The 459844-nt window shown below is 62.3% G+C and carries 424 protein-coding genes, 1 other RNA gene, 7 pseudogenes and 1 riboswitch (2 of these 433 running past the window's edge); of the genes and pseudogenes, 197 read left to right on the top strand and 235 right to left on the bottom strand.

Annotated features, from left to right (window positions below; all coding sequences use genetic code 11):
- From pqqF to pqqE, 6 genes are all read left to right on the top strand, one after another.
- A protein-coding gene (gene pqqF, locus PverR02_RS28880; RefSeq protein WP_079444822.1) for a pyrroloquinoline quinone biosynthesis protein PqqF crosses the window boundary here: on the top strand, window positions 1-668 show its final stretch. The gene continues 1723 nt to the left of window position 1, outside the view; the window shows 668 of its 2391 coding nt (coding positions 1724-2391); its start codon lies beyond the left edge, outside the window; its stop codon occupies window positions 666-668.
- 159 nt (window positions 669-827) lie between these two features.
- Window positions 828-902 carry a pyrroloquinoline quinone precursor peptide PqqA gene (pqqA, locus tag PverR02_RS28885; RefSeq protein ID WP_003194766.1) on the top strand — a complete coding sequence of 25 codons (75 nt, stop codon included), beginning with the start codon at window positions 828-830 and terminating at the stop codon, window positions 900-902.
- Between the two features lie 71 nt (window positions 903-973).
- Window positions 974-1885, top strand: a complete 912-nt coding sequence (gene pqqB / locus PverR02_RS28890; protein ID WP_017847831.1) for a pyrroloquinoline quinone biosynthesis protein PqqB — start codon at window positions 974-976, stop codon at window positions 1883-1885.
- A gap of 105 nt (window positions 1886-1990) precedes the next feature.
- Window positions 1991-2743 (top strand): pyrroloquinoline-quinone synthase PqqC, encoded by a 753-nt coding sequence (gene pqqC, locus PverR02_RS28895; RefSeq protein WP_017847832.1) that lies wholly within the window; start codon window positions 1991-1993, stop codon window positions 2741-2743.
- Window positions 2740-3015: a pyrroloquinoline quinone biosynthesis peptide chaperone PqqD gene (gene pqqD / locus PverR02_RS28900; protein WP_046381845.1), complete on the top strand. Its 276-nt coding sequence runs from the start codon at window positions 2740-2742 to the stop codon at window positions 3013-3015. The genes pqqC and pqqD overlap by 4 nt, the downstream gene beginning before the upstream one ends.
- Entirely contained in the window at window positions 3008-4138 is a 1131-nt protein-coding gene (pqqE, locus tag PverR02_RS28905; RefSeq protein ID WP_017847834.1) for a pyrroloquinoline quinone biosynthesis protein PqqE, read from the top strand. The genes pqqD and pqqE overlap by 8 nt, the downstream gene beginning before the upstream one ends.
- 5 nt (window positions 4139-4143) lie before the next feature.
- Here pqqE and PverR02_RS28910 read toward each other — a convergent pair whose 3' ends face one another.
- A complete protein-coding gene (locus PverR02_RS28910; RefSeq protein ID WP_010207008.1) occupies window positions 4144-4302 on the bottom strand; it encodes a YqaE/Pmp3 family membrane protein in 159 nt (52 codons plus the stop codon).
- A 182-nt stretch (window positions 4303-4484) separates the two neighbouring features.
- Window positions 4485-5753, bottom strand: coding sequence for an aspartate aminotransferase family protein (locus tag PverR02_RS28915; protein ID WP_046381844.1), 1269 nt, complete (start codon window positions 5751-5753; stop codon window positions 4485-4487).
- 209 nt (window positions 5754-5962) lie between these two features.
- Between PverR02_RS28915 and PverR02_RS28920 the strand changes: the two genes are divergently transcribed.
- Complete coding sequence (locus PverR02_RS28920) at window positions 5963-6862, top strand: LysR family transcriptional regulator (protein ID WP_046381843.1); 900 nt, start codon at window positions 5963-5965, stop codon at window positions 6860-6862.
- 226 nt (window positions 6863-7088) lie between these two features.
- On the opposite strand, the gene PverR02_RS28925 is transcribed toward PverR02_RS28920, so the two are convergent.
- The 10 genes from PverR02_RS28925 to bioB form a co-directional block, all read right to left on the bottom strand.
- On the bottom strand, window positions 7089-8867 hold the full coding sequence (locus tag PverR02_RS28925; RefSeq protein ID WP_046381842.1) for an acyl-CoA dehydrogenase C-terminal domain-containing protein: 1779 nt from the start codon (window positions 8865-8867) through the stop codon (window positions 7089-7091).
- Between the two features lie 122 nt (window positions 8868-8989).
- Entirely contained in the window at window positions 8990-10759 is a 1770-nt protein-coding gene (locus tag PverR02_RS28930) for an acyl-CoA dehydrogenase C-terminal domain-containing protein (protein ID WP_079444823.1), read from the bottom strand.
- 90 nt (window positions 10760-10849) lie between these two features.
- Window positions 10850-12139 carry a GGDEF domain-containing protein gene (locus tag PverR02_RS28935; RefSeq protein ID WP_079444824.1) on the bottom strand — a complete coding sequence of 430 codons (1290 nt, stop codon included), beginning with the start codon at window positions 12137-12139 and terminating at the stop codon, window positions 10850-10852.
- Between the two features lie 203 nt (window positions 12140-12342).
- Window positions 12343-14148 carry a phenylacyl-CoA dehydrogenase gene (locus PverR02_RS28940; protein WP_057005404.1) on the bottom strand — a complete coding sequence of 602 codons (1806 nt, stop codon included), beginning with the start codon at window positions 14146-14148 and terminating at the stop codon, window positions 12343-12345.
- A 249-nt stretch (window positions 14149-14397) separates the two neighbouring features.
- Window positions 14398-14679 (bottom strand): hypothetical protein, encoded by a 282-nt coding sequence (locus PverR02_RS28945; RefSeq protein WP_046381838.1) that lies wholly within the window; start codon window positions 14677-14679, stop codon window positions 14398-14400.
- 104 nt (window positions 14680-14783) lie between these two features.
- Complete coding sequence (bioD, locus tag PverR02_RS28950; protein ID WP_046381837.1) at window positions 14784-15464, bottom strand: dethiobiotin synthase; 681 nt, start codon at window positions 15462-15464, stop codon at window positions 14784-14786.
- A complete protein-coding gene (gene bioC / locus PverR02_RS28955) occupies window positions 15461-16273 on the bottom strand; it encodes a malonyl-ACP O-methyltransferase BioC (RefSeq protein WP_079444825.1) in 813 nt (270 codons plus the stop codon). The genes bioD and bioC overlap by 4 nt, the downstream gene beginning before the upstream one ends.
- On the bottom strand, window positions 16266-16997 hold the full coding sequence (locus tag PverR02_RS28960; protein WP_079444826.1) for an alpha/beta fold hydrolase: 732 nt from the start codon (window positions 16995-16997) through the stop codon (window positions 16266-16268). Before PverR02_RS28960 ends, bioC begins: the two co-directional genes overlap by 8 nt.
- Window positions 16990-18171, bottom strand: a complete 1182-nt coding sequence (gene bioF / locus PverR02_RS28965; RefSeq protein ID WP_079444827.1) for an 8-amino-7-oxononanoate synthase — start codon at window positions 18169-18171, stop codon at window positions 16990-16992. Before bioF ends, PverR02_RS28960 begins: the two co-directional genes overlap by 8 nt.
- Before the next feature lie 154 nt (window positions 18172-18325).
- Window positions 18326-19381, bottom strand: a complete 1056-nt coding sequence (bioB, locus tag PverR02_RS28970) for a biotin synthase BioB (protein ID WP_017847846.1) — start codon at window positions 19379-19381, stop codon at window positions 18326-18328.
- A 92-nt stretch (window positions 19382-19473) separates the two neighbouring features.
- On the opposite strand from bioB, the gene PverR02_RS28975 reads away from it, so the two are divergent.
- From PverR02_RS28975 to rarD, 5 genes are all read left to right on the top strand, one after another.
- Window positions 19474-20211 (top strand): ComF family protein, encoded by a 738-nt coding sequence (locus tag PverR02_RS28975; RefSeq protein WP_079444828.1) that lies wholly within the window; start codon window positions 19474-19476, stop codon window positions 20209-20211.
- Window positions 20212-20269: 58 nt separating this feature from the next.
- Entirely contained in the window at window positions 20270-21034 is a 765-nt protein-coding gene (locus PverR02_RS28980; protein ID WP_057005408.1) for a TOBE domain-containing protein, read from the top strand.
- 90 nt (window positions 21035-21124) lie between these two features.
- Window positions 21125-23023 carry a PhoX family protein gene (locus tag PverR02_RS28985; RefSeq protein ID WP_046489087.1) on the top strand — a complete coding sequence of 633 codons (1899 nt, stop codon included), beginning with the start codon at window positions 21125-21127 and terminating at the stop codon, window positions 23021-23023.
- A gap of 219 nt (window positions 23024-23242) precedes the next feature.
- Complete coding sequence (locus PverR02_RS28990) at window positions 23243-24217, top strand: serine/threonine protein kinase (protein ID WP_017847850.1); 975 nt, start codon at window positions 23243-23245, stop codon at window positions 24215-24217.
- A gap of 119 nt (window positions 24218-24336) precedes the next feature.
- Window positions 24337-25221 (top strand): EamA family transporter RarD, encoded by an 885-nt coding sequence (gene rarD, locus PverR02_RS28995; RefSeq protein WP_017847851.1) that lies wholly within the window; start codon window positions 24337-24339, stop codon window positions 25219-25221.
- 222 nt (window positions 25222-25443) lie between these two features.
- Here the strand turns inward: rarD and PverR02_RS29000 are convergent, their stop codons facing one another.
- The gene (locus PverR02_RS29000) at window positions 25444-25962 is read right to left on the bottom strand and encodes a glycine cleavage system protein R (RefSeq protein ID WP_017847852.1); all 519 of its coding nucleotides are present in this window, start codon (window positions 25960-25962) and stop codon (window positions 25444-25446) included.
- Window positions 25963-26350: 388 nt separating this feature from the next.
- On the opposite strand from PverR02_RS29000, the gene PverR02_RS29005 reads away from it, so the two are divergent.
- Window positions 26351-28528 carry a malate synthase G gene (locus PverR02_RS29005; protein ID WP_046381831.1) on the top strand — a complete coding sequence of 726 codons (2178 nt, stop codon included), beginning with the start codon at window positions 26351-26353 and terminating at the stop codon, window positions 28526-28528.
- Window positions 28529-28684: 156 nt separating this feature from the next.
- Here PverR02_RS29005 and PverR02_RS29010 read toward each other — a convergent pair whose 3' ends face one another.
- On the bottom strand, window positions 28685-29131 hold the full coding sequence (locus tag PverR02_RS29010; protein ID WP_079444829.1) for a response regulator: 447 nt from the start codon (window positions 29129-29131) through the stop codon (window positions 28685-28687).
- 247 nt (window positions 29132-29378) lie between these two features.
- Between PverR02_RS29010 and PverR02_RS29015 the strand changes: the two genes are divergently transcribed.
- The 8 genes from PverR02_RS29015 (at window position 29379) to PverR02_RS29050 (ending at window position 39579) form a co-directional block, all read left to right on the top strand.
- The gene (locus tag PverR02_RS29015) at window positions 29379-31301 is read left to right on the top strand and encodes a DUF294 nucleotidyltransferase-like domain-containing protein (protein ID WP_032804651.1); all 1923 of its coding nucleotides are present in this window, start codon (window positions 29379-29381) and stop codon (window positions 31299-31301) included.
- On the top strand, window positions 31298-32005 hold the full coding sequence (locus tag PverR02_RS29020; RefSeq protein ID WP_017847856.1) for a 3'-5' exonuclease: 708 nt from the start codon (window positions 31298-31300) through the stop codon (window positions 32003-32005). The genes PverR02_RS29015 and PverR02_RS29020 overlap by 4 nt, the downstream gene beginning before the upstream one ends.
- 97 nt (window positions 32006-32102) lie before the next feature.
- On the top strand, window positions 32103-32621 hold the full coding sequence (locus PverR02_RS29025; RefSeq protein ID WP_026140138.1) for an RNA polymerase sigma factor: 519 nt from the start codon (window positions 32103-32105) through the stop codon (window positions 32619-32621).
- The gene (locus PverR02_RS29030) at window positions 32618-33586 is read left to right on the top strand and encodes a FecR domain-containing protein (RefSeq protein WP_046381829.1); all 969 of its coding nucleotides are present in this window, start codon (window positions 32618-32620) and stop codon (window positions 33584-33586) included. The genes PverR02_RS29025 and PverR02_RS29030 overlap by 4 nt, the downstream gene beginning before the upstream one ends.
- 228 nt (window positions 33587-33814) lie before the next feature.
- Window positions 33815-36244, top strand: coding sequence for a TonB-dependent siderophore receptor (locus PverR02_RS29035; RefSeq protein ID WP_079444830.1), 2430 nt, complete (start codon window positions 33815-33817; stop codon window positions 36242-36244).
- Window positions 36245-36306: 62 nt separating this feature from the next.
- Window positions 36307-37410, top strand: coding sequence for a PepSY-associated TM helix domain-containing protein (locus PverR02_RS29040; protein WP_079444831.1), 1104 nt, complete (start codon window positions 36307-36309; stop codon window positions 37408-37410).
- Entirely contained in the window at window positions 37407-37589 is a 183-nt protein-coding gene (locus PverR02_RS29045) for a hypothetical protein (RefSeq protein ID WP_079444832.1), read from the top strand. The genes PverR02_RS29040 and PverR02_RS29045 overlap by 4 nt, the downstream gene beginning before the upstream one ends.
- 1360 nt (window positions 37590-38949) lie before the next feature.
- Entirely contained in the window at window positions 38950-39579 is a 630-nt protein-coding gene (locus PverR02_RS29050; RefSeq protein WP_017847862.1) for a glutathione S-transferase, read from the top strand.
- Window positions 39580-39663: 84 nt separating this feature from the next.
- On the opposite strand, the gene creD is transcribed toward PverR02_RS29050, so the two are convergent.
- Genes creD through rloA2 form a run of 4 tightly spaced genes read right to left on the bottom strand, consistent with a single transcriptional unit; the run spans window position 39664 to window position 43706 of the window.
- Entirely contained in the window at window positions 39664-41037 is a 1374-nt protein-coding gene (creD, locus tag PverR02_RS29055; RefSeq protein ID WP_079444833.1) for a cell envelope integrity protein CreD, read from the bottom strand.
- A gap of 51 nt (window positions 41038-41088) precedes the next feature.
- Window positions 41089-42528: a two-component system sensor histidine kinase CreC gene (creC, locus tag PverR02_RS29060; RefSeq protein ID WP_057003914.1), complete on the bottom strand. Its 1440-nt coding sequence runs from the start codon at window positions 42526-42528 to the stop codon at window positions 41089-41091.
- On the bottom strand, window positions 42528-43196 hold the full coding sequence (gene creB, locus PverR02_RS29065) for a two-component system response regulator CreB (RefSeq protein ID WP_079444834.1): 669 nt from the start codon (window positions 43194-43196) through the stop codon (window positions 42528-42530). The genes creC and creB overlap by 1 nt, the downstream gene beginning before the upstream one ends.
- 9 nt (window positions 43197-43205) lie before the next feature.
- Window positions 43206-43706 carry a retropepsin-like aspartic peptidase RloA2 gene (gene rloA2 / locus PverR02_RS29070; RefSeq protein WP_017847866.1) on the bottom strand — a complete coding sequence of 167 codons (501 nt, stop codon included), beginning with the start codon at window positions 43704-43706 and terminating at the stop codon, window positions 43206-43208.
- Between the two features lie 172 nt (window positions 43707-43878).
- Between rloA2 and PverR02_RS29075 the strand changes: the two genes are divergently transcribed.
- Window positions 43879-44784, top strand: a complete 906-nt coding sequence (locus PverR02_RS29075; protein WP_079444835.1) for an acyltransferase — start codon at window positions 43879-43881, stop codon at window positions 44782-44784.
- Window positions 44785-44787: 3 nt separating this feature from the next.
- Here PverR02_RS29075 and PverR02_RS29080 read toward each other — a convergent pair whose 3' ends face one another.
- A complete protein-coding gene (locus tag PverR02_RS29080; protein ID WP_017847868.1) occupies window positions 44788-44991 on the bottom strand; it encodes a hypothetical protein in 204 nt (67 codons plus the stop codon).
- 303 nt (window positions 44992-45294) lie between these two features.
- On the opposite strand from PverR02_RS29080, the gene PverR02_RS29085 reads away from it, so the two are divergent.
- Entirely contained in the window at window positions 45295-45771 is a 477-nt protein-coding gene (locus PverR02_RS29085; protein ID WP_017847869.1) for a hypothetical protein, read from the top strand.
- A gap of 66 nt (window positions 45772-45837) precedes the next feature.
- On the opposite strand, the gene PverR02_RS29090 is transcribed toward PverR02_RS29085, so the two are convergent.
- The gene (locus tag PverR02_RS29090) at window positions 45838-46410 is read right to left on the bottom strand and encodes a DUF2780 domain-containing protein (RefSeq protein WP_046381820.1); all 573 of its coding nucleotides are present in this window, start codon (window positions 46408-46410) and stop codon (window positions 45838-45840) included.
- Window positions 46411-46546: 136 nt separating this feature from the next.
- Between PverR02_RS29090 and PverR02_RS29095 the strand changes: the two genes are divergently transcribed.
- Window positions 46547-47005, top strand: a complete 459-nt coding sequence (locus PverR02_RS29095) for an anti-sigma factor (protein ID WP_057003918.1) — start codon at window positions 46547-46549, stop codon at window positions 47003-47005.
- A gap of 292 nt (window positions 47006-47297) precedes the next feature.
- Here the strand turns inward: PverR02_RS29095 and fdhA are convergent, their stop codons facing one another.
- The 8 genes from fdhA to PverR02_RS29135 form a co-directional block, all read right to left on the bottom strand.
- Window positions 47298-48497, bottom strand: a complete 1200-nt coding sequence (fdhA, locus tag PverR02_RS29100) for a formaldehyde dehydrogenase, glutathione-independent (RefSeq protein WP_079444836.1) — start codon at window positions 48495-48497, stop codon at window positions 47298-47300.
- 187 nt (window positions 48498-48684) lie between these two features.
- Window positions 48685-49542: a formyltetrahydrofolate deformylase gene (gene purU, locus PverR02_RS29105; protein WP_017847874.1), complete on the bottom strand. Its 858-nt coding sequence runs from the start codon at window positions 49540-49542 to the stop codon at window positions 48685-48687.
- 177 nt (window positions 49543-49719) lie between these two features.
- Complete coding sequence (locus PverR02_RS29110) at window positions 49720-50352, bottom strand: sarcosine oxidase subunit gamma (protein WP_046487905.1); 633 nt, start codon at window positions 50350-50352, stop codon at window positions 49720-49722.
- A 109-nt stretch (window positions 50353-50461) separates the two neighbouring features.
- Window positions 50462-53479 (bottom strand): sarcosine oxidase subunit alpha, encoded by a 3018-nt coding sequence (locus tag PverR02_RS29115; protein ID WP_046381816.1) that lies wholly within the window; start codon window positions 53477-53479, stop codon window positions 50462-50464.
- Window positions 53476-53778 carry a sarcosine oxidase subunit delta gene (locus tag PverR02_RS29120; RefSeq protein WP_017847877.1) on the bottom strand — a complete coding sequence of 101 codons (303 nt, stop codon included), beginning with the start codon at window positions 53776-53778 and terminating at the stop codon, window positions 53476-53478. Before PverR02_RS29120 ends, PverR02_RS29115 begins: the two co-directional genes overlap by 4 nt.
- A 15-nt stretch (window positions 53779-53793) precedes the next feature.
- Window positions 53794-55044, bottom strand: a complete 1251-nt coding sequence (locus PverR02_RS29125) for a sarcosine oxidase subunit beta (RefSeq protein ID WP_003209185.1) — start codon at window positions 55042-55044, stop codon at window positions 53794-53796.
- Between the two features lie 22 nt (window positions 55045-55066).
- Entirely contained in the window at window positions 55067-56320 is a 1254-nt protein-coding gene (glyA, locus tag PverR02_RS29130; RefSeq protein WP_017847878.1) for a serine hydroxymethyltransferase, read from the bottom strand.
- 251 nt (window positions 56321-56571) lie between these two features.
- The gene (locus PverR02_RS29135; RefSeq protein ID WP_079444837.1) at window positions 56572-57300 is read right to left on the bottom strand and encodes a TraX family protein; all 729 of its coding nucleotides are present in this window, start codon (window positions 57298-57300) and stop codon (window positions 56572-56574) included.
- 90 nt (window positions 57301-57390) lie between these two features.
- Between PverR02_RS29135 and PverR02_RS29140 the strand changes: the two genes are divergently transcribed.
- Window positions 57391-58431 (top strand): threonine aldolase family protein, encoded by a 1041-nt coding sequence (locus tag PverR02_RS29140; RefSeq protein WP_017847880.1) that lies wholly within the window; start codon window positions 57391-57393, stop codon window positions 58429-58431.
- Between the two features lie 59 nt (window positions 58432-58490).
- Here PverR02_RS29140 and PverR02_RS29145 read toward each other — a convergent pair whose 3' ends face one another.
- Window positions 58491-60308 carry a flavin monoamine oxidase family protein gene (locus PverR02_RS29145; RefSeq protein ID WP_079444838.1) on the bottom strand — a complete coding sequence of 606 codons (1818 nt, stop codon included), beginning with the start codon at window positions 60306-60308 and terminating at the stop codon, window positions 58491-58493.
- Between the two features lie 277 nt (window positions 60309-60585).
- Between PverR02_RS29145 and PverR02_RS29150 the strand changes: the two genes are divergently transcribed.
- On the top strand, window positions 60586-62031 hold the full coding sequence (locus PverR02_RS29150; RefSeq protein WP_079444839.1) for a purine-cytosine permease family protein: 1446 nt from the start codon (window positions 60586-60588) through the stop codon (window positions 62029-62031).
- A complete protein-coding gene (locus tag PverR02_RS29155; protein WP_079444840.1) occupies window positions 62028-62843 on the top strand; it encodes a nitrilase-related carbon-nitrogen hydrolase in 816 nt (271 codons plus the stop codon). Before PverR02_RS29150 ends, PverR02_RS29155 begins: the two co-directional genes overlap by 4 nt.
- A 3-nt stretch (window positions 62844-62846) precedes the next feature.
- Here PverR02_RS29155 and gbcB read toward each other — a convergent pair whose 3' ends face one another.
- Window positions 62847-63947 (bottom strand): glycine-betaine demethylase subunit GbcB, encoded by a 1101-nt coding sequence (gbcB, locus tag PverR02_RS29160; RefSeq protein WP_017847881.1) that lies wholly within the window; start codon window positions 63945-63947, stop codon window positions 62847-62849.
- Window positions 63948-64229: 282 nt separating this feature from the next.
- On the opposite strand from gbcB, the gene gbcA reads away from it, so the two are divergent.
- Window positions 64230-65522, top strand: a complete 1293-nt coding sequence (gbcA, locus tag PverR02_RS29170; RefSeq protein WP_017847882.1) for a glycine-betaine demethylase subunit GbcA — start codon at window positions 64230-64232, stop codon at window positions 65520-65522.
- A gap of 685 nt (window positions 65523-66207) precedes the next feature.
- Here the strand turns inward: gbcA and etfB are convergent.
- From etfB to PverR02_RS29200, 6 genes are all read right to left on the bottom strand, one after another.
- The gene (gene etfB / locus PverR02_RS29175) at window positions 66208-66978 is read right to left on the bottom strand and encodes an electron transfer flavoprotein subunit beta (RefSeq protein ID WP_046487910.1); all 771 of its coding nucleotides are present in this window, start codon (window positions 66976-66978) and stop codon (window positions 66208-66210) included.
- A gap of 15 nt (window positions 66979-66993) precedes the next feature.
- The gene (gene etfA, locus PverR02_RS29180; protein WP_079444842.1) at window positions 66994-68214 is read right to left on the bottom strand and encodes an electron transfer flavoprotein subunit alpha; all 1221 of its coding nucleotides are present in this window, start codon (window positions 68212-68214) and stop codon (window positions 66994-66996) included.
- Window positions 68214-70157 (bottom strand): dimethylglycine demethylation protein DgcB, encoded by a 1944-nt coding sequence (gene dgcB / locus PverR02_RS29185; protein ID WP_079444843.1) that lies wholly within the window; start codon window positions 70155-70157, stop codon window positions 68214-68216. The genes etfA and dgcB overlap by 1 nt, the downstream gene beginning before the upstream one ends.
- Window positions 70158-70329: 172 nt before the next feature.
- Window positions 70330-72390, bottom strand: a complete 2061-nt coding sequence (gene dgcA, locus PverR02_RS29190) for a dimethylglycine demethylation protein DgcA (RefSeq protein ID WP_079444844.1) — start codon at window positions 72388-72390, stop codon at window positions 70330-70332.
- A 16-nt stretch (window positions 72391-72406) separates the two neighbouring features.
- The gene (locus tag PverR02_RS29195) at window positions 72407-72937 is read right to left on the bottom strand and encodes a DUF5943 domain-containing protein (RefSeq protein ID WP_079444845.1); all 531 of its coding nucleotides are present in this window, start codon (window positions 72935-72937) and stop codon (window positions 72407-72409) included.
- A gap of 51 nt (window positions 72938-72988) precedes the next feature.
- On the bottom strand, window positions 72989-73966 hold the full coding sequence (locus PverR02_RS29200) for a dipeptidase (protein WP_017849539.1): 978 nt from the start codon (window positions 73964-73966) through the stop codon (window positions 72989-72991).
- A gap of 219 nt (window positions 73967-74185) precedes the next feature.
- Between PverR02_RS29200 and PverR02_RS29205 the strand changes: the two genes are divergently transcribed.
- Window positions 74186-74587 carry a lysozyme inhibitor LprI family protein gene (locus PverR02_RS29205; RefSeq protein WP_017849538.1) on the top strand — a complete coding sequence of 134 codons (402 nt, stop codon included), beginning with the start codon at window positions 74186-74188 and terminating at the stop codon, window positions 74585-74587.
- Between the two features lie 40 nt (window positions 74588-74627).
- On the opposite strand, the gene PverR02_RS29210 is transcribed toward PverR02_RS29205, so the two are convergent.
- Window positions 74628-75590 (bottom strand): tyrosinase family protein, encoded by a 963-nt coding sequence (locus tag PverR02_RS29210; protein ID WP_046381805.1) that lies wholly within the window; start codon window positions 75588-75590, stop codon window positions 74628-74630.
- A gap of 202 nt (window positions 75591-75792) precedes the next feature.
- Between PverR02_RS29210 and PverR02_RS29215 the strand changes: the two genes are divergently transcribed.
- Window positions 75793-76209: a DUF3010 family protein gene (locus PverR02_RS29215; RefSeq protein ID WP_079444846.1), complete on the top strand. Its 417-nt coding sequence runs from the start codon at window positions 75793-75795 to the stop codon at window positions 76207-76209.
- Between the two features lie 957 nt (window positions 76210-77166).
- Here PverR02_RS29215 and PverR02_RS29220 read toward each other — a convergent pair.
- Both PverR02_RS29220 and PverR02_RS29225 read right to left on the bottom strand, forming a co-directional pair.
- Window positions 77167-78345, bottom strand: a complete 1179-nt coding sequence (locus tag PverR02_RS29220) for an AAA family ATPase (protein ID WP_046487921.1) — start codon at window positions 78343-78345, stop codon at window positions 77167-77169.
- 68 nt (window positions 78346-78413) lie between these two features.
- The gene (locus PverR02_RS29225) at window positions 78414-79358 is read right to left on the bottom strand and encodes a GlxA family transcriptional regulator (protein WP_079444847.1); all 945 of its coding nucleotides are present in this window, start codon (window positions 79356-79358) and stop codon (window positions 78414-78416) included.
- Between the two features lie 193 nt (window positions 79359-79551).
- Here PverR02_RS29225 and PverR02_RS29230 point away from each other — a divergent pair, with 193 nt between their 5' ends.
- The 5 genes from PverR02_RS29230 (at window position 79552) to PverR02_RS29250 (ending at window position 83395) form a co-directional block, all read left to right on the top strand.
- Entirely contained in the window at window positions 79552-80496 is a 945-nt protein-coding gene (locus PverR02_RS29230; protein ID WP_017844926.1) for a choline ABC transporter substrate-binding protein, read from the top strand.
- An 87-nt stretch (window positions 80497-80583) separates the two neighbouring features.
- Window positions 80584-81471, top strand: coding sequence for a BKACE family enzyme (locus tag PverR02_RS29235; protein ID WP_057003928.1), 888 nt, complete (start codon window positions 80584-80586; stop codon window positions 81469-81471).
- Window positions 81472-81557: 86 nt separating this feature from the next.
- Window positions 81558-82523 carry an L-carnitine dehydrogenase gene (locus tag PverR02_RS29240; RefSeq protein ID WP_079444848.1) on the top strand — a complete coding sequence of 322 codons (966 nt, stop codon included), beginning with the start codon at window positions 81558-81560 and terminating at the stop codon, window positions 82521-82523.
- 13 nt (window positions 82524-82536) lie between these two features.
- Window positions 82537-83034, top strand: coding sequence for a thioesterase family protein (locus tag PverR02_RS29245; protein ID WP_057003930.1), 498 nt, complete (start codon window positions 82537-82539; stop codon window positions 83032-83034).
- Between the two features lie 97 nt (window positions 83035-83131).
- Window positions 83132-83395, top strand: a complete 264-nt coding sequence (locus tag PverR02_RS29250) for a hypothetical protein (RefSeq protein WP_017844930.1) — start codon at window positions 83132-83134, stop codon at window positions 83393-83395.
- Window positions 83396-83489: 94 nt separating this feature from the next.
- Here the strand turns inward: PverR02_RS29250 and gbdR are convergent, their stop codons facing one another.
- Both gbdR and PverR02_RS29260 read right to left on the bottom strand, forming a co-directional pair.
- Window positions 83490-84593 (bottom strand): choline metabolism transcriptional regulator GbdR, encoded by a 1104-nt coding sequence (gene gbdR / locus PverR02_RS29255; protein WP_017844931.1) that lies wholly within the window; start codon window positions 84591-84593, stop codon window positions 83490-83492.
- A gap of 523 nt (window positions 84594-85116) precedes the next feature.
- Window positions 85117-86493 carry an L-serine ammonia-lyase gene (locus PverR02_RS29260; RefSeq protein WP_017844932.1) on the bottom strand — a complete coding sequence of 459 codons (1377 nt, stop codon included), beginning with the start codon at window positions 86491-86493 and terminating at the stop codon, window positions 85117-85119.
- A gap of 415 nt (window positions 86494-86908) precedes the next feature.
- Between PverR02_RS29260 and PverR02_RS29265 the strand changes: the two genes are divergently transcribed.
- The 3 genes from PverR02_RS29265 to choV all read left to right on the top strand — a co-directional run bounded on the left by PverR02_RS29265 (window position 86909) and on the right by choV (window position 89946).
- Entirely contained in the window at window positions 86909-87856 is a 948-nt protein-coding gene (locus PverR02_RS29265) for a choline ABC transporter substrate-binding protein (protein ID WP_046381797.1), read from the top strand.
- A 69-nt stretch (window positions 87857-87925) separates the two neighbouring features.
- Entirely contained in the window at window positions 87926-88771 is an 846-nt protein-coding gene (gene choW, locus PverR02_RS29270; protein WP_015886271.1) for a choline ABC transporter permease subunit, read from the top strand.
- Window positions 88768-89946 carry a choline ABC transporter ATP-binding protein gene (gene choV, locus PverR02_RS29275; protein WP_046381796.1) on the top strand — a complete coding sequence of 393 codons (1179 nt, stop codon included), beginning with the start codon at window positions 88768-88770 and terminating at the stop codon, window positions 89944-89946. The genes choW and choV overlap by 4 nt, the downstream gene beginning before the upstream one ends.
- Before the next feature lie 174 nt (window positions 89947-90120).
- Here choV and PverR02_RS29280 read toward each other — a convergent pair whose 3' ends face one another.
- The gene (locus PverR02_RS29280; protein ID WP_227778914.1) at window positions 90121-92055 is read right to left on the bottom strand and encodes a BCCT family transporter; all 1935 of its coding nucleotides are present in this window, start codon (window positions 92053-92055) and stop codon (window positions 90121-90123) included.
- Window positions 92056-92445: 390 nt separating this feature from the next.
- Here PverR02_RS29280 and betI point away from each other — a divergent pair, with 390 nt between their 5' ends.
- From betI to yccS, 10 genes are all read left to right on the top strand, one after another.
- On the top strand, window positions 92446-93039 hold the full coding sequence (gene betI, locus PverR02_RS29285; RefSeq protein WP_017844937.1) for a transcriptional regulator BetI: 594 nt from the start codon (window positions 92446-92448) through the stop codon (window positions 93037-93039).
- Window positions 93040-93149: 110 nt separating this feature from the next.
- On the top strand, window positions 93150-94622 hold the full coding sequence (gene betB, locus PverR02_RS29290) for a betaine-aldehyde dehydrogenase (RefSeq protein WP_017844938.1): 1473 nt from the start codon (window positions 93150-93152) through the stop codon (window positions 94620-94622).
- 142 nt (window positions 94623-94764) lie between these two features.
- Window positions 94765-96468 carry a choline dehydrogenase gene (gene betA / locus PverR02_RS29295; RefSeq protein ID WP_046381793.1) on the top strand — a complete coding sequence of 568 codons (1704 nt, stop codon included), beginning with the start codon at window positions 94765-94767 and terminating at the stop codon, window positions 96466-96468.
- A 205-nt stretch (window positions 96469-96673) separates the two neighbouring features.
- Window positions 96674-98116, top strand: coding sequence for a TldD/PmbA family protein (locus PverR02_RS29300; RefSeq protein ID WP_079444850.1), 1443 nt, complete (start codon window positions 96674-96676; stop codon window positions 98114-98116).
- Entirely contained in the window at window positions 98116-99432 is a 1317-nt protein-coding gene (locus PverR02_RS29305) for a TldD/PmbA family protein (RefSeq protein WP_079444851.1), read from the top strand. The genes PverR02_RS29300 and PverR02_RS29305 overlap by 1 nt, the downstream gene beginning before the upstream one ends.
- Window positions 99433-99667: 235 nt before the next feature.
- Window positions 99668-100558 (top strand): alpha/beta fold hydrolase, encoded by an 891-nt coding sequence (locus PverR02_RS29310; protein WP_017844942.1) that lies wholly within the window; start codon window positions 99668-99670, stop codon window positions 100556-100558.
- A gap of 35 nt (window positions 100559-100593) precedes the next feature.
- Window positions 100594-102021, top strand: a complete 1428-nt coding sequence (gene mdtD / locus PverR02_RS29315; protein ID WP_017844943.1) for a multidrug transporter subunit MdtD — start codon at window positions 100594-100596, stop codon at window positions 102019-102021.
- A gap of 131 nt (window positions 102022-102152) precedes the next feature.
- Window positions 102153-103490: an ATP-dependent RNA helicase DbpA gene (dbpA, locus tag PverR02_RS29320; RefSeq protein WP_231590016.1), complete on the top strand. Its 1338-nt coding sequence runs from the start codon at window positions 102153-102155 to the stop codon at window positions 103488-103490.
- Window positions 103491-103649: 159 nt separating this feature from the next.
- A complete protein-coding gene (locus PverR02_RS29325; RefSeq protein ID WP_079444852.1) occupies window positions 103650-104828 on the top strand; it encodes a BaiN/RdsA family NAD(P)/FAD-dependent oxidoreductase in 1179 nt (392 codons plus the stop codon).
- A 161-nt stretch (window positions 104829-104989) separates the two neighbouring features.
- Entirely contained in the window at window positions 104990-107173 is a 2184-nt protein-coding gene (gene yccS / locus PverR02_RS29330; protein ID WP_079444853.1) for a YccS family putative transporter, read from the top strand.
- 4 nt (window positions 107174-107177) lie between these two features.
- Here yccS and PverR02_RS29335 read toward each other — a convergent pair whose 3' ends face one another.
- Window positions 107178-107915: a substrate-binding periplasmic protein gene (locus PverR02_RS29335; protein WP_079444854.1), complete on the bottom strand. Its 738-nt coding sequence runs from the start codon at window positions 107913-107915 to the stop codon at window positions 107178-107180.
- A 202-nt stretch (window positions 107916-108117) separates the two neighbouring features.
- Between PverR02_RS29335 and PverR02_RS29340 the strand changes: the two genes are divergently transcribed.
- Window positions 108118-108570: a GNAT family N-acetyltransferase gene (locus PverR02_RS29340; protein WP_017844948.1), complete on the top strand. Its 453-nt coding sequence runs from the start codon at window positions 108118-108120 to the stop codon at window positions 108568-108570.
- A gap of 35 nt (window positions 108571-108605) precedes the next feature.
- Here PverR02_RS29340 and PverR02_RS29345 read toward each other — a convergent pair whose 3' ends face one another.
- From PverR02_RS29345 to PverR02_RS29355, 3 genes are read right to left on the bottom strand one after another with little or no spacing between them, the layout of a single operon-like run.
- Window positions 108606-108902: a winged helix-turn-helix domain-containing protein gene (locus tag PverR02_RS29345; RefSeq protein ID WP_017844949.1), complete on the bottom strand. Its 297-nt coding sequence runs from the start codon at window positions 108900-108902 to the stop codon at window positions 108606-108608.
- Between the two features lie 19 nt (window positions 108903-108921).
- Window positions 108922-109422 (bottom strand): M48 metallopeptidase family protein, encoded by a 501-nt coding sequence (locus tag PverR02_RS29350; RefSeq protein ID WP_010207148.1) that lies wholly within the window; start codon window positions 109420-109422, stop codon window positions 108922-108924.
- A 43-nt stretch (window positions 109423-109465) separates the two neighbouring features.
- A complete protein-coding gene (locus PverR02_RS29355) occupies window positions 109466-111571 on the bottom strand; it encodes a putative bifunctional diguanylate cyclase/phosphodiesterase (RefSeq protein WP_079444855.1) in 2106 nt (701 codons plus the stop codon).
- A gap of 312 nt (window positions 111572-111883) precedes the next feature.
- Here PverR02_RS29355 and PverR02_RS29360 point away from each other — a divergent pair, with 312 nt between their 5' ends.
- Window positions 111884-112549, top strand: coding sequence for a polysaccharide lyase family 7 protein (locus PverR02_RS29360; protein WP_046381787.1), 666 nt, complete (start codon window positions 111884-111886; stop codon window positions 112547-112549).
- Between the two features lie 180 nt (window positions 112550-112729).
- Here the strand turns inward: PverR02_RS29360 and fba are convergent, their stop codons facing one another.
- The 6 genes from fba to tkt form a co-directional block, all read right to left on the bottom strand.
- Window positions 112730-113794 carry a class II fructose-bisphosphate aldolase gene (fba, locus tag PverR02_RS29365; protein ID WP_003177554.1) on the bottom strand — a complete coding sequence of 355 codons (1065 nt, stop codon included), beginning with the start codon at window positions 113792-113794 and terminating at the stop codon, window positions 112730-112732.
- Window positions 113795-114091: 297 nt separating this feature from the next.
- On the bottom strand, window positions 114092-114424 hold the full coding sequence (locus tag PverR02_RS29370) for an MliC family protein (RefSeq protein ID WP_046381786.1): 333 nt from the start codon (window positions 114422-114424) through the stop codon (window positions 114092-114094).
- A gap of 60 nt (window positions 114425-114484) precedes the next feature.
- Window positions 114485-114712: a hypothetical protein gene (locus tag PverR02_RS29375; protein ID WP_017844953.1), complete on the bottom strand. Its 228-nt coding sequence runs from the start codon at window positions 114710-114712 to the stop codon at window positions 114485-114487.
- Between the two features lie 26 nt (window positions 114713-114738).
- Complete coding sequence (locus PverR02_RS29380) at window positions 114739-115902, bottom strand: phosphoglycerate kinase (protein ID WP_017844954.1); 1164 nt, start codon at window positions 115900-115902, stop codon at window positions 114739-114741.
- Between the two features lie 18 nt (window positions 115903-115920).
- Window positions 115921-116970, bottom strand: coding sequence for an erythrose-4-phosphate dehydrogenase (epd, locus tag PverR02_RS29385; protein ID WP_017844955.1), 1050 nt, complete (start codon window positions 116968-116970; stop codon window positions 115921-115923).
- A gap of 209 nt (window positions 116971-117179) precedes the next feature.
- Window positions 117180-119177: a transketolase gene (gene tkt, locus PverR02_RS29390; RefSeq protein WP_017844956.1), complete on the bottom strand. Its 1998-nt coding sequence runs from the start codon at window positions 119175-119177 to the stop codon at window positions 117180-117182.
- 259 nt (window positions 119178-119436) lie between these two features.
- Here tkt and PverR02_RS29395 point away from each other — a divergent pair, with 259 nt between their 5' ends.
- The 5 genes from PverR02_RS29395 (at window position 119437) to PverR02_RS29415 (ending at window position 124408) form a co-directional block, all read left to right on the top strand.
- Window positions 119437-120432 (top strand): ArsR/SmtB family transcription factor, encoded by a 996-nt coding sequence (locus PverR02_RS29395; RefSeq protein WP_026139787.1) that lies wholly within the window; start codon window positions 119437-119439, stop codon window positions 120430-120432.
- A gap of 19 nt (window positions 120433-120451) precedes the next feature.
- Window positions 120452-121642, top strand: a complete 1191-nt coding sequence (gene metK, locus PverR02_RS29400; protein ID WP_017844958.1) for a methionine adenosyltransferase — start codon at window positions 120452-120454, stop codon at window positions 121640-121642.
- A gap of 219 nt (window positions 121643-121861) precedes the next feature.
- Window positions 121862-122212, top strand: coding sequence for a DUF1090 family protein (locus PverR02_RS29405; protein WP_046487951.1), 351 nt, complete (start codon window positions 121862-121864; stop codon window positions 122210-122212).
- A gap of 99 nt (window positions 122213-122311) precedes the next feature.
- Window positions 122312-123973 (top strand): NAD-dependent DNA ligase LigB, encoded by a 1662-nt coding sequence (gene ligB, locus PverR02_RS29410; RefSeq protein ID WP_079444856.1) that lies wholly within the window; start codon window positions 122312-122314, stop codon window positions 123971-123973.
- A 39-nt stretch (window positions 123974-124012) separates the two neighbouring features.
- A complete protein-coding gene (locus PverR02_RS29415) occupies window positions 124013-124408 on the top strand; it encodes a DUF1090 domain-containing protein (RefSeq protein ID WP_046381783.1) in 396 nt (131 codons plus the stop codon).
- A gap of 5 nt (window positions 124409-124413) precedes the next feature.
- Here the strand turns inward: PverR02_RS29415 and PverR02_RS29420 are convergent, their stop codons facing one another.
- The gene (locus PverR02_RS29420; protein ID WP_017844962.1) at window positions 124414-124863 is read right to left on the bottom strand and encodes a c-type cytochrome; all 450 of its coding nucleotides are present in this window, start codon (window positions 124861-124863) and stop codon (window positions 124414-124416) included.
- Window positions 124864-124992: 129 nt separating this feature from the next.
- Here PverR02_RS29420 and mltA point away from each other — a divergent pair, with 129 nt between their 5' ends.
- Complete coding sequence (gene mltA, locus PverR02_RS29425; RefSeq protein ID WP_046487957.1) at window positions 124993-126177, top strand: murein transglycosylase A; 1185 nt, start codon at window positions 124993-124995, stop codon at window positions 126175-126177.
- Window positions 126178-126229: 52 nt separating this feature from the next.
- Here the strand turns inward: mltA and PverR02_RS29430 are convergent, their stop codons facing one another.
- From PverR02_RS29430 to PverR02_RS29445, 4 genes are all read right to left on the bottom strand, one after another.
- A complete protein-coding gene (locus PverR02_RS29430; RefSeq protein ID WP_046381781.1) occupies window positions 126230-126616 on the bottom strand; it encodes an MAPEG family protein in 387 nt (128 codons plus the stop codon).
- A gap of 180 nt (window positions 126617-126796) precedes the next feature.
- Complete coding sequence (locus PverR02_RS29435; protein WP_017844965.1) at window positions 126797-127684, bottom strand: formate/nitrite transporter family protein; 888 nt, start codon at window positions 127682-127684, stop codon at window positions 126797-126799.
- 71 nt (window positions 127685-127755) lie between these two features.
- Window positions 127756-129687: a patatin-like phospholipase family protein gene (locus tag PverR02_RS29440; RefSeq protein ID WP_079444857.1), complete on the bottom strand. Its 1932-nt coding sequence runs from the start codon at window positions 129685-129687 to the stop codon at window positions 127756-127758.
- 98 nt (window positions 129688-129785) lie between these two features.
- Window positions 129786-130190, bottom strand: a complete 405-nt coding sequence (locus PverR02_RS29445) for an acyl-CoA thioesterase (RefSeq protein ID WP_017844967.1) — start codon at window positions 130188-130190, stop codon at window positions 129786-129788.
- A gap of 198 nt (window positions 130191-130388) precedes the next feature.
- Window positions 130389-130495: riboswitch (S-adenosyl-L-homocysteine riboswitch) on the top strand.
- A gap of 21 nt (window positions 130496-130516) precedes the next feature.
- On the opposite strand from PverR02_RS29445, the gene ahcY reads away from it, so the two are divergent.
- From ahcY to PverR02_RS29470, 5 genes are all read left to right on the top strand, one after another.
- Complete coding sequence (gene ahcY, locus PverR02_RS29450) at window positions 130517-131926, top strand: adenosylhomocysteinase (RefSeq protein ID WP_017844968.1); 1410 nt, start codon at window positions 130517-130519, stop codon at window positions 131924-131926.
- Between the two features lie 172 nt (window positions 131927-132098).
- Window positions 132099-132944 (top strand): methylenetetrahydrofolate reductase [NAD(P)H], encoded by an 846-nt coding sequence (gene metF, locus PverR02_RS29455; RefSeq protein ID WP_017844969.1) that lies wholly within the window; start codon window positions 132099-132101, stop codon window positions 132942-132944.
- A gap of 78 nt (window positions 132945-133022) precedes the next feature.
- The gene (locus tag PverR02_RS29460) at window positions 133023-134105 is read left to right on the top strand and encodes a hypothetical protein (protein WP_079444858.1); all 1083 of its coding nucleotides are present in this window, start codon (window positions 133023-133025) and stop codon (window positions 134103-134105) included.
- A gap of 63 nt (window positions 134106-134168) precedes the next feature.
- Window positions 134169-134972 (top strand): substrate-binding periplasmic protein, encoded by an 804-nt coding sequence (locus PverR02_RS29465; RefSeq protein ID WP_079444859.1) that lies wholly within the window; start codon window positions 134169-134171, stop codon window positions 134970-134972.
- Between the two features lie 222 nt (window positions 134973-135194).
- Window positions 135195-137105: a DEAD/DEAH box helicase gene (locus tag PverR02_RS29470; protein ID WP_079444860.1), complete on the top strand. Its 1911-nt coding sequence runs from the start codon at window positions 135195-135197 to the stop codon at window positions 137103-137105.
- A 146-nt stretch (window positions 137106-137251) separates the two neighbouring features.
- Here PverR02_RS29470 and PverR02_RS29475 read toward each other — a convergent pair whose 3' ends face one another.
- On the bottom strand, window positions 137252-137848 hold the full coding sequence (locus PverR02_RS29475) for a YceI family protein (RefSeq protein WP_017844972.1): 597 nt from the start codon (window positions 137846-137848) through the stop codon (window positions 137252-137254).
- Between the two features lie 32 nt (window positions 137849-137880).
- On the bottom strand, window positions 137881-138432 hold the full coding sequence (locus PverR02_RS29480; protein ID WP_017844973.1) for a cytochrome b: 552 nt from the start codon (window positions 138430-138432) through the stop codon (window positions 137881-137883).
- Between the two features lie 272 nt (window positions 138433-138704).
- Between PverR02_RS29480 and PverR02_RS29485 the strand changes: the two genes are divergently transcribed.
- On the top strand, window positions 138705-140111 hold the full coding sequence (locus PverR02_RS29485; RefSeq protein ID WP_046381777.1) for an adenosylmethionine--8-amino-7-oxononanoate transaminase: 1407 nt from the start codon (window positions 138705-138707) through the stop codon (window positions 140109-140111).
- Between the two features lie 39 nt (window positions 140112-140150).
- Window positions 140151-140870, top strand: coding sequence for a 16S rRNA (uracil(1498)-N(3))-methyltransferase (locus PverR02_RS29490; protein WP_017844975.1), 720 nt, complete (start codon window positions 140151-140153; stop codon window positions 140868-140870).
- An 18-nt stretch (window positions 140871-140888) separates the two neighbouring features.
- Here PverR02_RS29490 and PverR02_RS29495 read toward each other — a convergent pair whose 3' ends face one another.
- Entirely contained in the window at window positions 140889-141791 is a 903-nt protein-coding gene (locus tag PverR02_RS29495) for a transporter substrate-binding domain-containing protein (protein WP_079444861.1), read from the bottom strand.
- 27 nt (window positions 141792-141818) lie between these two features.
- Window positions 141819-143060: a D-amino acid dehydrogenase gene (locus PverR02_RS29500; protein ID WP_079444862.1), complete on the bottom strand. Its 1242-nt coding sequence runs from the start codon at window positions 143058-143060 to the stop codon at window positions 141819-141821.
- Between the two features lie 107 nt (window positions 143061-143167).
- Here PverR02_RS29500 and PverR02_RS29505 point away from each other — a divergent pair, with 107 nt between their 5' ends.
- Entirely contained in the window at window positions 143168-144070 is a 903-nt protein-coding gene (locus PverR02_RS29505) for a LysR family transcriptional regulator (RefSeq protein ID WP_017844978.1), read from the top strand.
- Between the two features lie 142 nt (window positions 144071-144212).
- On the opposite strand, the gene trhA is transcribed toward PverR02_RS29505, so the two are convergent.
- Window positions 144213-144830: a PAQR family membrane homeostasis protein TrhA gene (trhA, locus tag PverR02_RS29510; RefSeq protein WP_017844979.1), complete on the bottom strand. Its 618-nt coding sequence runs from the start codon at window positions 144828-144830 to the stop codon at window positions 144213-144215.
- 144 nt (window positions 144831-144974) lie between these two features.
- Between trhA and PverR02_RS29515 the strand changes: the two genes are divergently transcribed.
- Window positions 144975-145895, top strand: a complete 921-nt coding sequence (locus tag PverR02_RS29515) for a LysR family transcriptional regulator (protein WP_017844980.1) — start codon at window positions 144975-144977, stop codon at window positions 145893-145895.
- Window positions 145896-146001: 106 nt separating this feature from the next.
- Here PverR02_RS29515 and madM read toward each other — a convergent pair whose 3' ends face one another.
- The 20 genes and pseudogenes from madM to pilG all read right to left on the bottom strand — a co-directional run bounded on the left by madM (window position 146002) and on the right by pilG (window position 165755).
- Window positions 146002-146766, bottom strand: a complete 765-nt coding sequence (gene madM, locus PverR02_RS29520) for a malonate transporter subunit MadM (RefSeq protein ID WP_017844981.1) — start codon at window positions 146764-146766, stop codon at window positions 146002-146004.
- Between the two features lies 1 nt (window position 146767).
- Complete coding sequence (madL, locus tag PverR02_RS29525) at window positions 146768-147181, bottom strand: malonate transporter subunit MadL (RefSeq protein ID WP_017844982.1); 414 nt, start codon at window positions 147179-147181, stop codon at window positions 146768-146770.
- 66 nt (window positions 147182-147247) lie between these two features.
- Window positions 147248-148147 carry a malonate decarboxylase subunit epsilon gene (mdcH, locus tag PverR02_RS29530; RefSeq protein WP_079444863.1) on the bottom strand — a complete coding sequence of 300 codons (900 nt, stop codon included), beginning with the start codon at window positions 148145-148147 and terminating at the stop codon, window positions 147248-147250.
- A complete protein-coding gene (locus tag PverR02_RS29535; RefSeq protein WP_079444864.1) occupies window positions 148144-148740 on the bottom strand; it encodes a malonate decarboxylase holo-ACP synthase in 597 nt (198 codons plus the stop codon). Before PverR02_RS29535 ends, mdcH begins: the two co-directional genes overlap by 4 nt.
- The gene (mdcE, locus tag PverR02_RS29540) at window positions 148734-149504 is read right to left on the bottom strand and encodes a biotin-independent malonate decarboxylase subunit gamma (RefSeq protein ID WP_079444865.1); all 771 of its coding nucleotides are present in this window, start codon (window positions 149502-149504) and stop codon (window positions 148734-148736) included. Before mdcE ends, PverR02_RS29535 begins: the two co-directional genes overlap by 7 nt.
- Window positions 149501-150343, bottom strand: coding sequence for a biotin-independent malonate decarboxylase subunit beta (locus PverR02_RS29545; protein WP_046381770.1), 843 nt, complete (start codon window positions 150341-150343; stop codon window positions 149501-149503). Before PverR02_RS29545 ends, mdcE begins: the two co-directional genes overlap by 4 nt.
- Window positions 150336-150635 (bottom strand): malonate decarboxylase subunit delta, encoded by a 300-nt coding sequence (locus tag PverR02_RS29550; protein WP_046381769.1) that lies wholly within the window; start codon window positions 150633-150635, stop codon window positions 150336-150338. Before PverR02_RS29550 ends, PverR02_RS29545 begins: the two co-directional genes overlap by 8 nt.
- Window positions 150635-151483 carry a triphosphoribosyl-dephospho-CoA synthase gene (locus PverR02_RS29555; protein WP_079444866.1) on the bottom strand — a complete coding sequence of 283 codons (849 nt, stop codon included), beginning with the start codon at window positions 151481-151483 and terminating at the stop codon, window positions 150635-150637. Before PverR02_RS29555 ends, PverR02_RS29550 begins: the two co-directional genes overlap by 1 nt.
- On the bottom strand, window positions 151484-153154 hold the full coding sequence (gene mdcA / locus PverR02_RS29560) for a malonate decarboxylase subunit alpha (protein ID WP_046381767.1): 1671 nt from the start codon (window positions 153152-153154) through the stop codon (window positions 151484-151486).
- 164 nt (window positions 153155-153318) lie between these two features.
- Complete coding sequence (locus tag PverR02_RS29565; RefSeq protein WP_079445049.1) at window positions 153319-153699, bottom strand: rhodanese-like domain-containing protein; 381 nt, start codon at window positions 153697-153699, stop codon at window positions 153319-153321.
- Window positions 153700-153742: 43 nt separating this feature from the next.
- A complete protein-coding gene (locus PverR02_RS29570; protein ID WP_017844991.1) occupies window positions 153743-154183 on the bottom strand; it encodes a group II truncated hemoglobin in 441 nt (146 codons plus the stop codon).
- Window positions 154184-154682: 499 nt separating this feature from the next.
- A pseudogene (locus PverR02_RS33215) lies at window positions 154683-154784 on the bottom strand (DUF6124 family protein); the annotation flags it as partial.
- A 56-nt stretch (window positions 154785-154840) separates the two neighbouring features.
- A complete protein-coding gene (locus tag PverR02_RS29575; protein ID WP_046381766.1) occupies window positions 154841-155260 on the bottom strand; it encodes a hypothetical protein in 420 nt (139 codons plus the stop codon).
- Window positions 155238-155621 (bottom strand): polymorphic toxin type 44 domain-containing protein, encoded by a 384-nt coding sequence (locus PverR02_RS29580; protein ID WP_079444867.1) that lies wholly within the window; start codon window positions 155619-155621, stop codon window positions 155238-155240. The genes PverR02_RS29575 and PverR02_RS29580 overlap by 23 nt, the downstream gene beginning before the upstream one ends.
- A 382-nt stretch (window positions 155622-156003) precedes the next feature.
- On the bottom strand, window positions 156004-156459 hold the full coding sequence (locus PverR02_RS29585) for a chemotaxis protein CheW (protein WP_017844993.1): 456 nt from the start codon (window positions 156457-156459) through the stop codon (window positions 156004-156006).
- Window positions 156452-162271: an Hpt domain-containing protein gene (locus PverR02_RS29590; RefSeq protein WP_079444868.1), complete on the bottom strand. Its 5820-nt coding sequence runs from the start codon at window positions 162269-162271 to the stop codon at window positions 156452-156454. Before PverR02_RS29590 ends, PverR02_RS29585 begins: the two co-directional genes overlap by 8 nt.
- 79 nt (window positions 162272-162350) lie before the next feature.
- The gene (locus PverR02_RS29595) at window positions 162351-164402 is read right to left on the bottom strand and encodes a methyl-accepting chemotaxis protein (protein WP_079444869.1); all 2052 of its coding nucleotides are present in this window, start codon (window positions 164400-164402) and stop codon (window positions 162351-162353) included.
- Entirely contained in the window at window positions 164399-164923 is a 525-nt protein-coding gene (locus tag PverR02_RS29600) for a chemotaxis protein CheW (RefSeq protein WP_046381763.1), read from the bottom strand. Before PverR02_RS29600 ends, PverR02_RS29595 begins: the two co-directional genes overlap by 4 nt.
- A 12-nt stretch (window positions 164924-164935) precedes the next feature.
- A complete protein-coding gene (gene pilH / locus PverR02_RS29605) occupies window positions 164936-165301 on the bottom strand; it encodes a twitching motility response regulator PilH (protein ID WP_017844997.1) in 366 nt (121 codons plus the stop codon).
- 46 nt (window positions 165302-165347) lie between these two features.
- Window positions 165348-165755: a twitching motility response regulator PilG gene (pilG, locus tag PverR02_RS29610; protein WP_010564379.1), complete on the bottom strand. Its 408-nt coding sequence runs from the start codon at window positions 165753-165755 to the stop codon at window positions 165348-165350.
- Between the two features lie 239 nt (window positions 165756-165994).
- Between pilG and gshB the strand changes: the two genes are divergently transcribed.
- The 7 genes from gshB (at window position 165995) to PverR02_RS29645 (ending at window position 172023) form a co-directional block, all read left to right on the top strand.
- Complete coding sequence (gene gshB / locus PverR02_RS29615) at window positions 165995-166948, top strand: glutathione synthase (RefSeq protein WP_017844998.1); 954 nt, start codon at window positions 165995-165997, stop codon at window positions 166946-166948.
- A 77-nt stretch (window positions 166949-167025) separates the two neighbouring features.
- A complete protein-coding gene (locus PverR02_RS29620) occupies window positions 167026-167931 on the top strand; it encodes an energy transducer TonB (protein WP_079444870.1) in 906 nt (301 codons plus the stop codon).
- Between the two features lie 197 nt (window positions 167932-168128).
- Window positions 168129-168698, top strand: a complete 570-nt coding sequence (locus PverR02_RS29625) for a YqgE/AlgH family protein (protein ID WP_017845000.1) — start codon at window positions 168129-168131, stop codon at window positions 168696-168698.
- Window positions 168698-169135, top strand: a complete 438-nt coding sequence (gene ruvX / locus PverR02_RS29630; RefSeq protein WP_005792259.1) for a Holliday junction resolvase RuvX — start codon at window positions 168698-168700, stop codon at window positions 169133-169135. The genes PverR02_RS29625 and ruvX overlap by 1 nt, the downstream gene beginning before the upstream one ends.
- 84 nt (window positions 169136-169219) lie before the next feature.
- A complete protein-coding gene (gene pyrR / locus PverR02_RS29635; protein ID WP_017845001.1) occupies window positions 169220-169726 on the top strand; it encodes a bifunctional pyr operon transcriptional regulator/uracil phosphoribosyltransferase PyrR in 507 nt (168 codons plus the stop codon).
- Window positions 169727-169750: 24 nt separating this feature from the next.
- A complete protein-coding gene (locus PverR02_RS29640; RefSeq protein ID WP_017845002.1) occupies window positions 169751-170755 on the top strand; it encodes an aspartate carbamoyltransferase catalytic subunit in 1005 nt (334 codons plus the stop codon).
- Window positions 170752-172023 (top strand): dihydroorotase, encoded by a 1272-nt coding sequence (locus PverR02_RS29645; protein WP_057003953.1) that lies wholly within the window; start codon window positions 170752-170754, stop codon window positions 172021-172023. The genes PverR02_RS29640 and PverR02_RS29645 overlap by 4 nt, the downstream gene beginning before the upstream one ends.
- A 141-nt stretch (window positions 172024-172164) precedes the next feature.
- On the opposite strand, the gene PverR02_RS29650 is transcribed toward PverR02_RS29645, so the two are convergent.
- Window positions 172165-172593: a TM2 domain-containing protein gene (locus tag PverR02_RS29650; protein WP_017845004.1), complete on the bottom strand. Its 429-nt coding sequence runs from the start codon at window positions 172591-172593 to the stop codon at window positions 172165-172167.
- A gap of 250 nt (window positions 172594-172843) precedes the next feature.
- Here PverR02_RS29650 and PverR02_RS29655 point away from each other — a divergent pair, with 250 nt between their 5' ends.
- Entirely contained in the window at window positions 172844-173479 is a 636-nt protein-coding gene (locus PverR02_RS29655) for a C40 family peptidase (protein WP_046381760.1), read from the top strand.
- 73 nt (window positions 173480-173552) lie between these two features.
- On the opposite strand, the gene PverR02_RS29660 is transcribed toward PverR02_RS29655, so the two are convergent.
- Window positions 173553-174587: a type IV pilus twitching motility protein PilT gene (locus PverR02_RS29660; RefSeq protein ID WP_079444871.1), complete on the bottom strand. Its 1035-nt coding sequence runs from the start codon at window positions 174585-174587 to the stop codon at window positions 173553-173555.
- A 57-nt stretch (window positions 174588-174644) separates the two neighbouring features.
- On the opposite strand from PverR02_RS29660, the gene PverR02_RS29665 reads away from it, so the two are divergent.
- From PverR02_RS29665 to PverR02_RS29705, 9 genes are all read left to right on the top strand, one after another.
- Window positions 174645-175331 (top strand): YggS family pyridoxal phosphate-dependent enzyme, encoded by a 687-nt coding sequence (locus PverR02_RS29665; protein ID WP_017845007.1) that lies wholly within the window; start codon window positions 174645-174647, stop codon window positions 175329-175331.
- Between the two features lie 33 nt (window positions 175332-175364).
- Entirely contained in the window at window positions 175365-176183 is an 819-nt protein-coding gene (proC, locus tag PverR02_RS29670; RefSeq protein ID WP_017845008.1) for a pyrroline-5-carboxylate reductase, read from the top strand.
- Between the two features lie 39 nt (window positions 176184-176222).
- Complete coding sequence (locus tag PverR02_RS29675) at window positions 176223-176810, top strand: YggT family protein (RefSeq protein WP_046381758.1); 588 nt, start codon at window positions 176223-176225, stop codon at window positions 176808-176810.
- Between the two features lie 104 nt (window positions 176811-176914).
- Window positions 176915-178054, top strand: a complete 1140-nt coding sequence (gene metX, locus PverR02_RS29680) for a homoserine O-succinyltransferase MetX (protein WP_046381757.1) — start codon at window positions 176915-176917, stop codon at window positions 178052-178054.
- A 7-nt stretch (window positions 178055-178061) separates the two neighbouring features.
- Window positions 178062-178682, top strand: a complete 621-nt coding sequence (gene metW, locus PverR02_RS29685) for a methionine biosynthesis protein MetW (RefSeq protein ID WP_017845011.1) — start codon at window positions 178062-178064, stop codon at window positions 178680-178682.
- A gap of 21 nt (window positions 178683-178703) precedes the next feature.
- Window positions 178704-179138, top strand: coding sequence for a DUF4426 domain-containing protein (locus tag PverR02_RS29690; RefSeq protein WP_046381756.1), 435 nt, complete (start codon window positions 178704-178706; stop codon window positions 179136-179138).
- The gene (rdgB, locus tag PverR02_RS29695) at window positions 179135-179731 is read left to right on the top strand and encodes an RdgB/HAM1 family non-canonical purine NTP pyrophosphatase (protein WP_026139793.1); all 597 of its coding nucleotides are present in this window, start codon (window positions 179135-179137) and stop codon (window positions 179729-179731) included. Before PverR02_RS29690 ends, rdgB begins: the two co-directional genes overlap by 4 nt.
- Complete coding sequence (hemW, locus tag PverR02_RS29700) at window positions 179728-180930, top strand: radical SAM family heme chaperone HemW (RefSeq protein WP_079444872.1); 1203 nt, start codon at window positions 179728-179730, stop codon at window positions 180928-180930. The genes rdgB and hemW overlap by 4 nt, the downstream gene beginning before the upstream one ends.
- A 19-nt stretch (window positions 180931-180949) precedes the next feature.
- Window positions 180950-181273, top strand: a complete 324-nt coding sequence (locus tag PverR02_RS29705; RefSeq protein WP_003176691.1) for a DUF3392 domain-containing protein — start codon at window positions 180950-180952, stop codon at window positions 181271-181273.
- Between the two features lie 143 nt (window positions 181274-181416).
- Here the strand turns inward: PverR02_RS29705 and trmB are convergent, their stop codons facing one another.
- The 4 genes from trmB to PverR02_RS29725 all read right to left on the bottom strand — a co-directional run bounded on the left by trmB (window position 181417) and on the right by PverR02_RS29725 (window position 183678).
- Window positions 181417-182142 carry a tRNA (guanosine(46)-N7)-methyltransferase TrmB gene (gene trmB, locus PverR02_RS29710; RefSeq protein ID WP_017845015.1) on the bottom strand — a complete coding sequence of 242 codons (726 nt, stop codon included), beginning with the start codon at window positions 182140-182142 and terminating at the stop codon, window positions 181417-181419.
- 9 nt (window positions 182143-182151) lie between these two features.
- Window positions 182152-182946: a thiazole synthase gene (locus PverR02_RS29715; RefSeq protein ID WP_017845016.1), complete on the bottom strand. Its 795-nt coding sequence runs from the start codon at window positions 182944-182946 to the stop codon at window positions 182152-182154.
- A 65-nt stretch (window positions 182947-183011) separates the two neighbouring features.
- Complete coding sequence (gene thiS / locus PverR02_RS29720; protein ID WP_046381754.1) at window positions 183012-183212, bottom strand: sulfur carrier protein ThiS; 201 nt, start codon at window positions 183210-183212, stop codon at window positions 183012-183014.
- A gap of 85 nt (window positions 183213-183297) precedes the next feature.
- Window positions 183298-183678 (bottom strand): DUF423 domain-containing protein, encoded by a 381-nt coding sequence (locus PverR02_RS29725; RefSeq protein ID WP_017845018.1) that lies wholly within the window; start codon window positions 183676-183678, stop codon window positions 183298-183300.
- Window positions 183679-183752: 74 nt separating this feature from the next.
- Here PverR02_RS29725 and mtgA point away from each other — a divergent pair, with 74 nt between their 5' ends.
- A complete protein-coding gene (mtgA, locus tag PverR02_RS29730; protein WP_017845019.1) occupies window positions 183753-184475 on the top strand; it encodes a monofunctional biosynthetic peptidoglycan transglycosylase in 723 nt (240 codons plus the stop codon).
- Window positions 184476-184599: 124 nt separating this feature from the next.
- On the opposite strand, the gene rpoH is transcribed toward mtgA, so the two are convergent.
- From rpoH to ftsY, 4 genes are all read right to left on the bottom strand, one after another.
- Window positions 184600-185454: an RNA polymerase sigma factor RpoH gene (gene rpoH / locus PverR02_RS29735; RefSeq protein ID WP_017845020.1), complete on the bottom strand. Its 855-nt coding sequence runs from the start codon at window positions 185452-185454 to the stop codon at window positions 184600-184602.
- 129 nt (window positions 185455-185583) lie between these two features.
- Complete coding sequence (gene ftsX / locus PverR02_RS29740; protein WP_017845021.1) at window positions 185584-186606, bottom strand: permease-like cell division protein FtsX; 1023 nt, start codon at window positions 186604-186606, stop codon at window positions 185584-185586.
- Window positions 186603-187274 (bottom strand): cell division ATP-binding protein FtsE, encoded by a 672-nt coding sequence (gene ftsE / locus PverR02_RS29745; RefSeq protein WP_017476533.1) that lies wholly within the window; start codon window positions 187272-187274, stop codon window positions 186603-186605. The genes ftsX and ftsE overlap by 4 nt, the downstream gene beginning before the upstream one ends.
- Window positions 187271-188575 carry a signal recognition particle-docking protein FtsY gene (ftsY, locus tag PverR02_RS29750; protein ID WP_079444873.1) on the bottom strand — a complete coding sequence of 435 codons (1305 nt, stop codon included), beginning with the start codon at window positions 188573-188575 and terminating at the stop codon, window positions 187271-187273. Before ftsY ends, ftsE begins: the two co-directional genes overlap by 4 nt.
- A 341-nt stretch (window positions 188576-188916) precedes the next feature.
- Here ftsY and PverR02_RS29755 point away from each other — a divergent pair, with 341 nt between their 5' ends.
- The 4 genes from PverR02_RS29755 (at window position 188917) to PverR02_RS29770 (ending at window position 193430) form a co-directional block, all read left to right on the top strand.
- Window positions 188917-190272, top strand: coding sequence for a M16 family metallopeptidase (locus PverR02_RS29755; RefSeq protein ID WP_079444874.1), 1356 nt, complete (start codon window positions 188917-188919; stop codon window positions 190270-190272).
- Window positions 190265-191755, top strand: coding sequence for a M16 family metallopeptidase (locus tag PverR02_RS29760; protein WP_079444875.1), 1491 nt, complete (start codon window positions 190265-190267; stop codon window positions 191753-191755). Before PverR02_RS29755 ends, PverR02_RS29760 begins: the two co-directional genes overlap by 8 nt.
- Window positions 191755-192372: a 16S rRNA (guanine(966)-N(2))-methyltransferase RsmD gene (rsmD, locus tag PverR02_RS29765; protein ID WP_017845026.1), complete on the top strand. Its 618-nt coding sequence runs from the start codon at window positions 191755-191757 to the stop codon at window positions 192370-192372. The genes PverR02_RS29760 and rsmD overlap by 1 nt, the downstream gene beginning before the upstream one ends.
- A gap of 62 nt (window positions 192373-192434) precedes the next feature.
- On the top strand, window positions 192435-193430 hold the full coding sequence (locus PverR02_RS29770) for a hydrolase (RefSeq protein WP_046381750.1): 996 nt from the start codon (window positions 192435-192437) through the stop codon (window positions 193428-193430).
- Between the two features lie 27 nt (window positions 193431-193457).
- Here the strand turns inward: PverR02_RS29770 and PverR02_RS29775 are convergent, their stop codons facing one another.
- Both PverR02_RS29775 and PverR02_RS29780 read right to left on the bottom strand, forming a co-directional pair.
- Complete coding sequence (locus PverR02_RS29775) at window positions 193458-194312, bottom strand: sulfurtransferase (RefSeq protein ID WP_017845028.1); 855 nt, start codon at window positions 194310-194312, stop codon at window positions 193458-193460.
- A 33-nt stretch (window positions 194313-194345) separates the two neighbouring features.
- Complete coding sequence (locus PverR02_RS29780) at window positions 194346-195017, bottom strand: TetR/AcrR family transcriptional regulator (protein ID WP_017845029.1); 672 nt, start codon at window positions 195015-195017, stop codon at window positions 194346-194348.
- 146 nt (window positions 195018-195163) lie between these two features.
- Here PverR02_RS29780 and PverR02_RS29785 point away from each other — a divergent pair, with 146 nt between their 5' ends.
- From PverR02_RS29785 to PverR02_RS29805, 5 genes are all read left to right on the top strand, one after another.
- Entirely contained in the window at window positions 195164-196591 is a 1428-nt protein-coding gene (locus tag PverR02_RS29785) for a coniferyl aldehyde dehydrogenase (protein WP_046381748.1), read from the top strand.
- Between the two features lie 28 nt (window positions 196592-196619).
- On the top strand, window positions 196620-197165 hold the full coding sequence (locus tag PverR02_RS29790) for a twin-arginine translocation pathway signal protein (protein WP_079444876.1): 546 nt from the start codon (window positions 196620-196622) through the stop codon (window positions 197163-197165).
- A gap of 36 nt (window positions 197166-197201) precedes the next feature.
- Window positions 197202-198797: a GMC family oxidoreductase gene (locus PverR02_RS29795; RefSeq protein ID WP_079444877.1), complete on the top strand. Its 1596-nt coding sequence runs from the start codon at window positions 197202-197204 to the stop codon at window positions 198795-198797.
- 103 nt (window positions 198798-198900) lie between these two features.
- Window positions 198901-199380: a pantetheine-phosphate adenylyltransferase gene (gene coaD / locus PverR02_RS29800; RefSeq protein WP_003176711.1), complete on the top strand. Its 480-nt coding sequence runs from the start codon at window positions 198901-198903 to the stop codon at window positions 199378-199380.
- 103 nt (window positions 199381-199483) lie between these two features.
- Window positions 199484-199735 carry a YfhL family 4Fe-4S dicluster ferredoxin gene (locus tag PverR02_RS29805; protein WP_010564414.1) on the top strand — a complete coding sequence of 84 codons (252 nt, stop codon included), beginning with the start codon at window positions 199484-199486 and terminating at the stop codon, window positions 199733-199735.
- A 122-nt stretch (window positions 199736-199857) separates the two neighbouring features.
- Here the strand turns inward: PverR02_RS29805 and mutM are convergent, their stop codons facing one another.
- The gene (mutM, locus tag PverR02_RS29810) at window positions 199858-200670 is read right to left on the bottom strand and encodes a bifunctional DNA-formamidopyrimidine glycosylase/DNA-(apurinic or apyrimidinic site) lyase (RefSeq protein WP_017845033.1); all 813 of its coding nucleotides are present in this window, start codon (window positions 200668-200670) and stop codon (window positions 199858-199860) included.
- 21 nt (window positions 200671-200691) lie between these two features.
- Window positions 200692-201504 carry an HDOD domain-containing protein gene (locus PverR02_RS29815; protein ID WP_173677813.1) on the bottom strand — a complete coding sequence of 271 codons (813 nt, stop codon included), beginning with the start codon at window positions 201502-201504 and terminating at the stop codon, window positions 200692-200694.
- 240 nt (window positions 201505-201744) lie between these two features.
- Between PverR02_RS29815 and PverR02_RS29820 the strand changes: the two genes are divergently transcribed.
- Both PverR02_RS29820 and PverR02_RS29825 read left to right on the top strand, forming a co-directional pair.
- Window positions 201745-202941: a class I SAM-dependent rRNA methyltransferase gene (locus tag PverR02_RS29820; RefSeq protein WP_057003961.1), complete on the top strand. Its 1197-nt coding sequence runs from the start codon at window positions 201745-201747 to the stop codon at window positions 202939-202941.
- A gap of 225 nt (window positions 202942-203166) precedes the next feature.
- Complete coding sequence (locus PverR02_RS29825) at window positions 203167-204366, top strand: MFS transporter (protein ID WP_079444878.1); 1200 nt, start codon at window positions 203167-203169, stop codon at window positions 204364-204366.
- Between the two features lie 124 nt (window positions 204367-204490).
- On the opposite strand, the gene PverR02_RS29830 is transcribed toward PverR02_RS29825, so the two are convergent.
- Window positions 204491-204949 carry an REP-associated tyrosine transposase gene (locus PverR02_RS29830; RefSeq protein WP_046381744.1) on the bottom strand — a complete coding sequence of 153 codons (459 nt, stop codon included), beginning with the start codon at window positions 204947-204949 and terminating at the stop codon, window positions 204491-204493.
- 451 nt (window positions 204950-205400) lie between these two features.
- Between PverR02_RS29830 and ilvD the strand changes: the two genes are divergently transcribed.
- The gene (ilvD, locus tag PverR02_RS29835; protein WP_057003962.1) at window positions 205401-207242 is read left to right on the top strand and encodes a dihydroxy-acid dehydratase; all 1842 of its coding nucleotides are present in this window, start codon (window positions 205401-205403) and stop codon (window positions 207240-207242) included.
- Between the two features lie 139 nt (window positions 207243-207381).
- On the opposite strand, the gene PverR02_RS29840 is transcribed toward ilvD, so the two are convergent.
- The gene (locus tag PverR02_RS29840; protein WP_046381742.1) at window positions 207382-208443 is read right to left on the bottom strand and encodes an HAD family hydrolase; all 1062 of its coding nucleotides are present in this window, start codon (window positions 208441-208443) and stop codon (window positions 207382-207384) included.
- 241 nt (window positions 208444-208684) lie between these two features.
- On the opposite strand from PverR02_RS29840, the gene PverR02_RS29845 reads away from it, so the two are divergent.
- Window positions 208685-210076, top strand: coding sequence for an L-cystine transporter (locus tag PverR02_RS29845; protein WP_046487851.1), 1392 nt, complete (start codon window positions 208685-208687; stop codon window positions 210074-210076).
- Between the two features lie 100 nt (window positions 210077-210176).
- Here the strand turns inward: PverR02_RS29845 and PverR02_RS29850 are convergent, their stop codons facing one another.
- Window positions 210177-210689, bottom strand: a complete 513-nt coding sequence (locus tag PverR02_RS29850) for a dihydrofolate reductase (RefSeq protein WP_046381740.1) — start codon at window positions 210687-210689, stop codon at window positions 210177-210179.
- 90 nt (window positions 210690-210779) lie between these two features.
- On the opposite strand from PverR02_RS29850, the gene PverR02_RS29855 reads away from it, so the two are divergent.
- Both PverR02_RS29855 and PverR02_RS29860 read left to right on the top strand, forming a co-directional pair.
- Window positions 210780-212159, top strand: coding sequence for a DUF2868 domain-containing protein (locus tag PverR02_RS29855; RefSeq protein WP_079444879.1), 1380 nt, complete (start codon window positions 210780-210782; stop codon window positions 212157-212159).
- On the top strand, window positions 212152-213519 hold the full coding sequence (locus PverR02_RS29860) for a DUF3482 domain-containing protein (protein ID WP_017845042.1): 1368 nt from the start codon (window positions 212152-212154) through the stop codon (window positions 213517-213519). The genes PverR02_RS29855 and PverR02_RS29860 overlap by 8 nt, the downstream gene beginning before the upstream one ends.
- A 6-nt stretch (window positions 213520-213525) precedes the next feature.
- Here the strand turns inward: PverR02_RS29860 and PverR02_RS29865 are convergent, their stop codons facing one another.
- The 8 genes from PverR02_RS29865 to PverR02_RS29900 all read right to left on the bottom strand — a co-directional run bounded on the left by PverR02_RS29865 (window position 213526) and on the right by PverR02_RS29900 (window position 223190).
- Window positions 213526-214068, bottom strand: coding sequence for a hypothetical protein (locus PverR02_RS29865; protein ID WP_046381737.1), 543 nt, complete (start codon window positions 214066-214068; stop codon window positions 213526-213528).
- A gap of 93 nt (window positions 214069-214161) precedes the next feature.
- Window positions 214162-214716 carry a phosphonate degradation HD-domain oxygenase gene (locus tag PverR02_RS29870; protein WP_026139794.1) on the bottom strand — a complete coding sequence of 185 codons (555 nt, stop codon included), beginning with the start codon at window positions 214714-214716 and terminating at the stop codon, window positions 214162-214164.
- Window positions 214716-215849: a TIGR03364 family FAD-dependent oxidoreductase gene (locus PverR02_RS29875; RefSeq protein WP_017845045.1), complete on the bottom strand. Its 1134-nt coding sequence runs from the start codon at window positions 215847-215849 to the stop codon at window positions 214716-214718. Before PverR02_RS29875 ends, PverR02_RS29870 begins: the two co-directional genes overlap by 1 nt.
- A gap of 136 nt (window positions 215850-215985) precedes the next feature.
- Window positions 215986-217008 carry a putative 2-aminoethylphosphonate ABC transporter substrate-binding protein gene (locus tag PverR02_RS29880; protein WP_017845046.1) on the bottom strand — a complete coding sequence of 341 codons (1023 nt, stop codon included), beginning with the start codon at window positions 217006-217008 and terminating at the stop codon, window positions 215986-215988.
- An 18-nt stretch (window positions 217009-217026) separates the two neighbouring features.
- The gene (locus PverR02_RS29885; RefSeq protein ID WP_079444880.1) at window positions 217027-218739 is read right to left on the bottom strand and encodes a putative 2-aminoethylphosphonate ABC transporter permease subunit; all 1713 of its coding nucleotides are present in this window, start codon (window positions 218737-218739) and stop codon (window positions 217027-217029) included.
- A gap of 1 nt (window position 218740) precedes the next feature.
- Window positions 218741-219805, bottom strand: coding sequence for a putative 2-aminoethylphosphonate ABC transporter ATP-binding protein (locus tag PverR02_RS29890; protein WP_046381733.1), 1065 nt, complete (start codon window positions 219803-219805; stop codon window positions 218741-218743).
- A 237-nt stretch (window positions 219806-220042) separates the two neighbouring features.
- Window positions 220043-220906 (bottom strand): LysR family transcriptional regulator, encoded by an 864-nt coding sequence (locus PverR02_RS29895; protein ID WP_017845049.1) that lies wholly within the window; start codon window positions 220904-220906, stop codon window positions 220043-220045.
- 16 nt (window positions 220907-220922) lie between these two features.
- Window positions 220923-223190, bottom strand: coding sequence for a heavy metal translocating P-type ATPase (locus PverR02_RS29900; RefSeq protein WP_079444881.1), 2268 nt, complete (start codon window positions 223188-223190; stop codon window positions 220923-220925).
- An 84-nt stretch (window positions 223191-223274) separates the two neighbouring features.
- Between PverR02_RS29900 and cadR the strand changes: the two genes are divergently transcribed.
- Window positions 223275-223724 (top strand): Cd(II)/Pb(II)-responsive transcriptional regulator, encoded by a 450-nt coding sequence (cadR, locus tag PverR02_RS29905; protein WP_079444882.1) that lies wholly within the window; start codon window positions 223275-223277, stop codon window positions 223722-223724.
- Window positions 223725-223806: 82 nt separating this feature from the next.
- Here cadR and PverR02_RS29910 read toward each other — a convergent pair whose 3' ends face one another.
- The 3 genes from PverR02_RS29910 to PverR02_RS29920 form a co-directional block, all read right to left on the bottom strand.
- Window positions 223807-224640, bottom strand: coding sequence for a thymidylate synthase (locus PverR02_RS29910; RefSeq protein WP_017845052.1), 834 nt, complete (start codon window positions 224638-224640; stop codon window positions 223807-223809).
- A 52-nt stretch (window positions 224641-224692) separates the two neighbouring features.
- The gene (lgt, locus tag PverR02_RS29915; RefSeq protein WP_057003970.1) at window positions 224693-225505 is read right to left on the bottom strand and encodes a prolipoprotein diacylglyceryl transferase; all 813 of its coding nucleotides are present in this window, start codon (window positions 225503-225505) and stop codon (window positions 224693-224695) included.
- Window positions 225506-225571: 66 nt separating this feature from the next.
- A complete protein-coding gene (locus PverR02_RS29920) occupies window positions 225572-226354 on the bottom strand; it encodes a sulfite exporter TauE/SafE family protein (RefSeq protein ID WP_017845054.1) in 783 nt (260 codons plus the stop codon).
- A 121-nt stretch (window positions 226355-226475) separates the two neighbouring features.
- Between PverR02_RS29920 and PverR02_RS29925 the strand changes: the two genes are divergently transcribed.
- Window positions 226476-227222, top strand: a complete 747-nt coding sequence (locus PverR02_RS29925; protein ID WP_079444883.1) for an NRDE family protein — start codon at window positions 226476-226478, stop codon at window positions 227220-227222.
- Between the two features lie 171 nt (window positions 227223-227393).
- Here the strand turns inward: PverR02_RS29925 and ptsP are convergent, their stop codons facing one another.
- Together ptsP and PverR02_RS29935 are read right to left on the bottom strand one after the other, a co-directional pair.
- Complete coding sequence (gene ptsP / locus PverR02_RS29930) at window positions 227394-229673, bottom strand: phosphoenolpyruvate--protein phosphotransferase (RefSeq protein WP_017845056.1); 2280 nt, start codon at window positions 229671-229673, stop codon at window positions 227394-227396.
- A 22-nt stretch (window positions 229674-229695) separates the two neighbouring features.
- Complete coding sequence (locus tag PverR02_RS29935) at window positions 229696-230175, bottom strand: RNA pyrophosphohydrolase (RefSeq protein ID WP_026139795.1); 480 nt, start codon at window positions 230173-230175, stop codon at window positions 229696-229698.
- A gap of 143 nt (window positions 230176-230318) precedes the next feature.
- Here PverR02_RS29935 and PverR02_RS29940 point away from each other — a divergent pair, with 143 nt between their 5' ends.
- Window positions 230319-230975 carry a histidinol-phosphatase gene (locus tag PverR02_RS29940; RefSeq protein ID WP_046381729.1) on the top strand — a complete coding sequence of 219 codons (657 nt, stop codon included), beginning with the start codon at window positions 230319-230321 and terminating at the stop codon, window positions 230973-230975.
- A gap of 111 nt (window positions 230976-231086) precedes the next feature.
- Here PverR02_RS29940 and PverR02_RS29945 read toward each other — a convergent pair whose 3' ends face one another.
- Both PverR02_RS29945 and ilvA read right to left on the bottom strand, forming a co-directional pair.
- Window positions 231087-231500 carry a DUF2269 family protein gene (locus PverR02_RS29945; protein ID WP_017845059.1) on the bottom strand — a complete coding sequence of 138 codons (414 nt, stop codon included), beginning with the start codon at window positions 231498-231500 and terminating at the stop codon, window positions 231087-231089.
- A 41-nt stretch (window positions 231501-231541) separates the two neighbouring features.
- Window positions 231542-233056 (bottom strand): threonine ammonia-lyase, biosynthetic, encoded by a 1515-nt coding sequence (gene ilvA / locus PverR02_RS29950; RefSeq protein WP_046381728.1) that lies wholly within the window; start codon window positions 233054-233056, stop codon window positions 231542-231544.
- Window positions 233057-233191: 135 nt separating this feature from the next.
- Between ilvA and rpiA the strand changes: the two genes are divergently transcribed.
- Window positions 233192-233863, top strand: a complete 672-nt coding sequence (gene rpiA, locus PverR02_RS29955) for a ribose-5-phosphate isomerase RpiA (RefSeq protein WP_079444884.1) — start codon at window positions 233192-233194, stop codon at window positions 233861-233863.
- A gap of 31 nt (window positions 233864-233894) precedes the next feature.
- Here rpiA and PverR02_RS29960 read toward each other — a convergent pair whose 3' ends face one another.
- From PverR02_RS29960 to PverR02_RS29975, 4 genes are all read right to left on the bottom strand, one after another.
- Window positions 233895-234809, bottom strand: coding sequence for an SdiA-regulated domain-containing protein (locus PverR02_RS29960; RefSeq protein ID WP_046487870.1), 915 nt, complete (start codon window positions 234807-234809; stop codon window positions 233895-233897).
- Window positions 234810-234927: 118 nt separating this feature from the next.
- A complete protein-coding gene (locus PverR02_RS29965) occupies window positions 234928-235854 on the bottom strand; it encodes an SdiA-regulated domain-containing protein (protein WP_046381726.1) in 927 nt (308 codons plus the stop codon).
- A 171-nt stretch (window positions 235855-236025) separates the two neighbouring features.
- Window positions 236026-236691 carry a fumarylacetoacetate hydrolase family protein gene (locus tag PverR02_RS29970; protein ID WP_017845064.1) on the bottom strand — a complete coding sequence of 222 codons (666 nt, stop codon included), beginning with the start codon at window positions 236689-236691 and terminating at the stop codon, window positions 236026-236028.
- A gap of 22 nt (window positions 236692-236713) precedes the next feature.
- Window positions 236714-238108 (bottom strand): FAD-binding oxidoreductase, encoded by a 1395-nt coding sequence (locus PverR02_RS29975; RefSeq protein ID WP_079444885.1) that lies wholly within the window; start codon window positions 238106-238108, stop codon window positions 236714-236716.
- A gap of 367 nt (window positions 238109-238475) precedes the next feature.
- Here PverR02_RS29975 and serA point away from each other — a divergent pair, with 367 nt between their 5' ends.
- Window positions 238476-239705 (top strand): phosphoglycerate dehydrogenase, encoded by a 1230-nt coding sequence (gene serA / locus PverR02_RS29985; RefSeq protein ID WP_017845066.1) that lies wholly within the window; start codon window positions 238476-238478, stop codon window positions 239703-239705.
- Window positions 239706-239772: 67 nt separating this feature from the next.
- Here the strand turns inward: serA and PverR02_RS29990 are convergent, their stop codons facing one another.
- Window positions 239773-240213: a DUF4399 domain-containing protein gene (locus tag PverR02_RS29990; RefSeq protein ID WP_046381724.1), complete on the bottom strand. Its 441-nt coding sequence runs from the start codon at window positions 240211-240213 to the stop codon at window positions 239773-239775.
- A 133-nt stretch (window positions 240214-240346) separates the two neighbouring features.
- Between PverR02_RS29990 and PverR02_RS29995 the strand changes: the two genes are divergently transcribed.
- Complete coding sequence (locus tag PverR02_RS29995) at window positions 240347-240841, top strand: transporter substrate-binding domain-containing protein (RefSeq protein ID WP_079444886.1); 495 nt, start codon at window positions 240347-240349, stop codon at window positions 240839-240841.
- Window position 240842: 1 nt separating this feature from the next.
- Here the strand turns inward: PverR02_RS29995 and PverR02_RS30000 are convergent, their stop codons facing one another.
- Together PverR02_RS30000 and PverR02_RS30005 are read right to left on the bottom strand one after the other, a co-directional pair.
- Entirely contained in the window at window positions 240843-241343 is a 501-nt protein-coding gene (locus PverR02_RS30000; protein ID WP_079444887.1) for a DUF523 domain-containing protein, read from the bottom strand.
- Between the two features lie 2 nt (window positions 241344-241345).
- Entirely contained in the window at window positions 241346-241978 is a 633-nt protein-coding gene (locus PverR02_RS30005) for a 2OG-Fe(II) oxygenase (RefSeq protein ID WP_079444888.1), read from the bottom strand.
- A 131-nt stretch (window positions 241979-242109) separates the two neighbouring features.
- On the opposite strand from PverR02_RS30005, the gene PverR02_RS30010 reads away from it, so the two are divergent.
- Window positions 242110-242862, top strand: a complete 753-nt coding sequence (locus PverR02_RS30010; RefSeq protein WP_017845071.1) for a DUF2059 domain-containing protein — start codon at window positions 242110-242112, stop codon at window positions 242860-242862.
- A 104-nt stretch (window positions 242863-242966) separates the two neighbouring features.
- Here the strand turns inward: PverR02_RS30010 and PverR02_RS30015 are convergent, their stop codons facing one another.
- Window positions 242967-243908, bottom strand: coding sequence for a phospholipase BipL (locus PverR02_RS30015; RefSeq protein ID WP_046381721.1), 942 nt, complete (start codon window positions 243906-243908; stop codon window positions 242967-242969).
- Window positions 243909-244019: 111 nt separating this feature from the next.
- Between PverR02_RS30015 and PverR02_RS30020 the strand changes: the two genes are divergently transcribed.
- Both PverR02_RS30020 and PverR02_RS30025 read left to right on the top strand, forming a co-directional pair.
- Window positions 244020-244595 (top strand): DUF6436 domain-containing protein, encoded by a 576-nt coding sequence (locus PverR02_RS30020; RefSeq protein WP_079444889.1) that lies wholly within the window; start codon window positions 244020-244022, stop codon window positions 244593-244595.
- A gap of 31 nt (window positions 244596-244626) precedes the next feature.
- On the top strand, window positions 244627-246981 hold the full coding sequence (locus tag PverR02_RS30025) for a penicillin acylase family protein (RefSeq protein ID WP_079444890.1): 2355 nt from the start codon (window positions 244627-244629) through the stop codon (window positions 246979-246981).
- Window positions 246982-247035: 54 nt separating this feature from the next.
- Here the strand turns inward: PverR02_RS30025 and PverR02_RS30030 are convergent, their stop codons facing one another.
- A complete protein-coding gene (locus PverR02_RS30030; RefSeq protein ID WP_079444891.1) occupies window positions 247036-248001 on the bottom strand; it encodes a GlxA family transcriptional regulator in 966 nt (321 codons plus the stop codon).
- Between the two features lie 250 nt (window positions 248002-248251).
- Here PverR02_RS30030 and PverR02_RS30035 point away from each other — a divergent pair, with 250 nt between their 5' ends.
- On the top strand, window positions 248252-248893 hold the full coding sequence (locus tag PverR02_RS30035; RefSeq protein WP_017845076.1) for an HD domain-containing protein: 642 nt from the start codon (window positions 248252-248254) through the stop codon (window positions 248891-248893).
- A 120-nt stretch (window positions 248894-249013) separates the two neighbouring features.
- Here the strand turns inward: PverR02_RS30035 and PverR02_RS32145 are convergent.
- The 9 genes and pseudogenes from PverR02_RS32145 to PverR02_RS32150 form a co-directional block, all read right to left on the bottom strand.
- Window positions 249014-249115, bottom strand: a pseudogene (locus tag PverR02_RS32145) (putrescine ABC transporter permease PotI); the annotation flags it as partial.
- Window positions 249116-249251: 136 nt separating this feature from the next.
- Complete coding sequence (locus PverR02_RS30045; protein ID WP_046381717.1) at window positions 249252-250136, bottom strand: ABC transporter permease subunit; 885 nt, start codon at window positions 250134-250136, stop codon at window positions 249252-249254.
- Entirely contained in the window at window positions 250133-251053 is a 921-nt protein-coding gene (locus tag PverR02_RS30050; protein ID WP_079444893.1) for an ABC transporter permease subunit, read from the bottom strand. Before PverR02_RS30050 ends, PverR02_RS30045 begins: the two co-directional genes overlap by 4 nt.
- Window positions 251050-252192, bottom strand: a complete 1143-nt coding sequence (locus tag PverR02_RS30055; protein WP_017845078.1) for an ABC transporter ATP-binding protein — start codon at window positions 252190-252192, stop codon at window positions 251050-251052. Before PverR02_RS30055 ends, PverR02_RS30050 begins: the two co-directional genes overlap by 4 nt.
- Window positions 252193-252259: 67 nt before the next feature.
- A complete protein-coding gene (locus PverR02_RS30060; protein ID WP_017845079.1) occupies window positions 252260-253354 on the bottom strand; it encodes a polyamine ABC transporter substrate-binding protein in 1095 nt (364 codons plus the stop codon).
- A 239-nt stretch (window positions 253355-253593) separates the two neighbouring features.
- On the bottom strand, window positions 253594-254688 hold the full coding sequence (locus tag PverR02_RS30065; RefSeq protein ID WP_026139797.1) for a polyamine ABC transporter substrate-binding protein: 1095 nt from the start codon (window positions 254686-254688) through the stop codon (window positions 253594-253596).
- Between the two features lie 207 nt (window positions 254689-254895).
- The gene (locus tag PverR02_RS30070) at window positions 254896-256260 is read right to left on the bottom strand and encodes an aspartate aminotransferase family protein (RefSeq protein WP_017845081.1); all 1365 of its coding nucleotides are present in this window, start codon (window positions 256258-256260) and stop codon (window positions 254896-254898) included.
- Between the two features lie 58 nt (window positions 256261-256318).
- Window positions 256319-257677, bottom strand: a complete 1359-nt coding sequence (locus PverR02_RS30075) for a glutamine synthetase family protein (protein ID WP_017845082.1) — start codon at window positions 257675-257677, stop codon at window positions 256319-256321.
- Between the two features lie 118 nt (window positions 257678-257795).
- Entirely contained in the window at window positions 257796-258068 is a 273-nt protein-coding gene (locus PverR02_RS32150) for a glutamine amidotransferase (RefSeq protein ID WP_128192375.1), read from the bottom strand.
- A 278-nt stretch (window positions 258069-258346) separates the two neighbouring features.
- Here PverR02_RS32150 and PverR02_RS30085 point away from each other — a divergent pair, with 278 nt between their 5' ends.
- Together PverR02_RS30085 and PverR02_RS30090 are read left to right on the top strand one after the other, a co-directional pair.
- Complete coding sequence (locus PverR02_RS30085; RefSeq protein WP_026139798.1) at window positions 258347-259723, top strand: glutamine synthetase family protein; 1377 nt, start codon at window positions 258347-258349, stop codon at window positions 259721-259723.
- 232 nt (window positions 259724-259955) lie between these two features.
- Complete coding sequence (locus PverR02_RS30090; RefSeq protein ID WP_079444895.1) at window positions 259956-260597, top strand: TetR/AcrR family transcriptional regulator; 642 nt, start codon at window positions 259956-259958, stop codon at window positions 260595-260597.
- Between the two features lie 122 nt (window positions 260598-260719).
- On the opposite strand, the gene PverR02_RS30095 is transcribed toward PverR02_RS30090, so the two are convergent.
- The 10 genes from PverR02_RS30095 to argE all read right to left on the bottom strand — a co-directional run bounded on the left by PverR02_RS30095 (window position 260720) and on the right by argE (window position 271269).
- Window positions 260720-260935, bottom strand: coding sequence for a TOBE domain-containing protein (locus tag PverR02_RS30095; RefSeq protein ID WP_017845085.1), 216 nt, complete (start codon window positions 260933-260935; stop codon window positions 260720-260722).
- Between the two features lie 28 nt (window positions 260936-260963).
- Window positions 260964-261770, bottom strand: coding sequence for an aliphatic sulfonates ABC transporter ATP-binding protein (gene ssuB, locus PverR02_RS30100; RefSeq protein WP_046381714.1), 807 nt, complete (start codon window positions 261768-261770; stop codon window positions 260964-260966).
- The gene (gene ssuC, locus PverR02_RS30105) at window positions 261767-262555 is read right to left on the bottom strand and encodes an aliphatic sulfonate ABC transporter permease SsuC (protein WP_046381713.1); all 789 of its coding nucleotides are present in this window, start codon (window positions 262553-262555) and stop codon (window positions 261767-261769) included. Before ssuC ends, ssuB begins: the two co-directional genes overlap by 4 nt.
- Window positions 262556-262564: 9 nt before the next feature.
- Window positions 262565-263713 (bottom strand): FMNH2-dependent alkanesulfonate monooxygenase, encoded by a 1149-nt coding sequence (gene ssuD, locus PverR02_RS30110; protein WP_046381712.1) that lies wholly within the window; start codon window positions 263711-263713, stop codon window positions 262565-262567.
- 25 nt (window positions 263714-263738) lie between these two features.
- Complete coding sequence (locus tag PverR02_RS30115) at window positions 263739-264707, bottom strand: sulfonate ABC transporter substrate-binding protein (protein WP_079444896.1); 969 nt, start codon at window positions 264705-264707, stop codon at window positions 263739-263741.
- A 93-nt stretch (window positions 264708-264800) separates the two neighbouring features.
- Window positions 264801-265394, bottom strand: a complete 594-nt coding sequence (gene ssuE / locus PverR02_RS30120) for an NADPH-dependent FMN reductase (protein WP_017845090.1) — start codon at window positions 265392-265394, stop codon at window positions 264801-264803.
- 319 nt (window positions 265395-265713) lie between these two features.
- Window positions 265714-266352: a peroxiredoxin gene (locus PverR02_RS30125; protein WP_046381710.1), complete on the bottom strand. Its 639-nt coding sequence runs from the start codon at window positions 266350-266352 to the stop codon at window positions 265714-265716.
- Between the two features lie 276 nt (window positions 266353-266628).
- Window positions 266629-267954 (bottom strand): OprD family porin, encoded by a 1326-nt coding sequence (locus tag PverR02_RS30130; RefSeq protein ID WP_046381709.1) that lies wholly within the window; start codon window positions 267952-267954, stop codon window positions 266629-266631.
- A gap of 734 nt (window positions 267955-268688) precedes the next feature.
- On the bottom strand, window positions 268689-269987 hold the full coding sequence (gene argA, locus PverR02_RS30135; protein ID WP_017845093.1) for an amino-acid N-acetyltransferase: 1299 nt from the start codon (window positions 269985-269987) through the stop codon (window positions 268689-268691).
- A 133-nt stretch (window positions 269988-270120) separates the two neighbouring features.
- Window positions 270121-271269: an acetylornithine deacetylase gene (gene argE, locus PverR02_RS30140; RefSeq protein WP_046488840.1), complete on the bottom strand. Its 1149-nt coding sequence runs from the start codon at window positions 271267-271269 to the stop codon at window positions 270121-270123.
- A 158-nt stretch (window positions 271270-271427) separates the two neighbouring features.
- On the opposite strand from argE, the gene PverR02_RS30145 reads away from it, so the two are divergent.
- Window positions 271428-272795, top strand: coding sequence for a CYTH domain-containing protein (locus tag PverR02_RS30145; protein WP_079444897.1), 1368 nt, complete (start codon window positions 271428-271430; stop codon window positions 272793-272795).
- Window positions 272796-272867: 72 nt separating this feature from the next.
- On the opposite strand, the gene PverR02_RS30150 is transcribed toward PverR02_RS30145, so the two are convergent.
- Window positions 272868-273338, bottom strand: a complete 471-nt coding sequence (locus PverR02_RS30150; protein ID WP_046381706.1) for an Lrp/AsnC family transcriptional regulator — start codon at window positions 273336-273338, stop codon at window positions 272868-272870.
- A gap of 127 nt (window positions 273339-273465) precedes the next feature.
- Here PverR02_RS30150 and PverR02_RS30155 point away from each other — a divergent pair, with 127 nt between their 5' ends.
- The 7 genes from PverR02_RS30155 to PverR02_RS30185 all read left to right on the top strand — a co-directional run bounded on the left by PverR02_RS30155 (window position 273466) and on the right by PverR02_RS30185 (window position 279552).
- Window positions 273466-273804 carry a hypothetical protein gene (locus PverR02_RS30155; RefSeq protein ID WP_017845097.1) on the top strand — a complete coding sequence of 113 codons (339 nt, stop codon included), beginning with the start codon at window positions 273466-273468 and terminating at the stop codon, window positions 273802-273804.
- An 80-nt stretch (window positions 273805-273884) separates the two neighbouring features.
- Window positions 273885-275567, top strand: a complete 1683-nt coding sequence (locus PverR02_RS30160; RefSeq protein ID WP_079444898.1) for a GspE/PulE family protein — start codon at window positions 273885-273887, stop codon at window positions 275565-275567.
- Between the two features lie 77 nt (window positions 275568-275644).
- Complete coding sequence (locus PverR02_RS30165) at window positions 275645-276565, top strand: SPFH domain-containing protein (RefSeq protein WP_046381704.1); 921 nt, start codon at window positions 275645-275647, stop codon at window positions 276563-276565.
- A gap of 10 nt (window positions 276566-276575) precedes the next feature.
- Window positions 276576-277022 (top strand): NfeD family protein, encoded by a 447-nt coding sequence (locus tag PverR02_RS30170; RefSeq protein WP_079444899.1) that lies wholly within the window; start codon window positions 276576-276578, stop codon window positions 277020-277022.
- A gap of 69 nt (window positions 277023-277091) precedes the next feature.
- Entirely contained in the window at window positions 277092-277406 is a 315-nt protein-coding gene (locus PverR02_RS30175) for a DUF2388 domain-containing protein (protein ID WP_003176799.1), read from the top strand.
- 183 nt (window positions 277407-277589) lie between these two features.
- Complete coding sequence (locus PverR02_RS30180) at window positions 277590-278255, top strand: outer membrane protein (RefSeq protein WP_046381703.1); 666 nt, start codon at window positions 277590-277592, stop codon at window positions 278253-278255.
- 157 nt (window positions 278256-278412) lie between these two features.
- Window positions 278413-279552 (top strand): DegT/DnrJ/EryC1/StrS family aminotransferase, encoded by a 1140-nt coding sequence (locus PverR02_RS30185; RefSeq protein WP_017845102.1) that lies wholly within the window; start codon window positions 278413-278415, stop codon window positions 279550-279552.
- A gap of 42 nt (window positions 279553-279594) precedes the next feature.
- Here the strand turns inward: PverR02_RS30185 and gcvH are convergent, their stop codons facing one another.
- The 8 genes from gcvH to PverR02_RS30225 form a co-directional block, all read right to left on the bottom strand.
- Window positions 279595-279978 carry a glycine cleavage system protein GcvH gene (gcvH, locus tag PverR02_RS30190; protein ID WP_079444900.1) on the bottom strand — a complete coding sequence of 128 codons (384 nt, stop codon included), beginning with the start codon at window positions 279976-279978 and terminating at the stop codon, window positions 279595-279597.
- A 51-nt stretch (window positions 279979-280029) separates the two neighbouring features.
- The gene (gcvT, locus tag PverR02_RS30195) at window positions 280030-281112 is read right to left on the bottom strand and encodes a glycine cleavage system aminomethyltransferase GcvT (protein ID WP_079444901.1); all 1083 of its coding nucleotides are present in this window, start codon (window positions 281110-281112) and stop codon (window positions 280030-280032) included.
- Window positions 281113-281268: 156 nt separating this feature from the next.
- Entirely contained in the window at window positions 281269-282885 is a 1617-nt protein-coding gene (locus tag PverR02_RS30200) for an ABC transporter permease (RefSeq protein WP_079444902.1), read from the bottom strand.
- Between the two features lie 82 nt (window positions 282886-282967).
- A complete protein-coding gene (locus PverR02_RS30205; RefSeq protein ID WP_079444903.1) occupies window positions 282968-283972 on the bottom strand; it encodes an extracellular solute-binding protein in 1005 nt (334 codons plus the stop codon).
- A gap of 158 nt (window positions 283973-284130) precedes the next feature.
- Window positions 284131-285348 carry a 2-octaprenyl-3-methyl-6-methoxy-1,4-benzoquinol hydroxylase gene (locus PverR02_RS30210; RefSeq protein ID WP_164887041.1) on the bottom strand — a complete coding sequence of 406 codons (1218 nt, stop codon included), beginning with the start codon at window positions 285346-285348 and terminating at the stop codon, window positions 284131-284133.
- Between the two features lie 85 nt (window positions 285349-285433).
- Window positions 285434-286621 carry a 2-octaprenyl-6-methoxyphenyl hydroxylase gene (gene ubiH / locus PverR02_RS30215; RefSeq protein ID WP_046381698.1) on the bottom strand — a complete coding sequence of 396 codons (1188 nt, stop codon included), beginning with the start codon at window positions 286619-286621 and terminating at the stop codon, window positions 285434-285436.
- Window positions 286618-287940 (bottom strand): Xaa-Pro aminopeptidase, encoded by a 1323-nt coding sequence (pepP, locus tag PverR02_RS30220; RefSeq protein ID WP_046381697.1) that lies wholly within the window; start codon window positions 287938-287940, stop codon window positions 286618-286620. Before pepP ends, ubiH begins: the two co-directional genes overlap by 4 nt.
- A gap of 20 nt (window positions 287941-287960) precedes the next feature.
- A complete protein-coding gene (locus PverR02_RS30225; protein WP_017845110.1) occupies window positions 287961-288518 on the bottom strand; it encodes a YecA/YgfB family protein in 558 nt (185 codons plus the stop codon).
- Between the two features lie 137 nt (window positions 288519-288655).
- Here PverR02_RS30225 and PverR02_RS30230 point away from each other — a divergent pair, with 137 nt between their 5' ends.
- The 4 genes from PverR02_RS30230 to PverR02_RS30245 all read left to right on the top strand — a co-directional run bounded on the left by PverR02_RS30230 (window position 288656) and on the right by PverR02_RS30245 (window position 290075).
- Window positions 288656-288865 carry a TIGR02449 family protein gene (locus PverR02_RS30230; protein ID WP_017845111.1) on the top strand — a complete coding sequence of 70 codons (210 nt, stop codon included), beginning with the start codon at window positions 288656-288658 and terminating at the stop codon, window positions 288863-288865.
- Window positions 288862-289179, top strand: coding sequence for a cell division protein ZapA (locus tag PverR02_RS30235; RefSeq protein WP_017845112.1), 318 nt, complete (start codon window positions 288862-288864; stop codon window positions 289177-289179). Before PverR02_RS30230 ends, PverR02_RS30235 begins: the two co-directional genes overlap by 4 nt.
- 30 nt (window positions 289180-289209) lie before the next feature.
- Window positions 289210-289388, top strand: a non-coding RNA gene (gene ssrS / locus PverR02_RS30240) — 6S RNA.
- 57 nt (window positions 289389-289445) lie between these two features.
- Window positions 289446-290075, top strand: a complete 630-nt coding sequence (locus PverR02_RS30245; protein WP_079444904.1) for a 5-formyltetrahydrofolate cyclo-ligase — start codon at window positions 289446-289448, stop codon at window positions 290073-290075.
- 7 nt (window positions 290076-290082) lie between these two features.
- Here the strand turns inward: PverR02_RS30245 and PverR02_RS32360 are convergent, their stop codons facing one another.
- The gene (locus tag PverR02_RS32360) at window positions 290083-290232 is read right to left on the bottom strand and encodes a hypothetical protein (RefSeq protein WP_090234720.1); all 150 of its coding nucleotides are present in this window, start codon (window positions 290230-290232) and stop codon (window positions 290083-290085) included.
- A gap of 195 nt (window positions 290233-290427) precedes the next feature.
- On the opposite strand from PverR02_RS32360, the gene PverR02_RS30250 reads away from it, so the two are divergent.
- From PverR02_RS30250 to PverR02_RS30265, 4 genes are all read left to right on the top strand, one after another.
- The gene (locus PverR02_RS30250) at window positions 290428-290877 is read left to right on the top strand and encodes an EVE domain-containing protein (RefSeq protein ID WP_079444905.1); all 450 of its coding nucleotides are present in this window, start codon (window positions 290428-290430) and stop codon (window positions 290875-290877) included.
- A 139-nt stretch (window positions 290878-291016) separates the two neighbouring features.
- Window positions 291017-291982 carry an HlyD family secretion protein gene (locus tag PverR02_RS30255; RefSeq protein ID WP_017845116.1) on the top strand — a complete coding sequence of 322 codons (966 nt, stop codon included), beginning with the start codon at window positions 291017-291019 and terminating at the stop codon, window positions 291980-291982.
- Window positions 291979-294696 (top strand): ribosome-associated ATPase/putative transporter RbbA, encoded by a 2718-nt coding sequence (gene rbbA, locus PverR02_RS30260; protein WP_079445050.1) that lies wholly within the window; start codon window positions 291979-291981, stop codon window positions 294694-294696. The genes PverR02_RS30255 and rbbA overlap by 4 nt, the downstream gene beginning before the upstream one ends.
- Window positions 294696-295814: an ABC transporter permease gene (locus PverR02_RS30265; protein ID WP_057003992.1), complete on the top strand. Its 1119-nt coding sequence runs from the start codon at window positions 294696-294698 to the stop codon at window positions 295812-295814. Before rbbA ends, PverR02_RS30265 begins: the two co-directional genes overlap by 1 nt.
- Before the next feature lie 96 nt (window positions 295815-295910).
- Here the strand turns inward: PverR02_RS30265 and PverR02_RS30270 are convergent, their stop codons facing one another.
- A complete protein-coding gene (locus tag PverR02_RS30270; RefSeq protein ID WP_046488859.1) occupies window positions 295911-296318 on the bottom strand; it encodes a flagellar basal body-associated protein FliL in 408 nt (135 codons plus the stop codon).
- 150 nt (window positions 296319-296468) lie between these two features.
- Between PverR02_RS30270 and PverR02_RS30275 the strand changes: the two genes are divergently transcribed.
- Window positions 296469-297455 (top strand): NADPH:quinone oxidoreductase family protein, encoded by a 987-nt coding sequence (locus PverR02_RS30275; protein WP_017845120.1) that lies wholly within the window; start codon window positions 296469-296471, stop codon window positions 297453-297455.
- A 105-nt stretch (window positions 297456-297560) separates the two neighbouring features.
- Here PverR02_RS30275 and PverR02_RS30280 read toward each other — a convergent pair whose 3' ends face one another.
- Window positions 297561-298214 (bottom strand): gamma-glutamylcyclotransferase, encoded by a 654-nt coding sequence (locus PverR02_RS30280; protein WP_017845121.1) that lies wholly within the window; start codon window positions 298212-298214, stop codon window positions 297561-297563.
- A gap of 240 nt (window positions 298215-298454) precedes the next feature.
- On the opposite strand from PverR02_RS30280, the gene PverR02_RS30285 reads away from it, so the two are divergent.
- Complete coding sequence (locus PverR02_RS30285; protein WP_017845122.1) at window positions 298455-298937, top strand: hypothetical protein; 483 nt, start codon at window positions 298455-298457, stop codon at window positions 298935-298937.
- Window positions 298938-298975: 38 nt separating this feature from the next.
- Here the strand turns inward: PverR02_RS30285 and PverR02_RS30290 are convergent, their stop codons facing one another.
- The 6 genes from PverR02_RS30290 to PverR02_RS30315 all read right to left on the bottom strand — a co-directional run bounded on the left by PverR02_RS30290 (window position 298976) and on the right by PverR02_RS30315 (window position 306248).
- Window positions 298976-299944: a CDP-6-deoxy-delta-3,4-glucoseen reductase gene (locus tag PverR02_RS30290; RefSeq protein WP_017845123.1), complete on the bottom strand. Its 969-nt coding sequence runs from the start codon at window positions 299942-299944 to the stop codon at window positions 298976-298978.
- Entirely contained in the window at window positions 299944-301410 is a 1467-nt protein-coding gene (gene ubiD / locus PverR02_RS30295; protein ID WP_046381692.1) for a 4-hydroxy-3-polyprenylbenzoate decarboxylase, read from the bottom strand. Before ubiD ends, PverR02_RS30290 begins: the two co-directional genes overlap by 1 nt.
- A 59-nt stretch (window positions 301411-301469) precedes the next feature.
- Window positions 301470-303452: an acyltransferase family protein gene (locus PverR02_RS30300; protein ID WP_079444906.1), complete on the bottom strand. Its 1983-nt coding sequence runs from the start codon at window positions 303450-303452 to the stop codon at window positions 301470-301472.
- 155 nt (window positions 303453-303607) lie between these two features.
- Window positions 303608-304867: a transcription termination factor Rho gene (rho, locus tag PverR02_RS30305; RefSeq protein ID WP_017845130.1), complete on the bottom strand. Its 1260-nt coding sequence runs from the start codon at window positions 304865-304867 to the stop codon at window positions 303608-303610.
- A gap of 234 nt (window positions 304868-305101) precedes the next feature.
- Window positions 305102-305431, bottom strand: coding sequence for a thioredoxin TrxA (trxA, locus tag PverR02_RS30310; RefSeq protein ID WP_079444907.1), 330 nt, complete (start codon window positions 305429-305431; stop codon window positions 305102-305104).
- 121 nt (window positions 305432-305552) lie between these two features.
- The gene (locus PverR02_RS30315) at window positions 305553-306248 is read right to left on the bottom strand and encodes a FadR/GntR family transcriptional regulator (protein ID WP_079444908.1); all 696 of its coding nucleotides are present in this window, start codon (window positions 306246-306248) and stop codon (window positions 305553-305555) included.
- Window positions 306249-306503: 255 nt separating this feature from the next.
- Here PverR02_RS30315 and PverR02_RS30320 point away from each other — a divergent pair, with 255 nt between their 5' ends.
- From PverR02_RS30320 to PverR02_RS30335, 4 genes are read left to right on the top strand one after another with little or no spacing between them, the layout of a single operon-like run.
- Entirely contained in the window at window positions 306504-307289 is a 786-nt protein-coding gene (locus PverR02_RS30320) for a transporter substrate-binding domain-containing protein (RefSeq protein ID WP_046381688.1), read from the top strand.
- 21 nt (window positions 307290-307310) lie between these two features.
- Entirely contained in the window at window positions 307311-307979 is a 669-nt protein-coding gene (locus tag PverR02_RS30325; protein ID WP_017845134.1) for an amino acid ABC transporter permease, read from the top strand.
- Entirely contained in the window at window positions 307976-308626 is a 651-nt protein-coding gene (locus PverR02_RS30330; RefSeq protein WP_046381686.1) for an amino acid ABC transporter permease, read from the top strand. Before PverR02_RS30325 ends, PverR02_RS30330 begins: the two co-directional genes overlap by 4 nt.
- Window positions 308613-309350, top strand: a complete 738-nt coding sequence (locus PverR02_RS30335; protein WP_017845136.1) for an amino acid ABC transporter ATP-binding protein — start codon at window positions 308613-308615, stop codon at window positions 309348-309350. Before PverR02_RS30330 ends, PverR02_RS30335 begins: the two co-directional genes overlap by 14 nt.
- On the opposite strand, the gene PverR02_RS30340 is transcribed toward PverR02_RS30335, so the two are convergent.
- The 4 genes from PverR02_RS30340 to PverR02_RS30355 form a co-directional block, all read right to left on the bottom strand.
- Window positions 309322-309870: a DUF1120 domain-containing protein gene (locus PverR02_RS30340; RefSeq protein WP_057003996.1), complete on the bottom strand. Its 549-nt coding sequence runs from the start codon at window positions 309868-309870 to the stop codon at window positions 309322-309324. The two genes, PverR02_RS30335 and PverR02_RS30340, sit on opposite strands and share 29 nt — an antisense overlap.
- Complete coding sequence (locus PverR02_RS30345; RefSeq protein ID WP_079444909.1) at window positions 309860-312361, bottom strand: fimbria/pilus outer membrane usher protein; 2502 nt, start codon at window positions 312359-312361, stop codon at window positions 309860-309862. Before PverR02_RS30345 ends, PverR02_RS30340 begins: the two co-directional genes overlap by 11 nt.
- 7 nt (window positions 312362-312368) lie before the next feature.
- Complete coding sequence (locus tag PverR02_RS30350) at window positions 312369-313106, bottom strand: fimbria/pilus chaperone family protein (protein WP_079444910.1); 738 nt, start codon at window positions 313104-313106, stop codon at window positions 312369-312371.
- An 85-nt stretch (window positions 313107-313191) separates the two neighbouring features.
- The gene (locus tag PverR02_RS30355) at window positions 313192-313851 is read right to left on the bottom strand and encodes a DUF1120 domain-containing protein (protein ID WP_046381682.1); all 660 of its coding nucleotides are present in this window, start codon (window positions 313849-313851) and stop codon (window positions 313192-313194) included.
- A 481-nt stretch (window positions 313852-314332) separates the two neighbouring features.
- Between PverR02_RS30355 and ppx the strand changes: the two genes are divergently transcribed.
- Window positions 314333-315835 (top strand): exopolyphosphatase, encoded by a 1503-nt coding sequence (gene ppx / locus PverR02_RS30360; protein WP_017845141.1) that lies wholly within the window; start codon window positions 314333-314335, stop codon window positions 315833-315835.
- Window positions 315836-315969: 134 nt separating this feature from the next.
- On the opposite strand, the gene ppk1 is transcribed toward ppx, so the two are convergent.
- Together ppk1 and hemB are read right to left on the bottom strand one after the other, a co-directional pair.
- Window positions 315970-318195 carry a polyphosphate kinase 1 gene (gene ppk1 / locus PverR02_RS30365; RefSeq protein ID WP_046381681.1) on the bottom strand — a complete coding sequence of 742 codons (2226 nt, stop codon included), beginning with the start codon at window positions 318193-318195 and terminating at the stop codon, window positions 315970-315972.
- Window positions 318196-318213: 18 nt separating this feature from the next.
- Window positions 318214-319227, bottom strand: a complete 1014-nt coding sequence (gene hemB / locus PverR02_RS30370; protein WP_057003998.1) for a porphobilinogen synthase — start codon at window positions 319225-319227, stop codon at window positions 318214-318216.
- A 207-nt stretch (window positions 319228-319434) separates the two neighbouring features.
- Here hemB and PverR02_RS30375 point away from each other — a divergent pair, with 207 nt between their 5' ends.
- Window positions 319435-320082 (top strand): DedA family protein, encoded by a 648-nt coding sequence (locus PverR02_RS30375; protein ID WP_017845144.1) that lies wholly within the window; start codon window positions 319435-319437, stop codon window positions 320080-320082.
- Here the strand turns inward: PverR02_RS30375 and PverR02_RS30380 are convergent.
- Complete coding sequence (locus tag PverR02_RS30380) at window positions 320063-321298, bottom strand: sterol desaturase family protein (RefSeq protein WP_079444911.1); 1236 nt, start codon at window positions 321296-321298, stop codon at window positions 320063-320065. The two genes, PverR02_RS30375 and PverR02_RS30380, sit on opposite strands and share 20 nt — an antisense overlap.
- A gap of 115 nt (window positions 321299-321413) precedes the next feature.
- On the opposite strand from PverR02_RS30380, the gene elbB reads away from it, so the two are divergent.
- Window positions 321414-322079: an isoprenoid biosynthesis glyoxalase ElbB gene (gene elbB, locus PverR02_RS30385; RefSeq protein WP_079444912.1), complete on the top strand. Its 666-nt coding sequence runs from the start codon at window positions 321414-321416 to the stop codon at window positions 322077-322079.
- On the opposite strand, the gene PverR02_RS30390 is transcribed toward elbB, so the two are convergent.
- From PverR02_RS30390 to PverR02_RS30410, 5 genes are all read right to left on the bottom strand, one after another.
- Complete coding sequence (locus tag PverR02_RS30390; protein WP_017845147.1) at window positions 322076-322531, bottom strand: YaiI/YqxD family protein; 456 nt, start codon at window positions 322529-322531, stop codon at window positions 322076-322078. The genes elbB and PverR02_RS30390 overlap by 4 nt on opposite strands.
- 2 nt (window positions 322532-322533) lie before the next feature.
- Window positions 322534-324429 (bottom strand): FTR1 family protein, encoded by a 1896-nt coding sequence (locus PverR02_RS30395; protein ID WP_079444913.1) that lies wholly within the window; start codon window positions 324427-324429, stop codon window positions 322534-322536.
- 294 nt (window positions 324430-324723) lie between these two features.
- Window positions 324724-325356, bottom strand: a complete 633-nt coding sequence (locus tag PverR02_RS30400; RefSeq protein ID WP_026139801.1) for a LysE family transporter — start codon at window positions 325354-325356, stop codon at window positions 324724-324726.
- Window positions 325357-325444: 88 nt separating this feature from the next.
- On the bottom strand, window positions 325445-326017 hold the full coding sequence (locus PverR02_RS30405; protein ID WP_046381676.1) for a mechanosensitive ion channel family protein: 573 nt from the start codon (window positions 326015-326017) through the stop codon (window positions 325445-325447).
- Window positions 326017-327927 (bottom strand): ATP-binding cassette domain-containing protein, encoded by a 1911-nt coding sequence (locus tag PverR02_RS30410; protein ID WP_017845151.1) that lies wholly within the window; start codon window positions 327925-327927, stop codon window positions 326017-326019. The genes PverR02_RS30405 and PverR02_RS30410 overlap by 1 nt, the downstream gene beginning before the upstream one ends.
- 50 nt (window positions 327928-327977) lie before the next feature.
- Here PverR02_RS30410 and PverR02_RS30415 point away from each other — a divergent pair, with 50 nt between their 5' ends.
- On the top strand, window positions 327978-328442 hold the full coding sequence (locus PverR02_RS30415) for a TIGR02444 family protein (protein WP_079444914.1): 465 nt from the start codon (window positions 327978-327980) through the stop codon (window positions 328440-328442).
- Here PverR02_RS30415 and PverR02_RS30420 read toward each other — a convergent pair.
- Window positions 328439-329506 carry an AlgP family protein gene (locus PverR02_RS30420; RefSeq protein WP_079444915.1) on the bottom strand — a complete coding sequence of 356 codons (1068 nt, stop codon included), beginning with the start codon at window positions 329504-329506 and terminating at the stop codon, window positions 328439-328441. The genes PverR02_RS30415 and PverR02_RS30420 overlap by 4 nt on opposite strands.
- Before the next feature lie 192 nt (window positions 329507-329698).
- On the opposite strand from PverR02_RS30420, the gene PverR02_RS30425 reads away from it, so the two are divergent.
- Entirely contained in the window at window positions 329699-330376 is a 678-nt protein-coding gene (locus PverR02_RS30425) for an FKBP-type peptidyl-prolyl cis-trans isomerase (RefSeq protein WP_079444916.1), read from the top strand.
- 54 nt (window positions 330377-330430) lie between these two features.
- Here PverR02_RS30425 and PverR02_RS30430 read toward each other — a convergent pair whose 3' ends face one another.
- From PverR02_RS30430 to PverR02_RS30455, 7 genes are all read right to left on the bottom strand, one after another.
- Window positions 330431-330889 (bottom strand): Rsd/AlgQ family anti-sigma factor, encoded by a 459-nt coding sequence (locus PverR02_RS30430; protein WP_017845155.1) that lies wholly within the window; start codon window positions 330887-330889, stop codon window positions 330431-330433.
- A 209-nt stretch (window positions 330890-331098) separates the two neighbouring features.
- Window positions 331099-331620, bottom strand: coding sequence for a disulfide bond formation protein B (locus PverR02_RS30435; protein ID WP_046381673.1), 522 nt, complete (start codon window positions 331618-331620; stop codon window positions 331099-331101).
- 237 nt (window positions 331621-331857) lie between these two features.
- A complete protein-coding gene (locus tag PverR02_RS30440) occupies window positions 331858-333099 on the bottom strand; it encodes a heme biosynthesis protein HemY (protein WP_017845157.1) in 1242 nt (413 codons plus the stop codon).
- A 5-nt stretch (window positions 333100-333104) separates the two neighbouring features.
- Complete coding sequence (locus PverR02_RS32835) at window positions 333105-334220, bottom strand: uroporphyrinogen-III C-methyltransferase (protein WP_227778751.1); 1116 nt, start codon at window positions 334218-334220, stop codon at window positions 333105-333107.
- Window positions 334221-334238: 18 nt separating this feature from the next.
- Window positions 334239-334997, bottom strand: coding sequence for a uroporphyrinogen-III synthase (locus PverR02_RS32840; RefSeq protein ID WP_046488891.1), 759 nt, complete (start codon window positions 334995-334997; stop codon window positions 334239-334241).
- Window positions 334994-335935 (bottom strand): hydroxymethylbilane synthase, encoded by a 942-nt coding sequence (hemC, locus tag PverR02_RS30450; RefSeq protein ID WP_017845160.1) that lies wholly within the window; start codon window positions 335933-335935, stop codon window positions 334994-334996. Before hemC ends, PverR02_RS32840 begins: the two co-directional genes overlap by 4 nt.
- A 138-nt stretch (window positions 335936-336073) precedes the next feature.
- Window positions 336074-336820, bottom strand: coding sequence for a LytR/AlgR family response regulator transcription factor (locus tag PverR02_RS30455; protein ID WP_017845161.1), 747 nt, complete (start codon window positions 336818-336820; stop codon window positions 336074-336076).
- A gap of 501 nt (window positions 336821-337321) precedes the next feature.
- Between PverR02_RS30455 and argH the strand changes: the two genes are divergently transcribed.
- A complete protein-coding gene (argH, locus tag PverR02_RS30460) occupies window positions 337322-338716 on the top strand; it encodes an argininosuccinate lyase (RefSeq protein WP_046381669.1) in 1395 nt (464 codons plus the stop codon).
- 40 nt (window positions 338717-338756) lie between these two features.
- On the opposite strand, the gene PverR02_RS30465 is transcribed toward argH, so the two are convergent.
- The gene (locus tag PverR02_RS30465) at window positions 338757-339416 is read right to left on the bottom strand and encodes a glutathione S-transferase family protein (RefSeq protein ID WP_046381668.1); all 660 of its coding nucleotides are present in this window, start codon (window positions 339414-339416) and stop codon (window positions 338757-338759) included.
- Between the two features lie 125 nt (window positions 339417-339541).
- On the opposite strand from PverR02_RS30465, the gene PverR02_RS30470 reads away from it, so the two are divergent.
- The 3 genes from PverR02_RS30470 (at window position 339542) to PverR02_RS30480 (ending at window position 343242) form a co-directional block, all read left to right on the top strand.
- A complete protein-coding gene (locus PverR02_RS30470) occupies window positions 339542-339826 on the top strand; it encodes a hypothetical protein (protein ID WP_017845164.1) in 285 nt (94 codons plus the stop codon).
- Window positions 339827-339978: 152 nt separating this feature from the next.
- On the top strand, window positions 339979-340233 hold the full coding sequence (locus PverR02_RS30475) for a TIGR02647 family protein (protein WP_017845165.1): 255 nt from the start codon (window positions 339979-339981) through the stop codon (window positions 340231-340233).
- 168 nt (window positions 340234-340401) lie between these two features.
- Window positions 340402-343242 (top strand): class I adenylate cyclase, encoded by a 2841-nt coding sequence (locus PverR02_RS30480; protein WP_079445051.1) that lies wholly within the window; start codon window positions 340402-340404, stop codon window positions 343240-343242.
- On the opposite strand, the gene rnk is transcribed toward PverR02_RS30480, so the two are convergent.
- From rnk to cyaY, 3 genes are all read right to left on the bottom strand, one after another.
- Complete coding sequence (rnk, locus tag PverR02_RS30485; RefSeq protein ID WP_017845167.1) at window positions 343239-343649, bottom strand: nucleoside diphosphate kinase regulator; 411 nt, start codon at window positions 343647-343649, stop codon at window positions 343239-343241. The two genes, PverR02_RS30480 and rnk, sit on opposite strands and share 4 nt — an antisense overlap.
- 131 nt (window positions 343650-343780) lie before the next feature.
- Window positions 343781-343999 carry a DUF1289 domain-containing protein gene (locus tag PverR02_RS30490; RefSeq protein WP_079444917.1) on the bottom strand — a complete coding sequence of 73 codons (219 nt, stop codon included), beginning with the start codon at window positions 343997-343999 and terminating at the stop codon, window positions 343781-343783.
- A 2-nt stretch (window positions 344000-344001) separates the two neighbouring features.
- Window positions 344002-344349 carry an iron donor protein CyaY gene (cyaY, locus tag PverR02_RS30495; RefSeq protein WP_017845168.1) on the bottom strand — a complete coding sequence of 116 codons (348 nt, stop codon included), beginning with the start codon at window positions 344347-344349 and terminating at the stop codon, window positions 344002-344004.
- Between the two features lie 238 nt (window positions 344350-344587).
- Here cyaY and lptM point away from each other — a divergent pair, with 238 nt between their 5' ends.
- From lptM to PverR02_RS30530, 6 genes are read left to right on the top strand one after another with little or no spacing between them, the layout of a single operon-like run.
- On the top strand, window positions 344588-344755 hold the full coding sequence (gene lptM / locus PverR02_RS30505; RefSeq protein ID WP_017845169.1) for an LPS translocon maturation chaperone LptM: 168 nt from the start codon (window positions 344588-344590) through the stop codon (window positions 344753-344755).
- Between the two features lie 9 nt (window positions 344756-344764).
- Window positions 344765-346012: a diaminopimelate decarboxylase gene (lysA, locus tag PverR02_RS30510; protein ID WP_017845170.1), complete on the top strand. Its 1248-nt coding sequence runs from the start codon at window positions 344765-344767 to the stop codon at window positions 346010-346012.
- Window positions 346013-346015: 3 nt separating this feature from the next.
- Complete coding sequence (dapF, locus tag PverR02_RS30515; RefSeq protein ID WP_079444918.1) at window positions 346016-346846, top strand: diaminopimelate epimerase; 831 nt, start codon at window positions 346016-346018, stop codon at window positions 346844-346846.
- Between the two features lie 13 nt (window positions 346847-346859).
- Window positions 346860-347576 carry a DUF484 family protein gene (locus PverR02_RS30520; protein ID WP_017845172.1) on the top strand — a complete coding sequence of 239 codons (717 nt, stop codon included), beginning with the start codon at window positions 346860-346862 and terminating at the stop codon, window positions 347574-347576.
- Window positions 347577-347578: 2 nt separating this feature from the next.
- The gene (gene xerC / locus PverR02_RS30525) at window positions 347579-348478 is read left to right on the top strand and encodes a tyrosine recombinase XerC (protein ID WP_046381665.1); all 900 of its coding nucleotides are present in this window, start codon (window positions 347579-347581) and stop codon (window positions 348476-348478) included.
- Window positions 348475-349170: an HAD family hydrolase gene (locus tag PverR02_RS30530; protein ID WP_017845174.1), complete on the top strand. Its 696-nt coding sequence runs from the start codon at window positions 348475-348477 to the stop codon at window positions 349168-349170. The genes xerC and PverR02_RS30530 overlap by 4 nt, the downstream gene beginning before the upstream one ends.
- Before the next feature lie 114 nt (window positions 349171-349284).
- On the opposite strand, the gene sutA is transcribed toward PverR02_RS30530, so the two are convergent.
- The 4 genes from sutA to glnK all read right to left on the bottom strand — a co-directional run bounded on the left by sutA (window position 349285) and on the right by glnK (window position 352062).
- Window positions 349285-349611 carry a transcriptional regulator SutA gene (sutA, locus tag PverR02_RS30535; RefSeq protein ID WP_017845175.1) on the bottom strand — a complete coding sequence of 109 codons (327 nt, stop codon included), beginning with the start codon at window positions 349609-349611 and terminating at the stop codon, window positions 349285-349287.
- A gap of 103 nt (window positions 349612-349714) precedes the next feature.
- Window positions 349715-350140 (bottom strand): secondary thiamine-phosphate synthase enzyme YjbQ, encoded by a 426-nt coding sequence (locus PverR02_RS30540; protein WP_017845176.1) that lies wholly within the window; start codon window positions 350138-350140, stop codon window positions 349715-349717.
- Between the two features lie 212 nt (window positions 350141-350352).
- The gene (locus PverR02_RS30545) at window positions 350353-351690 is read right to left on the bottom strand and encodes an ammonium transporter (protein ID WP_046381663.1); all 1338 of its coding nucleotides are present in this window, start codon (window positions 351688-351690) and stop codon (window positions 350353-350355) included.
- A gap of 33 nt (window positions 351691-351723) precedes the next feature.
- Complete coding sequence (gene glnK / locus PverR02_RS30550; protein WP_002555808.1) at window positions 351724-352062, bottom strand: P-II family nitrogen regulator; 339 nt, start codon at window positions 352060-352062, stop codon at window positions 351724-351726.
- A gap of 421 nt (window positions 352063-352483) precedes the next feature.
- On the opposite strand from glnK, the gene PverR02_RS30555 reads away from it, so the two are divergent.
- Both PverR02_RS30555 and PverR02_RS30560 read left to right on the top strand, forming a co-directional pair.
- Entirely contained in the window at window positions 352484-352747 is a 264-nt protein-coding gene (locus PverR02_RS30555) for an accessory factor UbiK family protein (protein ID WP_017845178.1), read from the top strand.
- Between the two features lie 214 nt (window positions 352748-352961).
- On the top strand, window positions 352962-354479 hold the full coding sequence (locus PverR02_RS30560) for a YifB family Mg chelatase-like AAA ATPase (RefSeq protein WP_079444919.1): 1518 nt from the start codon (window positions 352962-352964) through the stop codon (window positions 354477-354479).
- 10 nt (window positions 354480-354489) lie between these two features.
- Here the strand turns inward: PverR02_RS30560 and glyA (PverR02_RS30565) are convergent, their stop codons facing one another.
- From glyA (PverR02_RS30565) to PverR02_RS30575, 3 genes are read right to left on the bottom strand one after another with little or no spacing between them, the layout of a single operon-like run.
- Window positions 354490-355755 carry a serine hydroxymethyltransferase gene (glyA, locus tag PverR02_RS30565; protein ID WP_046381661.1) on the bottom strand — a complete coding sequence of 422 codons (1266 nt, stop codon included), beginning with the start codon at window positions 355753-355755 and terminating at the stop codon, window positions 354490-354492.
- Window positions 355756-355780: 25 nt separating this feature from the next.
- Window positions 355781-356596 (bottom strand): YggS family pyridoxal phosphate-dependent enzyme, encoded by an 816-nt coding sequence (locus PverR02_RS30570; protein WP_017846024.1) that lies wholly within the window; start codon window positions 356594-356596, stop codon window positions 355781-355783.
- Window positions 356593-357834: a benzoate/H(+) symporter BenE family transporter gene (locus tag PverR02_RS30575; RefSeq protein WP_079444920.1), complete on the bottom strand. Its 1242-nt coding sequence runs from the start codon at window positions 357832-357834 to the stop codon at window positions 356593-356595. Before PverR02_RS30575 ends, PverR02_RS30570 begins: the two co-directional genes overlap by 4 nt.
- Window positions 357835-357976: 142 nt before the next feature.
- On the opposite strand from PverR02_RS30575, the gene pdxR reads away from it, so the two are divergent.
- Complete coding sequence (gene pdxR / locus PverR02_RS30580) at window positions 357977-359476, top strand: MocR-like pyridoxine biosynthesis transcription factor PdxR (RefSeq protein ID WP_079444921.1); 1500 nt, start codon at window positions 357977-357979, stop codon at window positions 359474-359476.
- Window positions 359477-359493: 17 nt separating this feature from the next.
- Here the strand turns inward: pdxR and PverR02_RS30585 are convergent, their stop codons facing one another.
- On the bottom strand, window positions 359494-361470 hold the full coding sequence (locus tag PverR02_RS30585) for a methyl-accepting chemotaxis protein (protein ID WP_046381657.1): 1977 nt from the start codon (window positions 361468-361470) through the stop codon (window positions 359494-359496).
- Between the two features lie 177 nt (window positions 361471-361647).
- Entirely contained in the window at window positions 361648-362568 is a 921-nt protein-coding gene (locus PverR02_RS30590) for a LysR substrate-binding domain-containing protein (RefSeq protein ID WP_026139908.1), read from the bottom strand.
- Between the two features lie 152 nt (window positions 362569-362720).
- Here PverR02_RS30590 and PverR02_RS30595 point away from each other — a divergent pair, with 152 nt between their 5' ends.
- Window positions 362721-364124 (top strand): NorM family multidrug efflux MATE transporter, encoded by a 1404-nt coding sequence (locus PverR02_RS30595; protein WP_079444922.1) that lies wholly within the window; start codon window positions 362721-362723, stop codon window positions 364122-364124.
- 50 nt (window positions 364125-364174) lie between these two features.
- Here PverR02_RS30595 and PverR02_RS30600 read toward each other — a convergent pair whose 3' ends face one another.
- Entirely contained in the window at window positions 364175-365839 is a 1665-nt protein-coding gene (locus PverR02_RS30600) for a putative bifunctional diguanylate cyclase/phosphodiesterase (RefSeq protein ID WP_017846030.1), read from the bottom strand.
- Between the two features lie 255 nt (window positions 365840-366094).
- On the opposite strand from PverR02_RS30600, the gene rep reads away from it, so the two are divergent.
- Window positions 366095-368104 carry a DNA helicase Rep gene (rep, locus tag PverR02_RS30605; protein WP_046381655.1) on the top strand — a complete coding sequence of 670 codons (2010 nt, stop codon included), beginning with the start codon at window positions 366095-366097 and terminating at the stop codon, window positions 368102-368104.
- A gap of 58 nt (window positions 368105-368162) precedes the next feature.
- Window positions 368163-368735 carry a xanthine phosphoribosyltransferase gene (locus PverR02_RS30610; RefSeq protein ID WP_017846032.1) on the top strand — a complete coding sequence of 191 codons (573 nt, stop codon included), beginning with the start codon at window positions 368163-368165 and terminating at the stop codon, window positions 368733-368735.
- Between the two features lie 131 nt (window positions 368736-368866).
- Here PverR02_RS30610 and PverR02_RS30615 read toward each other — a convergent pair whose 3' ends face one another.
- The 6 genes from PverR02_RS30615 to dadA all read right to left on the bottom strand — a co-directional run bounded on the left by PverR02_RS30615 (window position 368867) and on the right by dadA (window position 374964).
- Complete coding sequence (locus PverR02_RS30615) at window positions 368867-370789, bottom strand: acetyl-CoA hydrolase/transferase C-terminal domain-containing protein (protein WP_079444923.1); 1923 nt, start codon at window positions 370787-370789, stop codon at window positions 368867-368869.
- 136 nt (window positions 370790-370925) lie between these two features.
- On the bottom strand, window positions 370926-371339 hold the full coding sequence (locus tag PverR02_RS30620; protein ID WP_079444924.1) for a c-type cytochrome: 414 nt from the start codon (window positions 371337-371339) through the stop codon (window positions 370926-370928).
- Between the two features lie 181 nt (window positions 371340-371520).
- Entirely contained in the window at window positions 371521-372069 is a 549-nt protein-coding gene (locus PverR02_RS30625; RefSeq protein ID WP_046381653.1) for a cupin domain-containing protein, read from the bottom strand.
- 116 nt (window positions 372070-372185) lie between these two features.
- A complete protein-coding gene (gene alr / locus PverR02_RS30630; protein WP_079444925.1) occupies window positions 372186-373259 on the bottom strand; it encodes an alanine racemase in 1074 nt (357 codons plus the stop codon).
- A gap of 78 nt (window positions 373260-373337) precedes the next feature.
- Window positions 373338-373691, bottom strand: coding sequence for a RidA family protein (locus PverR02_RS30635; RefSeq protein ID WP_017846037.1), 354 nt, complete (start codon window positions 373689-373691; stop codon window positions 373338-373340).
- Window positions 373663-374964, bottom strand: coding sequence for a D-amino acid dehydrogenase (gene dadA, locus PverR02_RS30640; protein ID WP_017846038.1), 1302 nt, complete (start codon window positions 374962-374964; stop codon window positions 373663-373665). Before dadA ends, PverR02_RS30635 begins: the two co-directional genes overlap by 29 nt.
- A gap of 155 nt (window positions 374965-375119) precedes the next feature.
- Here dadA and PverR02_RS30645 point away from each other — a divergent pair, with 155 nt between their 5' ends.
- On the top strand, window positions 375120-375608 hold the full coding sequence (locus tag PverR02_RS30645; protein ID WP_017846039.1) for an Lrp/AsnC ligand binding domain-containing protein: 489 nt from the start codon (window positions 375120-375122) through the stop codon (window positions 375606-375608).
- A gap of 59 nt (window positions 375609-375667) precedes the next feature.
- Here PverR02_RS30645 and PverR02_RS30650 read toward each other — a convergent pair whose 3' ends face one another.
- Complete coding sequence (locus PverR02_RS30650; protein WP_017135860.1) at window positions 375668-376021, bottom strand: YkgJ family cysteine cluster protein; 354 nt, start codon at window positions 376019-376021, stop codon at window positions 375668-375670.
- 114 nt (window positions 376022-376135) lie between these two features.
- On the opposite strand from PverR02_RS30650, the gene PverR02_RS30655 reads away from it, so the two are divergent.
- The gene (locus tag PverR02_RS30655) at window positions 376136-377428 is read left to right on the top strand and encodes an NAD(P)/FAD-dependent oxidoreductase (RefSeq protein ID WP_079444926.1); all 1293 of its coding nucleotides are present in this window, start codon (window positions 376136-376138) and stop codon (window positions 377426-377428) included.
- Window position 377429: 1 nt separating this feature from the next.
- On the opposite strand, the gene PverR02_RS30660 is transcribed toward PverR02_RS30655, so the two are convergent.
- On the bottom strand, window positions 377430-377654 hold the full coding sequence (locus tag PverR02_RS30660; RefSeq protein ID WP_017846042.1) for a DUF1127 domain-containing protein: 225 nt from the start codon (window positions 377652-377654) through the stop codon (window positions 377430-377432).
- A gap of 165 nt (window positions 377655-377819) precedes the next feature.
- Between PverR02_RS30660 and PverR02_RS30665 the strand changes: the two genes are divergently transcribed.
- Both PverR02_RS30665 and PverR02_RS30670 read left to right on the top strand, forming a co-directional pair.
- The gene (locus tag PverR02_RS30665; RefSeq protein ID WP_046385149.1) at window positions 377820-379244 is read left to right on the top strand and encodes an aminotransferase-like domain-containing protein; all 1425 of its coding nucleotides are present in this window, start codon (window positions 377820-377822) and stop codon (window positions 379242-379244) included.
- 62 nt (window positions 379245-379306) lie between these two features.
- Window positions 379307-380875: a phospholipase D family protein gene (locus tag PverR02_RS30670; RefSeq protein WP_079444927.1), complete on the top strand. Its 1569-nt coding sequence runs from the start codon at window positions 379307-379309 to the stop codon at window positions 380873-380875.
- A gap of 85 nt (window positions 380876-380960) precedes the next feature.
- Here PverR02_RS30670 and PverR02_RS30675 read toward each other — a convergent pair whose 3' ends face one another.
- Both PverR02_RS30675 and PverR02_RS30680 read right to left on the bottom strand, forming a co-directional pair.
- Window positions 380961-382103, bottom strand: coding sequence for an MFS transporter (locus PverR02_RS30675; protein ID WP_046381650.1), 1143 nt, complete (start codon window positions 382101-382103; stop codon window positions 380961-380963).
- 161 nt (window positions 382104-382264) lie between these two features.
- Complete coding sequence (locus PverR02_RS30680) at window positions 382265-383758, bottom strand: aldehyde dehydrogenase (protein ID WP_017846046.1); 1494 nt, start codon at window positions 383756-383758, stop codon at window positions 382265-382267.
- 230 nt (window positions 383759-383988) lie between these two features.
- On the opposite strand from PverR02_RS30680, the gene PverR02_RS30685 reads away from it, so the two are divergent.
- Window positions 383989-384351 (top strand): cupin domain-containing protein, encoded by a 363-nt coding sequence (locus tag PverR02_RS30685; protein WP_046381648.1) that lies wholly within the window; start codon window positions 383989-383991, stop codon window positions 384349-384351.
- Window positions 384352-384422: 71 nt separating this feature from the next.
- On the opposite strand, the gene rpmG is transcribed toward PverR02_RS30685, so the two are convergent.
- Together rpmG and rpmB are read right to left on the bottom strand one after the other, a co-directional pair.
- A complete protein-coding gene (gene rpmG / locus PverR02_RS30690; protein ID WP_003176906.1) occupies window positions 384423-384578 on the bottom strand; it encodes a 50S ribosomal protein L33 in 156 nt (51 codons plus the stop codon).
- A gap of 11 nt (window positions 384579-384589) precedes the next feature.
- Window positions 384590-384823 (bottom strand): 50S ribosomal protein L28, encoded by a 234-nt coding sequence (rpmB, locus tag PverR02_RS30695; RefSeq protein ID WP_003176907.1) that lies wholly within the window; start codon window positions 384821-384823, stop codon window positions 384590-384592.
- 458 nt (window positions 384824-385281) lie between these two features.
- Here rpmB and PverR02_RS30700 point away from each other — a divergent pair, with 458 nt between their 5' ends.
- Entirely contained in the window at window positions 385282-386874 is a 1593-nt protein-coding gene (locus PverR02_RS30700; protein ID WP_079444928.1) for an ABC transporter substrate-binding protein, read from the top strand.
- A 59-nt stretch (window positions 386875-386933) separates the two neighbouring features.
- Here PverR02_RS30700 and radC read toward each other — a convergent pair whose 3' ends face one another.
- Window positions 386934-387608 carry a RadC family protein gene (radC, locus tag PverR02_RS30705; RefSeq protein ID WP_017846051.1) on the bottom strand — a complete coding sequence of 225 codons (675 nt, stop codon included), beginning with the start codon at window positions 387606-387608 and terminating at the stop codon, window positions 386934-386936.
- A gap of 143 nt (window positions 387609-387751) precedes the next feature.
- On the opposite strand from radC, the gene coaBC reads away from it, so the two are divergent.
- The 4 genes and pseudogenes from coaBC to argB all read left to right on the top strand — a co-directional run bounded on the left by coaBC (window position 387752) and on the right by argB (window position 392016).
- Window positions 387752-388960, top strand: coding sequence for a bifunctional phosphopantothenoylcysteine decarboxylase/phosphopantothenate--cysteine ligase CoaBC (gene coaBC, locus PverR02_RS30710; protein ID WP_017846052.1), 1209 nt, complete (start codon window positions 387752-387754; stop codon window positions 388958-388960).
- Between the two features lie 5 nt (window positions 388961-388965).
- Window positions 388966-389421 (top strand): dUTP diphosphatase, encoded by a 456-nt coding sequence (gene dut / locus PverR02_RS30715; RefSeq protein WP_017846053.1) that lies wholly within the window; start codon window positions 388966-388968, stop codon window positions 389419-389421.
- A 242-nt stretch (window positions 389422-389663) separates the two neighbouring features.
- Window positions 389664-391088, top strand: a pseudogene (locus PverR02_RS30725) (phosphomannomutase/phosphoglucomutase); the annotation flags it as partial.
- A 22-nt stretch (window positions 391089-391110) separates the two neighbouring features.
- A complete protein-coding gene (gene argB, locus PverR02_RS30730; protein WP_017846055.1) occupies window positions 391111-392016 on the top strand; it encodes an acetylglutamate kinase in 906 nt (301 codons plus the stop codon).
- A 148-nt stretch (window positions 392017-392164) separates the two neighbouring features.
- Here the strand turns inward: argB and pyrE are convergent, their stop codons facing one another.
- Window positions 392165-392812 carry an orotate phosphoribosyltransferase gene (gene pyrE, locus PverR02_RS30735; protein ID WP_017846056.1) on the bottom strand — a complete coding sequence of 216 codons (648 nt, stop codon included), beginning with the start codon at window positions 392810-392812 and terminating at the stop codon, window positions 392165-392167.
- 82 nt (window positions 392813-392894) lie between these two features.
- On the opposite strand from pyrE, the gene PverR02_RS30740 reads away from it, so the two are divergent.
- Window positions 392895-393674: an exodeoxyribonuclease III gene (locus PverR02_RS30740; protein ID WP_003195493.1), complete on the top strand. Its 780-nt coding sequence runs from the start codon at window positions 392895-392897 to the stop codon at window positions 393672-393674.
- A 60-nt stretch (window positions 393675-393734) separates the two neighbouring features.
- On the opposite strand, the gene PverR02_RS30745 is transcribed toward PverR02_RS30740, so the two are convergent.
- Both PverR02_RS30745 and rph read right to left on the bottom strand, forming a co-directional pair.
- Window positions 393735-394103: a DUF4870 domain-containing protein gene (locus PverR02_RS30745; protein WP_017846057.1), complete on the bottom strand. Its 369-nt coding sequence runs from the start codon at window positions 394101-394103 to the stop codon at window positions 393735-393737.
- Window positions 394104-394125: 22 nt separating this feature from the next.
- Complete coding sequence (rph, locus tag PverR02_RS30750) at window positions 394126-394848, bottom strand: ribonuclease PH (RefSeq protein WP_046381645.1); 723 nt, start codon at window positions 394846-394848, stop codon at window positions 394126-394128.
- Window positions 394849-395077: 229 nt separating this feature from the next.
- On the opposite strand from rph, the gene PverR02_RS30755 reads away from it, so the two are divergent.
- The 6 genes from PverR02_RS30755 (at window position 395078) to PverR02_RS30780 (ending at window position 400374) form a co-directional block, all read left to right on the top strand.
- A complete protein-coding gene (locus PverR02_RS30755) occupies window positions 395078-395941 on the top strand; it encodes a YicC/YloC family endoribonuclease (protein WP_079444930.1) in 864 nt (287 codons plus the stop codon).
- Window positions 395942-395951: 10 nt separating this feature from the next.
- Window positions 395952-396572 carry a guanylate kinase gene (gmk, locus tag PverR02_RS30760; RefSeq protein ID WP_017846059.1) on the top strand — a complete coding sequence of 207 codons (621 nt, stop codon included), beginning with the start codon at window positions 395952-395954 and terminating at the stop codon, window positions 396570-396572.
- A gap of 167 nt (window positions 396573-396739) precedes the next feature.
- Window positions 396740-397003: a DNA-directed RNA polymerase subunit omega gene (gene rpoZ, locus PverR02_RS30765; protein ID WP_003176920.1), complete on the top strand. Its 264-nt coding sequence runs from the start codon at window positions 396740-396742 to the stop codon at window positions 397001-397003.
- Between the two features lie 60 nt (window positions 397004-397063).
- The gene (gene spoT, locus PverR02_RS30770) at window positions 397064-399169 is read left to right on the top strand and encodes a bifunctional GTP diphosphokinase/guanosine-3',5'-bis pyrophosphate 3'-pyrophosphohydrolase (RefSeq protein WP_017846060.1); all 2106 of its coding nucleotides are present in this window, start codon (window positions 397064-397066) and stop codon (window positions 399167-399169) included.
- A gap of 24 nt (window positions 399170-399193) precedes the next feature.
- Entirely contained in the window at window positions 399194-399574 is a 381-nt protein-coding gene (locus PverR02_RS30775) for a RidA family protein (protein ID WP_003176922.1), read from the top strand.
- A gap of 56 nt (window positions 399575-399630) precedes the next feature.
- On the top strand, window positions 399631-400374 hold the full coding sequence (locus PverR02_RS30780) for a hypothetical protein (protein WP_017846061.1): 744 nt from the start codon (window positions 399631-399633) through the stop codon (window positions 400372-400374).
- A gap of 128 nt (window positions 400375-400502) precedes the next feature.
- Here PverR02_RS30780 and PverR02_RS30785 read toward each other — a convergent pair whose 3' ends face one another.
- Window positions 400503-401354, bottom strand: a complete 852-nt coding sequence (locus PverR02_RS30785) for an SDR family oxidoreductase (RefSeq protein WP_046381644.1) — start codon at window positions 401352-401354, stop codon at window positions 400503-400505.
- Between the two features lie 189 nt (window positions 401355-401543).
- Here PverR02_RS30785 and exbB point away from each other — a divergent pair, with 189 nt between their 5' ends.
- The 6 genes from exbB to PverR02_RS30815 all read left to right on the top strand — a co-directional run bounded on the left by exbB (window position 401544) and on the right by PverR02_RS30815 (window position 408405).
- Window positions 401544-402515 carry a tonB-system energizer ExbB gene (gene exbB, locus PverR02_RS30790; protein WP_079444931.1) on the top strand — a complete coding sequence of 324 codons (972 nt, stop codon included), beginning with the start codon at window positions 401544-401546 and terminating at the stop codon, window positions 402513-402515.
- A 6-nt stretch (window positions 402516-402521) separates the two neighbouring features.
- A complete protein-coding gene (gene exbD / locus PverR02_RS30795; protein WP_017846064.1) occupies window positions 402522-402947 on the top strand; it encodes a TonB system transport protein ExbD in 426 nt (141 codons plus the stop codon).
- A complete protein-coding gene (locus PverR02_RS30800; protein ID WP_017846065.1) occupies window positions 402944-403693 on the top strand; it encodes a TonB family protein in 750 nt (249 codons plus the stop codon). The genes exbD and PverR02_RS30800 overlap by 4 nt, the downstream gene beginning before the upstream one ends.
- A 229-nt stretch (window positions 403694-403922) precedes the next feature.
- Window positions 403923-404843, top strand: a complete 921-nt coding sequence (locus PverR02_RS30805) for a hydrogen peroxide-inducible genes activator (RefSeq protein ID WP_046381642.1) — start codon at window positions 403923-403925, stop codon at window positions 404841-404843.
- A gap of 8 nt (window positions 404844-404851) precedes the next feature.
- Window positions 404852-406927, top strand: a complete 2076-nt coding sequence (gene recG, locus PverR02_RS30810; RefSeq protein ID WP_017846067.1) for an ATP-dependent DNA helicase RecG — start codon at window positions 404852-404854, stop codon at window positions 406925-406927.
- Between the two features lie 77 nt (window positions 406928-407004).
- Complete coding sequence (locus PverR02_RS30815; RefSeq protein WP_057004017.1) at window positions 407005-408405, top strand: aminoacyl-tRNA deacylase and HDOD domain-containing protein; 1401 nt, start codon at window positions 407005-407007, stop codon at window positions 408403-408405.
- Window positions 408406-408513: 108 nt separating this feature from the next.
- Here the strand turns inward: PverR02_RS30815 and PverR02_RS30820 are convergent.
- Window positions 408514-408627, bottom strand: a pseudogene (locus tag PverR02_RS30820) (helicase); the annotation flags it as partial.
- 11 nt (window positions 408628-408638) lie between these two features.
- On the opposite strand from PverR02_RS30820, the pseudogene PverR02_RS32155 reads away from it, so the two are divergent.
- Window positions 408639-408860: pseudogene (locus PverR02_RS32155) on the top strand (histidine kinase); the annotation flags it as partial.
- 108 nt (window positions 408861-408968) lie between these two features.
- On the opposite strand, the gene PverR02_RS30825 reads toward PverR02_RS32155, so the two are convergent.
- From PverR02_RS30825 to tagH, 13 genes are all read right to left on the bottom strand, one after another.
- Window positions 408969-409343 (bottom strand): hypothetical protein, encoded by a 375-nt coding sequence (locus PverR02_RS30825; protein ID WP_046385148.1) that lies wholly within the window; start codon window positions 409341-409343, stop codon window positions 408969-408971.
- Between the two features lie 124 nt (window positions 409344-409467).
- On the bottom strand, window positions 409468-410397 hold the full coding sequence (gene tagQ, locus PverR02_RS30830) for a type VI secretion system-associated lipoprotein TagQ (protein ID WP_046381641.1): 930 nt from the start codon (window positions 410395-410397) through the stop codon (window positions 409468-409470).
- Between the two features lie 84 nt (window positions 410398-410481).
- Window positions 410482-412194: a formylglycine-generating enzyme family protein gene (locus PverR02_RS30835; RefSeq protein WP_046381640.1), complete on the bottom strand. Its 1713-nt coding sequence runs from the start codon at window positions 412192-412194 to the stop codon at window positions 410482-410484.
- Window positions 412187-413371 (bottom strand): ABC transporter permease family protein, encoded by a 1185-nt coding sequence (locus PverR02_RS30840; RefSeq protein ID WP_079444932.1) that lies wholly within the window; start codon window positions 413369-413371, stop codon window positions 412187-412189. The genes PverR02_RS30835 and PverR02_RS30840 overlap by 8 nt, the downstream gene beginning before the upstream one ends.
- Window positions 413371-414075, bottom strand: coding sequence for an ABC transporter ATP-binding protein (locus PverR02_RS30845; protein ID WP_079444933.1), 705 nt, complete (start codon window positions 414073-414075; stop codon window positions 413371-413373). The genes PverR02_RS30840 and PverR02_RS30845 overlap by 1 nt, the downstream gene beginning before the upstream one ends.
- The gene (locus PverR02_RS30850; protein WP_079444934.1) at window positions 414075-417056 is read right to left on the bottom strand and encodes a serine/threonine-protein kinase; all 2982 of its coding nucleotides are present in this window, start codon (window positions 417054-417056) and stop codon (window positions 414075-414077) included. Before PverR02_RS30850 ends, PverR02_RS30845 begins: the two co-directional genes overlap by 1 nt.
- Window positions 417053-417772, bottom strand: coding sequence for a PP2C family protein-serine/threonine phosphatase (locus tag PverR02_RS30855; RefSeq protein WP_046381636.1), 720 nt, complete (start codon window positions 417770-417772; stop codon window positions 417053-417055). Before PverR02_RS30855 ends, PverR02_RS30850 begins: the two co-directional genes overlap by 4 nt.
- Window positions 417773-418426, bottom strand: a complete 654-nt coding sequence (tagF, locus tag PverR02_RS30860) for a type VI secretion system-associated protein TagF (RefSeq protein WP_017849971.1) — start codon at window positions 418424-418426, stop codon at window positions 417773-417775. It abuts the gene before it with no gap.
- Window positions 418423-421923 carry a type VI secretion system membrane subunit TssM gene (gene tssM, locus PverR02_RS30865; RefSeq protein ID WP_079444935.1) on the bottom strand — a complete coding sequence of 1167 codons (3501 nt, stop codon included), beginning with the start codon at window positions 421921-421923 and terminating at the stop codon, window positions 418423-418425. The genes tagF and tssM overlap by 4 nt, the downstream gene beginning before the upstream one ends.
- Entirely contained in the window at window positions 421920-423209 is a 1290-nt protein-coding gene (locus PverR02_RS30870; RefSeq protein WP_079444936.1) for a DotU family type VI secretion system protein, read from the bottom strand. The genes tssM and PverR02_RS30870 overlap by 4 nt, the downstream gene beginning before the upstream one ends.
- Window positions 423210-423215: 6 nt before the next feature.
- Window positions 423216-424550, bottom strand: a complete 1335-nt coding sequence (tssK, locus tag PverR02_RS30875; protein ID WP_079444937.1) for a type VI secretion system baseplate subunit TssK — start codon at window positions 424548-424550, stop codon at window positions 423216-423218.
- Between the two features lie 18 nt (window positions 424551-424568).
- Window positions 424569-425081, bottom strand: a complete 513-nt coding sequence (gene tssJ / locus PverR02_RS30880) for a type VI secretion system lipoprotein TssJ (protein WP_079444938.1) — start codon at window positions 425079-425081, stop codon at window positions 424569-424571.
- A 52-nt stretch (window positions 425082-425133) separates the two neighbouring features.
- Window positions 425134-426468 (bottom strand): type VI secretion system-associated FHA domain protein TagH, encoded by a 1335-nt coding sequence (tagH, locus tag PverR02_RS30885; RefSeq protein WP_079444939.1) that lies wholly within the window; start codon window positions 426466-426468, stop codon window positions 425134-425136.
- 394 nt (window positions 426469-426862) lie between these two features.
- On the opposite strand from tagH, the gene tssA reads away from it, so the two are divergent.
- From tssA to PverR02_RS30960, 15 genes and pseudogenes are all read left to right on the top strand, one after another.
- Window positions 426863-427885 carry a type VI secretion system protein TssA gene (tssA, locus tag PverR02_RS30890; RefSeq protein WP_046381631.1) on the top strand — a complete coding sequence of 341 codons (1023 nt, stop codon included), beginning with the start codon at window positions 426863-426865 and terminating at the stop codon, window positions 427883-427885.
- A 54-nt stretch (window positions 427886-427939) separates the two neighbouring features.
- Entirely contained in the window at window positions 427940-428446 is a 507-nt protein-coding gene (gene tssB / locus PverR02_RS30895) for a type VI secretion system contractile sheath small subunit (protein WP_017849978.1), read from the top strand.
- Window positions 428447-428448: 2 nt separating this feature from the next.
- On the top strand, window positions 428449-429945 hold the full coding sequence (tssC, locus tag PverR02_RS30900) for a type VI secretion system contractile sheath large subunit (RefSeq protein ID WP_017849979.1): 1497 nt from the start codon (window positions 428449-428451) through the stop codon (window positions 429943-429945).
- Between the two features lie 175 nt (window positions 429946-430120).
- A complete protein-coding gene (locus PverR02_RS30905) occupies window positions 430121-430609 on the top strand; it encodes an Hcp family type VI secretion system effector (protein ID WP_003195562.1) in 489 nt (162 codons plus the stop codon).
- 78 nt (window positions 430610-430687) lie between these two features.
- On the top strand, window positions 430688-431203 hold the full coding sequence (tssE, locus tag PverR02_RS30910; protein ID WP_005792513.1) for a type VI secretion system baseplate subunit TssE: 516 nt from the start codon (window positions 430688-430690) through the stop codon (window positions 431201-431203).
- Window positions 431200-433059, top strand: coding sequence for a type VI secretion system baseplate subunit TssF (gene tssF, locus PverR02_RS30915; protein ID WP_079444940.1), 1860 nt, complete (start codon window positions 431200-431202; stop codon window positions 433057-433059). The genes tssE and tssF overlap by 4 nt, the downstream gene beginning before the upstream one ends.
- Complete coding sequence (tssG, locus tag PverR02_RS30920; protein WP_046381629.1) at window positions 433023-434066, top strand: type VI secretion system baseplate subunit TssG; 1044 nt, start codon at window positions 433023-433025, stop codon at window positions 434064-434066. Before tssF ends, tssG begins: the two co-directional genes overlap by 37 nt.
- Complete coding sequence (gene tssH / locus PverR02_RS30925) at window positions 434059-436716, top strand: type VI secretion system ATPase TssH (protein WP_057004026.1); 2658 nt, start codon at window positions 434059-434061, stop codon at window positions 436714-436716. Before tssG ends, tssH begins: the two co-directional genes overlap by 8 nt.
- A 148-nt stretch (window positions 436717-436864) precedes the next feature.
- Window positions 436865-438805 carry a type VI secretion system Vgr family protein gene (locus PverR02_RS30930; protein ID WP_079444941.1) on the top strand — a complete coding sequence of 647 codons (1941 nt, stop codon included), beginning with the start codon at window positions 436865-436867 and terminating at the stop codon, window positions 438803-438805.
- 15 nt (window positions 438806-438820) lie between these two features.
- Entirely contained in the window at window positions 438821-439255 is a 435-nt protein-coding gene (locus tag PverR02_RS30935) for a DcrB-related protein (protein ID WP_079444942.1), read from the top strand.
- A gap of 12 nt (window positions 439256-439267) precedes the next feature.
- Complete coding sequence (locus PverR02_RS30940) at window positions 439268-443614, top strand: RHS repeat-associated core domain-containing protein (protein ID WP_079444943.1); 4347 nt, start codon at window positions 439268-439270, stop codon at window positions 443612-443614.
- 13 nt (window positions 443615-443627) lie between these two features.
- A complete protein-coding gene (locus PverR02_RS30945) occupies window positions 443628-444074 on the top strand; it encodes a hypothetical protein (RefSeq protein ID WP_057005220.1) in 447 nt (148 codons plus the stop codon).
- 283 nt (window positions 444075-444357) lie between these two features.
- Window positions 444358-444979: pseudogene (locus PverR02_RS30950) on the top strand (RHS repeat-associated core domain-containing protein); the annotation flags it as partial.
- An 8-nt stretch (window positions 444980-444987) separates the two neighbouring features.
- The gene (locus PverR02_RS30955; protein ID WP_079444945.1) at window positions 444988-445857 is read left to right on the top strand and encodes a tetratricopeptide repeat protein; all 870 of its coding nucleotides are present in this window, start codon (window positions 444988-444990) and stop codon (window positions 445855-445857) included.
- A 148-nt stretch (window positions 445858-446005) separates the two neighbouring features.
- Window positions 446006-446821, top strand: a pseudogene (locus tag PverR02_RS30960) (RHS repeat-associated core domain-containing protein); the annotation flags it as partial.
- A gap of 18 nt (window positions 446822-446839) precedes the next feature.
- Here the strand turns inward: PverR02_RS30960 and PverR02_RS30965 are convergent.
- From PverR02_RS30965 to PverR02_RS30985, 4 genes are all read right to left on the bottom strand, one after another.
- Window positions 446840-447334 carry a type III secretion effector protein gene (locus tag PverR02_RS30965; RefSeq protein WP_227778753.1) on the bottom strand — a complete coding sequence of 165 codons (495 nt, stop codon included), beginning with the start codon at window positions 447332-447334 and terminating at the stop codon, window positions 446840-446842.
- A 1011-nt stretch (window positions 447335-448345) separates the two neighbouring features.
- Complete coding sequence (locus PverR02_RS30975) at window positions 448346-448621, bottom strand: HU family DNA-binding protein (RefSeq protein ID WP_003213368.1); 276 nt, start codon at window positions 448619-448621, stop codon at window positions 448346-448348.
- Between the two features lie 191 nt (window positions 448622-448812).
- Window positions 448813-449961: an NAD(P)/FAD-dependent oxidoreductase gene (locus PverR02_RS30980; RefSeq protein WP_017849991.1), complete on the bottom strand. Its 1149-nt coding sequence runs from the start codon at window positions 449959-449961 to the stop codon at window positions 448813-448815.
- 36 nt (window positions 449962-449997) lie between these two features.
- Window positions 449998-450165: a rubredoxin gene (locus PverR02_RS30985; protein WP_079444948.1), complete on the bottom strand. Its 168-nt coding sequence runs from the start codon at window positions 450163-450165 to the stop codon at window positions 449998-450000.
- Between the two features lie 197 nt (window positions 450166-450362).
- On the opposite strand from PverR02_RS30985, the gene PverR02_RS30990 reads away from it, so the two are divergent.
- Window positions 450363-450926: a chorismate lyase gene (locus PverR02_RS30990; protein WP_079444949.1), complete on the top strand. Its 564-nt coding sequence runs from the start codon at window positions 450363-450365 to the stop codon at window positions 450924-450926.
- On the top strand, window positions 450926-451816 hold the full coding sequence (gene ubiA, locus PverR02_RS30995) for a 4-hydroxybenzoate octaprenyltransferase (protein WP_017849994.1): 891 nt from the start codon (window positions 450926-450928) through the stop codon (window positions 451814-451816). Before PverR02_RS30990 ends, ubiA begins: the two co-directional genes overlap by 1 nt.
- Before the next feature lie 30 nt (window positions 451817-451846).
- On the opposite strand, the gene PverR02_RS31000 is transcribed toward ubiA, so the two are convergent.
- Window positions 451847-452227: a COG4315 family predicted lipoprotein gene (locus PverR02_RS31000; protein WP_046381623.1), complete on the bottom strand. Its 381-nt coding sequence runs from the start codon at window positions 452225-452227 to the stop codon at window positions 451847-451849.
- A gap of 154 nt (window positions 452228-452381) precedes the next feature.
- Here PverR02_RS31000 and phoB point away from each other — a divergent pair, with 154 nt between their 5' ends.
- The 3 genes from phoB to PverR02_RS31015 all read left to right on the top strand — a co-directional run bounded on the left by phoB (window position 452382) and on the right by PverR02_RS31015 (window position 455998).
- Window positions 452382-453071, top strand: coding sequence for a phosphate regulon transcriptional regulator PhoB (phoB, locus tag PverR02_RS31005; protein ID WP_003176964.1), 690 nt, complete (start codon window positions 452382-452384; stop codon window positions 453069-453071).
- A gap of 59 nt (window positions 453072-453130) precedes the next feature.
- Window positions 453131-454453, top strand: coding sequence for a phosphate regulon sensor histidine kinase PhoR (gene phoR, locus PverR02_RS31010; RefSeq protein ID WP_017849996.1), 1323 nt, complete (start codon window positions 453131-453133; stop codon window positions 454451-454453).
- Between the two features lie 204 nt (window positions 454454-454657).
- Complete coding sequence (locus PverR02_RS31015; protein WP_046381622.1) at window positions 454658-455998, top strand: hemolysin family protein; 1341 nt, start codon at window positions 454658-454660, stop codon at window positions 455996-455998.
- Window positions 455999-456001: 3 nt separating this feature from the next.
- Here PverR02_RS31015 and PverR02_RS31020 read toward each other — a convergent pair whose 3' ends face one another.
- The 5 genes from PverR02_RS31020 to pstA all read right to left on the bottom strand — a co-directional run.
- Complete coding sequence (locus PverR02_RS31020; RefSeq protein ID WP_079444950.1) at window positions 456002-456673, bottom strand: M23 family metallopeptidase; 672 nt, start codon at window positions 456671-456673, stop codon at window positions 456002-456004.
- Window positions 456674-456880: 207 nt separating this feature from the next.
- On the bottom strand, window positions 456881-457786 hold the full coding sequence (locus tag PverR02_RS31025; protein WP_046381620.1) for a response regulator: 906 nt from the start codon (window positions 457784-457786) through the stop codon (window positions 456881-456883).
- Between the two features lie 167 nt (window positions 457787-457953).
- Entirely contained in the window at window positions 457954-458715 is a 762-nt protein-coding gene (phoU, locus tag PverR02_RS31030; RefSeq protein ID WP_017850000.1) for a phosphate signaling complex protein PhoU, read from the bottom strand.
- Between the two features lie 70 nt (window positions 458716-458785).
- Window positions 458786-459619, bottom strand: coding sequence for a phosphate ABC transporter ATP-binding protein PstB (gene pstB, locus PverR02_RS31035; RefSeq protein WP_017850001.1), 834 nt, complete (start codon window positions 459617-459619; stop codon window positions 458786-458788).
- Between the two features lie 191 nt (window positions 459620-459810).
- Window positions 459811-459844, bottom strand: the 3' end of a protein-coding gene (gene pstA / locus PverR02_RS31040) for a phosphate ABC transporter permease PstA (protein ID WP_046485946.1). 1637 nt of this gene lie beyond the right edge of the window; 34 of the gene's 1671 nt are visible here — the last part of the coding sequence; its start codon lies off the right edge, out of view; its stop codon occupies window positions 459811-459813.

Consider the following 459844-nt stretch of genomic DNA (forward strand, 5'->3'; position numbering starts at 1 on the left):
TTGGGCTGCCCGTCCACTGCGAAGCGGCGCTCAGATCCGCCGCCACCCGCTTGCCCGGGCAACCGGCCATTCTTGAATCCGAATGCCCCAGCCTCAACGGCCAGCGTCTATGGCATGAGGTCCACACCGATGCCCTCGATGCGGCCTTGCTGCTGTTCTGCCCGACGCCGACGCGCTCCCTGGCAGATGAAGCCGCATGGCGCCTGCTGGCGCACCTGCTCCAAGGGCCGTTCTACCAACGCCTGCGGGTAGAGCTGCAAATCGGCTACGCGGTGTTCAGCGGTATCCGACAGATCAATGGGCAAACCGGCCTGCTGTTTGGCGTGCAGTCACCCAGCGTTTCCCTTGAGGGCATCATGCAGCACCTGCGCACCTTCCTCACGCAATTACCGGCATTGATCGACGCCAGCGACGACCTCGGCCACCCAGCGCTGGCGCAACAATTCACGGCGCAGGCGCTGCCCCTCGCCCAGGCCGCCGAACTGTTGTGGCAGGCGCGCCTGGCCGGCCATCCAGCAGATTATCTGGCGCTGCTTCAACACCAGATCCAAGCCCTGACGCACGCGGATCTACAGCGCGCCGCCCAACAGGTGCAGGACGCCGCGGGCGGCTGGCGCTGCATCGCCAACGGCCCGCGCAGCGGCGGTGACTGGCAATCGGCAGACTGATCGTTGCCGCTGCCGCAATAGGCTTTTTCCACCAAGACAGCGCTAACTTGGAAAAAAATGCGTAATATTCATAGGCACACATCTGAACATCTCCGACTGGAGGTGGACTATATGTATTACTTGGTAGTAAACGTCCCATCCCTTCGTAGGAGTAAGAATATGACTTGGTCCAAACCTGCTTACACTGATCTGCGCATCGGTTTCGAAGTGACTATGTACTTCGCCAGCCGCTGATTGGCTGGGTAAGACAACGCCTCGGCTCGTCCGGGGCGTTTTTGTTTTCAGCTTTGTTTGATGGAGCGGCCATGTTTGTCCAGATTCTAGGTTCCGCCGCCGGCGGCGGCTTCCCGCAGTGGAACTGCAACTGCGCGAACTGCGCAGGCTTTCGTGATGGCAGCCTGCGAGCGCAGGCGCGTACCCAGTCATCCATCGCGATTTCCGACGATGGCGTGAACTGGGTACTGTGCAATGCCTCGCCGGATATCCGCGCACAACTGCAGGGCTTCGCACCGATGCAACCCGGCCGCGCCCTGCGCGACACCGGCATCAGCGCGATCATCCTGATGGACAGCCAGATCGACCACACCACTGGCCTGCTGAGCCTGCGCGAAGGCTGCCCGCACCAGGTGTGGTGTACCGACATGGTCCATGAAGACCTCAGCAGCGGTTTCCCGCTGTTCACCATGCTCACCCATTGGAATGGCGGCCTGGCCTGGAACCGTATCGAGCTGGACGCCAGCTTCACCATCCCGGCCTGCCCCAACCTGCGTTTCACCCCGCTGCCGCTGCGCAGTGCCGCGCCACCGTATTCGCCGCACCGCTTCGACCCGCACCCCGGCGACAATATCGGCCTGATCGTCGAAGACCTGCGCACCGGCGGCAAACTGTTCTACGCCCCAGGGCTGGGCAAGGTGGACGCGCCATTGCTGGAAATCATGGCCGGCAGCGACTGCCTGCTGGTGGACGGCACGATGTGGGACGATGATGAAATGCAGCGCCGTGGCGTCGGCACCCGCACTGGCCGCGAGATGGGCCACCTGGCGCAGAACGGCCCCGGCGGCATGCTCGAAGTGCTGGAGCACCTGCCGAAGCAGCGCAAGGTACTTATCCACATCAACAACACCAACCCGATCCTCGATGAAGATTCTCCCGAGCGGGCCGAGCTGGTGCGGCGCAATGTCGAAGTGGCTTACGACGGCATGAGCATTGAACTGTAGGAGCGAGCTTGCTCGCGAAAAACGCAAAAACACCGCAGATATTCAGGGTGCACGCGTCACCGTTAACGACCTTCGCGAGCAAGCTCGCTCCCACAGGAGACCCATATGACTGATATACCGATGAGCACCGATGCATTTGAAAAAGCCCTGCGGGCCAAGGGCGCCTTCTACCATATCCATCACCCGTACCACGTGGCGATGTATGAAGGCCGCGCCACCCGCGAGCAGATCCAGGGCTGGGTCGCCAACCGCTTCTACTATCAAGTGAACATCCCGCTGAAGGACGCCGCGATCCTGGCCAACTGCCCGGACCGTGAAATCCGCCGCGAGTGGATTCAGCGCCTGCTCGACCACGACGGCGCCCCCGGCGAAGACGGCGGCATCGAAGCCTGGCTGCGCCTGGGCCAGGCCGTCGGCCTCGACCCGGACCAACTGCGCTCCCAGGAGCTGGTGTTGCCCGGCGTGCGCTTTGCGGTGGACGCCTACGTCAACTTCGCCCGCCGCGCCTGCTGGCAGGAAGCCGCCAGCAGCTCGCTGACCGAACTGTTCGCGCCGCAGATCCACCAATCGCGCCTCGACAGCTGGCCGCAGCATTACCCGTGGATCGACCCCACCGGCTATGAGTATTTCCGCACCCGCCTGGGCCAGGCCCGCCGCGATGTCGAACATGGCCTGGCGATCACCCTGCAGCACTACACCACCCGCGAAGGCCAGGAGCGTATGCTGGAAATTCTGCAGTTCAAACTGGACATCCTGTGGAGCATGCTCGATGCCATGAGCATGGCCTACGAATTGAAACGCCCGCCCTATCACAGCGTGACCACACAGCGGGTCTGGCATAAAGGGATCGCCCTATGAGCTTTGATCGCAGCAAGAAACCGACCTGGCGCCAGGGTTATCGCTACCAGTACGAGCCCGCGCAAAAAGGCCATGTACTGCTCTACCCCGAGGGCATGATCAAGCTCAATGAAAGTGCCGCCTTGATCGGTGGACTGATCGACGGCGAGCGCGACGTCGCCACGATCATCGGTGAGCTGGATAAACAATTTCCTGGTGTGCCTGAGCTGGGCAATGACGTAGAGCAATTCATGGAGGTCGCCCGTGCCGAGCACTGGATCACCCTTGCCTGAAAAACCAGCCATCGGCCTGCCCTTGTGGCTGCTCGCCGAGCTGACCTATCGCTGCCCGCTGCAGTGCCCGTATTGCTCCAACCCGCTGGATTTCGCCGAGCAGGGCAAGGAGCTGAGCACCGAGCAATGGTTCAAGGTATTTCGCGAAGCCCGTGAGATGGGCGCCGCGCAGTTGGGCTTTTCCGGCGGTGAACCGCTGGTGCGCCAGGACCTCGCCGAACTGATCGCCGAAGCGCGCAAGCTGGGCTTCTACACCAACCTGATCACCTCCGGCATCGGCCTGACCGAGCAGAAGATCAGCGACTTCAAGAAAGCTGGCCTGGACCACATCCAGATCAGCTTCCAGGCCAGCGACGAACAGGTGAACAACCTGCTGGCCGGCTCGAAAAAGGCCTTCGCGCAAAAGCTGGAAATGGCCCGCGCAGTGAAGGCCCATGGCTATCCGATGGTGCTGAACTTCGTCACCCATCGGCACAATATCGACAAGATCGACCGCATCATCGAGCTGTGCATTGCGCTGGAAGCGGATTTTGTCGAACTCGCCACCTGCCAGTTCTATGGCTGGGCGCAGCTCAATCGTGTGGGGTTGTTGCCGACCCAGGAACAGTTGGTGCGCGCCGAACGCATCACCAACGAATACCGCGCCAAGCTCGAAGCCGAAGGGCACCCGTGCAAGCTGATTTTCGTCACCCCGGATTACTACGAAGAACGCCCGAAAGCCTGCATGAACGGCTGGGGCAGCATCTTTCTGACCGTAACTCCGGACGGTACCGCCCTGCCCTGCCACGGCGCCCGACAGATGCCGGTGCAGTTTCCCAACGTGCGCGACCACAGCATGCAGCACATCTGGTACGACTCTTTCGGTTTCAACCGCTTTCGCGGCTACGACTGGATGCCCGAGCCGTGCCGTTCATGCGATGAAAAGGAAAAGGACTTCGGCGGCTGCCGCTGCCAGGCGTTCATGCTGACCGGGGATGCGAGCAATGCCGACCCGGTGTGCAGCAAGTCCGAGCACCACGGCATCATCCTTCAAGCACGGGAAGAGGCCGAACACGCCACCCAGACCATCGAGCAACTGGCCTTTCGCAACGAGCGCAACTCACGACTCATCGCAAAAAGCTGAGAGCCTCAGCGCTTGGCGATGATGTACACCGCGTGAATGATGCCTGGGAAGTAACCGCACAAGGTCAGCAGAATATTCAGCCAGAACGCGCCGGCGAAACCCACTTGCAGGAACACACCCAGTGGCGGCAACAGAATGGCGATGATGATACGAATGATGTCCATGGGTTCAGCTCCTGAAAATCGGCTCGTGTGAGCCGTGTAGCTAATCGACCTTGGACGTTCGTGAGGGTTCAGTAGGATCTGGCGCCGCGACCATCGTTCGCTGCACAAAAAAAAACGCCCCCAGCCAAAAAAAACAAGCTGGGGGCGCCGCGTATACCGCGAGACGGTTCAGGAATAAGGGGTCAGACGGCGATGCCCTTGCGGCATTGCAGTTGTGCGGTGCGTACCCGGGAAAAGGCGTGCCCCAGGCGCAGGAGCATTTCGTCGATGTTGCTTTTGCTCACCGTCAGGGCCGGGGTGAAGCGCAGGCAGTTGGGTTGCGGGGCGTTGAGGATCAGTCCTTCGTCCAGAGCCGCTTTTACTACGGCATCCGCAGAATCATCCGATAACGTCAGGCCCCACATCAGGCCCTGGCCGCGCAGTTGACCGTGGCCATAGCGATAAGCCAGGCGCGCCAGACCTTCGCCGAGGTAACAACCAGACTCACGCACATGCTCGAAGAAGCCATGCCCCAGCACAGCATCGAGCACCGCCCCCCCGGCGCAGGCCATCAGCGCATTGCCATGATGGGTGCCTTCCAGCTCACCGACTTCAAAGCAACAAGCCTTGCCACGCGCCAGCAGTGCCGCCAGCGGTACACCACCGCCCAGGCCTTTGCCGAGCGCAATGATGTCGGCGCGTACACCGTAGTACTCTTCGGCGAGCAAGGTGCCGCAACGGCCGATGCCGGTTTGCACTTCGTCGAGGATCAGCAGAATGCCCAGCTCTCGGCACAGCCGCTCGACACCCTTGAGGTAATGCTCGGTCGCCGGGATGACGCCGGCTTCGCTCTGGATCGGCTCGAGCATGATGGCAACGGTTTGCGCGTCAACGGCCGCGTGCAGCGCCGCCAGGTCATTGAGCGGGACGTGACTGAAGCCCGGCAATTGCGGTTCAAAGCGGTTTTCACGGCTGCTCGCCGAGGCCGACATCGCCGCGAAGCTGCGCCCATGGCAACCGTTGCTGGCGCTGATGATGCGATAAGCACCGCCGCGATACAGCTGGCCCCACTTGCGCGCCAGTTTGATCGCCGCTTCGCAGGCTTCCGCGCCGCTGTTGAGCAAATACGCCTGGTCGCTGCCGGTGCGGTGGCACAGGCGGTCGACGAGGTTGAGTTGGGGACGGTTATGCAAGCCGTTACCGGGATTGATCAGCGCCTGGGCCTGATCGGCCAGGGCCCGGATCAATACCTGCGGGCTGTGGCCGAGGCTGTTGGCCGCGCAGCCCTGGCTGAAGTCCAGATAGGCGCGATCATCGCTGTCCCACAACCAGGAACCCTGGCCGCGCACAAAGACCTGCGGGGGGCGCGCTACGGTAGGCATCAGGCATCCACTGGGAAAATCTTCGCCACAAGCATCCAGGATCAGGTCATCCAGACTGGCCGCCGAGCGGCGCAAATTGAACAGGTTCACACTTTTCCTCCCATGGCAACCATGCCGTGGTCGGTGTACCCCGCAAAACCTACCTGGAGGTTTTTTGACTTGCCTATGCAAACACCATCAACATAAACGCTAATCATCGCCCGATCTGGCCCTGTAAGCCTTGTGGATAGGCGCTAGACTAGGCGTCTTGGGGGCCAACGGCCATTTCGATTTTCCAGCTTTTTCGATAAGAATTACTTATGGATTTTAAGCAACTGCGTTATTTCGTCGCGGTGTATGAGGAAGGCCACGTAGGCCGTGCCGCTGAGCGTCTGTCGATCTCCCAACCGGCCCTGTCACAGCAGATCCGCCAGCTCGAACAAAACCTCGATGTGAGCCTGTTCGAACGCAGCAGCAAGCGCCTGCTGCCGACCCTCGCGGCCCATACGTTATACAACCACGCCTTGCCGTTGATCGATGGCATGCAGCAAGCCGTGGAGGCGTTGCGCAACTTCAAGGGCCAGGCATTGCGCACCTTGGCCATCGGTGTGTTGCAAACCGTACACACCAGCCTGGTGCCGCAGATGCTGGAGCGTGTGCGCAAGGCCCAGCCGCACCTGGTGGTGCAAATCTACGAACTGACCGGGCTGGAGATTGAACGGCGCCTGCTCAATGGTTCGCTGGACATCGGCATCAGTTACCTGCCGCCCCGCCAGCCGGGGTTGCACGGCGTGCTGCTGTATGAAGATGAGCTGAAGGTGGTCATCCCGGAGGATCACCCCCTGCGTGAATTCAAGAAAGTCTCCCTGACACAAGCGGCCGAGTTGCCGATGTTGCTGCTCGGGGAGGAGTTTCAGATCCGGCAGATCTGGCAGGGCCAGCTATCCAACCTCGGGCGGCGCCCGCAGGTGCAGGCGGAGTTGAATACCATGGTGGGGATTCTCGACAGCCTGCCGCATACCAAACTGGCCACGGTACTGCCGGGACGTTCCCAGGACCAACACAACAGCCAGGCGCTGCTGTGGAAACCCTTGAGTGAACCGAGGGTGCCGCTGAAAGTCGGGTTGGTGTGCCGCGATGTGCAGCGCCAGCAAGCGACGTTGGCGCTGCTGCGCACCTTGCTGGAGGACGTGATGAACGCTCCGCAGGTACCGGGCTGACTTTTTCGCGGGCAAAAGAAAACCCCGCCGAAGCGGGGCTTTGCAGACTGTTTCCCTGACATCCATTTCACTCCGCCATCCTGGCAGAATCCTACGTGTCCGTGTTGTTGCTTTGCGCTTCCTGCGCGACGTCCATGTGAAGTAGATTATCCGTGGATCCAATTTGGCGATAGAGGACGATTAGCAGCACGTCATGTAAGAGAATGCTTACAAAGCCTCTACACCCTTAGAACAGGGCCTCATCCAGCAAGAACAGCGATTCGCTACCGGCTTTTACCGACGCGCTCAACGACTGAATACGCGGCAGCAGACGGGCAAAGTAGAAACGTGCGGTGCCCAGCTTGCTGGCGTAGAAACCTTCCTCGGCTTCTTTGCCCAGCGCCGCCTTGGCCATCCTTGCCCACATGTAGGCGTAGGCCATGTAACCGAATGCATGCAAATACTCCACCGAGGCCGCACCGATTTCATTCGGGTTGCTCTTGGCACGGTCCAGCACCCAGGCCGTCAACTCATCCAGGCTATCCACCGCGGCATTGAGCGGCGCGGTGAACTCAGCCAGCTCCGCGCCCGCGGTGGCGGTGAACTGGCGGATCTCGTCGGCGAACAGGGTGTAGAACGCGCCGCCACTGCCGACAATCTTGCGTCCCATCAGGTCCAGGGCCTGAATGCCGTTGGTGCCTTCGTAGATCTGGGTAATGCGTACATCACGCACCAATTGCTCCTGGCCCCACTCGCGGATGTAACCGTGGCCGCCAAAGATTTGTTGGCCGAGTACCGTGGTTTCCAGGCCCAGATCGCTGAGGAATGCCTTGGCCACCGGGGTCAGCAAGGCCACCAGGTTATCCGCGCGCTCGCGGGCGGCGGCGTCTTCGCTGAACTTGGCGATATCCAGCTGCATCGCCACATATGTGGAGAATGCACGGCCGCCTTCGTTCGACGCCTTCATGGTCAACAGCATGCGACGCACGTCGGGGTGGACGATGATCGGGTCGGCGACTTTGTCCTTGGCCTGGGCACCGGTCGGCGCACGGCTCTGCAGGCGGTCGCGCGCATATTCAATCGCGTTCTGGTAGGACCGCTCACCGGACGCCAGGCCCTGGATGCCTACGCCCAGACGCTCGTAGTTCATCATGGTGAACATTGCCGCCAGGCCCCGGTTAGGCTCGCCCACCAGGTAACCCACGGCTTGGTCGAAGTTCATCACACAGGTCGCCGACGCTTGAATCCCCATCTTGTGTTCGATGGAGCCGCAGCTCACCGGGTTACGCGCGCCCAGGCTGCCGTCGGCATTGACCATGAACTTCGGCACCAGGAACAGCGAAATGCCCTTCGGCCCCGCAGGCGCATCCGGCAGTTTGGCCAGGACCAGGTGGATGATGTTCTCGGTGAGGTCGTGTTCGCCGCCGGTGATGAAGATCTTGGTGCCGCTGATGGTGTAGGAACCGTCCGCCTGAGGCTCGGCCTTGGTGCGGATAATGCCCAGATCGGTGCCGGCATGGGCCTCGGTCAGGCACATGGAACCGGCCCACTTGCCGGAGTACATATTCGGCAGGTAAGTGGCCTTGAGTGCTTCATTGGCGTGGGTGTTGATCGACACGCAGGCGCCGGAAGTCAGCATCGGGTACAGGCCAAACGCCAGGCTCGACGAGTTGATCATCTCTTCGACTTGCGCCGACACCGCCTTGGGCATGCCCATGCCGCCAAACGCCGGATCGCCGCCTACGCCCACCCAGCCGCCTTCGGCGTAGGTGGTGTAGGCCTGTGGAAAGCCGTCCGGGGTGCTGACAACGGTGTCGGCCCAGCGGCAGCCCTGTTCATCGCCGCTGCGGCTGAGCGGGGCGATGGATTTGGCGGTGACTTTACCGGCTTCTTCGAGGATTGCCTCAACGGTTTCGGCGTCGACAGTGTCTGCCAATGCCGGCAATTGGGCCCAAAGTGTGGCGACCTCAAAAACTTCGTTGAGGACGAAGCGCATATCACGCAACGGCGCTTTGTAATCAGCCATGGCAAACCTCGTGAGAACGTGAAAAGTAATTCGATAGGGTCGGTTTTACAGGCGCCGAGTGTACCCGAACAACTTTTCAGACACATAGGGTCCACTTTTGACTGATTGGTATTTTTAAGTCATCAGCCGCCGAATGCCTCCGCAGGCAGACTCATCAGGCACTCGCTGCCCGCTTGCACGGCAGCCCGATGGGTGGCAGTGCGCGGCAGCAGGCGCTTGAAGTAAAAGTCGCAGGTGGCCAGCTTGGCCTTGGCGAAGTCGGCATCGTCGTGGGTCTGCGCCGCGATCGCCATGCGCAGCCACAAATAGGCGAGGACGATGTAACCGCTGTACATCAAGTAGTCCACCGCGGCGGCGCCCACTTCGTCAGGGTTTTTCATCGCGGCCATGCCGACCTCGGTCGTCAGCTCGCCCCATTGCCGGTTCAGTTGATCGAGCTGCGCCACATACGCCTTGAGCTGCGCATGATCGGCATGCGCCTCACAGAACTTATGCACAATCCGGGTAAAACCGCGCAGCAGCTTGCCCTGGCTGCCCAACACCTTGCGCCCCAGCAAGTCGAGCGCCTGGATCCCGTTGGTGCCTTCGTAGATCGACGCAATGCGGCAATCGCGCACCAACTGCTCCATGCCCCACTCGCGAATAAAACCATGGCCGCCGAACACCTGCATGCCGTGGTTGGTCACTTCCAGCCCGGTGTCGGTCATGAAGGCTTTGCAGATCGGCGTGAGGAATGCCAACAGGTCTTCGGCCTCCTGGCGCTGGCCGGCGTCGCTGCTCAAGTGCGCGGTGTCGAGCAGTTGCGCGGTGAAATAGGTGAGCGCCCGGTTGCCTTCGTTGAACGCCTTCATGGTCAGCAGCATGCGCCGCACGTCGGGATGGACGATGATCGGGTCGGCGGCTTTTTCAGGGGCCTTGGCGCCGGTCAGCGCGCGCATTTGCAGGCGGTCGTTGGCGTACCTGATCGCGCCCTGGAAGCTCGCTTCGCCGTTGCACAGCCCTTGCATCCCGGTGCCGAGGCGCGCGTGGTTCATCATGGTGAACATGCAGTTGAGGCCTTTGTTCGCCTCGCCGATCAAAAAGCCCTTGGCCCCATCGAAGTTCAGCACGCAGGTGGCCGAGGCCTTGATCCCCATCTTGTGCTCGATGGAACCGCAATGCACCGCGTTGCGCTCGCCCGAATCGGCATGGAACTTGGGCACGATAAACAGCGAGATGCCTTTGGTGCCGGCCGGGGCGTCCGGCAGCTTGGCCAGTACCAGGTGGATGATGTTGGTGCTCAGGTCGTGCTCACCGGCAGAGATGAAGATCTTGCTGCCGCTGACCGCATAGCTGCCATCCGCCTGGGGCACGGCGCGGGTCTTGATCAGGCCCAGGTCGGTGCCGCAGTGGGCTTCGGTCAGGCACATGGTGCCGGTCCATTCGCCAGCGGTGAGTTTGCTCAGGTAGGTGGCTTTCTGTTCGGCGCTGCCGTGGGCGTGGATCGCCGACATCGCGCCGTGGGTCAGCCCCGGGTACATGCCCCAGGAAGTGTTGCTGGAGCCGATCATTTCGCTGAGCACCAGCCCCAGGGATTGCGGCAGGCCTTGACCGCCGTAGGCCGGGTCGGCTGCCACGCCGTGCCAGCCGCCTTGCACATACTGAGCGAAGGCTTCCTTGAAGCCCTTGGGCGTGGTCACCACGCCTTTGTCGAAATGGCAGCCTTCTTCATCGCCGCTGCGGTTGAGCGGCGCGAGCACGTTCTCGCAGAATTTCGCACCCTCTTCGAGGATCGCGCTGACCATGTCCGGGCTGGCGTCCGTCGCGCCAAGGGCGGCGTAGTGAGCGTGGAAATCAAACACGTTGTCGATCAGAAAGCGCATGTCGCGCAGGGGAGCTTTGTACTCAGGCATGGCGATGTCTCCGGCAGCAGATGGTTTCAACCTACTGCCGGCCACCGCCCCGGACAATCACTGTAGCGCCGCTGAATACAGCACCATCACTCAACCGGCAGCACTCTGCGTGCGTACCGCGCCACGGCGGTTTTGCCCGGCCGCAATCACGCAGTTACGCCCCGCGCCCTTGGCGGCATACAGCGCCTGGTCGGCGGATTTGAGCACCTCTTCGGACGTGCGGTGCTCGGCCTGGCGCTCGGCCACGCCGATGCTGACGGTCACCGAGACACTCGACGCACCGCTGCCCGCGCGCCGCTGGCGACCTTGCAGGTCATCCTGCGGGCGGTCCGGGTTGCGCAGCTTGATGTCGTAGTTGGCGATGATCTCGCGGATTTCTTCCAGGTGCGGCATGCATTCATCCAGGGTCTTGCCGGCAAACACCACGGCGAACTCTTCACCGCCATAACGGTAGGCGCGTCCGCCGCCATTGACCTTCGACAGCTTGCTGGCGACCAGGCGCAGCACCTGGTCGCCGACATCGTGGCCATGGGTGTCGTTGAAGCGCTTGAAGTGATCGACGTCGCTCATCGCCAGCACATAGTTGCGCCCCAGTCGCTGCATGCGCTCATTGAGTGCGCGACGCCCCGGCAGGCCGGTCAACTCGTCACGAAACGCCATCTGATAGGCCTCGTGGGCCACCGCGGCCGCAATCATCAGCATCACCTGGCTGCACATGATGTTCAGGGTGAACGGCAGGATAAACGTCTGCGGCAACATCCAGAACAATCCCACCAGCCCCACCATCTGCGCCGCGTGCAGCGGGCGCGGCTGGTACCAGTATTGCGCCACCAGGGTCAGGAAACCGATCAGGAACATCGGGTACGACAGCTGGATCAGGCTCATCCAGGCGCCATGCAGCGCCGGCCAGCGAATTTCCGCCAGCCAGTTCAGCAGCGCCTGGGGATAACTTTGCTCCAGCGCCAACGCGACACTGCCGACCGCCAGCAGCACCGCACAGCGCGCGACAAAATCACGGAACAAGTGGGTTTTTTCCTGCCACAGCCCATAGAGGCCGAACAGCAGCGGCAGCAACAGGCAGCACAAGTGGAACACCACCGCGGCGTCTTCGCGCACGCGGCCGTTGTCGCGGTAGTAGTCGGTCTGGGTGTCGAGCAGGAAGTAGGCGATGTACACCGTGATCATCAGGAACAGTTCACGCTGGCGACGATAGACCGCGCAATACGAACCGCCGAGCAACAGCACCAGGGTCGGCAACACGTTGAACAGCGAGGTGAAGAAGACGTTGAGGTCCTTGACATACGCAGCCGAGAGCCCGGCCAGTAACAGCAGCAATGAAGGGAGGAAATGACTGAAACGTAAAGCGGACGCGCGTGACAAGGGTAAAACTCCGACCCGCCAGGAATGATGGCACTGTGCCTTACTCCAGACAGTTAAACATACCCTGCCCGGCCTGTATCACATTGCCATCACTGTAACGGCAGCCAATCGCAATCCCTGAGCGCCCCGCTGCGTTTTTATCGGCAAAAAAAAACCGTCGCCCCCAACAGGAGCGACGGTTTTTCAAGTGGGCTCGGTGAGGCTTAGTAAGCCAGGCCGAAGTCCTCTTCTTTCATGTCCATCAGGTTGTTGGCGCCCGATAGCATGGTGGCCACGTGAGTACGGGTACGCGGCAGGATGCGCTGGAAGTAGAAGCGCGCGGTCTGCAGCTTGGCGGTGTAGAACGCCGCTTCGCTGGTGCCGGCGGCCAGTTTTTCGGCCGCCAGGCGTGCCATGTCGGCCCAGAAGTAAGCCAGGCAGGCGTAACCGGAGTACATCAGGTAGTCCACCGACGCGGCACCGACTTCTTCACGGTCTTTCATCGCCGCCATGCCGACCTTCATGGTCAACTCGCCCCACTCTTTGTTCAGCGCGGCCAGCGGTGTCACGAACTCTTTGACCGCTTCGTTGCCTTCGTTGGCCTGGCAGAACTTGTGGACGATCTTGGTGAAGCCCTTCAGCGCTTCGCCTTGGGTCATCAGTACTTTACGGCCGAGCAGGTCCAGCGCCTGGATGCCGGTGGTGCCTTCGTACAGCATCGAAATACGGCTGTCGCGCACGTTCTGCTCCATGCCCCACTCGGCGATGAAGCCGTGACCGCCGTAGATCTGCACGCCGTGGTTGGCGGACTCGAAGCCGACTTCGGTCATGAACGCCTTGGCGATCGGGGTCATGAAGGCCAGCAGGCCATCGGCCTGTTTCTTGGCTTCGTCGTCGGTGCCGTACTTGACGATGTCCACTTGCTTGGCGGTGAAGTACACCATCGCACGGTTACCTTCGGCGAAGGCTTTCATGGTCAGCAGCATGCGGCGCACGTCGGGGTGGACGATGATCGGGTCGGCCGCTTTGTCCGGCGCTTTCGGGCCGGTCAGGGAACGCATTTGCAGGCGATCGCGAGCGTATTTCAGGCCGCCCTGGAAGCCGATCTCGGCGTGGGCCAGGCCTTGCAGCGCAGTGCCCAGGCGAGCGGTGTTCATAAAGGTGAACATGCAGTTCAGGCCTTTGTTCGCCGGGCCGATCAGGAAACCGGTGGCTGCGTCGAAGTTCATCACGCAGGTGGCGTTACCGTGGATGCCCATCTTGTGTTCCAGGGAACCGCAGGTCACCGCGTTGCGCGCACCGATCGAGCCATCGGCGTTCGGCAGGAATTTGGGCACGATGAACAGCGAGATGCCTTTGGTACCGGCCGGTGCGTCCGGCAGGCGGGCCAGGACGATATGGACGATGTTGTCGGCCATGTCGTGTTCGCCGGCCGAGATGAAGATCTTGGTGCCGGAGACTTTGTAGGTGCCGTCGGCCTGAGGTTCGGCCTTGGTGCGCAGCATGCCCAGGTCGGTGCCGCAGTGAGGCTCGGTCAGGCACATGGTGCCGGTCCATTCGCCCGACACCAGCTTGGTCAGGTAGGCGTCTTGTTGCTCAGGGGTGCCGTGCTCGGAGATGGTGTTCATCGCGCCATGGGACAGGCCTGGGTACATGCCCCACGACCAGTTGGCTTCGCCGACCATTTCGCTGACCGCCAGGCCCAGGGATTCCGGCAGGCCTTGGCCACCGTGCTCCACGTCATGGGCCAGGCTTGGCCAGCCGCCTTCGACGAACTGTTGGTAGGCTTCTTTGAAACCAGTAGGGGTCTTAACGCCTGACTCGCTCCAGGTACACCCTTCGATGTCACCCACGCGGTTCAACGGTGCCAGTACTTGCTCACAAAACTTGGCGCCTTCTTCAAGAATGGCGTCAACCATGTCCGGAGTAGCGTCCTGGCAAGCCGGCAGGCTTTGATAATGCGCTTCATAGCCGAGCAGTTCGTCACGAACGAAGCGAATATCACGCAAGGGGGCCTTGTAGTCAGGCATAGCGATAAACCTCTGCTGATGTGTCTGGGATGAACAACCGCGTGGGATTTGTTATGGCGGTCAAACAGGTGTTTGAAACATACGTTTACGACCTGGGGATGTCAAGCGTCGTCCCGCTGCCGTTTGTCATGACACCGCTCAAGAGCGCGCACGACGATGCCTGCGGCGAGGCGCCACAAGGGTTATCGGGAAAAAGGCGAAGGTGCAAGCGCGAGCGGTGTGCCTGGCACACCGCGTTGCTTCAGGGGGTCAGGCGAAGGTGTCGATCAACGTGCCGAGCATTTCATCGGAAGCCTTGGCGACTTTCGCGCCCAGCTCCACCTGAAACTTGCCTTGGGCCATTTCGACCATATTGCTCGCCGAGTTGGTCGGCTGGGCGCGGTCATTGGCCTGCAGCAGGTCGCTCTGGGCGTCCGACGGCTGGGTAGTGGCGGCGCTGGCAATCCTGCCGGCGGCCTGGTCGACGCGGCTCTGCCCGGCCTGAATGGTGCTCAGGCCTGAATAAAACGCGCTGCTGCCAGAGATTTCCATGGCGTGGACCTGCTGAGAGAATCGTGAAGTTGAATTGAAACAGACATCCGGGCAAAAGGCCCGTCAAAAACACTAATGGCATAATGCCTTATCGATAGCCAAAATCAGTCAAGCAAGTCCAAGTGCAGGTACTCAGCCACCGCGGCGCTGCTGGCGTGCTTGAGTTTGGGCACCCGGCCCAGGCACGGCGCGGGCAAGCGTTCGGCCAGGGTGGCGAGGTTTTCTTCCAGACGAGAGGTCTTCGGCTCGATGATATTCGCCACCCAACCGGCCAGCGGCAGGCCATCGCGCGCGATCGCTTCGGCGGTGAGCAGGGCATGGCTGATGCACCCCAGGCGCACGCCCACCACCAGGATCACCGGTAATTGCAGCGCCATGGCCAGGTCGGACAGGTTGTCCTGGTCGGCCAACGGCACGCGCCAGCCGCCCGCGCCTTCGATCAGGGTGAAATCCGCTTTTCGCGCCAGGATCTGTTGCATGGGTTTGAGCAGCGATTGCACCGTCAGCGCAACGCCCGCCTCGCGCGCGGCCAGGTGCGGCGCGATGGCCGGCTCGAACGCCACCGGGTTGACCTCGGCGTAGCTCAACGGCAACGAACACTCGGCCAGCAGTGCCAGCGCATCGGCGTTGCGCAAGCCTTTGGCGGTGACCTGGCAACCGGAAGCCACCGGCTTGCCGGCGGCGGTGCTTTTGCCGGCCAGGCGCGCGGCATGCAGCAGGCCGGCGGCGATGGTGGTCTTGCCGACATCGGTATCGGTGCCGGTGATGAAATAAGCGGCGTTCATAGAGGCTTCTCCAGTACGGCGTACACCACTTGGTAGGTGGCCGGCAGGCCCTGGGCCTGGCGGAACTGCTCGTAGGCGTCGATCAGTGCAACAATCCGCGCGCGGCCCGTCAACCCTCCCGGCCGCCCCGGGTTGAGATTGTGCGCGCCAAGCGCTTTCAATTCGTGGGTCAGGCTGCGCACATCCGGGTAATGCAACACATGAGCACGCCGCTCCAGGCTCCGCACCTTGAAGTCACTGGCCGCGCACAGCTGTTGATAGGCTTCGAAGCTGCGGAAGCGGTTGACGTGGACCCGCCCGTCCACCGCCCGCCAGCTTTCGCGCAACTCGTCCAATGTGCCCACGCACAAGCTGGCGAACGCCAGCACGCCGCCCGGCTGCAGCACGCGATAGGCTTCGCTGAGCACCGCCGCGAAATCCGCGCACCATTGCACTGCCAGGCTGGAGAAGATCAACCCGCAGCTGGCCGCCTGCAACGGCAGGCGCTCGGCGTCACCGGCGATGAAATACTGCGCGCCGCCCAACGGCCGCGCATGGTCGAGCATGCCTTGGGCAATATCCAGCGCCACGCCTTGGCCGGCCGGCAGCCGTTCGCCCAGCACGCGGCTGAAATAGCCGGTGCCGCAGCCCATGTCCAACCAGCGCTGCGCACTGCAGGCCGGCGGCAGACGGGTCAGCAATTCATGCCCCACCGCGCGCTGCAACTCGGCCACGCTGTCGTAACTGGCGGCGGCACGGGAAAAGGAGGCCGCCACCTGGCGCTTGTCCGGCAACGCGCCTGGCAGGCAGGCATGGGCTAAATCAGTCATCAACGCACTCGTGCAAAAAAGCCTGGATGGCCCCCGCTACACCGTGGGGGTCCTCCAGGAGAAAAGCGTGGCCGGCCTGTTCAATCAGGCCGATTTCGACATCGGGCAGCAGGCTCAGCAGGTCGCTGGCGGCTTCGGCGGGCACCAATTCATCCAGGCCCGCGAACAGGTGCAATTGCGGGCCGCGGTAGGCCACCAAGGCGTCGCGGGTATCCAGTTGGGCAAGCAGCTCGAGGCCGTTCATCAACACGTCCGACGGCGTCTGTGGTGCCGCGCTGGCCAGCAGACGCGCCAAGCCGCGAGGGTCCGCGGCGCCTTTGGCGCACAACAGGCCGAAGCGCTTGAGGGTGACCGGGGCGTCGGCGTGGCAACCGGCGAGGAACGCCTCAAAAGTTGCGCCGGGCATCGCGTTCGGCCAACTATCACGGGCGACGAAACACGGGTTGCTCGCCAGGGTCAGCAACCCACAACAACGCTCGCCGCGCCGCGCGGCCAGCTCGGAAGCGAGCATGCCGCCCAACGACCAGCCACCGAGCCAGGCGTTGTCCGGCAGGCTCGCGTCGAGTTCGTCGAGCCATTCATCCAGGTCGCTGGAGGCCAACGCCGGCAACGGCTCGACCTGCACGCGCAGGTGTTCGTTCAGGCCGTGCAGGGCGGCGGCCAACGGCTCCAGCGGCGACACGCCGAGGCCCCAGCCGGGCAGCAGGATCAAGCGATCACGCATGGTCGGGCTCCGTCGTACCGGACAAGCGGAAACACGCTTCCAATGCGTTTAACAATAGCTGCACCTGCGCCGCGCTGTGGGCCGCGGTCAGCGTCACGCGCAAACGGGCGCTGCCGGCGGGCACGGTAGGTGGGCGGATCGCGGTGACCATCAGGCCGCGCTCGCGCAACATCCGCGACAACGCCATGGCCTTGGCACTGTCGCCGATCAGGATCGGCTGAATCGGCGTGAAGCTGTCCATCAGCGTCAGGCCGATCTGCTCGGCACCGTGGCGGAACTGGCGGATCAGGCCGTTGAGGTGCTCGCGCCGCCAATGCTCGGTGCGCAGCAGCTCCAGGCTTTTGAGGGTGGCGCAGGCCAGGGCCGGGGGTTGGCTGGTGGTGTAGATGTAGGGCCGGGCGAACTGGATCAGGCTTTCGATCAAATCGTCACTGCCCGCGACAAAGGCGCCCGCAGTGCCGAACGCTTTGCCCAGGGTGCCGACCAGCACCGGCACATCCGCCTGGCTCAGGCCGAAATGTTCGACGATACCGGCGCCGTTCGCGCCCAACGGGCCGAAACCGTGGGCGTCGTCCACCATCAACCAGGCGCCTTTGGCCCGCGCTTCACGGGCCAGCGCCGGCAAGTCGGCGAGGTTGCCGTCCATGCTGAACACGCCATCGGTGACCACCAGGGTATTGCCGGTGGCTTTCTCCAGGCGCTTGGCCAGGCTGGCGGCGTCGTTGTGCAGGTAGCGATTGAAGCGCGCCCCGGACAGCAGGCCGGCATCCAGCAATGAAGCATGGTTGAGGCGGTCTTCCAGCACCGTATCGCCCTGCCCCACCAGCGCCGTGACCGCACCGAGGTTGGCCATGTAACCGGTGGTAAACAACAACCCACGCGGGCGCCCGGTGAAGTCGGCCAGGGCTTCTTCCAGCGCATGGTGCGGCGTGGCATGCCCGACCACCAGGTGCGAAGCGCCACCGCCCACGCCCCAACGGGACGCACCGGCACGCCAGGCCTCGATCACCTGCGGGTGATTGGCCAGGCCCAGGTAATCGTTACTGCAGAACGCCAGTAACGGTTGACCGTCCACCACCACTTCCGGGCCTTGCGGGCTGTCCAGCAGAGGGCGTTGGCGGTAAAGGTGTTCGGCACGACGGGCAGCGAGACGCGCGGCGAGATCGAAAGACATGCAGGCCTCGGCAGATCAGAGAAATGTAAGACAGGGCGCGATCCCCTGTGGAAGCTGGCTTGCCTGCGATAGCGGCAGGAGTGTCACCACCGAAGTGTCAGAAAGACCGCTATCGCAGGCAAGCCAGCTCCCACATTTGGATCGCCGTGGTGCTTTAAACCGCGGCGTTGTAGAACTGCTCGCTGCTTTTCTGTTCCACCAGCGCTTGCTCGATCGCCGCCTGGTGGACTTCGTCGGCGTGCTCTTCCCGCGCTTCCGGCAAGATGCCCAGGCGCGAGAACAGTTGCATGTCCTTGTCGGCCTGCGGGTTGGCGGTGGTCAGCAGTTTGTCGCCGTAGAAGATCGAGTTGGCGCCAGCAAAGAACGCCAGGGCCTGCATCTGCTCGTTCATCGCCTCACGGCCGGCCGACAGGCGCACATGGGACTGCGGCATCAGGATGCGCGCCACCGCCAGCATGCGGATAAAGTCGAACGGGTCGATCTCCTCGGCGTTTTCCAGCGGGGTGCCGGCCACCTTCACCAGCATATTGATCGGCACCGATTCCGGATGCTCCGGCAGGTTGGCCAGCTGGATCAGCAGGTTGGCGCGGTCGTCGAGGGACTCGCCCATGCCGAGAATGCCGCCGGAGCAGATCTTCATCCCCGAATCGCGCACATAGGCCAGGGTTTGCAGGCGCTCGGCGTAGGTGCGGGTGGTGATGATCGAGCCGTAGAACTCTGGCGACGTGTCGAGGTTGTGGTTGTAGTAGTCGAGGCCGGCCTGAGCCAGGGCTTCGGTCTGGTCCTGGTCGAGACGGCCGAGGGTCATGCAGGTTTCCAGGCCCATGGCCTTCACGCCTTTGACCATCTGCAGCACGTAGGGCATGTCTTTGGCCGACGGATGTTTCCACGCCGCGCCCATGCAGAAGCGAGTCGAACCGATGGCCTTGGCGCGGGCCGCCTCTTCGAGGACCTTCTGCACTTCCATCAGCTTTTCTTTTTCCAGGCCGGTGTTGTAGTGGCCCGACTGCGGACAATATTTGCAATCTTCCGGGCAGGCGCCGGTCTTGATCGACAGCAGGGTCGACACCTGCACACGGTTCGCATCGAAATGCGCGCGGTGTACGGTCTGCGCCTGGAACAACAGGTCATTGAACGGTTGCACGAACAGTGCTTTGACTTCGGCCAAGGACCAATCGTGACGCAGGGTGGCAGTGGTGCTGGCGCTCATGGGCGATTCCTTGATTATGCTTTGGCAAACGCTGTGGGAAGGGCAATACCCACAGGCACGACACGGATGCTCGGCATATTTAAGGAAGATTCATGCACTGTCAACCTGGATACAAACACCAAGTTTACATATGGTCAAAAAACGTACAGAACTGTTTAATCTGCGATGAAGCCACTGAGTCGGCCGATTGTGTGTGCAACGCCTGCGAAACCGAGCTGCCCTGGCTGATGGAGCAGTGCGAGGTCTGCGCCCTGCCCCTGCCGCTGGACGGTCTGATCTGCGGCCAATGCCAGAAACACCCGCCGGCCTTTAAACAGGTCATTGCCGCCTGGCGCTACAGCTTCCCCGTCGATAGCCTGATCAGCCGCTTCAAGCATCAGGCGCGCTGGCCCCTCGGGCATCTGCTGGGGCGCTTGCTGGGACGCCATCTGCAACACCGCTTCGACAACGCCGAACTGCCGCGCCCCGACTGCCTGCTGCCGGTGCCCATGGCGCGCAAACGCCTGCGCGAGCGCGGTTATAACCAGGCGTTGATGCTGGCACGCTGGCTCAGCGCCGAACTGCACATTGCCTACAATGAACACCTGTTGTTACGCCCCAGTGAAACCGTCGCGCAACAGGCGCTCGACGCCAAGAGCCGCCAACGCAACCTGCGCGGCGCCTTCGCCCTGGCGCGCGACATACCGGTACAGGACCGCCACTTTGCGCTGGTCGACGACGTGCTCACCACCGGTGCGACCGCCCATAGCCTGGCACGTCTGTTGATGGAGGCCGGAGCGCGGCAGGTCGACGTGTACTGCCTGGCGCGCACGCCCAAACCGGGTGCCTGACTTGACTCCGGCCGGCCTTGCCCGCAACGTTCCGCTCATCTCATCGAAGCGTAACCCCATGTCTCTGCCGACCTCCCTCAGCCAACACATCATCCGTCGCCCGCAGCGCATCGCTTTGCTCGCGCATATCGCCGAGCAGGGCTCGATCACCCGCGCGGCGAAAAGCGCCGGCTTGAGCTACAAAGCGGCCTGGGACGCCATCGACGAACTGAACAACCTCGCGCAAAACCCGTTGGTGGAACGCAGCGTCGGCGGCAAGGGCGGCGGCGGCGCCAGGCTGACGGCCGAAGGCGAGCGCGTGCTGCGTCTCTATCAGCGCCTGCAAGTGTTACAGGCCGAAGTGCTCGGCTCGGACGAAGCTGCCAGCGACTTCAACCTGCTGGGCCGCCTGATGCTGCGCACCAGTGCGCGCAACCAACTGCATGGCCAGGTCGTCGCCATCGAGCGTCACGGCCGCAATGATCTGATCCGCCTGCAACTGGCCGGCGGCCTGAGCCTGAGCGCGCAGATCACCCACGACAGCACGCAACGGCTGGAGCTGGAAGCCGGTGTTGAAGTGGTCGCCCTGATCAAGGCCGGCTGGCTGGAGGTGTGCGCCAGCCAGCACCCAGAAACACCTGGACACAATTGCCTGATCGGCAGCGTCGACGCCATTCTCGACGCCGAGGACGGCCCCAGCGAAGTGCGAATCGCCCTGCCCAACGGCCAGGTACTTTGCGCCCTGGCCCAGCCCCACGCGCTCAAGGCCCTGGGTGCCGCCGAAGGCCAGCCGATCCAGGTGCAATTCGCGCCGAGCAATGTATTGCTCGGCACGCCCGTCTAAGCGCCGGGCCTGCTGCGCCCGCCGTCAAACTGCAACAATTTCGTCATGCCCGCTCCTTATGGTGTCTGCAAAAACCGCAGGGAGCCTGACATGAGCCTATTAGAAGAAAACCAAGCCACCGACCTCGAACAGATGGTCGGCCTCACCCGCCGCCGCTTCATCGGCGCCGGTGCCCTGTGCGGAGCCGCGATGTTCCTCGGCGGCAACCTGCTGACCCGCAGCGCGCTGGCCGTGAATGCCGCCAACGCCAGCCCGCTGCTGGGGTTCGCCAGCATCGCCGCCGCCACCAGCGACAGCATCACCCTGCCGCCCGGCTACAGCGCCTCGGTGCTGATCAGTTGGGGCCAGCCGCTGCACAAGAATGCCCCGGCGTTCGACCCGTCCGGCAACGGCACGGCCAAGGCCCAGGAGCAGCAGTTCGGTGACAACAACGATGGCATGAGCCTGTTCGCCTTCCCCGGCGACGACAACCGCGCGCTGATGGCGATCAATAACGAATACACCAACTACCGCTACCTCTTCGCCCACGGCGGCGCGCCGCAATCGGCCGAAGACGTGCGCAAGGCCCAGGCCAGCGAAGGTGTGTCGGTGATCGAAGTGCGCCGCCAGGGCGACACCTGGCAGTTCGTCCAGGACTCGCGCTACAACCGGCGCATCCACGGCAACTCGCCGATCCGCCTGAGCGGCCCGGCGGCCGGCCATGACTGGCTGAAAACCAGCGCCGACAAATCCGGCAAAAAAGCCCTCGGCACCTTCCAGAACTGCGCCAACGGCAAGACGCCGTGGGGCACTTATCTGACGTGCGAAGAGAACTTCACCGACTGCTTCGGCAGCAGCAACCCACAACAAACCTTCGACGCCGGGCAAAAGCGCTACGGCGTGGTGGCGGCGAGCAAAGAGATCAACTGGCACCTGCACGACCCGCGTTTCGATATGGCCAAGAATCCCAACGAACTCAATCGCCATGGCTGGGTGGTGGAAATCGACCCGTTCGACCCGCACTCCACCCCCGTCAAACGCACCGCCCTTGGCCGCTTCAAGCATGAAAACGCAGCCCTCGCGGAAACCCGCGACGGCCGCGCCGTGGTGTACATGGGCGACGACGAGCGCGGCGAATTCATCTACAAGTTCGTCAGCCGCGACCCGATCGACCACCAGAACCCCAAGGCCAACAAAGACCTGCTCGACCATGGCACGTTGTTTGTGGCGATCTTCGACGCCGGCGACGGCAACGCCGACCACCCCAAGGGCAACGGCCAATGGGTCGAGCTGACCCATGGCAAGAACGGCATCGACGCCAGCACCGGTTTCGCCAGCCAGGCCGAAGTGCTGATCCATGCACGCCTGGCTGCCAGTGTGGTGAAAGCCACGCGCATGGACCGCCCGGAATGGATCGTGGTCAGCCCCACCGACGGCCAGGTCTATTGCACCCTGACCAACAACGCCAAGCGCGGCGAAGACGGCCAGCCGGTCGGTGGGCCCAACCCACGCGAGAAAAACGTCTACGGCCAGATCCTGCGCTGGAAGCCCAACGCCGATAACCACGGCGCCGCCGATTTCACCTGGGATCTGTTTGTGGTCGCGGGCAACCCCGGCGTGCATGCCGGTACGCCGAAGGGCGGCTCGTCGAACATCAACCCACAGAACATGTTCAACAGCCCCGATGGCCTGGGTTTCGACAAAGCCGGGCGCCTGTGGATTCTGACCGACGGTGACTACAGCAACGGCGGCGACTTCGCCGGCATGGGCAATAACCAGATGCTCTGCGCCGACCCCAACACCGGGGAAATCCGCCGTTTCATGGTCGGGCCGGTGGCGTGCGAGGTGACGGGGATCAGCTTCTCGCCGGATCAGAAGACCTTGTTCGTGGGGATTCAGCATCCCGGCGAAACCGGTGGTTCGACGTGGCCGGAGCATCTGCCCAATGGCAAGCCGCGTTCGTCGGTGATGGCGATTCGGCGGGATGATGGTGGGATCGTGGGCGCCTGACAGACCGCTATCGGGGGCAAGCCCCCTCCCACATGTTGATTTGTGAATACCTTCAACTGTGAGAGGGGGCTTGCCCCTGCCACATGTTGATTTGTGAATACCTTCAACTGTGGGAGGGGGCTTGCCCCCGATAGCAATGGCACAGCCGCCCCCTATCTCAAGCCCGGTGCGTTACCATACCCGGCCGGACGCGGCGCCCTGCTGCGCGCAGGAGTTCGCATGGCCCATCCGTTTGAAACACTCACCCCCGACCTGGTGCTCGATGCTGTCGAAAGTATCGGCTTCCTCAGCGATGCGCGCGTATTGGCGCTCAACAGCTACGAAAACCGTGTGTATCAAGTGGGCATCGAAGACGCCGAGCCGCTGATCGCCAAGTTCTACCGACCGCAGCGCTGGAGCAACGAAGCGATCCTCGAAGAACACAGCTTCACCTTCGAGCTGGCCGAGTGCGATGTGCCAGTGGTCGCGCCGATGATCCATAACGGCTCAAGCCTGTTCGAACACGCCGGGTTCCGCTTCGCCCTGTTCCCGCGCCGTGGCGGCCGGGCGCCGGAGCCGGGCAATCTGGACCAGCTCTATCGCCTTGGCCAGTTGCTCGGGCGCTTGCACGCAGTCGGCGCGACCCGCCCGTTCGAACACCGCGAAGCCCTGGGCGTGAAGAACTTCGGCCACGACTCCCTCACCACCCTGCTCGAAGGCAACTTCATTCCCAAAAGCCTGCTGCCGGCCTACGAGTCCGTGGCCCGCGACCTGCTCAAGCGTGTGGAAGAGGTGTACAAGGCCACGCCGCACAAGAACATCCGCATGCACGGCGATTGCCACCCCGGCAACATGATGTGCCGCGACGAGATGTTCCACATCGTCGACCTCGATGACTGCCGCATGGGCCCGGCCGTACAGGACCTGTGGATGATGCTCGCCGGCGACCGTCAGGAATGTCTGGGCCAGCTGTCGGAGTTGATGGACGGCTACCAGGAATTCCACGATTTCGACCCGCGCGAACTGGCGCTGATCGAACCGCTGCGGGCCTTGCGCCTGATGCACTACAGCGCCTGGCTGGCGCGGCGCTGGGATGATCCGGCGTTCCCCCACAGCTTTCCGTGGTTCGGCAGCGAGCGGTATTGGGGTGATCAGGTGTTGGCGTTGCGCGAACAGTTGTCGGCGCTCAACGAAGAACCGCTGAAACTGTTCTGACGGCGTTGCTTCCTGTGGGAGGGAACAAGCCCCCTCCCACATAAAGCACTGCAGGCCCCACGAGCGGACAAATATCCTTACAATCGCGCTTTGTTAGCTGCCTAAGCAAGGATTCTGCAATGCACGCCGCCAACCCCCGCAAGGGCTACATCCTGGGCCTGAGCGCCTATGTCATCTGGGGTCTGTTCCCGCTCTACTTCAAAGCCATCGCCAGTGTCCCCGCCGCCGAAATCATCGTACACCGCGTGCTCTGGTCGGCGCTGTTCGGCACGCTGTTGCTGATGGTCTGGAAACACCCCGGCTGGTTCCGCGAACTGCGCGATAACCCCCGGCGCCTGGCGATCCTGGCGCTCAGCGGGGCGTTGATTGCGGCTAACTGGCTGACCTATGTGTGGTCGGTGAACAGCGGACGCATGCTCGAAGCCAGCCTGGGTTACTACATCAACCCGCTGGTGAACGTGTTGCTCGGCATGCTGCTCCTCGGCGAACGCCTGCGCCGCCTGCAATGGCTCGCCGTCGGTCTCGCCGCCGCGGGGGTGGCGCAACAGGTGTGGCAGGTGGGCAGTTTGCCGTGGGTGTCGCTGGCGCTGGCGCTGACCTTCGGTTTCTATGGCCTGATCCGCAAGCAGGCGCCGGTCAAGGCACTGCCGGGGCTGGTGGTGGAAACCTGGATGTTGGTGCCGATCGCCGTCGCCTGGTTGCTGTTCAACCCGTCGGCGCACAGCGCGCAGTTGGCATTCTGGAGTACGTCCGAAGCCTGGTGGCTGGTGGCCGCCGGCCCGGTGACGCTGATCCCACTGGTGTGCTTCAACGCCGCCGCACGGCATTTGCCCTACACCGCCCTGGGCTTTTTGCAGTACGTGGCGCCGACCCTGGTGCTGCTCGAAGCGGTGCTGCTGTTTGGCGAACAGCTGGCAACCAGCACGCTGATCGCCTTCGCCTTTATCTGGGCCGGCCTGGTGGTCTACAGCCTGGACGCCTGGCTGACCGTGCGCAAACGCTGATCAAATAACGTACAAACCTCTGCAAGCCACGGCCCGCATGGCTTGCAGAGATCCACCCCAAGGTTATCCACAACCTGATCCCCGCCATTTGTGTACAAGCCCTTGAAACTGCTCGTTTTTTGCTCAGGTGACGGAGAAGCACGGCCGGCGTGGCCTGGCGCCGGGTCTCTACAGGTTATCCACAGGCCCATGCAAGATTTCCATGCATAACCTTGTGGGTGGTTATTCCTCGCGGCGCAGTTCCAACTCCACCATCAAGTCATCGGCCAGGGTTTCCAGGGCTGCTTGCAGGGTGTCCAGCGCCAAGCCAGACGGCACCGCCAGTGATGCATCGGCGTGGAACAGCGGGTCGCCGCTCATCGGCGCCGGGCGCACGTCGGTGCTCAAGCGTTCGAGGTTCACCCCCTGCTTGCTCAACAGCGCGGTGATCTCACGCACGATCCCCGGCCGGTCGTTGCCCACCAGCGTCATGGTGATCGGTTTGGACGCCGCCGCCTGCCCGGCGCCGCTCTCGCCCACCAGCACGCGGATACCGTGTGTGGATAAGTCCTCCAGCGCATTCACCAGGGCCTGACGGTTCTCGGCGGGAACGCTGACCCTCAGAATCCCGGCAAACTGCCCGGCCATGTGCGCCATGCGGCTCTCCAGCCAGTTGCCGCCGTGGGCCGCGATGTTCTGCGCAATGCGTTCAACCAGGCCGGGTTTGTCGGCGGCAATGATAGTGAGTACAAGATGGTCCATGGCGAAGCCCTCTGGAATTCAATCTACAAGGTGGACGCAGATGCCCCCGAAAACAAATCGTGTACCATTTTTATATTTATCTGGAACAATCCATCTGTTTCTTGAGAACATCCAAGACCCCACTGTGACCATACGACCAAAGTGGGTCGCTAAACGACGTATTTAGTCTAATTTTCACAAGCGCAAGTCATCATGTAGTATGCGCAATCGCGCACTACATAACGTTGGGTCGATGTCTGCCACGGCAACCATGCTCCGCGACACAGCCTGCCCAGCCGCCTTCACAGGCATGTACCGGCGCAGCGTGCCCGCGGTTTAAATGGCCAGAGGCTTCATTGGTAAATTGAAAAGCTGAAAAGCGCATAAGCTCCGCAGAGTGAGGCAAGCAATGACTGAACACGTTCAAGTCGGTGGCCTGCAGGTCGCCAAAGTCCTGTTCGACTTCGTGAACAACGAAGCCATTCCCGGTACCGGCATCACTGCCGACCAGTTCTGGGCCGGTGCCGACAAGGTCATCCACGACCTGGCACCGAAGAACAAAGCCCTACTCGCCAAACGCGACGATTTCCAAGCGCGGATCGACACCTGGCACCAGACTCACGCCGGCCAGGCGCATGACCCGGTGGCCTACAAAGCCTTCCTGCAAGATATCGGATACCTGCTGCCAGAAGCCGCAGACTTCCAGGCCTCGACCCAAAACGTCGATGACGAAATCGCCCGCATGGCCGGCCCCCAGCTGGTTGTGCCGGTGATGAACGCCCGTTTCGCCCTCAACGCCTCCAATGCGCGCTGGGGCTCGCTGTATGACGCGCTGTATGGCACCGACGCCATCAGCGAAGCCGACGGCGCCGAAAAGGGCCAGGGCTACAACAAGGTGCGCGGCGACAAGGTCATCGCCTTCGCCCGCGCCTTCCTCGACGAAGCCGCGCCGCTCAGCGCCGGCAGCCACGTCGATTCCACTGGCTACAAGATCGTTGACGGCAAACTCGTGGTCAGCCTCAAAGGCGGCAGCAACAGCGGCCTGCGCGACGATGCCCAGTTGATCGGCTTCCAGGGCGACAGCGCCCAGCCGATTGCGATCCTGCTCAAACACAACGGCCTGCATTTCGAAATCCAGATCGATGCCAGCACCCCGGTCGGCCAGACCGACGCGGCCGGCGTCAAAGACGTGCTGATGGAAGCCGCGCTGACCACCATCATGGACTGCGAAGACTCCGTCGCCGCCGTCGATGCCGACGACAAAGTGGTGATCTACCGCAACTGGCTCGGCCTGATGAAAGGCGACCTGGCCGAAGAAGTGGCCAAAGGCGGCAAGACCTTCACCCGCACCATGAACGCCGACCGCGTCTACACCGGCGTGAACGGCCAGGACGTGACACTGCACGGTCGCTCGCTGCTGTTCGTGCGCAACGTTGGCCACTTGATGACCATCGACGCGATCCTCGACAAAAACGGCAACGAAGTACCGGAAGGCATTCTCGACGGCCTGCTCACCAGCCTGGCGGCGATCCACAGCCTCAACGGCAACAGCAGCCGCAAGAACAGCCGCACCGGTTCCGTGTACATCGTGAAACCGAAGATGCACGGCCCGGAAGAAGCGGCGTTCACCAACGAGCTGTTCGGCCGCATCGAAGACGTGCTGAACCTGCCGCGCAACACCCTCAAGGTTGGGATCATGGACGAGGAGCGCCGTACCACGGTCAACCTCAAGGCCTGCATCAAGGCCGCCAGCGAGCGCGTGGTGTTTATCAACACCGGCTTCCTCGACCGCACCGGCGATGAAATCCACACCTCCATGGAAGCCGGCGCGATGGTGCGCAAGGCCGCGATGAAGGCGGAAAAATGGATCGGCGCCTACGAAAACTGGAACGTCGATATCGGCCTCGCTACCGGCCTGCAAGGCCGTGCGCAGATCGGTAAAGGCATGTGGGCCATGCCCGACCTGATGGCGGCGATGCTCGAACAGAAAATCGCCCACCCGCTGGCCGGCGCCAACACCGCCTGGGTGCCGTCGCCGACGGCGGCTGCGTTGCACGCGTTGCACTACCACAAGGTCGACGTGTTCGCGCGCCAGGCCGAACTGGCCAAGCGCGAGCGCGCGTCGCTGGACGATATCCTGACCATCCCGCTGGCGAACAACCCTAACTGGTCGGACGAAGAAATCCGCAACGAGCTGGACAACAACGCCCAGGGCATCCTCGGTTATGTGGTGCGCTGGATCGACCAGGGCGTCGGCTGCTCGAAAGTGCCGGACATCAACGACATCGGCCTGATGGAAGACCGCGCCACCCTGCGCATTTCCAGCCAGCACATCGCCAACTGGCTGCGCCACGGCGTGGTCACTCAGGATCAGGTGATGGAAAGCCTCAAGCGCATGGCGCCGGTGGTAGACCGTCAGAATGCCGGGGATGCGTTGTACCGCCCGCTGGCGCCGGACTTCGATAGCAATATCGCGTTCCAAGCGGCGGTGGAGTTGGTGATTGAAGGCACCAAACAGCCTAACGGTTATACCGAGCCGGTGTTGCATCGCAGGCGTCGGGAGTTCAAGGCTAAAAACGGCCTGTAAATGAAAAAGCCCTGATCTTGCGATCAGGGCTTTTTCTTTGAGGCTTGTGGTGTCCGGAATGGCCTCATCGGGGGCAAGCCCCCTCCCACAGGATGTACGCGGTCAACTGTGGGAGGGGGCTTGCCCCCGATGAGGCCTTTACATACACCGCAAAAATCAGGACCTCATCCCCAACTCGCGCTTGACCATCTTCGCCAACTTCACGCTATCAATCGGCTTGAGCAGAAAGTCCACCACGCTCAAATGCATCGCATCGATCACATCCAGCGCTCCGGCGTTCCCGGACACGACGATGATCGGCAGCGCCGCGCGCTCGGATGCGCGCACTTCACGAATCAACTGGAGGCCATTGCTCGGCGCCATGCGCAGGTCGGTGATCAGCAACCCAATGGAGCGGCTCGAGTTCAAGAGTTTCAAGGCTGCCTCACCACTCTCGGCGGTCATGCAGCGAATCCCGTCCAGGCCCAGGATTTCCGCCAGCAGTTCGCGCGCGTCCTTGTCGTCGTCGACGATCAACACGCGTTGTGGCGGTAAATCAGGCTTCAGCATCACAGCGCTCAGCGCTTCGCGCTCGGCATCACTCAAAATATCGTGGTCGGACATACGGTTCTCAGCTAGCTCTCATCAATCTCCCAGCACACTCGTCAGACATCTGCGGAAGGGCGAACAATGTGCACTTCGTCGGAAAGTTTGCCTAGTGGGCGTTCTACGGGGTTTGGACGATCGTCATGTAAGGTTTTTCCCTAGTTATGCGCCGTTTTCATCGACCTAGACTTACGTCCAATGGGCACCCGCCGTGCAGGAGTCGACCATGCAGGACGATAACGACAAAAACATCGCGGTCATAGTTATGAGTAAAGCTGATGCATTCGCCCAGGCGGGAAAAACTGCGGTGTTGCAGAACATCCACGGCACCTTGCAGTTCCTGCAACGCTTCCCGCCGTTCAACCAAATGGAAAACGCGCACCTCGCGTTCCTGGTAGAGCAGTGCCAATTGCGCTTTTATGGCCCCGGCGAAAGCATCCTCAAGCCGTCGGCCGGGCCGGTGGAGCACTTTTACATCGTCAAGCAGGGCCGGGTCATCGGCGAACGGCCGGATTCGGCCGAACCCACCTTTGAGATTGCCACCGGCGAGTGCTTCCCCCTTGCGGCACTGCTGGGCGAACGTGCGACGCGCACCGAGCACAAGGCCGCCGAAGACACCTTCTGCCTGCAACTGAACAAGCCGGCGTTTATCAAGCTGTTCGCGCTGTCCAGCGAGTTCCGCGATTTCGCCTTGCGCGGCGTCAGCAGCCTGCTTGATCAGGTCAACCAGCAAGTGCAGCAAAAAGCCGTGGAAACCCTCGGCACCCAATACTCCTTGAACACCCGCCTCGGCGAGCTGGCCATGCGCCACCCGGTGACGTGCAGCCCGGCTACTCCGTTGCGCGAAGCGGTGACGCTGATGCACGAGCAACAGGTCGGCAGCATTGTGATCGTGGATGAGCACAAGGCGCCCCTGGGGATCTTCACCCTGCGCGATCTGCGCCAGGTGGTGGCCGACGGCACAAGCGACTTCACCCTGCCGATCGACGCGCACATGACCCATGCGCCGTTCTTCCTCACCCCGGACCACAGCGCCTTCGACGCCGCCATCGCAATGACCGAACGGCATATCGCCCACGTGTGCCTGGTCAAAGACCAGCGTCTGTGCGGCGTGGTGTCCGAGCGCGACCTGTTTTCCCTGCAACGCGTGGACCTGGTCCACCTGGCCCGTACCATCCGCAACGCACCCAAGGTGGAAAACCTGGTGGCGATACGCGGCGAGATCGGCCAGTTGGTGGAGCGCATGCTGGCCCACGGCGCGTCGTCGACCCAGATCACCCACATCATTACCCTGCTCAACGATCACACCGTGTGCCGAGTCATCGAGCTGACCCTCGCCGACAAAGGCGACCCCGGCGTGCCGTTCACCTGGCTGTGTTTCGGCAGCGAAGGCCGGCGCGAGCAGACGCTCTACACCGACCAGGACAACGGCATCCTGTTCGACGCCAAGGACGCCGCCGAAGCGGCTGAGATCCGCGCGCGCCTGCTGCCCCTCGCGCAGCAGATCAACCAGAGCCTGGCGCAGTGCGGCTTCACCTTGTGCAAAGGCAACATCATGGCCGGCAACCCCGAGCTGTGCCTGTCGCGGGCCGAATGGGCGCGACGGTTTGCGGCGTTCATCCGCGAAGCCACGCCGGAGAACCTGCTGGGGTCGACCATCTATTTCGACCTGCGGGTGGTGTGGGGCGATGAACAGGGCTGTGAACAACTGCGCCAGGGCATTCTCGACCAGGTCGCGGATAACCGCCTGTTCCAGCGCATGCTGGCGGAGAACGCCTTGCGCCAGCGCCCGCCGGTGGGGCGCTTCCGCGATTTCGTGCTGACGCGCAAAGGCGGCGAAAAAGCCACCCTCGACCTCAAGGTGCAAGGCCTGACGCCCTTTGTCGACGGCGCGCGCCTGCTGGCCCTGGCCAACGACGTCCACGCCATCAACACCCTGGAGCGCCTGCGCCAGTTGGTGGTCAAGGAAGTGATCGAGCCGCTGGATGGCGCCGCCTATGAAGAGGCGTATCACTTTATCCAGCAAACCCGCATGCAGCAGCACCAATTGCAGATGCGGGAAAACCAGCCGTATTCCAACCGCGTCGACCCCGACAGCCTCAACCATCTGGACCGGCGCATCCTGCGCGAATCCCTGCGCCAGGCCCAGCGCCTGCAAAGCAGCCTGACCGTGCGGTATCAGCTGTGAACTTATTTGGTTGGTTGCGCACGGCCAAACCCCATCTCGACGCAACACAACAGCAGCGCCTGGCGCAGTTACCCCAGCCGGTCGCGCTGGGCGACGCCGCATTGCGCAGCCAGCGCTGGGTGGTGCTGGACCTGGAAACCAGCGGCCTGAACCTCAACCGCGATCAGGTGTTGTCCATCGGTGCGGTGGTGATCGAGGACGGCGCGGTGGATTTTTCCCAGATGTTCGAGCGCACCCTGCAACGCGCCGAAACAAAACTCAGCCCCAGCGTGCTGATCCACGGTCTCGGCCCCAGCGCGATCGCCGCCGGCAGTGACCCAGTGGACGCGTTGCTGGATTTCATGGAGTTCGTCGGCGACAGCCCGTTGCTGGCCTTCCATGCGCGGTTCGATCAACACATGCTGGCCCGGGCGCTCAAGGACAGCCTGGGTTATCGCCTGGCCCATACCTTCCTCGACGTGGCCGACATCGCCCCGCTGCTGTACCCCGAGGCGCTGCTGCGCGAAGCCGGGCTGGACGACTGGATCGACCACTTCCACCTGCAGGTGGGCGAACGCCATCACGCCAGCGCCGACGCCCTGGCCACTGCGGAGCTGATGCTGATCCTGCTCAGCCGCGCGCGCCAGCAGCACATCGACACACCGCGCGCCCTGCAAGCACGTTTGAGCCAATGGAAACGGCGCAAGCAAGCGCCATCGTTTTAATAGCACCGCCGGACAGACGCCAATTGCGCCCGCTGCACGCCTCTGACACAATCGCGAATAATTCTCGTTAGTTTAAACTTGTTTATTCGGTGATGCCTTGTCGTCGGTCCAGACCCCACACAGTGAGCTTGTCGGTGCGTTGTATCGCGACCATCGCGGCTGGCTGCTGGCCTGGCTGCGGCGCAATGTGGCCTGCCCGAGCCGCGCCGAAGACCTGAGCCAGGACACCTTCATGCGCCTGCTCGGCCGCGACGGGTTGCGCGAACCCCGCGAGCCCCGCGCCTTCCTGGTGGCGATCGCCAAAGGCTTGCTGTTCGACTACTTCCGCCGCGCCGCCCTGGAACAGGCCTACCTCAGCGAATTGATGCTGATCCCGCAAAGCGAACAGCCGTCACCGGAAGACCAGCAACTGATCCTCGAAGACCTCAAGGCCATCGACCGCCTGCTCGGCACGCTGTCGAGCAAGGCCCGCGCCGCGTTCCTCTACAACCGCATCGACGGCCTGGGCCACGCCGACATCGCCCGGCGCCTCGGCGTGTCGGTGCCGCGCGTGCGCCAGTACCTGGCCCAGGGCATCCGTCAGTGCTACATCGCGTTGTATGGCGAGCCGCTGTGAGTGCGATCAGTTGCAAACCGGTGTCGGCCCGGGTGCTGGATGCGGCGATTGCCTGGCAGCTGTCCCTCGACTCAGGGGACGGCAGCGCCGTGGAACAGGAGGAGTTCGCCAAATGGCTGGCCAGCGATGCAGAACATGCCCGCGCCTGGCGCCAACTGGGCCTGCTCGACCAGCGCTTCAGCGTGGCCTCGGGCCCGGCGCGGGCGGCATTGTTGCAGTCACGCGAGGGCATTCGCCAGCGCGTGCGCAAACTCGGCAGCGGCCTGGCGAGTATCGCACTGGTCTGCGGCCTGGCCTTGTTTGCCGGGGAGCGTTATGTACCGCTCCACTATTGGCTGGCCGATCAACGCACCGCCACCGGCGAACAACGCACGCTGACACTGGCGGACGGCACGCAGATCAACCTCAACACCCACAGCGCCATCGATGTGCGCTTCGATGAAAAACGCCGGCTGATCGTGTTGCAGGAAGGCGAAATCCTCGTCGAAACCGGCCACAACGATGCGCGCCCGTTCTATGTGCAGACCCGCGACGGCAGCCTGCGCGCGCTGGGCACGCGGTTTATCGTCAAGCGCGAGGACGCCGCCACGCGCCTGAGCGTGCTGCAATCGGCGGTGGCCGCGCAACCCGAGGCGCTGCATCAGGAACAGATCTTCAAGGCCGGCCAGCAAGTGCTGATGCGCAGCGACAGCCTCGGCCCGCTGCTCGCCGTCACCCCCGCCACCGACGCCTGGACCCGCGGCATGCTGGTGGTGGACAACGCCCGCCTGGGCGATGTGGTCGAGGAACTGAGCCGTTATCGCCGCGGCTACCTGGGTGTGGATAACGCCGTGGCCGACCTGCGCATCACCGGCAGCTTCCCGCTGCACGACACCACCCTGGCGCTCAACGCGCTGCTGCCGACGCTGCCGGTGCGGATCGAACAGCGCACGCCGTGGTGGGTGACGGTGAAGGGTAGGCCCTAGGTCCGGCGGTGTCGGGGATATTGCTCGCGCGAGAAATCCCGCTCCCACCTTCGACCGCATTGTATCAGGCTGAACGCGGTCGAAGGTGGGAGCGGGCTTGCCCGCGATGACGCCCTCAAGAACACCGAATAGCCCCAGGCAACAATTATTTTCCCCAAGCCCTATCACTTTTCGAATCTCGCTCGGCACATGGGTAATTGCGAATTACTTCCATTCAGGAGCCGCCCTATGTCCCGCACGCTAGACACCTTGTTGCGCCCCAGCCTGTTAGCCGTGGCCATTGCCCTCAGCACCCCGCTGGCCAGCAGCGCGCTGATCGCCGCCGAGCAAGCGTCCAGCGTGCGCGCCTACAACCTGCCCGCCGCGCCATTGGCCGCCACCCTGAACCAGATCGCCAGCCAGGCCGGCCTCGCACTGACCCTCAGCCCGGCACTGGCCGCGGGCAAAACCTCGGCGCCGGTCCAGGGCCAGTTCGACGCCCCGGGCGCACTGCGCGAGGCACTGCGCGGCAGCGGCTTGCAGGTGGAGCAGAGCAGCGCGGGGACTTACACGCTGGTGGCGATTGCGGACGGGGTCGTGGCGTTGCCGCAAACCAGCATCGTTGCCCAGGGCAACACTGAAAGCGCCTGGGGCCCGGTGCAGGGCTACCTGGCGACGCGTACCGCCGCCGGCACCAAGACCGATACCGCGCTGGTCGAAGCACCGCGCTCGATCTCCGTCGCCACCCGCGAGCAGATGCAGGACCGCAACGTCCAGAACCTGGATGACGCCGTCAAATACATGCCCGGCATTGTGTCCGCCAGCTACGGCAGCGACACCCGCTACGACTGGATGCGCGTTCGCGGCTTCGAACCGACCCAATTCCTCGACGGCCTGCCGTTGCCACGCGGCGTGTACGCCAACCCCAAGGCCGAAACCTGGAACCTGGATCGCCTCGCCCTGCTGCGTGGCCCGGCCTCCTCGGTCTATGGCCAGACCCCGCCGGGCGGCCTGCTGGACATGGTCAGCCGGCGCCCCAGCGCGGAGTCGAGCCATGCCATTCAAGTGCAATACGGCAGTGACAACTATCGCCAGATCAATTTCGCCAGCACCGGCAAGATCGATGATGAAGGCCAGTTCCTCTATGGCGTCAGCGGCGTGGTCCGGGATGCTGGCACCCAGGTCGACCATATCGACAACAAGCGCTACAACATCGCCCCCAGCCTGGTCTGGAACATCGACACCGACACCAAGCTGACCCTGCTCTCGCAGTTCACCCGCGACGATACCGGCACCACCAGCCAGTTCCTGCCGATCCAGGGCACCAAGATCAAATCGCCGCTGGGCGAGGTCTCCCACCACAAGAACCTCGGCGATCCGGACTATGAATTTTACGACCGCACCTACTACGCGCTGGGCTATGCGTTCGAGCATCGCTTCAACGATACATGGCAGTTCCGCCAGAACCTGCGCTACACCAAGTCGGAGCTGGCGTTCCAGCAACTGACCGTGGGCTCACTGATCTACGGCCCTGCCGACGCTGCGGGCAACATCGGTCGTTCGTCGACCAACGTTGACGAAAACATCGGCCAATTCGCGGTCGACAACCATTTCCAGGCTGACTTCAACACGGCTGACATCACGCACACCCTGTTGCTGGGGCTCGATCATCAACGCACCGACACTTCGTATCTGTCGATTTTCGGCAGCGCCGGGACGACCAATATCTTCAACCCGACCTATGGCCAGACGATCGTCCGCCCGCCGCGCTCCGACGCGTACTACGACTACAACCAGAAAACCATACAGACCGGCCTCTACGTGCAAGACCAGATGGCCTTCGACAAATGGCGCCTGACCCTCGGCGGGCGTGAAGACTGGGTGCATCAGGGCACCACGTACTTCAACAAGGACGACGCGACCAACACCGACCGCAGCCGGAACTTCAGTGGCAACGCGGCGCTGAGCTATGTCTTCGATTCGGGCTTCGTGCCGTACCTGTCCTACGCCGAGTCCTTCCAGCCGGCGAGCAATGCCAGCGTCGACCCGGTCAAATCGTACAAGCCCACGCAGGGCAAGCAATGGGAACTGGGGGTCAAGTATCAGCCTCCCGGCTCCAACACATTGCTCAGCGCAGCGGTTTACGACCTGACCCAGAAAAACGTGCTGGTCACCAGCTTCGGCGCCGGGGGCGAATCGGTGACCGACCAGACCGGCGAAGTGAAGGTCAAGGGCCTGGAACTCGAAGCCGTGTCTGACGTGAGTGAAAACCTCAAGCTGATAGCCGCCTACACCCTGGCCAAGTCCGAAGTGCAAAAAGGCCAATACAAGGGCAACCGCCTGCAGTTGATGCCGAACCAGCAAGCCTCCCTGTGGACGGACTACACCTGGCACAGCGGCATGCTCGACGGTTTCGGCATTGGCGCCGGGGCCCGCTACACCGGCAATACCTATGGCGACCAGGGCAATACCTGGACGGGCAAGGCCAACGCCTACACGGTGTTCGACGCCGCCGTGCATTACGACCTCGGCCGCCTGGACAACAGCCTCAAAGGCGCCTCGCTGAAACTGAACGCGACCAACCTGTTCGACAAGGACTACCTCTCCACCTGTGACGGTTCCTACTGCTACTTCGGCGACCAGCGCAGTGTGGTCGCCAGCGCCACCTACCAGTGGTAAACGACTGAGTTGACCTCCCGGCCGCCTCCAGGGGCGGCTTGGGTGTGTCTGAAGGCCAACAAATGAAAAGCCGAACCATCCGCCGCTGGTCCTTTATCCACACCTGGACCAGCCTGATCTGCACCTTGTTCCTGCTGTTGCTCGCCCTTACCGGCCTGCCGTTGATTTTCCACCACGAGCTCGATCACCTGCTGGGCAACGAACCCGAGCTGCAGCAGATGCCCGCCGACACACCACAGCTGAACCTCGAGCAACTGGTGGCCAAAGCCCAGGCGCATCGCCCTGGCGAAGTCATGCAATACCTGGCGTGGGACGAAGACGACCCGCACGGCGTGATCGCGATCATGGCCGCCACCGCCGGCACCGAACCCAATGCGTCGCACACGTTCATGCTCGACGCGCGCACCGGCGCAACCGTGGAGATGCCGTCGGCCAACGGCGGCTTGACGCTGTTCCTGCTGCGCCTGCATGTGGATATGTTCGCCGGCCTGCCGGGCAAGTGGCTGCTGGCGTTCATGGGCCTGTTGTTTGTGCTGGCGATTGTCTCGGGCACGCTGCTTTACCTGCCGTTCATGCGCCGCTTGACGTTCGCCACCGTGCGCCAGGACAAATCCACCCGCCTGCGTTGGCTCGACCTGCACAACCTGATCGGCGTGGTCACCCTGACCTGGGCGCTGGTGGTCGGCGTGACCGGCGTGATCAGCGCCTGTGCCGATCTGATCATCGCCGCCTGGCGCAACGACAGCCTCAGCGCAATGATCGAACCGTACCAGCACGCCCCGCCGCTGACCCTGCGCGCACCGGCCAACGATCTGCTCACGATCGCCGCCGCAGCCGCGCCCGGCATGCAGCCGGACTTCATCGCCTTCCCCGGCACGCGCTTTTCCAGTGAGCACCATTACGCGGTGTTCATGAAGGGCAGCACCCACCTGACCTCGCACCTGCTCACGCCGGTGCTGATCGACGCCAGCAGCCTGGCCGTCACCGCGATCGCCGAGCGGCCGTGGTACATGGACGCCATGGGCATGTCGCAGCCGCTGCACTTCGGCGACTACGGCGGCATGCCGATGAAAATCCTCTGGGCGCTACTGGATGGGCTGACCATCGTCGTGCTCGGCAGCGGTGTGTACCTGTGGTGGGTGCGGCGCAAGGCGGGCAAGGCATGAGGCCGCGTCAATCGAGTTTCTGGAAAGTGTTCGGCATTCCGCTGGGGATCGGCCTGCTCAGCGCCGTCGGTTTGTTTGCCGCGTTGCTGGGGGATGGGCTGTGGGATGCGCTGAGTTGGGTCGGGTTGGGTATTCCTGCGGTCGTTGGGACTTGGGCGCTGTTCAGGCGGCGTGGCTGAGGACGCCATCGGGGGCAAGCCCCCTCCCACATTTGGAATGCATTCCCCTGTGGGAGGGGGCTTGCCCCCGATGAGGCCCTCAAGAACCACAGGAATCCCCCTCGCCAGCCACGGCGCAACCCACTAGGCTAGCGACTGCCCATCCCATCCAGAGGGATGGGCTGTGGGATGCGCTGAGTTGGGTCGGGTTGAGTATTCCTGCGGTCATTGGGACTTGGGCGTTGTTCAGGCGGCGTGGCTGAGGACGCCATCGGGGGCAAGCCCCCTCCCACATTTGGAATGCATTCCCCTGTGGGAGGGAGCTTGCCCCCGATGAGGCCCTCAAGAACCACAGCCCCCCCTCGCCAGCCACCGCGCAACCCACTAGGCTAGCGACTGCCCATCCCATCCAGAGGGATTGGCTGTGGGATGCGCTGAGTTGGGTCGGGTTGGGTATTCCTGCGGTCATTGGGACTTGGGCGTTGTTCAGGCGGCGTGGCTGAGGACGCCATCGGGGGCAAGCCCCCTCGCACATTTGGAATGCATTCCCCTGTGGGAGGGGGCTTGCCCCCGATGAGGCCCTCAAGAACCACAGCCCCCCTCGCCAGCCACCGCGCAACCCACTAGGCTAGCGACTGCCCATCCCATCCAGAGGGATGGGCTGTGGGATGCGCTGAGTTGGGTCGGGTTGGGTATTCCTGCGGTCATTGGGACTTGGGCCTTGTTCAGGCGGCGTGGCTGAGGACGCCATCGGGGGCAAGCCCCCTCCCACATTGGAATGCACTCCCCTGTGGGAGGGGGCTTGCCCCCGATGAGGCCCTCAAGAACCACAGCCCCCCTCGCCAGCCACCGCGCAACCCACTAGGCTAGCGACTGCCCATCCCATCCAGAGGGATTGGCTGTGGGATGCGCTGAGTTGGGTCGGGTTGGGTATTCCTGCGGTCGTTGGGACTTGGGCGTTGTTCAGGCGGCGTGGCTGAGGGCCTCATCGGGGGCAAGCCCCCTCCCACATTTGGAATGCACTCCCCTGTGGGAGGGGGCTTGCCCCCGATGAGGCCCTCAAGAACCACAGCCCCCCTCGCCAGCCACCGCGCAACCCACTAGGCTAGCGACTGCCCATCCCATCCAGAGGGATTGGCTGTGGGATGCGCTGAGTTGGGTCGGGTTGGGTATTCCTGCGGTCGTTGGGACTTGGGCGTTGTTCAGGCGGCGTGGCTGAGGGCCTCATCGGGGGCAAGCCCCCTCCCACATTTGGAATGCATTCCCCTGTGGGAGGGGGCTTGCCCCCGATGAGGCCCTCAAGAACCACAGGAATCCCCCTCGCCAGCCACGGCGCAACCCACTAGGCTAGCGACTGCCCATCCCATCCAGAGGAATGCCTATGTCCGCTCCCAGCATGACCTTGTTCCACAACCCCGCTTCGCCGTTCGTGCGCAAAGTCCGCGTGCTGCTGGCCGAAACCGGCCAGCAGAACCGTGTGGCCCTGCAGCTCTGCATGCCGACACCGGTCAACCCGGACGTGCAACTGGTCAACGAAAACCCGGTGGGCAAGATCCCGGCCTTGCGCCTGGCCGATGGCACGGTGTTGCACGACAGCCGGGTGATCCTCGATTACCTCGACCACCAGCACGTCGGCAACCCGCTGATCCCGCGTGACGGCTCGGCCCGCTGGCGCCGCCTGACCCTGGCCTCGATGGCCGACGCCATCATGGATGCCGCCGTGCTGGTGCGTTACGAGAGCGCCCTGCGCCCGCCGGAAAAACACTGGGCGCCGTGGCTCGACGAACAGCGCAACAAGATCCGGCGCACCCTGGCGGAGCTGGAAGCGGATGCGATTGCCGAACTGGCCAGCCACTTCGATATCGCCGCGATCAGCGTGGCCTGCGCCTTGGGTTACCTGGATTTCCGCCACCCGGACCTGCACTGGCGCGACGCCAACCCCCAGCTCGCCGCCTGGTACGCCGAAGTCAGCCAGCGCCCTTCGATGCTTGAGACACAGCCGCCGGTTTGACCCTGCGCATAGGTGGCGCAGGAAACAACGCCACAATCCTCGCCACCAACTGCGCTCGCTCCCGCTGGTCCTCACGCAACCCGATCATTGCACGGCCTCCAGATCGAATGCCAAAGGCTCGGCCGCCTTGCGTTTGCCCACGCCGTACCAATCCAGTTTGCGTGTCAGCACCATCACCGTCCCCAGCAGGCCGAACAGCAACAGCGAGCCCATCAGCAGCGCGTAGTCCTCGGCACTCAACAGCCCGTACAACAAGCCATACAACGCCGCCAGCCCGGCCGAAAACCCCAGGCCGTGGGCGACGCTGCGCAGCACATGGCACACGTAGAAACCAATCAACAACACACAGGCACTGGCCGAGATCAGGTACGCCAAGGCAAAGCCCAGGTGCTCGGACAACGACAGCAACAACAGGTAGAAAAACGCCAGGGCGAACCCCACCAGGGCGTACTGGATCGGATGCACCGCCAAGCCCTTGAGCACTTCGAACAGGAAGAAACCGGCAAAGGTCAGGGCGATGAACAGCAGCGCATATTTGATCGCGCGGTCGCTCTTGAGGTACTGGTCCACCGGGTCGATGAAGTTCACCCCGAAGCTGCGGTTGTTGAAGTCGTCACAGCCGCGTTCGTCCAGGCAGCCGCGCAGGGCTTCTTCGAGGTTGGTGGAGAAGAATGAGGTCTGCCAGTTGGCGCTGAAGCCCTTGTCGGTGACTTCCCGTTGCGCCGGCAGGAAGTTGCCGATGAAGCTCGGGTGCGGCCAGTTGGAGGCCAGCGTGACCTGGCTGGTCTTGCCCACCGGTACCACTTGCAGTTGCTCGGTGCCTTGCAGGCGCAGGTCGAAGGCGAAGTCCAGCGCGGCCGGGGTTTTGCTGTCCAGCTCCGGCAGCGCCACATGCACCCCCTCGCCCAGCCACTCGACGTGGGTGCCTGGCGCAAACTCCAGGCGCTGGCTGCCCAGCTCCAGCTTCAGTGCGTTTTCGATACCGCGAATATCGCTGATACCCACCGCCAGAAACGCCGGCTCAAAGCGGTAATCGGCGAAATTTTCCTTGATGCCCCATTGCTCCGGCAAGACGAAGCGTCCGCTGATGCGGTTGTCGGCGTGGAACAGCCGGGCCTGGTAGATGCCACGCGCGCGCAGTTCGGTCTGCACCCGCCCGTCGAGCTCAAAACGCTCCGGCAGGAAATACAGACGACCGCGCACTTCACGGGTTTCCTCGTAGCGCCTGTTGAGTTTTTCATTGAGCTTCCACTCGCGGACAGTCTTGCGGTACGGCACCACCATCACCGGGCCGGTGAGGCGCTGGCTGTAGCTGGAGCTACGGGCGATATCCATCAGGACACTGTCGCGAGTGTATTGGCGGTCGGCGATGAGGCCGTTGATCATCAGCAATGGAATCAGCAATAGCAGGATCAATAGCGCAATCGCGCCAAGTTTGAAAAGCAGGCTGCGGTTCATGGGGCTCTCCCTGTTTTGATGGGGAAAGCGTGAGCCGCGCATGTGGGAAATTTATGTGGGCAATGTGGAGACTGTGTGGAGATGCAGCACCACTTGCACGCCACCGTGTACGTTGCCGATCTGCAACGTGCCGCCATGCAGCTTCATCACTTCCTCGACAAAGTTGAGGCCCAGGCCGGTGCTTTTGCGCCCGCTGGCCGGACGCGGCAGCGAGTAGAAACGCTCGCTCAGGCGCGGCAAGGCGTAGTCGGGAATCGGCGCGGCCTGGTTGAACAGGCTGACCTGCACAGCGTTGTGCCGGGTCTGTGCGCTGAACCGCAACACCCCGCCCGCCGGCGTGAAGTCCAGGGCGTTGTCGAGCAGGTTGCCCAGGGCCTGGCGCAGCAGGAACGGTTCGCCGAAGACCTTCACCTCAGCGCCGATCGTTTGTTCGATGCACAAGCCGGCCCCTTCGATGCGCGCGCATTGGGCCTTGAGCACATCGTCCACCAGCGCGGCCAGCGGCAGGCTGGCTTGCGCCTCCAGGCCCTGGCGTTGCTCGACCTGGGCCAGGTTCAGCAAGCGCTCGATCAACTGCTGCAGGCGGGTACTTTCGCTGTCGATATTGCCGACAAAGCGCTGTTGCTGCTCGCGGCTCATGTCGCCCTGCAACAGCTCGGCCGCGCCGCGAATCGCCGCCAGCGGGCTCTTCAATTCGTGGGTCAGGGTGTGGACGTAATGCTCCACATAAGCCTTGCCCTCCAGCTGTGTCCGCATGTGCTCCACAGCGGTGGACAACTGCTTCAGCTCGCCGCCACGGTAATGCGGCAATTCGGCGCGCCGCCCCTCGCTGACCGCCTCGGCATACGCGGTAAGCCGGCGCAGTGCCACGCTCAACCACCACGACAACAGCGCGCCGAGCAGCAGGCCGAGGATCACCAAGCCGGCGCCGTACCACAGCAACCGGTGCTCGGTGCGATCGACATAAGGCTGCAGCGAACTGTTCGGCTTGGCCACCGTGACCACGCCGATGATCTGCCCATTGTCGCGAATCGGCGCGCCCACGTGCATCACCGACGAGGCCGGATCATCCGGCGCGCTGCGGGTGGAACGCGCGCCGTACTCGCCGCGCAGGGTCAGGTACACGTCGTTCCATTTGGAGTAGTCCTGGCCCACGGCTTCGCCGCTGGAGTCGAGCAACACCATGCCGTTGGCGTCGGTCACGTAGATGCGGTGGTTGACCTGGTTTTTCGGCAGGCCCCAGATGGTCGCGCCCGGCTGACGGGTGCCGTAGGCCTTGAGCAGCTCCGGCCAGTGGCTTTGGGCGAGGGTGCCGTTCTTGACGTCGTTGCGCAGGATTTCCGCCAGCAGGTTGGCGGTGTCCACCAGGGTTTCTTCGGTGGACTGGCGCACGCCGGGGCGGATTTCCTTCATCACGGTGTTTAGCACGAAGTAACCGGTGAAGCCGATAAACAGCGCGTAGACCAGGAAAAACCGCAGCCCCAGGCGCATCAGCTGTGGCTCGGGCTGTAGCTGTAGCCGAGGCCGCGATGGGTCTGGATCGGTTCGGCCTGCGCCGACACGCTGCGTAATTTGCTGCGCAGGCTTTTGATATGGCTGTCGATATTGCGCTCATAGCCGGCATCGGCCGGCACGCCGACCGCGTCCAGCAGTTGTTCGCGACTGAACACACGCTCGGGTTGTTCCAGCAGGCTTTGCAGCAAGCGGAACTCATGGCGGGTCAGGCTCAGTGCCAGGCCACGGTAGGTGATCTGCATACGCTCCAGGTCGACCTGGAACAACGCCGGAGCGACGCCAGGGCCGACGCGCTTGAGGATCGCCCTGACCCGCGCCGCCACTTCCCGTGGGCTGAACGGCTTGACCACATAATCGTCGGCACCGATCTCCAGCCCGACCACGCGGTCGATCTCGCTATCGCGGGCACTGAGAAACATCACCGGCACTTCGCTGAAACGCCGCAGTTGCTTGCAGGTTTCAAAGCCGCTGATGTCGGGCAGGCCGATGTCGAGGATGATCAGGTCGGCCGGGGTCTGGCGCTGGTGGGCCAGCGCTTCCTGGCCGAGGCTCAGCCAGGTGGTGGTAAAGCCCTCGCCTTGCAGGGCGAAAACCAGTGTGTCGGCTATCGCCGCTTCGTCTTCGACAATCAGGATATGCGGCATGGCGGTCCGTCAGCAGTCCGGCTTGTCGGCGGTGTAGCGACGCGCCGGGTTCACCGCGGCGCCGAACTCACGCAGCGCCTTGGCGCCGATCAGCAGCGGGTAGTTGAAGCTGCTGCGGTCGGTGAGGTTGACCTCGACGGTGCGCTTGACGTTGCCCAGGCACATTTCCAGGTCGATCACCGGGCGCGTGGCCACGGTGGCTTCTTCCTTGTCCTCGTCTTCGTCGGCACGGCTCTTGATCTTGCTGATGCGCGCCACCTTGTGTTCGTAGACTTTGTTGCCGGCGTCCTTGCCGCCGACGCGGAAGCGCACCCAATCGTCGCCGTCACGGGTGAAGGTCTCGATGTCACGGGCCGACAGCGAGGCGGTCAGCGCGCCGGTGTCCATCTTGGCCTTGAAGGTTTCGCCGATCTCCGGCAGTTGGATGTATTCGTAGCGGCCGTAAACGGTCGGTTCGGCGGCCATGACGGGCAAGACCGCCAGGGCGAGCGAGGCAAGGAGCAGTTTCACGAAGTGATTTCCTCGGAAAGAAGTAGGCGAATTCTAGACCGCAAAGGCAGCACTTAGTTAGTTCGGCAACCATACCCGGCATATTGTGAAACATTCGTCGGGCGATTTGCGATTTGGCCTCTAGACGCCGCTCTCTTATTATGTCCCGCCCACAGGATTCCAAGAGTTACTTATGCGCCGCCTGCTCACCGGCTGTTTCGTCTCGCTGCTGCTCCTGCTCAACACCCTGGTCCTGATCGGGCCGCTGACGGTGTTTGCCCTGCTCAAGCTGGTGGCCCCCGGTCGCTATCGCGATTACGCGTCATGGGCCGTGATGTGGATCGCCGAGACCTGGGCCGAAATCGACAAACTGATCTTCGCGCTGTGCATCCCGACCCAATGGGACATCCGCGGCGCAGACGACCTGCGCGGCGACACTTCGTACCTGGTGATCAGTAACCACCAATCCTGGGTCGATATCCCCGCGCTGATCCAGGCCCTCAACCGCCGCACGCCGTTCTTCAAGTTCTTCCTGAAGAAAGAACTGGTCTGGGTGCCCTTCCTGGGCCTGGCCTGGTGGGCGCTGGATTATCCGTTCATGAAGCGCTACACCAAGGCGTTCCTGGCCAAGCACCCGGAACTGGCGGGCCAGGACTTGAAGATCACCCGCCAGGCCTGCGAGCTGTTCAAGCGCCAGCCGGTGACGGTGGTCAACTACCTGGAAGGCACCCGGTTCAGCGAGGCCAAGCGTGCCCAGCAAGGCTCACCGTTTGCCCGCCTGCTCAAGCCCAAGGCCGGCGGCGTGGCGTTTGTGTTGGCGGCACTGGGCGAACAACTGGATGCCGTGCTCGACGTGACCGTGGTCTATCCGCAAGCGAAGACGCCGGGGTTCTGGGATCTGATCAGCGGGGCGGTACCGAAGGTGATCATCGATATCCGCACCCGTGAGCTGGACCCGGCGCTGTGGCAGGGCGACTACGAAAACGACCCGGCGTTTCGCCAGGTCGTACAGAACTGGGTGAACCGGCTCTGGATGGAGAAGGATCAGCGGATTCAGGAACTGCGAGGCGAAACCGCTGGGGCCTTATGGGCAAAGTAACCGTTACGGGCGCTTAGGCCACGTGGCCGAATCGTCACCGGTACGCCACCCGTGCGCTATCTCGATGGTGTCGTGACTGCTCACGGTATCAGCCTGCTCCTGGCTGGCGTCGTGGGGCGCTTTTCCTTGCTCTGCGGCAGCGGGCTTGTGGGTCGCGGCGTGATACGAAGCGCTAGCGAGAGCGTTGTAGGTGTTGACGATGTTCATGGAAGACTCCTACCTGACCGGATTGAAGAATCCACCCCAGGAGGGTTGGTTTTCCTGGAGCAGTCCCCGTAGGTGGTGAAACATCCCACACAGTTCCTCGGGAGTTGTTGCGCAGCATTGCCAAACGAGGGGCTGACTCAATCCTCGGCTACCCGCGCCCCACGCCTGGACCCGCTTGCCCTGCAGCGAACCCGCGATAGGGCATCGTCTGAAAACGCATAAAAAACTGTCAGAGTTAACAGTTCCGCCCGCCTTGGGCGGCTGATTAGGCTAAGGACTCCATCTCAGTCGAGTGCCCTGATCATGACCATCAAAGTCCTCTTCGCCGGCATAGCGTTACTGACAGCAGCGAACATTGCCCATGCAGAAATGGCCACGTGCCCCGCAGTCAGTTCAATAAAAGCTACGCCGTATACCGACCCGGACCTTCCTCCGGACTTCAACCAAGGCTTCAAATACGAAGCCCCCGGGCCCGGTGGCCAGATGTGGGAGGGCCAGTCCACGGCCACAAGCGAGACCTACCTCGAACCTAAATACAACCTGATGTTAGTCAGTGCCGAAATGATCCACGGGAAAATACTCTGCAGTTATGGCGGTACAACGCAAAGAGAAAACGCAGAGCCGGTAAACAACGTTTCCAAACCCTATGTTCAATTGGGCCTGCCGTTTAACAACCCGAAGGCCGCGACCGGTACAGCATGGAAAGGAACCAGCTGCGGGAATCAAGGCGGCGCTGTATCGATCGACGCCTCCCAATGTACTTTTGAGTACCAACCGTAACGCTGTTCCCCGCAACCTGCCGGCCACTTCAAAGCGGGGTCGAACCCGCTTTGAAGGACCACGGCCTTAGCTGCCGGTGCCCCAAGCCTGGCCCAGTTTGCCCAGCAGCGAACTGTTGGCACCCTGGCCGCCCAGGTATTGCAGGATCACCGGGGCGAATTGGCCGATCATGCCGCTGTCCATGCCCAGCGCGCTGAACGCGGTGTTCAGGTCGTTGGTGTTCTTCACGTTACCCAGCAGGCCGTCGAGGCCGCTGGTCTTGCTGCCGCCGCTCTGGCCGAGCATCCCGCTCAAGGCGCCGAGGCTGCCCAACGCATTGCTGCCCGACAGTTGATCGAGACCCGGCACGCTTTTCCCCAGTTGCGAATAGTCGCTGCTGCTCAGTTGGTTCCTGGCCAGGCCCAGCATGGCGCCGGTGCCGCCGACGGCTTGCTCGGGGGTGACATTCAATTGTGAGGTCAGGGCACTCAGCAAACCGGCCGTTTCGGACGACGGCGCAACGGCAGCGGCTTTGTTGTTGCCGCCCTGCATACCGGAAATCGCATTGGCCGCATCGCCAAGGCTGAACCCGGCGGCGAATACCGGGCCGGCTGCCAGGGTCATCAGGCAGGAAAGGGCGAAACCGCGTGAAATCTTCATCGAAACAACCTCTGGATGTAGGGGTGAAAGCAGGCGTTTGACTGGCCTTTTCGTCACTTGTTCCAAACCCGCTCCGGAACCCAACTGCGATAAGCCGGTCCATGAACTGACTACACAATTTGTCAGGAAGAGACTTATGACGACGATCCACCCCCAAGTGATTGATCACAAGCCTTCATTCTGGAGCCGCCCGCGCCTGTTCATCGGCGCCTGCGCTGTAGTGGCCGCCGGTATCGGCGGCGCGCTCTACACCCAGGACAGCGTCAAATCCGCCGCCACCCTGGTGACCACCACTCAGCAGCCGGCAGCGCAGATCATGGCCCACAAGGACTACCTGGAAGTGCAGCCGATTGCCTCCACGGCCCCTGCCCCTGATCAGAGCCTGGAACTGTGGGCCATCCCCGAGGACGGCACGCCGGTATCCCTCGGCCTGTTGCCGGAAGATGGCAAAGGCATCATCGGCTTGAATCCACGCCAGCAGGAATCCATCAGCAAACCGGTGGGCTTGATGGTGAGCTCGGAAACCAAGGGTGGATCGGTGAGCAAGCAGCCGACCGGGCCGACGGTGTATCAAGGCGCGCTGGCGATTCGTTAAGCCACGGGCACCGCGGATTTCGCAGTGCCCTGCTGCTCCGGCATCCAATCAACCCCGTTCGTACACCGCCAATGCCAATGGCAATGGCAATGGCAATGGCAAAACGTGGTCAGGGTTCAGGAGGCTAACGGAAAGCTATTCTGCGACTATGGTGGAAAAACACTTGAAGTACAGACGGAAAATGAAGAGGGCAAGCCAGAAACTATAAAATCGACCGCTAACCTTCGACTCTCGGCCCCACTCTAATTGATAAGGGCGCCCGTCGAGGCGCCCTTGTTTTTTGCTCTAGCGTTTACGCCGCGCTGAACAACTTATGCGGATCAATCACAAACTTCTTCGGCACGCCCGCATCAAACTCGCCATACCCACGCGGCGCGTCATCCAGGCTGATCACCTCAACCCCGACGATGTCGGCAATGTGAATGCGGTCCCACATGATCGCCTGCATCAACTGGCGGTTGTACTTCATCACCGGCGTTTGCCCGGTGTGGAAGCTGTGGGATTTGGCCCAGCCCAGACCAAAACGGATGCTCAGGCTGCCCATCTTCGCGGCGGCGTCGACGGCGCCAGGGTCTTCGGTGACGTACAAGCCGGGGATACCGATCTTGCCCGCCACGCGCACCACGCCCATCAGTGAGTTGAGCACCGTGGCCGGGGCTTCGTGCTTGACGCCGTCATGCCCGTGGCCGCGTGCTTCGAAGCCCACGCAGTCGACGGCACAGTCCACTTCCGGCTCACCGAGCAAGGCAGCGATCTGTTCGTGCAGCGGCGTGTCGGTGGACAGGTCGACCACTTCAAACCCTTGCGCCTTGGCGTGGGCCAGGCGGATGGCGTTGACGTCGCCGATGATCACCACCGCCGCGCCCAGCAGGCGTGCGGAAGCGGCAGCGGCCAGGCCGACCGGGCCGGCACCGGCGATGTAGACGGTGCTGCCAGGGCCAACGCCGGCGGTGACGGCGCCGTGGTAGCCGGTGGGCAGGATGTCGGAGAGGCAGGTCAGGTCGCGGATTTTCTCCATGGCCTTGTCGCGGTCCGGCAGTTTCAGCAGGTTGAAGTCGGCGTAAGGCACCAGCACGTATTCGGCCTGGCCGCCAGTCCAGTCGCCCATGTCGACATAGCCGTAGGCGCCACCGGCACGGGCCGGGTTGACGGTGAGGCACACGCCGGTGTGTTGCTCTTTGCAGGAGCGGCAGCGGCCGCAGGCAACGTTGAAGGGCACGGACACCAGGTCGCCGATTTTCAGGTTCTCGACGTCGCTGCCCTTCTCGATCACTTCACCGGTGATCTCGTGACCGAGCACCAGGCCGGTCTGGGCAGTGGTGCGGCCGCGCACCATGTGTTGGTCGGAGCCGCAGATGTTGGTGGAGACCACGCGCAGGATGACGCCGTGCTCAATCTTCCTGCCACGGGGGTCCTGCATTTTGGGATAGTCGATTTTCTGTACTTCGACCTTGCCGTTGCCGAGATACACGACACCACGATTACCAGACATGCTTTCACCTCGCTGTTGTTTTTATGAAAGCGCGTTGCCCGTGGGTGGGCAGCGCGTTGAGTGCTCGGGTTACAGATGCTGTTTCTTGTGTTGTTTGTTAGGGCCTCATCGGGGGCAAGCCCCCTCCCACAGTTGAATGTGTTCACAAATCAAAATGTGGGAGGGGGCTTGCCCCCGATGGCGTCAGTCAGAGCACCACCGTCCGATTGGCATTCAAAAACACCCGCCGTTCAATGTGATACCCCACCGCCCGGGCCAGGGTCAGCCCTTCGATATCGCGCCCCTTGGCAATCAGATCCTCGGGGTAATGACTGTGATCCACCACCTCCACACCCTGGGCGATGATCGGGCCTTCGTCCAAGTCGTTGTTGATGTAATGCGCCGTCGCGCCGACCAGCTTCACGCCCTTGTTGTACGCCTGGTGATACGGCTTGGCGCCCTTGAACCCCGGCAACAACGAGTGGTGGATATTGATCGCCTTGCCATCCAGCTTGCGGCACAGCTCCGGCGACAGCACTTGCATGTAGCGCGCAAGGATCACCAGTTCCGCGCCGGTGTCTTCAATCACTTGCCACACCTGACGCTCCTGGGACGGTTTGTCGTTGGGGTCGAGGGCGAAGTGGTAGTAGGGAATCTGGTGCCAGTCGGCCAACGGTTTCAGATCGGGGTGGTTGGACACCACCGCGACCACGTCCATCGACAGTTGGCCGATACGCTGGCGATACAGCAAGTCGTTCAGGCAGTGATCGGCCTTGGACACCATGATCACCACTTTGGGCCGATAGTTCGGCGCCGTCAGTTCGAAGACCATGCCAAAGGCTTCCCCGCGCGCGGCCAGGCCATCGCGGAACGCTTGCTCATCGAAACCCTCCGGCTGACGAAACTCCACGCGGATAAAAAAGCGCCCTGACAGCCGGTCATCGAACGAGTGGTGCTCGGTGACGTAGCAACCCTGCTCGAACAGGTAGCGGGTGACCGCGTCCACCGTGCCGAGCACGCTGGGGCAGTCGGCGGTCAAAATCCATGTATCGGGTGCGCGGCTCATGACAGGTCACTCCTCAAGCAAAGCCCGGCCTCACCCACCCCTACCCCTGTAGGAGCGAGCTTGCTCGCGAAAATCGTCAACGATAACGCGGGCATCCTGGATGACCGCAGTGCCCTTGAGGTTTTCGCGAGCAAGCTCGCTCCTACAGGGTGGCGGGTGAGGGGGGTGGGGGTCATATCAGGCTTGAACGCTCAGGCCGAATTCGGCCGAGGCATCCTGCAACCACAACCACCAGTAATCCGAGAAGCTGCGACGAATCACCAGCTCCCAGGTGTCTTCGGCGGTATGGCGGATCACCAGTTGCGACTTGGCGAACACCGTGCCCACCGCCTTGCCCACCGGGAAGTTGTTGGGGTGTACGTCGTAGCTGGTGGACTTCATCAGCACGTCGCGCACGTTCGGGCCGCGCAGTTCGAGGATCTGTTGGCCGCCGCTGACATTGACGATCTGGATATGCAGATCGCCCAGGGCGGCGCGCAGGTTTTGTTCGGCGGCGAATTCTTCACCGCTCGGCACCACCAGCAGCCACTCGTCCGGGCCGAGCCATTGCAGGCTGGTGTCGCCGTTGACGATCACCGTCAGCGCGCCGGGCAGTTCGATGCCCAGGGCCTTGTGGACGCCAGCGGCGAAGGCGGCGTCATGGCCGTCGCCGCGAATAGTCAGGTGGCCGAGCAGTTTCTTTTCACGCACGGTCACGCCGGCATTCTTGCGGCCCTTGCCGACCAGGCTGGCGAGGTCGGCATGGTGCAGCGACGACTCGGCCTTGGCCCCGGTGGTGGGGCGTTGTTGGTATACGTTGGCTGCTGTCATAGAGCACCTTTGCTGAATTCTGTTGTGTGGCTACTGGCGTCATCGGGGGCAAGCCCCCTCCCACATTTGGAATGTATTCCCCTGTCTCCCGATGGCGCGCCTCGGTCCATCAGATGTTCTGGCGGTCGCCTTTCGGATCAAAGAACACCGAGGACACAATCTCCGCCTCGATCACGCTGCCATCCGCTTGCGGCGAAAACACCCGCTCGCCGATGCGCTTCAAGCCGCCCTTGACCACCGCCAGCGCAAACGAATAACCGAGGGAGTTATGCGCGTAGCTGGAGGTGACGTGGCCGACCATCTTCATCGGGATCGTCTGCTTGGCGTCGAACACCAGTTGCGCGCCTTCCGGCAGCCACACCGCTGGATCGATCGGCTTGAGGCCGACCAATTGCTTGCGATCTTCGCGCACGCAGTCTTCGCGGTTCATCCCGCGCCAGCCGATCCACGAGAACGGCTTGGTACGGCCGACGCACCAGCCCATGTTCAGGTCGTCCGGGGTCATCGAGCCGTCGGTGTCCTGGCCGACGATGATGAAGCCCTTCTCGGCCCGCAGGACGTGCATGGTTTCGGTGCCATACGGGGTCAGGTTGTACTTTTTGCCGGCCTCGACGATTTGCTCCAGCACGCCCATGGCGTAGTCGGCCTGCACGTTGACTTCATACGACAGCTCGCCGGTGAACGAGATGCGGAACACCCGCGCCGGTACGCCGCCGACCAGGCCTTCTTTCCAGGTCATGAACGGGAAGCCGTCCTTGTCCAGGTCGATGTCGGTGACTTCGGCCAGCAGCTTGCGGCTGTTGGGGCCCGACAGGGTCATGGTCGCCCAGTGGTCGGTGACCGAGGTGAAGTAGACCTTGAGGTCCGGCCATTCGGTCTGTTGGTAGATTTCCAGCCATTGCAGCACACGGGCCGCGCCGCCGGTGGTGGTGGTCATCAGGAAGTGGTTGTCGGCCAGGCAAGCGGTCACGCCGTCGTCGAAGACCATGCCGTCTTCCTTGCACATCAGGCCGTAGCGCGCCTTGCCCACGTCGAGCTTGGTCCAGGCGTTGCTGTAGATGCGGTTGAGGAACTCGCGGGCATCCGGGCCCTGGATGTCGATCTTGCCGAGGGTCGACGCATCCAGCAGGCCGACGCTGTCGCGCACCGCCAGGCATTCGCGCTTGACCGCCGCGTGCAGGTCTTCACCGTTGCGCGGGAAGTACCACGGGCGTTTCCACTGGCCAACGTCTTCAAACTCGGCGCCATTCTTCACATGCCAGGCGTGCAGCGCGGTGTAGCGAACGGGTTCGAAGATGTGCCCACAGTGCCGCCCCGCAACCGCGCCGAAGGTCACCGGCGTGTAGTTGGGGCGGAACATAGTGGTGCCCATCTGCGGGATGGTCACGTTCAGCGAACGCGCCGCAATGGCCAGGCCGTTGACGTTACCCAGCTTGCCCTGGTCGGTGCCGAAGCCCAGCGCGGTATAACGCTTGACGTGTTCCACCGACTCGAAACCTTCGCGGGTCGCCAGTTCGATGGCGGCCGCAGTGACGTCGTTCTGCAGGTCGACGAATTGCTTGGGCGCCCGTGCAGTGGCTTTCTCGTGAGGCACCTGGAACAGCGCCAGCGTCGGCTCTTCCAAGCGGTTCAAGGCTTTGGGCAGCGTGCCTTCCACCGGGCTAAACCCGGCTTCGCTGGCGGCGCGCACGCCCCCTTCAAAACCGTCCGCCAGGGAATCGCCCAGGCCGTAGACGCCGTTGATACCGCCAACGCACACGCGCTTTTGCGGTGCTTCACCCGGTACAAAACCGAGGATGTCTTCGCGCCAGGTCGGCTTGCCGCCCAGGTGCGAGGCCAGGTGGACCACCGGGCTGTAGCCGCCGGAGCTGGCCACCAGGTCGCAGTCCAGCCACTCGCCGGGGCTGGTGACGGTATGCGCTTTGACATCGATGGCGGCAACACGGGCGCCGCTCACATGCTTGCTGCCACGGGCTTCGATCACGGCGCTGCCGGTGAGGATACGAATGCCTTTGGCGCGGGCTTCTTCCACCAGCGCGCCGCGTGGGTTATGGCGGGCATCGGCCACGGCCACCACTTTCAGGCCCGCTTCCAACCAGTCCAGGGCGACGCGGTAGGCATGGTCGTTGTTGGTCGACAGCACCAGTTTCTTGCCCGGCGCCACGCCGTAACGGCGCACGTAAGTCGAGACTGCACCGGCGAGCATATTGCCCGGCACGTCGTTGTTGCCGTACACCAGCGGACGCTCGCACGCACCGGTCGCCAGCACCACGCGCTTGGCACGCACACGGTGGATACGCTGGCGCACCTGGCCGATCGGCGCACGGTCGCCGAGGTGATCGGTGAGACGCTCGTGAATGGTCAGGAAGTTATGGTCGTGGTAACCGTTGACGGTGGCGCGGGGCAGCAGCACCACGTCCGGCAGGGCTTTGAGTTCGGCGATGACGCTGGCGACCCACTCGGTGGCCGGCTTGCCGTCGAGGCTTTCGCGCGAATCGAGCAACGAGCCGCCGAACTCTTCCTGCTCATCGGCGATGATCACGCGGGCGCCGCTGCGCGCAGCGGCCAGTGCAGCGGCCAGACCGGCCGGGCCGGCACCGACCACCAGCACGTCGCAATGCCGGTTGAAGTTGTCGTAGGTGTCCGGGTCGTTCTCGGTCGGCGAGCGGCCTAAACCCGCAGCCTTGCGGATGTACTTCTCGTAGGTCATCCAGAACGACTGCGGGTACATGAAGGTTTTGTAGTAGAAACCCGGTGGCATCAGCTTGCCGCCGACTTTGCCGAGAATACCCATCACGTCGTTGTTCACGCTCGGCCAGCCGTTGGTGCTGGTGGCGACGAGGCCCTGGTACAACGCCTGTTGCGTGGCGCGCACGTTGGGAATCTGGGTGGCTTCGGTGGCGCCGATCTGCAGCACCGCGTTCGGCTCTTCGGCACCGGCAGCAAAGATGCCGCGTGGGCGCGAGTACTTGAAGCTGCGGCCGATGATGTCGACACCGTTGGCCAGCAGCGCGGCGGCCAGGGTGTCGCCTTCGAAGCCTTTGTAGGTCTGGCCGTTGAAGCTGAAGGTCAGGACTTTGTTACGGTCGATCCGGCCACCGTTGGACAGGCGATTGATCTGGCTCATACCTTCGCTCCAGCAGCCTTGGCGGTGAATTGCGGCTTGGTGCCGATTTTGTAGGTTTCAAGAATTTCGTAGGTCAGCGTGTCGCGGGTCGCGTTGAAGTACTGACGGCAACCGGCGGCGTGAATCCACAGCTCGTGGTGCAGGCCGCGGGGGTTGTCGCGGAAGAACATGTAGTCGCCCCACTCTTCATCGGTGCAGGCGTTGGGGTCCAGCGGGCGTGGGATGTGCGCTTGGCCGGAGGCATGGAATTCCTCTTCGGAGCGCAGTTCGCCACAGTGAGGACAGAAGATATGCAACATAGGGAATTTCTCCTGTTAGTGGGCGACGGCCGCAGCGCCGTGTTCGTCGATCAACGCACCGTTGTGGAAACGGTCGATGGAGAAAGGTGCGGCCAGCGGGTGCATTTCACCCTTGGCCAGGCTCGCGGCAAACACGTTGCCTGAACCGGGAGTGGCCTTGAAACCGCCGGTGCCCCAACCGCAGTTGAAGAACATGTTCGGCACCGGGGTCTTGGAGATGATCGGGCAGGCGTCCGGCGTGGTGTCGACGATGCCGCCCCACTGGCGGTTCATACGCACGCGTGAGAGCACCGGGAACATCTCGACGATGGCCTGGATGGTGTGTTCGATCACCGGGTACGAACCGCGCTGGCCGTAGCCGTTGTAGCCGTCGATACCGGCGCCGATCACCAGGTCGCCCTTGTCGGACTGGCTGATGTAACCGTGTACGGCGTTGGACATGATCACGCTGTCGATAATCGGCTTGATCGGCTCCGACACCAGTGCTTGCAGCGGATGCGATTCGATCGGCAGGCGGAAACCGGCGAGCGAAGCCATGTGCCCGGAGTTACCGGCCGTGACCACACCGACGCGCTTGGCGCCGATAAAACCCTTGTTGGTTTCGACGCCGATGCACACGCCGTTTTCCTTGCGGAAACCGATCACTTCGGTCTGCTGGATCAAATCCACTCCGAGGGCGTCGGCGGCGCGGGCAAAGCCCCAGGCCACGGCATCGTGACGGGCCACGCCGCCGCGTCGTTGCACGGTGGCGCCCATCACCGGGTAGCGGGTGTTCTTCGAGCAATCCAGGTACGGAATCTCGTCCGCGACCTGTTTGGCGTTGAGCAGTTCGCCGTCCACGCCGTTGAGGCGGTTGGCGCTGACGCGACGTTCGGAATCGCGGATGTCCTGCAGGGTGTGGCACAGGTTGTAGACGCCGCGCTGGGAGAACATCACGTTGTAGTTCAGGTCCTGGGACAGGCCTTCCCACAGTTTCATCGCGTGTTCGTACAAGTGCGCCGACTCGTCCCACAGGTAGTTGGAACGCACGATGGTGGTGTTGCGCGCGGTGTTACCGCCGCCCAGCCAGCCCTTTTCGACCACGGCGACATTGGTGATGCCGTGCTCCTTGGCCAGGTAGTAGGCGGTCGCCAGACCATGCCCGCCACCGCCGACGATGACCACGTCGTACACCTTTTTAGGGGTCGGCGTGCGCCACATCTTCTGCCAGTTTTCGTGGTGGCTGAGTGAGTGCTTGAAGAGGCCGAAGCCCGAGTAGCGTTGCATAGTCATTACTCCAAAACCGCGCTCAGCGATAAACCGGGAAATCAGCGCACAGGGCCGACACGCGCTTGGCCACGTCGGCCTCGACATCGGCGTCGCCGAGGTTGTCGAGGATGTCGCAGATCCAGCCGGCCAGCTCGATGCATTGCGGCACCTTGAAACCGCGCGTGGTCACCGCCGGCGTGCCGATACGCAGGCCCGACGTCACGAACGGCGACTGCGGGTCATTCGGCACGGCGTTCTTGTTGACGGTGATGTGGGCGCGACCGAGAGCGGCGTCCGCGTCTTTACCGGTGAGGCCCTGGCGAATCAGGCTGACCAGGAACAGATGGTTATCGGTGCCGCCGGACACTACATCGTAGCCGCGTTTGATAAACACGCCGGCCATGGCCTGGGCGTTGTCGATCACTTGCTGCTGATAGGCCTTGAAGCCAGGCTCCTGGGCTTCCTTGAAGCACACCGCCTTGCCGGCGATGACGTGCATCAGCGGGCCGCCCTGGGCGCCAGGGAATACAGCGGCGTTGAGTTTCTTTTCGATCGTTTCGTTGGCACGCGCCAGAATCAGGCCGCCACGCGGACCGCGCAGGGTCTTGTGGGTGGTGGTGGTGACCACGTCGGCGTAGGGCAGCGGGTTCGGGTACAGACCGGCGGCCACCAGGCCGGCGACGTGGGCCATGTCGACGAACAGCAGCGCACCGACCTTGTCGGCGATCTGACGGAAGCGTGGGAAATCCAGGGTCTTGGAGTAGGCGGAGAAACCGGCCACCACCATCTTCGGCTGGTGCTCCACGGCCAGGCGTTCGACTTCGTCGTAGTCGATCAGCCCGGTGTCGGTGTTGATGCCGTATTGCACCGCGTTGTACAGCTTGCCCGAGGACGACACTTTGGCGCCGTGGGTCAGGTGGCCGCCGTGGGCCAGGCTCATGCCGAGGATGGTGTCACCGGCGTTCAACAGCGCCAGGTACACCGCGCTGTTGGCGGATGAGCCGGAATGCGGCTGCACGTTGGCGTAGTCGGCGCCGAACAACTGCTTGGCGCGCTCGATGGCCAGGGCTTCGACCTTGTCCACATGCTCGCAGCCACCGTAGTAGCGCTTGCCCGGGTAGCCTTCGGCGTACTTGTTGGTCAGGCCGCTGCCCTGGGCTTGCATCACGCGCTTGCTGGTGTAGTTCTCCGACGCGATCAGCTCGATATGATCTTCCTGCCGCTGCTCCTCGGCATTCATCGCCGCGAGCAGTGCATCGTCATAACCCTGGATCTGGTCTTGTTTGCTGAACATCGCGTCTCTCCCAGCCTTTCGTATTGTTAAGGCCCGTGCAGGGCCCTTTGATGCGATGGTAGGGCTGGCGCCGGCAGCTCAAATGCCTACGGACGCCACGCAAAGGTGCGTTTACGACATTGCTGGAACAACGCAGAACAAATGTGGGAGGGGGCTTGCCCCCGATAGCGGTGGATCAGCTTGCACATGCCGTGGCTGACACACCGCTATCGGGGGCAAGTCGAACCGTCGCACCGCCCCTCCCACACTGGTTAGGCGATGATTTGACGGACGAGTAGCAGCAGCAGGAAATGCACAGGATAGAGGGCATACGCCCAGCGGCGCATGGCCGGTGGCGAGGTGTGTTGGGCGTGTCGCAACACGACCAGGCCGAGCAGTGGCGCGAGCAGGCAGGCGCTCAGTCCCATCCGCGCCACCGGCGTGCCGCTATCGAGCAGAATCTGCCATTGATTGGCTGCCACACACAGCAGCCCCGGAAATACGCTGAAATACCATCGCCGACGAAACACCAACACCATCGCCCACGGCAGCAATACACCGAAGAAACCGAACATCAGCTGCGTGGAAAACACAGCGCCTATCGCCAAGGCAATCAGCGCCGATCCTCGATCAACCAGCGCCTTCTGCTGCCATCCTCGGGCAACCAGCAGGCCCAACGCCAAGGTGGGCAACACATTCAACGTATCGGCATCTTCGATGAACAGCCGGTACGGCACTTCACTGATCAGGCTGAACAACAGCAACCAGCCCAGGTAACGCCAGCGGCCGCTCACTGGCGCGTCTCGCACCCGATGCACATTCGCCGCAATCGCCAGGCAAAACCACGGGAACGCCAGGCGTCCCGGCACATACAGGCCATCCAGGCTCAACCCGACATAACGCAAGTGGTCCAGCACCATGCTCAGCAGCGCCAGCCACTTGAGCAAATCCAAGGCGCCATCGCGGACACGTCCGACAGGAATCGTTTCAGTAGCGTGCATAATTCCCCAGTGACTTTGCATTTACAGTGCGTGTGCACCCCGGACAATCTTGGTTAAAGTGTGCACCAACATCGACCACAGGAATGGGCCATGACCGACAAGAGCCAACAATTCGCCAGCGATAACTATTCCGGCATCTGCCCGGAAGCCTGGGCCGCCATGGAACAAGCCAACCACGGCCATCAGCGCGCCTATGGCGATGACGAATGGACCCACCGCGCCGCCGACGGTTTCCGTAACCTGTTCGAGACCGACTGCGAAGTGTTCTTCGCCTTCAACGGCACCGCCGCCAACTCCCTGGCGCTGTCGTCGCTGTGCCAGAGCTACCATAGCGTGATCTGCTCGGAAACCGCCCACGTCGAGACCGACGAATGCGGCGCACCGGAGTTTTTCTCCAACGGTTCCAAGCTGCTCACCGCGCGCACCGAAAACGGCAAGCTGACCCCGGAATCGATCCGCGAGATCGCCCTCAAGCGCCAGGACATCCATTACCCCAAACCCCGCGTGGTGACGCTGACCCAGGCCACTGAAGTCGGCAGCGTGTACACCCCGGACGAAATCCGCGCCATCAGCGCCACCTGCAAAGAGCTCGGCCTGAACCTGCACATGGACGGCGCGCGCTTCGCCAACGCCTGCGCGTTCCTCGGCTGTTCGCCGGCCGACCTGACCTGGAAAGCCGGGGTGGATGTGTTGTGCTTCGGCGGCACGAAAAACGGCATGGCCGTGGGCGAAGCGATTCTGTTCTTCAACCGCGCACTGGCCGAAGACTTCGACTACCGCTGCAAACAGGCCGGCCAGCTCGCGTCGAAGATGCGCTTCCTCTCCGCGCCGTGGGTGGGCCTGCTGGAAAACGACGCCTGGCTCAAACACGCACGCCACGCCAACCACTGCGCGCAGTTGTTGAGCAGCCTGGTGGCGGATATTCCCGGCGTGGAATTGATGTTCCCGGTGCAGGCCAACGGCGTGTTCCTGCAACTCTCGGAACCGGCGATCGCCGCGCTGACGGCCAAGGGCTGGCGCTTCTACACCTTCATCGGCAAAGGCGGCGCGCGCTTCATGTGTGCGTGGGACACCGAGGAAGAACGCGTGCGCGAGCTGGCGGCGGATATTCGCGAAGTGATGGGGGCCTGAAACGACGGCCCACGTCGCAGGTCATGACCTGCGACGCGGGCCGGCGGTAACTGGCGGGCTTACAAGGCCTTCGGCTGAAGCGCTTGCCATTCATCAATGGGGCCGCGGTTCGTGAGAAGGGTCCCACCGTTGAATTTCACCGCCAGTTTATTCACGGCGTTCAAGGCCGTCGTCACCGCCCCTTCCGCCCAGCCACCCGTCCACGAAACGTCGTCACCCGCGAGAATGAACCCATCGGGGTTCAAAACCGACACGCCGTTCATGAACTGCGAAAACAGCAAGCGCTGGTACTCGTACTGCCCCGGCAGGTTCATTTTGAACGCGCACAGGAAAAACGGCTGCTCCTCCCAGTTGATTTCGACAAAGGGGTTGGTCATGCCGAACTCCGCGGCCAGATTCAACTGATGTGGGGCATACACGCTATCCAGCAGGGTCGTGCATAACTGCACGTGGGACGGCAGCGGCGCACCACGATCACCGAGGAATTTGAGGGCGTCATCATTCCAGGTGTAGGACAAAAACAGGCCACAGCCTTTGTAAGGTCCCTGGCTCTGAGCATAGTCCAGCAGGTAGGTGCCACGGGTGATTCGTTCCGACAACGTCACGCTCATCCTGTATTGCAAATCAGTCCCCACATCGGTCCAGAACGGCCGTTTGGTTTGCGCGAAAATTTTGGCTGACTGCATGTAATGGGTGTACATCACCGCTTCCCATTCCTTGGGGGATAGCAGGTCATTCATCTGGTTAAAGCGGGCAGCGCCATCCATATAACGGAATTTGTCGAGGATCCGTTTGTGAGGGGTATAGACCACGGCAGGAAAGGTGTATGAGTGCTCGCTTCCCAGAGTGCGATCAAACACCCACACATCGAACTCGCCATCCGACCGACGCACGATCTGTCGCACTTCCTGGTTCAAAGGCTGAGAGATGACCTGGGTGGTCAGGCCTTCGACGGTGGTCCCCGCAGGCCAATGGACCATGGTGTCGCCGAAGGTATCCGGGGCGCGCCTCCAAAGCCGGCCCGGCAGCTCGCTGGAGCCGTCATACATCAGCTTGTGGTTGGTATCCAGCCCGGTATACAGCACCCGCAGCACTTCCAGGAAACAGTTCGGGTAATCGGTGTTCCAGCCGCCCGTGCCGAAGCCGATCTGGCCGAACAGATCGATATCTTCGCGACTCCACCCCGCCTGCTCGACCATCGCGGCAAAAAAACTCAGGTTGTCCCAACCCGCATCAAGAATGGCGTTCCACAAGGCTTTGATCTTGACCGGATCAAGGCTGTCCTCGGACATTGCGGTTTCCATCTCCGTGAACTTGATCGGGTCCTGTTCAAGAAACACTTCGAATAGCTTGCGCTCGATCTCGGCGTATTCAGACGGCAGATTATCGCCTTCGTAATAGACCTGTTTTTGCTGATAGTCGACGACCGTGCTGGGAGTAAAAGGCGACCCCGGGTTGGGAAAGTCTGTCGAATTGGCCGTCATGCCAACTTTATTGAAATAGTGCATCAACGCTTTGCCTGAAACAGGAAAGCGCATGGCACCCTTTTCGCAGATAACACAGTTAGCAGGATCTTGCGGATCACCCGCCACATAGGAATACAGTCGCCCACCGATGCGGTCACTGGCCTCCACCACCACCGGGTGCAACCCCATACGCATGGCTTCATAGGCCGCGACCATTCCAGCGACGCCGGCGCCGACGATCAAGACCTGCTTGCCATAGGCCTGGCGGGATACCTGCGCCAACGGCGTGCCTAAACTGTCAGCCGTTTCAAGAAACCGGGCGTAATGAAAAGGAAAGTCCGGAACAAGTGCAGTGACATTCTTGGCAAGCAAGCGCGCTGCGCCTTTACTGCGGGAGGGGATAGCAGACATGGCAATCGTCCTTGGTATGTAATCAGGACGTCCACCTACTGCTTCAATGCGAAGGGCGAATACGACGTATGTGCTGCTCAGCGTAGATAATTGTAGGAAATGGCTCTATATCACTTGGAAATAAAAAGCCAATGCGTAATACAAGCCTTGCTTCAGAAGGCTTCAGGCAATCAGTTCAGAAATTCGTGAAGTGATTATTTGCAAATGCCGATTCAATAATCTTTTTAGTTACAAGACTCTTCATAGTCTCACTTAATAAAAACAGACCGTGATGCCTATGAACAAGCCCCCCAACCGTTCGGCTGCTCCGCCATCCACCACGCTGAAAATCGAAACCCGCTCCATTGACTACGTGCCGCGTAATGAGCGCCACGGCAAGGTCTGGCATCAGGCACCGTTCTGGTTCACCGGTAACTTCGTACTGACCACCCTGGTCACCGGGTTTACCGGCGCAGCCTTGGGGCTGAGCCTGGTGTATGCGATCCTGGCGATTGTCATCGGCGTGTGCCTGGGCACGTTCGCCATGGCGTTCCACGCCAACCAGGGGCCGCGCATGGGTTTGCCGCAGATGATCCAGTCGCGGGCACAGTTCGGCCTGCGCGGGGCAATCGTGCCCTTTATCGCAGTGGTGTTCGTGTATATCGGCTTTAACGTGTTCAACGTGATCCTGGCGACCGACGCCATCAATACCGTGCTGCCCGGCAACCGCGCACCGTGGTACGCCTTGATGATCTTCCTGGCCGTGGTGATTGCCGTGATCGGCCACGACCTCCTGCACACCGTGCAACGCTGGCTGACCTACGTGATGATCAGTGTGTTCGCGGTCCTCACGGTTGCTGCCGTGATGAACCTGCAGGCCGACATGGCGGTGGCCAACGCCCATTTTTCCTGGCCGGCTTTTCTGATCCAGCTTTCAGCCGCCGCGGGTTACCAGATCAGCTACGCCGTCTACGTCTCGGATTACTCGCGCTACCTGCGCCATGACACGCCGTCGCGCAAAGTCATCGCCTGGACGTACCTGGGCGCCGCCGGCTCGGCGCTGTGGCTGATGTCGCTGGGGGCCTTTCTCGCCTCGGCGCTGCCCTCACCCGACGCCATCGGCAGTGTGCAGGCTGTGGGCAACCAACTGCTTCCGGGGTTTGGCACCTTTACCGTATTGATCGCAGTGCCCGCACTGGTTGGCATCATGGCCGTCAACTGCTACGGCGCCATGCTGACGGGGATCAGCGCGATTGACGGCTTCGTGTCGATCAAACCGGGCATCAAAGGGCGCATCGTGGGAATCAGCCTGGTGGGCGGCGCGATTTTCGCCATCGCTTTGAGTATCCCGCAGAGCTACCTGGAGAGTTTCAATACCTTCGTCTTGCTGATGCTGTATTTCCTCGTGCCCTGGACCGCCGTCAACCTCGCGGACTTCTATGTTGTACGCAAGGGGCAATACGCAATCAGTGACATCTTCAACCCGAACGGTATCTACGGCCGCTGGTCGGGTGCCGGGCTTATTTCCTATTTCCTGGGCCTGGGGGCGATGACACCGTTCATCTCCCTGGGGTTTTACCAAGGGCCCATCGCGACGGCTTTGGACGGGGCCGATATTGCATTCGTGGTCGGCCTGGCAGTTTCTGCAATCGCCTACTGCCTGCTGTCATGTACACGTGACCTGACCGCCGAGCAACGCGCAATTGAAGCCAGCGACCGCCTGTTTGAAGGCGAAGAGTCATGACACCGGTACGCGTTGTCTGTCATCAACTGGAACCGCACCTGGGCGACACCGACTACAACCGTCGTCTGAGTGAAACGGCGATCCGCAGCGCCGCCGCCCTGGGCGCCCATGTGGTGGTGCTGCCCGAACTCATGCAAAGCGGCTACGCGTTCAATGACCTGGCAGAAGCCAGAGCGGTGTCGGAACCGCTCGATGGCCCGACGCTGTGTCTGTGGAAAGCCCTGGCTATCGAGTTGGGCTTGATCGTCGTCGCCGGCTTCTGCGAGCGCCTGAGTGCCGGCCGAGTTGCCAACAGCGCCGCGTTGATTGAGCCCGACGGTAGGCTGACGGTGTATCGCAAGGCGCATCTGTGGGACCGTGAAAAGCTGATCTTCACCGCCGGTGATGCGCCGCCACCGGTGGTCGACACCGCCGTCGGGCGGATCGGCATGATGATCTGCTACGACCTGGAGCTGCCCGAGTGGGTACGCCTGGCCGCGCTGGCGCAAGCCGACTTGCTCTGCACCCCGGTGAACTGGCCGGACGGCCCGCGCCCCTCGGGTGAGCGGCCGGCAGAGATCGTGCGAGTCCAGGCCAATGCGGCGGTCAACCGCATGTTCATCGCGGCGTGCGACCGCCATGGCGAAGAACGTGGCGTCAACTGGGTGGGCGGCTCGGTCATCGTCGACGCCGATGGCTACCCGCTGGCCGGAGCAAGCGCCCACCCGACGGAACAACAATTGGTGGCTGACTTGCCCTTGGCGCAGGCCAGGAACAAGTCAATCAGCGAGCACAACCACGTTCACCGGGATCGTCGGCCTGGGCTGTACTGAGCGTCAGAACTCAATCCGCACGTCGCCCTTCGGCACGCTGCAGCACGACAGGATGTAGCCCTCGGCTTCGTCTTCCTCGGTAATCCCGCCGTTGTGGTCCATCTCGACCTCGCCGCCCAGCTTGAGCACCTTGCATGTGCCGCAAATCCCCATGCCGCAGGCCTTGGGAATCAGCAGGCCGAGCTTGGCCGCAGCGGCGTGGACGGTTTCGCCCGGCGCCACGCGGATGCTCTTGCCCGAGGTGATGAACTCGACCTGATGCAGGTCCGCCAGGTCGATTTCCGGCGCATCGGCGGCTTGTTCGGCCTGTTCCACCGCATCGGCGCGGGCTTCCGCTGGCGTCGCGCCGAAGGACTCTTCGTGATAACGCGTCATGTCGAAACCGGCGGCTTCCAGCAGGCGCTTCACTGCGGTCATGTACGGCGTGGGGCCGCAGCAGAACACTTCGCGCTCCAGGAAGTCCGGCACCATCAATTCGAGCATCTTGTGGTTCAGGTAACCGCGATACCCGGCCCAGGGCTCGCCCAGGCCGTGCTTCTCGCAGATCAGGTGCAGGCTGAAGTTGTCGATCCGCGAGGCCATGTGCTCCAGCTCGCGGTGGTAGATGATGTCTTTGGGCGAGCGCGCGCTGTGGATAAACGTCATGTCGACGTTGGCGTTGGTGTCGTAGAACCAGCGCGCCATGGACATCACCGGGGTAATGCCGACGCCGCCGCTGAGGTACAGCACCTTGGGGCTTGGGAAGTCGATGGCATTGAACAGCCCGACCGGCCCGTGGACCGCCAGCTCCTGGCCCTCGTGCAGGGTGTCGTGCAGCCAGTTGGAGACCTTGCCGCCCGGCACGCGCTTGATCGTCACCGAGAAGCTGTAAGGCACCGACGGCGAGCTGGAGATGGTGTAGGAACGCATGATCGGCTGGCCGTCGATTTCCAGCTCCAGGGTGACGAACTGCCCCGGCTTGAAAAAGAACAGGATCGGCTGGTCGGCCATGAAGCAGAAGGTGCGAACGTCCCAGGTTTCCTGGATGACTTTGACGCAACGGACAATGTGCCGACCATTGGCCCAGGTCTGGGTGGTTACCGGATTCAGGAAGTTGCTGGACATGCTGTTCTCCACCGCCGAGGCTCGGCCTTATGGTGGCGATTCTGCGTAACGCGAGAACCACCCATTTACCTATCTGCGACATTCACATACTTATCGCGACCAGCCCCCAACGACAGGGGGTTGCGCGTCGGGAACAGATTGGGCCATGTCGCCCATGGATAAGGTTCACCGCAGCGGCGGCCGCACACTCGCTGCCAACAACGACACTTTCTTTACGCCTTGCACTGCACTAACCGTAGCCACTTTCGCCGGCCACACAGAATGGCCATGAGGACACACACGATGGACGTCACCGCAACCTTAAGCTTGGGCGATCCGCTGGAACCCGCACGCAAGGCCACCGCGCAGATGCTGCAAGAGCGCGAACGCACGTTCTCGCTGCCACAGCCGTTCTACTCTGATGAGCGGTTGTTTGATATCGATATGCAGGAGATCTTCCAGAAGGAATGGTTGATCGCCGGCATGACCTGCGAGATCCCCACCAAGGGCAACTTCCTGACCCTGCAAGTGGGCAAGAACCCGATCATCGTGATCCGTGGCGCCGATGGCGTGGTGCATGCGTTCCACAACGTCTGCCGCCACCGCGGTTCGCGCTTGTGTACCAGCGACAAAGGCAAGGTCGCCAAGCTGGTCTGCCCGTACCACCAGTGGACCTACGAACTGGACGGCCGCCTGCTGTTCGCCGGCACCGAGATGGGCGCCGACTTCGACATGAAGCAGTACGGCCTCAAGCCGATCAACGTGAAGACCGCCGGCGGCTACATCTTCATCAGCCTGGCGCAGAACCCGCCGGCCATCGATGACTTCCTGTCGACCCTGAACCACTACATGGAACCCTACGACATGGAGAACACCAAGGTGGCGGTGCAAACCACCTTGATGGAAAAGGCCAACTGGAAACTGGTGCTGGAAAACAACCGCGAGTGCTACCACTGCAACGCCTCGCACCCCGAGCTGTTGAAAACCCTGCTCGAGTGGGACGACGTCACCGACCCGCGCGCCGACCAGGCCTTCAAGGACCACGTGGCCGCCAGCGCCGCGGCCTGGGAAGCCGAAAAAATCCCTTACGCCCACGCCAGCTTCGGCCTGCGCAACCGCATCGTGCGTATGCCGCTGCTCAAAGGCACCGTGTCGATGACCCTGGACGGCAAACAGGGCTGCAAGAAGTTGATGGGCCGCATCAAGAACCCGGACCTGGGCTCGATGCGTATCCTGCACCTGCCGCACTCGTGGAACCACTGCATGGGCGACCATGTGATCGTGTTCACCGTGTGGCCGATCAGCGCCCAGGAAACCATGGTCACCACCAAGTGGCTGGTCCACAAGGACGCGGTCGAAGGCGTGGACTACGACGTGGAGCGCATGCGCCAGGTATGGGACGCCACCAACGACCAGGACCGTCGCCTGGCCGAAGAAAACCAGCGCGGGATCAACTCCACCGCCTACCAGCCGGGCCCCTACTCCAAGACCTATGAGTTCGGCGTGGTGAACTTCATCGACTGGTACAGCGAACGCATGCTGAGCAACCTCGGCGCGGCGCCGGCGCCCTACCTCAAAGGCGTGGCCGCCCAGTAACCATCCCTGTGGGAGCGGGCTTGCTCGCTCCTACATTGGGTTGCGCACTGATCAAATTTTGTTCAAGCACACTGAACCCCTCTCGCCGCCTGCCCTCCAGCCTTTGCCCAACAACTTATCCACAGAGCCACCCACAGCAATTGTGCGCAAGTGCGCCTGCCCGTCGAAATTAAATCAAGAAAATCCGTGACTTATTCGACTTGGCCGTTTTAAGGCGCCACTGATCAATTTTTGAACAACTCCGTGTAAGCCATATAAACCGTGCCCTGTAGCGGTACGCGAACACCTTATCCACAGAAGCACCAACAGACTTTGGGGGCAACTTTGACGCGGCTGTGGAAAACCCCTTCAAACCTTCATAAACCGGGCTATCCACGCGTTTCAGCGGGCAAATGCGCGCAATTGATCAAATTTCGATCAACCTAGCGTAAGCCTTTATTTATAAGGGCTGCAGCGGTAAGCGAACATCTTATCCACAGAAGCGCCAACAGACTTTGGGGGAAACTCTGCGCGGGGTAATCGCTGTGATCACACAGAAACCCAAGGAAAAACCGAGGGTTAGCCTGGTCGTTTTTTGTACGGAGGGCTGCAGGGCTTGATTTACAGGGGGTGTGGACAACCGCGAACAGGTTATCCACAGACGGGTCAACAGGGATTGTGGGTAAGCCACTCTCCCCGTTGCGACTCAGCGAACCACACCTTCCTCAAGCAACAACTTGAGAATCGCTTCAGCACCCGCTTCAGGGCTGAGGCCCTTGAGTACCTGCCCGCCGCCGCCACTGGCCTTGGCCGTGGCCGCCTTCATCCGGTCCGCACCGCTCTTGGCCTTGATCACCTTGAGCCGCTTGGGTCGTGGCTTGGCCGGTTGCAGCACGGCGCCTGTGAATAACTCGTCCGCTTCAACCTCGACCTCGTGGGCCGCCAGTTCGCCGCGTTGCGCCGGGCCATAGGCGCTCTGCCGAGGCTTGGGTGCGGCGTTATCCACCGTGGCCAGAAACGGCAGGCGCACCTTCAAGCGCCGCCGCTGCCCGCGGGGCAAGGCTTGCAGCACCAGGGCCACGCCGCTCTCGATGGACTCCACCTGCGCCAGCCCGACAATCAGCGGCCAGCCGAGGTGTTCGGCGAGCAGGAACGGCAACATCCCCGAACCTTCGCCGGTTTCGGCCTGGCTACCGGTGAGCACCACCTGGGCACCGGCGTCGCGCAGATACTCACTGAGCACCGGCAAAGCATCGGCGCCAGGCGGTTGTTCGAGCACATGCAACTGCGCCAGCCCCATGCCCAGGTAGCTGCGTAGCGTGGGTTCGGCGATGTCGCCGGCATGCAGCACCTGCAACTTATCCCCAGCCATTTGCAGGCCCAACTCGACCGCGCGCGCATCCTGCTCGGCGCGGCGCGGGCGCCCGGAGGTGGGGTGGGCGCCGATGGAGACCAGACTGATTACCTGCGTGTTCATGCCCTTATCCTTTGCTTAAGCCGCATCGCGCTTGGCGCCGTGGCGGTAGGCCTCGACCGCGGCGATCAAGGCTTGCAGAATCGCGGCGCTGTCGCCGATCACCGACAGGTCGGCACGCTTGATCATGTCGCAGCCGGGGTCGAGGTTGATCGCCACCACCTTGTCGCAGGCGCCGATGCCTTGCAGGTGCTGGATCGCCCCGGAGATACCGACGGCCACATACACCCGCGCCGTGACCCAGGTGCCGCTGGCGCCGACCTGGCGATCGCGGGCCATGAAGCCATCGTCCACCGCGACGCGCGAGGCGCCTTCGGTAGCGCCCAGGGCGGCGGCGGTCTGGTGGAACAGCGCCCAGTCCTTCACGCCGTTGCCGCCGGAGAAAATAAACTCGGCTTCAGCCATCGGAATCGCCGCCGGGTCCACCGCCACCGCGCCGAGGTCTTCGATACGCGGCAGGCTGCGCGCCAGGGCTGTGGATAACTCCACGGGCAGCACTTCATGCCGAGTGTCGCTGACCGGATCGGCGCATTCGGCGGCGGCCAGGATCAGGCGCGGCAACGGCCGGGCCACGTCTTGCTGACCAGCACCGGCACGGCCGATGCACTGCTCGCCCTGGATCTGCCAGACCCGCGTGGCCGGGCGCTCGTTGAGGCTGGCGGCAAAACGCCGACCGAGTTCACCGCCACCGCTGCGGCTGTCCGGCAGCAACCAATGGCGCGGCTTGAACTGGTTATCCACAGCCCGCAGGCCCTGCACGCGTTGCTCCGGTGAATAACCGTCGAAAGCATGACCTTCGAGCACCAGCAGGCGGTCGACGCCGGCCGTGGCAAATGCGTTTTCCTTGTGTTCGCCAAACACCACGGCCAGCACCGCACCGTCGCTGCCGGCGAGTTGCCGGGCCAGGCCGAGCAGGTCACGGTCGTGGCTGCTCAGGCGGCCGCCGACCATGTCCGGCACCACGTTGATGTAGAACGCGGGCGCCGCCACCTGATGCAGCCGCAACTGCACCGCCACCGCCGCCGTGCGCTTGGCCGCCCCGCCCTGCTGGGCACCGCTGCGGTCGATGCGCTTGATGCCGTTGGGGCCGATAAAACCGACACCATGGACGTTCTTGCGGATGACGCCGTTGGGCCCCATCCAACTGTGTTGCACCGGCTGCATCGCCGCATGCAGCGGGTGCAGGCGGTTACGGGCGATCCATTCGGCGCGTGGGTCGCGGCGGATAATGTCGCTCATCAGTGTACCTCCGCGGGTTCACGCGTGATCGGGGCTTTGGCCGGCGCCGGCTCGTCGAGCAAGGCATCGGCCACCAACTCGGCGATGTCCTTGATCAGTGGACGCGGTTCGACCACGCCTTCGAGCATCGCAGTGCATTGCGGGCAGCCCACGGCCACCAGTTCGGCGCCGGTTGTGCGGATGTCGTCCATCCGCATATCGGGGATGCGTTGCTTGCCCGGAATGTCGGTGATCGGTGCGCCGCCACCGCCACCGCAGCAGCGTGAACGGTAGCCCGAGCGTTGCATCTCCTTGACCTCGATCCCCAACGCGCGCAGCACCTGGCGCGGCGCCTCGTATTCGCCGTTGTAGCGGCCCAGGTAGCACGGGTCGTGATAGGTCACGCTGCTGCCTTTGTGCTGGCCCAGGTTCAGCGCGCCGTCGCCGATCAGCTCGGCCATGAAGGTGCTGTGGTGCTGTACGACATAGTCACCGTTGAAGGCGCCGTATTCGTTTTTCAGCACATGGAAACTGTGCGGGTCGCAGGTAACGATGCGCGTGAAGTTGTACTTGGCCAAGGTCTGGATATTGCGCGTGGCCAGCAGTTGGAAGGTCGCTTCATCGCCCAAACGACGGGCGACGTCGCCGCTGTCGCGCTCTTCCAGGCCGAGCACGGCGAAGTCGACCTTGGCCGCTTTCAGCACTTTGACGAAGGCGCGCAGGGTGCGCTGGTTGCGCATGTCGAAGGCAGCGTCGCCGACCCAGAACAGCACCTCGCAGCGACCTTTTTCGCTGAGCAACGGCAGGTTCAGATCCGCCGCCCAGTTCAGCCGGCCGCCCGGTGCGAAGCCGCCGGGGTTGTCGGTGGCGATCAGGTTTTCGAGGACTTCGGCGCCCTTGTTCGGCGTGGCGCCTTTTTCCAGGGTGAGGTGGCGGCGCATGTCGACGATGGCGTCCACGTGCTCGATCATCATCGGGCACTCTTCCACACAGGCGCGGCAGGTGGTGCAGGACCACAACGTGTCGGCGTCCACCAGGCCGTTGACGATCGGTTGGTGCGGGTTGCCGCGGTGTTCACCGATCGGTTTTCCAGGATAAGCGCTGCCGGCGAACTTGGCATCGGTGCCGCCGGCCAGGCCGACCACCATGTCCTGAATCAGCTTTTTCGGGTTCAGCGGCTGGCCGGCGGCGAACGCCGGGCACGCCGCTTCGCACTTGCCGCACTGCACGCAGGCGTCGAAGCCGAGCAGTTGGTTCCAGGTGAAGTCCTTGGGTTTTTCCACGCCCAGGGGCGCGCTTTTATCGTTCAGGTCCAACGGCTTCAAACCGGTGGAACGGCCCCCGCCGAAGCGCTCGGCGCGGCGGTGCCAGGCCAGGTGCAAGGCACCGGCGAAGGCGTGCTTCATCGGCCCGCCCCAGGTCATGCCGAAGAACATTTCCGACACGCCCCACAGCACACCCACGCTCAACAACGCGGCCAGCAACCAGCCGCCGAAGTCGGCGGGTAGCACCCCGGCCACCGGCAGCGTCACCAGGAAGAAGCTCACAGAAAACGCCATCAGGCTTTTCGGCAGGCGCATCCACGGGCCTTTCGACAGGCGCGACGGCGGATTGCGCCGGCGCAGATAGACAAACGTGGCGCCGACAAACATCAGTACCGACGCCAGCAGCAAGGCAACGCCGAGGATGCGGTTATGCAGGCCGAAACCATGCACCAGGACCGCCAGCAGCGCCGACAGCACAAAACCCAGCGCCGTAGCGACGTGGGTGTTGGCGATGTATTTGTCGCGGGCGACCACGTGGTGCAGGTCGACCATGTAGCGCTTGGGCATGGCCAGCAGGCCTTTGATCAAGTCGACCTTCGACGCCCGCCCACGGCGCCACATGGCTGCCCGCCGCAGTGCGCCCAGAACAGCAAGGCCCAGCGCCGCGAACAGCAGAATCGGAAGAAGAGTATTCAACATGGTGAGCTCCCACAGACCACACGGATCTACTGTGAAACCGGGTCTGAATGTGGGGGGGAGCTTGCTCCCGATGGCGGACTGTCAGTTGATACAGCTGTGCTGACCCACCGCCATCGGGGGCAAGCCCCCCTCCCACATTTTCAGACCGAGTACACATTGGTTCGGTGTCGGGTCAGAAATCCTTGCACAAGCGCAGGGCGTCATAGATCGCGGCGTGGGTATTGCGCTGCGCCACACAGTCACCGATGCGGAACAGCAAGTAGCCCTCGCCCGCTTCGCTCAGGCACGGTTGCGGCTTGATCGCGAACAGCGCTTCGATGTCCATCTGCCCCTTGTTGCGCGAGCCGGGCTTGAGGGCGTAGTAGATCTCCTCATCGGGACGCACGCCGTTTTCCACCACCACTTGATCGACCACCCGCTCCTCTTTGGCGCCGGTGTATTCGTTCTCCAGCACCGCCACCAGCTTGTCGCCTTCGCGGTAGACCTTTTCCAGCATCATGTCGCCGGTCATGATCACTTCCTTGGGGTACATGCTGCGGTAGTAGGTCGGGAACGACGTACCGCCGATGGCCACGCCGGGCTTGATGTCGTCGGTGACGATCTCGACCTGGCTGCCCTTGTCCGCGAGAAAATCGGCCACCGACATGCCGGTGAATTCGCAGATGGTGTCGTAGACCAGCACGTTCTTGCCCGGCGCGACTTTGCCGTCGAGCACGTCCCAGCTGCTGACCACCAGGCCTTCGGCCGCGCCCCAGTGTTCGTTCTGCTCCAGGAACGGATGCCCGCCCACCGCCAGCACCACCACATCCGGGCGCAGGTCGAGGATGGCCGCCGCGTCCGCCGCCACGCCCAGGCACAGGTCGACGTTCAACCGCGCCAGTTCCAGCTGGAACCAACGGGTGATCCCGGCGATCTGGTCGCGCTGCGGGGCTTTGGAGGCGGTAGTGATTTGCCCGCCGATAAAGGCTTTTTTCTCGAACAGGGTCACGTCGTGGCCACGCTCGGCGGCGACGCGCGCAGCCTCCATCCCCGCTGGCCCGGCGCCGACCACCACCACCTTGCGCTTGGGCCCGGTGGATTTTTCGATGATGTGCGGCACGCCCACGTATTCGCGGGAGGTCGCGGCGTTCTGGATGCACAGCACATCCAGGCCCTGGTACTGGCGGTCGATGCAATAGTTGGCGCCGACGCACTGTTTGATCTGGTCGATCTGGCCCATCTTGATCTTGGCGATCAGGTGCGGGTCGGCGATGTGGGCGCGGGTCATGCCGACCATGTCCACATAGCCGCCTTCGAGGATGCGCGTGGCCTGGTTCGGGTCCTTGATGTTCTGCGCGTGCAGCACCGGGGCCTTGACCACTTCCTTGATCCCGGCCGCCAGATGCAGGAACGGCTCCGGTGGATAACTCATGTTCGGGATGACGTTGGCCAGGGTGTTGTGGGTATCGCAACCCGAGCCGACCACACCGATAAAATCGAGCATGCCGGTGTCGTCGTAATACTTGGCGATCTGCTTCATGTCCTCGTGGGACAAGCCGTCCGGGTGGAACTCATCGCCGCACAGGCGGATGCCGACGCAGAAATCCGGGCCGACTTCAGCCCGCACCGCCTTGAGCACTTCCAGGCCGAAACGCATGCGGTTTTCAAAGCTGCCGCCCCATTCGTCGGTGCGCTTGTTGACCCGCGGGCTCCAGAACTGGTCGATCATGTGCTGATGCACCGCCGACAGTTCCACGCCGTCCAGGCCACCGGCTTTCGCCCGGGCTGCCGCGCTGGCGTAGTTGCCGATCACGCGCCAGATCTCTTCCGGCTCGATGGTCTTGCAGGTCGCACGGTGTACCGGCTCGCGGATGCCCGAGGGCGACAGCAGGGTCGGCCAATGCTCGCCGTCCCAGCGCGAGCGGCGGCCCATGTGGGTAATCTGGATCATGATCTTGGCGCCATGCTTGTGCATGGCATCGGCCAGGTTCTGGAAGTGCGGGATGATCCGGTCGTCGGCCAGGTTCACCGATTTCCACCAGCCTTGCGGGCTGTCGATGGCCACGCTGGAAGACCCGCCGCAGATGGCCAGGCCGATCCCGCCCTTGGCTTTCTCTTCGTAGTACTTCACATAGCGGTCGGTGGTCATGCCGCCGTCGGTGGCATACACCTCGGCGTGGGCGGTACTGAGCACGCGGTTGCGGATGGTCAGTTTGCCGATCTGGATCGGCGCGAACATTGCTTCGAAAGCCATGGCAGGGTTCCTCGACTTACAACGGCTTGACGGTGAACAGGCCGTCGTCATGGCCCTCTTCGGAGCCGCCGTAGGCTTGTTCAGCCACGGTGCGAATAGTGCTGCCGCGCGCTTGCAGGATCTGGTCCATGGCCCCGGCAAACCAGCCGGTGAACATGTAGTCGACCTTGCGCCCGACCTTGCCGTACACGTAGACGAACGCCGAGTGTTCGAGCTTGACGCTGGCGGTGCCTTTGTCGAGGTCGATGTCCTGGATCTTGAACAGGCCCCAGCCGCGTTGCGACAGGCGCTTCATGTAGTGCTCGAACACCGCCACGCCTTCAAGGCCATGGCATTCGGCTTCTTTTTCACACCAGTGCCAGGCGGATTTGTAGCCGGCCTTGTAGAGGATCTCAGCATAGGCCTCGGCGCCGAGCACTTCTTCGATGCCCATGTGGTTGTTGACGAAGAAATGACGCGGTACGTACAGCATCGGCAGGGCGTCGGAGGTCCAGACACCGGTTTCGCTGTCGACTTCGATAGGCAATTGCGGGGCGATCTTGGCCATGGAAACTTAACTCCAGAAAATTCGTAGTGGTGTTGCCCGTGGGTGTTTGGCTTATTCGCCCCACACGTCCTTCAAGACGTTGACCCAGTTCTCGCCCATGATCTTGCGCACCACGCGTTCGCTGTGGCCGCGCTTGAGCAGGGTCTCGGTGAGGTTGGGGAACTCGCCCACGGTGCGGATGCCCAGCGGGTTGATGATCTTGCCGAAGCTGGTCAGACGGCGGGCGTAGCCCTTGTCATGGGTCAGCATTTCGAAGAAATCCTGGCCATGGCCCTGGGTGAAGTCGGTGCCGATGCCGATGGCGTCTTCGCCGACGATGTTCATGGTGTACTCGATGGCTTCGGCGTAGTCGTCGATGGTCGAATCGATACCCTTGGCCAGGAACGGCGCGAACATGGTCACGCCGACAAAGCCGCCGTGGTCGGCGATGAACTTCAGCTCTTCATCGGACTTGTTGCGCGGGTGTTCCTTGAGCCCGGAGGGCAGGCAGTGGGAGTAGCACACCGGTTTTTTCGATTCGAGGATGACTTCTTCGCTGGTCTTGGAGCCGACGTGGGACAGGTCGCACATGATGCCGACGCGGTTCATCTCGCCGACGATCTCGCGACCGAAGCCCGACAGCCCGCCGTCGCGTTCGTAGCAACCGGTGCCGACCAGGTTCTGGGTGTTGTAGCACATCTGCACCACACCGACGCCGAGCTGCTTGAAGATCTCGACGTAGCCGAGCTGGTCTTCAAACGCGTGGGCGTTCTGGAAGCCGAAGATGATGCCGGTCTTGCCCTGTTCCTTGGCCTTGCGGATGTCGGCGGTGGTTTTCACCGGGATCACCAGGTCGCTGTTCTCGCGGATCAGGGTCTGGCTGGCGACGATGTTATTGATCGTCGCCTGGAACCCTTCCCACACCGACACGGTGCAGTTGGCGGCGGTCAGGCCACCTTTGCGCATGTCCTCGAACAGCTCGCGGTTCCACTTGGCAATGATCAGCCCGTCGATAACGATGCTGTCGGCGTGTAATTGCGCTGGGCTCATCAGGCGTCCCCTTATTGGCGATTCGTGCGCCGAATCGTCTGCCGGCGCTTTGGGGCCAGCATATGCCGAGGGGCCGAGCGGACCGGGTGCAAAAACGACAGGGGAATTGCCGAAAGCGTCAATCCGCGACGAAGGTCGCTAAGACAGGTCTGTCTGGCGGCTGTTCTTTGTCTTACGCTTGGGCCAGAATTCCCGCATCAACCGATACGAGACGGCGCAATGAAATCGATTTTCCTGGCTTTGGCACTCATCGCAACCGGCGTCCACGCGGCCGAAGACACCGACAGCACGCCGTGCGACGGCATCGAAAACGACAAGCAAACCCTGGAATGCGCCACCTACAACAAAACCACCGCCGAGCAATTGCTCAAGGATAACTATCAAGGGTTGCTGGAGCGCATGGGTTCGACCTATGGCAGCAACAAGTCACAGCTGGCAGACATTACCGCTCGTCTGAAGGATGCCCAGCAGAAGTGGGAAAAATTACGCGACGCTGATTGCGCGGTGGACACCTTCCCGGCGGCGACCGGCACCAAGCCCTATGCGATCGCGCTGAACGATTGCCTGGCGCGGATGAGTGATGAGCGGTCGGAGTTTTTGGAGTCGATCGGCCAGGAGTGAAGCATTCCCGCGCATTGAACGCGGGAACGCTTCACAGGCGTCAGGCCATGAAGGGCGACTTGAACGGGCTTTTCGTCAATGGGCGGCTGGGCGCATAGCTGTAGCCCAGCGCGGCGATATCCATCACCTCACTGATCCGGCGGGTCCAGGGATTAATCACATCATCATAGTTGTGGCCCGGCGGACCGTCCTGCATGGGGCAATAGTGCGGGGCCAAGTCCGGCTCATCCAGGCGTTTCTGCGCCTGCCAGTCCGCCCAGATCTTGTCGATGAAACAGTGATGCAGGAAGAACACCGGGTCATCCGGTGAGGTCATGGGCAACATATTGCCGCCAATCCACAAATGCACACGGTTATGCAGCTGCGAACCGGAGGTTTTGACAGCAGGATCGCCGCGCTGGGTGATCCAGCCTTCCAGGCGGTTTCTGAAACCGCGGATGAAAGGGCTCGAGTTGTAATTGGGTTCGTCATACAGGCTTTCGTTCATCGCCACTCGCAGGTCGTCCTCGGTTGGCAGTGAGCTGATCACTTGCCCGAACTGGCGTTTGAGGCCTGGCCCGGGCAAGCCCTCCTCGTCATAGGGCGGCACGGGCCAGTTCCCGTATTTGTGGGCAAAGACCCCATCCTGCACGCGAAACTGATCGGCTTGGTCGCCATCACCTCCCAGGAAACCCTGGCGCCAGACCGGCGATTGTTCAGGGGCGGCCGCATCCTGCGTCCAGTCCCAATAAGGCAACGTTACGCTGACGTTGATCGCTTGTAGATCCGCCTCGAACTGCATCAACATTTCACGGTGCCACGGCAGAAATGCCGGCCCCCGGTGAGCACCGTTACGGTAGTTGGGATCTTGGGGTTCGTTCGGGTAGACCGTGGCCTTCATGACGGCGTGATGCCAATGAACATACTTGTCGTAGACACCGGAACGCTTCATCGCCAATAACGTGTTGATAAACTCCAGTTGTTCCGTTGCGGTCAGTGCGCGAATTTCCTTGCGAATATTCATTGCATAACTCCCTTGTCGGAATAGCCATGGAACAGGCCGGAACCCTCGGCAGGCTCCTTCAGGGAATCTATGAGACCGGGCACGCGGCGGTCTACTGTCAAAAATAACAGGTCGAGCACGTTCCCGACGGGTGGACGGCGGCCGTCTCAGCCCTCGACCCTGATACTATTGCGGCCTCTCTTTTTTGCTCCAAGGCGACCCAATGACTCTCTGCGGCATCGAAATCAAAGGCAGCGAAGCCATCATCGCCGTTGCCTCCCTGAACAATCAGACGCTGACCCACGTCGCCCTGGCCACCAAGAAAATCGCCCTCGAAGACGACGATGACGCGGCCAACGTCAAAGCCTTCGCCGCCCAGGTGAAGGCGTTCGTGCAGGACAACGCCATCGAACGCATCGCCATCAAGAAGCGCAGCAAAAAAGGCGAATTCGCCGGCGGCCCGACCACGTTCAAGATTGAAGGGGTGTTTCAACTGCTGGAGGGGGTTGAAGTGACGCTGCTGTCGCCGCAGACCATCAATGCGCAGAACAAGAAGCACAATTTCGATCTGCCGGCGACGCTGAACAAGTACCAGCATGAAGCCTTCAAGGCAGCGTGTTCGGCCCTGATAAAGCAATAAGCACACCGACAATTCACTGTGGGAGGGGGCTTGCCCCCGATGACGGTGTGTCAGCCACTCAGGTGCCGCTGATCCACCGTCACCGGGGGCAAGCCCCCTCCCACATTTGATCTTTGTCGCTTACAGGAGAAGGGGTGTAGTACCAGCATGAAGCCTTCAAGACGGCGTGTTCGGCCCTAATAAAGCAATAAGCACACCGACAATTCACTGTGGGAGGGGGCTTGCCCCCTCCCACATTTGATCTTTGTCGCTTACAGGAGAAGGGGTGTAGTACCAGCATGAAGCCTTCAAGGCGGCGTGTTCGGCCCTGATAAAGCAATAGGCACACCGACAATTTACTGTGGGAGGGGGCTTGCCCCCGATGGCGGTGTGTCAGCCACTCAGGTGCCGCTGATCCACCGTCATCGGGGGCAAGCCCCCTCCCACATTTGATCTTTGTCGCTTACAGGAGAAGGGGTGTAGTACCAGCATGAAGCCTTCAAGACGGCGTGTTCGGCCCTGATAAAGCAATAAGCACACCGACAATTCACTGTGGGAGGGGGCTTGCCCCCGATGACGGTGTGTCAGCCACTCAGGTGCCGCTGATCCACCGTCATCGGGGGCAAGCCCCCTCCCACATTTGATCTTTGTCGCTTACAGGAGAAGGGGTGTAGTACCAGCATGAAGCCTTCAAGGCGGCGTGTTCGGCCCTGATAAAGCAATAAGCACACCGGCAATTTACTGTGGGAGGGGGCTTGCCCCCGATGGCGGTGTGTCAGCCACTCAGGTGCCGCTGATCCACCGTCATCGGGGGCAAGCCCCCTCCCACATTTGATCTTTGTCGCTTACAGGAGAAGGGGTGTAGTACCAGCATGAAGCCTTCAAGGCGGCGTGTTCGGCCCTGATAAAGAAATAGGCACACCGACAATTCACTGTGGGAGGGGGCTTGCCCCCTCCCACATTGGCTGTGTGGTGTGTTTAGCCGGGTGTGCGGTGCTTGTGCAGCAGCCAGTCGCCGAAGGACTTGTCTTCCAGGGCATAACCGCCGCGGCTGGACTTCCATACCAGTTCCTTGTCACGCAGGGCATCGATACACGCCTGGATGGTCTGAGTGCCGGGCACCACGTCGCTGCCCATCTCCTCCAGCGCCTTGCTGACCGCAATGAGGGTGCTGTCGGTGAACGGGGCGAAGGGTTGATTGTGTTGCGAACGCTCCACCATCACTTGCAGCACGGCACGTTGCGCAAGGGTGAGGGCGTTCCAGGCGCTTTCGAATTCGTTCCAGACGCCAGCACGCAGCACTTCCGCGCGGCTGTGCAGCAACTGGCCCAGGTTGCTTGCCTCGCCCAACTCCAGGGCCACTTCACCGATGATGGTGCGCAGCATCTCGGGGCGCCGGCCTACCAACTCAAATGCTTCGTCGATATCCGCCGCGTTGAATTGGTTGGTCTCGGCCAGATGCGCGTTGAGATGCGCGGTGTAAGCCTGAGTGAACGCCTTACCCAGCAACGGAAACGGCGTGATGCTGGAGCCGAAAAACGGCTGGCTTTTGCCCAGCACCAAATGGGCGAGCTTGTCGCGGTTGGAGCCGGTGAACACCAGGTGTAAGCCACTGCCCTCGCCTTCGCGGCCCTGGTTGAGCTGGTCGCGTGCGGCCTTGAGGGCGAACATGGCGTTGATGCCCGCTTCGGTGGTGAGCGCGTGCTGGGCTTCATCAATCACCAGCACCACGGTTTTTTCGGCGGCGCGGTGAAGTAATTCCAGTGCTTGCGTAAGGGTCGCGCCCACGGGCAGTTGAGGCTTGGTGAAGTCCCAGGACAAGGTGCGCAGGAAGCTGAGTTTTTCGATGCCGATGTTCTTCGCCAGTTTGCGGATGCCCTTTTCGAAAGGCACCAACGCACCGGCAATGGCGCTGGAAATCAGCTCGGCGGGATCTTTCTCCTTGTCGGCCCACAGGTCCACATACACCGTCAGCCAACCCCGAGCCTGGCACTCGGGGAGAAGGTCTTCGCGCAGAAAAGTACTTTTGCCGGTACGACGCGGCGCCGCGAGAAACAGGCCAGAGGTGAAATCCTGGATACCCACGCCCACCAGGCCATCGGCAATACTGCTTGCCAGGGTGGGGCGGCGGAACACAAAACCGCTGGGCTTGGACATGCTTTTATACTCAATTATTGAACTAACTATAAATTATAGCCGTGAGTATAATTGACTATAATCGCCAATCAAACCACCTCCCGTCGCCGATCCTCCCGCGGACACTTGGCAAACCGCGCCCGATAACTGCGGGTGAAATACGACGGCGACTCAAAGCCGCAGGCAAGGCTCACCTCCAGCACGCTCATGTCGCTCTGGCGCAACAACTGCCGCGCTTTTTCCAGGCGCAGGCCGAGGTAGAAGTTGCTCGGCGTGTCGTTCAGATGCAGGCGAAACAGCCGCTCCAGCTGGCGCCGCGTGACTTTGATCGCCTCGGCCAGGGCCAGGGTGCTCAGCGGCGGTTCGGTGTGTTGTTCCATCTCGCCGATCACCTGCACCAACTTCTTGTTGTTGATGCCGTAGCGCGTGACGATCTGCATGCGCTGGTGGTCTTTGCGCGGGCGGATGCGCCCGAGCACGAATTGCTCGGAGACCTGGATCGCCAGGTCGGGGCCGTGGGCCTGGGCGATCAGGTCGAGCATCAGGTCGATGGAAGCGGTGCCGCCGGCGCAGGTGATGCGGCGGCGGTCGATCTCGAACAGTTCCTGGGTCACGCTCAGGTGCGGATAGGCTTCTTTGAAGGCGTCGATGGCTTCCCAGTGCAGGGTCAGGCGGTGGCCGTCGAGCAGCCCGGCCTCGGCCAGGATGCAGGCACCGGTGTCGATGGCGCCGAGGGTCACACCGTCATGGTCGAGGCGGCGCAGCCAATGTTCGAGGGCCGGGGTGGCGAATTCAAGCGGTTCGAAACCGGCGACCACCATCAGCGTCGCGCCTTTTTTCAGCGGCTCCAGCGCCGCGTCGGCGTTGACCGACATGCCATTGCTCGCCAGCACCGCGCCGCCGTCGGCGCTCAACACATGCCAGCGGTACAACTCGCCACGAAAGCGGTTGGCCACGCGCAGCGGTTCGAGCGCGGAGATAAAGCCGATGGCCGAGAACCCTGGCATCAGCAGAAAGTAGAAATCCTGGGACATGGTGCGCTCTCGTAGGACCGGCAGCGTGGTCACTGTGATACGCCAGTTCAACGGCCCATTCAAGAGCACAGGTCGCTGCAGTGCAAGAGCGGGTCGCCGCCGTGCGTTTTGTCGCCCCTCAAGCTGCGTAACGTGACCCCACGGCGCACAAAGACGCCGGCCCCCACAATAACGACCTGCCGAGGGAACCACCATGAACCGACTGATCAGCCGCTGCGTGCTCGCATTCAGCGCCAGCGCCATCTTGAGTACCAGCGTCTTCGCGGCCGACGCGCCATCCTGCCAGAACGTGCGTATGGGCGTGGTGAACTGGACCGACGTGATCGCCACCAGCGCCATGACCCAAGTGTTGCTCGATGGCCTCGGCTACAAGACCAAACAGACCAGCGCGTCCCAGCAAATCATCTTCGCCGGCATCCGCGACCAGCGCCTGGACTTGTTCCTCGGCTACTGGAACCCGCTGATGACCCAGACCATCGCCCCGTTCGTCGACGCCAAGCAGGTCAAGGTCCTCGATAAACCGAGCCTGGAAGACGCGCGCGCGACCCTGGCGGTGCCGACTTATCTGGCCGACAAAGGCCTGAAAACCTTCGCCGACATCGCCAGGTTCGAGAAAGAACTGGGCGGCAAGCTCTACGGCATCGAGCCGGGCTCGGGCGCCAACACCCAGATCAAGGCGATGATCGCCAAGAACCAGTTCGGCCTGGGCAAATTCCAGCTGGTGGAGTCCAGCGAAGCGGGCATGCTCGCCGCCGTCGACCGCGCGGTGCGTCGCAAGGAAGCCGTGGTGTTCTTCGGCTGGGCGCCGCACCCGATGAACGTCAACATCGCGATGACCTACCTCACCGGCAGCGAAGACGCCCTGGGCCCGAACGAAGGCATGGCCACCGTGTGGAGCGTCACCTCGCCGACCTACGCCGAGCAGTGCCCCAACGTCCACAAGCTGCTGACCAACCTGACCTTCACCGCCGCCGACGAGAGCCGAATGATGCAGCCGTTGCTGGAACACAAGGACGCCTTCGAGTCCGCCAAGCAGTGGCTCAAGGATCACCCGCAAGACCAGGCGCGCTGGCTCGAAGGCGTGACCACCTTCGACGGCAAACCCGCCGCCGCCAACCTGCAACTGACCAGCAAATAACGGTATTCGACGCACCGTTTCGCGGTCGTGCCTGACCGCGAACGGCCTCGCTACGCCTTGAAATCACGCCTGTAAGGAACCTGCCCCATGAACCACGACGTCATCATCACCTGCGCACTCACCGGTGCTGGCGACACGAGCGCCAGAAGCCCCCATGTACCGGTCACCCCCAAACAAATCGCCGCCGCCGCCGTGGAAGCCGCCAAGGCTGGCGCCACTGTCGTTCACTGCCATGTGCGCAACCCCGAGACCGGCAAGTTCAGCCGCGACGTCGCCTTGTACCGCGAAGTGATGGAGCGTATCCGTGAGGCCGACATCGACATCATCGTCAACCTCACCGCCGGCATGGGCGGCGACCTGGAGATCGGCGGCGGCGAGACGCCCATGGCATTCGGCCCCAACACCGACCTGGTCGGCCCGCTGACGCGCCTGGCCCATGTCGAAGCGCTGCTGCCGGAAATCTGCACGCTGGACTGCGGCACGCTGAACTTCGGCGATGGCGACACCATTTACGTGTCCACCCCGGCGCAACTACGGGCCGGCGCCAAACGTATCCAGGCACTGGGCGTAAAAGCCGAGCTGGAAATCTTCGACACCGGCCACCTGTGGTTCGCCAAGCAGATGATCAAGGAAGGCCTGCTCGACGACCCGCTGTTCCAACTGTGCCTGGGCATCCCGTGGGGCGCGCCGGCCGACACCACCACCATGAAAGCCATGGTCGACAACCTGCCTGCCGACGCGGTGTGGGCCGGCTTCGGCATCGGCCGCATGCAAATGCCGATGGCGGCGCAGGCGGTGCTGCTCGGCGGCAACGTGCGGGTCGGGCTGGAAGACAACCTGTGGCTGGACAAAGGCGTGCTGGCCACCAACGGTCAACTGGTGGAACGCGCCAGTGAAATCCTCAGCCGCCTGGGCGCGCGGGTCATGACCCCGGCCGAAGGGCGGGTGAAGATGGGCCTCAAAAAACGCGGCTAACCCCCCAACCCAAACCGAATCAAAACCTGTGGGAGGGGGCTTGCCCCCTCCCACAGGGGAACATCACCTTATTCAGGAATGTCGCCATGCGTTTTATTACAGATATCAAAACCTTCGCCGCCCTCGGCAGCGGTGTGATCGGCAGCGGTTGGGTGTCCCGCGCCCTGGCCCACGGCCTCGATGTGGTGGCCTGGGACCCGGCGCCCGGTGCCGAAGCCGCGCTGCGTCAACGCGTCGCCAATGCCTGGGGCGCCCTGGAGAAACAAGGCCTGGCCCCCGGCGCATCGCAGGACCGCCTGCGTTTTGTCGCCACGATCGAGGCGTGCGTGAAAGACGCCGACTTCATCCAGGAAAGCGCCCCGGAACGCCTGGAGCTGAAACTGGAGCTGCACAGCAAGATCAGCGCGGCCGCCAAGCCGAATGCGTTGATCGGCTCCAGTACCTCGGGCCTGTTGCCCAGCGAATTCTATGAAGGCTCGACCCACCCTGAACGCTGCGTCGTCGGTCACCCGTTCAACCCGGTGTACCTGCTGCCGCTGGTGGAAGTGGTGGGCGGCAAACACACCGCGCCCGAGGCGATCCAGGCGGCGATCCAGGTGTATGAATCCCTCGGCATGCGCCCGTTGCATGTGCGTAAGGAAGTCCCCGGTTTTATCGCCGACCGCCTGCTCGAAGCCCTGTGGCGTGAGGCGCTGCACCTGGTCAACGATGGCGTTGCCACTACCGGCGAGATCGACGACGCAATCCGTTTTGGCGCCGGCTTGCGCTGGTCGTTCATGGGCACGTTTCTGACCTACACCCTGGCCGGCGGCGATGCCGGGATGCGGCACTTCATGGCACAGTTCGGTCCGGCGTTGCAGTTGCCGTGGACCCACCTGCCGGCGCCGGAGCTGACCGACAAGTTGATCGACGATGTGGTCGACGGCACCTGCGAGCAGTTGGGTAACCACAGCATTTCGGCGCTGGAGCGCTACCGTGATGATTGTCTGTTGGCGGTGCTGGAAGCGGTGAAGACCACTAAAGCCAAGCACGGCATGACCTTCGCCGAATAAGGAAACCCCCAGCATGCCGGCACTGACCACCTACACCACCCAGGTCCACCCCGACTGGGTCGACTACAACGGCCACCTGCGCGACGCGTTCTACCTGCTGATCTTCAGCTACGCCACCGACGCGTTGATGGACACCCTCGGCCTGGACAGCGAAAACCGCGCCGCCAGCGGCCATTCGCTGTTCACCCTGGAGCTGCACCTGAACTACCTGCACGAAGTGAAACTCGGCGCCGACGTGGAGGTGCGTACCCAACTGATCGCCCACGATGCCAAGCGCCTGCACCTCTATCACAGCCTGCACCTGGTGAGCGACGACAAGGAACTGGCGGGCAACGAACAGATGCTGCTGCACGTCGACCTCGCCGGGCCGCGCTCGGCGCCGTTCACCGAGGCGACACTGGAACGCCTCGCGGCCATCCGCGCCACGCAAGTCGACCTGCCCACTCCCGCCCTCCTCGGCCGCGTCATTGGCCTGCCCGCACCAAATGGCCCGAAAACGACCTGTTCATAGCCATCCGAGCCATTCATGCATTCTGCCCTTGCCGACCGCCTGGTCGGCTACCAGAATCCAAATCGATCCCCCCGCTCCCTTCACCAGGATAAACGTCATGATGCATGCGGATTTGATTGACCAGGATGACCTGCTGAGCAAACTGCGCTCGCTCGGTTTCGAGGTATCCAGCGGCGCCAGCGCCGAGCAGGCCTGTGAATGTGCGGTACGCGGTTTGAGCGAAGCGCGGGCCAAGGCGCTCAAGGGCATGGTCGAGCAGATGTACAGCGGCAGTGCGACGATTCTGCCGGCGGTGCGGCAGGCGATCGACAGGCAGTTATTGCCGGCGCTGATGCAGTTCAAACAGAACTCCGGCGTCTGACAGACCGCTATCGGGGGCAAGCCCCCTCCCACACTCGAATTGTGAATACAGTCAAATGTGGGAGGGGGCTTGCCCCCGATGCAGGCGACTCGGTCTAGAGCCTCACACTGGCAAACGTCGACTCATTGCGCGCCTGGCTCAACGCCGACATCGGCCCCGACAACGGGGACAACACCAACGCCGGCGGAATCGGCATCATCGCCACCTGCTGGGTGGTGTTGGAACCGACGCGCTCATCCCGTGGCGGAATACCGAAGTATTCGCGGTAGCACTTGGAGAAGTGCGGCGTGGACACAAACCCGCACACCGACGCCACTTCGATGATCGACATCGGCGTTTGCTTGAGCAACTGCCGTGCGCGAATCAGGCGCAGCTTGAGGTAGTAGCGCGACGGCGAGCAGTGCAGGTATTTCTGGAACAGCCGCTCCAGCTGGCGCCGCGACACGGCGACGTACACCGCCAGCTCATCCAGGTCGATCGGTTCTTCGAGGTTGGCTTCCATCAGCGCGACGATTTCCTGCAACTTCGGCTGGTTGGTGCCGAGCATGTGCTTGAGCGGCACACGCTGGTGATCCTGTTCATTGCGGATGCGCTCGTACACGAACATCTCGGAGATCGCCGCCGACAGTTCACGGCCGTGGTCGCGGCTGATCAGGTGCAGCATCATGTCCAGCGGCGCGGTGCCGCCGGAGCTGGTGAAGCGGTTGCGGTCGAGGGTGAACAGGCGGGTGCTCATCGACACGCGCGGGAAGGCTTCCTGCATCGACGCCAGGCATTCCCAGTGCACGCTGCAATCGAACCCATCGAGCAGCCCGGCGCAGGCCAGGGCCCAACTGCCGGTACATACCGCGCCGAGGCGACGGGACTGGCGCGCCTGGCTTTGCAGCCACGACACATGTTCACGGGTGACGGTGCGCTGGATACCCACGCCGCCGCACACGATGACGGTGTCCAGGGCCGGGGCTTTGTGCATGGCGGCATCGGGGGTGATTTGCAGACCGTCGCTGGCCCACACCTGGTTGCCGTCGACACTCAGGGTTGTCCAGCGATACAACTCGCGCCCGGACAACTGGTTGGCCATGCGCAGCGGTTCCACTGCCGAAGCCAGGGAAATCAGCGTGAAATTGTCCAGCAGCAGAAAGCCGATGGATTGAGGCGCACGGTTCTGGGGTTGGGCCCCGGAGTTGAACGACGTCATCGCGGTATCTCCTCACACAAAGCGGGTGATGGCCTCAGGCGAGGCTCTTGTTATTGCGCTCGTCTCTGATGCAGAGAGAGGCGTTGAGTTGATAGAGCAATTGCCATGCCTAAATTTGAATGGCCATTCAATAACTCCTGAAAACGACCTCTTGATGTGTCTAGACAAGCCCCTGTACGAAGTGCGGAATATGCTCCGAATCGGCGGCGCAAACGGCCCCGTTCAAGGGCTGTGAGCAGATCGGTAGCACTTGTGGGTAGGCGCTTTGAGGGCGAAGCAAGCGTCTGTCACCGCAGGCACGGGTGACGGGTGGTCTGAGGGGAAATCGTTTGGGGGCTACTTATCTGTTTGCGACGCGCTAAAAGGTGGCGCTTTTGGTTTTGGTGTTCACTTTATGAGCAGGGTTGTTTGGACTGGCGCTATCGGGGGCAAGTCGAATCGTCGCACCGCCCCTCCCACATTTGAAGGTATTCACAATTCAAAATGTAGGAGGGGGCTTGCCCCCGATAGCGGCGACGCGGTCTCAACACTCAACCGCACTGACCGCCAACCCACCCCGCGAGGTTTCCTTGTACTTGTCATGCATGTCCGCCCCGGTATCGCGCATGGTGCGAATCACCCGGTCGAGGGAAATAAAGTGCTGGCCGTCGCCGCGCAGGGCCATCTGCGCGGCGTTGATCGCCTTCACCGCGGCAATCGCGTTGCGCTCGATACACGGCACTTGTACCAGGCCGCCCACCGGGTCGCAGGTCAGGCCGAGGTTGTGTTCCAGGCCGATTTCGGCGGCGTTGCACAGTTGCTCCGGGGTGGCGCCGAGGATCTCCGCCAACCCCGCCGCCGCCATGGCGCAGGCTGAGCCGACCTCGCCCTGGCAACCGACTTCGGCGCCGGAGATCGAGGCGTTCTTCTTGCACAGAATGCCCACCGCCGCCGCGCTGAGCAGGTAGTCGACCACGTTGGCTTCGGTGACGTCGTCGCTGAACTTCATAAAGTAGTGCAGCACCGCCGGGATGATCCCCGCCGCGCCATTGGTCGGCGCGGTGACCATGCGCCCGCCGGCGGCGTTTTCTTCGTTGACCGCGAGGGCGAACAGGTTGACCCACTCCATCGCGCTCAAGGTCGAGCCGATCACGTTGGGCTTGCTCAACTCCAGCAAACTGCGGTGCAACTTGGCGGCGCGACGGCGCACATTCAGGCCGCCGGGCAGGATGCCTTCGTGCTTGAGGCCCTGCTCGACGCACGCCTGCATGGCGCGCCAGAGCGTCATCAGGCCGCTGCGGATTTCATCTTCGGAGCGCCAGACTTTTTCGTTGGCCAGCATCAACTCGGCGACGCGCAGGTTATGGCTCTTGCACAGTTGCAGCAGCTCCACCGCGCTGGAGAATTCATAGGGCAATGCGCTGCGGTCCATATCCGCCACGCCGCTTTGCGCCTGGGCTTCATCCACCACAAAGCCGCCGCCGACGGAGTAGTAGGTGTCGCGGTGCAACTCGCCGTCAGCACCGAACACCACCAGGGTCATGGCATTGGGGTGGAACGGTAGGTTTTCGTCGAGCAGGCGCATGTCCCGCGCCCACACGAAAGGCACCGGTAAACGCCCGTCCAGCAGCAGCGTGTCGGTCTCGCGCAGGGTGTGGATACGCAGGCCGATCTGCGCCGGATCGATTGCGTCCGGCCACTCGCCCATCAGGCCCATGATGGTTGCGGTGTCGCTGCCGTGGCCGATGCCGGTGGCCGACAATGAGCCGTAGAGCTGAACTTCGACGCGCCGCACCTGTTCCAACCATTCACGTTCACGCAACCGTTGAACGAACAACGCTGCGGCGCGCATGGGGCCGACGGTGTGAGAACTCGAAGGCCCGATGCCGATCTTGAACAGGTCGAAAACACTGATAGCCATTGCCGTGGAACTCCTCGATAAGCACAGGCCAGGCTTGAACGAGGTGCTACGCTCAGATCGCCCAGATGGCGGCATCATCAGGCTTTTATCTGCCATCACGGCGTCTCACACCGACGCAACCATGCTCATCAGCGTCGCTCACGAGCAAGGGCTTGTTTTGGGCGTTTTTAGCGGTGCAGATGGGTAAAAACAGCGGTTTTTCCTTAGGAAAAATCTGTAAACGACGTCACCGACACTGGATGCGACCCTGCCTGTACTGGATACGACGCCCCCTGTAGGCGTCAGATTTTCACTGGTACATGATCAGTCTCGACTCGTTGGCAAGGCACCGTGCCGCCGCCTCAAAGCACGTTCCAACCGCAACACTTATAAAGCGCGGCGAATGCCGCCAGAAAGCACACAGGAGTCTAGCCCCATGAAAGGTTCACCCTCGTTGTTGTTGGCCGCCATGCTGAGTCTGCCAGTCCTGGCGCACGCTGCAGAACCGGCACAATGTCAGACCGTCAACTTCTCCGATGTCGGCTGGACCGACATCACCGTCACGACCGCGACCACCAGCGAAATCCTCAAGGGCCTCGGCTACAAGCCGCGCACCACGATGATTTCGGTACCGGTGACCTACAAGTCCCTGGCCGACGGCAAGAACATGGACATCTTCCTCGGCAACTGGATGCCGACCATGGAAAACGACATCAAGCCATACCGTGATGCCGGCACCGTGGAAACCGTGCGCGCCAACCTGGAAAACGCCAAGTACACCCTGGCCGTTCCCGAGGCGCTGTATGACAAAGGCCTGAAAGACTTCGCCGATATCGCCAAATTCAAGGATGAGCTGGAAGGCAAAATCTACGGCATCGAACCCGGCAACGACGGCAACCGCACCATTCAAACCCTGATCGACAAGGACGCGTTCGGCTTGAAGTCGGCCGGTTTCAAAGTCGTCGAGTCCAGCGAAGCCGGGATGCTGTCGCAGGTCGAACGCGCCACCAAGCGCGGCAAGGCCATCGTGTTCCTCGGCTGGGAACCGCACCCGATGAACACCCGCTTCAAGATGAAGTACCTGACCGGGGGTGACGACTCGTTCGGTCCCAACTACGGCCAGGCCACCATCTACACCAACGTGCGCAAGGGCTACACCCAGGAATGCAGCAACGTCGGCCAGTTGCTGAAAAACCTGTCGTTCACCCTGAACATGGAAAGCACCCTGATGGGTAACGTCCTGGACGACAAGATGAAACCCGACGCCGCGGCCAAGGCCTGGCTGAAGAAGAACCCGCAAGTGCTCGATACCTGGCTTGCCGGTGTCACCACCGTCGATGGCAAACCAGGTCTGGAGGCCGTCAAAGCTTACCTCGCCAAGTAATCCCTGCTGACCCCGGGCTGGTGCGCTGGCCCGGGATGTTTTCCCCTTCGCATGTGGACATTCACTACCATGCTGACTGAACAGAAAATCCCACTAGGCCAGTACATCGCTGCCTTCGTCGAATGGTTGACCCAACACGGTGCCAACTACTTCGACGCAATCGCATCGACCCTGGAAACGATGATCCACGGCGTGACGTTCGCGCTGACCTGGTTCAATCCGCTGGCATTGATCGGTCTGATTGCGCTGCTGGCTCACTTCATTCAACGTAAATGGGGCCTGACTGTTTTTGTCATCGCCTCCTTCCTGCTGATCCTCAACCTGGGGTACTGGCAGGAAACCATGGAGACCCTCGCGCAGGTGCTGTTCGCCACCCTGGTCTGCGTGGTCATCGGCGTGCCGCTGGGCATTGTTGCCGCGCACAAACCGATGTTCTACACCCTGATGCGGCCGGTGCTCGATCTGATGCAGACCGTACCGACCTTCGTCTACCTCATCCCTACCCTGACCCTCTTCGGGCTGGGTGTGGTGCCCGGGTTGATTTCCACGGTGGTGTTCGCGATTGCCGCGCCGATCCGCCTGACCTACCTGGGTATCCGTGATGTACCGCAAGAGTTGATGGACGCCGGCAAAGCCTTCGGCTGCTCGCGCCGTCAATTGCTCTCGCGCATTGAACTGCCCCACGCCATGCCGAGCATTGCTGCCGGCATTACCCAATGCATCATGCTGTCGCTGTCGATGGTGGTGATCGCCGCCCTGGTGGGTGCCGACGGCCTCGGCAAGCCGGTGGTCAACGCACTGAACACCGCCGACATCGCCCTGGGCTTTGAAGCCGGCCTGGCGATCGTGCTGCTGGCCATCATGCTCGACCGCATCTGCAAACAACCCGACGCCAAAGTAGGGGGTGATGCATGAGCATTATCCGATTCGACAATGTCGACGTGATCTTCTCCAAAGACCCACGCGAAGCGCTCAAGCTGCTGGACCAGGGCATGAGCCGTAACGAGATCCTGAAAAAGACCGGCCAGATCGTCGGCGTTGAAAAAGCCAGCCTGGATGTGGAAAAAGGCGAGATCTGTGTGCTGATGGGCCTGTCGGGCTCCGGCAAGTCGAGCCTGCTGCGCTGCATCAACGGCCTCAACACCGTCAGCCGTGGCCAGTTGTTCGTCGAGCATGAAGGGCGCCAGATCGACATCGCCTCCTGCACCCCGGCCGAGCTGAAAATGATGCGTACCAAACGCATCGCCATGGTGTTCCAGAAGTTCGCCCTGATGCCCTGGCTGACCGTGCGCGAGAACATCAGCTTCGGCCTCGAAATGCAGGGCCGCCCGGAGAAAGACCGGCGCAAGCTGGTGGACGAAAAGCTCGAACTGGTGGGCCTGAGCCAATGGCGTAACAAGAAGCCGGACGAACTCTCCGGCGGCATGCAGCAGCGCGTCGGCCTGGCGCGGGCGCTGGCGATGGACGCCGACATCCTGCTGATGGACGAACCCTTCTCCGCCCTCGACCCGCTGATCCGCCAAGGCCTGCAGGACGAGTTGCTGGAGCTGCAAAGCAAGCTGAGCAAGACCATCGTGTTCGTCAGCCACGACCTCGACGAAGCCCTCAAGCTCGGCAGCCGCATCGCGATCATGAAAGACGGCAAGATCATCCAGTACAGCGTGCCGGAAGAAATCGTGCTGAACCCGGCGGACGATTATGTGCGTACCTTCGTCGCACATACCAACCCGCTGAACGTGCTGTGCGGGCGCAGCCTGATGCGGACGCTGGACAACTGCAAACGCATCAACGGCTCGGTGTGCCTCGATCCGGGCGGCGACTCGTGGCTCGACCTGGCCGAAGGCAACACCATCCGGGGCGCACGCCAGAATGGCGCGGTGATGAACCTGCAGAACTGGGCACCGGGGCAACCCGTGGAAGGCCTGGGCCGCCTGCCGACACTGGTGGACTCGAATATCGGCATGCGCGATGCGCTGCAGATCCGCTACCAGACGGGCAACAAGCTGGTGTTGCACGACAACAACCAGGTGGTGGGGATCCTGGGGGACAGCGAGCTGTACCATGCCCTGCTGGGCAAGAACCTGGGCTAACAAACACCGCAAAACCCATTGGAGAAACAGGGTCAAAATGTGGGAGGGGGCTTGCCCCCGATAGCGGTGTATCAGTAACAGATGAGCTGACTGACACACTGCAATCGGGGGCAAGCCCCCTCCCACATTTTTTGCCCCAGTGGTGTCAGTGGGGACACCACCAGGCTTCAACCATCAGCTATAGACACGGCCAAGGAGCTGCCGATGGCTTTCAAACTGATCGAGCACGTCCCGGGTGATCTGCTCCTGGGCGAAGCCCATCAGGTCGTACTCCTGAGGCCCGTTGTGCAGGTACACCTCGGCCCGGTAGTAACGGGCGCGCTCCGCCTCGGGCAGTTCGTCCGACGCCACCGCGTAGCCGTCCAGGCTCACTTCGTAGACAAACGGGTTGCCCTCTTCCATCTCGATACGCACGCCGATGCAACGCTTGGATTTGCCCAACAGGGTCTGCACATCCAACCCCTGGTCGCGCAACGCCTTCGTCGCGTCTTCCAGCGCCGGCGTGACGTGCTTGTCCATAAAGCGCTGCACCGTGGCCTGGCTCGGTTGCAGGTCCAGGGCGGTCAAGCGCTCGCTGAAACCACGACGGCCACGCTCGGCCAATTGCGCCTGCTCCAGTTCCGTCGCCATGTCCTGGCGCATCGCCTTGTGCAAACCGAACATAAAGACAATCAGCACCACCGAGAACGGCAGCCCCGCCAGCACCACCATGGTTTGCATGGCTTCGAAGTTACCCGCAAACAGCAGGCCGATAGTCACCAGGGTGATCACCGCCGACCAGAAGATCCGCAGCCAGTGCGGCGCGTCTTCGTCCACGTTGCCGCCTTTGCAGGACAGGTTGGCCATCATCACCGCGCCGGAGTCCGCCGGGGTCAGGAACAGCACGAAGCCGACAAAGATCGACACGCCGATGACGATTTTCGACGCCGGGTAATGCTCCAGCAATTGGTAGATGGCCATCGACGGTTGTTCCAGCGCCGTCTTGCCCAACGCCACCGCGCCCTGGTTCAACACCAGGTCCAGCGCCGAGTTACCGAAGATCGACAACCACGCCAGGGTGAAGCCCAGCGGGATCAGCAGCACGCCGGCCACCAGTTCACGCACCGTGCGGCCCCGGGAAATCCGTGCGATGAACATGCCCACGAACGGCGCCCAGGAAATCCACCAGGCCCAGTAGAACAGGGTCCACAGGCCCATCCAGCGTTCGGTCTTGTCGGCGTCGCCTTCGTACACATACAGGTCGAAGGTTTTCAGGAGGATGCCGTTGAGGTAGTCACCGGTGTTCTGCACCAGGCCATTGAGCAGGTGCAGGGTCGGGCCGAACAACAGCACGAAGATCAGCAAACCGCTGAACAACACGATGTTGAGGTTGGACAGGCGACGAATGCCGTTCTCCACCCCCGACACGGCGGCAATGGTCGCCACAGTGCTCATCACGATGATCACGATCAGCAGGTTGGTGTTGCTGTGCTGCATGCCAAACAGGTTTTCCAGGCCGGACGACACCTGCATCGCGCCGATACCGAGGTTGGTCACCAGGCCCAGCAGGGTCACGAACATGCCGAACCCGTCCACCGCATGGCCGGCCGCGCCTTTGACCCAACGCTCGCCCACCAGCGGGTACAACGCCGAACGCAGGGCCAGTGGCTGGTTATGGCGGTACGCGAAGTACGCCACGGCCAGGCCGACCAGCGCATAGATCGCCCAGCCGTGCAGGCCCCAGTGCAGGAAGGTCAATTGCAGCGCCTGGCGCGCCGCGCCGTTGCTGGCGGCCGCGCCTTCGGGCGGGTTGAAGTAATGGTCCAACGGCTCCGATGCGCCGAAATACAGCAACGAGATGCCAATACCCGACGAAAACAGCATGCCGGCCCAGGCGCCGTAGCTGAAGTCCGGGGTGTCGTCCTTGCTGCCCAGTTTCAACTTGCCGTAGGACGAAAACGCCAGGCCGACCACGAACACCAGGTAGGCGGCGATCACCAGCATGTAGTACCAGCCGAAGCTTTTCGATAACCACGCCTGCGCCACGCCGAGCATCCGGCCGGCCTCTTGCGGGGCGATGATCAAAATGGCGGTCAGCAACAGAATCAGTGCGGTGGAGGTGTAGAACACCCAACCGTTGACCCGCACCTTTTCCGGTGGGTTTTTTATTAGAGAGGCAGAACTCATGGCGCAGATGCTCCAGGCAGTGCGAGAGAGAAACACAAGGCAGCGGTGATCCCGTGCTCATCGATTTTTCGGCAGTCGACGGACGGGTGTTATAAAGACACCCCGAAAATTCTTGAGCCCGCCGAAGCGGTCTTCAGGCTCTGAAATGGCCTGTTTCAAGGGTTTTCACAGGTGTCAGATGTCGCCACCTACCTGTAGGAAATACCGGCAGGCAGCGACCATTTGTCGCAGAGCTTATTCTTTGTTGATTGAACGTTCAATCAAAACAAAATAGACTGGCCATCGAGTCGACGGACGTCATCGCCCGCCGGCAGGCCTGAGGAGAGGTACTCCATGCCCAAGGTCGGTATGCAACCCATACGCCGCCAACAACTGATCGAAGCCACGCTGACGGCCATCGATCAAGTCGGAATGGGAGATGCCAGCATTGCGCTGATCGCCCGTTTGGCCGGCGTTTCGAACGGCATCATCAGTCACTACTTCAAGGACAAGAACGGCCTGATCGCGGCCACGATGCGGTACTTGATGAATGTGCTGATCGAGAACGTCCACGAGCGGCGACAAGCGTTGACGGAGGACACGCCACGGGCGCACCTCCAAGTGATCATCGGCGGCAACTTCGACGCCAGCCAGGTCAACGGCCCGGCAATGAAAACCTGGTTGGCCTTCTGGGCGACCAGCATGCACCACCCGTCTTTGCACAGGTTGCAGCGGATCAACGATCACCGCCTGTATTCCAACCTGTGCTGCCAGTTCCGCCGCGTGTTGCCGCTGCCGGATGCACGCAGCGCAGCCCGAGGCCTGGCGGCCTTGATCGACGGTTTGTGGTTGCGCGGCGCCCTGTCGGGAGATGAATTCGACACGGCGCAGGCGCAACGGATCGCTTACGAATACATGGATTTCCAATTGGCCAAGCAGGTGAGTTAGAGCACACATAACCGCTCAACCCCTGAACCTCCACTGATCGGTGTTGCCAGACTCTTATTGGCCACCCCTCAGTGGTTAACGCCAACCACTTATGCACTTGCGAGGACTTTATGGCCCGTTTCGACCTGCAAAAACTCTACATTGACGGCGGCTACAGCGACGCTGGCAGCGATGCCACCTTCGAAGCCATCAACCCGGCTAACGGTGAAGTTCTCGCCCAAGTGCAACGCGCAACGTTCGATGACGTTGAACGTGCCGTGGTCAGCGCTGAAAAAGGCCAGAAAATCTGGGCCGCCATGACCGCCATGGAGCGTTCGCGCATCCTGCGTCGTGCCGTCGACATCCTGCGCGAGCGCAATGACGAACTGGCCGCCCTGGAAACCCTGGACACCGGTAAATCCTTCTCCGAAACCAAGTACGTCGACATCGTCACCGGCGCCGACGTGCTGGAATATTACGCGGGCCTGGTGCCAGCCATCGAAGGCGAGCAGATCCCGCTGCGCGACACCTCGTTCGTCTACACCCGCCGCGAGCCGCTGGGCGTGGTCGCCGGTATCGGCGCGTGGAACTACCCGATCCAGATCGCCCTGTGGAAATCCGCACCGGCCCTGGCCGCCGGTAACGCGATGATCTTCAAACCCAGCGAAGTCACCTCGCTGACCACCCTGAAACTGGCGGAGATCTACACCGAAGCCGGCGTTCCGGCCGGTGTGTTCAACGTATTGACCGGCAGCGGCCGCGAAGTCGGCACCTGGCTGACCGAGCACCCGCGCATCGAGAAAGTCTCGTTCACCGGCGGCACCGACACCGGCAAGAAAGTCATGGCCAGCGCCTCCAGCTCTTCGCTCAAGGAAGTGACCATGGAACTGGGCGGCAAATCGCCGCTGATCGTGTTCGAGGACGCCGACCTGGACCGCGCCGCCGACATCGCGATGATGGCCAACTTCTACAGCTCCGGTCAGGTCTGCACCAACGGTACTCGCGTGTTCGTGCCCAAGCACCTGCAAGCCGCGTTCGAAGCCAAGATCGCCGAACGTGTTGCGCGCATCCGCATCGGCGACCCGCAGGACGACAACACCAACTTCGGCCCGCTGGTCAGCTTCGCCCACATGGAAAGCGTGCTCGGCTACATCGCCAAGGGCAAGGCCGAAGGCGCTCGCGTGCTGTGCGGCGGCGACCGCCTGACCGACGGCGACTTCGCCAAAGGCGCCTTTGTTGCCCCGACCGTGTTCACCGACTGCACCGACGAAATGACCATCGTCCGTGAAGAAATCTTCGGCCCGGTGATGAGCATCCTCACCTACGAGACTGAAGAAGAAGTGATCCGCCGCGCCAACGACACCGACTTCGGCCTCGCCGCCGGCCTGGTGACCAAGGACCTGAACCGCGCCCACCGCGTGATTCATCAACTGGAAGCAGGCATCTGCTGGATCAATGCCTGGGGCGAGTCCGACGCGAAAATGCCGGTCGGTGGCTACAAGCAGTCGGGCGTGGGCCGTGAGAACGGGATCAGCTCGCTGAACAACTTTACCCGCATCAAATCGGTACAGGTCGAGTTGGGCGATTACGCCTCGGTGTTCTAAGCCTGAGCCTTGCGTTGCCTGTGAGGCCGCTATCGGGGGCAAGCCCCCTCCCACCCTTGACTGTGTAAACCCGATCAAATGTGGGAGGGGGCTTGCCCCCGATGAGGCCCGACCTGACCACACTTCAAAGAGGGTGCATTCAATGTCCCAAGAATACGATTACATCATTGTGGGTGCCGGCTCCGCCGGTAACACCCTGGCGACCCGTCTGACCGAAGACGAAGGCGTCACCGTCCTGCTGCTGGAAGCCGGCGGCCCGGATTACCGTCTCGACTTCCGCACCCAGATGCCCGCCGCCCTGGCGTTCCCGCTGCAGGGCCGTCGCTACAACTGGGCCTACGAGACCGACCCAGAACCGCACATGGACGGCCGTCGCATGGAATGCGGGCGCGGCAAGGGCCTGGGCGGTTCCTCGCTGATCAACGGCATGTGCTACATCCGTGGCAACGCCATGGACTACGACAACTGGTCGAAACTGCCCGGCCTGGAAGACTGGACCTACCTCGACTGCCTGCCGTATTTCCGTAAAGCCGAAACCCGCGACATCGGCCCCAACGACTACCACGGCGGCGACGGCCCGGTCAGCGTGACCACGCCCAAGGCCGGCAACAACCCGCTGTTCCACGCCATGGTCGAAGCCGGCGTACAGGCCGGTTACCCGCGTACCGAAGACTTGAACGGCTACCAGCAGGAAGGCTTCGGCCCGATGGACCGTACCGTCACGCCAAACGGCCGGCGCGCCAGCACCGCACGCGGTTATCTGGACACGGCTAAAAAGCGTTCCACCCTGACCATCGTCACCCATGCCTTGACCGACAAAGTCCTGTTCGAAGGCAAGCGTGCGGTCGGCGTGCGTTACCTGATCGGCGCCGCCGAAGAACGCGTCGAAGCCCGTGCGCGTAAAGAAGTGCTGGTGTGCAGCGGCGCCATCGCCTCGCCGCAACTGCTGCAACGCTCCGGCGTCGGCCCGGCCAAACTGCTCGAAAGCCTCGACATCCCGGTGGTCCACGACCTGCCCGGCGTCGGCGAAAACCTGCAGGACCACCTTGAGCTGTACCTGCAATATGCCTGCACCCAACCGGTGTCGCTGTACCCGTCGCTGCTCTGGTACAACCAACCGGCCATCGGTGCCGAGTGGCTGTTCAACGGCACCGGCATCGGCGCCAGCAACCAGTTCGAAGCGGGCGGTTTTATCCGTACCCGGGAAGACTTCGATTGGCCGAACATCCAGTATCACTTCCTGCCGGTGGCGATTAACTACAACGGCAGCAACGGCGTGAAAGAGCATGGTTTCCAGGCGCACATGGGCTCCATGCGTTCGCCGAGCCGTGGCCGCGTGCAATTGAAGTCGAAGAACCCACGGGACTACCCGAGCATTCTCTTCAACTACATGGCCACCGAGCAGGACTGGCAGGAATTTCGCGATGGCATCCGCCTGACCCGCGAAATCATGCAGCAGCCGGCGCTCGACCCGTTCCGTGGCCGCGAAATCAGCCCGGGCATCGAGGTGCAGACCGACGAGCAACTCGACCAGTTCATCCGCGAACACGCCGAGACCGCGTTCCACCCGTCCTGCTCGTGCAAGATGGGCAGCGACGAGATGGCCGTGGTGGATGGCGAAGGCCGCGTGCATGGCATGCAGGGCCTGCGGGTGGTCGATGCGTCGATCATGCCGATCATCACCACCGGCAACCTGAACGCGCCGACGATCATGATCGCCGAGAAAATCGCCGACAAGATCCGTGGCCGCAAGCCACTGCCGCGCAGCACCGCGGACTACTACGTGGCAGGCGATGCGCCAGTGCGGGGCAAGCCGATGCGTGAAGTGGGGCCGACTGCGCAGTAACTGGGAGACCGTGTCGCCCTATCGGGGGCAAGCCCCCTCCCACACTTCGATTTGTGAATACATTCAAAATGTGGGAGGGGGCTTGCCCCCGATAGGGCCCGACCCAACACCGCAAACCTTACGCCTACACTCTCCTTGATCCGCTCCCCAGCCCAGGCCTACTCTGTTCGTCTGCCCGCGCTGAGCCGCCCACAAGGAAGGCCCCATGTTCGAACACCACGCCACACTCAAAAAGCATTTCAGTGCCCTGCGCACCACCGCCGAGTTTTTCTCCCTGCGTTACGTGCGCGAATCCGGCCACTACCTGTCGGTGCGCAAGAACGTCGCCGCACCGCCGCACCTGAACCACGATGAAGGCGCCATGCTCACCGTGCGCGTCAACGGTGTCGAAACCTACGCCGCGACCCACGATATTTCCCTGCCCGGCCTGCAAGCCGCGCTCGAGCGTGCCGAACAGCAAGCACGCTTGATAAAACCCCACGCCCTGCTCGACCTGCGCGAGCAACACGTGTCCAGCGACGTCGCCGATTACCTGTCGCCCCACCTTGAGCAAGCCTTCCCCTCCTTGAGCGACTGCTACCAATTGCTCGGCGCTGAATCCGCGGCCGTGCCCCGGGACGAGCGCCTGGTGAACTGGGAAGTCAGCCTCGGCCTGAGCCACGTCGAACAGATCTACCTCAACAGCGCCGGCGCGGAACTGCGCCAGGCCCAGCGTTTTGTGTTCCCTGGCGTCAACGTCACGGCCTACGACGGCAACGACAGCCAGTCGCGCACCCTCGGCGGCAGTAACTTCGGCCAGCAAGGCGGGTTTGATGTGATCGAGCGCTTCGGCCTGGTCGGCGCCGCGCCGCGCATCGCCGACGAAGCCCTGCAACTGCTGCTGGCGCCGAACACGCCGCAGGGCCCGCGCGACCTGCTGTTGATGCCCGACCAGATGATCCTGCAGATCCACGAATCGATCGGCCATCCGCTGGAACTCGACCGCATCCTCGGTGACGAGCGCAATTACGCCGGCACCAGTTTTGTGAAGGCCAGCGACTTCGGCCACCTGCAATACGGCTCCAAACTGCTCAACGTGACCTTCGACCCGGACATCCCCGAACAACTGGCCAGCTACGGCCACGACGACGACGGCACCCCGGCCAGCAAGCAATTCCTGATCCGCGAGGGGCTGCTGCTCAAGCCGCTGGGCGGGGCGTTGTCGCAATTTCGCGCAGGTATGAGCGGCGTCGCCAACAGCCGCGCCAGCAGTTGGAACCGCCCGCCGATCGACCGCATGGCCAACCTGAACATCGAGGCCGGCGACCAGAACCTGGCGCAACTGATCGGCGGCATCGAACACGGCATCCTGATGTCGACCAACCGTTCGTGGTCCATTGACGACGCGCGCAATAAATTCCAATTCGGTTGCGAATGGGGCCAGTTGATCGAAAACGGCGAACTCAAAGGCGTGGTGAAAAACCCCAACTACCGCGCCATTTCCGCGCAGTTCTGGCGCAACCTCAGCGCCGTGGGCGACGCCAGCACCTTCCAGGTGTTGGGCACGCCGAACTGCGGCAAAGGCGAGCCCAACCAGGTGATCCGCGTCGGCCATGCCTCGCCCGCCTGTGTATTCAGCCATGTCGACGTATTTGGGGGAGACGCCTGATGAACAACTTCAAGGCATTGGTGGAGTGGCTCAAGCAGGCCCTCACCGACAAAGAACAATTTCACCTGGGCTACGCCGCGGAATCTTCCGAATTCGTGCGTTTCAACCACGCCAAGGTGCGTCAGGCCGGGCAGGTGCAACAGGCCAGCCTGACCCTCAAACTGATCAACGATGGCCGCCACGCCGACCTCGGCATCACCCTCGGCGGCGAGCCGGCGCTGGACCGCCAGCGCCTCGCCGCTGGCCTGCAACAGCTGCGCGAAACCTTGCCGTTGCTGCCGCACGATCCGTACCTGTTGCTGAACCACAACGCGTGGCAGAGCCAAAACGAACAGGCCCGGCCGCTGCCCGAGCTGGGCCAGGTGCTGGGAGACATCAGCCAGGCGGCACACGGCGTCGATCTGGTCGGTTTCTACGCCGCTGGCCCGATCAGCCGTGGCTTCGCCAGTTCGGACGGCGCGTTCGGCTGGCATCAGGCCAATAGTTTCAACTTCGACTTCAGCCTGTTCCACGCCAACGGCGAAGCGGTCAAAGCCAGTTACGCCGGCAATGAATGGAACAGCGCCGAGTTCGCCCGCCGCTTCCAGCAGGCTCGCGAACAGCTGGAATTCCTCGGACGGCCACTGCACAAGCTGGCGCCCGGCGAGTACCGCGCCTACCTGGCGCCGGCAGCCCTGGAAGAAATCATCAGCATCATCACCTGGGGCGGTTTTTCCGCCCAGGCCATCGCCAGCAAAAGCAGCTCGCTACAGCGGCTGTATGCCGGCGAGCAGGCGTTGAGCACGCTGGTGACGGTGGATGAGCACATCAGCGGCTCGCTGAGCCCGGCGTTCTCCAGCGAAGGCTACCCGTGCAGTGACGTCACGCTGATCAACGCCGGCCAGGGCGCCGGCCAACTGGTCAATTCGCGCAGCGCCGCCGAATACGGCCTCAGCACCAACGGCGCCAGCAGCGACGAGTCCCCCAGCGCGTTGCAGATGGCGGCGGGCAGCCTGGCCCAGGCCGATATCCTCAAGCAATTGGGCACCGGGCTGTACATCAGCAACCTGTGGTACCTGAACTACTCCGACCTGCCGGCAGCGCGCCTGACCGGCATGACGCGGTTCGCCACGTTCTGGGTGGAAGACGGCGAGATCAAGGCGCCGGTCAGCACCATGCGCTTCGATGACAGCGTCTACAGCCTGCTCGGCTCACAACTCGAAGCGCTGACCGCAGAGCGCGAACTGTTGCTGTCGGCCAGTACCTACAGCCAGCGCAACACCGCGTCCAATCTGTTGCCGGGGGCATTGGTCAAGCGCCTGACCCTGACCCTCTGACCGACAGTAGTCTGCTTGTGGGAGGGGCCCCCTCCCACATTGTTTTGTGTTGATTTCAGACGTCTTGTTTCGACATGTCCTACAGCTAAATCAGACCTCTCTCACCGCCCGCCCAAGGCCGGTTGTCGCCTGTAAAAAACCCCGTTATAACGGTTAGTGGCACCCCGCCACCTAACCCACGTGCCCGCACGTGATGCATGACCTCGCCCGGGAAAAGGCAAGCTGGAGCATTGACATGAACCATGGAAGTTTTGTCATAGAAAAGCTGTTCAAGCACTACAACGTTCATGTTGAGCAACTAGGTCACCATCCGCAAAAGAAAACCGTGCTGATGGTCAATGGCGCGCTATCCACCACGCGCTCCTTCGCCCGCACCAGTAAATGCCTGGCCGAGCATTTCAATGTGCTGCTGTTCGATTTACCGTTCTCCGGCTATTCACGCGAGCACAACACCGACCTGGACCTGGTGACCAAGGACGACGAAGTGCAAATCCTGCGGGCGCTGGTGGAGCGCTTCCAGGTCAACCACCTGGTGTCGGCCTCATGGGGCGGCATCTCCACGCTGCTGACCCTGGCACACAACCCGCCCTCCATCGAAAGCTCGGTGGTGATGGCGCTGGCGCCGAACCTCAACCAGGCGATGCTCGACTATGTGGAGCGGGTGCGCGTGCTGATCGAAGCCGACGACAAATCCGCCGTCGGCCACTTGCTCAACGACACCGTGGGCAAATACCTGTCGCCGCGACTCAAGCGCAATAACCATCGGCACCTGTCGAACATGGCCACCACCGAATACCGCCAGGCGCGCTTTCATATCCACCAGGTGCTGGCGCTGGGCGATGGCAACTACCTGCCACAGCTCAGCCGGATCGAAACACCGGTGCATTTCCTCAACGGCACGCTGGACGAATACACCCCGGCCGCCGAGGCCCGACTGTTCCAGCACTACGTAGGCCGCAGCAGCTTTGCCGTCGCCGAACATACCGGGCATCTGCTCGACCTGGAGTCCCGCGAAGCGGCGCGGGCGGTACATCGCGCGCTGCTGGACTTCCTGGTGGGCGAGCACGCGATGTTGTCGGATGTAGACGAACCTTCAGTGGGAAAAGGAGCGACGAATGGCGCATAATCGCCGACACATAGCCTCCTAACAAAAGGGATCCCATGCCAAATCGCGCCCCTCTCGATGCCAAGACCGCCCGCTGGCTCCCCTGGGTGGTCGCGATTGCCTTCTTCATGCAATCGCTGGATGGGACGATTCTCAACACGGCACTGCCGGCGATGGCCCGGGACCTCGCGGAAAACCCGCTGCGCATGCAAGGGGTGGTGATCGCCTACATGCTCACCGTCGCCTTGCTGATCCCGGCGTCGGGCTGGATCGCCGACCGCTTCGGCACCAAGAAAATCTTCTTTGGCGCGATCATGCTGTTCAGCATCGGCTCGCTGCTGTGCGCGCTGTCCAGCAGCTTGACCATGCTCGTCGGCGCGCGGGTGGTCCAGGGCCTGGGCGGGGCGCTGATGCTGCCGGTCGGCCGGCTGGTGGTGCTGCGCGCTTATCCGCGCTCCGAGCTGGTGCGGATCATGGGCTTCATCACCATCCCAGGCCTGCTCGGTCCGTTGCTCGGCCCGACCATGGGCGGCTGGATGGTGCAATACCTGACCTGGCACTGGATCTTCCTGATCAACCTGCCGGTGGGCATGATCGGCTGCTACGCCGTGTGGAAACTGATCCCCGACCTGCGCGGCAGCGAGCGCACGCGGTTCGACGGCATCGGCTTCCTGCTGTTCGGCGCGGCGATGGTGTTGATCACCATCGCCATGGAAGGCCTGGGCGAATTGCACCTGCCGCACCTGCGGGTGATGTTGCTGCTGTTCGGCGGGCTGGCCTGCCTGGCGGCCTATTGGCTGCGCGCCGGGCATATCGATAACCCGCTGTTTGCGCCGGCGCTGTTCAAGACCCGTACCTTTGCGGTGGGTATCCTGGGCAACCTGTTCGCACGCCTGGGCAGCGGCGCCTTGCCGTTTCTGGTGCCGTTGCTGTTGCAGGTGGCCTTGGGCTATTCACCGTCCCAGGCCGGGATGAGCATGCTGCCCCTGGCGGCGGCGGCGATGCTAGCCAAGTCGGTTGCACGGCCGTTGATCGAACGCCTGGGCTACCGCGTGGTGCTGACCGGTAACACCCTGGCCTTGGGCCTGATGCTGGCGAGCATGGGCCTGGTCAGCGAACAGACGCCCTACCCGCTGCTGCTGGGCATGCTGGCGATACTCGGGGCGATCAACTCCTTGCAGTTCACCGCGATGAACACCGTTACCCTGATCGACCTCGACGATGCCCAGGCCAGCAGCGGCAACAGCTTGCTGTCGGTGGTGGCACAACTGTCCCTGAGCCTCGGCGTGGCTTGCGCCGGTGCGCTGCTCGGCGGGTTCACCGCCGAATCGGGCAATGACGGCGTGAGCACGGTACTCGGCGCCTTCCAGCTGACCTTCCTCACCGTGGGCATCATGGCAATGCTGGCGGCGGCGATCTTCCTGCAACTGTCGCCAAAAGACGGCAAACGCATCGGCAGCCGCGAACACGACATCGAACACTAGCAGACGTCTCGTCGAGAACTTGCAGGGAAAATCCCACGGGACTGCTACACTGCGCGACATTTTGTTTTTGCAGAGCCAGTCCCGTGACCACCATCGCCACCGCTTTTAATACGTTGCCGCTCTCCGCCGCCATGCTGGCTAACCTCGACTCGCTGGGTTATGCCGAGATGACGCAGATCCAGGCGCAGAGCTTGCCGGTGATCCTCAAGGGGCTGGACCTGATTGCCCAGGCCAAGACCGGCAGCGGCAAGACGGCTGCGTTCGGCATCGGCCTGCTGAACCCGATCAACCCGCGCTACTTCGGCTGCCAGGCCCTGGTGATGTGCCCGACCCGCGAGCTGGCCGACCAGGTGGCCAAGGAAATCCGTCGCCTGGCCCGCGCCGAAGACAACATCAAGGTGCTGACCCTGTGCGGCGGCGTGTCCCTCGGCCCGCAGATCGCCTCCCTGGAACATGGCGCCCACGTCATCGTCGGCACCCCGGGCCGCATCCAGCAACACCTGCGCAAGGGTTCGCTGGTGCTCGACGGCTTGAACACGCTGATCCTCGACGAAGCCGACCGCATGCTCGACATGGGTTTCTACGACGCCATCGAAGACATCATCAGCAAGACCCCGGCCCGCCGCCAGACTCTGCTGTTCTCGGCCACCTACCCGGTGAGCATCAAGCAGTTGGCCTCGAAATTCATGCGCGCGCCGCAGCAAGTGAAGGCCGAAGCGTTCCACTCCGACGACCAGATCGAGCAGCGTTTCTACGAGATCTCGCCGGAAGAACGCATGGAGGCCGTCACCAAAGTCCTCGCGCATTTCCGCCCGGCCTCGTGCGTGGCGTTCTGCTTCACCAAGCAGCAAGTGCAGGAAACCGTCGACCACCTGACCTCCAAAGGCATCTCCGCCGTCGGCCTGCATGGCGACCTGGAACAGCGTGACCGCGACCAGGTGCTGGCGATGTTCGCCAACCGCAGCACCTCGGTACTGGTCGCCACCGACGTCGCTGCCCGCGGCCTGGACATCGATTCGCTGGACATGGTGATCAACGTCGAACTGGCCCGCGACTCGGAAATCCACATCCACCGCGTCGGCCGCACCGGCCGTGCCGGTGAGACCGGGATCGCCATCAGCCTGGTGGCGCCGTCCGAAGCGCACCGCGCCCAGGCCATCGAGCAACTGCAGAAGTCGCCGCTGAACTGGGACCAACTGGACAACCTCAAGCCACAGAGCGGTGGCCCGCTGCTGCCGCAGATGAGCACCCTGTGCATCGCCGCCGGCCGTAAAGACAAGGTCCGTCCGGGCGATATCCTCGGCGCACTGACCGGTGAAGCCGGCATTCCGGGGGCCCAGGTCGGCAAGATCGCGATCTTCGATTTCCAGGCGTTTGTGGCCGTGGAACGCAGCGTCGCCAAGCAGGCGCTGCAGCGCCTGAACGACGGCAAGATCAAGGGCCGTTCGTTGCGCGTGCGGATCCTGTAAACGATCTTTCGAACAATAGAGATCCCCTGTGGGAGGGGGCTTGCCCCCGATGGCGGTGGACCAGTCAACTCATCAGGTGACTGACATACCGCCATCGGGGGCAAGCCCCCTCCCACATTTGACTGTATTTCAAATCAGAACATGTATGAGGACACCGTTGTGCGCTCGACCGAAGTTGTGATCATTGGCGCCGGCGCCGCAGGCTTGATGTGTGCTCTGACCGCCGCCGGACGTGGGCGCAAGGTGATGCTGATCGACCACGCGAACAAGGCCGGCAAGAAGATCCTGATGTCCGGCGGCGGTCGCTGCAACTTCACCAATATGTACACCGAACCGGCGAACTTCCTCTCGCACAACGCGCACTTCTGCAAGTCCGCCCTGGCCCGCTACACCCAATGGGACTTCATCGGCCTGGTGGCCAAGCACGGCGTGCCGTACCACGAGAAGAAGCTCGGCCAGTTGTTCTGCGATAACAAATCCAGCGACATCCTCGGCATGCTGCTCGACGAGTGCATCCAGACCGGCGTGAGTCTGCACCTGGACACCTCGATCGAAACCATCACCAAGCTCGACAGCGGCTACCAGTTGCAGACCACCCTGGGCGAGTTGCGCTGCGAATCCCTGGTGATCGCCACCGGCGGCCTGTCGATCCCGACCCTCGGCGCGACCGGCTTCGGTTACCAGGTGGCCAGGCAATTCGGCCACGAACTGCTGCCGACCCGCGCCGGGCTGGTGCCGTTCACCATCACCGACCAGCTCAAGGAGCTGTGCGGCGAGTTATCCGGCACGTCGGTCGATTGCCTGGTCAGCTGCAACGGCCAGAGCTTTCGCGAGAACCTCCTGTTTACCCATCGCGGCCTGAGCGGGCCGGCGATTCTGCAGATTTCCTCCTATTGGGAGTCCGGCGACACGGTCGAGATCAACCTGCTGCCCGACCACGACGCCCACGCCTGGCTGCAACAGCAACAAGCCGAGCGCCCCAACAGCGAGCTGAAAACCCTGCTGGGTGAAATCTTCACCAAGAAGATGGCCAACCTGCTGGCAGAAACCTGGTTCGTGTCCAAGCCGATGAAGCAGTACACCCACGCCGAACTGGCCGACATCGCGCAAAAACTGGCGAACTGGCAATTGGTACCGGCAGGCACCGAAGGTTATCGCACCGCCGAAGTGACGCTGGGCGGCGTGGATACGCGGGAGGTGTCGTCCAAGACCATGGAATCGCTCAAAAGCCCGGGCTTGTACTTCATCGGTGAAGTGCTGGATGTGACCGGCCACCTCGGCGGCTTCAACTTTCAGTGGGCCTGGGCGTCGGGCTACGCCGCCGCGCAATACGTCTGACACAACGCGGTAAAAATGTGGGAGGTGGGGCAAGCCCCCTCCCACATTTTGATTTTCAGTGTGCCCGGGAGAAATTTTGTGCAGTGATGTGATCACCACCCTTGCCGCAGCGTCCTTGATAGCTCAATTTAGCGGCATCGTCCCGGAAGACTCCAGCCTTCATGTCATCGACCTCGTTCAAGCAGTCCATGCGGCGCCTATGGGCACTGGATAAATTCAGTTACAGCGTTCGGGTATTCATCGCCCTCACCGGCAGCATGACGCTGTGCTGGTATCAGGATGAAATGACACTGCTGATCCCGCTGTTCCTGGGGATTATCGCCAGTGCCCTGGCCGAGACCGACGACAGTTGGCAAGGCCGCCTCAACGCCCTGGCGGTGACGCTGGTGTGTTTCAGCATTGCCGCGCTGTCGGTGGAGCTGTTGTTCCCCTACCCCTGGGCCTTCGCGGTCGCCCTGGCCCTGGCGAGTTTCGGCCTGACCATGCTCGGCGCCCTCGGTGAGCGTTATGGCGCGATCGCGTCGGCCACCTTGATCCTGTCGGTCTACACCATGATCGGCGTGGACCAGCGCGGCGGTGCCGTCACGGATTTCTGGCACGAACCGCTGCTGCTGGTGGCTGGCGCCGCCTGGTACGGTGCGCTGTCGGTGCTGTGGCAGGTGCTGTTTTCCAACCAGCCGGTGCAGCAGAGCCTGGCGCGGTTGTTTCGCGAGTTGGGGCATTACCTCAAGCTCAAATCGTCGCTGTTCGAGCCGATCCGCCAGTTGAACGTGGAGGCGCGCCGCCTGGAGCTGGCCCAGCAAAACGGCCGGGTGGTGGCTGCGCTGAATGCGGCGAAGGAAATCATCCTGCACCGCGTCGGCAATGGCCGGCCGGGCTCCAAGGTCAGTCGTTACCTCAAGCTGTATTTCCTGGCCCAGGACATCCACGAACGCGCCAGCTCGTCGCACTATCCCTACAACGCCCTGGCCGAGGCCTTCTTCCACAGCGATGTGCTGTTCCGCTGCCAGCGCCTGCTGCGCCAGCAAGGCAAGGCCTGCGAGGCCCTGGCCGAATCGATCCAACTGCGCCAGCCGTTCATCTATGACGCCAGCTTCGCCGAAGCCTTGGGCGACCTGAACGCCTCCATGGAACACCTGCGCATCCAGAGCAACCCGGCCTGGCGCGGCCTGCTGCGTTCCTTGCGTGCGCTGGCGGCCAACCTGTCGACCCTCGACCGCCTGCTGGGCGACGCGAGCAACCCGGACGCCCTGGCCGACGCCAGCGACAGCAACCTGCTTGACCGTGCCCCACGCAACCTCAAGGAAATGTGGACGCGCCTGCGCACCCAGCTCACGCCGACTTCGCTGCTGTTCCGCCACGCCTTGCGCCTGGCCCTGGCGTTGACCATCGGCTACGGCACCCTGCATGCGATCCACGCTTCCCAGGGCTACTGGATCATCCTCACCACCCTGTTCGTCTGCCAGCCCAACTACGGCGCCACCCGGCGCAAGCTCGGCCAGCGGATCATCGGCACGGCCATCGGGCTCACCGTGGCCTGGGCGCTGTTCGACCTGTTCCCCAGTGCCCTGGTGCAGTCGATGTTCGCCATCGCGGCGGGCCTGGTGTTCTTTATCAACCGCACCACCCGCTACACCCTGGCCACCGCGGCGATCACCCTGATGGTGCTGTTCTGCTTCAACCAGGTGGGCGATGGTTACGGGCTGTTCCTGCCACGCCTGTTCGACACCTTGATCGGCAGCGTGATTGCCGGCCTGACCGTGTTCCTGTTCCTGCCGGACTGGCAAGGCCGGCGCCTGAACAAAGTGCTGGCCAATACCCTGACCTGCAACAGCATCTACCTGCGCCAAATCATGCAGCAATACGCCGCCGGCAAAAGCGACGACCTGGCTTACCGCCTGGCCCGACGCAACGCGCACAACGCCGACGCGGCGCTGTCCACTACCCTGGCGAATATGCTGATGGAGCCGGGGCAGTTCCGTAAGGAGGCCGACGTGGGCTTCCGCTTCCTGGTGCTGTCCCACACCTTGCTCAGCTACCTGTCGGGGCTCGGCGCGCACCGCGAAACCCAACTGCCGGCCGACGTGCGCGAGCACTTGATCGACGGCGCGGGGAAAACCCTGGCGGCGAGCATCGACGAAATCGCCACGGGGCTGGCCAATAAACAGCCGATCTCGATTCAGAGCGATGCCGAGGAAGCCTTGGCTGCGGAGCTGGAACAGATGCCGGAAGAGATCGATGAGGGGCAACGTCTGGTGCAGACGCAACTGGCGTTGATTTGCCGGCAGTTGGGGCCGTTGCGTACCCTGGCGGCCCACCTGATCAAAGACACCAGCGCGGCGTAGGCCACTACATGCCGTGCTGCTTCATCAACCGCGCATAACTGCCATCGGCCTTCATCTTGGCAATCTCGCGGTCAAAACCGGCAACGATCTGCTCATGCTCGGGGTGCTTCAGGCTGACCAGAATATGCAGGCTGTTTTCACTCAACGGCTGCGGCAAAAACTCCACCGCATTGCGCACCCGCGCCGACTCCTGCGCCAGGTAATAACGGGCAACGAATTCGTCCTCCACCGTCAGGCGTACCCGGCGCGCAACGAGCATCCGCACCGCCATGGCGAAGTTGTGTACCGGGACTTTCTGTAACTGCGTGTCCTGGTCGAACGCCGCAGAATACGCATACCCCCGCACCACGGCGATGGGATAGTTGTGCAGTTGCTCAAGGTTCTGGAACTCGATGGGATCGTCGCGACGCTTGATAAAAACCAGGCGGTTGATCAGGTATTCAGCAGAAAACTGCCCCAGGCGCGTGCGGGCCTCGTCATACCAGGCGTTGACCACCACGTCGTAGCGCCCATCGCCGACCCCCATCAACGCCCGAGCCCAGGGCACCTGCTCGAAATCACTGGCATAACCGGCGCGGGCCAAGGCTGTGCTGACAATATCGGTAGCCAGCCCGCCATTGATCAAGGTGGCATCGGTAAAGGGTGGCCAGGCATCCGCCACCAGGCGCAGACGCTGTGCGAACGCCGGCTGGGCCAGCAACAACATTCCAATCAAAGCAACGGCACGAGAAAATCGCGGCATGCTTAAAGTCCTTGGCAGGCAGGCGGTGGCCCTGGCTCAGGCGGTACCTGAGGATGTAACAGTAGCTCAGATTACACAAAGAACCCGCCGCTGAATGCATACAATGATGGCAGATTGACGTCACTGTTCCAAACAACCGATTTAGACAGAAGTGCCCGCCGCGCTTACTATCCGGGACAGACACTTCCAAGAGAATCACACCATGACAGTCGAATGGGTCTGCAAACATCACAACGACCTGGGCAAGGAGCAGCTGTACGCCATTCTGCGCCTGCGCAGCGAGGTCTTCGTTGTCGAGCAAAAGTGCGTCTACCAGGATATCGACGGGCAGGACCTGCAAGGCGATACCCACCATCTGATGGCCTGGAAAGGCGATGACCTGGTGGCCTACCTGCGCCTGCTGGACCCGGAGACCCAGGCCGGGGATGTGGTGATCGGCCGGGTGATCGTGGCACCGATGGCACGCGGCACCGGGCTGGGGCATCTGCTGATGGAAGAAACGCTCAAGCAGATTGACGATATCTGGCCAGAGACGCCGATCTTTCTCTCAGCCCAGGCGCATTTGCAGGGGTATTACGCGCGGTATGGTTTTTTGGTGGCGGGTGAGGAATACCTTGAGGACGACATTCCGCACATCGGCATGCGGCGCGCCTGATGGCCCCATCGCGTCAGCCCAGCGACCGCCAAGCCTCAGGGATAACCCAAGACCTGTTTGATCGACGCCAGATTCGCCTCGATCCACCGCCGATCGATCGCGCCCCAGTCGCGAATCCGATAGCACCCCGCATGATTGCGCGCACCGTCTTCCTGCTCGAACTCGCAGACGATATCCAGATCCGCCAATGCCGCAATCGTGTCCTGCGCGGTGCGCCGGGGCATGCCCGTCACCTCGGTCAGCGCCGGCACGCTGCTGGCCTGCTGGCTGTCGATCAGATACGCCACGTACAGGCGGCGGTAGAAGCTGCTCTTGGTCTTGCTCACATCCATGGTCAACCGCCTTGGAAAGTCAGGGTTTGCCCTGCAGGTCGCGATACGTGAGGTACACGCGCAGGTCGAATTCCACCTGATGGTAGCCCGGCATCATGTACTCACAGAGTTTGTAGAACGCTTTGTTGTGGTCCGATTCCTTGAAGTGCGCCAGTTCGTGTACCACGATCATGCGCAGAAATTCCGGGGCGGCCTCCTTGAACAGCGCGGCGATCCGGATTTCTTTCTTGGACTTCAGATTGCCGCCCTGCACCCGCGAAATCGTGGTGTGCAGGCCGAGGGCACGGTGGGTCAGATCGAGGCGGTTATCGAACAGCACTTTGTCGATAGCCGGCGCGTTGCGCAGGTGTTCCTGCTTCAAGGCCAGCGCGTAGGCATACAGGGCCTTGTCGCTCTGCACGGCGTGACGTTCGGGGTAACGCTGCTCCAGGTAGGCGCCCAACTGGTCCTTGGCGATCAGTTGGCGCACTTGCTCCTGAAGGGCAGCGGGATAGGCCTGGAGGTATTTCAGCGCGGTCATTGAGGTCTGCAACAGGGTTCGAATGGGCGCCAGTGTAGCGAATTCAGCAGGAACGGGCGCGCAACCAGTCGACCACCGCCCCGGCCATCAACGGTGGGGCCGCCCATGGCCCCTGGACAAACGGGCAACCATTGGCCTTGAGCCACTGGGCTTGCTCCAGCGTCTCTACGCCCTCGGCGACTACCAGCACGCCGAAATGCCCGCACAACTCGATAATGCTGCGCGCCATCGCCGCATCCCGCGCCGAGCCCGGCAGGCCCGCGACCAATTGGCGGTCCAGCTTGAGCGTGTCGAATGGCAGGTCGCGCAGATGGGCCAGGGAACAGTGGCCGGAACCGAAGTCATCCAGGGCGATGCGTACCCCCACCGCGCGCAGTAACTTGAACTGCTTGGCGGACGCTTCGAGGTTATGCATCAGGCTGTCCTCGCCGATTTCCACCTCCAACTGGCGCCCCTGCAACCCATGTCGGTCGAGTACCTGCTGCAGTTGGCTCGCCAGGTTGGGCATGTTGAACTGGCTGCTGCTCAGGCTCACGCTCAACACCAGTTCATCCTCGAACATGGCTTGCCACACCTGACGCTGAGCGGCGACCTGGTGGTAGATCCAGGCACTCAACTGGCTGATCAGCCGCGCCTCTTCCAGCAGCGGCAAAAACAGCCCCGGCGGTACATCGCCGACACTCGGGTGCTGCCAGCGCAACAACGCCTCGACGCCGCGCAGATGGCCGTCCTCCAGAGACACCTGGGGCTGGTACACCAGGGTGAAATCCTTGTTCTGGATGGCATTGCGCACGCTGTCCTCAAGCATCAGCCGCGAGCGGGCGCGACCGTTCATTTCCTGATCGTAATAGCGATATTGCTGACGCCCCGCACGCTTGGCCTCATACATGGCGATGTCAGCCGCACGCAACAGGCCGCCCAAGTCCGAGCCGCAATCCGGAAAAGTCGCGATGCCGATGCTGACCCCGAGCATCACCTCCAAGCCATCCACTTGTTGGCAAACAGACACCCGCTCGATCAGTTTTTCCGCAATCTTCGCCGCCTGTTCGGGGAACTCCAGCTCCAACAACGCCGTGAATTCATCCCCGCCCATGCGTCCGAGAATGTCGTAGGAACGCAGGCAGCTCTGCAACTGTTCCGAAACCCAGCGCAGCACCCGATCACCCGCGTCATGCCCCAGCGAGTCGTTGACCCGTTTGAAGCCGTCGAGGTCCAGGTACAACAAGACCAGCGACTGCTCGGTGCGATCGCTGCGCAGCAGGGAGTTTTCCACGGCCTGGTAAAAGCCACGGCGGTTCAACAACCCGGTCAGCGGGTCGGTCACCGCCTGGAACTCCAGTTGCTGATGCAGGTGGCAGACCTCGGACATGTCCAACACGGTCACCACCATGGCCTTCTGCTCGGCGGGCAACGGCGCACAAGAGAGCGCCACCGGCACCTGCTGACCGCGGCCGGTACGCAAGATCGCATCATGCAAACGCCAGGTTTGGCCTTGACGGAAACCGGCGTACATCTGCGATTCCAGCCAGGCAGGCACATGGGGTTTTTGCAGGAAACTCAAAAAATCCCTGCCCTTGAGCTCATCGTGCGTGGCATTGAGCAGGCGCGAAATCGCCGGGTTGGCGTACTCGATCACGCCCGCATCACTCACCACAAGGATGCCTTCGGCGGCGTTGTCCAGCACCGAGGCATTGAAGGCGCGGGCGGATTCCAGGTCATGGCTCAGGCGCTGCAACGCCCGACGGGTGCGCTGCTGCTCCAGCAACGCCTGGACCTTGGGTTTGAGGATATGCGGGTCGAAGGGTTTAAACAGGTAATCGATGGCGCCGCTGGCATAACCTTCCAGCACCGCGGCCGGCGATTGCGCATTCGCGCTGAGAAAGATGATCGGCGTCATGCGCGTGCGCTGGCTGCCGCGCATCAGGCGGGCGACTTCAAAACCGTCCATGCCGGGCATCATCACGTCGAGCAGCACCAGGTCTACCTCGTGCTGGAGCAACAGTTCCAGAGCCTCCAGGCCGGAACCGGCGGTCACCACCTGCCAGTCATCACCTTGCAAAAGGGCGCGCATGCTAATCAGATTTTCCGGGTAGTCATCGACCACCAGAAGAACCGAACCGCCATCGCCTTGGTGTGGAGCGCATTCCATGCTACGTCTCTTCCTTAAGGTGCCGCACCGGTCAGTTCTGACAGAAAACCCGGGCAAGCACTGAGGTCTCACTCTAGCCTTGGTTCCCAAAAATCAGAAGTGAAGCGGGGGCCATCATCGCACCAAAGACTGCTAAGCCGACTAACGGTCAACCCCTGCAGCCCACGGTTCATGGGGAACATGGCTTTTTGACATTCCCTTGGCGTCAATAATTTGCCAGGCATTCATTAACAAGCGGCGGACTACCGCCTATAAAGATGCTGTCTGGCCCAAGGGCCAAAGCCTATACCTATCTGTAAAAAGGCCTACGCCATGATTGATCTTTCCACCTGGAACCTGAGCATTCCGGTCGGCTCGCCTCCCGCGACCATCGACACCCCGAAGCTGATGAGCGGCTTCAATGACCAATATTTCCAGGCCGAAGGCAGCAACGTGCAATTCTGGACACCCGTCACCGGCACACGTACCGAGAACGCCATTTACCCCCGCAGCGAACTGCGCGAAACCTACGCCGACGGGCGCCTGCGCAACTGGACCTACCCCGAAGCCGACAATTATCTGCGCGCCACGCTGGCCGTCAACCAGGTGCCCTCCTCCGGGAAAATCGTCATCGGCCAGATCCACGCCTACGACAGCCAGAAACCCTTGATCAAGGTGGAATACCAGTTCAAGGAAAAAACCCAGACCGGCAACATCGTCGCCAAGGTCCGCATGCGCCCGGACGACGACGAAAGCCGGGTGATCATCGTCGCCTCCAATGTGCCGCTGGAGAAGAGTTTTACCTACGTGATCAACCTCAACAAAGCCGGGTTGCTGAGTGTGGAAGCCGCCGACGGGCAGTGGAACGAGCGCATTGGCGCGGCCTGGGGCAGCAAGCCGCTGTATTTCAAGGCGGGGGCGTATGTGCAGGACAACAGCGGGGATAGCAAGGAAGGGGCGAAGGTGACGTTTGCGAAGTTGGATATTGATCACGAGTGAACGGATTGGCCTCATTACGAGCAGGCATTGTCTGATCAGCACAATGAGCACGCCCTGGTAAACACCGCTCCCCTGTGTAGCCTTAGGACTCGGTGCTGGTCCTACGCGCCTGCAAGCTGATCAAATTCCAGCCGCAAAAAAGCCCGCATCGCTGCGGGCTTCTTTTTAAACGCTTGAGGCTCAGTTCACCTTAGCGTTCAACTCACCTTTCAGGTAACGCTGGTACATCGCTTCCAGGGAGATCGGCTTGATCTTCGAAGCATTGCCCGCAGTACCAAACGCTTCATAACGTGCGATACACACATCGCGCATCGCGGTCACGGTGGCGCCGAAGAATTTACGTGGGTCGAATTCGCTCGGGTTGGTGGCCATCAGGCGACGCATCGCGCCGGTGGATGCCAGGCGCAGGTCGGTGTCGATGTTGACCTTGCGCACGCCGTACTTGATGCCTTCGACGATTTCTTCAACCGGTACGCCGTAGGTTTCTTTGATGTCGCCGCCGTACTGGTTGATGATCGCCAGCCACTCTTGCGGCACCGAGGAAGAACCGTGCATCACCAGGTGGGTGTTGGGGATGCGCTTGTGGATTTCCTTGATGCGGTCGATGGCCAGCACGTCGCCGGTAGGCGGCTTGGTGAACTTGTAGGCGCCGTGGCTGGTGCCGATGGCGATGGCCAGGGCGTCGACCTGGGTCTTCTTGACGAAGTCGGCGGCTTCTTCCGGGTCGGTCAGCATCTGGCTGTGATCCAGCACGCCTTCGGCGCCGATGCCGTCTTCTTCGCCAGCCATACCGGTTTCCAGGGAACCCAGGCAGCCCAGCTCGCCTTCAACCGAGACGCCGCAGGCGTGAGCCATGGCCACGGTTTGTTGGGTGACGCGCACGTTGTACTCGTAGTCGGTCGGGGTCTTGCCGTCTTCGCCGAGGGAGCCGTCCATCATCACCGAGCTGAAGCCCAGTTGGATGGAACGCTGGCACACGTCCGGGCTGGTGCCGTGGTCCTGGTGCATGCACACCGGGATGTGCGGGAATTCTTCGATCGCGGCGAGGATCAGGTGACGCAGGAACGGGGCGCCGGCGTATTTACGCGCACCGGCCGAGGCCTGGACGATCACTGGGGAGTCAGTCTTGTCAGCGGCTTCCATGATGGCGCGCATCTGCTCAAGGTTGTTGACGTTAAAGGCTGGGACGCCGTAGCCGAACTCGGCTGCGTGGTCCAGCATTTGACGCATGCTGATAAGTGCCATTGTGTTGTCTCTCCCGGTCGAGGGTCGTTAATCGTGCAAGCCTGCCGTAGCGGCGGCTGCTATTCAAGTTATTGCCGGTCAGGCTTTGCATACCTGGCCTGCTGAATCGTTTTTTCACTATCCGGTTCACCGCCTGTATCACTTTGGAACCGGATCAATGTGGGAGGGGGCTTGCCCGCGATGGCGATTTACCTGTCGACATCGCGGGTGGCTGACCCAACGCTATCGGAGGCAAGTCGAATCGTCGCACCGCCCCTCCCACATTGGGGTCTCATTAATGTTGAGACCGTGTTCTGTTTACTGGGCCTTGCAGCCACGTCCGATCAAATCGTCGGTGGCCACCCAGTAAACCAGGCCTTCCTCACCTTTTGTGTGAAACGCCAACTGATCGTTGCTGTAGAGCACACCCGATGCAGCCACGTCCTGCTTGAGGCGGTAAACCTGGGTCGAGCCGCCGAGGCGGACATCCACTTCGGTGCGGGCCGGGTTGGCAAAGCGCCAGTTGACCTCGGCCTTGCTGTCGCAGGTCCAGGTCGTCCATTTGTCGGCAGGCTCTGCCTTGTTGAACATGTTCATGCTGCTGCAACCGGCCAATAACGCCAGTGCTACCAGGGCGAAAACGCCTTTCATTGCCAATCCTCGCACGCAGGCCTTGGGCCTGCGTTGCAGTCGGTTAGTTGATCAGACCCTTCAAGGGCAACCCTGTTCCTGACCGTTGGGCGCAGAGTCGTATTTCTCCAGCCGTTCGTTGCCCATGCGCTTGTTGATCACCGGCATGGTCTCGGCTTGCCAATCGGCTTGGTAGCAGCTTTTTTTCTGCGCCGGCAGCGCCTTTCCAGGTGCCGGCGCCGCGCTCGGCGTGCTGCCGCAGCCGGCCAACAGGCCCGCTGCGATCACCAGTGCCAACGACTTGATCATGGGAATGCTCCTTTTCCTGATCTGCCTCAGCCTTTGGCTCGGCTTTCCAGGACTTCAACCGCCGGCAGGACTTTGCCTTCGACGAATTCGAGGAACGCGCCGCCACCGGTGGAAATGTAGGAGATCTGGTCGGCAACGCCATATTTATCGATGGCCGCCAGGGTGTCGCCGCCGCCGGCGATGGAGAATGCCGAGCTTTCGGCAATGGCCTTGGCCAGCACTTTGGTGCCGTTGCCGAACTGGTCAAACTCGAACACACCGACCGGGCCGTTCCACAGGATGGTCCGGGAGGCTTTCAGCAATTGCGCGAAGTTGGCTGCGGTTTGCGGGCCGATGTCCAGGATCATGTCGTCAGCGGCCACGTCATCGATGAGTTTGACGGTGGCTTCAGCGCTTTCGGCAAATTCCTTGGCCACGACCACGTCCACCGGCAGCGGCACGCTGACCTTGGCCGCGATGGCGCGAGCGGTGTCCAGCAGGTCCGGCTCGTACAGCGACTTGCCCACCGGGTGACCGGCTGCGGCCAGGAAGGTGTTGGCAATGCCGCCGCCGACGATCAGCTGGTTGCAGACCTGGCTCAGGCTGTTGAGTACGTCCAGCTTGGTGGAGACTTTGGAACCGGCCACGATGGCCGCCATAGGTTGGGCCGGCGCCTTCAGGGCCTTGCCCAGTGCGTCCAGCTCGGCAGCCAGCAACGGGCCGGCGGCAGCGACCTTGGCGAACTTGGCCACGCCGTGGGTCGAACCTTCAGCACGGTGGGCGGTGCCGAAGGCGTCCATCACGAACACGTCGCACAGGGCGGCGTATTGCTGGGCCAGTTCGTCACTGTTCTTTTTCTCGCCCTTGTTGAAGCGCACGTTTTCGAACAGCACGACGTCGCCGGCTTTCACGTCGACGCCGCCGAGGTAGTCAGCCACCAGCGGCACGTCGCGGCCCAGGGCCTTGCTCAGGTAATCGGCCACAGGCTTGAGGCTGTTTTCGGCCGAGAACTCACCTTCGGTCGGACGACCCAGGTGGGAGCAGACCATCACGGCCGCACCTTTTTCCAGGGCCAGCTTGATGGTCGGCAGCGAGGCCAGGATTCGCGCATCGCTGGTGACAACACCGTCCTTGACTGGGACGTTGAGGTCTTCGCGAATCAGTACGCGTTTACCTTGCAGATCGAGGTCGGTCATCTTCAACACGGTCATGGGTGGCAATTCCTGAGGCTAAAGTTTTGGAGAGGCTGTTTGCAGATAGTGTTCTGCGACGTCCAGCATTCGGTTGGCAAACCCCCATTCGTTGTCGAACCAGGCCAGGATATTCACCAGCCTCGGGCCGGAAACGCGGGTCTGGCTGGCATCGACAATCGCCGAATGCGGGTCATGGTTGAAATCACAACTGGCGTGGGGCAACTCAGTGTAGGCCAGCAAACCTTTGAGCGGGCCGCTGGTGGCGGCGTCGCGCAGAATCCGGTTGACCTCCACCGCATCGGTGTCGCTGACGGTTTGCATGGTGATGTCCAGGCATGAAACGTTCACCGTCGGCACCCGCACGGCTTTGGCCTGAATTCGCCCGGCAAGTTCCGGCAACAGCCGTTCGATGCCACGCGCCAGACCGGTGGACACCGGAATCACCGACTGAAACGCCGAACGCGTGCGGCGCAGGTCTTCATGGTGATACGCGTCGATCACCGGCTGGTCGTTCATCGCCGAGTGGATGGTGGTGATCGACACGTAGTCCACGCCGATCGCCTGGTCCAGCAGGCGCAACAACGGCACGCTGCAGTTGGTGGTGCAGGAAGCGTTGGACACCAGCCGCTCAGCGCCGGTCAGGCAATCCTGGTTGATGCCGTAGACGATGGTGGCGTCGACATCCGCCTCGCTGGCCATCGGCTGGGAAAACAGCACACGCGGCGCGCCGGCATCGAGAAAACGCTGGCCGTCGGCACGGGTGTTATAGGCACCGGAGCATTCCAACACCAGGTCGACGCCCAGCGCCGCCCAGTCGATGCCCTCGGGGGTGGCACTGCGCAGCACTTTCACGCAGTCGCCCTTGATATGCAGACAATCGCCTTCCACCCGCACTTCGCCGGGGAACCGGCCGTGGGTGGAGTCAAAGCGTGTCAGGTATTCGATGCTGGCCATGTCGGCCAAATCGTTGATTGCGACAATCTCAAACCCGGCCGCCGCCCCTCGCTCGAACAGAGCACGCAAGACGCAACGACCAATACGGCCGTAGCCGTTGAGTGCAACTTTGTAAGGACGCGGTTGGGGCATGGGGTTCTCGCAGTGTGGGCGACACAAACCATCTAACCAATGTAGGAGCGAGCTTGCTCGCGAAGATCGTCAACGATAACGCAGCGTCTCTGGTTTGACGCGGCGCTCTCTCGTTCTTCGCGAGCAAGCTCGCTCCTACAGTGGGTGCGATGGGCAGTCGCCACCGCACATCTGTGTGCAGCAGCCAGTTGGCCACCGCGTTCGCGCTTTTAGTCTTCCAGCAGCTCTTCAGCCTGACCCAGGATGTTTTCCAGGGTGAAACCGAACTCTTCGAACAAGGCTGGTGCCGGCGCCGACTCACCGTAGGTGGTCATGCCGATCACGCGGCCTTCCAGGCCCACGTACTTGTACCAGTAGTCGGCGTGAGCCGCTTCGATGGCGATACGCGCGCTGACCTGCAGCGGCAACACCGATTGCTTGTAGTCGGCGTCCTGGGCTTCGAACACGCTGGTGCAAGGCATGGACACCACGCGCACGTTGCGGCCCTGGGCAGTCAGCTTGTCGTAGGCCTGAACGGTCAGGCCGACTTCGGAACCGGTAGAGATCAGGATCAGCTCCGGCTCGCCGATGCAGTCCTTGAGCACGTAGCCACCACGGCTGATGTCAGCGATCTGCGCGTCAGTGCGAACCTGATGTTGCAGGTTCTGACGGGAGAAGATCAGCGCCGAAGGGCCGTCCTTGCGCTCGATCGCGTGTTTCCAGGCCACGGCGGATTCGACCGCGTCGGCTGGGCGCCAGCAATCCAGGTTCGGCGTGGTGCGCAGGCTGGTCAATTGCTCGACCGGCTGGTGGGTCGGGCCGTCTTCGCCCAGGCCGATGGAGTCGTGGGTGTACACGTGGATCACGCGTTTCTTCATCAGCGCGGCCATACGCACTGCGTTGCGCGCGTATTCCATGAACATCAGGAAGGTCGCGCCGTAAGGCACCAGACCGCCGTGCAGGGACACGCCGTTCATGATCGCGCTCATGCCGAATTCGCGCACGCCGTAGTACATGTAGTTACCGCTGGCGTCTTCGGCGGAGACACCTTTGCAACCTTTCCACAGGGTCAGGTTGGAACCGGCCAGGTCGGCCGAACCGCCGAGGAACTCAGGCAGCAGCGGGCCAAAGGCGTTCAAGGTGTTCTGGCTGGCTTTACGGCTGGCGATGGTCTCGCCCTTGGCCGCGACTTCGGCGATGTAGGCCGAGGCTTTTTCCGCGAAGTCGGCAGGCAGGTCACCGGCGAGGCGGCGTACCAGCTCATTGGCAAGCTCCGGGAATTCGGCGGAGTAGGCGGCGAAACGCTGGTCCCACTCGGCTTCGGTGGCCAGGCCTTGTTCCTTGGCATCCCATTCGGCGTAGATGTCGGCCGGGATTTCGAACGGGCCGTAGTTCCACTTCAGCGCTTCACGGGTCAGGGCGATTTCCGCGTCACCCAGCGGGGCGCCGTGGCAGTCTTCTTTGCCTTGCTTGTTCGGCGAGCCGAAACCGATGGTGGTCTTGCAGCAGATCAGGGTCGGCTGCTCGCTCTTGCGGGCGGTGTCGATGGCGGTCTTGATTTCTTCCGGGTCGTGGCCGTCGACGTTGCGGATCACCTGCCAGTTATAGGCCTCGAAACGCTTAGGGGTGTCGTCGGTGAACCAGCCTTCGACTTCGCCGTCGATGGAGATGCCGTTGTCGTCGTAGAAGGCAATCAGCTTGCCCAGGCCCAAGGTACCGGCCAGAGAAGCGACTTCGTGGGAAATGCCTTCCATCATGCAGCCATCACCCAGGAAAACGTAGGTGTGGTGGTCGACGATGTGGTGGCCGGGGCGGTTGAACTGCGCGCCCAGGACTTTTTCAGCCAGGGCGAAACCGACGGCGTTGGCCAGGCCTTGGCCCAGGGGACCGGTGGTGGTCTCGACGCCTGGGGTGTAGCCGAATTCCGGGTGACCCGGGGTACGGCTGTGCAACTGGCGGAAGTTTTTCAGATCGTCGATGGTCAGATCGTAGCCGGTCAGGTGCAGCAGCGAGTAGATCAGCATCGAGCCGTGGCCGTTGGACAGCACGAAGCGGTCACGGTCGGCGAAAGACGGGTTGGTCGGGTTGTGTTTCAGGTAGTCACGCCAGAGTACCTCGGCGATATCCGCCATGCCCATCGGGGCACCGGGATGGCCGCTGTTGGCTTTTTGCACGGCATCCATGCTGAGGGCACGAATGGCGTTGGCACGCTCACGACGGCTGGGCATCGCTGTTCTCCTGAGGGTTGAATAAAAGAAACGGAAAAAAGGACCGGCATTTTCCCTCAGCCACCGCCTGCGGGCAATGACAGATAGTCACTTGAGGGCGTTTTTCCTGTGGTTTGCGCGGCAATCGCCTGCAGAACCCTGCCGCCGCTTCGTCTAACGGGAATAGCGCTCGCTTATAACCGCCACTTATCGACCAATATCAAAACTTTTTGATATTGGCCTTGCGATGATTTCCACCCGTCACTAGACTGCTGGCCTTATGAACTTACCCGTGCCCTCCCTGCGTCCCGACGATGGCGATGAACTGGCAGCCTTATGCAAGGCCGCTGGCGATCCGTTGCGCCTGAACGTCTTGCGGGTGCTGGCCAACGATTCCTTTGGCGTGCTGGAACTGGCGCAGATTTTCGCCATCGGCCAATCGGGCATGAGCCATCACTTGAAGGTCCTGGCCCAGGCCGACCTGGTGGCCACCCGCCGCGAAGGCAATGCGATTTTTTACCGCCGCGCCCTGCCCCACACCGAGTTGCTCGGCGGCAAGCTGCACAGCGCGCTGCTGGAAGAAGTGGACAACTTGAGCCTGCCCGGCGACGTGCAATCACGCATCGGCCAGGTTCACGGGCAGCGCGCGGCGGCCAGCCAGGACTTTTTCTCACGGGTCGCCGAGAAGTTTCGCGCCCAGCAAGACCTGATCGCCGGCTTGCCGCAATATCGCGAAAGTGTACTGGCGTTGTTGGACAAGCTGAGCTTCAGTCATAAAGCGACGGCCCTGGAAGTCGGGCCTGGCGATGGCGGCTTTTTGCCGGAACTGGCGCGCCGCTTTCAACAGGTCACGGCGCTGGACAACAGCCCGGCGATGCTCGAACTGGCACGCCAGCTGTGCGAGCGCGAGGCCTTGGGCAACGTCAGCCTGCAGTTGGCCGATGCCCTGAATGACACCAGCCTGCGGGCCGATTGCGTGGTGCTGAACATGGTCCTGCACCATTTCGCCGCCCCCGCCGACGCCCTCAAGCAGATGGCGAATTTGCTGCAACCCGGCGGTAGCCTGCTGGTTACAGATTTATGCAGCCACAACCAGAATTGGGCCAGGGAGGCCTGCGGTGATCTCTGGTTGGGTTTTGAACAGGACGATCTGGCCCGTTGGGCCACCGCTGCGGGACTCGTTCCCGGGGAAAGCCTCTATGTAGGTTTACGTAATGGTTTCCAGATCCAGGTCCGCCATTTTCAGCGACCGGCTGGCGACACTCACCATCGGTAAATATCAGGAAAACATCGAGATGAGCGAATACTCCCTTTTCACCTCCGAGTCCGTGTCTGAAGGGCATCCGGACAAAATCGCCGACCAGATTTCTGATGCGGTGCTGGACGCCATCATTGCTGAAGACAAGTTCGCCCGTGTGGCGTGCGAGACTCTGGTGAAAACGGGCGTGGCGATCATCGCCGGCGAAGTCACCACCACGGCCTGGGTCGACCTGGAGCATATCGTCCGCGAGGTGATCACCAACATCGGCTATAACAGCTCCAACGTCGGCTTCGACGGCGCGACCTGCGGCGTGATGAACATCATCGGCAAGCAGTCCCCGGACATCAACCAGGGTGTCGACCGCGCCAAGCCAGAAGACCAGGGCGCCGGCGACCAGGGCCTGATGTTCGGCTACGCCAGCAACGAAACCGACGTGCTGATGCCAGCGCCGATCACCTTCTCGCACCAACTGGTGCAGCGCCAGGCCGAAGCCCGTAAATCCGGCCTGCTGCCGTGGCTGCGTCCGGACGCCAAGTCCCAAGTGACGTGCCGTTATGAAGGCGGCAAAGTGGTCGGTATCGATGCTGTCGTGCTGTCGACCCAGCACAACCCGGACGTTTCCTACGCCGACTTGCGCGAAGGCGTGATGGAGCTGATCGTCAAGCACGTGCTGCCGGCTGAACTGCTGAACAAGGACACCCAGTTCCACATCAACCCGACCGGCAAGTTCATCATCGGTGGCCCGGTGGGCGACTGCGGCCTGACCGGGCGCAAGATCATCGTCGACAGCTATGGCGGCATGGCCCGTCACGGCGGTGGCGCGTTCTCCGGCAAAGACCCATCCAAGGTTGACCGTTCGGCGGCCTACGCCGGTCGCTACGTGGCCAAGAACATCGTCGCCGCTGGCCTGGCCGAGCGTTGCGAGATTCAGGTGTCCTACGCCATCGGCGTGGCCCAGCCTACGTCGATCTCGCTGAACACCTTCGGTACCGGCAAGATCAGCGATGACAAGATCGTCAAACTGGTGCGCGAGATCTTCGACCTGCGCCCTTACGCGATCACCACCATGCTCGACCTGCTGCACCCGATGTACCAGGAAACCGCGGCCTACGGCCACTTCGGCCGTACCCCGGCGCAGAAGACGGTCGGCGACGACACCTTCACCACCTTCACCTGGGAAAAAACCGACCGCGCCAACGACCTGCGTATCGCTGCCGGCCTGTAATCGCTTGCGCTACCCAAAGCCCTGCCGGGTTCGCCCGGCGGGGCTTTTTATTGTCGGGCGATTCGCGTCGGCGTTCACATTTTTTGGATCCAAACCTTGCAGGCTAAATAATGGCCCACTAGAATCCGCGCCCTCTCGGGCCCTCCACCTTATTCTGGATATTGCACTGCGCCGGCCCGGGACTCATCAGCGCGCAGGCAATCGGACATTGAGGTTTTCATGCATATTTCCAAGCTCGCCCCTGCCGCCCTGCTGCTCAGCCTGTTTGCCCTGCCGGTGAACGCCGCCGACCTGAGCGCACTGAGTGGCGCACTGAGCTCCCAGCTCGGTGGCGGCAACTCCGGCGACTGCCAGCAGCATGCCAAAGACCTGCAAACCAAGATCGACGCGGCCAATGCCAAGAATGACGCGTTGAAAGTGAAGGCCTTCGAAGCCGCGCTGGAGCAGGTCAACAAAGGCTGTAACAAACTCGCCGAGTCCCAGGCCAACGTCGATGCCAAGCAGCAAAAGCAGCAGGCCAAGGCAGAAAACAACGATGCCGTGAAAGCCCTGGGTGGTCTGTTCAAGTAAGCAGAAACACCCGGTAAAAAGCCCCGCTCTGTCGGGGCTTTTTTGTGGGCGCGAAGATCCCTTAGGCTGAACGCCCCTTACCGAGCAAGGATGCTCCCGATGCGCTTGCTGATCGTTCTTTTACTCAGTGTTCTAACCGGGTTGGCCAGGGCTGAAGAGTGCCCCGATGACGCACGGGCACAAATCGGCCCGCTGGCTCGGCAAATCAGCCTCTGGGACGACAGTTACCACCGGCTCGGCCATTCGCCCATCAGCGACGAACTCTACGACCAGGCCCGCCAGCGCCTGGCTCACTGGCAACGGTGTTTCCCGCAACCGGCGGCGCTGGCCGACAAGCCTCTGGCCAGCTCACGGGGCACCTCGCCGCACCCGGTGGCCCATACGGGCCTGGACAAATTGCTCGACGAACACGCCGTCGGCGAATGGCTCCAGGTTCGCCAAGATGTGTGGGTCCAGCCCAAGGTCGACGGTGTCGCCGTGACCCTGGTGTACCGCCAGGGGCGCCTGCACCAAGTGATCAGCCGGGGCGACGGCTTGCTCGGCCAGGACTGGTCGGCCTGCGCGAAAAAAATCCCCGGCATCGTCCAGCAACTACCGGAGCCCATCGACCTGGTGCTGCAAGGTGAGCTCTATTGGCGTCTCGACGACCATGTGCAATCAAGCCTGGGCGGGCTCAATGCGCGCAGCAAGGTGGCCGGTTTGATGAACCGTCGACAGTTGAGCGACGCCGAGGCCGCCGGGATCGGTCTGTTTGTCTGGGCCTGGCCCGATGGCCCGGCGGACTTCACCGAGCGCCTGGCCACCCTGGCAGGTTGGGGCTTCATCGACAGCCAACGCTACAGCCGGCCCATCCAGGACATCGTCGGCGCCGCCCGCTGGCGCACCTACTGGTACAACCATCCACTGCCTTTTGCCAGTGATGGCGTCGTGCTGCACCAGGCCACGCGCGCACCCGCCAAGCGCTGGCAGGTCAGTGCGCCTTACTGGGCAGTCGCCTGGAAATACCCCGCCGCCAAGGCTCTCGCACTGGTACGCAAGGTGCAGTTCAACATCGGCCGCACCGGGCGCATCACCCCTATCCTGGAACTCGAACCGGTGCGTCTGGACGACCGGCAGATCAGCCGCGTCAGCACCGGCTCCCTGCAACGCTGGAAAACCCTGGATATCCGCCCCGGCGATCAGGTCGCCATCAGCCTCGCCGGCCAGGTCATCCCGCGACTGGACGAGGTGGTCCTGCGCAACGAGACCCGAGTGGACATCCAAGTCCCCAACGCCCGGGACTTTCACGCCCTGAGTTGCTGGCAACTGGACCCTGGCTGCGAAGAGCAGTTGCTGTCGCGCCTGACCTGGTTGAGCGGCAACCAGGGCCTGGGCCTGCCGCATATGGGCCGGGAGACGTGGAACGTATTGATCCAGGCCGGTCTAATCGCAGGCTTCCTCGATTGGTTGACCCTCGATGCGGCAGAGCTTGCTAACATTGAGGGCTTCGGCGATCGCAGCCGTGCGCGGGTGCTCGACAGTATCCAAAGCGCGCGGCAACGGCCTTTCGCTCAATGGCTCAAAGCCCTGGGTGTACCGCCTGCGGCACGCAATAACCTGGAAGGCGGCTGGCAGGCGCTGGTTGCCAAGGACACCCAAGCCTGGCTGGCCCTGGATGGCATCGGCCCGGGCCGCGCGGCGCAACTCAGCGCTTTTTTTCGCGACCCGCAGATACAGGCTTTGGCTGAGACACTACGCGTGGCCGGAATAGACGGGTTTTGAACCCGACCCGGCCATCAGATTGCGACTTTGGAGCTCCATATGAAATTTTTAGCCCCTTTTGCCCTGCTGACCGTCGCATGCTTCATGGCGACGCCGCTGCTGGCAGCCGAAGAAGCAACCCCGCTGACCGGCTGCGCCGCCAAGCGCCAGGCCATCAGCACCCAGATCGAACAGGCCAAGGCCCATGGCGACAGCGCACAACAAGCCGGCCTGGAGAAAGCCCTGAGTGAAGTCACGGCCAACTGCAACGACGCGGCGTTGAAAAAGGAGCGCGAAAACAAGGTGCTCGACGCCAAGCATGACGTCAGCCGCCGTCAGGCCGACCTCGACAAGGCGATGAAAAAAGGCGACGCGGACAAGATCAACAAACGCAAGGACAAACTGGCCGAGTCGCGCAAAGCACTGCAAGACGCGGTGGAAGAACTCGACCAGTAAACCGGTCAGTGGTCCCGGAACTGCTTATGACAGGCGCTGCAGGCATCTTCGACTTTCTGCACTGCAGGCGAAAGGTTACTGGCCTTGTAAGGCTGCACCTGGCTTGCGATCACCAATTCACCGGTGGCCGCTTCGAGGTCGCGGGCCATTTGCTGGAATTGCGCCTGTTTTTGCCAGACGTCGTCCTTGGCGCTGGTGTGGTCTTCCTCACGCACGCTCGGAAAATGCTTCCATGGCTCATGGGACAACGCATCGAGCTTGACCGCGCCTTCGGCGAACTTCGCGCCGTCGAACGGGATGCGCCCACGCAACATGCCACCCAGGTCTTCGCCGGTCTTGAGCATTTGCTTGAAGATCGCTTTGCGCTGGCCCAGGGGCGAATTCGGATCAACGCCGCCACAGGCGGACAGCGCCAGGCAGGCCAGCAGTACAACAGTCAGTTTTTTAAAAGTCATGGTGGCTTCGAGGTCACGGGAAACGGCGGCCAGTATCCTCGCCCCACCCGCAAAGACCAATAGCCCTATTAACGATAAGGGTTGCCCAAACGCGTCGACGCACGGGCAATCGCTTCAGGAATTGCTTGTATGAATATCGCTTTGAAACCCTGGAGCCGCCGTCTGGCGTGGGCTCTACCGATGATCGCGGTGCTGGCCGGCTGCGATGCGGGCAAGGACACGCACAAAGATGAAACAATCAAACCCCATGCGGTGGCCACCTATGTGAACGCACCGTGGGAAGCCCTGCCGGCGGTGTCCGACAGCGAACTGCTGGCCGGGTTTGAGTCCTGGCGCAGCGCCTGCCAACGCCTCAAGGCTGACCCGGTGTGGGGCACGACCTGCGCGGCGGCAACGGCGGTGCCAGGCGATGCCGCGGCGGTTCGCGGTTTTCTCAAGGAACGCCTGGACGTATTCGGCCTGCGCTCGGCCGACAACACACCGAACGGCCTGATCACCGGCTACTACGAACCCGTCTACCCCGGCAGCCTGACCGAAACCCCCACCGCCCATGTGCCGGTGTACGGCGTGCCGGACGACCTGATCATCGTCAACCTCGAAAGCATCTACCCGGAACTCAAGGGCAAGCGCCTGCGCGGCCGCCTGGAAGGTCGTGTACTCAAGCCGTATGACGACGCCAGCACGATCAACGGCCAAGGCTCCACCGCCAAGCCGATCGCCTGGCTGACCGACCCGATGGACCTGCAGTTCCTGCAGATCCAGGGTTCGGGGAGGATTCAACTGGCAGGCGGGCGCCAATTGCGCATCGGCTATGGCGACCAGAACGGCTACCCCTACCGTCCTATCGGCCGCTGGCTGGTGGAGCAAGGCGAACTGAAGAAAGAAGACGTGACCATGGGTGCCATCGGCGCCTGGGCCAAGGCGCATCCGCAGCGCATTCCGGAACTGCTGGCGAGCAACCCCAGCTACGTATTCTTCAGCGCCCGCCCCGACAGCAACGAAGGCCCTCGCGGCTCGCTGAACGTGCCGCTGACCGCCGGCTACAGCGTGGCGGTGGATCGCAAGGTGATTCCGCTGGGCAGCCTGCTGTGGCTGTCGACCACACGCCCGGACGGTGCGCCGATCGTGCGCCCCGTCGCCGCGCAGGATACCGGCGGCGCAATCACCGGCGAAGTGCGCGCAGACTTGTTCTGGGGCACAGGGGCGGCCGCAGGCGAACTGGCAGGGAATATGAAGCAGCAGGGGCAGATCTGGATGTTGTGGCCGAAGGGCGCCGCATTACCCCAGGTACCGGATGCCCCGGCCGGCACCTGACAGACGCTGATCGACAGTGTGGGGCAAGCCAGCCCCCACACTGCGGCAAGCGTTAGATCGAGACGAAGAAGAAACTCGCAATCAGCGCCATGCCCACCGCCCACACCAGCGAGCGCAGGATGGCCCAATCCGCCAGGTAGCAGATGATGTACAGCAGGCGGCTGGTGATAAACAGCACCGCGAGGACATTGATCGTGACCAGTTCGGCGGTGCCGGCCAGGTGCGCGATGATCACTGCGGCAGCAAACGCCGGGGTCACTTCAAAGCTGTTGAGTTGCGCGTTATGGGCACGTTTGGCGAAGCCTTCCAGGGTATCGAGGAAGGCACGCGGGTCATGGTTCTGCCGTGGCCCGAACTTGCCGCCACTGAATTTGGCCACACCGGTACACAGGTACGGCAGAAAGATTGCGATCAATACACACCAGAAAGCGACAGTCATCACTCATTCCTTTTTTGGTTTTATCAAGGCGATCAACGCTTTATCACGAACATGCCGACCCGCATCCAGCCACAGGCTCTGCGTCCAACCGCATGGCCCAAAGCACCCAAGCGTAGCTCATCAAAACGCACACCCCCAACCGCCATGGGTTCCGTGTCGGCAGCGCGTTGATTCTGCCGCTCACTGATCCTTATTGATCCGCTGCGGATGCCTCGGGTCCGCTGCAACCTTACCCGGCAAGCTGCTTTCGCTGCGGATCTGCGCATGACTGATCAGCGCAAAGATACAGCTGCCGCCAATGATATTGCCGGCCAGGGTCGGCCCGGCGAATATCAGCCAGAAATCCTTCCACGGCAGTTCACCGGCAAATACCAGGTAAGACACTTCCGCCGAGCCGACCACGATGTGGGTGAAATCCCCCAGCGCCATCAAGTAGGTGATCAGGATGATGATCCAGAGCTTGGCGCTTTCCATCGACGGAATCATCCACACCATGGTGGCGATCATCCAGCCGGAAACGATGCCCTTGGCAAACATCTGGCCGGGGGCGTTTTCCATGACTTTGCGTCCGATCTCAAGGAAGGCCTGGTCGGTCTTGGTATCGAAGATCGGAAGGTGCAGCATCACATAAGCCACCAGCAAGGTGCCGCACAGGTTACCCACCAGCACCACCGTCCACAGCCGCAGCAAGCGCCCGGCATTGGCCAGGGTCGGTTTGCTCATCACCGGCAGCACTGCGGTCAGGGTGTTTTCGGTGAACAACTGCTGACGCGCGAGAATCACCGCCAAAAAGCCCGCGCAGTAACCGAAACTGGCAATGACTTTGAACCCTTCACCGTCCGGCAGGCGCGAGTTGAGCAGGCCCATGCCCATCAGTGACAGGCCCATGGTCAGGCCGGCCGCCAGCGCCGACCACCACAATGCCGCCACCGTGCGCTCCAGTTCCTGGTCGCCCTGGGTGCGGATGATTTCATGCAGCACCGCCGCGCGGGGTGGCTGGTTCTTGTCGACGTCGTGCTGCTCTTCCTTCGACAGGTTGGGGGTCTTGCCGTCGTCGTGCGTGGCCATGATGCTCCAGAGTCCAAGGGGTACCTGTAGCTACGACAGGCTGGAGCGATGGCTGTTCAGTGGCCTGGCAACTAAACCGGTATGCGCCAGGCCTTGGCCATCTCCACCGTGGTCGAGCTGAACGGTTTTGACCAGGGCTTGTTGCGTGCGCCGTAGTGCCGAATGATCTCGTCGAGCACCCGGTTGAACGCCGCGGGGGTGGTCGCCTTGGCCAAATCCGCCGCAGCGCGTTGCAGCAAGTCGACATTGGCGTCGGTCTGGCCCGGCCGGTACAGCGATGGGTAGATGACCTCGCGGGTGAAATTTTCGGCCTTTACCGCGATGTCGCGCCGTTTCATTTCGGCGACCGCACTGGCCATGACGCTGGACATCGGCGAGGCGCCCGAAGCCTGCTTGGCCGCCACCTGCAACAACTGCTGAAAATTGCGCTGCCCCGCAGCATTCAATCGACGCCCCAGCCACTCGACGTGCTCAGGCCGGCTGGCGAGCACATCCAGGTTACGCAGCGCGGCAGACAACTCAGGTGTGAAGATCAGGGTGTCGTGGGCCTGGTTCACCTTGGCAATGGCACTGTCCAGGGTTTGCAGCGCTTGTTGTGCGTTCTGTCTGAACATCAACACCGCGGCGGCGGCCGGGTCTTTCTGCAAGGTTGCCTGCGCACTGGCCAGCATCGCATCGTCCATTGCCAGCACCGCGTCATCCAACGAGGCGAACGTGTGATGCTCGCGCACCGTGTCGCGTTGTTCCAAGTGCGCCGCCACGGTTTTGCGCGCCTGTGCCTGCAGATGCTGCTTGTCTTGCGCGCTCATGGTGAAATTCACGGTGCCGTTGAGCGTGCCGCGAAAGTCCCCCTTATCCGTCTTCAGCGGCAGGACCACGGTCTGCTCGGCAAACGCCTTGAGCCGCTCATTTTGATAGGCTTCGGCGGACGCATGGGGCGTTCCCGTCAGCTTGTCGACGAGGCTGCTGAAGAAACCGCCGCCTTTTTTCGGCGTCGCTGCGTCTTCGGCTTCAAACTTGACGATCAGCGACTCGTGCTGGCTCAACGGGCTTTCTGCAAACGAGGGCTCGATCACCCCGGGGGCCGGCGTGTTGAGCAGCAGGCCACCGTCCTGGAAGGCAGTGGCTTCGGCGGTTTCCTGGAAGGCATGCCCCTGCTCGGCAGGGCGCTTGAAAAGCACCGGCAACGACGCCGAAATGTGTGCGGCGCGGGCGATGTCCATGTCCGGGGTCAGGCTGGCGTTGAACGTCACCAGTTGCGGGCGGCCGTCGAACATCCCTGTGCCGGTGATATTGAGCGGTTTGATCGCCGGGATATGTCGGTTCAACACCTCAAGATCGCGAAACGTCGGAGCCTCGCCGGCGCTGATCCGGTCGGCGATTTTCATGACTTCACCAGGCCGGGTGGCCCTTGGCGTAGCGGCGATATGGGCAAGGACCGATTGGCGCGACTCATCGCGCAGCAATTGCTCCAAGGGACGCGCCTCGGTTTGCAGGCGCGGCATCATGGTCAGCAACAATTGAGAGATATTGCCCGCCGGGCCTGGCAAGCGCCTGGTGAGTTTGCCCAGGCGAGCACTGGCCTCTTGCAGCCAGGCTGTCAACGGGTCGTCGCTGTTCAACAGGCTCGGCAGGTCGATGCGGTTCGATAGCTTGCCGAAGACCTCGGCGTTCATGCCGCTGGCGAGCAACGAGGCAGAAATCGCGCCGGCGGATGAGCCGGAAATAACCTGGATACCTTGCAGCTTCCCACTGTCCTCCAGCGCCTGCACCATTCCCGGATAGGCAATGCCTTTGGCACCTCCGCCGCTAAGCACCAGATGGCTGGGCGGTGGCGGCGACAACACCACCTCCACCTGGCCGTCAATATTGCGGGAAAGACTCAGTTTGCGCGGTCCCGCGGCCTCAACCAACGTGGTTTTCACGTCTTGGCTGAGGGGGGCTTGCGATGACTGGAGCGAAAGCGGCTGCATCTGCTCAGCCGGATTGGACGACACTTTCATACATAGGCTCTCGATACAGAACGTAGTCCTGAGTCGTGAGAAAGCCTGGGAAAGATCCACGCGGAATGATTTGGTAAAGCAATCAAACCGCTGTGCGGTTACGCAGGAGGGCTGTCTTCCTTGAACTGGTCTTTCACGTATTTGATCTCGGTCCGGCCGTGAGGCGCGGGCAAACCGTCTTCGCCGAGGTTGACGAAGACCATTTTTTCCACGGTGAGGATGCTTTTGCGGGTGATCTTGTTGCGCACTTCACAGGTCAGGGTGATGGAGGTGCGGCCGAAATCGGTGGCGGTGATGCCCAGCTCGATGATGTCGCCCTGGCGCGAGGCGCTGACGAAGTTGATTTCGGAGATGTACTTGGTCACCACGCGCTGGTTGCCCAATTGGACAATCGCGTAGATGGCTGCTTCCTCGTCGATCCAACGCAGCAGGCTGCCACCGAACAGGGTGCCGTTGGGGTTGAGGTCTTCAGGTTTTACCCATTTGCGGGTGTGGAAGTTCATGGTCACTCCAAAGCGTCTTGCCGAATGATGGGCAATATCATGGCAGAGCCTGGGCGCAAGCTCTATGCGCCATTGCCTATCGCCCCCATGCGGGATCTTCATATCGCCGACAGAAAGGCTTGGGAAGTGCCGCATACACAGCTATAATCGCACCCGCTTCAAAACGGTCATCTTCAGTTGATACCGTTCTCCCGCCACCTGTCCGAGGGGCGCTGCAGCAGGTTAGACCTGTCAGGCTCGGATGGGGCGTTGTCCGGCCTGGTTGTCCTGGCCTGATACTAAACGCACAACGGCGCCCATTCGCACACTACGAATGGAGGCTCTTCATGAGCGCTGTAATTACGCCTGCAGATTTCAACGACTACAAAGTCGCCGACATGTCCCTCGCTGCCTGGGGCCGTCGCGAAACCTTTATCGCCGAATCCGAAATGCCTGCCCTGATGGGTCTGCGTCGCAAGTACGCCGCCGAGCAACCGCTCAAGGGCGCGAAGATTCTCGGCTGCATCCACATGACCATCCAGACTGCCGTGCTGATCGAAACCCTGGTTGCCCTGGGTGCCGAAGTGCGTTGGTCGTCCTGCAACATCTTCTCGACACAAGACCAGGCCGCCGCCGCCATCGCTGCTGCCGGTATCCCGGTATTCGCCTGGAAAGGCGAGACCGAAGCAGAGTACGAATGGTGCCTGGAGCAAACCATCCTGAAAGATGGCGCGCCTTGGGATGCCAACATGGTCCTCGACGACGGCGGCGACCTGACCGAGCTGCTGCACAAGAAGTACCCGCAGATCCTCGACCGCGTCCACGGCGTGACCGAAGAAACCACCACCGGCGTACACCGCCTGCTGGACATGCTGGCCAAGGGCGAGCTGAAAATCCCGGCCATCAACGTCAACGACTCGGTGACCAAGAGCAAGAACGACAACAAGTACGGCTGCCGTCACAGCCTGAACGATGCGATCAAGCGCGGCACCGACCACCTGCTGTCGGGCAAGCAAGCCCTGGTGATCGGCTACGGTGACGTGGGCAAGGGTTCGTCCCAGTCCCTGCGCCAGGAAGGCATGATCGTCAAGGTCTCCGAAGTCGACCCGATCTGCGCCATGCAAGCCTGCATGGACGGTTTCGAAGTGGTTTCGCCGTTCATCGATGGCATCAACGATGGCAGCGAAGCGAGCATCGACAAGGCCCTGCTGGGCAAGATCGACCTGATCGTCACCACCACCGGTAACGTGAATGTCTGCGATGCCAACATGCTCAAGGCCCTGAAGAAGCGCGCCGTGGTGTGCAACATCGGTCACTTCGACAATGAAATCGACACCGCTTTCATGCGCAAGAACTGGGCATGGGAAGAAGTGAAACCACAGGTACACAAGGTTCACCGTACCGGCTCGGGCGATTTCGACCCGCAGAACGACGACTACCTGATCCTGCTGGCCGAAGGCCGCCTGGTAAACCTGGGTAACGCCACTGGCCACCCAAGCCGCATCATGGACGGCTCGTTCGCCAACCAGGTACTGGCGCAGATCTTCCTGTTCGGCCAGAAGTACGCCGACCTGTCGCCGGCCCAGAAAGCCGAGCGTCTGACCGTGGAAGTGCTGCCGAAGAAACTCGACGAAGAAGTGGCCCTGGAAATGGTCCGCGGCTTCGGCGGCGTGGTGACTCAACTGACCAAGACCCAGGCCGACTACATCGGCGTGACCGTCGAAGGTCCGTTCAAGCCGCACGCTTACCGCTACTAAGTAACCAGCTCCACCTGCTCTAACCTGTAGGAGCGAGCTTGCTCGCGAAAAACCCAACGGCACCGCGTACAGCCTGTTTGACGCGTTATCGTTGACGTTCTCCGCGAGCAAGCTCGCTCCTACAGTGCAGGTGGGTTGCACAGTCGGCTTCTGAGTTTCCAAGGGTATTACCATGTCCCAAGACCGTCGCTACAGCTTCGAGTTCTTTCCGACCAAGACCGATGCTGGGCATGAAAAACTGATGGCGACTGCCAAGCAGTTGGCCAGCTACCACCCCGACTTCTTCTCCTGCACCTACGGCGCTGGCGGCTCGACCCGTGACCGCACGATCAACACCGTGTTGCAGCTGGAAAGCGAAGTCAAAATTCCCGCCGCGCCGCACTTGTCGTGCGTGGGCGACAGCAAGGCCGACCTGCGCGCCCTGCTGACCCAATACAAAGGCGCCGGCATCAAGCGCATCGTCGCCCTGCGCGGTGACCTGCCATCCGGCATGGGCATGGCCAGCGGTGAGCTGCGCTACGCCAACGACCTGGTGAGCTTCATCCGCGAAGAAAGCGGCGATCACTTCCACATCGAAGTGGCCGCTTACCCGGAGATGCATCCACAGGCGCGCAACTTCGAAGACGATCTGCAGAATTTCGTGCGCAAGGCCAACGCCGGCGCCGACAGTGCGATCACCCAGTACTTCTTCAACGCCGACAGCTACTTCTACTTCGTCGAGCGTGTACGGGCCATGGGTGTGAACATCCCGATCGTGCCAGGCATCATGCCGATCACCAACTACAGCAAGCTGGCGCGCTTCTCCGACGCCTGCGGTGCTGAGATCCCACGCTGGGTACGTAAACAACTGGAAGCCTATGGCGACGACGTCAAAAGCATCCAGGCATTCGGCGAACAGGTAATCAGTGAGATGTGTGAACAATTGTTGCAAGGTGGTGCGCCAGGGCTGCATTTCTATACCCTGAACCAGGCTGAACCTAGCCTTGCCATCTGGAACAACCTCAAGCTGCCACGCTGAAGTTTGCCCGGCTGTGCCAAGGCCCTCGTTTCTACGAGGGCCTTTGTCGTTTTACATGCCCACGGAACCCAGCAGTCCATGAATACAGTGCCCTCGACTTCCCGCCCGCAACTGGTGTATCTGGTTTTCGGTGCCCAGACCTACCATCAGGAAGCCGTCTTCAGTATCGCCAGCGCCTTGGCTTTTCTGCAGGACACCCCGGACGCCGTCGTAGACATCCAGGTATTCAGCGACAACCCCGAACCCTATCGCCTGCTGCCGGTACGCGTGCGCCCGCTGGACGACGCCACCCGCAAACGCTGGAGCGAGCCCCACGGCTATCACTTCCGCACCAAACACGTGGTGCTGCGCCAGGTGCTGGAAGAGTCGTCGACAGCCCTGCTGATCGACACCGACACCTTCTTCCACCATTCGCCCACAGCCCTGTTCGAGCGCGTGCAACCCGGCACTCTGCTGTGCAACGCCTTCTACACCAAGTACGGCGACAATCACGAAAGCATCCTCTATAGCGCCCTGCACCAGCGCCTGCTGGACATGGGCGTGGCCGACGATGACATGATGACCCTCAACTCCGGCGTCATCGGCCTGACGCAACAGGACGCGCACATCCTCGATCGCTCCATCGAGTTGATGGACGAACTGTTCCCCCACGCCCAGGGCGCCTACACCCTGGAAGAGTTCTGCCTGTCGATCGCCGCCTACCGCACCGTGAATGTGCGCGAGTGCCCGGACCTGATCCACCATTACTGGAGCCGCAAGCAGCTGTTCCGCGCCAAGGTCAAGGCGTGGATCGCCAAGCATGCGGCCGCCCCCACCAGCGCGCAGGCCCTGGCCGACACGCGTCAGGTTTCCTCGCACCTGCCGCGCCCGCCGCGCTTGCAGCGCCTGATGTACAAACTGATCACCCTGCTCTTGCCCAAGCACCAGCAGCAGTTCATCCGCGAAGTTCTCTACGGTTGCTACGAGCACGAGAACGAGTTCGACCAGGCGTGCGGCCCGGTGTGGTGGGACAAGGCGCGGCAGAATCAGGAAGAGCGCCAGCAACGTCCGCTCGACGCCCACCAACTGGAGCACTGGTTCGCCAACCCGGTGGTCAGGCTGATTCTGGGCGAGCGGCGCAGCGCGATCTACGAACACTTGATAACCTCGCCCGTCAAATAACGATCCTTGCAGATGCGCGTGCCAGAGCTTCTCTTTCATTCAGGAGCATCGTAACCTCAGGCCATGTCCGCCCTTCTGAAGCTGTTGACTGCGACTCTTTTTACTTGCCTGAGCCTGGCCGCTCACGGCGAGAAATTGCGCATCGTCACCGAACCGTGGGCGCCTTACGTGTATGACGACAACGGCACGATGCGCGGGCTGGACTATGAAACCACGGTGATCGTGTTCCAGCGCCTGGGCGTCGATGTGCAGTGGCAATTCCTGCCGTGGAAACGCTGCCTGGCGATGCTCGAACAAGGCCACGCCGACGGCGCGCTGGACATTTTCCACAGCCATGAACGCGATGCCCTGCTGCTGTACCCCAGCGAACCGCTGTCGGAAGTGGAGTTCGTGCTGTTCTATGCCAATGAGCGGCCCCACCCGGTCCAGACCCTTGACGAGTTGCGCGGGCTGACCGTGGGCACCTCGCCGGGTTACCTGTACGGCGCCGAATTCAGTGAGTCCAGCGTGTTCCAACGCGAGCCGGCGCCGAGTCATGAAGCGAACTTCGGCAAATTGCTGCTTGGCCGCATCGATCTGCTGGTGACTGACCGCCGGGTCGGCCAGCATGTGATCGCGGCCTTGGGCCTGGAAGGCCAGGTCAGCCAGGCGCCCGCCGTGATCCGCCGCCAGCAGCAGTTTCTCGCCGTGCGCCGTGGCGCGGGCATGGACCTGCTGGTGCAGCGCTTTGCCGCCGAACTCAAGCGCTTCAAGCAAGAGCCGGCCTACGCCGCCTTGAGCGCCAAATATGGTGGTATTCAAAGCGCAGCGGCGCCGATTACACTGCACAAACACACCGTTGAGCAGCAGGAAAGCAGCGCGCGGTGATTGCTCTGTTATACTCGGGCCTTCCCGCCAGGCTTACGCCCGGCCGCTGAGGTCTTGAAAAAGACACCCAACCCAGCTACTGCGCAGCTTTGCGGCCCGCGCGAGCCATTGGAGTGTCCGCCAGACGCAGCAGGACCGGACGGGGTTGCGCTCCCCTAAGCGCCATTCACGCCCGGCAAGATTATCCCTTTGGGCCAAGCCCTAACTAAAACAGGATTACTCATGTCCTTTGCTTCCCTCGGTCTCTCCGAGGCTTTAGTCCGCGCCATCGAGGCAGCGGGCTATACCGAGCCTACTCCGGTGCAACAGCGGGCTATTCCCGCCGTGTTGCAAGGTCGCGACCTGATGGTTGCGGCTCAGACAGGTACTGGTAAAACCGGCGGCTTCGCCCTCCCGATTCTGGAGCGGTTGTTCCCCAATGGTCACCCGGACAAGTCCCAGCGTCATGGCCCGCGCCAACCGCGCGTACTGGTCCTGACCCCTACCCGCGAACTCGCCGCCCAAGTGCACGACAGCTTCAAGCTGTATGCCCGCGACCTGAAGTTCGTCAGCGCCTGCATCTTCGGCGGCGTCGGCATGAACCCACAGGTTCAGGCCATGTCCCGTGGCGTTGACGTCCTCGTCGCCTGCCCGGGTCGCCTGCTCGACCTGTGCGGCCAAGGCAGCGTCGATTTGTCCCACGTGGAAATCCTCGTGCTCGACGAAGCCGACCGCATGCTCGACATGGGCTTTGTCCATGACGTGAAAAAGGTCCTCGCCCGCCTGCCGGCCAAACGTCAGAACCTGCTGTTCTCGGCAACGTTCTCCAACGACATCACCGCCCTGGCCGGCAAGTTGCTGCACAACCCGGAGCGCATCGAGGTCACGCCGCCGAACACCACGGTCGAGCGTATCGAACAACGCGTGTTCCGCCTGGCCGCCAGCCACAAGCGTTCGTTGCTGGCGCACCTGATCACCCACGGCGCGTGGGAACAGGTGCTGGTGTTCACCCGCACCAAGCACGGCGCCAACCGCCTGGCCGAGTACCTGGACAAGCACGGCCTCACCGCCGTCGCCATCCACGGCAACAAGAGCCAGAACGCGCGCACCAAAGCGCTGGCCGACTTCAAGGCCGGTGAAGTACGCATCCTGGTGGCCACCGATATCGCCGCACGCGGCCTGGATATCGACCAACTGCCGCACGTGGTCAACTTCGAGCTGCCTAACGTCGACGAAGACTACGTACACCGTATCGGCCGTACCGGCCGTGCCGGTCGTTCGGGCGAAGCCATCTCCCTGGTTGCGCCGGACGAAGAAAAACTGCTGAAAAGCATCGAGCGCATGACCAAGCAGAAAATCGCCGACGGCGACCTGATGGGCTTCGATGCCAGCACCGTTGAGGCCGAGAAGCCTGAGGTGCGCGAGCGTCCGGACGTGCGTAACCCACGCAATCCACGCGGTCCGAAGGGCGATGGCCCGAACGGCGGCGGTGGCGGCGGCGGTCGTCGCGACAAGGGCAAGGACAAGGGCGGCAAGGAAAAAGCGCCGACCAACGGCCGCGGCGAACGCCCGGCTCGCGAGCAGAAGCCCCGCGAAGGCACCCCGGCCCGCGAACAGCGTCAGCCGAGCCAGCCAAGCCAGCCAAGCCAGCCGCCACGCGCCAGCGCCGACCGCGCGCCGGACGAGTTCCTCGACGACGATGTGGATAACTTCGGTAACCGCGTCGACTACGTGCCCCAGGCCAAACCGGCCCAGGGCCGTGGCCGTCGTCCAGGCGCTCCGGCTCCGGGCGCTGGCACTGGCGCACCGCGTGGCGGCCAGCCACAGGGCGCGCGTCAGAACGGCCCGCGCAACAGCAGCGGCGGCACCACCGGTACGCCACCGGCCAAGCGCAGCGGCCCGCGTAACGGCGCACCGCGTGATGGCCAGGCGCGTCGCGAAGACTCGCGCAGCAACAACCGCCGCCCGGCCCGTGACGACCAGCCACGCTTGTCCGAGCCAGCGGTGCAGAACCCACGCGGCGGCCCTGCGCCGAAGATCATCCACAAGGAGTCGAAAGCCGACCGCTTCCCGACACCGGAGCAACTGGATCAGTTGCCAGGCCGTCCTCGTGGTGAAAAACCAGCGCTGCTGACCCGCAACCGCGAAGCATAAAAAAAAACCCGTATCGCGAGATACGGGTTTTTTTGCCTGTAGGAGCGAGCTTGCTCGCGAAGGTCGTCAACGATAACGCTGGCAGCCTGAAAAAACGCGGTGTCTCTACGTTTTTCGCGAGCAAGCTCGCTCCAACAAGTGAAGCGTTACTTCGCTTTCACACCTTCAAACGTCACGTACAGCTCAACATTGTTGGACGCTGGGCCCAGGTCCATCTGCTTGCCGAAGTCTTGGCGATTGAAGCTGGTGGTGCCTTCAAAACCGGCACGGTAGCCGCCCCATGGATCCTTGCCTTCACCCAGGAAGGTGGCCTTGACGACGATCGGCTTGGTCACGCCGTGCAGGGTCAGGTCGCCGGTCACGTCGGCAGTGACTTGGCCCGCAGCATTCTTACCGGTGGTTTTAACACTGGTGGAGACGAACTTGGCATCGGCAAACTTGCCAACGTCCAGGAAGTCTTTGCTGGAGATGTGCTTGTCACGTTCAGCGTGGTTGGTGAACACGCTGGCGGTGCGGACGTTGAACTCAATCTTGCTGTCTTCAGGCTTGGCGGCATCGAAGCTGAACTTGCCGTCCAGGTCCTTGAAGGTACCGGTGATGAAGCTGTAGCCCAAGTGGCTGATCTTGAAGTCGACGAAGGCGTGCTGGCCTTCTTTGTCGACAACATAGTCAGCGGCCATCACCTGGCCTGCGGACAGCAGAGCAGAACCGATTGCCAGAGCAGCGAGTGTCTTTTTCAACATGCTTTCTATTCCTTGTGAGTCGAGGTTGAACATCAGGCTTTGCGCCCCAGCATTCGCGTGAGGGTCGCATCACGATCGATAAAGTGGTGTTTCAACGCGGCCACGCCGTGCAGGCCGGCGAAAACCACCAGCACCCAGGCGAGGTACAGATGCACCACGCCTGCGGTGTCTGCCTGGTCCGGCAAGCCGGAAACCAAGGCAGGAATCTCAAACAGGCCAAACACCGGGATACCCACACCGTCCGCGGTGGAAATCAGGTAACCGGCGATCATCACGGCAAACAAGCCGACATAAAGGAACCCATGGCCAAATGCAGCACCGATCCGCGTCAGCCGGCTGTAGCTGGCCAGCGCCGGTGGCGGCGGGCTGATCAGGCGCCAGACGATACGCACCAGCATGATGGCGAACAGCGTGATGCCTATGCTTTTGTGCAGATCCGGCGCGTCTTTGCGCCATGCGCTGTAGTAGTCGAGACCGACCATCCACAAGCCCAGGGCGAACAGACCAAACACCACCAGGGCCACGCCCCAGTGCAATACCATGCTGACCCAGCCGTAGCGGGCTGGTGAGTTACGTAGCTGCATGTACTTAATCCCGTAAGAACTGTGCTCAAGACTAACGATTTACCTATCGAATTAAAGCGCAATTTTTTGCTTTGAAATATCGAGAAATATGATCATAAGCCTAGGCACAATACGTTAACGAGGGATTAAGACTATTCCTAAGAAACGTGACAGACCGTCCTGTGTTTACTGCGAATTGCCCCACAATGGCTTGTGACACGGGCCTCCATTGCATAGGCTTGCGCGATTGTTTCGCCTGCGCCGGGCGCAGGACCGCTTCGAGGAGATAGACGATGGGCTTGAACAACCAGTGGATGCAACGCGACCTTGCGGTGCTGTGGCATCCCTGCACCCAGATGAAAGACCACCAGCAACTGCCGCTGATCCCGATCAAGCGCGGTGAAGGCGTGTGGCTGGAAGACTTCGAAGGCAAGCGCTACCTCGACGCTGTCAGCTCCTGGTGGGTCAACGTGTTCGGCCACGCCAACCCGCGCATCAACCAACGCATCAAAGACCAGGTCGACCAGCTGGAACACGTGATCCTCGCCGGTTTCAGCCACCAGCCGGTGATCGAACTGTCCGAGCGCCTGGTGGCGATGACGCCCGCAGGCCTGACCCGGTGCTTCTATGCCGATAACGGTTCGTCGTGCATCGAAGTCGCGTTGAAGATGAGCTTTCACTATTGGCTCAACCGCGGCCTGCCGAACAAAAAACGCTTCGTCACCCTGACCAACAGCTACCACGGCGAAACCATCGCCGCGATGTCGGTGGGCGACGTGCCGCTGTTCACCGAAACCTACAAAGCGCTGCTGCTCGACACCATCAAGGTGCCAAGCCCGGACTGCTACCTGCGCCCCGAGGGCATGAGCTGGGAAGAACACTCGCGCAACATGTTCCTGGCCATGGAACAGACCCTGGCGGACAACCACGACACAGTCGCCGCCGTAATCGTCGAACCGCTGATCCAGGGCGCCGGCGGCATGCGGATGTACCACCCGGTATACCTCAAGCTGCTGCGCGAAGCCTGCGACCGCTACGGCGTACACCTGATCCACGACGAAATCGCCGTGGGCTTCGGCCGCACCGGCAGCATGTTCGCCTGCGAACAGGCCGGCATCCGCCCGGACTTCCTGTGCCTGTCCAAGGCCCTCACCGGCGGCTACCTGCCGCTGGCGGCGGTGGTCACCACCGAAGATGTCTACAGCGCCTTCTACGACGACTACCCGACCCTGCGCGCCTTCCTGCATTCCCACAGCTACACCGGCAACCCGCTGGCGTGCGCGGCGGCCCTGGCGACCCTGGATATTTTCGAAGAAGACAACGTCATCGAAAACAACAAGGCCCTGGCCCAGCGCATGGCCACGGCCACCGCGCACCTGGCGGACCACCCCCATGTGTCGGAAGTGCGCCAGACCGGCATGGTGCTGGCCATCGAGATGGTCCAGGACAAAGCCACCAAGACCGCCTACCCCTGGCAGGAACGCCGTGGCCTGAAGGTGTTCGAGCACGCCCTGACGCGCGGCGCGCTGCTGCGGCCGTTGGGCAGCGTGGTGTACTTCCTGCCGCCGTATGTGATTACGCCGGAGCAGATCGACTTTTTGGCGGAAGTGGCCAGCGAAGGGATCGATATCGCCACCAACAGCAAGGTGAGCGTTGCCGTGCCCAAAGACTTCCACCCAGGCTTTCGCGATCCAGGTTGATTTGCCCTTCAAGCTTTGTATTTTTTCCAGAGAACAGACATGAGACTGTCCCGCTTTTTCACCGACACCCCGCTGAGCCTCGGCGATCACGAACTGCCTGAAGCCCAGGCGCACTACATCAGCCGCGTGCTGCGCATGGGCGAAGGCGATGCCGTGCAACTGTTCGACGGTTCCGGCCAGGAGTTTCGCGGCACGTTGCTGGAGGTCGGTAAAAAACACGTCAGCGTGCAACTGACCGAGCAATTCGCCGGGCAGGCCGAATCGCCGCTGCACATTCACCTCGGCCAGGGCCTGTCCCGCGGCGAGCGGATGGATTGGGCGATTCAGAAAGCCACCGAACTGGGCGTCAACGCCATCACGCCGATTTTCAGCGAACGCTGCGAAGTGCGCCTCAAGGACGAACGCGCCGACAAACGCCTGCTGCACTGGCGCCAGGTGGCGATCAGCGCCTGCGAGCAATGCGGGCGCTCGACGGTGCCGGTGATTCATCCACCGCTGCTACTGGCCGATTGGCTGAAGCAGACCGAGGCGGACCTGAAGCTGGTGCTGCACCCGGTGGCCGAGCCGATGGTCAGCCATGCCAAGCCATCGAGCCTGGCGTTCCTGATCGGGCCCGAAGGCGGCTTGACCGATCCTGAAGTCGACACCGCCCAAGACGCCGGCTTCCACGCCGCCCGCCTCGGCCCGCGCGTGTTGCGCACCGAAACCGCGCCGGTCGTCGCGCTGGCCGTCGCCCAACAACTGTGGGGCGACTTCTGACCGGCCCGAGGAGCGGGTTTATTCCACCGGGTCGCTGACCGGGGTGGCGAAGATCGCCTTCAACTCGGCGGTCATCGGAAACTCCAGGTTCAGGCCCTTCGGTGGGATCGGCTGTTCAAACCAGCGCCGGTAAATCCCGTTGATCTCACCGGTGCGGTACAGATCGCCCAAGGTGTCGTTGACCACCGCGAGAAACTGCGGATCGTCCTTGCGCACCATGCAGCTGTAGATTTCCCGCGACTGCTCCTCGCCCACCACCACCCAGCGATGCGGGTCCCTGGCCTTGGCGCGCTCGCCGTAGAGCAACGCATCGTCCATATAGAACGCGGCTGCGCGGCCGGTCTCGAGCATCTTGAAGGCTTCGCCGTGGTCCTTGGCGCTGATCACCGACAGGTTGCCGTTGTGCTCGACGTTGTAACTTTTGAGAAAGCGTTCGTTGGTGGTGCCGGCGGTCGTCACCACGTTCTTGCCCTTGAGGTCGGCGAAGCCTTGGATGCCGCTGTCTTTCGCCGTCAGCAGTTGCCCCTTCACGTAGATGAAGCCGTAGGAAAACGCCACCTGCTTCTGCCGCTCGGCGGTCACCCCGGTAGAACCGCACTCCAGGTCGACGGTGCCGTTCTGCACCAGCGGGATACGGGTCTGGGAAGTCACCAGGTTGTACTTCACGCTAAGGTTGGCCACCCCGGTTTTCTGCTGGATGCGCTCGACAATCTTGTTGGCCAGGTCCACCGAATAGCCCATGGGCTTGCCGCTCTGGTCGCCCACGTAGGAAAACGGCACCGACGCATCGCGATAACCCAAGGTAATGGACTTGGTGCTGGCGATCTTACTCAACGTGCCCTCTGTCGGCGGTTCATTCGCCTGAACCGGCGCGCCGAACAAAAGCCCCAGGGTGCAACCGATCAACAGGATTTTTCTCATTGTTATTCTCCGTTGGTGTGTGACGATTCAAGCGGCGCGGGGCGCCAGGCCCTGCATATCAATCGACGGCATGTGCTGGCCGATCAGTTCGGCCAGCAGTTGGCCGCTGCCGCAGGCCAGGGTAAAACCGAGCGCGCCATGGCCCAGGTTCAGCCACAGGTTGCGATAGGCGCTGGCGCCAATCAGCGGCACCCCGGTCGGCGTGGCGGGACGCATGCCGGCCCATTCGACCGCGTGGGCGTAGTCGCCGGCCAAGGGGAATGTCTCGACCGCCTGGCGCCTGATCAACGCGAGCCGCTTGGGCTCGAGGCCGGCGTCGAAACCGACGATATCGACCATCGCCGCCACCCGCAATTGCTCGCCGATCCGGGCGTACACGATCTTGCGGTCGTAGTCGGTGATGCTCACATTCGGCGCCCGATGCTGCGCGCCAATCGGCACGCTCAGGCTGTAGCCCTTGAGCGGATACAGCGGCAGCGCCAGCCCCGGCAACCCCAACTCAGCGCTGCGATGCCCGGCGGCGAGGACCAGTTGCTCGACCGGCATTACCTCCTCGCCCAACTCAATGGCCTGCACCGCACCGGCGCTGTGACGGATCCCGGTGACCTTGCGCCCCAGCAAGAAGCGACAATGCCCCGACGCTTGCAGGCGCGCCGCCAGGCGTTGGCAGAAGGCGTGACAATCGGCCACTTCCTCGTTCGGCGTGTAGATCCCACCGACAAAACCACCGCTCGCCAGCGCCGGCTCCAGGCGGGTGCAATCGGCCGCCGACAGCACCTGCTGTTGCAGGATATCCGTGACCTTGCGGCGCGCATGCTCGAAGGTGTCGGCGTTGCGAAACGTCACCAGCTTGCCGTTGCGCCGCCAGTCGAAGCCGTCCAGACGATCATCCTCGCGCCACTGCTCCAAGGTGGCCTGGCTCAGGCTCGCCAGGCGCAGCAGGTGGGCGGCATTGCGCCGGTTCACCGAGCCACGGCAGGCGCCGAGGAACGCCGCCATCCAGCGCCATTGCTGCGGGTCGAGGCGCGGGCGCAGCTTCAATGGCGAATCACCGCGCAGCAGCCAGCCAAGCGCTTGCAGCGGCACCCCGGCATCGGCCAGCGGCGCAACGTAGCGATACGACAACTGCCCACCGTTGGCGAAACTGGTTTCGCTGCCCAGGGTGTCGCGCGCGTCGATCAGCGTCACGTCATGCCCGGCGCGCACCAGCGCGTAGGCGCTTGCCAGGCCGATGACCCCACCCCCGATGATACAAACCTGCCTGGCCATCCCCGCTCCTCGCCGTTGAATAAGACGGCTCAAGCGTAGGGGCAGGTGACAGGCCTGCGACAATGAATAAAGATGGGTCACCTATAAGCAAAGGTTATGGACTCGCCATGCGCTTGCGTCATATCGAAATCTTCCAGGCCATCCGCCAGACCGGCTCCATCAGCGCCGCCGCGCAATTGCTGCACGTCTCGCAGCCGGCGGTGAGCAAAGTGTTGCAGCACGCCGAGTTGCAACTGGGCTTCCCGCTGTTTCTACGCGTGCGCGGCAAATTGCAGCCCACGCCGGAAGCCCTGGCACTGGAACGCGAAGTCGAGAAAGTCAGCGAAAGCCTGCAAGGCGTAAGGCGCCTGGCCAAGAGTCTGCGCCGGTCGCCGGCGCAGAGTGTGCGGATCGGCGCGATCCCGGCGCTGGCGCTGTCGTTGCTGCCACCGGCGATTCTGCAGTGGAAGCGCGCTTACCCGGACATTGCCTGCGAACTGTCCAGCGACCATAGCCGCGAGTTGGTGCAGAAGCTGTTGATGCGCGAAATCGACCTGGCGCTGACCCTCAACTTCGCCGGCCACCCGGGGCTCACCACCCAAGTGCTGGCCAACGGAGCCTTGGTCGCGCTGGCGTCCAAGGGCTATTGGAGCGACGCGCAAACCCGCCAGCCGCTGCCGTTGGCGGAGCTGGCGGGAGCGCCGTTGATTGGCCTGTCCAGCGCCGACCCGTTGGCGGCAAAGCTCGACAGTTACCTGGAGAAAGTCGACCCGCCACCACGGGTGAGCCTCTCGGTGCAGACCTACTCCCTGGCCCGCGCGATGGTCGAATCCGGCGCCGGCCTGACCGTCATCGACCCCTTCACCGCCCTCGGCGCGTCGACGGCGACCACCTGCATCCGCACGCTCACACCGCCGCTGCCGATCACCCTGTACGCCCTGACCCGCGCCGACGAACCGCCGCCGCACATGTTGGCCAACCTGCTGCAGATCTTCGGTGAACGTGCCCGGGAGCTGCTCGAACGCCTGTAGTCAGCGCCCTCAACCCCACTGAAGAACCAATGTGGGAGGGGGCTTGCCCCCGATGGCTGTGGTTCAGCCAGCATATTTGCCAACTGACACACCGCCATCGAGGGCAAGCCCCCTCCCACATTTTTTTAGACCGCGTCGTGCGTTAGAGCACGTAGTGCATGATCGCCACGAAATGCAGCAAACTGCCGCCGATCACAAACAGATGCCAGATCCCATGGGAATGCCGCAGGCGATCCTCCAGGGCAAAAAAGATAATGCCGACGGTGTACAACACCCCGCCCGCCGCCAGCCAGATAAACCCCGCCGTGCCCAGCGCGGCGATCAGCGGCTTGACCGCCACCAGCACGATCCAGCCCATCACCGCATAGATCACGATCGACAGAACCCGTGCTTCAGAACGCGGTTTGATCTCCTGCAGAATGCCGATCACCGCCAGCCCCCACACGATCCCGAACAACGTCCAGCCCCACGGCCCTCTTAAACTGACCAGGCAAAACGGCGTGTAACTGCCGGCGATCAACAGGTAGATCGAAAAGTGATCGACCTTCTGCATGATCGCTTTTCGCCGCCCCTGCACGCTGTGATACACCGTCGACGCGCTGTACAGCACCATCAACGTAAACCCATAAATCGCCACGCTGACAATCTTCCAGGGGCTGCCGTCCAGGCTCGCCACCACCAACATCCACACCGCGCCCACACACGCCGCGACTGCACCGAGCAAATGGCTCCAGGCGTTGAATCGTTCCCCGTGGTACATCTGTCACTGACCTCCCGTAACCGTTGACCGCTGGCTGACAAGCGTCCCGCCTTGCGCATAAGAGTGCAAGGGCCTTATGACGTTCCGGCGACGCCGCACGGTTTTGCGGGCACAATCGGCAGCATTCGAACAAGAGCCACGGCCATGTTGATCGACGAAGAGTTCACCCTCAAAAAGCTGGAAATCTTCCTGGCCTTCATGCGTACCGGCAACCTGGCCCGCGCCGCCGCCGAGCTGCAAACCAGCAACGTCAGCGTACACCGCGCCATCCACTCCCTGGAAAACGCCCTGCGCTGCCCGCTGTTCAAGCATGAAGGCCGCAACCTCACCCCGCTGGAAAGCGCCTACGTGCTCGAAGAGCGCGCACAAAAGCTGGTGCAGGACGCAGTCGACAGCATCCGCCTGACCCGCGAAGCCGCCGGCTTCTCCGCCGAACGCTTCAAGCTCGGCTCGCTGTATTCGCTGACGGTGAAAACCGTGCCGCAACTGATCATGGGCCTGAAACTGCGCCGCAGCGAACTCAACATCGACCTGATCCTCGGCTCCAACTTCGACCTGCTGTATAAGCTCAAGAACATGGAAGTCGACGCGATCCTGATCTCCCTCGACGAACGCGCCAACGACCCCGATTGCGAACAGATCGCGTTGTTCTCCGACGACATCTTCCTCGCCACGCCCGCCGACTCGCCCTTCGACCGCGACCAGCAGATCGACCTGGCCGACGTGCGCGACGCCACGTTCATCACCCTCACCCAAGGCTTCGCCACCCACCAGGACGGCAACCGTGTGTTCAAGCAAGCGGGGTTCGAGCCGAAGGTGGCGATGCAGGTCAATGACATCTTCACCCTGCTGAGCATGGTCAGTTCGGGGGTCGGTTATGCGCTGCTGCCGGGGCGGATTGCGGCGGTGTATGAGAACCGCGTGAAGCTGATACCGCTGCAACCCCGGTATCGGTTGCAGCAACATATCGGGGTGGTGTTCTTGAAGGCCAAGGAGCGTGATCCGAATTTGCTGGCGTTGTTGGCGGAGTGTCGGATGTATGCCAATCGGCAGGTGACAGCCTGACAGACCGTTATCGGGGGCAAGCCCCCTCCCACATTTGGAATGCGTTTCAATGTGGGAGGGGGCTTGCCCCCGATAGCGCCAGCCCAATCACCGCAACACCCCAAAGTCAGCCCACCAACCCTCGCACAATGAAGTACAACAACGAAGGCCCGAGCAAACAGCCAAGCCCGGTGTGGAACGTCGCGGTCAGCGCGCCATACGGCACCAGGCGCCGATCCGTCGCCGCCAGCCCCGCCGTCACGCCACTCACCGTACCGGCCAGCCCACCGAACACCATCGCCGAACGCGGGTTATCCAGGCCCATCCAACGCGCCGCAACCGGCGTGCCGACCATCACCAGAATCGCCTTGATCAAGCCAGTGGCAATCGACAGCGCCATCACATCCGAGGTCGCGCCGATCGCCGCACCGGTCACCGGGCCGACGATGTAGGTCACGGCACCGGCGCCGATGGTGGTCATGCTGATCGCATCGCGATAACCGAACACCCAAGCCATGCTTGCACCGACGATAAACGGCAGGATCGTGCCCAGCAGCAGCGCAATCACACCGATCATCCCGGCCTTGCGCGCTTCGGTGGCTTGCACTTCAAACGCCGTGGCGACGATGGCGAAGTCGCGCAGCATCGCGCCGCCCATCAGGCCGATGCCGGAGAACAGCGATATATCCGCCAGGCCTTTTTGCCCGCCGGTCATGGTGCCGCCGACCCAGGCCAGCACCAGGCCGATCACGATGGCAATCGCCGAGCCGTGAACGCGCCCGAACGTCAGACGCTTGGACAGCACCACGGAAATCCACATCACCACGCCCACGAACGCAAAGGCAGTGACCAGGCCGTTATGCTCCAAACCCTTTTCAATGAGAGCCCACATATCAGCGGCCTCCTACGACAGGTGTCGGTGTGATCAGCGGTTCTTCATCGGGCAGCGGTTCGCCCTTGTGCGTGCGGCTGATCAACGCGATGGTGCAACCACACACCACCACCGAACCAATCGCCGCGAGTACCGCGACGGGGCCGCCGTGCAGAGCGGTGACCACATTTTGTTGCGCGGCCATCGCCACCACCACAGGGATGTACATCGCGCCCCAGAAGCCGACGCCCATTTCGCAATCCTTGGTCATACCGCCGCGTTTGTGCATCCACAGCCGTGCGCAGATCAGCAGGATCATCGCGATGCCCACCCCGCCCACGTTGGATTTGACGCCAAGCAACACGCCAAGCATGTCGCCCATGATCACGCCCGCGAGCGTGCAGATCGCCAGCAATGCCACACCGTAAATAATCATTGTTGTTGTCCTCAAAGTGCTCGATCGATTTTTTGTTGTTGTGCTTCGAAAGCCTTGGGTGGTGCTTTATCGGTGGCGGCGCTCCTCCTCTTCCAGCAGGGCCTGCAAGGTGTCCAGGCGCGCACCTTCGCAGGCGATCACCGTGCCGTGTTCGAACACGCGGCGTGACAAGCCGGTGAGAACGGCGCCGGGGGGCAGTTCGATCTGCAGGCGCACGCCGCGCTCATAGGCGCTTTGCACGGTGCCGCGCCAGTCGACGACGCGGCACATGTTGAAGGCCAGGTCGTCGCGCAATTGCGCAGGGTCGCGGATCGGCCGCGCCCGGGTACTGCTCAAGTAGCTGATGCGCGGTGCCTTGAGCGTGACGAACGCTTCAGCCAGCACCTGGGCCGGGCGCTCCAGCAGCGCGCAATGGGACGGCACGCTGACGGCCAGGCGCTTGGCGATGCCGTTGCCTTTGACGCGCTGGGCGACACGCTGCATCGCTTCATCGCTGCCGGCGATCACCGTCTGGTTGTCGGCGTTGATATTGGCCAGGTACACCGGGGTTTCGGGACTATGGATGTCGGCCAGCAGGGTTTCGACAGTGGATAAATCCGGGCCGATCAGGGCGGTCATGCCGTAGCCCTGTGGATAAGCCTGCTGCATCAGTTCGCCACGCAGGCTGACCAGCCGGACGGCGTCGGCAAAGCCCAGGGCACCGGCAATCACCGCCGCCGGGTAAGCGCCGATGGACAAACCCGCCACATAGTCCGGCGTGCGCGCCAACAGGCGCGCATGGGCCACACCCGCAATCAACAGGCACAACTGCACAGCGCGGGTACTGGCCAAGGCCCGCGCAGAGTCGAGTTGGCGAACGTCTTCAGCCAAGGCCTCGCTGGCTTCGTCCAGCACCGACGCGGGCAAATGCCGAAGCATGCCAGGGCGTTGCGCACCCTGCCCCGGAAACACCAGCAGGCTGCTCATATCAGCGCCTGCCAGGGATCGATGACCAGGTGCGCGCCGCTGGCGGTTTTGAGTAATACGCGACGTGACGAGCCGGCCCATTCGCGCAAGGCGACGGCGCCAAACGGGGTTTGCAGTTGCAGGTCCACGGCGCAGACCGCCGTGTCCAGGATCGCCAGCAAGTCCCCGGCGTCGCGTCGCTCCAGCGGCTTGGGGGTGCGCAGGATCAAATCCAGATCGCTGGCGTCATGCAGCGCTTCGATGCCCGTGGCCAATTCAAAACCCGCACTGCCGCTGACGCCCCAATCCTTCTGCGCCAGCAGCGGCCGCAGTTGAGCCAGCGCCCGCAATGCCGGCAAATCCCGTGGCGATGTCACCTCGCGCAGGGCTTGCGGCGTCACGCGCCGCCGCACCAGCGCCAGCGGCATCTGCGCGGCGAAACGCTGCTCGCGCAAACGCCCGCGCACGCCGACCGCCACCTGGCCCGGTTGCGCAATGGCGCGGCGGACCACCACCGGCTGCCCGGCACCGAGCGCCTCCAGCACCCAGGCCGGCGCATCGGCAGGCACATGCGCCGGGGTCATGCCCCAGAGCAGGTCGTGGGCGTTCACCATTGCGCCCGCAGCAGTTGGCGCACATGGCTGGAGGCGGCGCGATGGGGCGCACCCAGGCGACCGCTCAAATCGCGGCCATCGACATCCTTGATCGCATTGACCAGGCAGTCGCTGACCCGCGCCACATCGTCCTTCGTCGGCTGTTCAATCTGGCTGACCGACAGGGTCTCCCAGAGCAAACCGAGGCTGGCATAACTGTCGATGTCATAGGCCATCGGCGGCACACTGGCGGCCAGGGCTTCGAGCTCTTCGACGCTGCGCAGGGTCACCCGCGCCGCCGAGGCCTTGCCCATGGCGTGAACCATCACGCCGGGGTCGCGCAGGGCGATCAGGCGGTTGGCCTGGTAACCGTGGGCGAGGAACGCGCCAGACATGGCCTTGCCCACCAACAACCCGATCACCGGGTGCCCGGCCAGACGGGCGCGAGCGTAGCTGTCGACCGCGGCGGCCAGGGCTTGATGGATGCCGAGGGCTTCTTCGCGACGGCCATAGGCCTGGCTCGGCACATCGACGATGGCGATCAATGGGCGCTGGTCGCCGGTCGCAATGGCTTCATCCACGGCTTTGGCCAACCTCCAGCCTTCGAGCAGGCCGACTTCGCCATTGCGTGCGCGGGGGAAGCGGTTTTGCGCGTCGGGGACCACGGCGATAAAGCGCACCTTGTGTTCACCCAATACGCCATCGGCGACTTTCAGCGAGTCCGGCAACCCTTCCACGGGTTGGGCGCCGGCACTCAACGCGTTGAACCACTGCAAGCCTCTCATGAGCGTTCTCCCTGATACAGATCGCGAACCGTCGCCGGGTCGATTTGCGGTTCGGCGTCCAGTTCAGCCAGGCGCGCCAGATAGAAGTCGGCGCGGCGACTGCGTTGTTGAGCGGGCAAGCCGAGCTGCAATAATGCGCTGACGGTCTGCTGAATCTGCGCGACATCATCCGCCACGTAACGGTCGGCCAAGCCGCTGTTGAAGCGTTGTTCGCCGCCGGTCAGGCTCCAGATAAAGGGCCGGTCGCGGGAATCGTATTCATCCAGGCCGGCTTCCTGCTCGATCACCTGCGGACCGTTCAAGCCCAGGCGCGCTTCGCGGGTCACCAGCAGATAGCTGCACAGCCCGGCGGCGATGGACATCCCGCCAAAGCAACCGACGCTGCCCGCCACCACGCCGATCACCGGCTGATACTGGCGCAGATCGACAATCGCGGCGTGGATATCGGCAATCGCCGCCAGACCCAGGTTGGCTTCCTGCAGGCGCACGCCACCGGTTTCCAACAGCAGCACGGCGCGGGTCGGGATGCCGTTGCGGTTGTCTTCGGCCGCCAGTTCAAGGGCGCCGGCGATTTTTGCGCCGCCGACCTCACCGAGGCTGCCGCCCTGAAAGTTGCCTTCGATCGCGGCGATCACCACCGGCTTGCCAGCGATGTTGCCTTTGGCGATCACCACACCGTCGTCGGCCTGGGGCACCACGCCCTGACGGCTGAGCCAGGGCGACATGACCCGTTCGAACGGGTCGATCAGTTCACGGTAAGAACCTGCGTCCAACAAGGCCTTGGCCCGCTGCCGTGCGCCCAGTTCGACGAAGCTGTGTTTGCTGAGCAAGTCAGTCATGGCCGATCTCCTCGAAGCCTTGTTCCAGGCGCAGGCGCACCACGCCGGGCGTGGCACCGAAGTCGTGGATATCAATGTTCAACGCGGGCGGCGTGTGCTCCTGGAAGATCCGCTCAAACAGGTGCTGCCAACGCTGTTCGGCGCCATTCACCGAGGTCTGTACCTGAATGCTCAGGATGCCGGGCGTGCCCGGTTCCAGCAGCACTTCGAGGTCGCCCGAACCGACACACCCCACCAGCGCGCGACCTTTGGGCGGCTGCCCGGCGGGAAATTCAAAAGATAAGGTTTCCATCAAAACGCTCCATCGAGGCGGTCGATAAACAGGCAGGCGGCCAACAGGTCGGCGGCGCCGCCGGGGGAGGCATTCAGGGCCAACAGCTGTTGGTCGAGTTCGTGCAAATGGCGGCGACCGGCCAGGGTCGCGCTGCCGCCTGCGTCGAGCACCGCTTGGGCGCCGTGTTGCATGGCGTGCAGGCCCGCAGTGCCGGCGCGGTAGAGCACGCAGGTGTCGGCCAGGGCGGTCATGATCGCGAGCAACGCATCCAGGCGCGCGTTCTGTTCACCGGCCTGTTGCTGGCGGCTTTTGTGCAGTTGCGGCAGGCCGCGTTGCAACACCGAGGGGAAACCCAGTTGGGCTTCCTCACGGGCACCGCGTGCGCCGTAGCGTTGCGCCACCTGCGCGCCATGGCTCATGGGTTGCGGGGCATGGCGATCGTCGAGCAGGGCCAGTTTTGCCGCTGTCAGGGTTACGGCATTCGGGTGAAGGGATTGGGGTTCCAGTGCCGCAGCCGCAGTGAGTAAGCCGAGGGCCCAGATCGCACCGCGATGGGTGTTCACGCCGAGGGTGGTGACGAGCATCGCCTGTTCACCCTCACGACCGATGCGACCGAGGGCCTCGCGCAGGGGCAAGCCGACTTCACCGATGTCGCGGGCGGCTTCGGCCATTGCCAGGAACATCGGCCACAGCGACAGCGCCGAGGCGTGCATCAGGCCCAGGTGCAAATCGCGGTGGGCGCCGTTGCCACGACGGTCCACCAGGGCCGGTTTGGGCGACAGGTCGGCTTCGTCGATCAGGGCGTCGACGGCCAGGTCCGCCAGGCGTTCGGCAACGCTGAGTGGCTGCAGTTTGAGGGCGCGCATTTACCAGCTCCTGAACTTGGCGGGAGGGTTGTACAAACCGCCGGACCACTCCACCAGGTCGGCCACGCTCTTGGCGGCCAACAACTCGCGGGTGGCGTCGGTGCGGCGGATGCCGAGGTCTTCGGGCCAGGCGATCAGGCCCTCACGGCGCATGCGCGCGGTGTCCTTGGGGTTGTGGCGCATGCCGATGGCGGTCACCCCGGCGACGGCGGCAATCATCGCCTGGCGCTCTTCCAGGGAGCGCGCCTTGTACAGGTAGGCGATGCCTTCTTCGGTGAGCAAGTGGGTGACGTCGTCACCGTAGATCATGATCGGCGCCAGGGGCATGCCGCTTTTGCGCGCCACCTCCACCGCGTCGAGGGTGTTGACGAAGGTCGGTTTGCCGCCTTCCTGGAACGTCTCGACCATTTGCACCACGAGCTTTTTGCCGCGCTCCAAGAGTGCTTCGGGAGCATCCTCGTGACGCATGTCGAGCCAGGCCGGGGTGCCATGGCGGCGCCCGCGCGGGTCGTGGCCCATGTTCGGCGCGCCGCCGAAACCGGCGAGGCGCCCGCGGGTGACCGTGGAGGAATGCCCGTCGCCGTCCACTTGCAGGGTGGCACCGATAAACAGGTCCACCGCGTATTGGCCGGCCAGTTGGCAGAACATGCGGTTGGAGCGCATGGAACCGTCGCGGCCGGTGAAGAACACATCCGGGCGGGCGGCGATGTAGTGTTCCATGCCCAGTTCAGTGCCAAAGCAATGCACGCTTTCGACCCAGCCGCTTTCGATGGCGGGGATCAGCGTGGGGTGTGGGTTGAGGGTCCAATTGCGGCAGATCTTGCCCTTAAGGCCCAGGGATTCGCCGTAGGTGGGCAGGATCAATTCGATGGCGGCGGTATTGAAGCCGATGCCGTGGTTGAGCGACTGCACGTTGTGTTTTTCGTAGATGCCGCGGATCGCCATCATCGCCATCAGCACATGCACCGGCTTGATGTGGCGCGGGTCACGGGTGAACAGCGGTTCGATGTAGAACGGCTTGTCGGCCACCACCACGAAGTCGACCCAGCTGGCCGGGATGTCGACGCGGGGCAAGTCGGTGACGTCATCCACCAACTGATTGACCTGCACGATGACAATGCCATCGCTGAACGCTGCCGGCTCGATCAGCGCCGGGGTGTCTTCGGTACTCGCGCCGGTGTAGATATTACCGGCGCGGTCGGCCATGAAACCGGCCGAGAGCACCACATTGGGGATCAGGTCCACCACCAGCCGGGCATAGAGTTCGATGTAGGTGTGGATCGCGCCGATTTCCAGCAGGCCGTCTTCCAGCAACTGGCTGATGCGCAGGGATTGGGTGCCGGCGAAAGAGAAGTCGAGCTTGCGCGCGATGCCCTTTTCAAACAGGTCCAGGTGCTCGGACCGGCCGACACTGGGCATGATCATGTGCAAATCGTGGAGCTTGGCCGGGTCAGCCTTGGCCAGGGAGCGCGAGAGGAAATCCGCCTGCTTCTGGTTATTGCCCTCCAGCACCACGCGGTCGCCGGGGAGGATCAGGGCTTCGAGGGCCTCGACGATTTTGTCGCTGGGCAGCACGGCCCCATCCGCATACTGCTTGACCAGCCCGAGCCGCCGCTGCTTCTCGTCGCGCCGCCGCGTCCAGCGCGAGTCGGGGGTAATTATTGTTGTCATGGTCGCTCCACGGGTTTGCTGTCGTGGGCTGTACCTTAGGAGTGATTCAGAGGGGCATCAATCAAGCTGGGCGGCGGATCGTTACGGCTGGAGTAATGAATCGACGACAGACACGGGGTCAAGCCTAATGGGGAGCAACGTGCCCCCCAAAGCAGCCCACGGCGCTACTCGAAGCGAGGTAAATGCGGAACCACCGTCGGCTTTTGCGCACTCACCCATGCGTCGAACCCTCCGGTGATCGATGTTACGTGCAGGTAGCCCATATCAAGCAGCGATACAGCCGCGAGTGCTGCACGACCACCTGTTTTGCAGTACAGCACGACCTTAAGGTCCGGCGAACTGAGTGCGATATCGTTGGACAGTTTAAATTCCAGCATTCCGCGCGAGGCATGCACAGCGCCCAAGATATGACCTGCGGCATACTCGTCGGCTTCACGTACATCAATAAGTACATCCGCATTCTGGATAGCCAGGTCAACGTCTTCGATGGCAACTTCTTCGATACGGGCTTTAGCGTCTACTACAAGATCGTGGGCAGTTTTAATCATGGTATTTGGGAAGCGTCCAGTTGGGAGAGTTAGCCGACGTTCAAAGCGGCGCCGCAACACCTGCGCGGCTGCCATCGGTATTAATCATGTGGTCGGCCATTTCGGAAAACATACGTTGCAGCTTCGCATTCAGGACTGCGTCATCCACCTGCTCGTTGATTGCCTGACGCATGCACAGCATCCATTCGTCGCGCTCGACAATACTGACTGCAAAGGGCGCATGTCGCATGCGCAAACGCGGGTGGCCACGTTCCTGTTGAAACAGTGGCGGGCCGCCAAGCCAGCCACTCAGGAACTTGAATAGACTGTCGGCGCTGCCGGCAAGACTCGGCGGGTGCATCTGGCGCACTCTTCGCGCCTCGCACAGCACCTCCATCAATTCGTAAAAGCGGTCGACCAGTTTATGGATACCCGCCTCTCCCCCTAACTGGAGATAAGTACTGGTGTTGTTCTTATGCACGGTACTCAATAGTTCAGTCATATCGTCAGCACTCAATGTTGGAACTTTATCCCGCCCGCAAGCACATGCGTCACACAGCACTGCCATTGGCAGATAACGCCGCCGTCGTTTATCGCAACGGGCCATGACCAGGCAGTTAGCACGCGCCATGCCAAGAGCGGAAATGTGTTTTTTATTGATTGATAACAAATACTTAACTATTCGAGCACGAAGATGGCAGATGCGTTGGCAGTCACATCTTCTGCCAATCGGCTATGACGGCAGTGGTTGGCAGTCAGGGTGCGGGCGAGCGCCTACGACTTGTGGCAGGCCGAGCATTGGGAGCAGCGGATTGATTGAGCTCTGAAGACGAGCGCTAACCTGTGTGGGAGGGGGCTCGCCCCCGATGGCAGTGGCTCAGTTACAGATACTGAGACTGACACACCGCCATCGGGGGCAAGCCCCCTCCCACATTTGTTCGGTGATGTCTTTTAAATAGCGGTCCCCAAAAGGGAGTGATCAGTCGCTGTTTGGGAACGTTTCAAGATGCTGGAGAAGGGCTGACTTGATCCCGCGCTCTGTCGACCAGCAACTGCCCCAAAGCCGCCATTTGCTGGATTCCGAGCATGATTGCGCGCTGCGAGCGACACGTTCATGCAGGGCGCAAAATATTGCAGGAAGAATCCGAACGCTGACTCATCACAACTCCATCACCACCTTGACCGCGCCAAGACCTTCGAGGGCGTAGCTGTTGTACTCATACACGCCCCCCTGAATATCCAACCGAAGCACGCCCTCATGCTCACTTACTTGCACATCGGGTTCTTTGGTTTTCAGAAATGGATGAGCCGACACCAACCCTGTGAGTATTTCCTGATCACTCCCCAGGTCCTTATGAACGTAGTACCTGTAGGAAAAGCCCACCGTCGCACCACCCTGCCCATCCCGCGCGCCGTAGATTGAGGTGCCGTTGCCCAAGGAATGTTTCAACACCACCTCATCCAGATCCGGTGTCCCGGGCGACATGACCCAACTGCCCGCGATATAAATCAGGCAGACCACTAACAGGCAGTTACGCAGGATCGGTATGAAGCCTTCAGTGGCCTTGAGAAATCGCATACTCAATACCTCTCCTTATCCAATATTGATCTCGCGGGTCATCACCAAAAGGATCACCTCCCCACCATGATCCAAAATCCGGATGGGTGGTTTTTGCGATGGTCTGAGCAACACCAGCGGCGCGCAGCAACACGTGCTCAGGAATGCCCAACACCGTACCAGTTGCACCGTAATTGAAGTTACCAAAAGCCTCGTATTGGCGCCCTCGCTTCTTGTAGTTCCATGGCCCGGCAGCTCTGACCTGAGAATAAAACCAGGAGTAGGCGAACGCCGAGCCTGACTGGAGATGAACACGCTTGCATTTGGCTATTGCCATATTTTCTAGAAGTGAAACACCAGGCGGCATTAACGGTACGGCCATGTGCCGGTCCTTGTTGGCAGTGAGGGGTGCTGAAATTAGCATCCCACTCAGGCCAGAAAACCTGCCCAATCAAAGTAAAGAAATTGCCTACATAAACAACATCCCATTCCGACAGAGGCTCGCCCCCGATGGCAGTGGCTCAGTTACAGATACTGAGACTGACACACCGCCACCGGGGGCAAGCCCCCTCCCACATTTGTTCGGTGGTGTCTTTTAAATAGCGGTCCCCAAAAGGGAGTCCCATTCAGGCCGGAAAACCTGTCCAATCCAGGCAAAGAACTTGCCTACATAAACAACATTCAATTCTGACATCAGTGCGCTCAACGCCAACCTGTGTGGGAGCAAGCCCCCTCCCACATCGGGATCATCGCAAGGCTTATGTTCAGGCCAGGCCGGATTCAACCAGCAGGGCTTCTAACCCCATCAAATCCGGCACTTTTGCCACATGCTCCCCCACCTGCACCGCCGCCAGTTCCAGCGGGCACAGCGGCACATCCACGTAGCTCAACTGGCTATCGAGTTTGTACGAGCGGGGAATCCCCTGGATCACCATCGCAATGAACTTCAATGACGGCCGCCCGCCCAGGGCGTTCAGCACGACGATGCGCGAGCGCTCGCCGGTCACACTGGCTTCACCGCAGGCCGCTTCGAAGCTGATCAGCGGCAATTGCCGGTCGCGCCAGGTCACTTGCCGCAGGTACCAGGGCGGTGCGTCGCTGGCCGGTTCGCCGCGCTGGAAGTCGATCAGTTCAGCGATGGCGACATTGGGCAGCACCAGGTGGCGGTCGGCCAGGGGCAGGAGCAGGCCGGTGAGTTGGCTGGTGCGGTGGTCAAGCATGGGACTTGCTCCAATAGGCGATGCTTTCCAGCAGCACCGACTCCTGATACGGCTTGCCGAGGTAGTCGTTGACGCCGATGGCCATGGCGCGGTCGCGGTGTTTCTGGCCGGTGCGGGAGGTGATCATGATGATCGGCAAGCGCATCAGCCGTGGGTCGTTGCGCACCTGGATGGCCACTTCGAAACCGTCCATGCGCGGCATTTCGATGTCCAGCAGCATCAGGTCCGGGGTGTGTTCTTCCAGCACGGCCATGGCGTCGATGCCGTCCTTGGCGGTGAGGACGTTCATGCCGTTGCGCTCGAGCAGGCGGCTGGTGACTTTGCGCACGGTGACCGAGTCGTCCACCACCAGCACCAGCAACGGGCGCTTTTTCAGCGGCGCGTTGAGCAGCAGCGGGACGTCCACCACCTGGGCCGGCAAGGCCGGTTGCCGGGCGCGGATGTGGGCGAGCAGGTCGATGATCAAGACCACACGGCCATCGCCGAGAATGGTCGCCCCGGAGAGCCCCTTCACCCCGGCAAACTGCGGCCCCAGGCCCTTGACCACGATTTCCCGGCTCCCCGCCATGCTGTCCACCTGCACCGCCACGTGCCGTTCGTTGTACTGCACCAACAGCACGGGCAACGGTTGGTACTGGCCCAGCAGTTTCGGGCGGGCGACCGTGTGCAACAGGTCGCCGAGGTAAAACAGCTCATAGCGCTGGCCAGCGTATTCATAACGCGGCGGGTCCAGTTGATAGTGCCCTTCCAGCTCATGGGGCAACACGCGCACCAGGCCTTCGATGGTGTTGAGCGGCATCGCGTATTGATCGTCCGCACACTGCACCATCAGCGCACGGTTGACCGACACGGTGAACGGCAGGCGAATACGAAAATGCACGCCCGCCCCCGGTATCGAATCGATAAACATCGAGCCGCCAAGCTGGCGCACTTCTTCATGCACCACGTCCATGCCCACGCCACGCCCGGAAATCTGGGTGATCTTTTCCGCGGTGGAGAACCCCGGCTGCAGGATGAACTGCAACACGTCATGGTCGCTGATCTCTTGATCAGCGGCGAGCAGGCCGCGCTTGATCGCCTTGCGCCGTACCGCATCCAGAGACACGCCGGCACCGTCGTCGCGCAGGTCAAAGACGATATCGCCGCCTTCGTGGGTCAGGTCCAGGGTGACGCGGCCCTTCTCGGGCTTGCCGGCCAGCAGCCGCGCCTCGCGGGACTCCAGGCCGTGATCGACGGCGTTGCGCAGCATATGTTCCAGCGGCGCGACCATGCGCTCCAGCACGTTGCGGTCCATCTCGCCCTCGGCATTGCCGACCACGAATTCCACGTCCTTGCCCAACTCCTGCGCGACCTGGCGCACGATGCGCTTGAGGCGTGGCAGCATGCGTTCAAAGGGCACCATGCGCGTTCGCATCAGGCCTTCTTGCAATTCGGTGTTGATGCGCGCCTGTTGCTGCAACAGGTCGTGGGCATCCTGGTTGCGGCGTTCGAGGGTTTCCTTGAGGTCGAGCAAGTCGGAGGCAGACTCGAACAACGCCCGGGACAGTTGCTGCAACTGTGAATGACGGTCCATTTCCAGCGGGTCGAATTCGTCATAGTCCAAGCGCTCGGCTTCGGCCTGCTGACGGCTGAAGAGGCGGCCCTGGGTTTCGCTGTCGAGCCGACGCAGTTGGTCGCGCATGCGCTCGAGGGTGGTTTCCACTTCGTTGAGGGCAACCTGCGCGTCGTTGACCTGCTGTTCGATTCGGCCACGGAAGATCGAGGTTTCACCGGCCAGGTTGACTAGGTCGTCCAGCAGGTCGGCGGAGATTTTCACCATGTCGGCCGTCGGTTCGACAGCCGCTTCGGCCTTGCCCGTCACCAACGCCACCGCCGCCACCGGCTCATCGCTGGGGTGGACCAGGCTCTTGATGCGCTCGATGAGTTTGTCCACCGAGCCCACCGGCAAGCCCGCCGCCACCGCATCGATCATCTGCGCCAGGCGGTCGTGACAACCTTGCAGCAAGGCGAACAACTCAGAAGACGCCACGAGCAAACCGGAGGACAAGCCTTCGTAGAGAAACTCCAGCTCATGGGCCAAGTCGCCGATCGGGCCGATCTCGACCATGCGCGCACCGCCCTTGAGGGTGTGCAGGTCGCGCAGCAGGGTTTCGACTTCCTGGCGGTTATGGGGCTCAGCCTGCCAGCGCAGCAACGCCGCGCCCGAGCTGTCGAGAATGTCGGCAGCTTCTTCGAGGAAGATATCCAGCAATTCAGGGTCGATGCCCAAGGTATGCGCGGCCGCGACCGGCGCCGTGGGCGAACCGCTGTGGCGCAACGCCCGGACTTTGGCGATCAACTCACTGGAATCGCTCAGCGCCTGATGCTCTTGCAACTGGTCCAACTGCAACGCCAAGTGCTCATGACTGGACATCAGTACCTGGGACAGCTCGCCGGAATAGCTGTAGCGGCGGTCCGCCAGGCCTTCGTAAAGGCCTTCCAGCTCGTAGGCAAGGTCGCCGACCGGCCCGATCTCGGCCATGCGCGCGCCGCCCTTGAGGGTGTGCATATCGCGCTGCAACGAGGTCAACGGCGCTACGCCCTCGGGTTCCAGCAACCAGCGCTTGAGGGATTGCCCGGCGCTGTCGAGGATATCCACGGCTTCTTCGAGGAAGATCTCGACGATCTCATCATCTACCACCGCGTGCCGATCCAGCCGGGCCGTCGCGGCGCCCAGTTCGGAGATGCTCAGCGCACGGCTGCCGTCGCTTTTGATCAGGCCGGTGGCGGACGGATCGAGGGCGCCATCCAGCAGCTCGCGCAAGGCTTGCATGCGCGTCGGGGCCGGGCTGATTTCCTGACCGGCGGCCAGTTCGTCGAGCATGTTGATCAGCGCTTCGTGGGCCTGTTCGGCCTCCTGGAAAAACCGCTCGCTGACCGCCAGGCTGCTTTCTTCCACGGCGCCGTAAAGGTCGAGCAGGGCTTCGCACAGTTCGTCGATGGCGTGCAGGTCGGCGAGGTGCGCGCCCTGCCCCAGGGTAGTCAATTCATCCAGCAGCGCAGTCAGTTCCTGGCGTTCGCCGGGGTGTTGTTGCCAGCGGCGCAGCAGGCTTTCGGCGTCGAGCAGGATGTCCATGCCCTGGGCCAGGAAGTTGTTGATCAACTGCGGATCACGCTTGATCCGCAGCCCGGTGCTCGGCGCTTCGAGCTGGGCTTGAAGCTGCTGATCGAGCAGGCTTTGGGTGCGACCGATCAGGTCGGCGGCCCCTTGGATCGGCATCAGCGGGTCGCCGTTCAACTGGCGCAAACCCCGTTGGAACAGGCCCTCGGCCTCCAGCAGCAGTTCCACTTCATCCAGGTCCAACGGCAGGCGGTGGGCCTTGTACTCGCGGGTCAGGTGATCGAGCGGGCGCGCCAGTTCGGCGATTGGCAGCACGCCGGCCATGTAAGCGCTGCCTTTGAGGGTGTGCAAGGCGCGTTGCAGCTCATCGCTGACTTGCAGCGGCACATGCTCGGCGGCCTGACGCAGGAAATGGTTGAGGCTGTCGAGGTGGCTCTGGACTTCGTTGCGGAAGATCTCCAGCAGCATCGGGTCATGGGGTTCGGCAGCCGCCACGGCAGTGCCGCTGGCCAACGCGTGGGCGCGCGCGGCCAGGGCGTCGACCGCGTCCCGCTGGCGCTGGGCACCGGCGGCGAAGTCGGCGATCAGTTCCGGCAGCAGGGCCACTGCTTCATCCAGCACCTGTTGCACCTCGGGGCCGGCGGCCACGCTGCGCTCCAGCACGCGGTTGAGCAGGTTCTCGACGGCCCAGGCCAGTTCCGCCAGCACCAGGGCCCGCACCATGCGGCCGCTGCCTTTGAGGGTGTGGAAGGCTCGGCGCATTTCGCCGAGGGCGGTTTTATCGACGCCGCTCGGTAGATGGTGGTGCAGCACCTCGAGGACTTCGGCGGTCTCTTCGAGGAACACTTCACGCAGTTCGTCGTCGATCGGCTCTTCACCGGCCGGCGGCGGCAGCAGGCTGCCGGGGCGTTGCAGGGCGGGCGGGTTCAAGCGCGAAGCGGGATTGGCCAGCGCGTCGAACTGGGACTGGCTCGGCGTGCTCTCGCTCGACAGCGCACCATCCGGCGCCACCAGCGCCTGGCGCCAGGGCTTTTCGGCAGGCAGGTAACCCAGCGCGGCCAGGCCCCGGGTGGCCAGCTCCAGCACCCGTTCGCCAGCGGCGTCGGGGTCTTGGAGCATGCGTTCCAGGTAGTACTCCAGGCCGCTGATCACGTCGGCGAAATGCTCCAGCTGCTCTGCGGACGGCACTGCGTCGTTGATCATCAGTTGTTCATCGACGTAATCGGTGCAACCGCGCATCAGGCTCGCTGCGCGTGGCAGTGGAATCATCGCCAGGGCGCCGCGCACCTGGCTCAACAGCTCCGGCAGGGACTCCAGGCGCTGGCGCTCCCACTGGGCGTCGATGCAGTCGATCACCAGCTCTTTGGCTTGCTTGAGGCACTGGCAGGACTCGCGGATCACCAACTGATGAATCTGCGTCAGGTCGGTGGTGGGCAGGCGGCTTTCTTCGCGGTTTTCCGGCTCGACCGTGCCCGCCATCCCGGCCAGCGTGGCTTCGACGTAGAGCAACGCGCCAGCGACATCCATCAGCACCGCATCGTTGGGTTCGCGCTGGCCCTGGGCCAGGCTCAACACCACCGCAAGCTGGTCGATGATGACTTTGCGCGGCTGGCCAAAGCCCAGCACCGCAAGGGTATCGGCGATTTGCCGCAGCGGCGCCAACAGCGCATCGAGGTCGCTGGTGTGTTGACGGTCGCTGCGCACGAACAGGTCGAGGCGTTCCTTGACCCGCACCAGCTCCTCGCACAACGCGCCGAGCACCGAGCCCATCGCATTGCGGTCCGGCCCGGCCAGACGCGCCCGTTCGGCATCGACCACGGCGCTGTCGGGCAAGGCTTCATCGAGGCCGTAGCGTTCTTTCAGGCTTTGCATGCGCGGCGTTGGCCGGGTGACTTTGGCGACGTAGAACAGCAGGCTCTTGAGCAGTTCATCCGGCGCCGGCTGGTTGATGCCGCCAATGCCCTGGACTAGCAGGCGCTTGAGTTGCTTGTCGCTGGCCTTGAGCAGGCTGCGCAGCGCCGGGCTGTTGGCGATCACGCCGGTCAACATGCCCTCGACCAGCGCCGAGGTAACTTGCCACAGCGGCAACAGCGGCGCGCCCTGGCACAGCGCTTCGAGGCGGGCGAAGACCCGCGCCATGTCTTCCAGGTTGCTCGGGCCGTGATCTTCGCGCAGCAACCCGGCCAGAGCTTGTTGCAGCAGCAGGTGCCACTGGCGCACCTGCTCGTTCAGGTCGGGCGGCGCACGTTGCGCCAGCGTTTCTTCGGACAACGGCGCAATCGACAGCAGTTGCGGGCTGAACAGGCTGGTTTCGGACAACAGGCTTTCGCCGCGCGCACTGCGCAGGTCGTTGAGCAGCGGCAACACCACCAGCGGCAAGTCGCGGCGCGCGCTGTGGATGCGGTCCAGGTACAGCGGCAATTGGCCGAGGGCTTGTTGTAGCAGGCGGATGCTTTCATCGCGCTGGCTGACGCGCCCGGCCTGCAGGGCCAGAGCCAGGGCTTCGATTTCTTCGGCGAGCAGCGCCGCGCCGTAGAACTCGACCATTTGCAAAGCGCCATGCACTTGATGGATGCACGCCAGGCAGTCGCCGAGGGTGTCGTTGTCGGTGGTTTCGACAAACGCGTCCAGCGCCGAACGGGCCTGTTTCAGGGTTTCGGCAATGTCGCCCTTGACCCATTCGAGGGCCACGTAGTCGTGCCGATCAACCATAACTGCTCCGCTTAGAATTCATGAGTTGCTGGTGTTCTTGAAACAAAGAGCAAGCTCCCTCCCACATTTGGATTGCATTTCAATCATCAGCCTGCTTAGCAGCCGGGAGGGTGAAGCCCGATACTGAGCGGCGCAACTGGCTGGCCATTTTCGCCAGGTTGCCGATGCTCTCGGCGGTGGCGGTCGAGCCCGATGAGGTCTGGCTGGTGATCTGCTGGATGACGTTCATGGTCAGCGAGATCTGCCCCGCCGACGACGTCTGTTGCTGCGCCGCGTTGGAAATACTCTGGATCAGCGCCGCCAGGGTTTTCGACACGCCTTCGATCTCTTCCAGCGCCACCCCGGCGTCCTGGGCCAGCCGTGCGCCGCGCACCACTTCGGTAGTGGTCTGTTCCATCGAGATGACGGCTTCGTTGGTGTCGGCCTGGATCGCCCGCACCAGGGTTTCGATCTGCCGCGTGGCCGCCGAGGAGCGCTCGGCCAGGCGTTGCACTTCATCGGCAACCACCGCGAAGCCGCGCCCGGCATCCCCGGCCATGCTTGCCTGGATCGCGGCGTTGAGCGCAAGGATGTTGGTCTGGTCGGCGATGTCATCGATCAGGCTGACAATGTCGCCGATCTCCTGGGACGACTCGCCCAGGCGCTTGATGCGCTTGGCGGTGTCCTGGATCTGCTCGCGAATGTTGTCCATGCCGTGGATGGTGTTGTGTACCACTTCATTGCCCTTGTTGGCGATTTCCACCGAGCGCTCGGCCACCGCCGAGGATTCAGCCGCGTTCGCCGACACCTGATCGATCGACTGGGCCATCTGCTTGATCGCGGTGGAGGCCTCGGCGATCTGCTGGGCCTGATGCTCCGAGGCCTGCGCCAGGTGCATGGCGGTGGCCTGAGTGTCCTGCACCGCGCCGGCGACCTGGCCGGCGGTGAGGTTGATGGTAGCGACAAGGTCGCGCAGTTGGTCCACGGAATAGTTGATGGAGTCGGCGATGGTGCCGGTGAAGTCTTCAGTCACCGAGGCCGTCACGGTGAGGTCGCCGTCGGCCAGGTCTTCGATTTCATCCAGCAGGCGCATGATCGCGTTCTGGTTGCGCTCGTTCTTCTCGGCGGTTTCCCGCAGTTGCTGGTTGGTGGCGCGGACCATCACCAGGCCGATCAGGATGATCGAGGCCAGCGCCAGCAAGCCCAGCACATAGCCGCCGATCGTGTCGAAACTGCGCCCGCTGGCGAGGTTTTCAAAGCCGGTGGCCAGGTGCGAGGCTTCATCGAGCAGGGTTTGCGAGAGGTTGAAAATATTGCTCGCCGAGGCCCGGACCTGGAACAGTTGCGGCGAGGTTTCGAGGATCTCGTCCACGGAGCCGGAGACAAACTCGAACAGCTCGGCGATTTCCGCCAGGCGCGCCCGTGCGTCGTGGTCCTCGACCTGGGTGATGCGCAGCCCGGGGTTGCCCTGGAGCATGCCGGTGAGCACCTGGCCGAAGCGGTTGGCATCGCGGCCAAAGGCATCGGCGGCCTGCGCGGCGGTTTCGTCACCGGCCAGCACGGTGTTGACCGCCCCCAGGATCCGCTCGGCCAGCAGCGACTGGCGCTGGGCCAAGGCCACCTGGCTGGCCGGGGCGCCGCGTTGCAGCAGAATATCCACGACCTTTTCCGATTCCATCTGCAGTTGCGGCACGGTTTCGGCCAGGGTCGCGGCAACTTGATGCAACGACAGCACGGTCTGTTCGCTGGCGAGGATCGCGTCGGTGTTTTTCAGCAGCGCTTCCCAATCGGTCTGCACCGCCCGCATCTCTGCACGTACCGCACTGGGCGCGGCGGGCAGGCCGGTGTCCGGGTCGCCCTTTTTCAGGTAACCCCAGCGCCGGGCAAAGTCATTGCGCGCCTCCGCCAGCAACTTGAACGCCGCGGCCTTGCCGGCGGCGGCTTCGGTGGCGTTCTTGGCGATACGCTGGGACAGCACCCGCAACTCGCCGGCGTGGCCGATGTACTGCTTGTCGTAGGTGGACTGGGTGTTGAGGTACGCGAAGTTGGCGAACAGCAACATGATGAACACGATCAGCGCAATAAACAGCACGATGATCTGCGAGCGGCTGCGTGAGCCTGCCTGGGGTTTGGGCGTGGTAGCGGTGGTCATGCGGCAACATCCATGAAGCCAGGGGCCTGGGCCAGAGCGAAGGGGCTGAAGACCTGCCACTGCTGATCAGCGTCGAACCGGCCACTGATAAAGGGCACGCCGGGGGTGGCGCTGGGCAACAAGGCGTCTTGTGCGAAATGCTGCATACCCACCACCTCGTCCACCAGCAGCCCGATAAATATGTCCTGGTATTCCACGACCAATACCCGCCGCTGCTTGTCTGCCTTGGACAGCGCATGGCCGAGGAACCCGCCGAGATCCATCACCGGCAGCAGGCGCCCACGCAGGTTAGCGACTCCTCTGATCCAGGTCTTGACCCCAGGCATTAAAGTGCAGCGCGGCTCATGCAGCACTTCGGCGACTTCGCGCATGGGCGCGACAAACCACTGTTCGCCCACGCGAAAGCCGATCCCGCTCCAGCCTTGCAGGCGGGTTTCCTGGGACGGCAGGTCAGCGGCCAGCAGGCGACAGCGGCGGTCGATGTCCAGCAGCAGCTCGAAGGCGGTTAGCGACTCGGTCATGATGGCGTGCCGTCAGCGGGCCAAGACCTTGTTCAGGGTGGCGATCAGCGTGGCTTCGTCCACCGGCTTGGTCAGGTAATCCTTGGCGCCCTGGCGCGCGCCCCAGATTTTGTCGGTTTCCTGGTCCTTGGTGGTGATGATGATGATCGGGATGCCATTGGTTTCCCGCTCCTTGGACAGCTGGCGGGTGGCCTGGAAGCCATTGAGGCCCGGCATCACGATGTCCATCAAGACCGCGTCGGGCTTTTCCTGGCGGGCCAGGGCCACGCCGTCGGCACCGTTTTCCGCTTTCAAGACCTGATGACCGTGCTTTTCCAGCATGCCGGTCAGTTTGTACATTTCGGTCGGCGAATCGTCGACGATCAGAACACGTGCCATGGTTTTCCCCACTACATTGGAAGACGCACGCCCTTGTGAGGTTGCGTCAGTGTGCTTGTTCTACTGCGGCGAAACCCGGCACGTAGGCCTTGATCGCGCCCAGCAGTTCTTCCTTGCTGAAAGGCTTGGTCAAAAACTGATCGACACCGACGATACGCCCCTTGGCCTTGTCGAACAGGCCGTCCTTGGAAGACAGCATGATCACCGGGATCGACTTGAACGCCGGGTTGTTCTTCACCAGGGCGCACGTCTGATAGCCATCCAGGCGCGGCATCATGATGTCGACAAAGATAATGTGCGGGTGATGATCCACAATCCGGGCCAGGGCATCGAAACCATCGATGGCCGTGATGACATCGCAGCCCACGTTCTTCAACAGGGTTTCGGCGGTGCGGCGGATCGTTTTCGAATCGTCGATCACCATCACTCTCAAGGCGTTGGAATGCTGTTCCATATCTGCTCTACCATCGCCACAGCGAATCGATTTTCGGTGTGTACGGCCTGATACTGCCCAGGATGAGCGTCACAAGCCTTGGAATTCAGGGGCTGCTGCGCCGTGGCAGTCTTTTTAGCACAGTCTCGTGGAGCAATCTATCGAGCGACCCGCCAGGTGGTTTTTCCTTGACCCACAACAGTCGCAGCGCCACTCTGACGCCACTTTTATGCGCCCTAATTTGCTAGAGGAAATCCCCCATGAGCGTTCGCGTCGGCATTGTCATGGACCCTATCGCCAGCATTTCCTATAAAAAGGACAGCTCGCTGGCCATGCTCCTGGCCGCCCAGGCCCGCGGCTGGAGCCTGTTCTATATGGAACAGCGCGACCTTTACCAGGGCGACGGCGAGGCGCGTGCGCGGATGCGTCCGCTTGAGGTGTTCGCCAACCCTGAAAAGTGGTTCGAGCTGCAAGACGAAATCGACAGCCCCCTGAGCGACCTGGACGTGATCCTGATGCGCAAGGACCCGCCGTTCGACATGGAATTCGTCTACTCCACCTACCTGCTGGAGCAGGCCGAGCGCGCCGGCGTGCTGATCGTCAACAAGCCGCAGAGCCTGCGCGACTGCAATGAGAAGCTGTTCGCCACGCTGTTCCCGCACTGCACGCCGCCGACCGTGGTCAGCCGCCGCGCCGATGTGCTGCGCGAATTCGCCGCCAAGCACGGCGATGTGATCCTCAAACCGCTGGACGGCATGGGCGGCACCTCGATCTTCCGCCACCGCGCTGGCGACCCGAACCTGTCGGTGATCCTCGAAACCCTGACCGCCCTGGGCACCCAGCAGATCATGGGCCAGGCTTATCTGCCGGCGATCAAGGACGGCGACAAGCGCATCCTGATGATCGACGGCGAACCGGTGGATTATTGCCTGGCGCGCATCCCGGCAGCCGGCGAGACCCGCGGCAACCTGGCGGCCGGCGGTCGTGGCGAAGCCCGGCCTTTGTCGGACAAGGACCGCTGGATTGCTTCCCAGGTCGGCCCGACCCTGCGGGAAAAAGGTTTGCTGTTCGTAGGCCTCGACGTAATTGGTGAACACCTCACCGAAATCAACGTCACCAGCCCGACCTGTATTCGCGAGATCGACAATGCATTTGGCACGAACATCGGCGAAATGCTGATGGCCGCGATTGAGCGCAAGCTACAAGCCAAGTGACATAGAACAGCCGGACACCCGCCAACATTGCGTTATCATGCGCCACCTGTGAAACACGCGATGTTGGTTTTATTGTCATGACACTCCCGTCCGATCTGCCCTTCGAACCCTCCCCCAGCGGCGTGCGCCCGGCTGATCGGCTCGGATTTACCCTGTTTCTCGCGGCATTGATCCACCTGGCGCTGATCCTCGGCGTGGGTTTCACCATGGTCGAACCCAAGCAAATCACCAAGACCCTGGAAATCACCCTCGCCACGTTCAAGAGCGAAAAGAAGCCCGAGAAGGCCGATTTTCTCGCCCAGGACAATCAGCAGGGCAGCGGCACGCTGGACAAGAAAGCCGTGCCCAAGACCACCGAAGTGGCGCCGTTCCAGGACAACAAGGTAAATAAAGTCTCCCCGCCACCGACGCCCAAGCCCGAAGTCCCCCAGGCCGCGCCCAAGCCTGTGGTGACCACCGTCGCGCCGAAACCGCAAAAAGCCGCGACCCAGCGCGAGAAAACCAAGACCGAACCGCGACCCGAGCCCGTCAAGCCGACGCCGACCTTCGACAGCTCGCAGCTCTCCGACCAGATCTCCAGCCTCGAAGCCGAACTGGCCAATGAGCAACAGCTGTACGCCAAGCGCCCGCGCATCTACCGCCTGAACGCGGCGTCCACCATGCGCGACAAAGGCGCCTGGTATAAGGACGAGTGGCGCAAGAAGGTCGAACGCATCGGCAACCTCAACTACCCGGACGAGGCCCGCCGCCAGCAGATTTATGGCAATTTGCGCTTGCTGGTGTCGATCAACCGCGACGGCACGTTATATGAAGTGCAGGTACTCGAATCGTCCGGCCAGCCGCTGCTGGACCAGGCCGCCCAGCGCATCGTGCGCCTGGCCGCGCCCTTTGCGCCGTTCAGCGGCGACTTGAATGACGTGGACCGCCTGGAAATCATCCGCACCTGGCGGTTTGCCAAGGGCGATCGCCTGTCCAGCAACTGATAACCCCAATCAACACCAATCACTGTAGGAGCGAGCTTGCTCGCGAAAAACTTGAGAGCGACGCGGTTCTACCTGGAGCACTTCGTTATCGTTGGCGTTTTTCGCGAGCAAGCTCGCTCCTACAGAAAAGGCGACGGCGCTGTATTCGGATCACTCCCAGCTTGTCAGTTCGCCCCTCCAACGCCACACTAGCGGACATGAAAAATGTCAGCCCGACCTACCTCAAGCACCAATTCCTGATCGCCATGCCCCATATGGCCGACCCGAACTTTGCGCAGACCTTGACCTACATTGTCGAGCACACGGCCAATGGTGCCATGGGGTTGGTGGTGAACCGCCCGCAAGAGCTGAACCTGGCCGATATCCTCGAGCAACTGCGCCCGGAGATCGACCCGCCAGCCCGCTGCCAGGGCGTGCCGATCTATATCGGCGGGCCGGTGCAGACCGATCGCGGCTTTGTGCTGCACCCGACCGGGCCGAAATTCCAGGCCACGGTGGACCTCGACGGCGTGTCGCTGTCCACATCCCAGGATGTGTTGTTCGCCATCGCCGACGGCGTCGGCCCCGAACAGAGTGTGATCACCCTCGGCTACGCTGGCTGGGAAGCCGGGCAACTGGAGGCCGAGCTGGCCAGTAACGCCTGGCTGACCTGCCCCTACGATGCCGACATTCTGTTCAACACTGCCGCCGAACTGCGCCTGGACGCGGCCGCGGCCAAGCTGCGGGTCAACCTCAGCCTGCTGACCAGCCAGGCGGGGCACGCCTGATGGCCTTGCGTCTGATCCTCGGTTTTGACTACGGCACCAAACAGATCGGCGTCGCTGTCGGCCAGGTCATCACCGGCCAGGCCCGCGAGCTGTGTACCTTGAAAGCCCAGAACGGCATACCGGACTGGAACCAGGTCGAAGCCCTGATCAAGGAGTGGAAGCCCGACGCGGTGGTGGTCGGCCTGCCCTTGAACATGGACGGCACCCCCAGCGACATGTGCCTGCGCGCCGAAAAGTTCGCGCGCCGCCTCAACGGCCGCTACAACCTGCCCTTTTATACCCACGACGAGCGCCTGACGACCTTCGAAGCCAAGGGTGAGCGCCGCGACCGTGGCGGGCAGAAAGGCAGCTACCGCGACAACCCGGTGGACGCCATCGCCGCGGCCTTGCTGTTGCAGGGTTGGCTGGATGAAAACACCGCGTTATTTGAATCCTGACTGACGCGGCTTGCCGCGTCTTTTTACGTTTGAGCCCGGTCCTTGCTGGCAAACCCTGCCGCGCAAGGCCTTGAAGGAGCGACCATGAGCCTGCCAAACCCCGCCGAACTGATCAGCCAGATGGCGATTCGCCTCAAGGCCCACCTGAAACACCGTGGCATCAGCGAGCCGCGCTTCATCGGCATTCGCACGGGTGGCGTGTGGGTGGCCCAGGCGCTGCTGCAAGAGCTGGGCAACGATTCGCCGCTGGGTACGCTGGATGTGTCCTTCTACCGCGACGACTTCAGCCAGAACGGCCTGCACCCGCAAGTGCGCCCGTCGGCCCTGCCGTTCGAGATCGAAGGCCAGCACCTGGTGCTGATCGATGACGTGCTGATGAGCGGCCGCACCGTCCGCGCCGCGCTGAACGAGCTGTTCGACTACGGCCGCCCCGCCAGCGTGACGCTGGTCTGCCTGCTGGACCTGGACGCCGGCGAGCTGCCGATCAGCCCGGATGTGGTCGGCGCGACCCTGTCGCTTTCAGCCCAGCAGCGGGTAAAATTGTCCGGTCCCACGCCGCTCGTACTCGAACTGCAAGACCTTGCCCTTTAACCCGCCTTGTAAAGAGTCCCCGCGATGACGCCTCTAGATGCCAAGCGCCCGCTGCAGCTCAATGCTCAGGGCCAGCTGCAACACTTCTTGTCCCTCGACGGTTTGCCCCGCGAACTGCTCACCGAAATCCTCGACACCGCCGACTCGTTCCTCGAAGTCGGTGGCCGCGCGGTGAAGAAGGTCCCGCTGCTGCGCGGCAAGACCATCTGCAATGTGTTCTTCGAGAACTCCACGCGCACCCGCACCACCTTCGAACTGGCGGCCCAGCGCCTGTCGGCCGACGTGATCACGCTGAACGTGTCGACCTCCTCGGCGAGCAAGGGCGAGACCCTGCTCGACACCCTGCGCAACCTCGAAGCGATGGCCGCCGACATGTTCGTGGTGCGCCACGGCGACTCCGGCGCCGCGCACTTCATCGCCGAGCACGTCTGCCCGCAGGTGGCGATCATCAACGGCGGCGACGGCCGTCACGCCCACCCGACCCAGGGCATGCTCGACATGCTCACCATCCGTCGGCACAAAGGCAGCTTTGAAAACCTCTCGGTGGCCATCGTCGGCGACATCCTGCACTCGCGGGTAGCGCGCTCGAACATGCTGGCCCTGAAAACCCTGGGTTGCCCGGATATCCGCGTGATCGCGCCGAAAACCCTGCTGCCGATCGGCATCGAGCAATACGGCGTGAAGGTCTACACCGACATGACCGAAGGCCTCAAGGATGTGGACGTGGTGATCATGCTGCGCCTGCAACGCGAACGCATGTCCGGTGGCCTGTTGCCGAGCGAAGGCGAGTTCTACCGCCTGTTCGGCCTGACCACCACGCGCCTGGCCGGAGCCAAGCCGGATGCCATCGTGATGCACCCGGGGCCGATCAACCGAGGGGTGGAGATCGAATCGGCGGTGGCCGACGGCAACCAGTCGGTGATTCTCAACCAGGTGACCTACGGCATCGCCATACGCATGGCGGTGCTGTCCATGGCCATGAGCGGGCAAACCGCGCAACGTCAATTCGAGCAGGAGAAGGCCCAGTGAAGCTCAGCATTCTCGGCGCCCGCGTCATTGATCCGGCCAGTGGCCTGGATCAAGTCACCGATCTTCATCTGGAAGCCGGCAAGATCATCGCCATCGGCGCTGCGCCCGCTGGCTTCAGCGCCAGTGAGACCCTCGACGCCAAGGGCCTGGTGGCCGCGCCTGGCCTGGTCGACCTGAACGTCGCCCTGCGCGAGCCGGGTTACAGCCGCAAAGGCAACATCACCAGCGAAACCCGCGCCGCCGCCGCCGGTGGCGTCACCAGCCTGTGCTGCCCGCCGCACACCAAGCCGGTGCTGGACACCTCAGCCGTGGCCGAGCTGATCCTCGACCGCGCCCGCGAAGCCGGCAATTGCAAAGTGTTCCCCATCGGCGCCCTGAGCAAAGGCCTGGAAGGCGAGCAACTGGCCGAACTGATTGCGCTGCGCGATGCCGGTTGCGTGGCCTTCGGCAACGGCCTGGAGAGTTTCCGCAGCACCCGCACGCTGTGCCGTGCCCTGGAATACGCGGCCACCTTCGACCTGACGGTGATCTTCCACTCCCAGGACCGCGACCTGGCCGAAGGCGGCCTGGCCCATGAAGGCGCCGTGGCCAGCTTCCTCGGCCTGCCGGGCATCCCGGAGACCGCGGAAACCGTGGCCCTGGCCCGCGATCTGCTGCTGGTGGAACAAAGCGGCGTGCGCGCGCACTTCAGCCAACTGACCAGCGCCCGCGGCGTGGCCCTGATCGCCCAGGCCCAGGCCCGCGGCTTGCCGGTGACGGCGGACGTGGCGCTGTATCAGTTGATCCTGACGGACGAGGCGCTGATCGACTTCTCCAGCCTGTATCACGTACAACCGCCGCTGCGCACCCGTGCCGACCGCGAGGGTTTGCGTGCGGCGGTGAAGTCCGGTGTGGTGTCGGCGATTTCCAGCCATCACCAGCCCCACGAGCGCGATGCCAAGCTGGCACCGTTCGGCGCGACCGAGCCGGGTATCAGCAGCGTCGAGCTGTTGCTGCCGTTGGCGATGACGCTGGTGGAGGATGGCTTGCTCGACCTGCCGACGCTGCTGGCGCGCCTGAGTGCAGGCCCTGCCGAAGCCTTGCGCCTGCCGGCGGGTAAGTTGGCGGTGGGGGCGGCGGCAGACCTGGTGCTGTTCGATCCGGCCAGCTCGACGATTGCCGGCGAGCACTGGCTGTCCAAGGGCGAAAACTGCCCGTTCATCGGCCATAGCCTGCCGGCGAGCGTGCGCTACACCCTGGTGGACGGACGCATCAGCTACCAGGCCTGATACAAGTCTGGAGTGAGCACAGTCAATGTGGGAGGGGGCTTGCCCCCGATAGCAGTGGGTCAGCTACAGATAAGCTGACTGGTCCACCGCCATCGGGGGCAAGCCCCCTCCCACATTGGGTTCTCTATAGAGCTTGAGAGATCAGCGCCCGCCTCTTAGCTCGGCGTTACGGATCGATATCTGCGTATTCAACGTCCAGAAGTCATACAGCACCCCCACCAGGAACAGGCCGCCGGTCAGCAGGTACAGCAGGCCGGTGATCCATTTGCCCTGGTACATCCGGTGTACACCGAACACCCCGAGAAACGCCAACAGAATCCAGGCCACGTTGTATTCGATCGGGCCGGCGGTAAAACGCAGGTCGGCTTCACGGTCCATCGCCGGAATCAGGAACAAGTCGATCAGCCAGCCGATCCCCAGCAAGCCCAACGTGAAAAACCAGATCGTCCCGGTGACGGGTTTGCCGTAATAGAAGCGATGCGCCCCGGTAAAACCAAAAATCCAGAGCAGGTAACCGATCACCTTGCTGTGGGTGTCTTGCTGCGAAACATCCTGTCGATAGGTGTTCATGGCGTACCTCTTTTGCTGCGATAGATAAATTTTTTCACTTTCTTTGTGACTTTTTTACATGCGCCCGACGTATGGCCGATGGTATCTTCGCTCCCCTGAAAGCCTGATGCCACCTGACTTGTGTAGGACAATTGCGGCGATTCGTCGCGTATTTCCTGAGTTTGACCCCAAGGTTCAGTCGACAAACGGCCTGAGAACGACACAAAAAGCTGTTATAAAGTTGCGCGCAAACCCATAAGAGCCACGCCTAATGCGACCATTTTTCAAGACATGGCTAACCATTTGCCTATTAATGCCACTGGCCGCCCACGCCACCAATCGTGAGCAACGACTTCCTAACGTCAACGGCTTCACCCCGAAAGTCCACAGCACACCCAGCACGGCCAAATCCGTAAAGCCTACCGTCAGCCGCCCGACTCAACTGAGCAAGGCCCACGGTAAGGCAACACCCGGCCTGATGGCGGGTAACACCAAGCAAAGCAGCACCGTCCTCAGCCGCGCCGTGAATGTGCTCGGTACACCTTATCGTTGGGGCGGCAGCAGCCCAAGTAAAGGGTTCGACTGCAGCGGCCTGGTAAAATATGCATTCAACGACGTTGCCGCGGTGGATTTGCCACGCACCTCCAACGCCATGGCCGCCGGCCACGGGCAGAAGGTTGACCGCAAGGACTTGAAGCCGGGCGACCTGCTGTTCTTCAAATTGAAGAGCCGCCGGGTTAACCACGTTGCCATCTACCTGGGCAACGACCGCTTTATCCACGCACCGCGTCGCGGCAAGTCGGTCAGCATCGATACCCTGAAGAAGCCGTTCTGGGACAAGAACTACGTGATCGCCAAGCGGGTTCTGCCGAAAGAACAGAACAACCTGCGGATCGTCCAACGCTGATCTGACGCTGGAATACAGTACCCATGTGGGAGGGGCTTGCCCCTCCCTCATTTGATTTCATTGCCCACAAGTCTCATATGTCTGTAGGCACCCTCGCCTTCTCCCGCGCCGCCTCCCGGCTGATCACGCCCTGCGTGACCAAGGCCTTCAAGCGCATATCCAACGTCTGCATCCCCGATGCGCCACCGGTCTGAATCGCCGATACGATCTGCGCCACCTTGTCTTCGCGGATCAAATTGCGAATGGCGGGCGTACACAGCATGATTTCATGGGCCGCCACGCGCCCGCCGCCGATCTTCTTGACCAGCACCTGGGACACCACCGCCTGCAGCGACTCCGAGAGCATTGAGCGGACCATCGGTTTTTCTCCCACCGGAAACACGTCCACCAGGCGATCCACGGTCTTGGCCGCCGATGCGGTGTGCAGGGTGCCGAAGACCAGATGCCCGGTCTCAGCCGCCGTCAGCGCCAGGCGGATGGTTTCCAGGTCACGCAGTTCACCCACCAGGATCACATCCGGGTCTTGCCGCAGTGCCGAACGCAAGGCCGCCGAAAAACTGTGGGTGTCGCGATGCACCTGGCGCTGGTTGATCAGGGCCCGGCAGGGCTGGTGGATGAACTCGATGGGGTCTTCCAAGGTGAGGATGTGCTGGCGCCGGTGCTGGTTGAGGTGATCGATCAGCGCCGCCAGGGTGGTCGACTTGCCCGAACCCGTGGGCCCGGTCACCAGCACCAGGCCGCGCGGCAGTTCGGCGATACGTTGGAACACCGCGCCCAACCCGAGGCTTTCCAGGCTCTGGACCTGGGCGGGGATGTTGCGAAACACCGCGCCCATGCCACGCGCCTGCTGGAACACATTCACCCGGAATCGCCCGACACCGGGCAGCTCGAAGGCGAAATCCGTTTCAAGAGATGTTTCGAAATCCTTTTGTTGGTAGCGGTTGAGCAAAGGGCTGAGCAAATCCGCCACGTGCGTGGGTGACAGCACTGGCCCATCCAGGGACCAGACCTCGCCATCCATCCGCAGCATCGGTGCGAGGCCGGCCGACAGGTGCAGGTCGGAGGCGCCCCGGCGCACGCTGTGCGTGAGTAATTCAGTGATATCCATAGGGCTTTCCATTTCCAGTAGAATGCCGCGGACTCCATATCCACGGGCGCATCTTGAATGTCGACGATAGCAGACAACATTGGCCAGGTTCGCCAGCGCATCCGCGCCGCAGCCGACGCCGTGCAACGTGACGCAAACAGCATCCACCTGCTGGCCGTGAGCAAGACCAAGCCCGCGCAAGCCGTGCGCGAAGCCTATGCCGCCGGGATGTGCGATTTCGGCGAAAACTACCTGCAGGAAGCCTTGGGCAAACAGGCCGAATTAACCGACCTGCCCTTGAGTTGGCACTTCATCGGCCCCATTCAATCGAACAAGACTCGCGCGATCGCCGAGAACTTCGCTTGGGTGCATTCCGTGGACCGCCTGAAAATCGCACAACGCCTGTCCGAACAACGCCCGGCCGACCTGGCCCCGCTGAACATCTGCATCCAGGTCAACGTCAGTGGCGAAGCCAGCAAGTCCGGCTGCACGCCCGCCGACCTGCCGGCGCTGGCCAACGCGATCAGCGCCCTGCCGCGCTTGAAGTTGCGCGGTTTGATGGCGATCCCTGAACCGACCGAAGACCGCGCCGCACAGGATGCAGCGTTCGCCGCCGTCCGCGACCTGCAGGCCAGTTTGAACCTGCCGCTCGACACACTTTCCATGGGCATGAGCCACGACCTCGAGTCGGCCATCGCCCAAGGCGCCACCTGGGTGCGGATCGGTACCGCCCTGTTTGGCGCCCGCGACTACGGTCAGCCGTGAAATGGCCGACTTCCCACTGAATAAGGACCTGTCATGAGCAACACGCGTATTGCCTTTATCGGCGCCGGCAACATGGCGGCCAGCCTGATCGGCGGCCTGCGGGCCAAGGGCCTGCAAGCCCAACAGATCCGCGCCAGCGATCCGGGCGCCGAAACCCGCGCCCGCGTCAGCGCCGAACACGGTATCGACACCTTCGCCGACAACGCCGAGGCCATCCAGGGCGTCGACGTGATCGTGCTGGCGGTCAAGCCGCAAGCCATGAAGGCCGTGTGCGAAAGCCTGCGCCCGAGCCTGCAGCCGCACCAGTTGGTGGTGTCCATCGCCGCCGGCATCACCTGCGCCAGCATGAACCGCTGGCTCGGCGCCCAGCCCATCGTGCGCTGCATGCCCAACACCCCGGCGCTGCTGCGCAAAGGCGTGAGCGGTTTGTATGCCACCGCCCAGGTGAGCGCCGAACAGCGCGACCAGGCCCAGGAACTGCTGTCCGCCGTGGGCATCGCCCTGTGGCTGGAACAGGAAGAGCAACTGGACGCGGTGACCGCCGTCTCCGGCAGCGGCCCTGCCTACTTCTTCCTGCTGATCGAAGCCATGACCGCCGCCGGCGTGAAACTGGGCCTGAGCCGGGACATCGCCGAGCAACTGGCTGCGCAAACCGCCCTGGGCGCCGCGCAGATGGCCGTGACCAGCGACGTGGATGCCGCCGAACTGCGCCGCCGCGTGACCTCCCCCGGCGGCACCACGCAAGCCGCCATTGAATCGTTCCAGGCCGGGGGCTTCGAAGCCCTGGTGGAAAAAGCACTGGGTGCCGCGGCACATCGTTCGGCCGAGATGGCCGAGCAACTGGGCAAATAGTCGTCCCCAACCTGCAACTGGACTAGATAGGAATCGAACATGCTCGGAATCAATGACGCTGCCATTTTCATCATCCAGACCCTGGGCAGCCTGTACCTGCTGATCGTGCTGATGCGCTTTATCCTGCAACTGGTGCGGGCGAACTTCTACAACCCGCTGTGCCAGTTCGTGGTGAAGGCCACCCAGCCGCTGCTCAAGCCCCTGCGCCGGGTAATCCCGAGCCTGTTCGGGCTGGACATGTCCTCGCTGGTGCTGGCGCTGCTGCTGCAGGTCCTGCTGTTCGCGGTGATCCTGATGCTCAACGGCTACCAGGCCTTGACCCTCCTGCTGCTGCCATGGGCGCTGATCGGGGTTTTCTCGCTGTTTTTGAAGATCCTCTTCTGGTCGATGATCATCAGCGTGATCCTCTCGTGGGTCGCACCCGGCAGCCGCAGCCCTGGGGCCGAGCTGGTCGCGCAGATCACCGAACCGGTGCTGGCGCCGTTCCGCCGGTTGATCCCCAACCTGGGCGGTCTGGACATCTCGCCGATCTTCGCGTTTATCGCGATCCAGCTCCTGCAAAGCTGGGTGATCCCGCGCCTGGCGTTCTATGCATTCATGCCCAAAGAGCTGTTCGGGCTGATCTGATTCGGCCCCGCTTGCGTGTCAGGGCCGGATAACCTCCGGCCTTTGCTTGCCGCTAGGGGCAGCGGTCTTTAGACTTACGCCTCATTTAAACGAGAGCAGGGTCGATGCCAGCTGCCTTTCCCCCCGATTCTGTTGGACTGGTCGTGCCCCAAATGGCGCACTTCAGCGAACCGCTGGCCCTGGCCTGCGGACGTTCGCTGCCAGCCTACGACCTGATCTATGAAACCTACGGCCAGTTGAACGCCACGGCGAGCAACGCCGTGCTGATCTGCCACGCCTTGTCCGGCCATCATCACGCCGCGGGCTTCCACAGCGTCGACGAGCGCAAGCCCGGCTGGTGGGACAGCTGCATCGGCCCCGGCAAGCCCATCGATACCAACAAGTTCTTTGTGGTCAGCCTGAACAACCTCGGCGGCTGCAACGGCTCGACCGGCCCCAGCAGCCTCAACCCGGAAACCGGCAAGCCCTTCGGCGCCGACTTCCCGGTACTGACCGTGGAAGACTGGGTCCACAGCCAGGCGCGCCTGGCCGACCGGCTGGGCATCCAGCAATGGGCCGCCGTGATCGGCGGCAGCCTCGGCGGCATGCAGGCCCTGCAATGGACCATCACTTACCCCGATCGCGTGCGCCATTGCCTGGCCATCGCCTCGGCCCCCAAGTTGTCGGCGCAGAACATCGCCTTCAACGAAGTGGCGCGCCAGGCGATCCTGACCGACCCGGACTTCCACGGCGGCTCGTTCCAGGAAGCCGGCGTGATCCCCAAGCGCGGCTTGATGCTGGCGCGGATGGTTGGGCATATCACCTACCTGTCCGACGATTCCATGGGCGAGAAATTCGGCCGCGGCCTCAAGAGCGAGAAACTCAACTACGACTTCCACAGCGTCGAGTTCCAGGTGGAAAGCTACCTGCGCTATCAGGGCGAAGAGTTCTCCGGGCGGTTTGACGCCAACACCTACCTGCTGATGACCAAGGCCCTGGACTACTTCGACCCGGCCGCCAACTTCGACGACGACCTGGCGAAAACCTTCGAGGGCGCGTCGGCCAAGTTCTGCGTGATGTCGTTCACCACCGACTGGCGCTTCTCGCCGGCCCGCTCGCGGGAACTGGTGGATGCCTTGATGGCGGCGAAGAAAGACGTCTGCTACCTGGAAATCGATGCTCCGCAAGGCCACGACGCCTTCCTGATCCCGATTCCTCGTTATCTGCAGGCGTTCAGTAACTACATGAACCGCATAACTCTGTGAGAACGCCATGAGAGCCGACCTGGAAATCATCCAAGACTGGATACCCGCCGGCAGCCGCGTGCTCGACCTTGGCTGCGGCAATGGCGAACTGCTGAGCTGGCTGCGCGACAACAAGCAAGTCACCGGCTATGGCCTGGAAAACGACCCGGACAACATCGCCGAGTGCGTGGCCAAGGGCATCAACGTGATCGAGCAGGACCTGGACAAGGGCCTGGGCAACTTTGCCAGCAACAGCTTCGACGTCGTGGTGATGACCCAGGCCCTGCAGGCGGTGCATTACCCGGACCGCATCCTCGACGAAATGCTGCGCGTCGGCCGCCAGTGCATCATCACCTTCCCCAACTTCGGTCACTGGCGCTGCCGCTGGTACCTGGCCACCAAGGGCCGCATGCCGGTGTCGGATTTCCTGCCGTACACGTGGTACAACACGCCGAACATCCACTTTTGCACCTTCGAAGACTTCGAAGCCCTGTGTGGCGAGCGGGAAGCCAAGGTGATCAACCGCCTTGCCGTCGATCAACAGCACCGCCACGGCTGGGCGAGTAAACTATGGCCCAACCTGTTGGGTGAAATCGGGATTTACCGGGTCAGCAGCCCGGGCCTGACAGACCACAAGATCGCCGTCTAACTATTTTCGAGGAAGACGAATATGAGACGCCTGGCTGTATTTCTACTCACCGCGTGCCTGGGCGTCAGCGCCATGGCCGCCGATGCCATCGACAGTAAGCGCCAGAAGGAATTTGGCGATATCACCGTACACTACAACACCTTCACCTCCAGCTTCCTGCAACCCGATACGGCCCAGGCTGTCGGCGTGGTACGCAGCAAGAACAAGGGCTTGATCAACGTGACCGTGATCAAGGGCGTGACGCCCGTGGCCGCGCAAGTGACCGGCACGATCAAAGACCTGAGCGGCAGGAGCGAAATCCTGACGTTCAAGCAGATTACCGAAAAAGGTGCGATCTATTACCTCGCGCCCTACAACGTACCGCAACAGGAAGTGCGGGTTTTCACCATCAACGTTGAAACCGGCGGCAAGGCCCATGGTTTCCAATTCAACCAGGAACTGTTTCCGGCGGACTGATGAACCTGACTCAACTCGTGCTGGCCAGCCATAACGCCGGCAAACTCAAAGAACTCCAGGCCATGCTCGGCGAGTCCGTGCAACTGCGCTCGATCGGCGAGTTCAGCCAGGTCGAGCCCGAAGAAACGGGCCTGTCGTTCGTCGAGAACGCCATCCTCAAGGCGCGCAATGCCGCGCGCCTGTCCGGCCTGCCGGCGCTGGCGGACGACTCGGGCCTGGCGGTGGACTTCCTCGGCGGCGCCCCCGGTATCTATTCGGCGCGCTATGCCGACGGCAAAGGCGACGCGGCGAACAACGCCAAGCTGCTCGATGTGCTCAAGGACGTGCCGGATGCCGAGCGTGGCGCGCAGTTCGTCTGCGTGCTGGCCCTGGTGCGACATGCCGACGATCCGTTGCCGATCCTCTGCGAAGGCCTGTGGCACGGGCGCATCCTGCATGCGGCCAGCGGCGCGCATGGGTTTGGCTACGACCCGCTGTTCTGGGTGCCGGAGCGCGATGTCTCCAGCGCCGAACTGAGCCCGGCCGACAAAAACCAGATCAGCCACCGCGCCCGCGCCATGGCTTTGCTGCGCCAGCGCCTGGGCTTGAAATGACCCAGAACACCTCCGCGCAGCCGCTGATCCACGGCGGCGCGCAAACTCCACGGGCGGCCCTGCCCCATCTGCCGCCCCTGGCGCTGTACATCCACATCCCGTGGTGCGTGCGCAAATGCCCTTATTGCGACTTCAACTCCCACACCGCCAGCCCTGTGTTGCCGGAAGAAGAGTACGTCGATGCGCTGCTGGCCGACCTCGATCAGGACCTGCACGCGGTTTATGGCAGGGAACTGAGTTCGATCTTCTTCGGTGGCGGCACGCCGAGCCTGTTCAGTGCCGCCGCGCTGGGCCGTCTGCTCAAGGGCGTGGAAGCACGTATCCCGTTTGCCGACGACATCGAGATCACCCTGGAAGCCAACCCGGGAACGTTCGAGCAAGAGAAGTTCGTGGCGTACCGCAAGCTGGGGATCAACCGCCTGTCCATCGGCATCCAGAGCTTCCAGCAGGAAAAACTCGCGGCCCTGGGCCGTATCCACAACGGCGATGAAGCCGTGCGCGCCGCCGGCATGGCGCGCCAGGCCGGGTTCGACAACTTCAACCTGGACCTGATGCATGGCTTGCCCGATCAGTCCCTGGACGACGCTCTGAGCGACCTGCGCCAGGCCATCGCGCTCAAACCGACCCATTTGTCGTGGTACCAACTGACCCTGGAGCCCAACACCGTATTCTGGAACCAGCCGCCGACGCTGCCGGAAGACGACACCCTGTGGGATATCCAGGAAGCCGGCCAGGCGCTGCTGGCCGAACACGGTTACGCGCAATATGAAGTCTCGGCCTATGCGCAACCGGGGCGAGCGGCGCGACATAACCTCAACTACTGGAGCTTCGGCGACTTCATCGGCATCGGTGCCGGCGCCCATGGCAAGCTCAGCTACCCGGACGGGCGCATCGTCCGCACCTGGAAGACCCGCGCACCGAAGGACTACCTCAACCCGGCCAAAAGCTTCCTGGCCGGCACGAACGCGCTGACCAACGAAGAGCTGCCGTTCGAGTTCCTGATGAACGCCCTGCGCCTCACCGAAGGCGTCGAAGCCAAGCTCTACGCCGAACGCACCGGGCTGGCGCTGGCAAGCCTCGCGCAAGGCCGCACCGAGGCAGAACAAAGTGGCTTAATGCAGGTCGAACCGTCACGCCTGGCGGCGACTGACCGCGGGCAACTCTTTCTCAATGACCTGTTGCAGAAGTTTTTGAGCTGATCGCTCTTAAGGAAATCGAATGGATTTGGTACTCGACCTGCTCGCCACCGTATCCCGCTGGAGCCGCAGCAACCTGTCGGAAATCTCCCTGGCCCTCGTCGGCTGCCTGTTGGTGCTGTTCGGCGCCGACATCAAAGGCTGGGTCGAGGCCCGCCTGGGCAGCATCGCCGGCGCCTTGCGCGTACCGTTGATGGCCCTGCTGTGCATGATCGGCAGCGGCGCGGCGCTGATCTACGCCACGCCGTGGATTGTGCGGGGGCTGAGCCAGTTCAATAACTACAGCCTGGCGCCGGTATTGGTGGTGGTGCTGGTATTGATCGGCGTCGTCGCCGACCGCCGCTGATCCCAAACCCAACACAAAACCAATGTGGGAGGGGGCTTGCCCCCGATAGCAGAGTGTCAGTCAACCACTCTATGACTGACCCACCGCTATCGGGGGCAAGCCCCCTCCCACATTTTTTGACCGCATTCCAAGTTACTGGCTGATCAGTCGACTTTCTCGAACTTCAAATCCCACACCCCATGCCCCAACCGCTCGCCGCGGCGTTCGAACTTGGTGATCGGGCGCTCGGCCGGGCGTGGTACGCATTTGCCGTCTTCGGCCAGGTTGCGGTAGCCAGGGGCGACGTTCATCACTTCCAGCATGTATTCCGCATAGGGTTCCCAGTCGGTGGCCATGTGCAGGATACCGCCGACTTTCAGCTTGCTGCGTACCAGTTCCGCGAAGGACGCCTGGACGATGCGGCGCTTGTGGTGACGGCTTTTGTGCCATGGGTCGGGGAAGAACAGCATCAGGCGATCGAGGCTGTTGTCGGCGATGCAGCGGTTGAGCACTTCAATCGCGTCGCAGTCGTAGACCCGCAGGTTGGTCAAACCCTGGGTCAGCACGCCATTGAGCAGCGCGCCGACACCTGGGCGATGGACTTCCACACCGATGAAATCCTGTTCCGGCGCGGCGGCGGCCATTTCCAGCAGGGAGTGGCCCATACCGAAGCCTATTTCCAGGGAGCGCGGGGCCGAACGGCCGAACACTTGGTCATAGTCCACCGGCGCGTCGGCCAGGGGCAGGACGAACAGCGGCGTGCCTTGCTCCAGGCCCTTTTGCTGGCCTTCGGTCATGCGACCGGCGCGCATCACAAAGCTCTTGATGCGGCGGTGCTTGGACTCGTCGCCCTGTTCCACGGTGTTCGGCGTTTCGTTTGATTCAGTCATCAATGGCTCTTACTTGATCAGACCATCCAGCGGCGAGGAGGCGCTGGCGTAGAGTTTTTTCGGCATGCGCCCGGCGAGGTAGGCCAGGCGGCCCGCGACGATGGCGTGTTTCATGGCTTCGGCCATCATGATCGGCTGTTGGGCATTGGCGATGGCCGAATTCATCAGCACCGCTTCGCAGCCCAGCTCCATGGCGATGGTCGCGTCGGAGGCAGTGCCCACGCCCGCATCCACCAGCACCGGGATCTTGGCTTCTTCGAGGATGATCTGCAGGTTGTACGGGTTGCAGATCCCAAGGCCAGTGCCGATCAGGCCGGCCAGCGGCATCACGGCGATGCAGCCGATTTCGGCCAGTTGGCGGGCGATGATCGGGTCATCGCTGGTGTAGACCATCACGTCGAAGCCTTCCTTGACCAGGGTTTCGGCGGCCTTGAGGGTTTCGATCACGTTGGGGAACAGGGTTTTCTGGTCGGCCAGCACTTCCAGCTTCACCAGGTTGTGGCCGTCGAGCAGCTCACGGGCCAGGCGGCAGGTACGCACGGCTTCGATGGCGTCGTAGCAGCCGGCGGTGTTCGGCAGGATGGTGTAGCGGTCCGGCGGCAGGATATCCAGCAGGTTCGGTTCGCCCGGGTTCTGGCCGATGTTGGTGCGGCGCACGGCCACGGTCACAATCTCGGCGCCCGAGGCTTCGATGGCCAGGCGGGTTTCTTCCATATCGCGATACTTGCCGGTGCCTACCAGCAGACGGGACTGGTAGGTACGACCGGCCAGGACGAAGGGCTTGTCGCTACGAACGATGCTCATGGGAAATCCTCGAAGTGGGGTGAGGTTCTGCAGAATCCGGGGTGGCGCGCCTGGGCGCCGGACGACTAGCCGCCGCCGATGGCGTGGACCACTTCGACCTGGTCACCTTCGGTGAGCGCAGTCTCGACGTGTTGGCTACGCGGGACGATATCCTGGTTGAGCTCCACTGCGACGCGACGCCCGGTCAGGTCCAGACGGGTCAGCAGGGCCGCAACGGTTTCACCGTCGGGCAGTTCAAAGGGTTCGCCGTTCAACTGAATGTGCATGCCATGGGCCGCCATCGTTTTTAGGGGCAAGCATTCTAGCCCGATTGGCGTAGCTGGCCCAAGGCCCTTTGATCAGTAGCGCGCTTCAGGCCGCCTGCTGCAAGCGCCACGCCGCCAGCCCCAGGAGGAACCAACCGAGCAGAAACGCCAGGCCACCGAACGGCGTGATGATGCCGAGCTTGCTGATGCCAGTCATCGTCAGCACATACAGGCTGCCGGAGAACAGCAGGATGCCGACGACGAACGACACGCCCGCCCACGTGACCAGGCGGCCAGGCAGGTGCGCCGCGAGCAACGCCACGCCGAACAGCGCCAGGGTGTGGACCAGTTGGTAGGTCACGCCGGTATGGAAAATCGCCAGGTACTCGGCGCTCAGGCGGTTTTTCAAGCCGTGGGCAGCGAACGCACCGAGGGCGACACCGGTGAAGCCGAAAAAAGCAGCCAGCATCAGAAAGCCACGCAGCATGAGGAACTCCAGTCAGACTCATTGGGCAGGGTCTGTATAATGGCCCGCTCAACGGGTTCGGCCAAGCCATCTCTATGCTGCGTGTCCTCTTCAATCGTTTTCTCAAAGCCGTGAAATGGTTTGCCATCGGCAGTGTGTTGCTGGTGCTGCTGTTTCGTGTCGTACCGCCGCCGTTCACGGCGCTGATGGTGGAGCGCAAGATCGAATCCTGGTTTGACGGCGAACCGATTGACCTGCAGCGCACCTGGGTGCCGTGGGATGAGATCTCCAACGACCTCAAAGTGGCGGTGATGGCGGGTGAAGACCAGCGTTTCCCACAACATTGGGGCTTCGATTTCGGCGCGATCCAGGCGGCGCTCCTGCACAACGAGCGCGGCGGCTCGATCCGCGGCGCCAGTACGCTGAGCCAGCAGGTATCGAAGAACCTGTTCCTGTGGTCCGGCCGCAGTTATCTGCGCAAGGGCCTGGAGGCCTGGTTTACCGGGCTGATCGAGGTGCTGTGGCCCAAGCAGCGGATCCTTGAGGTGTACCTCAACAGCGTGGAATGGGACGAAGGGGTGTTCGGTGCGCAAGCGGCGGCGCAGCATCACTTCGGGGTGAGTGCCAAGGCGCTTTCTCGGCAGCAGGCCAGCTACCTGGCGGCGGTGCTACCCAATCCACGGGTATGGAGCGCCAGCCATCCAACGGCCTATGTGGCACGGCGGGCGGCATGGATTCGCCAGCAGATGAGCCAATTGGGTGGGGATGGCTATCTGGTTGAGTTGAACAATTCGCGCAAGGCGCCTTGGTCCGACTGACACAACACAGAAATAAATGTGGGAGGGGGCTTGCCCCCGATAGCAATGGATCAGTCACCTTGATGTCGACTGACACTCAGCTATCGGGGGCAAGTCGAATCGTCGCACCGCCCCTCCCACAGTTTTAAGCGGCGATCGACAGCTTCAGCTTGTTCATCGCGCTTTTCTCAAGCTGACGAATCCGCTCGGCCGACACGTTGTACTTCTGCGCCAGGTCGTGCAGCGTGGCTTTTTCTTCGGCCAGCCAGCGCTGGTAGAGGATGTCACGGCTGCGGTCGTCCAGCACTTCCAGCGCTTCGTGCAGGTTGTGGTTGGAGTTGTCGCTCCAGTCGGCGTCTTCCAGTTGACGCGCCGGGTCGTACCGGTGGTCTTCCAGGTAGTTGGCCGGCGATTGGAAGGCGCTGTCGTCGTCCGCTTCAGCGGCCGGGTCGAAGGCCATGTCATGGCCGGTCAGGCGGCTTTCCATCTCGCGCACTTCACGCGGCTCCACACCGAGGCTTTCGGCCACGCGGTGGACTTCTTCGTTGTTCAGCCACGCCAGGCGTTTTTTCTGGCTGCGCAGGTTGAAGAACAGCTTGCGCTGGGCCTTGGTGGTCGCGACTTTCACGATGCGCCAGTTGCGCAGGATGAACTCGTGGATTTCCGCCTTGATCCAGTGAACGGCGAACGACACCAGGCGCACACCCATTTCCGGGTTGAAGCGCTTCACTGCCTTCATCAGGCCGACGTTGCCTTCCTGGATCAGGTCAGCCTGGGCCAGGCCGTAGCCGCTATAGCTACGGGCGATATGTACGACAAAACGCAGGTGGGCGAGCACCATCTGCCGAGCCGCCCCCAAATCCTGCTCATAGTAGAGACTCTCGGCCAGTTCACGCTCCTGCTCCGGCGTCAGCAATGGAATGCTGTTGACCGTGTGCACATAGGCCTCCAGGTTCGCACCCGGGACCAAGGCATAAACAGGTTGCAAAGAAGTGGTCATACGAAAAAACCTCCGACTCACATAACTCGTGCAGTTCAGCACTGCGAAAATTGACCGGGAACCGTAGGACAAGTTCCCTAAACCACTGATACGGTCAATACAAACGAAACCACATTAATCTGACATTAACTACTTCGGTGCCAGCTCACGTAAATGCCGTGCGACCGCAATCCACGCACCGATATACCCCAACAAGACCGCGCCAAGCAAGAGCGACAGACCATCGGCGACCGGCACCCCGGCCAGGGCGAAATCACTGCCGTACAAGCCGGCAAGCCCGATGACCGCGTCGTTCAGCCAGTCCAGGCCGAACGCCAATAAGCCCCAGGACAAAATCCCCGCACCGAAGCCATAAAGCGCGCCCATGTACAGAAAAGGACGACGCACATAGCTGTCCGTGCCGCCGACCAGTTTAATCACTTCTATCTCGGTGCGACGGTTTTCAATATGAAGACGAATGGTATTACCTATCACCAAAAGTAATGCAGACACCAACAACACCGTCAGGCCGAACACAAAGCGGTCGCCCAGCTTGAGAATCGCCGCCAGGCGCTCTACCCAGACTAGATCAAGTTGCGCCTGTTGCACCTTGGGCATCTCTGCGAGTTTTTGTCGCAGGGCTTCCAGGGCCGGTTTGTCGACTTCATTCGGCGTCACCAGCACCACGCCCGGCAGCGGGTTCTGCGGCAGCTCCTTGAGCGCCTCGCCCAGGCCGGACTGTTGCTGGAATTCCTCGAGGGCCTGATCGCGGCTGATGTACTCGGCATCCGCCACGCCCGGCAGGTTCTTGATCTCTTCGCGCAGGGCCTCGCCGTCTTTGGCGCTGGCATCCAGGTTCAGGTACAGCGAAATCTGCGCGGCGCGCTGCCAGGAACCGCCCAGGCGCTCCACATTATTAAGCAGCAGCGACAAGCCCATGGGCAGGCTCAAGGCCACGGCCATCACCAGGCAGGTGAAAAAGCTGCCGATCGGCTGCTTGCCCAGGCGACGCAGGCTGTCGAGCAGGCTGGCACGATGGCTTTCGATCCAGGCACGCAGCAGCGTGGCGAAATCCGGGCCGTCGTCTTCGTCGTGTTTTTTCTTTTTCGGTTGCGGGTCGGCCGGTTTCGGCGCAACGCGCTCGGAAACCTTGGGGCTGCGTGTCGCACTCATACGCCAGCCTCCCCGTCGCCGATCAGGCGACCGCGTTGCAGGGTCAGCATGCGATGGCGCATGCGCGCGATCAGTGCCAGGTCGTGACTGGCGATCAGCACGCTGGTGCCCAGGCGGTTGATGTCTTCGAACACGCCCATGATCTCGGCCGCCAGGCGCGGGTCGAGGTTACCGGTGGGTTCGTCCGCCAGCAGCAAGGCCGGGCGGTGGACGATGGCGCGGGCGATGCCGACGCGCTGTTGCTGGCCGGTGGACAGGTCGCCGGGGTAGAGGTCGGTCTTGTCCGACAACGCCACGCGCTCCAGCGCCGAGTCCACGCGCTTGATGATTTCGGCCTTGGACAGCCCAAGGATCTGCAACGGCAACGCAATGTTATTGAACACCGTGCGATCGAACAGCAACTGGTGGTTCTGGAACACCACGCCGATCTGGCGGCGCAGGAACGGAATCTGCGCATTGCTGATGGTGGCCAGATCCTGGCCGGCCAGCAGCAGCTTGCCGGTGGTCGGGCGTTCCATGGCCAGCAGCAGGCGCAACAGGGTACTTTTGCCGGCACCCGAATGGCCGGTGACAAACAAGAATTCGCCGCGACGCACTCGAAAACTCAGCTCATGCAAGCCGACATGCCCATTGGCATAGCGTTTACCGACCTGTTCGAATCGAATCATGAACGCTCCCGCTCGGCAAACAGTGCCTGGACAAAGGGTTCGGCTTCAAAGGTGCGCAGGTCGTCGATACCTTCACCGACGCCGATATACCGAATCGGCAACCCGAACTGCTTGGCCAGGGCGAAGATCACGCCGCCCTTGGCCGTGCCGTCGAGCTTAGTCAATGCCAGGCCGGTCAGTTGCACCGTCTGGTGGAATTGTTTGGCCTGGCTGATGGCGTTCTGGCCAGTACCGGCGTCGAGCACCAGCAGGACTTCGTGCGGAGCCTCGCCGTCGAGCTTGCCGATCACGCGGCGCACTTTCTTCAGCTCTTCCATCAGGTTGTCTTTGGTGTGCAGGCGACCGGCGGTATCGGCGATCAGCACATCAATGTTGCGGGCCTTGGCGGCTTGCACGGCATCGAAGATCACCGAAGCGGAATCGGCGCCGGTGTGCTGGGCGATGACCGGGATCTTGTTGCGCTCGCCCCAGACCTGCAACTGCTCGACGGCCGCGGCGCGGAAGGTGTCGCCGGCGGCGAGCATGACTTTCTTGCCTTCCAACTGCAGCTTCTTGGCCAGTTTGCCGATGGTGGTGGTCTTGCCGGCGCCATTGACGCCGACTACCAGGATCACGAACGGCTTCTTCGGAGTAATCACCAACGGCGCTTCGACCGGCTTGAGCATCGCGGCCAGCTCGGCCTGCAGGGATTTGTACAGCGCATCGGCGTCGGTCAACTGCTTGCGCGCGACCTTCTGGGTCAGGCTCTGGATGATCACGGCGGTGGCTTCGACACCCACGTCGGCGGTCAGCAGACGGGTTTCGATGTCTTCCAGCAGTTCGTCATCGATGGTCTTCCGGCCCAGGAACAGGCTGGCCATGCCTTCGCCGATGGTCGCGCTGGTTTTGCTCAGGCCTTGCTTGAGGCGGGCGAAGAACCCGGTTTTGCTCGGTTCGGCGGCAACCACGGGCGACGGCGCGATCACGGCGGGCGCCGCGGCCACAACAGGCGCGGGAGTCGGCTCGACCGCCACCGGCTCAACCTGCGGAATCGGCGGCGTCACATGCTCGGCCTGCACATCTTCGACCAGTGCCACGGGCTCTTCGGCCACCGGCAGTGCCAGCCACGGTTTGTGCTCAGGCTCGGCTTGCGCCACCGGCGCGGTCGGTTCGGCACCTACCAAGGGCTCAGGGGTCGGCTCAGATTGAACCTGCGGCTGTTCGACGACGGTTTCCTGCGGCTTTTTGCGCAGCCATCCGAACAGGCCTTTTTTCTCGCCAGCCGCAGCTGGGCTCTTCTTGTCGTCGTTGGAACCAAACATGGAGGACGGCTATCTCAAGGTAGCGACGCGCCAAGGGCGCCTCGGTAAATAAAAATTCGATGCAGAACAGACTGCTTTAACGCTCGCTCGTTCATGCGCAACATTTTGTAAGGCGTAAATAAAGGCCTCAACAAATCGATTCAATATGGAATTGAAGCGATAACATCGGCGAAAAGCTGAAGATTGTCGGGGAAAACCGTAGCAAACTTCAAAATTCCTACAACTGAATCCAGAACGGTATGACGACCGCAGTGGCCGTCCCCAAATCGGATCAGTATCCTAGCACCTCCTCGCCCGCCGACGCTAAGACCAAGCGGGCAGCCCAACAGGTTTAAAAACGAATGAATGCTCTAGCCCGCCGCGCCGCAGGCCTGCTGCTCAGCACAGTTTGTCTGCCCCTCTCAGCCTTGGCTGCCGACCCACAACCCACCCATGAATTCACCCTGGATAACGGCCTCAAAGTGGTCGTGCGCGAAGACCATCGCGCGCCGGTGGTGGTTTCCCAGGTCTGGTACAAAGTCGGTTCGAGCTACGAAACCCCGGGCCAGACCGGTTTGTCCCACGCTCTGGAACACATGATGTTCAAGGGCAGTTCCAAGGTCGGCCCCGGCGAAGCCTCGCTGATCCTGCGCGACCTGGGCGCCGAAGAGAACGCCTTCACCAGCGACGACTACACCGCCTACTACCAAGTGCTGGCGCGTGATCGCCTGGGTGTCGCCTTCGAACTCGAAGCCGACCGCATGGCCAGCCTGCGCCTGCCAGCCGACGAGTTCAGCCGCGAGATCGAAGTGATCAAGGAAGAACGCCGCCTGCGCACCGACGACAACCCGATGTCCAAGGCCTTCGAGCGCTTCAAGGCCATGGCCTTCCCGGCCAGCGGCTACCACACGCCAACCATCGGCTGGATGGCCGACCTCGACCGCATGAAGGTCGAAGAACTGCGCCACTGGTACCAGTCCTGGTACGTGCCGAACAACGCCACCCTGGTGGTGGTCGGCGACGTGACCCCGGACGAGGTGAAGAACCTGGCCCAGCGCTACTTCGGCCCGATCCCCAAACGTGACGTGCCACCGGCGAAGATCCCGCTGGAACTGGCCGAGCCCGGCGAGCGCCTGCTGACGATGCATGTGCAGACCCAACTGCCGAGCGTGATCCTGGGCTTCAACGTGCCCGGCCTGGCCACCGCCACGGACAAACGCTCGGTACAAGCCCTGCGCCTGATCTCGGCCCTGCTCGACGGCGGCTACAGCGCGCGCATTTCGGAACGGCTCGAACGCGGTGAAGAGCTGGTCTCCTCCGCCTCCACCAACTACGACGCCTACACCCGCGGTGACAGCCTGTTCACCCTGAGCGCCACACCGAACCAGCAGAAGAAAAAGACCATCGCACAAGCCGAAGCCGGCCTGTGGCGCCTGCTGGAAGAACTCAAAGCCAAGCCGCCGACCGCCGAGGAACTGGAGCGCATCCGCGCCCAGGTCATTGCCGGCCTGGTCTACCAGCGCGACTCGATCACCAGCCAGGCGACCGCCATCGGCTCCCTGGAAACCGTCGGCCTGTCCTGGAAACTGATGGACACCGAACTGGCCGACCTGCAAAGCGTGACCCCGGACGATATCCAGAAGGCCGCACGTACCTATTTCACCCGCGAACGTCTCAGCGTCGCCCATGTCCTGCCTGAGGAGACCGCTCATGAGTGATCGCAAAAGCAGCCGCCTGATCCTGCCCGGCCTGATCGCCGTCACCCTGATCGCGGCGAGCGCGGTGTATTTCCTGCGCCCAAGCGAATCCGTCGCCAGCCCGGCGCTGGAAAAAGCCCAGTCGACCCACACACTGCAATCCCTGGCGGAACTGGACGGCAAGGCGCCGACCAACCGCAAGCTCGACGTGCAGACCTGGAACACCGCCGAAGGCGCCAAGGTGCTGTTCGTCGAAGCCCACGAACTGCCGATGTTCGACATGCGTATCCTGTTCGCCGCCGGCAGCAGCCAGGACGGCAACGTCCCCGGCGTGGCGCTGATGACCAACGCCATGCTCAACGAAGGCGTGCCGGGCAAGAATGTGAGCCAGATCGCCAGCGGCTTTGAAGGCCTCGGCGCGGACTTCGGCAATGGCGCTTACCGCGACATGGCGCTGGTGTCCCTGCGCGGCCTGAGCGACAGCGACAAGCGCGACGCCGCCCTGGCGCTGTTTGACCAGGTGATCGGCAAACCGACCTTCCCCGCCGACTCCCTGGCGCGCATCAAGAACCAGATCCTCGCCGGCTTTGAGTATCAGAAGCAGAACCCCGGCAAACTGGCGAGCCTGGAGCTGTTCAAGCGCCTGTACGGCGACCACCCGTATGCTCACCCGAGCGAAGGCACGGCCGAGAGCGTTCCGACAATCACCCAGGCACAGTTGCAGGCATTCCACGCCAAGGCGTATGCCGCGGGTAACGCTGTGATTGCCGTGGTGGGCGACCTGACCCGCGCCGAGGCCGAAGCCATGACCGCCAAGGTCTCGGCCTCGCTGCCCAAAGGCCCGGCCCTGGCGAAGATCGCCCAGCCGACTGAGCCCAAGGCCGGTTTGAGCCATATCGAGTTCCCGTCCAAGCAGACGCACCTGCTGTTCGCGCAACTGGGCATCGATCGCGCCGACCCGGACTACGCCGCCCTGTCCCTGGGCAACCAGATCCTCGGCGGCGGGGGCTTCGGCACCCGCTTGATGAGTGAAGTGCGCGAGAAGCGCGGCCTGACCTACGGCGTCTACTCCGGTTTCTCGCCGATGCAAGTGCGCGGCCCGTTCATGATCAACCTGCAGACCCGCGCGGAAATGAGCAGCGGCACCCTGCGCCTGGTGGAAGACGTGCTGGCCGACTACCTCAAGACCGGCCCGACGCAAAAGGAGCTGGATGACGCCAAGCGCGAGCTGAGCGGCAGCTTCCCGCTGTCCACCGCGAGCAACGCCGATATCGTCGGGCAGCTGGGCGCCATGGGTTTCTACAACCTGCCGCTGAGCTATCTGGAAGATTTCATGAAACAATCCCAGGCCCTGACCGTAGAACAGGTCAAAGCGGCTTTGAACAAACACCTGAGCGCCGACAAGATGGTCATCGTGACCGCCGGCCCGACGACTGCGCAAAAGCCACTACCGCCCCCCACTGATAAACCTGCCGAGCAGCCGCTCGGGGTTCCGGAGCATTAATGGCCAGTTCATCTCGCCCGAAAAAACCTGTCCACAACGTGCATAACGGTGTGGGCCAACTGCGCATCATTGGCGGTGAATGGGGCAGCCGCAAGCTCAGCTTCCCCGACGTCGTGGGCCTGCGCCCAACGCCGGATCGCGTGCGTGAAACCCTGTTCAACTGGCTGGCACCCTACATCGCCGGGGCCAAGGTACTCGACCCGTTTGCCGGCAGCGGCGCGCTGTTCCTCGAGGCGCTGTCCCGTGGCGCGGCCCAGGCACAGGCGCTGGATGCCAGCAATGTGGCGGTGTCCAGCCTCAAGGAACACCTGGGCACCCTGCGTTGCACCAACGGCCAGGTGCAGACCGCCGACGCGTTGCGCTACCTGGAAACCCAGGCCGCCAGCGAATACGACGTGGTGTTCCTCGACCCGCCGTTCAACCAGAACCTGCTGCCGACCGTGTGCGCGTTGCTGGAAGAGCGCCAATGGCTGGCGCCGGACTCGTGGATCTACACTGAAAGCGAAAGTGCGCCATCCAGCCTGGGCCTGCCCGGCAGCTGGCGCCTGCACCGGGAACAGAAATCCGGGCGGGTGTATTACGCATTGTGGCAACGTTCGGTACAGCCCTCGGCCTGAACGGGCTTTTGTGGCGAGCAAGCTCGCTCGCCACAGTGAGTCCGCGTGCCACAGAGAGTGTCATGACCCCCTCTTCAGACCTGTTCAAACCCGCCTTCGGCCTCGGCAACCCTCATCTGCAAACGTTGTGGGGGCCGCTGTGGCGCCCGACCACGCACCTCGAACGCCCACGCGAACGCCTGTGGCTGGACGACGGCGACTTTCTCGACCTCGACTGGCATGGCCCCCATGACGCGCAAGCGCCGTTGGTGCTGGTACTGCATGGGCTGACCGGCTCGTCCAACTCGCCTTACGTGGCCGGCCTGCAAAAAGCCCTCGCTGCCCAGGGCTGGGCCAGTGCGGCCTTGAACTGGCGCGGATGCTCGGGCGAGCCGAACCTGTTGGCGCGCAGCTACCACTCGGGCGCCAGCGAAGACCTGGCGGCAGCGATTGCCCATCTGCGCGCCAAGCGGCCGTTGGCGCCGTTGTATGCGGTGGGTTATTCCCTGGGGGGCAACGTGCTGCTCAAGCATTTGGGCGAAACCGGCGCGAATTCGGGGCTGCAAGGCGCGGCGGCGGTGTCGGTGCCGTTTCGTCTGGATCAGTGCGCCGATCGCATCGGCCTGGGCTTTTCGCGGGTGTACCAGAAGCACTTCATGCGCGAGATGGTGGCGTATATCCGCGTCAAGCAAAGCCGCTTTTTACAGGATGGTCGTGCTGAAGGGCTCAAGGCCCTGGAGGCACTCGGGTCTCTGGAGAAGATGCACACGTTCTGGGACTTCGACGGCCGGGTCACCGCGCCGCTGCATGGTTTCCTCAGTGCCGAAGACTATTACCGCCGCGCGTCGAGCCGTTACTACCTGGGCGATATCCGCACGCCGACCCTGATCATCCAGGCGGCCGATGACCCGTTTGTCTTCGCCCATAGCCTGCCCGAAGCCAGCGAGTTGTCGGATTGCACCGAGTTCGAATTGCTGGCCAAGGGTGGGCATGTGGGGTTTGTCGACGGTTCGCTGAAGCGCCCCGGTTACTACCTGGAGCGGCGGATTCCGCAATGGCTGCTGACACAACCCCGTTAAACAAGGTGGGTTTACACGCAGGACAACTCAGTCGCCCGTCGCGATTTCCCGCGTTGGATCGGTAATCCACTCGCTCCACGAGCCCGCATACAACTTGCCCAACGGGTAACCCGCCAGGCTCAGGGCGAACAGGTTATGGCACGCCGTCACGCCCGAACCACAATACGCCACCAGTTCATCCGGCGAACGGCCTTGCAACTGGGCGGCGAAGCGCTGCTTGAGCTGCTCGGCCGGCAGGAAACGCCCATCGCTGCCCAGGTTTTCGGTGAACGCCGCACATTGCGCGCCGGGAATGTGCCCGGCAATCGGGTCGATAGGCTCGACATCGCCGCGAAAGCGCGGCTGGGCGCGGGCGTCGATCAGGGTCAGGCCCGGTTGGCCCAGGCGTTTTTGCAGCTGCTTGGCATCCAGCAACAGGCGATTGTCCGGCGTGCCGACAAAGGTGCCGCGCTCGATCACCGGCGCATCCAGGCTTAACGGGAAGCCGGCCGCGTGCCAGGCCTTCAAGCCACCGTCCAGGATAAACACGCCATCACGCTTGCCCAGCCACGCCAGCGACCACCAGGTGCGGGCGGCATAAACACCGGGGCCGTCGTCGTAGAGCACCACATCGGTATCGGCATTGATGCCCCAGGCACGCAGTTGCTCGGCGAGCGTCTGCGCCTGCGGCAACGGGTGACGCCCGGTCACGCCCTTGGTCACCGGCCCACTGAGATGGCGCTCCAGGTCGGCATATTGCGCGCCTTCGATATGCCCTTCGGCGTAGCTGCACATTCCGTAGTCCGGGTCTTCCAGGGCAAAGCGGCAGTCAAGTATCACCAGAGCGCCGCGCTGTTGGCGCTCGGCCAGTTGCTGGGGGCTGATCAGTTGGGCAAGTGGCATGACAGACTCCTGTGAACAAATTCGGGAAAGATCCTACTTCACTTCTTCCAGTGCCTGGTTCAACGGCACGTAAAACTCTTTGAACAGCGCATCCACCGCCGCTTTGGCCTGCGGCGTGACAAACCCCGCTTCCAGCACCAGCACCTGATACACCCCGCGCTTGATCGCTTCGGCGCTCAGATGTGTGGATTTTTCATTGGTGGTACACAAAAACCGCACCCAGGAGGTAAGGATGATCCAGGCGTTGAGGGTCAGCGCCTCGGTTTGCACCGGGTCCATATTGAGAATACCGGCATCGACAAACCCCCGGTAAATGGCGCCACCCTGAATCAGGCAACGCTGGGAAAAGCGCCGGTAGCCGGTGGCCAGTTCCGGGTCGCTCTCCAGCAGGTGTTCGAGGTCACGGTGCAGGAAACGGTAGCGCCACATGCCGGCCAGGACCGCCTGCAGGTAGAAGCGTTTGTCCTCCACCACCATGGTGCGACCCTGGGGCGGGCGCAGGAAACTGTCGACCAAGGCTTCGTATTCGCGAAACAGCACGGCGATGATCGCCTGCTTGTTGGGGAAGTGGTAGTACAGGTTGCCCGGCGAAATTTCCATATGGGCGGCGATATGGTTGGTGCTGACACTGCGCTCGCCCTGCTGGTTAAAAAGCTCCAGGCTGGTTTGCACAATGCGCTCGCTGGTCTTTACTCGTGGTGCCATAGGGGATCAGCTTCTGTACACGTGATCGACCATCTTACGGCCTAACCTTGCCGGGATAAATCCAGTTGTGGCTGCAATGCCATTTGACAATTTAGAGCAATAACTCTAAAAATCCAGGCAGACCAATAACAATCCGGAACTGCACCATGTCTGCCAACGTTGCCTACCCGCAAGATTCCCAGACACTGGATCAACTCCAGGGCCTGTTCGACGCCCAACGCCGCGCCTATGCCGCCAACCCGATGCCGCCGGCCGCGCAACGCCAGCAATGGCTCAAGGCCTTGCGCGAAGTGCTCAGCGACGAACGCCAGGCGCTGATCGACGCGATCAGCCAGGACTTCAGCCATCGCAGCGCCGACGAAACCCTGTTCGCCGAACTGATGCCCAGCCTGCATGGCATTCACTATGCGAGCAAACACCTCAGTGGCTGGATGAAACCTTCCCGCCGCGCTGTAGGCATTGCCTTCCAGCCCGCCTCGGCCAAAGTCATCTACCAACCGCTGGGCGTGGTCGGGGTGATCGTGCCCTGGAACTACCCGCTGTACCTGGCCATCGGGCCATTGGTGGGTGCGTTGGCCGCGGGCAACCGGGTGATGCTCAAACTCAGCGAATCGACCCCGGCCACCGGCGAACTGCTCAAGACCCTGCTGGCGAAGGTCTTCCCCGAAGACCTGGTGTGCGTGGTGCTGGGCGAGGCCGACGTCGGCATGGCGTTTTCCAGGCTGCGCTTCGATCATCTGCTGTTCACCGGCGCCACCAGCATCGGTAAACATGTGATGCGCGCGGCGGCCGAGCATCTGACCCCGGTCACGCTGGAACTGGGCGGCAAATCGCCGGCGATCGTTTCCGCCGATGTGCCCCTCAAGGACGCCGCCGAACGCATCGCCTTCGGCAAGGCCCTGAACGCCGGGCAAACCTGCGTGGCGCCGGACTACGTGCTGGTGCCGGAAGATCGCGTCGAGGGTTTCGTCGAGGCCTACAGCAAGGCGCTTCGTGGTTTTTACCCGATACTGGCCAACAACCCGGACTACACCGCCATCATCAACGAACGGCAACTGGCCCGGCTCAACGCCTACGTGAAGGACGCCACCGACAAGGGCGCCACCCTGATCCCTCTGTACGACCAGGGCCAGGCACGGCGCATGGCCCACAGCCTGCTGTTGAATGTCAGCGATGAAATGACAGTGATGCAGGACGAAATCTTCGGCCCGGTGCTGCCGATCGTGCCTTATCGCGGCATCGACCAAGCCTTTGCCTACATCAATCAGCGGCCTCGCCCACTGGCCCTGTACTACTTCGGCTACAACAAGCGCGAACAGAACCGCGTACTCCACGAAACCCACTCCGGCGGCGTATGCCTGAACGACACGCTGCTGCATGTGGCTCAGGACGACATGCCTTTCGGCGGCATCGGCCCATCAGGCATGGGCCACTACCACGGCCATGAAGGGTTCCTCACGTTCAGCAAGGCCAAGGGCGTGCTGGTCAAGCAGCGCCTGAACGCCGCGAAGTTGATCTACCCGCCCTACGGCAAATCGATCCAGAAGCTGATCCAGAAGCTGTTTATCCGCTGATACCGCCACCCTCGGGATAACCATAACAATGAACCCAAGCCTGACTGATTCACCCGCGCTGTCGCGGCGCGGCGTCCTGAAAATCGGCCTGTGCGCCAGCGCCTTCCTGGCCACCGCCGGGCTGGGTGCCAGCCTCAGCGGTTGCTCCAGCAGCACTCCGGCCAGCGGCTTTGCCCTGTTGCGCAGCAGCGACTTGCCGTTTCTGCGCGCGGTGATCCCGGTGCTGCTGGAAGGCGTGGCCAGCGCCCAGGAAGTCGCCAGCGGGATTGAAGACACCCTGAAAAAACTCGACTACAGCCTGCAGCACCTGTCGCCGGAGATGTTCAAGCTGACCCAGCAACTGTTCGACGTGCTGGGCATGGGCATCACCCGCGGCCCACTGACCGGGATCTGGGGCAGTTGGGAAAACGCCAGCGCTGAACAAATCCACAATTTCCTGCACCGCTGGGAAAACAGCTACCTGAACCTGCTGCGCATGGGCCAGGGTTCGTTGCTCAAGCTGGTGATCATGGCCTGGTACTTCCGGCCGGCGTCCTGGGCCCATTGCGGCTACCCCGGGCCGCCGAAGATCTGATTCGCATCCCCCCAATAAAAACAAGAGACGACCCCGATGCCTGTACCCGATCTGTTCCGCGACGGCCTGGCCCGCGGCTGGAAAACCCACAATGGCGCCGCCCTCGACCGCGACCTGACGCTGGAAGCCGACGTAGCGATCATCGGCAGCGGTGCCGGCGGCGGCACCACTGCCGAAATCCTCAGCGCCGCCGGCTACAAAGTGCTGCTGATCGAAGAAGGCCCGCTCAAGACCAGCAGCGATTTCAAGCTGCTCGAAGACGAGGCCTACGCCAGCCTGTATCAAGAAGGCATCGGCCGCATGAGCAAGGACGGCGCCATCACCATCCTGCAAGGCCGGGCCGTGGGCGGCACCACGCTGATCAACTGGACCTCCAGCTTCCGCACCCCGGACGCCACCCTCAGCCACTGGGCCAGCGAATATGCGGTCAAGGGCCACAGCAGCGCGGACATGGCGCCATGGTTCGAAAAAATGGAACAGCGCCTGGGCATCGCTCCCTGGGCCATGCCGCCCAACGCCAACAACGACGTGATCCGCAAAGGCTGCGAACAGCTGGGCTACAGCTGGCATGTGATCCCGCGCAACGTGCGCGGCTGCTTCAACCTGGGTTATTGCGGCATGGGTTGCCCGGTCAACGCCAAGCAGTCGATGCTGGTGACCACCATCCCCTCCACCCTGGAGAAAGGCGGCGAGCTGCTGTACCTGGCCCGCGCCGAACGCCTGGTCTACAGCGGCGACCGCATCAATAGCCTGGAATGCGTGGCCATGGACGAACGCTGCGTGGCGCCGACTGGACGCAAGATCACGGTCAAGGCCAGGCATTACGTGCTGGCCGGCGGCGGCATCAACAACCCGGCGCTGCTGATGCGCTCGGCCGCCCCCGACCCGCATTCGCGGCTGGGCAAGCGCACCTTTTTGCATTTGGTGAACTTCTCCGCGGCGCTGTTCGACGAGGTGATCAACCCGTTCTATGGCGCGCCGCAGTCGATCTATTCCGATCACTTCCAATGGCTGGACGGCACCACCGGCAGAATGTCGTACAAGCTCGAAGCGCCGCCGCTGCACCCGGCGCTGGCCAGTACGCTGCTCGGCGGCTACGGCACCCAGAACGCCCTGGACATGAGCCAATTGCCACATACCCACGCAATGCTTGCCCTGCTGCGCGACGGCTTCCACCCCGACAGCCCCGGCGGCAGCGTTGAACTGCGCGGCGACGGCACACCGGTGCTCGATTACCAGGTGTCGCCTTACGCCTGGGACGGCCTGCGCCGCGCGTTCCACAGCATGGCCGAGATCCAGTTCGCGGCGGGCGCCAAGTCGGTCAAGCCGCTGCATCACGATGCGCGCTACGTGAAGACCCTGGCCGAAGCACGCAGCCTGATCGACGGCCTCAACCTGGAATTGCACCGCACCTGCCTGGGCAGCGCCCACGTGATGGGCGGCTGCGCCATGGGCGAAGAGCCGAAAAATGCGGTGGCCGACAGCCTCGGTCGCCATCACCAGTTGCGCAACCTGTCGATCCACGATGGTTCGCTGTTCCCCACCAGCATTGGCGCCAACCCGCAGTTGTCGGTGTACGGATTGACCGCGCAACTGGCGAGCGCATTGGCCGAACGTCTGAAAACGGCATGAAAAAACAGGGTATTTCGCGGGTCTATCTGCATAAGTCGACTTGGCCGACCGGGACGGCTGCGATACCATCCGGTTCCCCAACGGACTCCGCCAGGACGACGCGATGAACCGAGTGTTGTACCCAGGTACCTTCGACCCGATTACCAAAGGCCATGGCGATCTGGTCGAACGCGCCTCGCGCTTGTTCGACCATGTGATCATCGCGGTCGCTGCCAGCCCCAAGAAAAACCCGCTGTTTCCCCTGGAACAGCGCGTGGAGCTGGCGCGCGAGGTCACCAAGCACCTGCCCAACGTCGAAGTGGTGGGTTTCTCGACGCTGCTGGCACATTTCGCCAAAGAGCAGAACGCCAATGTGTTCCTGCGCGGCCTGCGCGCGGTATCGGACTTCGAATACGAATTCCAGTTGGCCAACATGAACCGCCAACTGGCGCCGGACGTGGAAAGCCTGTTCCTCACGCCGTCGGAGCGTTATTCGTTCATTTCCTCGACGTTGGTCCGTGAAATCGCGGCCCTGGGCGGGGATATCACCAAGTTCGTGCATCCGGCCGTGGCTGATGCGCTGACCCTGCGCTTCAAGAAGTAAGACCGCTCACTCGGCGCCCGCTCGCACTGCGGGCGCCAATGCGGCACAATTGCGCGCATTAGTTTTCCAGATGCCTTGGCTGACTGCCCTGGCAGGAGTTTCCATGTCCTTGATCATCACCGACGATTGCATCAACTGCGACGTCTGCGAACCCGAGTGCCCGAACGCCGCGATTTCCCAAGGCGAAGAGATCTACGTGATCGACCCCAACCTCTGCACCCAGTGCGTCGGCCACTACGACGAACCGCAGTGCCAGCAGGTGTGCCCGGTGGATTGCATTCCACTGGATGAAGCCCATCCGGAGACTGAAGCGCAGTTGATGGAGAAATACCGGAAGATTACCGGTAAGGCTTGAGCCTGGTGGCGTCTGTGAGGGCCTCATCGGGGGCAAGCCCCCTCCCACACGTTGATGTGTGAATACATTCAAATGTGGGAGGGGGCTTGCCCCCGATGGCGATATCCGCCATCACACAGCAATCAGCTCTGACACTTAGGGCAAAACACACTCGCCCGCTGCCCCAGCACCACATTGCGCAACTCGCTCCCGCAGACCTTGCACGCCTCGCCGCCCCGGCCGTAGACGAACAGTTCCTGCTGGAAATACCCCGGCTGCCCATCGCCACCGATAAAGTCGCGCAAGGTGGTGCCGCCGCGCTCGATGGCGGCCGCCAGAATGCGCTTGATCTCGATCGCCAGCTTCAGATAGCGCCCGCGTGAAATGCCACCGGCCTCGCGGCGCGGATCGATCCCCGCCGCGAACAGCGCTTCGGTCGCGTAGATATTGCCCACGCCCACCACCACCGCGTTGTCCATGATGAACGGTTTGACCGCCATCGAACGCCCACGGGACAGTTTGAACAGGCGCTCGCCATCGAACAGGTCGGTCAACGGCTCCGGCCCCAGGCGGATCAGCAGTTCGTGGTTATGCGGGTCCTGGCTCCAGAGCATCGCGCCAAAACGCCGAGGGTCGGTGTAGCGCAGGGCCAGGCCCGACTCCAGCTCGATGTCCACATGCTCATGCTTGGCCGCCGGCAGGCCGACTTCCACCAGGCGCAGGTTGCCCGACATGCCCAGGTGGCTGATCAGGGTGCCCACTTCGGCGTTGATCAACAGGTACTTGGCCCGCCGTTCCACCAGCACGATGCGCTGCCCGGACAGGCGTACATCGAGGTCTTCCGGGATCGGCCAGCGCAGGCGCCGCTCGCGCACCACGACGCGGCTGACCCGCTGGCCTTCCAGGTGCGGCGCAATCCCGCGCCGAGTGGTTTCGACTTCTGGTAACTCGGGCATGTGTGCCTCGTGAGGTAAAGGTCAGTGCGCGCCCAGTTCGCGGATCGACAACTTCATGCTTTCGAAGTCGTAGTCCGACAGGCCCACGTAGTCCAGCACCAGATGGCCAATCGCGTCCCACTCATAGTCGACCGGCTGGTTGCCCAACACCCGGTACGACGAGCAGATGTGCTCGGCCATTTTCAGGATCGCCAGCAGGTTCTTGAGTTGCGGATTGCGCGGCGACTCATCGCTGAAGATCGCCAGGGCGTTGTGATGGTTGGCAATGGCGTCGGTCACATGCTCCGGCAGGCGCCAGGACTTGGCGGTGTAATAGCCGACCACCGCATGGTTGGTGTTGAACGCATTGTTTTCGGTGTCGACCACTCGGCAGTCGGCACCGGCATTGGCGTAGGACTCTTCGAGCACCGCCATGTAATTGGGGAAGCGCTTGAGCATCAGCGGTACGCCGCAATCGTGGAACAGCCCCAGGGCATAGGCTTCGTCCACCGCCTGGGCGCCGGTGCGCTTGGCCAGGGTGAGGCAGGTCATGGCCACGTCCTGGGCGGTGTCCCAGAAACGGTTGAGGGTGACGATGGTGTCGTCGCTCATCTCGCCCTTGATCGACAGGGCGTTGATCAGGTTGATGATCGAACGGCTGCCCAGCAGGTTAACGGCGCGCTGGATCGAGGCGATCTTGTTGCTCAGGCCGTAATACGATGAGTTGACGATCTTCAGCAGCGCGCCGGACAGGCCCGGGTCCTGGGAAATCAACCGCGCGATCACTTCCAGGTCCGGGTCGGGCATGTACTGTTCCATCTGCAAATCCACCATGATTTGCGGCTGAGGCGGCACACTGATGCCTTGCAGGGCCTGCTGGATCTGTTCGGCGGAAAGCTCTTGGGACATAAGTACACACTCTGGGCGAGAGGGGGATTCTAACCCCGATGGGAAGCTGACCGACACCTCAAAAAACCAAATGGCACTCCTATCAAATGGACGCCACAGCACGCGCGCCCCCTGCAACCCATCAGGCCAAGCCACGAAATGTAATGCAACACGGTATACTCCCGCTCTTTTTTCCGGAGCGACGTCATGTCCCTGCCAAGCCTGCGTCTCAAAGCCAACGCCGATCGTCGTTTGCGCAACGGCCACCTGTGGGTCTACAGCAACGAAATCGACGTGGCCGCCACCCCACTTCACGGCTTCCAGGCGGGCGACCAGGCCATCCTCGAAGCGGCCGGCGGCAAGACCCTGGGCATCGTGGCCATGAGCCCGAACAACCTGATCTGCGCGCGCCTGCTGTCGCGTGACATCAAGTTGCCTTTGGACAAGTCGCTGCTGGTACACCGCCTGAACGTCGCCCTGTCCCTGCGCGACCGCCTGTTCGACAAGCCGTTCTACCGCCTGGTCTACGGCGATTCCGACCTGCTGCCGGGCCTGGTGGTCGACCGTTTCGGCGACATCCTGGTGGTGCAGATCGCCTCGGCGACCATGGAAGCGCATAAAGAAGACGTGATCGCCGCCCTGACCCAAGTGCTCAAGCCGAGCGGCATCCTGTTCAAGAACGACTCCGCCGCGCGCGACGCCGAAGGCCTCAACCGTTACGTCGAAACCGTGTTCGGCCTGGTGCCGGAGTGGGTCGCGCTGGAAGAAAACGGCGTGAAATTCGAAGCCCCGGTGATCCAGGGCCAGAAAACCGGCTGGTTCTATGACCACCGCATGAACCGCGCACGCCTGGCCCCGTATGCCAAAGGCAAGCGCGTCCTCGACCTGTACAGCTACATCGGCGGCTGGGGCGTGCAAGCCGCGGCCTTCGGCGCCACTGAAGTGTTCTGCGTCGACGCCTCGGCCTTCGCCCTCGACGGTGTAGAGCGCAACGCCGCGCTGAACGGCGTCGCCGAGAAAATGACCTGCATCGAAGGCGACGTCTTCGAAGCCCTCAAAGAGCTGAAAGCCAGCGAAGAACGCTTCGACGTGATCGTCGCCGACCCACCGGCCTTCATCAAACGCAAAAAAGACATGAAAAACGGCGAAGGCGCCTACCGCCGCCTCAACGAGCAAGCCATGCGCCTGCTCAGCAAGGACGGCATCCTGGTCAGCGCCTCGTGCTCGATGCACCTGCCGGAAGACGACCTGCAGAACATCCTGCTGACCAGCGCCCGCCACCTGGACCGTAACATCCAGATGCTCGAACGCGGCGGCCAGGGCCCGGATCACCCGGTGCACCCGGCGATTGCCGAGACGCGCTACATCAAGAGCATCACCTGCCGGTTGCTGCCAAATAGCTAAAGACCAAAACCGTCCCCCTGTAGGAGCGAGCTCGCTCGCGAAAAACGCATAGACGACGCGGGCTACCTGATAGCGCTGCGTTATCGTTGACGTGCTTCGCGAGTAAGCTCGCTCCTACAGGGGCGGCGTACACCAATATGGGACGCTTCGCACAATAGATTTGATTGAATTCCATTTTTCGCAGACTAGTATCGGTTTCTGGTTTTACTCCGGAAATGACCACTCATGTCTGAGCCCTTCTGCTCTCCCGCCCTCAGTGGCGAGGTAAAACGCCAACAACTTTCCCGCTTCATCCTGATCACCTGCATTGCCCTGATCAGCTTCTTCCCGATCAATATTCTCCTGCCGTCGTTCCCCGCCCTGGCCGCCCAATTCGACACTCCGACGGCCGACGTCGCGCTCTCGATCAGCCTGTTCACACTGGTCTTCTCCATCTCCCAACTGATCGCCGGCCCGTTGTCGGACAAATGGGGGCGCAAGGAAGTGCTGCTCGGCTGCATCACGCTGTCGATTCTTGGCGCAATAGGCTGTGCACTGGCGTCGGACTACCTGACCTTCCTGCTGTTTCGCACGGTGCAGGCCATGGGCTGCGGCTTCTTCGTCCTGGGTCACGCCCTGGTGGAAGACCTGTTCGACGCACAGGACCGGGCCCGGGTGCGCCTGTACTACATGACCCTGAGCGGTTCGTTTGTCGCGTTATCCCCGCTGATAGGCTCCTGGCTGCAAACCACATTCGACTGGCAAGGCAGCTTCTATGGATTCGCGGCGATGGCGCTGGGCATGTTGATCCATGCGTTCTGCATCCTGCCGTCCAAATCCGCCAGCCCCCATCGCGCGCCAGTATCCATCATCGCCACGCTGAAAGCCGTCGCCGGCAATCGCGATTTCCTGCGCTACTGGTGGATCGCCGCGCAGGTGTTCGCCTGCTACTTCGCCTTGATCAGCGTGACGCCGCTGATTTTCATGGACGCGCTGAAGCTTTCCAAATATCAGTACGCGCTGGTGATGATGGTGTACGGCGCGGCTTATCTCCTCGGCGGGGTGGCAGCCTCGTACCTGCAAAAACGTATCGCGCTGTCCCGGCAAATCAATATCGGTCTTGGGTTGTTGCTGGTCGCGGGTGTGCTGCTGGCGCTGATTATCATCTTTGAAGCCATTACCACAGTGACCCTGCTCATCCCGATGCTGATCAGCGCACTGGCGGTCACCCTGGTTCGTCCCGCCGCAATTTCGGCGGCGATGCTGTTGTTTTCAAGCAGCGCGGGCACAGCAGCGTCAGCAGGAAATAGCATCATGTTCTTCACCGCCGCCGTCAGCAGCGCAGCGCTTGCGCAAACCGGCAGTCATTTGCTGATCACGATTGCCGTGAGCTTTATCATTTTCAGCCTGTGGAGTTGGCTGACCAATGCGCGAATCGGACACTGACACTTTCCCCCTGTAGGAGCGAGCTTGCTCGCGAAGAACGCATAGACGACGCGGGCTACCTGATAGCGCTGCGTTATCGTTGACGTTCTTCGCGAGCAAGCTCGCTCCTACAAGGGGGAAGAGGTCACAACCAGATGGCGTCCCATAGCGGGTACTGGCCGATATGCTTGACCAGCCCTGCACGCAAGGGATTGGCCACGATATAGCGGGCCATTGCTTTCAAATCTTCCTCCCGACGCAGTGCGCGGTCGAAGTAACCTTTTTGCCATAGGGTCCCGAACGAACACCTGGCCTGGTTGATGGCACGGGCACTTCGCGACTTGGTGATTCGCATCAGCCTTGGCAAGTCACCGTTATGCAACTCGACCAGCCAATGGAAATGGTCAGGCATGACCACCCAGGCCAGCGAAGTCGCCTCACCCTCGTCCTGAGCCTGCCTGAACTCACTGACAAGCAGGCGGCCGATGCGCCAGTCCTGAAAGACCGATTGTCGTTGATGGGTAACCGCAGTGATCAGGTAAATACGGCCCGACTCCGAACAGCGCCCGATGCGCAGCCGATGTGCACGTTGCTGGGTGGACATTCCTTCGTCCTCTTCTGTGAGTGAAAGAGAAACGGTAGGCGCAGCGACGTCAACCGGCCTCTAAACAGTGGTTCTGAATATGTCCCTCCCCTGTAGGAGCGAGCTTGCTCGCGAAAAGCGTCAACGATAACGCCGTACTATCAGGAGGCCCGTGTCGCCTGTTCGTTTTTCGCGAGCAAGCTCGCTCCTACATCAGATTGGTTGATCCGGGCGTGCGTCGCCACGGCGCTTTTCGCCATTCCCTCCAGCCGCCAGCGGTGTAGAATCGGCCTATTCATCGCCAGTCATCCCCCGGCGGGTTTATGAGCTCGAGGCCAAAACGCACGGCGATCCCGTAACGTTTGCGGCAACGTCCGGACACCACGGCCATTTTTCGGGTGTTCCAGACGTCCATAGAAGCTCACTCCCCTTAGCACCTGATTAGTTTTGATTAGCCGCCCGGAGGGCTCCAATGCCAGATTACCGCTCGAAAACATCCACCCACGGCCGCAACATGGCCGGCGCCCGCGCACTGTGGCGTGCCACGGGGATGAAAGATGACGACTTCAAGAAGCCGATCATCGCGATTGCCAACTCGTTCACACAGTTCGTCCCCGGCCACGTCCACCTCAAGGACCTGGGCCAACTGGTCGCCCGCGAGATCGAACGCGCCGGCGGTGTCGCCAAAGAATTCAACACCATCGCCGTGGACGACGGCATCGCCATGGGCCATGACGGCATGCTGTATTCCCTGCCGAGCCGCGAGATCATCGCCGACTCCGTGGAGTACATGGTCAACGCCCACTGCGCCGACGCCATCGTCTGCATCTCCAACTGCGACAAGATCACCCCTGGCATGCTGATGGCCGCCCTGCGCCTGAACGTCCCGGTGATCTTCGTCTCCGGCGGCCCGATGGAAGCCGGCAAGACCAAACTCGCCTCCCACGGCCTCGACCTGGTCGATGCCATGGTCATCGCCGCCGATTCCAGCGCGTCTGACGAGAAGGTCGCGGAATACGAGCGCAGCGCCTGCCCGACCTGCGGTTCATGCTCCGGCATGTTCACCGCCAACTCGATGAACTGCCTGGTCGAAGCCCTGGGCCTGGCCTTGCCGGGCAACGGTTCGACACTGGCCACCCACAGCGACCGCGAGCAACTGTTCCTGCAGGCCGGCCGCACCATCGTCGAGCTGTGCAAACGCTACTACGGCGAGAACGATGAGTCGGTGTTGCCGCGCAACATCGCCAACTTCAAGGCGTTCGAAAACGCCATGACCCTGGACATCGCCATGGGCGGTTCCACCAACACCATCCTGCACTTGCTGGCCGCAGCCCAGGAAGCCGAGATCGATTTCGACCTGCGCGACATCGACCGCCTGTCCCGTCATGTGCCGCAACTGTGCAAAGTCGCGCCGAACATCCAGAAGTACCACATGGAAGACGTACACCGCGCCGGCGGGATCTTCTCGATCCTCGGTTCCCTGGCCCGTGGCGGCCTGCTGCACACCGACCTGCCGACCGTGCACAGCAAGTCCCTCGCCGAAGGCATCGCCAAGTGGGACATCACCCAGACTGACGACGAAGCCGTACACACCTTCTTCAAGGCCGGCCCGGCGGGCATCCCGACCCAGACCGCGTTCAGCCAGTCGACCCGCTGGGACACCCTCGACGCCGACCGTGAAAACGGCTGCATCCGCAGCGTCGAGCACGCCTATTCGAAAGAAGGCGGCCTGGCCGTGCTGTACGGCAACATCGCCCTCGACGGCTGCGTGGTGAAAACCGCCGGTGTGGATGAGTCGATCCACGTCTTCGAAGGTCGCGCCAAGATCTACGAAAGCCAGGACAGCTCGGTACGCGGCATCCTCGCCGACGAAGTCAAAGAAGGCGACATCGTGATCATCCGCTACGAAGGCCCGAAAGGCGGCCCGGGTATGCAGGAGATGCTCTACCCAACGTCGTACCTGAAATCCAAAGGCCTGGGCAAAGCCTGCGCGCTGCTGACCGACGGCCGTTTCTCCGGCGGCACCTCGGGCCTGTCCATCGGCCATGCTTCGCCTGAAGCCGCTGCCGGCGGCGCGATTGGCCTGGTACAGGACGGCGACAAGGTACTGATCGACATTCCGAACCGCTCGATCAACCTGTTGATCAGCGACGAAGAACTGGCCGCGCGCCGGGTCGAGCAGGACAAGAAGGGCTGGAAGCCGGTGGAGAAGCGTCCACGCAAGGTGACTACTGCGTTGAAGGCTTATGCGTTGCTGGCGACCAGTGCCGACAAAGGCGCCGTGCGTAACAAGGCAATGCTCGACGGGCTGTAAGGCCCGCCCATGAAAATGCCCCGCCAGGTGCGGGGCATTTTTTTGCCTGGAGCAATTCTCCAAAACACTGGAGATCAACATGTGGGAGGGGCGGTGCGACGATTCGCCCCTCCCACATTTTTTGACCGTGTTCAGCCTGTTACTGGATCTCATCCGGCTTGACGATCACCCAGTTCTTGTCCGCCGTCACCGGCAAGCCTTCCTTGGCCTGGGCGGCCGCGTGCTTGGCCATCATGCCGTTGAGCTGGGTCATGTACTTGTCTTTGCGGTTGACCCACAGGTGAATGCCGCCCTTGGCCACGTCCACATCGTGGAACAGCATGTAGCCGTCGCTGGTCGGGGTATCGCCGCCGACGATCACCGGTTTTTTCCATTCGTCGATGTAGGTCAGGATCGCGGCGTGCTTGCCGGCCATCCAGGTCGCCGGGGTCCACAGGTAGGGGGTCAATTCCAGACCGAGGTTGGCTTTTTCGTCGTATTTGCCGGCAGTGATCTGCTTGCGTGCGGTGGTCAGTTCGCCGGTCTTGCGGTCCTTGAGCAGGGTGCTCACGCCGATGACGTTCTGCGGTTTGACGTTGTAGCCGTACTTCGGATCGGCAGCGACCATGCGTACCAGCTCTTCCGACGCGGCGGTCATCACATACACCTCGATGCCGTTTTCCATCAGTTTGTTGTACAGCTCAGCCTGACCGGTGAAGACTTTCGGCGGCTGGACTTCGGAGTTCTTCACCGCGTCGCCTTCGAAATAGCTGACCGGCACTGGCTTGCCGGAGGCCATCAACTCATCGACCTGGACCTTGAGCTCCTTGAGGGTAAAACCTGCAAACACCTGGGCCACCCACGGGTAGCAGACCATGTCGTCCACTTCGCAGAGGCGATAGTAGTAACTGAACAGACTTTCCTTATGCTCGGCGGTGTCTTTGAAGGGCATAAGCTTGAGCGATGGGTCGAGGCTGTCGCGGGTGATCAGGCCCTTGTTTTCCATGTAGGGCAGCAGGGACTCTTCGAGGTCGTAGCGGTAGCTGGTGTTGTCCATGTCGAACACCGCGAAGTTACCCTTGTTGGCGTTGGCGGCGATCATTTCGTTCAGTTGCTTGGCGGCCGGGGCCGGCCAGTGTTTCAACTCGGTGGCGGCGAACGCCTGGCCGGCAAGTGCGAGGCAGAATGCGGCGGATACCAGTAGTTTCGGCGCGAGCTTCATAGGCGTTGTCTCCCTGAGTGAAAGACATCGACGCTAACAAATCCCTGTGACAGTTTTCGCCCGGTCGCGACCGCTTGCGTTCTGATTCCGCCATTGCCATGCGCCTGAGCGCCAACTACTTATTCCAAAAACGACAGACACCATTCCATATTGGTATTAAATCAATATATATCAAGCTGTTAGGCTTCCCGGTTCGCAATCGCAGGCTCACGCGATTGGCAACACTCTCAACGGAGCTTCAATGAATCTGCCCCTGATTCTCAACTTACTGGTGTTCGTGGCCCTGTTGCTGGGCCTGGCACAAACCCGTCGAACGAACTGGAGCCTCGCCAAGAAAGTCCTGTTCGCCCTGATACTCGGCGTGGCGTTCGGTACGGCCTTGCACGCCATTTACGGCGATGGCAACCCGGTCCTCAAAGCCTCTATCGGCTGGTTCGATCTGGTCGGTAACGGTTATGTGCAGTTGCTGCAAATGATCGTGATCCCGCTGGTGTTCGCTTCGATCCTCAGCGCCGTGGCACGTCTGCACAACGCCGCGTCCCTGGGCAAGATCAGCTTCCTGACCATCGGCACCCTACTGTTCACCACCGCGATTGCGGCGCTGATCGGCATCGGCCTGACCAACCTGTTCGGCCTCACCGCCGAAGGCCTGGTGGCCGGCACCCAGGAAATGGCGCGCCTGCAAGTGATCCAGAACGACTACGCGGGCAAGGTCGCCGACCTGAATATCCCGCAGTTGCTGTTGTCGTTCGTGCCAGCGAATCCGTTCGCCGACCTGGCCCGCGCCAAGCCGACCTCGATCATCAGCGTGGTGATCTTCGCCGCCTTCCTCGGCGTGGCCGCGCTGCAACTGCTCAAGGATGATGTGGAAAAGGGCCAGAAAGTGCTCAACGCCATCGACACCCTGCAAGCCTGGGTGATGCGCCTGGTGCGCCTGGTGATGAAGCTCACGCCCTACGGCGTATTGGCGCTGATGACCAAGGTGGTCGCCGGCTCCAACCTGCAAGACATCATCAAGCTCGGCAGTTTTGTCGTGGTCTCGTACCTGGCGCTGGGGCTGATGTTCGTGGTGCATGGCCTGCTGCTGTCGCTGGCCGGGATCAACCCGCTGCGCTTCTTGCGCAAGGTCTGGCCGGTGCTGACGTTCGCCTTCACCAGCCGCTCCAGCGCGGCGGCGATCCCGCTGAGTATCGAAGCGCAGACCCGCCGCCTGGGCATCCCGCACGCCATCGCCGGTTTCGCCGCCTCGTTCGGCGCGACCATCGGCCAGAACGGTTGCGCCGGTCTCTACCCGGCAATGCTGGCGGTGATGGTCGCGCCGACGGTCGGCATCAACCCGTTGGACCCGCTGTGGATCGCGACCCTGGTGGCGATTGTGACCTTGAGTTCGGCGGGCGTTGCCGGCGTGGGCGGCGGGGCGACGTTTGCCGCGCTGATCGTACTGCCGGCGATGGGCTTGCCGGTGTCACTGGTGGCGCTGCTGATTTCCGTGGAGCCGCTGATCGACATGGGCCGTACCGCGTTGAACGTGAACGGTTCGATGACAGCCGGGGCGATTACCAGCCAGATCATGCAGCAGACCGATAAAGAACGGCTGAATGCGGATGAGCATGCGGAGTTGGCGCAGGCCTGATAGACCGCTATCGGGGGCAAGTCGAATCGTCGCACCGCCCCTCCCACACTTGATCGCATTCACTCGGTCAAATGTGGGAGGGGGCTTGCCCCCGATGCTTTTAGGCTTTTTCCCAGACTTCGAAGTTGTAAGCCGGCTTGTCACCTTCGGCTGGGTTCTGCAGATTGGAAACCAACTTCCACTGGTTCTCATCAAACGCCGGAAACCACGCATCCCCTTCCGGGCTCAGCGCCACCCGCGTCAGGTACAGGCGATCGGCCTGTTCCAGCCCCTGCGCATAAAGCTGCGCGCCGCCGATCAACATCAGCTCATCCACGCCCTGCTCCAGGGCCCACGCTTGCGCACGCGCCACCGCCGCTTCAAGCGACGGAAAAACTTCCGCACCTTCCAGCGCCAGGTCGGTCTGACGACTGACCACAATGTTCAAGCGCCCCGGCAGCGGTCGGCCCAGGGAATCCCAGGTCTTGCGCCCCATGATGATCGGCTTGCCCAGGGTGGTGGCCTTGAAATATTTGAAATCCCCCGGCAAATGCCAGGGCATGCTGTTGTCGACGCCGATCACACGGTTTTCACCGAGGGCTGCGATCAGGCTTAGAGGGAGAGTTTTTTTCATGGCGACGAGAATACCAGAGCCACGCGAAGCGTACCCCAACCGGCTGCACAGCGGTTATGCTCCAGGCTCACTGACACAACAGGACGGCGCGTGACTGCACTGACCCCCCTGCAAACACTCTGGCTGACGGAAACCGTGCGCCTGCGCGAAGAACACGCCGGCCCGCTGGAAGATCAGCAAGCCAATCGCCTGGCCCGCACGGCCGGCGGCGACCTGCCGACGCGCATTCAACAGCGCGCCCTGCACCTGGCCGAGCGCGATGGGCTGACAACCGCCCTCATCCGCTGGCTGCAAGGTGCGCGTTTGGCCCTGATACTGCTGGCGATAGTCGCGGTGATCAGTGGTGCAGGCCTGGCCTTTGCTGCGCTGGGTAACGGCTTGACCCCGGTGAATGTGTTCTGGGCCCTGGGCAGCCTGCTCGGCTTGAACCTGATCCTGCTGATCAGTTGGGCATTGGGCCTGCTGTTTGCCGGAGAACACAGCGCCAGCCTCGGCCGGCTGTGGTTGTGGCTCAGCGAAAAACTCGCGCGTGACGCCAAAGCCGCGCAACTGGCGCCGGCGTTGCTGCTGCTATTGCAGCGCCAGAAGCTCAATCGCTGGGCCGTCGGGGTGCTGGTCAACAGCCTGTGGTTACTCGCGTTGCTCAGCGCGCTGGCGATCCTGCTGACGCTGCTCGCCACCCGGCGCTACGGTTTTGTGTGGGAAACCACCATCCTCGGCGCCGACACCTTCGTCGCCGTGACCCAAGCCCTCGGCGCCCTGCCCGCCCTGCTTGGTTTCAACGTCCCCACGGTGGAGATGATCCGCGCCAGCGGCGATTCCGCCCTGAACATCGACAGCGCACGCCAGGCCTGGGCTGCCTGGCTGGTGGGCGTGCTGCTGATCTACGGCCTGTTGCCGCGGTTGACCCTCGCCCTGCTGTGCCTGTGGCGCTGGAAACGCGGACGCGCCGCCCTGCGCCTGGACCTCAACCTGCCCGGCTACAGCCAACTGCGCGAACGCCTGATGCCAAGCAGCGAACGGCTTGGGGTCAACGATGCGGCACCGGAGCAGTTGCACGCCGTCAGCGGCGGCGTCAGCGAACTGCACAGTGACGGCGCGCTGGTGGTCGCCATCGAACTCGACGACCAGCACCCGTGGCCGCCGAAGCTGCCGGGCAACGTGCAGAACGCCGGCATCCTCGACAGCCGCGAATCACGCCACAAACTGCTGGAACAACTGACCCGCTTCCCGCCCGCGCGCCTGGCCATCGCCTGCGACCCGCGCCGCTCGCCCGACCGGGGCAGCCTGGCGCTGATCGCCGAACTGGCGCGCAGCGCCAGCGCCACCCGCGTGTGGCTGCTGCAAGCGCCACCCGGCCAGGCGCTGGACGCCGAGCGCCTGGGCGATTGGCACGCGGCGCTGCAACAACTGGAGCTGCCCTTCGCCGATTGCGCGCCGTTGAACTGGCTGGAGAGCGGCCATGACTAAACCCCTGAAACTCGCCGTGGTCGGCCACACCAATGTCGGCAAGACCTCGCTGCTGCGTACCCTGACCCGCGATGTCGGTTTCGGCGAAGTCTCCCATCGCCCCAGCACCACGCGGCATGTCGAAGGCGCGCGCTTGTCGGTCGAGGGCGAAGCCCTGCTGGAACTCTACGACACCCCCGGCCTGGAAGACGCCATCGCCCTGCTCGACTATCTGGAACGCCTCGATCGCCCCGGCGAACGCCTCGACGGCCCGGCACGCCTGGCGCGTTTCCTGGAAGGCAGCGAAGCCCGTCAGCGTTTCGAACAGGAAGCCAAGGTGCTGCGCCAACTGCTGGCCTCCGACGCCGGCCTGTATGTGATCGACGCCCGCGAGCCGGTGCTGGCCAAGTACCGCGACGAACTGCAAGTGCTGGCCAGTTGCGGCAAACCGTTATTGCCCGTGCTCAACTTCGTCAGCAGCAACGATCATCGCGAACCGGACTGGCGCGAAGCCCTGGCCCGCCTCGGCCTGCACGCACTGGTGCGGTTCGACAGCGTCGCGCCGCCGGAAGACGGCGAACGCCGCCTGTATGAAAGCCTCGCCCTGCTACTGGAAAACGCCCGGCCCCAACTGGAACGGCTGATCCTCGACCAGCACGCCCAACGCCAGGCCCGCCAGCAAAGTGCCGCGCGGCTGATCGCCGAACTGCTGATCGACTGCGCCGCGTGCCGGCGCAGCGTGGTCACTGAAGAGGAACCGCAAGCCATCGGCGATTTGCGCAAGGCCGTGCGCCAGCGCGAGCAGCGTTGCGTGGAAGCCTTGCTCAAGCTGTTCGGCTTCCGCCCGCAGGACGCCGCCGCCAGCGACTTGCCGCTGCTCGACGGGCGCTGGGGCGATGACCTGTTCAACCCGGAAACCCTCAAGCAACTCGGCGTGCGCGTCGGCGGCGGGATTGCCGCCGGCGCGGCCGCCGGTGCCGGGGTCGACCTGCTGGTGGGTGGGTTGACCCTTGGCGCCGCCGCGCTGGCGGGCGCCATTGCCGGTGGCGCGCTGCAAACCGCGCGCAGCTATGGCGGGCGCCTGCTGGGCAAAATCAAGGGCCAGCGCGAGCTGACCGTCGACGACAGCGTGCTTCGCCTGCTGGCCCTGCGCCAACGCCAATTGCTCAAGGCCCTGAACCTGCGCGGTCATGCGGCGATGCACAGCATCAAGGTCGACACGCCGCAGGACAAGACCTGGCGCGAAGGCAAACTGCCCGATGCCCTGCACAAGGCCCGCGCCCACCCGCAGTGGTCGTCCCTCAACCCCCACGCCAAATTGAGCCAGGCCGAGCGCCAGGAGCAGGTCGAAGCCCTGGCCGCCCGGCTCGATGAAGCCTGACCCCGCTTATTGACGCGCGTACCACTCAAAGCCCAGAAAGGTCGTACACAACGTGCGGATCAGCTCTTTATCGGCCTTGTCCGCAATACCGTCGCGGTCGATGTCACTGTTGGTAAACGATTCCAGCACCCCGTCGCCATCGCCGTCATAGGCGGCGGCCTTGTAGATCAGCGAGCCCTTGCACTGCGGCGCCGTGCGCTCTTGGAATTCCAGCTTGACCGCGTTGGGTGTGCCGGCCTTGGCGTAATGATCGACGTACAGCGTCAACGTGCGCTGCCAGTGGCTGCGCCGATTGAACCAGTTCAACTTCAAAAAGCAGTCGGCGAAGGTGTCCACCCGCTGTTTTTCCAGCCGACAAGGGCGGGTGACCGGGTTCAGATCGTCCGCCCATTGCAGGTCGACCCGGCCGTCCGCGCTCATGTCCACGGCGAAGATCTCGTGGATCAGTTCATCGGGACAGCCAGCCTGCTGCTCATAGAAGTGCAGGATGACTGTGTCCGCCCGACCGTTGCCGCTCATGTCCTGGGCCGTCACTTTTAAGTAGCGCATCAGCGTTGCTCCTTGGATTGAAGAAGCAAGCCACCTTAGTGATCCGACCTCAGGGGCTCTAGGCGGCGCATCTGCGTTTGGCGTAAGGCCAATCTACGCAACCAGTAGCCGCGCGGCCTTGGCCTTGAGTACCTGCAGATCGAGCACCGGCACCTGCGCTTGCTTGGCCTGTTCGTCCCAGTGGCGCAGACGCAGGCTGATGGCGTAGAGCGGGTCTTGCTCGAACGCCCGCGCTTCGTCAGGCGTCATTGCCCCGCCTTGATACGCCAGCGTGCGGCGGCTGGCTTCGCTCAACCGGGCGTAGTAGTCCGGCTGGCTGAAGGTCAGGTAGCGCTTGGCCTCGACGTGATATTCCACCAGCCGCGCCAGGCGCTCGCTGAAACCGACGCGGCGCAGGTAATCGGCGCCCAGCCGCTCATGGCTGACCACGCCATAGCCGCCCATGTTCGCGCCGCCCTGACCGCAGAGATGGCCGATATCGTGGAAAAACGCGGCCAGCACCACTTCATCGTCGAAGCCTTCGGCCATGGCCCACTGCGCGGCCTGGGACATGTGTTCGAGCTGCGACACCGCCTCGCCGATGTAATCCGCCGTGCCGTGTTGCTCGTACAGGCCGAAAACCTCGGCAATCACCTGCTGCGGATTCATCATGCCGCCCCCCACAGTGCGCTGATATTGCGCTCGCCCAACGCCGGCCCCACGCTCATGCCCACGCCGGTATGCATCAACGCGGCGCTGACGCCGGGCGCCACGCGCAGGAACGAGAACGGCACCCGCCCGCGTGCGCCGTAGACGCCCTGCCAACGCTCGACCACCTGGACCTTGCAACCCAGGGTCTGCTCGGCCAGTTCGAGCATCCAGTCATCGACCTGCTCGGCGTTGAACGGCGACGCATCGCGGCCGTAGTCGTGGGAGTCGCCGATGATCAGTTCGCCATGGGGCGTCGGGCTGATCAGCAAGTGAATCCCGTGCTCATGCAGGTACGGCGCCTCGCGCAGGATCTGCGCCTGCACCGCCGCCGCTTCCGGCAGGTCGGCAAACGCGCCGTAATGCACGCAACTGAGGCCGGTGAGCAAGGCGTGTTGCAGGTTCAGGTTGACCGCCGGCCGCGCGCGCAGCATTTGCAGACGGCAGATATGCGGGTCGAGTTCGGCAATCGCTTCGGCCAGCAGGGTTTGGTAGTCGTGGCCCGAGCAGACCACGATCTGCGCGCCACGAAAACTGCCCGCCGTGCTGTGCAACTGGCCGGGCTCGACGTCGCGCACCAGGGTCGAAAAGTGAAACTCCACCTGCAGTTCCTCGCGCAGGTAATCGATCAGCGCCGGGATCGCCTCGCGCGAATACAGCTGCTGATCGTCCTTGCCGTGCAACGCTGCGCGGTGATGACGGAATTGGCCGCCGTACAGATCCCGCAACGCCGCGCCCTGCAGCAGTTCGACGTTATAGCCATACGCCTGGGCGCGGCCGGCGCAGAAGGCTTCCAGCAGGTGTTCTTCGGCTTCGCTGCGGGCGAACAGATACGAGCCGTTGCGCTTGAGCTGCAAGCCGGCCAGCCGCGCCCATTCGCCCCAGATATCGCGGCTTTGCCGCGCCAGGTCGAGCATCGGGCCTGGCGGTTGGCCGGTGACCAGGGCCTGGCCGAAGTTGCGTACCGAGGCGCCCAACGGCGTGGCGCTGCGCTCGAACACCTTGACCTTGAGCCCGCGCTTGGCTGCCGCGTAGGCGTGGGACAGGCCGAGGATGCCGGCGCCGATGATCAGCAGGTCGCTGTGGTGTGTCATTTAGTGATGTCCTGTTTTCAAGACCGCTATCGGGGGCAAGCCCCCTCCCACACTTGACCGAGTTCCAACATGAGAATGCGGTCAACATGTGGGAGGGGGCTTGCCCCCGAAGAGGCCATCAGCCCAAACGGAGTATTTACTGACCCGCTACCTTCTCCGACTTGCCGTCATAGCGCTTACGCCATTCAGTCAGAATGCTGTCGCGGTTTTTCGAGGCCCAGGTGAAGTCGTTCTTGATCAGCCGCTGCTCGTAGTCCGCCGGCAATTCGGTCTGCGGCTTGGCGATGCCCGGCTGGGCGAGCACGGCGAAGTTGTCCTTGTACAGGTCCATCGCCGCGGTGCTGGCGGAGAAGTCGGCGAGTTTCTTCGCCGCGTCGGCGTGGGCGCTGCCTTTGATCACCGCCGTCGCTTCGATGTCCCAGCCCAGGCCTTCTTTCGGCAGGATGATGTCCAGCGGCGCGCCCTGGCGCTTCAGCTGCACGGCCGGGTATTCGAAGGAAATACCGATCGGGAATTCACCCGAAGCCGCCAGCTTGCACGGCTTGGAACCGGAGTGGACGTACTGGCCGATGTTCTGGTGCAGGTCGTCCATGTACTGCCAGCCCTGCTTCTCGCCGAAGGTCTGCAGCCAGGCGCTCACATCCAGGAAACCGGTGCCCGAGGACGCCGGGTTGGGCATCACGATCTTGCCCTTGTACTCAGGCTTGGTCAGGTCTTGCCAGCTCACCGGTTTGCTCAGGCCCTGCTTCTCGGCTTCGACGGTGTTGAAGCAGATCGTCGCGGCCCAGACGTCCATGCCGACCCACGCAGGCGGGTTGGCGGCGTCACGGTAGTGTTTGCCGATCTTGTCCAGGCCCTTGGGCGCGTAACTTTCGAGCATGCCTTGCTGGTCGAGGATCGCCAGGCTCGACGCGGCCAGGCCCCAGACCACATCGGCTTGCGGGCGGTCTTTTTCCGCGAGCAGCTTGGCGGTGATGATGCCGGTGGAGTCACGCACCCATTTGATTTCGATGTCGGGGTTGGCCTGCTCGAAGGCCTGTTTATAGGTCTTCAATTGCTCGGCTTCGAGGGCCGTGTACACGGTCAATTCAGTCTTGGCGAAGGCATTCAGGCTGAATGCAGTGAGTACGGCAGCGACCAACGCGAGGGGCTTGAACATGGCATACCTCCTTCAGGGTTATTGGCCCGGCGCGGTCTGGCGCCAGGCTTGGGAGCGGCGCAACGCGCCACGTGAGGCCCACGCCAGCAACAGCGAGACGCCGGCCGAAGTGAACAGGATCAAAGTGGACATGGCCGCCGCGCCGCCCACATTGCCGGCGTCGTCCATGTTCAACACGGCGACGGCGGCGAGGATGGTGTCGGGGCTGTAGAGGAAGATCGCCGCCGAGACAGTGGTCATCGCCGACACAAACAGGTAGCGCACGATGTCCAGCAGCGCCGGCAGGCAGATCGGCACGGTGACGCGCAGGTAGTGGCGGTACAGCGGCGCCTTGAGCGACAGCGCGGCGGCTTCGAACTCGGCATCGAGCTGGCGCAGCGCGGTGGTGGCGGTCATCTGCGCGGTGGTCAAATAATGAGCGATGGTACACACCACCAGCAGCGTCATGGTGCCGTAGAACACATGCAGCGGGTTGCCGCTGAGGTTGAAGAAGAAGACGTAGCCCAGGCCCAGCACCAGGCCCGGCACGGCCATCGGCACGAAGCTGAGCATGCGCAGCGCCAGGTTCAGGCCTTTCTGGCTCTGGGTCTTTTCCATCAGGTACGCGCCGGTGAAGATCAGCACGCTGCCGATCAACGCCGTACACAGCGCCAGGGTCAGGCTGTTGCGGTACGCCAGCCAGCCGCCGCCAGCTGTGTCTTCGAACTGGTAGTGGTTGAGCGACAGCGACAGGTTGTAGGGCCAGAACTTCACCAGCGACGAGTACACCGCCATGCCGAACACCAGCAGCAACACCGCGCAGATCAGCAGCACGATGGCCAGGTAACAGGCATCGCGCCGCCGCGACGGGGCCGGCTGGAACACCTGGGCACGGCCGCCCATAGCATCACCCTGGCGCCGACGCAGCCAGGTATCGACGCCAAAGCTGAACAGCGCCGGCAGCAGCAACACCATGCCGATCAACGCCCCGCGCCCGAACTGTTGCTGGCCGACCACGGCCTTGTAGGCTTCCAGCGCCAGCACCTGATAATCGCCGCCGACCACCACCGGTACGCCGAAGTCGGTGATGGTCAGGGTGAACACCAGGCAAAACGCGGCGAACACCGCCTGGCGCGTGGCAGGCCAAGTGATGCTGCGGAATGCCCGGGCCGGGCTGGCGCCCATGCTTGAGGCGGCATCGAACAAGCGCGCATCCGCCAGGGAAAGCGCCGACAACAGGATCATCAAGGCGTGTGGGAAGGTGTAGATCACCTCACCGAGGACAACGCCCCAGAAGCCGTAGATATTCTCCGACAACAAACCGCGCAGCAGGCCCTGGTTGCCGAACAGATAGACCAACGCGATCCCCGGCAGCATTGACGGCGCCATCAACGGCAGCAGCGACAGGCCGCGCCAAAGCGCCTTGGCCGGGATCAGTGTGCGTTGCAGCGCGTAGGCAAACAGATACGCCAGCGGTACGACAATGACCGCCACGCTGAGGGAGACTTTCAGGCTATTCCCAAGCAGCCAGTGGAAGTTGGCGCTGCTGACCAGTTCCCGCGCCGCCACCAGCCCGCCGCCCTGCCCGGCTTCGCTGCTGAAGCCGCGCCAGAAGATCGCCAGCAGCGGCAACAACACCGCGATACCCAGCAGGCACAGCCATAGCCATTTGCCGCCCAGCACGAAAAGGCGGTCGCCCAACTCGGCGCGGGACACCCGGCGTGCAATGGGCAGCGTCATCAGCGCACCCATGTCAGGCAAACACCTGCAGGCTGCGCGGCGGCAACGCGACCCAGATGTCCTGGGCCCCCAGGCGCGGCATGGCTTCCGGAGCCAGTTCGGCCAGCAGCGGATGACCGGGCAGTTGCGCCAGTTCAAAGCTCATGCGGCAACGGTTGCCGAGGAAGGTGATCTCGCGGACCTTGGCCGCAAACAGGTTCTCTTCATGCACCAGCGGGTTGACGCTGATCGCCTCCGGGCGGCAGAACAGGCGCCCGGAGGTGGCCGCGCCAGCATCATCGGCCAGGCGCATGTGCATCCCGCCGACCTGGGCGTGGCTCGCGCTGCTGCGGCTGAACGGCAGCCAATTGCCCTGGCCGACGAACTCCGCCACGAACGGTGTGGCCGGGCGGTCGTAAATCTCTTGGGGCGTGGCGTATTGCTCGACCTTGCCGTTGTTCATCACGGCAATGCGGTCGGCCATCAACATGGCTTCGTCCTGATTGTGGGTGACCATCAGCGTGGTGACGCCCAGGCGCCGTTGCAGTTGGCGCAGTTCGGTACACAGGTGCTCACGGACGCGAGCGTCGAGGGCCGACATCGGTTCATCGAGCAGCAACAGCGAGGGTGCCGGCGCCAAGGCGCGGGCCAGGGCGACCCGTTGTTGCTGGCCGCCGGAGAGTTGGCCGGGGTATTTCTTTTCGCTGCCGAGCAGGCCGACCAGTTCGAGCATCTGACCGACACGCTTGCGCACTTCATCGCGACCGCTGCCGGTGAGGCCGTAGCCGATATTCGCTTCAACGCTGAGGTTGGGGAACAGCGCGTAGGACTGGAACAAAATGCCGTAGTCCCGCGCCTGCGGCGGCAGCAGGGAAACATCCCGCTCACCCAGATAAAGCTCCCCACTGTCCTGGCGCTCGAGGCCGGCGATGCAGCGCAGCAGCGTGGTCTTGCCACAACCGGACGGGCCCAGCAGGCACACCAGCTCGCCGGCGGCGACGTCCAGGGACACGTTGTCCAGCGCGGTAAAGGCGCCGAAGCGTTTCTGGATACCGCGCACCTTCATTGGCGCGCCGGGTTGGGTCAGGGCTGTGTTCATGGAGGCACCTCATCAAACAGATGAGGGCCATGCTAGGCAGGCAATGCGTCCCTGATGTGGCAGAAAGGCAAAACGTGGCGATAGTGGTATTGGTGGATTTGGGTAGGGGGGGGTGCCAGGTCTGGCGCTATCGGGGGCAAGCCCCCTTCCACATTTTGACCGCATTCTCATGTTGGAACTCGGTCAAGTGTGGGAGGGGGCTTGCCCCCGATTGGCCCTCAAGGTCACCACCGGATTTCAGATCGGCGACATTTCCTGCGCCAACCCGAGAAAAGCAGCTGGCAGGCGAGCGCCTTTTCTTTCCTTGAGGCAGTAGAGGTACTCAGCGATCTGCGGCGCGTTCTCGATGGTCAGCACTCGCAGTTGCGGGTCATGGGGCACTTCCTGGCGGGCGATGATGCTGATGCCGATATTGCGCAGCACCGCTTCACGAATCGACTCGCGGCTGCCGATTTCCAGCAGCGGCCCGTAACTCACGCCGGCACCCTGCAGCAGCTGTTCCGTCAGGCGTCGCGTGGTGGAGCCGGCTTCACGCATCAACAGCGTATGCCCGGCCAGCGCGGTCAACGGCACATGATCGAGCGTCGCCAACGGGTGGTTGCGATGCACCGCCAGCACCAGCGGATCGGTGCCCAGCACGCGGCGAATCAGGCGCGGGTCTTCCAGCAGTTGCGAGGACGCGGCGACGTCGACGCGGTAATCATCCAGGGCTTCGAGCACCTGTTGGGAGTTGCCGATTTCCACCGACACTTCCACCTGGGGCAAACGCTCGCGGAAGGCTTTGACCAGGTCGAGGATGTAATACGGCGCCGTCGCGGCAATCCGCAATGCGCCCTGGACCTGGCCACTGTTACGCAGGAAAAACTCGATATCCGCTTCCTGCTGCAACAGCGTCTTGACCATCGGCAGCAGGCGCGCGCCTTCGTCGCTGACCGTCAGGCGGCGGCCCCCGCGATAGAACAGCTCGACGCCGTACTGGCTTTCCAGGTTGCGGATCTGCGTGGTGACGGTGGGCTGGCTCAGGCCGAGTTTTTTCGCCGCCTGGGTGATGCTGCCCAGGCGGGCGACCATAAAAAACGCCTTCAACTCGGCACTCAGCACACCACCCTCACATCATTTATTTGCGCAGCAGGCGCAGGCCATTGAACACCACCAGCAGGCTTACGCCCATGTCGGCGAACACCGCCATCCACATGGTGGCCATGCCCAGGAAGGTGACCGCAAGGAAGACCGCCTTGATCACCAGCGCCAGGGCGATGTTCTGCTTGAGGATACTCGAGGTTTGCCGCGACAACCGAATGAAAGCCGGAATCTTGCGCAAATCATCGTCCATCAAGGCCACGTCGGCAGTTTCGATGGCAGTGTCGGTGCCTGCCGCGGCCATGGCAAAACCGATCTCGGCGCGGGCCAACGCCGGGGCGTCGTTGATGCCGTCGCCGACCATGCCCACGCGCCGGCCTTGGCCGTAAAGGGCTTCAATGGCTAGCAGTTTGTCGGTGGGCAACAGGTCGCCCTGGGCCTGGTCGATGCCGACCTGGGCCGCAATCGCCTGGGCAGTGTGGGTGTTGTCGCCGGTGAGCATCAGGGTTTTGATGCCCAGCTCGTGCAACTGCTGGATCGCTTCGCGGCTGCTGTCCTTGACCGTGTCGGCCACGGCGAACAGCGCCAGCGGGCCGGATTTGTCGAGCAGCAGCACCACGGATTTGCCTTGTTTCTCCAGGGCGAAGAGTTTGTCTTCCAGCGCGGGCGAGCACAGGCCGAGTTCTTCCACCAGGCGGTGGTTGCCCAGGTGGTAGGTTGCGCCGTTGATATCACCGCGCACACCGCGACCGGTCAGGGCAGTGAAGTTATCCACAGCATGGCGCGGCAGGCTTTTATCCACAGCCGCGTTGGCGATGGCCAGCGATACCGGGTGGTCGGAACGCCCGGCGAGGGCGGCGGCCAACGCCGGCGCACTGTCTTCGACATTCGGGAACAGGGCCAGGTAGTCGGTTTGCACCGGTTTGCCGTGGGTGATGGTGCCGGTCTTGTCGAGGGCCAGGTAGTCGAGCTTGTAACCGCCCTCCAGGTACACGCCGCCCTTGATCAGGATGCCTTTGCGCGCCGCTGCGGCCAGGCCGCTGACGATGGTCACCGGGGTGGAGATCACCAAGGCGCACGGGCATGCGACCACCAACAGCACCAGGGCGCGATAGATCCAGTCGAACCAGACGCCAGCCATGAACAGCGGCGGGATCAGCGCCACGCCCAGGGCAAACAGGAACACCGCCGGGGTGTAGATCTTCGCAAAACGGTCGACAAAACGCTGGGTCGGCGCGCGGGCGCCCTGAGCCTGTTCCACGGCGTGGATGATCCGCGCCAGGGTCGAGTTGCTGGCGGCCGCCGTGACTGCGTATTCCAGGGAACCGGCCTGGTTGATGGTGCCGGCGAAGACTTTATCGCCCACGGTTTTTTCAATCGGCAGGCTTTCGCCGGTGATCGGCGCCTGGTCGATGGTCGACTGGCCGGCGGTGACTTCGCCGTCCAGGCCGATGCGCTCGCCGGGGCGAACCCGCACGATGGCGCCCAATTCCACACTGTTCACTTCCCGTTCGGCCCAACTGCCGTCGGCCTGACGCACTGTGGCCCGTTCCGGGGTCATCTGCATCAAGCCGCTGATGGCATTGCGCGCGCGGTCGAGGGACTTGGCTTCGATCAATTCGGCCACGGTGAACAGGAACATCACCATCGCCGCTTCCGGCCATTGGCCGATCAGGATCGCGCCGGTCACGGCGATGCTCATCAGCGCGTTGATGTTCAGGTTGAGGTTTTTCAGGGCGATCCAGCCCTTTTTATAGGTGGTCAGGCCGCCGCTGAGGATCGAGACCAGCGCCACCAGGGCGATCACCCAGGTCGGGGCCGCGTTGGTGAAGTGGATCACTTCGGCGGCCAGGGCGCCGACGCCGGACAACGCCAACGGCCACCAGTGTTTCTTCGCCGGCGGTGCGGCAGCCGGGGTGCCCTCTTCGATCGGATCGGCCTGCATGCCCAGGGACTTGATGGCGTCGATGATCGGCGCGGTGCTCGGCAGGTCATGGGTGACACCGAGGATGCGGTTGATCAGGTTGAATTCCAGCTGCTGCACACCGGCAAGCTTGCCCAGTTTGTTCTGGATCAGGGTCTGCTCGGTGGGGCAGTCCATGGCTTCGATGCGGAAGGTGCTCAAGCGCGAATCGGCGCTTGGCGCGGCGCTCAGTTGCACCAACGCCGGGGCTGGCGTGCCGGAGCAGCAGGCACCGGCGTGGCCGTGGTCATGCACCGGTGTCAGTTTTTTCGGCGCATGAGCGTGGTCATGCGCGTGATCGTGCGTGTGCGGGGTGTGCGGGGTGTGATGGGAGTCGCTCATCTGGTCGCGTCCGTAAGGTGCCTGTTGCCAAGTAAAGACCCTGTAGCCACTATAGGGTCAAGCACCCATTTGGAGATTGTTGCGATGAAGATCGGCGAATTGGCCAGGCTGACCGACTGCCCGGTGGAAACCATCCGTTATTACGAGAAGGAAGGCTTGCTGCCACCACCGGCACGCACCGAGGCCAACTACCGCGTGTACACCCAGGCGCACACCGAGCGGTTGGTGTTTATCCGCAACTGCCGCAGCCTGGACATGACCCTGGAAGAAATCCGCAGCCTGCTGGGCTTACGAGACAGCCCGCAGGACCAATGCGAAAACGTGAATGCGCTGATCGACGAGCATATCCACCATGTCAAAGCGCGGATCGATGGCCTGTTGGCATTGCAGGAACAGCTGATCGACCTGCGCCAGCGCTGTGGCAGCGGGCCGGAGCTGGATCAGTGCGGGATATTGCAGCGGCTGGAGGTCAGCGGCAGTGTCGCCGCCAGCGAGGCCGAGCCTTCGCATGTGGGCAGAAGCCATGGGCATTAATTCAGCCTGGTAACCGAATCAAAGTGTGGGAGGGGGCTTGCTCCCTCCCACACAAGCCCACACCTTTAGACTGAGGCAGCCTTTAGATGGCGACGTCGGCCTTGATGCTTGGGTCGGCGTCGTAACCGACGATTTCGAAGTCTTCGAACTTGTAGTCATAGATCGACGCAGGCTTACGCTTGATCACCAATTCCGGCAGCTTCTTCGGCGTGCGCGCCAGTTGGGTCTGGATCTGTTCCATGTGGTTGCTGTAGGCGTGGGTGTCGCCGGTGGTGACGATGATCTCGTGGGGGATCAGGTCGCACTGCTGGGCCAGCATGTGGGTCAGCAGCGCCAGCGCGGCGGTGTTGTACGGCAGGCCGAGGAATACGTCGGAGCTGCGGATATACAACTGCATCGACAGATGGCCGTCATGCACGAACGCCTGGTACAGCAGGTGGCACGGCGGCAGGGCCTGCTTGCCGTTGCGCGCATTTTCCTGGGGGCTCTTGGTCTCGTCCGGCAGGTACTCGACGTTCCAGCCGTGGAACAGGATGCGGCGGCTGTTGGGGTTGGTCTTCAGCGTCTCGACCATGTAGTCGATCTGATTGATCGTGCCGCCGTCCTTGGTCGGCCAGGCGGTCCACTGCTCGCCGTACACCGGGCCCAGATCACCGTCTTCGGTGGCCCACTCGTCCCAGATACGCACGCCGTTCTCGTTCAACCACTTGATGTTGGTGTTGCCGCTCAACATCCAGATCAATTCGTTGGCGATGCTTTTGAAGTGAAGCTTCTTGGTGGTCAGCAGCGGGAAGCCGTCGGCCAAGTTATGCCGATACTGACGGGCAAACACAGCCTTGGTGCCGGTGCCGGTGCGGTCGCCCTTGGTCAGGCCATTGGTCACGACGTCGTTCAGTAGTTCGAGATATTGCTTCATGTCATTACCCGTATCGGTGCAGCCGAGACCTCGCAGGCCTCGGCATTCGAATTCAAAGCGCGGTGTTCTTCAACGGTTGCGGACGGTTGTACGCCCACCACAGCAGGCCCAGGCCGACGATGATCATCGGCAGACTGAGGATCTGGCCCATGGTCACCCAACCGAACGCCAGGTAGCCCAGTTGCGCATCCGGGACGCGCACGAACTCGACGACAAAACGGAAGATGCCGTAGAACAACGCGAACATACCCGACACAGCCATGGTCGGCCGTGGCTTGCGCGAGAAAATGTACAGAATGAGGAACAGTGCCACACCTTCCAGGGCGAACTGGTACAGCTGCGACGGATGGCGCGGCAATTGCGCCGGGTCGCTGAACGGCGGGAACACCATGGCCCACGGCACGTCGGTCGGCTTGCCCCACAGTTCGGCATTGATGAAGTTACCGATACGCCCGGCGCCCAGACCGATCGGCACCAGCGGCGCAACGAAGTCCATCAGCTCGAAGAACGACTTGCCGTTGCGACGGCCAAACCACCAGGCGGCGAGCATCACGCCGATAAACCCACCGTGGAAGGCCATGCCGCCCTTCCATACCTCGAAGATCAGCGTCGGGTTGGCGATGTAGGCGGGCAAGTCGTAAAACAGCACATACCCCAGGCGTCCGCCGACGATGACCCCCATCGACAACCAGAACACCATGTCGGAGAGTTTCTCCTTGGTCCAGGTCGGGTCGAAACGGTTCAGGCGCCGGGAAGCCAGCAGCCAGGCGCCGCCGATGCCGATCAGGTACATCAACCCGTACCAGTGGATTTTCAGCGGACCGATGGCCAGGGCCACCGGGTCGATCTGCGGGTAAGGCAGCATTGCGACTCCTCGTAAAATCATTCGTTATGGCGACCGGGACCATGCCCGGGCGCGATTAAGGCTGCGTTACAGCAAAAAATTCAAACCCACGCAAAACAGCAGCCCGGCAAACAGGCGTTTTAGCAAGCGCGGCGACAAACGGTGCGCCAGGCGCGCGCCGAAGCGGGCAAACACCATGCTGGTCAGGGCAATGCCCAGCAGCGCCGGCAAATACACGAACCCTAGACTATGAGCGGGCAGCAGCGGGTCATGCCAGCCCAGAATCATGAAACTTAATGCACTGGCCAGCGCAATCGGCAGCCCGCAGGCCGACGAAGTGGCCACCGCTTGCTGCATCGGCACGCTGCGCCAGGTCAAAAACGGCACGGTCAGCGAACCGCCGCCAATCCCGAAAATCGCCGAGGCCCAGCCGATCACCGTGCCCGCCAGGGTCAAACCGAGCTTGCCCGGCACCGTTCGACTGGCCTTGGGCTTGACCTCCAGGGCCAACTGCACGGCGATGATCAGCGCGAACACGCCGATGATCTTCTGCAAGTGGGGGCCGGAAATCGCCTCGGCGGTCAGCGCGCCAAAACCGGCGCCGATCAGGATGCCCACGGTCATCCACACAAAGATCGGCCAGCGTACCGCGCCCCGTCGATGGTGCTCACGCACGGCGTTGATCGAGGTGAAGATGATCGTCGCCAGGGACGTGCCCACGGCCAGGTGGGTCAGCACCTGCGGGTCGAAGCCCTGCAAGGTGAAGCTGAACACCAGCACCGGCACGATAATGATCCCACCGCCCACGCCAAACAGCCCGGCGAGCACCCCGGCACAGGCGCCCAGCAGTAAATACAGCAGAAATTCCATGGGAGCCCCCAAACCAAGTCCGGCATGTTAACGGATGGAAGGCATGCGACCCAACTGGATACGATGGAACGCCCGCGCCAGTGTAGGTAGAGTGGCCAAACACACAAAGGGGGATCGCCTGATGTGCCTGATTGTTTTCGCCTGGCGGCCGGGCCATGCCCAACCGCTGATCGTCGCGGCCAACCGTGACGAGTTCTACGCCCGCCCCAGCCTGCCGCTGGCCCAATGGCCGGATGCGCCTGCCGTCTATGCCGGCCGCGACCAGGAAGCGGGCGGCACCTGGCTGGGGGTGAACGCCGACGGACGGTTTGCCGCCCTGACCAATATCCGCGACCCGCATCAACCGCCGGCCCGCAAGTCGCGTGGGGAATTGGTGGCGCGGTTTCTCAGCGGTTCGCTACCGCTTGAGCAGTATTTGGCGGAGATCAACGGCCGTTCGATTGAATATGCCGGGTTCAACCTGCTGGTGGGCACGCGGGATGAACTGTGGCATTACAACGCCCGCGACAGCGTGCCTACGCAGCTGCCCGCCGGGGTATACGGCCTTTCCAATGCAGGGCTCGACACGCCATGGCCGAAATTGCTCAAGGCCAAGGCAGCGCTGGGCGAGGTACTGGAGAACCCGCAGCCGGAAACCTTGCTGGATATCTTGAGCGACCCGCAGACCGCGCCGTTTGCCGACTTGCCGGACACCGGCGTGGGCTTGGCGACCGAGAGTTTGCTATCAAGCGTATTTATCGCCAGCCCCAGTTATGGGACACGGGCGAGTACAGCGCTGATTGTGAATGCGGACGGCACGCGGCAGATGGTGGAGCGCAGTTTTGGGCCGCACGGTGGGCGGCTCGGCGAAGTCGAACTCAACCTGTAGGAGCGAGCTTGCTCGCGAAAAACGTCAACGATGACGCGCGCCCCCCGCCTGAATGCACGCAGTACCCTCAGGTTTTTCGCGAGCAAGCTCGTGTGCTGACTGACACTCCGTAATCGGGGGCAAGTCGAATCGTCGCACCGCCCCTCCCACATTTTTGATCGGCGCCAGGTTTTAGAGGGTTTTGGCTGAGGCCGGGTTGATCATCCGCGTCAACCCCAGGTTCTTCAGCGCCAGTTGCAGCGAGCTGTGGATAACTTGCGGGTTGTCGATGGTCATCAGCTCGGCCAGCAGTTCCTTGGCCATGCTCAGGTTGACCTGGCGCAGCAGCCACTTCACCTTCGGCAAGTTGGTGGCGTTCATCGACAGGCTGTCAAAGCCCATCGCCATCAACAGCACCGCTGCTGCCGGATCGCCGGCCATTTCCCCGCAGATGCTCACCGGCTTGCCTTCGGCATGGGCGTCGCGCACCACATGTTGCAGCGCTTGCAGCACCGCCGGGTGCAGGTAGTCGTAGAGGTCGGCCACCCGTGGGTTGTTGCGGTCCACGGCCAGCAGGTATTGGGTCAGGTCGTTGGAGCCCACCGACAGGAAGTCCACCTGCCGCGCCAGTTCCTTGGCCTGGTACACCGCCGCCGGAATTTCGATCATCACGCCGATCGGCGGCATCGGTACGTCGGCGCCTTCGTCGCGCACCTCGCCCCAGGCGCGGTGGATCAGGTGCAGGGCTTCTTCCAGCTCATGGGTGCCGGAGATCATCGGCAGCAGGATGCGCAGGTTGTTCAGGCCTTCGCTGGCCTTGAGCATGGCGCGGGTTTGTACGAGGAAAATTTCCGGGTGGTCAAGGGTGACGCGAATCCCGCGCCAGCCGAGGAAGGGGTTGTCTTCCTTGATCGGGAAATACGACAGTGACTTATCGCCGCCAATGTCCAGGCTGCGCATCGTCACCGGCAACGGATGGAAGGCGGACAGTTGCTCGCGATAAATCGCCAGCTGCTCCTTCTCGCTCGGAAAGCGCTGGTTGATCATGAACGGCACTTCGGTGCGGTACAGCCCCACCCCTTCGGCGCCGCGTTGTTGCGCGCGGGCCACATCGGCGAGCAGGCCGGTGTTGACCAGCAGCGGCACGCGATGCCCGTCGAGGGTCACGCAGGGCAGTTCGCGCAAGGCGTCGAGGCCCTGGGACAGCTGGCGTTCCTCTTCCACCACCTCGGCGTACTGCTTGCGCATCACTTCGCTGGGGTTGGTGAACACCTCGCCACGGTTGCCGTCGACGATCATTTCGATGCCGTCGACCTTGGAATACGGCAGGTCCACCAGGCCCATCACCGTCGGAATACCCATGGCCCGGGCCAGGATCGCGACGTGGGAGTTGCCCGAACCGAGCACCGAGATCAGGCCCACCAGTTTGCCTTCCGGCACTTCGCCGAGCATGGTGGCGGTCAGTTCTTCACTGATCAGGATGGTGTTGTCGGGGTAGACCAGGTTGGTGGAACGGTCTTCCTGCAAGTAAGCGAGCAGACGGCGACCGAGGTCGCGCACATCCGAGGCGCGCTCGCGCAGGTAGGCGTCGTCCATCAATTCGAAACGGTTGACGTGATCGGAGACCACCTGGCGCAGCGCGCCCTGGGCCCACTGGCCGGTCTTGATCACGTTTTTGACTTCGCTGCCCAGCGACGCGTCATCCAGCATCATCTGGTACACCTCGAACAGCGCTCGCTCTTCGGGGCGCAGTTGGGTGGCGAGCTTGTTCGACAGGTTGCGCATGTCGGCGCGCACGCCTTCCAGGGCGGTCTTGAACAGTTTGATTTCGGCGTCGATGTCGCTGACGGTCTTGTCCGGCACCACATCGAGGTCGGCCGGCGGCAACATGACCACGGCCGTACCGACGGCCGCACCTGGCGAGCCCGGTACGCCGACGAACTTGGCTTCCTGGATGCCCTTGCCCTGGCGCCCCAGGCCGCGAATCGAGCCGGTGGCTTCGGCATGGGCGATCACCCCGGCCAATTGCGCGCTCATGGTCACGAGGAAGGCTTCTTCGCCTTCGTCGAACTGGCGGCGTTCTTTCTGCTGGATGACCAACACGCCGACAACGCGGCGGTGGTGAATGATCGGCGCGCCGAGGAACGAGGCGTAGCGCTCTTCGCCGGTTTCGGCAAAGTAGCGATAACGCGGGTGATCAGCCGCGTTTTCAAGGTTCAGGGGTTCTTCACGCGTCCCTACCAAGCCCACCAGACCTTCATTGGGCGCCATGCTGACCTTGCCGATGGAGCGCTTGTTCAAGCCCTCGGTCGCCATCAGCACAAAACGGTTGGTCTCGGGGTCCAGCAGGTAAACCGAGCAGACCTGGCTGCCCATGGCTTCCTTGACGCGCAACACAATAATCCCCAACGCCGCCTTGAGATCCTTGGCGGAGTTAACTTCCTGGACGATCTTGCGCAGCGTATTGAGCATGGCTCGGGGTCGAACTCCGTCGTCAGTCGCGCGTTAAAAGGCGCGGGGCAAGCTCTTTGAGAGCGCGACGATAAACCTCGCGCTTGAATGTCACCACCTGGCCCAACGGATACCAATAACTGACCCAACGCCAGCCATCGAACTCCGGTTTACCGGTCAAATCCATCCGCACCCGCTGCTCGTTGGAGATCAGGCGCAGGAGAAACCATTTCTGCTTCTGGCCGATACACAGCGGTTGGCTGTGGGTACGCACCAGGCGTTGCGGCAAACGATAACGCAACCAGCCACGGGTACAGGCCAAAATTTGCACATCTTCGCGCTCAAGGCCGACTTCTTCGTTCAACTCGCGGTACAAGGCGTCTTCAGGGGTTTCGTCAGGGTTGATCCCACCTTGAGGAAACTGCCAGGCATCTTGGTTGATTCGGCGAGCCCATAGGACCTGTCCGGAATCATTCGTAAGAATAATCCCGACATTAGGACGGAAACCATCGGGGTCGATCACGGCAACAACCTCGCAAACGCATGTCGTCGCATTGTTCCACAAAGGTTGTTCCAGCGGCAACGAGGCTTCTTAGCTTATGTGCAGTCTTGTGAAAAGACCGTATTCTGGACGCCTTTTTACAGACTTTTCAGCGGGTAACTGTAATGCGCCTGGCTTTATTCGACTTGGACAACACGCTTCTGGGGGGTGACAGCGATCACGCCTGGGGCGATTACCTCTGTGAACGCGGATTTCTCGACCCGGTGACCTACAAGGCACGCAACGACGAATTCTATCAGGACTACCTGGCCGGCCAGCTGGATAACGCGGCCTACCTGAATTTTTGCCTGGAAATCCTCGGCCGCACCGAAATGGCCCAATTGGAGGCATGGCACAACGACTACATGCGCGACTGCATCGAGCCGATCATGCTGCCGCAGGCATTTGAACTGCTGGCCAAGCACCGCGCCGCTGGCGACAAGCTGGTGATCATCACCGCGACCAACCGCTTCGTCACCGCGCCAATTGCCGCACGCCTGGGCGTAGACGCCCTGATCGCCACCGAATGCGAGATGGAAGACGGCCGCTACACCGGGCGCAGCACCGATGTGCCGTGCTTTCGCGAAGGCAAGGTGACGCGCCTGAACCGTTGGCTGGAAGAAACCGGGCACAGCCTGGAAGACAGCTACTTCTACAGCGATTCGATGAATGACTTGCCGCTGCTGGAGCAGGTGACGTATCCGATCGCGGTAGACCCGGATCCGAATCTGCGGGCTGAGGCTGAAAAACGCGGCTGGCCGGTGATTACGCTGCGGAGCTGATGGCCCTATCGGGGGCAAGCCCCCTCCCACATTTAACTGCATTTCAACGGATGTACGCGGTTAAATGTGGGAGGGAGCTTGCTCCCGATGCAGACAACTCGGCGTAAAGCCTTAAACCGGCTTGGCCCCCATCAACCCCGCAATCGCCACAAACCCCACCAGGCTGACCACCGCCAATGCCAAGGTGAAATTCAGGCTACCGCCCTCGCCCTTGCGCAAGCGATTGAGCCGCGCCACCAGCCAGAACCAGCACAGCGCCGCGACGGTGTAGAGCAGGCTGGAACCCAGGATCCAGGTCTGCCCCAGCGGCCAGCCGACCAGATGCACCAGCCACCAGCCGGTAAACGGCATGCTGATCAGGCAGATCCCCATCAACAACCATACGAACGCCCACGGGCGCTGCACGGTGATCGCCGGGCCGGCGCTGCGTTTGCGCCAGGCCAGCAGCGCCAGGCCGAGGCCGCTGAGCAGCAGCAACACAGTCGCCGCCATGTGGATAACTTTGAGGGTGGTCAGGGTTTCCATGTGTCGTCTTCCTTAAAGGCCGCCCCAATCAGCGTAGTCGCTCAACCGAGGAACAGTTTGTAAGCCGGGTTATCGCTTTCATCCCAGTATGGGTAGCCGATGGCTTCAAGGGCTGCCGATACCAGATGGCGCTCGTCCGCCGGGACTTGCAGGCCGGCGACCACGCGGCCGTCGGCTGCGCCGTGGTTGCGATAGTGGAACATCGAGATGTTCCAGCGCCCGCCTAATTTGTTAAGAAAGTTGAACAAGGCGCCCGGCCGCTCCGGGAATTCGAAGCGAAACACCACTTCATCGCTGACCTTCGCCGCGTGCCCGCCAACCATGTGGCGGATGTGCAACTTGGCCAGTTCGTTCTCGGTCAGGTCGAGCACCGGGAAACCCTGGCTGGTCAGGCTGGCGATCAATGCGCTGCGCGGATCGTTTTCCGGATGGGTCTGCACGCCGACGAAAATGTGCGCCTCGCGGCCGGAGTGGTAGCGATAGTTGAATTCGGTGATCTGGCGCTTGCCCACGGCCTCGCAGAACGCCTTGAAGCTGCCCGGCTTCTCGGGGATGGTCACGGCGATGATGGCTTCGCGGCCTTCACCCAGCTCGGCGCGTTCGGCCACATGGCGCAGGCGGTCGAAGTTGACGTTGGCGCCGGAGTCGATGGCCACCAGGGTTTGCCCGCTGACGCCACGGCTCTCGACATATTTCTTGATGCCCGCCACACCCAGGGCGCCCGCTGGCTCGGTGATGGAGCGGGTGTCGTCATAGATGTCCTTGATCGCCGCACAGATTTCATCGGTGCTGACGGTGATCACTTCGTCCACATAGTCTTTGCAGATGTCGAAGGTGTACTGGCCGATCTGCGCCACCGCCACGCCATCGGCAAAAATCCCCACGGTTGGCAGCACCACGCGCTCGCCAGCGGCCATGGCGGCCTGCAGGCAGTTGGAGTCGTCCGGCTCGACGCCGATGATCTTGATCTCCGGACGCAGGTATTTCACATACGCCGCGATACCGGCGATCAGCCCACCGCCGCCGACCGGCACGAAGATCGCGTCCAGCGGCCCAGGGTGCTGGCGCAGGATCTCCATCGCCACGGTCCCCTGCCCGGCAATGGTGTGCGGGTCGTCGTAGGGGTGAATGTAGACGTAGCCTTTTTCGTCGACCAGTTTCAGCGAGTAGGCCAGGGCTTCCGGGAACGAATCACCGTGCAGCACCACTTTGCCACCACGGGAACGCACGCCTTCGACCTTGATTTCCGGGGTGGTCTTGGGCATCACAATAGTGGCCTTGACCCCCAGCACCTTGGCCGCCAGGGCCAGGCCCTGGGCATGGTTGCCCGCCGAAGCGGTGACCACGCCGCGCGCACGCTCATCGGCCGTCAACTGGGTCAGCTTGTTGTACGCGCCGCGAATCTTGAACGAGAACACCGGCTGCAAGTCTTCCCGCTTGAGCAAGACCTTGTTGCCCAGCCGCTCGGAGAGCTGGCGGGCGGCCTGCAACGGGGTTTCTATGGCAACGTCGTAAACGCGCGAGGTGAGGATCTTTTTGACGTACTGTTCAAGCATCGGCAGGCATCACTGGGCGGAGTGGGCAGGGTCGACGAGTCTAACTCAGCGTTTGGCCGGGCGACCACACGAATCCAAAGGTTTTGATGGGTTATACTCGCGCCCTCTCTACTCCCCGCCCGTTCCGGAGCCCGCATGACCCAGGATCAACTCAAACAGGCAGTGGCCCAGGCCGCCGTCGATTTAATCCTTCCTAAACTCGATGACAAGAGCATCGTCGGCGTCGGCACCGGCTCCACCGCCAACTGCTTCATCGATGCGCTGGCCAAGCACAAGGGCGCGTTCGATGGCGCCGTGGCCAGCTCCGAAGCCACCGCCGCGCGCCTCAAGGGCCATGGCATTCCGGTGTACGAGCTCAATACCGTCAGCGACCTGGAGTTCTACGTCGACGGCGCCGATGAAAGCGACGCGCACCTGAACCTGATCAAGGGCGGTGGCGCGGCCCTGACCCGCGAGAAGATCGTCGCGGCCGTGGCCAAGACCTTTATCTGCATCGCCGACGCCAGCAAACTGGTGCCGGTACTCGGCGCCTTCCCGCTGCCGGTGGAAGTGATCCCGATGGCCCGCAGCCACGTGGCCCGCGAGCTGGTGAAGCTGGGCGGCGACCCGGTGTACCGCGAAGGCGTGTTGACCGACAACGGCAACATCATCCTCGACGTGTACAACATGCAGATCACCAACCCGGTGGAGCTTGAGACGCAGATCAACGCCATCGTCGGCGTGGTCACCAACGGCCTGTTCGCCGCACGCCCGGCTGACGTGCTGCTGCTGGGCACCCCGGAAGGCGTGAAAACCCTCAAGGCCTGATGCACAACCGAATGTGGGGTCGGCGGTGTGTTCAGGCTTCTGGTTTCTTGAACACGTAGAACAGGTTCGGCTCGCTGACCAGGTACAACGTACCCGCGTCATCCATGGCGATCCCTTCGGCCTGCGGCACCCGCGCATTCAGGCCATGGCGCCCGTTAAGCAGCGACAAACTGCTTAACGGGCGACCGTCGATATCCAGCTCCAACACCAGGAACGATTCATCCGACAGCGCCAGTAAATGGCCGCTGCGTTCGTCGTATTGCAGGCTCGACAGGTCGCGCACGAACAGCCCGGCATCGCGCTTGGGGTTGTTGATGACGTGGACCGAGTAGGTTTTTTCCGGTTTGAAATGGGGAAACCCATGAACCTCATAGATCACCATCGGGTCGCGTTCCTTCGCCACGAACAGGCGCTTGCCCACCGAGTCGTAGGCAAGCCCTTCAAACCCCTTGTTGCCCCCCACATGCACACCCAGGGTCATCTGCTCCGCGTCGGCGGCGTCGAGGAACTGCGTATCGTCATCCACATGCACCTTGATCAGGCGCTGTTGGCGCTCATCGCTGATGACATAGATGTTGTCGCTGATAAATTCCACGGCCTCGGCATCTCCGAAGCCGACCAGGGAAATCCGTCGCAGGATCTTGCCAGCGAGGGACAGTTCGACCAGCTCGGCGTTTTTGTTGGTGACGGTAAACAGGCTTTTACGCACCGGGTCGTAGGTCAGCGCGGAGACGTCGTCATCCAGGCCTTCGATCACCTGGCCCTCGACGCTGACCCGGTAATCCGCCAGGCCAATGGCGCGTTCGCCAACAGGCTGGCCCCACACCTGCCAATTGAACCAGGCCCGTTCGAACAGACGAAACTGTTGTGCGACAACGCCCGCGCCCATCAAGGCGATCAGCACCAGTATGAAAAAAGCCGGTTTGGGGCGGGCAAGTCGACGCATCGGGCGGGCTCAAAGTCAAAAATGGCGAATGAATATCACGCCCGCCTGAATTTAAACTTAAACGCGCCCGGTGTGTGGCGTATGCCGCGGATAGAGAAATATCCGACGTAATCGGTTGTTATTTCTGTTTTTCGAAACGATAGAACAGGTTCGGCTCACTGACCATGTAGAGGTTGCCGTTCTCGTCCAGGGTCACGCCTTCGGCACGCGAGATCGTGTTCTTGAGGCCGTTGAAGCCGCCGAGCAAGGTCATGAAGCTGACTGGCTCGCCCTTTTCATCCAGTTCCAGCAGCAGGTGGGACTCGGCCGACAGCGCCAGCAGGTGCCCGGTGCGCGGATCGATGGCCAACGCCGAGAGGTTGCGCATGTCGAGCTTTGTATTGGCGAGCTTTTGCTTGTCACCGACCAGGGTTTGGCTGCCGTCGCTTTTCCAGGTGAACAGCGCCGGCGGGCGTTCTTCGCCGAGCACGAACTGCTGGTTGCGCTTGTCCCAGGTGACGCCTTCAAAGGCTTTGTTCTGGTCTTTGGACGGGCCCAGGTCGTAACTCGGGAAGTCGGCCTTGTTCAACGCCGTGGTGCTGGCGTCGACCTTGACGATGGTCAGGCTGTGCTGGCGTTCATCGACCACGGCCATCAGGCCGTTTTCCATCACCGTCACACCTTCCGGGTTGTTCCAACCGTTAAGGGGCATCTTGCGCAGCACATCGCCTTGCAGGGTCAACTCGACGAGGAATGGATTTTTGCCCATGACGGAAAACAGGGTTTTCGTCTGCGGGTTGTAGGACAGGTCCGAGGCCTCGTCCTTCTCCATACCGGGCAGCAGCTTGGCGTCGATGACGGCGCGGTAATCCGGGAGCCACACGCTCGCTTGGCGTTTGGCCGGGCTTTCAAAACGCTCCACGACCCACAACACACCGCGGTCGTCCCAATGCATGACCCAGGCAACGCCATACACGATCGCCCCAACCAGAAGCAGCCAGGAATACCAGCGCAGAGCAAAACGAGAGCGTGGCTTGGGGGTGAAGGTAGGCAGGGACACGGCCATTGGGCGCTTTTTCCGGAAAGTCAGCGTTAGGTGAAAGCACAGGAATAACCGGCCCGCGCGCTAGAGGCTGAAGATTATCCGGATGGGGTGTGAAAAAAATGCAAACAACCGAAACGGGTGCGGGACCTGTAGCGAGCGAGCTTGTTCGCTCGCCACAGGGTTGTGCCGAAATTAGCGAACGCTGCTTTCGAAGCGGGTCACACCGGACAGTTCCAGCACCAGCTTGTCACCGACATTCAACGGCCCAACGCCAGCGGGGGTGCCGGTGAGGATCACGTCGCCGGCCTGCAGCGAGAAGCAGCCGGCCATGTACTGGATCATCGGGATGATCGGGTTGAGCATGGCCGCGCTATTGCCATTCTGGCGCACTTCGCCATTGATGCTCAGGCGAATGCCGATATCGGTCAGGTCCGGGAAGGTGCTGCCGACCACGAACGGCGCGATCACCGCCGCGCCGTCGAAGGACTTGGCAATTTCCCACGGCAAGCCCTTGGCTTTCAACTCGGCCTGCTTGTCGCGCAGGGTCAGGTCCAGGGCCGGGGCGAAACCGGAGATGGCATCGAGCACTTCTTCGCGGCTGGGCTTGGTCGACAGGGGTTTGCCGATCAGCACCGCAATTTCCGCTTCGTAATGCACCGAACCACGTTCGGTGGGAATGCTGAAACCGCCTTCCAGCGCCACAACGCAGCTGCCCGGCTTGATGAACAGCAACGGTTCGGTCGGTACCGGGTTATCCAGTTCCTTGGCATGTTCGGCGTAGTTACGCCCAATACACACCACTTTACCCACCGGGAAGTGGATGTTGGTGCCGTCGACATACTTGTGCTGGTAGCTCATGGAACGACTCCTTCAGGGGCGGTTAAACAGCGAAGATCTTGCCGGGGTTCATGATCCCGTTCGGGTCAAACACCGCTTTCACGGCCTTCATGTATTCGATTTCAACCGGCGAGCGGCTGTAGGTCAGGTAGTCGCGCTTGGTCATGCCCACGCCGTGTTCGGCGGAGATCGAGCCGTTGTACTTCGCCACGGTTTCGAACACCCACTTGTTCACGGTGGCGCACTTGGCGAAGAACTCGTCCTTGCTCAGGTTTTCCGGCTTGAGGATGTTCAGGTGCAGGTTGCCGTCGCCGATATGGCCGAACCAGACGATTTCGAAGTCGGGGTAGTGTTCGCCGACGATCGCGTCAATTTCCTTCAAAAATGCCGGCACTTTCGACACCGTGACCGAAATGTCGTTCTTGTACGGCGTCCAGTGGGAAATGGTCTCGGAGATGTACTCGCGAAGTTTCCACAGGTTGTGCAGCTGGGTTTCGCTCTGGCTCATCACGCCGTCCAGCACCCAGCCCTGCTCGACGCAGTGCTCGAAGGTTTCCAGGGCGTGGTTGGCGACTTCTTCGGTGGTGGCCTCGAATTCCAGCAGTGCGTAGAACGGGCACTCGGTCTCGAACGGCGCCGGCACGTCACCACGGCCGAGGACTTTGGCCAGGGCCTTGTCAGAGAAAAACTCGAAAGCGGTCAGGTCCAGCTTGCTCTGGAATGCGTGCAACACCGGCATGATCGCGTCGAAGTCGGTGGTGCCGAGCACCATCGCGGTGAGGTTTTTCGGCGCACGGTCCAGGCGCATGGTGGCTTCCACCACAAAACCCAGGGTGCCTTCGGCGCCGATGAACAGCTGGCGCATGTCGTAGCCGGTGGCGTTCTTGATCAGGTCGCGGTTCAGTTCCAGCACATCGCCTTTGCCGGTGACGACCTTCATGCCGGCGACCCAATTACGGGTCATGCCGTAGCGAATGACCTTGATTCCGCCGGCATTGGTGCCGATATTGCCGCCAATCTGGCTCGAACCGGACGAAGCGAAGTCCACCGGGTAGTACAGGCCGTGCTCTTCGGCGACGCTCTGCAATTGCTTGGTGACCACGCCCGGCTGGCACTTGGCGGTGCGGTCGGTGAGGTTCACCTCGAGGATCTGGTTCATATAGTCGAACGAGACGACCACTTCACCATTGGCCGCAACGGCGGCAGCCGACAGGCCGGTACGCCCACCGGACGGCACCAGCGCGACCTTGTGCTCATTGGCCCAGCGCACGATGGCCTGCACCTGTTCAACCGTCTTGGGGAATACGATGGCAGTCGGGGCCGGGGCGAAGTGCTTGGTCCAATCCTTGCCGTAAGCCTCCAGGGAGTCGGCGTCGGTCAGCACTTTGCCGGGCTCAACCAGGGTCTTTAGCTCATCAATCAGGGCAGGATGGGTCATCGACAGAACTCTCGAACAATTCATGGTCATCCTGAGAACGCTTCACGTCGCAGGAATAGGTGTTTAGCGGGGCGCGTATGCTAGCATACCGCCCCCGTAGGACAGAGCCCAAGGGCGTTCTGCGGTGACGGCTTTCCTGCCGTCCGGGTCAGCTCTGTGCCCTGATTTACCAATACGTTTCTGTTTGACGAGTGGCTGTTGTCGTCAGGCAAGGCGCCGCGACGACTCATAGCTGGGGCTATGGGGAGGAGCGGCAACGCAGCATGACGGCAACAGACGCCGTCAAACGGGAACAGTATTGGTGAATCAGGACACATCCGGCGATCCGATTCCCTGCCATTTTTCTCCGGGATACAGGTTTACGCAGATGAGCAAGACTTCTCTCGATAAGAGCAAGATCAAGTTCCTTCTTCTGGAAGGCGTCCACCCATCGGCTGTCGAAGTTCTGAAAGCCGCCGGGTATACCAGCATTGAGTACATCACCAGTTCTCTGCCGGAAGCCCAGCTCAAGGAAAAGATCGCCGACGCGCACTTCATCGGCATTCGCTCCCGCACTCAACTGACCGAAGAGGTCTTCGATCACGCCAAGAAACTCGTGGCGGTCGGCTGTTTCTGCATCGGCACCAACCAGGTCGACCTTAACGCAGCGCGCGAGCGCGGCATCGCGGTGTTCAACGCACCGTACTCCAACACCCGTTCCGTCGCGGAGCTGGTGCTGGCCGAGGCCATCCTGCTGCTGCGCGGCATTCCGGAGAAGAATGCCTCCTGCCACCGTGGCGGCTGGATCAAGAGCGCAGCCAACTCCTTCGAAATCCGCGGCAAGAAGCTGGGGATCATCGGTTACGGTTCGATCGGCACTCAACTGTCGGTCCTGGCCGAAAGCCTGGGCATGCAGGTGTTCTTCTATGACACCCTGACCAAGCTGCCACTGGGTAACGCCACGCAAGTGTCGAGCCTGACCGAGCTGCTGGGCATGTCCGACATCGTCACCCTGCACGTGCCGGAAACCGCTGAGACCCAGTGGATGATCGGCGAGAAGGAAATCCGCGCGATCAAGAAAGGCGGCATCCTGATCAACGCCGCCCGCGGCACCGTGGTCGAGTTGGACGCCCTGGCCGACGCGATCAAGGACAAGCACCTGATCGGCGCTGCCATCGACGTGTTCCCGGTGGAGCCGCGCTCCAACGACGACATCTTCGAAAGCCCGCTGCGTGGCCTGGACAACGTGATCCTGACCCCGCACATCGGCGGCTCCACCGCTGAAGCCCAGGCCAACATTGGCCTGGAAGTCTCGGAAAAGCTGGTCAAGTACAGCGACAACGGTACGTCGGTGTCCTCGGTCAACTTCCCGGAAGTGGCCCTGCCGGCTCACCCTGGCAAGCACCGTCTGCTGCACATCCACCAGAACATCCCGGGTGTGATGATGGAGATCAACAAGGTCTTCGCGGAAAACGGCATCAACATTTCCGGTCAGTTCCTGCAGACCAACGAGAAGGTCGGCTACGTGGTGATCGACGTCGACGCCGAGTACTCGGACCTGGCGCAACAGAAGCTGCAACACATCAACGGCACGATTCGTTGCCGCGTGTTGTTCTAACGCTTCAAACGCCCTACGAAAAATGGGAGGCCCGCAGGGGTCTCCCATTTTTTTGTCTGAACAAATCTTACTTGACGTTAACCGTGATCACTTTCGACGCTACAGTCGGGTTGAACTGCATGTGCAGTTTATCGCCGGCGACCAGTTGCAAGGTGTGCTTGCCAGGGGTCAGGGTCAGCTCGGTTTCGGTCTGGGCCTTGCCGAAGTGGATCACGCTATCGGTGGCCGGGATCGGCACGCTGGCGTCGGGCAGCGCCTTCTGGTCGACCAGCAGGTGATGGTGGCCGGTGCCTGGGGTCTGGTCGGTGGCCGGGGCCAGTTTCAGACCTTCCATGCCGAATTTGACGGTGAAGGTTTTATCGACGGTGGCGCCGTCTTTCGGCGAAACGATAAACACTTTGGCATTTTCAGGTGGCGCGCTGCGAGGGATGCCGTCTGCGGCGGTCACCAACATCGAAGCACCCAATAGTACGCCGGCAATCGTTACACGAGACAAAAGGGCTTTCATTCGCTTCTCCACTTTTCTATGAAATTTGTAGGGTTATGACAACTTAGCGACTAATTGCTGTCCAAGGCACTCAACACCATAACAAAGCGATGCTGAACCGCGCCTCGCACATTCGAATTATTTAGGAGTGACCATGCGCTTTTCGCCTGGCCTGTTACTGCTGCTTCCTCTGATGAGCCCCTTGGCTCACGCCGAATTGATCGATGATGTGTTTGACCGCGGTGAACTGCGCATCGCCCTCGAGGCCAATACCCCGCCCTTCAACTTCAAGGACGGCGAGAAACTCACCGGTTTTGAAGTGGAACTCGGTGAACAACTGGCCAAAGAGATGGATGTGCGCCCCTCGTTCATCACCACCGACGACAGTGACATGCTGCCCGGCGTGGCAAGCGGCAAGTACGATGTGGCCATCAACCATATCGCTATGACTGCCGAGTTGCAGGATCAGTTCGATTTCAGTGAGCCTTATCGCGACAAGCCGGCGCTGGCCATTCCGTTCCAGAAGGGCAACCCGGCGTTCAAGGCGAGCCTGGACAATGCGCTGCAACGGGTGAAAGCCGATGGCCGGTTGAAGGCGCTGGGGCAGAAGTGGCTCGAAAGCGACACGGCGGAAGCCAAAGCACAGTAAATCAAAATGTGGGAGGGCTTGGGAGACGGGCCAGGGCTTGCGCCGCCTCAAGCAACTCCAACTCACTGAACACCAACACCCCATGGCGCTTGAGCAGCGCCGCCGTGACGCCTTCGCCGCTCACCTTCACACCGCTGAAAGTGCCGTCATAGGTCAGCACATTGCCACAGGACGGGCTATTGGCCTTGAGCACGGCGATACGGATATTGTGGCGCTGCACCAGCGCCAACGCCTGGCGGGCGCCGTCGAGGAAGGCGGCGCTGAAGTCCTCGCCCGCGGCGGTCAGCACCTGGGCGCGGCCCTCCCACACGTCGATACCCTGCCCGCCCGGAATCTCGGCGGAAGGCCTGGGCGTGGGCAAACCGCCCGCCACTTCCGGGCAGATCGCAACCACGCGGCCTTCGGCCTGCCATGCCGCCAGTTGATCGAACGGCCCGCTGGCGCCGCCGTCATAGCGCACTTTGTGCCCGAGCAGGCAGCGGCTGACGAGAATTTTTTCCATGCTTAAAACGGCTCGTTACCGCGCCGGCGAAACCAGCCGGTCAGCGACAGGCGCTCGCGGGTAGCAGGCAGCACTTCGTGGGGTACTTCGCCGGACAGGAACACCACCAGGCAACCCCCGCTGGGCACCACGTCGAGTTCGACGCCGTCCTTGAGGTACATGCGCAACTGGCCGCCGTGTTCCGGCAGCCACTCGTCGTTCAAGTAGATCACCGCCGAGACCGTGCGCCGGTCGTCGTCGCGAAACCGGTCCAGGTGCCTGAGGTAAAACGCCCCCGGCGGGTACATCGCGAAATGGCTTTCGAAATCTTCCAGGCCGAGGAACAAGCTGCGGTTTATCGCCAGGCGCAGGCTGTCCATCATCGCCATATAGCGGTCGCAGACGACGGCGTCGCCCTCCTCCAGCCACTGGATATGGTCGCCACGAATACCCTCGCGAATCTCCTGGGCCGGCCCGCGCCCGACCGCCGCCGGGGCCAGCTCACCTTCAGCCGCACGTTTACGGCACTCAGCCGCCAGTTCCAGGGTCAGAGCCTGGGGCAGGAAGCCGTTTTGCTGCGACCAGCCCTTTTCGGCCAGGTCGTCGACAATGCGTTGCAGCAATGGGTGATCGTGGGATATTTGCATGGCGCGCATAGTATCCATACGCCTGTGAATCCGACAGAGCCGCTGAGCGTCTGAACGCACTTTAGTCAGGTGACTGATAGGACTTCTCGACAAATCCTACGCCCGACACGGACAATAGTGGCCGACTGACAGGAGTCCATATGCGTCGTTTGTTTTTTTCCTTGCTGATGTTCTGCGTTTTGCCCGCTTGGGCAGACGGCCATGACCAGTTGTACAAGGTCGCCGGCTGGGCCGAACAACGCGCGCATTTCAATGACGCCCTCAGTGCCGCCCAGCAACGCTACCGCAACAGCCTGCCGCCGGCGGTGTACCAGGCGCTGGTCGACAACAGCAACAAGCGCTTCGCCGCCCAGGCCGTGGACCGGCGCGCCGAAGCCCAGCTGCGCAAGCACCTGGCGGACCCGGCACCGGCCCTGGCGTTTTTCCAGTCGCCGCTGGGGCGCAAGATTGTCGCTGCCGAACTGCTGGCCACCCGCCGCGACCAGCTGGCAAAAAATGCCCAAGGCCTGCCGCACATCGAAGCCGACGCCACCCGCAGCCTGATCATCGGCCACCTGGCCCAGGCCCTGCCCGCCCGCGAAGCCGGCGCCGAAGTCAGCCTGGCGATCGCCGGCGTGGCGGCCGACAGCTTGAGCCAGATGATCCCCGGCCTGTTGGGCGGCGGCCAGGCCCAGGGCATGCTGGATGGACAACGCGAACGGCTGATGCAACAGATCGGCAATGACCTGAACAACACGTTGCTGTACGTCTATCGGGACTTGTCCGACCCGGAACTGGAAGAATTCGCTACGTTTGCCGAGTCACCGCAGGGGAAGGCGTATTACCAGGCGGCGTTGGCAGCGGTCCGCGCAGGCTTGGCGGTCGGTCAAAGCACCTCAAGCCTGGCGCAGTAGGAAATGTGGGAGGGGGCTTGCCCCCGATAGCGGTGGGTCAGTATCAGATGTGCTGACTGACACCCTGCTATCGGGGGCAAGCCCCCTCCCACATTTGGTCCGCGTTATTTCAGGTGGTCGGTGAGGTACTTGAAGTATTCCTGGCGGATCTCCGGGATCTCATTGGCCAAGTGATGCCGGCCGCGCTTGAGCATCAACACCTCCGGCTGATCGAACTTGCCCCGCAGCACCTGCAGGTTGTGCTGCCAATCCACCGTCATATCCTCTTCGCCCTGCACAATCAGCGGCCGCCGCGGGCTGCGCGGTGCGGCTTCGATTTGCCTGATCCAGCGCGCCAGTGCCCCGACCCAGGCGGTCGGCAATTGGCGCGGCTGCAAGGGGTCGGCTTCGAGGAACGGCTTGAAGGCCGGGTCATTGGTGTTTTCGCTGAACCGTCGGGCGATGCCTTTGACGAACGGCCGCAGCAGGTAATAGCTGACCTGCGACCAGCCCCACCCACGCGGACGCACCAGGGGTGAAAGCAGAAAAGTCTTACCCTGGGCCGGGCTGTCGGCGCCATGGTTGAGCAAGTGATCCACCACCACCGCGCCGCCGGTGCTTTGCCCGAACAGATGCCAGGGCCGTGGCAGGTGCAGCGCTTCGGCCTGGGCGAACAGCGCCTGCACCACGTCCTGGTACACCGCAAAATCATCGATACTGGCCCGCGCGCCGCTGGACAAGCCATGGCCCGGCAGGTCGCAGGCGATCACCACGAAACCCTGGTCCAGCGCCCAGTCGACGACGTGGCGGTACAGCCCCATATGGTCGTAGAACCCGTGGAACATGAACATCGTCGCCACCGGCACCGGCGGCCACCACACCTGGGCGACCACCGCGAACCCATCGACCTCGAACCGGCCAAGGCGGCTCACCGCCGGCACCTGGCGCGCGCGCAGGTCCAGCCCATAGAAGCGCTGATAGACCCGCGCCTCGGCGCTGAGCGGCTGCGCATCCACCAGGGGCCGCAAGCTGTCGCGCAGGTGATCGGGGTCAAAGGTGACGGGCATAAGAGGTTCCAGACTTGGGGCTTCACGCGCTGAGCAGAGGAATATCGAGCTGCGATATTCATCTGTCGGGGCAAGCATGGCAAGCTACGCGTCCTTCGAGGATTGATCTGAATGCGACAGCCCTACCGCACCACCCTGTTCGCCAGCCTGCTGCTGCTCCTCTGCGCCGGCGTGTTATGGGCGGCGTATGACTGGTTCCAAGGCCGCTACCTGCGTGCCTTCAGCGAACACACGGCAGTGTTTTCCGGCGACGCGCTGCGCCTGCCCGACGACCTCGCCGGCCCCGGCCCGATCCGCCTCGTGCATTTCTGGGACCCGGCCTGCCCGTGCAACGTCGGCAACCAGCAGCACCTCGGCGAATTGATCGAGCACTACGCGCCCCAGGGCGTCGAGTTCTACGCCCTGCAGAAACCCGGCAGCCACGGCCAGTTGCCCGACAACCTGCGCCAGATGAAAATCCTCAGCAGCCTGCCCGGCGCCGATCAGATACCCGCGACCCCGGCCGTGGCGATCTGGGACCGCAGCGGCAAGCTCGCGTATTTCGGGCCCTACAGCGAAGGGCTGACGTGCAACGCCAGCAACAGTTTCATCGAGCCGATCCTCAAGGCCCTTGCAGCAGGCCGCGCAGTGAATGCCACTCACACCCTGGCGGTGGGCTGCTATTGTTCGTGGCCAACCGGTTTGTAGCCCGTCGCCCCACTCTTGGTAAGGAATGTTCATGAAGCGCCTCTTGCAGGTTCTCGCGGTGCTGCTGGCGCTGATCGCCGTCGGTGCCGGCTGGTACGTCTACAGCAAGCAACCCACCCGCCAGGGCGCCGTGACGCTGGCGAACCTGCAAGGTTCGGTCACGGTGCGCTACGACGAGCGTGGCGTGCCGCATATCCGCGCCGAGAACGAGACCGACCTGTACCGCGCCCTGGGCTACGTGCATGCCCAGGACCGGCTGTTCCAGATGGAAATCATGCGACGCCTGGCGCGCGGCGAATTGGCCGAAGTGCTCGGCCCCAAGCTGCTGGACACCGACAAACTGTTCCGCAGCCTGCGCATTCGCGAGCGCTCCGCCACTTATGTGGCGCAGTTGGACCACGAGTCGGCGCACTGGAAGGCCCTGCAAGCCTATCTGGACGGGATCAACCAGTATCAGGACAACCACGCCAGCCCGATGGAGTTCGATATGCTGGGCATCCCCAAGCGGCCGTTTACCGCCGAGGACACCATCAGCGTCGCCGGGTATATGGCCTACAGCTTTGCTGCGGCGTTTCGTACCGAACCATTGCTGACCTATGTACGCGACCAGTTGGGCAGCGATTACCTGAACGTGTTCGACCTCGCCTGGCAACCCAAGGGCGCGCTCAACCTGGCCGCCAGCGACTGGCAAAACCTCGGCGCCATCGCGGCCCTGAGTGAACAGGCCCTGGCCGACAACGGCTTGCCGCAGTTCGAAGGCAGCAACGCCTGGGCGATCAGCGGCAGCCGCACCCAGAGCGGCAAGCCGTTGCTGGCGGGTGACCCGCATATCCGCTTCTCAGTGCCGTCGGTGTGGTACGAGGCGCAGCTGTCGGCGCCGGGCTTTGAGTTGTACGGCTATCACAACGCGCTGGTGCCGGTGGCGTTCCTGGGGCACAACCTGGATTTCGGCTGGAGCCTGACCATGTTCCAGAACGACGACCTCGACCTGATCGCCGAGCAGGTCAATCCGGACAACGCCAACCAGGTCTGGTACCACGGCCAATGGGTCGACATGACCCGCAGCGAGCAACAGATCGCGGTCAAGGGCCAGGCACCGGTCACCTTGACCCTGCGTCAATCGCCCCACGGCCCGATCATCAATGACGTGCTCGGCGAGAACGCCGGCAAGACGCCGATCGCGATGTGGTGGGCGTTCCTCGACACCCAGAACCCGATCCTCGAAGGGTTCTACCAGCTCAACCGCGCCGACACCCTGGCCAAGGCCCGTGCCGCGGCGGCCAAGGTGTCGGCGCCGGGGCTGAACATTGTGTGGGCGAATGCCCAGGGCGATATCGGCTGGTGGGCGGCGGCGCAGTTGCCGATCCGCCCGGCCGGCGTCAACCCCGGGTTTATCCTCGACGGCAGCACGGCCCAGGCCGACAAGCTGGGCTTCTACCCGTTCAGCGCCAACCCCCAGGAAGAAAACCCGGCGCGTGGCTATGTGGTGTCGGCCAATGCGCAGCCGGTGTCGCCCAGCGGCATGGAGATCCCCGGCTATTACAACCTGGCCGACCGTGGCCAGCAGTTGAACGCGCAGTTGAGCGACAAGCGCGTGAAGTGGGACGTGAACAACAGCCAGGCTCTGCAACTGGGCACCACCACCGCCTTCGGCCCGCGCTTGCTGGCACCGCTGTTGCCGGTGCTGCGCGAGGTGGTCAAGGACCCGGCGCAGTTGCAACTGGTGGAGCAACTGGCGGCCTGGAAAGGCGATTATCCGCTGGACTCCACCAGCGCCACGCTGTTCAACCAGTTCCTGTTCAACCTGGCTGACGCGGCCTTCCACCCGAAACTCGGCGACGCCATGTTCAAGACCCTGCTCAGCACGCGGGTGATCGATGCGGCGTTGCCCCGCCTGGCCGCGAGCCCGGATTCGCCCTGGTGGAACGGCAAGCGTGCCGACACCGTCAAGCTCGCCTGGGACAACAGCCTCGCGCACCTCAAGGCGACCTTCGGCGATGACCCGGGCCAATGGCAGTGGGGCAAGGCCCATACGCTGACCCACGGCCACCCGCTGGGCTCGCAGAAACCGCTGGACCGGCTCGTCAACGTCGGCCCCTTCCCCGCGCCGGGCAGCCACGAAGTGCCGAACAACCAGTCAGCCAATATCGGCCCGGCGCCATGGCCGGTGACCTACGGCCCGTCGACCCGGCGCCTGATCGACTTCGCCGACGTGCCCCACGCGCTGACCATCAACCCGGTGGGGCAAAGCGGTGTGCCGTTCGACAAGCACTATGGGGACCAGGCGGAAACGTATATCGAGGGCGGCTATGAGCAGGCGCATTTCAGCGACGAGGAAATCACGGCCAATACGCGCGGTACGCTGAAGCTGCTGCCAGCCCGCTGACCGCCTGGAACGCGGTCAAAATGTGGGAGGGGGCTTGTATCTGCGGTGTTGCCCCTACACCGGCGCGGCGAAGTTGAGCCGGAACTGTTGCGGCGTCACCCCCAGTCGGCGGTTGAACACGCTGCGCATGTGCTGGGCATCGCGAAACCCGCATTGATAGGCCACGGTCTTGAGCGGTGCGCGGCTGCTTTCGAGCATCACCCGCGCCGCATCCACCCGCGCCCGCTCGACGAACTCCGCCGGGGTGATCCGCGCTTCACGGGCGAACACCCGGGAGAAGTTGCGCGCACTCATATTGGCCGCGTTGGCCAGGTCCGCGATGGTCAGGTCGCCGGTCAGGTTCGCCAGCACATACACCTGCACCAGCGCCACCGCCGAGGTGGTTTCGGCGTGGGGCGTGAGGAACGGGCTGAACTGCGACTGCCCGCCCGCACGCTGGGTGAACACCACCAAGCGCTTGGCCACGCTCAACGCCACTTCCGGCCCGTGGTCCTGGGCCAGCAGGTACAGCGACAGGTCGATCCCCGCCGTGACCCCGGCCGAGGTGTAGAGGTTGCCGTCCTGCATATAGAGATGGTCGGCCTCGACCCGGGTGCTGGGGCACAACCGCGCCAGGTCGGCGGCATCGCCCCAATGGGTGGTGACGGTTTTCCCGTCGAGCAGGCCGGCGCGGGCCAGTATGAAAGCGCCGTTGCAAATCGAACCGAAGCGCTGCGCCCGCGCCGCGGCCCCGCGCAGCCAATCATCGAAGTGCGCGCCGAAATCCTCGAAAGGCAGCTGCGGCCCGCCGGCGACCAGAAGCAGGTCATAGGCTTGCAACGCTTCGCGGTAATGCCGATGGGCCTGCAACGACAGGCCGTTGGAACAGGCCATATTGCCGTGGTCCAGGCCGATCACGTCCAACTGGTACTGGTCTTCGGGCGACAGGAAACGGTTCGCCTCGCAGAACACATCCAGCGGGCCGGTCACGTCCAGTGACTGGACGCCGGGGAAGATCAGAATGCCGACGGTCTTGCTCATGAACAGGCACACCTTTACCTAACCGGATAAACACAGAACCCCTGTGGGAGGGGGCAAACGCCCTTCCACCTTTGGATTTTCGCAGGCTTCAAGGGTGATATCGCCAGCTACACCCTAGCCGACTTTCACTTGGCACGATGTAGCAGCACATTGGCCGACATCGCACCCTCGCTGCGATAGCCCCTTCCCCGGCGCGCGACCAGACTGGCTGCCTCGGCGCCACCCCGGCGCTTTCTTGCGGAGAACGACCATGAGCACCAGCATCGCCGGCATCAAGATCCCGGACAGCGCCCTGGCCAGGGCCACCACCGACTACATCCGCGATATCGAATCCGACCTGCTCTACCACCACTCGCGCCGGGTGTTTCTGTTCGGTGCGTTGAGCGGTGAGCGCAAGCAACTGGCCTATAACCCGGAGCTGCTTTACGTCGGCGCGATGTTCCATGACCTGGGCCTGGTCGAAGGCCATCGCAGCGACGACCAGCGTTTCGAAGTCGACGGCGCCAACGCGGCGGCGGACTTCCTCAAGCCGCATGGGCTGAGCGATGACGACATCGAACAGGTGTGGCTGTCCATCGCACTGCACACCACGCCGGGCGTGCCACAGCATCTGCGGCCGACCGTGGCGCTGGTCACCGCCGGCGTCGAGATGGACGTGCTGGGCATGGACTACGCCGCATTTACCCCCGTGCAGCGCGAAGCCGTGGTGCATGCACATCCACGCGGTGAAGGGTTCAAGGAATGCATCATCTGCGCGTTCGCCGACGGCTTGCGCCATCGCCCGCAGACCACGTTCGGCAACGTGAAGACCGATGTGCTGGTGGATCAGGAGCCGGGGTTCAAGCCGATGAACTTTGTCGAGGTGATTCGCCAGTCGCCGTGGACGGCCTGATCAACCTGGAATGCGGTCAAAATGTGGGAGGGGGCAAGCCCCCTCCCACATTTGCACCGTGTCGGCCATTAGACCGGCGCAGGCGCCCGACGCTTGTCCGGCTGCTGCCAGCCATCGGCTGGCCGCTTCTTCGATCGACAGGTCCAGCTCGCGCAAGCGCGCCGACACCACCACCGCCACATACGCCGCGCAGAACGTGGTGTGGGTGATCCAGATGTGGACGGCCTGATCAACCTGGAACGCGGTCAAAATGTGGGAGGGGGCTTGCCCCCGATGGCGGTGGATCAGTCACAGCTTCAGTGACTGACACTCTGCTATCGGGGGCAAGCCCCCTCCCACATTTGCACCGTGTCGGCCATTAGACCGGCGCAGGCGCCCGACGCTTGTCCGGCTGCTGCCAGCCATCGGCGGCCGCTTCTTCGATCGCTTGCTGGATCGCCTTCTTGCGCATCTCTTCGGCACGTCGGCTGAAGAACCACACCAGGAAAGTCACCAACGACACCGCCAGCAGAATCAGGCTGGCCACGGCGTTGATCTCCGGTTTGACCCCCAGGCGCACCGCCGAGAAGACTTCCATCGGCAAGGTGGTCGAACCCGGGCCCGACACGAAGCTGGCGAGTACCAGGTCATCGAGGGACAGCGCGAAGGACATCATCCCACCCGCCGCCAACGACGGCGCGATCATCGGGATGGTGATCAGGAAGAACACCTTCCACGGCCGCGCGCCCAGGTCCATCGCCGCTTCTTCGATCGACAGGTCCAGCTCGCGCAAGCGCGCCGACACCACCACTGCCACATACGCCGCGCAGAACGTGGTGTGGGCGATCCAGATGGTGACGATGCCACGTTCCTGGGGCCAACCGATCATCTGCGCCATCGCCACGAACAGCAGCAACAGCGACAGACCGGTGATCACCTCGGGCATGACCAACGGCGCGGTCACCAGGCCGCCGAACAGCGTGCGACCCTTGAATTGGCTGATGCGTGTCAGCACGAACGCCGCCAGCGTACCCAGTGCCACGGCCGCGATGGCCGTGTAGCAGGCGATTTCCAGCGAGCGTGCCACCGAGCCCATCAATTGGGTGTTGTCCAACAGGCCCACGTACCACTTGATCGACCAACCGCCCCACACCGTCACCAGCTTGGATTCGTTGAACGAGTAGATCACCAGGATCAGCATCGGCAGGTAGATGAACAACAACCCCGCCACCAGCATGAAGCTTGAGAAACTGACGCGCTTCATATCTTGCCCTCCATCTCTTTGGCTTGGCTGCGGTTGAACAGGATGATCGGCACGATCAGGATCGCCAGCATCACCACCGCCAGGGCAGAAGCCACCGGCCAGTCACGGTTGTTGAAGAATTCTTGCCACAACACTTTACCGATCATCAGGGTTTCCGGGCCGCCGAGCAGTTCCGGGATCACGAACTCGCCCACCACCGGGATGAAGACCAGCATGCAACCGGCGATGATGCCGTTCTTGGACAGCGGCACGGTGATCCTCCAGAAGCTGTTGAAGGTGCTCGAACCCAGGTCCGAGGCAGCTTCCAGCAGGCTCTGGTCATGTTTCACCAGGTTGGCGTACAGCGGCAGGATCATGAACGGCAGGTACGAATAGACCACGCCGATATACACCGCGATGTTGGTGTTGAGGATCTGCAGCGGCTCGTTGATCAGCCCGATGGACATCAGGAAGCTGTTGAGCAAGCCGTTGTTGCTGAGGATGCCCATCCACGCGTACACGCGGATCAGGATCGCGGTCCAGGTCGGCATCATGATCAGCAGCACGAGGACGGTCTGCATCTCTTTGCGCGCACTGGCAATCGCATAGGCCATCGGGTAGCCGATCACCAGGCACAGCAGGGTGCTGAAGAACGCCATCTTCAGCGAGCCCAGGTACGCGGCGATGTACAACTCATCGTCGCCGAGCATCGCGTAGTTGGCCAGGTTCAGCACCAGTTGCAGCTTCTGCTCAACGAAGGTGTAGATCTCGGTGTAAGGCGGGATCGCCACGTCGGCTTCGGCAAAGCTGATCTTCAGGACGATGAAGAACGGCAGCATGAAGAACAGGAACAGCCAGAGGAAAGGGATCCCGATGACCACATGCCGGCCACCGGGGGTTATTCGTTGCAGCTGGCGCTTGAATTTTTTCATGTTCATGAGCGAAGTACCACGCCGCTGTCGTCTTCCCACCACACGTACACCTGATCACCCCAGGTTGGGCGCTGGCCACGGCGTTCGGCGTTGGCGACGAAGGATTGCACGAGCTTGCCGCTCGGCAACTCGACGTAGAACACCGAGTGGCCGCCGAGGTAGGCGATGTCGTGGACCTTGCCGCTGGACCAGTTGTGCTCGCAGGTCGGCATTTGGGTGGTGACCAGCAGTTTTTCCGGGCGGATGGCGTAGGTCACCGACTTGTCTTCCACCGAAGTGGCGATGCCGTAGCCGACGTAGATGTCGCGGTCCAGGTCCGGGCACTTGAGCACTGCGTGGCCTTCAGCGTCGTCGACCACCTGGGTGTCGAAGATGTTGACGTTGCCGATGAACTCGCACACCAGGCGGCTGGTCGGCGTCTCGTAGATGTCGACCGGGCTGCCGATCTGCGCGATCCAGCCCAGGTGCATGATCGCGATGCGCTCGGCCATGGTCATGGCCTCTTCCTGGTCGTGGGTCACCATCACGCAGGTCACGCCGACGCGCTCGATGATTTCCACCAGTTCCAGCTGCATCTGCGAACGCAGTTTCTTGTCCAGCGCCCCCATCGGCTCATCGAGCAGCAGCAGTTTCGGGCGCTTGGCCAGGGAACGGGCCAGGGCCACACGCTGGCGCTGGCCACCGGACAACTGGTGCGGCTTGCGCTTGGCGTACTGGCTCATCTGCACCAGCTTGAGCATCTCGGCCACGCGGGCGTCGACTTCGGCCTTGGGGATCTTGTCCTGTTGCAGGCCAAACGCGATGTTCTGCGCCACGGTCATGTGCGGGAACAGCGCGTAGGACTGGAACATCATGTTGATCGGCCGCTCGTAGGGAGGCATGTCGGTGATGTCCACACCGTCGAGGTAAATGCGACCCTCGGTTGGGCGCTCGAAACCTGCGAGCATGCGCAACAAGGTGGATTTGCCCGAACCCGAACCGCCGAGCAAGGCGAAGATCTCGCCTTTCTTGATTTCCAGGGACACATCGTCCACGGCAATCGTCTCGTCGAACTTCTTCGTGACCCGGTCGATTTTGACCAGCACCTTTTTCGGTGTCTGGTCGCCCTCGAGGGCTTTCTTATAGGCGCCGGAGGCAACTGCCATTTACGAAACTCCCAAAAAAAAAGAGTGCAGTTCGCCCGACGCGGGCGAACCCAGGATAGTTTGAGCCTTACTTGCCCGTCTTGACCTTGGTCCAGCTACGGGTCATTAAACGCTGCACTTTCGGGGGTAGCTCGAAGTTGACAAATGTCCGGTCGAGAACCGCCTGCGGTGGGTAAACCGCTTCGTCGGTGCGTATCGATTGCTCCATCAGTGCGTCCGCCCCTGGGTTAGGGTTGGCATAACCGACGTAATCACTGACCTGAGCGATAACCTCAGGTTGCAGTAAATAGTTGATGAAGGCGTGGGCTTCTTTAACGTTGGTCGCGTCCTTGGGGATCGCCAGCACGTCAAACCACAGGTTGCCGCCTTCTTTCGGAATCGCGTAGGCGATGTTCACGCCCTTGCCCGCCTCGGCTGCGCGGGCCTTGGCCTGGAACACATCGCCGGAGAACCCGGCCGCCACGCAGATGTTGCCGTTGGCCAGGTCGGAGATGTATTTGGAAGAATGGAAGTAGGTCACATAAGGCCGCACTTTCAGCAGTTTCGCTTCGGCCTTCTTGTAGTCTTCGGGGTTCTCGCTGTTGGGGTTCAGGCCCATGTAGTTGAGCACCGCCGGCAGCATTTCATCTGCCGAGTCCATGAAGGACACGCCGCACGTCGCGAGCTTCTTCATGTTTTCCGGCTCGAACAGCACGGCCCAGGAGTCGATCTTGTCGACGCCCAGCACTTCTTTGACTTTATCGACGTTGTAACCGATGCCGTTGGTGCCCCACAGGTACGGCACGGCGTATTGGTTGCCCGGGTCGTTCTTTTCCAGGCGCTTGAGCAGCGCCGGGTCGAGGTTGGCGTAGTGAGTCAGCAACGACTTGTCGAGCTTCTGGAACGCCCCGGCCTTGATCTGTTTGCCGAGGAAGTGATTGGACGGCACCACCACGTCGTAACCGGTACGTCCGGCCAGCAACTTGCCTTCCAGGGTTTCGTTGGAATCAAACACGTCATACACAGGCTTGATACCGGAGGCCTTTTCAAAGTTGGCCAGGGTGTCGGGGCCGATGTAGTCCGACCAGTTATAAACATGCACAGTCGATGCGGCCTGCACGCTGACAGCCAGCGTGATACCTGCACCTACCAGCAAGGCTTGGCGAAATAAAGAAAATGGCAAGTGGAGGTCCTCTTAAATAGTTGGGCCCAAAGTTGTTGCCCGGCAACAAAACCGGCGCGCAACTTACCCTCGATAAACCGATCCGGCAAAACTTTCTGTCATTTAATTACTGTACGGCTGCCGCTCTTTGTAGGAGCGAGCTTGCTCGCGAAGAACTCACAGGCAACGCGGGCGACCAGAGGCGCTGCGTTATCGTTGACGATTTTCGCGAGCAAGCTCGCTCCTACAGGTTACCTCGCTTATTTGCCCGATTTGATTTTGGTCCAGCTACGGGTCATTTCACGCTGAGTCGCTGCCGGCAAGTCGGCAATGGCATACAGCTTGGCTTGCACGTCCGCTGGCGGGTAGATGCCTGGGTCGCTGGTGATGTCTTTGTCGACCAATGCGGTGGCTTTCTCGTTACCGTTCGGGAAACGCACGCTGTTGGTGATCGCAGCCATGACTTTCGGCTCGAGCAGGTAGTTCATGAACTTGTAGGCCGCTTCGACGTTTTCGGCATCTTTAGGGATGGCGACCATGTCATAGAAACTGCCGGCGCCTTCCTTCGGAATGTCATACGCCACTTTCACCTTGCCACCGGCTTCAGCCGCGCGGGATTTGGCCTGCTGGATGTCACCCGAGTAACCCACGGCTACGCAGATGTTGCCGTTGGCCAGGTCGGAGATGTACTTGGACGAGTGGAAGTAGCCGATCGAAGGACGGATCTTCAGGAACAGGTCTTCAGCTTGCTTGAGGTCGGCTTTCTTCTGGCTGTCGGTCGGCAGGCCCAGGTAATGCAGCGCGATCGGCAGCATTTCGGTTGGCGAATCGAGGAAGCTCACACCGCAGCTCTTGAGCTTGGCGATGTTTTCCGGCTTGAGCAGGATGTCCCACGAATCGATCTTGTCGACGCCCAGCGCGGCCTTGACCTTCTCCGGGTTGTAACCGATGCCGATCGAACCCCACATGTACGGGAAAGCGTGCTTGTTGTCCGGGTCGCTGACCGACACGGCCTTGAGCAGCGACGTGTTCAGGTTTTCGTAGTTGGACAGCTTGGACTTGTCCAGCTCCTGGTAGACGCCGGCCTTGATCTGCTTGGCGAGGAAGTTGTTCGACGGTACGACGATGTCGTAACCGGACTTGCCTGCCAGCAACTTGGCTTCAAGGGTCTCGTTGCTGTCGAATACGTCGTACACCACTTTGATGCCCGACTCTTTTTCAAAGTTGGCGATGGTGTCCGGAGCAATGTAGTCGGACCAGTTATAGATGTGCAGCACTTTATCGTCTGCCTGGGCCGCGCCCGCCATTGCGCCCATCAGGGACAACGCGAGGAGGGTCTTGCCAGCGTTCTTCAAACCTAATGCCTTCATTTGGTGATGCTCCAATTTTCTTTTTTGGGCCGCAGCATGCTTCATCGATATACAGCTGTTCGGCAGCCCGTCGAAGGGCAGCAAAACAGGACTACAGTCTGGCAAGTTAGGGGGCCGGCTTTCAACTAACCCCCCACTTTTATAACTGCCCGAACGCAGCGCCCGAGAGTCACTGCGTTCTGAGCCTAGCACTTAGCCCTGCAATGCCGCCAAAGTCAGGTCCAGGCAATGACGAGCCTTGGTCACCAGCTCGTCGATTTCGGTCTTGCTGATCACCAGCGGCGGCGAAATGATCATGGTGTCACCCACGGCGCGCATGATCAGGCCATTCTCGAAGCAGAAGGTTCGGCAGATCATGCCAACACCGCGGCCTTCGTAACGCTTGCGCGTCGCTTTGTCCTGAACCAGTTCAATCGCACCGAGCATGCCGACACCACGCACTTCACCCACCAACGGATGATCAGCCAGCTCCCTCAGACGTTTCTGCAAATACGGTGCCGTTTCATCATGCACACGCTTAATAATTTGTTCATCGCGCATGATGCGGATGTTTTCCAGAGCGACCGCCGCAGCCACCGGGTGACCGGAGTAGGTGAAGCCGTGGTTGAAATCGCCGCCTTCATTCAGCACCGCCACCACCTCGTCGCGCACAATCAGGCCACCCATCGGGATGTAGCCCGAGGTCAGGCCCTTGGCGATGGTCATCATGTCCGGCTTGAGGTCGTAGAAATCGCTGCCGAACCACTCGCCGGTACGGCCGAAACCGCAGATCACCTCGTCGGCGACGAACAGGATGTCGTACTTGGCGAGGATTTCCTTGATGCGCGGCCAGTAGCTGTCCGGCGGCACGATCACGCCACCGGCGCCCTGGATCGGCTCGGCAATGAAGGCGCCGACATTGTCCACGCCCAGTTCCAGAATCTTCGCTTCCAGCTGGTTGGCGGCCCACACACCGAACTCTTCGGGGCTCATGTCGCCGCCTTCGCCAAACCAGTACGGCTGGGCGATGTGGACGATGCCCGGGATCGGCAGATCGCCCTGCTCATGCATATAAGTCATGCCGCCGAGGCTGGCGCCGGCCACGGTGGAGCCGTGGTAGCCATTCTTGCGGCTGATGATGATTTTCTTGTTCGGCTGGCCCTTGATCGCCCAATAGTGGCGGACCATGCGCAACATGGTGTCGTTGCCTTCGGAGCCGGAACCGGTGAAGAACACGTGGTTCATGCCGGCCGGTGCAACGTCGGAGATCGCCTTGGCCAGTTCCAGCACCGGCGGGTGGGCGGTCTGGAAGAACAGGTTGTAGTACGGCAGTTCTTTCATCTGCTTGGCGGCGGCGTCAGCCAGTTCATCGCGACCGTAACCGATCGCCACGCACCACAGGCCGGCCATGCCGTCGAGGATCTTGTTGCCTTCGCTGTCCCACAAGTAAACACCGTGGGCTTTAGTAATGATCCGTGGGCCTTTCTCTTTCAACTGCTTGAAGTCGCTGAACGGCGCCAGGTGGTGATCACTGCTCAAGGCTTGCCATTCACGGGTTTGCGGGTTGTTGCTGGACATACCAATCTCCTAGACTTTTCAGTGGAGGGCGCGCCGTTCAACGGGCGCGCCCGGCGCATCAGACGGCGAAGAGCAGGAACTCCCGCTCCCACGAACTGATCACGCGCTTGAAGTTTTCATGCTCGGCCCGCTTGACCGCGACGTAGCCAGTGATGAATTTGTGACCCAGGTATTTCTCGATGGTCTTGCTGTTTTCCATACGTTCCAGGGCGTCTTCGATGGTCAACGGCAGGCGCAGGTTGCGCCGCTCGTAACCACGGCCGACGACCGGCGCGCTTGGGTTGTGCCCTTCGACCATGCCGATGTAGCCGCACAACAGGCTGGCGGCGATCGCCAGGTACGGGTTGGCGTCTGCGCCCGGCAGGCGGTTTTCCACGCGACGGTTCTGCGGGCCGGCATCCGGTACGCGCAGGCCGACGGTGCGGTTTTCTTCGCCCCACTCCACGTTCACCGGTGCCGAAGTGTCCGGCAGGAAGCGGCGGAACGAGTTCACGTTGGGGGCAAACAGCGGCAGCAATTCGGGGATGAATTTCTGCAGGCCGCCAATGTGGTTGAGGAACAGTTGGCTCATGGTCCCGTCTTCATTGGAGAAGACGTTCTTGCCGGTGGCGATGTCGATGATGCTCTGGTGCAGGTGCATCGCGCTGCCGGGCTCGCCGGTCATCGGCTTGGCCATGAAGGTGGCGGCCACGTCGTGCTTGAGCGCGGCTTCACGCATGGTGCGCTTGAACACCAGGATCTGGTCGGCCAGGGACAGCGCGTCGCCGTGACGGAAGTTGATTTCCATCTGCGCCGTGCCGTCCTCGTGGATCAGGGTGTCGAGGTCCAGCTCCTGCAGTTCGCACCAGTCGTAGACGTCCTCGAACAGCGGGTCGAATTCGTTGGCCGCTTCTATAGAGAACGACTGCCGACCGGTTTCCGGGCGCCCGGAACGGCCGATCGGCGGTTGCAGCGGGAAGTCCGGGTCTTCGCAGCGCTTGGTCAGGTAGAACTCCATCTCCGGCGCCACGATCGGCTGCCAGCCTTTGTCGGCGTAGAGCTTGAGGACTTTCTTGAGCACGTTGCGCGGCGACAGCTCGATCGGGTTGCCTTGCTTGTCGTAGGTGTCGTGGATCACCTGGGCGGTAGGCTCGATGGCCCACGGCACCAGGAACACCGCGTTCTGGTCGGGGCGGCAGATCATGTCGATGTCGGCCGGGTCGAGCAATTCGTAATAGATGTCGTCTTCGACATAGTCGCCGGTCACGGTCTGCAACAGAACGCTCTCGGGCAGGCGCATGCCTTTCTCGGCGATGAACTTGTTGGTCGGCGAGATCTTGCCCCGGGTGATACCGGTGAGGTCGCCAATCATGCATTCGACTTCTGTGATCTTGTGGTCTTTCAACCAATCGGTGAGCTGGTCGAGGTTGTTACTCATAAATGCCTCTGGGCTGGGTTTCCTGACGTTCATTAAAGGTCAGGCGTCGGTTGACGCATCGGCGTCGCTGGTTCATCAGAGTGGGAGCTTAACCGCCATTTGGGGTGCCGTTGCACTCCTAAAGCAAAAGGCTTGCCTCCCGTGCAGGATAATGAGCGGCAACCGCAAAAAAGGCAGGACCGGCGTCATGAAAAGGGCGAGTACAAGAAAATGAACGGGGCACGCGAACAGCGTCCTGGCCGTCAAGAATAATGGCCGGATCGAAGGGGCTTATCGGGGATGGAATCATCAATGGGAATGCGCGTTCGCAACATTCGACACGGATCTGAAAAGCATGCAGACCGACCTGTTTCGCGCAGGTGGTGATGCCGATTAACGGCAGGCCAGACATGAAGCACCCCGGTATTATTGCTGTTATGGGTTTGAATCGAGCTTAGCCTTGTTCATTTTTTTACACAACACCCCCGTAAAAAATACAACACGGCCCGCTCAAGCCTGCTAGTCCCAAGCCGGGCAACCGAGCAAAACCGCCCCAAAAAGCCCCAAAAAAGCCCTCGTGGCGCTTTTTTGGGGCAAAAAAGGCCTCGCTTGACTTCGGCATGCCGTTCGGGTTGACTGAAACCTGAAAAGATCAATGATTGATATTTTTAACAACAAAGGTGTTGCATCATGTCGGTACCCCCGCGTGCCGTTCAGCTTAACGAAGCGAACGCGTTCCTTAAGGATCATCCTGAGGTTCTGTACGTAGACCTTCTAATTGCGGATATGAATGGTGTGGTGCGCGGTAAGCGCATCGAACGCACCAGCCTCCACAAGGTTTACGAGAAAGGCATTAACTTGCCTGCCTCTTTATTTGCCCTGGATATCAACGGCTCAACGGTGGAAAGCACCGGCCTGGGCCTGGACATCGGTGATGCTGACCGAATCTGTTATCCAATCCCCGACACCCTGTGCAATGAACCTTGGCAAAAGCGCCCGACCGCGCAACTGCTGATGACCATGCACGAAATTGAAGGTGAACCTTTCTTCGCCGATCCGCGCGAAGTACTGCGTCAGGTTGTAAGCAAATTCGACGACCTCGGTCTGACTATCTGCGCTGCCTTCGAGCTTGAGTTCTACCTGATCGACCAGGAGAACGTGAACGGCCGCCCACAACCGCCCCGCTCGCCGATCTCCGGCAAACGCCCGCACTCGACACAGGTCTACCTGATCGACGACCTCGACGAATATGTCGACTGCCTCCAGGACATCCTGGAAGGTGCCAAAGAGCAAGGCATCCCGGCTGATGCCATCGTCAAGGAAAGTGCCCCGGCGCAGTTCGAAGTGAACCTGCACCACGTGGCCGACCCGATCAAGGCCTGCGACTACGCGGTACTGCTCAAGCGCCTGATCAAGAACATCGCCTACGACCATGAGATGGACACCACCTTCATGGCCAAGCCTTACCCAGGCCAGGCAGGCAACGGTTTGCACGTACACATTTCGATCCTGGACAAGGACGGCAAGAACATCTTTGCCAGCGAGGATCCCGAGCAGAACGCCGCATTGCGTCACGCGATCGGCGGTGTGCTGGAGACCCTACCCGCCCAAATGGCGTTCCTGTGCCCCAACGTCAACTCCTACCGTCGTTTCGGCGCACAGTTCTACGTGCCGAACTCGCCGTGCTGGGGCCTGGACAACCGCACCGTGGCGATCCGCGTGCCGACCGGCGCGGCCGACTCCGTGCGTATCGAACACCGCGTGGCCGGTGCCGATGCCAACCCCTACCTGCTGATGGCTTCGGTCCTGGCGGGCGTACACCACGGCCTGACCAACAAGATCGAACCGGGCGCGCCAGTGGAAGGCAACAGCTACGAGCAGAACGAACAAAGCCTGCCGAACAACCTGCGCGATGCCCTGCGCGAGTTGGACGACAGCGAGGTGATGGCCAAGTACATCGATCCTAAATACATCGATATCTTCGTCGCCTGTAAGGAAAGTGAGCTGGAAGAGTTCGAACACTCCATTTCCGACCTTGAGTACAACTGGTACCTGCATACCGTGTAAGCGCTGGTTGCACTGAAAAAACGTCGCAGGCCTTTGGTCTGTGGCGTTTTTTTATGGGTTGCTTTTGGTAGACCGAGTTGGCCGCCATCGGGAGCAAGCTCCCTCCCACATTTGAACGAGTTTTCCTGAAGAAACCGGTTCGAGTGTGAGAGGGAGCTTGCTCCCGATGGCGGCCTGGCAGACAACACCGGTTCCTGCTCATACAATGCCCGCTGCCTTGTAGGAGACTTCCATGACCACCCGCCCCGCCGCCCCTCGCAAACCCCGCGCCCGCAGCCAGGCCCGGATCGACGCGATCCTCGACGCCGCCCGCACGTTGCTGGCGTCCGAAGGCGTGGCCGGTTTGTCGATCTACAGCGTGGCCGAGCGCGCACAGATTCCGCCATCGTCGGTGTATCACTTTTTCGCCAGCGTGCCGGCGCTGCTGGAAGCGTTGACCGCCGACGTCCATGCGGCATTCCGCGCCGCAATCCAGGCGCCCATCGCGCATGATTCACTCAAGTATTGGCGCGACCTGTCTTACATCGTCGAACAGCGCATGCTCACCATCTACAGCAACGACGCCGCCGCCCGCCAGTTGATCCTGACCCAGCACGGGCTGACCGAAGTGAATCAGGCCGACCGCCAGCACGATCTGGAGTTGGGTGACTTGATGCTGGCCGTATTCAACCGGCATTTCGAAGTGCCGACCCTGCCCACCGATGTGGACGTGTTCGCGCTGGCGCTGGAATTGAGTGATCGCGTGTATGCGCGTTCGGTGCATCAGCATGGGCTGATCACGCCGCGCATGGCTGAGGAAGGCATGCGCGTGTTCGATGCATATGTGGGGCTTTATCTGCCGGCGTATTTGCCCAAGCGGGGCGTCACTGTCTGATGGATGTGTTGTCTGGCAGGGCCTCATCGGGAGCAAGCTCCCTCCCACATGTGACCGAGTTTTCCTGAAGAAACCGGTTCGAATGTGGGAGGGAGCTTGCTCCCGATAGCGCCCTCAAGTGATCACAACTTGGCGATCGACACCTCGGTGGATTTGACGAAGGCAATCACCTCGCTGCCGATCACCAGCTCCAACTCCTTGACCGAACGGGTGGTGATCACCGACGTCACGATCCCGGACGCGGTCTGCACGTCGATTTCCGAGAGCACGTCGCCTTCGACGATTTCCTTGACGGTGCCTTTGAACTGGTTACGCACGTTGATGGCTTTGATAGTCATGTCGTTTTTCCTTCATGGGACAAGTGAGTTATTGCGCCCACCGCAATTGCGTAGGCAACGGTGAAACAGGTTCGGGTTCCGGCGGGGTGCCGGGCAGCGACAGCACACGGTTGAGCACCTGCGCTTCGAGCGCGGCCAGGCGATGCGAGCCTCGGGCGCGTGGACGCGGCAGGTCGACAATCAGGTCGAGGCCGATTTCGCCGTCTTCGATCAGGATCACCCGGTCGGCAATGGCCACGGCTTCGCTGACGTCGTGGGTTACCAGCAACACGGTGAAACCATGCTTCTGCCAGAGGCTTTCGATCAGTTGCTGCATCTCGATGCGGGTCAACGCATCCAGCGCGCCCAACGGCTCATCGAGCAACAGCAGACGCGGCTGATGAATCAACGCACGCGCCAGGGCCACACGCTGCTTCTGGCCACCGGACAAGGCCGCCGGCCACTCATTCGCACGCTCGGCCAGGCCGACTGCTTCGAGCGCTTCCAGCGCCTTGGGACGCCAGTTGCCCTTGAGGCCGAGGCCGACGTTGTCGATGATCTTTTTCCACGGCAGCAGACGCGCTTCCTGGAACATCAACCGCGTGTCTTCGATCGCCGCGCCAAGCGGCGCGGAGCCGGCCAGCAGCTCACCGCTGCTGGCCTTGTCGAGGCCGGCCAGCAGGCGCAGCAAGGTACTTTTACCGCAGCCACTGCGGCCGACCACGGCAACGAACTGGCCCGCCGGAATATGCAGGTCGATGCCCTTGAGCACTTCCCGCGCGCCAAAGGCCTTGCGCAATTTGCGCACCGCCAGGGGAATCCCCTTCAGCAGGCGCGGAGGTTGTTGAGCGGTCATGCCGCACCTCCTTTATTCACTTGATAAGCCGGATGCCAGCGCAGCCACACACGCTCCAAGCCACGCGCCGCGAGGTCGGCCAGCTTGCCGAGAATCGCGTACATGACGATGGCCAGCACCACCACGTCGGTTTGCAGGAATTCACGGGCGTTCATCGCCAGGTAACCGATACCGGAACTGGCCGAAATGGTTTCCGCCACGATCAGCGTCAGCCACATGAAGCCCAGGGCAAAACGCACGCCCACCAGGATCGACGGCAGCGCGCCCGGCAGGATCACCTGGCGGAACAGGCTGAAGCCGGACAAGCCGTAGCTGCGGGCCATTTCCACCAGCGCCGGGTCGACGTTGCGGATGCCGTGGTAGGTGTTGAGGTAGATCGGGAACAGCGTGCCGAGGGCGACCAGGAAAATCTTCGCGGTCTCGTCAATGCCGAACCACAGGATCACCAGCGGGATCAACGCCAGGTGCGGCACGTTGCGGATCATCTGCACCGAGCTGTCCAGCAGGCGCTCGCCCCATGTCGACAGGCCGGTGATAAAGCCCAGGGCCAGACCGATGCTGCCACCGATCACAAAACCCAGGCCCGCGCGCCAGCCGCTGATGGCCAGGTGCGTCCAGATTTCACCGCTGCGTACCAGGTTGACCCCGGCCTCGATCACCGCGCTCGGCGCCGGCAGAATCCGCGTCGACAACCAACCCGCCGACACCGACAACTGCCACACCGCCAACAGCAACACCGGCAGCACCCAAGGCGCCACGCGATGGCTCAGTTTTTCCACATTCATGGCGCCACCTCAGCTCTGTGACGCCGCTTTGGGAAGGATGTCGTTGGCGACCATCTCGCCGAACGGGCTCACGTAGCCGGCACTTTTCGGCAACTCGGGGCGTTCGATATCCAGGTGCGGGAACAGCAACTCGGCGACGCGATACGATTCTTCCAGGTGTGGATAACCGGAGAAGATAAAGGTGTCGATGCCCAGCGCCGCGTATTCCTTGACCCGCGCCGCAACCGTCGGGCCATCGCCCACCAGCGCGGTGCCGGCCCCGCCGCGCACCAGGCCGACGCCGGCCCACAGGTTGGGGCTGACTTCGAGGTTGTCGCGGCTGCCGCCATGCAAGGCCGCCATGCGCTGCTGGCCGACCGAATCAAAGCGCGCCAGCGAGGCCTGGGCACGGGCGATGGTGTCGTCGTCCAGGTGCGAGATCAGTTTGTCGGCGGCTTTCCAGGCTTCATCGTTGGTTTCGCGCACGATCACATGCAGACGAATGCCGAAGCGCACCGTGCGCCCGAGTTTTGCGGCCTTGGCCCGCACCTGTTCGATTTTTTCCGCGACCGCGGCCGGTGGCTCGCCCCAGGTCAACACCATGTCCACCTGTTCGGCCGCCAGGTCCTGCGCGGCTTCGGAGGAACCGCCGAAGTACAGCGGCGGACGCGGTTGCTGGATCGGCGGATAAAGCAGTTTGGCGCCTTTGACGCTGATGTGTTCGCCGTCGTAATCCACGGTTTCGCCTTCCAGCACGCGACGCCAGATGCGGGTGAACTCCACCGAGGCCTGGTAGCGCTCCTCGTGAGTGAGGAACAGACCGTCGCCGGCCAATTCTTCCGGGTCACCGCCGGTCACCAGGTTGAACAGCGCACGGCCGCCGGACAGGCGATCGAGGGTCGCGGCCTGACGCGCGGCCACCGTTGGCGAAATGATCCCGGGGCGCAGCGCGACCAGGAACTTCAGACGCTGGGTCACCGGGATCAGCGAAGCGGCCACCAGCCACGAGTCTTCGCAGGAACGCCCGGTGGGGATCAGCACCCCGCCGAAGCCAAGGCGGTCGGCCGCCTGGGCCACTTGCTGCAGATAACCGTGGTCGACGGCGCGAGCGCCTTCGGCGGTGCCAAGGTAATGACCGTCGCCGTGGGTAGGCAGGAACCAGAAAATAGTGAGGCTCATGGAGTTGTCTCCTGAAGAAGTCGGATTACGGCGCGCTGGCCACGGCGGCAGGTGGCGTCCAGATCACGTCCTTGATGCTCAAGGGTTTGGGGATCAATTTGAGTTGGTAGAAGCTGTCGGCAATCTTCTGCTGCGCGGCGACCACCGCCGGGGTCAGGAACAGCGCGCCATAGCCCTGGCGTTTCACCGAGGTCAGGGTGATGTCCGCCGGCAGGCCGAGCAGCGGCGCGACCTGTTCGGTGACTTGCTGCGGGTTGGCCTTGGACCACTCGCCCACCGCGCGCACTTCTTCCACCAGCGCCTTGATCACTTCGGGGTGTTTTTCGGCGTAGGGCCTGGTGGCCAGGTAGAACTGGTGGTTGTCGGCAATCCCGCTGCCGTCACGCAGGGTGCGGGCTTGCAGTTGTTTCTCGGCGGCGGCCTGGTACGGGTCCCAGATGACCCAGGCGTCTACGCTGCCACGCTCGAACGCGGCACGCGCATCGGCGGGCGGCAGGAACACGGTCTGTACATCGGTGTATTTCAGGCCGGCATCTTCCAGGGCCCGCACCAGCAGGTAGTGAACGTTGGAGCCCTTGTTGAGCACGACTTTCTTGCCCTTGAGCTCGGCCACCGATTTGATCGGCGAGTCTTTCGGCAGCAGGATCGCTTCACTGGTCGGCGCCGGCGGTTCGTAGGCCACGTAGAGCAGATCGGCACCGGCGGCCTGGGCGAATACCGGCGGGGTTTCGCCGGTGACGCCGAAGTCGATCGAGCCGACATTCAGGCCTTCGAGCAATTGCGGGCCGCCCGGGAACTCGGTCCACTGCACCTGCACACCGTCGGCGGCCAGGCGCTTTTCCAGGGTGCCCTTGGCCTTGAGCAGCACCAGGGTGCCGTATTTCTGATAGCCGATCCGCAGGGTTTCGGCAGCGTGGGCTTGAACAATGGCGCCGAAGGACACAGCCGCAGCAAACAGTGCGACCAGACCACGACGCAAGATGACAGTGAGCATGGCGCTCTCTCCAAAAATGCGATTGGGGGGTAGGCTGCACCTGCTTGGCCGTTGGCGGCTGAGTAAGGTGAGTACTTCGTGAATCGGTAAGGCTTAAATGCTCCAGCGAGCACTCAACAAACGTTCATTCAACACATGCGGGTCCAGCGGTTTCGGGCGACGGGCCATGGCGGCGTAGAAGGTTTCCAGGGCCTCGCTCAAGCGCTGTTCGAGGACCGGCACCAGTTGCGCCTGGGCACTGCCTTCGCCGTAAGCGATCTGGCTGTCTTCGGCAAAGATCCCGTGGAGCAATTCCTGGGCTTTGAGCGCCGACAGCACCGGCTTCAATGCGTAGTCCACCGCCAGCATGTGGGCGATGCTGCCGCCGGTGGCGATGGGCAATACCACCTTGTGGGCCAGGGCGCGTTCGGGCAGCAGGTCGAGCACGGTTTTCAGCGCGCCCGAGAACGAGGCCTTGTACACCGGCGTGGCGATCACCAGGCCGTCGGCATTGGCCACTTGTTGCAACAAGTCGATGACTTTGGGGCTGTCGAAGCGCGCATGCAGCAAGTCTTCGGCCGGGAAGTCCCGTATCTGATAACTCACCACTTCCACGCCCTGCTGTTGCAGCCACTGACGGGTTTTATCCAGCAAGACCCCAGAGCGGGAACGCTGGCTGGGACTGCCTCCAAGTGTTACGACCAGCATGTAGGAAATTCCTTTAGCAAGTGTCGGCGGTTCGCTGTGTGGCGATGGCGCCAAGATGGAACAGACCATATCAGCAGATTTATATATCCATAAATCTTATTTTTTCATTTGTTTATTCCTTAAAAGAATAAACCATCCATCAATCGCCAAGCGAAAAAAAAGGCCGTCGAAACGGCCTCAAAACCCCTGCCATGTGAGTACACAGCGTCTATCTGTAGGAGCGAGCCTGCTCGCGAAAACCGTCAACGATGACGCAGGCTTTCTGGATGTCCGCAGTAACCGCGCATGCTTCGCGAGCAAGCTCGCTCCTACAGGTAATTCAGCGATTGGGTTGCGGTGTCAGCCGCAGATACGGCTTCACCGCCCGGTACCCTTTGGGAAAGCGTTTCTTGATTTCTTCCTCGTCCTTGAGCGACGGCACGATCACCACCTCATCGCCGTCCTGCCAGTTGGCGGGCGTGGCGACTTTGTAGTTGTCGGTCAGTTGCAACGAGTCGATAACCCGCAGGATTTCATGGAAGTTGCGCCCGGTGCTGGCCGGGTAGGTGATCGTCAGGCGGATCTTCTTGTGCGGGTCGATCACGAACAAGGAACGCACGGTGAGGGTGTCACTGGCATTCGGGTGGATCAGGTCGTAGAGGTCCGAGACCTTGCGGTCGGCGTCGGCCAGGATCGGGAAGTTGACGACCGTGTTCTGGGTTTCGTTGATGTCTTCGATCCACTTGAGGTGCGAGTCCACCGGGTCTACCGACAGGGCGATGGCCTTGACGCCACGCTTGGCGAATTCGTCCTTGAGTTTGGCGGTGAAGCCCAGCTCGGTGGTGCATACCGGCGTGAAGTCCGCCGGGTGGGAAAACAGCACACCCCAGCTGTCGCCCAGCCACTCGTGGAAACGAATCTTGCCGGCGCTGGAATCCTGTTCGAAGTCGGGGGCGATGTCGCCCAGTCTTAGGCTCATGGTGTGGCTCCTGATGAGTGCTTATGGAGCCCACTGTGCATGGATTACGGATTATTTAAAAAGAATAAATATCGATTTATCTAGACGATATAGGAATATTAAAAATGTGTTCACTGGACCTTGGAGCAGGCGAGAGTCAACATTCGTTTCAAGGTTCGAGAAGGCCTTGAGACGCTGTAAAAAAGAGGGGGTCAGGAAGGGCTTGCGGGGGTTGAGCCCGACTTGATTGAACGTGAGAAAAACCTCGCGGTAACGCGAGGTTTTCCTTATCCAGCCTTACAAGAAGCTGTAGGTGTAGTTGAAGATCAGGCGTGTCTGATCCTGGTCCTGGATACCAGTGCCGCTGCCACGGTACGCACCGTGCCGCAGAGTGGTGCCAAAACCTTTGAGCGCGCCGGCCTGAATGGTGTAGTCGATACGCATATCGCGTTCCCACTCGGACTGATCACTGCCACCGCCCACGGCTTTGATGTTGTCGCCGTGCAAGTAGGCAATCGAGGTTCGCAGACCTGGAACACCCAGTGCAGCGAAGTCGTAAGAGTACTGACCGAAGGTGGTGTTTTCACCCGCGCGGACGAAGGAGTTGATCATGCTGTCGGTGAACAGGTAGAAGCTCGACCCGCCGGCACCTTCGTTACGACCATTACCATCCACAACGCTACCCTGGTTCAGCCAGACGAAACCACCGTCATCGTTGACACGCTGGTGACCGAGCATAACGGCGCTGCCACCCAGGGTGTAGGTGAACATGGCGCTCCAGGTCTTGTTATCAACCTCGCCGGCGTTCTTCGCGTAACCACCGTTGTTGTTGAAGCGATAGCCGGCCTGACCGTTCTTGCCATCAGAACTGCTGTCGAAGTAGCGCAGGTCGGTCTTGAAGGACTGACCTTCGCTGATCGGGTATACGTGCAACAGGCCCAGGAAGTGCTGCTTATAGTAGTCTTCGAGGTTTGCGTAGTAGTACTGCAGGGTCAAGTCTTTGGTGACCTTCCAATCAGCGCCACCAAAACGGAACTTATTGCTTTCCTCGGTACCGCCGTTGACGGCCAGGCCGGTGCTGTTGCTTGAAGCACGACCAGTGGCATGTTCGAGTTGACCGGCGTTGAAGGTCACATTGTCGATTTCTTTGGAAGTGACAGTGCCGCCTTCAAAGGTTTGCGGCAACAAACGGCCGTCGCTGGCGATCAGGATTGGAAGGTTCGGCGACAGCGCACCACCCAGGTGTGCTTCAGTCTTGGAGAAGCGGGCCTTGGCGTTAGCACTCGCACTGCTCCAGTTGCTTACGGCAGACCCATCGGAGTCACTTGGAACGAAGGAGTTGTTGTTTGGGTGATGGCCCCGACCACCATCCAGGTGAATACCTACCAATGCCTGGGCGTCGATACCAAAACCAACGACACCTTGAGTGAAGCCGGACTTGTAATCGAACTTCAGGCCGGTGGCTGTTTCGCGCTGATCAGCACCACCATCACGCTGATCGTTATCGAAATACAAGGTACGCGAGCTGACACTGGCCTTACTGTCTTCAATGAAACCGGCTGCTGCAGCTTGCTGGGCGATTGCCGCCAACGCTATAGCCAACGCCAATGTGGACTTCTTCATGTACCGCTCCTCTCATTTCTAATTTTTGTATTTCTTTGGTCCTGGGTCTAACGCCCGAGATCCACAGATGCGCGATTAGCGCCAGATAGTGACTACCAAGTCAATCGTAACCTTGTGTGTCTACTACCTTCGTCTAATCGCAGTTTGTTTGGTCCCTGCAGGGTAATGAATTTTTCATACACCCAAAAAGAATTATTTCATTCTTTTTCATACGCTTTTGGAATAAGCCTCTGCATGAAACAAGACGCGTCAGCATAGACGAACCTTTGCATAAGCTAATTTCCAAAAGGCATTTCTTGATCGCTTTTTAGATCTTTTTAGCTGAACGCACCGTCATATACGTCACCCAGGATCAAAAAGGCGACGCCATCATGGCCAAACGCCCATCTTCCCGTCAATTTGTTACAGTTTTTGTATCACTAATATTTCATGCCGGCCTGAGAGCCGCCGATCGAGCCGTCTGGCAGCGAAAGCTTCGCGCAATTTATCCCTCTACGTCTTGATCGTATCGGCTCAAAATCAAGAATCCTTAAACTTTAGTAGGGGGCACGGGTGGCACGATGACGCACCCCGGGGTTTGATCGACCACGTCATCGCTACGCCCTTCGCCCGTGGGACGTACCGATTTTCGAAGTGACAAGCTGGTTTGGCGGCGAACGCATCACCTCGGGTTAACGCAACGACCGAGGCCTGCATCGCAGGCAAACCAGCTCAGAGGCTGGGAGGGCGGGGTATTACAGGGCCTTCTCGAAAATCTTCGAGTTACGCTGATAGTTGTACAGCGATGCCCGCGCCGAAGGCAGGCGATCCACGCTGCTGGGCACAAAGCCGCGCTCGCGGAACCAGTGCGCCGTGCGCGTGGTGAGCACGAACAGGGTCTTCAACCCCTGCGCCCGGGCGCGAGCCTCGATACGCTCGAGCAGTTCATCGCCGCGCCTGCCGTGGCGATACTCCGGGTTGACCGCCAGGCACGCCAGCTCCCCCGCGTCCGAATCGGCGATCTGATACAGCGCCGCGCAGGCGATGATCATGCCTTCGCGTTCGACCACGCTGAACTGCTCGATCTCGCGCTCCAGCACTTCCCGCGAACGGCGTACCAGGATGCCCTGCTCTTCCAGCGGGCTGATCAGGTCGAGCAAGCCGCCGACGTCTTCGATCGCCGCCTCGCGCACCAGCTCGAATTGTTCCTGGGCCACCAGCGTACCGCCGCCATCACGGGTGAACAGTTCGGTGAGCAACGCACCGTCTTCGACATAGCTGACGATATGGCTGCGGCCGACCCCGCCCCGGCAAGCTTCGGCAGCCGCATCGAGCAATTCAGCCTGGTAGTTGCTGCCCAGGCGTTGCAGGTGCGCCGGCACTTGTTGCGGGCGCAGTTCACGCACCAGGCGGCCATTTTCATCGATCAAGCCAGGATCGGCACCGAACAGCAGCAACTTATCGGCGGCCAGGTCGATGGCGGCGCGGGTGGCGACGTCTTCGCAGGCCAGGTTGAAGATCTCGCCGGTGGGCGAATACCCCAGGGGCGACAGCAGCACGATGGAGCGCTCGTCCAGCAGGCGATTGATGCCTTTGCGGTCGACCCGACGCACTTCGCCGGTGTGGTGGAAGTCCACGCCTTCGAGCACGCCGATCGGGCGCGCCGTCACCAGGTTGCCGCTGGCCACGCGCAAGCGCGAGCCCTGCATCGGCGACGAGGCCATGTCCATCGACAGGCGCGCTTCAATGGCGATGCGCAGATGGCCGACCGCATCGATCACACACTCCAGCGTGGCGGCATCGGTGATGCGCAGGCCGTTGTGGTAAACCGGGTTGAGCCCGCGCGCTTCAAGGCGCGCTTCAATCTGTGGGCGCGAACCGTGGACCAGCACCAGTCGCACTCCCAGGCTGTGGAGCAGCACCAGGTCGTGGACGATATTGCCGAAGTTCGGATGATCCACACCGTCGCCGGGCAGCATGACCACAAAGGTGCAGTCGCGGTGGGCGTTGATGTAGGGCGAAGCGTGACGAAGCCAATTGACGTAGTCGGGCATGGAACCTGGGCCTGTAATAAAAAGCAGCCGAAAAAGGATGAGTCGTGAAAACGCACAGCAGGCTGATGGTTATCGTCGGAACAGGCTTGGCAACACGCTCGCTCTCCTTATGTACGCATGGGCAGGGATTAATTTATGCAGGTGTCAGGCAGTAATGTTCGATCAGTTCCCGCAATAGACGCACTGTAGGCGTCAAGCGTGACATTTCAAGGTACTCGCCCGGCTGGTGGGCGCAGGCAATATCGCCAGGGCCAAGCACCAGGGTTTCACAACCAAGGCGCTGAAGATAAGGCGCTTCGGTGCCGAACGCTACTGCTTCGGCGCGATGACCGGTCAATCGTTCGGCGACCCGCACCAGCTCTGCGTCTTCGGCCTGCTCGAACGGCGGCACTTCGGCGAACAGCGGCGCATAGTCGATCTTCACCTTATGGCGCTCGGCCACTGGTTCGAGTTTCTGCCGGATCGCCGCGCGCAGCACCTGCGGGTCCATGCCGGGCAAGGGCCGCAGGTCGAACTCCAGGGAACACTGGCCGCAGATGCGGTTGGGGTTATCGCCGCCGTGGATGCAACCGAAATTCAGGGTCGGTTGCGGCACGCTGAACTGCGGGTTGCGGTACTCGCGCTGCCAGGCCAGGCGCAGGCCGCGCAGTTCGCCGATGGCGTCGTGCATGGCTTCCAGCGCGCTGTGGCCCAGGCGCGGGTCCGACGAATGACCGCTGCGGCCGAGGATGTCGATGCGCTCCATCATCACACCTTTGTGCAGGCGGATCGGCTTGAGGCCGGTCGGCTCGCCGATCACCGCCGCACGCCCCAACGGACGCCCGGCCGCCGCCAATGCACGGGCGCCGGACATCGAACTTTCTTCATCGCAGGTGGCAAGGATCAGCAACGGCTGCTTGAACGGTTGGTCGAGCAGCGGCAACACCGCTTCGATGGCCAGCGCGAAAAAACCCTTCATGTCGCAGCTGCCCAATCCTACCCAGCGACCGTCGACTTCCGTCAGCTTGAGTGGGTCGGTCTTCCACAGCGCGGCGTCATACGGCACGGTATCGCTATGACCGGCCAACACCAGGCCGCCGGGGCCCGTGCCGAAACTGGCGAGCAGGTTGAACTTGCCGGGGCTGACGGGCTGGATGTCGATGGCGAAGCCCAGATCGCCCAGCCAGCCGGCGAGCAGGTCGATCACCGGGCGGTTGCTCTGGTCGAGAGACGCTTGGGTGCAACTGACCGACGGTGTGGCAATCAAGGCGGCGAATTGCTCTTTCATGGACGGTAACGGCATGCGCGGTCTCCCTACTTCCCGGATGAACCTCACTATAGAGGCATCTGCACGACACAATAAACCGTTGCGGCGCGTTGCCGGGCTCAGTCCTGTACACTGCACGACCTTGGCAGCCACTCTTTTTCCCGGCTGCGCTCCCGATCCTGGATTTTCCGGCCATGCAGAAAGAAACCGAAATCAAGCTCCGCGTCAGCCGCGAAACACTCGCCGCGCTGCGTGAGCACCCGCTACTGAAAAAACGCAACAAAAGTGGCTGGGAACGCCGTGAGTTGATGAACCAGTACTTCGACACCCCCGAGCGCGACCTGGCCAAGGCCAAAGTCGCCCTGCGTTTGCGCAAGGACGGTGACGACATTATCCAGACCCTCAAGACCCGTGGCCAAAGCGTCGCCGGCTTGTCGGAACGTAACGAATACAACTGGGAATTGCCCAAAGCCAAGCTCGACGTGAAGAAACTCGACGGCGAATGCTGGCCCGAGGAACTCGCCGAGCTGGACAAAAAGACCCTCAAGCCGATCTTCATCACCGACTTCGTGCGCGAACGCGCCGAAATCGCCTGGGGCCGGGGCAAAGCCAAAGTGGTGATCGAAGCCGCACTGGACCTGGGCCATGTAGTGGCCGGCAAGCAGAAAGAAGAAATCTGCGAACTGGAACTGGAACTGCGCGAAGGCGAACCGGCCGCCCTGCTGGAACTGGCCGCCGAACTGGCCGCCACCCTGGCACTGATGCCATGCGACATCAGCAAGGCCGAACGCGGCTATCGCCTGTATGACGCCAGCAGCTACTCCCTGAGCCTGCCGGCGCCGCAACTGCACGCCGAAATGCCACTGGACGACGCCTTCGCCGCGATCATGTGGCACCTGCTGGGCAGCAGCCAGCGCCTGGCCGAGCAATACCGTTTCAATGGCCACTGGCGCCTGTTGCAGGACTGGGTCGACAACCTCGGCGAACTGCGCGCCCTGCTCGGCAGCCTCGGCCAGGCCGCGCCGCGTCAATCCACCAGCGAACTGCGCAGCGCACTCGATGCCCTGCTGGAAGACTGGCGCCCGCTGGTCCAGGCCGGTGACGACGATGAAGACATTCGCAAAGCCGCGCCGGAGCAATTCGCCGAAGAATTGACCGACGTGCGCTGGGGCCTGTTCTCGCTGAACACCTCCCGCTGGCTGCTGAACCGCACCTGGACCGCCGACCGCAACGTGCGCGGTAACCGTCAGGGCGCCGCGCAAATCACCAACTGGTTGCCACGCCTGCTGGCCGAAGACGCCGTCGCCCTGCAACTGCCGCGCTATCAGCAGCAACCGGAAGACCTCGCAGAGCAACTGCCGCGCATCGAGCGCATCCAGGCCTGGCTGCACCACGCACGCCAGGTGGTGGACATTGCGGAACTCGACCGCCTGTACGGTGAGCTGAACAAGCTGGCGCAACTGGCCAACCAGCCGATCACCGATGAATCGCTGGATGCGCGCATGCATCAGGCGATCGCGGTGTATCAGAACCGTGCCTGGAAGACCCTGCTGCGTCTGTAATATCGCCATCGGGAGTAAGCCACTTCCCACTCCAATGTGGGAGGGGGCTTGCCCCCGATGAGGCCAGCCCTGTCAGCCCAATACTGGCAGGCTAGTGGTGGACTTGATCTCCGACAACGCCACGATCGAATTGACCTCCTGAATCCCCGGCACCATCGACAACTTCTCGAAGAAAAACCGCTCGTAAGCCTCGATGTCCGACGTGACAATGCGCAGCAGAAAATCCACCGCCCCCATCAACACATAACACTCCAACACTTCCGGAAAACCGCGGATCGCCTCGGTGAACTCGGTGAAGTTGGAGCGCCCGTGGGCATTGAGTTTGACCTCGGCAAAAATCTGCGTATTGAGGCCGATCTTCTTGCGGTCCAGCAGCGTGACCTGGCTGCGGATCACGCCCTCGTCCTTCAGCCGTTGGATACGCCGCCAGCATGGCGATTGAGACAGGCCGACCTGCTCGGCGATCTGCGCGCTGGAGAGCGAGGCATCCTCCTGCAGCAGGGCCAGGATACGGCGGTCGTAGACGTCCAGCTCGCTGCGCATAGAAATACCTTTAATACGGGTTGTCTTGAATTGATTTGTGCATCTATCGACGAATCAGGCTCATCTTAGATAAGAAATCTCCTTTCGCGAATGTAAGAATTTCTCCAATCGAATCTGGAGAGTCCGCATGCACGCCGTCGAAACCACCTGCCCTGTTACCCGCGTCGATGCGTGGGCCGTCGACAGTGCCCATTGCCAGGCCCATTACCAGATCGTCGCCGAGGCCGAACCCGATGTGCTGTGCCGGGTGCTCAACTATTTCGCGCTACAGTTCCTGACGCCGCGCCAGGTCAGTGTGAATCGCCAGGACGATGTGCTGACCGTGGATATCGTGATGGATGGCGTGAGCTGGCACCGTGCCCAGGTGATCGGTGAAAAGATTCGAAACCTGATCAGCGTGTGCTCGCTGGAGATGTGGTCGGCTGATTCTGTGCGGCCTCAGGCGCTGGCGGCCGGCGCCCAGTAAAAGCCTGCAATACACGCGCAAGGCAGCGGGTCAGGGGCTGACTAGCCTGGGAATACACCCGGCGCCCCAGGAAAACCTCAATGCCTGTTGATCAGCGATTGGAATTGCCCCCGTTGTTACCGGCCCTGGTCGAGCAGGGCGTGATCACCCTCGATGTGGCCCGGCGCTTGTCGACGCTGCCGGCCAGCCACACTCAGCATCCCCTGGAATGCATCGCGGCCCAGGGGCCTTGCCTGGAAACCCTGACGCAATGGCTGGCGCGGCACAGCGGGCAGCCTTACCTGCGTATCGACCCGCTGAAGATCGATGTGGCGACGGTGGTGCCGCTGATGTCCCACGCCTTCGCCCAGCGCCACGGCATTCTTGCGGTGGCCGTGGATGCGCAGAGCGTCACGGTCGCCAGTGCCGAGCCTTACGTCACTGCCTGGGAAGCCGGGCTGGCGCAGGTGCTCAAGCGTTCGATCAAACGCGTGGTCGCCAACCCACAGGCCATCCAGCGCTGCATCGGCGAGTTTTATCGCCTGGCGAAGTCCGTCAGCGGCGCCGATCAAACAACGCCCGCGCCGGCACATTTCGAGTTGCTCAACCTCGGCGCCGGCGACCAGGCGCCGGACGCCAACGACGCGCATATCGTCAATATCGTCGACTGGCTGTTGCAGTACGCGTTCGGCCAGCGGGCCAGCGATATCCATATCGAGCCATGTCGCGAGCAGGGCCGCGTGCGTTTTCGCATCGACGGGCTGCTGCATGACGTCTACCAGTTTCCGCCCCAGGTCACGATGGCGGTGGTCAGTCGCCTGAAAAGCCTGGGCCGGATGAACGTGGCAGAAAAACGCAAACCGCAGGACGGGCGAGTCAAGACCAAAAGCCCGGCGGGCGCGGAAGTGGAATTGCGCCTTTCAACCTTGCCCACGGCGTTCGGCGAGAAACTGGTGATGCGGATTTTCGACCCCCAGGTACTGCTCAAGGACTTCGACCAGCTTGGCCTGTCGGCCCAGGACCAGCAACGCTGGCACAGCCTGACCCGCCAGACCCACGGCATCATCCTGGTCACCGGCCCTACCGGCTCCGGCAAGACCAGCACCCTCTACACCACCCTCAAGCGCCTGGCGAGCCGCGAGGTCAACCTGTGTACGGTGGAAGACCCGATCGAGATGGTCGAGCCGGCATTCAACCAGATGCAGGTGCAGCACAATATCGACCTGAGCTTCGCCAGCGGCATCCGCGCACTGCTGCGCCAGGACCCGGACATCATCATGATCGGCGAGATCCGCGACCAGGAAACCGCCGAGATGGCGATCCAGGCCGCGCTGACCGGGCATCTGGTGCTGTCGACCCTGCACACCAACGATGCGCCGAGTGCGATCAGCCGATTGCAGGAACTGGGCATTGCTTATTATTTGATCAAGGCCACACTACTGGGAGTGATGGCGCAGCGCTTGGTGCGGCTCTTGTGCCCACGCTGCAAACGCACAACCAGCAGCAACGACACTGAAGCCATCGGGTGCGCGGAGTGCCGTGACAGCGGTTATCGCGGGCGCGCCGGGGTCTACGAAATCATGGTGCTGGACGACGCGCTCAAGTCGCTGATCACCCCCGGCACCGACGTGCAGGCCTTGCGCCGGGCGGCGCTCCAGCAAGGGATGTGCAGCCTGCGAATGGCCGGCATGCACAAGGTCGAAGCCGGGTTGACCAGCCTGGCGGAAATCTTGCGCGCCACGCCTGGGGATTCAGAAACAAATCCGTTGGCTGTCGGGCGGTGAAACCCTTCTTATCGCAGACAACCCCGTTACAATCGGCCGAACGTCGTTTCACTGACATCTTCAGATAGGGAATCGCTATGCAGATCGGAACCGTACTGCTTCTTTTCGTGGGATTGGCCATCGCCATCCTCTTCATGGGCTTCAAAGTGGTGCCCCAGGGCTATCAGTGGACGGTCGAGCGCTTCGGCCGCTACACCAATACGCTCAAGCCCGGCCTCAACATCATCATCCCAGTCATGGACCGCATCGGTCGCAAGATCAACGTGATGGAAAGCGTGCTGGATATCCCGCCCCAGGAAGTGATCACCGCCGACAACGCCACCGTGCAGATCGACGCCGTGTGCTTCTTCCAGGTGGTCAACACCGCCCAGGCCGCCTATGAGGTGAACAACCTCGAACACGCCATCCGCAACCTGTTGCAGACCAATATCCGTACCGTACTCGGTTCCATGGAACTGGATGCGATGCTCAGCCAACGTGACGGCATCAACGAAAAACTGCTGCGCACCGTCGACGAAGCCACGGCGCCGTGGGGCATCAAGATCACCCGGATCGAGATCAAGGACATCAGCCCGCCCGCCGACCTGATGGCCGCCATGTCGGGCCAGATGAAAGCCGAGCGGATCAAGCGCGCACAGATCCTCGAAGCCGAGGGCCTGCGGGCATCGGCGATCCTGACCGCCGAAGGCAAGAAGCAGGCGCAGATCCTCGAAGCCGAAGGCGGACGCCAAGCCGCGTTCCTGGAGTCCGAAGCCCGCGAACGTCAAGCCGAGGCAGAGGCCCGCGCCACCCAGGTAGTGTCCGAAGCGATCGCCACCGGTAACGTGCAGGCCATCAACTACTTCGTCGCCCAGAAATACATCGACGCGCTGGGCAAACTGGCTTCGGCCAACAACAGCAAGGTGATCCTCATGCCGCTGGAAGCCAGCCAGGTGATCGGCGCTGTCGGCGGTATCGGCGAAATCGTCAAAGCGACTTTCGACAACAAGAAAGGCTGAGGCCATCGCCATGTGGGATTTCCTGCAGCATCTTTCGTTTTGGGATTGGCTGGCACTGGGCACGGTGCTGCTGATTCTTGAAGTGTTCGGCGCCGGCGGCTACCTGTTGTGGATGGGGATCGCCGCGGCCGCCGTGGGTGTGATCAAGTTCCTGGTACCGCCGCTCGGGCTGGAATGGCAACTGCTGCTGTTCGCCGTGTTGTCGATATTGACGGCGGTGTACTGGTGGAAACGCCAGCGCAGCAGCGGCAAGGCCAGCGACCAACCGGGGCTCAATGAGCGCGGTTCAGAGTTGATCGGCCACACGTTTGTCGTGCATCAGGCAATTGTGGATGGTCGCGGCAAGATAAAAGTCGGTGATGGCGTGTGGATCGTAACCGGCCCGGACACCCCCGTAGGCGCTCATGTATGCGTGGTTGCGCAGGAGGGGACGGTTTTGCAGGTTGAAACTGTTTAGTCAGTGATGGAACTCGATTGGGCTAACTACAATCATAGAGTACAGATAACCCACCCGGAGTCACCCGCCATGCGTCTCAAATATGCTGTCGCCACCCTCGCTGTGCTTTCCCTACCTGTCGGCTCAGCCATGGCCGATAGCTTCTGGCGTAATGTCATCTCATCGGGCGCCACGACCGGCTCGACGTACCTGACCTTCAAGGACCACAAGCTGGTGGTTGCCGCCCAAGACGACGCAGGCAGCTTCGTTGCCAGCGACGGCGGCATCCGCGGCCCGTACCTGGAAGCCGCCATGCAGAAAGTCCGCGCCGATAACCCTGGCCTCCAGGCCACGGACATGGAATTGGCCAACGCCATCCTCGCGAAAAACGCTGTCACCGAGTAATCCTCGCCCCATAAAGAATGCCGCTTCCCAGCGGCATTTTTTTTGATCATTTCCTACAGTCATCGCCCCCGGGCACTACGCAGATAGTCTATTTTTTCCAGCCGCGGGCAGAGAAGTCCTGTCGAGCCCTCAAGAGCCAGGCAACAAGCTAAGGATTCCTTTTCCATCGAGCGAATCCCTTCCATGCAAAAACTCGCCTACGCGCTGCTGTTCTCTGTGTTCTTTACCCCCCATGCCCATGCAGAAAACGGGTACGGATCGTTAAAGCTCAACCACGCCCGTCAGAACCTCTCCAGCGCCCTGCTGACCAGCCCACGCGTCACCGAACGGGTGGAGGCGCCCGACAGCAGCAAGTCAATCGTCGCCTCTTTCGCCGTGGGTTATGCGTTTGCCGATGGCTGGCGCCTGGAAGGGGAATACACCATGCCGAAGCATTCGACCTTCAAATCCTACTGGGCGCCCTTCAATGCCAACGTCAACAGCCAACAGGTCCACAGCCAGCGCTTGATGCTCAATGGCTACAAGGACATCCCACTCAATGATTGGCTGTCGTTTTACGGCATGGCCGGCGTGGGGGTGGCGCGGATCGACGCCGAGGGCTACCAGACCAACGAGACCCGGCGCTTTGCCAGCCACCGCCAGCACAATTTCGCCTACAGCGTCGGCATGGGGCTGGAGGCCAAGGTCAGCGAACAACTCACCCTCGGCGCGGGTTACCGTTACACCGCCATGGGCGATGTGGAAACCGGCTACAACACCTTCGCCAACCGCGTGAACGCACGGGATGAGCAGCTCAAAGGCAAGCTCAAAGAGCAGAATATGTTTCTGGAAGCGCGCGTGTCCTTCTGACTCGCAGCAAAAAATGCCGCGCTCGACGCGGCATTTTTCACCGTTTGGGTGACGTTTCGTTCACAGAAGACAGGCTATATTCAGTCACGCCGTGCAACCATGCCGGTACTGATATGCCTTCTCTCATCGTCTATCTGAAACGGATGCCTTCGTCGTCATGAGCCAACAGCCCTTTCTGCCATTTTCCAAACCTACCATTGATGAAGCCACCATCTCGGCGGTCGGTGATGTACTGCGTTCAGGCTGGATCACCAGCGGGCCGAAAGTGCAGGCGTTCGAAGCGCAACTGTCGGAATACTTTGGCGGGCGACCGGTACGCACCTTCAACTCGGGCACCTGCACCATGGAGATCGCCTTGCGCATCGCCGGTATCGGGCCGGGCGATGAAGTCATCACCACGCCGATCTCCTGGGTTGCCACGGCCAACGTGATTCTGGAAGTCGGCGCTACGCCGGTGTTTGCCGATATCGACCCGGTAACCCGCAATATCGACCTGGCCCAGGTCGAAGCAGCCATCACCCCGCGCACCAAGGCGATCATCCCGGTGTACCTGGCCGGCCTGCCGCTGGATATGCCGATGCTTTACGCACTGGCCAACAAGTACAACCTGCGTATCGTTGAAGATGCCGCCCAGGCCCTGGGTTCGAGCTGGGACGGTGAACGGATCGGCGCCACCGGCGACTTCGTGTCGTTCAGCTTCCAGGCGAACAAGAACATCACCTCTTCCGAGGGCGGCTGCCTGGTGCTGAACAACGCCGACGAAGCACGCCTGGCAGAGAAGTACCGCTTGCAGGGCGTGACCCGCACCGGCTTCGACGGCCTGGACGTGGATGTGCTGGGCGGCAAGTTCAACATGACCGACATCGCCGCCGCCATCGGCCTGGGGCAATTTGCCCATATCCAGGAGATCACCGCCCATCGCCAGAACCTGGCGCGGCACTACTTCAAGTGCTTCGGCAGTGATTTTGAAGAGCAATACGGTGCGCAACTGCCACCGGCGGATTTCGAAAACAGCAACTGGCACCTGTTCCAACTGGTCCTGCCGGAGCGCCAGGACGGGCTGCCGGCCCGCGCCACATTCATGGAGCAGATGCAGGCCCACGGCGTCGGCATTGGCTATCACTACCCGCCAATCCACCTGTTGAGCCTGTATCGGGCACGCGGGTTCAAGGAAGGCATGTTCCCTGTAGCAGAACGTGTTGGGCGTTTGATCGTGTCGTTGCCGATGTTCACAGCAATGACAGAGGCAGATGTGGAACGCTCAGTAGCGGCGGTGAAGGCCGTGCTGAAGCGCTGAAAGGCTGTTGCAGGAGCCGGATGACCGGCTCCTGCAGCGGGATCACTCGCCGATGGCGGCTTTGTAGCCGGCGGCATCGAGCAGTTTTTCCAGGTCGGCCGGGTTGCTGGGCTTGAGCTTGAAGATCCAGGCGCCGTAAGGGTCGCTGTTCAACAACTCAGGGCTGCCGCTCAGTTCCTCGTTAACAGCAATCACTTCGCCAGCAACTGGCGAGTAGATGTCCGAAGCCGCTTTAACCGACTCCACGACACCCGCCTCTTGCCCCGCCGCAAACGCTTTGCCGATTTCGGCCAACTCAACAAACACCACATCACCCAAGGCTTCCTGGGCATGGTCGGAGATGCCGACGGTCACAGTGCCGTCAGCTTCCAAACGGGCCCATTCGTGACTTTCGGCATAACGCAGGCCGGCAGGGATATCGCTCATAGTCTATGTCCTCAAGAAGAAATGTCAGCGGCCACTGGCCTGCCGGAATAGTTAGATCAAGGTTTTACCATGGCGCACGAAGGTCGGTTTGACCACTCGAACCGGATACCACTTGCCGCGGATCTCCACTTCGGCCCGATCGGCAGTCGCCGTCGGTACACGCGCCAAAGCAATGGATTTACTCAGCGTAGGAGAGAAACTACCACTGGTGATCTCCCCTTCGCCAACATTGGCGATACGAACCACCTGGTGAGCGCGTAAAACCCCACGTTCTTCCAGTACCAAACCGACCAATTTGGTCTGCACCCCGGCCGCCAGTTCGGCTTCCAGCGCGGCGCGGCCGATGAAACGGCGCGCGGCCGGTTCCCAGGCAATGCTCCAGGCCATGTTGGCCGCCAGGGGCGAAACGTCCTGGTGGATATCCTGGCCATACAGGTTCATGCCGGCTTCCAGGCGCAGGGTGTCGCGGGCGCCGAGGCCGATGGGGGAAATCCCCGCGCCCACCAGGTCGTTGAAAAAACCCGGGGCCTGATCGGCCGGCAGGACAATTTCCAGGCCGTCTTCGCCGGTGTAGCCGGTACGGGCGATAAACCAGTCGCCATCGGCCTGACCTTCGAAGGGCTTGAGCTGGTGGATCAGGGTGCCACGCGACTGGGTCACCAGTTCGGCGATTTTCTGCCGGGCGTGGGGGCCTTGGATAGCGAGCATGGCCAGTTCGGAGCGCTCGTGCAGTTGCACCGGGTAAGAGCCCAACTGCGCCTGCATCCAGGCCATGTCCTGGTCACGGGTGGCGGCGTTGACCACCAGCCGATAACCGGCTTCGGTACGGTAGACGATCATGTCGTCCACCACCCCGCCGTGCTCGTTGAGCATGGCGCTGTACAACGCACGGCCGCAGCCGTGCAAACGGTCGACGTCATTGGCCAGCAGGTACTGGAGCCATTCCTTGGCCTGGGGGCCGGTGACATCGATCACGGTCATATGAGATACATCGAACACCCCGCAGTCGCGTCGCACCTGATGGTGTTCTTCAACTTGCGAGCCATAGTGCAGAGGCATATCCCAACCGCCAAAATCGACCATTTTCGCGCCGAGGGCGAGATGCAGGTCATACAAAGGCGTGCGCTGTCCCATGGGTTTCTCCTTCCGGGCTTGGCGAAGGTACGCAGGGCTGCAGGATGGGCTTAACCCCTTGAATCAAAGGGCTTACAGCCACATCCGACGAGCCGGTCCGAAACACGGAGCGTACCGAATGCCGCGCATTGTAGCCTCAAGCCGTAGGACTGGCACCTAACCGATTTGCCGAGCGGAACGTCGTATCAGCCCGACCACCGGCAACAGGCCCACCAGCACCAAGGTCAAGGCCGGCAATGACGCCCGCGCCCACTCCCCTTCACTGGTCATCTCAAAGATCCGCACCGCCAGGGTGTCCCAGCCAAACGGGCGCATCAGCAGGGTCGCCGGCATTTCCTTGAGTACATCGACGAACACCAGCAACGCTGCGCTCAGGGTGCCCGGCAGCAACAGCGGAAGATACACTTTGCAAAACAGTCGTGGACCGCTCACCCCAAGACTGCGCGCCGCTTCGGGCAACGATGGACGGATACGCGCCAGGCTGTTTTCCAGCGGCCCGTAAGCCACCGCCAGGAAACGCACCAGATACGCCAGCACCAATGCCGCCAAGCTGCCCAGCAACAAGGGCTTGCCCGCGCCACCGAGCCAGCCCGACAACGGCACCACCAGCTCACGGTCCAGGTAGCTGAACGCCAACATGATCGACACCGCCAGTACCGAGCCCGGCAAGGCATACCCGACGCTGGCCAGGCTGATGCCGGAACGAATTGCCCGGGTCGGCGCCAGGCGGTTGGCGAAGGCCAGTATCAGGGCCACGCTGACCGTGACCAGCGCCGCGATACCGCCCAGGTACAGGGTGTGGACGATCAGGCCGGTATAGCGCTCGTCCAGATCGAAACGGCCGCGCTGCCAGAACCAGGCGAGCAGTTGCAGCATCGGAATGACAAAGGCGCAGGCAAACACCAGGCCGCACCAACCACTGGCCGCCGCCGCCTTCCAGCCGCGCAGGTGATACAGCGCCTTGCCGCGCGGCCGCTCATTGCTCGGCCGACTGGCACCGCGGGCACGACGCTCGCCGTAGAGCACCAGCATCACCACCAGCAGCAACAGGCTGGCCAGTTGGGCCGCGCTGGACAGGCTGAAAAAGCCGTACCAGGTCTTGTAGATCGCGGTGGTGAAGGTATCGAAGTTGAACACCGAGACCGCACCGAAATCCGCCAGGGTCTCCATCAGCGCCAGGGCCACGCCGGCGCCAATCGCCGGCCGCGCCATGGGCAGGGCCACGCGCCAGAAGGCTTGCCAGGGCGATTGCCCCAGCACGCGCGCCGCTTCCATCAAGCCCTTGCCCTGGGCCAGGAACGCCGTGCGCGCCAGCAGGTAGACGTAGGGATAGAACACCAGCACCAACACAATGACCACCCCACCGGTGGAACGCACGCGGGGCAGCCGCACGTCGCTGCCGAACGCGTCACGCAGCAGGGTTTGCACCGGCCCCGAGAAGTCCAGCAGGCCGACAAACACAAACGCCAGCACATACGCCGGGATCGCGAACGGCAGCATCAGCGCCCAGTCGAGCCAGCGCCGCCCGGGAAATTTGCAGAGGCTGGTCAGCCACGCCAGGCTCACACCCAGCAAGGTCACGCCGACGCCGACGCCGAGCACCAGGGTCAGGGTATTGCCCAGCAGGCGCGGCATCTGGGTTTCCCACAGATGGGACCAGATCTGCGCGTCGATGCTTTGCCAGGACAGCAACAGCACGCTCAGCGGCAGCAACACCAGGGCGGCGACGCTGAAGACCGGCAGGTACCAGCGGCGTTGGGCGGGGTGGGCCAAGAGCAAATTCCCTGGGAATGGATGATCTACAGACAGACACAAAACAGTGTGGGAGGGAGCAAGCCCCCTCCCACCTACACATTCAGTTCCAGCCGGCCCGATCCATCAGGCGAATCGCCTCGGCCTGGCGCTTGCCCGCCACTTCCACCGGCAAGGTGTCCGCCACGAACTTGCCCCAACTGGCCACTTCAGCCGACGGTGCCACCACCGGGTTGGCCGGGAATTCCTGATTCACGTCGGCAAAGATCTTCTGCGCCTCAGGCGTGGTCATCCACTCCACCAGCGCCTTGGCTGCTTCCGGGTGCGGCGCGTATTTGGTCAGGCCGATGCCGGACAGGTTCACATGCACGCCACGGTCGCCCTGGTTCGGCCAGAACAGCTTCACCGCCAGGTTCGGCTTCTGCTTGTGCAGGCGGCCGTAGTAGTAAGTGTTGACGATGCCCACGTCGCACTGCCCGGCGTTGATCGCTTCGAGCACGGCGATATCGTCGGAGAACACATCGGTGGACAGGTTATTGACCCAGCCCTTGACGATTTCTTCGGTCTTGGCCGCGCCATGGGTTTCGATCAGGGTGGCGGTCAGCGACTGGTTGTAGACCTTTTTTGCCGTGCGCAGGCACAGGCGGCCTTCCCATTGTTTGTCGGCCAGGGCTTCGTAGGTGGTCAGCTCGCCTGGCTTCACCCGGTCGGTGGAATAGGCGAGGGTCCGCGCACGCAGGCTCAAACCGGTCCAGGCGTGGGTGGACGAGCGGTATTGCAGCGGAATATTGGCGTCGATCAGCTTGGAGGTGAACGGTTGCAGGATGCCCATCTGCTCGGCCTGCCAGAGGTTGCCGGCGTCGACGGTGAGCAGCAGGTCGGCGGTGGCGTTCTCGCCCTCGGCCTTGATGCGCTGCATCAGCGGGGCTTCCTTGTCGGTGATGAACTTCACCTGCACCCCGGTTTTCTGGGTGTAGGCGTCGAACACCGGCTTGATCAGTTCGTCGATGCGCGAGGAGTAGACCACGACTTCGTCGGCCGCCTGCACGGTGGTGCTGCCGATGAGGGTGAGTGCCAGGGCAGTCAGGAGGCGCTTGGGTGCCGACATGGGTGCGGTCTCTCGTGAACAAAAGAGTACAAATGATAAGGACTCACATTTAGCATCTCAATCACTCACTCGAGTGAGGCGTTACGAGATGTTGCAAAGCCGCGTTCGGCACTGCGACGTATCGCCTCATCGCGGGCAGGCCCGGGCTGCAGGGTGTGTCAGGGCCTGGCCAGTTCCGGCAGATCCCCGCTCAAGCCAAGGGCCTGGCGCACGAAGATCGCCTTGGCTTCCGGCATCTGGTCGACCACCTTCAAGCCGGCATTGCGCAGCCAACGCAACGGCAGTTGGTCGGCCTGGAACAAGCGCTCAAAGCCTTCCATCGCTGCCATCAGCGCCAGGTTGTGCGGCATGCGTCGACGCTCGTAACGGCTCAGCACTTTCACATCCGCCAGGCGTTCGCCGCGTTCGCTCGCCGATAACAGCACCTCGGCCAGCACCGCCGCATCGAGAAAACCGAGGTTCACCCCCTGCCCCGCCAACGGATGGATCACGTGGGCCGCATCGCCGATCAACGCCAGGCCTTCGGCCACATAACGTTTGGCGTGGCGCTGGCGCAGGGGCACACACACACGCGGGTCGGCGCTGAGCACCGTGCCCAGGCGCCCTTCGAAGGCACGCTCCAGCTCACGGCAGAAGTTTTCCTCATCCAACGCCATCAGGCGCGCGGACTCAGCCGGCGTGGTCGACCAGACGATCGAACACCAGTCCTCCTGCCCATCCCGCACCAGCGGCAAAAACGCCAGCGGGCCAGTGTCGGTAAAGCGTTGCCAGGCGGTGCGCCGGTGCGGTTGGCTGCTGCGCACGCTGGTGACGATAGCGTTGTGCAAGTAATCCCATTCGCGGGTCGCGGTGCCGGTCAGACGGCGCACCGCAGAGTTGGCGCCATCGGCGGCGACCACCAGCGGCGCGCGCAGCGTGCGGCCATCGGCCAGGGTCAGCAGCCAGTCATCGCCGGAGCGGCGCATCTGTTCCAGGCGCGCATTGGCCAGCAGGCCCAGGTCGCAGTCGTGCAGGCGATCGAGCAAGGCATCCTGGACCACACGGTTTTCGACAATATGCCCGAGCACTTCGGCATGCACGCTGGCCGCCGAAAAATGGATCTGCCCGGTGCCGCTGCCGTCCCACACCTGCATCTCACCATACGGGCTGGCGCGCCGTGCGACGATGCCATCCCACACGCCAAGGCGCTCAAGGATGCGCTGGCTGGCGGCCGACAAGGCGCTCACCCGCGGCTCGAAAGCCGCGTCAGGCTCGAACGGCTTGACGCTCAGCGGGCTGCCGTCGAGCAGCAGCACCTGCAGGCCACTGCCCTGCAACGCCAGCGCCAGGGCGCTCCCGACCATTCCGGCCCCGACAATCAGCACATCTGCGCGCATATCCATGCTTTAAGCCTGTCTCGCTGGCGGCTTGCGCCGCACGTAAAGGGTTAATCTCATCCCGTCCCGAACGATGTAGTCGCGGCTACGCATCGGGACGCGTGCCCAGGCCCATGGCTTGACGGGCGAACCAGCGTTTCGCCGGCGGCAGCAGGTCGAGGCCCAGCAGGCCCATGTTGCGTCCCAGCGCGACCAGCGGCTGGGCGCTGCCGAACAGGCGCGTGACCTGATCGGAGAAACCCACCGTCAGCGTTTGATCCATGCGCTGCCGCTCGCGATATGCCTGCAAGGTCGCCAGGTCACCCGGCACCGCCGGCCCGGCCAGCAAGGCCTCGGCCAAGGCATTCGCATCGCGCAGGGACAGGTTGAAGCCCTGCCCGGCAATCGGGTGCAGGCTGTGGGCGGCATTGCCGAGGATCGCCAGGTGCGAGCGCACTTGTTCTTCGGCTTCCACCAAGGTCAGCGGGTACAGATGCCGCGCACCGACCTGCTTCAAGGTGCCCAGGCGGTAGCCGAACACGCCCTGCAATTCACTGAGGAAACTGCGCTCATCCAGGTTGGCCAGGCGCTGGGCGTCCATGCCGGCACGGGTCCAGACCAGCGCGCAGCGGTTGTCCGGCAGCGGCAGCAGGGCCATCGGGCCTTCATCGGTGAAGCGCTCGAAGGCTTCGCCGTTGTGGGCTTCGCTCGGGGTGATATTGGCGATCAGCGCGCTCTGGTTGTACGGGCGGGATTTCACGCCGATCCCCAGTTGCTCGCGCAGGCCGGAGCGACCGCCGTCGGCCAGCACCGCCAGGTCGCACTCCAGCACGGTTTCGTCGTTGAGGGTCAGGCGATAGCCATCAGGCAGCGGCTCCATGCGCGTGACTTCGGCCGGGCAACGCCAGCTGACCACGTCCTTATCCAGGCCTTGCCACAGGCATTGGCCGAGCCAGGCGTTTTCCACCACGTAGCCGAGGGCCGGCACGCCCTCTTCCATGGCGGATAAGCGCGCAGTGGAGAAGCGCCCGCGGTCCGACACATGGATCTGCTTGATCGGCTCGGCGCGGCGGGAGATGGCCTGCCACAGACCCAGACGCTGATAGATCTGCCGCGCGCCATAGGACAACGCCGAAGAGCGTGCGTCGTAGCTCGGCTGGTAGCTGTCGCCCGGCGCGAAGGGTTCGATCAGCAGGATCTTCCAGCCCCGCGCCTTGGCCCCGTCCTGCAGCGCCAACGCCAGGCTCGCGCCCACCAGGCCGCCGCCGATAATGGCCAGGTTGACCCGGCTCATCGGGCGGCCGCCATCAACGCTTCGATGTCGGCGACGGTCTTGGGCACGCCGCCGGTCAGAATGTCACAGCCTTGCTTGGTCACTACCACGTCGTCCTCGATGCGTACGCCGATGCCACGCCATTTCTTTGCCACGCTCTGGTTGTCCGGCGAAATATAGATCCCCGGCTCCACGGTCAACGTCATGCCGACCTCCAGCACACGCCATTCACCACCCACTTTGTACTCGCCGACATCATGCACATCCATCCCCAGCCAATGGCCGGCGCGGTGCATGTAGAACGGTTTGTAGGCTTCGCCGGCGATCAGTTCGTCAACGTCCCCTTGCAGCAACCCCAGCCTCACCAGCCCGGCAGTGATGACCTGCACGGTGGCCTCATGGGCCTGGTTCCAATGCTTGTTCGGTGCAATCTCGGCGAAGGCGGCTTCCTGGGCGGCCAGCACGACTTCATAGATCGCCTGTTGCTCGGGCGAAAACTTGCCGTTGACCGGCCAGGTGCGGGTGATGTCGCTGGCGTAACAGTCGATCTCGCAACCGGCGTCGATCAGCACCAGGTCGCCGTCCTTGAGCAGCGCGTCATTCTGCTGGTAATGCAGGATGCAACTGTTGCGCCCGGCGGCGACGATGGAGCCATAGGCCGGCATCTTCGCGCCGCCTTTGCGGAACTCGTAATCCAGCTCGGCTTCGAGGCTGAACTCACGCAAGCCGGCGCGGCTGGCCTGCATGGCCCGCACGTGGGCGGCGCAGGAAATCCGCGCAGCTTCGCGCATCACCTTCACTTCCGCCGCCGATTTATACAGGCGCATATCGTGGAGCAGATGATCCAGGGCAACGAATTCGTTCGGCGGCTGGGCGCCCAGGTGCGCTTTGGAGCGGATGATGTTGATCCACTCCATCAGGTGCCGGTCGAACTCGGCATTGCTGCCCATCGCCGAATACACCCGGTCGCGGCCTTCGATCAGGCCGGGCAGGATGTCGTGGATATCGGTGATGGGGAAGGCATCGTCGGCGCCGAAATCACGGATCGCGCCTTCGGTACCGGCACGCAAGCCGTCCCACAGTTCGCGCTCGGCATTACGTTCGCGACAGAACAGCACGTACTCGCCGTGCGGGCGACCGGGCATCAGCACGATCACCGCTTCGGGCTCGGGGAAGCCGCTCAGGTACTGGAAATCGCTGTCCTGGCGGTAGACATGTTCGACATCGCGATTGCGGATGGCCACCGCGGCGGCCGGCAGGATCGCGATACTGTTGGGTTCCATCTGCGCCATGAGCGCCTTGCGGCGACGGGTGTATTCCGCTTTCGGGATATGGATCATGGGCAGACGGGCTTCCTTTCTCAGTGCAGCGACGGCTTGGGGGTGGCCGGTTCAGCGGACTTCTTGGTCTCGGTGAACAGCAGCAGCGGCGCGACGCGCAGGTATTCCATGACTTCCATGTAGTCGCCTTCGCCGTCTTCGGATTCTTCCAGGGCATCTTGCACCTGGGAGATGGCCGCCAGGTCCTGCAGCACTTCCTTGGCGTCGGTGCTCAGCTCCAGGCCGCCGGCATTCACGCCAAAGCCATGGAGGAAGCCCTGGCACCATTGGCCCAGCGCGGCAGCACGTTCGGTGAGCGGTGCATCGTCGGTCGGCAGCAGCAGGACCACGGTGACGTCATCACCGGTCAGCTCGCCCTTGACCATTTCCTGCAGGCCGATCAGCGCGTTACGCACGTTCTCGGAGGGTTCGGTTTCCAGCAGTTCGGCCACATCGGCCAGCCAGTTGTCGGCGTCAAAGCCAACACCGGTGCAACTGCGGCCCAGCAACACGCCGTGCAGTTCGGCGGGCGAGCAAGGATGACCGCTGGAGCTCAGCAGTTTGGTAAAAGCATCGTACGGGGAGTTCTGAATGGGCATGGTGAGCTAGGCGCCAGACGGCGCAATGTCTAGAATGAAGCGCTGTATCCTAGCACCGGCAGACGCACCAGACTATCAAGGGCGTCAGATCGTTTATTCTGCAGTTGCCATTCATCAGACAAATCCAGTGGAACCCAATGGAAGACACCGACCTGCAAGCGCTGATGGCCAGACTCGAATTGCTAATTGATCGGGTCGAGCAACTAAAGAGGCAAAACGGACTCCTATTAGCTCAGGAAAAGACCTGGCGCGAGGAACGCGCTCACCTCATTGAAAAAAACGAAATCGCCCGGCGTAAGGTCGAGTCGATGATTTCGCGCCTGAAGGCCCTGGAGCAAGACTCATGAGTTCAAGCAATAGCGTCACCGTGCAGATTCTCGACAAAGAATATTCGATCATCTGCCCCCAGGAAGAGCGCAGCAACCTGGTGAGCGCCGCCCGCTACCTGGACGGCAAGATGCGTGAAATCCGCAGCAGCGGCAAAGTGATCGGCGCCGACCGCATCGCCGTGATGGCCGCGTTGAATATCACCCACGATCTGCTGCATAAGCAGGAGCGCCCGGACGTGCAGGCCAGCGGCTCGACGCGCGAGCAGGTACGTGACCTGCTGGAGCGTGTGGACCTGGCACTGTCCAACGATTCCGACACATCCAAGGGCTGATTGCCGCATCTGTTTAAGGTATACTCGCCCCACTCCCTGGCGTGCTTGCCAGTCGGCGATGTCCCGGAGCCGATTCGCACTACCCTGGAAGTTGCACGTTTGGCTGGTGTGCATGTCCGCTAGACGGAAAGCCTTAAAGCCTACTGCTTCTTCCACCTTGAACTTTCGGGTTCAAGGGCTTAGTCGACAGCGGTTCTGTCGGGGAGCCTGAATCCCAAACTCAATGCCAGTCCCAGGACTGGCATTGTTTTATGAGCCGAAAAACCATGACCGAACCTGCGCCGCTTTCCCGTCCGCAACTTCGACGCATGTTGCGCAACGCCCGCCGCGCACTCACGCCAAGCGAGCAGCGAAAAGCCGCCCAAGGCGTGTATCGGCAACTGGCACAGCACCCGCTGTTTCGCCGGGCCAAGCATATTTCCCTGTATCTGCCGACGGACGGTGAAATCGATCCGCGCTTGCTGCTGCGTGCGGCTCAGCGGCGGGGCAAGGCCACTTACCTGCCGGTGCTCAGCGCCTGGCCACGGACCAAGATGGTGTTCCAGCGCGTTCGCCCCGGGGAGAAGTTGCAGCCCAATCGCTTTCGCATTCTTGAACCACGGGTGAATGTCCGCCGCCAGCGCAAGGTCTGGGCGCTGGACCTGGTGCTATTGCCGTTGGTGGGGTTCGATGACGCGGGGGGACGGCTGGGCATGGGTGGCGGTTTTTATGACCGCAGCCTGGCTTACCTGGCGCGCCGCCAGCACTGGCGCAAGCCGACGCTGCTGGGCCTGGCCCATGAATGCCAGAAAGTCGAACAGCTGGTGCAGGCGAGTTGGGATGTGCCGTTGGCGGGCACCGTCACCGATAAGCAGTGGTATATCGCACAGGCGTCGCTGGAACCCGCGACGCCCTGAAGAAGGGTTAACGCTTGAACGGTTGTAGCGGCTGCTGGGTCAGTTCAACGGGCGCATCGGTCTTGTTCGACCATAAGCTTTGCGCATACCCGGTGGTCACGACGCCCAGACCAAACAAAATAACCAGTATCCATAGTAAATCCGGTTTGCGTTGCATCGATTGCCCCCCTTCAGGCACCTCGTACACGATGACAACAACGTTCCAAAGTAGTCCGTTGCAGCTGCGTCAAGCTTAAAATCCCGGCATTCTGCGTTAACGTGAACCAACACGCAAACCTTGACGCCAACCGACCGTCGGTTTGTCATGCAATTGCCCCACAACCTGTCCAACGCCTTTTTCAGGAGCCCCCCAATGGCCTACTGGCTGATGAAATCCGAGCCCGACGAACTCTCCATCACCGGCCTGGAACACCTCGGCGAAGCGCGATGGGACGGGGTTCGCAACTATCAGGCACGCAACTTTCTGCGTGCGATGGCGGTGGGCGATGAGTTTTTCTTCTACCACTCCAGCTGCCCCGAGCCTGGCATTGCCGGCATCGGCAAAATCGTCGTGGCGGCGTATCCCGACCCCACCGCGCTGGAACCTTCCAGCCACTATTTCGACGCCAAGGCCAGCCCGGACAAAAACCCGTGGAGCGCGATCGACGTGGCCCACGTCCAGACGTTTCCCAAGGTGCTCAGCCTGGGCTATCTGAAGCAGCAAACCGCCCTGGCCGAACTGCCCCTGGTGCAAAAAGGCAGCCGTCTGTCAGTGATGCCGGTGACCGCCGAGCAATGGTCGGCGGTCCTCGCGCTGGGCTGAACCGCAGAACCTTGCAGTCACGCGCCCGACGCATGCATCTGCAGCGCAACCGGGTTAGGCTTGCTCTTCATTTGACCCGCATCAAGCGCCCTCGGGCCGAACCCGTCAGACTAGGACGCTAACACCGCAGGAAGCATCTATGTCCACGAACCACCGCACCTCCCAGCTGTTTGCCACCCTCCTGATTGTGTTGCTGCTCGCCGCCGGCGGTTTCGGTTACTGGAAATCCACCCAGGACCGTCTGCCCGAAGGCTTGAGCATGGGTAATGGCCGCCTGGAATCCACCGAAGTGCAGATCGCCGCCAAGATCCCCGGGCGTCTGGAAGAAGTGCGGGTGGATGAAGGCGACAAGGTACTCAAGGGCCAACTGCTCGCGCGCATGGACACCCGCACCCTGGAAGCCCAGCGCGCCCAGGCCGAAGCCGAAGTGCTGCGGGCCAGGGAAAACCTCGCCGCCGCCGAGGCCAATGTGCAATTGCGTCAGAGCGAACAACTGCTCGCCCACCAGGAACTCCAGCGGACCCAGGAGCTGTACAAGCGCGGCTTCGCCAGTGGCCAACTGATCGACCAACAGCAGGCGCGCCAGAACACCGGGAATGCGGCCGTAGTCGCCGCCCAGGCCCAGGTCAATTCGGCCAAGGCCGCCATCGGCGCCGCCCAGGCCCAGGTGGCGCAGCTCACCAGCGAAATCGACGACAGCAGCCTGCGCGCGCCCATCGACGGCATTATCCAGCTGCGCCTGGCCGAGCCGGGCGAAGTGCTCGGTGCCGGCGGGCGCGTATTGCTGCTGATCGACCCCGAGGATCAGTACATGAACCTCTACCTGCCCGCTTCGGTGACCGGCGCCCTGACCGTCGGCAGCGATGCACGCATCCTCCTCGACGCGCTCCCCGGCCAATCGCTGCCGGCCAAAATCAGCTTCGTCGCGGCCAAATCGCAGTTCACCCCCAAAGAGGTGGAGACCCGCGATGAACGCCAGAAACTGGTATTCCGCGTCAAATTGCGCCTGACCCAACCCAGCGCCGTGCCGCAGGCCAAACCGGGCATGCCCGGCGCCGGCTACGTTCGCACGGCTGACATCCCATGGCCGGCCAACCTGCAATGACCGATCTGGCGCTGCACGCCACCGGCATCCAGCACAGCTACGGCAAGCAACAGGCGCTGGTCGATATCGCCTTCAGCCTGCCCACCGGCACGCGCTGCGGGCTGATCGGCCCGGATGGCGCCGGCAAGTCGAGCCTGCTGGGTTTGATCGCCGGGGTTAAAAAACTCCAGGACGGCCAACTGGAGGTGCTCGGCGGCTCCATCGCCAACCGCCGCCACCGCAACAGCCTGTACCCGCGCATCGCCTTCATGCCTCAAGGCCTGGGCGGCAACCTGTACCCCGAACTGTCCATCCGCGAAAACATCCGCTTCTTTGCGACGCTGTTCGGCCTGTCCAAAGCCGATTGCAACCAGCGCATGCACAACCTGCTGCTGGCCACCGACCTCGAGCGCTTCGCCGAACGGCCGGCCGGCAAACTCTCCGGAGGGATGAAGCAGAAACTCGGCCTGTGCTGCGCGCTGATCCACGATCCGGACCTGCTGATCCTCGACGAGCCCACCACCGGGGTCGACCCGCTGTCCCGTCGGCGCTTCTGGGAGCTGGTCGAAACCGTGCGCAGCGAGCGCCCGCAACTGACGCTGCTGGTGGCCACGGCCTACATGGAAGAGGCCGAGCAGTTTGAACATTGCCTGATGCTCGACCGCGGCAAACTGATCGCCGACGGTTTGAGCAGTGAGCTGGCGGCAGTGACCCCCAGCGGCAAACTGGACGAAGCCTTCACCCACTTCCAGGGCGACAGCGCCCATGACAACCAGCCGCTGGTCATCCCGCCGCGCGCAGGCAACAACACCGATATCGCCATCGAAGCCCACGACCTGACCCTGCGCTTTGGCGACTTCACCGCCGTCGATAAAGTCAGCTTCGCCATCGGCCGGGGCGAGATCTTCGGTTTTCTCGGCTCCAACGGCTGCGGCAAGACCACCACCATGAAAGTCCTCACCGGCCTGATGCCGGCCACCGAGGGCAGTGCCACGTTGCTGGGCAACCCGGTGAACGCCAAGGACCTGGCCACCCGCAAGCGTGTGGGTTTCATGTCGCAGAGCTTTTCGCTGTATGGCGAACTCAGCGTGCTTCAGAACCTGGTGCTGCACGCGCAGTTGTTCGATTTGCCCAAGGTCGACAGCGGCAAGCGGATCGACGAGCTGATCCAGCGTTTCGACCTCAGCGAGGTGGCCGAGCAGCCGTCGGGCGAACTGCCCCTCGGCTTGCGTCAGCGCTTGTCGTTGGCCGTGGCGGTGCTGCATCGTCCTGAAGTGCTGATCCTCGATGAACCGACCTCGGGCGTCGACCCGGCGGCGCGGGATGATTTCTGGCGGCTGCTGATCGAACTGTCGCGCGAACAAGGGGTGACGATCTTTCTGTCCACCCACTTCATGAACGAAGCCCAGCGTTGCGACCGCATCTCCCTGATGCACGCCGGCAAGGTGCTCGCCTGCGACACGCCCGACGCGCTGCAGCAGCAATTCCACGGCGACACCCTCGAAGCCGCGTTCGTCACGTGTCTGGAGCAAGCCCAGGGCGAGGCCGAACCTACCGCGCCCACCGCCACCGTCAGCGAAACCAGCACGCCGCCGGTGAGCAAGCGCGGCTTCAGCCTGTCGCGCCTGCTGGCCGTGGCCAGCCGTGAAGGCAAGGAACTGCTGCGCGACAAGGTGCGTATGGCCTTCGCCCTGCTCGGGGCGATGTTCATGATGGTGATCTTCGGCTACGGCATTTCCCTGGACGTGGAAAACCTCGCCTTCGCCATCTACGACCAGGACCAGACCCCGCAAAGCCGCGCCTACCTGGAGGCGTTTCGCGGCTCACGCTATTTTGCCGAACAAACGCCGATCCAGGATGCCAACGAACTGCACCGGCGCCTGCAACGTTCGGAAATCAAACTGGCCCTGGAAATCCCGCCCGGTTTTGGTCGTGACCTCTACGCCGGCCGCCAACCCAGCGTGGCGGCCTGGCTCGACGGCGGCATGCCGTTTCGCGCGGAAACCAGCCGGAACTATGTAGAAGCGGTCCACCAGGCCAACCTGCAGCAACTGGCCGAGCTGAGCAGCCAGCCGCAGAACAGCCAAGGCGCGGCCAAGCTCGAAACCCGCTTTCGCTACAACCAGGATGTGGTCAGTGTGAACGCCATCGGCCCAGGCGTGATGGCACTGATCCTCGCCTTCATCCCGGCGATGCTCACCGCCCTGGGCATCGTGCGCGAAAAGGAGCTGGGTTCGATCACCAACTTCTACGCCACGCCCCTGACCCGCCTGGAATTCCTGCTGGGCAAACAGACGCCGTACCTGGCCGTGAGCCTGATCAACCTGGCGGTGCTGGTCGCGATGAACTGCTGGCTGTTCGGCGTACCGTTCAAGGGCAGCGGCCTGACCCTGGCGTTCGGCGGCCTGCTGTACGTGCTCGCCACCACCAGCATGGGCCTGCTGATTTCCGCGTTCACCCGCACCCAGATCGCCGCGATCCTCGGCACCATGATCATCACCAGCCTGCCGACCATCCAGTTCTCCGGGCTGATCGTGCCGCGTTCGTCCCTGGAAGGCGCGGCGGCGGTGATGGGCACGCTGTTTCCGGCGGGGCACTTTCTCGATATTGCGGTGGGCACGTTCACCAAGGCCCTCGACCTGCGGCAACTGTGGCCGCAGTGCCTGGCGCTGTTCGGGTTTTTCCTCGGGTTTACCGGGCTTAGCCTGATCATGCTGAAGAAGCAGGAGGCTTGATGCATAAGTTCGCGCACATCCTGCGCCTGGGGATCAAGGAACTGACCAGCCTGCGCCACGACAGCGTGCTGCTGCTGTTTCTGTTCTACGCCTTCACGGTCGCGATCTACATGCCCGCGGCCGGCTCGGTGATTGGCGTACACAACGCCAGCGTGGCGTTTGTCGACGAGGACCACAGCGCGATCTCGCGGCAGATGGCCGAGGCGTTGCAGCCGCCCGAGTTCCAGTCACCCGTGCCGTTGGCGTATGACCAGTTGGATAAGGTCATGGACAGCGGCCAGTACACGTTCGTGATCAACGTACCGGCGAATTTCCAGGCCGACCTGTTAGCCGGTCGCGAGCCGGATGTGCAGGTGAACGTCGATGCCACGGCGATGAGCCAGGCGTTCATGGGCGCCGGCTACATCTCACGGATTTTCCAACGCGAGCTGCTGACCTACAGCGGCCAGGCCGACTCCGCCAGCAAAGCGCCGGCGCTGCTGACAACGCGGGCGCTGTTCAATACCAACCTGGAGGGCGGCTGGTTCCTCGCAGTCATCCAGATCGTCAACAACATCACCATCCTCGCCATTGTGCTCACCGGCACCGCGCTGCTGCGCGAGCGCGAACATGGCACCCTCGACCATTTGCTGGTGCTGCCGCTGACGGCGCTGGAAATCATGCTGGCGAAAATCTGGAGCAACCTGCTGGTGGTGGTACTGTGTACCTGGGTGTCACTGGAAGTGGTGGTCAAGGGCATGCTCGGCGTGCCGCTGGCCGGGTCGCTGAGCCTGTTTCTGTTCGTGACCGCGCTGTACCTGTTTGCCAGCACCGCCCTGGGGATCTTCCTCGCCACCCTCGCCCGCTCGACGCCGCAGTTCGGCTTGCTGGCAATCCCAGTGATCATCCCGATGCTGTTGCTCTCCGGCGGCAGCACGCCGCTGGACAGCATGCCCGAATGGTTGCAGTGGGTGATGCAGGCCTCGCCGTCGACGCACTTTGTGAGCCTGAGCGCGGCGATCCTGTTCCGCGATGCGGGCATGAGCGTGGTGTGGCCGGACATGCTGGCGCTGGCGGGAATTGGCTTGCTGTTCTTTTTGGTGGCGCTGGCGCGGTTCCGCAAGAGCCTGGCGTCTTGAGGTGCCTGCCCGGCCGCTATCGCAGGCAAGCCTGCTCTCACAGGTGGAGCGCATTCCCTTGTGGGAGCGGGCTTGCTCGCGATCGTCGCGCCGTGACTATTGGATGATCAGGTTGTTGAACAACAGGTCTTCCACCACCGGCTTGCCGGTTTCGTCGTTCATCACTTGTTGGGTCTGCTTCAGGGCTTCCTGGCGCAGTTTTTCCTTACCCTCAACCGTGCTCATGGTCTCGTTGGTTTGCTGGGTGAACAGCGCCACCAGTTGATTACGAATCAACGCATCGTTGGCTTTGATGGCGGCGGCCGCTTCGGTGCCGGTCACACGCAGAGCGATATCGGCCTTGTACACCTTGAGCTTGGACGTACCGTCCAAGCCATAGTTGCCCACGAACGGCGGGGCCAGGCTGATATAGCTGACCTTCGGCGCCTCGCCTTCTTTCGCCTCTTGCGCCTGGGCCGCCATTGGCAAGGTCAGGGCCAGCATCAACAGAATCCACGCTTTCACAGTTCATTCCTCACATTCGGTAGCCCAGTAGCATAACGCTAGCAAGGCAGAGCACAAGCTTATGGCGACTTATCAGGCCCGGGCATGCTCGTTGACCCACGGGCATACCCTCCTACACTTATCGGCCACGACGCCAAAAGGAATAGTCCGATGAAAGCTGTGCTGTGCAAAGCCTTCGGCCCCGCCGAAACCCTGGTGCTGGAAGACATCGCCAGCCCGGCGATCAAGAAGAACGAAATCCTGTTGGACGTGCATGCCGCCGGGGTCAACTTCCCGGACACGCTGATCATCGAGGGCAAGTACCAGTTCAAGCCGCCGTTCCCGTTCTCGCCGGGTGGCGAAGCGGCGGGCGTGGTCAGTGAAGTGGGGGAAAAGGTCAGCCACCTGAAGGTTGGAGACCGCGTGATGGCCCTGACCGGCTGGGGCAGTTTTGCCGAGCAGGTCGCGGTGCCCGGCTATAACGTGCTGCCGATCCCGCCCAGCATGGGCTTCAACACCGCCGCCGCGTTCAGCATGACCTACGGCACCTCGATGCATGCGCTGAAACAACGGGCCAACCTGCAGCCCGGCGAAACCTTGCTGGTCCTCGGCGCCTCCGGCGGCGTGGGCCTGGCTGCCGTGGAAATCGGCAAGGCCATGGGCGCCCGGGTCATCGCCGCCGCCAGCAGCGCCGACAAACTGGCGGTGGCCAAGGCCGCCGGCGCCGATGAGCTGATCAACTACAGCGAAGCCAGCCTGAAAGATGAGGTCAAGCGCCTGACCGACGGGAACGGCGCCGACGTGATCTACGACCCGGTGGGCGGCGACTTGTTTGACCAGGCCATCCGCGCCATCGCCTGGAACGGCCGCCTGTTGGTGGTGGGTTTTGCCAGCGGGCGCATTCCGGAGCTGCCGGTGAACCTGGCGCTGCTCAAGGGCGCGGCCGTGGTCGGAGTGTTCTGGGGCGCGTTCGCCCAGCGCCAGCCGCAGGACAATGCGGCGAACTTCCAGCAGCTGTTTGGTTGGTATGCCGAGGGCAAGTTGAAACCGCTGGTGTCGCAGGTGTATCCGCTGGAACAGGCGGCCCAGGCGATCAATGACCTGGGGCAGCGCAAGGCGGTGGGTAAGGTGGTCGTGCAAACCCGCCTGCCGAGGTGAAATGCGCTTAAATGTGGGAGGGGCGGTGTCCTCGACCATCACCTGTCTATTCGCGACATGTTCGTAGAGAACATGCATTGGCTCATATTTCCTGCGTTTGGCGCGTTAATCGCCTGAGCAATCCTTGGCACAACGCTTGAGCCGCGCCTCCAGGTTTTTGTCTGGCATGGCGTGGCTGCGCAGGGCGTTGACGGTCTGCTCGACATAATCGCGCGTCGTGCCGTAACGCCCGCAAGCGCTTTGCAGCACGTGGCTGAGCACGATGTCGGGCAGATTGCCAGCGTAGCTCGGCAGGTGCCGCTCCAATACAAACCCCAATGCCTGCACCCGACTGCCATCTTCCAGACGGCAACTGAGCCAGTGCGGCCGATAGGAGGGGTAAGGCATTTCGCGCTGCCACAAGGCGTACAGCGAGGCTTCTAACTGATCTTCCGGCAGGCGGTAGGCAAACCCGCTGCACGAGCCGCCACGATCCAGGCCGAACACCAACCCGGGCAACTCCGGCGTACCCCGATGCTCGTGGGACCACAGGTACAAACCACGGTGATAGCCATGGACTCGCGCCCGAACCCGCTCGGTCGATGAACATTCCGGCCGCCAGATCAGCGAACCGTAAGCGAATAGCCAGACCGGCCCGCCCTTATGCCGGGCCATGGTGGCCTGCATCGAGTTCATCAACTGTTCGTGCGTGAGTTGCGGTCCCAGATCGAGCCGCGGAGGGTAAGCCAATTGCAAAAGATCGGATTCGATGGCGGTCATGGCGAAAAGTGGCTCGCCTCCTATGTGTTACCAATTGTTAGCAACTCTACCGTAATAAAACGCGCTGCTGTGACCATACGGCAAAAAAGTACAATAGGCTGAACGACCACCGCATTCTCCAGAAGCAATCCCAGTATTTTCAGCTCCGGTTCAGCCCGGCAAAGCGCTTGACCGTCAAAATAGCGCAGCTGGCACGACTCAGTCGGTCACCCCTCACACCGATTACTCGAGGTCGCACCTATGAAAAAATTACGATTGCCGGGCCTGCTGCTCCTGGCCCAGGCCACCACCGCTCTCGCTGTCGAAACCCCGCCCGTCGACGATGACAAGGGCTTCTGGTATGCGCAGACCAGCGTCTACACCCGGCACTTCTCCCCCGACCCGGACCACAACAACAACCAGGATTTGCTTGGCCTGGAGCGCAATGAAGCGTCAGGTTTGGTGTATGGGGCGGCGACGTTCCGTAACTCGTTCAGCCAACGCTCGTACTACGTCTACGCGGGTAAACGCTATGACATGACCGACTATCCGGTGTATCTGAAACTGACCGGCGGGGCGATCCAGGGCTATCGCGGCAAGTACCGCGACAAAATCCCGTTGAACCGTTTCGGCGTGGCGCCGGTGATCATACCGTCCGTGGGCACCCATTACGGGCCGGTGGCGGCGGAGTTGGTGCTGCTGGGGTTCAATGCGGCGATGATCACGACCGGCGTGCGTTTCTGACAGCAACGCCAGCTCCTCCACCAGAGCCGGCGCAGGTTTCAGGGCCGCGGGGCGTAGGCGAATACGTCGGCGCGCATCTGGTGTGCATCCATGCCCGCAGCCACCAGCGCATCCAATGTGCCGTAGATCATCGCCGGTGAACCGCTGGCGTAGACATGCACGCCTTTGAGGTCGTGGATGTCTTCGCACACCGCTTCATGCAACAGCCCACAGCGTCCTTCCCAGCCGCACAGGTCACTGACCACTTTGTGCAGGAACAGGTTGGGCAGTTGCAACCATTGATCCCAATGCTCGATTTCGTAGAAATCTTCCGGACGCCGCACGCCCCAATACAGATGCACCGGGTGTTTGAAGCCGGTGGCGCGGCAGTGCTCGATCAGGCTGTGCATCTGCGCCATGCCGGTGCCCGCGGCGATCAGCACCAACGGCCCATCGGGCAACTCGGCCAGGTGGGTATCGCCAAACGGCAGCTCGATGCGGGCCATCCGGTTGCGCTGCAATTGCTCGATCAGATTGCGCGCGCTGTCCTCGCGGGCCAGCACGTGCAGTTCCAGTTCGCGTCCGGCGTGGGGCGCCGAAGCCAGGGAAAACGCCGACTTCTCGCCGTTATCCCGTTCAATCATCAGGTATTGCCCGGCGTGGTAACGCACGGCCTTGCCGGCCGGGGCGAGCAAGCGCACGCGCCATACATCGCCACCGACTTGCACGCATTCACTCACTTGGCACGACAACTTGCGCAACGGCAACTCTCCCGGCGCCAGCACGCCATCCCACAACACCACACAATCCTCCAGCGGCTCGGCGATGCAGGTGTAGAACTCCCCGTGGTCGCGTATTTCACCGGACTGCCGCACCCGGCCGTCCACCAACAGCGCCGCGCACACGTGGCACACACCATTGCGACAGGCTTGCGGGCATTCGTAGCCCAGGCGGCGCGCACCTTCGAGGATTCGCTCACCGGGGACCAGCTCCAATACGGCGCCGGAAGGTTGCAGGGTCACACGCATCAATCTATTCCCAACTCTTTCCAGATCGCATCGACACGCGCCGTCACGGCTTCGTCCTTGACGATCACCCTGCCCCACTCGCGGGTGGTCTCACCCGGCCATTTGTGCGTGGCATCCAGGCCCATCTTCGAGCCCAGGCCCGAGACCGGCGAGGCGAAGTCGAGGTAGTCGATCGGCGTGTTGTCGATCATCACCGTGTCGCGCTTGGGGTCCATGCGCGTGGTGATGGCCCAGATCACGTCGTTCCAGTCGCGGGCGTTGATGTCGTCGTCGGTGACGATAACGAACTTGGTGTACATGAACTGTCGCAAAAACGACCACACGCCGAGCATGACCCGCTTGGCATGGCCTGGGTACGACTTCTTCATGGTCACGATGGCCATGCGGTACGAACAGCCTTCCGGCGGCAGGTAGAAGTCGGTGATTTCCGGGAACTGCTTCTGCAGGATCGGCACGAACACTTCGTTCAGCGCCACACCGAGAATCGCCGGCTCATCCGGCGGACGGCCGGTGTAGGTACTGTGGTAGATCGGCTTGATCCGATGAGTGATGCGCTCGACGGTGAACACCGGGAAGCTGTCGACTTCGTTGTAGTAGCCGGTGTGGTCGCCGTAGGGGCCTTCGTCGGCCATTTCGCCGGGGTGGATCACGCCTTCGAGGATGATTTCCGCGGTGGCCGGCACTTGCAGGTCGTTGCCACGGCACTTCACCAGCTCGGTGCGGTTGCCGCGCAGCAGGCCGGCGAAGGCGTATTCGGACAGGCTGTCCGGCACCGGGGTCACGGCGCCGAGGATGGTGGCCGGGTCGGCGCCCAGGGCCACAGAGACCGGGAACGGCTTGCCGGGGTGTTTTTCGCACCATTCACGGAAGTCCAGCGCGCCGCCGCGGTGGCTCAGCCAACGCATGATCACCTTGTTGCGGCCGATCACTTGCTGACGGTAGATGCCGAGGTTCTGGCGATCCTTGTTCGGGCCCTTGGTGACGGTCAGGCCCCAGGTGATCAGCGGGCCGACATCGCCGGGCCAGCAGGTCTGCACCGGCAGCATGCCCAGGTCGACGTCATCGCCTTCGATGACCACTTCCTGGCACACCGCGTCCTTGACCACCTTGGGCGCCATGGCAATGATCTTGCGGAAGATCGGCAGCTTCGACCAGGCGTCCTTCAAGCCCTTGGGTGGCTCGGGCTCCTTGAGGAACGCCAGCAACTTGCCGATCTCGCGCAATTCGCTGACCGACTCGGCGCCCATGCCAAAGGCCACGCGATCGGGGGTGCCGAACAGGTTGCCGAGCACCGGGATATCAAAACCGGTCGGGTTCTCGAACAGCAGCGCCGGGCCCTTGTTGCGCAGGGTACGGTCGCAAATCTCAGTCATTTCCAGCACCGGCGAAACCGGCACGTGGATGCGTTTCAACTCTCCGCGCTGCTCAAGTTGCTGCACGAAATCCCGAAGATCCTTGAATTTCATTAACCATGCCACCCGTAAAATAGGCGTACATCCTACCTGCTCTGAGGACGGCTGGCAGCTTAATTGGCCGTCAGCCCCCGTGATTGCAGCGAACGGAACAGCGGTTCCAGGAACGCCTGGACATGTCGCGCGCCGACGTCGGAGAGGTGGTTATCGTCGGTGTACAGCGCGCGGCCGTCGAGCTCGACCCGGCACAGGCCGTCGGCGCCGCACAGCAGGGGCGCGGGGTCCAGCACGGTGACGCCACTGTCGGCGGCGGCCAGTTCGTCAAACAGTCGAGTGATAAAGGCCTGGCGCTTCTCGTGCTCCGCCACGGGGAGCCCTTCGCCGTCCACCGGCCGGTGCATCATGGCCAGGCGACTGAGGCGGTACGGCACGATGATTTCCTGCAGCGGTGCTTCCTTGATCAGCCACACATGGTGCCCGGCGGCGCGCAGCCCCTGGATGCGTTCACGCAGGCCCTGTTCGAAACGCTGCTCGGCCACGGCACGCACGTACTTGCCGGTGCCCGGGTCTTTGAGCGCATGTTCCTTGTCGCCCGATATCTGCCCATAGAGGTACAGGCTCCAGCGCGCCGCCAGCACTACATCGCTGAACGACTGTGCGGCCAGAGCCTGCTCGACGCGCTGGTTGAAATGCGCGCACTGGGCAATATCCTCCAGCCCATCCAACGGTACGCAACCGGCGAAACTGGCCTGGACCAGACTGATATCGTGCCGTTTGGCCGCATCCTTCAGCGCCGGAATCAATGCGGTGGCGTGGCTGTCGCCCCAGACCAGCGCGGACACCGAGTGGCTTTGTGGGCCGAAATGGCAGAACAGCCGCTCATCCGGGGTGTTCTTGTCCGCCAGGCAGGCCGTCAGCTCCGGGCTCCACTTCTTCGCCTGGGCATAACGCAATGCCTGTTCGGACAGGCGCCACGGCACGCCATCGGCTTCCCGCAATGCCAGGCCAGTAAGGCCGAGGCACAAAATGCCGGCCGCGGCGCCAGCCAGGATCGCCTTGCGCCCGGCCAGCAGACGTTTTTCCCGGAATGGCGCCTCCACGAAGCGCCAGGACAAATAACCCAGCACCAGGCTCAGCAGCATCAACCCGGCCAATTCAGCCACGCTCAAGCCATCAACCGCTGCGTAGTTGGCGTACACGAACACCGGCCAATGCCACAGGTACCAGGAATAAGAAATAAGCCCCAGGCCCACCATCAGCCGCGAACTCAGCAGCCGCCCGACCCAGGTGGCTTGCTGCCCATTGGCCCAGATCAACCCGACCACGCCCAGCACCGGCAGCAAAGCGGCCGCGCCAGGGAACGGTGTATGCCGGTCGAAACCGAATATGGCGGCCAGGATCAATGCCAGGGAAGCCAGGCTGACCGCTTGCGCCAGGGGCGGCGAGGCGCGCCACTCAACCTTCGGCATGACCGCCAGCATGGCGCCGGCCAGCAATTCCCAGGCACGCATATGCAGCAGGTAGAAGGCTTTCTGCGGCTGATGGGAAACCGCCCAGACACTCATGCCAAACGACACCAGCAGCACCGCGAACAACGCCAGGCGCCAGTGTTTCAAACGGCTTGAAAGCAGGGCCAGCAGCAGCGGGAACAGGATGTAGAACTGCTCCTCCACCGCCAGCGACCAGGTGTGCAGCAAGGGCTTGATGTCGGAGGCAGCATCGAAATAACCGTGCTGGCGTGAAAACAGCAGGTTAGAGGTGAAGATCACCTGGTAGTGCGCTGACCGCCCCAGCTCTTCATAGTCCTTGGGCGCCAGCAAAAACCAGCCCACGGCCAGTGTCGCGGCCATCATCACGAACAACGCCGGCAAGATACGCCGGGCACGGCGCGCCCAGAAGCCCACGAAACTGAAACGCCCGGCCTGGCGTTCGCGCCAGATGATCGAGGTAATCAGGAAGCCGGAAATCACAAAAAAAACATCGACCCCCACAAAGCCGCCAGTAACGCCCGGAACGCCAAAGTGGAACAGCACGACTGCGAGGACAGCGACAGCACGCAAGCCATCAATGTCTCTTCGGTAAGCAAGAATGGTCATAAATCCAGAGTCAGCCAGAAACGAATGGGAACGAGCGTAGCCTCGCTCATCCTTTTGTTTCTTAACTGACACTTCAAGCGCTCAAACCTCCCTTTCTAGATACAAAAAAAATGGCGCCCCGAAGGACGCCATTTTTTGGGACCTGAAACGTCGTATTACTTACGCTTCATCGACAGGAAGAACTCGTCGTTGGTCTTGGTGGTTTTCAGCTTGTCGATCAGGAACTCGATGGCCGCGACTTCATCCATCGGGTGCAGCAGCTTGCGCAGAATCCACATGCGCTGCAGTTCGTCGTCGGCTGTCAGCAACTCTTCACGGCGGGTGCCGGAGCGGTTGATGTTGATCGCCGGGAACACACGCTTTTCAGCGATACGACGGTCCAGGGGCAGTTCCATGTTGCCGGTACCCTTGAACTCTTCGTAGATCACTTCATCCATCTTCGAGCCGGTTTCAACCAGCGCGGTGGCGATGATGGTCAGCGAGCCGCCTTCTTCGATATTCCGCGCGGCGCCGAAGAAACGTTTCGGTTTCTCCAGGGCGTGGGCATCGACACCACCGGTCAATACCTTGCCGGAGCTCGGGATCACGGTGTTGTAGGCACGGGCCAGACGGGTGATGGAGTCGAGCAGGATCACCACGTCTTTCTTGTGTTCGACCAGGCGCTTGGCCTTCTCGATCACCATTTCGGCAACCTGCACGTGGCGGGTTGGCGGCTCATCGAACGTCGAGGCAACCACTTCGCCGCGCACGGTGCGCTGCATTTCGGTCACTTCTTCCGGACGTTCATCGATCAGCAGCACGATCAGGTGAACTTCAGGGTTGTTACGCGCGATGTTCGCTGCAATGTTCTGCAGCATGATGGTCTTACCGGCTTTCGGCGGTGCGACGATCAGGCCGCGCTGGCCCTTGCCGATCGGGGCGCACAGGTCGATCACACGACCGGTCAAGTCTTCGGTGGAACCGTTGCCGGCTTCCATCTTCATTCGCACGGTCGGGAACAGCGGGGTCAGGTTCTCGAAGAGAATCTTGTTTTTCGCGTTCTCTGGACGATCGAAGTTGATCGTGTCGACCTTGAGCAGGGCGAAATAACGCTCGCCTTCCTTCGGAGGACGGATCTTGCCAACGATGGTGTCACCGGTGCGCAAGTTGAAGCGGCGGATCTGGCTCGGCGAAACGTAGATATCGTCTGGGCCGGCGAGATAGGAAGCGTCTGCAGAGCGGAGGAAGCCGAAGCCGTCCTGGAGAATCTCCAGCACGCCATCACCGGAGATTTCCTCGCCGCTTTTCGCGTGCTTTTTGAGCAAGGAGAAAATCACGTCCTGCTTGCGCGAACGGGCCATATTTTCTATGCCCATCTGTTCGGCCAATTCGAGCAGTTCGGTAATCGGCTTTTGCTTGAGTTCAGTCAGATTCATATAGGAATGACGTAATCATTTATGGAGGGGGGAAATTAAGCTTTTGGCTTAATGAGGCCGCGCCGCAGAGAAGGCGACAGGATCGCGTACTAATCGAAAAGGAATGCGTCGGCGACGGCTTGCAGGGGGCAGTGGAGAAACCAGTGCGGGGCCGAATGTACCACCTGAGTTTCGGAGCGTCTAGCCCTGTTTCACGAAAAAGCCCCGCAATTTGCGGGGCCTTTTTGACGACGCTTAGAGGTTCACGTCGATGAATGCCTTCAACTGGGACTTCGACAGCGCGCCCACTTTGACCGCTGAGACTTCGCCGCCCTTGAACAGCATCAGGGTCGGAATACCACGCACGCCATGCTTGGCCGGGGTTTCCTGGTTTTCGTCGATGTTCAGCTTGGCAATGGTCAATTTGCCGTCGTACTCGGTTGCAATGTCGTCCAGAACCGGAGCGATCATTTTGCAAGGGCCACACCATTCAGCCCAGTAGTCAACCAGCACCGGGCCAGCAGCCTTGAGTACTTCGGCCTCAAAGGTCGCGTCGGTGACGTGCTTGATAAGATCGTTGCTCATGGATGTCTCCGGATTGTAAGCAAAAAAAACGTGGCCCATCATAGCTGCCCTTCCCTCGTTCAGGAAGCCGCCTCTGATTGAGTCTTGCTATGGTGGCGCATGAGTTTGGGTATCGCCTCGCTCACGGCGCTACGGGAGTCACGAATGCAATCCCGGTGCGCAACGCCGCATTACGTACATGTTCCTGCATGGTTTTCTGCGCCGCCGCGCTCGCGCGCCGGGCCAGGGCGCGTAAGACTCTGCGGTGCTCCTGCCAGGTTTCCATGGCCCGCTCCGGCCGGATGAACGGTAGCTTCTGACTCTCCAGGAACACCTCGGCGCTGGCACTCAGGATGCTGACCATCGCCTGGTTGCCGCTGGCGAGGAGGATGCGCTGGTGGAATTCGAAGTCCAGCCGCGCGGCCGCTTCGAAGTCGCCGGCCTTGAGCACCTTGCGCATGGCTTCGACATTCTCTTCCAGGCTATCCAGTTCATCAATGCTCAGCGTGACGGCCGCCAACCCTGCCGCAAACCCTTCCAGGGCATAGCGCAACTGGAAGATATCCAGCGGCGTCGCCTGGGCCGCGAAGGGCCACGCAAACCCCGGCGGCTCCTGTGCCTCTTGCACGAACACGCCTTTGCCCGGCTGCACGCTGACCACCCCCAAGGCACTCAGGGACGACAACGCTTCGCGCAATGACGCCCGGCTCACGCCCAACTGCAGCGCCAGGTCGCGCTGGGACGGCAGTGCGTCGCCCGGCCCGAAGCCTTGCTCCTTGATCAGTTTGCGGATGGCCTGCAAGGCCGCTTCCGGTACCGCTTGGGCGATGGAATTCATAAAAAACTCAAGGTTCCAGACAACTGAGCGGCTAGTTGTAAAGCTATTCGTGCCCGGCGGCAAGCCACGCCCCAAAGGGGCTCGCGCGCTTTGGGCGGCGCTCGAAAAAGGTGCGAAAGCCGCGCTCACTGTTCAGACCAGTAAGACCACCGAAGCTCAACAAATCCCGGCCTTGCAGACGAACCGAGCCGGGATGGCATGGGCTGTGCACTGGGCAAAAACAGAATGCCCCTTCGCCCTTCTCGGAGAGTTCCCATGACCAAGCGCTACAGCGCCCTGCTCACCGCCCTGTTTGCCAGCCTGATGCTGAGCCAGGCACCCGCCCAGGCCAACGGTCTGGACGATATCGTTGCCCGCGGCACCTTGAAGGTCGCCGTGCCCCAGGACTTCCCGCCGTTCGGCTCGGTCGGCCCCGACATGAAACCACGCGGCCTGGACATCGACACCGCCAAGCTGCTGGCCGACCAGCTCAAGGTCAAACTGGAGCTGACACCGGTCAACAGCACCAACCGCATCCCGTTCCTCACGACCGGCAAGGTCGACCTGGTGATTTCCAGCCTGGGCAAGAACCCCGAGCGGGAAAAGGTCATCGACTTCTCCAAGGCCTACGCGCCGTTCTACCTGGCCGTGTTCGGCCCGCCTGACGCCGCCATCAGCAGCACCGACGACCTCAAGGGCAAGACCATCAGCGTGACCCGCGGCGCCATCGAAGACATCGAGCTGACGGCCGTCGCGCCCAAGGAAGCCACGATCAAGCGCTTCGAAGACAACAATTCGACCATCGCCGCCTACCTGGCCGGCCAGGTCGACCTGATCGCCAGCGGCAACGTGGTGATGGTTGCGATCAGCGAGCGCAGCCCGAAACGCGTGCCGGCGCTGAAAGTGAAGCTCAAGGATTCTCCGGTGTACGTGGGCGTGAACAAGAACGAGCCGGCGCTGCTGGAGAAGGTCAACCAGATCCTGGTGGCGGCCAAGGCTGACGGCAGCCTGGAAAAGAATGCAATGCAGTGGCTGAAAGAACCTCTGCCTGCTGATCTCTGAAGCCCGCGACGGAGCTGATTCATGGCCTATCAATTCGACTTTGTGCCGGTGCTGGCCAATACCGACCTGCTGTTGCGCGGCGCCCTGTTCACCCTTGAACTGACGGCGATCGGCGCAATCCTGGGGGTCGCCCTGGGCACCGTCGGCGCAGTGGTGCGGGCGTGGAAAATCCAGCCGTTCGCCTGGTTCTTCGGGGTGTATGTCGAGTTGATCCGCAACACGCCATTTCTGGTGCAGTTGTTTTTCATCTTCTTCGGCCTGCCCTCCCTGGGGCTGAAAATCACCGAGTGGCAAGCGGCGGTATTGGCGATGGTGATCAACCTGGGCGCCTATTCCACCGAGATCATCCGCGCCGGCATCCAGGCGATCCCCGGTGGTCAGCTGGAGGCTGCTGCCGCCCTGGCGATGACGCGCTTCGAGGCGTTCCGCCACGTGGTGCTACTGCCGGCGCTGGGCAAGGTGTGGCCGGCCCTGAGCAGCCAGATCATCATTGTGATGCTCGGCTCGGCGGTGTGTTCGCAGATCGCCACCGAAGAGCTGAGTTTTGCCGCCAACTTCATCCAGTCGCGCAACTTCCGCGCCTTTGAGACCTATGCCCTGACCACCCTGGTGTACCTGTGCATGGCGTTGATGATTCGCCAGTTGCTCAACTGGATCGGCCGCCGGTTTGTGATGAGGAACAGCCGATGAGTGATTTTTCCTTCTGGGACATCGTGCGCAACCTGCTCGTCGGCCTGCAATGGACACTGTTGCTGTCGCTGGTGGCGTTTGTGGGCGGTGGCCTGATCGGCCTGCTGGTGATGACGATGCGTATCAGCCGCAAAGCCTTCCCGCGCAATGTCGCCCGCACCTATATCGAACTGTTCCAGGGCACGCCGCTGTTGATGCAGCTGTTCCTGGTGTTTTTCGGCGTCGCCCTGCTCGGGGTGGATATCTCGCCCTGGCTGGCGGCGGCGATTGCCTTGACCTTGTTTACCAGCGCCTACCTCGCCGAGATCTGGCGCGGCTGCGTCGACTCCATCGCCCACGGGCAGTGGGAAGCCTCGGCCAGTCTAGCCCTGAGCCCGCTGGAACAGCTGCGCTACGTGATCCTGCCCCAGGCCCTGCGGATTGCCGTGGCGCCTACCGTGGGGTTCTCGGTGCAAGTGGTCAAAGGCACCGCGGTGACCTCAATCATCGGCTTCACCGAACTGACCAAGACCGGCGGCATGCTCGCCAACGCCACGTTCGAGCCCTTTATGGTCTACGGCCTGGTGGCCCTCGGTTACTTCCTGCTCTGCTACCCCTTGTCCCTCAGTGCGCGCTACCTGGAAAGGAGACTGCATGCCTCTGCTTAGAATTTCCGCCCTGCATAAGTATTACGGCGATCACCATGTGCTCAAGGGCATCGACTTGACCGTTGAAGAAGGCCAGGTCGTCGCGATCATCGGCCGCAGCGGCTCGGGCAAGTCGACCTTGCTGCGCACCCTCAATGGCCTGGAGTCGATCAACGACGGCGTGATCGAAGTCGACGGCGAATACCTCGACGCCGCCCGCGCCGACCTGCGCAGCCTGCGGCAGAAAGTCGGCATGGTGTTCCAGCAGTTCAACCTGTTCCCGCACCTGACGGTGGGCGAAAACGTCATGCTCGCGCCGCAGGTGGTACAGAAAGTGCCCAAGGCCAAGGCCGCCCAGTTGGCGCGGCAGATGCTGGAGCGGGTCGGCCTGGGCGAGAAGTTCGACGCCTTCCCTGATCGCCTGTCCGGTGGCCAGCAACAACGCGTCGCGATAGCCCGCGCCCTGGCCATGTCGCCCAAGGTGCTGCTGTGCGACGAGATCACCTCGGCGCTGGACCCGGAACTGGTCAATGAAGTGCTTAGCGTGGTGCGCCAACTGGCCAAGGACGGCATGACCCTGATCATGGTGACCCACGAAATGCGTTTCGCCCGCGAAGTCGGGGACAAACTGGTGTTCATGCACCAGGGCAAGGTGCATGAAGTGGGCCCGCCCCAGGCGCTGTTCGCCAACCCCCGCACCCCCGAACTGGCCAACTTCATCGGCTCGGTGGGGCAGCCGGGCTGACCAGCTCGAAGGTGCCCCGCCCCTCCAGCCGCGTTTCATCACGGACCTGCAGGGCATCGGAAGGCAGGTCGATATCGACATCGACCTGGGCCGTCAGGCGCTGGCCGACCAGCGCTTGACCTGCTGCGCGTGCCACCAGGACCTGGCCCGGCAACAACGCCCCGCTGACGGTTTCACCGGGCAAGTGCGCCACCCCCCACTCGACGGCGCGCCCATCGACCTGGGCATGCTTGAGACTCAGGCGCATACGCCCCTGGCGGTCAAACCGGAAACCTTGCCCATCCGCCGCACCGATGAAGCGCAACGCAATCATCGAAGGCTGCGTACACACGACGTTCAGGTGCAGCGTGCGGGTGCCGAGGGCCACGGAGGTGCTTTGGACGACGGCCTCCCTGCGAATGACGCCATAGTCGAGGCGCGGCTGGCTCACGGACAACCGGCAGTTTTCAGCGCGCACGCCCTGGGCCATCAACAGCGCGCAGAACAGGACGACGCCCGCGCTTCTCCACTTAGCGGCCATGGCACACCGCCGTCGTGGTCTCATAGAACTTGTCATGGTCAGGCTGGGTTCCGGGGTCAAGGCTCAGTTGGCAGGTGGAAGAGTCCGGCAACGAAACCCGCAGGCTTTGCGACTCATTGACGTCATTCAGGAAAATCATGCCCTCGCCCACCACACTGGTGAGGAAGCGGCCATCCTGGCCGAATACCGACGCGCCCTGGGGCAACCGCTGACCGTGCTGATCGCTGGCGGTGAGCAACACGCGGCGCACTGTCACCACATCGAACGCGACGGTATTGAAGGACCCGCGACCGGCGGCGAGCACCTGGGTGCCGTTCTTCAGGTCAACCCGCCTGGGCAACGACTGCGTCTGCACTTCGACGCGGCTGTTGGCATACGCGGGCAAGCCGGCAATCACGGCCTGCCCGGTGAAGTCGGTCCACACCGGCCCCTGGGGGGTTTCGACTTTCGCGGAGCCGATATCCCCCACGGAGACGATGCCGAACGTGTCCTGCACGGCATAGGGCGAGAAGGTCAGGCCGTTTTCGTGCGCGACGATGCCGCCTTGCAGTTGCCCCGTATAACCGGTGCCCTGGGCATCTCGGCTGACGCCCAGGCCGACGCGGGTGTAGCGCGGCAGCAGGTCCACATGGCCGCGAACCGCTTGTTCGCGGGCGCTGAGGTCGCGCTCGATACCCACCTCGTAATTCACATAGTCATTGACCCGTTCGCTGAGTGCCGTGCCAGCGCGGGACTGGTTACCACGCCGGCTGACGTAGCTGTTCACACGACGATCACCGCCCAGCGGCACGCTGATCTGCAACCGTACCGACAGATCATTGTCCACCGTGCTATCGCGCCGGCCGGCGGCAACGCTGGCGTCACGCCGTGGCCGCGTGCCGCCCACCTGCGAGTCGGCGATCAAAGCAACATCGACGTGACTGAACGACTTGTTCCACGAAGCAAACACATGTTCGGCCGTTTGCCGGTCAAATTGCGCGCTGCGCGAATAACCCAGGGAGAACGCGCCCAGGGTTGGATCGGCCCAGCTCATGCCCGCCGTGTACTGGTTCTTGAAGCGCGAACCCAACTCGTCGGCCTTGAACGAGCGGCCCGCTTCAAGCACCTCGCGATACCCCCGGGTCTGGGTGGTGGCGCTGAAGTTGACGTCTATATTGGCGTAGACCGGGCTGCTCACGGACACGCTGCTACGCGAACCCGACACCGCGTTACGGCCGTCTCGGGACACATTGTGGCGAGCGCCAACCGCAACCCGTTGGAAAAAGACGCTGCTCAGGGTGCCGCCTGCCGACCAGTATTCATCGGTGCTCAATAAGCCAAACCCCACCGACGAATCACGCCCCAGGCCCCAGGTGCCGCTGCCCATGGCGACCACCGGCGACGGCGCCTGCGCGTCGTTGTTTTCGCGCACCTTGCCGAGCGAAAAATAGTAGCCGGGCGCCGCCGGGGCTGCCCCCGCGAACGAAGCCGCCGGCACCACGAAACTGCGCTTGGCGCCGCGTACATCGATCACGCTGACTTCGAGGTCGCTGGTGCCATTGAGCAAAGGCAACCCGGTCAGCCGGAAGGGGCCTTCGGGCACCAGCGTGCTATGGATCAGCACGCCAGACTGGCGCACTTCAATCCGCGACTGACTCTGGGCCAGCCCCTCGACCACCGCATTATTGCCGCCCGCCGGCACCCGCGACTGGCCATCGGGGGAAAACTGCACACCGGACAACTGGATGCCGCCAAACAGCGGATTGTTGCTGGAGAGCTGGCCCACCTGGAACGTCGATCGCAGCGCAGCCAGATCCCGCTGGGCGAAGGCGTACAGGTGTTCGGTGCGCGCGTCGCCATTGTCGGACACATAGAATTGGCGGCTGCGGACAATCCAGTCGCCCAGGTTGAAGCCTGCTTCGGTGTAGGCCGACACGAACCGGCTGGACTCACTGCGCGAACGGTTGTCGAAACCCAGCACGTCATAGTTGAACATCGCCGCTGCGCCACCCTGGGCAAAGTCCCCGACCTCCCACTGGGGTTCACGCAATGACTGGGTCGGCACCACCAGTGCCACCTCATCGATGCCGGGCCGGAGCCGAACCATCGTCGTCGGGAAGGCGCCCAGGAAGTCATGGCAGGCCTGGTCCGGTGAGGCGCCTTTGCGGACAACGGCGCGGGGCTGCACCAACCCGGCTTTCTCGAGCAAGCCCGGGGTGAAACACAATTGCCCCTGTGCGTCGAACCGCGCATCGACTGACCCGAGCGGGTTCCCGTTGACCCGCAGCCCCACCACCTGGACGCCTTCGCGAAAACGCGCCGCACTGCGGAAGTAGTCGGAGACCTTCGGGTCAATACCGTGGGTGGTCAGCGCCGCGAGGTCGAAACCCTCGCCCAACTCGAGCGCTGGAGCCAGGCCGGGCAAGCTCCACAGGGTCGCAAACCCGATGAGCAGCGTGGGGCGGCGAGACCGGATGGAAACCGCAGGCGTATTACTCGACAGGTTTTTCATAAGCCGCTCAACCCCCATCGGTACTGATCGGGGCGCGGTAACTGTCCACCGAAAACCCATAGACCGTGGCGGGCTGGATCTCGACTTCGGCCAAGCCGTCCAATGTTCCGTCAACCTTCGCCGTCAACGCCTCCCCCGGCAAAATGTAAGCACGCGGCAACGTCGCCAGAACCCGCTGGGGCAGCAACTGCACCTCCGGCGCCAGGCGCACCACATAAGCACTGTCGTTGTGAACAGCGAGCCTCTCTCCAGCCCGCCGCCACTTCAGCAGCTCCCAGGGCGTGTGATGTTGAGGCAAGCCTTTGGGGTGCAGGATCAGCGGCAGATTCTGCCGAAGGGTGATACCGATGGTCGCACCCCCTGCGGCACGCGCCTGCGGAATACCCTCGAAGGACACACGCTTCAAGCGCTGGGTCTTCAGCGGTGCTTCCAAGGTGCTGATGAAACGCACCAACTGGGTTTCACCGGGTTCCACACGCGCAATAGGCGGCGTGACAATCAATAGGGGCTCTACGTCTTCGGGCACGTTCAGTACGACTGAATGAAGCAGCGCCGGCCCCGAATCGGTGTTCTTGATATTTATCGTGGCCTCGCCTTGTTCCTCATAAAGAACCACAACCGAGGTTTCCGGCAACATTCCGTCCGCCAATACAATGCCGGTAAAACACAGACACACACTTGCACACAACAACAGCAGATTATTTATTACTGAAAGACTACGCACTCGGTGTTCCCCGCAGACCATGAAGTTGGCAATTGATAGCCAAGCACCCACATGAAAACAGCCGATCAGAACGCGTGCGTTCTTTGATCGGCTGTATTTCAGCCGCTTAGAGGTAAACCAAAGTAAGCGTTGCGCGACCATCAAGAGTAACGTCGCGAGCCAGGTTCAAGTCTTGGCCTTTGTTGATCACGGCCCGTACTGCAATAGTCCCGGTCAGTTGAGAGAGTTCGGCCGGAATGAGCGAAGTGCCACTGCGCCACGAAGATTGGTTAGGCGATTTCGCGACTTTGCCATCACTGCTCTGCCAGGCCGCGCCTTCGCCGACACGTGTAATAGCCGTCAGCGTTTTGCTCGGCGACCTGAGGTCCCTGAGCGTAACCGCATAGCCACCGGTATTTTTGCCAGCGACCGAACCCAAGCCGAAGTTATGCACCTCGGTATAACCTGCGCCAAGGGCGCTGAGAATGCCCGTTACCCTGCTGCCGGCCTGCAGGTCGGTGAATGTCAGCCCGAACGGAGCGCTGCCGGTGCCGCAATTGACGGACAGGGGCGTGGTCATTTCCCGAAGCGGGTTGAACGCCGTCTGGGAGAGTTGGCCCGAAGGAATATCGCCGTAATTGATAATGCCGCCGCCAGTCATGCTCAGGTTGCAGGCAGCGGGTTTGATCGTGCCCCTGACGACCAGTTCGGCACTGGTGGATGCGTTAGCACTGATGGCCGCAGCCAGGCAAGCGAGACCGAGAGTCAATCCAACAATTTTTTTCATATTCGACCTGTCACTGAAAGTTATCAGGCGTTCTTTATTTATCTCTCGGCAAGTCCAGCGCCAAACGGCTTATTTCTCCGGAGCTGCACGACTATAAATAAATAACACCCAGGCAATATTGCCGGGTGACAGTCTGTCGCTTTGGCACTTCATTAAAGAATCAGATAACACATCAGTTAGTGTGGGAGCCGTAAAAACAAAGAGTCGCCTTTACCCGACCGCGAGGTAGTCCTAAACAAAAAAACCAATGGAACATCAACAAGCACTCTGTAGGGAAAATCATAAAAAGCTTTACAACAACAACTAGTTAAAAACTCCTACAAAACTAAAACCTCATTCAGTGGATATTTAGAAACCCACCCTACATTTCCCACAAGAATTCCTCGCAGACACCCTTAGGAAAATTACCGGAGCGCTACGCGTTGGCTCCAGCGGTCGATCGTGGCACGATGGTCAGGTTATCGACCGAGACCCTCTAACCATGCCGCAATCCCAAGCCAAGAATCTGTCCCTGATCGCCGCCATCGACCTGGGCTCCAACAGCTTTCATATGGTCGTGGCCAAGGCCCAGAACGGCGAAATCCGCATCCTTGAGCGGCTAGGCGAAAAAGTCCAACTGGCTGCCGGAATCGACGACGCGCGCCAGCTCAATGAAGAATCCATGCAGCGCGGGCTCGATTGCCTCAAGCGGTTTGCCCAGTTGATCAACGGCATGCCCCCGGGTGCTGTGCGAATCGTCGGCACCAACGCGTTGCGCGAAGCCCGTAACCGGGGCGAATTCATCCGCCGCGCCGAGGAGATCCTCGGGCACCCGGTGGAAGTCATCTCCGGACGCGAAGAAGCGCGCCTGATCTACCTCGGCGTGTCCCACACCCTGGCCGACACCCCCGGCAAGCGCCTGGTGGCGGACATCGGCGGCGGCAGTACCGAATTCATCATCGGCCAGCGCTTCGAGCCGCTGCTGCGCGAAAGCCTGCAGATGGGCTGCGTCAGCTATACCCAGCGTTATTTCAAGGACGGCAAGATAACCCCGGCGCGTTATGCCCAGGCCTACACGGCGGCGCGGCTGGAAATCATGAGCATCGAGCACGCCCTGCATCGCCTGTCGTGGGATGAAGCGATCGGCTCGTCCGGCACCATCCGCGCCATCGGCCTGGCCTTGAAAGCCGGCGGCCATGGCACCGGCGAGGTCAACGCCGAAGGCCTGGCGTGGCTCAAGCGCAAGCTGTTCAAGCTGGGAGATGCCGAAAAAATCGACTTCGATGGCATCAAGCCCGACCGCCGCACGATTTTCCCGGCGGGCCTGGCGATTCTCGAAGCGATCTTCGACGCCCTCGAACTGCAACGTATGGACCACTGCGACGGCGCCCTGCGCGAAGGCGTGCTTTACGACCTGCTTGGCCGTCATCACCATGAGGACGTGCGTGAGCGCACCCTCAGCTCGCTGATGGAGCGCTATCACGCCGATCTGGAACAAGCGGCCCGCGTGGAACGCAAAGCCCTGCATGCCTTCGACCAGGTGGCCGCGGACTGGGACCTGGAAGACGGCGTATGGCGCGAACTGCTGGGCTGGGCGGCCAAGGTGCATGAAGTGGGCCTGGATATCGCCCACTACCATTACCACAAGCACGGCGCCTACCTGATCGAGCACTCCGACCTGGCTGGTTTCTCCCGGGAAGACCAGCAGATGCTCGCGCTGCTGGTACGCGGCCATCGCCGCAATATCCCCAAGGACAAGTTCGCCGAATTCGGTGACGAAGGCATCAAGCTGATCCGCCTGTGCGTGCTGCTGCGCTTTGCGATCCTGTTCCACCACATCCGTGGCACCCAGGAAATGCCCCAGGTGACCCTGCGCGCCAGCGGCGACAGCCTCGACGTGGTGTTCCCGGAAGGCTGGCTGGAGGAGAACCAACTGACCCAGGCGGACTTCGCCCAGGAAGCGGAGTGGCTGACGCGGGTGGGCTTCAGCCTGAACGTGCGCTAAAGAACACCGAAAATACATGTGGGAGGGGCGGTGCGACGATTCGACTTGCCCCCGATGGCGGTGTGTCAGTCACTTGGTACTTTGACTGAACCATCGCCATCGGGGGCAAGCCCCCTCCCACATTATTAGATCGGTTAATTCACCGCGAGAATCGGGCTACCCAGCCTTTCCAGCAAGGTGGCCTGGGCGCTGCGTGGGTTCTGGTTGCCGGTCGGCGTGTTGCGCACGTAGCGGCCGTCCGACTGCAGGCTCCAGCTGTGGGTGTTATCGGTGAGATAACTTTCCAGCTCTTTCTTGACCCGCATGATCAGCTTCTTGCCTTCCACCGGGAAGCACGTCTCCACGCGCTTGTCGAGGTTGCGCTCCATCCAGTCGGCGCTGGAGAGGTACATCTGCTCTTCCCCGCCGTTGAGGAAGTAGAACACCCGCGTGTGCTCCAGGAACCGCCCGATGATCGAGCGCACATGGATGTTGTGCGAGACCCCGGCGATGCCCGGCCGCAGGCAGCACATGCCGCGTACCACCAGGTCGATACGCACACCGGACTGGCTGGCCTTGTACAGCGCGCGGATGATCTTCGGATCGGTCAGCGAGTTGAACTTGGCGATGATGTGCGCCGGTTTGCCGTCGAGCGCGAACTGGGTCTCGCGGGCGATCATGTCGAGCATGCCCTTCTTCAGGGTGAACGGCGCATGCAGCAGCTTCTTCATGCGCAACGTCTTACCCATGCCGATCAACTGGCTGAACAACTTGCCGACGTCTTCGCACAAGGCGTCGTCGGAGGTCAGCAGGCTGTAGTCGGTGTAGAGCTTGGCGTTACCGGCGTGATAGTTGCCGGTGCCCAAGTGCGCGTAACGCACGATCTCTCCGGCTTCGCGGCGCAGGATCAGCATCATCTTGGCGTGGGTCTTGAACCCGACCACACCGTAGATCACCACCGCGCCGGCCGCTTGCAGGCGGCTGGCCAGTTGCAGGTTGGACTCTTCGTCGAAGCGCGCGCGCAGTTCGATCACCGCGGTGACTTCCTTGCCGTTACGCGCAGCGTCCACCAGGGCGTCGACGATCTCCGAGTTGGCACCGCTGCGGTACAGGGTCTGGCGCACGGCGAGTACATGCGGGTCCTTGGCGGCCTGGCGCAACAGGTCGACCACCGGGGTGAAGGACTCGAACGGGTGCAGCAACAGGATGTCCTGCTTGCTGACCACGCTGAAAATGTTTTCGCTGTTTTGCAGCAGTTTCGGGATCTGCGGCGTGAACGGCGTGTATTGCAGCTCCGGGTGGCTGTCCAGGCCGGTGATGCTGAACAGACGCGTCAAGTTGACCGGGCCGTTGACCTGGTACAGCTCGCTCTCGCCGAGGTTGAACTGCTTGAGCAGGTAGTCCGACAGATGTTTCGGGCAGGTGTCGGCCACTTCCAGACGCACCGCATCGCCGTAGCGCCGCGAGAACAGCTCGCCGCGCAGGGCGCGGGCCAAGTCTTCGACGTCTTCGGAATCCAGCGCCAGGTCGGCGTTACGGGTCAGGCGGAACTGGTAGCAGCCCTTGACCTTCATGCCCTGGAACAGGTCATCGGCGTGCGCGTGGATCATCGACGACAGGAATACATAGTTATCGCCAGCGCCCCCCACCTCTTCCGGTACCTTGATGATCCGTGGCAGCAGACGCGGTGCCGGGATGATCGCCAGGCCGGAATCGCGACCGAAGGCGTCGATACCTTCAAGCTCAACGATGAAGTTCAGGCTCTTGTTGACCAGCAACGGGAACGGGTGAGTCGGGTCGAGACCGATCGGCGTGATGATCGGCGCGATCTCGTCGCGGAAGTAGCGACGCACCCAGGTCTTGATCTTGGTGGTCCAGTGGCGACGACGGATGAAGCGGACCTGATGTTTTTCCAGTTCCGGCAGCAGGATGTCGTTGAGGATCGCGTATTGGCGATCCACATGCCCGTGTACCAGTTCGCTGATGCGCGCCAGGGCTTGATGCGGTTGCAGGCCATCGGCGCCGGCTTGTTCACGGGCGAAGGTGATCTGCTTCTTGAGGCCGGCGACGCGGATCTCGAAGAACTCATCCAGGTTGCTGGAGAAAATCAGCAGGAATTTCAGGCGTTCCAGCAACGGGTAGGACTCATCCAGCGCCTGTTCCAGCACGCGGATGTTGAATTGCAGTTGTGACAACTCACGGTGGATGTACAGGCTGCTGTCATCCAGGTTGGTCACCACGGCAGGCGCTGGCGCCGGGGCCGGCGCTTCGGCGACCACCACCGGCGGCGCCGGCTCCGGCACCGGCGGGGTCTCGGCGACGGATTCGACCACCGGGTGGGCGTCTTTTACGGCAACTTCTGAGAGTCCTTCGGTATTCATCGAGTGTTCCTGTGAGGGCTATTGTTGCTCTCTAAGCAATTGGGCAGCGCGGGCGGCGAAGTAGGTCAGAATGCCATCAGCGCCAGCACGTTTAAAGGCTGTCAGGGATTCGAGGATCACCCCTTCACTCAACCAACCATTCTGGATCGCGGCCATGTGCATGGCGTATTCACCGCTGACCTGATAGACAAAGGTCGGCACCTTGAATTCCTCTTTGACCCGATAAAGGATGTCCAGGTAAGGCATCCCGGGCTTGACCATCACCATGTCGGCGCCTTCGGCCAGGTCGGCGGCCACTTCGTGCAGGGCTTCATGGCTGTTGGCCGGGTCCATCTGGTACGAGGCTTTGTTGGCCTTGCCCAGGTTCAGGGCCGAGCCCACCGCATCGCGGAACGGACCATAGTAGGCGCTGGCGTATTTGGCCGAGTAGGCCATGATCCGCACATTGACGTGGCCGGCCAGTTCCAGGGCTTCGCGGATCGCCTGGATGCGGCCGTCCATCATGTCCGACGGCGCGACCACCTGGGCCCCGGCGGCGGCATGAGACAAGGCTTGCTTGACCAGCGCGTCGACGGTGATGTCGTTCTGCACGTAGCCGTCTTCATCCAGGATGCCATCCTGCCCGTGGGTGGTGAACGGGTCCAGGGCCACATCGGTGATCACCCCCAATTCCGGGAAGCGCTCACGCAACGCACGGGTGGCGCGCTGGGCGATCCCTTGCGGGTTCCAGGCTTCGGCTGCATCGAGGGACTTGAGTTCAGCAGGCGTGACAGGGAACAGCGCCAGCGCCGGAATCCCCAACTCGACCCAGTTCGCCGCCTCTTCCAGCAGCAAATCAATGGTCAAGCGCTCGACACCCGGCATCGACGCCACGGCTTCCCGACGGTTTTCCCCGTCCAGCACAAAGACCGGCAGGATCAGATCATTCGTGGTCAGTACGTTTTCACGGACCAGACGGCGAGAAAAATCATCACGACGGTTGCGACGCAGACGGGTCGCGGGAAACAGGCGATTGGCAGGGGTAAAGCTCACGACAGACTCCTGAGCCCGCGTTTACGGGCGAGTGTTGCAGTTATAAGCGGCCATTATGACGAAGGTATGACAGTTGTGCTTAACGATGCGACCTGTAGTCGCATTCGGCGTTTCTGTAGGAATTGTTCACTTCGTGACACATCTCGATACTTTCACGAATGATCGCGAAGGCGTAGGCTGCGCGTTCATTTCGCCAGCACCCAGACCATGCTTCAACAATTTCTGCATGACTTCGGCTACTTTGCCCTCTTCCTCGGGACGTTCTTCGAAGGCGAGACCATACTCGTTCTCGCAGGCTTCCTGGCGTTCCGTGGGTACATGGATATCAACCTGGTGGTGGTCGTTGCTTTTTTTGGCAGCTACGCCGGCGACCAGCTTTGGTATTACATGGGGCGCAAGCACGGCCGCAAACTGTTGGCACGTAAACCGCGCTGGCAATTGATGGGCGACAAAGCCCTGGAACATATCCGCAAGCACCCGGATATCTGGGTGTTGAGCTTCCGCTTTGTCTACGGATTGCGCACGGTGATGCCCGTGGCGATTGGCCTGTCCGGCTATCCGCCCTTGCGCTACCTGTTACTCAACGGCATTGGCGCGGCGGTCTGGGCGGCGGCACTCGGCGCGGCGGCGTACCATTTCGGCGCGGTGCTGGAAGGCATGCTGGGCAGCATCAAGAAGTACGAGCTGTGGGTGCTGGGTGCGTTGTTACTGCTGGGCCTGGTTCTCTGGCTGCGGCGGCGGTTCAAGAACGCGCGCATCGCCCGTCAAGCCTGTGCCGACGCCAAGGCTCGACTGGCGGCCGCACAACTGAGTGAGACCAGCCCGGCCGAGCCGCCTAAGACGCCAGTCGAGTAAGCCGGCCTCGGCAGCAGTAGAGGCCAATCAGGCTCAGCAAGCTGTAGCTCAACAGACCCGGCCAGCCCAGGTGGCTGGCCGGCCAAAGCCCGACCAGCGGCGCCAGCCATACCAACGGCACATTCAGGCCCAGGCGCACCAGTTCCGCCTTCAACGCCCACGGGCGGTTCTCCAGGGCGACGCCCAGGCTGAACAGGCCCAACGCCATTGCACTCCAGCCCAGCACCAACGCCGCCGTGGGCACCCCTTCGCTGATGTTCATCAGATAACTGCCAAACCCCACATACACCGCGAATTGCAGGGCGACGTACACCTGTTGCCGCGTATCCAGCGGCACCTCGAACTTGCGGAACTGGCTCAAGTCCGGCTTGATCAACGGGTAGTTGGCCTTCACGTCGGCCGGCCGCCAGCCGGTACGCATGAACCAGATGCGCAGCTTGTCCCAACGGCTTTGCGTGCGCCGCGCGTCACTCCACAACTGCGCATAGAACTGCAGGTTGGCCCACAGCGGGTTCCAACTGGCCAAGGGGGTGGTGACGCCAAAGATCACCGGCTCGTTTTCGTCTTCTTCCTGAAACGAGCCAAACAGCCGGTCCCAAATAATGAACACCCCGCCGTAGTTGCGATCCATGTAGAGAGCGTTCTGTGCATGGTGGGCCCGATGATTGGACGGGGTGACGAAGAACCACTCGAACCAGCCAAGCTTGGGCACATGGCGGGTGTGGACCCAGAATTGATACAGCAGGTTGAGCGAAGCTACGCTGATGAACACCACCAGCGGCACGCCGAGCACGGCCAGAGGCAGATAGAAGATCCAGCTCAGCAGAAAGCCGGTGCTGGTCTGGCGCAAGGCGGTAGTGAGGTTGTAGTCCTCGCTCTGGTGATGCACCGAATGCGCGGCCCACAGGATATTGCGCTCGTGACCGCAGCGATGCAGCCAGTAATAGCAGAAGTCGTAGAACACAAAGGCGAACACCCAGGTCCAGACGCTCTCGGCCGACAGCTCGATCAACGCCAGGTGCTTGAGGGCGAATGCGTAGGTCAGCAATCCCACGCCCTTGGTCAGCAGCCCGGTGGTGGTGGACAGCACGCCAGTGCTGAGGCTGTTGATGGCATCCGCCACCCGATAATTGCGCGCGCCGCGCCAACGGTCGACGAGCAGTTCAACCACGATCAAGGCGATGAAAAACGGTACCGCGTAAGGCACGAAGTCCATGGGCTAGTCCGGTCTGTTTTTATTGCATCAAGATTAGGGGCTGCGGCGAGAGTTCCCATTGGCAACAGATGACAAATTAGTAGACATTTAACGCCATGAATCAGGAGAAATGCCCATGAGCAAAAAGATTGCAGTGATCCTTTCCGGCTGTGGCGTGTACGACGGTGCAGAAATCCACGAAAGCGTGATCACCCTGCTGCGCCTGGATCAGCGCGGCGCTCAGGTCCAATGCTTTGCACCCGACATCGCGCAGTTGCACGTGATCAACCACCTCACGGGCGAAGAAATGCCCGAGTCGCGCAATGTGCTGGTGGAGTCCGCCCGCATTGCCCGGGGCGACGTGAAAGACATTCGTGAAGCCAACGCCGAGGATTTCGACGCGCTGATCGTGCCTGGCGGGTTTGGCGCGGCGAAGAACCTGTCGAACTTTGCCAGCGCAGGCGCCGGTTGCAGCCTCAACCCGCAGGTATTGGCGCTGGCCGAAGCCTTTGTCGAAGCGGGCAAGCCGCTGGGACTGATCTGCATCTCGCCGGCCCTGGCCGCGAAGATCTATGGCCCGGGGGTGACCTGCACCATCGGCAACGATGCCGACACCGCCGCCGCGCTGGACAAGATGGGCGCCCACCACCAGGCATGCGCGGTGGACGATATCGTGGAAGACACCGCGCGCAAGCTGGTCAGCACTCCCGCCTATATGCTCGGCAAGAACATCAGCGAAGTCGCGTCAGGCATCAACAAGCTGGTGGATCGGGTGCTGGAGCTGACCCACGAAAACGACTAACCGGCCCGCATCAAGCGTGTGAGCAGGCGGTCGAGTGCGTTGGCGAACGCTTGCTTGTCCTTTTCCCCATGGGGCGGTGGACCACCGCCCATCTGACCTTGCTCGCGCAGATCGGTGAACAGGTTACGCACCGCCAGCCGCTCACTCATGTTCTGCGGGCTGAATTCCTTGCCGCGCGGGTCGAGAGCCGTCACGCCGTTCTTCACCAGGCGGTCAGCCAGGGGCACGTCGCTGCAGATCACCAGCTCACCGGGCACCGCGTGCTCCACCAGGTAGTCATCCGCCGCGTCCGGGCCGCTGGGCACCACGATCAGCTTAACGCAGGCGAAGGCCGGCTTGATCTGGCTCTGCCCGGCCACCAGCACCACCTCGAACTGACGCTTGAGGGCGAACTTCACCACCTGGTCCTTGGCCGCGCGCGGGCAGGCATCGGCGTCGATCCACACGCGCATGCTTATGCCGCCAGCCGGCGCTTGTCGGCGATCCGACTGCGGCCATACATCACCATAATCGCCAGGATCGCCACCACCTGCGCACTCAGCGAGTAGGCATCGGCGTGGATACCCAGCCAGTCGAAGTCAAAGAACGCCACCGGCCGCGTGCCGAAGATGCCGGCTTCCTGCAACGCCTTCACGCCGTGCCCGGCGAATACCACCGACAACGCACACAGCAGCGCCGCATTGATCCCGAAGAACAGCGCCAATGGCAGCTTCGCCGAACCGCGCAGGATCACCCACGCCAGGCCCACCAACAGCACCAGCGCCGTGGCGCCACCCCCCAGCACGGCGTTGTGCCCGGCCGGGCCGGCTTGCAACCACAGGGTTTCGTAGAACAGGATCACTTCGAACAGCTCGCGGTACACCGAGAAGAACGCCAGCAGCGCGAAGCCGAAACGGCCACCGCCGCCCACCAGGCTGCTCTTGATGTAGTCCTGCCAGGCCGCTGCGTGGCGCCGGTCATGCATCCACACGCCGAGCCACAGCACCATCACACTGGCAAACAACGCCGTGCAACCTTCGAGCAATTCGCGCTGGGCGCCGCTCACATCAATCACATAGGCCGCCAACGCCCAGGTGGCCAAGCCGGCCAACAAGGCCAGGCCCCAGCCGACGTGGACGCCGCGCACCGCCGATTCCTGGCCGGTGTTACGCAGGAAGGCGAGGACCGCCGCCAGCACCAGGATCGCTTCCAGACCTTCGCGCAGCAGGATCAGCAAGCCTGAGATAAAGCTCAACGACCAGCTCAGGCCATCGCCACCCAACAAGCCGGCAGATTCGGTGAGCTTGCCCTTGGCGGCGTCCAGGCGCTGCTGCACCTGTTCGAGCGGCAAGCCGTCCTGCAACGACTGCCGATAGGCCATCAGGGCCTTCTCGGTGTCTTTGCGCACGTTGGCGTTGACGTTGTCCAGGGAGCTTTCCACCAGCTCGAACCCTTCCAGATACGCCGCTACCGACAGGTCGTAGGCTTGCTCATGGTCACCGTTGCGGAACGCCGCAAGGCTCTTGTCGAGGGTCGCGGCGGTGTAGTCGAGCAACTGCGCCGGGCCACGCTTGACCTGCGGCGGCTGGGCACGCTGGGCGCGGAACGTCGCAGCAGCGGCCGGGCCGTTGGCGGCCAACACTTCATTGGGGGTCTGGCGGGCCAGGTCGGCGAGGTTGAACGGTTGCGCGCTCTTCGCGGCAGCCGGGTCGGCCGTGAAGCCGGCGATGTAGGTGGCCAGGTCCCAGCGCTGGCGGTCGTCCAGTTGGTCGGCGAAGGACGGCATGTCCGTGCCTTCGACACCCAGGCCCAGCGTGTTGTAGATCGCATAGAGGCTCAGGCGGTCCAGGCGCTCCGCGTTCTGCAGGTTCGCCGGCGGCGGCGTCATGCCGACGCCCGCCGGGCCATCACCGGCGCCGGCCGTGCCGTGGCAGACCGAGCAGTGCTGGGCATACAGTGGTGCGCCGCGAGTCGGGTCGGGCGTAATCGCCGGGGCCTGGCTGACTTCATACGCCGCCGCCAGCTTGGCGCCCAACTGCCGGGACTGACGGGCCACGCTGGCACCATCCTGACGAGCGGTCACGGCCGCGACCAATTCATCGACCCCTTTGACCAATTCCGCGCGCTCGGGCTTGGACGGCAGCTCAGCCACCAGGCCCTGCAATACCCCCAGAAATTCCACCTGCTCACGGTATTCCGATTCATCGACGACCTTGCCCGCCGCTACCGTCGGCGGATAGTCCGCGCCGATGTAGTCCAGCAAATGCAGGGCTTTCGTGGCGCCCTCGGCAGGCGCGGCCAACAGATTGAAGCTGCACGACATCAACGCCGGCAATAGCAGCCAGGCGAGAAAACGGAAGGGGGCAGTCATGAACGAATCTCAAAGGGAAATACGAAGTAACACATTGTTGAGCTTTATGAGATTTGACTCAAGGTGTAAGTGATTTGTATTTTGAGTAACAGAGCAGATTGAGCTGTAGCAATGACGCCACGCCCGACGATTCTGCGCTGCCCCCAACGCGCACAGGCAACGCAAAAACAATGTGGGAGCGGGCTTGCTCGCGATAGCAGTGGGTCAGCCAACTGACTCGGTGACTGACACTCCACTATCGCGAGCAAGCCCGCTCCCACATTGTCGATCCGGTTTCTTCAGCCCGGTCCGGGTTCAAGCCGTCGCGCGATGCAAGCTGGCGAGGAAGCCCGCAGCCCCCACGAACAACCCGGCAAACGTGCGGTTCATGCGTTTTTGCTGCTTGGGCGTGCGCAACAGGCGCAAGACTTTCGACGCCAGGCCGGTATAGCCCGCCATCACGATCATATCGACGCTGATCATCGTCGCGCCGAGGATCAGGTATTGGATCAGCAGCGGCGCCTGCGGGTTCACGAACTGCGGCAGCACCGCGAGCATGAACACCAACGCTTTGGGGTTGCTGGCGTTGACCAGAAAGCCACGGAACATCATCGCCATCGGCTTGCCGATCGGCCGTACTGCGGCGTCATCGGTCATGTCCATGGGCAGCGCGCGCCATTGCTTGACGGCCAGGTACACCAGGTACGCCACGCCAAACCATTTGATCGCATAGAACGCGGTGGACGACGCCGCCAGAATGGCTCCCAAGCCGCCCGCGACCACGGCGATCTGCATCGCCAGGCCGATTTGCAGGCCGATGGCGTTCCAGTAGCCGCGCAGGAAACCGTATTGCAGGCCACTGGACATCGAGGCGATGGCGCCTGCGCCAGGAGAAAGGGAAATGATCCAACTAGCGAGGAAAAAAGCCAGCCATGTGTCGAGTGCCATTGCACACCTCAGCAGCGAGTTTGCGGTTGTGCCTTAAGCTAACGCTGCCGACCGAAGGCTGGCTATAGTTTTTTGCAAGATGTGAACGCTAGCGCTGGCCCGGGAGGACAGCACTGTCGCGCCAGCGGCGCACCGAGCGTTGGAAGAACAGGCTATTGGGCACCTGCACCGTCACGCCGCCGGTCCCCGCCTCTTCGACTTCGATCAGCGTGGTGTAAAGCAGGTTGATCGCCACTACCCGGCCTTTGACGCCGGGCTTGTCGACGGTGTCCACCAGCTCGACCACATCACCGAGGCGGAACGGCCCGACGGTGAAGATCAGGATCGCGCACAACAGGTTGGACAACACCGACCACATGGCGAAAAACGCCACCGCCGCCACCGCGACAAACCCCGACAACGCGGTCCACAACACCGTGGCGGACACGCCCAGGCGCTCCAGCACGAAGATCAGCGCACTGCCCATGATCAGCCAGCGCAAGCCGCCACGCAGCGGCATCAACAGCTGCGGCGGGAAGGGGTAGTGCTCACCGAGGCGGGTCAGGCCTTTGGCGACAAACCGCTGGGTCAGGTAGCCGGCCAGCAGGATCAGCAGGATTTGCACGCCGATCCACACGGGCGCGACCCATTGCGCCGGCAGCGGCAGTTGCAGCGCGTCCATCAGGACAGCGCCTCCAGCTCCGCTTGCAGGCTTTCGAGCAGTTCGAGGGCTTCCATCCAGCTTTCCTCCAACTGCCCTTCACGGACCTTGAGCTTGGCCTGCTCGGCCAGCAGATCGCGCAGTTCATCCTTGCGCGCGGCTTCGTACACGGCACTGTCGCCCAGGCTGGTTTCGATCTTGGCCAGGCGCTCGTGGACCTTGCCCAACTCCGCTTCCAACTTGTCGGCTTCGCGCTTGTGCGGCGCCAACTGCTGGCGCAGGGCGGCGGCGGCCTGGCGCTGGGCCTTCTTGTCGGTTTTGTCCGGGTTGACCGGGGTGTTGCTGGTCGGCGCGTTGCGCAGGCGGTATTCCGTCAGCCAGCGCGCGTAGTCGTCGAGGTCGCCGTCGAACTCTTCGACTTTGCCGTCGGCCACCAGCAGGAAGTTGTCGGTGGTGCTCTTGAGCAAGTGGCGATCGTGAGACACCACCAGTACCGCACCGCTGAACTCCTGCAAGGCCATGGTCAGCGCCAGGCGCATTTCCAGGTCGAGGTGGTTGGTCGGTTCGTCGAGCAGCAACAGGTTCGGCCGGTCCCAGGCGATCAACGCCAGGGCCAGGCGGGCTTTTTCGCCGCCGGAGAAATTCAGCACCGGCTCATCGATGCGCGCGCCACGGAAGTCGAAGCCGCCGAGGAAGTCGCGCAGGGGCTGCTCGCGTTCGGTCGGCGCCAGGCGCTGCAGGTGCAGCAACGGGCTGGCCTTGGCGTCCAGGGAGTCCAACTGATGCTGGGCGAAGTAGCCGACCACCAGGTTCTCGCCACGGGTCAGGCGCCCGGCCAGGGGTTGCAGCTCGCCCGACAGGTTCTTGATCAGCGTCGACTTGCCCGCGCCGTTCGGCCCGAGCAGGCCAATGCGCGCACCCGGCGTGAGTTGCAGCTTGACCTTCTCGAGGATGGTTTTCTCGCCATAGCCCAGGCGGGCATCGGACAGGTCGAGCAACGGGCTGGAGATCTTCACCGACTCGCGGAACACGAAATCGAAAGGCGAATCGACGTGGGCCGCCGACAGTTCTTCCATGCGCTCCAGCGCCTTGATCCGGCTCTGGGCCTGGCGGGCCTTGGTGGCCTGGGCCTTGAACCGGGCGATGTAGCTTTCCATGTGCGCGCGCTGCGCCTGCTGCTTCTCGAACGCCTGCTGTTGCTGGGCCAGGCGTTCGGCGCGGGCGCGTTCGAACGCGGTGTAGCCGCCACGGTAGAGGGTGATTTTCTTCTGTTCGACGTGGGCGATGTTGTCGACCACGGCGTCGAGGAAATCCCGGTCGTGGGAAATCAGCAACAAGGTGCCCTGGTAGCTCTTGAGGAAATCCTCCAGCCACAGGATCGCATCGAGGTCCAAGTGGTTGGTCGGTTCGTCGAGCAGTAACAGGTCCGAGGGGCACATCAGTGCCTGGGCCAGGTTCAGGCGCATGCGCCAGCCGCCGGAGAAGTCGGCGACCGGGCGGTCCATCTGTTCGTTGGTAAAGCCAAGGCCGGCGAGCATCTTGCGCGCACGGGCGTCGGCGGTGTAGCCGTCGGCGCTGTCCAGTTCCGCGTGCAGGCGGGCTTGAGCGGCGCCGTCCTGGGCTTTCTCGGCCGCGGCCAGGTCGTGTTGCACCTGGCGCAGACGCAGGTCGCCATCGAGCACGTAGTCGATCGCGATGCGGTCCAGGGTGTCGATCTCCTGGCGCATATGGGCGATGCGCCAGTCGGCCGGCAGCAAGCAGTCCCCGGAGTCCGGGGTCAGCTCACCCAGCAACAGGGCGAACAACGTGGATTTGCCGGCGCCGTTGGCACCGATCAGGCCGGCTTTGTGACCGGCGTGCAGGGTCAGCTCGGCGTCTTCGAGAAGACGTTGCGGGCCACGCTGTAATGTTAGGCTTTGAAGTCGGATCATAATGGCGGCGGAGTCTACCAGCTTCGTTGGCCGCTGGCTTGGGTGTGAATATGTGCGCTGACCTATGGAGCTTTGCCCTCTCGACTTACGCCCGCCCGGGCGTCGAGGCTGCGTGCCTGCGTGTGCAGGAACAAGGCGCGGATGTGTGCCTGTTGCTCTGCGGGGCGTGGCTGGAACAGCGGGGCGTGGCGCTGACGCGTGAACGCGCGCTGGCGCTGAGGCAAATCGCCGAGCCCTGGCAATCGCAGGTGGTTGAACCGTTGCGACAGGTACGCCGGCAATGGCGGGCCGTGGCGCAGCAGGATGCGCCCTTGGCGGCGTTACGGGAGCGGGTCAAAGCCCTGGAGCTGGACGCGGAACGCGAGTTGCTGGCGCGCCTGGAAGCGCTGGCAACGACATGGCTGACAGGCGAGGCGATGGGTCAACGATGGTTGGAAGGCCTGGCGGCTGAGGGAGCCGCCAACCTTGACCACGACGCGCTGCAGCAGCTGCGCGTCGCAGTCACCGGCACTTAGGAAGCGCTGGTTGGAGTGCTGTTGCTTGGCGCGACCGACGCAGGGGTGCTGGTCGATGCGCTTGGCGCTGCTGGGGTAGCAACCGATGCTGCCGGGGTGGCTGGCTTGGCCGGTGCTGGTTTTGCAGCAGCAGCTTTAGCCACTGGCTTGGCCGCTGGTTTCGCGGCAGCGGCTTTAACCACTGGCTTGGCGGCCGGTTTTGCAGCAGCGGCTTTAACCACTGGCTTGGCAGCTGGTTTGGCAGCAGCGGCTTTAACCACTGGCTTGGCAGCTGGTTTGGCAGCAGCGGCTTTAGCCACTGGCTTGGCAGCTGGTTTTGCAGCAGCGGCTTTAGCCACTGGCTTGGCGGCCGGTTTTGCAGCAGCGGCTTTAGCCACTGGCTTGGCGGCTGGTTTGGCAGCGGCCGTTTTGGCAACTGGCTTGGCAGCCGGTTTTACAGCAGCGGCTTTAGCGGCTGGCTTGGCGGCTGGTTTGGCAGCAACGGCTTTAGCCACTGGCTTGGCGGCTGGTTTTGCAGCAGCCGTTTTGGCAGCTGGCTTGGCGGCCGGTTTTGCAGCAGCGGTCTTGGCAACTGGCTTGGCAGCTGGTTTTGCAGCAACAGTCTTGGCAGCTGGCTTGGCGGCGGCCTTAGCCGGCGCTTTGGCGGCAACGGCTTTTGCCGGTGTACGAGCGCCCAGCACTTTCGATACAGCTTCCTTCACACGACCAACGCCCTGGGCCAGTTTCAGGCTTTCTTGAGCATCTTTTTTGAGTTGGGAAATGTAGGTGCGGGTTTCGGCTTGGCGATCCTTGAGGGCGTCCAGCAGGTCCTCAAGTTCTTTGACTGCGTCTTTGGCTTTGGCTTGAGCCTTGGCTTTGCCGGCAGTGGCGGCGTCTTGCAATTTGGTGCGGGACTTATGCAGTTTTTCTTGCGCTTTACCGCGTTGCTTTTCCAACTTGGCGAGCAGTTTTTCTGCATCAGCCAAGGCTTGGGAACACGCGCTTTCCAAATGTTCGAGCAGACTGCCCGAGAGTTGTTGGAGTAAGTGCAACGGGGTATTTACAGGCTTCTGTTTGGCCGACATGGTTTACCTCCTGGCTGACGTGGGTGCGGCTCATACTAGCCCTCTGCTCTTACCGCCGCTAGGGCATGTTGACAGTATCGTTTGCCTTGCGTTGCACCGTGCGAAAAATCTTATCGATATAACGAAAAACCACGCCACTTTTTACCCTCTCACACTGGCATAATCCGTCGCACTTTCGGCTGGAGAAGACCCATGTCGCGTTACCTTTTTCTTGCGCTTGGTTTGGCGATTTCCGTGGCCAATGCAAGCGAGCCAGCGTCATCCAAAACCACTGCCCCGGACGCGCACGACCTCGCGTACAGCCTGGGCGCCAGCCTCGGTGAGCGGCTGCGCCAGGAAGTCCCCGACCTGCAGATCCAGGCGTTGATCGAGGGTCTCAAGCAAGCCTATCAAGGTAAACCGCTGGCACTGGATAACGCGCGCATCGAACAACTCCTGGCGCAGCATGAAGCGCAGGACGAAGCCGATGCTCAGGCACCGCAAAGCGAAAAAGCACTGACGGCCGAACAGCAGTTTTTGACCCAGGAAAAAGCCGCGAGCGGCGTGCGCGAATTGGCCGATGGCGTTCTGCTCACGGAACTCACGCCCGGCAGCGGCAACAAGCCGTTGCCCAGTGATGAGGTTCAGGTGAAATACGTGGGGCGATTGCCCGATGGGACGGTGTTCGATCAAAGCACCCAGGCGCAATGGTTTCGTCTGGACAGTGTGATCAGCGGCTGGAGCAGTGCGCTGCAACAGATGCCGGTGGGCGCGAAGTGGCGCCTGGTGATTCCATCGGCACAGGCCTATGGCGCCGACGGTGCTGGCACGTTGATCCCGCCTTACACGCCTCTGGTATTCGAGATCGAATTGCTCGGCACCCGGCATTGATCCAATAAAAAACGGCGCGTCATACGCACCGTTTTTTTATCTCATCAGCAACGGTCAGGCCGGGGCGACAGCCACATCCCGGTGAGCATTGTGCAGCACTTCGATCAGGCAATCCTCCAACTCGAAACGCTCATGGAGCAGGCCGCCCAGCTCTTTGAATTTCTCGGCAACACACTTGCCGGCATCACACAGGTCATTGAACGCCAGCAGCTTCTCGGTGATCACATCGATGCGTGGGTAGAGGGTCTCGGCCAATTCAAGACCACGCTGATCGTCGAAGGCTTCCGCCTCCTTGGTCAACTGTTCGTAGACGCCGAAATGACCGGCAGACACGTAGTCCACCAAGACACCGCAAAACGCCTGCAGCGGCTTGCGATTCATCGCTAATGCTTCGGGCTTCTCGCCGAGAGCATCAAACGCCCGAACCAGTTCGTGGCGTGCCTTCAACCAGCTGTCGATCAGCTTGTGCACCCCACCCCAGCGTTCCTGAGCATTCTGACAACTTTCCAGCATGATGATCTCTCTTCCCTATAGGGGGCGCTGCCGCTGTGTGCCCGCGCAATACTTCAAAGATAAAGCGGCAGCCGGACAAAGCCGCATCTGACAACGGTTTCAATAACGCATGCGGGCCAGATTATGCCCGCATGACTATGGCTTCAAGGTACGCAGGAGAGAAAGTTCATACAAGTGTTTAATCCCGTCCTACAACTTGCGACCACTTTTCAGCGTGTCGACAGGCGCAAGCGTTGGCTGAATATCAGCCGTGAAAACTGCATGAAACCCAGGATCAACATCGCCACGAAAAACAACAGACTCCACTCCGGGAGGCTCAAATCGAACAGGGTCCAGGTGATTTCCACGCAGTCGACGGTACCGTTGAAGATCGAGCGCAGCGCCTGCGAGAACGACAGGTTTTCGAGCATGTACTGCAAACTGGGCCAACAATCGCCGGCCTGATCAGACGCAGTGTTCTGCAGCAACACCTGGCGCACCGCGGTAATTGCGCCTAGCGCGGCACAGCCCATGCTCACCAACCCGTACCCATAGATGCCGTAACGCTTGGGGTTATGAACAGCCGCGACCAGGTTGATCAACGTAAAGGTGGCGAGGAATAGCCGCTGAACCTGGCACAGAAAGCAGGGCCGCAGCAGCGCGCCATATTCCAGGTAGAAAGACGCACCCAACGTCAGCGCACCGGCCATGAACGCCAGGAAAAACAAGGAGCGTGAGGGGGCCAAAGACATTGTTTATCCGTACCGCGAGAGATAGGCCGTTACGGTAGAGGAAAGGCCTGACCCCTTTCAATACGCGTTAGAGCAGACGATTCCGTTAAAACGTAGGGACATCCCGCCAGAGCTTGGAGGACATAACCTGACGCAACGTAGGAATGTATTACGAACCCAGTTAAACCGAGTCTTTACACAGAACCCAAGGGTTGGCTGTCGGATGCATCCGAGCCAACCCTCGTACCTGTTCCTGCTTCAACCCCGCACCGGCGCGGGCAACGGTGAGGCGAGCAAACGGTTGTCCAGCAGGCCCAGGCCTTCCTGGAACAGCTGGTTGCTGCGCTCGGTGTCACCCAACTGGGCCAGCAGGCGTGCCAGTTCGGCACACGCCTCGGGGTTACGCTGCACCTGCAGGCTGCTTTCCAGATAGTCCCGCGCCTTGCCCCACAGACTGTTTTGCAGGCACAGGCGCCCGAGGGTCAACAGCAAGCTGGCATCACCGGGATGATCCTTGAGCCAGCCTTCGGCAAACTTCAACTGACGGGCCGGGTCACTGCCGCGCAACAGGCCATACAGGCGGATCAGGTGGCTGTCATACGCACGCTTGAGCGCGCCGCGCAGCACCTCTTCGGCCTTGGCATCGGCGCCCAGCTGGCGCAGTTGCTCGGCGTAGGCCAGCACCAACGGCGGCTCCTGGCGCTGGGCGGACGTCAGTTGCTGCCAGGCGCGCTCAAGCGCCTGCAACCCCGCTTCACCCTGCTCTTCACGCTGGGCGGCCAGGCTCAGGTTTTCACCCCAGGCGCGGCGCTCCAGCTCGGCCAATTCGCCGGCCGGCAATACTTTGTCCTTGCGCAGCTCAGGCAACAGACGAATCACCGACGACCAATCGCCCCGCTGCTGATGCAAGCGTTGCAACTGGCGCAGCACCTGGGCGTTATGCGGATGACGCTCGTGCATGGCCTGCAAGGTGGTCAGCGCGCCGTCGGTGTCGCCACGGTCCGTCTGCAATTGCGCATGGCTCAAGGCAATCGCCAGTTCGGCCTGGGGCTGTCGCTCGAGGGCGCGCTCCAGCAGTCCGTCGCACTCTTCATATCGCCCTTGCTCGTTTGCCGCCCGGGCCGCGCCAAGGTAATACAGCAGCGGCTGGCGTTCGGCTTCGGCGGCACGATGCAGATGGCGTTCGGCACTGGCCCAGCGGCCTTCGGCGAGGTCCATCTGGCCGTGCTCGATCGCGATCTGCACGCGACGGCTGCGGTTACGCCGCGACCATGGGTTGACCACGCCGCCCGAGGTGCTCAACAGGCTCAACAGCACACGAATCAGGTAGATCGCCAGGCCGATGACAAATACCGCCACCAGGGTAGCCCACAGGCTCGACTCGTAATGCAGCAGATGGGGATAGGTAATCAACACGTAGCCGGTGTGTTTCGAAATGCCCACGGCCAGCGCCAGGGCGACCGCAATCGCCAGCACCAGGATCACATAGAAACGCTTCATCGGCTCTACTCCTGGCTCGCCGGCGTGCCGGCCGAAGCCTTGGCTTCGTCGGCAGGCAAGTGACGACGTTCAAGGTATGCCTGCACGGCGGCCAGGCTGGCGGCCAGGTCCGGAGTCACGACCGAGACGGCCTTGGGCTCAAGCTCGGCGATACGCGCGAGCATCGCTTTGCTCTGCGGGTTGTCCTGGTTGAAGTTGTCCTGCAACACGCTGCGCGCTTCACCCAGCGAACGGCTGTACACCGCCGCCTCGCCATTGAGCGCAGCCCATTGCGCCTGCTCGAGGGCCAGGCTCAGGGCCAGGCGAACCTGGTTCAGGCCTTGGCCGGCGAGCAGTGGGCGAATGTTGTCATCGGGGTTGAAGTCGATGCGGAAGTAACGCGAGAGCTGCTCCCACCATTGGCTCAAGCGGTTTTCCGTATCGGTGGTCGGACGCCCATGGGATGTCGGCTCCTGAAGCTGGTACTCCGGCGCAATCGCCGCCAGTTGCACGACTTGATCGCGCAAGGCCGCCAATTGCAGGTAGAGCCCGGTACGGTCCGGTTGTTCGGTACTGCGCAACGCGGCAAGGCTCTTGGCCAATTGCTCGCGCGCGGCGTAGGAACCCGGATCGCTCTGCTCGCGAAGAATCTCGTCGGCGCCCTGGACCAGCGACTGCGCGCTGTTGATGTCCTGCAGGGCAGACAAGCGCAGGCTCGCCAGACGAATCAAGTGTTCGGCTTCTGCCAGGCGCCAGTCCTTGCGGCTGGCCCCGAGCACGGTTTCCAGGCGCTGGCCCAAACGCTGCTGGTCGCCCTGCAACTGGGCCAGCAAGCGGCGGCGCTCCTCCAGCTCGTCCGCGCCCGGCAGTTGCGCCAGGCGTGCAGCCAACTGTTGCTGGCTTTGCTTGAGGGTCTGGGACTGGTCGTCGAGGCTCTTTACCTGGCTCAGCTGTTGCTGGTTGCTGGCTTGCAGGGTGCGGACCTGCCAGATCCCCCACCCGCCGGCGACAACGCCCGCAGCACCCAGCAGCAAGGCGACGATTGCCAGGCCATTGCCACGGCGCGGCGCAGTGACCGGTGTCTGGCCCGGCGCATCGAGCGCGGGCTGAGCTTCATCTTTAGGCAAGGCTGTTTCGCTCACGTATCCATCCTTTGCGTATCAGAGAGTGGGAACGGAATGGCTCCGTAACGCCACTAACAAAGCCGCGGCACTCGCGCCGCGACAATCCACAACTTTTTCTGCGCCAGCCGCCCGCGCCATCTCATAGACTCGCGGGCTGGGCACGAACAACGGCAGCCGGGCCACCTGTGGCCAATCCGAACCGGCCAGGGCCTGCAGGTGCAAAAAACCCTGCCCACTGCTGACCACCAGGCCGTTCAAGCGTTCCAACTGGATGCGCTGCATCAGTACACCCGGGTCGTAGGCCGGAAGGAAACGGCGATACAACTCCAGATAGTCGACACTAGCACCTTGCTCGCGCAAACGCTCCGCCAGCAGCTCTCGCCCGCCCTCGCCGCGCAGGATCAGCACCCGCGCATCGGTGCGCGCAATGGCCTCGCGCAAGGCGGGCAAGGCCAGCAAGGCCTCGCTGTCGTCGCCGCTGGGCGGATAATGAACGTCCAGGCCGTGATCGGCCAGTACCTGGGCGGTGGCGGCACCCACGCTGAACCACGGCAACCGCGGCCAGTGTCGCTCCAGGCGTTGCACGCCAAGGCGCGCCGCCGGTTTGCTGACCACAATTACCGCGCAATAGCGGCCCAGGTCAGCCCAGACCGCCTGCTGCTCAGGCGTGACCGGCAAGGCTTCGATCTCCAGCAACGGCAGGCTGCTGCTGAAAATCCCGACATCCGACAACGACGCCGCCAACAGCGCAGACTCCTCGGCAGGCCGCGTCAGCAGCACACGCCAATCGGTCACTGCGGGCCGGCCTCGCCGTAGACTTTTTGCAGGATGGCACCGGCGCCCTGGTCCAGCAGCTCTTCGGCAACCTGGATCCCCAGCGCCGTCGCATCACGCTGCGGCCCGCGCACTTGCGCGGTGATCAAGTTGCCGCCTTCCGGGTCGCCCACCAGGCCACGCAGCCACAGGTTTTCGCCTTCGAGCACGGCGTAGCAGGCGATTGGCACCTGGCAGCCACCATTGAGGTGTTTGTTCAGGGCGCGTTCGGCGGTGACACGGACGTCGGTGTCGTGGTGGTCGAGCGGTTTGAGCAAGGCGTGGATTTCACTGTCGGCGGTGCGACATTCGATGCCCACTGCGCCCTGCCCGCCGGCGGGCAAGCTGTCTTCGACGCTGATGACCGAGGTGATGCGGTCCTCGAAGCCGAGCCGGATCAAACCGGCCGCCGCGAGGATGATCGCGTCATATTCACCGGCATCGAGCTTGGCCAGACGCGTGTTGACGTTGCCGCGCAGGAAGCGGATCTGCAGATCCGGGCGACGCGTCAGCAACTGGGCCTGACGACGCAGGCTGGAAGTGCCGACGATACTGCCCAACGGCAGCTCATCCAGGGACGCGTAGGTATTGGACACAAAGGCATCGCGCGGGTCTTCGCGCTCGCAGATGCAAAACAGGCCCAGGCCTTCGGGGAAGTCCATGGGCACGTCTTTCATCGAATGCACGGCGATGTCGGCTTCGTTTTCCAGCAGCGCGGTTTCCAGTTCCTTGACGAACAGACCCTTGCCGCCGATCTTCGACAGCGGCGAGTCGAGCAGCTTGTCGCCGCGACTGACCATGGGCACCAGGGATACCTGGAGCCCAGGGTGGGCCTGCTCGAGACGTGCTTTGACGTATTCGGCCTGCCACAAGGCCAGGGCGCTTTTACGGGTGGCGATGCGGATTTCGCGAGAGGACATGGATCAATCCGTACTGAATAGATACGGCAGATAATAACAGCTCAGGCAAATTCGCTTTGATTTGAATCAGCAAGTGCGGGGCCTCCCTGGCCACAGCGCACCGGGATCACGACTATAGACCGCGCTGCAGCCCGTGGACTAAAGCTGCTGCATCATCTTGCGCACGCCGGCGACATGGCGGCGGCTGACGATCAAAGCATCGCCGTTAAGCCCTTTCAGGAACAACTGAAAGTGCCCCAGGGGCGTGCGTTGCAGGCGCTCGATGCGCTCACGGGCCACCAGCGCGTTGCGGTGGATACGCACGAAACGGTCGCCGAATTCATCCTCAAGGGCCTTGAGCGGCTCATCGAGCAGCACTTCGCCAGACTCGTGACGCAGGGTCACGTACTTGTGATCGGCGATGAAGTACACCACCTGGCTCAGCGGGATCAGCTCGATACCCTTACGGGTGCGCGCGCTGATATGGCTGCGCGGCCCGTTACCGCTCTGGGCGGCGGGCTGGGTCAGGGCGGCGAGCTGGACGCGATTGGGGCGCTCGGCTTTTTTCAACGCCTTGAGCAACACCTCGGCAGTCACCGGCTTGGCCAGGAAGCTGACACCGCTGGCTTCCAGGGTTTCGGCAGGGAATTCTTCCTCGGCGGCACACAACACCACGGCCGGCGGCGATTCGCGCTCGCTCAGGCGGGCGGCGACTTGCAGGCCATCCAGGCCCGGCATGCGGATGTCGAGCAGCACCACATCCGGCTTGAGGCTGTCGATCAACGTCAACGCCTCCTCACCCGTGCTGGCGCTCGGTTCAAGGACTGTATAACCCTCGAGTTCGCTGAGCAGACGGCTCAGTCGCTCGCGGGCTTGGGGTTCGTCATCAACGATCAGGACATTCATATTGCGCTGGATTCCTGCGTGAGTCTCGCACAAGGATAGCGTAGACAGGTGCGGTGACTTGCGTCACAGCGATCCACGCTAAGACTAGCGCGAGCGGCAAAAAGTGCCCTGAGAGCGGCACTCATATTTATCCGGACCTGTTCAATAGCGCCCAAAACCTGCCGCCCTTGGGCATCGTCGTAGGGTTTGCTGATACACAATCCGAATACCCCCCTTGTTTAATGGTAGTCAGGGTTATGACCGCATCACCTGACTTTGGTGCATTCACACACTATCAGTCCAACTGTAGACGCTCGCCGAGACGACATTGCTCATTCGTCAAATATCGTTTCAATAAGCACCTCTGCCCAGTCTCTTCCCGGACGCGGTCGGCGGCAAGGCACTTAGCCATGCTTGGCACAAATAAAATGCCGACCACCCGCAGCACCGCCTCCACGGGCAACCCTGTTATTATCGTCGGCACACCTCCACGCCTCTTTTAAGCAGATCACGAGCGAATCCATGAGCACCGACAAGACCAACCAGTCCTGGGGCGGCCGCTTCAGTGAACCCGTCGACGCCTTCGTCGCCCGCTTCACCGCCTCCGTCACCTTCGACCAGCGCCTGTACCGCCACGACATCATGGGCTCGATCGCCCACGCCACGATGCTGGCCAAGGTCGGCGTGCTGACCGACGCCGAGCGCGACAGCATCATCGACGGCCTGACCACCATCCGCGGTGAGATCGAAGCCGGCACGTTCGACTGGCGCGTCGACCTGGAAGACGTGCACATGAACATCGAAGCCCGCCTCACCGATCGCATCGGCGTGACCGGCAAGAAACTGCACACCGGGCGCAGCCGTAACGACCAGGTGGCCACCGATATCCGCCTGTGGCTGCGTGACGAAATCGACCTGATCCTGGCCGAAATCACCCGCCTGCAAAAAGGTTTGCTGGAACAGGCCGAGCGTGAATCGGACACCATCATGCCCGGCTTCACCCACCTGCAGACCGCACAGCCGGTAACCTTCGGCCACCACCTGCTGGCCTGGTTCGAAATGCTCAGCCGCGACTACGAGCGCCTGGTGGACTGCCGCAAGCGCGCCAACCGCATGCCGTTGGGCAGCGCCGCGCTGGCGGGCACCACTTACCCGATCGACCGCGAGTACACCGCACAACTGCTGGGTTTTGACGCCGTGGGCGGCAACTCCCTGGACGGCGTGTCGGACCGCGACTTCGCCATCGAATTCTGCGCCGCCGCCAGTATCGCGATGATGCACCTGTCGCGCTTCTCCGAAGAACTGGTGCTGTGGACCAGCGCGCAATTCCAGTTCATCGACCTGCCCGACCGCTTCTGCACCGGCAGCTCGATCATGCCGCAAAAGAAAAACCCCGACGTGCCGGAGCTGGTACGTGGCAAGAGCGGCCGCGTATTCGGCGCGCTGATGGGCCTGCTGACCCTGATGAAAGGCCAACCCCTGGCCTACAACAAGGACAACCAGGAAGACAAGGAACCGCTGTTCGACGCCGCCGACACCCTGCGCGATTCGCTGCGTGCCTTTGCCGACATGATCCCGGCGATCAAGCCCAAGCACGCGATCATGCGTGAAGCGGCGCTACGTGGGTTCTCCACCGCGACCGACCTGGCGGACTACCTTGTGCGCCGTGGCCTGCCGTTCCGCGACTGCCACGAAATCGTCGGCCATGCCGTGAAGTACGGCGTGGAAAGCGGCAAGGACCTGGCGGAAATGAGCCTGGAAGAACTGCGCCAGTTCAGCGACCAGATCGAGCAGGACGTGTTTGCCGTGCTGACCCTGGAAGGTTCGGTGAATGCCCGCAACCACGTGGGCGGTACCGCGCCGGCCCAGGTCAAGGCCGCCGTCGTGCGCGGTCAGGTCCTGCTCGCCAGCCGCTAGGTCGAAAATGTGGGAGGGGGCTTGCTCCCTCCCACATTGATCACTTCTTCGCCGCCACCATCGCCATGAACGCCGGCATCGCCGCTTCCCTGTCCGCCGCCACCTTCAGGGCGTTAGGCATGGCGTGCAAACGCTCCAGCAATGCCTTGGCCGTCGGCAATTCAGCCAACAGGTCCAGGCCGAACAGCTTCTCGGCCACGCCGCAGGCGAGGTTCAGGCTGTACATGAAATACAGATCGGCAATCGTAAAGCTCTCCCCCGCAACGTAAGGCGCGAACTTGCCGTGCCGACCTAACGTCCCCACCCCCAGCAGCAACTCGGCCCGGGCTTTGTCCTTGATCGCCTCCGGCACCGGCATGCCGAAATACGCTTCGGCGAAACACGCGCGGGCGGGCAGCTCGATGTACAGCTCGATTTCCCTGCACAATGTCAGCACCTGAGCGCGCTGAAACGGTTCGGCCGGCAGCAGCGAGGGGCCCTCCTGGGTTTGCTCGATGTATTCGAGGATCACGCTGGTTTCGTTGATAAAGCCCTGTTTGACACCCAGCACCGGCACCTTGCCCCGCGGGCTGATCGCCAGGGCGGCGGGTGTTTGCCCGGCAAAAAAAGGCACCTCTTCGAATGCCAGGCCTTTCTCCAAGAGCGCCAGCTTGACCATGTTGTAGTAATTGCTGACCGAAAATCCGTAGAGCTTGAGCATCGCAAAGCCTCCAGGCCATGTGCGGGGTTGGCTGCATGAGTTATAGATCCGCCCGACCAACCTGGCTAGCAGCATCACCTGCCTGAATGGGGGTAGACTGGCGCCCTTTTCTTGAGGAGCCTGCCATGAGCGAGCCGACCGATATCGACAACGACGAAGAAGCGTTCACCGAAAGCACGCTGACCCAGGCCATCGAAAACCAGATCGAAAGCGACAATCCGCCCGCCGCCAAGGCCACGTTCAACAAGCTGACGCTGGTGGGTTACGAGCGCGAAGAGATTTTGAACATGATGGCCCATGTGCTGGCGGTGGAAATCGACAAGATGCTCGACGAAGACCGCGCCTTCGATACCCAATGGTATGAATCCGCCTTGCGCGCACTGCCCGAGCTGCCGCCTGAAAACGCCTGAAGCGAGCGCCCGTGTGGCCGGGAAGCCAGCTTCCTCGCCACAACACTGCGCCATATCAACAGCCGCGAGTTTCCCACTGGACAGCCCGCCAAAGTACGTTCACCTTAGGGCCTGCTAGCCTCTAACAAATTCTTAGAAAGTCTGGAGTCCCTATGTCGTATACCCCTGAGTTGGTTGCCGAACTGGAAATCCTTGCACTCTTCAACCTGGACAGCTCCCAGGAAGGTCTGAAAGTCCATCAGACTGCCGCACCGACTGCTATCGCCGCCGCCAAACGCCTGTTCGAGAAAAAACTGATCGACCAACCGGACGGCGGTTACCTGACCAGCCTTGGCCGGGACGCTGCAGAACAAGCCCAAACCCTGCTGACCATCCTGACCACCGCCGCAACCAAAGAAGCTGCCTGATTCCGGATACTGCCCATGGAGTCCGCCGCGGCGGATTCCGAGGGCATTGCCGTGAACCGGATAAAATTCTGACGCCAAAAACCGTTTCCCCTCTAAACCTCCTACGCTTCTGAATGTAAACTCCTACACGGCCGCCCATGTCGGGCCTTGCACGCCGCCGAGTTCGACATGACCCGCACCCATGAGATCCGCCCCGACCTGGACGAAGGCATCGACCGCAAGGTGCTGGCCCAACTGCGCGCGCGGTTCATGGCGCTTAACGCAGGGCGCATGGCCCGGGCCCTCGAAGGGCTGACGCCACGCCAGCAAAGCGTATTGACCCTGCTGCCGCTGTTTTTCCACGTCAATCACCCGCTGTTGCCCGGTTACGTGTCGGGCAGCACCCCGGCCGGGCTGTCGAATTTCGAACCCGACGCGCAGGCCCTGAACGAAGCCCAGCGCCTGACCCGTTCGTTCTCCTACAAACCGCGCCACGGCAACCCGCCACAGCCGATCCATGGGCTGTTCCTGATGGGCAGCCTCGGCACATTGGCCCAAGCCGACCAGAGCGACATGGACGTGTGGGTATGCCACGCCCCCGACCTGAGCGACAACGAACTGGTCGAGCTGCGCAAGAAATGCCAGTTACTGGAAGCCTGGGCCCAGAGCATGGGCGCCGAGGCGCACTTCTTCCTGATCGAGCCGAGCCGGTTTGTCTTGGGCGAACGCGACACGCAACTGAGCTCCGACGACTGCGGCACCACCCAGCATTATCTGTTGCTGGATGAGTTCTATCGCACCGCCATCTGGCTCGCCGGCCGCACACCGATCTGGTGGCTGGTGCCGGTGTATGAAGAAGTGCGCTACGCCGAGTTCACCCACACGCTGATTTCCAAACGCTTTATCCGCGCCGATGAAACCCTCGACCTCGGCCACCTGGCGCGCATCCCTCCCGGCGAGTTCATTGGCGCCGGGCTGTGGCAATTGTTCAAGGGCATCGAATCGCCCTACAAGTCGCTGCTCAAGCTGCTGCTGACCGAGGTCTACGCCAGCGAGCACCCGAACGTGCAGTGCCTGAGCCTGCGCTTCAAACGGGCGGTGTTCGCCAACCGGATGGACCTGGACGAGCTGGACCCTTACGTCGTGGTCTACCGGCGCATTGAGGAATACCTCAACGCGCGCAACGAGCCGGAACGCCTGGAACTGGTACGGCGCGCGCTGTACTTGAAGGTCAACCGCAAGCTCAGCGCCGGCCAGCGCACCGTCGGCTGGCAGCGCCTGTTGCTGGAACGCCTGGCCCATGAATGGGGTTGGGACCAGCGTCAACTGGCGCTGCTCGACAGCCGCAGCCAATGGAAAGTACGCCAGGTGGCCTCCGAGCGCCGCGCCCTGGTCAATGAGCTGAACTACAGCTATCGCTTCCTGACCCAGTTCGCCCGCACCGAACAGACCGTCAGCCTGATCAACAAGCGTGACCTCAATGTGCTTGGCCGTCGCTTGTACGCGGCGTTTGAACGCAAGGCCGGCAAGGTCGAATTCATCAACCCCGGCATCGCCCCGGACCTGGCCGAAGACACCCTGACCCTGGTGCAATCGGCCAACCGCAAGGAACCGGGCCAGCATCATTGGGGCCTGTACAACGGCAACCTCACCGCCCTGGAATCGGAGCACTTCGCGCCGATCAAGCGCAGCCGCGACCTGCTGGAAATGCTCACCTGGTGCCACCGCAACGGCGTGATCGACAGCAGCACGCGCCTGGCGCTGCACCCAGGCGTCAGCGACATGACCGAATTCGAACTGTTCAACCTGCTGGGCAGCCTGCAACAGACCATCGCCCTGCCCCTGGCCAGCGTCGATGAAGAGCGCCTGCTGCGCTCGGCGGTGCCGGAAGAAGTGCTGTTGCTGATCAACGTCGGCGTCGACCCGCTCAAGCACCATCGCGACCTGAACATCCTGATGACCACCGAGCGCACCGACTCCCTGAGTTACGCCGGCGTGCGCGAAAACCTGGTGCTGACCCTCGACCAGGTCACGCTCAACAGCTGGAACGAGGTGATGGTCAGCCGCTACGACGGCCCCCATGCCCTGCTCGACTGCCTGCGCGACTACCTCAACCAGTTGCCGTCGGACCACCTGCCACGCCTGCGGGTGCGCTGCTTCTGCCACAACCGCGCACAGTTCATTGCCCAGCGCGTGGAAGAAATCTTCGACACCGCGCAGAACCTGCTGCTGGGCCAGGGCAACCATCGCTACTTGCTGCAGGTGCAGCAGCACTATCACGTGATGGAGCTGATGCCCGGCCAGGCCACCCACGTCTCACTGGCGACCCAGGACGCGCTGATCGCCTACCTCAGCGAAGAACTGGCCAGCTACAGCCCGCTGCACTTGGACGCCATGGCCCTGGAAGACCACGACCTGGCGCTGCTGCTGCCGATGGGCATGGCCGAATGCGTGCAGGTGTTTTACCGGGTCAACGAAGGCTTCGCCGAGCTGTACGTGCTGGATGAGTTCAACGCGCTCTGGCAGCAACGCTTGCCGTTCCATGATGAACAGAGCCTGCTGGCGCCGTTGCAGCGTTTTCTGCAGTCGATCATCTATCGCCGGGACGCGCTGTCGCCCCTGGACCCGCAAGAACCGCTGGGCGCGGTGCAAACCTTGTATTACCAACTGTTGCCGTCGGGCAGCAATCGCGCACGCGGTATCGAGCCTCGGCCGGCACCGCAAAACCCGGCCAACAAGCCGTTTTATGACGTGCAGGCGATTATCGGCAAGGCGGCGCCGGGCCAGGTGGGGATCACCCTGTACTGCAATCAGCGGGAGTTTTCCGAACTGGAGTTTGGCGACCAGCTGTTTGCAGTGGTCGCCCGGGAGATCGTCGGGCAGCGCCGCGAAACCGAGCGCTACCGCTGCTATATCACTGATCTGGATCTCTCGGGCCTGCTCGGCGACGTACAAAGCCCGAGCAATCTGTACCTGCGTTACAAGGCCGAGCTGGAACAGGCGCTCAATGACGCGCTGAAGCAGATTTAAAGCGAAAAGGCGCCGCCGTCTTTGGGCTGACCTTCAACACTGAGCAGTTCGAGCTTGAGGGTCTTGCCGCCGGGTGCTGGCCAGTCGATGTGCTGGCCCACTTTCAGGCCGAGCAACGCGCTGCCCACCGGCGCCAGGATCGAAATCTTGCCCGCGTCGGCATTCGCATCCTTGGGGTAAACCAGGGTCAGGTGATAGTCCTTGCCGCTGCCTTGCTCGCGGCAATGCACGCTGGAGTTCATGGTCACGACGCTTGCAGGCACTTCATCGTGGCCAACCACTTCTTCGGCGCGGTCGAGTTCGTGCTGCAGGGCTTCTACACCTGGCGAATTCTCGCCGACACGGTCGATCAGTTGCTCAAGACGCTGCACGTCGAGACGGGTAAGAATGATGGAAGGTGCGGTCATGATTCAGGCAGACTCCTTTTTTCTGCACAAAAAAGCAAAACCCCGCCAGGAAAAGGCGGGGTTCTCACGGACCTCGATGAGTTGAGGTGTACCCGGACACTACCACAGCACCGCAAATAAACAAGACGGGCTCAAGGCCCGACTTTGCGCCGCTCAGCCTGGGCCACGATCACGCGTCGCCGCTGATCATCGGCGGAGCGCCATTCACGGATGTCTTCCACATGGCGAAAGCAGCCAAGGCAGACTTTTGCCTCGTCCAGCCGACACAAACTGATACAAGGTGATGGCACCGCCGGGCTGACATTACTGAACAACGGCCTGGGCGGACGCACGATTGCAGGCTGGCTCACAATCAATTCTCGTCGGGGTTCAGCTCATCGAAGCCGAGCTCGACGCCGGCTTGTTCCTGAACCAGCCGCGCGAGCATTTCGCTGAGCAGCTCATCGCTGGTATCGCACTGCCAATTGCGGTCTTCTTCGTTGTAATCGAAGTGAAAACCACCGGAACGTGCCGCCAGCCACAGTTGGCGCAGCGGTTCCTGACGACTGAAGATCAGTTGAGTGCCGTTCTCGAACTTGACGGTCAGCACCCCGGCCGAGCTTTCCAGGTCCACATCCAGGCCGCTGTCGTCGAAAATATCTTCCAGCGCGTTCTGGGTCGAATCCACCAGGTCGTGAAAACGGGCTTCGGTCAAACTCATTGCGGCAACCTCAAAAGTGTCTGGTTTTGCTCAAGCGCCGCACGATACGGACGCGCTCCGCCGATTGCAAAGGATACCGAGTTCATTACCGATGGCGGTAAGAAATATCCCTGACTAGCGTAGCCAGCTTCGCAGTTATGTCGGCAAACCCCCGCCGGACGGGTATTCCGGCGCATAGGCAAGCTGGCGGGTGGTCGGTATACTCGGGCGCAATTAATGCATATTCAAGGATTTCGCCATGAAGCGCCTGATCTCTTCCCTTGCTGCGCTCGTCGCGGTCGCTTGCCTCGTTAGTGCCTGTGGTCAAAAAGGCCCGCTGTATCTGCCCGATGACAGCAAAGACCCGAATGAACAGGCGCAATCGTCGCAAAAGCCTGCCAAAGCGCATAAGCACGACACTTACTAAGGGAACCCCATGGACGCTTTTAACTACCGGAACGGCGAGCTGTTCGCGGAAGGCGTGGCGCTGTCCGCAATTGCCGAGCGCTTTGGCACCCCGACCTATGTGTACTCGCGCGCGCATATCGAAGCCCAATATCGCTCTTTCACCGACCCGTTGAACGGCGTGCCGCACCTGGTGTGCTACGCGGTCAAGGCCAACTCCAACCTGGGCGTGCTCAATGTCCTGGCGCGTCTGGGCGCCGGTTTCGACATCGTCTCCCGCGGCGAGCTGGAACGTGTCCTGGCGGCTGGCGGCCAGGCTGACAAGATCGTCTTCTCCGGCGTCGGCAAGAGCCGCGAAGACATGCGCCGTGCCCTGGAAGTCGGCGTGCATTGCTTCAACGTCGAATCCACCGACGAGCTGGAGCGCCTGCAAGTGGTCGCCGCCGAGATGGGCGTTCGCGCGCCGATTTCCCTGCGCGTCAACCCGGACGTCGACGCTGGCACCCACCCGTACATTTCCACCGGTCTGAAAGAGAACAAGTTCGGCATCGCCATCGCCGACGCCGAGGACGTGTACATCCGCGCCGCCCAATTGCCGAACCTGGAAGTGCTGGGTGTCGACTGCCATATCGGCTCGCAACTGACCACCCTGCCGCCGTTCCTGGATGCCCTCGACCGTCTGCTGGCGCTGACCGACCGCCTCGGCGAGTGCGGCATCTACCTGCAGCACATCGACCTCGGTGGCGGCGTGGGCGTGCAGTACCGCGATGAAGAGCCGCCGCTGATCGGCGACTACATCAAGGCCGTGCGCGAACGCCTGGAAGGCCGCGACCTGACGCTGATGTTCGAGCCGGGCCGCTACATCGTCGCCAATGCCGGCGTGCTGCTGACCCAGGTCGAGTACCTCAAGCACACCGAATACAAGGATTTCGCCATCGTCGATGCGGCGATGAACGACCTGATCCGCCCGGCGCTGTACCAGGCCTGGATGAATGTCACCGCCGTAACGCCTCGCGACAGCGCAGCGCGCGCCTATGACGTCGTCGGCCCGATCTGCGAAACCGGCGACTTCCTGGCCAAGGATCGTCAGTTGGCCCTGGAAGAAGGCGACCTGCTGGCCATTCATTCGGCTGGTGCCTACGGGTTTGTCATGAGTTCCAACTACAACACCCGCGGGCGTGCCGCCGAGGTGTTGGTGGACGGTGATCAAGCGTTTGAAGTGCGTCGCCGCGAGACGGTAGCCGAGTTGTATGCTGGCGAAAGCCTGCTGCCGGAGTAAGCCATGCTGCTGCGTTTTACCAAGATGCACGGGCTGGGCAATGACTTCATGGTCCTTGACCTGGTCAGCCAGCACGCGCACATCCTGCCCAAGCACGCCAAACAGTGGGGCGACCGTCATACCGGCATCGGCTTCGACCAGTTGCTGATCGTTGAGGCGCCGAGCAACCCGGAGGTGGATTTCCGTTACCGGATCTTCAACTCCGACGGTTCCGAAGTGGAACAGTGCGGCAACGGTGCGCGCTGCTTCGCCCGCTTTGTGCTGGACAAGCGCCTGACCGCCAAGCGGCAGATTCGCGTCGAGACCAAGAGCGGCGTGATCGAGCTGGATGTCCGCAGCGACGGCCAGATCAGCGTCAACATGGGCGCGCCACGCCTGGTGCCGGCGGATATTCCGTTCCAGGCTGCCGAGCAGGCCCCCAGTTATACCGTCGTTGTGGACGGCCAGGCTGTCGAACTGGCGGCGGTGTCCATGGGCAACCCCCATGCGGTGCTGCGGGTCGACGACATCAATAATGCGCCGGTGCACGAGCTGGGGCCGAAGATCGAACATCACCCGCGCTTTCCGGCACGGGTCAATGTGGGCTTCCTGCAGGTGATCGACCGCTCCCGCGCGCAATTGCGCGTATGGGAACGCGGCGCCGGCGAAACCCAGGCCTGCGGCACCGGTGCTTGCGCCGCTGCCGTGGCCGCGATCAGCCAGGGGTGGATGGATTCGCCGCTGCTGATCGACCTGCCCGGCGGACGTTTGTCCATCGAATGGGCAGGCCCCGGCCACCCGGTGATGATGACCGGGCCGGCCACGCGCGTATACGAAGGACAGGTCCGTCTATGAGTGAGCCAAGCAAATGACCGATAAGCCTCAAGTACCCGCACAAGCATCCCCGAGCGAAAGTCTGGAGGCCGCTGCCGTCGCGGCGTACCTTGAGGCTAACCCGGACTTCTTCGTCGAACACGAAGAACTGCTGCCGGCCCTGCGCATTCCCCACCAGCGTGGCGATACCGTGTCGCTGGTGGAGCGGCAGATGAAGATCCTGCGCGAGCGCAACATCGAAATGCGCCATCGGCTCTCGCACTTGATGGACGTCGCCCGCGATAACGACCGCCTGTTCGACAAGACCCGTCGCCTGATTCTGACGCTGATGGACGCCACCAGCCTGGAAGAAACGGTGATCGCCGTGGAAGACAGTCTGCGCCAGGACTTCCAGGTGCCCTTCGTCAGCCTGATCCTGTTCAGCGACAACCCGATGCCGGTCGGGCGCTGGGTCAGCGGCGGCGAAGCGCAAACGGCGATCGGCGGCCTGCTTTCCGAAGGCAAGACCATCAGCGGCACCTTGCGCGAGCATGAACTGGACTTTTTGTTTGGCGCCGAGCAGCGCAAGCAGATCGGTTCGACCGCCGTGGTCGCCCTCAGCCATCAAGGCCTGCATGGGGTACTGGCCATCGCCAGCCGTGATCCTGCGCACTACAAAAGTTCGGTGGGCACGTTGTTCCTGACCTACATCGCCGAAGTGCTGGGCCGCGTATTACCGCGCTTCACCACCGCCCTGCGCGCGGTGCGCTGACCATGGAACGGCAACTGGACGCTTACTGCGCACACCTGCGCAGCGAGCGCCAGGTGTCGCCCCACACCCTGGAAGCCTACCGACGGGACTTGAACAAGGTCCTGGCCTACTGCGAAAAGCAGCAGATCCCCAGCTGGAAGGCCTTGGACATCCAGGGCCTGCGCAGCCTGATCGCGCGCCTGCACCAGCAGGGCCAATCTTCGCGCAGCCTGGCGCGCCTGCTGTCGGCGGTGCGCGGCCTGTATCACTACCTCAACCGCGAAGGCCTGTGCGATCACGACCCGGCCAATGGGCTGGCCCCGCCCAAGGGCGAGCGGCGGCTGCCCAAGACCCTCGACACCGACCGCGCCCTGCAATTGCTCGATGGGGCCGTCGAGGACGACTTCCTGGCCCATCGCGACCAGGCGATCCTGGAGCTGTTCTATTCTTCGGGCCTGCGCCTGTCGGAACTGACCGGGCTGAACCTCGATCAGCTCGACCTCGCCGACGGCCTGGTGCAAGTGCTCGGCAAAGGCAGCAAGACCCGCGTGCTGCCGGTGGGCAGGAAGGCCCGGGAAGCGCTGCAACTGTGGCTGCCCCTGCGCGCACTGACCAACCCGGCGGACGACGCCGTATTCGTCAGCCAGCAGGGCCGGCGCCTGGGGCCGCGGGCGATTCAACTGCGGGTCAAGGCGGCCGGCGAGCGCGAGCTGGGGCAGAACCTGCATCCGCACATGCTGCGGCACTCGTTTGCCAGCCATTTGCTGGAGTCGTCCCAAGACCTGCGCGCGGTGCAGGAACTGCTCGGCCACTCTGATATCAAGACGACACAGATCTACACCCACCTGGACTTCCAACACCTGGCAACGGTGTACGACAGCGCCCATCCACGGGCCAAACGCATCAAGGGCGGCGACTCATGAGTATCAAGCTGATCACCTTCGACCTCGACGACACCCTCTGGGACAACGTCCCCGTCATCATCAGCGCCGAAGCGTCGATGCGCGAATGGCTGGCCACCCATGCCGCCAAGGTCGGCGAACTGCCCCTGGAACATTTCGCCAGCCTTCGCCAGCAGGTGCTGGAACGCCATCCCGAACTCAAGCACCGCATCAGCATGCTGCGCCACCGCGTACTGATGCACGCGTTTGAAGAGGCCGGTTATCCACAACCTGAAGCGACGGAAATGGCCGATGTGTGCTTTGAAGCGTTCATTCATGCGCGCCACCAGCTCACCGTATTCCCCGAAGCCGAGCCGATGCTGCAAGCGCTGCGCAAACACTTCCTGCTGGGCGTGATCACCAACGGTAACGCTGACGTACAGCGCGTCGGGTTGGCGGACTACTTCCACTTCGCGTTGCGCGCCGAAGACATCGGCATCGCCAAGCCGGATGCACGGTTGTTTCAGGAAGCGCTGCAACGGGGCGGGGTGGACGCCAGCGCGGCGGTGCATATCGGCGATCATCCCGGTGACGACATCGCCGGAGCGCAACAGGCGGGGCTGCGTGCCGTGTGGTTCAACCCGACAGGCAAGGTCTGGGAAGGGGATAAACTCCCGGATGCGCAGATTCGCAGCCTGACGGAACTGCCTCCGCTGCTCAAAAGCTGGCAGTAAGTGGGAGGGGGCTTGCCTCCCCTACATTGGCAGGCGGTGAGCCGTAGGAATTTGTTTCAGGCATGAAAAAGCCCGCAGCGACGGCGGGCTTTTCCAGCAAGCCAGAAGCAGACCTCAGATAGGTCGGCTGCCGTACTTGTTATCCGGCTTCTTGGGTGGATCTGCCACCACGTTGGCCTCGACTTCCTGCACTTTGCCGCCTTTAGCGAGGAATTCCTCCATCGCACGGGCCAGCGCGTCGCGCTCTTTGTTCTTGGCTTCAACACTTGGCAGCTCATCGACCGAAACAGCGGCCTTGGCTTTGCCTTTGGCAGCCGGAACAGGAACGTCATCGCCACCGTCGTCGTCAGCAACGTCTTCCGCTGCCGCCTCAAGACCTTCTTCGGTGTCGTCTTCGTCGCCTACTTCCAGTTCGTCGTTTTCCAGATCATCGTCGCTCATGTTCTACCTCATGACTTGCGAAAAGCAGATTAGTTATAGCCCAGCTTCACCATCTGTCGAAGGTCGCCGGAAAAAAATCAACATCCACCGGATAACCAGTGGCTTATGCCCCATCACCGTGCAAAGTGGCGAGGACTTTACGAGCACCGCCATGATCACGGTGCTCGCCCAGATAAACACCTTGCCAGGTCCCCATCGCCAAGCGGCCGGCCTTGACCGGCAAACTCAGCTGGCAACCCAGGAGACTGGCCTTGAAGTGCGCCGGCAGATCGTCCGGGCCTTCGTCGTTGTGTTCGAACCCGGCTCGGCCTTGCGGCACCAGCGAGTTGAAAAAACGCTCGAAGTCACGACGAACCGCCGGATCGGCATTCTCGTTGATGGTCAACGAGGCCGAGGTATGCTGCAACCACAGATGCAACAGGCCCACGCGACACGCCTTCAATTCAGGCAAGCCGGCAAGCAACTCGTCGGTTACCAGGTGAAAGCCCCGGGGCTTGGCCCGCAGGGTAATCAGGGTCTGTTGCCACATACAGTTCTCCGCCCATCGGCGCGCATTCTAGCGCGCTCAGGGAAAAAACAAAGTGCCGAATACGCCTACATGCCTGTAAGACATTCGCACCCGGAAAAGCGCGGTGTGCGCGCCATCACACATGCGACGCAAAAAACCGGCACCCCGTGTCCTGACTGACAAATGCCAGACAAAAAAATGCCCGGCAAGCCGGGCATGTTTTTTTCGCCTACTTACAAGTTGTAGCCGCGTTCGTTGTGTTGTGCCAGGTCGAGGCCGACAGCCTCTTCTTCGTCGGTAACCCGCAGGCCCATGACCATATCCAGCACCTTGAGGATGATGAAGGTCACGATGGCGGTGTAGATCACAGTGAAGCCGACGCCTTTGCACTGAATCCAGACTTGGGCCGCCACGTCAGTCACGGTGCCGAAGCCGCCCAGGGCTGGGGCTGCGAAAACGCCCGTGAGGATCGCACCGACGATGCCACCGATACCGTGTACGCCGAACGCGTCCAGGGAGTCGTCGTAGCCCAGCTTGCGCTTGAGGCTGGTGGCGCAGAAGAAGCAAATCACACCGGCAACCAGGCCGATCACCAGAGCGCCCATCGGGCCCACGGTGCCTGCCGCAGGCGTGACGGCGACCAGGCCAGCCACCACACCCGAGGCGATGCCCAGGGCACTTGGCTTACCGTGGGTGATCCACTCGGCGAACATCCAGCCCAGCGCCGCAGCAGCTGTAGCGATCTGGGTCACCAGCATCGCCATACCGGCAGTGCCGTTGGCCGCAGCAGCGGAGCCGGCGTTGAAGCCGAACCAACCGACCCACAGCATGGCCGCACCGATCAAGGTGTAACCCAGGTTGTGAGGGGCCATCGGGGTAGTCGGGTAGCCTTTACGCTTGCCAAGCACGATGCACGCCACCAGACCAGCCACACCCGCGTTGATATGCACCACGGTGCCACCAGCGAAGTCCAGCACGCCCCAGTCCCACAGCAGGCCGCCATTGCCGCTCCAGACCATGTGTGCGATCGGCGCGTAAACCAGGGTGAACCAGATAGCCATGAAGATCAGCATCGCGGAGAACTTCATGCGCTCGGCGAACGCACCGACGATCAGCGCCGGGGTGATGATGGCGAAGGTCATCTGGAAGGTGACGAACACCGCTTCCGGAAACAGCGCCGCAGGCCCGGTGATGCTGGCCGGGGTTACGCCCGCCAGGAACGCCTTGCCCATGCCGCCAAAGAAGGAGTTGAAGTTTACAACGCCCTGCTCCATGCCGGTCGTGTCAAACGCGATGCTGTAACCGTAGATGACCCACAGAATGCTGATCAGGCCAGTGATGGCAAAACACTGCATCATCACCGACAGAATGTTTTTCGAGCGAACCATACCGCCGTAGAACAGCGCCAGGCCGGGAATGGTCATGAATAGCACCAGCGCGGTGGATGTAAGCATCCACGCGGTGTCGCCGGAATTGAGGACTGGAGCAGCCACTTCGTCTGCCGCCATGGCCAGGCTTGGCATTACGATGGACAACAGGGCTCCGAGCCCTGCGAATTTACGCAGAGTCATATTGTTTTCTCCTGGGGCGTTAGGTTTGGCGGCTTAGATTGCGTCGGTATCGGTTTCGCCGGTACGGATGCGAATAGCCTGTTCCAGATTGACCACAAAGATCTTGCCGTCACCGATCTTGCCGGTGTTGGCGGCCTTGGTTATCGCCTCGATAACCCGATCAAGATCCTTGTCGTCAATGGCGACATCAATCTTCACCTTCGGCAGGAAATCAACCACGTATTCCGCGCCGCGATACAGCTCGGTGTGACCCTTCTGCCGCCCGAAGCCTTTGACCTCAGTAACGGTAATGCCCTGCACGCCGATTTCGGACAACGACTCGCGTACATCGTCCAACTTGAACGGCTTGATGATGGCAGTGACTAGCTTCATGAAAACTCTCTCCCGAATTGGTGGACTTGCCCCAGGAAAACAAACCCGTCTCAAGTCTAAGCGCAGCGCCTGGCTTTGTAACGCGTCGTCGCAAGAGCAGTTGCCATTGCGACGCCAGCGAACCACTGGTGACGAACCTGTACCCCTGATCCGTCGGCGCACTGCATTCGTCACAGCGACTGCATCAGTGCATGGGTCATGTTCGTCTAAGCAGAAACCTTGCCAGCTCCGTAAAAACCACTGAAATCAGTCCCTTGCCCACTTATGCCCACCTGCGGGGCTTTTTGGCGGGGTGATTGCGCACGAAAACGGTGCGCTACCGCCCGACACCCTGCGCGAAAAGCGTGCGCCCGAGGTCGTGGAAATGACTATAGACGCTGCGTGATACACTGCCCGCCAACAGTTTTCCGGAATATTTCCCATGCTCGCGCCCAAAGACCTCCTCGACGCCCTGAGCGGCCATGCCTCCCGCCTGTTCAGCGGCGAGACCCCGCTGCCCCGCAATGAAATCGAAAGCCAGTTCAAGGCCTTGCTGCAAAGCGGCTTCAGCAAGCTCGACCTGGTCAGCCGGGAAGAATTCGACAGCCAAATGGTGGTGCTGGCCCGCACCCGAGCACGCCTGGAAAGCCTGGAGGCGAAAGTGGCGGAGCTGGAAGCGCGGTTGACCCCGGCAGCCTCTGAATAACCCCCGACCAATGTAGGAGCTGGCTTGCCTGCGATGGAATCACCTCGGTCCCTCTGATACGCCTGACCGCCCCTATCGCACGCAAACCAGCGCCCCCACTTGTTCTGCGTCACTCTGCGGATACGTTCTGTAAAACCTCCCGCGTCCCGCTCCACCCCACCTCGTCTACCCTTGAAAAACCGCAGGAAGCGGCCCGCCCTTTCAAGGAATGAGCATGTCCCTCGCCATCGTCCACAGTCGCGCCCAGATCGGCGTCGAAGCCCCTGCCGTCAGCGTCGAAGTACACATGGCCAATGGTCTGCCATCGCTCACCCTGGTGGGTTTGCCGGAAACCGCCGTCAAGGAAAGCAAGGACCGCGTGCGCAGTGCCATCCTCAACTCCGCGCTGCAATACCCGTCCCGCCGCATCACCCTCAACCTCGCGCCCGCCGACCTGCCCAAGGACGGCGGGCGTTTTGACCTGGCGATAGCCCTCGGGATTCTCGCGGCGAGCGTGCAGGTGCCGACGCAGATGCTCGACGACGTGGAATGCCTGGGGGAATTGGCGCTATCGGGCGAGGTACGCGCAGTGAAAGGTGTGTTGCCGGCAGCGCTCGCGGCGCGCAAGGCCGGGCGCAGCGTGATCGTGCCCCGGGCGAATGCCGAAGAGGCCTGCCTGGCATCGGGGTTGAAGGTGATTGCGGTGGACCACCTGCTACAGGTGGTGGCGCACCTGAATGGGCATGTGCCGATCGAGCCCTTCAAGTCCGACGGTTTGCTGTACTTGAACAAACCTTACCCGGACCTCAGCGAAGTCCAGGGCCAACTCGCCGCCAAACGCGCATTGCTGATCGCTGCGGCAGGCGCGCATAACCTGTTGTTCAGCGGCCCGCCCGGCACCGGCAAGACCTTGCTCGCCAGCCGCCTGCCGGGTTTGCTGCCGCCGCTGAGTGAGCACGAAGCGCTGGAAGTGGCAGCGATTCAATCAGTGGTCAGCCTGGCGCCCCTGAGTCATTGGCCCCATCGGCCGTTTCGCCAGCCGCACCATTCGGCCTCCGGCCCGGCGCTGGTGGGTGGAGGGTCAAAGCCGCAACCGGGGGAAATCACCTTGGCCCACCATGGCGTGCTGTTCCTGGATGAGCTGCCGGAGTTTGATCGCAAGGTGCTCGAGGTTTTGCGCGAGCCACTGGAGTCGGGGCATATCGTGATCTCCCGCGCCCGCGACCGCGTGAGTTTCCCGGCGCGCTTTCAACTGGTCGCCGCAATGAACCCCTGCCCTTGCGGTTACATGGGCGACCCCAGCGCGCGCTGTCGCTGTACGCCGGAGCAGGTCCAGCGCTATCGCAACAAACTCTCCGGGCCGTTGCTGGACCGGATCGACCTGCACCTGACCGTCGCTCGCGAAATCACCGCGCTGAACCCGGCCCCGCAGCCCGGCGACAACACGTCCACCGCCTCGGCACTGGTAGCCCAGGCCCGGGACCGCCAGCAACAGCGCCAGGGCTGCGCCAATGCGTTCCTCGACCTACCGGGGTTGCGCCAGCATTGCGCGCTGTCGAGGCCGGATGAAGCCTGGCTGGAAAGCGCCTGCGAGCGCCTGACCCTGTCCCTTCGCGCAGCCCACCGCCTGCTCAAGGTCGCCCGCACGCTGGCGGATCTGGAACACACAGACAGCATCCGCCGCAGCCACATCGCCGAAGCCCTGCAATACCGCCCCTCAGCCTCCAGTCAGGTCGACAGCGCCAACGTTTAGAAGGGAAAAGTCAGCGATAAACCGGGTGTCGGCGGCACAGCGCAATCACCTGTTCACGCACCTGCAGCGCAACGCTATCGCTCTCCCCACGTTGCAGGGCGTCCAGGACATCGCACAGCCAAGCGGCCAGTTGCTCGCACTCGAACACGCCGAAACCGCGGGTGGTGACGGCCGGCGTGCCGATGCGCAGCCCCGAGGTGACAAAGGGGGAGCGCGGATCGTTGGGCACCGAATTCTTGTTGGCGGTGATGCCGGCGTTGCTCAAGGCCGCATCGGCGTCTTTGCCGGTGTAAGGCCGGTCGGACAGGTCGATCAACATCATGTGGTTATCGGTGCCACCCGAGACAATCCTGTAACCGCGCCGCTGCAACACGGCCGCCATGGCCCGGGCATTGACCACGACCTGGGCCTGGTAGGTTTTGAACTCGGGCCTCAAGGCTTCCTTGAAGGCCACCGCCTTGGCGGCAATCTGATGCATCAACGGCCCACCCTGAACACCCGGGAACACCGCCGAATCGAGCTTTTTGTAAAACGCTGCGTCCTGGCCCTTGGACAAAATCAACCCGCCTCGCGGGCCACGCAAGGTCTTGTGCGTGGTGCTGGTGACCACATGGGCGTGCGGCAACGGGTCCGGGTACTCGCCAGCGGCGACCAAGCCGGCGACGTGAGCCATGTCGACCCAGAAAATCGCACCGACCTTGTCGGCAATCGCCCGCATGCGCGCCCAGTCTTTGTACCGCGAGTAGGCCGAAAACCCGCCGATCAGCATCTTCGGCCGCGTTTCCACAGCGATGCGCTCCATCTCGTCGTAGTCGAGCAAGCCCGTCTGCGGGTCGAGCCCGTAAGGCACGATGTGGTAATGCCGGCCCGAGAAGTTGGAGGGATTGCCGTGGGTCAGGTGCCCACCCTGGGCCAGGTTCATGCCCATCACCGTATCGCCGGGGTTGATCAAGGCCAGGAACACCGCGGCGTTTGCCTGGGCGCCCGCATGGGGCTGCACGTTGGCGTAATCGCAGTCGAACAGGGCCTTGACCCGTTCGATGGCCAGGCGCTCGGCCACATCGACGTATTCGCAGCCGCTGTAGTAGCGCTTGCCGGGGTAGCCCTCGGCGTATTTGTTGGTCAGTACCGTGCTCTGGAGGCTCATGACCAGCGGGCTGGCGTAGTTTTCGGAAGCGATCAGCTCGACATGGTCTTCCTGACGGCGCTCCTCGTTATGAATCGCCTCACACAGCTGCGGGTCGAAGCTTTCAAGTGTCAATGTTGAGTCGTACATGATGAACAGGTCCTTGCTAAAAAAGTCAGGTCGTTGACGGTTGATCGGCGCTCGGCCAGTAGTAGTCATCCGGCATGGCGCGGGCGCCGAAGATGGCCTGGCCGACGCGGACAACGGTCGCGCCTTCCTCGATGGCGATCTCGAAATCCCCGGACATGCCCATCGACAATTCCTCCAGGCTGACGCCCGCCGGGGCGTGATCGCGCAGGCGCTCGCGCAGTTCGCGCAGCCGCACAAAGCACGGGCGCACGCGGGCCACATCGGCCGAAAACAGCGCCAGCGTCATCAGCCCGCGAACACGCAAGGCCGGGAACGCTGGCAGGGCCTGCAGAAAACCCGCGACGGCGTGCGGCTCCAGGCCGTATTTGCTGGCTTCCCCGGAGGTATTCACCTGCACGAACACATCCAGTTGGCGCCCTTCGATCTGCAGGCGACGATCCAGCGCCTCGGCCACTCGCAGGCTGTCCAGCGCCTGGAACTCACTGGCAAAGCGCGCGACCTGCTTGGCTTTGTTGGTTTGCAGGTGGCCGATCACCGACCACTGCAGATCGGCCAGATCGCTCATGGCCTGCCATTTGCGCTGGGCTTCCTGCACCTTGTTCTCACCCAGCAGCCGACAGCCCGCCGCATACGCCAGGCGCAGGTGCGCCTCGTCAAAGGTTTTGCTGACCGGCAACAGGCGCACGCTTGCCGGGTCGCGCCCGACCCGCGCACAGGCACTGGCGATACGTTGCTGTACGGCCGCCAGATTGCGCCGGAAGTCCTCCACGCTGGTGGCCTGCGGGTAACGCCCATGACGCGCATGCAGGGTGGCGCTGGCTGGCGGTTCGGCGCGCATCATTGGGCCGCTCCCTTGGCCGCCGCCACCGCCTCGGAACCCGGCGCACGGCGACGTGGCAAGCGGCCGTTGAGCAACGCATACGCAGCCAACCCGATCAACAACCCCCAAAACGCGCCGCCGATCCCGAGCAGGTTGATGTTGGCGGCGCACGCCAGAAAGGTGATCAGCGTGGCTTCACGCGACCTGACGTCCGCCATCGCGTTGGCCAGGCTGGCGCCGATGGTGCCCAGCAGGGCCAAGCCGGCCAGCGTGGTGATGAATGCCGGCGGGAACGCCATGAATACGGCGGCCAGCGTCACCCCGAACACCCCGACGAGGATGTAGAACACCCCAGCGGCAACCCCGGCGACCCAGCGCTTGGATGCGTCCTCCGAGGCTTCCTTGCCCGTGCAGATGGCCGCCGTGATCGCCGCGACGTTGAACGCGTGCGAGCCGAACGGCGCCATCAGCAGCGACCCCAACCCGGTCACCGTCAGGATCGGGTTGGCGCTGGTCTTGAAACCATCGTTGCGCAACACCAGCATGCCCGGCATGTACTGGCCCGTGAGGGTGATCAGAAACAGCGGCAGCGCCACACTGAGCAATGCATTGAGTGAAAACTCGGGCCGGGTGAATACCGGCGCCGCCAGTTGCAGGGACAGGCCCGACAAGTCCACCCGCCCCTGCACCAGCAGGAATCCCAAGCCCAGCAGCAGAATGCCGACGACCGCGTAGCGCGCAGTAAAGCGCTTGAGCCCGACGTAAGCGGCGATCAACACGCCGACCAGCACCGGGTCGAGGCTCATGCCACCAAACGCGCCGATGCCGAACTGCAGCAGAATCCCCGCCAGCATGGCCGCCGCGATGCCCGGCGGAATCAGCCGGATGACTTTTTCGAAACAGCCGGACAGCCCCAGCAGCACAAACGCAGCGGCTGAAACCATGTACGCGCCGACCGCCTCGGCGTAAGGCGTGGCAGACAGCGCGACCACCAGAAACGCCGCAGCAGGGGTCGACCAGGCGGTGATGATCGGCTCACGGCTCACCCAGCTGAGAAACAGCCCGGTCACCCCCACGCCGATCGATACCGACCAGACCCACGAAGCCGTCAGCTCGGGGCTGAGCCCGGCCACCTTGGCCGCCTGGAACACCAGAATGAACGTACCGCCATAATTGACGATGACTGAAATCAGCCCGGCCACGATGGGGTGCAACAGGTCGCGCGGGCGCAGCGGCGACGGCGATATTGACGAAGACATAGGGACTTTGCTCCTTGCCAGACGAGGGGTTGAGCCTCGTGTGATGGGTCATTGGCCGGCGTGAAGGCAGTGGCACAGGTGAAAGTCTACGGATAGACTGGCCTGCTATTACCGGCCAATTCTTCAGGACGAGGCAGACCGCATGGCGAAATCCTTCGAGCTGGAAACCCTGCAGATGCGCCTCAACGACGCGCAATTCCAGCAGTTGGGCCTGCACCAGCGCATTCAACGCGCGCTGCGCGCCTTGATCCTCGACGGCGCACTCTCGCCGGGCCTGAAGCTGCCGGCGACGCGGGTGTTGGCCACGTCGTTGGGGGTCGCGCGCGACACGGTGGAGAACGCCTACGTGCAGTTGCACCGCGATGGTTTTATCGTGCGGCGCGAGGGCTCCGGCAGTTACGTGTGCGAGGCCATCGGCACCGAATTGCGCGGTGCCTCGCGCCGCCGCATCAAGGCACAGGCCGTCAAAACCAGCCAGGCCGCACCGGGCGCCGGCTTGAGCCTGCGCGGGCGGATGATCCTCGACAGCGGCGGCGTGAACGATCAACAGGTGATCAAGGCATTCGCCACGGGCCTGCCCGAAACCCGCTCGTTCCCGACCGATGTGTGGGAGCGCCTGCAGCGCCAGGTGATGAAGGACTATCGCAGCAGCGTGCTGTTGCACGGTGACCCGCAAGGAGCCGAGTCGTTACGCAAAGCCATCGCGACGTACTTGAACCTTGAGCGTGGGGCGAAGTGCTCGCCCGACCAGGTCCTGGTGCTGAGCAGTACGCGCCAAGCGCTGTTCTTGTGTGCGCAACTGCTGGTGGACGTCGGCAAACCGATCCTGCTGGAAAACCCGGGCTACTACGGCGCCAGGAAGGCCTTCGAAACCGCCGAGGCCAAGGTCGTGCCCATCGATGTCGATGCGGCGGGCATCCGCACCGACCTGCTGCACGCCGACCGCAGCGGCGCCCATTGCGTGTATGTCACGCCGTCTCATCAATACCCGACCGGCGCCACGCTGACCCTGGAGCGGCGTCTGGAGTTGATCAACTGGGCCGCGGAAAAAGGCAAATGGGTCATCGAAGATGACTACGACAGCGAGTTCCACTACGAAGGCAAACCCACGGCCTGCGTGCAGGGCCTGGACAAGTACCAGCGCACGCTGTACCTCGGCACCTTCAGCAAGACCCTGTTCCCCGGCCTGCGCATGGGCTACATGGTGCTGCCCCCGGAACTGGTCAAGGCCTTCACCTATGCGCGCAGCATGATGGACGGCCACACCCCGCAAATCCTGCAACTGACGCTGGCGCGCTTCATGGAGGACGGGCATTACAACGCCCATGTCCGGGCGATGCGCAAACTCTACGCCGGGCGCCAAGCCATCATGCTCGACGCCATCGGCAAGTACCTCGGCGATGTGGTCACGGCATGCCGGCCCCAGGGCGGGCTGCAAATCCCTTGCGTGCTGCATGAGGGGTGGTCGGAAGAAAAAACCATCCGCCAGGCCGCCAGCGCGGGTGTGCAACTCTCCGGCCTCAGCCGGTTGTATGCCGGTGCGGCCACGCAACAGGGATGGTTATTGGGCTACTCGTCCTTGACCGCCCATGAAATCGAAACCGCCATGCAGCGCCTGGCTAACGCGCTCAAGGCGCGCTAGCCGCTCCAGGCGCGCCTTCAACGAAACCGATCGACCTCTTGGCGCAAGCCTGCCGCCAGCGTCTCCAGCTCCTTGGCGGTAATCGCCAGGTTCGACACCACTTCGCGTTGCTCGCTGTTGGCCAGCGCAATGCTCTGCAGGTTGCTGCTCAGCAACGTCGCCGTGCTGCTCTGCTCCTGAGTGGCAGTGGTGATCGCGGCGAATTGCTGCCCGGCCGAGCGGCTCTGCTCATCGATGCGTGCCAGGGCCGACGCCACGTCGGCGTTGCGTGACAGGCCTTCCTGCATCAGCGCATTGCCCTGTTCCATGGTGCTGATGGCGTTACCGGTTTCCTGCTGGATGCTTTGGATCATCCCGGAAATCTCATCGGTGGCCTGGCGGGTGCGCGAGGCCAGGTTGCGCACTTCGTCGGCGACCACCGCAAACCCACGGCCCTGCTCGCCAGCGCGGGCGGCTTCGATGGCGGCATTGAGCGCCAGCAGGTTGGTCTGTTCGGCGATCGAAGTGATCACGCCGACGATGCCGCCGATTTCCTGGGAACGCTGGCCCAAGGTGTTGATCACCGTGGCCGTGCTGTTCAGGGCGGTGGCGATGTGTTCCAGGGACGACGACGCCTCCTGCATCGAGTTGCGGCCGATGCGGGTCTGCTGCGCGTTTTCCTGGGCCAGGCGTTCGGTGTTGCCCATGTTGTCGGCGATGTTCAGCGAAGTGGCGCTGAATTCCTCCACCGCGCCGGCCATGCTGGTGATTTCGCCGGACTGCTGCTCCATGCCTTCATAGGCACCGCCGGACAAACCGGACAACGCCTGCGCCCGGCCGTTGACCTCTTCGGCGGCCCTGCGGATGTGCGACACCATGGTCGACAGCGCTTCCCCCATCTGGTTGAAGCTGCGCGCCAGTTGGCCGATCTCGTCATGGCTCGACACGTTCAGGCGCGCGCTCAAATCACCGCCGCCCAAGGCTTCGGCCTGGCGTACCAAGTCGCTCAACGGCGCCAGTTTGCTGCGCAACAACCACACCGTTGCGCCCACCGCTAGCAGCATCGCCAGCATGCTGCCGATCACCAGGCGAATGCCCACCGACCACGTGACCGCGCGGATCTCGGCTTTCGGCATGCTCGCCACCACCGACCAGGGGCCGCCGGCAAACGGCACCGAGACGCTGTAGAAATCTTCCTGCTTGTCGCTCCAGAAGCGGCCCTTGCCGGGCGCCTTGGCCAGGTCCAGCATCACCGGCACAGCCTGGTCCGGCGCCTGCACCCCGGCCGGCGGTACCAGCCAGTGTTTCTGTTCATCCAGCAGCGCCAGCGAACCGGTCTGGCCGATGCGGAAGCGCTTGAGGTTGTCGAACTGGGCATTCTGCTCATCGGTGTAGTCGAAGCCGATGAACAGCACCGCGATGACTTTGCCGCTGGCGTCGCGCACCGGGCTGTACTGGGTCATGTAGGAGCGATCGAACAGCACGGCGCGGCCGATGTACGTCTGCCCACCGACCACCCGCGAGTAGGCCGGCCCCTGGCGATCCAGCACCGTGCCGATGGCACGGCTGCCGTCCTGCTTGGTCAAGGACGTGCTGATGCGGATAAAGTCGTCGCCGCTGCGCACGAACACCGTGGCCACGCCGCCGGATATCTGCTTGAACTCGTCGACGTCACCGAAGTTGTTGTTCAGCAGCGCCTTGCCCAGGTACAGGCTCGGGGTCTGCACGCCGGCCACGGCGACCGGCTGATCCGCCTGCACACTCAAGCCGGCGCCGAAGCGTTTTTCAAACAGCCCGCTCAAGCGCTGGGTGCTCTCGCGCAAGGTGCCGTGGAAGGTACTGAGTTGATCGGCCAGCAGCCGCGCCTCGCTGGCCAGATGTTCTTCCCGGGTATCGAGGTTGGCGGAGTCGAGGGAACGCAAGGCAAAAACCGTACTGCCGCTGATGACGACAGCCAGAATCACGGCTAACGCGAGGCCTAGCTGGGAGGCGATCCGAGCACGAGGTTGAGACATGACAGCTCCTGGCCGAGGCCTGGATCATCCTGATCTCATAGCGTTGCTCGGCAAATTATCTAGTGAGATTCGTTGGTGCACGATAGTTCCAACACCCCTACTTCGGCGGCGCCGGGCAATACTTGAGCGAAGTGCAGGGGTATCACGCAAACGATTGCTCTCTCACGCTGAAGCGATTCAATCGAGGCGCTCGACGACAGGCAACACCATGGCCTGCACTTCGCCCTGCAGAAACTCCGCCAGCCGGCGCAGACGCTCGCCGCCCGGGCGGGTTTTCGGCCACACCAGGTAATAATTTTCCCCACTGGCGACGGCGGTCGGCCACGGCAGGCTCAAGCGCCCCTGGGCCACGTCTTCGGCGACCATCAGCAGATCGCCCATGGACACGCCGTAACCCCGGGCGGCGGCGATCATGCCCAGCTCCAGGGTATCGAACACCTGCCCGCCCTTGAGCGACACCTGGGCGGACAGCCCCATGCGCTCCAACCAGTTACGCCAGTCGCGGCGGTCGGGTGTGGGGTGCAGCAACTCGGCGCTGGCCAGGCGATTGACGTCCCATGGGCCGTCGCTTAACAAATTGGGCGCGCCGACTGGAATCAACAGTTCCGGGAACAGGTAACTGGCTTCCCAATCCGCCGGAAAGTGCCCGTCGCTCAACAACACCGCGCAGTCAAAAGGCTCCTGGTTGAAGTCGACTTCATCCACGCTCATCCACGCGCTGGTGAGCTGCACTTCGTTGCCCGGCTGCAAATGCCGGAAACGGCTGAGCCGCGCCAACAGCCAGCGCATGGTCAGGGTCGAGGGTGCCTTCATGCGCAAGATGTCATCTTCGGCGTTCAAGGTATGACAGGCCCGCTCCAGCGCGGCAAAGCCCTCGCGCACCCCGGGCAGCAACAAGCGTGCGGCCTCGGTGAGCTGCAGGTTGCGCCCGCTGCGCAGGAACAGGCGGCAGGCGAAATGCTCTTCGAGGGTGCGGATATGCCGGCTCACCGCACTTTGGGTGATGGACAGCTCCTGCGCCGCACGGGTGAAGGAATTGTGTCGGGAAGCGGCCTCAAAAGCCCGTAGCGCATAAAGCGGAGGAAGACGACGAGACATAAGGAAAGCTCCGACAGCACGATGCTGAAACCCTACCAGAATCAATCAGGCATGAGTTTTAATCATGCGACCAATCGCTTTTATCCCTTTGTGCAATGAGCTGAGAGCGCCGAGAATCGACGTTCTCCCCCTCCTCCGAAAATTTGAGCGTGATGATCATGCAACATCCGGCACGTACCGAACTCTGGGCCATTCTGCGGCTGTCAGGGCCGTTGATTGCCTCACAGTTGGCGCACATGCTGATGGTGCTGACCGACACCCTGATGATGGCCCGCCTGAGCCCCGAGGCCCTGGCCGGCGGTGGCCTGGGCGCGGCGAGCTACTCGTTCGTGGCGATTTTCTGCATCGGCGTGATTGCTGCCGTGGGCACCCTGGTCGCCATCCGCCACGGCGCGGGCGATATCGACGGCGCCACCCGCCTGACCCAGGCCGGGCTGTGGCTCGCCTGGCTGATGGCCTTGGCGGCGGCGCTGCTGCTGTGGAACCTCAAGCCGGTGCTGCTGATGTTCGGCCAGACCGAAACCAACGTGGACGCGGCGGGGCAATTCCTTACGATCCTGCCGTTCGCCCTGCCCGGCTACCTGAGTTTCATGGCCCTGCGCGGCTTCACCAGCGCGATCGGCAAGGCCACACCGGTGATGGTGATCAGTCTCGGCGGCACAGTGGTCAACTACCTGCTCAACCACGCGTTGATCGAGGGCATGTTCGGCCTGCCGAAACTCGGCTTGATGGGCATCGGCCTGGTCACGGCCATCGTCGCCAATGGCATGGCGCTGGCACTGATGGCGTACATCCGCAGCAACCGCGCGTACTCGGCCTACCCGCTGAGCGCAGGCCTGTTGCGTCTGAACACCCACTATTTGCGCGAGTTGTGGCGGCTGGGCCTGCCGATTGGCGGCACCTACGCGGTGGAAGTCGGGTTGTTTGCCTTCGCCGCGCTGTGCATGGGCACCATGGGCAGTACGCAATTGGCGGCGCATCAGATCGCGCTGCAAATCGTCTCGGTGGCGTTCATGGTGCCGGCGGGGACGTCCTACGCGGTGACCATGCGTATCGGCCAGCACTATGGCGCCGGGCAACTGCTGCAGGCGCGCATGGCGGGGCGTGTCGGCATCGGCTTTGGCGCGGCGGTGATGTTGGGATTTGCCGCGGTGCTGTGGCTGTATTCCGATCCGCTGGTCGGGCTGTTCCTCGACCATAACGACCCAGCATTCCACGAGGTGATCGTGCTCGCCGTCAGCCTGCTGGCCGTGGCGGCCTGGTTCGAGCTGTTCGACGGCGTGCAGACCATCGCCATGGGCTGCATCCGTGGGCTCAAGGACGCCAAGACCACCTTCCTGGTGGGCCTGGGTTGCTATTGGCTGATCGGTGCGCCAGCGGCCTGGTGGATGGCCTTCACCCTGGGCTGGGGGCCGACCGGCGTGTGGTGGGGCCTGGCGCTGGGCCTGGCCTGTGCGGCGATCAGCCTGACCTGTGCGTTCGAGGCGAAGATGAAGCGCATGATTCGGCAGGAGCCAGACGCTCAACGCTCATTCCATGCCGCGCAGACCGACTAGAAGTCTTGCGCGGTTGAAATGTGGGGGTTGGTTGGCAAGAAAAGGATGAGCTAGCCCAACAAAGCCTGCTGGTCCTTGCCGAACGTCAGGTAGTCCACCAACTCCGGCAATGGCAGCGGTTTGCTGATCAGGTAACCCTGGGCCTGGTCGCAACCGAACAAACGTAACAGCGCCAGTTGTTCCGCGGTTTCCACGCCTTCGGCCACCACTTCCAGGTTGAGGTTGTGGGCCAGGTTGATCATGGCGTGGACCAGCTTGCGGTTTTCTTCACGCTCTTCCATGCCTCCGACGAAACTCTTGTCGATCTTCAACAAGGCAATCGGCAGGCTGTTGAGGTGGACGAACGATGAGAAGCCGGTGCCGAAGTCGTCGAGGGAAAAGCGCACACCGAGGCGACCGAGGGCGTCCATGGTCTGCTTGACCAAGTCACTGCGGCGCATCACGGCGGTTTCGGTCAGCTCGAATTCCAGCCATTGCGCATCCACCCCGCGCTCGACAATCAGCCGGCTGAGGGTCGAGAGCAATTGGCTGTCCTGGAACTGGCGGAACGACAGGTTGACCGCCATATGCAGCGGCGGCAGGCCGCGTTCGCGCAGGTCTTGCATGTCGCGCAGGGCCCGGGAGATCACCCAGTAACCCAGCGGTACGATCAACCCACTCTGTTCGGCCAGCGGCACGAATTCGCTGGGCGGCAACAGGCCGCGCTCGCCGTGGCGCCAGCGCACCAGGGCTTCGAGGCCGACGATATGGCCGTCGTCCAGGTCGAGGCGCGGCTGGTAGTGCAGTTCCAGTTCGTCGCGACGCAGCGCGCGGCGCAATTCGCTTTCCAGGTCGGCCAGGCTGCGGGCGTTGCGGTTGATACGTTCGTTGAAGATATGAAAGGTGCAGCCCTGGGTGCTTTTGGCTTGCTGCATGGCGATATGGGCATGCCACATCAACGGGTCGGCGCCGGCACGCGCGCGGGCATGCGCGACGCCCAGGCTGCAACCGATCAGCAGGCTCTCGCCATCCACCCAATACGGTTCGGCCATGGCTTCGGTGATGCGCTCGGCCATCCATTCGGCACGCTGGGGCGCGCGGCGGGTGTCGATCAGCAAGGCAAACTCATCGCTGCCCAGGCGCGCCAGTTGGTCGCCGGCTTCGAGCTGGCTCTTGAGCCGCGAAACCACTTGCAAGATCAGCCGGTCGCCGGCCTGGTGGCCGAGGGCATCGTTGGCGTGACGGAAGTTGTCGAGGTCCAGGTGGCCCAGGGCCAGGCCGCGCCCTTCGTTGTCTGCCAGGCGTGCGGCCAACAGGGTCTGGAAGCCCTGGCGGTTGGCGATACCGGTCAGCGGGTCTTGTTCGGCCAGGCGCTGCAAGGTGTTTTCCAGCACGCCACGTTCGCGCACATGGCGCAGGCAGCGGCGCAGGGTGTCGGCGTCCATGGCAAGACGGATCAGCCAGTCACTGACTCCCAGGGGCGCCACCAACGGCTCCTGTTCCAGCAACAACACGCACGGCAAGCTGCAACGGCCCGGGCCGGGTTGCAGGTTGGGCGTGGTCAACAGCACGGCGCTGTGGTCGTCATCGAACAGACGACTCACCGAGTCCCAGTTGGGCGCGCTGATCAGCACAGCCCCGTCGCCCATCGGCACCAGGCACTCGCGCAACAATGCTGCCCACTCAGGCGTATCGGCCAGTAGCAGCAAACGCAAGGGTTCGACAGGCGTGGACAAGCTAGCTCCCTAGACTCTGCAAGATTTCGTTGGCGGCAAGTATTATGACGTCAGGTCGAGCATTCACAAATGATAAAAGTTATCAAATACGAGCAGTACGCACAAAAGTCGCAAATACCCCCACATCCTGCGGCAAAGTAGCAAAAGCGGCAAATTTAGATCGAGTGGTACGTCACACCGTCGATCCAAGGCAGCAGAATCTCACCAGCCTGTTAAAATGCCCGCCCTTTTGAACAACGACTCCCTGAACTCTGTATGTCCCGACTCAATCCCCGGCAGCAAGAAGCCGTGAACTACGTCGGCGGCCCTCTATTGGTGCTCGCCGGTGCTGGCTCCGGCAAGACCAGCGTGATCACCCGCAAGATCGCGCACCTGATCCAGAACTGCGGCATCCGCGCCCAGTACATCGTCGCCATGACCTTTACCAACAAGGCGGCGCGGGAAATGAAAGAGCGGGTCGGCACCCTGCTCAAGGGTGGCGAAGGCCGCGGCCTCACGGTGTGTACGTTCCACAACCTGGGGCTGAACATCATCCGCAAGGAGCATGTGCGGCTGGGCTACAAGCCGGGTTTCTCGATCTTCGACGAGACCGACGTCAAAGCCCTGATGACCGACATCATGCAGAAGGAATACGCGGGCGACGACGGCGTCGACGAGATCAAGAACATGATCGGCGCCTGGAAAAACGACCTGGTCCTGCCGCCCGAAGCCCTGGAAAACGCGCGCAACCCCAAGGAACAGACCGCCGCCATCGTCTACACCCACTACCAGCGCACGCTCAAGGCGTTCAACGCGGTGGACTTCGACGACCTGATCCTGCTGCCAGTGAAGCTGTTCCAGGAACACGCCGACATCCTCGAGAAGTGGCAGAACAAGGTACGTTACCTGCTGGTGGACGAATACCAGGACACCAACGCCAGCCAATACCTGCTGGTGAAGTTGCTGATCGGCAAGCGCAACCAGTTCACCGTGGTGGGCGACGATGACCAGTCGATCTACGCCTGGCGCGGCGCCCGCCCGGAAAACCTGATGCTGCTCAAGGACGACTATCCGTCCCTGAAAGTGGTGATGCTGGAACAGAACTACCGCTCCACCAGCCGCATCCTGCGCTGCGCCAACGTGCTGATCTCGAACAACCCCCACGAGTTTGAAAAACAACTGTGGAGCGAGATGGGCCATGGCGACGAGATCCGCGTGATCCGCTGCCGCAACGAAGACGCCGAAGCCGAGCGCGTGGCCGTGGAAATCCTCAGCCTGCACTTGCGCACCGACCGGCCCTACAGCGACTTCGCGATCCTCTATCGCGGCAACTACCAGGCCAAGCTGATCGAGCTGAAACTGCAGCACCATCAGGTGCCGTATCGTCTGTCCGGCGGCAACAGCTTTTTCGGACGCCAGGAAGTCAAAGACCTGATGGCCTACTTCCGCCTGATCGTCAACCCGGACGACGACAACGCCTTCCTGCGCGTGATCAACGTACCGCGTCGGGAAATCGGTTCGACCACCCTGGAAAAACTCGGCAACTACGCCACCGAACGCAAGATCTCGATGTACGCCGCCACCGACGAAATCGGCCTGGGCGAACACCTGGACACGCGCTTCACCGATCGCCTGTCGCGCTTCAAGCGCTTCATGGACAAAGTGCGCGAGCAATGCGCCGGCGAAGACCCGATCAGCGCCCTGCGCAGCATGGTCATGGACATCGACTATGAAAACTGGCTGCGCACCAACAGTTCCAGCGACAAGGCCGCGGACTACCGCATGGGCAACGTCTGGTTCCTGATCGAAGCGTTGAAGAACACCCTGGAAAAAGACGAAGACGGCGAAATGACCGTCGAAGACGCCATCGGCAAGCTGGTGCTGCGCGACATGCTCGAGCGCCAGCAAGAAGAGGAAGACGGCGCCGAAGGTGTACAGATGATGACCTTGCATGCGTCCAAGGGCCTGGAATTTCCCTACGTGTTCATCATGGGCATGGAAGAGGAAATCCTCCCGCACCGCTCCAGCATCGAAGCCGACACCATCGAGGAAGAACGGCGCCTGGCCTACGTGGGCATTACCCGCGCACGCCAGACATTGGCCTTCACCTTTGCCGCCAAGCGCAAGCAATACGGCGAAATCATCGATTGCGCCCCCAGCCGGTTCCTCGACGAACTGCCGCCGGACGACTTGGCCTGGGAAGGCAACGACGACACCCCGACCGAGGTCAAGGCCGTTCGCGGCAACACCGCCCTGGCGGATATTCGCGCGATGTTAAAGCGCTAGAATCGACTATTTTTTAATCTACTTTCGGCGCACCGTGCGCCATTAGAGGAAGCGTTCCGTGGAAGCACTGCACAAGAAAATTCGCGAAGAAGGCGTCGTGCTTTCCGATCAGGTACTCAAAGTCGACGCCTTTCTGAACCATCAGATCGACCCGGCACTGATGAAACTGATCGGCGACGAATTCGCCGCGCTGTTCAAGGATTCGGGGATCACCAAGATCGTCACCATCGAAGCCTCGGGGATCGCCCCGGCAATCATGACCGGCCTGAACCTCGGCGTGCCGGTGATCTTCGCCCGTAAGCAACAGTCCCTGACCCTGACCGAAAACCTGCTGTCGGCAACGGTGTATTCCTTCACCAAGAAAGTCGAAAGCACCGTAGCGATCTCGCCGCGCCACCTGACCAGCAGCGACCGCGTGCTGATCATCGATGACTTCCTGGCCAACGGGAAGGCGTCCCAGGCGCTGATCTCGATCATCAAGCAGGCCGGCGCCACCGTTGCCGGCCTGGGGATCGTGATCGAGAAGTCGTTCCAGGGCGGGCGTGCCGAGCTGGATGCGCAGGGTTATCGGGTTGAATCGCTGGCGCGCGTGAAGTCGCTGAGCGGTGGTGTCGTCACCTTCATCGAGTAATCGCTGACGGAACCCGGTTAAAACTGTGGGAGGGGCGGTGCGACGATTCGACTTGCCCCCGATAGCAGTGGCTCAGCCAACACATTTGTGTGACTGATACACCGCTATCGGGGGCAAGCCCCCTCCTACATTTAGTGCGCGGTGGCCTGGAGGCCGGCGAGCAATAGCCGCTGATACACGTCCTCTTTGAGCCCTTCCGGCTGGTCCAACCCCATCCGCTTCAGATGCTCGGGAAACACCTCCGGCTCCGGTGCATCCAGCGCCGCCTTGCCCAGGTCGAAAATCTCGCTCAGCTTGAATTTGCTCTTGAGCCAGTTCAACCCCCGCAACAGGTCCCGTTCGACATCCGTGAAATCGGTGCCCAGCGGATACTCCGGAAACAACCGGCGATGCCGGGCCTGAAGGCTCTGGAGCCGCTGCGGAGTGTTGTCGGTAAAGCGCGGGTCCAGCTGGAAATCCCGGGGTAGCTTGCCGGCCTCTTGCGCCTGCTCGATCAAGTCGCCCTGGAACCTGGAGTCGGTGATGTTGAGCAACGCCTCAATTACCTTGGCATCGGTCTGACCGCGCAAGTCGGCAATTCCGTATTCGGTGATGACAATGTCCCGCAGGTGCCGTGGGATCGTGCAATGGCCGTACTCCCACACGATATTGGAACTGACCTCCCCCGCCGCCTCGCGCCAGCTGCGCAACATCAGGATCGCGCGCGCGCCTTCCAGCGCGTGGGCCTGGGCAACAAAATTGTACTGCCCGCCCACGCCACTGAGCACGTGGCCACCTTCCAGTTGGTCGGCAACCCCGGCGCCGAGCAAGGTCACCACGATCGCGCTGTTGATGAACCGCGCATCCAGACGCTGCAAACGCTTGAGTTCTTCCTGCCCGTACAGCTCGTTGATGTAGCTGATGCGCGTCATGTTGAACGCCTGACGCTTGGCGAGGGTCATGTCCTGCAAGCGTTGGTAAAAACTACGCGGGCCAACGAAAAAACCGCCATGGATCGAAATGCCGTCGGGCTGGGCCGCATCATCGAGCAGGCCGGCGTTTGCCTGTTCCTGCGTCGCCACATCCGGGTAGACCTTACGCCGCACAATCCCCGCATCCGCCAGCACCAGCAGGCCGTTGACGAACATTTCGCTGCAACCATAAAGGCCTTTGGCAAACGGCTCGACGCCCCCTTCACGGCTGATCAGCGCCGCCCAGCGGTACACATCGAGGTCGGTCAGCAGCAGCCGATAGGCTTCGTTATCGGCCTGGCGCGCAAGCAAGGCGGCGGTCAGCGCATCGCCCATCGAACCGATACCGATCTGCAAGGTGCCGCCATCGCGCACCAGGGTGCTGGCATGCAGGCCGATAAAATGGTCCTGGAAACCCACCGGCATATTCGGTGTGGAGAACAGCGTGCTGCTGTCCTTTTCATCGAGCAGGTAGTCGAACGCATCCATGCCCAACTCCGAATCCCCAGGCATGTAGGGCAAATCGGTGTGGACCTGGCCGACCATCAGCACGGTTTCCCCAGCGGCGCGACGCTTGGCGATCATCGGCAGCAGGTCGAGGGTGACATCGGGGTTGCAGCTCAGGCTCAGCCGGTCGGGGTGCTCGGCGCTGCTGGCCACCAACTGCGCCACCAGGTTCAGGCCGGCGGCGTAGATATCGCGCGCGGCATGGCTGTAGTTGCTGCTGACGTAGTCCTGTTGCGCGGATTGGCTGTGAAGCAGGCTGCCGGGCTGCATGAAAAATTGCTGGACGTGGATATTCACCGGCAGGCTGTCCTTGTGCAGATCGGCGAGATAATCCAACTCGGGATAGTCGCCAAACACCCGCTCGGTAAACGGTTCCAGGAAGCGCTTCTGCAAGCCATCGCCCAACGCCGGGCGACCCAGGCTCAAGGCGGTGTAGATCGTCAGCGCCCGCTCCGGCAGCTTGGCGACACGTCGGTACAGCGCGTTGACGAACAGATTGGGCTTGCCCAGGCCCAGGGGCAGGCCCATGTGGATATGCGCCGGCAAGCGCGCGAGTACGTCGTCAACGGCTTGCTCGATTGAACATAACTGCACCATCCGACCCTCCTGAACATTTGATGATTAGGGGTTGGATAGAGAGTGGCCCGTCTTGGTTGCAAAGAACAGCCTCAACCCTCGATCGCAGGCACAAAAAAGCCGCTCGTAAGCGGCATTTTTGACGAAGATCGCTGGATTACAACCCGGACATCTTCTTGATCGCGCCTTTCAGATCAGCATCCGTGCAATCAGCACAGGTGCCTTTTGGCGGCATGGCATTGATACCCGTGATCGCCTTGGCCAGGATGCCGTCGAGGCCGCCCTGGTGGTCGGCGCGGTCTTTCCAGGCGGCGGTGTCGCCGACTTTCGGAGCACCCAACAGGCCGGTTCCGTGGCATGCATTGCAGTGCTTGGCAATGATCTCATCCGGTGTTTTCGCACCGCCGCCGCCGCCCGCTGTTGCGGCGACTTCCATCCCCTTGCACTCCTGCCCCTGCACACACACTTGGCCAACAGGCTCCAAGCGCTTGGCAATGTCATCATTGGTCGCAGCTTGAGCGCTGACAGCCCATAGGGCCAGTACGGTTGCTGGTGCAGCCAGCATTTTCATAATTAGGTTCACGCGTTCACCCTCAATGGTGGCTATTCACGCCTGCGGCCACGGTTTCGCAGGCGGCGAAAGTATAACGGTTAGCCCGTCTGGCTGAAACAACCCTATTAAGCAAAGGGAGATTCAGTCTCACGGAATACGCTGCGGGAGTCTCTGCAATGCTGGCAGGACGCCTCTTCTGTCAAAAGTTCGCGGGCGTGGCTGCGCTGATTAGTCGCGCCGGCACATCGAACGGATTACGAAAACGATGGGGCTTGGTGCTTTCAAAGTAGTAGCTATCGCCAGCTTCGAGCACAAAAGTTTCAAGACCGACGACCAATTCCAGGCGACCTTCCACCAGAATCCCGGTTTCTTCGCCTTCGTGGGTGAGCATTTCTTCGCCAGTATCGGCGCCAGGCGGGTAAATTTCGTTGAGAAACGTGATCGCCCGGCTCGGATGTGCGCGACCCACCAGTTTCATGGTGACGGCGCCGTCGGAGATATCAATCAGTTCGTTGGCTTTATAGACGACCTGGGTCGGTATTTCCTGGAGGATTTCCTCGGAAAAGAACTCGACCATCGACATGGGAATGCCGCCCAGCACCTTGCGCAAGGAACTGATGGAAGGGCTGACACTGTTTTTTTCGATCATCGAAATGGTGCTGTTGGTGACACCCGCACGCTTGGCGAGCTCGCGCTGGGAAAGACCCTTCAGTTTACGGATGGATTGCAGTCGTTCGCCGACGTCCAATGCGGGAGCCTCCTAGGATTCAGGCTTTGTTGTAATTGAGCGTTATCATGGCGACAGCGTTCAGTATTTACAACACTTGGGCCTAAATCCTCCCCCGCACCGTTCGTAGAGGCCGATCAAGCCCCGGAATAGAGCCTTGGCACGCGGCGCAGGTTGCAGAAGATCTGGTAGGGGATGGTCTCGGCGGCGGCCGCGACGTCACTGGCGAGGATGTTCTTGCCCCACAACTCCACGGTGGAACCGAGGCCAGCCTGGGGCACGTCGGTGAGGTCGACGCACAGCATGTCCATGGACACGCGGCCGAGCAACTGGCTGCGCTGCCCCGCCACCAGCACCGGCGTGCCGGTGGGGGCGTGACGTGGATAACCGTCGGCATAGCCCATGGCAACCACGCCGATCCGCATCGGTTTCGGCGTGATGAATTTGGCACCGTAGCCCACCGGCTCGCCGGCCGGCAGTTCGCGCACGCAGATGACTTTCGATTCCAGGGTCATTACCGGCTGCAAGCGCGCGGCGGTGGCCTGGTCTTCACCAAACGGCGTCGTGCCGTACAACATGATGCCGGGGCGTACCCAGTCGCTGGGCACCTTCGGCCAGCCCATCACCGCCGGCGAATTGCGCAGGCTGACCTCGGCCGACAGCCCCTGGCGCGCCGCTTCGAACACCGCCACTTGTTCATTGCTGCGCACGCAATCGAGCTCATCGGCGCGGGCGAAGTGGCTCATCAATACGATCTTCGCCACCTTACCGCTGGCGAGCAGGCGCTGGTACGCCTCGTGGTAGTCCTTGGGATGCAGGCCGACGCGGTGCATGCCCGAGTCCAGTTTGAGCCACACGGTGAGGGGCTTGCGCAAGGCCGCCTGCTCGATGGCCTCCAGTTGCCACAGCGAATGCACCACACACCAGAAATCATGCTCGACGATCAGCGGCAGCTCGTCGGCTTCGAAAAACCCTTCCAGCAGCAATACCGGCGCGCGGATACCGGCAGCCCGCAGCTCCAGTGCTTCCTCGATACAGGCCACGGCAAAACCATCGGCCTCGGCTTCCAGCGCCTGGGCCACGCGCACTGCGCCATGGCCGTAGGCATCGGCCTTGATCACAGCGAGGGCCTTGGCCCCCGTGACTTCACGGGCCAATTGGTAATTGTGGCGCAGGGCTTGGAGGTCGATCAGGGCACGGGCAGGACGCATGGCGGCAGGCTTCTAGGCGGCAGAGTGAAAAAAACCGGCACCGACCAACCGCATCGGTACCGGGAGAGGGATCGTTGCTTAAGGCAGGGCGGCCACGACGGACAGCTCCACCAGGATTTGTGGCTCGCACAGTTTCGCTTCAACCGTGGCGCGGGCCGGGGCGACGCCTTTGGGCAGCCATGCGTCCCACACCGCGTTCATGCCGGCGAAGTCGGCGTCGATGTCTTTGAGGTAGATCGTCACCGACAGCAGCTTGCTTTTGTCAGTGCCGGCCAAGTCCAGCAAACGCTCGATATTGGCCAGGGTTTCACGGGTCTGTTGTTCAATCCCGGCACTCAGGTCGTCGCCGACTTGCCCTGCCAGGTACACGGTGCCGCCGTGGGCAACGATCTGGCTCATGCGCTCATTGGTGAGCTGGCGCTGGATTGACATGTTTTGCAGACTCCTGGTGGTTGCCATAACGGGAAATATCGAGGCCTTCGGCACTGATCTGCGGCGTTTTCTTGGCCATCAGGTCAGCCAGCAAACGACCGGAGCCGCACGCCATGGTCCAACCGAGGGTGCCGTGGCCGGTGTTCAGGAACAGGTTCTTGAACGGGGTGGCACCGACAATCGGCGTACCGTCCGGTGTGGTCGGACGCAGGCCGGTCCAAAAGATTGCTTCGGTCAGATTGCCGCCCTGAGGATAAAGGTCGTTGACGATCATCTCCAGGGTTTCGCGCCGACGTGGGTTCAGCGACAGGTCAAAACCGGCGATTTCAGCCATGCCGCCGACACGGATGCGGTTGTCGAAACGGGTGATCGCGACCTTGTAGGTCTCGTCGAGAATGGTCGACGTCGGCGCCATCGCCGGGTTGGTGATCGGCACGGTCAGCGAATAGCCCTTGAGCGGGTACACCGGCGCCTTGATCCCCAGCGGCTTGAGCAACTGCGGCGAATAACTGCCGAGGGCCAGGACGTAGCGGTCGGCGGTTTCCAGCTTGCCGTCGATCCACACACCGTTGATGCGATCACCGGCGTGGTCGAGGCGCTGGATGTCCTGTTCGAAACGGAATTCCACGCCCAACTGCTTGCACATGTCGGCCAGGCGCGTGGTGAACATCTGGCAGTCGCCGGTCTGGTCGTTCGGCAGGCGCAGGGCACCGGCGAGGATGTCGGTGACACTGGCCAGGGCCGGTTCGACGCGGGCGATGCCGGCACGGTCGAGCAATTCGAACGGCACGCCGGACTCTTTCAACACGGCGATATCTTTGGCAGCGCCATCGAGCTGCGCCTGGGTGCGGAACAGTTGGGTCGTACCGAGGCTGCGGCCTTCGTAGGCAATGCCGGTTTCAGCGCGCAGTTCGTCGAGGCAATCGCGGCTGTACTCGGACAGGCGGACCATGCGCTCCTTGTTCACCGCATACCGGCTGGCGGTGCAGTTGCGCAGCATCTGCGCCATCCACAGGTATTGATTGATATCGGCGGTGGCCTTGATCGCCAGCGGCGCGTGGCGTTGCAGCAGCCACTTGATGGCCTTGAGCGGCACACCCGGCGCGGCCCATGGCGAGGCGTAGCCTGGAGAGACCTGGCCGGCGTTGGCGAAACTGGTTTCCATGGCCGCGGCTGGCTGGCGGTCGACCACGACTACCTCAAAACCGGCTCGCGCCAAATAGTAGGCACTGGTCACACCAATGACGCCGCTACCCAAGACCAGAACGCGCATTTTTATATCCTCATCGCGGCTTGACCGCCGACGTGTGTTGTTCGAGCAATGATGTGAGCAGTATAAAAAGCAATCACCAGTGCATTTCACTATATAAATGCCTATATTTGGCGACAATTCTTGGCAACAACCCTTTTCACAGAGGCGTATCCCCTATGCGTACCAACACCCAGACCAAACGGGAGCTGGACAAGATCGACCGGAACATCTTGCGCATCCTACAAGCCGACGGGCGCATTTCGTTCACGGAGCTGGGGGAAAAGGTCGGACTGTCGACCACCCCCTGCACCGAGCGCGTGCGCCGCCTTGAGCGTGAAGGGATCATCATGGGCTACAACGCACGCCTCAACCCCCAGCATTTGAAGGCGAGTTTGCTGGTATTTGTCGAGATCAGCCTCGACTACAAATCCGGCGACACCTTTGAAGAATTCCGCCGCGCCGTGCTGAAATTGCCCCATGTGCTGGAATGCCACTTGGTCTCGGGGGACTTCGACTACCTGGTGAAAGCGCGGATCTCCGAGATGGCCTCGTACCGCAAACTGCTCGGCGACATCCTGCTCAAACTGCCCCATGTGCGGGAGTCCAAGAGCTATATCGTGATGGAAGAGGTGAAAGAGAGCCTCAATCTGCCCATCCCCGACTGACTGACTGACTGACTGACACAACCGGGTCAATGTGGGAGGGGGCTTGCTTACTCCCACATTTAGACCAGCACCTGCCGGGTACTCGCCATGTATTCGTGGATCTGCTTCTCCACCCGCGGGTGAATCAGCTCCACCGGCCGCCGTCCATTGGGGCACGGCAAGGTCTTTGTGGTGCCGAAAAGCCTACAGATCAGCGGGCGCTCGTCATACACCGTGCAGCCATTGGGCCCCAGGTGTACGCAGTTCAACTCGTCCATGGCGGCTTCCTGTTCGGCAGCGGTCTTACGCGGCAGGCGCGACATTTCCTCGGGTGAAGTCGTCACCGGCCCACAGCAATCGTGGCAACCGGGGACGCACTCGAACGAGGGAATCTGTCGGCGCAATGCGCTGATTTTCTGACTGTTGCAACTCATCGAAACACGTACCGAACGGCGAATAGGCGTGGATTCTGCCGCAAAACCCCGCGGTGAGACAGCTTCGTCCGACCGCTGTATCCTGCGTCAAATTTTCCAAACGGGGATGTTCCCATGACTGCCAGCGCCCGGCACACCGCTTCCTACTACGCCGCCAGCAGCCTGCCGCAACCCGACTATCCGGCGTTGGCCGGCGAAACAGTGGCCGACGTGTGCGTGATCGGCGGCGGTTTTTCCGGGCTCAACACCGCGCTGGAACTGGCCGAACGCGGGTTCAGCGTGGTGCTGCTGGAAGCGCGCAAGATCGCCTGGGGCGCCAGCGGGCGCAATGGCGGCCAGTTGATCCGCGGCGTTGGCCATGGCCTGGAGCAATTCACCAACGTGATCGGCACCGACGGCGTGCGCCAGATGAAACTGATGGGCCTGGAGGCGGTAGAAATCGTGCGCGAGCGCGTCGAGCGTTTCCAGATCGCCTGCGACCTGACCTGGGGCTACTGCGACCTGGCCAACAAACCCCGCGACCTGCTCGGCCTCGCCGAAGACGCCGAAGAGTTGCGCAACCTGGGCTATCGCCACGAAGTACGCCTGCTGCAAGCCAGCGAAATGGGCAGCGTGATCGGTTCCGAGCGCTACGTGGGCGGCATGATCGACATGGGCTCGGGCCATCTGCACCCGCTGAACCTGGCCCTCGGCGAGGCAGCTGCCGCCCAAAAACTCGGCGTGCAACTGTTCGAACACTCCGAAGCGACGCGCATCGACTACGGCCCCGAGGTCAACGTACACACCGCCCGCGGCAATGTGCGCGCCAAGACCCTGGTACTGGCCTGCAACGCCTATCTGAAGGGGCTCAACCCACTGCTGAGCGGCAAAGTGCTGCCGGCCGGCAGCTATATCATCGCCACCGAGCCGTTAAGCGCCGCCCAGGCGGCCCAATTGCTGCCGCAAAACATGGCGGTGTGTGATCAGCGGGTGACGGTGGACTACTTCCGACTGTCTGCCGACCGTCGCCTGCTGTTCGGCGGCGCCTGCCACTATTCCGGACGCGACCCCAAGGACATCGGCGCCTACATGCGGCCGAAGATGGTGCAGGTGTTCCCCCAACTGGCCGACGTGAAGATCGACTATCAATGGGGCGGCATGATCGGCATCGGTGCCAACCGCTTGCCGCAGATCGGCCGATTGGCAGATCAACCCAATGTGTATTACGCCCAGGCCTACGCCGGTCATGGCCTCAACGCGACACACCTGGCGGGCAAGCTGCTGGGCGAAGCCATCAGCGGCCAGCAGCAGGGACGTTTCGATCTGTTCGCCCAGGTGCCGCACATCACCTTCCCCGGCGGCAAGCACTTGCGCTCGCCGCTGTTGGCGCTGGGGATGCTCTGGCACCGGTTGAAAGAACTGGTGTGACTCAACTGCGCCAGAACGGCTTCAAGCCTTCCTGGCGCGCCTGCTCGGCGGTCAACCCGATATCCCGCAGTTGCTCGGCAGTCAGCTCCAGCAGCACCTTGCGCGTGTGGCGACGGTGCCAGAACAGGCTCCAGCGGTTGCGGGTCGGGGCCGACATCGCCCGCGCCTGCCCCGCTTCGAGTTCCTGGCCGTGTAACGTCAGCCGCACATCGCTCATGCCGTTCATTTTGTCGTCCTCATTTGCTGGTTGCCATGAGTGACTAGAATGAGCGAGTGAACAAAACCATTACAGATTCAACCAAATTTTATTAAATCCATACAGATACTGCCCACGAGTGGCTGAATCCTGTATTTTCCCAGAATCTGTACTGGTCCCCTGGGAGTGATCACCGTGACCCTTTACGTCAACCTTGCCGAATTGTTGGGCACCCGCATCGAACAGGGCTTCTACCGCCCCGGTGACCGGCTGCCTTCCGTAAGGGCCTTGAGTGTCGAGCACGGGGTCAGTTTGAGCACCGTGCAGCAAGCGTATCGCATGCTGGAAGACAACGGCCTGGCGATGCCGAAGCCCAAGTCCGGTTACTTCGTGCCCGTCGGCCGTGAGCTGCCGGCCTTGCCCGAAGTCGGCCGTCCGGCCCAGCGCCCGGTGGAAATTTCCCAGTGGGACCAAGTGCTCGAATTGATCCGCGCGGTACCGCGCAAAGATGTCGTACAGCTGGGCCGCGGCATGCCGGATGTGTTGTCGCCCACCCTCAAGCCGCTGCTGCGCAGCCTGGCCCGCGTCAGCCGGCGCCAGGACCTGCCGGGGCTGTATTACGACAATATCCTCGGCTGTATGGAGTTGCGCGAACAAATCGCCCGACTGTCATTGGATTCCGGCTGCCAGTTGACCGCCGAAGACATCGTGATCACCACCGGCTGCCATGAGGCGCTGTCTGCCAGCATCCGCTCCATCTGCGAGCCGGGGGATATCGTTGCGGTGGACTCGCCGAGCTTCCACGGCGCCATGCAGACCCTCAAGGGCCTGGGCATGAAAGCCCTGGAAATCCCCACGGACCCGCTCACCGGCATCAGCCTCGAAGCCCTGGAACTGGCGCTGGAACAGTGGCCGATCAAAGTCATTCAACTGACCCCCAACTGCAACAATCCTTTGGGCTACATCATGCCGGAGGCACGCAAGCGGGCGCTGTTGACCCTGGCCCAGCGCTTTGACGTGGCGATCATCGAAGACGATGTGTATGGCGAACTGGCCTACAGCTACCCGCGCCCGCGCACCATCAAATCCTTCGACGAAGATGGCCGCGTGTTGCTCTGCAGCTCGTTCTCGAAAACCCTGGCGCCAGGCCTGCGGATTGGCTGGGTCGCTCCGGGCCGCTACCTGGAGCGGGTGTTGCACATGAAATACATCAGCACCGGCTCCACTGCGACCCAGCCGCAGATCGCCATCGCCGAATTTCTCAAGGGCGGCCATTTCGAACCGCATTTGCGGCGGATGCGTACTCAATATCAACGTAATCGCGACATGATGCTCGACTGGGTCAGCCGTTATTTCCCCGCCGGCACCCGCGCCAGCCGACCTCAAGGCAGCTTCATGCTGTGGATCGAGCTGCCGGAAGGTTTCGACACCCTCAAGCTCAACCGGGTGTTGGTGGAACAAGGCGTACAAATCGCCGTGGGCAGTATCTTTTCCGCGTCCGGCAAGTACAGGAATTGCCTGCGCATGAACTACGCTGCCAAACCTACGCCGCAGATTGAAGAGGCGGTGCGCAAAGTCGGCGCCGTCGCGAGCAAGATGCTGGCCGAGGCCGCCGACTGACCTTTCCGGGAAAATAGCCGTCCTATGTCGACAACCGCCCTGATCTGGAAACGGTGCCCTTGATGACTCGACGGCTTTTAGCGTTTTTCCTGTTGGGCGCCCTGGCCCTGGGCGGCTGCGCCACGGTGAATGTGCCGCGCATCCCCAGCGATGCTCTGCCGGCGACGCAGTCGTCGTTCGGCCGTTCGATCCAGGCCCAGGCCGCGCCGCATCAGGGCCGCTCCGGCTTTCGCCTGCTGCCCAACAGCAGCGAGGCGTTCATGGCCCGCGCCGAACTGATCCGCAACGCCCAGACCAGCCTCGACCTGCAGTACTACATCGTCCACGACGGCATCAGCACCCGCCTGCTCGTGGATGAACTGCTCAAGGCCGCCGACCGTGGCGTGCGTGTGCGTATCCTGCTGGACGACACCACCAGCGACGGCCTCGATCAGGTCATCGCCACCCTCGCCGCCCACCCCAACATCCAGATTCGCCTGTTCAACCCGCTGCACCTGGGGCGCAGCACCGGCGTGACGCGCGCCATGGGGCGCCTGCTCAACCTGTCGCTGCAACATCGACGCATGCACAACAAACTGTGGCTGGCGGACAACAGCGCGGCCATCGTCGGCGGGCGCAACCTGGGCGACGAGTATTTCGACGCCGAACCCAACCTGAATTTCACCGACATCGACATGCTCAGCGTGGGCCCGGTGGCCGAGCAACTCGGCCACAGTTTCGACCAGTACTGGAACAGCGCCCTGAGCAAGCCCATCAATGAATTCATCTCCAACCTGCCGTCCAAAGGCGACCTGGCCAGCGCACGCCTGCGCCTGGAAGAATCCCTGGCCCAGTCGCGCCAACAGAACCACGCCTTGTACAACCGCCTGCGCACCTACAAGACCGAACCGCGCCTGGACATCTGGCGGCGCGAGCTGATCTGGGCCTGGAACCAGGCGTTGTGGGACGCCCCGAGCAAGGTACTCGCCAAGAATGATCCGGACCCGCACCTGCTGCTGACCACCCAGCTGGAACCGGAACTCGAAGGCGTCAACCATGAGTTGATGATGATTTCGGCGTATTTCGTGCCGGGGCAGCCGGGCCTGGTGTACCTGACCGGTCGCGCGGACGCGGGCGTCTCGGTGAGCCTGCTGACCAACTCCCTCGAAGCCACCGACGTACCGGCCGTACACGGCGGCTACGCGCCCTATCGCAAGGCGCTGCTGGAGCACGGCGTGAAACTCTATGAGTTGCGCCGCCAACCCGGCGCACCCCGCACAGGCAGCGGGCCCCACCTGTTTCGTCGCGGCCTGTTCCTCGGCTCGGACTCCAGCCTGCACAGCAAGGCGATGATTTTTGATCGGCAGAAATCGTTTATCGGCTCGTTCAACTTCGACCCGCGTTCGGTGCTGTGGAATACCGAAGTCGGCGTGCTGGTGGACAGCCCTGAGCTGGCCGAACACCTGCGCAATCTGGCGCTGCAAGGCATGGCGCCAGCATTGAGCTACGAGGCGAAATTACAGGATGGCCAGGTGGTGTGGACCACCGAAGATAACGGGCAACCGCACACCCTGACCCGCGAGCCGGGCAGCTGGTGGCGCCACTTCAATGCCTGGTTCGCCACCTCCGTCGGCCTGGAGCGCATGCTGTAGGAGCGAGCTTGCTCGCGAAGAACGCAAGAACACCACACTTAACCAGACCGTACCCGTCATCGCTAACGCCTTCATCCCCTCGCGCCTAAACGGGCTGCGCGGCGCCAAACGCCCCCTGGCGCAACAACAGCACCACCAACCCCAGCGCCCCGGCCGCCATCAGCCACGGCAATGCATGCCCGCTGATCCACTGGCTGCCCGCACCGGCCACCAGCGGCCCGATCAGGCAACCGATGCCCCAGAGCTGCGCCACGTGGGCATTGGCGCGCACCAGCGCATCGTCGCGGTAACGCTCGCCGATCAGGATCAACGACAAGGTGAACAAACCGCCCGCACTCGCGCCGAACAGCACCCACACCGGCCAGATCAGCAGCGTGTGCATCAACAACGGGACTGCCAGGCTCGCCCCCAGCAACAGCAGCGCGCAGCTCAAGAACAGCGTGCGCCGCGGCAGGTAGTCGGCCAGTGCGCCGATGGGCAACTGCAGCAACGCATCGCCCACCACCACCGTGCTGACCATCGCCAGGGCGATCTCGGCCGTGAAGCCTTGCTGCAGGCAATACACCGGCAGCAGCGTCAGGATCATCGCCTCGAACGCCGCGAATAACGCCACCGCCCAGGCAATCGCCGGCAGGCTCCGACAGAAGCGCCACAGCTCGGCAAACGTCACGCTGAAGGACTCGGCGGTCGGCGCCCCGGAACGCCCCAGCAACAGCAACGGCGCCAGCGTCAACAGGCCCACGCCCACCCAGAACCCATAGTCATGATCGGTGCCCAGCACGCCCAACAGCAGCGGCCCCGACAGCTGGCTCAGCGCATAGGTGCAGCCATACAGCGCCACCAGCCGGCCGCGCCATTGCTCTACCACCAACTGGTTGATCCAGCTTTCGCCAAGAATGAACACGATGGTCAGGATCACCCCGATCATCAGCCGCAGCACCAGCCACACCGGGTAGCTCGGCAGGATCGCCAACAGGCCGATGGACACCGCCCCCGCCCACAGGCACAGGCGCATCAGACGCGCAGTGCCCAGCCAGGACGCCAGCCGACTGGAAACCTTCGCCCCCAACAGCACGCCGAAGGCCGGCATCGCAGCCATCACTCCAATGGCGAAGCTGCCGTAGCCCCAGCCTTCCAGGCGCAGGGACACCAGCGGCATGCTGACACCCAACGCCAGACCAACGCTGAGCACCGAGGCCAGCACGGCGAAATAAGTCGCCCAACGCATTTCCACGCTCCTGTGGATAGTTTTTTCAGGGCTGCAAACGAACTGTAGGAGCGCGCTTGCTCGCGAAGAACGCCAACGATAACGCGTGCTGTCTGGTTGAACGCGGCGTCTTTGAGTTCTTCGCGAGCAAGCTCGCTCCTACAGGGGACCTGCGGTGTTGCTTAGAGCTTGATCCAGGTCGCCTTCAGCTCGGTGTACTTGTCGAACGCATGCAGCGACTTGTCGCGACCGTTGCCCGACTGCTTGAAGCCACCAAACGGCGCGGTCATGTCACCGCCGTCGTACTGGTTGACCCACACGCTACCGGCGCGCAGCGCTTTGGCGGTGAGGTGCGCCTTGGAGATATCCGCCGTCCACACCGCCGCGGCCAGGCCGTATTGGGTGTCGTTGGCGATGGCGATGGCTTCTTCGGCGCTGTCGAAAGTGAGCACCGAGAGGACCGGGCCGAAGATTTCTTCGCGGGCGATCTTCATCGCGTTGGTCACGCCGTCGAAAATCGTCGGCTCGACGTAAGTGCCGCCGGTCTCTTCCAGCGTGCGCTTGCCGCCCGCCACCAGTTTGGCACCGTCGGCATGACCGGCTTCGATGTAGGACAGCACGGTGTTCATCTGTTGAGTGTCCACCAGCGCGCCGACGTTCGTGGCCGGGTCCAGCGGGTTGCCTGGCTTCCAGCCCTTCAGCGCGGCGATCACCAGCGGTAGGAATTTATCCTTGATGGAACGCTCCACCAGCAGGCGCGAACCGGCGGTGCAGACCTCGCCCTGGTTGAAGGCAATCGCGCCAGCGGCGGATTCGGCGGCGGCTTGCAAGTCCGGGGCATCGGCGAACACGATGTTCGGGCTCTTGCCGCCCGCTTCCAGCCATACACGTTTCATGTTCGATTCGCCGGAGCGGATCAACAGCTGTTTGGCGATTTTGGTGGAGCCGGTGAACACCAGGGTGTCGACATCCATGTGCAGCGCGAGCGCGTTACCCACGGTGTGGCCGTAGCCCGGCAGCACGTTGAACACGCCTTTTGGAATACCGGCCTCAACGGCCAGGGCCGCGATGCGGATGGCGGTCAGCGGGGATTTTTCGGACGGTTTGAGGATCACGGAGTTACCGGTCGACAGCGCCGGCCCGAGTTTCCAGCAAGCCATCATCAGCGGGAAATTCCACGGCACGATGGCGGCAACCACTCCGACCGGCTCACGGGTCACCAGACCCAGCTGATCGTGAGGGGTGGAAGCGACTTCATCGTAAATCTTGTCGATGGCCTCGCCGCTCCAGCTCAGGGCATTCGCCGCGCCGGGTACGTCGATATTCAGGGCGTCGCTGATCGGCTTGCCCATGTCCAGGGTTTCCAGCAGCGCCAGCTCTTCGGCATTGGCCTTGAGCAACGCGGCGAAACGGATCATGGTGGCCTTGCGCTTGGCCGGCGCCAGGCGCGACCAGACACCGGAATTGAACGTGGCGCGGGCATTTTCCACGGCGCGCTGGGCGTCGGCGACGTCACAGCTGGCAACGCTGGTCAGCAGGCGGCCATCGACGGGGCTGATGCATTCGAACGTGTCGCCGGAAACGGCGGCGGTGTACTCGCCATTGATATAGGCGCGGCCTTCGATCTTCAGATCCTTGGCGCGTTGCTCCCAGTCGGCACGGGTCAGGGTGGTCATGCGAGTGTCCTCCTCTTATTGAATACAAGGCCCAGGCGATGTGCCCCGGCAGCCTCAAAGAATGCTTGCCCCGCCAGCCAGTTGTTCGGCTCAAGGCAACTGCCACCCTAAACCAGCGGCTGGGGATGTATCAATATATTTGACATAACGCCGGTAAACGCCCTTGCGATGTTCATTTTAATAAACATAGACTTTGGGCTCTCCAACCGCAGGCCAGACGGGACACGCACATGAGCATCCAGGACATCGTCGACTTCAGCCAAGCCAACACCGCCCCCGATCGCTACCTCCCTGCCCCGGAAAAAATCCTCAAGGGCAATCCCGAGCAAACGATCTACAACCACTACAACAGCCCGTGCGGCCAGATGAGTGCCGGCGTCTGGGAAGGCGACGTCGGGCAGTGGAAGGTCAACTACACCGAACATGAGTACTGCGAGATTGTGCAGGGGGTTTCCGTACTGCGCGATGCCGAGGGCAACGCCAAGACCTTGCGCGCCGGCGACCGCTTCGTGATCCCGGCCGGCTTCAGCGGCACCTGGGAAGTGCTCGAGCCCTGCCGCAAGATCTATGTGGTGTTCGAACAGAAGGCCTGATCAGCAAATCCTGCGCAAAAAAAAGCCCGAATCGTGAGAAACGGGCTTTTTTTCACAAGGAAGAAAATCAATTACTTGATTTTGCCTTCTTTGTAGATCACGTGCTTGCGAACGCGCGGGTCGAACATTTTCTTTTCGAGCTTGTCCGGGGTAGTACGCTTGTTCTTGTCGGTAGTGTAGAAGTGACCAGTACCGGCGCTAGAGATCATTCGAATCAATTCACGCATGATAGAGCTCCTTAGATCTTGCCAGCGGCGCGAATTTCGGCCAGCACGACAGTGATGCCACGCTTGTCGATAATGCGCATGCCTTTGGCAGATACGCGCAGACGCACAAAACGTTTCTCTTCTTCAACCCAGAAGCGGTGATGCTGCAGGTTCGGCAGGAAACGACGACGGGTTTTGTTATTTGCGTGGGAAATGTTATTCCCAGTCACCGGACCCTTACCGGTAACTTGACAGACTCTCGACATGCCTCAGCCCTCTAAAACCACATGCCCAACCCGGCATGGGTTGGCCGCTTAATCTCTCAGTCATTTGGCGCCAGGCGCCGCGTTTCTTTAGGGTCTTACCGGCTACACCTACAAGCGAAGGAACCGGGCCCCTAGAAAAGAGCGCTGCTTTATACCAGAAAGACCCAAGTGCAACAACAGCCCGTGTGTTTTTACCGGCGTAAATCTCGGCGACAGATGGCCGAACCGTTGCCAGGAGGGGCCGCTGCAATAGCCGACCGCTCGTCGCACAGAATGATTTACAACGCCCGCAAGTACCAAAAAGTACAAGGCGAAACGCGCTGAGGCGCCATCAAAACAGCATTTGAGCCAAAAGCACAGGCAAAAATGGACTAGTCATTTATCAATCAGACCACTACGGTAGGACTTTTCCAGACTGCACTCGCAGATGGGCCTTCGATCTGCACAGGAAACCGAACATGCGCCTCGCTGCCCTACCGCTTTTGCTAGCCCCTCTGTTTATCGCGTCGCAGGCCCTGGCGGCCACCAATCTGAGCGTGTGTACCGAAGCCAGCCCCGAAGGGTTCGACGTAGTGCAGTACAACTCGCTGACCACCACCAACGCCTCGGCCGACGTGCTGATGAACAGCCTGGTGAACTATGACGCAGCCAGCGGCAAGCTGGTGCCAAGCCTGGCGGACAGCTGGGAAGTGTCGCCGGACGGCCTGACCTACACCTTCCAGTTGCACCCCAACGTAAAATTCCACCGCACCGACTATTTCACCCCGAGCCGCACCCTGACCGCCGAGGATGTCCGCTTCAGCTTCGAGCGCATGCTCGATCCGGCCAACCCATGGCACAAGATCGCCCAGAGCGGCTTCCCCCATGCCCAGTCGCTGCAATTGCCCGCACTGATCAAGAAGATCGATGCCCTTGACCCGCTGACCGTGCGCTTCACCCTCGACCACCCCGACTCGACCTTCCTCGCCGCGTTGAGCATGGGTTTTGCCTCGATCTACCCGGCCGAGTACGCCGACAAGCTGCTCAAGGCCGGCACCCCGGAGAAGCTCAACAGCCAGCCCATCGGCACCGGCCCGTTCATCTTCACGCGATTCCAGAAAGATGCCGTGGTGCGCTACAAAGCCAACCCGGATTATTTCGCCGGCAAACCGGCTGTGGATAACTTGATCTTCGCCATCACCCCGGATGCGAACGTGCGCCTGCAGAAACTGCACCGCGACGAATGCCAGATCGCACTGTCGCCCAAACCCCTGGATGTGGGCGAAGCCGAGAAAGATCCCGCACTCAAAATAGAAAAAACCGCAGCATTCATGACTGCATTCGTCGCGATCAACAGCCAGCACCCACCGCTGGACAAGCCCGAAGTGCGCCAGGCGATCAACCTGGCCTTCGACAAGGACAGCTACCTCAAAGCCGTGTTCGAAGGCACCGCCGAAGCCGCCAACGGCCCCTACCCGCCCAACACCTGGAGCTATGCCAAGGAGTTGCCGGGTTATCCACAGGACATCGCCAAGGCCAAGCTGCTGCTGGAGCGCGCCGGGCTCAAGGACGGCTTCAAGACCACGATCTGGACACGCCCCACCGGCAGTCTGCTGAACCCCAACCCCAACCTCGGCGCGCAACTGCTGCAGGCGGACCTGGCCGAGATCGGCATCCAGGCCGAGATCCGCGTCATCGAATGGGGCGAGCTGATCCGCCGCGCCAAGGCCGGCGAACACGACCTGCTGTTCATGGGTTGGGCCGGCGACAACGGCGACCCGGATAACTTCCTGACTCCGCAGTTCTCCTGCGCGGCAGTGAAATCCGGCACCAACTTCGCCCGCTATTGCGACCCGGCCCTGGACAAGCTCATCAGCGCCGGCAAGACCACCAGCGAGCAAGGGGTGCGCAGCAAGCTGTATCAACAGGCCCAGGCGCAGATCCAACAGCAGGCCCTGTGGCTGCCGCTGGCGCACCCGATGGCGTTCGCCCTGACCCGCAAGAATGTCGAGGGGTACCAGGTGAGCCCGTTTGGGCGGCAGGACTTTTCGAAAGTCAGCGTCAAGCCCTGAGCTGCAAGCTGCAAGCCCCCTTGAGGCTTGCAGCTGCAACCTTGCAACTGCTGCCCCTCCTACATCCACCCGTATTCCGCCATCGACAATGGATCACCATCGCCCACGATGATGTGATCCAGCACCCGCACATCCACCACTTCCAAGGCTTTTTGCAGAATCTTGGTCAATTTTCGATCAGCCGCACTCGGCTCCACGCTCCCCGAGGGATGGTTGTGGCACAGGATCAACGCCGCCGCGTTATACGCCAGGGCGCGCTTGACCACTTGCCGCGGGTAAACCACGGTGGCGTCGATGGTGCCCTGGAACAACGCCTCGAACCCCAGCACCCGATGCTTTGAATCGAGAAACAGGCAGCCGAAAATCTCGTGAGGCTCATGGCGCAACAGCGCCTTGAGGTAGTCCCGTACAGCGACCGGGCTTTCCAGCACCGAGTCGCTGCGCAGCTGTTCGGCCAAGTGGCGTCGGGACATTTCCAGTACCGCCTGCAGTTGGGCAAACTTCGCCGGCCCCAGCCCCAACTGCTGGCTGAACAGCACCTGGCTGGCCTCCAGCAGCGGGCGCAAGCCACCGAACTGCGCCAACAGATGCCGCGCCAGGTCCACCGCGCTCCGCCCGGCCACGCCGGTGCGCAGGAAGATAGCCAACAGTTCGGCGTCGGACAGCGTTGCGGCCCCCCATTCCAAAAGCTTCTCCCGCGGCCGCTCGGCCACCGGCCAATCACGAATACTCATCCCGCCTCCCTGTGCATGTGCGCCGCTGTTGCCTGGCGGACGCTGTGTTATCGTAGGCCCTCTTTTTTGCATGCGATTTCACCTGGGGAGGGGGCATCGCAGGCGTCACTGAACTGGCTTCACTGAACTGGAAAGGCAAACCAATGCAGCGTCTGTATCGGAAACGCATCGTTCTCGGCGTCGGCGGCGGCATTGCCGCCTACAAGAGCGCAGAGCTGGTTCGCAGGCTTCTCGACCAGGGCGCCGAAGTGCGCGTGGTCATGACCCGCGGCGGCAGTGAGTTCATCACCCCGCTGACCATGCAGGCCTTGTCCGGCCACCCGGTTCACCTGGACCTGCTGGACCCGGCCGCCGAAGCCGCCATGGGCCATATCGAACTGGCCAAATGGGCCGACCTGGTGCTGATCGCCCCGGCCACCGCCGACCTGATCGCCCGCCTGGCGCAAGGCATCGCCGATGACTTGCTGACCACGCTGGTCCTGGCCACCGACGCCACTGTCGCCATCGCCCCGGCCATGAACCAGGCCATGTGGCGCGACCCGGCCACCCAAGCCAATACGCAGCTCCTGCAAAGCCGTGGCCTCAAGGTGTTCGGCCCGGCCTCCGGCAGCCAGGCCTGCGGCGACGTCGGCATGGGCCGCATGCTCGAAGCCACCGACCTGGCACTGTGCGCCGCCGAGTGCTTCCAGCACCTGGCCCTGACTGGCAAGCACGTGTTGATCACCGCCGGCCCGACCCAGGAAAACATCGACCCGGTGCGCTACATCACCAACCATAGCTCAGGAAAAATGGGCTTTGCCCTGGCTGAAGCGGCGGTCGAGGCAGGCGCGCGCGTGACCCTCATCACCGGCCCGGTGCATTTGCCGACGCCCGATCGCGTCACCCGGATCGACGTGGTCAGCGCCCGGGACATGTTGGCGGCCTGTGAGGCGGCCATTCCCTGCGACCTGTTTATCGCCTCGGCAGCGGTTGCGGATTACCGCCCGGAAGTCGTCGCCCCGCAAAAGCTCAAGAAAGACCCTACCAGCGGCGACGGCCTGCTCCTGCAAATGGTGCGTAACCCGGACATCCTGGCCACCATCGCCAGCCGCCCGGACCGTCCGTTCAGCGTCGGTTTCGCCGCCGAGACCGAGCACCTGCTGGACTACGCCGCACGTAAATTGAAAGACAAAAACCTCGACCTGATCGTTGCCAATGATGTCGCCAACCCAAGCATCGGCTTCAACAGTGAGGAAAACGCCTGCAGCGTGATCGATCGCGACCTGCACGCCACCCTTTTCGCCCAGACCAGCAAGGGCAAGATTGCCCGCCAACTGATCTCTTTTATCGCCCAACGGCTGAACCAGGTTTAATTTACATGCACGCTTTGCAAGCCAAGATCCTCGACCCCCGCATCGGCACCGACTTCCCCCTGCCGGCCTATGCCACACCGGGCTCCGCCGGCCTGGACCTGCGCGCCATGCTCAAGGAAGACACCGTCCTCGAGCCGGGCCAGACCCTGCTGATTCCGACCGGCCTGTCGATCTATGTCGGCGACCCGGGCCTGGCGGCGCTGATTCTGCCGCGCTCGGGCCTCGGCCATAAGCACGGCATCGTGCTGGGCAACCTGGTCGGCCTGATCGACTCGGACTACCAGGGCGAGCTGATGGTGTCGTGCTGGAACCGCGGCCAGACCGCCTTCAACATCGTCGTCGGCGAGCGCATCGCGCAGCTGGTGCTGGTGCCGGTGGTGCAGGCGCACTTCGAACTGGTACAGGAATTCGACGCAACCCAACGCGGCGCAGGCGGTTTTGGGCATTCCGGCAGTCACTGACCACACCAAACCGGGGCGGACGCTACCGTCCGGCCCGGTTAGATGCCACCGCATGGCCTTTCAGGATGAAGAATGCGCGGACCTGACGAGCGACACTTTCCAAGTAAAATCAATGCATTACGCAAACATAAGCGCGGAGCGGATGCTCCGATGGCCTTTTTGCACCACGAACTCTGCACCGAAAACGCCGTCATACCCTTCAGTTTAAGCCTGCCGGTCAGCCACATTAAGGCCAGCCTTGTCTCTTTCAGATGGAGTTTCCCCCCGCGATGAGTACCGCCGCCCGAGTAGCCCCGACCTTCCCCGACAGCATCTTCCGCGCCTATGACATCCGTGGCGTGGTGCCCAAGACCCTGACCGCCGAAACCGCCTACTGGATTGGCCGCGCCATCGGCGCCCAAAGCCTGGCCCAGGACGAACCGAACGTTTCGGTCGGCCGTGACGGTCGCCTGTCCGGTCCCGAGCTGGTGGAGCAATTGATCCAGGGCCTGGCCGACAGCGGTTGCCATGTCAGCGACGTCGGCCTGGTGCCGACCCCGGCGCTGTACTACGCCGCCAACGTGCTGGCCGGCAAATCCGGGGTGATGCTCACCGGCAGCCACAACCCGTCGGACTACAACGGCTTCAAGATCGTCATCGCCGGCGACACCCTGGCCAACGAACAGATCCAGGCCCTGCACACACGCCTGAAAACCAACGACCTGACCAGCGGCAAAGGCAGCATCACCAAGGTCGACATTCTTCAGCGCTACTCCGACGAAATCACCGGCGACGTCAAACTCGCGCGCCGCCTGAAAGTGGTGGTGGACTGCGGCAACGGCGCGGCCGGCGTGATCGCTCCGCAACTGCTCGAAGCCCTGAACTGCGAAGTGGTGCCGTTGTTCTGCGACGTCGACGGCAACTTCCCCAACCACCATCCAGACCCGGGCAAGCCTGAAAACCTGGTGGACCTGATCGCCAAGGTCAAGGAAACCGGGGCCGACGTCGGCCTGGCCTTTGACGGCGACGGTGACCGCGTGGGCGTGGTGACCAACACCGGCGAAAACGTGTTCGCCGACCGCCTGCTGATGCTGTTCGCCCGTGATGTGGTGGCGCGCAACCCGAATGCCGAAATCATCTTCGACGTAAAATGCACCCGTCGCCTGACGCCGCTGATCAAGGAATATGGCGGTCGCCCGCTGATGTGGAAGACCGGTCACTCGTTGATCAAAAAGAAAATGAAGGAAACCGGCGCGCTGCTGGCCGGCGAAATGAGCGGCCACGTGTTCTTCAAGGAGCGTTGGTTCGGGTTTGACGACGGCATTTACAGCGCCGCTCGTCTGCTGGAGATCCTCAGCAAGGAAAAATCCACGGCGCAGGAGCTGTTTCAGACCTTCCCGAATGATATTTCTACGCCAGAGATCAATATCCATGTGACCGAAGAGAGCAAATTCAGCATCATTGACGCATTGCACGACGCGCAATGGGGCGAAGGCGCCAACCTGACCTCCATTGATGGTGTGCGAGTCGATTACGCCAAAGGCTGGGGCCTGGTTCGCGCGTCCAACACCACACCGGTGCTGGTGCTGCGTTTCGAGGCGGATACCGAGGCTGAGTTGCAGCGCATCAAGGACGTGTTCCACGTCCAGTTGAAACGTGTTGCCCCTGATCTCCAATTACCGTTCTGATTTTTTTGCACCGGAGCCCTGAATGACCCTCGAACGCGAAGCCGCTGCCAACACCGCCAAGGTCCTGTCCGAAGCGTTGCCCTACATTCGACGCTACGTCGGCAAGACGCTGGTGATCAAATACGGCGGCAATGCCATGGAAAGCGACGAGCTGAAAACCGGCTTTGCCCGCGATATCGTGTTGATGAAAGCCGTGGGGATCAACCCGGTGGTGGTCCACGGCGGCGGCCCGCAGATCGGCGACCTGCTCAAGCGCCTGTCGATCGAAAGCCACTTCATCGATGGCATGCGTGTCACTGACGCGCAGACCATGGACGTGGTGGAGATGGTCCTCGGCGGCCAGGTGAACAAAGACATCGTCAACCTGATCAACCGCCACGGCGGCAGCGCGATTGGCCTGACCGGCAAGGACGCGGAGCTGATCCGCGCGAAAAAACTGACCGTGACCCGTCAGACGCCGGAAATGACCCAGCCGGAAATCATCGACATCGGCCAGGTGGGCGAAGTGATCGGTATCAACACCGACTTGCTGAACCTGCTGGTCAAAGGTGATTTCATCCCGGTCATTGCGCCGATCGGCGTGGGCGCCAACGGCGAGTCCTACAACATCAACGCCGACCTGGTTGCCGGCAAAGTGGCCGAAGCGCTGAAGGCTGAAAAGCTGATGCTGCTGACCAACATCGCCGGCCTGATGGACAAGCAAGGCAAGGTGCTGACCGGCCTGACCACCCAACAAGTGGACGAGCTGATCGCCGACGGCACCATCTACGGCGGCATGCTGCCGAAGATCCGTTGTGCGCTGGAAGCGGTACAGGGCGGTGTCGGCAGCTCGCTGATCCTTGACGGCCGCGTGCCAAATGCGATCCTGCTGGAAATCTTCACCGACACCGGTGTGGGTACGCTGATCAGCAACCGCAAGCGTCCTTAAACACAAAAAGCCCCACCCTCTGTAGGAGCGAGCTTGCTCGCGAAAAACGTAAAGGCGCCGCGTTCATCCAGAATAAACGCGTCATCGTTGGCGTTCTTCGCGAGCAAGCTCGCTCCTACAGGGAGTGGGGCTTTTTGTTGTGCGGCGTTTACTGGACGCCGAACTGCTCGCGGTACGCCCGTACTGCCGGCAAGTGCTGCTTGAGCTGCGGATCATCTTCCAGGAACTGCAACACCTGGTTCAACGACACGATACTCACCACCGGGATGCCGAAATCGCGTTCCACTTCCTGGATCGCCGACAACTCACCATTGCCACGCTCCTGACGGTTCAAGGCGATCAGCACGCCTGCGGCCTTGGCACCCTCCTGGGAGGCGATGATCTGCATCACTTCACGGATGGCGGTGCCGGCGGTGATCACGTCGTCGATGATCAGCACGTTGCCGGTGAGCGGTGCGCCCACCAGGCTGCCGCCTTCGCCATGGGCCTTGGCTTCCTTGCGGTTGAAGCACCACGGCAGATCGCGCCCATGGTGTTCGGCCAACGCCACGGCCGTCGCGGCGGCCAGGGGGATGCCCTTGTAGGCCGGACCGAACAGAACGTCGAAGGAAATACCGCTTTCAACGATGGCAGCCGCGTAGAAACGCCCCAGCTGAGCCAGGGCCGAACCCGAGTTGAACAAGCCGGCATTGAAGAAATACGGGCTGGTGCGCCCGGACTTGAGGGTGAACTCACCGAAGCGCAAAACCCCGCGATCGATGGCAAAACGAATGAAATCGCGTTGATACGCCTGCATGAAAAAAGCCTCAGATACCACGGATTTAGCTAATTAGGTAGACGGCGTGTATCATACACGCACGCGATTTTTGGGGCCATTTATGCGGATCATCAGTGTGAACGTTAATGGTATTCAGGCTGCAGTCGAGCGTGGTTTGCTCAGTTGGCTGCAAGCCCAGAATGCCGACGTCATCTGCCTGCAGGACACCCGCGCCTCCGCCTTTGAACTGGACGATCCAGCCTTCCAACTGGATGGCTACTTCCTTTATGCCTGCGATGCCGAAGTGCCCACCCAAGGTGGCGTGGCTTTGTACTCGCGGTTGCAACCCAAGGCGGTCATCAGCGGCCTCGGCTTCGAGACAGCCGACCGCTACGGGCGCTACCTGCAAGCCGATTTCGACAAGGTCAGCATCGCGACCTTGCTGCTTCCTTCGGGGCAGAACGGCGATGAAGACTTGAACCAGAAGTTCAAGCTAATGGACGACTTCGCCCGTTATCTGGATAAACAGCGACGCAAACGTCGCGAGTACATTTATTGTGGCTCGCTGTACGTGGCGCAACAGAAGCTGGATATCAAGAACTGGCGCGACAGCCAGCAATCCCCGGGCTTCCTGGCGCCGGAACGGGCCTGGATGGACGAGATTGTCGGCAACATGGGCTATGTCGATGCCCTGCGCGAAGTCAGCCGCGAAGGCGACCAGTACAGCTGGTGGCCAGACAACGAACAGGCTGAGATGCTCAACCTGGGCTGGCGTTTCGACTACCAGCTGCTGACCCCGGGCCTGCGTCGCTTTGTGCGCAGCGCACGCCTGCCACGCCAGCCGCGCTTCTCGCAGCACGCGCCGCTGATCGTGGACTATGACTGGACACTGACCATCTGAGGTCTTTGCCCAGGCACAAAAAAACCCGACATCGCTGTCGGTTTTTTTGTGCGCGCCTGGTTACTTGATCAGCCGCCAGGTCCACGGGTAGCGGTAGGCCGTGCCGTTGTTGGCCTTGATCCCGCCAATGATCGTCAGCACCAGCGCCGCGACCACCAGGATCAACATCAACAGGAAGCCGATCACCACGAAGCCCAGCACCATGCAGACCAGCCAGGCAATGGCCACGGTGATCTGAAAATTCAGGGCTTCCTTGCCCTGATCATCGATCAGCGGGTCCATGTCCTTCTTGATCTGCCACAGGATCAGCGGCCCCAACAGGCTGCCGAAAGGGAACACCAGGCCCAGAAACGCCGCGAAGTGACACAACATCGCCCATTGGCGGACTTCCTTGGACGGTGCCGGAACCGGCAATTGACTGTCACTCATGGCGTTTCTCCTTGAAGCCGGTTCAGTCGGCCAGCGCGGCGTTCTGCAGCTCGAAAATCTCGGTCATGCCTTTCTGCGCCAGCGCCAGCATGGCATTCAGCTCAGACGGCTGGAATGGCGCACCTTCGGCGGTGCCCTGCACTTCGATGAAACCACCGGTGCTGGTCATCACCACGTTCAGGTCGGTCTCGGCGGCCGAGTCTTCCAGGTAATCCAGGTCCAGCACTGGCTCGCCCTGGTACATGCCCACCGACACAGCGGCGATCATCTGCTTGAGCGGGTCGCCGGCTTTCAGGCCGCCACGCTTCTTGATCACTTTCAACGCGTCGACCAGCGCAACCATGGCACCGGTGATGGAGGCAGTGCGCGTGCCGCCGTCGGCCTGGATCACGTCGCAGTCGACGTACAGGGTCACGTCGCCCAGCTTGGACATGTCCAGGGCGGCACGCAGCGAACGGCCGATCAGGCGCTGGATTTCCAGGGTACGGCCGCCTTGCTTGCCACGGCTGGCTTCACGCTGGTTACGCTCGCCAGTGGCGCGCGGCAGCATGCCGTATTCGGCGGTCAACCAACCCTGGCCCTGGCCCTTGAGGAAACGCGGCACGCCGTTTTCGACGCTGACGGTGCAGATCACCTTGGTATCGCCAAACTCGACCAGTACAGATCCCTCGGCGTGTTTGGTGTAGTTGCGGGTGATGCGGATCGAGCGGAGCTGATCGGCAGCGCGACCACTTGGACGTTTCATAGGGGATACCTGTACGGAGGACGAAAAACTGCCGAGCATTATAGAGCCGCGAGCCGATTCGGGGCACGTCTAAAAAATTCGGTTACGAATCGTCGACTGGCGGTGCTTTGTCAGTGCCAGGGTTTGGGGCCAATCGCCCCACTGCGCTACACTCCTGCGCCTTCGCAGCCTGTCGGCTTCAATTTACCCATCAGCCCGCCATCGCGGGACTGCAACGCGAGGTACCTCCATGGTGCACAGCATGACCGCCTTCGCCCGCGTCGAAAAAGCCGGCGCGCAAGGCACCCTGAGCTGGGAACTGCGCTCGGTCAACAGCCGCTACCTGGAGCCGCACCTGCGCCTGCCGGAATCGTTCCGCGACCTCGAAGGCGCGGTACGTGAAGCACTGCGCCAGGGCATTTCCCGCGGCAAGCTGGAATGCACCCTGCGCTTTACCGAGGAAACCACCGGCAAACCGCTGCAGGTCGACCGCGAGCGCGCCGCGCAACTGGTCGCCGCCGCCGAAACCATCGCCGGCCTGATCAAGCAGCCGGCCGCGCTGAACCCGCTGGAGGTGCTGGCCTGGCCCGGCGTGCTGGTGGCCGACGCCAGCGACCCGCAAGCCCTCAACGCCGAAGCCCTCGCCTTGTTCACCCAGGGTTTGAAGGAGCTCAAGGCCGGCCGCGAGCGCGAAGGCGCCGAGCTGGCCCGCCTGATCAGCGAGCGCCTGAGCGCGATCGAAGCCGACGTGGTCACCTTGCGCGAGCTGGTGCCGCAGATGCTCGCGACCCAGCGCCAGAAGGTCCTCGACCGCTTCACCGACATGAAGGCCGACCTCGATCCGGTACGCCTGGAGCAGGAAATGGTCCTGTTGGCGCAGAAGAGCGACGTCGCCGAAGAGCTCGATCGCCTGAGCACCCACATCCTTGAAGTACGCCGCGTGCTCAAGTCCGGCGGCGCCGCCGGTCGGCGCCTGGATTTCCTGATGCAGGAACTCAACCGCGAAGCCAATACACTGGGCTCCAAGGCGTTCGATCCGCGCAGCACCACGGCGGCGGTCAACCTCAAAGTGTTGATCGAGCAAATGCGCGAACAAGTACAGAATATTGAGTAAGGCAACTTCCATGACCCACAGCACCGGCACCCTTTACATCATTTCCGCCCCCTCGGGCGCGGGCAAGAGCAGCCTGGTCAAGGCCCTGACCGACGCTGACGAACAGATCCGCATCTCGGTGTCCCACACCACCCGCGCCATGCGCCCGGGCGAGGTGAACGGCGTTCACTATCACTTCGTCGAGCGCACCGAGTTCGTCAAGATGATCGAGCACGGCGCCTTCCTTGAGCGCGCCGAAGTGTTCGGCAACCTCTACGGCACCTCGCAAAGCCACCTGCAACAGACCCTGGACGAAGGCCACGACCTGATCCTGGAAATCGACTGGCAGGGCGCCGAGCAAGTGCGCCAGCTGATGCCCAAGGCGCGGTCGATCTTCATCCTGCCGCCGTCCCTGGAAGCCTTGCACCAGCGCCTGACCAACCGCGGCCAGGACAGCGACGCGATCATCGAAGGCCGCATGCGTGAAGCCGTCAGCGAAATGAGCCACTACGTCGACTACGATTACCTGATCATCAATGACGATTTTGCCCACGCCCTGGACGATTTGAAGGCGATTTTCCGCGCCAATCAGCTCCAGCAAAAACGCCAACAACAGCGTTTCGGCAAGTTATTGGCCGAACTGCTCGGTTGATCAGCTCTTCCCAAAACCGCTGCGAGGGCCTTACATTGGCACTTGCAGCGGTTTTGCGAGAGCCTGGGAAAAATCAGCGCTTCCCTAAACGCTGGTGATTTTTTAAACTGTTTAGTCCGCTCGCCCAACCGGGCAGCGCGCATCTTGCATTCGCTCCGAGGAATACCATGGCCCGCGTAACCGTTGAAGACTGCCTAGAACACGTGGATAACCGCTTTGAGCTGGTCATGCTCTCTACCAAGCGTGCCCGTCAACTGGCCACTGGCGGCAAAGAGCCCCTGGTCCAGTGGGAAAACGACAAGCCTACCGTTGTCGCTCTGCGCGAAATCGCTGAAGGCCTGATGAGCTACGAGTTCATCGCCAACGCCGAGATCGTTGAAGACGAACCGCTGTTTGCAGCGTTCGAGGACGAGTCCAACGAGGCCGTCTAAGCCTATGCCTGGTCGACGTAGCACGGCGCGGTGTCAACGCACGCGGCAGGAGTCCATCCTTTGCCGAGCATAGACGCCCTCGCCGATCGCTTATCGACCTACCTCGGCCCAGACCAGGTCAACCTGGTCCGCCGAGCGTATTTCTACGCCGAACAAGCCCACGACGGCCAACGCCGCCGCAGCGGCGAGGCGTATGTCACCCATCCTCTTGCGGTGGCCAATATTCTCGCCGACATGCACATGGACCATCAGAGCCTGATGGCCGCGATGCTGCATGACGTGATCGAAGACACCGGCATCGCCAAGGAAGCGCTCAGCGCGCAATTTGGCGAAACCGTGGCCGAACTGGTCGATGGGGTCAGCAAACTGACCCAGATGAACTTCGAGACCAAGGCCGAAGCCCAGGCGGAAAACTTCCAGAAGATGGCGATGGCCATGGCCCGGGATATCCGTGTGATCCTGGTCAAGCTGGCCGACCGGCTGCACAACATGCGGACACTGGAAGTGCTGTCCGGCGAAAAACGCCGGCGCATCGCCAAGGAAACCCTGGAAATCTACGCGCCCATCGCCAACCGGCTGGGCATGCACGCCATTCGTATCGAATTCGAAGACCTCGGCTTCAAGGCCATGCACCCGATGCGTTCGGCGCGCATCTACCAGGCGGTCAAGCGCGCCCGGGGCAACCGCAAGGAAATCGTCAACAAGATCGAAGAGTCGCTGAGCCATTGCCTGGCGATCGACGAGATCGAGGGCGAGGTCAGCGGGCGGCAGAAGCACATCTACGGCATCTACAAGAAGATGCGCGGCAAGCGCCGGGCCTTCAACGAGATCATGGACGTGTATGCGTTCCGGATCATCGTCGACAAGGTCGACACCTGCTACCGCGTATTGGGCGCTGTACATAATTTGTACAAACCCCTGCCGGGCCGCTTCAAGGACTACATCGCCATTCCCAAGGCCAACGGCTATCAGTCGCTGCATACCACGCTGTTCGGTATGCATGGGGTGCCGATCGAGATCCAGATCCGCACCCGGGAAATGGAAGAGATGGCCAACAACGGCATCGCCGCCCATTGGCTGTACAAATCCAGCGGCGACGAGCAGCCCAAAGGCACCCACGCCCGCGCGCGCCAGTGGGTCAAAGGCGTGCTGGAAATGCAGCAACGTGCGGGCAACTCCCTGGAATTCATCGAGAGCGTGAAGATCGACCTGTTCCCGGACGAGGTCTACGTGTTCACGCCCAAGGGCCGGATCATGGAGTTGCCCAAAGGCTCCACGGCCGTCGACTTTGCCTACGCCGTACACACCGATGTCGGCAACAGCTGCATCGCTTGCCGCATCAACCGGCGCCTGGCCCCGCTGTCGGAACCGCTGCAAAGCGGCTCCACCGTGGAGATCGTCAGCGCACCGGGCGCCCGGCCGAACCCGGCGTGGCTCAACTTCGTGGTCACCGGCAAGGCGCGCACCCATATTCGCCACGCCCTGAAACTGCAGCGCCGCTCCGAGTCCATCAGCCTGGGCGAACGTTTGCTGAACAAGGTGCTCAACGGCTTCGACAGCGCCCTCGAGAAAATCCCCGGCGAGCGCGTGCAAGCGATGCTCAGCGAGTATCGCCAGGAAACCATCGAAGACCTGCTGGAAGACATCGGCCTGGGCAACCGCATGGCCTATGTGGTCGCCCGTCGCCTGCTCGGCGAAGGCGAGCAATTGCCAAGCCCGGAAGGTCCGCTGGCGATTCGCGGCACCGAGGGCCTGGTGCTCAGCTACGCCAAGTGCTGCACGCCGATCCCGGGCGACCCGATTGTCGGGCACCTGTCGGCGGGCAAAGGCATGGTGGTCCACCTGGACAACTGCCGCAATATCAGCGAAATCCGCCACAACCCGGAAAAATGCATCCAGCTCTCGTGGGCCAAGGATGTCACCGGCGAATTCAACGTCGAGCTGCGGGTCGAGCTGGAGCACCAGCGCGGCCTGATCGCCCTGCTGGCCAGCAGCGTCAACGCGGCCGACGGCAATATCGAGAAAATCAGCATGGACGAGCGCGATGGTCGCATCAGCGTGGTCCAACTGGTGGTCAGCGTACACGACCGCGTACACCTGGCCCGCGTGATCAAGAAACTGCGCGCCTTGACCGGTGTGATCCGCATCACCCGCATGCGTGCATAGCCCACCTCTTACAAGGAGTCATTCATGACCAAGACTGTTATCACCAGCGACAAAGCCCCAGCCGCCATCGGCACCTACTCCCAGGCGATCAAGGCGGGCAACACCGTCTACATGTCCGGCCAGATCCCACTGGACCCAAAGACCATGGAACTGGTTGAAGGCTTCGAAGCACAAACCGTACAGGTCTTCGAAAACCTCAAGTCGGTCGCCGAAGCCGCCGGCGGTTCGTTCAAGGACATCGTCAAGCTGAACATCTTCCTCACCGACCTGAGCCACTTCGCCAAGGTCAACGAGATCATGGGCAAGTACTTCGAACAGCCTTACCCAGCCCGCGCCGCTATCGGCGTTGCTGCCCTGCCAAAGGGCGCACAGGTTGAGATGGACGCGATTCTGGTCATCGAGTAAAACACCCGGCGCAGCCTCCATAGGCTGCGCCGACTTCGTTTTAAAAGGATTTCATGATGCGCAAAGCGCTTGTAGCCTCTTCGTTGCTCGCCCTGTTGCTCGGCGGCTGTGCCAGCAACCCCGCCGACCTGGATGTGAGCGGCACCTGGATCAACCAGGTTGCCATCGACGCGGCAGCCAAGGGCGGCCCTTTGCGTGAAGCACTGCAGAGCTTTGGCCCGAACCTCGAGTGGGACGTCAACACCAAGGCCCTGCAGGCCCGCTACTACAACGGTTTTGAAGTAGCGGAAGGCAAGTTGCTCGGTGAGAAGCCCGGTGCCTGGAGCGTCGACTTCTACGGCAGCGCCGCCACCGATCTCAAGCGCAAAGGTCGGCAACTGCTGCAAGTGGCCAACGACAACGAGCCCGAACAGCTGTTTGCCCGCGCCAAGGAACCTGCACCGGAAGGCGCGCCATTGGGCGCCAACTTCGAGCGCGCGCTGTACGCCGCTTATATGGGCGGCGACTGGAAAATCGCCAACGGCAATGGCGAAGGCGCCACCGTGCAGTTCCAGGCCAACGGCCAAGTGGCCGGCCTGCCGGGCGCCGATCGATATTCGTTATGCCTGGCGGGTGATTGCGCCTCCATGAGCGGCGGCTACGACAGCATGTGGTTGCAACGCAACGGCGTGGGCAATGCGTGGATCTTTGCACGCAAGGGCAAGCAGCTGGAAATCTTCCAGGCGATCAATACCTCGCAGGCCGACGAAGTGCCCTCGTTTACACCGGGGCCACGCCAGTGGCTGCTTGAAAAACAATAACCGTCATCCCACAGACCTGAATGTGGGAGGGGCGCTGCGAGGATTCGACTTGCTCCCGATCGCGGTGCATCAGCCACTACAACCGTGGCTGACAAAGCAAACCCCCTCCCACCTTTTCTGACCGCGGCTCAGCCCTTCAGGATGGCCGCGTAGCCTTCGCGATAACTCGGATACGTCGGCACCCAGCCCAACGCCTTGGCCCGGGCGTTGCTGCATTGCTTGCTCCCGGCGCGGCGCACACTGGCGTCATCGGACCATTGCGTCACTCCCAGATACTCACGCAACCAGGCCACCACCTCGGCCAACGGCGCCGGTGCGTCATCGACACCGATATAGATGCGATCCAGCGAACCGCCCTGCTCCACATGCCGCAACAAAAACGCCAGCAGGCCAGCCGCATCATCGACGTGGATCCGGTTGCCATATAAAGGCGGATCGATCGCCACGCGATAACCCTGGCGCACCTGCGTCAGCAGCCACTCGCGGCCCGGCCCGTAAATCCCGGTCAAGCGCACGATGCTCGCCGCAATGCCGCTGTTCAGCGCGATTTGCTCGGCTTCCAGCATCACCTGCCCGGAATAGCCTTTTGCCTGGGTCTCGGACGTTTCGTCGACCCATTCGCCCTGCTGCTGCCCATACACACTGCTGCTGGACACAAACAGCAGATGCTTGGGCTCCTGGCCGTAATCCTTCAACCACTCCAACACATGCTGCAACCCTTGCACGTAAGCGGCGCGATAACCGGCTTCGTCGTGATCCGTCGCCGCCGCGCAATACACCAGGTAATCCACCCCGCCGATCGGCCAGGTGTCAGGGCAATCCTTATTGAACAGGTCACCGGCAATGCCGATCACGCCATCGGGCAGGCGCGAAATATCACGCCGCAGGCCATGAACCTCCCATTCCGAGGCGAGTAATTGGCTGGCCAGCCGACTCCCCACATCGCCACAACCGGCAATCACAACAGAAGGCGCAGACATCACAAAACTCCGTACTGAAAGGTCTAGATTAGCCGCCGCAGGAGACCAGCGGCCAGAAAAAGGACAAATAAAGTTACTGTATTACTTCTGTTAACAAGAATTACTTGCAATAATAACGACCCATTTGTCCTCGACCTCGCAGGGTCTGGAAGGACGATCACTCATTTTTTTCTCTCAGGTCCGGCCAGCATGACACGTAATACACACCCCGCTTCGCCAACCAAGCTTCACAGTCCATCCCGCGCCTGGCGTGCGATTGCTGCGCTGCTGTTCAGCGTACTGCTGGCACCGACCGCCGCATTCGCTGATGCCACCGCGCCGGTGGCTCCTGCTGCTGCCGAACAGAATGCCACCGTCGCCCCTGCGGTGCCGGCCGCCACAGACCCAGCCCAGGCTGCAGCGCCGGCCACCGCCGACGAGCCCGGCGTAGTGCTGGAAGAAAACAACACCCTTGGCATGGCCCACGACCTGTCGCCATGGGGCATGTACCAAAACGCTGACGTGGTGGTAAAAGCCGTGATGATCGGCCTGGCCATCGCCTCGATCATCACTTGGACCATCTGGATCGCCAAAGGCTTCGAACTGCTGGGCGCCAAGCGCCGCCTGCGCAGCGAGATCGTCCACCTGAAAAAGGCCACCACCCTCAAGGAAGCCAGCGAAACGGCGACCAAGAAGGGCACCCTGGCCAATACGCTGGTACACGACGCGCTGGAAGAAATGCGCCTGTCGGCCAATACCCGCGAAAAAGAGGGCATCAAGGAGCGCGTGGCATTCCGTCTCGAGCGCCTGGTGGCAGCCTGCGGTCGTAACATGAGCAACGGCACCGGCGTGCTGGCGACCATCGGTTCCACCGCGCCGTTCGTCGGTCTGTTCGGCACCGTGTGGGGCATCATGAACAGCTTCATCGGCATCGCCAAAACCCAGACCACCAACCTTGCCGTCGTCGCTCCCGGCATCGCCGAAGCCTTGCTGGCAACCGCCCTGGGCCTGGTTGCCGCGATTCCCGCGGTGGTGATCTACAACGTCTTCGCCCGTTCGATTGCCGGCTACAAGGCCCAGGTATCGGACGCGTCGGCAGAAGTCCTGCTGCTGGTCAGCCGCGACCTCGATCACCTGCCTTCCGAGCGCAGCTCGCAACCGCACATGGTGAAAGTGGGGTAATCGGCCATGGGCCTGCATTTGAATCAAGGCGACGACGAACTCGTCGAGAACCACGAAATCAACGTCACGCCGTTTATCGACGTGATGCTGGTGCTGCTGATCATCTTCATGGTGGCGGCCCCCTTGGCCACCGTGGATATCAAGGTCGACCTGCCCGCCTCCAGCGCCAAACCCGCGCCGCGGCCGGAGAAACCGATTTTCCTCAGCGTCAAGGCGGACCAGCGCCTGTTCCTGGGCGAAGAAGAAGTCAAAGCCGAAACCCTGGGGCCGGCGCTCGACGCCAAGACCCAAGGCAAGAAAGACACGACGATCTTCTTCCAGGCCGACAAAGGCGTGGACTACGGCGACCTGATGAGCGTGATGGATGCCCTGCGGGCAGCCGGCTACCTCAAGGTCGGCCTGGTCGGACTTGAGACGGCAGCCAAAAAATGATCACGACGCGCCACAAACTGACGCGTTATGGCACCAGCCTCGCCGTCGTGCTGGGCGTGCATGCCATCGCGATTGCCATCGCGCTCCACTGGTCGGCGCCGCGCACGGTCCAGCTGCCACCGGCGGCCATGGTCATCGACCTGGCGCCGATGCCCGCCCCGCCGCCGCCGGCACCGCCCAAGGTGGTCACGCCGCCGCAGCCGCCCGCCCCGGTGGAAGAGCTGCCGCTGCCGAAACTGGCCGAAGCGCCCAAGCCGACGATCCAGGTGCCCAAGCCGGTCAAGCCCAAGCCGAAACCCCAGCCGCCCAAACCGGAGGAGAAAAAGCCCGAGCCGCCCAAGGAGAAACCTTCCGAGACGCCACCAAGCGACACGCCGCCGACCAATACACCGGCGGAGAAATCAGCGCAGCCCGCACCGGGCCCGTCGCCGCAACAGGTCGCCGCCAAAGCCTCCTGGGAAGGCGCCCTGCTGGCGCACTTGCAGAAGTACAAAAAGTACCCGCAAAGCGCGCAGAACAGTGGCAAGGAAGGCATGAATCGCTTGCGCTTCGTGGTCGATGCCGAAGGCAATGTGCTGTCCTACGAGTTGGTGGGCCGCTCCGGCAACGCCGACCTGGACCGCGCCACCCTGGACATGATCCGTCGCGCCCAGCCATTGCCCAAGCCACCGGCCGACATGGTGAAAAGCGGCAGCATCGAGATCGTCGCGCCGTTCGTTTACAACATCGAGAAGCGTCGCCGCTAAAGGCACACGCCGGGCTATGTGAGAGGGGGCTTGCTCCCGATGACGGTACATCAGTCGACACGTCCTCGACTGACCCATCGCCATCGGGAGCAAGCCCCTTCCCACATCGGGTTTTATCGCTTCAGCAAAATCTCGCACATTCCCCGCTCAATCCTTATCAAAGTTCTGATAACGTGTGTCTATCGATTGCAGCCGGTATGCTTGGCTCGCAACCTCATGGACGCCCGCTATGACTCTTACAGAATTACGCTACATCGTGACCCTCGCCCAAGAACAACACTTCGGCCACGCGGCCGAGCGTTGCCACGTCAGCCAGCCGACGCTGTCGGTGGGCGTGAAAAAGCTTGAAGACGAACTCGGTGTGCTGATTTTCGAGCGCAGCAAAAGCGCCGTGCGCCTGACCCCGGTCGGTGAAGGCATCGTTGCCCAGGCCCAAAAGGTCCTGGAGCAAGCCCAAAGTATTCGCGAACTGGCCCAGGCCGGCAAAAACCAGCTGACCGCGCCGCTGAAAGTCGGCGCCATCTACACCGTCGGCCCGTACCTGTTCCCGCACCTGATTCCGCAACTGCACCGCGTCGCGCCGCAGATGCCGCTGTATATCGAAGAAAACTTCACCCACGTGCTGCGCGACAAACTGCGCAACGGCGAGCTGGACGCGATCATCATCGCCCTGCCGTTCAACGAGGCCGACGTCCTGACCCTGCCGCTCTACGACGAGCCGTTCTACGTGCTGATGCCGGCCTCGCACCCGTGGACGCAGAAAGACAGCATCGACGCCGGCCTGCTCAACGACAAGAGCCTGCTGCTGCTCGGTGAAGGCCACTGCTTCCGCGACCAGGTGCTGGAAGCCTGCCCGACCCTGACCAAGGGCCACGACGGCGCCAAACACACCACCGTGGAATCCAGCTCCCTGGAAACCATTCGCCACATGGTCGCCTCCGGCCTGGGCATTTCGATCCTGCCGCTGTCGGCGGTGGACAGCCATCACTACGCCCCGGGCGTGATCGCCGTGCGCCCGCTCACGCCGCCGGTGCCGTTCCGCACCGTGGCGATCGCCTGGCGCGCCAGCTTCCCGCGGCCCAAAGCCATTGAGATCCTGGCCGACTCGATCCGCCTGTGTTCGGTGGCCAAACCGCCTGCTGCGAGCTGAGCCACTGTATGACTGAGCTGTCGCAGGTGTCGGTGACGGCACTCAAGGGTGTCGGCGAAGCCATGGCCGAGAAGTTGGCCAAGGTCGGCCTGGAGAACCTTCAGGACGTGCTGTTCCACCTGCCTCTGCGCTATCAGGACCGCACCCGCGTGGTGCCCATCGGTCATTTGCGCCCTGGGCAGGACGCGGTGATCGAAGGCACCGTCAGCGGCGCCGACGTGGTGATGGGCAAGCGCCGCAGCCTGGTGGTGCGCCTGCAGGATGGCACCGGCGGCCTGAGCCTGCGCTTCTACCATTTCAGCAACGCGCAGAAGGAAGGCCTCAAGCGCGGCACCCGCGTGCGCTGTTACGGCGAAGCACGCCCCGGCGCCTCGGGCCTGGAGATCTACCATCCGGAATACCGCGCCATTACGGGCGACGAGCCGCCGCCGGTCGACACCACCCTGACGCCGATCTACCCGCTGACCGAAGGCCTCACCCAACAACGCCTGCGCCAACTGTGCCAGCAGACCCTGACGATGCTCGGCCCGAAAAGCCTGCCCGATTGGCTGCCCGTGGAGCTGGCCCGCGACTATCAACTGGCGCCGCTGGACGATGCGATCCGCTACCTGCATCACCCACCGGCCGACGCGGACGTGGACGAACTGGCCCTCGGTCATCACTGGGCGCAGCACCGCCTGGCCTTCGAAGAACTGCTGACCCACCAACTGTCCCAGCAACGCCTGCGCGAGAGCATGCGCTCCCTGCGCGCACCGGCGATGCCCAAGGCCACGCGCCTGCCCGCGCAGTACCTGGCGAACCTCGGCTTTGCGCCGACCGGTGCCCAACAGCGCGTGGGCAATGAAATCGCCTACGACCTCAGCCAGCCCGAACCCATGCTGCGCCTGATCCAGGGCGACGTCGGCGCGGGCAAGACCGTGGTCGCCGCCCTCGCCGCCCTGCAGGCACTCGAAGCCGGTTACCAGGTGGCGTTGATGGCGCCCACTGAGATTCTCGCCGAGCAGCACTTCATCACCTTCAAGCGCTGGCTCGAACCGCTGGGCCTGGAAGTGGCGTGGCTGGCGGGCAAACTCAAAGGCAAAAACCGCACAACCGCGCTGGAGCAGATCGCCAGCGGCGCACCGATGGTGGTGGGCACCCATGCGCTGTTCCAGGACGAAGTGCAGTTCAAGAACCTCGCGCTGGTGATCATCGACGAACAGCATCGCTTCGGCGTGCAACAGCGCCTGGCCCTACGCCAGAAAGGCGCGGGCGGGCGCATGAGCCCGCACCAATTGATCATGACCGCCACGCCGATCCCGCGCACCCTGGCCATGAGCGCCTACGCCGACCTCGACACCTCGATCCTCGACGAACTGCCGCCCGGCCGCACCCCGGTCAATACCGTGCTGGTCACCGACTCCCGGCGCGTGGAAGTCATCGAGCGCGTGCGCGGCGCCTGTGCCGAAGGCCGCCAGGCGTATTGGGTATGCACGCTGATTGAAGAGTCCGAAGAGCTGACCTGCCAGGCCGCCGAAACCACTTACGAAGACCTCACCAGCGCCTTGGGCGAACTCAAGGTCGGGCTGATCCACGGGCGCATGAAACCGGCGGAAAAAGCCGCGGTGATGGCGCAATTCAAGGCCGGCGACCTGCAACTGCTGGTGGCCACCACGGTGATCGAGGTCGGGGTGGACGTGCCCAACGCCAGCCTGATGATCATCGAAAACCCCGAGCGCCTGGGCCTGGCGCAACTGCACCAGCTACGTGGCCGCGTCGGCCGGGGCAGCGCGGCCAGCCACTGCGTGCTGCTGTATCATCCGCCGCTGTCGCAGATCGGCCGTCAACGCCTGGGCATCATGCGTGAAACCAACGACGGTTTTGTCATCGCCGAAAAAGACCTCGAACTGCGCGGCCCCGGCGAGATGCTCGGCACCCGCCAGACCGGCCTGCTGCAATTCAAGGTCGCCGACCTGATGCGCGACGCCGACCTGCTGCCGGCAGTGCGCGATGCGGCCCAGGCCCTGCTCGAGCGTTGGCCGGATCACGTCAGCCCGCTGCTGGATCGCTGGCTCAGGCATGGGCAGCAATACGGCCAAGTGTGACGCCTGTTTCACTTATCCGACCAACATTTGTATCAAGCTGGTTATACTCCAAAGACTGTACGAATTTGGATCAGGCCATGTCAGAAGTTGCCCACGCCGCCGCACCACTGACCGCCCCGCCGGTTATTCGGGCGCTGCTCGCGAAACTCTCCATCAGCTACACGGAAGTCGCCGAACATCCGGGCCTGAACCCTGCGCGAAAGATCCAGGCGGTGCTGCTGGAAGATGCGGTGGGCGCGCTCATGGTGCTGTTCCCGCAGAACCAGTTGCTCGACCTCAACCGCCTGACCGAACTCACCGGCCGCCGCCTGACATCGGTGTCGCCGGAACGTATCGAACGCATGCTGGGCAAGCATGACCTCAGCCTGCTGCCCGGCCTGCCGGCGCTGACCAGCTCACCTTGCCTGTATGAAGGCAGCCTGCTCGATGAGTCGAGCCTGCTGGTTCACTCGGGCGAAGCCGGTTTGCTGCTGGAGATCGCCAGCGTCGACTTCAAAACCATGCTGACCAAGGCCAGCGCCGCTCAATTCGGCGAGCCGCTGAGTAACATCCGGCCCAACCTCGACCGGCCCCATGATGACCGCGAGGAAATCACCCAGGCCATGCAGGCGTTCACGGCCCGGCGCATCCAGCAACGCCTGGAAGCGACCATCGAGATTCCGCCGCTGGCCGACACTGCGCAGAAAATCATCAAACTGCGCGTCGACCCCAACGCCACCATCGACGACATCACCGGCGTGGTCGAAACCGACCCGGCGCTGGCCGCCCAGGTGGTCAGCTGGGCCGCCTCGCCCTATTACGCCTCGCCGGGCAAGATCCGCTCGGTGGAAGACGCCATCGTGCGGGTGCTGGGCTTCGACCTGGTGATCAACCTGGCGCTGGGCCTGGCCCTGGGCAAAACCCTGAGCCTGCCCAAGGACCACCCGCACCAGGCCACGCCGTACTGGCACCAGTCGATCTACACCGCCGCCGTCATCGAAGGCCTGACCCGCGCCATGCCGCGCGCGCAACGCCCGGAAGCCGGCCTGACCTACCTGGCCGGTCTGCTGCACAACTTCGGTTATCTGCTGCTGGCCCACGTGTTTCCGCCGCACTTCTCGCTGATCTGCCGACACCTGGAGGTCAACCCGCACCTGTGCCACAGCTATGTGGAGCAGCATTTGCTGGGTATCAGCCGCGAACAGATCGGCGCCTGGCTGATGCGCTACTGGGACATGCCGGACGAACTGTCCACCGCCCTGCGCTTCCAGCACGACCCGTCCTACGACGGCCAATACGCCGAGTACCCCAACCTGGTGTGCCTGGCCGTGCGCCTGCTGCGCAGCCGGGGCATCGGCTCCGGGCCGCACGAAACCATCCCCGACGAGCTGCTTGAACGTTTGGGCTTGAGCCGTGACAAGGCTGAAGAAGTCGTGGCCAAGGTGCTGGATGCCGAGGTGCTGTTGCGCGAATTGGCCTCGCAGTTCAGCCAGGGCTGAATCGGTAGCTTGTTAGATCGCTATCGGGGGCAAGCCCCCTCCCACATTTTGATCTGCGAACACGGTCAAGTGTGGGAGGGGGCTTGCCCCCGATGAATCCACCTCGGTCTACTGCTTTTTCTTCGGCTTCAAATACTTGGTCAAGCCCTGGAACCAGATCACCAGCGCCGGGTTGCCCTTGATCTGGATCGACTTGTCCTGAATCCCCGTCATGAACGCCAGGTCTTTGTCACCCAACCTACGACGGCCAATACGCCGAGTACCCCAACCTGGTGTGCCTGGCCGTGCGCCTGCTGCGCAGCCGGGGCATTGGCTCCGGGCCGCACGAAACCATCCCCGACGAGCTGCTTGAGCGCCTGGGCTTGAGCCGTGACAAGGCTGAAGAAGTCGTGGCCAAGGTGCTGGATGCCGAGGTGCTGTTGCGCGAATTGGCCTCGCAGTTCAGCCAGGGCTGAATCGGTAGCTTGTTAGATCGCTATCGGGGGCAAGCCCCCTCCCACATTTTGATCTGCGAACACGGTCAAGTGTGGGAGGGGGCTTGCCCCCGATGAATCCACCTCGGTCTACTGCTTTTTCTTCGGCTTCAAATACTTGGTCAAGCCCTGGAACCAGATCACCAGCGCCGGGTTGCCCTTGATCTGGATCGACTTGTCCTGAATCCCCGTCATGAACGCCAGTTGCTTGTTCTTCGCCTGCATCGTGGCGAAGCCATAGGCGGCGTCTTTAAAGGCAATGGCGAAGGCCGGCGCAGGGTGGACACCCGAGCGGCTGGTGATGCGCTGGTCTTTGACGATGAAGTGACGGGCAACCTTGCCGTCGAGGGTCTGCAACTGGAACGCCAGGTCTTTGTCACCCAACTGCTGCTGGAACGCAGGGTTGGTGCGGCTGGCTTTGCCCATCATCAGGCCCAGTACCCAGAGGAGAAGACGAAATTTCATGCACACGGCCTCGGTGTAATTATTGAGTGGCCGCAGCAGTGTAACGAATTGCCGAAAGAACGCCACCGATCTCGCGCTTTAGCCGGAGATCGGTTGGCGTTTACCGCTTATAGCAACAACTTGCTTATACGTTAGGGCACGGCACCGGCGCCCAGTCGGCCAGGTTCGGATCGCGGCAAGTGCCTTCGATCTGTGCTTTACCGGCGCTGGCGACCTTCTTGCTTTCATCTTGCTTGGTCTGGGCAGTCTGGAAGGTTCTTTCGGTGGCGACTGCTTCTTTCGGCACCACAGGCAGCGGCGGACGCTTGGTCACGACTTTGCTGGTCAACTTACCTTTCTTGGCCGGTACGACCGCCGGAGTGGCATCCGCTGTCGCCACGGTGACTACGTCGTTGCGCTGCACGCCCACCTGTTGCAGGTCTTTCTCGTAAGCCTGGGTGTAGTTGTTCAGGTCTTCGCTGGCCTTGCCGTTGACCGCGACGATCAGGTCATTGGATTCCTTCAGGCCGGAGACGATTTCCGCCAGGCGCTTGCGGCCTTCGGTGTCGTTGACGGTCTTGGCTTTACGGTCGGCCACCAGCTTGGTGAACGCGCTCTGGTAGCACTGCTGGGAGGCCTTGGCGTAGGCGGTGCTGCGGTCGATGTCGGAGGCGCTTTTATTGACGTCGGCTGCGTAGGAGCCAATACGCTGGTTGTCATCGGCGATCTGCTTCTGACGCTCGGTGTAGTAACCCGCCGCGCCGCCAGCCAGGGCGCCGCCCGCGGCACCGATTGCGGCGTTACGGCCGCGCTTCTCGGAGTCGCCGGTCAGGGCGCCGAGCAATGCACCGCCGGCAGCGCCGATGGCCGCGCCGGTGACGACCGACTTGGTCATGTCCGAATCGGTCGCGCGCAGGTGCTGCACCGGCTCGTAGCAGTTCGGGTAGTACTCGACCTTAGTGCTCGACGCGACTTTGGACGTCGGCGACGTGGCACAACCAGTCAACACGGTGCTGAAACCGGCTGCGATCAGCAGCAAGTGACGCTTGGAAACCGCCTTACGGGAAAAAAGCATAGGTGTATTCTCTTTTAAGTTTGACTTGCCCAGCACGGCCCACCGCCGCCTGAGTCCCTTCCAAGCTCGCTCTATAGCCAACGATCAAGACCGCTGACCACTGGCTGCGAGCAATTCCTTCAAGATCGTTGCCGGGTCGGCCCGCTGTTGCTTGCGGTAGTTGCCGACATGGCGAACGAACAGTGTCGCGCGCGTCACCAGGCTTTTGCCGAGCACTGGCTTGCGATCCAACTCTTCCTTGATCCGTTGAAACTGCGCCTGGATCACCGCATCGGTGTAACGCGTGCCGGTGGCCAGGTTGTCGATATAGATCGCCACTGCGCCGTCGAGGGCACTGCGCCCGTTGGCGATGGCTGCGGCAAACAGCTGCGCGCTGGCCTCGTCCTTGGCGTCCACGGCCTGCTGGCGGCTCTTCTGCAGATTGGTCAGGCGGATGTTGTAGTTATTGATGGTCTCGGCCACCAACGCCGCCGACTGAATCAGGTTGCCCGCCGCTTCTTCGCGTTGCTGGGCGATCAGCGAGACGTTGCGCTTGAGCTCTTCGTTGACCAGCCCCAGCTCGGCTTGCAGGCGTGGGTCGACGCTGGCGGCGATGATGCTGTCCAGGCGCTTGGTCGGGTCCTGGGCGTCATCGATGGCATCGGTCAGCGAGGCCAGGCGGCCTTCTTTCTGCCACTGCGCGAACAGCTCCTTGTAGCGCGAACGCGGTGCCGACAGCGCGCCGATCGCCACGCGAAAACCGGTGGTCTCGTTGCTTTGCTCGGTGCCGTCGGCGGCGAACAACGGGTACTCGCGGCGCATGCCGGTGAACAGCGTGCCCTCGCCCTCCAGGTAATTGCCGCCCTTGACCACAAAGCCGCCATAGGCGCCCTGGCGACGCCCGGCGTGTACCAGCTGGAAGGATTCCTGGACCATTTCTGCCGCGTTGCCGATCACATCGAACAGGCCGATCGGGTTGGGCAATTTGGTGCCGATGGGCATCAGCCGCGCGGCCTGGCCGGTGCCGCCGGCGACTTGGTTGAACACCGCCCAATCGGCTAGCGGGCCGTCGCTTTCGCTGCCCTCAATGCGCCGCGGGAACAGGCGCCCTTCCAAGTCCTGGCGGCTCACGGCCTGGGCCCCGCGTGCGGCGAACTCCCATTCCACTTCGGTGGGCAGGCGCACAAAACCCAGGCCGCCGTCGTCCGCCGAAGCACCACGCCCGCTCACCGGCAGCAACTCGCGGTGGTATTTCATCAACCAGGCGCTGTACACCGCCGAGAAGCGTTCGGCTTCAAAGCGCGACAGCTTGACCTTGGGCAAACGCCCGGCCATGCCGCTGGGCGCATCGCACGCGGGCGCCGGTTCGCCACTGGCCAGCGATTGCGCCTGGGACATCACCAGGGCGTATTGGCGCGCGGTCACTTCGTACTTGCCGATGAAGTAGAGCATCGGCTTGAGCGGGGTCTTGGCGTCGGTCTTCGGCATCAAGGGCGTGATGACGTTGTTCCAGTCTTTCGGCAGGTCCTTGAGGCTGAACTGGCCGTTGATAAAGTCGCGGCGATAGCCGGAAATGAACGACTGCTGATAGCCCGCCTCGCCTTCGGCAAAGGGGTAGCCGAGGCTGATCTCGCGGTCGTCCAACGTGCCTTGGGCCAGCACATAGACGTAACGGAACACCATGTTGCCTTCGCACGGCAGCGGCAGGCTGACGTCGTCCGGCAACGGCTTGGGGTTGTCGAGCTTATCGCTTGCCTCATCGGCCCACGCCAGCGAGGCGAGGCTCAGCGCCAAGGCGGCGCCCAGTAACTTATACATCTCGGATTCCTTCAGAAGCCTGGATACGCGCCACGCGCCAACCGCCACACGCTGCCGCCACGGCGCTGACGCCGAGCACAGCCACCAGGGCCAGGCCGTAATGACGCGCCAGCAGGTGGCTGGCGTGTTCGCCCGGCACCTGCACGAATAATTGATTCAAGCCCGCCTCGGCCAGGCCATACAGACCCGCACTGAACACGGCGGCCAAGCCGGCGCTGTAGAGCGCCTGCAGCACCACAAACAGCAACAGCGCGGCGGTGGAAAAGCCCAACAGACGCAACACCGACAACTCCCTACGCTTGCGCGCCACGGCGGCCAGCGCCCCGGCGAAGATCGCCGCGAACGCCCCCGCCAAGGCCAACCCGGCGATGATCCAGAACACGATCGACAGGTTGCGGCTCAACGACTGCACCTGGGCGATGCTCAATGCCTCGGTCGCCACCAACAGATTCTGCCCGGCGAAAAACACCCGCAGCGGCTCCACATCGGTGAGGTTGCGCGCATACAGGCGAAACGCCGGATACACCCGCTGCTCGCCCGCGCCGACCGCGTCGCCGTCCCAGCCCAGCGCTGGCACGGCACGGCCGTCGCGGTAGTCTTCCACCGCTTCCAGCAGGCTCAATTCAGCAAACAGGCCGTCGCGGGCGAAGGCTTCCAGCGGCAGTACCGCGAGCACCTGCAAACGCGTGCGCCGGGTTTCGACGCGCCCCGCGACCTGGCGCGCAAAGCCGGTTTCCAGCCAATCCCCGGGCCGCGCCGCGAGCTTCTCGGCGGCGGTGTGGCTCAGCACGATCTGCGCCAGGCCCTGGGGCATCGGCAAACCGTCGAGCAGTGGATCGCCCGGCGCAGTCGGCAGCATTTCCAGGGTCAATGTGCCCACCTGCGCGGTCGCCGCGATCTGCCGCGTGCGCGGGATGGCGAACGCCACATCGCCGCGCTGGCCCAACTGCTCGACAAAGGCGCGGCTGAATCGACCACCGCCCAACGGAATAATTTCACGGGTGGCCGGGTCGTTCTCCAGGCGCTCGGTCAGACTGCTGACCAGCCCGAACTTCAGGCCGAACAACACCAGCAACGGCGCGACGACGGCGACCAGCGCCAGCACCGCGCAGGCCGACAGCCACGCATCGTTGCGGTAATCCTGCCAAGCCAGGGAAGCCACCAGACCGAGGCGCATCAGCACACCTCCCCGAGGGTGGCGGTGATGCCGCCATCAGTGTCGCGACGGCAAGCAATACGGCGCACCTGCAAGCCGCTGGCGCGAGCCAGGGGTTCGTCATGGGTGGCGATCACGCAAGCGGCGCGGTGTTCGCGAGCGCGGGCCAACAGCGCCTGCATCACCCGTTCAGCGTTAAGCGGGTCGAGGGACGCGGTCGGCTCATCAGCCAAGACCAATTGCGGCGCATGGGCCAGGGCGCGGGCGCAGCTCACGCGCTGGCGTTGGCCGACCGACAGCGCCGCCGGCTTCTTGGCCAGTTGATCGCTGATTTCCAATTGCTCGGCCAGGCGCGCCACGCTGCCATCGTCCTTCAACCCCAGCAGTTGCCGGGATAAGGCGATATTGCTGCGCACATCGAGAAAGCCCAGCAAGCCGCCGGTTTGCAGGACGTAACCGAGGTGCTGGCTGCGCAGCTCGGCCAGGGCGGTCTGCCGATCAGCGCGCCACAACCCGCCGATATCGGTCTGATTGAATTCGAAGCGGTCCACCTGATCCGGCGCAAGCACCAGGGCCAGCAGGTCGAGCAAGGTGCTTTTGCCGCACCCGCTCGGCCCGACAATCGCCACTTGCTCCCCCGCGCGCAGGTGCAACGCCGGAATCACCAGGCTATAGCGCTGGGCACCGACGCCCCGGCTCTTGTGTACCGCGTTCAGGTTCAGCATTACGGCAGCGTCGACAACGGGACGCGGTACAACGCATCGCCCGGCTCGGCAGCGCCGAAACGGACCCAGTTGGCCAGGTCATTGTGGAAGGTTTCATAGAGGCGGATCTTCGAATCCAGCTCGTCGATAAAGTCTTCCTGCTCGGCCACGCTCAACGACAGCCACAGGTCCTGGGTCATGTTCAGCGACTTGCTGCGGTACGGCAGGCCTTCCAGGTATTCGCCGAGAATGCCGCCATCGGCCAGGTTGCCACCCTTGCGCAGGGCCTGCGGGTCGCGGCTCATATAGGCCGAGGCGCTGGCGATTTCCTGGAAGAAGTCTTTGGGCGAGGTCTGGGTTTTGCGGGCGGCGTCGACGATCAGTTTCAGCGACTGCTGCAGGTCGTTGAGCTGCAATTTGGTCAACATCACGCACACCTGGAACGCCGGCAGCGCCGGGTTGGTCAGGTCGCGGTCGGCGGTCCAGGCGCTGACCAGTTGCGGCGCCTGGCTCGCGGCTTTGCGCCCGAGGAAGTCCATGTGCATGGCGTAGCCGATGGCGGCGGATTTATCCGCCAGGCTTGGCGCGGCGCTCAGCAAGGGCAGCGGCTGCGGCGTGTCATTGCGTACCTGATGCACCAGGTTGGCGAACACCGTACCGATCTCATCGACGCGCTCGCCCAGCTTGCGTACATCGCCACCCGGCACCTTCGTATACAGGTCGCCGATCTGCGGGTTGGCGTCGGCGGTGAGGATGCGGTACTGGCTTTCGGCGCCGGCGTGGGTTTTCTTGCCGGCGTCGGTGCGCAGGTGCAGGGCGTAGATCTTGATCTGCTTGCCCAGCGCCGCCTGGCGCACTTCGGCTTCGTTCATCTGGGTGGCGGCAAACGGGTCGTTCTTGCGCAGCGCGCCAGCGTCGGTGACGAGCAAGATGATACGACCGCCGTAGCCGGACCAGTCCATGCCTTCGACAGCCTGCATCACTCCGGCAAACGCGTCCTCGTTGAAGGAGTGACTGGACACGGTCGACGCCTTGACCCCGCGCGCCAGGTCGAGGAAGCGCTGCGGGTCGCGGCCCTGGTCGAGGGTGATCAGGGTCTTGGCCACGTATTCCAGGCCCGGGGTTTTCTTGATGCTGTTGCGAAAACCCACCAGGCCGAAGCTGACGCTGTCCAACTCGCCGCGCTCGGCGATGCGGGTTTGCAGCTCGTGGACCACATCGCGGACCTGGTCGATATACGGCTGCATCGACACGGTGGTGTCGACCACCAGCACCACCGCAGTGCGGAAGGCATCGGCATTGGCGTTGATCAGCGCGGTCGCGGGCTTGGCGACCGCGCTGCTGCCAGGGTCGATGGACGCGACGTTGAGCAACTGCACCGGCTGGCCGTTGTCGTCGAAGCTCTCTTTGGAATCGAAGATCGGCAGCAGGTAGAACTGGTTCTGCGGCACCGCGCTGGCGGCCGGCTCCAGGGCCAGCACCTGGCCGTTGTCGTCGCGGTTGTTCTGCGCCTTGGCCAGCACGCCTTTGGCAGCGGCGGGGTCGGCCAGCAGCTTTTCCACTTCGCCGGATTGGCGCAGGAACATCACCGGTGCCCGGCCGGAGCGTTCGGTGAACTTGAGCACCAGGCTTTGCTTCCAGTCGCTGACCTGGGCGGCCGGCAACCAACCGTCGCTGCGCCCATCGGTGGCGGCGCCGACGCGTAGCCATGGGCTGCCGTCGACGTCCTTGCGCTGATACACATAGAGCACGGAAAACGCCGGCAGGGCTTTGCCTGGCGCGCTGCCGGCAGCGCTGGCGAGTTTCGCGCCGGGTTTGCTGAGCACGCGCTGGAACAGGGTTTTCTTGCCCGCCATCAGCAAGGGCCGTTGACCGCCGTCCACTTCGGCGACCGCCACCGGTGGCGTCACTGATGGTGTCACCTTGGGCACTGTCGCAGCCGGTGGCTTGGCAGGCTGATCACTGCCGCTCAACCACCAGTAACCCGCGCCACCTATGGCCAAGGCAACCGCCACCGCCACGGCGGCCAACGCCAACACCGGCCCACGGCGCTGCTCGGACACCGTGTGCCGTGGGGTTGGCGGCACCACCGGCTGGCGCGCCGGTTGCGGCTTGTCGGTCGGGATCTCGATGGATTGCGGAGTGATGCCGGCCAGATCGAAACTCAGCGGAATCGGCAACGGCCGCACCTGCGTGGCGTCCGGCGACTCGGTCGGCAGTTGATCCAGCGCCAGCAGCAACGCCGCCGCATCCGGGAAGCGCTCATTCGGGTCCTTGGCCAACAGCTTGCGCAGCACGTCCTGATAACGCCCGTGATGCAGCGGCAGTTCCGGCAGCGGCTCGGTCAGGTGGGCCAAGGCCGTGGAGAGCGCGTCGGTGCCGTTATAAGGCAGCTTGCCGACGAGGATTTCATAGAGCACCACGCCCAGCGCATACAGGTCTGCGCGGCCATCGATTTCCTGGCCACGCGCCTGTTCCGGGCTCATGTAGCTCGGCGTGCCCACGGCGAAACCGGCCTGGGTGAACTGGGTGCGGTCGTCCAGGGATTTGGCGATGCCGAAGTCCGACAGCACGGCGGTGCCGTCGGCGCGGAACAGAATGTTCGCTGGCTTGACGTCGCGGTGGACCAACCCCTGCGCATGGGCATAACCCAGCGCCGAAGCGATCTGGCGGATCAGCGTGAGGCCCTGCTCGGGAGTGAGGCCGGCGGCGATGCGCTCCTTGAGCGTGCCGTTGGGCAGGTACTCCATGGCCATGTAATACAGCTCGCCGACATTGCCGATGTCATGGATGGTCACCGTGTGCGGGTGCGACAGCCGCGCCAGGGTCTTGCCTTCGCGCAGGAAGCGCTCGCAGAAACTCGGGTCCGCCGCCAGCGCCGCCGCCATCACCTTGAGCGCGACCTTGCGCTCCAGCGAGCGCTGGGTCGCCAGGTACACGCTGGCCATGGCGCCTTCGCCGATCTCGCCTTCGATGTCGTAGCCCGGGATCACGATGTTCATGCCGATACCTTCACGACGATGGCGGTGATGTTGTCCGGTGCGCCGCGGTTCAGCCCGAGGTGGACCAGGCTGCGCACGATTTCATCCGGGGCGTCATGGCTGAGCACCTCGCGGATCTCGTGGTCCTCGACGGTCTTGTTCAGGCCATCGCTGCACAGCAGGTAACTGTCGCCGGGGGCGATCAGCAGGTCGACCACCGCCAGTTCCAGTTGGGCTTCCACACCGATGGCGCGGGTGACGATGTTGGCGCGCGGATGCACGCGGGCATCGGCCTCGCTGAGCAGGCCGCTGTCTTGCAGGTCTTGCACGTAGCTGTGGTCGCGCGAAATGCCGTCGAGCACGCCGTCGCGCAGGCGATACAGGCGACTGTCGCCGGCCCACAGGCACACGCCGCGCAAGCCGCGTGCGGCGAACACCACCACGGTGCTGCCCATCATGGTCACGCCACGGTTGGCGGTTTCTTCACGCACGGCCGCGTTGATGCGGATCAGGTCGTTGCGCAAGGCCGCCGAGTATTCCTCGAGGGAACGCCCCAGCGGCACACTGCGCAGGCTGTCGACGATCAGGCTGCTGACGTAATCCCCCGCGGCGTGCCCACCCATGCCGTCGGCCACCACCCACAGGCGATTCTCGGGCAGGTCCAGGCACGCGTCTTCATTGACCTGGCGAACCATGCCCACATGGCTTTTGCTCGCGGATTTGTACGTCGACCCCATCTACATCACACCTTCTTGTCCGAGCAAAAACTGCGCAAAATCGCTGGTGGCGGGCAGGCCCTGACACCGCAATAAACCAGGGGAAATCGTCTGCGAACCACGCCCCCACCACAGGCTGGCGCCTTCGCAGGCCTGTTCGGCGAGTGCGGTCATGCGCGCATGGGGTTCCGTGGCGGCTACCCGCTGCAGCCCGGCGAAACGGCTGTCCACCGCGCGCGGTTCCGTCGCCGGCAAGCCCAGGCAGTCGAGGCCGGCGTTGAAATTTTCGAAGGTGGCACCGGCATCCAGGGTGCCGAGCAACAGCTCTTCGGCCTCTTCAAACCAGCGGTCCGGGCCGCCCACCAGGGACGCCGGATTGGTGTCGTGATCGAGCAACGCGACCACGGCCAGCGGAAAATACCGCCCGACCCGGTCGATGCTCGGCATCACCACGCCCGCCGCCGCGTTCGGCCCGCACACGCCGGGCGCCAGCACAAAGCGCCACAGCGGGCTGACCAGATACACGTTGAGCCAACCGGCGCCGAGGCTGTGTTGACTGGCGAGCAGGCCCGCCGCCAGCCAGCTGTCCCACGGGCCGATAAAGCTCTGCGGCAAGGCGCGACTGACAAAATCGCCGCGACTGGCCAACTTGCCGTAGAAGCCCAACGTCGTCATAACCGCTCCGGCAGGCTGAAGCCACTGAGCACGCGGCTCTTGAACGGGTTGAAAGCGCTGTTGGCGCGCAATTCGTAAGCGATGCTCGCGCCATCCACGCGCAGGCGCAGGTTGAAACGATCCGGCGAATTACCGGCGGTGAGGTCCGATTGCTCCAACAGGCGGAACCAGGCCCACGGGCCATCCAGGGTTACACCGGAGCGGCCACTGGCCGACGACGGCATGATGGAAATACGCACCACGCCAATGCTGCCGGGGTTCGGCCATTGCATCGCCACCGGACGGCTCGGGCCGTGGTCGTAGCTCAGTTGCTGGCCATCGAGGTCAAGCAGGAACTGGGTGATGCTGGCGTCCATCGCCACCGGCTTGAGCTCGAAGCGCACGATCGGTTGGGTGCCGCCTGCGCGGAAGAACGCATCGCGGATCGTCGCCGCGCGCTGGAAGGTTTGCAGCACGCCCGGTGCAATCCCGAGTTTCTGCGCCGCGCCCGGCTGCCAGCGCCAGGTCTGTGCGGAGGTATCGACGTAGGACTGCAGGTATTTGCGGAAGTAGTTATCCATCACCCCGCCCACGCCGAAGAACTGGCCGAAGTCATCCAGAGTGGCGTCACGGGCGCTGCCCGGCGACATCGGATAACGCCCGGCCAGGGACTGGCGATACACGTTCACCACTTCGCTGACCCACGCCGCGTTCAGCTGGTTGCGCACCCCGCCCATCATGCTGTTGGTGGTCGAGTTGACCACCGACTTGACCATGCCCTGCACCAGCGGCGGCTGGCGCTCGGCGTTCAGGCTGACCCGCGTGGCCGCCGCTGCCGCCTGGTTCTTGGCCTCACCGAGCAAGGCATCGCCGCTGGCGCCGACCATGGCGCTGACTTGCACGTACAGCGCGTTCATATCCGCCAGCAGGCCGTCGATGGCCGCCGGCTCGCCTTCGTTCTTGCTGACGATGCTGTTGAGCTCGGCGAAGTGCGCGGTCACCGGGTCGTCCGCAGCAGCCGGCGCATCCGCGTTCGGTTGCGCCTGGCCGAGCAGGTTGCCCAGGCGTTCCTTGAGCTTGTCCACGCCGCCTTCGACCGGCACGCCCTTGGCCGCCAACTGGCGTTCCTCTGCCTGCAAGTCGGTTTCCCTGGCCACCGCCACCAGCAGTTTTTTCAGCGGCGAGGTCGGCCCGGAAATCACCCGCAACACGTCCGCCGCCTGGGCCACGCTGGTGATCGGCACAAAGTCGATGTCGGCGAGCAACGCATCCCACTGACGCTGGTAGTCCTGGAAGTACAGGCGGCGCACGTCGGCGGCCAGGCTGACCACGTTCTGCTGGTCGGCCTGCTCATGGCCGAGCACCCATTGCTCTTCGGCCAGGGTGCCTGTCTGGTTCAGGCTGCTCAGCAGGAACGCCTGGCGATAGCCCTTGGCGGTGAAGAAACCACTCAGCGGCTCGCCCAACGGCTTGCCGCTTTTGCGGCTGAACACCAATGCGGCGTCGCGGCCGGCGGCTTCGTTGAGGCGGAAGTCTGGAATGCCGTCGGGCAGTTTCTGGCGTTTGACCCGGTCATACACGCGCTGGGCCACCGGCAGTTGTTGCAACTGCCGACGCAGGTCGTCGATCAAGCGCGCATCGAGGCGTGCGCTCGGCGGGTGACGTTCGAACAACGCCTGCAAGTGTTCGGCCAGCGCCTGGCGCTGATCGGTGGGTAGGTCGCGTGGCAGGTTGCGGTCCCAGTCGAGGGCGATCCAGGCCTTGATGAAGTCCGCGTCGTAATGCTCGGTGTCGGCGAGCATCAGGTAAGCCTTGAGGCCTTCGTAGAGGAAGTCGGAGTTACCGCCGCCGTGCAGTTGCTCCTCGATGCGCGTCACCAGGCGCGGCGCGAAGACGGCGATTAACAGCTTGCGGTAGACGCTGGCGGATTCGGCTTCGAGCATATCGCCCTGATACAGGCCCAGGCCCTCGGACCAACTTGGCGAATCCCCGGCGAGGTGTTTCACCGCGTTGAGCAACGGCAACACGGCGAGCACTTCGCGCTGTGCCGGGCTGAGGTTCTGTACGGCCTGGCCCAGGGGCGCGACCTTCTGGTCGACCTGGGCGATATACGCCTGGTTGGCGCGATAACTGACCCACCACAGGCTGCTGACCACGATCACCAGCGCTACGGTGGCCGCGAGCACGCCGCGTGCGATCCATTTGCGCCGCCGCTCGACCTGCGGGTTGACGCCCACCAGCCCGCGCTCGGCAAAGGCGACCGCGCTGAACAGTTTCTCGATGAAGTAACTGCGCCCGCTGCCGCTCTGGCGTGCCAGGTGCTGGCGGTCCAGGTTCATGCTCTGGGCCATGGTGCCGATCAAGCGATCGATCGGGCTGCCTTCCTGGGTGCCGCTGGTGAAATACACGCCGCGCAGCAAGACGCGCTCTTCAAAGGCGTTGGGTTTGAACACGCCTTCGAGGAAGCTTTGCAGGCAATCTTTCAATGCACCGAACTGCTGCGGGAAGCCGTAGATCAGGTCGCGCCGCGCCGGGTCGCGTTCCTGTTGCAGGCGTTCGACCAGGCGTTCGTTGAGGCGCTGTTCGAGGCCGGCGAATTCGCTTTGCAGGTGCGCCAGGGGGCTGTCGCTGTGCTTGCCGTCGTCCAGGGCAAAGGTCATGCCCCACACCTGGGCGCGTTCTTCCTTGCTCAGGTTGTCGAAGAACTCCATGAAACCCGGCACCAGGTCGAGCTTGGTCAACATCAGGTAGATCGGGAAACGCACGCCCAGCTGGGTGTACAGCTCCTGGATACGCAGGCGAATCGCCGCCGCGTGGGCAGCGCGTTCGGCTTCGCTGCCCAGCAGCAGGTCCGACAGGCTGATGGCGATAAAGGCGCCATCGATCGGGCGGCGCGAGCGCTGCTTTTTCAACAGGTCGAGGAAGCCCAGCCAGGCGGCTTTGTCCACCGGGGAGTTGCTGTCCTGGGTGGTGTAGCGGCCGGCGGTATCGAGCAATACGGCCTGGTCGGTAAACCACCAGTCGCAGTTGCGCGTGCCGCCGACGCCGCGCACCGCCCCGGCGCCCAATTGGGCCGCCAGCGGGAAATGCAGCCCGGAATTGACCAGCGCGGTGGTCTTGCCCGAACCCGGCGGGCCGATGATCACGTACCACGGCAGCTCGTAGAGGTTGCGCCGCTCATCCCCGCCGAGCTTGGCTTTTTTCAGCAGGGCCAGGGCTTCGTCCATGCGCTGGCGCAGGCTGGTGAGTTCTTCGGCGGTGGCGACGCTGTTGGGGTCGGCCGGGGTTTGCGCGGCCAGGCTGCGCATCACTTCGGCGGCCTGACGACGGGCCTGGAGGATGCGGAACACACGGTAGGCGAGCCAGGCCGCAAACAGCAGGACGATCAGCGCCCAGCGCCGCCCTTCGGGCACCAGCACGTCGAGCAGGGGCCCGACAAACCAGATGATCAGGCTCAGGGCGATCAGGCCCAGCAACGGGATCACCCAGCGAATCATGAAACTGAAAAACGCCTTCACTCGACGCCCTCCGCGAGTACGGTGATTTCAACCCGACGATTGCGGGCACGGCCTTCGGCGGTGGCGTTGGTCGCCACCGGCTCGGTGTCGCTTCTGCCCTCGGCACTGAAGCGATCGCCCTGGCCGGTCTTGGCCGCGAGGATCTCCAGCACCGACTTGGCCCGCGCTTCGGACAAGGCCCAGTTGGACGGGAAGCGCAGCGTGGCAATCGGGCGGTTGTCGCTGTGCCCGGTGACGCGCACCTGGCCCTTGACCTTGCGGATTGCGTCGGCGATGCGCAGCATCAGCGGCTGGTAGTCGTCGACGATGCTGGAGCTGGCCGACGCAAAGAGCTCATCACCGCGGATCGTCACGACGGAACGGTCGACCTTGTCTTCCACCGCGACGCGACCGGCCTTGATGTCTTCCACCAGAAAACCGGCCAGGCGTGGGCGCTCGATCACTTTCGGCTGCGCCACGGGGCGGTCGATGGCCTGCACCGGGATCTCGCCCAGGGCATGGATATTCTTGAACACCGGCTCGGCGTCCGCGGCCAGCTTCAGGCGCAGGCCGAACAGCAACGCCAGCAGCAGCGCCAGGCCGATGGCCACGGCGATCCACGGCGGCATGAACTGCGCCAGGCGATCGCGCGCCACGGTCACGCCGCGCCAGTGCGGCGACAGCTCGCGCTCGTGGTCGCCCCGGGCGCTGCGAATCGCCGCGGAGGTACGTTCACGCAGGGCTTCCAACTGGCTGCGACCATCGTTCATCACGCGGTAGCGGCCTTCGAAACCCAGGCACATGCACAGGTACAACAGTTCCAGCAGGTACAAGCGCTCGCGTGGGCTTTGCAGGCAATGGTCGAGTAGCTGGAAGACCTTTTCGCCGCCCCAGGCTTCGTTGTGAACGGTGATCAGCAGGCTCTGCTTGCCCCAATCGCTGGTGCTGCCCCACGGCGTGCTCAACACCGCCTCATCCAGTGCGGTACACAGGGCGTAACGCGCCAGCAGCACTTCGTTGCGCGCCACGCCAGCAGCTTCGGCGCGCTCTTCGAACTGGCGCAGATAGGCCAGCAACTGCGCACGCAAACTGGCCGGCGCCGGGTGGGCGATGGTGTTGCGCAGGCGTGTCAGCAAGGCCAGCAGCGGGCCGGCGGCGCTTTCCAGCGGGTTCAGGCCGTGGCTTTTGCCGGTCAGGATCGGCGCGGCCGGCATCGACAGCGGCGCCGGTTCGGCACGCGCGGGTTCGGGCGCACGGCCACCCGGGCGCGGCATGAACTGGGTGCGGTCATCATCATTGGGGTGCATCGCGGATTATCCTCGGATCGCCCAGAAGGCCAGGTTCAAGCCCGGGAACTGCCCGGCGATATGGAAGGCGAAGCCGCCGGAATTGCTCAACTGCTGCCAGTGCTCGCTGCCCCGGTCCAGCTCGTAATAGGTCGAGCCTGCGTGGTACGGCAGTTGGCGCGGCGCCACCGGCAACGGCAGCAGGCCAATGCCGGGCAGTTGCAGGTTGACCAGGTCGCGAATGTGCTCCACCGAGCCGACTTTGCTCTGCTGGCCGAAGCGCGCGCGCAGGGTCTCGCCGGGCACATCGGCGCGTACCACGAGGATGAAACTGGCGCTGTCGATCAGGGTTTTGTCGGCGAGCATGGCCACGTGGATGCCGTAGGCTTTCTCGACGATCGGGATCGGCGTGGCCTTGCTGTCGATCAACATCGACAGCGCTTCACGCAGGGCCTGCATCACCGGGGCAAAACTCAAGGCCAGGTCGTCGTGCTGGTACTGCGGGTATTCCTGGGGGCGCCGGCCGGTGGTGGAGAAGGTAGCGAACTCACCGGCCAGGCTGACCAGTTCGCTGAACAACCGCTCCGGGTGCAGCGGGCTCAGTTGGCTGAGGTGCTGGATCAGCGGCTGGGCACGGTTGACCAGTTGCAACAGCATGAAGTCGGCAATCTCCGACGCGCCGCCCGCGCCCGAGGCGACCACACGCCCGGCCAGGGCTTCGCCGCGCTGGTGCAGCAGGCCGAGCAGTTCGCTGCGAAACGCGGTCAGCGGTTTGCTCGCGGCCACATCGAGGACTGGCGGGATGTAGCTGTCGTCGAGGACCAGCGCACGGTCGGCGCGTTTTTCCTTGATACCCACCAGGCCGATCGCGGCGTAATCGCTGATGCCGTCCTGCGCGGTCAACAGGCGCAGCGCACGGGAGCCGACGGCCACCGGGGCGCGGTTCTCGAACGGTGCGTTGTCGTCACGCACTTCGCGCACCTGGCTCACGTAGCGGGCGGCGCCAAGCGCTTCGCCGTCGTCGACGGTGTCGCGGGCCCCTGCGCGCTTGAGCGGCAAGGCCAGGTAGACGAGACCGTCGCGCAGGCTGTCGTCGATATTCAGCGGGCTGGGCGCCAAGTCATCCTGGGGGATATTGAACGGCGTGCCGTCGGGCAGCAGGCCGCGTGCCGACACAATCGCCAGCTTGCCCTGGGCCAGCAGGCCCTGATCGATCAGCAGCTCGGAAAACCCCCAGGCCCCGGCCGACAACGGGCGACTGCGGGCGTCGATCAGGTTTTCCAGGTAACGGTCATGCTGCTGGAAGTGCTGCGTTCCGATGAACATGCCTTCCGACCAGACCACGCGATTGTTCCAGGACATGGGGGCTCCGATTGCTTGTTATTGGGCTGGGCTGGATGGGGAAACCACGACGTCCGCACGCACGGCGCGCACATCGAGGCTGATCTGGTATTCGGTGTATTGGCGCGGCGGCACGTTGAGCACCGTGCGCCATTGCGCGCGGTCCAGCTCGCGGTAGCCCACCAACAGGCCGATCTGGCGGGTGGACGGGTCGAGGTCGCGCTGGATGCTCAACTGCTGGCCGGGCTGCACCATCACTTCGTCCTGGTCCAGCAGGTCGAGACCGAGGGTGGATTGCGCACGGTCAGCCAGGGCGAAGTAATCCGAACGGCCGAAGGTGGCGGCGTTTTTCAGTTCGAAAATCCGCACCCGCACCGGGGCGGCCTGGCCGTTGGCGCCGGGGTTGAGCCCGGCAATCGCGTGAAAGTGCAGCTCGACGGCAGCGGTGTTCGCTTCAACCTCGGCGGCGCTGGCCTGGGGTTCGGCGACATCCTTGGTACACGCCGCCAGCATCAGCAGGCTGGCCACTGCGAGTAAAAACCTGGGAATCATCCTTCGTCCTCAATGACGTACTTAGCTTTCCGTTTTATCCATGCGTTGCGGCTCAGCGACGCTGGCGTGCGCTGTGCTCTTCGTAGGCTCGGCTGAATTCGCGGCCGAACAGGTCCTGGAAATCTTCCTGGGCCTCGCGGGAAATATTGCTGTAGAGCTCGGTGAACTGCTGCCAGTACTGGGCCTGGCGCGAGCCGCTGAACAGGCTCGACAGCCCGCCGGGCTTGCCCATGCGTTCTTCCAGCTGCGCCGGTTCGAAGCGGCTGAGCAGGTGTTTGATCGCCGCTTCCACACCGGCCATCACCGCCAATTGGTGAGCGCGCAGGTCGTCGAAACTGTCGCGCACCGCGATGTCCGGTGCCATAAACGCTTGGTTGCCATGACGCAGCAGCAGCTGTAGCGCTTCGTCGGCATTCGGGGCGAATTTCAACGGATTGTTTTCCGCGGGCTGGATCATCGTCTGCTGCATGCGGAATTCGCCCTTGAGGCTGGCGCGGGCACGCAACACGTCGATCAGGCCTTCGACCATCAGCCGGTAGCTGCGGCCGATGCTTTCCATCTGGGCTTCGGCCTGGGCCCTGTCCAGGCGCAATGGGTCCAGGCCGGCGCCGCGCAGGAAGGCGTGCAAAAGATCGGGTTGCTGCGCGGCGGCCACCGGGAGCACAGGCTCGACCACAGGTGGCGGCGCGATCACCGGCGCAGGCGGTGGCGGTGGCGGTGCGCTGACCACCGGCGCCGGTGTGTCGCCAAACAGGTCCCAATCCTCAGGGATGACCGAGCCCGACGCGGCAGGCGGCTCGACCACCGGCACCGGCACGGCCACCGGGGTCGGCGGGCGGAAGTCATGTTGCTCGGACGGCACATGATCGGCCACGGTCGGCGGCGGCACGGCGGTCGGGCTGAGAAAATCGAAGAGGTCCGGCAAGGTGTCCATCGACGACGCGCCCTGGAACTGCGGCGCGATCACCGGCGTGGCTACCGGCTTGCTGGCGACGGCGCCCATCAGCGCTTCAAAACTGTTTGGGGAATCCCCGGCAAACGCCTGGCTATCCACAGCCTGTACGTTGAAATCGATGCGCGCCTGGATTTCGTAATCACCGATGCGGATCAGCTCGCCATCCTGCAACGGCTCGCTATTACCCCGGCGCAGACGGATGCCGGCGTTAACCAACTCCACACCGTTTGTACTGTTATCGGTTAAATAATAACGACCATCTTTGTATTGAATTACGCAATGTTTCGAGGACACCAGACGCTCAGGATCAGGCAATACCCAGTCATTATCCGAGCTGCGGCCGATAGCCATCGAGCCCTGGTTCAAGGACTTTTCGGCACACTGCCCAGGGGTAATCTTGTGATAACTAGTGATAGTCAAACACAGCGACATCTTGCCTCCTTGCTGATACTTCGCGCGCAATCGATTCCCGGCGAGCGCCTTTCCCGAGAGATCGCGCCAGGCGACGCAAACCACGGTCATAATCTGCTTTTTGCCAGCATGATCGCAGATCTTAACTGGCCTCAATGACAAAAACCCTATCGTGGAACACCACTCGACTCACCAGTCGCGCAGGTTGTTAAGTACCGCACATCTGTCACAGAGGGCGAATAGCTTACCTTGACAAGCCATAACTACTACACCAAAAATGCACAACTTCTTGAATACCAGTGATGGCACATTAGTGGCGCCACGTGTATATGACCAAGAAAACATGCAAAGTTCATCACGCAACTAATGCATGAATTGCCCGTCATCTAACGGGCCGATAGGGAGATCGATTTCAGTGGATGTGCCGTTGCTGCTCGCCGCCGTTTCCGCGACTTCGCCATGTGGCGAAGACATGGAATATGACGCGCAATTTCTACAACTGGAGCGTGATGCCAAGGGGCAGCCCGAGCGCAGCATGGGCGACGCCATCCTGCCTGCCGAACCGCCGGACTGGCGCAGCATCCAGCAGCAAAGCCTCGACCTGTTGCAACGCAGCAAAGACCTGCGCATCACCCATTTCCTGCTGCAAAGCGCCCTCGCCCTCCAGGGTGTGGTCGGGTTGGCCGACGCGCTCACGCTGATCAACGCGCTGCTGCGCGAATACTGGGCCGACCTGCACCCGCGCCTGGATGCCGACGACGATAACGACCCCACCGTGCGTATCAACGCCCTGTCCGGCTTGACCGGCGACGCGACGATCCGCCTGCTGCGCGAAAGCATCCTCACGCGCTCGCGCACCTTCGGCGCCGTGAGCCTGCGCGCCGCGCTGAACGCCAGCGGCCTGATGAGTTTTCCCGATGAACAACTCGGCGCCCAGCAGCTCAACGCCGCGTTCCTCGACAGCGACCCCGAGCAACTGCAAGCCACCCGCGACGCCTTGAGCACCGCGCGTGCCGCCTGCGAAGCCATCGAACAACAGGTCAGCGACCAGGTCGGCTCGGCCCAGGGCGTCGACCTCAGCCTGTTGAAGCAACCGCTCAAGCAGGCGCTGCAGATCCTCAGCCAATTTGTACCGAACGGTGAGACCAGCAGCCGCGAACCCGAGGCCGTCAGTGACGACAATGCCCCCTCGGCCGACTTCGCCGCCGCCCCCACCGCACCGCGCCCCAGCGGCGACATCGCCAACCGCGATGACGTGCTGCGCAGCCTCGACAAGATCCTTGCGTACTACACCCGTCACGAGCCTTCGAGCCCGCTGCCGGTGTTGTTGAACCGCGCAAAGCATCTGGTGCACGCCGACTTCGCGGCCATCGTGCGCAATCTGATTCCCGACGGCATGTCCCAATTTGAAAACCTGCGTGGCCCGGACGGCGAGTAAGCCGCCCGACTGCGCAGTAACAACACCGTCGCTCAAGCGACCAGGAGCAGCAACGTGGCGAAGCAAAGTTCTCAGAAATTCATCGCGCGCAACCGCGCGCCTCGAGTGCAGATCGAGTACGACGTCGAGCTCTACGGCGCCGAGAAAAAGGTCCAGCTGCCCTTCGTGATGGGTGTGATGGCCGACCTCGCCGGCAAACCCGCCGAGCCCCTCGCGCCCGTGGCCGACCGCAAGTTCCTTGAAGTAGACGTCGACAACTTCGACTCGCGCCTCAAGGCCATGCAACCGCGCGTAGCGTTCCACGTACCCAACGAGCTGACCGGCGAAGGCAACCTGAGCCTGGACATCACTTTCGAAAGCATGGACGACTTCAGCCCGGCCGCCGTGGCTCGCAAGGTCGATGCGCTGAACAAGCTGCTCGAAGCCCGTACCCAGTTGGCCAACCTGCTGACCTACATGGACGGCAAGACCGGCGCTGAAGAAATCATCATGAAAGCGATCAAGGACCCGGCATTGCTGCAGGCCCTTGCGAGCGCGCCGAAGCCGGCAGGGGAGCAGTAATCATGACCGAGAATACCGTGCGCGAAAGCGCTCAGAACCTGGGCGCCACCGAAGAAACCAGCGAGTTCGCCTCGCTGTTGCTGCAAGAGTTCAAACCGAAGACCGAGCGTGCCCGCGAAGCCGTGGAAACCGCCGTGCGGACACTCGCCGAGCAGGCGCTGGCACAGACTGACCTGGTGTCCAACGACGCGATCAAGTCGATCGAATCGATCATCGCCGCCATCGACGCCAAGCTCACCGCCCAGGTCAACCAGATCATCCACCACCCGGATTTCCAGCAGCTGGAAAGCGCCTGGCGTGGCCTGCACTACCTGGTCAACAACACCGAGAGCGATGAGCAGCTGAAGATCCGCGTACTCAACATCTCCAAGCCGGACCTGCACAAGACCCTGAAGAAATTCAAGGGCACCGCCTGGGACCAGAGCCCGATCTTCAAGAAGATGTACGAAGAAGAATACGGCCAGTTCGGCGGCGAACCTTACGGTTGCCTGGTCGGCGACTACTACTTCGACCAGTCGCCACCGGATGTCGAGCTGTTGGGCGAATTGTCCAAAGTCTGCGCCGCCATGCACGCCCCATTCATCGCTGCGGCTTCGCCGACCGTGATGGGCATGGGCTCGTGGCAGGAACTGTCGAACCCGCGCGACCTGACCAAGATCTTCACCACCCCGGAATACGCCGGCTGGCGCTCGCTGCGTGAATCGGAAGACTCGCGCTACATCGGCCTGACCATGCCGCGCTTCCTCGCGCGCCTGCCGTATGGCGCCAAGACCGACCCGGTGGAAGCCTTCGCCTTCGAAGAAAACACCGACGGCGCCGACAGCTCCAAGTACACCTGGGCCAACGCCGCCTACGCGATGGCGGTGAACATCAACCGTTCGTTCAAACACTACGGCTGGTGCTCGCGCATCCGTGGCGTGGAGTCCGGCGGTGAAGTGGAAAACCTGCCGGCCCACACGTTCCCTACCGATGACGGGGGCGTGGACATGAAATGTCCGACCGAAATCGCCATCAGCGACCGCCGTGAAGCGGAGCTGGCGAAGAACGGTTTCATGCCGCTGCTGCACAAGAAGAACACCGACTTCGCCGCGTTCATCGGCGCGCAGTCGCTGCAGAAGCCGGCCGAGTACGACGACCCGGACGCCACCGCCAACGCCAACCTGGCGGCGCGCCTGCCGTACCTGTTCGCCACCTGCCGTTTCGCGCACTACTTGAAGTGCATCGTGCGCGACAAGATCGGTTCCTTCAAAGAGAAGGACGAAATGCAGCGCTGGTTGCAGGACTGGATCCTCAACTACGTCGACGGCGACCCGGCGCACTCCACCGAAACCACCAAGGCCCAGCACCCACTGGCGGCAGCCGAAGTGATCGTGGAAGACGTCGAGGGCAACCCGGGTTATTACAACTCCAAGTTCTACCTGCGCCCGCACTACCAGCTCGAAGGGCTGACCGTGTCGCTGCGCCTGGTATCGAAACTGCCGTCGGCGAAAAGCGCGTAAAAAATCGGGACTGGCTCGCTCCCTGTAGGAGCGAGCTTGCTCGCGAAAAACTTGAAGGCGCTGCGTTCATCCAGGATGCCCGCGTCACCGTTGACGACCTTCGCGAGCAAGCTCGCTCCTACAGGGGTCGGCGGCGTTAACAAATACAGTGGCTGAGTCCACACAGGGAGAAAACATGGCTGTTGATATTTTCATCAAGATCGGCGACATCAAGGGCGAGTCCATGGACAAAGCCCACAAGGACGAAATCGACGTACTGAACTGGAGCTGGGGCATGTCCCAGTCCGGCAACATGCACGTAGGCGGTGGCGGCGGCGCGGGCAAGGTGAACATCCAGGACCTGTCGCTGACCAAGTACGTCGACAAGGCCTCGCCGAACCTGATGATGCACTGCGCCAGCGGCAAGCACATCGACAAGGTCAAGCTGACCGTGCGCAAGGCCGGTGGCGAAAGCCAGGTCGAATACATGGTGATCAACCTGGAAGAAGTGCTGGTCACGTCCCTGAGCACTGGCGGTTCGGGCTCCGATGATCGCCTGACCGAAAACGTCACCCTGAACTTCGCCCAGGTGATGGTCGACTACCAACCGCAGAAAGCCGACGGCACCAAAGACGGCGGCGCGATCAAATTTGGCTGGAACATCCGTTCCAACACCAAGCGCTGATAGCCCTGGCGGCCGTGGCCCAGCGCCACGGCCACAGGCACTTTGTCCCTCTCGCAACCCGTCCGTGGAGCTGCTTTGGTGGTAACTGAAATCGCTTCCCGCGACCGTCTGCAACCGTCCCTGTTGGACCGGTTGACCGACGACGACCCAACCAACCCGAAGGAAAGCGCCGACAAGCGCGTGCTGTCCCTCACCCAATTGAAGGCCTCGGTGCTGCGTGACCTGGCGTGGCTGCTCAACACCACGTCGTTGCTCGACGCCGATGCCACCCTGCACACCCCGGCCGGCACCTCGGTGGTCAATTACGGCCTGCCGGCGCTGGCGGGCAACAGTGTTTCCAGCGTCGACATCAAGGCCCTGGAAGCCCTGATCTACCAGGCGATCGCCACCTTTGAGCCACGTATTCTGCGCCACACCCTGCGGGTCAAAGCCCGTGTCGGCCATGGCGAGATGAACCACAACGCCCTGAGCTTCGAGATCGAAGGCGACCTGTGGGCACAGCCGGTGCCGTTGCGCCTGCTGCTGCAAACCGACCTGGACTTGGAGTCGGGCCATGTACGCGTGGTCAACGCCGACCAGCGGAGACGCCCATGAACCCGCGCCTGCTGGAGCTGTACAACCAGGAACTGCACCACGTGCGCGAAAGCGCCGCCGAGTTCGCCAAGGAATACCCGAAGATCGCCAGTCGGCTGAGCCTGTCCGGCATGGACTGCGCCGACCCCTACGTCGAACGTCTGCTCGAAGGCTTTGCCTACCTCACGGCCCGCGTGCAGCTCAAACTCGACGCCGAGTACCCGACCTTCACCCACAACCTGCTGGAGATCGCCTACCCGCACTACCTGGCGCCGACCCCGTCGATGACCGTGGTGCAACTGCAGACCGACCCGGATGAAGGCTCCCTGGCCAGCGGTTTCCCGTTGCCGCGCGACAGCGTATTGCGCGCCGCGTTGGGCCGCGAAACCCAGACCTGCTGCGAGTACCGCACCGCTCACCCGGTGACGCTGTGGCCGTTGCAGGTCAGCCACGCCGAGTACTTCGGCAACCCCGCCGCCGTGCTCGGACGCCTGGCGGCCAGCGAACCGAAAGCCAAGGCCGGTTTGCGCCTGACCCTGCGCACCGGCGCCGAGTTGCCGTTCAACAGCCTCGCGCTGGACAACCTGCCGCTGTACCTCAGCGGCGCCGATGAGCAACCGTTCCGCCTCTACGAACAATTGCTGGGCAATGCCTGCGCGGTGTTTGCGCGCAAGCCGGGGGGCGATTGGGTCGAGCGCCTGCCGCAGGACGCGCTGCGCTCGCGCGGTTTCGACGACGCCGACGCGGCCATGCCCGTGGTGGCGCGGGCGTTCCAGGGCTATCGGTTGCTGCAGGAATACTTCGCCCTGCCCCACCGCTTCCTGTTCGTCGAGTTCGCCGAACTGGGCCGTGCGGTCAAGCGTTGCGACGGCCAGGAACTGGAACTGATCGTGCTGTTCGACCGCCACGAACCGAGCCTGGAAGGCAGCGTCGGTGCCGCGCAGTTCCTGCCGTTCTGCACCCCGGCGATCAACCTGTTCCCGAAACGCGTAGACCGTATCCACTTGTCCGACCGGGTCAACGAACACCATGTGATCGCCGACCGCACGCGGCCGATGGATTTCGAGATTCACTCCCTCGACGGCATCACCGGCCATGGCACCGGGCCGGAGCAGCCGTTCCTGCCGTTCTATGCGGTGCGCGACCCCTCGCGTTATGGCCGCGACCAGGCGTACTACACCGTGCGCCGTGAGCCGCGGGTGCTGTCCAGCGACCAGCGGCGCAACGGCCCGCGCTCCACCTACGTGGGCAGCGAAACCTTCGTCAGCCTGGTGGACAGCCAGCAAGCGCCCTATCGCCACGACCTGCGCCAACTCGGCGTGAGCGCGCTGTGTACCAACCGCGATTTGCCGCTGTTCATGAGCGTGGGCAATGGCAAGACCGACTTCACCCTCGCCGACAGCGCCCCGGTGCTGGCCGTGCGCTGCGTCGCCGGGCCGAGCCGCCCGCGCGCCAGTCATGCCCATGACGCCAAGGCCTGGCGCCTGATCAGCCAGCTGTCGCTCAACTACTTGTCCCTGAGCGAACAGGGCCAGGGCGCAGGCGCCTTGCGCGAACTGCTGCGCCTGTATGGCGACAGCAACGACGCCGCCCTGCAATTGCAGATCGAAGGCCTGCGCGAAGTCAGCAGCAAAGCGGTGACCCGGCGCCTGCCGATGCCCGGCCCGATCGTGTTTGGGCGCGGCCTGGAAATCACCTTGGAATTCGATGAAAACGCGTTTCGCGGCACCGGCGTGTTCCTGCTCGGTGCGGTACTGGAACGCTTCCTGGCACGCTACGTGTCGATCAACAGTTTTACCGAGACGGTGATCCGTACCACCGAACGCGGCGAGATCATGCGATGGAAAGCCAAGCCCGGACGTCGTCCGACCCTGTGAGTACTCTGGATGCAATGCACCAGGAGCCCTGGGAATACGATTTCTTCCAGGCGCTGCGGCGTATCGAGTGCGAATCGCCGGACCTGCCGCGCCTGGGCCAGTCCCTGCGCCTGGCGGACGACCCGCTGCGCCTCGGGCAACAGGCCGACTGCACCTTCGCCCCGGCCACCCTGGCCTCGGTCGACCCCGCTGGCGACGGCAAGCCAGCGCGGCTGCAGCAGTACTTTTTCGGCCTCGGCGGCCCCAACGGCCCGCTGCCGCTGCACATCACCGAGTACGTGCGCGAACGCCAGCGCAACAATGCCGACAGCACCAGCAAACAGTTCCTGGATATCTTCCACCATCGCCTGTTGAGCCTGTTCTACCGGGCCTGGGCCGAGGCGCGGCCGACCGTCAGCCACGACCGCCCGGACGATGATTACTGGTCGGCGCGCCTCGCGGCCTTGAGCGGTCGGGGCATGCCGAGCCTGCTCAACCAGGGGCTGATCCCCGACACGGCAAAGCTGCATTACAGCGGCCACCTGTCGGCGCAGACCCGCTACCCGGATGGCTTGAAGGCGATCCTTGGCGAGTACTTCGGCCTGCCGGTAGAGATCGAAGAATACATCGGCCAATGGCTCGAGCTGCCCGAGCGCAGTCGCGTCGGGGTCAGCGCCAACCGGCTCGGCGTGGACTTCTGCCTGGGCAGCCATGTGTGGGACCGCCAGCACAAATTCCGCATCCGCCTGGGCCCGCTCGCGCTGGACGACTACATGGGCATGCTGCCCGGCAGCCAGCCGTTCAACGAGCTGGTGGCCTGGGTGGCCGAGTACCTGGGCCATGAATTGGACTGGGACTTGAACCTGGTTCTGCAACAACCCGAAGTCCCGGCGCTGCAACTCAACGGCCGGTTCCGCCTGGGCTTCAACACCTGGCTCGGCCGCCCTGCGGTTGATGCCAACGACCTAATCCTGGCCCGGCATTACGCCGATCACGCCACCACCTCAAGGAATCCAGAGCATGGGTGAAATCAGTCGCGCCGCACTGTTCGGCAAACTCAACAGCGTGGCCTACAAAGCCATCGAAGCCGCCACGGTGTTCTGCAAGCTGCGGGGCAATCCGTATGTGGAACTGGCCCACTGGTTTCACCAGTTGCTGCAACTGCAGGACTCGGACCTGCACCGCATCATCCGTCAGTTCAACGTGGAACCGGCGCGCCTGGCCCGCGACCTGACCGAAGCCCTCGACCGCCTGCCGCGGGGCTCGACTTCGATCACCGACCTGTCCTCCCATGTGGAAGAAGCCGTAGAGCGCGGCTGGGTCTACGGCAGCCTGATGTTCGGCGAAAGCCAGGTGCGTACCGGTTATCTGCTGCTGGGCATTCTGAAGACGCCGAGCCTGCGCCATGCGCTGTTGGGTTTGTCGGCGGAGTTCGACAAGGTCAAGGCCGAAGCCCTGAGCGAACGCTTTGACGAGTACGTCGGCGACTCGCCGGAGAATGCGTTGACGGCCAGCGACGGTTTCAACGCCGGCGCCGTTCCGGGCGAAGCCAGCGGTGCGATGGCGCCGAGTGCGATGGGCAAGCAGGAAGCGCTCAAGCGTTTCACGGTCGACCTGACCGAACAGGCACGCAGCGGCAAGCTCGACCCGATCGTCGGCCGCGACGAAGAGATCCGCCAGTTGGTGGATATCCTCATGCGTCGACGCCAGAACAACCCGATCCTCACCGGTGAAGCCGGCGTGGGCAAGACGGCCGTGGTCGAAGGTTTCGCCCTGCGCATCGTCGCCGGCGACGTGCCGCCCGCGCTGAAAGACGTGGAACTGCGCAGCCTCGACGTCGGCCTGCTGCAAGCCGGCGCCAGCATGAAAGGCGAATTCGAACAGCGCCTGCGCCAGGTCATCGAAGACGTCCAGGCCTCGCCGAAGCCGATCATCCTGTTCATCGACGAAGCCCACACCCTGGTGGGTGCCGGTGGTGCCGCCGGCACCGGTGACGCAGCCAACCTGCTCAAACCGGCCCTGGCCCGCGGCACCTTGCGTACCGTGGCCGCGACCACCTGGGCCGAGTACAAGAAACACATCGAAAAAGACCCGGCCCTGACCCGCCGTTTCCAGGTAGTGCAGGTGGCCGAACCGTCGGAAGACAAGGCGCTGCTGATGATGCGCGGCGTGGCCTCGACCATGGAGAAACACCATCAGGTGCAGATCCTCGACGAAGCACTGGAAGCCTCGGTGAAGCTGTCCCACCGCTACATCCCGGCGCGCCAGTTGCCGGATAAATCCGTCAGCCTGCTGGACACCGCCTGCGCCCGCGTCGCCATCAGCCTGCATGCGGTGCCGGCCGAAGTCGACGACAGCCGTCGCCGCATCGAAGCCCTGGAAACCGAGCTGCAGATCATCGCCCGCGAGCATGCGATCGGCATCGCCATCGGGGCGCGCCAGAGCAACAGCGAAGCCTTGCTGAGTGCCGAGCGCGAGCGCCTGGCCAGCCTGGAAAGCCGCTGGGCCGAAGAGAAAACCCTGGTCGATGAGTTGCTCGCCACCCGCGCGACGTTGCGTGAAAAAGTCGGCGTGGTCGACAGCGGCAACGATGAGTTGCGTGCGCAATTGGTCGACCTGCAGCAGCGCCTCACCGCGCTGCAAGGCGAAACCCCGCTGATCCTGCCGACCGTGGATTACCAGGCGGTGGCCTCGGTGGTCGCCGACTGGACCGGCATCCCGGTCGGCCGCATGGCGCGCAACGAACTGGAAACCGTGCTCAACCTCGACCAGCACCTGAAGAAACGCATCATCGGCCAGGACCACGCCTTGCAGATGATCGCCAAGCGCATCCAGACCTCCCGCGCCGGCCTCGACAACCCGAGCAAGCCGATCGGCGTGTTCATGCTGGCCGGCACCTCCGGCGTGGGCAAGACCGAAACCGCCCTGGCCCTGGCCGAAGCCATGTACGGCGGCGAGCAGAACGTCATCACCATCAACATGAGCGAGTTCCAGGAAGCCCACACCGTGTCGACCCTCAAGGGCGCGCCACCGGGCTACATCGGCTACGGCGAAGGCGGCGTGCTGACCGAAGCGGTACGGCGCAAACCCTACAGCGTGGTGCTGCTGGACGAGGTGGAAAAAGCCCACCCGGACGTACACGAGATCTTCTTCCAGGTGTTCGACAAGGGCGTGATGGAAGACGGCGAAGGCCGCGTCATCGACTTCAAGAACACGCTGATCCTGCTGACCACCAACGCCGGCACCGAGTTGATTTCCCAGGTCTGCAAAGACCCGGCGAACATCCCCGCGCCGGAAGACATTGCCAAAGCCCTGCGCCAGCCGCTGCTGGAAATTTTCCCGCCCGCACTGCTCGGCCGACTGGTGACCATCCCGTATTACCCGCTGAGCGACGAGATGCTCAAGGCGATCACCCGCCTGCAACTCGAGCGCATCAAGAAGCGTGTGCAGAACACCCACAAAGTCGCCTTCGATTACGACGACGCGGTGGTCGATTTGATCGTCTCGCGCTGCACCGAGACCGAAAGCGGCGGGCGCATGATCGACACGATCCTCACCAACAGCCTGCTGCCGGACATGAGCCGTGAATTCCTCACGCGCATGCTCGAAGGCAAGGCGCTGGCGGGTGTGCGGATCAGTAGCCGGGATAATGAATTGCACTATCAGTTCAACGATTGACCTGAAGAAACACGATCAAAAATGTGGGAGGGGGCTTGCCCCCGATGGCGGTGAATCAGTCACCTGATACATCAACTGACGCACTGCTATCGGGGGCAAGCCCCCTCCCACATTTTGATTGGGTTCCTTCAGCTATTAGGGTACTTCGATGCTATTCAACCAAACCTCACGCCTGGCCAAAATCACCAGCCCCCTCGGGCCGGACGTGCTGTTGCTCAATCAAATGGGTGGCGGCGAAGAGTTGGGCCGGCTGTTCGCCTATGAGTTGCAACTGACCTCCCTGGACGCCAACATCGACCTCAACCAGTTGCTGGGCAAGCCGATGAGCGTCGGCGTGCAACTGGCGGACGGCGGCGAGCGGCACTTTCACGGCATCGTCGCGCAGTGCAGCCAGAGCATCGACCAGGGCCAGTTCGCCAGCTACCAGGTGACGCTGCGCCCGTGGCTGTGGCTGCTGAGCCGCACGTCGGACTGCCGGATTTTCCAGAACCTGAGCATCCCGCAGATCATCAAGCAGGTGTTCCGCGACCTCGGCTTTTCCGACTTCGAAGACGCCCTGAGCCGGCCGTATCGCGAGTGGGAATACTGCGTGCAGTACCGCGAGACCAGCTTCGATTTCGTCAGTCGCTTGATGGAACAGGAAGGCATTTACTACTTCTTCCGCCATGAACAGGACCGCCACGTGCTGGTACTGGCCGATGCCTACGGCGCCCACGCCACGGTGCCGGGCTACGCGTCGATTCCGTACTACCCCAAGGACGAGCAGCAACGCGAACGCGACCACCTGTACAACTGGCACCTGGCCCAGCAAGTGCAGCCGGGCTCGCTGGAGCTCAACGACTACGACTTCCAGCGCCCCAGCGCGAGCATTGACGTGCGCTCGGCGATGCCGCGCCCGCACGCCGCCGGCGACTACCCGCTGTACGACTACCCCGGCACCTACGTGCAAAGCGCGGACGGCGAACACTACGCGCGCACCCGCATCGAAGCCCTGCAAACCCTGCATGAACAAATAGAATTCAACGGCAACGCCCGCGGCCTCGGTTCCGGCCATCTGTTCAGCCTCACCGGCTTCAGTCGCCAGGACCAGAACCGCGAATACCTGATCGTCGGCTGCCGCTATTACATCGTTCAGGAAAGCCTGGAAAGCGGCGGCGGTTCAAGCTCGGCGCAGTTCGACAGCAGCCTGACCTGCATCGACGCCCAACAAAGCTTCCGCCCGCTGGCCAACACCTATCGCCCCATCGTCAAAGGCCCGCAGACCGCGCTGGTGGTCGGCCCCAAAGGCGAGGAAATCTGGACCGACCAGTACGGCCGCGTGAAGGTGCATTTCTACTGGGACCGCCACGACCAGTCCAACGAAAACAGCTCGTGCTGGATACGCGTATCGCAATCCTGGGCCGGCAAGAACTGGGGCTCGATGCAGATCCCACGGATCGGCCAGGAGGTGATTGTGAGCTTTCTGGAAGGCGACCCGGACCGGCCGATTATTACTGGGCGGGTGTACAACGCGGAGCAGACGGTGCCCTACGATTTGCCGGAGAACGCGACCCAGAGCGGCATGAAAAGTCGTTCGAGCAAGGGCGGCACGCCAGCCAACTTCAATGAAATCCGCATGGAGGACAAGAAGGGGGTGGAACAGTTGTATATCCATGCCGAGCGCAATCAGGACATCGTCGTCGAGGTGGATGAGAGCCATTCGGTGGGGCATGACCGCAACAAGAGTATTGGGCACAACGAGACGGTGACGATTGGCAACAACCGCCTGCGCATCGTCAAGCAGGAAGACATCCTCTCGGTGGGCCAGAGGAAGACCGACAGCATCAGCCAGAGTTACGTCATCGAAGTGGGCGAAAACCTACGCCTGGTCTGCGGCGAAAGCATCCTGGAGTTGAACGCCAGCGGGCAGATCAACCTCACCGGCGTGCAAATCAGCTTCTACGCCAGCGGCGATGCCGAGTTCAACACCGGCGGCGCGCTGCACCTGAACAATGGCGGCGGCCCCGGCGCGACGCCCGATGGTCAAGGCATAAAAGCCAGCATCGACGCCAACATCAAAGCCGCGTTCCCCGCGCCTAAAAGCTCCTGACGAGACCTGTCTTCCATGACGTACCGAATCAACGAATTCCAGTTCCAACTGCCGGCCGGCGAGCTGCAGGACGCGTCGATCAATATCCTCAAGTTCCCCGAACTGGGCACTTCCCTGATCGTCAGCCGCAGCCTGCTCGCCGAAGGCGAAACCCTGCACAGCAATTTCGACGACCAACTCAAGCGCCTGGAAAAACAGGTGCAGGACTTGCGCTGCCAACCGAGCGTCACCGTGCGCTTGGGCGCCGCCCAAGAGGTGGAAGGTATCGAGCTGCGCAGCCAGTTCAACAAGGGCAATGACAAGGTGTTCCAGTATCAGTTGGCGTTGGTGTTGCCGGGGACGCGCAAGATGCTCGCCTTGAGTTACGTCAAGGCAGACACGCTGGGGGATGCCGAGGCGGCGCATTGGGCGACGATCAAGAACTCGCTGTCGTTCGACGCTATTTCTTGATGAGCCACTTGTATGTCTGACGCACTCTGGGCCGCTCGCATGGGCGATGCACTGGCCCACACCTCGATGATGGCCGACATCCTCGGCGGTGTGCTGGAGGTGGCTGCCAATATCGCGATCACTGCGGTGGCGACTGCGGCCGTGGTTGCCGCCACTGGCATTACCGTCGCCACCGGCGGGCTTGGCTGCTTCCTGTTGGGCGCGGTGGTGGGCACGATTGTTGGCCTCGCCATGAGCAAGACCGGTGCAGACAAAGGCCTGACGAATTTATGCGATAGCTTCAGCAATGCCCTTTTCCCGCCCACAGTACAGGCGAATATTCTCACCGGCTCAACCGATACCCTGACTAACAACATCCCTGCCGCCCGGGCCGCCGGGGCGATCAGCTCTCATGTGGCGCCGGCAGGCACCGAACTGGAAGCACCCGAGCCGGAACCCGAGGCCAGTTATCTGGACATGGCCGAAAGTTTCTTCTCGCAGATGTGGCGCCCCACGGTTGCCACTCCGGCGCCAGGCGCCGTGCCAAAGCCGTTGGACTTGGTCGCGTGCATGAAGCATCCACCGATGCCGCCGCAGTTTCTCGCCGAAGGTTCGTCCAAGGTCACGATCAATGGTCAACCGGCGGTGCGCAGCGGCGACCGCAGTACGTGCGACGCCAGCGTGGTGTCTTCCGGGCTGATTTCATCCAACGTGACGATTGGCGGCGGCTCAGTGGTGGTGCGGGAAATCCGCAGCGGCAAGACACCCGGCGTCGGGCTCGCAGTCACGGCGTTGTTGATGCTCAAGGGCGGCAAGGGCAAGTTCTTCAGCAAGCTGCCGTGCATGCTGATCGGCGGCGCGACTTCGATGGCGGTCAGCAGTGCAATGGGCGCGATGGCCAACGCGGCCATGGGCTCGTCCAACCCGGTGCATGCGGCGACCGGCGCGAAAGTGCTGGGCGATGTCGAGGAGCTGGATTTCGTGCTGCCCGGCATCCTGCCAATCGACTGGCAACGCATCTACAACAGCCGCGACGAACGCCCCGGCAGTCTGTTCGGCGCGGGCTGGAGTGTCGCCTATGAGGTGTGCGTCGAGGTCCGCCCTCATCCCGACGGCGGCGATACGCTGGTCTACACCGATGAGCAGGGCCGACCGATCGACATGGGCTCGATTGCCCTGGGCGGCGCGGTGTTCAGTGCCGGTGAAGGACTCTCCGTGCGGCGCCACCTCAACGGGCAGTTGCTGATCGAAAGTGATGACGGCCTGTACCGGCTGTTCGAACCGACCCCGACCAATGCTGGCTTGCTTCGCCTGACTCAGCTCGGTGACCGCAACGACAACCGTATCCACGTCGACTATGACGCCGCCGGGCGCCTGGTGCGCCTGCGCGATACTTTCGATCTGGTGCAAGTCGAACTGGTGCGCGAGCGTGAACGCGTCACTCATATCGAACGCATCTATCCCGATCAACGCCGCGAAGTGCTCGTCAGCTATACCTACGACACGGCGGGAAATCTGGCTGAGGTACGCGATACCACCGGCCAGGTGCAGCGGCGCTTCGCCTACGACGCCGGGCGCCGGATGGTGGAGCATCAGTTGCCCACCGGGTTGCGTTGCTTCTATGAATGGGCGCTGGTCGAAGACCTGGAATGGCGCGTGGTCCGGCACTGGACCGACGAGGGTGACGCCTACCAGTTCGACTATGACTTGAAAGCCGGCCTCACCCGCATTACCGACGGCTTGCAACGCGTCAGCAGCCGCCACTGGAATACCCAGCACCAGATCATTCACTACAGCGACAACCTCGGCCAGACCTGGTTGTTCGAGTGGAACGACGAACGCCAATTGCTCAGTGCCACCGATCCACAGGGTGGGCGCTACGCATACAGTTACGACGAGGCCGGCAACCTGATCGGTGATTCCGACCCGCTGGGCCGCAGCGATTCGACGCTGTGGCTGGAACATTGGGCCTTACCGCTGGTGGAAACCGACGCCGCCGGCCGCAGCTGGCAGTATCGCTACGACCCGCGCGGCAACTGCATCGCCGAAACCGATCCGCTGGGTCATATCACTCGCTATCGCTACGACGCCCATGGACAGGTCGTGGAAATCGTCGACGCCACGGGTAAACGCAAGAAGCTGCGGTGGAATCCGTTCGGGCAACTGGTCGAGCACATTGACTGCTCGGGTTACCCCACGCGCTTCAGCTATGACGAGCGAGGCTATTTGCAGGTCATCACCGACGCCCTCGGCGAACGCACTCAATTCAGCTATGACGCCAACGGGCGTTTGCTCAGCAGCCAACTGCCGGACGGACGCATTGAGCGCTATCAGCGCGATGCCAGCGGCCAGTTGGTGGGCTACACCGACCCGGCCGGGCACACCACGCTCTACCAGCACAACCGTCGTGGCCAGGTACGCCAGCGCACCGACGCCCATGGACGACAGGTGCAATTCGGCTATGACAGCTACGGGCGGCTGCAAGCGCTGGTCAACGAGAACGGCGAAAGCTATCGGTTCGCGTGGGATGCAGGGGATCGGCTGATCCAACAACAAGACCTCGACGGCAGCGCCAAGCGCTACACCTACGACCGGCTGGATAACATCACGGCAGTGACCGCCGCTGCGGCGCCTTATGGCAATGGCTTGGCGATAGTTCCCGAGGAGCCACCGGCCCCCATCATTCATCGGCTGGAGCGCGATGCGGTTGGCCGATTGATTGCCAAGACCACCGACGATGGCCGCACCGACTACAGCTACGATGCAGTGGACCAGCTAACCGCCGTCACCTTCACCGACTTGCAGGGCAATACCCAGGCTCTTGGTTTCGCTTACGACGCCCTTGGCCAGTTGCTTGCCGAACAAAGTTCAGCGGGCAATCTGCACCATCACTACGACGAACTCGGCAACCTGATCCAAACCCAACTGCCCGACGGCCGCTGGCTCAATCGCCTGTACTACGGCAGCGGCCACCTGCACCAGATCAACCTCGACGGCCAGGTCATCAGCGACTTCGAACGCGACCGCCTGCACCGCGAAGTGCTGCGCACCCAAGGCCAACTCAGCACCCGCAGCGAATACGACCGCAGCGGCCGCCTGCGCGCACGCCAGCGCCGCCACGCCAGCCAGCCCTCGTTGATGCCAGCGGCCACGCAAAAACACTTCGAGTACGACCCCGCCGACAACCTGATCGGCAAACTCGACCAGCAACCCGCAGCGCAACATCGCCACCTGCTGCACTACGACGCCACCGGCCGCATCATCGCCAGCCAGGACAACCTGCACGGCCAGCGCGAAACCTTCGCCTACGACGCGGCCGCCAACCTGCTCGACGGCCCGCAACCCGGCGCCGGGCTGGTGGTGCATAACAAGCTGCTGACCTACCAGGACAAGCGTTACCGCTACGACGCCTTTGGCCGCATGATCGAAAAACGCAGCGCCAAACGCGGCGTGCAGCGCTTTGCCTACGACGCCGAAAGCCGGCTGATTGAAGTACGCAATGAAAACGGCAGCGTGCTCAGGATGACCTATGACCCGCTGGGCCGGCGCATTGAAAAAACCGAGCATGGCCGCGACGGCTATCCGCTGGGCGAAACCCGGTTCATGTGGGATGGCCTGCGGTTGTTGCAGGAGCATAAACACAGTCAGACGAGCCTGTATGTCTATGAAGACGAAGGCTACGAACCCTTGGCCCGAGTCGACGGCATCGGCCCGCTGCAGAAAATCCGCTACTACCACAACGATCTGAACGGGTTGCCGGAGCAACTGACCGAAACAGATGGAGAAACGGTGTGGCGCGCGACGTATCGGGTGTGGGGCAACACACTGGAGGAGGTGCGCGAGCCTTATTACATTGAAGAGCAGAATTTGCGGTTTCAGGGGCAGTATCTGGACCGGGAGACGGGGCTGCATTTCAATACGTTTAGGTTTTATGATCCGGATGTGGGGCGGTTTACTACGCCGGATCCGATTGGGTTGACGGGGGGAATCAACCTCTACAAATACGCACAAAATCCCATCTCTTGGATTGACCCATGGGGACTTCTTAATCTCAACACCAACGGCGCTGCAGGTAATTTCGGTGTGTACGAAATTCGAATAGACGGTGAGCTGTACAAGTACGGCAAGGCCGATATGAACCGTGTAACAAAATCCAGCGGCAACCCGACCAGACTTCACCAACAAGTAGAAAAATTAGAACGGCTGAATCCTGGTAAAACGATTAAGGGTACCGTTCTAGAAAGCGGCATAAGCACGACCCAGGCGGCCAAGACCATCGAAACTGCCAAATTGGATGCACATTACAAAAAAACTGGCGGACTGATTCCTGAAGGAAACAAAAAGAGCTATAAAGGCCCTAAATCGCTATGTGGCAAATAAGAGAGGATAAATAATGCGCAACCCATACCCTATCGCCATAAGCGGACTTTTCCCAGATCCCGCTGCTGTTTTTTATGTATCGCACCATGTTAGCCGAATTATTCGAGAACAACTCGAACGCCAGATAATAAACACCGAAGTGTTCGATAAAAAATATGGTGACAATTATTGGCTGAGCCTGAGGGACTCAAGCGTGTCTGGGCTACTGGACCTAAATGTTACAGGCCCTGAGGTATCTAAGAGAAATAAAGCAGTGAGCTACTCCTTGAGAATGCCCAGCCAACCTATCAACAAAGACCCTACAGGCTATGAAAAATACCTTGAGTACCACGAAAAAGGTGTAAAAGAGGTCTTTGATGCATTAAAGATCCAGATGTCGGAGCCAATCGATAGCATTTATAACGCTATACGTAAGGAAGTGCGAAAATTGCCTCCGGACAAACTTAAGAATCCGGAATAAACAACGACGAACTTCAACTATATCACATGAGGCAAACTTATTTAAAATCACAGATCAAATAAATACCCCGCTTAATAAACCCAGGACTAACAGCAAGGTTCTATATTGATATATGGCAGGAACCCATCCTATTGGCTCAATTAAAATCGCACGTCACCAGATCTACGATGAGACTTTTTAATTGGAGGCGCAGCAGCGGAAATTTTCCGTTTGTTGCCAAAGACAGCCACGGCAAACCACATATATTTGAAGTGAAGCGCGGTGCTTGGAAGTTGACCCCAGACACAGGGCCTGGCAGGTAACGTATCAGATATGGGGTAACACGCTAGATAGAGGCGCGCGAGCCTTATTACATTGAAGAGCAGAATTTGCGGTTTCAGGGGCAGTATCTGGACCGGGAGACGGGGCTGCATTTCAATACGTTTAGGTTTTATGATCCGGATGTGGGGCGGTTTACGACGCCGGATCCGATTGGGTTGGACGGAGAGCTTAATCTCTACCAATACGCATCAAATCCGATTGCATGGATCGATCCATGGGGATGGAAAACTTGCGGCGCTGCAAACGGAAATTCCAGACAAAATAACAAGGTAAATCATGTATACGTCATTCGTAACAAAACGACTGGGCAGGTGTACAAATATGGTATCAGCGGTGGGAAAATTTCCAAAAATGGGAAATCTTACCGAGCGCAGTCGCAGGTACGCAGACTTAACAGGGGGAGCTCTGATAAATACGAGTCCGCCATAATCAGAAAAAATGTAACACGCACCAAGGCTCTTAAAGTTGAACAAGGTAGAGTCAATGGCTACTCAGTAGCCGCTCAGCGAGCAGGTCAAACACCTTCATTTCCAAAAGTCGGGATTAATCCTGTGGGCAACTCACTGCCAAATGCGACGAGATAGAAACTCTGATGAGCAAATATTTATCAACACTCGAAATTATTCCAACTACAGACCGCCTGCAGGCTCACAGCGTTCGAGAGGCCGCCGTACTCTATATTTATCTTCTAACGACCACTTGCAAGCTTTCTACTGGTGGAGTTGCCAAAGTGGTTCTTCAGCAAGCGCCAGAGGAAGCAGAGCTGACACTTACAAATGTTTGCACCTACTCTCATCCTTTCAAGCGCTTACAGGACCTGCCGACGGAAGCTACAGACGCCGTTATTCGCCAGTGCTTAATCGACGATATCAATGAGGCGCTCCTATCATTAGCAACTCTCAAAGGTTGGGATACCGACCCAATACATAAACTTCATGCAGCGATTGTCAAACGTGGCTATCAGTTTTCCGGTACTTCAGGCCGCTCACTGAAAAACCCAGCTAAAACGCTCACGGCGTCAGCCGCCTGGCGCACGGATCGATACATTAATATCGGCGTCTTGGTGCAAGGCCCCAAAAACACACCAACCGAGTTTTTTACTGCCACACGAATTGGCATATCGCTGGGACTTTTCGAATCACTGCTAGGCGCTGTTGAATGGGTGGACGATCAAACCATTCGCCTTTTCCAAGCAAACAAGCGCGACTATTGGGAAATTGATACGATCTCTAAAGAGGTGAAATTCCACTTCCCCAGAGCTGAGTCCGGTGATGCCCATGGAGAGTTTGATCTGGGTAAAATGTACGTTGATGGATGGATAGTCGAACAGAATTTTGAACAAGCCCGGCAGTGGTTGGAGCGCTCCGCTGCTCAAGGTTTCTCTCGAGCAGTCAAACTTTTGCAGCGCATGAATGACGGCGACACAAACCTCGCGGATCCGGTGATGAACAGCAAAAAATGATTCCGGGGTATATTCCTCTTGCATCCCGATTACTGGCTGCTCCTCATACACTCTGCGACCTGACAGAGCAATATTGTTACGACTAACCGCACGTGTACCTGCGCTCACGCCACCGTTGCCTACACCGGCACAAAAGCAGTTCGAGCATGCCGCCGCCAACCTGCTCGACGGCCCGCAACCCGGCGCCGGGCTAGTGGTGCATAACAAACTGCTGACCTACCAGGACAAGCGTTACCGCTACGACGCCTTTGGCCGCATGATCGAAAAACGCAGCGCCAAACGCGGCGTGCAGCGCTTTGCCTACGACGCCGAAAGCCGGCTGATTGAAGTACGCAATGAAAACGGCAGCGTGCTCAGGATGACCTATGATCCGCTGGGCCGGCGTATTGAAAAAACCGAGCATGGCCGCGACGGCTATCCGCTGGGCGAAACCCGGTTCATGTGGGATGGCCTGCGGTTGTTGCAGGAGCATATGGACCGGGAGACGGGGCTGCATTTCAATACGTTTAGGTTTTATGATCCGGATGTGGGGCGGTTTACGACGCCGGATCCGATTGGGTTGGAAGGTGGCCTTAATCTTTACCAATACGCGCCAAACCCAATTGGATGGGCCGATCCATGGGGCTGGGCGTATGCAGGGGTGGACTTTACTGGCAGCAGTGACCTGTATCCGATAAAAGGCTCACACAGAAATATCGTGACGATCAAGATGCAAGGCTCTAGATCGCGCGACTTTACTCAAGCCTACAAAAAAGCAGGTATTCCTAGAAGCGCCAAGAAACACTATACCTGGCACCAGGTTGATGACTTCGACGTAAAATCCGGCAATACAACAATGCAGCTTGTCAGAAAATCTGCCCATGAGGCTACGTACCCACATGGCGGTTCAGTTGCACAGTATGAAAAACACTTCAAAGTTAAAGGGCGGACTTGCCTAAACAAATCCGCCACTCTCCACTCTTGAATCAAGAGTCTATCAAAACTACGTTACATCCGATTCTACAAGCGTTATCAATCTTTTAATCATTCTGTTCATGTGCCTGTGGCGCAGTTCAATCGCATCCATACGAGACTTGTCAGTCGGTGCATCCGACGACTTCGGCGCTTCATACGGTCTATAAACAAGGTCGTATCGTGTACCCAGGTCTTGCAACTGGGCTTCTATGCCATCCATGGTTTTTTCTTGATTGGTCAAGCGCCCGGCTGTGTCTTTTGGTGCCTCCGATTTTTTACTAACCGCATTAGCCTCAGATCCTTCGTTAATGGAAAGGATCTGGTTGACCATCAACTCTGTTTTTATTTCACTGTCTTCGAGGCGCGCGTCTATTTTTTGCTTTTCTGTTGCTGCCGGGTCTACGGTCGTGGTCGTGCCGTCCGCGTTCTTTTTTGCCGCGCCTGGCATTGCAGCTTGCGCTTCGATTCTATCGATGATGGCTTTGGAAGCCAAATGTTCCCCCACATTCAAGGGGATATTCACCAGTGAATTTACCCCCCCACTGATAAGTGAGTTGCGCGCGCTGGACGCCAGTTCAGAAGAGAGCGGCGGGAACCCATTTTTATCGTGTAGATCGTTAATATTTTGCGTGGTCTTGAAAGAATCCTTAATGCCAGGTGACGCGGCTTTGGGGTTTGGCAGAGGATGGGAGCCTCCTTGTCTATTTGACCTCGGATTGGAGCCCCCTGATCCATTTGCCTGAGAATTCGGACCTCCTTGCCCATTTACGTGAGAATTTGAACCTCCTTGCCCATTTGCCTGAGAATTCGGACCTCCTTGCCCATTTACGTGAGAATTCGAACCTCCTTGCCCATTTGCCTGAGAATTCGGACCTCCTTGCCCATTTACGTGAGAATTCGAACCTCCTTGTCCATTTGCCTGAGAATTCGGACCTCCTTGCCCATTTACGTGAGAATTCGAACCTCCTTGTCCATTTGGCGGAGTACCGGATCCACTTCCGGAACCTCCACGTCCACTTGACCCTCCCCCCCTGCGTCCTCCGCCAGCCTTAGTAGCGCCACTTAACACAGAAGCACCTATTTTCTCATTACTCGTCGTGGGATATTCAATACCCCCTCCGTTACCCGCATTCGAACCATATACAATCTTCGAGGAGTCAGCCGTTTGCTGCCCATTACCCGACGTCAACGGAACTGAGTTTCCTGGCACAGTTGGCTGAGGTGATGGAGTATTTGGAGGAATATAAGTTAGATCAGTGAGTTTCATTGAGACACCTCTTTAAAATAGTCTTGAGCGCGTCCCTGCAATCTCGACTAATAGGTGGCGCCTCGTACCCATTAAGTTCCAGTGCGTAAGTAATCGTCCTTTACAAACAATAAAAAACTCTGCCCCGCTAATACTAATAACTGTATAAGCCGTGAGCCCCCTCCTTGCGCCTCGATTGCTTTTCCCCGCGCACAAAAAATGGGCACCCGACCCAGTCGGCGTGCCCACTTTTTCTACCTCCCCGCCCCCTTCGAGACGATACCGCTATTACGGGTTGACGCTGTCTTTGAGCGACTTGCCCGGCTTGAACGCAACGGTATTGCTGGCCTTGATTTTCACAGGCTCACCGGTTTGCGGGTTTTTGCCGGTGCGGGCGCCGCGGTGGCGTTGCAGGAAGGTGCCGAAGCCAACCAGGGTGACGCTGTCCTTGCGGTGCAGGGCGCCGGTGATTTCTTCGAGAACGGCGTTGAGGACGCGATTCGCCTGTTCTTTGGTGAGGTCCGCTTTTTCAGCGATGGCGGCTGCGAGTTCTGGTTTACGCATAAGTGAAGCCTCTTTGACGGTTTTTTGTTGTTATGTCCGTGCTGCTCTCTAATGGAGCAGCGCCCAAGGCGCCGCAGGCTCTACTCTGCGGCAGACGGGAGTGAGGATGGCATGCCCTCGGACGCTGCGCCAGTCTCGTGGCGACCTTTCTAGGGTGAAAAATAGGGTTATTCCGACAGAACGACCAGTATTTACGCCAGCAGCGGCGGAAGTTCTTTGTTCAACGCCAGTTTTTCCATCACGGCGCTGCCGGTCAGCGCGTAGCCCAGCAGGCGGCCGCTGGCATCGCGGCACAGGGCCTTGATGTCGGCGCCCTGCCCTTCGACGCTCCACACGCCTTCGGTGCCCCGTGGCGGTGGCGAAACCACCAGCGGGCAGACCGGGGTTTTCACGGTGACCGGCATCGGCCCGTAGCTGACGGCCGTGGCGTTGCCCGCCAGCGTCTGGGCCAAGGCGCGGGCGCAGCTCATCAGCGGCATGACGTACAGCAGGTTCAGGCCATCGACCTCGGCGCAGTCGCCCAGGGCATAGATGTTGGCGTGGGAGGTCTTGAGGTGGCGGTCGACCACGATCCCACGGTTGACCTGCAAGCCGGCAGCCGCGGCCAGGTCGACACGCGGGCGCAGGCCGATGGCCGAGACCACCAGGTCGCACTGGATCACTTCACCGTCCGACAGGTGCGCTTCCAGACCTTCGGCGCTGCGTTGCAGGCGGTTGAGCACCGGGCCCAGGTGGAAGCGCGCCCCAAGGCCTTCCAGCCCGGCTTGTACCGCTGCGGCCGCCGCTGGGTGCAGCAGGGTCGGCATGACTTGCTCGCACGGTGCCACCAGGTCGATTTCGTAGCCGCCGAGGATCAGGTCGTTGGCGAATTCGCAGCCGATCAGGCCGGCGCCAAGCAGCAGCACGCGGCGTTTACCGACGGCTGCCGCGCGAAAGCGGGCGTAGTCTTCAAGATCGTTGATCGGGAAAATCAGCTCCGCGGCGTCGCCTTCGACCGGCACGCGCACGGTTTCCGCGCCCCAGGCCAGGACCAGGTCGCGGTAAGTCACCGCTTCTTCGCCGATCCACAAGCGCTTGTGGCCCGGGTCAATACCGGTGATACGGGTATGAGTGCGTACCTCGGCCTTGAGTTGCTCGGCCATGGCACCGGGTTCAGCCATGCTCAGGCCATCGGCTTCCTTGTTCTTGGCAAAGCCGGTGGAGAGCATGGGCTTGGAGTAGGAGCGCCCATCATCCGCGGTGATCAGCAACAACGGGGTATCGCTGTCGAGCTTGCGAAACTCGCGGGCCACGTTGTAACCGGCGAGCCCTGTGCCGATGATCACGACAGGTGCGTTCATTCCTTTCTCCTTGTAGTACGTTTCTTAAATTCGCGATTACGCGATTTCAATCATTTCGAAATCCACTTTGCCCACGCCGCAGTCCGGGCACAGCCAGTCTTCCGGAACGTCCTGCCACAGGGTACCCGGAGCGATTCCGTCGTCCGGCCAGCCGTCTTTCTCGTCATAGATCAGGCCGCAGACTATGCATTGCCACTTCTTCATTTACTTGCTTCCTCAGGGTCCAGGCAGGTTGGCCGACGGTCGATAGATCCCGCGTTGCCGTGCGGCTCAGCGCGTTTTGTACTGATCGGGGCCTGCAGATGCAAGTACGATCGACACAAGGCACCGGTTCAGCCCGGCAAAAGAGCCGGACGCCATGGTAAGCTCGCCGCCTCTTTTGCTGCCAATATTGACGCACCGTGCCGCACTCAATCGCCCTTCCCGATGCTTGCCAATGGCTGACCCAGAGCCTTCTGAGCCCCCTGCCCGCGCCGTTGACCCTTGACTGGCTGTTCGACGAGGGCTCGCTGACGCGGCGCCTGACGGGGCTGTCCAGCGACAGTTTCAGCGTGACGCCGCTGTGCGAAGGCTGGCAGCCGTTGCGCGACGATGAGTGCGCGGCGCTTGACCTGCCCCAGGCCAGCATCGGTTGGGTGCGCGAGGTGTATTTGCGCGGGCATGGCCAGCCGTGGGTGTTTGCCCGCAGCGTGGCGTCGCGCAGTGCGTTGCAAGGCGACGGGTTGCATATGGACGAGCTGGGGAGCCGCTCCCTGGGCGAGCTGCTGTTCTGCGACCGCGCCTTCACGCGCCGGGCGATCGAGGTCTGCCATTACCCGCGCCCATGGCTGCCCACAGCCGATCAGCTCGACGGGCTGTGGGCGCGCCGCTCGCGGTTCGATCGCGGGGCGCTGAGCGTGTTGGTCGCCGAAATCTTCCTGCCGAGCCTGTGGCACGCGGTGCATGACCACCCGGAGAACCGCTGATGTATCAACGCCTGCTCAAATCCTTGAACCGTCTGAACCCCAGGGCCTGGGATTTCATTCAGTTGACGCGCATGGACAAACCCATCGGCATCTACCTGCTGCTGTGGCCGACGCTGTGGGCGCTGTGGATCGCCGGCAAGGGCTCGCCGTCCTTGATCAATATCCTGATTTTCGTGCTCGGCGTGGTGCTCACTCGCGCCGGCGGCTGCGTGATCAACGACTGGGCCGACCGCAAGGTCGACGGCCACGTGAAGCGCACCGAGCAACGCCCACTGGTCAGCGGCAAGATCAGCTCGAAAGAGGCGCTGGTGTTTTTCGCGCTGCTGATGGGCGTCAGTTTCCTGCTGGTGCTGCTGACCAACGCGACGACCATCCTGCTGTCCCTCGGCGGCCTGGCGCTGGCGGCGAGCTATCCGTTCATGAAGCGCTACACCTATTACCCGCAAGTGGTGCTGGGCGCGGCGTTTTCCTGGGGCATGCCGATGGCGTTCACCGCCGAAACCGGCAACCTGCCTGCCGCCGCGTGGCTGCTGTACATCGCCAATGTGCTGTGGACGGTGGGCTACGACACCTATTACGCCATGACCGACCGCGACGACGATTTGAAGATCGGCGTGAAATCCACCGCCATCCTGTTTGGCGACGCCGACCGGGCGATCATTCTGACCCTGCAAGGCCTGGCGCTGGCGTGCCTGTTGCTGGCCGGCGCGCGGTTCGAGCTGGGCGGCTGGTTCCACCTGGGGTTGCTGGCGGCGGCGGGCTGTTTTGCCTGGGAATTCTGGTACACCCGGGACAGGGACCGGATGAAGTGCTTCAAGGCGTTTTTGCACAACCACTGGGCCGGGTTGGCGATCTTTGTCGGGATTGTCGCGGATTACGGCTTTCGATGAGGGGCCAGGCCCCTCATCGCGAGGGCCCAACTAAGGCTTGGCGACTTTCCAGGCCCCGTCCATCTTGCCTTCACCGGTCATGTCGCCGGCCTTCTTGTCCATGACGAAGGTGTAGAGCGGCTTGCCGCTGTAGGCCCACTGACTCTTCTGGTCGTCACGGGTGATCACGGTCCATTTGCCCATGGGCTTGTCGGTGGACGCCGCCGTCAATGGCGGCCAGTTGGCGGCGCACTTATCGTTGCACATGGATTTGCCATTGGCGTCCTTGGCGAAGGTATAGAGCGTCATGCCGTTGTGATCGACCAGTATCCCGTCTTTGGTCGTCGCGGGGTCCGCCGCGAATGCCAGGGTCGGCAGCGTCAACGCCGCCGTGACCAGCAGGGCCTTCCAGGAAAAAGTACTGTAAGTCATCGGAACCTTCCTTTTGTGGTTGTCAGGATTCGGACCCAAAGCGTAGTCCACGCAGGCGGGAATTGCGCGAGCAGCTAAATTACTGTCACACGACTGCAATAATTCCGTTATCTAATGCGGCGCAAGACAGTTAAATGACAAGAGGATTTTAGGCATGGTTGGCAGGAGCATTCTGATCGTCGACGACGAAGCGCCCATTCGCGAGATGATCGCCGTCGCGTTGGAAATGGCCGGCTATGACTGCCTGGAAGCGGAGAACTCGCAGCAGGCCCATGCCATTATCGTCGACCGCAAACCGGACCTGATTCTGCTCGACTGGATGCTGCCCGGCACCTCCGGCATCGAACTGGCGCGGCGCCTCAAGCGTGACGAGCTGACCGGCGACATCCCGATCATCATGCTCACGGCCAAGGGCGAAGAAGACAACAAGATCCAGGGCCTGGAAGTCGGCGCCGATGACTACATCACCAAGCCGTTTTCCCCACGGGAACTGGTCGCACGCCTGAAAGCCGTACTGCGCCGCGCCGGCCCGACCGATGGCGAAGCACCGATCGAAGTCGGCGGCCTGTTGCTGGACCCGATCAGCCACCGCGTGACCATCGACGGCAAGCCCGCCGAGATGGGCCCGACCGAATACCGTCTGCTGCAGTTCTTCATGACCCACCAGGAACGCGCCTACACCCGCGGCCAGTTGCTGGACCAAGTGTGGGGCGGCAATGTGTATGTGGAAGAGCGCACCGTGGACGTGCATATCCGTCGCCTGCGCAAAGCCCTGGGCGATGCCTACGAGAATCTGGTACAAACCGTGCGCGGCACCGGCTATCGGTTTTCCACCAAGGGCTGAGCCAGCCGGTTTCTGAACGCAAGAGCCTGACTTAACAGCTGACAAGGACGCATGTTCAAGTGAACCAAAACTGGCATGGCACGCTGATCCGCCACCTGCTGCTGTTGATCACCGGCTGCTTGCTGGTAGGCCTGATCAGCGGCCAATACGGCTGGAGCCTGGCCGTCGGCATTGGTCTGTACCTGGGCTGGACCCTCAAGCAATTGCTGCGCCTGCATGAATGGCTGCGCCAACACAAACCCGATGAAGCGCCACCCGACGGCTACGGCCTGTGGGGCGAGGTGTTCGACAGCATCTATCACCTGCAACGCCGCGACCAACGGGTACGCGGGCGCCTGCAAGCGGTGATCGACCGGGTGCAGGAGTCCACCGCCGCGCTGAAAGACGCAGTGATCATGCTCGACAGCGACGGCAACCTCGAATGGTGGAACCGCGCCGCCGAGACCCTGCTGGGCCTCAAGACGCCCCAGGACAGCGGCCAACCGGTGACCAACCTGGTCCGCCACCCGCGCTTCAAGGAATACTTCGAGCAGGAAAACTACGAAGAAGCCCTGGAAATTCCCTCGCCCACCAACGACCGCGTACGCATCCAGTTGTACCTGACGCGCTACGGCAACAACGAACACTTGATGCTGGTGCGCGACGTAACCCGCATCCACCAGCTGGAACAGATGCGCAAGGACTTCGTTGCCAACGTCTCCCACGAGCTGCGCACCCCGTTGACGGTGATCTGCGGCTACCTGGAGACGCTGCTGGACAACGTCGACGAGATCAACCCGCGCTGGAGCCGCGCCCTGCAGCAGATGCAGCAGCAAGGCTCGCGCATGCAAACCCTGCTCAATGACCTGCTGTTGCTGGCCAAGCTGGAGGCGACCGATTACCCGTCGGATAACCACCCGGTGGCGGTGCAAAGCCTGTTGCAGACCATCAAGAACGACGCCCAGGCCCTCTCCGGCCAACGCGGGCAACAGATCACCCTGGAAGCCGACCCGTCGGTACTGCTCAAAGGCAGCGAAGGCGAATTGCGCAGCGCGTTTTCCAACCTGGTGTTCAACGCCGTGAAGTACACCCCGGACAAGGGCAATATCCGCATCCGCTGGTGGGCCGACGCCCAGGGCGCGCACCTGAGCGTGCAAGACTCCGGCATCGGCATCGACGCCAAGCACCTGCCGCGCCTGACCGAGCGCTTCTACCGCGTCGACTCCAGCCGCAACTCCAACACCGGCGGCACCGGGCTGGGCCTGGCGATCGTCAAGCACGTGCTGCTGCGCCACCGCGCACGCCTGGAAATCAGCAGTGTGCTCGGCCACGGCAGCACCTTTACCTGCCATTTTCCGCCGCCCCAGGTAACCCGTTCGCGGATGGTCGTGAATGATGAATAACCCGGACACAATACAAATCTGAATGTGGGAGCAAGCCCCCTCCCACATTTGGAATTGCATTGTTCCAAAGCAGGTATTCCTGGCTCCACCAGGCAGCAACCACTAGGCAAGCGCTGCGCCAGCCGCTACATTGGCCGACTTGTGTCCGCCTTTCAGGCGCTCCTGTCACCCCTATTGAACATACGGAACCCGCAAAACCCCATCATGGACCCTTCCCCAGGTATCACCCTCGCCACACTCTTCGCCGATTTCGGCATGATTCTTTTTGCACTGATCCTGGTACTGCTCAACGCGTTCTTCGTTGCGGCGGAGTTTGCCATGGTCAAACTGCGCTCCACGCGGGTCGAGGCCATCGCCCACACCAACGGTTGGCGCGGGCAGATCCTGCGCACCGTCCACCGCCAGCTCGACGCCTACCTGTCGGCCTGCCAGCTGGGTATCACCCTCGCCTCCCTGGGCCTGGGCTGGGTCGGCGAGCCGGCGTTTGCGCATATCCTCGAGCCGCTGCTGGGCGCCGCTGGCGTCGAGTCGCCGGAAGTGATCAAAGGCGTGTCGTTCTTTTCCGCCTTCTTCCTGATTTCCTACCTGCACATCGTGGTCGGTGAACTGGCGCCCAAGTCCTGGGCCATTCGCAAGCCGGAACTGCTGTCGCTGTGGACGGCCGTGCCGCTGTACCTGTTCTACTGGGCCATGTACCCGGCAATCTACCTGCTCAACGCCAGCGCCAATGCCATCCTGCGGATCGCCGGGCAAGGCGAACCCGGCCCGCACCATGAGCACCAGTACAGCCGCGAAGAACTCAAGCTGATCCTGCACTCCAGCCGTGGTCAGGACCCCAGCGACCAAGGCATGCGCGTCTTGGCCTCGGCCGTGGAAATGGGCGAACTGGAAGTGGTCGACTGGGCCAACTCGCGGGAAGACCTGGTGACCCTGGACTTCAACGCCCCGCTCAAGGAAATCCTTGCGCTGTTCCGTCGCCACAAATTCAGCCGTTACCCGGTGTATGACGCACAGCGCAACGAGTTTGTCGGCCTGCTGCACATCAAGGACCTGCTGCTGGAACTGGCGAACCTGGACCATCTCCCCGAGTCGTTCAACCTGGCCGAACTGACCCGCCCGCTGGAGCGCGTGTCGCGGCACATGCCGCTGTCGCAGTTGCTGGAGCAGTTCCGCAAAGGCGGCGCGCACTTCGCCCTGGTGGAAGAAGCCGACGGCAAGGTCATCGGCTACCTGACCATGGAAGACGTGCTCGAAGTGCTGGTGGGCGATATCCAGGACGAACACCGCAAGGCCGAGCGCGGCATCCTCGCCTACCAGCCGGGCAAACTGCTGGTACGCGGCGATACGCCGCTGTTCAAGGTGGAACGCCTGCTTGGCGTCGACCTCGACCACATCGAAGCGGAAACCCTGGCCGGGCTGGTCTATGACACCCTCAAGCGGGTGCCGGAAGAGGAAGAAGTCCTCGAGGTTGAAGGCCTGCGGATCATCATCAAGAAGATGAAAGGGCCGAAAATCGTGCTGGCCAAGGTCCTGCTGCTGGACTGACCGTCAATTGCCCAAGGCAAAATTGGGCAATACCCCCACGGGCTGGTTGAACTCATACGGGATCGATACCAGCCCCGCCTCGGTCCGCTGCTGCACCACAAAGTGCAGGTGCGGCCCGCTGCTGTTGCCGGTGTTGCCCGACAACCCCAGCGCACTGCCCACCGCCACCCGCTGCCCCGGCCTGACGCTGACCGAACCTTGCTTGAGGTGCAGGTACACGCCCTGGGTGCCGTCATCGTGCAGCACCCGCACGAAATTCCCTGACGCATCGTTGCCGCGCCCGGCCTGGTCATTCTCGATCTTCACCACCCTGCCGCTGCGCGCCGCAATGATCGGCGTGCCTTCGGGCATGGCAATGTCCATGGCGTAGCGGCTTTTGGCGTCGGTATGGCTGAAGCTGCCGTTGGGGCCTTGGCTCAGGCGAAACGGCCCGCCGCGCCAGGGCAAGGGGTAGCGGTAGGCCTGCTGGGGATAACCGGGCCTTGGCCGGTCGAGCACCGGCCGTTGCACGCGCACGGCCTCCCGCTCCCGGATCACAAACGCCTGGGCGCCGGGGGTTTGCCGGTCGCTGAAAAACACCTCGCCATTGGCGTCGGTGGATTTGTAGAGGGTCATGGCCGGGGTCGACGTGGCAACCGTGGCCAATACGCAGAGCAGCAGTAGGCGAATGAGCATGACGCGAACCTGCCGGGGGGACTGAATGGCAGGCTAGCAAGGCTTGATGACAAGACCGTGTGAGATTTACCCGATACTGAAAACAACGAACTTCACATGTAAGAGCGGGCTTGCTCGCGATTGCGGTAGTTCAGCCAACGAAGATGTTGAATGAAAGACCATCGGGAGCACGCCCCCTTCCACAGAGGACAGGTGGCGTTCTGTGAATCAGGCACCCGGCACAAAATGCTTCTGCGCCGTACCCCGCGCGATCAGCCGCGAGATGTAGTCCAGTTTCTGCGCATCCTGGTCGATAAAGCGGAAGGTCAGTTGCAGCCAGTCGCTGTCGGGCTTGGGCTCGAAGGCGACGACGGCGTGCAGGTAGCCGTTGAGGCGCGCGACTTCGGCGTTGTCGCCTTGCTCAAGGTCGAGCACCGCGCTTTCCAGTACCTGAGGCAGGACCTCACCGCGACGGACCACCAGCAGCGCTTCCTTGATGCTCAGGCCCTTGATCACGCATTGCTGGGTGCCGCTGGACAGGCGCAACTGACCCTGCCCGCGACCACTGGCGGGCGCAGCGGCGGCAGCCGCCTTCACGGGCGGGCTGTTGAGCAGGCCTTTGCTCGGTGCAGCCGCCGCGACAGGAGCGACCTTGACCGCTTCGGGCTTGCCACCGGTCAGGGCGCTCAGGGAGTCGTTGCCGAACGCTGAGTTCATCTTGGTCGGTGCGCTGGCGACCAGGGCGTCGAGGCGCCCGACCTTGTGCAGAGCGTGCTTGACCTTGGTCAACAGCTGTTCGTTGGTGAACGGTTTGCTGACGTAGCCGGAAACCCCGGCCTGGATCGCCTGCACCACGTTCTCTTTGTCGCCGCGGCTGGTCACCATCACGAACGGCATGGCTTTGAGCTGCGGTTGCTCACGGCACCAGGTCAACAGCTCCAGGCCGGACATCTCGGGCATTTCCCAGTCGCACAACACCAGATCGAAGGTTTCGCGCATCAGGATGGCCTGGGCCTTTTTGCCGTTCACCGCATCTTCAATCTTGATCCCGGGGAAGTAATTGCGCAGGCACTTCTTCACCAGGTCGCGAATAAACGAGGCGTCATCCACCACCAATACACTGACTTTACTCATCGACCCTTTATCCTATAAAAACGCGGCACGCAGAACGCCTGACTGATGGCATTTTGCCAAAACTCTGTAGTTGTGTTGGGACTTTCTTTCACCCCACGCACAAAAAAATCAGCGCCCACAAACGAAAACGCCCGACCAAAGGCCGGGCGTTAATATCTCGGGCAACCTTACTTATCGTCAGATTCGCCCGGAACATTAGGGATTTGATCGGTAGATCCTTCAACTTCAGCTTTCATGCGCTTGAGGCCCATGTGCCGCACGTCGGTGCCACGCACCAGATAGATCACCAACTCCGAGATATTGCGCGCGTGGTCGCCGATCCGCTCCAGCGAACGCAGCACCCAGATAATGCTCAAGACCCGCGTGATAGAGCGCGGGTCTTCCATCATGTAGGTGGCCAGCTCGCGCAGGGCGGTCTTGTACTCACGGTCGATGATCTTGTCGTACTGGGCCACCGACAACGCCAGTTCGGCGTCGAAACGGGCAAACGCGTCCAGGGCATCGCGCACCATGTTGCGCACCTGGTCACCGATATGCCGCACTTCCACATAACCGCGCGGCGCTTCGCCTTCTTCGCACAGTTGGATGGCGCGGCGGGCGATCTTGGTGGATTCATCGCCGATACGCTCAAGGTCGATCACCGACTTGGAAATACTGATGATCAAGCGCAGGTCGGAAGCCGCCGGCTGGCGACGGGCGAGAATGCGCAGGCATTCTTCGTCGATATTGCGTTCCATCTGGTTGATCTGGTCATCGATCTCGCGCACTTGCTGGGCCAGGCCCGAGTCGGCCTCGATCAGCGCGGTGACCGCATCGTTGACTTGCTTCTCCACCAGCCCGCCCATCGCCAGGAGGTGGCTGCGCACTTCCTCAAGCTCGGCGTTGAACTGCGCGGAGATGTGGTGGGTAAGGCCTTCTTTGCTAATCATGTTGGCGTCCTTGGAGCGTCCGGAAAGGTGCGGAGAACCGCAGCGTCAATGCAATCTGAACCACAGCTTCCTAGCCGTAGCGACCGGTGATGTAGTCTTCGGTCTGTTTCTTCGCCGGATTGGTGAACAGGGTATCGGTATCGCCGAACTCCACCAGCTTGCCCATGTACATGAACGCGGTGTAGTCGGAAACCCGCGCCGCCTGTTGCATGTTGTGAGTCACGATGACGATGGTGAACTTGGACTTGAGCTCGTAGATCAGTTCTTCGACTTTCAACGTCGAGATCGGGTCGAGTGCCGAGCAAGGTTCGTCGAGCAGCAGCACTTCCGGTTCCACGGCGATGGTACGCGCGATCACCAGGCGTTGTTGCTGGCCGCCGGACAGGCCGAGTGCGGAGTCGTGCAGGCGGTCCTTGACCTCGTCCCACAGCGCCGCGCCTTTAAGCGCCCATTCGACCGCTTCATCGAGGATGCGCTTCTTGTTGATGCCCTGGATGCGCAAGCCGTAGACCACGTTTTCGTAGATGGTCTTGGGGAACGGGTTGGGCTTCTGGAACACCATGCCCACCCGGCGACGCAGCTCGGCCACGTCTTCACCCTTGCGGTAGATGTTGCTGCCGTAGAGGTTGATCGCACCGTCCACGCGGCAACCGTCGACCAGGTCGTTCATGCGGTTGAAGGTGCGCAGCAGCGTGGACTTGCCGCAGCCCGACGGGCCGATGAAGGCGGTCACGCGCTGCTTGGGGATGTTCATGCTGACGTCGAACAGCGCCTGTTTGTCGCCGTAGTACAGGCTCAGGCCCGGCACTTCGATGGCCACGGTTTCCTGGGCCAGGCTCAGGCTCTGCTTGTCACGACCCAGGGCAGACATGTTGATGCCATGGGAATGGGTTTCTTGTTGCATGGGATGCTCCCTGTGCTACCAATTCGTGTTGTTGAACCGCCGGGGACGGTTTACTCAAATTCTGCGTATATCGTGGTCTAGTGTGGGAGGGGGCTTGCCCCCGATAGCAGTGTGTCAGCCAGCATATGTGTTTCTGATACGCCGCTATCGGGGGCAAGCCCCCTCCCACATTTAGTCCGCGTTTACTTCAATTAACTGTCCAGCGCCTTGTACTTCTCGCGCAGG

The organism is Pseudomonas veronii, from assembly GCF_002028325.1.
GTDB lineage: Bacteria > Pseudomonadota > Gammaproteobacteria > Pseudomonadales > Pseudomonadaceae > Aquipseudomonas > Aquipseudomonas veronii.

Coding starts and splice junctions, on each gene's coding strand:
- pqqB (WP_017847831.1), top strand. CDS start 974: ATGTTTGTCCAGATTCTAGGTTCCGCCGCCGGCGGCGGCTTCCCGCAG.
- pqqC (WP_017847832.1), top strand. CDS start 1,991: ATGACTGATATACCGATGAGCACCGATGCATTTGAAAAAGCCCTGCGG.
- pqqD (WP_046381845.1), top strand. CDS start 2,740: ATGAGCTTTGATCGCAGCAAGAAACCGACCTGGCGCCAGGGTTATCGC.
- PverR02_RS28910 (WP_010207008.1), bottom strand. CDS start 4,302: ATGGACATCATTCGTATCATCATCGCCATTCTGTTGCCGCCACTGGGT.
- PverR02_RS28920 (WP_046381843.1), top strand. CDS start 5,963: ATGGATTTTAAGCAACTGCGTTATTTCGTCGCGGTGTATGAGGAAGGC.
- PverR02_RS28925 (WP_046381842.1), bottom strand. CDS start 8,867: ATGGCTGATTACAAAGCGCCGTTGCGTGATATGCGCTTCGTCCTCAAC.
- PverR02_RS28930 (WP_079444823.1), bottom strand. CDS start 10,759: ATGCCTGAGTACAAAGCTCCCCTGCGCGACATGCGCTTTCTGATCGAC.
- PverR02_RS28940 (WP_057005404.1), bottom strand. CDS start 14,148: ATGCCTGACTACAAGGCCCCCTTGCGTGATATTCGCTTCGTTCGTGAC.
- PverR02_RS28945 (WP_046381838.1), bottom strand. CDS start 14,679: ATGGAAATCTCTGGCAGCAGCGCGTTTTATTCAGGCCTGAGCACCATT.
- bioD (WP_046381837.1), bottom strand. CDS start 15,464: ATGAACGCCGCTTATTTCATCACCGGCACCGATACCGATGTCGGCAAG.
- bioC (WP_079444825.1), bottom strand. CDS start 16,273: ATGACTGATTTAGCCCATGCCTGCCTGCCAGGCGCGTTGCCGGACAAG.
- PverR02_RS28960 (WP_079444826.1), bottom strand. CDS start 16,997: ATGCGTGATCGCTTGATCCTGCTGCCCGGCTGGGGCCTCGGCGTGTCG.
- bioF (WP_079444827.1), bottom strand. CDS start 18,171: ATGTCTTTCGATCTCGCCGCGCGTCTCGCTGCCCGTCGTGCCGAACAC.
- bioB (WP_017847846.1), bottom strand. CDS start 19,381: ATGAGCGCCAGCACCACTGCCACCCTGCGTCACGATTGGTCCTTGGCC.
- PverR02_RS28975 (WP_079444828.1), top strand. CDS start 19,474: ATGCACTGTCAACCTGGATACAAACACCAAGTTTACATATGGTCAAAA.
- PverR02_RS28980 (WP_057005408.1), top strand. CDS start 20,270: ATGTCTCTGCCGACCTCCCTCAGCCAACACATCATCCGTCGCCCGCAG.
- PverR02_RS28985 (WP_046489087.1), top strand. CDS start 21,125: ATGAGCCTATTAGAAGAAAACCAAGCCACCGACCTCGAACAGATGGTC.
- PverR02_RS28990 (WP_017847850.1), top strand. CDS start 23,243: ATGGCCCATCCGTTTGAAACACTCACCCCCGACCTGGTGCTCGATGCT.
- rarD (WP_017847851.1), top strand. CDS start 24,337: ATGCACGCCGCCAACCCCCGCAAGGGCTACATCCTGGGCCTGAGCGCC.
- PverR02_RS29000 (WP_017847852.1), bottom strand. CDS start 25,962: ATGGACCATCTTGTACTCACTATCATTGCCGCCGACAAACCCGGCCTG.
- PverR02_RS29005 (WP_046381831.1), top strand. CDS start 26,351: ATGACTGAACACGTTCAAGTCGGTGGCCTGCAGGTCGCCAAAGTCCTG.
- PverR02_RS29010 (WP_079444829.1), bottom strand. CDS start 29,131: ATGTCCGACCACGATATTTTGAGTGATGCCGAGCGCGAAGCGCTGAGC.
- PverR02_RS29015 (WP_032804651.1), top strand. CDS start 29,379: ATGAGTAAAGCTGATGCATTCGCCCAGGCGGGAAAAACTGCGGTGTTG.
- PverR02_RS29035 (WP_079444830.1), top strand. CDS start 33,815: ATGTCCCGCACGCTAGACACCTTGTTGCGCCCCAGCCTGTTAGCCGTG.
- PverR02_RS29040 (WP_079444831.1), top strand. CDS start 36,307: ATGAAAAGCCGAACCATCCGCCGCTGGTCCTTTATCCACACCTGGACC.
- PverR02_RS29045 (WP_079444832.1), top strand. CDS start 37,407: ATGAGGCCGCGTCAATCGAGTTTCTGGAAAGTGTTCGGCATTCCGCTG.
- PverR02_RS29050 (WP_017847862.1), top strand. CDS start 38,950: ATGTCCGCTCCCAGCATGACCTTGTTCCACAACCCCGCTTCGCCGTTC.
- creD (WP_079444833.1), bottom strand. CDS start 41,037: ATGAACCGCAGCCTGCTTTTCAAACTTGGCGCGATTGCGCTATTGATC.
- creC (WP_057003914.1), bottom strand. CDS start 42,528: ATGCGCCTGGGGCTGCGGTTTTTCCTGGTCTACGCGCTGTTTATCGGC.
- creB (WP_079444834.1), bottom strand. CDS start 43,196: ATGCCGCATATCCTGATTGTCGAAGACGAAGCGGCGATAGCCGACACA.
- PverR02_RS29075 (WP_079444835.1), top strand. CDS start 43,879: ATGCGCCGCCTGCTCACCGGCTGTTTCGTCTCGCTGCTGCTCCTGCTC.
- PverR02_RS29080 (WP_017847868.1), bottom strand. CDS start 44,991: ATGAACATCGTCAACACCTACAACGCTCTCGCTAGCGCTTCGTATCAC.
- PverR02_RS29085 (WP_017847869.1), top strand. CDS start 45,295: ATGACCATCAAAGTCCTCTTCGCCGGCATAGCGTTACTGACAGCAGCG.
- PverR02_RS29090 (WP_046381820.1), bottom strand. CDS start 46,410: ATGAAGATTTCACGCGGTTTCGCCCTTTCCTGCCTGATGACCCTGGCA.
- PverR02_RS29095 (WP_057003918.1), top strand. CDS start 46,547: ATGACGACGATCCACCCCCAAGTGATTGATCACAAGCCTTCATTCTGG.
- fdhA (WP_079444836.1), bottom strand. CDS start 48,497: ATGTCTGGTAATCGTGGTGTCGTGTATCTCGGCAACGGCAAGGTCGAA.
- purU (WP_017847874.1), bottom strand. CDS start 49,542: ATGAGCCGCGCACCCGATACATGGATTTTGACCGCCGACTGCCCCAGC.
- PverR02_RS29110 (WP_046487905.1), bottom strand. CDS start 50,352: ATGACAGCAGCCAACGTATACCAACAACGCCCCACCACCGGGGCCAAG.
- PverR02_RS29115 (WP_046381816.1), bottom strand. CDS start 53,479: ATGAGCCAGATCAATCGCCTGTCCAACGGTGGCCGGATCGACCGTAAC.
- PverR02_RS29120 (WP_017847877.1), bottom strand. CDS start 53,778: ATGTTGCATATCTTCTGTCCTCACTGTGGCGAACTGCGCTCCGAAGAG.
- PverR02_RS29125 (WP_003209185.1), bottom strand. CDS start 55,044: ATGCAACGCTACTCGGGCTTCGGCCTCTTCAAGCACTCACTCAGCCAC.
- glyA (WP_017847878.1), bottom strand. CDS start 56,320: ATGTTCAGCAAACAAGACCAGATCCAGGGTTATGACGATGCACTGCTC.
- PverR02_RS29135 (WP_079444837.1), bottom strand. CDS start 57,300: ATGCACGCTACTGAAACGATTCCTGTCGGACGTGTCCGCGATGGCGCC.
- PverR02_RS29140 (WP_017847880.1), top strand. CDS start 57,391: ATGACCGACAAGAGCCAACAATTCGCCAGCGATAACTATTCCGGCATC.
- PverR02_RS29145 (WP_079444838.1), bottom strand. CDS start 60,308: ATGTCTGCTATCCCCTCCCGCAGTAAAGGCGCAGCGCGCTTGCTTGCC.
- PverR02_RS29150 (WP_079444839.1), top strand. CDS start 60,586: ATGAACAAGCCCCCCAACCGTTCGGCTGCTCCGCCATCCACCACGCTG.
- PverR02_RS29155 (WP_079444840.1), top strand. CDS start 62,028: ATGACACCGGTACGCGTTGTCTGTCATCAACTGGAACCGCACCTGGGC.
- gbcB (WP_017847881.1), bottom strand. CDS start 63,947: ATGTCCAGCAACTTCCTGAATCCGGTAACCACCCAGACCTGGGCCAAT.
- gbcA (WP_017847882.1), top strand. CDS start 64,230: ATGGACGTCACCGCAACCTTAAGCTTGGGCGATCCGCTGGAACCCGCA.
- etfB (WP_046487910.1), bottom strand. CDS start 66,978: ATGAACACGCAGGTAATCAGTCTGGTCTCCATCGGCGCCCACCCCACC.
- etfA (WP_079444842.1), bottom strand. CDS start 68,214: ATGAGCGACATTATCCGCCGCGACCCACGCGCCGAATGGATCGCCCGT.
- dgcB (WP_079444843.1), bottom strand. CDS start 70,157: ATGTTGAATACTCTTCTTCCGATTCTGCTGTTCGCGGCGCTGGGCCTT.
- dgcA (WP_079444844.1), bottom strand. CDS start 72,390: ATGGCTTTCGAAGCAATGTTCGCGCCGATCCAGATCGGCAAACTGACC.
- PverR02_RS29195 (WP_079444845.1), bottom strand. CDS start 72,937: ATGGCCAAGATCGCCCCGCAATTGCCTATCGAAGTCGACAGCGAAACC.
- PverR02_RS29200 (WP_017849539.1), bottom strand. CDS start 73,966: ATGAGCCCAGCGCAATTACACGCCGACAGCATCGTTATCGACGGGCTG.
- PverR02_RS29205 (WP_017849538.1), top strand. CDS start 74,186: ATGAAATCGATTTTCCTGGCTTTGGCACTCATCGCAACCGGCGTCCAC.
- PverR02_RS29210 (WP_046381805.1), bottom strand. CDS start 75,590: ATGAATATTCGCAAGGAAATTCGCGCACTGACCGCAACGGAACAACTG.
- PverR02_RS29215 (WP_079444846.1), top strand. CDS start 75,793: ATGACTCTCTGCGGCATCGAAATCAAAGGCAGCGAAGCCATCATCGCC.
- PverR02_RS29220 (WP_046487921.1), bottom strand. CDS start 78,345: ATGTCCAAGCCCAGCGGTTTTGTGTTCCGCCGCCCCACCCTGGCAAGC.
- PverR02_RS29225 (WP_079444847.1), bottom strand. CDS start 79,358: ATGTCCCAGGATTTCTACTTTCTGCTGATGCCAGGGTTCTCGGCCATC.
- PverR02_RS29230 (WP_017844926.1), top strand. CDS start 79,552: ATGAACCGACTGATCAGCCGCTGCGTGCTCGCATTCAGCGCCAGCGCC.
- PverR02_RS29235 (WP_057003928.1), top strand. CDS start 80,584: ATGAACCACGACGTCATCATCACCTGCGCACTCACCGGTGCTGGCGAC.
- PverR02_RS29240 (WP_079444848.1), top strand. CDS start 81,558: ATGCGTTTTATTACAGATATCAAAACCTTCGCCGCCCTCGGCAGCGGT.
- PverR02_RS29245 (WP_057003930.1), top strand. CDS start 82,537: ATGCCGGCACTGACCACCTACACCACCCAGGTCCACCCCGACTGGGTC.
- PverR02_RS29250 (WP_017844930.1), top strand. CDS start 83,132: ATGATGCATGCGGATTTGATTGACCAGGATGACCTGCTGAGCAAACTG.
- gbdR (WP_017844931.1), bottom strand. CDS start 84,593: ATGACGTCGTTCAACTCCGGGGCCCAACCCCAGAACCGTGCGCCTCAA.
- PverR02_RS29260 (WP_017844932.1), bottom strand. CDS start 86,493: ATGGCTATCAGTGTTTTCGACCTGTTCAAGATCGGCATCGGGCCTTCG.
- PverR02_RS29265 (WP_046381797.1), top strand. CDS start 86,909: ATGAAAGGTTCACCCTCGTTGTTGTTGGCCGCCATGCTGAGTCTGCCA.
- choW (WP_015886271.1), top strand. CDS start 87,926: ATGCTGACTGAACAGAAAATCCCACTAGGCCAGTACATCGCTGCCTTC.
- choV (WP_046381796.1), top strand. CDS start 88,768: ATGAGCATTATCCGATTCGACAATGTCGACGTGATCTTCTCCAAAGAC.
- betI (WP_017844937.1), top strand. CDS start 92,446: ATGCCCAAGGTCGGTATGCAACCCATACGCCGCCAACAACTGATCGAA.
- betB (WP_017844938.1), top strand. CDS start 93,150: ATGGCCCGTTTCGACCTGCAAAAACTCTACATTGACGGCGGCTACAGC.
- betA (WP_046381793.1), top strand. CDS start 94,765: ATGTCCCAAGAATACGATTACATCATTGTGGGTGCCGGCTCCGCCGGT.
- PverR02_RS29300 (WP_079444850.1), top strand. CDS start 96,674: ATGTTCGAACACCACGCCACACTCAAAAAGCATTTCAGTGCCCTGCGC.
- PverR02_RS29305 (WP_079444851.1), top strand. CDS start 98,116: ATGAACAACTTCAAGGCATTGGTGGAGTGGCTCAAGCAGGCCCTCACC.
- PverR02_RS29310 (WP_017844942.1), top strand. CDS start 99,668: ATGAACCATGGAAGTTTTGTCATAGAAAAGCTGTTCAAGCACTACAAC.
- mdtD (WP_017844943.1), top strand. CDS start 100,594: ATGCCAAATCGCGCCCCTCTCGATGCCAAGACCGCCCGCTGGCTCCCC.
- dbpA (WP_231590016.1), top strand. CDS start 102,153: ATGCTGGCTAACCTCGACTCGCTGGGTTATGCCGAGATGACGCAGATC.
- yccS (WP_079444853.1), top strand. CDS start 104,990: ATGTCATCGACCTCGTTCAAGCAGTCCATGCGGCGCCTATGGGCACTG.
- PverR02_RS29335 (WP_079444854.1), bottom strand. CDS start 107,915: ATGCCGCGATTTTCTCGTGCCGTTGCTTTGATTGGAATGTTGTTGCTG.
- PverR02_RS29340 (WP_017844948.1), top strand. CDS start 108,118: ATGACAGTCGAATGGGTCTGCAAACATCACAACGACCTGGGCAAGGAG.
- PverR02_RS29345 (WP_017844949.1), bottom strand. CDS start 108,902: ATGGATGTGAGCAAGACCAAGAGCAGCTTCTACCGCCGCCTGTACGTG.
- PverR02_RS29350 (WP_010207148.1), bottom strand. CDS start 109,422: ATGACCGCGCTGAAATACCTCCAGGCCTATCCCGCTGCCCTTCAGGAG.
- PverR02_RS29355 (WP_079444855.1), bottom strand. CDS start 111,571: ATGGAATGCGCTCCACACCAAGGCGATGGCGGTTCGGTTCTTCTGGTG.
- PverR02_RS29360 (WP_046381787.1), top strand. CDS start 111,884: ATGATTGATCTTTCCACCTGGAACCTGAGCATTCCGGTCGGCTCGCCT.
- fba (WP_003177554.1), bottom strand. CDS start 113,794: ATGGCACTTATCAGCATGCGTCAAATGCTGGACCACGCAGCCGAGTTC.
- PverR02_RS29370 (WP_046381786.1), bottom strand. CDS start 114,424: ATGAAAGGCGTTTTCGCCCTGGTAGCACTGGCGTTATTGGCCGGTTGC.
- PverR02_RS29375 (WP_017844953.1), bottom strand. CDS start 114,712: ATGATCAAGTCGTTGGCACTGGTGATCGCAGCGGGCCTGTTGGCCGGC.
- PverR02_RS29380 (WP_017844954.1), bottom strand. CDS start 115,902: ATGACCGTGTTGAAGATGACCGACCTCGATCTGCAAGGTAAACGCGTA.
- epd (WP_017844955.1), bottom strand. CDS start 116,970: ATGCCCCAACCGCGTCCTTACAAAGTTGCACTCAACGGCTACGGCCGT.
- tkt (WP_017844956.1), bottom strand. CDS start 119,177: ATGCCCAGCCGTCGTGAGCGTGCCAACGCCATTCGTGCCCTCAGCATG.
- PverR02_RS29395 (WP_026139787.1), top strand. CDS start 119,437: ATGAACTTACCCGTGCCCTCCCTGCGTCCCGACGATGGCGATGAACTG.
- metK (WP_017844958.1), top strand. CDS start 120,452: ATGAGCGAATACTCCCTTTTCACCTCCGAGTCCGTGTCTGAAGGGCAT.
- PverR02_RS29405 (WP_046487951.1), top strand. CDS start 121,862: ATGCATATTTCCAAGCTCGCCCCTGCCGCCCTGCTGCTCAGCCTGTTT.
- ligB (WP_079444856.1), top strand. CDS start 122,312: ATGCGCTTGCTGATCGTTCTTTTACTCAGTGTTCTAACCGGGTTGGCC.
- PverR02_RS29415 (WP_046381783.1), top strand. CDS start 124,013: ATGAAATTTTTAGCCCCTTTTGCCCTGCTGACCGTCGCATGCTTCATG.
- PverR02_RS29420 (WP_017844962.1), bottom strand. CDS start 124,863: ATGACTTTTAAAAAACTGACTGTTGTACTGCTGGCCTGCCTGGCGCTG.
- mltA (WP_046487957.1), top strand. CDS start 124,993: ATGAATATCGCTTTGAAACCCTGGAGCCGCCGTCTGGCGTGGGCTCTA.
- PverR02_RS29430 (WP_046381781.1), bottom strand. CDS start 126,616: ATGACTGTCGCTTTCTGGTGTGTATTGATCGCAATCTTTCTGCCGTAC.
- PverR02_RS29435 (WP_017844965.1), bottom strand. CDS start 127,684: ATGGCCACGCACGACGACGGCAAGACCCCCAACCTGTCGAAGGAAGAG.
- PverR02_RS29440 (WP_079444857.1), bottom strand. CDS start 129,687: ATGAAAGTGTCGTCCAATCCGGCTGAGCAGATGCAGCCGCTTTCGCTC.
- PverR02_RS29445 (WP_017844967.1), bottom strand. CDS start 130,190: ATGAACTTCCACACCCGCAAATGGGTAAAACCTGAAGACCTCAACCCC.
- ahcY (WP_017844968.1), top strand. CDS start 130,517: ATGAGCGCTGTAATTACGCCTGCAGATTTCAACGACTACAAAGTCGCC.
- metF (WP_017844969.1), top strand. CDS start 132,099: ATGTCCCAAGACCGTCGCTACAGCTTCGAGTTCTTTCCGACCAAGACC.
- PverR02_RS29460 (WP_079444858.1), top strand. CDS start 133,023: ATGAATACAGTGCCCTCGACTTCCCGCCCGCAACTGGTGTATCTGGTT.
- PverR02_RS29465 (WP_079444859.1), top strand. CDS start 134,169: ATGTCCGCCCTTCTGAAGCTGTTGACTGCGACTCTTTTTACTTGCCTG.
- PverR02_RS29470 (WP_079444860.1), top strand. CDS start 135,195: ATGTCCTTTGCTTCCCTCGGTCTCTCCGAGGCTTTAGTCCGCGCCATC.
- PverR02_RS29475 (WP_017844972.1), bottom strand. CDS start 137,848: ATGTTGAAAAAGACACTCGCTGCTCTGGCAATCGGTTCTGCTCTGCTG.
- PverR02_RS29480 (WP_017844973.1), bottom strand. CDS start 138,432: ATGCAGCTACGTAACTCACCAGCCCGCTACGGCTGGGTCAGCATGGTA.
- PverR02_RS29485 (WP_046381777.1), top strand. CDS start 138,705: ATGGGCTTGAACAACCAGTGGATGCAACGCGACCTTGCGGTGCTGTGG.
- PverR02_RS29490 (WP_017844975.1), top strand. CDS start 140,151: ATGAGACTGTCCCGCTTTTTCACCGACACCCCGCTGAGCCTCGGCGAT.
- PverR02_RS29495 (WP_079444861.1), bottom strand. CDS start 141,791: ATGAGAAAAATCCTGTTGATCGGTTGCACCCTGGGGCTTTTGTTCGGC.
- PverR02_RS29500 (WP_079444862.1), bottom strand. CDS start 143,060: ATGGCCAGGCAGGTTTGTATCATCGGGGGTGGGGTCATCGGCCTGGCA.
- PverR02_RS29505 (WP_017844978.1), top strand. CDS start 143,168: ATGCGCTTGCGTCATATCGAAATCTTCCAGGCCATCCGCCAGACCGGC.
- trhA (WP_017844979.1), bottom strand. CDS start 144,830: ATGTACCACGGGGAACGATTCAACGCCTGGAGCCATTTGCTCGGTGCA.
- PverR02_RS29515 (WP_017844980.1), top strand. CDS start 144,975: ATGTTGATCGACGAAGAGTTCACCCTCAAAAAGCTGGAAATCTTCCTG.
- madM (WP_017844981.1), bottom strand. CDS start 146,766: ATGTGGGCTCTCATTGAAAAGGGTTTGGAGCATAACGGCCTGGTCACT.
- madL (WP_017844982.1), bottom strand. CDS start 147,181: ATGATTATTTACGGTGTGGCATTGCTGGCGATCTGCACGCTCGCGGGC.
- mdcH (WP_079444863.1), bottom strand. CDS start 148,147: ATGAGCAGCCTGCTGGTGTTTCCGGGGCAGGGTGCGCAACGCCCTGGC.
- PverR02_RS29535 (WP_079444864.1), bottom strand. CDS start 148,740: ATGGTGAACGCCCACGACCTGCTCTGGGGCATGACCCCGGCGCATGTG.
- mdcE (WP_079444865.1), bottom strand. CDS start 149,504: ATGAGAGGCTTGCAGTGGTTCAACGCGTTGAGTGCCGGCGCCCAACCC.
- PverR02_RS29545 (WP_046381770.1), bottom strand. CDS start 150,343: ATGACTGACTTGCTCAGCAAACACAGCTTCGTCGAACTGGGCGCACGG.
- PverR02_RS29550 (WP_046381769.1), bottom strand. CDS start 150,635: ATGGAAACCTTATCTTTTGAATTTCCCGCCGGGCAGCCGCCCAAAGGT.
- PverR02_RS29555 (WP_079444866.1), bottom strand. CDS start 151,483: ATGCGCGCCCTCAAACTGCAGCCACTCAGCGTTGCCGAACGCCTGGCG.
- mdcA (WP_046381767.1), bottom strand. CDS start 153,154: ATGACAACAATAATTACCCCCGACTCGCGCTGGACGCGGCGGCGCGAC.
- PverR02_RS29570 (WP_017844991.1), bottom strand. CDS start 154,183: ATGACTGAACTATTGAGTACCGTGCATAAGAACAACACCAGTACTTAT.
- PverR02_RS29575 (WP_046381766.1), bottom strand. CDS start 155,260: ATGCGATTTCTCAAGGCCACTGAAGGCTTCATACCGATCCTGCGTAAC.
- PverR02_RS29580 (WP_079444867.1), bottom strand. CDS start 155,621: ATGGCCGTACCGTTAATGCCGCCTGGTGTTTCACTTCTAGAAAATATG.
- PverR02_RS29585 (WP_017844993.1), bottom strand. CDS start 156,459: ATGCTTGACCACCGCACCAGCCAACTCACCGGCCTGCTCCTGCCCCTG.
- PverR02_RS29590 (WP_079444868.1), bottom strand. CDS start 162,271: ATGGTTGATCGGCACGACTACGTGGCCCTCGAATGGGTCAAGGGCGAC.
- PverR02_RS29595 (WP_079444869.1), bottom strand. CDS start 164,402: ATGACCACCGCTACCACGCCCAAACCCCAGGCAGGCTCACGCAGCCGC.
- PverR02_RS29600 (WP_046381763.1), bottom strand. CDS start 164,923: ATGACCGAGTCGCTAACCGCCTTCGAGCTGCTGCTGGACATCGACCGC.
- pilH (WP_017844997.1), bottom strand. CDS start 165,301: ATGGCACGTGTTCTGATCGTCGACGATTCGCCGACCGAAATGTACAAA.
- pilG (WP_010564379.1), bottom strand. CDS start 165,755: ATGGAACAGCATTCCAACGCCTTGAGAGTGATGGTGATCGACGATTCG.
- gshB (WP_017844998.1), top strand. CDS start 165,995: ATGAGCGTTCGCGTCGGCATTGTCATGGACCCTATCGCCAGCATTTCC.
- PverR02_RS29620 (WP_079444870.1), top strand. CDS start 167,026: ATGACACTCCCGTCCGATCTGCCCTTCGAACCCTCCCCCAGCGGCGTG.
- PverR02_RS29625 (WP_017845000.1), top strand. CDS start 168,129: ATGAAAAATGTCAGCCCGACCTACCTCAAGCACCAATTCCTGATCGCC.
- ruvX (WP_005792259.1), top strand. CDS start 168,698: ATGGCCTTGCGTCTGATCCTCGGTTTTGACTACGGCACCAAACAGATC.
- pyrR (WP_017845001.1), top strand. CDS start 169,220: ATGAGCCTGCCAAACCCCGCCGAACTGATCAGCCAGATGGCGATTCGC.
- PverR02_RS29640 (WP_017845002.1), top strand. CDS start 169,751: ATGACGCCTCTAGATGCCAAGCGCCCGCTGCAGCTCAATGCTCAGGGC.
- PverR02_RS29650 (WP_017845004.1), bottom strand. CDS start 172,593: ATGAACACCTATCGACAGGATGTTTCGCAGCAAGACACCCACAGCAAG.
- PverR02_RS29655 (WP_046381760.1), top strand. CDS start 172,844: ATGCGACCATTTTTCAAGACATGGCTAACCATTTGCCTATTAATGCCA.
- PverR02_RS29660 (WP_079444871.1), bottom strand. CDS start 174,587: ATGGATATCACTGAATTACTCACGCACAGCGTGCGCCGGGGCGCCTCC.
- PverR02_RS29665 (WP_017845007.1), top strand. CDS start 174,645: ATGTCGACGATAGCAGACAACATTGGCCAGGTTCGCCAGCGCATCCGC.
- proC (WP_017845008.1), top strand. CDS start 175,365: ATGAGCAACACGCGTATTGCCTTTATCGGCGCCGGCAACATGGCGGCC.
- PverR02_RS29675 (WP_046381758.1), top strand. CDS start 176,223: ATGCTCGGAATCAATGACGCTGCCATTTTCATCATCCAGACCCTGGGC.
- metX (WP_046381757.1), top strand. CDS start 176,915: ATGCCAGCTGCCTTTCCCCCCGATTCTGTTGGACTGGTCGTGCCCCAA.
- metW (WP_017845011.1), top strand. CDS start 178,062: ATGAGAGCCGACCTGGAAATCATCCAAGACTGGATACCCGCCGGCAGC.
- PverR02_RS29690 (WP_046381756.1), top strand. CDS start 178,704: ATGAGACGCCTGGCTGTATTTCTACTCACCGCGTGCCTGGGCGTCAGC.
- hemW (WP_079444872.1), top strand. CDS start 179,728: ATGACCCAGAACACCTCCGCGCAGCCGCTGATCCACGGCGGCGCGCAA.
- PverR02_RS29705 (WP_003176691.1), top strand. CDS start 180,950: ATGGATTTGGTACTCGACCTGCTCGCCACCGTATCCCGCTGGAGCCGC.
- trmB (WP_017845015.1), bottom strand. CDS start 182,142: ATGACTGAATCAAACGAAACGCCGAACACCGTGGAACAGGGCGACGAG.
- PverR02_RS29715 (WP_017845016.1), bottom strand. CDS start 182,946: ATGAGCATCGTTCGTAGCGACAAGCCCTTCGTCCTGGCCGGTCGTACC.
- thiS (WP_046381754.1), bottom strand. CDS start 183,212: ATGCACATTCAGTTGAACGGCGAACCCTTTGAACTGCCCGACGGTGAA.
- PverR02_RS29725 (WP_017845018.1), bottom strand. CDS start 183,678: ATGCTGCGTGGCTTTCTGATGCTGGCTGCTTTTTTCGGCTTCACCGGT.
- mtgA (WP_017845019.1), top strand. CDS start 183,753: ATGCTGCGTGTCCTCTTCAATCGTTTTCTCAAAGCCGTGAAATGGTTT.
- rpoH (WP_017845020.1), bottom strand. CDS start 185,454: ATGACCACTTCTTTGCAACCTGTTTATGCCTTGGTCCCGGGTGCGAAC.
- ftsX (WP_017845021.1), bottom strand. CDS start 186,606: ATGAGTGCGACACGCAGCCCCAAGGTTTCCGAGCGCGTTGCGCCGAAA.
- ftsE (WP_017476533.1), bottom strand. CDS start 187,274: ATGATTCGATTCGAACAGGTCGGTAAACGCTATGCCAATGGGCATGTC.
- ftsY (WP_079444873.1), bottom strand. CDS start 188,575: ATGTTTGGTTCCAACGACGACAAGAAGAGCCCAGCTGCGGCTGGCGAG.
- PverR02_RS29755 (WP_079444874.1), top strand. CDS start 188,917: ATGAATGCTCTAGCCCGCCGCGCCGCAGGCCTGCTGCTCAGCACAGTT.
- PverR02_RS29760 (WP_079444875.1), top strand. CDS start 190,265: ATGAGTGATCGCAAAAGCAGCCGCCTGATCCTGCCCGGCCTGATCGCC.
- rsmD (WP_017845026.1), top strand. CDS start 191,755: ATGGCCAGTTCATCTCGCCCGAAAAAACCTGTCCACAACGTGCATAAC.
- PverR02_RS29770 (WP_046381750.1), top strand. CDS start 192,435: ATGACCCCCTCTTCAGACCTGTTCAAACCCGCCTTCGGCCTCGGCAAC.
- PverR02_RS29775 (WP_017845028.1), bottom strand. CDS start 194,312: ATGCCACTTGCCCAACTGATCAGCCCCCAGCAACTGGCCGAGCGCCAA.
- PverR02_RS29780 (WP_017845029.1), bottom strand. CDS start 195,017: ATGGCACCACGAGTAAAGACCAGCGAGCGCATTGTGCAAACCAGCCTG.
- PverR02_RS29785 (WP_046381748.1), top strand. CDS start 195,164: ATGTCTGCCAACGTTGCCTACCCGCAAGATTCCCAGACACTGGATCAA.
- PverR02_RS29790 (WP_079444876.1), top strand. CDS start 196,620: ATGAACCCAAGCCTGACTGATTCACCCGCGCTGTCGCGGCGCGGCGTC.
- PverR02_RS29795 (WP_079444877.1), top strand. CDS start 197,202: ATGCCTGTACCCGATCTGTTCCGCGACGGCCTGGCCCGCGGCTGGAAA.
- coaD (WP_003176711.1), top strand. CDS start 198,901: ATGAACCGAGTGTTGTACCCAGGTACCTTCGACCCGATTACCAAAGGC.
- PverR02_RS29805 (WP_010564414.1), top strand. CDS start 199,484: ATGTCCTTGATCATCACCGACGATTGCATCAACTGCGACGTCTGCGAA.
- mutM (WP_017845033.1), bottom strand. CDS start 200,670: ATGCCCGAGTTACCAGAAGTCGAAACCACTCGGCGCGGGATTGCGCCG.
- PverR02_RS29820 (WP_057003961.1), top strand. CDS start 201,745: ATGTCCCTGCCAAGCCTGCGTCTCAAAGCCAACGCCGATCGTCGTTTG.
- PverR02_RS29825 (WP_079444878.1), top strand. CDS start 203,167: ATGTCTGAGCCCTTCTGCTCTCCCGCCCTCAGTGGCGAGGTAAAACGC.
- PverR02_RS29830 (WP_046381744.1), bottom strand. CDS start 204,949: ATGTCCACCCAGCAACGTGCACATCGGCTGCGCATCGGGCGCTGTTCG.
- ilvD (WP_057003962.1), top strand. CDS start 205,401: ATGCCAGATTACCGCTCGAAAACATCCACCCACGGCCGCAACATGGCC.
- PverR02_RS29840 (WP_046381742.1), bottom strand. CDS start 208,443: ATGAAGCTCGCGCCGAAACTACTGGTATCCGCCGCATTCTGCCTCGCA.
- PverR02_RS29845 (WP_046487851.1), top strand. CDS start 208,685: ATGAATCTGCCCCTGATTCTCAACTTACTGGTGTTCGTGGCCCTGTTG.
- PverR02_RS29850 (WP_046381740.1), bottom strand. CDS start 210,689: ATGAAAAAAACTCTCCCTCTAAGCCTGATCGCAGCCCTCGGTGAAAAC.
- PverR02_RS29860 (WP_017845042.1), top strand. CDS start 212,152: ATGACTAAACCCCTGAAACTCGCCGTGGTCGGCCACACCAATGTCGGC.
- PverR02_RS29865 (WP_046381737.1), bottom strand. CDS start 214,068: ATGCGCTACTTAAAAGTGACGGCCCAGGACATGAGCGGCAACGGTCGG.
- PverR02_RS29870 (WP_026139794.1), bottom strand. CDS start 214,716: ATGAATCCGCAGCAGGTGATTGCCGAGGTTTTCGGCCTGTACGAGCAA.
- PverR02_RS29875 (WP_017845045.1), bottom strand. CDS start 215,849: ATGACACACCACAGCGACCTGCTGATCATCGGCGCCGGCATCCTCGGC.
- PverR02_RS29880 (WP_017845046.1), bottom strand. CDS start 217,008: ATGTTCAAGCCCCTCGCGTTGGTCGCTGCCGTACTCACTGCATTCAGC.
- PverR02_RS29885 (WP_079444880.1), bottom strand. CDS start 218,739: ATGGGTGCGCTGATGACGCTGCCCATTGCACGCCGGGTGTCCCGCGCC.
- PverR02_RS29890 (WP_046381733.1), bottom strand. CDS start 219,805: ATGAACACAGCCCTGACCCAACCCGGCGCGCCAATGAAGGTGCGCGGT.
- PverR02_RS29900 (WP_079444881.1), bottom strand. CDS start 223,190: ATGAGCGACTCCCATCACACCCCGCACACCCCGCACACGCACGATCAC.
- cadR (WP_079444882.1), top strand. CDS start 223,275: ATGAAGATCGGCGAATTGGCCAGGCTGACCGACTGCCCGGTGGAAACC.
- PverR02_RS29910 (WP_017845052.1), bottom strand. CDS start 224,640: ATGAAGCAATATCTCGAACTACTGAACGACGTCGTGACCAATGGCCTG.
- lgt (WP_057003970.1), bottom strand. CDS start 225,505: ATGCTGCCTTACCCGCAGATCGACCCGGTGGCCCTGGCCATCGGTCCG.
- PverR02_RS29920 (WP_017845054.1), bottom strand. CDS start 226,354: ATGGAATTTCTGCTGTATTTACTGCTGGGCGCCTGTGCCGGGGTGCTC.
- PverR02_RS29925 (WP_079444883.1), top strand. CDS start 226,476: ATGTGCCTGATTGTTTTCGCCTGGCGGCCGGGCCATGCCCAACCGCTG.
- ptsP (WP_017845056.1), bottom strand. CDS start 229,673: ATGCTCAATACGCTGCGCAAGATCGTCCAGGAAGTTAACTCCGCCAAG.
- PverR02_RS29940 (WP_046381729.1), top strand. CDS start 230,319: ATGCGCCTGGCTTTATTCGACTTGGACAACACGCTTCTGGGGGGTGAC.
- PverR02_RS29945 (WP_017845059.1), bottom strand. CDS start 231,500: ATGGAAACCCTGACCACCCTCAAAGTTATCCACATGGCGGCGACTGTG.
- ilvA (WP_046381728.1), bottom strand. CDS start 233,056: ATGCTTGAACAGTACGTCAAAAAGATCCTCACCTCGCGCGTTTACGAC.
- rpiA (WP_079444884.1), top strand. CDS start 233,192: ATGACCCAGGATCAACTCAAACAGGCAGTGGCCCAGGCCGCCGTCGAT.
- PverR02_RS29960 (WP_046487870.1), bottom strand. CDS start 234,809: ATGCGTCGACTTGCCCGCCCCAAACCGGCTTTTTTCATACTGGTGCTG.
- PverR02_RS29965 (WP_046381726.1), bottom strand. CDS start 235,854: ATGGCCGTGTCCCTGCCTACCTTCACCCCCAAGCCACGCTCTCGTTTT.
- PverR02_RS29970 (WP_017845064.1), bottom strand. CDS start 236,691: ATGAGCTACCAGCACAAGTATGTCGACGGCACCAACATCCACTTCCCG.
- PverR02_RS29975 (WP_079444885.1), bottom strand. CDS start 238,108: ATGACCCATCCTGCCCTGATTGATGAGCTAAAGACCCTGGTTGAGCCC.
- serA (WP_017845066.1), top strand. CDS start 238,476: ATGAGCAAGACTTCTCTCGATAAGAGCAAGATCAAGTTCCTTCTTCTG.
- PverR02_RS29990 (WP_046381724.1), bottom strand. CDS start 240,213: ATGAAAGCCCTTTTGTCTCGTGTAACGATTGCCGGCGTACTATTGGGT.
- PverR02_RS29995 (WP_079444886.1), top strand. CDS start 240,347: ATGCGCTTTTCGCCTGGCCTGTTACTGCTGCTTCCTCTGATGAGCCCC.
- PverR02_RS30000 (WP_079444887.1), bottom strand. CDS start 241,343: ATGGAAAAAATTCTCGTCAGCCGCTGCCTGCTCGGGCACAAAGTGCGC.
- PverR02_RS30005 (WP_079444888.1), bottom strand. CDS start 241,978: ATGCGCGCCATGCAAATATCCCACGATCACCCATTGCTGCAACGCATT.
- PverR02_RS30010 (WP_017845071.1), top strand. CDS start 242,110: ATGCGTCGTTTGTTTTTTTCCTTGCTGATGTTCTGCGTTTTGCCCGCT.
- PverR02_RS30015 (WP_046381721.1), bottom strand. CDS start 243,908: ATGCCCGTCACCTTTGACCCCGATCACCTGCGCGACAGCTTGCGGCCC.
- PverR02_RS30020 (WP_079444889.1), top strand. CDS start 244,020: ATGCGACAGCCCTACCGCACCACCCTGTTCGCCAGCCTGCTGCTGCTC.
- PverR02_RS30025 (WP_079444890.1), top strand. CDS start 244,627: ATGAAGCGCCTCTTGCAGGTTCTCGCGGTGCTGCTGGCGCTGATCGCC.
- PverR02_RS30030 (WP_079444891.1), bottom strand. CDS start 248,001: ATGAGCAAGACCGTCGGCATTCTGATCTTCCCCGGCGTCCAGTCACTG.
- PverR02_RS30035 (WP_017845076.1), top strand. CDS start 248,252: ATGAGCACCAGCATCGCCGGCATCAAGATCCCGGACAGCGCCCTGGCC.
- PverR02_RS30045 (WP_046381717.1), bottom strand. CDS start 250,136: ATGAAGCGCGTCAGTTTCTCAAGCTTCATGCTGGTGGCGGGGTTGTTG.
- PverR02_RS30050 (WP_079444893.1), bottom strand. CDS start 251,053: ATGAACATGAAAAAATTCAAGCGCCAGCTGCAACGAATAACCCCCGGT.
- PverR02_RS30055 (WP_017845078.1), bottom strand. CDS start 252,192: ATGGCAGTTGCCTCCGGCGCCTATAAGAAAGCCCTCGAGGGCGACCAG.
- PverR02_RS30070 (WP_017845081.1), bottom strand. CDS start 256,260: ATGTCCAGCAACAACCCGCAAACCCGTGAATGGCAAGCCTTGAGCAGT.
- PverR02_RS30075 (WP_017845082.1), bottom strand. CDS start 257,677: ATGAGTAACAACCTCGACCAGCTCACCGATTGGTTGAAAGACCACAAG.
- PverR02_RS32150 (WP_128192375.1), bottom strand. CDS start 258,068: ATGTCTGGCCTGCCGTTAATCGGCATCACCACCTGCGCGAAACAGGTC.
- PverR02_RS30085 (WP_026139798.1), top strand. CDS start 258,347: ATGTCGGTACCCCCGCGTGCCGTTCAGCTTAACGAAGCGAACGCGTTC.
- PverR02_RS30090 (WP_079444895.1), top strand. CDS start 259,956: ATGACCACCCGCCCCGCCGCCCCTCGCAAACCCCGCGCCCGCAGCCAG.
- PverR02_RS30095 (WP_017845085.1), bottom strand. CDS start 260,935: ATGACTATCAAAGCCATCAACGTGCGTAACCAGTTCAAAGGCACCGTC.
- ssuB (WP_046381714.1), bottom strand. CDS start 261,770: ATGACCGCTCAACAACCTCCGCGCCTGCTGAAGGGGATTCCCCTGGCG.
- ssuC (WP_046381713.1), bottom strand. CDS start 262,555: ATGAATGTGGAAAAACTGAGCCATCGCGTGGCGCCTTGGGTGCTGCCG.
- ssuD (WP_046381712.1), bottom strand. CDS start 263,713: ATGAGCCTCACTATTTTCTGGTTCCTGCCTACCCACGGCGACGGTCAT.
- PverR02_RS30115 (WP_079444896.1), bottom strand. CDS start 264,707: ATGCTCACTGTCATCTTGCGTCGTGGTCTGGTCGCACTGTTTGCTGCG.
- ssuE (WP_017845090.1), bottom strand. CDS start 265,394: ATGCTGGTCGTAACACTTGGAGGCAGTCCCAGCCAGCGTTCCCGCTCT.
- PverR02_RS30125 (WP_046381710.1), bottom strand. CDS start 266,352: ATGAGCCTAAGACTGGGCGACATCGCCCCCGACTTCGAACAGGATTCC.
- PverR02_RS30130 (WP_046381709.1), bottom strand. CDS start 267,954: ATGAAGAAGTCCACATTGGCGTTGGCTATAGCGTTGGCGGCAATCGCC.
- argA (WP_017845093.1), bottom strand. CDS start 269,987: ATGCCCGACTACGTCAATTGGCTTCGTCACGCTTCGCCCTACATCAAC.
- argE (WP_046488840.1), bottom strand. CDS start 271,269: ATGCCGTTACCGTCCATGAAAGAGCAATTCGCCGCCTTGATTGCCACA.
- PverR02_RS30145 (WP_079444897.1), top strand. CDS start 271,428: ATGCAGAAAGAAACCGAAATCAAGCTCCGCGTCAGCCGCGAAACACTC.
- PverR02_RS30150 (WP_046381706.1), bottom strand. CDS start 273,338: ATGCGCAGCGAGCTGGACGTCTACGACCGCCGTATCCTGGCCCTGCTG.
- PverR02_RS30155 (WP_017845097.1), top strand. CDS start 273,466: ATGCACGCCGTCGAAACCACCTGCCCTGTTACCCGCGTCGATGCGTGG.
- PverR02_RS30160 (WP_079444898.1), top strand. CDS start 273,885: ATGCCTGTTGATCAGCGATTGGAATTGCCCCCGTTGTTACCGGCCCTG.
- PverR02_RS30165 (WP_046381704.1), top strand. CDS start 275,645: ATGCAGATCGGAACCGTACTGCTTCTTTTCGTGGGATTGGCCATCGCC.
- PverR02_RS30170 (WP_079444899.1), top strand. CDS start 276,576: ATGTGGGATTTCCTGCAGCATCTTTCGTTTTGGGATTGGCTGGCACTG.
- PverR02_RS30175 (WP_003176799.1), top strand. CDS start 277,092: ATGCGTCTCAAATATGCTGTCGCCACCCTCGCTGTGCTTTCCCTACCT.
- PverR02_RS30180 (WP_046381703.1), top strand. CDS start 277,590: ATGCAAAAACTCGCCTACGCGCTGCTGTTCTCTGTGTTCTTTACCCCC.
- PverR02_RS30185 (WP_017845102.1), top strand. CDS start 278,413: ATGAGCCAACAGCCCTTTCTGCCATTTTCCAAACCTACCATTGATGAA.
- gcvH (WP_079444900.1), bottom strand. CDS start 279,978: ATGAGCGATATCCCTGCCGGCCTGCGTTATGCCGAAAGTCACGAATGG.
- gcvT (WP_079444901.1), bottom strand. CDS start 281,112: ATGGGACAGCGCACGCCTTTGTATGACCTGCATCTCGCCCTCGGCGCG.
- PverR02_RS30205 (WP_079444903.1), bottom strand. CDS start 283,972: ATGTCGGCACCCAAGCGCCTCCTGACTGCCCTGGCACTCACCCTCATC.
- PverR02_RS30210 (WP_164887041.1), bottom strand. CDS start 285,348: ATGCGCGCAGATGTGCTGATTGTCGGGGCCGGAATGGTCGGGAGCGCC.
- ubiH (WP_046381698.1), bottom strand. CDS start 286,621: ATGAGCCGGGTCAACCTGGCCATTATCGGCGGCGGCCTGGTGGGCGCG.
- pepP (WP_046381697.1), bottom strand. CDS start 287,940: ATGATCCATATCCCGAAAGCGGAATACACCCGTCGCCGCAAGGCGCTC.
- PverR02_RS30225 (WP_017845110.1), bottom strand. CDS start 288,518: ATGCCCATTCAGAACTCCCCGTACGATGCTTTTACCAAACTGCTGAGC.
- PverR02_RS30230 (WP_017845111.1), top strand. CDS start 288,656: ATGGAAGACACCGACCTGCAAGCGCTGATGGCCAGACTCGAATTGCTA.
- PverR02_RS30235 (WP_017845112.1), top strand. CDS start 288,862: ATGAGTTCAAGCAATAGCGTCACCGTGCAGATTCTCGACAAAGAATAT.
- PverR02_RS30245 (WP_079444904.1), top strand. CDS start 289,446: ATGACCGAACCTGCGCCGCTTTCCCGTCCGCAACTTCGACGCATGTTG.
- PverR02_RS32360 (WP_090234720.1), bottom strand. CDS start 290,232: ATGCAACGCAAACCGGATTTACTATGGATACTGGTTATTTTGTTTGGT.
- PverR02_RS30250 (WP_079444905.1), top strand. CDS start 290,428: ATGGCCTACTGGCTGATGAAATCCGAGCCCGACGAACTCTCCATCACC.
- PverR02_RS30255 (WP_017845116.1), top strand. CDS start 291,017: ATGTCCACGAACCACCGCACCTCCCAGCTGTTTGCCACCCTCCTGATT.
- rbbA (WP_079445050.1), top strand. CDS start 291,979: ATGACCGATCTGGCGCTGCACGCCACCGGCATCCAGCACAGCTACGGC.
- PverR02_RS30265 (WP_057003992.1), top strand. CDS start 294,696: ATGCATAAGTTCGCGCACATCCTGCGCCTGGGGATCAAGGAACTGACC.
- PverR02_RS30275 (WP_017845120.1), top strand. CDS start 296,469: ATGAAAGCTGTGCTGTGCAAAGCCTTCGGCCCCGCCGAAACCCTGGTG.
- PverR02_RS30280 (WP_017845121.1), bottom strand. CDS start 298,214: ATGACCGCCATCGAATCCGATCTTTTGCAATTGGCTTACCCTCCGCGG.
- PverR02_RS30285 (WP_017845122.1), top strand. CDS start 298,455: ATGAAAAAATTACGATTGCCGGGCCTGCTGCTCCTGGCCCAGGCCACC.
- PverR02_RS30290 (WP_017845123.1), bottom strand. CDS start 299,944: ATGCGTGTGACCCTGCAACCTTCCGGCGCCGTATTGGAGCTGGTCCCC.
- ubiD (WP_046381692.1), bottom strand. CDS start 301,410: ATGAAATTCAAGGATCTTCGGGATTTCGTGCAGCAACTTGAGCAGCGC.
- PverR02_RS30300 (WP_079444906.1), bottom strand. CDS start 303,452: ATGACCATTCTTGCTTACCGAAGAGACATTGATGGCTTGCGTGCTGTC.
- rho (WP_017845130.1), bottom strand. CDS start 304,867: ATGAATCTGACTGAACTCAAGCAAAAGCCGATTACCGAACTGCTCGAA.
- trxA (WP_079444907.1), bottom strand. CDS start 305,431: ATGAGCAACGATCTTATCAAGCACGTCACCGACGCGACCTTTGAGGCC.
- PverR02_RS30315 (WP_079444908.1), bottom strand. CDS start 306,248: ATGAATTCCATCGCCCAAGCGGTACCGGAAGCGGCCTTGCAGGCCATC.
- PverR02_RS30320 (WP_046381688.1), top strand. CDS start 306,504: ATGACCAAGCGCTACAGCGCCCTGCTCACCGCCCTGTTTGCCAGCCTG.
- PverR02_RS30325 (WP_017845134.1), top strand. CDS start 307,311: ATGGCCTATCAATTCGACTTTGTGCCGGTGCTGGCCAATACCGACCTG.
- PverR02_RS30330 (WP_046381686.1), top strand. CDS start 307,976: ATGAGTGATTTTTCCTTCTGGGACATCGTGCGCAACCTGCTCGTCGGC.
- PverR02_RS30335 (WP_017845136.1), top strand. CDS start 308,613: ATGCCTCTGCTTAGAATTTCCGCCCTGCATAAGTATTACGGCGATCAC.
- PverR02_RS30340 (WP_057003996.1), bottom strand. CDS start 309,870: ATGGCCGCTAAGTGGAGAAGCGCGGGCGTCGTCCTGTTCTGCGCGCTG.
- PverR02_RS30345 (WP_079444909.1), bottom strand. CDS start 312,361: ATGAAAAACCTGTCGAGTAATACGCCTGCGGTTTCCATCCGGTCTCGC.
- PverR02_RS30350 (WP_079444910.1), bottom strand. CDS start 313,106: ATGGTCTGCGGGGAACACCGAGTGCGTAGTCTTTCAGTAATAAATAAT.
- PverR02_RS30355 (WP_046381682.1), bottom strand. CDS start 313,851: ATGAAAAAAATTGTTGGATTGACTCTCGGTCTCGCTTGCCTGGCTGCG.
- ppx (WP_017845141.1), top strand. CDS start 314,333: ATGCCGCAATCCCAAGCCAAGAATCTGTCCCTGATCGCCGCCATCGAC.
- ppk1 (WP_046381681.1), bottom strand. CDS start 318,195: ATGAATACCGAAGGACTCTCAGAAGTTGCCGTAAAAGACGCCCACCCG.
- PverR02_RS30375 (WP_017845144.1), top strand. CDS start 319,435: ATGCTTCAACAATTTCTGCATGACTTCGGCTACTTTGCCCTCTTCCTC.
- PverR02_RS30380 (WP_079444911.1), bottom strand. CDS start 321,298: ATGGACTTCGTGCCTTACGCGGTACCGTTTTTCATCGCCTTGATCGTG.
- elbB (WP_079444912.1), top strand. CDS start 321,414: ATGAGCAAAAAGATTGCAGTGATCCTTTCCGGCTGTGGCGTGTACGAC.
- PverR02_RS30390 (WP_017845147.1), bottom strand. CDS start 322,531: ATGCGCGTGTGGATCGACGCCGATGCCTGCCCGCGCGCGGCCAAGGAC.
- PverR02_RS30395 (WP_079444913.1), bottom strand. CDS start 324,429: ATGACTGCCCCCTTCCGTTTTCTCGCCTGGCTGCTATTGCCGGCGTTG.
- PverR02_RS30400 (WP_026139801.1), bottom strand. CDS start 325,356: ATGGCACTCGACACATGGCTGGCTTTTTTCCTCGCTAGTTGGATCATT.
- PverR02_RS30405 (WP_046381676.1), bottom strand. CDS start 326,017: ATGGACGCGCTGCAACTGCCGCTGCCGGCGCAATGGGTCGCGCCCGTG.
- PverR02_RS30410 (WP_017845151.1), bottom strand. CDS start 327,927: ATGATCCGACTTCAAAGCCTAACATTACAGCGTGGCCCGCAACGTCTT.
- PverR02_RS30415 (WP_079444914.1), top strand. CDS start 327,978: ATGTGCGCTGACCTATGGAGCTTTGCCCTCTCGACTTACGCCCGCCCG.
- PverR02_RS30420 (WP_079444915.1), bottom strand. CDS start 329,506: ATGTCGGCCAAACAGAAGCCTGTAAATACCCCGTTGCACTTACTCCAA.
- PverR02_RS30425 (WP_079444916.1), top strand. CDS start 329,699: ATGTCGCGTTACCTTTTTCTTGCGCTTGGTTTGGCGATTTCCGTGGCC.
- PverR02_RS30430 (WP_017845155.1), bottom strand. CDS start 330,889: ATGCTGGAAAGTTGTCAGAATGCTCAGGAACGCTGGGGTGGGGTGCAC.
- PverR02_RS30435 (WP_046381673.1), bottom strand. CDS start 331,620: ATGTCTTTGGCCCCCTCACGCTCCTTGTTTTTCCTGGCGTTCATGGCC.
- PverR02_RS30440 (WP_017845157.1), bottom strand. CDS start 333,099: ATGAAGCGTTTCTATGTGATCCTGGTGCTGGCGATTGCGGTCGCCCTG.
- hemC (WP_017845160.1), bottom strand. CDS start 335,935: ATGTCCTCTCGCGAAATCCGCATCGCCACCCGTAAAAGCGCCCTGGCC.
- PverR02_RS30455 (WP_017845161.1), bottom strand. CDS start 336,820: ATGAATGTCCTGATCGTTGATGACGAACCCCAAGCCCGCGAGCGACTG.
- argH (WP_046381669.1), top strand. CDS start 337,322: ATGAGCACCGACAAGACCAACCAGTCCTGGGGCGGCCGCTTCAGTGAA.
- PverR02_RS30465 (WP_046381668.1), bottom strand. CDS start 339,416: ATGCTCAAGCTCTACGGATTTTCGGTCAGCAATTACTACAACATGGTC.
- PverR02_RS30470 (WP_017845164.1), top strand. CDS start 339,542: ATGAGCGAGCCGACCGATATCGACAACGACGAAGAAGCGTTCACCGAA.
- PverR02_RS30475 (WP_017845165.1), top strand. CDS start 339,979: ATGTCGTATACCCCTGAGTTGGTTGCCGAACTGGAAATCCTTGCACTC.
- PverR02_RS30480 (WP_079445051.1), top strand. CDS start 340,402: ATGACCCGCACCCATGAGATCCGCCCCGACCTGGACGAAGGCATCGAC.
- rnk (WP_017845167.1), bottom strand. CDS start 343,649: ATGACCGCACCTTCCATCATTCTTACCCGTCTCGACGTGCAGCGTCTT.
- cyaY (WP_017845168.1), bottom strand. CDS start 344,349: ATGAGTTTGACCGAAGCCCGTTTTCACGACCTGGTGGATTCGACCCAG.
- lptM (WP_017845169.1), top strand. CDS start 344,588: ATGAAGCGCCTGATCTCTTCCCTTGCTGCGCTCGTCGCGGTCGCTTGC.
- lysA (WP_017845170.1), top strand. CDS start 344,765: ATGGACGCTTTTAACTACCGGAACGGCGAGCTGTTCGCGGAAGGCGTG.
- dapF (WP_079444918.1), top strand. CDS start 346,016: ATGCTGCTGCGTTTTACCAAGATGCACGGGCTGGGCAATGACTTCATG.
- PverR02_RS30520 (WP_017845172.1), top strand. CDS start 346,860: ATGACCGATAAGCCTCAAGTACCCGCACAAGCATCCCCGAGCGAAAGT.
- xerC (WP_046381665.1), top strand. CDS start 347,579: ATGGAACGGCAACTGGACGCTTACTGCGCACACCTGCGCAGCGAGCGC.
- PverR02_RS30530 (WP_017845174.1), top strand. CDS start 348,475: ATGAGTATCAAGCTGATCACCTTCGACCTCGACGACACCCTCTGGGAC.
- sutA (WP_017845175.1), bottom strand. CDS start 349,611: ATGAGCGACGATGATCTGGAAAACGACGAACTGGAAGTAGGCGACGAA.
- PverR02_RS30540 (WP_017845176.1), bottom strand. CDS start 350,140: ATGTGGCAACAGACCCTGATTACCCTGCGGGCCAAGCCCCGGGGCTTT.
- PverR02_RS30545 (WP_046381663.1), bottom strand. CDS start 351,690: ATGACTCTGCGTAAATTCGCAGGGCTCGGAGCCCTGTTGTCCATCGTA.
- glnK (WP_002555808.1), bottom strand. CDS start 352,062: ATGAAGCTAGTCACTGCCATCATCAAGCCGTTCAAGTTGGACGATGTA.
- PverR02_RS30555 (WP_017845178.1), top strand. CDS start 352,484: ATGCTCGCGCCCAAAGACCTCCTCGACGCCCTGAGCGGCCATGCCTCC.
- PverR02_RS30560 (WP_079444919.1), top strand. CDS start 352,962: ATGTCCCTCGCCATCGTCCACAGTCGCGCCCAGATCGGCGTCGAAGCC.
- glyA (WP_046381661.1), bottom strand. CDS start 355,755: ATGTACGACTCAACATTGACACTTGAAAGCTTCGACCCGCAGCTGTGT.
- PverR02_RS30570 (WP_017846024.1), bottom strand. CDS start 356,596: ATGATGCGCGCCGAACCGCCAGCCAGCGCCACCCTGCATGCGCGTCAT.
- PverR02_RS30575 (WP_079444920.1), bottom strand. CDS start 357,834: ATGTCTTCGTCAATATCGCCGTCGCCGCTGCGCCCGCGCGACCTGTTG.
- pdxR (WP_079444921.1), top strand. CDS start 357,977: ATGGCGAAATCCTTCGAGCTGGAAACCCTGCAGATGCGCCTCAACGAC.
- PverR02_RS30585 (WP_046381657.1), bottom strand. CDS start 361,470: ATGTCTCAACCTCGTGCTCGGATCGCCTCCCAGCTAGGCCTCGCGTTA.
- PverR02_RS30590 (WP_026139908.1), bottom strand. CDS start 362,568: ATGTCTCGTCGTCTTCCTCCGCTTTATGCGCTACGGGCTTTTGAGGCC.
- PverR02_RS30595 (WP_079444922.1), top strand. CDS start 362,721: ATGATCATGCAACATCCGGCACGTACCGAACTCTGGGCCATTCTGCGG.
- rep (WP_046381655.1), top strand. CDS start 366,095: ATGTCCCGACTCAATCCCCGGCAGCAAGAAGCCGTGAACTACGTCGGC.
- PverR02_RS30615 (WP_079444923.1), bottom strand. CDS start 370,789: ATGGTGCAGTTATGTTCAATCGAGCAAGCCGTTGACGACGTACTCGCG.
- PverR02_RS30620 (WP_079444924.1), bottom strand. CDS start 371,339: ATGAAAATGCTGGCTGCACCAGCAACCGTACTGGCCCTATGGGCTGTC.
- alr (WP_079444925.1), bottom strand. CDS start 373,259: ATGCGTCCTGCCCGTGCCCTGATCGACCTCCAAGCCCTGCGCCACAAT.
- PverR02_RS30635 (WP_017846037.1), bottom strand. CDS start 373,691: ATGTCAATCCAGCGCCAGCTCACCAATGAGCGCATGAGCCAGATCGTT.
- dadA (WP_017846038.1), bottom strand. CDS start 374,964: ATGCGCGTTCTGGTCTTGGGTAGCGGCGTCATTGGTGTGACCAGTGCC.
- PverR02_RS30645 (WP_017846039.1), top strand. CDS start 375,120: ATGCGTACCAACACCCAGACCAAACGGGAGCTGGACAAGATCGACCGG.
- PverR02_RS30650 (WP_017135860.1), bottom strand. CDS start 376,021: ATGAGTTGCAACAGTCAGAAAATCAGCGCATTGCGCCGACAGATTCCC.
- PverR02_RS30655 (WP_079444926.1), top strand. CDS start 376,136: ATGACTGCCAGCGCCCGGCACACCGCTTCCTACTACGCCGCCAGCAGC.
- PverR02_RS30660 (WP_017846042.1), bottom strand. CDS start 377,654: ATGAACGGCATGAGCGATGTGCGGCTGACGTTACACGGCCAGGAACTC.
- PverR02_RS30670 (WP_079444927.1), top strand. CDS start 379,307: ATGACTCGACGGCTTTTAGCGTTTTTCCTGTTGGGCGCCCTGGCCCTG.
- PverR02_RS30675 (WP_046381650.1), bottom strand. CDS start 382,103: ATGCGTTGGGCGACTTATTTCGCCGTGCTGGCCTCGGTGCTCAGCGTT.
- PverR02_RS30680 (WP_017846046.1), bottom strand. CDS start 383,758: ATGACCACCCTGACCCGTGCCGACTGGGAGCAACGCGCCAAGGATCTG.
- PverR02_RS30685 (WP_046381648.1), top strand. CDS start 383,989: ATGAGCATCCAGGACATCGTCGACTTCAGCCAAGCCAACACCGCCCCC.
- rpmG (WP_003176906.1), bottom strand. CDS start 384,578: ATGCGTGAATTGATTCGAATGATCTCTAGCGCCGGTACTGGTCACTTC.
- rpmB (WP_003176907.1), bottom strand. CDS start 384,823: ATGTCGAGAGTCTGTCAAGTTACCGGTAAGGGTCCGGTGACTGGGAAT.
- PverR02_RS30700 (WP_079444928.1), top strand. CDS start 385,282: ATGCGCCTCGCTGCCCTACCGCTTTTGCTAGCCCCTCTGTTTATCGCG.
- radC (WP_017846051.1), bottom strand. CDS start 387,608: ATGAGTATTCGTGATTGGCCGGTGGCCGAGCGGCCGCGGGAGAAGCTT.
- coaBC (WP_017846052.1), top strand. CDS start 387,752: ATGCAGCGTCTGTATCGGAAACGCATCGTTCTCGGCGTCGGCGGCGGC.
- dut (WP_017846053.1), top strand. CDS start 388,966: ATGCACGCTTTGCAAGCCAAGATCCTCGACCCCCGCATCGGCACCGAC.
- argB (WP_017846055.1), top strand. CDS start 391,111: ATGACCCTCGAACGCGAAGCCGCTGCCAACACCGCCAAGGTCCTGTCC.
- pyrE (WP_017846056.1), bottom strand. CDS start 392,812: ATGCAGGCGTATCAACGCGATTTCATTCGTTTTGCCATCGATCGCGGG.
- PverR02_RS30740 (WP_003195493.1), top strand. CDS start 392,895: ATGCGGATCATCAGTGTGAACGTTAATGGTATTCAGGCTGCAGTCGAG.
- PverR02_RS30745 (WP_017846057.1), bottom strand. CDS start 394,103: ATGAGTGACAGTCAATTGCCGGTTCCGGCACCGTCCAAGGAAGTCCGC.
- rph (WP_046381645.1), bottom strand. CDS start 394,848: ATGAAACGTCCAAGTGGTCGCGCTGCCGATCAGCTCCGCTCGATCCGC.
- PverR02_RS30755 (WP_079444930.1), top strand. CDS start 395,078: ATGGTGCACAGCATGACCGCCTTCGCCCGCGTCGAAAAAGCCGGCGCG.
- gmk (WP_017846059.1), top strand. CDS start 395,952: ATGACCCACAGCACCGGCACCCTTTACATCATTTCCGCCCCCTCGGGC.
- rpoZ (WP_003176920.1), top strand. CDS start 396,740: ATGGCCCGCGTAACCGTTGAAGACTGCCTAGAACACGTGGATAACCGC.
- PverR02_RS30775 (WP_003176922.1), top strand. CDS start 399,194: ATGACCAAGACTGTTATCACCAGCGACAAAGCCCCAGCCGCCATCGGC.
- PverR02_RS30780 (WP_017846061.1), top strand. CDS start 399,631: ATGCGCAAAGCGCTTGTAGCCTCTTCGTTGCTCGCCCTGTTGCTCGGC.
- PverR02_RS30785 (WP_046381644.1), bottom strand. CDS start 401,354: ATGTCTGCGCCTTCTGTTGTGATTGCCGGTTGTGGCGATGTGGGGAGT.
- exbB (WP_079444931.1), top strand. CDS start 401,544: ATGACACGTAATACACACCCCGCTTCGCCAACCAAGCTTCACAGTCCA.
- exbD (WP_017846064.1), top strand. CDS start 402,522: ATGGGCCTGCATTTGAATCAAGGCGACGACGAACTCGTCGAGAACCAC.
- PverR02_RS30800 (WP_017846065.1), top strand. CDS start 402,944: ATGATCACGACGCGCCACAAACTGACGCGTTATGGCACCAGCCTCGCC.
- PverR02_RS30805 (WP_046381642.1), top strand. CDS start 403,923: ATGACTCTTACAGAATTACGCTACATCGTGACCCTCGCCCAAGAACAA.
- recG (WP_017846067.1), top strand. CDS start 404,852: ATGACTGAGCTGTCGCAGGTGTCGGTGACGGCACTCAAGGGTGTCGGC.
- PverR02_RS30815 (WP_057004017.1), top strand. CDS start 407,005: ATGTCAGAAGTTGCCCACGCCGCCGCACCACTGACCGCCCCGCCGGTT.
- PverR02_RS30825 (WP_046385148.1), bottom strand. CDS start 409,343: ATGAAATTTCGTCTTCTCCTCTGGGTACTGGGCCTGATGATGGGCAAA.
- tagQ (WP_046381641.1), bottom strand. CDS start 410,397: ATGCTTTTTTCCCGTAAGGCGGTTTCCAAGCGTCACTTGCTGCTGATC.
- PverR02_RS30835 (WP_046381640.1), bottom strand. CDS start 412,194: ATGTATAAGTTACTGGGCGCCGCCTTGGCGCTGAGCCTCGCCTCGCTG.
- PverR02_RS30840 (WP_079444932.1), bottom strand. CDS start 413,371: ATGCGCCTCGGTCTGGTGGCTTCCCTGGCTTGGCAGGATTACCGCAAC.
- PverR02_RS30845 (WP_079444933.1), bottom strand. CDS start 414,075: ATGCTGAACCTGAACGCGGTACACAAGAGCCGGGGCGTCGGTGCCCAG.
- PverR02_RS30850 (WP_079444934.1), bottom strand. CDS start 417,056: ATGAACATCGTGATCCCGGGCTACGACATCGAAGGCGAGATCGGCGAA.
- PverR02_RS30855 (WP_046381636.1), bottom strand. CDS start 417,772: ATGGGGTCGACGTACAAATCCGCGAGCAAAAGCCATGTGGGCATGGTT.
- tagF (WP_017849971.1), bottom strand. CDS start 418,426: ATGACGACGTTGGGCTTCTACGGCAAGTTGGCCAGTCGCGGCGATTTT.
- PverR02_RS30870 (WP_079444936.1), bottom strand. CDS start 423,209: ATGCACCCCAATGATGATGACCGCACCCAGTTCATGCCGCGCCCGGGT.
- tssK (WP_079444937.1), bottom strand. CDS start 424,550: ATGTCCTGGAACAATCGCGTGGTCTGGTCGGAAGGCATGTTCATCGGA.
- tssJ (WP_079444938.1), bottom strand. CDS start 425,081: ATGATTCCCAGGTTTTTACTCGCAGTGGCCAGCCTGCTGATGCTGGCG.
- tagH (WP_079444939.1), bottom strand. CDS start 426,468: ATGTCGCTGTGTTTGACTATCACTAGTTATCACAAGATTACCCCTGGG.
- tssC (WP_017849979.1), top strand. CDS start 428,449: ATGACCGAGAATACCGTGCGCGAAAGCGCTCAGAACCTGGGCGCCACC.
- PverR02_RS30905 (WP_003195562.1), top strand. CDS start 430,121: ATGGCTGTTGATATTTTCATCAAGATCGGCGACATCAAGGGCGAGTCC.
- tssF (WP_079444940.1), top strand. CDS start 431,200: ATGAACCCGCGCCTGCTGGAGCTGTACAACCAGGAACTGCACCACGTG.
- tssG (WP_046381629.1), top strand. CDS start 433,023: ATGGAAAGCCAAGCCCGGACGTCGTCCGACCCTGTGAGTACTCTGGAT.
- tssH (WP_057004026.1), top strand. CDS start 434,059: ATGGGTGAAATCAGTCGCGCCGCACTGTTCGGCAAACTCAACAGCGTG.
- PverR02_RS30930 (WP_079444941.1), top strand. CDS start 436,865: ATGCTATTCAACCAAACCTCACGCCTGGCCAAAATCACCAGCCCCCTC.
- PverR02_RS30935 (WP_079444942.1), top strand. CDS start 438,821: ATGACGTACCGAATCAACGAATTCCAGTTCCAACTGCCGGCCGGCGAG.
- PverR02_RS30940 (WP_079444943.1), top strand. CDS start 439,268: ATGTCTGACGCACTCTGGGCCGCTCGCATGGGCGATGCACTGGCCCAC.
- PverR02_RS30945 (WP_057005220.1), top strand. CDS start 443,628: ATGCGCAACCCATACCCTATCGCCATAAGCGGACTTTTCCCAGATCCC.
- PverR02_RS30955 (WP_079444945.1), top strand. CDS start 444,988: ATGAGCAAATATTTATCAACACTCGAAATTATTCCAACTACAGACCGC.
- PverR02_RS30975 (WP_003213368.1), bottom strand. CDS start 448,621: ATGCGTAAACCAGAACTCGCAGCCGCCATCGCTGAAAAAGCGGACCTC.
- PverR02_RS30980 (WP_017849991.1), bottom strand. CDS start 449,961: ATGAACGCACCTGTCGTGATCATCGGCACAGGGCTCGCCGGTTACAAC.
- PverR02_RS30985 (WP_079444948.1), bottom strand. CDS start 450,165: ATGAAGAAGTGGCAATGCATAGTCTGCGGCCTGATCTATGACGAGAAA.
- ubiA (WP_017849994.1), top strand. CDS start 450,926: ATGTATCAACGCCTGCTCAAATCCTTGAACCGTCTGAACCCCAGGGCC.
- PverR02_RS31000 (WP_046381623.1), bottom strand. CDS start 452,227: ATGACTTACAGTACTTTTTCCTGGAAGGCCCTGCTGGTCACGGCGGCG.
- phoB (WP_003176964.1), top strand. CDS start 452,382: ATGGTTGGCAGGAGCATTCTGATCGTCGACGACGAAGCGCCCATTCGC.
- PverR02_RS31015 (WP_046381622.1), top strand. CDS start 454,658: ATGGACCCTTCCCCAGGTATCACCCTCGCCACACTCTTCGCCGATTTC.
- PverR02_RS31020 (WP_079444950.1), bottom strand. CDS start 456,673: ATGCTCATTCGCCTACTGCTGCTCTGCGTATTGGCCACGGTTGCCACG.
- PverR02_RS31025 (WP_046381620.1), bottom strand. CDS start 457,786: ATGAGTAAAGTCAGTGTATTGGTGGTGGATGACGCCTCGTTTATTCGC.
- phoU (WP_017850000.1), bottom strand. CDS start 458,715: ATGATTAGCAAAGAAGGCCTTACCCACCACATCTCCGCGCAGTTCAAC.
- pstB (WP_017850001.1), bottom strand. CDS start 459,619: ATGCAACAAGAAACCCATTCCCATGGCATCAACATGTCTGCCCTGGGT.